General features: G+C 66.2%; 408 protein-coding genes, 8 tRNA genes, 1 other RNA gene, 3 pseudogenes and 1 riboswitch (2 of these 421 running past the window's edge). Of the genes and pseudogenes, 174 read left to right on the top strand and 246 right to left on the bottom strand.

Annotated features, from left to right (window positions below):
* The 12 genes from ACQP2D_RS02650 to ftsH all read right to left on the bottom strand — a co-directional run.
* Nucleotides 1-403: the 5' portion of a cysteine dioxygenase gene (locus tag ACQP2D_RS02650; protein ID WP_433685503.1), read on the bottom strand. The gene continues 188 nt to the left of window position 1, outside the view; the window shows 403 of its 591 coding nt (coding positions 1-403); it begins with the start codon at nucleotides 401-403; its stop codon lies off the left edge, out of view.
* A gap of 221 nt (nucleotides 404-624) precedes the next feature.
* Entirely contained in the window at nucleotides 625-1419 is a 795-nt protein-coding gene (locus tag ACQP2D_RS02645) for a type III pantothenate kinase (protein ID WP_433682134.1), read from the bottom strand.
* Nucleotides 1419-1838, bottom strand: a complete 420-nt coding sequence (panD, locus tag ACQP2D_RS02640) for an aspartate 1-decarboxylase (RefSeq protein ID WP_433682133.1) — start codon at nucleotides 1836-1838, stop codon at nucleotides 1419-1421. Before panD ends, ACQP2D_RS02645 begins: the two co-directional genes overlap by 1 nt.
* A 14-nt stretch (nucleotides 1839-1852) precedes the next feature.
* Nucleotides 1853-2809: a pantoate--beta-alanine ligase gene (gene panC / locus ACQP2D_RS02635; protein ID WP_433685502.1), complete on the bottom strand. Its 957-nt coding sequence runs from the start codon at nucleotides 2807-2809 to the stop codon at nucleotides 1853-1855.
* A complete protein-coding gene (locus ACQP2D_RS02630) occupies nucleotides 2806-3750 on the bottom strand; it encodes a Rossmann-like and DUF2520 domain-containing protein (protein WP_433682132.1) in 945 nt (314 codons plus the stop codon). The genes panC and ACQP2D_RS02630 overlap by 4 nt, the downstream gene beginning before the upstream one ends.
* Before the next feature lie 339 nt (nucleotides 3751-4089).
* Entirely contained in the window at nucleotides 4090-5139 is a 1050-nt protein-coding gene (locus ACQP2D_RS02625) for a DUF6779 domain-containing protein (RefSeq protein ID WP_433682131.1), read from the bottom strand.
* 70 nt (nucleotides 5140-5209) lie between these two features.
* Nucleotides 5210-5680, bottom strand: coding sequence for a DUF3180 domain-containing protein (locus ACQP2D_RS02620; RefSeq protein WP_433685501.1), 471 nt, complete (start codon nucleotides 5678-5680; stop codon nucleotides 5210-5212).
* Between the two features lie 2 nt (nucleotides 5681-5682).
* The gene (gene folK, locus ACQP2D_RS02615; protein ID WP_433682130.1) at nucleotides 5683-6225 is read right to left on the bottom strand and encodes a 2-amino-4-hydroxy-6-hydroxymethyldihydropteridine diphosphokinase; all 543 of its coding nucleotides are present in this window, start codon (nucleotides 6223-6225) and stop codon (nucleotides 5683-5685) included.
* Complete coding sequence (gene folB, locus ACQP2D_RS02610; RefSeq protein WP_433682129.1) at nucleotides 6222-6626, bottom strand: dihydroneopterin aldolase; 405 nt, start codon at nucleotides 6624-6626, stop codon at nucleotides 6222-6224. The genes folK and folB overlap by 4 nt, the downstream gene beginning before the upstream one ends.
* Nucleotides 6623-7450 (bottom strand): dihydropteroate synthase, encoded by an 828-nt coding sequence (gene folP, locus ACQP2D_RS02605; protein WP_433685500.1) that lies wholly within the window; start codon nucleotides 7448-7450, stop codon nucleotides 6623-6625. Before folP ends, folB begins: the two co-directional genes overlap by 4 nt.
* 56 nt (nucleotides 7451-7506) lie before the next feature.
* A complete protein-coding gene (gene folE, locus ACQP2D_RS02600) occupies nucleotides 7507-8097 on the bottom strand; it encodes a GTP cyclohydrolase I FolE (RefSeq protein WP_433685499.1) in 591 nt (196 codons plus the stop codon).
* Between the two features lie 174 nt (nucleotides 8098-8271).
* Nucleotides 8272-10650 carry an ATP-dependent zinc metalloprotease FtsH gene (gene ftsH, locus ACQP2D_RS02595; protein WP_433682128.1) on the bottom strand — a complete coding sequence of 793 codons (2379 nt, stop codon included), beginning with the start codon at nucleotides 10648-10650 and terminating at the stop codon, nucleotides 8272-8274.
* Nucleotides 10651-11005: 355 nt separating this feature from the next.
* Here ftsH and ACQP2D_RS02590 point away from each other — a divergent pair, with 355 nt between their 5' ends.
* Nucleotides 11006-11953: a hypothetical protein gene (locus ACQP2D_RS02590; RefSeq protein WP_433682127.1), complete on the top strand. Its 948-nt coding sequence runs from the start codon at nucleotides 11006-11008 to the stop codon at nucleotides 11951-11953.
* Here the strand turns inward: ACQP2D_RS02590 and ACQP2D_RS02585 are convergent.
* Nucleotides 11933-12766: a DUF1266 domain-containing protein gene (locus ACQP2D_RS02585; protein ID WP_433682126.1), complete on the bottom strand. Its 834-nt coding sequence runs from the start codon at nucleotides 12764-12766 to the stop codon at nucleotides 11933-11935. The two genes, ACQP2D_RS02590 and ACQP2D_RS02585, sit on opposite strands and share 21 nt — an antisense overlap.
* Nucleotides 12767-12875: 109 nt before the next feature.
* Here ACQP2D_RS02585 and ACQP2D_RS02580 point away from each other — a divergent pair, with 109 nt between their 5' ends.
* Complete coding sequence (locus ACQP2D_RS02580) at nucleotides 12876-13136, top strand: DUF2277 domain-containing protein (protein ID WP_433682125.1); 261 nt, start codon at nucleotides 12876-12878, stop codon at nucleotides 13134-13136.
* Nucleotides 13137-13147: 11 nt separating this feature from the next.
* Here the strand turns inward: ACQP2D_RS02580 and ACQP2D_RS02575 are convergent, their stop codons facing one another.
* The gene (locus ACQP2D_RS02575) at nucleotides 13148-14458 is read right to left on the bottom strand and encodes a PucR family transcriptional regulator (RefSeq protein WP_433682124.1); all 1311 of its coding nucleotides are present in this window, start codon (nucleotides 14456-14458) and stop codon (nucleotides 13148-13150) included.
* A 161-nt stretch (nucleotides 14459-14619) separates the two neighbouring features.
* On the opposite strand from ACQP2D_RS02575, the gene ACQP2D_RS02570 reads away from it, so the two are divergent.
* The 3 genes from ACQP2D_RS02570 (at nucleotide 14620) to ACQP2D_RS02560 (ending at nucleotide 18351) form a co-directional block, all read left to right on the top strand.
* Nucleotides 14620-16227 carry an aldehyde dehydrogenase family protein gene (locus ACQP2D_RS02570; RefSeq protein ID WP_433682123.1) on the top strand — a complete coding sequence of 536 codons (1608 nt, stop codon included), beginning with the start codon at nucleotides 14620-14622 and terminating at the stop codon, nucleotides 16225-16227.
* A complete protein-coding gene (locus ACQP2D_RS02565; protein ID WP_433682122.1) occupies nucleotides 16224-17057 on the top strand; it encodes an SDR family oxidoreductase in 834 nt (277 codons plus the stop codon). The genes ACQP2D_RS02570 and ACQP2D_RS02565 overlap by 4 nt, the downstream gene beginning before the upstream one ends.
* Before the next feature lie 403 nt (nucleotides 17058-17460).
* Nucleotides 17461-18351, top strand: coding sequence for a LysR family transcriptional regulator (locus ACQP2D_RS02560; protein ID WP_433682121.1), 891 nt, complete (start codon nucleotides 17461-17463; stop codon nucleotides 18349-18351).
* Here ACQP2D_RS02560 and ACQP2D_RS02555 read toward each other — a convergent pair.
* Nucleotides 18348-19718 (bottom strand): amidase, encoded by a 1371-nt coding sequence (locus tag ACQP2D_RS02555; RefSeq protein WP_433685498.1) that lies wholly within the window; start codon nucleotides 19716-19718, stop codon nucleotides 18348-18350. The two genes, ACQP2D_RS02560 and ACQP2D_RS02555, sit on opposite strands and share 4 nt — an antisense overlap.
* 978 nt (nucleotides 19719-20696) lie before the next feature.
* On the opposite strand from ACQP2D_RS02555, the gene ACQP2D_RS02550 reads away from it, so the two are divergent.
* From ACQP2D_RS02550 to ACQP2D_RS02540, 3 genes are read left to right on the top strand one after another with little or no spacing between them, the layout of a single operon-like run.
* Nucleotides 20697-22841 (top strand): protein kinase domain-containing protein, encoded by a 2145-nt coding sequence (locus ACQP2D_RS02550; RefSeq protein ID WP_433685497.1) that lies wholly within the window; start codon nucleotides 20697-20699, stop codon nucleotides 22839-22841.
* On the top strand, nucleotides 22838-25087 hold the full coding sequence (locus ACQP2D_RS02545) for a serine/threonine-protein kinase (RefSeq protein ID WP_433682120.1): 2250 nt from the start codon (nucleotides 22838-22840) through the stop codon (nucleotides 25085-25087). Before ACQP2D_RS02550 ends, ACQP2D_RS02545 begins: the two co-directional genes overlap by 4 nt.
* A complete protein-coding gene (locus tag ACQP2D_RS02540; RefSeq protein WP_433682119.1) occupies nucleotides 25084-25797 on the top strand; it encodes a cyclase family protein in 714 nt (237 codons plus the stop codon). The genes ACQP2D_RS02545 and ACQP2D_RS02540 overlap by 4 nt, the downstream gene beginning before the upstream one ends.
* Nucleotides 25798-25837: 40 nt before the next feature.
* On the opposite strand, the pseudogene ACQP2D_RS02535 reads toward ACQP2D_RS02540, so the two are convergent.
* Nucleotides 25838-25924: pseudogene (locus tag ACQP2D_RS02535) on the bottom strand (hypoxanthine phosphoribosyltransferase); the annotation flags it as partial.
* Nucleotides 25925-26093: 169 nt separating this feature from the next.
* Here ACQP2D_RS02535 and ACQP2D_RS02530 point away from each other — a divergent pair.
* Both ACQP2D_RS02530 and ACQP2D_RS02525 read left to right on the top strand, forming a co-directional pair.
* The gene (locus tag ACQP2D_RS02530; RefSeq protein ID WP_433682118.1) at nucleotides 26094-28139 is read left to right on the top strand and encodes a serine/threonine-protein kinase; all 2046 of its coding nucleotides are present in this window, start codon (nucleotides 26094-26096) and stop codon (nucleotides 28137-28139) included.
* Between the two features lie 173 nt (nucleotides 28140-28312).
* On the top strand, nucleotides 28313-28573 hold the full coding sequence (locus ACQP2D_RS02525) for a cyclase family protein (RefSeq protein ID WP_433682117.1): 261 nt from the start codon (nucleotides 28313-28315) through the stop codon (nucleotides 28571-28573).
* Here the strand turns inward: ACQP2D_RS02525 and hpt are convergent, their stop codons facing one another.
* The 4 genes from hpt to dacB form a co-directional block, all read right to left on the bottom strand.
* Nucleotides 28574-29131, bottom strand: coding sequence for a hypoxanthine phosphoribosyltransferase (hpt, locus tag ACQP2D_RS02520; protein ID WP_433685496.1), 558 nt, complete (start codon nucleotides 29129-29131; stop codon nucleotides 28574-28576).
* 51 nt (nucleotides 29132-29182) lie between these two features.
* Nucleotides 29183-30262 (bottom strand): tRNA lysidine(34) synthetase TilS, encoded by a 1080-nt coding sequence (gene tilS, locus ACQP2D_RS02515; protein WP_433682116.1) that lies wholly within the window; start codon nucleotides 30260-30262, stop codon nucleotides 29183-29185.
* Between the two features lie 362 nt (nucleotides 30263-30624).
* Nucleotides 30625-31713: a zinc-dependent metalloprotease gene (locus ACQP2D_RS02510; protein ID WP_433685495.1), complete on the bottom strand. Its 1089-nt coding sequence runs from the start codon at nucleotides 31711-31713 to the stop codon at nucleotides 30625-30627.
* Nucleotides 31714-31756: 43 nt separating this feature from the next.
* Nucleotides 31757-33220, bottom strand: coding sequence for a D-alanyl-D-alanine carboxypeptidase/D-alanyl-D-alanine endopeptidase (gene dacB, locus ACQP2D_RS02505; protein WP_433685494.1), 1464 nt, complete (start codon nucleotides 33218-33220; stop codon nucleotides 31757-31759).
* Nucleotides 33221-33412: 192 nt separating this feature from the next.
* Here dacB and ACQP2D_RS02500 point away from each other — a divergent pair, with 192 nt between their 5' ends.
* Nucleotides 33413-33904: an inorganic diphosphatase gene (locus ACQP2D_RS02500; protein ID WP_433682115.1), complete on the top strand. Its 492-nt coding sequence runs from the start codon at nucleotides 33413-33415 to the stop codon at nucleotides 33902-33904.
* Nucleotides 33905-34201: 297 nt separating this feature from the next.
* Here ACQP2D_RS02500 and ACQP2D_RS02495 read toward each other — a convergent pair whose 3' ends face one another.
* Nucleotides 34202-35428 (bottom strand): helix-turn-helix domain-containing protein, encoded by a 1227-nt coding sequence (locus ACQP2D_RS02495; protein ID WP_433682114.1) that lies wholly within the window; start codon nucleotides 35426-35428, stop codon nucleotides 34202-34204.
* 200 nt (nucleotides 35429-35628) lie between these two features.
* Here ACQP2D_RS02495 and ACQP2D_RS02490 point away from each other — a divergent pair, with 200 nt between their 5' ends.
* Nucleotides 35629-36129 (top strand): hypothetical protein, encoded by a 501-nt coding sequence (locus tag ACQP2D_RS02490; RefSeq protein ID WP_433682113.1) that lies wholly within the window; start codon nucleotides 35629-35631, stop codon nucleotides 36127-36129.
* 395 nt (nucleotides 36130-36524) lie between these two features.
* Here the strand turns inward: ACQP2D_RS02490 and ACQP2D_RS02485 are convergent, their stop codons facing one another.
* From ACQP2D_RS02485 to ACQP2D_RS02460, 6 genes are all read right to left on the bottom strand, one after another.
* On the bottom strand, nucleotides 36525-36743 hold the full coding sequence (locus ACQP2D_RS02485) for a hypothetical protein (RefSeq protein WP_433682112.1): 219 nt from the start codon (nucleotides 36741-36743) through the stop codon (nucleotides 36525-36527).
* Between the two features lie 434 nt (nucleotides 36744-37177).
* On the bottom strand, nucleotides 37178-37372 hold the full coding sequence (locus ACQP2D_RS02480; RefSeq protein ID WP_433682111.1) for a hypothetical protein: 195 nt from the start codon (nucleotides 37370-37372) through the stop codon (nucleotides 37178-37180).
* Between the two features lie 54 nt (nucleotides 37373-37426).
* A complete protein-coding gene (locus tag ACQP2D_RS02475) occupies nucleotides 37427-37846 on the bottom strand; it encodes a hypothetical protein (RefSeq protein WP_433682110.1) in 420 nt (139 codons plus the stop codon).
* A gap of 54 nt (nucleotides 37847-37900) precedes the next feature.
* A complete protein-coding gene (locus ACQP2D_RS02470; protein ID WP_433682109.1) occupies nucleotides 37901-38386 on the bottom strand; it encodes a hypothetical protein in 486 nt (161 codons plus the stop codon).
* A 272-nt stretch (nucleotides 38387-38658) separates the two neighbouring features.
* The gene (locus ACQP2D_RS02465; protein ID WP_433682108.1) at nucleotides 38659-38781 is read right to left on the bottom strand and encodes a hypothetical protein; all 123 of its coding nucleotides are present in this window, start codon (nucleotides 38779-38781) and stop codon (nucleotides 38659-38661) included.
* 55 nt (nucleotides 38782-38836) lie between these two features.
* Nucleotides 38837-39814 carry a GlxA family transcriptional regulator gene (locus ACQP2D_RS02460; RefSeq protein WP_433682107.1) on the bottom strand — a complete coding sequence of 326 codons (978 nt, stop codon included), beginning with the start codon at nucleotides 39812-39814 and terminating at the stop codon, nucleotides 38837-38839.
* 114 nt (nucleotides 39815-39928) lie between these two features.
* Here ACQP2D_RS02460 and ACQP2D_RS02455 point away from each other — a divergent pair, with 114 nt between their 5' ends.
* On the top strand, nucleotides 39929-40225 hold the full coding sequence (locus tag ACQP2D_RS02455; protein WP_433682106.1) for a putative quinol monooxygenase: 297 nt from the start codon (nucleotides 39929-39931) through the stop codon (nucleotides 40223-40225).
* 42 nt (nucleotides 40226-40267) lie between these two features.
* Nucleotides 40268-40807 (top strand): PaaI family thioesterase, encoded by a 540-nt coding sequence (locus tag ACQP2D_RS02450; protein ID WP_433682105.1) that lies wholly within the window; start codon nucleotides 40268-40270, stop codon nucleotides 40805-40807.
* An 86-nt stretch (nucleotides 40808-40893) separates the two neighbouring features.
* Here the strand turns inward: ACQP2D_RS02450 and ACQP2D_RS02445 are convergent, their stop codons facing one another.
* From ACQP2D_RS02445 to ACQP2D_RS02435, 3 genes are all read right to left on the bottom strand, one after another.
* Complete coding sequence (locus ACQP2D_RS02445) at nucleotides 40894-42678, bottom strand: MDR family MFS transporter (protein ID WP_433682104.1); 1785 nt, start codon at nucleotides 42676-42678, stop codon at nucleotides 40894-40896.
* Entirely contained in the window at nucleotides 42675-43181 is a 507-nt protein-coding gene (locus tag ACQP2D_RS02440; RefSeq protein ID WP_433682103.1) for a MarR family winged helix-turn-helix transcriptional regulator, read from the bottom strand. Before ACQP2D_RS02440 ends, ACQP2D_RS02445 begins: the two co-directional genes overlap by 4 nt.
* Before the next feature lie 89 nt (nucleotides 43182-43270).
* On the bottom strand, nucleotides 43271-44092 hold the full coding sequence (locus tag ACQP2D_RS02435; RefSeq protein WP_433682102.1) for a crotonase/enoyl-CoA hydratase family protein: 822 nt from the start codon (nucleotides 44090-44092) through the stop codon (nucleotides 43271-43273).
* Between the two features lie 484 nt (nucleotides 44093-44576).
* On the opposite strand from ACQP2D_RS02435, the gene ACQP2D_RS02430 reads away from it, so the two are divergent.
* From ACQP2D_RS02430 to ACQP2D_RS02420, 3 genes are all read left to right on the top strand, one after another.
* Entirely contained in the window at nucleotides 44577-44855 is a 279-nt protein-coding gene (locus tag ACQP2D_RS02430) for a 2-oxo-4-hydroxy-4-carboxy-5-ureidoimidazoline decarboxylase (RefSeq protein WP_433682101.1), read from the top strand.
* A 51-nt stretch (nucleotides 44856-44906) separates the two neighbouring features.
* Nucleotides 44907-45380: a YbaK/EbsC family protein gene (locus ACQP2D_RS02425; RefSeq protein ID WP_433682100.1), complete on the top strand. Its 474-nt coding sequence runs from the start codon at nucleotides 44907-44909 to the stop codon at nucleotides 45378-45380.
* Nucleotides 45381-45564: 184 nt separating this feature from the next.
* Nucleotides 45565-46032: a flavin reductase family protein gene (locus ACQP2D_RS02420; RefSeq protein ID WP_433685492.1), complete on the top strand. Its 468-nt coding sequence runs from the start codon at nucleotides 45565-45567 to the stop codon at nucleotides 46030-46032.
* Nucleotides 46033-46112: 80 nt separating this feature from the next.
* Here the strand turns inward: ACQP2D_RS02420 and ACQP2D_RS02415 are convergent, their stop codons facing one another.
* A complete protein-coding gene (locus tag ACQP2D_RS02415; protein WP_433682099.1) occupies nucleotides 46113-47435 on the bottom strand; it encodes an aminotransferase class V-fold PLP-dependent enzyme in 1323 nt (440 codons plus the stop codon).
* A gap of 46 nt (nucleotides 47436-47481) precedes the next feature.
* Nucleotides 47482-47596, bottom strand: a riboswitch (SAM riboswitch).
* Between the two features lie 125 nt (nucleotides 47597-47721).
* Between ACQP2D_RS02415 and ACQP2D_RS02410 the strand changes: the two genes are divergently transcribed.
* The gene (locus tag ACQP2D_RS02410; protein WP_433682098.1) at nucleotides 47722-48357 is read left to right on the top strand and encodes a LysE family translocator; all 636 of its coding nucleotides are present in this window, start codon (nucleotides 47722-47724) and stop codon (nucleotides 48355-48357) included.
* Nucleotides 48358-48417: 60 nt separating this feature from the next.
* Here the strand turns inward: ACQP2D_RS02410 and ACQP2D_RS02405 are convergent, their stop codons facing one another.
* Entirely contained in the window at nucleotides 48418-49848 is a 1431-nt protein-coding gene (locus tag ACQP2D_RS02405; protein ID WP_433682097.1) for a DHA2 family efflux MFS transporter permease subunit, read from the bottom strand.
* An 81-nt stretch (nucleotides 49849-49929) separates the two neighbouring features.
* On the opposite strand from ACQP2D_RS02405, the gene ACQP2D_RS02400 reads away from it, so the two are divergent.
* From ACQP2D_RS02400 to ACQP2D_RS02390, 3 genes are all read left to right on the top strand, one after another.
* Complete coding sequence (locus ACQP2D_RS02400; protein WP_433682096.1) at nucleotides 49930-50352, top strand: MarR family winged helix-turn-helix transcriptional regulator; 423 nt, start codon at nucleotides 49930-49932, stop codon at nucleotides 50350-50352.
* Nucleotides 50353-50516: 164 nt separating this feature from the next.
* Nucleotides 50517-54548, top strand: a complete 4032-nt coding sequence (locus ACQP2D_RS02395) for a Pls/PosA family non-ribosomal peptide synthetase (RefSeq protein WP_433682095.1) — start codon at nucleotides 50517-50519, stop codon at nucleotides 54546-54548.
* Nucleotides 54548-55903, top strand: a complete 1356-nt coding sequence (locus ACQP2D_RS02390; RefSeq protein ID WP_433682094.1) for a M1 family metallopeptidase — start codon at nucleotides 54548-54550, stop codon at nucleotides 55901-55903. Before ACQP2D_RS02395 ends, ACQP2D_RS02390 begins: the two co-directional genes overlap by 1 nt.
* Before the next feature lie 7 nt (nucleotides 55904-55910).
* Here ACQP2D_RS02390 and ACQP2D_RS02385 read toward each other — a convergent pair whose 3' ends face one another.
* The 3 genes from ACQP2D_RS02385 to ACQP2D_RS02375 all read right to left on the bottom strand — a co-directional run bounded on the left by ACQP2D_RS02385 (nucleotide 55911) and on the right by ACQP2D_RS02375 (nucleotide 57035).
* Entirely contained in the window at nucleotides 55911-56096 is a 186-nt protein-coding gene (locus ACQP2D_RS02385; RefSeq protein ID WP_433682093.1) for a hypothetical protein, read from the bottom strand.
* Between the two features lie 4 nt (nucleotides 56097-56100).
* The gene (locus tag ACQP2D_RS02380) at nucleotides 56101-56586 is read right to left on the bottom strand and encodes a DUF2752 domain-containing protein (RefSeq protein WP_433682092.1); all 486 of its coding nucleotides are present in this window, start codon (nucleotides 56584-56586) and stop codon (nucleotides 56101-56103) included.
* A 68-nt stretch (nucleotides 56587-56654) separates the two neighbouring features.
* Nucleotides 56655-57035: a glyoxalase superfamily protein gene (locus tag ACQP2D_RS02375; RefSeq protein WP_433682091.1), complete on the bottom strand. Its 381-nt coding sequence runs from the start codon at nucleotides 57033-57035 to the stop codon at nucleotides 56655-56657.
* A gap of 77 nt (nucleotides 57036-57112) precedes the next feature.
* On the opposite strand from ACQP2D_RS02375, the gene ACQP2D_RS02370 reads away from it, so the two are divergent.
* The 3 genes from ACQP2D_RS02370 to trpS all read left to right on the top strand — a co-directional run bounded on the left by ACQP2D_RS02370 (nucleotide 57113) and on the right by trpS (nucleotide 60035).
* Nucleotides 57113-57382, top strand: coding sequence for a hypothetical protein (locus ACQP2D_RS02370; protein WP_433682090.1), 270 nt, complete (start codon nucleotides 57113-57115; stop codon nucleotides 57380-57382).
* A 333-nt stretch (nucleotides 57383-57715) separates the two neighbouring features.
* Nucleotides 57716-58771, top strand: a complete 1056-nt coding sequence (locus ACQP2D_RS02365) for an alpha/beta fold hydrolase (RefSeq protein WP_433682089.1) — start codon at nucleotides 57716-57718, stop codon at nucleotides 58769-58771.
* Nucleotides 58772-58994: 223 nt separating this feature from the next.
* Nucleotides 58995-60035: a tryptophan--tRNA ligase gene (gene trpS / locus ACQP2D_RS02360; protein ID WP_433682088.1), complete on the top strand. Its 1041-nt coding sequence runs from the start codon at nucleotides 58995-58997 to the stop codon at nucleotides 60033-60035.
* Nucleotides 60036-60097: 62 nt separating this feature from the next.
* Here trpS and ACQP2D_RS02355 read toward each other — a convergent pair whose 3' ends face one another.
* From ACQP2D_RS02355 to ACQP2D_RS02330, 6 genes and pseudogenes are all read right to left on the bottom strand, one after another.
* Nucleotides 60098-60307: an EF-hand domain-containing protein gene (locus ACQP2D_RS02355; RefSeq protein ID WP_433682087.1), complete on the bottom strand. Its 210-nt coding sequence runs from the start codon at nucleotides 60305-60307 to the stop codon at nucleotides 60098-60100.
* Between the two features lie 453 nt (nucleotides 60308-60760).
* Nucleotides 60761-60979 (bottom strand): DUF3263 domain-containing protein, encoded by a 219-nt coding sequence (locus ACQP2D_RS02350; protein ID WP_433682086.1) that lies wholly within the window; start codon nucleotides 60977-60979, stop codon nucleotides 60761-60763.
* A 42-nt stretch (nucleotides 60980-61021) separates the two neighbouring features.
* Nucleotides 61022-61180 (bottom strand): annotated as a pseudogene (locus ACQP2D_RS02345) (SDR family oxidoreductase); the annotation flags it as partial.
* Nucleotides 61181-61185: 5 nt separating this feature from the next.
* Nucleotides 61186-61647 (bottom strand): PaaI family thioesterase, encoded by a 462-nt coding sequence (locus ACQP2D_RS02340; protein ID WP_433682085.1) that lies wholly within the window; start codon nucleotides 61645-61647, stop codon nucleotides 61186-61188.
* A gap of 164 nt (nucleotides 61648-61811) precedes the next feature.
* Entirely contained in the window at nucleotides 61812-65123 is a 3312-nt protein-coding gene (locus ACQP2D_RS02335) for a protein kinase domain-containing protein (RefSeq protein ID WP_433682084.1), read from the bottom strand.
* 138 nt (nucleotides 65124-65261) lie between these two features.
* Nucleotides 65262-65885: a TetR/AcrR family transcriptional regulator gene (locus ACQP2D_RS02330; protein ID WP_433682083.1), complete on the bottom strand. Its 624-nt coding sequence runs from the start codon at nucleotides 65883-65885 to the stop codon at nucleotides 65262-65264.
* Nucleotides 65886-65909: 24 nt separating this feature from the next.
* Between ACQP2D_RS02330 and ACQP2D_RS02325 the strand changes: the two genes are divergently transcribed.
* A complete protein-coding gene (locus ACQP2D_RS02325) occupies nucleotides 65910-66056 on the top strand; it encodes a hypothetical protein (RefSeq protein WP_433682082.1) in 147 nt (48 codons plus the stop codon).
* The gene (locus ACQP2D_RS02320) at nucleotides 66053-67486 is read left to right on the top strand and encodes a gamma-aminobutyraldehyde dehydrogenase (RefSeq protein WP_433682081.1); all 1434 of its coding nucleotides are present in this window, start codon (nucleotides 66053-66055) and stop codon (nucleotides 67484-67486) included. The genes ACQP2D_RS02325 and ACQP2D_RS02320 overlap by 4 nt, the downstream gene beginning before the upstream one ends.
* 19 nt (nucleotides 67487-67505) lie before the next feature.
* On the opposite strand, the gene ACQP2D_RS02315 is transcribed toward ACQP2D_RS02320, so the two are convergent.
* From ACQP2D_RS02315 to ACQP2D_RS02305, 3 genes are all read right to left on the bottom strand, one after another.
* A complete protein-coding gene (locus ACQP2D_RS02315) occupies nucleotides 67506-69167 on the bottom strand; it encodes a long-chain fatty acid--CoA ligase (RefSeq protein ID WP_433685491.1) in 1662 nt (553 codons plus the stop codon).
* A gap of 120 nt (nucleotides 69168-69287) precedes the next feature.
* Nucleotides 69288-70985 (bottom strand): aldehyde dehydrogenase family protein, encoded by a 1698-nt coding sequence (locus ACQP2D_RS02310; protein WP_433682080.1) that lies wholly within the window; start codon nucleotides 70983-70985, stop codon nucleotides 69288-69290.
* The gene (locus tag ACQP2D_RS02305) at nucleotides 70982-72574 is read right to left on the bottom strand and encodes a GMC family oxidoreductase (protein WP_433682079.1); all 1593 of its coding nucleotides are present in this window, start codon (nucleotides 72572-72574) and stop codon (nucleotides 70982-70984) included. Before ACQP2D_RS02305 ends, ACQP2D_RS02310 begins: the two co-directional genes overlap by 4 nt.
* 153 nt (nucleotides 72575-72727) lie before the next feature.
* On the opposite strand from ACQP2D_RS02305, the gene ACQP2D_RS02300 reads away from it, so the two are divergent.
* Entirely contained in the window at nucleotides 72728-73921 is a 1194-nt protein-coding gene (locus ACQP2D_RS02300; protein ID WP_433682078.1) for a PucR family transcriptional regulator, read from the top strand.
* Nucleotides 73911-74360, top strand: coding sequence for an MspA family porin (locus tag ACQP2D_RS02295; protein WP_433685490.1), 450 nt, complete (start codon nucleotides 73911-73913; stop codon nucleotides 74358-74360). Before ACQP2D_RS02300 ends, ACQP2D_RS02295 begins: the two co-directional genes overlap by 11 nt.
* A gap of 397 nt (nucleotides 74361-74757) precedes the next feature.
* Here ACQP2D_RS02295 and ACQP2D_RS02290 read toward each other — a convergent pair whose 3' ends face one another.
* Complete coding sequence (locus ACQP2D_RS02290) at nucleotides 74758-75402, bottom strand: TetR/AcrR family transcriptional regulator (protein ID WP_433682077.1); 645 nt, start codon at nucleotides 75400-75402, stop codon at nucleotides 74758-74760.
* 150 nt (nucleotides 75403-75552) lie between these two features.
* On the opposite strand from ACQP2D_RS02290, the gene ACQP2D_RS02285 reads away from it, so the two are divergent.
* Nucleotides 75553-76233, top strand: a complete 681-nt coding sequence (locus tag ACQP2D_RS02285; protein ID WP_433682076.1) for an SRPBCC family protein — start codon at nucleotides 75553-75555, stop codon at nucleotides 76231-76233.
* 222 nt (nucleotides 76234-76455) lie between these two features.
* Here the strand turns inward: ACQP2D_RS02285 and ACQP2D_RS02280 are convergent, their stop codons facing one another.
* On the bottom strand, nucleotides 76456-76749 hold the full coding sequence (locus tag ACQP2D_RS02280; protein WP_433682075.1) for an ester cyclase: 294 nt from the start codon (nucleotides 76747-76749) through the stop codon (nucleotides 76456-76458).
* A gap of 154 nt (nucleotides 76750-76903) precedes the next feature.
* Here ACQP2D_RS02280 and ACQP2D_RS02275 point away from each other — a divergent pair, with 154 nt between their 5' ends.
* Nucleotides 76904-77158: a helix-turn-helix domain-containing protein gene (locus ACQP2D_RS02275; RefSeq protein ID WP_433682074.1), complete on the top strand. Its 255-nt coding sequence runs from the start codon at nucleotides 76904-76906 to the stop codon at nucleotides 77156-77158.
* On the opposite strand, the gene ACQP2D_RS02270 is transcribed toward ACQP2D_RS02275, so the two are convergent.
* The 4 genes from ACQP2D_RS02270 to ACQP2D_RS02255 are packed head-to-tail and all read right to left on the bottom strand — an operon-like array spanning nucleotide 77129 to nucleotide 81519.
* Nucleotides 77129-78193 (bottom strand): MerR family transcriptional regulator, encoded by a 1065-nt coding sequence (locus tag ACQP2D_RS02270; protein ID WP_433682073.1) that lies wholly within the window; start codon nucleotides 78191-78193, stop codon nucleotides 77129-77131. The genes ACQP2D_RS02275 and ACQP2D_RS02270 overlap by 30 nt on opposite strands.
* Complete coding sequence (locus ACQP2D_RS02265; protein ID WP_433682072.1) at nucleotides 78187-78873, bottom strand: HEAT repeat domain-containing protein; 687 nt, start codon at nucleotides 78871-78873, stop codon at nucleotides 78187-78189. The genes ACQP2D_RS02270 and ACQP2D_RS02265 overlap by 7 nt, the downstream gene beginning before the upstream one ends.
* A gap of 45 nt (nucleotides 78874-78918) precedes the next feature.
* Nucleotides 78919-80574 (bottom strand): sulfatase-like hydrolase/transferase, encoded by a 1656-nt coding sequence (locus ACQP2D_RS02260; protein WP_433682071.1) that lies wholly within the window; start codon nucleotides 80572-80574, stop codon nucleotides 78919-78921.
* A gap of 6 nt (nucleotides 80575-80580) precedes the next feature.
* The gene (locus ACQP2D_RS02255) at nucleotides 80581-81519 is read right to left on the bottom strand and encodes a haloalkane dehalogenase (RefSeq protein WP_433682070.1); all 939 of its coding nucleotides are present in this window, start codon (nucleotides 81517-81519) and stop codon (nucleotides 80581-80583) included.
* A 68-nt stretch (nucleotides 81520-81587) separates the two neighbouring features.
* Between ACQP2D_RS02255 and ACQP2D_RS02250 the strand changes: the two genes are divergently transcribed.
* Nucleotides 81588-82169 (top strand): TetR family transcriptional regulator, encoded by a 582-nt coding sequence (locus tag ACQP2D_RS02250; RefSeq protein WP_433682069.1) that lies wholly within the window; start codon nucleotides 81588-81590, stop codon nucleotides 82167-82169.
* Between the two features lie 136 nt (nucleotides 82170-82305).
* Here ACQP2D_RS02250 and ACQP2D_RS02245 read toward each other — a convergent pair whose 3' ends face one another.
* The 8 genes from ACQP2D_RS02245 to ACQP2D_RS02210 form a co-directional block, all read right to left on the bottom strand.
* Nucleotides 82306-82821 (bottom strand): VOC family protein, encoded by a 516-nt coding sequence (locus ACQP2D_RS02245; protein WP_433682068.1) that lies wholly within the window; start codon nucleotides 82819-82821, stop codon nucleotides 82306-82308.
* 73 nt (nucleotides 82822-82894) lie between these two features.
* On the bottom strand, nucleotides 82895-84109 hold the full coding sequence (locus tag ACQP2D_RS02240) for an FAD-dependent monooxygenase (protein ID WP_433682067.1): 1215 nt from the start codon (nucleotides 84107-84109) through the stop codon (nucleotides 82895-82897).
* Nucleotides 84110-84154: 45 nt separating this feature from the next.
* A complete protein-coding gene (locus ACQP2D_RS02235) occupies nucleotides 84155-87268 on the bottom strand; it encodes a BTAD domain-containing putative transcriptional regulator (protein ID WP_433682066.1) in 3114 nt (1037 codons plus the stop codon).
* Nucleotides 87269-87466: 198 nt separating this feature from the next.
* Nucleotides 87467-87542, bottom strand: a tRNA-Thr gene (locus ACQP2D_RS02230).
* A gap of 64 nt (nucleotides 87543-87606) precedes the next feature.
* Nucleotides 87607-88812: a DNA polymerase III subunit delta' gene (locus ACQP2D_RS02225; RefSeq protein WP_433682065.1), complete on the bottom strand. Its 1206-nt coding sequence runs from the start codon at nucleotides 88810-88812 to the stop codon at nucleotides 87607-87609.
* Between the two features lie 424 nt (nucleotides 88813-89236).
* Nucleotides 89237-89740: a DUF664 domain-containing protein gene (locus tag ACQP2D_RS02220; protein WP_433682064.1), complete on the bottom strand. Its 504-nt coding sequence runs from the start codon at nucleotides 89738-89740 to the stop codon at nucleotides 89237-89239.
* A 130-nt stretch (nucleotides 89741-89870) separates the two neighbouring features.
* Nucleotides 89871-92714, bottom strand: coding sequence for a type I DNA topoisomerase (gene topA, locus ACQP2D_RS02215; protein ID WP_433685489.1), 2844 nt, complete (start codon nucleotides 92712-92714; stop codon nucleotides 89871-89873).
* 357 nt (nucleotides 92715-93071) lie between these two features.
* On the bottom strand, nucleotides 93072-93278 hold the full coding sequence (locus tag ACQP2D_RS02210) for a cold-shock protein (protein ID WP_011206895.1): 207 nt from the start codon (nucleotides 93276-93278) through the stop codon (nucleotides 93072-93074).
* A 499-nt stretch (nucleotides 93279-93777) separates the two neighbouring features.
* On the opposite strand from ACQP2D_RS02210, the gene ACQP2D_RS02205 reads away from it, so the two are divergent.
* On the top strand, nucleotides 93778-96096 hold the full coding sequence (locus ACQP2D_RS02205; protein ID WP_433682063.1) for a DEAD/DEAH box helicase: 2319 nt from the start codon (nucleotides 93778-93780) through the stop codon (nucleotides 96094-96096).
* Between the two features lie 331 nt (nucleotides 96097-96427).
* Here ACQP2D_RS02205 and ACQP2D_RS02200 read toward each other — a convergent pair whose 3' ends face one another.
* The 9 genes from ACQP2D_RS02200 to ssd form a co-directional block, all read right to left on the bottom strand.
* On the bottom strand, nucleotides 96428-96988 hold the full coding sequence (locus ACQP2D_RS02200; RefSeq protein ID WP_433682062.1) for an Rv3654c family TadE-like protein: 561 nt from the start codon (nucleotides 96986-96988) through the stop codon (nucleotides 96428-96430).
* Nucleotides 96985-97299, bottom strand: a complete 315-nt coding sequence (locus ACQP2D_RS02195) for a TadE family type IV pilus minor pilin (protein WP_433682061.1) — start codon at nucleotides 97297-97299, stop codon at nucleotides 96985-96987. The genes ACQP2D_RS02200 and ACQP2D_RS02195 overlap by 4 nt, the downstream gene beginning before the upstream one ends.
* A 62-nt stretch (nucleotides 97300-97361) precedes the next feature.
* Nucleotides 97362-97565, bottom strand: coding sequence for a DUF4244 domain-containing protein (locus tag ACQP2D_RS02190; RefSeq protein ID WP_433685488.1), 204 nt, complete (start codon nucleotides 97563-97565; stop codon nucleotides 97362-97364).
* Between the two features lie 105 nt (nucleotides 97566-97670).
* On the bottom strand, nucleotides 97671-98288 hold the full coding sequence (locus ACQP2D_RS02185) for a type II secretion system F family protein (RefSeq protein ID WP_433682060.1): 618 nt from the start codon (nucleotides 98286-98288) through the stop codon (nucleotides 97671-97673).
* 52 nt (nucleotides 98289-98340) lie between these two features.
* On the bottom strand, nucleotides 98341-99132 hold the full coding sequence (locus tag ACQP2D_RS02180) for a type II secretion system F family protein (protein ID WP_433682059.1): 792 nt from the start codon (nucleotides 99130-99132) through the stop codon (nucleotides 98341-98343).
* Complete coding sequence (locus ACQP2D_RS02175; RefSeq protein WP_433682058.1) at nucleotides 99129-99539, bottom strand: hypothetical protein; 411 nt, start codon at nucleotides 99537-99539, stop codon at nucleotides 99129-99131. Before ACQP2D_RS02175 ends, ACQP2D_RS02180 begins: the two co-directional genes overlap by 4 nt.
* A 125-nt stretch (nucleotides 99540-99664) precedes the next feature.
* On the bottom strand, nucleotides 99665-100852 hold the full coding sequence (locus ACQP2D_RS02170) for a TadA family conjugal transfer-associated ATPase (RefSeq protein ID WP_433682057.1): 1188 nt from the start codon (nucleotides 100850-100852) through the stop codon (nucleotides 99665-99667).
* Nucleotides 100849-101610 carry a hypothetical protein gene (locus tag ACQP2D_RS02165; RefSeq protein ID WP_433682056.1) on the bottom strand — a complete coding sequence of 254 codons (762 nt, stop codon included), beginning with the start codon at nucleotides 101608-101610 and terminating at the stop codon, nucleotides 100849-100851. The genes ACQP2D_RS02170 and ACQP2D_RS02165 overlap by 4 nt, the downstream gene beginning before the upstream one ends.
* A complete protein-coding gene (ssd, locus tag ACQP2D_RS02160) occupies nucleotides 101607-102716 on the bottom strand; it encodes a septum site-determining protein Ssd (protein ID WP_433682055.1) in 1110 nt (369 codons plus the stop codon). The genes ACQP2D_RS02165 and ssd overlap by 4 nt, the downstream gene beginning before the upstream one ends.
* A 417-nt stretch (nucleotides 102717-103133) precedes the next feature.
* Between ssd and ACQP2D_RS02155 the strand changes: the two genes are divergently transcribed.
* Nucleotides 103134-103952, top strand: a complete 819-nt coding sequence (locus ACQP2D_RS02155) for an HAD family hydrolase (RefSeq protein WP_433685487.1) — start codon at nucleotides 103134-103136, stop codon at nucleotides 103950-103952.
* A 516-nt stretch (nucleotides 103953-104468) separates the two neighbouring features.
* Here ACQP2D_RS02155 and ACQP2D_RS02150 read toward each other — a convergent pair.
* The 5 genes from ACQP2D_RS02150 to ACQP2D_RS02130 form a co-directional block, all read right to left on the bottom strand.
* Complete coding sequence (locus ACQP2D_RS02150; RefSeq protein WP_433682054.1) at nucleotides 104469-105215, bottom strand: oxidoreductase; 747 nt, start codon at nucleotides 105213-105215, stop codon at nucleotides 104469-104471.
* Nucleotides 105216-105454: 239 nt separating this feature from the next.
* A complete protein-coding gene (locus tag ACQP2D_RS02145) occupies nucleotides 105455-107146 on the bottom strand; it encodes a dipeptide ABC transporter ATP-binding protein (RefSeq protein WP_433682053.1) in 1692 nt (563 codons plus the stop codon).
* 8 nt (nucleotides 107147-107154) lie between these two features.
* Nucleotides 107155-108108: an ABC transporter permease gene (locus tag ACQP2D_RS02140; RefSeq protein WP_433682052.1), complete on the bottom strand. Its 954-nt coding sequence runs from the start codon at nucleotides 108106-108108 to the stop codon at nucleotides 107155-107157.
* On the bottom strand, nucleotides 108101-109027 hold the full coding sequence (locus ACQP2D_RS02135; RefSeq protein ID WP_433682051.1) for an ABC transporter permease: 927 nt from the start codon (nucleotides 109025-109027) through the stop codon (nucleotides 108101-108103). The genes ACQP2D_RS02140 and ACQP2D_RS02135 overlap by 8 nt, the downstream gene beginning before the upstream one ends.
* A 67-nt stretch (nucleotides 109028-109094) precedes the next feature.
* On the bottom strand, nucleotides 109095-110669 hold the full coding sequence (locus tag ACQP2D_RS02130) for a peptide ABC transporter substrate-binding protein (protein ID WP_433682050.1): 1575 nt from the start codon (nucleotides 110667-110669) through the stop codon (nucleotides 109095-109097).
* 457 nt (nucleotides 110670-111126) lie between these two features.
* Here ACQP2D_RS02130 and acs point away from each other — a divergent pair, with 457 nt between their 5' ends.
* From acs to ACQP2D_RS02110, 4 genes are all read left to right on the top strand, one after another.
* The gene (acs, locus tag ACQP2D_RS02125) at nucleotides 111127-113082 is read left to right on the top strand and encodes an acetate--CoA ligase (RefSeq protein ID WP_433682049.1); all 1956 of its coding nucleotides are present in this window, start codon (nucleotides 111127-111129) and stop codon (nucleotides 113080-113082) included.
* 182 nt (nucleotides 113083-113264) lie between these two features.
* The gene (gene nhaA / locus ACQP2D_RS02120) at nucleotides 113265-114524 is read left to right on the top strand and encodes a Na+/H+ antiporter NhaA (RefSeq protein ID WP_433685486.1); all 1260 of its coding nucleotides are present in this window, start codon (nucleotides 113265-113267) and stop codon (nucleotides 114522-114524) included.
* Nucleotides 114521-115021, top strand: a complete 501-nt coding sequence (locus ACQP2D_RS02115) for a phage holin family protein (RefSeq protein WP_433682048.1) — start codon at nucleotides 114521-114523, stop codon at nucleotides 115019-115021. Before nhaA ends, ACQP2D_RS02115 begins: the two co-directional genes overlap by 4 nt.
* 70 nt (nucleotides 115022-115091) lie before the next feature.
* Nucleotides 115092-116027, top strand: a complete 936-nt coding sequence (locus tag ACQP2D_RS02110) for an alpha/beta fold hydrolase (RefSeq protein WP_433682047.1) — start codon at nucleotides 115092-115094, stop codon at nucleotides 116025-116027.
* A gap of 63 nt (nucleotides 116028-116090) precedes the next feature.
* On the opposite strand, the gene ACQP2D_RS02105 is transcribed toward ACQP2D_RS02110, so the two are convergent.
* From ACQP2D_RS02105 to nth, 4 genes are read right to left on the bottom strand one after another with little or no spacing between them, the layout of a single operon-like run.
* Nucleotides 116091-117284: a MarP family serine protease gene (locus ACQP2D_RS02105; RefSeq protein WP_433682046.1), complete on the bottom strand. Its 1194-nt coding sequence runs from the start codon at nucleotides 117282-117284 to the stop codon at nucleotides 116091-116093.
* Entirely contained in the window at nucleotides 117281-118000 is a 720-nt protein-coding gene (locus tag ACQP2D_RS02100; protein WP_433682045.1) for an NUDIX hydrolase, read from the bottom strand. The genes ACQP2D_RS02105 and ACQP2D_RS02100 overlap by 4 nt, the downstream gene beginning before the upstream one ends.
* Entirely contained in the window at nucleotides 117997-118632 is a 636-nt protein-coding gene (locus ACQP2D_RS02095) for a redoxin family protein (RefSeq protein WP_433682044.1), read from the bottom strand. Before ACQP2D_RS02095 ends, ACQP2D_RS02100 begins: the two co-directional genes overlap by 4 nt.
* Entirely contained in the window at nucleotides 118629-119309 is a 681-nt protein-coding gene (gene nth, locus ACQP2D_RS02090; protein ID WP_433685485.1) for an endonuclease III, read from the bottom strand. The genes ACQP2D_RS02095 and nth overlap by 4 nt, the downstream gene beginning before the upstream one ends.
* Before the next feature lie 244 nt (nucleotides 119310-119553).
* Here nth and ACQP2D_RS02085 point away from each other — a divergent pair, with 244 nt between their 5' ends.
* Both ACQP2D_RS02085 and ACQP2D_RS02080 read left to right on the top strand, forming a co-directional pair.
* On the top strand, nucleotides 119554-119796 hold the full coding sequence (locus tag ACQP2D_RS02085) for a hypothetical protein (RefSeq protein ID WP_040686056.1): 243 nt from the start codon (nucleotides 119554-119556) through the stop codon (nucleotides 119794-119796).
* Nucleotides 119797-119943: 147 nt separating this feature from the next.
* On the top strand, nucleotides 119944-120618 hold the full coding sequence (locus ACQP2D_RS02080; protein WP_011206875.1) for a Crp/Fnr family transcriptional regulator: 675 nt from the start codon (nucleotides 119944-119946) through the stop codon (nucleotides 120616-120618).
* Nucleotides 120619-120748: 130 nt separating this feature from the next.
* Here the strand turns inward: ACQP2D_RS02080 and ACQP2D_RS02075 are convergent, their stop codons facing one another.
* From ACQP2D_RS02075 to ACQP2D_RS02065, 3 genes are read right to left on the bottom strand one after another with little or no spacing between them, the layout of a single operon-like run.
* Nucleotides 120749-121543 (bottom strand): MBL fold metallo-hydrolase, encoded by a 795-nt coding sequence (locus tag ACQP2D_RS02075; protein ID WP_433682043.1) that lies wholly within the window; start codon nucleotides 121541-121543, stop codon nucleotides 120749-120751.
* A 42-nt stretch (nucleotides 121544-121585) separates the two neighbouring features.
* Nucleotides 121586-122044, bottom strand: a complete 459-nt coding sequence (locus tag ACQP2D_RS02070; RefSeq protein ID WP_433682042.1) for a RidA family protein — start codon at nucleotides 122042-122044, stop codon at nucleotides 121586-121588.
* A gap of 16 nt (nucleotides 122045-122060) precedes the next feature.
* Entirely contained in the window at nucleotides 122061-122222 is a 162-nt protein-coding gene (locus tag ACQP2D_RS02065) for a DUF4177 domain-containing protein (protein WP_085998464.1), read from the bottom strand.
* Nucleotides 122223-122607: 385 nt separating this feature from the next.
* Between ACQP2D_RS02065 and ACQP2D_RS02060 the strand changes: the two genes are divergently transcribed.
* Both ACQP2D_RS02060 and ACQP2D_RS02055 read left to right on the top strand, forming a co-directional pair.
* On the top strand, nucleotides 122608-123627 hold the full coding sequence (locus ACQP2D_RS02060; RefSeq protein WP_433685484.1) for an ArsA-related P-loop ATPase: 1020 nt from the start codon (nucleotides 122608-122610) through the stop codon (nucleotides 123625-123627).
* Entirely contained in the window at nucleotides 123624-124763 is a 1140-nt protein-coding gene (locus ACQP2D_RS02055) for an ArsA family ATPase (protein ID WP_433682041.1), read from the top strand. Before ACQP2D_RS02060 ends, ACQP2D_RS02055 begins: the two co-directional genes overlap by 4 nt.
* A gap of 114 nt (nucleotides 124764-124877) precedes the next feature.
* Here the strand turns inward: ACQP2D_RS02055 and ACQP2D_RS02050 are convergent, their stop codons facing one another.
* Nucleotides 124878-125201 (bottom strand): WhiB family transcriptional regulator, encoded by a 324-nt coding sequence (locus ACQP2D_RS02050; RefSeq protein ID WP_330251089.1) that lies wholly within the window; start codon nucleotides 125199-125201, stop codon nucleotides 124878-124880.
* Between the two features lie 369 nt (nucleotides 125202-125570).
* On the opposite strand from ACQP2D_RS02050, the gene ACQP2D_RS02045 reads away from it, so the two are divergent.
* Complete coding sequence (locus ACQP2D_RS02045) at nucleotides 125571-127943, top strand: penicillin-binding protein (protein ID WP_433682040.1); 2373 nt, start codon at nucleotides 125571-125573, stop codon at nucleotides 127941-127943.
* A 75-nt stretch (nucleotides 127944-128018) separates the two neighbouring features.
* Here the strand turns inward: ACQP2D_RS02045 and ACQP2D_RS02040 are convergent, their stop codons facing one another.
* Nucleotides 128019-128483, bottom strand: coding sequence for a GatB/YqeY domain-containing protein (locus ACQP2D_RS02040; protein WP_433682039.1), 465 nt, complete (start codon nucleotides 128481-128483; stop codon nucleotides 128019-128021).
* Nucleotides 128484-128647: 164 nt separating this feature from the next.
* On the opposite strand from ACQP2D_RS02040, the gene ACQP2D_RS02035 reads away from it, so the two are divergent.
* The 7 genes from ACQP2D_RS02035 to ACQP2D_RS02005 all read left to right on the top strand — a co-directional run bounded on the left by ACQP2D_RS02035 (nucleotide 128648) and on the right by ACQP2D_RS02005 (nucleotide 139105).
* Nucleotides 128648-129610 carry a metallophosphoesterase gene (locus tag ACQP2D_RS02035; RefSeq protein ID WP_433682038.1) on the top strand — a complete coding sequence of 321 codons (963 nt, stop codon included), beginning with the start codon at nucleotides 128648-128650 and terminating at the stop codon, nucleotides 129608-129610.
* A 48-nt stretch (nucleotides 129611-129658) separates the two neighbouring features.
* A complete protein-coding gene (locus ACQP2D_RS02030) occupies nucleotides 129659-130954 on the top strand; it encodes a hypothetical protein (protein ID WP_433682037.1) in 1296 nt (431 codons plus the stop codon).
* A 60-nt stretch (nucleotides 130955-131014) separates the two neighbouring features.
* Nucleotides 131015-131088 (top strand) — tRNA-Pro (locus tag ACQP2D_RS02025).
* A gap of 541 nt (nucleotides 131089-131629) precedes the next feature.
* On the top strand, nucleotides 131630-132337 hold the full coding sequence (locus ACQP2D_RS02020; protein WP_433682036.1) for a GntR family transcriptional regulator: 708 nt from the start codon (nucleotides 131630-131632) through the stop codon (nucleotides 132335-132337).
* A gap of 10 nt (nucleotides 132338-132347) precedes the next feature.
* Nucleotides 132348-136031 (top strand): urea carboxylase, encoded by a 3684-nt coding sequence (gene uca, locus ACQP2D_RS02015; RefSeq protein ID WP_433682035.1) that lies wholly within the window; start codon nucleotides 132348-132350, stop codon nucleotides 136029-136031.
* On the top strand, nucleotides 136028-137761 hold the full coding sequence (gene atzF, locus ACQP2D_RS02010) for an allophanate hydrolase (protein ID WP_433682034.1): 1734 nt from the start codon (nucleotides 136028-136030) through the stop codon (nucleotides 137759-137761). The genes uca and atzF overlap by 4 nt, the downstream gene beginning before the upstream one ends.
* A gap of 105 nt (nucleotides 137762-137866) precedes the next feature.
* Entirely contained in the window at nucleotides 137867-139105 is a 1239-nt protein-coding gene (locus ACQP2D_RS02005) for an FAD-dependent monooxygenase (protein ID WP_433682033.1), read from the top strand.
* Between the two features lie 742 nt (nucleotides 139106-139847).
* Here the strand turns inward: ACQP2D_RS02005 and ACQP2D_RS02000 are convergent.
* Genes ACQP2D_RS02000 through ACQP2D_RS01990 form a run of 3 tightly spaced genes read right to left on the bottom strand, consistent with a single transcriptional unit; the run spans nucleotide 139848 to nucleotide 142453 of the window.
* Entirely contained in the window at nucleotides 139848-141308 is a 1461-nt protein-coding gene (locus tag ACQP2D_RS02000) for a catalase (protein ID WP_433682032.1), read from the bottom strand.
* Between the two features lie 10 nt (nucleotides 141309-141318).
* Nucleotides 141319-141744, bottom strand: coding sequence for a Fur family transcriptional regulator (locus ACQP2D_RS01995; protein ID WP_433682031.1), 426 nt, complete (start codon nucleotides 141742-141744; stop codon nucleotides 141319-141321).
* A 55-nt stretch (nucleotides 141745-141799) separates the two neighbouring features.
* Entirely contained in the window at nucleotides 141800-142453 is a 654-nt protein-coding gene (locus ACQP2D_RS01990; RefSeq protein ID WP_433682030.1) for a tetratricopeptide repeat protein, read from the bottom strand.
* Nucleotides 142454-143095: 642 nt separating this feature from the next.
* Between ACQP2D_RS01990 and ACQP2D_RS01985 the strand changes: the two genes are divergently transcribed.
* The 3 genes from ACQP2D_RS01985 to ACQP2D_RS01975 all read left to right on the top strand — a co-directional run bounded on the left by ACQP2D_RS01985 (nucleotide 143096) and on the right by ACQP2D_RS01975 (nucleotide 146972).
* On the top strand, nucleotides 143096-143368 hold the full coding sequence (locus ACQP2D_RS01985) for a hypothetical protein (RefSeq protein WP_433682029.1): 273 nt from the start codon (nucleotides 143096-143098) through the stop codon (nucleotides 143366-143368).
* Between the two features lie 576 nt (nucleotides 143369-143944).
* On the top strand, nucleotides 143945-145189 hold the full coding sequence (locus ACQP2D_RS01980) for an APC family permease (protein ID WP_433682028.1): 1245 nt from the start codon (nucleotides 143945-143947) through the stop codon (nucleotides 145187-145189).
* A 433-nt stretch (nucleotides 145190-145622) separates the two neighbouring features.
* Complete coding sequence (locus ACQP2D_RS01975; protein ID WP_433682027.1) at nucleotides 145623-146972, top strand: serine hydrolase domain-containing protein; 1350 nt, start codon at nucleotides 145623-145625, stop codon at nucleotides 146970-146972.
* A gap of 240 nt (nucleotides 146973-147212) precedes the next feature.
* On the opposite strand, the gene ACQP2D_RS01970 is transcribed toward ACQP2D_RS01975, so the two are convergent.
* Nucleotides 147213-148103, bottom strand: a complete 891-nt coding sequence (locus ACQP2D_RS01970; RefSeq protein ID WP_433682026.1) for an oxygenase MpaB family protein — start codon at nucleotides 148101-148103, stop codon at nucleotides 147213-147215.
* 77 nt (nucleotides 148104-148180) lie between these two features.
* Between ACQP2D_RS01970 and ACQP2D_RS01965 the strand changes: the two genes are divergently transcribed.
* Nucleotides 148181-148810 (top strand): TetR/AcrR family transcriptional regulator, encoded by a 630-nt coding sequence (locus ACQP2D_RS01965; RefSeq protein ID WP_433682025.1) that lies wholly within the window; start codon nucleotides 148181-148183, stop codon nucleotides 148808-148810.
* 1116 nt (nucleotides 148811-149926) lie between these two features.
* Here ACQP2D_RS01965 and ACQP2D_RS01960 read toward each other — a convergent pair.
* Together ACQP2D_RS01960 and ACQP2D_RS01955 are read right to left on the bottom strand one after the other, a co-directional pair.
* Entirely contained in the window at nucleotides 149927-150841 is a 915-nt protein-coding gene (locus ACQP2D_RS01960; protein WP_433682024.1) for an aminotransferase class IV, read from the bottom strand.
* A gap of 401 nt (nucleotides 150842-151242) precedes the next feature.
* Nucleotides 151243-151662, bottom strand: a complete 420-nt coding sequence (locus ACQP2D_RS01955) for a nuclear transport factor 2 family protein (RefSeq protein ID WP_433682023.1) — start codon at nucleotides 151660-151662, stop codon at nucleotides 151243-151245.
* 171 nt (nucleotides 151663-151833) lie between these two features.
* Here ACQP2D_RS01955 and ACQP2D_RS01950 point away from each other — a divergent pair, with 171 nt between their 5' ends.
* Nucleotides 151834-152400: a TetR/AcrR family transcriptional regulator gene (locus ACQP2D_RS01950; protein ID WP_433682022.1), complete on the top strand. Its 567-nt coding sequence runs from the start codon at nucleotides 151834-151836 to the stop codon at nucleotides 152398-152400.
* 232 nt (nucleotides 152401-152632) lie between these two features.
* Nucleotides 152633-153337: a class I SAM-dependent methyltransferase gene (locus ACQP2D_RS01945; RefSeq protein ID WP_433682021.1), complete on the top strand. Its 705-nt coding sequence runs from the start codon at nucleotides 152633-152635 to the stop codon at nucleotides 153335-153337.
* 69 nt (nucleotides 153338-153406) lie between these two features.
* On the opposite strand, the gene ACQP2D_RS01940 is transcribed toward ACQP2D_RS01945, so the two are convergent.
* The 3 genes from ACQP2D_RS01940 to ACQP2D_RS01930 all read right to left on the bottom strand — a co-directional run bounded on the left by ACQP2D_RS01940 (nucleotide 153407) and on the right by ACQP2D_RS01930 (nucleotide 156351).
* Nucleotides 153407-154441 carry an aspartate-semialdehyde dehydrogenase gene (locus tag ACQP2D_RS01940; protein ID WP_433682020.1) on the bottom strand — a complete coding sequence of 345 codons (1035 nt, stop codon included), beginning with the start codon at nucleotides 154439-154441 and terminating at the stop codon, nucleotides 153407-153409.
* Nucleotides 154442-154444: 3 nt separating this feature from the next.
* On the bottom strand, nucleotides 154445-155710 hold the full coding sequence (locus tag ACQP2D_RS01935) for an aspartate kinase (protein ID WP_433682019.1): 1266 nt from the start codon (nucleotides 155708-155710) through the stop codon (nucleotides 154445-154447).
* 65 nt (nucleotides 155711-155775) lie between these two features.
* Nucleotides 155776-156351, bottom strand: a complete 576-nt coding sequence (locus ACQP2D_RS01930) for an SgcJ/EcaC family oxidoreductase (RefSeq protein ID WP_433682018.1) — start codon at nucleotides 156349-156351, stop codon at nucleotides 155776-155778.
* On the opposite strand from ACQP2D_RS01930, the gene ACQP2D_RS01925 reads away from it, so the two are divergent.
* Together ACQP2D_RS01925 and ACQP2D_RS01920 are read left to right on the top strand one after the other, a co-directional pair.
* Nucleotides 156346-156711: a MarR family winged helix-turn-helix transcriptional regulator gene (locus ACQP2D_RS01925; protein WP_433682017.1), complete on the top strand. Its 366-nt coding sequence runs from the start codon at nucleotides 156346-156348 to the stop codon at nucleotides 156709-156711. The two genes, ACQP2D_RS01930 and ACQP2D_RS01925, sit on opposite strands and share 6 nt — an antisense overlap.
* 35 nt (nucleotides 156712-156746) lie before the next feature.
* A complete protein-coding gene (locus ACQP2D_RS01920; RefSeq protein ID WP_433682016.1) occupies nucleotides 156747-157154 on the top strand; it encodes a secondary thiamine-phosphate synthase enzyme YjbQ in 408 nt (135 codons plus the stop codon).
* 228 nt (nucleotides 157155-157382) lie between these two features.
* Here ACQP2D_RS01920 and ACQP2D_RS01915 read toward each other — a convergent pair whose 3' ends face one another.
* The 3 genes from ACQP2D_RS01915 to ACQP2D_RS01905 all read right to left on the bottom strand — a co-directional run bounded on the left by ACQP2D_RS01915 (nucleotide 157383) and on the right by ACQP2D_RS01905 (nucleotide 158973).
* Complete coding sequence (locus tag ACQP2D_RS01915; RefSeq protein ID WP_433682015.1) at nucleotides 157383-157598, bottom strand: hypothetical protein; 216 nt, start codon at nucleotides 157596-157598, stop codon at nucleotides 157383-157385.
* Nucleotides 157599-157789: 191 nt separating this feature from the next.
* Nucleotides 157790-158365, bottom strand: a complete 576-nt coding sequence (locus tag ACQP2D_RS01910; protein WP_433682014.1) for a dihydrofolate reductase family protein — start codon at nucleotides 158363-158365, stop codon at nucleotides 157790-157792.
* A 32-nt stretch (nucleotides 158366-158397) separates the two neighbouring features.
* A complete protein-coding gene (locus tag ACQP2D_RS01905) occupies nucleotides 158398-158973 on the bottom strand; it encodes a dihydrofolate reductase family protein (protein ID WP_433682013.1) in 576 nt (191 codons plus the stop codon).
* 58 nt (nucleotides 158974-159031) lie between these two features.
* Here ACQP2D_RS01905 and ACQP2D_RS01900 point away from each other — a divergent pair, with 58 nt between their 5' ends.
* The 4 genes from ACQP2D_RS01900 to ACQP2D_RS01885 all read left to right on the top strand — a co-directional run bounded on the left by ACQP2D_RS01900 (nucleotide 159032) and on the right by ACQP2D_RS01885 (nucleotide 161986).
* Nucleotides 159032-159622: a TetR/AcrR family transcriptional regulator gene (locus ACQP2D_RS01900; RefSeq protein WP_433682012.1), complete on the top strand. Its 591-nt coding sequence runs from the start codon at nucleotides 159032-159034 to the stop codon at nucleotides 159620-159622.
* Nucleotides 159623-159682: 60 nt separating this feature from the next.
* A complete protein-coding gene (locus tag ACQP2D_RS01895) occupies nucleotides 159683-159871 on the top strand; it encodes a DUF1918 domain-containing protein (protein ID WP_354954598.1) in 189 nt (62 codons plus the stop codon).
* A 380-nt stretch (nucleotides 159872-160251) separates the two neighbouring features.
* Nucleotides 160252-160710, top strand: coding sequence for an SRPBCC family protein (locus ACQP2D_RS01890; RefSeq protein WP_433682011.1), 459 nt, complete (start codon nucleotides 160252-160254; stop codon nucleotides 160708-160710).
* Nucleotides 160711-160774: 64 nt separating this feature from the next.
* Nucleotides 160775-161986 carry a low temperature requirement protein A gene (locus ACQP2D_RS01885; RefSeq protein ID WP_433682010.1) on the top strand — a complete coding sequence of 404 codons (1212 nt, stop codon included), beginning with the start codon at nucleotides 160775-160777 and terminating at the stop codon, nucleotides 161984-161986.
* Here ACQP2D_RS01885 and ACQP2D_RS01880 read toward each other — a convergent pair.
* The 4 genes from ACQP2D_RS01880 to ACQP2D_RS01865 form a co-directional block, all read right to left on the bottom strand.
* On the bottom strand, nucleotides 161964-162812 hold the full coding sequence (locus ACQP2D_RS01880) for an ion transporter (protein ID WP_433682009.1): 849 nt from the start codon (nucleotides 162810-162812) through the stop codon (nucleotides 161964-161966). The two genes, ACQP2D_RS01885 and ACQP2D_RS01880, sit on opposite strands and share 23 nt — an antisense overlap.
* Before the next feature lie 57 nt (nucleotides 162813-162869).
* Complete coding sequence (locus ACQP2D_RS01875) at nucleotides 162870-164516, bottom strand: GMC oxidoreductase (protein WP_433682008.1); 1647 nt, start codon at nucleotides 164514-164516, stop codon at nucleotides 162870-162872.
* A gap of 137 nt (nucleotides 164517-164653) precedes the next feature.
* Nucleotides 164654-166228 carry an alpha/beta hydrolase gene (locus tag ACQP2D_RS01870; RefSeq protein WP_433682007.1) on the bottom strand — a complete coding sequence of 525 codons (1575 nt, stop codon included), beginning with the start codon at nucleotides 166226-166228 and terminating at the stop codon, nucleotides 164654-164656.
* A gap of 192 nt (nucleotides 166229-166420) precedes the next feature.
* Nucleotides 166421-167188, bottom strand: coding sequence for a sulfite exporter TauE/SafE family protein (locus tag ACQP2D_RS01865; protein WP_433682006.1), 768 nt, complete (start codon nucleotides 167186-167188; stop codon nucleotides 166421-166423).
* Between the two features lie 284 nt (nucleotides 167189-167472).
* Here ACQP2D_RS01865 and leuA point away from each other — a divergent pair, with 284 nt between their 5' ends.
* Both leuA and ACQP2D_RS01855 read left to right on the top strand, forming a co-directional pair.
* Nucleotides 167473-169266, top strand: coding sequence for a 2-isopropylmalate synthase (leuA, locus tag ACQP2D_RS01860; RefSeq protein ID WP_433682005.1), 1794 nt, complete (start codon nucleotides 167473-167475; stop codon nucleotides 169264-169266).
* A 246-nt stretch (nucleotides 169267-169512) separates the two neighbouring features.
* A complete protein-coding gene (locus ACQP2D_RS01855; protein ID WP_433685483.1) occupies nucleotides 169513-170058 on the top strand; it encodes a TetR/AcrR family transcriptional regulator in 546 nt (181 codons plus the stop codon).
* 56 nt (nucleotides 170059-170114) lie between these two features.
* Here the strand turns inward: ACQP2D_RS01855 and ACQP2D_RS01850 are convergent, their stop codons facing one another.
* Entirely contained in the window at nucleotides 170115-170903 is a 789-nt protein-coding gene (locus ACQP2D_RS01850) for a hypothetical protein (protein WP_433682004.1), read from the bottom strand.
* 1526 nt (nucleotides 170904-172429) lie between these two features.
* On the opposite strand from ACQP2D_RS01850, the gene ACQP2D_RS01845 reads away from it, so the two are divergent.
* Nucleotides 172430-173917: a MinD/ParA family ATP-binding protein gene (locus tag ACQP2D_RS01845; RefSeq protein WP_433685482.1), complete on the top strand. Its 1488-nt coding sequence runs from the start codon at nucleotides 172430-172432 to the stop codon at nucleotides 173915-173917.
* A 173-nt stretch (nucleotides 173918-174090) separates the two neighbouring features.
* On the opposite strand, the gene ACQP2D_RS01840 is transcribed toward ACQP2D_RS01845, so the two are convergent.
* On the bottom strand, nucleotides 174091-174990 hold the full coding sequence (locus ACQP2D_RS01840; RefSeq protein ID WP_433682003.1) for a LysR family transcriptional regulator: 900 nt from the start codon (nucleotides 174988-174990) through the stop codon (nucleotides 174091-174093).
* Between the two features lie 85 nt (nucleotides 174991-175075).
* Here ACQP2D_RS01840 and ACQP2D_RS01835 point away from each other — a divergent pair, with 85 nt between their 5' ends.
* The 8 genes from ACQP2D_RS01835 (at nucleotide 175076) to ACQP2D_RS01800 (ending at nucleotide 183540) form a co-directional block, all read left to right on the top strand.
* On the top strand, nucleotides 175076-175543 hold the full coding sequence (locus ACQP2D_RS01835; RefSeq protein ID WP_433682002.1) for a hypothetical protein: 468 nt from the start codon (nucleotides 175076-175078) through the stop codon (nucleotides 175541-175543).
* A gap of 89 nt (nucleotides 175544-175632) precedes the next feature.
* Entirely contained in the window at nucleotides 175633-176595 is a 963-nt protein-coding gene (locus ACQP2D_RS01830) for an EamA family transporter (protein WP_433682001.1), read from the top strand.
* A gap of 634 nt (nucleotides 176596-177229) precedes the next feature.
* Nucleotides 177230-178948, top strand: coding sequence for a hydroxysqualene dehydroxylase (locus ACQP2D_RS01825; RefSeq protein ID WP_433682000.1), 1719 nt, complete (start codon nucleotides 177230-177232; stop codon nucleotides 178946-178948).
* A 173-nt stretch (nucleotides 178949-179121) separates the two neighbouring features.
* Nucleotides 179122-179763, top strand: a complete 642-nt coding sequence (locus tag ACQP2D_RS01820) for a pyridoxamine 5'-phosphate oxidase family protein (protein WP_433681999.1) — start codon at nucleotides 179122-179124, stop codon at nucleotides 179761-179763.
* A gap of 71 nt (nucleotides 179764-179834) precedes the next feature.
* On the top strand, nucleotides 179835-181070 hold the full coding sequence (locus ACQP2D_RS01815; RefSeq protein WP_433681998.1) for a MurT ligase domain-containing protein: 1236 nt from the start codon (nucleotides 179835-179837) through the stop codon (nucleotides 181068-181070).
* A 20-nt stretch (nucleotides 181071-181090) separates the two neighbouring features.
* Complete coding sequence (locus ACQP2D_RS01810) at nucleotides 181091-181828, top strand: type 1 glutamine amidotransferase (RefSeq protein ID WP_433685481.1); 738 nt, start codon at nucleotides 181091-181093, stop codon at nucleotides 181826-181828.
* A 157-nt stretch (nucleotides 181829-181985) separates the two neighbouring features.
* The gene (locus ACQP2D_RS01805) at nucleotides 181986-183014 is read left to right on the top strand and encodes a DUF2637 domain-containing protein (RefSeq protein ID WP_433681997.1); all 1029 of its coding nucleotides are present in this window, start codon (nucleotides 181986-181988) and stop codon (nucleotides 183012-183014) included.
* A 103-nt stretch (nucleotides 183015-183117) separates the two neighbouring features.
* A complete protein-coding gene (locus ACQP2D_RS01800) occupies nucleotides 183118-183540 on the top strand; it encodes a hypothetical protein (RefSeq protein ID WP_433681996.1) in 423 nt (140 codons plus the stop codon).
* Between the two features lie 46 nt (nucleotides 183541-183586).
* On the opposite strand, the gene ACQP2D_RS01795 is transcribed toward ACQP2D_RS01800, so the two are convergent.
* The 4 genes from ACQP2D_RS01795 to ACQP2D_RS01780 all read right to left on the bottom strand — a co-directional run bounded on the left by ACQP2D_RS01795 (nucleotide 183587) and on the right by ACQP2D_RS01780 (nucleotide 192493).
* The gene (locus tag ACQP2D_RS01795) at nucleotides 183587-184735 is read right to left on the bottom strand and encodes a zinc-binding metallopeptidase family protein (RefSeq protein WP_433681995.1); all 1149 of its coding nucleotides are present in this window, start codon (nucleotides 184733-184735) and stop codon (nucleotides 183587-183589) included.
* Nucleotides 184736-184739: 4 nt separating this feature from the next.
* A complete protein-coding gene (locus ACQP2D_RS01790) occupies nucleotides 184740-185654 on the bottom strand; it encodes a transglutaminase family protein (protein WP_433681994.1) in 915 nt (304 codons plus the stop codon).
* Nucleotides 185651-188839 carry a circularly permuted type 2 ATP-grasp protein gene (locus ACQP2D_RS01785; RefSeq protein WP_433681993.1) on the bottom strand — a complete coding sequence of 1063 codons (3189 nt, stop codon included), beginning with the start codon at nucleotides 188837-188839 and terminating at the stop codon, nucleotides 185651-185653. Before ACQP2D_RS01785 ends, ACQP2D_RS01790 begins: the two co-directional genes overlap by 4 nt.
* Nucleotides 188840-188905: 66 nt before the next feature.
* A complete protein-coding gene (locus tag ACQP2D_RS01780) occupies nucleotides 188906-192493 on the bottom strand; it encodes a DUF2126 domain-containing protein (protein ID WP_433681992.1) in 3588 nt (1195 codons plus the stop codon).
* A 164-nt stretch (nucleotides 192494-192657) separates the two neighbouring features.
* Between ACQP2D_RS01780 and ACQP2D_RS01775 the strand changes: the two genes are divergently transcribed.
* Together ACQP2D_RS01775 and ACQP2D_RS01770 are read left to right on the top strand one after the other, a co-directional pair.
* Nucleotides 192658-192867, top strand: a complete 210-nt coding sequence (locus ACQP2D_RS01775; protein WP_433681991.1) for a hypothetical protein — start codon at nucleotides 192658-192660, stop codon at nucleotides 192865-192867.
* 55 nt (nucleotides 192868-192922) lie between these two features.
* Nucleotides 192923-193567, top strand: a complete 645-nt coding sequence (locus ACQP2D_RS01770; protein ID WP_433681990.1) for a hypothetical protein — start codon at nucleotides 192923-192925, stop codon at nucleotides 193565-193567.
* A gap of 3 nt (nucleotides 193568-193570) precedes the next feature.
* Here ACQP2D_RS01770 and ACQP2D_RS01765 read toward each other — a convergent pair whose 3' ends face one another.
* The 3 genes from ACQP2D_RS01765 to ACQP2D_RS01755 are packed head-to-tail and all read right to left on the bottom strand — an operon-like array spanning nucleotide 193571 to nucleotide 195192.
* On the bottom strand, nucleotides 193571-194194 hold the full coding sequence (locus ACQP2D_RS01765; protein ID WP_433681989.1) for a LysE family translocator: 624 nt from the start codon (nucleotides 194192-194194) through the stop codon (nucleotides 193571-193573).
* 43 nt (nucleotides 194195-194237) lie between these two features.
* A complete protein-coding gene (gene recR / locus ACQP2D_RS01760) occupies nucleotides 194238-194846 on the bottom strand; it encodes a recombination mediator RecR (RefSeq protein WP_354954554.1) in 609 nt (202 codons plus the stop codon).
* A gap of 13 nt (nucleotides 194847-194859) precedes the next feature.
* A complete protein-coding gene (locus ACQP2D_RS01755; protein WP_433681988.1) occupies nucleotides 194860-195192 on the bottom strand; it encodes a YbaB/EbfC family nucleoid-associated protein in 333 nt (110 codons plus the stop codon).
* A 180-nt stretch (nucleotides 195193-195372) separates the two neighbouring features.
* On the opposite strand from ACQP2D_RS01755, the gene ACQP2D_RS01750 reads away from it, so the two are divergent.
* Genes ACQP2D_RS01750 through ACQP2D_RS01740 form a run of 3 tightly spaced genes read left to right on the top strand, consistent with a single transcriptional unit; the run spans nucleotide 195373 to nucleotide 197212 of the window.
* The gene (locus tag ACQP2D_RS01750; RefSeq protein WP_433681987.1) at nucleotides 195373-195984 is read left to right on the top strand and encodes a hypothetical protein; all 612 of its coding nucleotides are present in this window, start codon (nucleotides 195373-195375) and stop codon (nucleotides 195982-195984) included.
* A 46-nt stretch (nucleotides 195985-196030) separates the two neighbouring features.
* Entirely contained in the window at nucleotides 196031-196846 is an 816-nt protein-coding gene (locus ACQP2D_RS01745; RefSeq protein WP_433681986.1) for a MerR family transcriptional regulator, read from the top strand.
* 15 nt (nucleotides 196847-196861) lie between these two features.
* Complete coding sequence (locus tag ACQP2D_RS01740; RefSeq protein WP_433681985.1) at nucleotides 196862-197212, top strand: VOC family protein; 351 nt, start codon at nucleotides 196862-196864, stop codon at nucleotides 197210-197212.
* Between the two features lie 55 nt (nucleotides 197213-197267).
* Here ACQP2D_RS01740 and ACQP2D_RS01735 read toward each other — a convergent pair whose 3' ends face one another.
* The gene (locus tag ACQP2D_RS01735) at nucleotides 197268-198917 is read right to left on the bottom strand and encodes a GMC oxidoreductase (RefSeq protein ID WP_433681984.1); all 1650 of its coding nucleotides are present in this window, start codon (nucleotides 198915-198917) and stop codon (nucleotides 197268-197270) included.
* 222 nt (nucleotides 198918-199139) lie between these two features.
* Between ACQP2D_RS01735 and ACQP2D_RS01730 the strand changes: the two genes are divergently transcribed.
* The gene (locus ACQP2D_RS01730; RefSeq protein WP_433685480.1) at nucleotides 199140-200393 is read left to right on the top strand and encodes a cytochrome P450; all 1254 of its coding nucleotides are present in this window, start codon (nucleotides 199140-199142) and stop codon (nucleotides 200391-200393) included.
* Between the two features lie 44 nt (nucleotides 200394-200437).
* Here ACQP2D_RS01730 and ACQP2D_RS01725 read toward each other — a convergent pair whose 3' ends face one another.
* On the bottom strand, nucleotides 200438-200872 hold the full coding sequence (locus tag ACQP2D_RS01725; protein WP_433681983.1) for an SRPBCC family protein: 435 nt from the start codon (nucleotides 200870-200872) through the stop codon (nucleotides 200438-200440).
* 414 nt (nucleotides 200873-201286) lie between these two features.
* Here ACQP2D_RS01725 and ACQP2D_RS01720 point away from each other — a divergent pair, with 414 nt between their 5' ends.
* Nucleotides 201287-202723: an FAD-binding protein gene (locus ACQP2D_RS01720; protein ID WP_433681982.1), complete on the top strand. Its 1437-nt coding sequence runs from the start codon at nucleotides 201287-201289 to the stop codon at nucleotides 202721-202723.
* A complete protein-coding gene (locus ACQP2D_RS01715) occupies nucleotides 202720-204036 on the top strand; it encodes a class I SAM-dependent methyltransferase (protein ID WP_433681981.1) in 1317 nt (438 codons plus the stop codon). Before ACQP2D_RS01720 ends, ACQP2D_RS01715 begins: the two co-directional genes overlap by 4 nt.
* Before the next feature lie 23 nt (nucleotides 204037-204059).
* Here the strand turns inward: ACQP2D_RS01715 and ACQP2D_RS01710 are convergent, their stop codons facing one another.
* The 3 genes from ACQP2D_RS01710 to ACQP2D_RS01700 all read right to left on the bottom strand — a co-directional run bounded on the left by ACQP2D_RS01710 (nucleotide 204060) and on the right by ACQP2D_RS01700 (nucleotide 208942).
* Nucleotides 204060-207641 (bottom strand): protein kinase domain-containing protein, encoded by a 3582-nt coding sequence (locus tag ACQP2D_RS01710; RefSeq protein ID WP_433681980.1) that lies wholly within the window; start codon nucleotides 207639-207641, stop codon nucleotides 204060-204062.
* Nucleotides 207642-207827: 186 nt separating this feature from the next.
* Entirely contained in the window at nucleotides 207828-208445 is a 618-nt protein-coding gene (locus ACQP2D_RS01705; protein WP_433681979.1) for an SgcJ/EcaC family oxidoreductase, read from the bottom strand.
* A gap of 35 nt (nucleotides 208446-208480) precedes the next feature.
* Nucleotides 208481-208942: an SgcJ/EcaC family oxidoreductase gene (locus ACQP2D_RS01700; protein ID WP_433681978.1), complete on the bottom strand. Its 462-nt coding sequence runs from the start codon at nucleotides 208940-208942 to the stop codon at nucleotides 208481-208483.
* Between the two features lie 92 nt (nucleotides 208943-209034).
* Here ACQP2D_RS01700 and ACQP2D_RS01695 point away from each other — a divergent pair, with 92 nt between their 5' ends.
* Nucleotides 209035-209487 (top strand): MarR family winged helix-turn-helix transcriptional regulator, encoded by a 453-nt coding sequence (locus ACQP2D_RS01695; RefSeq protein ID WP_355183574.1) that lies wholly within the window; start codon nucleotides 209035-209037, stop codon nucleotides 209485-209487.
* A 34-nt stretch (nucleotides 209488-209521) separates the two neighbouring features.
* On the opposite strand, the gene ACQP2D_RS01690 is transcribed toward ACQP2D_RS01695, so the two are convergent.
* The 4 genes from ACQP2D_RS01690 to ACQP2D_RS01675 form a co-directional block, all read right to left on the bottom strand.
* A complete protein-coding gene (locus ACQP2D_RS01690) occupies nucleotides 209522-210631 on the bottom strand; it encodes an esterase-like activity of phytase family protein (RefSeq protein WP_433681977.1) in 1110 nt (369 codons plus the stop codon).
* A gap of 127 nt (nucleotides 210632-210758) precedes the next feature.
* Complete coding sequence (locus ACQP2D_RS01685; RefSeq protein ID WP_433681976.1) at nucleotides 210759-212909, bottom strand: 3-hydroxyacyl-CoA dehydrogenase NAD-binding domain-containing protein; 2151 nt, start codon at nucleotides 212907-212909, stop codon at nucleotides 210759-210761.
* Nucleotides 212910-212948: 39 nt separating this feature from the next.
* Nucleotides 212949-214163: an acetyl-CoA C-acetyltransferase gene (locus tag ACQP2D_RS01680; RefSeq protein ID WP_433681975.1), complete on the bottom strand. Its 1215-nt coding sequence runs from the start codon at nucleotides 214161-214163 to the stop codon at nucleotides 212949-212951.
* A gap of 326 nt (nucleotides 214164-214489) precedes the next feature.
* Entirely contained in the window at nucleotides 214490-217654 is a 3165-nt protein-coding gene (locus ACQP2D_RS01675; protein ID WP_433681974.1) for a DNA polymerase III subunit gamma and tau, read from the bottom strand.
* 469 nt (nucleotides 217655-218123) lie between these two features.
* On the opposite strand from ACQP2D_RS01675, the gene ACQP2D_RS01670 reads away from it, so the two are divergent.
* Nucleotides 218124-218948, top strand: coding sequence for a hypothetical protein (locus tag ACQP2D_RS01670; RefSeq protein WP_433681973.1), 825 nt, complete (start codon nucleotides 218124-218126; stop codon nucleotides 218946-218948).
* A gap of 95 nt (nucleotides 218949-219043) precedes the next feature.
* A complete protein-coding gene (locus ACQP2D_RS01665; RefSeq protein WP_433681972.1) occupies nucleotides 219044-220339 on the top strand; it encodes an ammonium transporter in 1296 nt (431 codons plus the stop codon).
* Between the two features lie 128 nt (nucleotides 220340-220467).
* Here ACQP2D_RS01665 and ACQP2D_RS01660 read toward each other — a convergent pair whose 3' ends face one another.
* Together ACQP2D_RS01660 and ACQP2D_RS01655 are read right to left on the bottom strand one after the other, a co-directional pair.
* Complete coding sequence (locus ACQP2D_RS01660; RefSeq protein WP_433681971.1) at nucleotides 220468-221706, bottom strand: neutral zinc metallopeptidase; 1239 nt, start codon at nucleotides 221704-221706, stop codon at nucleotides 220468-220470.
* Between the two features lie 4 nt (nucleotides 221707-221710).
* Nucleotides 221711-222910 carry a neutral zinc metallopeptidase gene (locus ACQP2D_RS01655; RefSeq protein ID WP_433681970.1) on the bottom strand — a complete coding sequence of 400 codons (1200 nt, stop codon included), beginning with the start codon at nucleotides 222908-222910 and terminating at the stop codon, nucleotides 221711-221713.
* 126 nt (nucleotides 222911-223036) lie between these two features.
* Between ACQP2D_RS01655 and ACQP2D_RS01650 the strand changes: the two genes are divergently transcribed.
* Nucleotides 223037-224656, top strand: coding sequence for a DUF2207 family protein (locus tag ACQP2D_RS01650; protein WP_433681969.1), 1620 nt, complete (start codon nucleotides 223037-223039; stop codon nucleotides 224654-224656).
* 91 nt (nucleotides 224657-224747) lie between these two features.
* On the opposite strand, the gene ACQP2D_RS01645 is transcribed toward ACQP2D_RS01650, so the two are convergent.
* From ACQP2D_RS01645 to ACQP2D_RS01625, 5 genes are all read right to left on the bottom strand, one after another.
* Complete coding sequence (locus ACQP2D_RS01645) at nucleotides 224748-226037, bottom strand: ROK family protein (protein WP_433681968.1); 1290 nt, start codon at nucleotides 226035-226037, stop codon at nucleotides 224748-224750.
* An 84-nt stretch (nucleotides 226038-226121) separates the two neighbouring features.
* A complete protein-coding gene (locus tag ACQP2D_RS01640; protein ID WP_433681967.1) occupies nucleotides 226122-226328 on the bottom strand; it encodes a hypothetical protein in 207 nt (68 codons plus the stop codon).
* Nucleotides 226329-226445: 117 nt separating this feature from the next.
* Nucleotides 226446-227879, bottom strand: coding sequence for an MFS transporter (locus ACQP2D_RS01635; protein WP_433685479.1), 1434 nt, complete (start codon nucleotides 227877-227879; stop codon nucleotides 226446-226448).
* Between the two features lie 227 nt (nucleotides 227880-228106).
* A complete protein-coding gene (locus ACQP2D_RS01630) occupies nucleotides 228107-228820 on the bottom strand; it encodes a hypothetical protein (RefSeq protein ID WP_433681966.1) in 714 nt (237 codons plus the stop codon).
* A 114-nt stretch (nucleotides 228821-228934) separates the two neighbouring features.
* A complete protein-coding gene (locus tag ACQP2D_RS01625; RefSeq protein ID WP_433681965.1) occupies nucleotides 228935-229528 on the bottom strand; it encodes an HhH-GPD-type base excision DNA repair protein in 594 nt (197 codons plus the stop codon).
* A 220-nt stretch (nucleotides 229529-229748) separates the two neighbouring features.
* Between ACQP2D_RS01625 and ACQP2D_RS01620 the strand changes: the two genes are divergently transcribed.
* Nucleotides 229749-230597, top strand: coding sequence for a methyltransferase domain-containing protein (locus ACQP2D_RS01620; protein WP_433681964.1), 849 nt, complete (start codon nucleotides 229749-229751; stop codon nucleotides 230595-230597).
* Between the two features lie 98 nt (nucleotides 230598-230695).
* On the opposite strand, the gene ACQP2D_RS01615 is transcribed toward ACQP2D_RS01620, so the two are convergent.
* Both ACQP2D_RS01615 and ffs read right to left on the bottom strand, forming a co-directional pair.
* On the bottom strand, nucleotides 230696-231985 hold the full coding sequence (locus tag ACQP2D_RS01615; RefSeq protein WP_433681963.1) for an aminotransferase class I/II-fold pyridoxal phosphate-dependent enzyme: 1290 nt from the start codon (nucleotides 231983-231985) through the stop codon (nucleotides 230696-230698).
* A 142-nt stretch (nucleotides 231986-232127) separates the two neighbouring features.
* An RNA gene (ffs, locus tag ACQP2D_RS01610) (signal recognition particle sRNA small type) lies at nucleotides 232128-232222 on the bottom strand.
* 141 nt (nucleotides 232223-232363) lie between these two features.
* On the opposite strand from ffs, the gene ACQP2D_RS01605 reads away from it, so the two are divergent.
* The 4 genes from ACQP2D_RS01605 (at nucleotide 232364) to ACQP2D_RS01590 (ending at nucleotide 234507) form a co-directional block, all read left to right on the top strand.
* A tRNA-Ser gene (locus ACQP2D_RS01605) sits at nucleotides 232364-232451 on the top strand.
* A 48-nt stretch (nucleotides 232452-232499) separates the two neighbouring features.
* Complete coding sequence (locus ACQP2D_RS01600; protein ID WP_433681962.1) at nucleotides 232500-232664, top strand: hypothetical protein; 165 nt, start codon at nucleotides 232500-232502, stop codon at nucleotides 232662-232664.
* Nucleotides 232665-232873: 209 nt separating this feature from the next.
* Entirely contained in the window at nucleotides 232874-233716 is an 843-nt protein-coding gene (locus ACQP2D_RS01595; protein WP_433681961.1) for a hypothetical protein, read from the top strand.
* Nucleotides 233717-234153: 437 nt separating this feature from the next.
* On the top strand, nucleotides 234154-234507 hold the full coding sequence (locus ACQP2D_RS01590) for a hypothetical protein (RefSeq protein WP_433681960.1): 354 nt from the start codon (nucleotides 234154-234156) through the stop codon (nucleotides 234505-234507).
* Between the two features lie 195 nt (nucleotides 234508-234702).
* Here ACQP2D_RS01590 and ACQP2D_RS01585 read toward each other — a convergent pair whose 3' ends face one another.
* A complete protein-coding gene (locus tag ACQP2D_RS01585; protein WP_433681959.1) occupies nucleotides 234703-235863 on the bottom strand; it encodes an NAD(P)/FAD-dependent oxidoreductase in 1161 nt (386 codons plus the stop codon).
* Nucleotides 235864-236328: 465 nt separating this feature from the next.
* Nucleotides 236329-237765 carry a WS/DGAT domain-containing protein gene (locus tag ACQP2D_RS01580; protein WP_433681958.1) on the bottom strand — a complete coding sequence of 479 codons (1437 nt, stop codon included), beginning with the start codon at nucleotides 237763-237765 and terminating at the stop codon, nucleotides 236329-236331.
* 168 nt (nucleotides 237766-237933) lie between these two features.
* On the opposite strand from ACQP2D_RS01580, the gene qcrB reads away from it, so the two are divergent.
* The gene (gene qcrB / locus ACQP2D_RS01575; RefSeq protein WP_433681957.1) at nucleotides 237934-239565 is read left to right on the top strand and encodes a cytochrome bc1 complex cytochrome b subunit; all 1632 of its coding nucleotides are present in this window, start codon (nucleotides 237934-237936) and stop codon (nucleotides 239563-239565) included.
* Between the two features lie 123 nt (nucleotides 239566-239688).
* Here the strand turns inward: qcrB and ACQP2D_RS01570 are convergent, their stop codons facing one another.
* The gene (locus ACQP2D_RS01570; protein ID WP_433681956.1) at nucleotides 239689-239946 is read right to left on the bottom strand and encodes a DUF397 domain-containing protein; all 258 of its coding nucleotides are present in this window, start codon (nucleotides 239944-239946) and stop codon (nucleotides 239689-239691) included.
* A 373-nt stretch (nucleotides 239947-240319) separates the two neighbouring features.
* Between ACQP2D_RS01570 and ACQP2D_RS01565 the strand changes: the two genes are divergently transcribed.
* Genes ACQP2D_RS01565 through ACQP2D_RS01555 form a run of 3 tightly spaced genes read left to right on the top strand, consistent with a single transcriptional unit; the run spans nucleotide 240320 to nucleotide 242483 of the window.
* Nucleotides 240320-240808 carry a DUF309 domain-containing protein gene (locus ACQP2D_RS01565; protein ID WP_433681955.1) on the top strand — a complete coding sequence of 163 codons (489 nt, stop codon included), beginning with the start codon at nucleotides 240320-240322 and terminating at the stop codon, nucleotides 240806-240808.
* 19 nt (nucleotides 240809-240827) lie between these two features.
* Nucleotides 240828-241763 (top strand): tRNA glutamyl-Q(34) synthetase GluQRS, encoded by a 936-nt coding sequence (gluQRS, locus tag ACQP2D_RS01560; RefSeq protein ID WP_433681954.1) that lies wholly within the window; start codon nucleotides 240828-240830, stop codon nucleotides 241761-241763.
* A 45-nt stretch (nucleotides 241764-241808) separates the two neighbouring features.
* The gene (locus tag ACQP2D_RS01555; RefSeq protein ID WP_433681953.1) at nucleotides 241809-242483 is read left to right on the top strand and encodes an RDD family protein; all 675 of its coding nucleotides are present in this window, start codon (nucleotides 241809-241811) and stop codon (nucleotides 242481-242483) included.
* A gap of 84 nt (nucleotides 242484-242567) precedes the next feature.
* On the opposite strand, the gene ACQP2D_RS01550 is transcribed toward ACQP2D_RS01555, so the two are convergent.
* A complete protein-coding gene (locus ACQP2D_RS01550) occupies nucleotides 242568-243101 on the bottom strand; it encodes a DUF4190 domain-containing protein (RefSeq protein WP_354955335.1) in 534 nt (177 codons plus the stop codon).
* 29 nt (nucleotides 243102-243130) lie between these two features.
* On the opposite strand from ACQP2D_RS01550, the gene ACQP2D_RS01545 reads away from it, so the two are divergent.
* Nucleotides 243131-243913, top strand: a complete 783-nt coding sequence (locus ACQP2D_RS01545; RefSeq protein ID WP_433681952.1) for a queuosine precursor transporter — start codon at nucleotides 243131-243133, stop codon at nucleotides 243911-243913.
* 22 nt (nucleotides 243914-243935) lie between these two features.
* On the opposite strand, the gene tgt is transcribed toward ACQP2D_RS01545, so the two are convergent.
* The 5 genes and pseudogenes from tgt to ACQP2D_RS01520 form a co-directional block, all read right to left on the bottom strand.
* On the bottom strand, nucleotides 243936-245180 hold the full coding sequence (gene tgt / locus ACQP2D_RS01540; protein ID WP_433681951.1) for a tRNA guanosine(34) transglycosylase Tgt: 1245 nt from the start codon (nucleotides 245178-245180) through the stop codon (nucleotides 243936-243938).
* 57 nt (nucleotides 245181-245237) lie between these two features.
* The gene (locus ACQP2D_RS01535; RefSeq protein WP_433681950.1) at nucleotides 245238-247151 is read right to left on the bottom strand and encodes an ABC transporter ATP-binding protein; all 1914 of its coding nucleotides are present in this window, start codon (nucleotides 247149-247151) and stop codon (nucleotides 245238-245240) included.
* A gap of 86 nt (nucleotides 247152-247237) precedes the next feature.
* A pseudogene (locus tag ACQP2D_RS01530) lies at nucleotides 247238-248962 on the bottom strand (ABC transporter ATP-binding protein); the annotation flags it as partial.
* Between the two features lie 138 nt (nucleotides 248963-249100).
* The gene (locus ACQP2D_RS01525; protein WP_433681949.1) at nucleotides 249101-249598 is read right to left on the bottom strand and encodes an RrF2 family transcriptional regulator; all 498 of its coding nucleotides are present in this window, start codon (nucleotides 249596-249598) and stop codon (nucleotides 249101-249103) included.
* Nucleotides 249599-249636: 38 nt separating this feature from the next.
* The gene (locus tag ACQP2D_RS01520; protein WP_433681948.1) at nucleotides 249637-250230 is read right to left on the bottom strand and encodes a TetR/AcrR family transcriptional regulator; all 594 of its coding nucleotides are present in this window, start codon (nucleotides 250228-250230) and stop codon (nucleotides 249637-249639) included.
* A gap of 202 nt (nucleotides 250231-250432) precedes the next feature.
* On the opposite strand from ACQP2D_RS01520, the gene ACQP2D_RS01515 reads away from it, so the two are divergent.
* On the top strand, nucleotides 250433-252730 hold the full coding sequence (locus tag ACQP2D_RS01515) for an MMPL family transporter (protein ID WP_433681947.1): 2298 nt from the start codon (nucleotides 250433-250435) through the stop codon (nucleotides 252728-252730).
* A 353-nt stretch (nucleotides 252731-253083) separates the two neighbouring features.
* Here the strand turns inward: ACQP2D_RS01515 and ACQP2D_RS01510 are convergent, their stop codons facing one another.
* The 7 genes from ACQP2D_RS01510 to ACQP2D_RS01480 all read right to left on the bottom strand — a co-directional run bounded on the left by ACQP2D_RS01510 (nucleotide 253084) and on the right by ACQP2D_RS01480 (nucleotide 255700).
* Nucleotides 253084-253329: a hypothetical protein gene (locus tag ACQP2D_RS01510; RefSeq protein ID WP_433681946.1), complete on the bottom strand. Its 246-nt coding sequence runs from the start codon at nucleotides 253327-253329 to the stop codon at nucleotides 253084-253086.
* Between the two features lie 92 nt (nucleotides 253330-253421).
* On the bottom strand, nucleotides 253422-253637 hold the full coding sequence (locus ACQP2D_RS01505; protein WP_433681945.1) for a hypothetical protein: 216 nt from the start codon (nucleotides 253635-253637) through the stop codon (nucleotides 253422-253424).
* A 194-nt stretch (nucleotides 253638-253831) separates the two neighbouring features.
* On the bottom strand, nucleotides 253832-254047 hold the full coding sequence (locus tag ACQP2D_RS01500) for a hypothetical protein (protein ID WP_433681944.1): 216 nt from the start codon (nucleotides 254045-254047) through the stop codon (nucleotides 253832-253834).
* A 702-nt stretch (nucleotides 254048-254749) separates the two neighbouring features.
* Nucleotides 254750-255046 (bottom strand): hypothetical protein, encoded by a 297-nt coding sequence (locus ACQP2D_RS01495; protein ID WP_433681943.1) that lies wholly within the window; start codon nucleotides 255044-255046, stop codon nucleotides 254750-254752.
* A 98-nt stretch (nucleotides 255047-255144) separates the two neighbouring features.
* Complete coding sequence (locus ACQP2D_RS01490) at nucleotides 255145-255297, bottom strand: hypothetical protein (RefSeq protein ID WP_433681942.1); 153 nt, start codon at nucleotides 255295-255297, stop codon at nucleotides 255145-255147.
* Nucleotides 255294-255560: a hypothetical protein gene (locus ACQP2D_RS01485; RefSeq protein ID WP_433681941.1), complete on the bottom strand. Its 267-nt coding sequence runs from the start codon at nucleotides 255558-255560 to the stop codon at nucleotides 255294-255296. Before ACQP2D_RS01485 ends, ACQP2D_RS01490 begins: the two co-directional genes overlap by 4 nt.
* Nucleotides 255557-255700: a hypothetical protein gene (locus tag ACQP2D_RS01480; protein ID WP_433681940.1), complete on the bottom strand. Its 144-nt coding sequence runs from the start codon at nucleotides 255698-255700 to the stop codon at nucleotides 255557-255559. The genes ACQP2D_RS01485 and ACQP2D_RS01480 overlap by 4 nt, the downstream gene beginning before the upstream one ends.
* 176 nt (nucleotides 255701-255876) lie before the next feature.
* On the opposite strand from ACQP2D_RS01480, the gene ACQP2D_RS01475 reads away from it, so the two are divergent.
* Nucleotides 255877-257088, top strand: a complete 1212-nt coding sequence (locus ACQP2D_RS01475) for a helix-turn-helix domain-containing protein (protein ID WP_433681939.1) — start codon at nucleotides 255877-255879, stop codon at nucleotides 257086-257088.
* Nucleotides 257089-257712: 624 nt separating this feature from the next.
* On the opposite strand, the gene ACQP2D_RS01470 is transcribed toward ACQP2D_RS01475, so the two are convergent.
* The 12 genes from ACQP2D_RS01470 to ACQP2D_RS01415 all read right to left on the bottom strand — a co-directional run bounded on the left by ACQP2D_RS01470 (nucleotide 257713) and on the right by ACQP2D_RS01415 (nucleotide 268089).
* Nucleotides 257713-258057 carry a terminase gene (locus ACQP2D_RS01470; RefSeq protein ID WP_433681938.1) on the bottom strand — a complete coding sequence of 115 codons (345 nt, stop codon included), beginning with the start codon at nucleotides 258055-258057 and terminating at the stop codon, nucleotides 257713-257715.
* A gap of 214 nt (nucleotides 258058-258271) precedes the next feature.
* On the bottom strand, nucleotides 258272-258952 hold the full coding sequence (locus tag ACQP2D_RS01465; RefSeq protein ID WP_433681937.1) for a hypothetical protein: 681 nt from the start codon (nucleotides 258950-258952) through the stop codon (nucleotides 258272-258274).
* Nucleotides 258953-259004: 52 nt separating this feature from the next.
* Nucleotides 259005-263081: a phage tail protein gene (locus ACQP2D_RS01460; RefSeq protein ID WP_433681936.1), complete on the bottom strand. Its 4077-nt coding sequence runs from the start codon at nucleotides 263079-263081 to the stop codon at nucleotides 259005-259007.
* Nucleotides 263082-263399: 318 nt separating this feature from the next.
* Nucleotides 263400-263744 (bottom strand): hypothetical protein, encoded by a 345-nt coding sequence (locus ACQP2D_RS01455; RefSeq protein WP_433681935.1) that lies wholly within the window; start codon nucleotides 263742-263744, stop codon nucleotides 263400-263402.
* Nucleotides 263744-264085, bottom strand: a complete 342-nt coding sequence (locus ACQP2D_RS01450) for a hypothetical protein (RefSeq protein WP_433681934.1) — start codon at nucleotides 264083-264085, stop codon at nucleotides 263744-263746. Before ACQP2D_RS01450 ends, ACQP2D_RS01455 begins: the two co-directional genes overlap by 1 nt.
* The gene (locus ACQP2D_RS01445; RefSeq protein WP_433681933.1) at nucleotides 264082-264735 is read right to left on the bottom strand and encodes a hypothetical protein; all 654 of its coding nucleotides are present in this window, start codon (nucleotides 264733-264735) and stop codon (nucleotides 264082-264084) included. The genes ACQP2D_RS01450 and ACQP2D_RS01445 overlap by 4 nt, the downstream gene beginning before the upstream one ends.
* A gap of 176 nt (nucleotides 264736-264911) precedes the next feature.
* Complete coding sequence (locus ACQP2D_RS01440; protein ID WP_433681932.1) at nucleotides 264912-266198, bottom strand: AAA family ATPase; 1287 nt, start codon at nucleotides 266196-266198, stop codon at nucleotides 264912-264914.
* Nucleotides 266195-266524, bottom strand: a complete 330-nt coding sequence (locus ACQP2D_RS01435) for a hypothetical protein (RefSeq protein ID WP_433681931.1) — start codon at nucleotides 266522-266524, stop codon at nucleotides 266195-266197. The genes ACQP2D_RS01440 and ACQP2D_RS01435 overlap by 4 nt, the downstream gene beginning before the upstream one ends.
* Nucleotides 266525-266544: 20 nt before the next feature.
* Nucleotides 266545-266844 (bottom strand): hypothetical protein, encoded by a 300-nt coding sequence (locus ACQP2D_RS01430; protein ID WP_433681930.1) that lies wholly within the window; start codon nucleotides 266842-266844, stop codon nucleotides 266545-266547.
* Complete coding sequence (locus tag ACQP2D_RS01425) at nucleotides 266841-267209, bottom strand: hypothetical protein (protein ID WP_433681929.1); 369 nt, start codon at nucleotides 267207-267209, stop codon at nucleotides 266841-266843. The genes ACQP2D_RS01430 and ACQP2D_RS01425 overlap by 4 nt, the downstream gene beginning before the upstream one ends.
* Nucleotides 267206-267739 (bottom strand): helix-turn-helix domain-containing protein, encoded by a 534-nt coding sequence (locus ACQP2D_RS01420; RefSeq protein WP_433681928.1) that lies wholly within the window; start codon nucleotides 267737-267739, stop codon nucleotides 267206-267208. The genes ACQP2D_RS01425 and ACQP2D_RS01420 overlap by 4 nt, the downstream gene beginning before the upstream one ends.
* A 101-nt stretch (nucleotides 267740-267840) precedes the next feature.
* Entirely contained in the window at nucleotides 267841-268089 is a 249-nt protein-coding gene (locus ACQP2D_RS01415; protein WP_433681927.1) for a helix-turn-helix domain-containing protein, read from the bottom strand.
* A gap of 115 nt (nucleotides 268090-268204) precedes the next feature.
* On the opposite strand from ACQP2D_RS01415, the gene ACQP2D_RS01410 reads away from it, so the two are divergent.
* Both ACQP2D_RS01410 and ACQP2D_RS01405 read left to right on the top strand, forming a co-directional pair.
* Nucleotides 268205-268699: a helix-turn-helix domain-containing protein gene (locus ACQP2D_RS01410; RefSeq protein ID WP_433681926.1), complete on the top strand. Its 495-nt coding sequence runs from the start codon at nucleotides 268205-268207 to the stop codon at nucleotides 268697-268699.
* Nucleotides 268686-269897: a tyrosine-type recombinase/integrase gene (locus ACQP2D_RS01405; protein ID WP_433681925.1), complete on the top strand. Its 1212-nt coding sequence runs from the start codon at nucleotides 268686-268688 to the stop codon at nucleotides 269895-269897. Before ACQP2D_RS01410 ends, ACQP2D_RS01405 begins: the two co-directional genes overlap by 14 nt.
* Before the next feature lie 37 nt (nucleotides 269898-269934).
* Here ACQP2D_RS01405 and ACQP2D_RS01400 read toward each other — a convergent pair.
* The 3 genes from ACQP2D_RS01400 to ACQP2D_RS01390 all read right to left on the bottom strand — a co-directional run bounded on the left by ACQP2D_RS01400 (nucleotide 269935) and on the right by ACQP2D_RS01390 (nucleotide 271133).
* Nucleotides 269935-270025: transfer RNA gene (locus ACQP2D_RS01400), tRNA-Ser, on the bottom strand.
* A gap of 96 nt (nucleotides 270026-270121) precedes the next feature.
* Nucleotides 270122-270556: a nucleoside deaminase gene (locus ACQP2D_RS01395; protein ID WP_433685971.1), complete on the bottom strand. Its 435-nt coding sequence runs from the start codon at nucleotides 270554-270556 to the stop codon at nucleotides 270122-270124.
* Between the two features lie 37 nt (nucleotides 270557-270593).
* The gene (locus tag ACQP2D_RS01390) at nucleotides 270594-271133 is read right to left on the bottom strand and encodes a tRNA adenosine deaminase-associated protein (protein ID WP_433681924.1); all 540 of its coding nucleotides are present in this window, start codon (nucleotides 271131-271133) and stop codon (nucleotides 270594-270596) included.
* Nucleotides 271134-271191: 58 nt separating this feature from the next.
* Here ACQP2D_RS01390 and ACQP2D_RS01385 point away from each other — a divergent pair, with 58 nt between their 5' ends.
* A complete protein-coding gene (locus tag ACQP2D_RS01385; RefSeq protein ID WP_433681923.1) occupies nucleotides 271192-272142 on the top strand; it encodes a prephenate dehydrogenase in 951 nt (316 codons plus the stop codon).
* A gap of 31 nt (nucleotides 272143-272173) precedes the next feature.
* On the opposite strand, the gene ACQP2D_RS01380 is transcribed toward ACQP2D_RS01385, so the two are convergent.
* From ACQP2D_RS01380 to ACQP2D_RS01360, 5 genes are all read right to left on the bottom strand, one after another.
* A complete protein-coding gene (locus ACQP2D_RS01380; protein WP_433681922.1) occupies nucleotides 272174-272779 on the bottom strand; it encodes a putative glycolipid-binding domain-containing protein in 606 nt (201 codons plus the stop codon).
* Nucleotides 272780-272815: 36 nt separating this feature from the next.
* Nucleotides 272816-275143, bottom strand: coding sequence for an ABC transporter transmembrane domain-containing protein (locus tag ACQP2D_RS01375; protein ID WP_433681921.1), 2328 nt, complete (start codon nucleotides 275141-275143; stop codon nucleotides 272816-272818).
* On the bottom strand, nucleotides 275140-276960 hold the full coding sequence (locus ACQP2D_RS01370; RefSeq protein WP_433681920.1) for an ABC transporter ATP-binding protein: 1821 nt from the start codon (nucleotides 276958-276960) through the stop codon (nucleotides 275140-275142). Before ACQP2D_RS01370 ends, ACQP2D_RS01375 begins: the two co-directional genes overlap by 4 nt.
* A gap of 268 nt (nucleotides 276961-277228) precedes the next feature.
* Nucleotides 277229-279145, bottom strand: a complete 1917-nt coding sequence (fadD32, locus tag ACQP2D_RS01365) for a long-chain-fatty-acid--AMP ligase FadD32 (RefSeq protein WP_433681919.1) — start codon at nucleotides 279143-279145, stop codon at nucleotides 277229-277231.
* 106 nt (nucleotides 279146-279251) lie between these two features.
* Nucleotides 279252-280502: a KasA/KasB family beta-ketoacyl-ACP synthase gene (locus tag ACQP2D_RS01360; protein WP_433681918.1), complete on the bottom strand. Its 1251-nt coding sequence runs from the start codon at nucleotides 280500-280502 to the stop codon at nucleotides 279252-279254.
* Nucleotides 280503-280811: 309 nt separating this feature from the next.
* On the opposite strand from ACQP2D_RS01360, the gene ACQP2D_RS01355 reads away from it, so the two are divergent.
* The 3 genes from ACQP2D_RS01355 to ACQP2D_RS01345 all read left to right on the top strand — a co-directional run bounded on the left by ACQP2D_RS01355 (nucleotide 280812) and on the right by ACQP2D_RS01345 (nucleotide 283405).
* Nucleotides 280812-281945 carry a DNA cytosine methyltransferase gene (locus ACQP2D_RS01355; RefSeq protein WP_433685970.1) on the top strand — a complete coding sequence of 378 codons (1134 nt, stop codon included), beginning with the start codon at nucleotides 280812-280814 and terminating at the stop codon, nucleotides 281943-281945.
* 13 nt (nucleotides 281946-281958) lie between these two features.
* A complete protein-coding gene (locus tag ACQP2D_RS01350; RefSeq protein WP_433681917.1) occupies nucleotides 281959-282384 on the top strand; it encodes a very short patch repair endonuclease in 426 nt (141 codons plus the stop codon).
* A 283-nt stretch (nucleotides 282385-282667) separates the two neighbouring features.
* Nucleotides 282668-283405 (top strand): DUF998 domain-containing protein, encoded by a 738-nt coding sequence (locus ACQP2D_RS01345; RefSeq protein WP_433681916.1) that lies wholly within the window; start codon nucleotides 282668-282670, stop codon nucleotides 283403-283405.
* Here ACQP2D_RS01345 and ACQP2D_RS01340 read toward each other — a convergent pair.
* Nucleotides 283376-284944: an esterase-like activity of phytase family protein gene (locus ACQP2D_RS01340; RefSeq protein WP_433681915.1), complete on the bottom strand. Its 1569-nt coding sequence runs from the start codon at nucleotides 284942-284944 to the stop codon at nucleotides 283376-283378. The genes ACQP2D_RS01345 and ACQP2D_RS01340 overlap by 30 nt on opposite strands.
* A gap of 71 nt (nucleotides 284945-285015) precedes the next feature.
* On the opposite strand from ACQP2D_RS01340, the gene ACQP2D_RS01335 reads away from it, so the two are divergent.
* Together ACQP2D_RS01335 and ACQP2D_RS01330 are read left to right on the top strand one after the other, a co-directional pair.
* Complete coding sequence (locus ACQP2D_RS01335; protein ID WP_355183495.1) at nucleotides 285016-285408, top strand: RidA family protein; 393 nt, start codon at nucleotides 285016-285018, stop codon at nucleotides 285406-285408.
* Nucleotides 285409-285463: 55 nt separating this feature from the next.
* The gene (locus tag ACQP2D_RS01330; RefSeq protein WP_433681914.1) at nucleotides 285464-286192 is read left to right on the top strand and encodes a maleylpyruvate isomerase family mycothiol-dependent enzyme; all 729 of its coding nucleotides are present in this window, start codon (nucleotides 285464-285466) and stop codon (nucleotides 286190-286192) included.
* 209 nt (nucleotides 286193-286401) lie between these two features.
* Here ACQP2D_RS01330 and ACQP2D_RS01325 read toward each other — a convergent pair whose 3' ends face one another.
* The 5 genes from ACQP2D_RS01325 to ACQP2D_RS01305 are packed head-to-tail and all read right to left on the bottom strand — an operon-like array spanning nucleotide 286402 to nucleotide 290186.
* Complete coding sequence (locus tag ACQP2D_RS01325; protein WP_433681913.1) at nucleotides 286402-286866, bottom strand: hypothetical protein; 465 nt, start codon at nucleotides 286864-286866, stop codon at nucleotides 286402-286404.
* The gene (locus ACQP2D_RS01320; protein ID WP_433681912.1) at nucleotides 286863-288164 is read right to left on the bottom strand and encodes a molybdopterin-dependent oxidoreductase; all 1302 of its coding nucleotides are present in this window, start codon (nucleotides 288162-288164) and stop codon (nucleotides 286863-286865) included. Before ACQP2D_RS01320 ends, ACQP2D_RS01325 begins: the two co-directional genes overlap by 4 nt.
* A complete protein-coding gene (locus ACQP2D_RS01315; protein ID WP_433681911.1) occupies nucleotides 288161-288826 on the bottom strand; it encodes an SAM-dependent methyltransferase in 666 nt (221 codons plus the stop codon). The genes ACQP2D_RS01320 and ACQP2D_RS01315 overlap by 4 nt, the downstream gene beginning before the upstream one ends.
* Nucleotides 288823-289518: a TIGR04282 family arsenosugar biosynthesis glycosyltransferase gene (locus ACQP2D_RS01310; RefSeq protein WP_433681910.1), complete on the bottom strand. Its 696-nt coding sequence runs from the start codon at nucleotides 289516-289518 to the stop codon at nucleotides 288823-288825. Before ACQP2D_RS01310 ends, ACQP2D_RS01315 begins: the two co-directional genes overlap by 4 nt.
* Nucleotides 289515-290186 carry a glycosyltransferase family 2 protein gene (locus tag ACQP2D_RS01305; RefSeq protein WP_433681909.1) on the bottom strand — a complete coding sequence of 224 codons (672 nt, stop codon included), beginning with the start codon at nucleotides 290184-290186 and terminating at the stop codon, nucleotides 289515-289517. Before ACQP2D_RS01305 ends, ACQP2D_RS01310 begins: the two co-directional genes overlap by 4 nt.
* Before the next feature lie 125 nt (nucleotides 290187-290311).
* Here ACQP2D_RS01305 and ACQP2D_RS01300 point away from each other — a divergent pair, with 125 nt between their 5' ends.
* The 3 genes from ACQP2D_RS01300 to ACQP2D_RS01290 are packed head-to-tail and all read left to right on the top strand — an operon-like array spanning nucleotide 290312 to nucleotide 293369.
* Complete coding sequence (locus ACQP2D_RS01300; RefSeq protein WP_433681908.1) at nucleotides 290312-291652, top strand: hypothetical protein; 1341 nt, start codon at nucleotides 290312-290314, stop codon at nucleotides 291650-291652.
* Nucleotides 291653-291655: 3 nt separating this feature from the next.
* Complete coding sequence (locus tag ACQP2D_RS01295) at nucleotides 291656-292351, top strand: response regulator transcription factor (RefSeq protein ID WP_433681907.1); 696 nt, start codon at nucleotides 291656-291658, stop codon at nucleotides 292349-292351.
* Nucleotides 292344-293369, top strand: coding sequence for a sensor histidine kinase (locus ACQP2D_RS01290; protein ID WP_433681906.1), 1026 nt, complete (start codon nucleotides 292344-292346; stop codon nucleotides 293367-293369). Before ACQP2D_RS01295 ends, ACQP2D_RS01290 begins: the two co-directional genes overlap by 8 nt.
* Nucleotide 293370: 1 nt before the next feature.
* On the opposite strand, the gene ACQP2D_RS01285 is transcribed toward ACQP2D_RS01290, so the two are convergent.
* From ACQP2D_RS01285 to ACQP2D_RS01270, 4 genes are all read right to left on the bottom strand, one after another.
* Entirely contained in the window at nucleotides 293371-294429 is a 1059-nt protein-coding gene (locus tag ACQP2D_RS01285) for an NAD-dependent epimerase/dehydratase family protein (protein WP_433681905.1), read from the bottom strand.
* Nucleotides 294430-294599: 170 nt separating this feature from the next.
* A complete protein-coding gene (locus tag ACQP2D_RS01280; protein WP_433681904.1) occupies nucleotides 294600-295157 on the bottom strand; it encodes a carboxymuconolactone decarboxylase family protein in 558 nt (185 codons plus the stop codon).
* A 61-nt stretch (nucleotides 295158-295218) separates the two neighbouring features.
* Complete coding sequence (locus ACQP2D_RS01275; protein ID WP_433681903.1) at nucleotides 295219-295602, bottom strand: hypothetical protein; 384 nt, start codon at nucleotides 295600-295602, stop codon at nucleotides 295219-295221.
* 48 nt (nucleotides 295603-295650) lie between these two features.
* Complete coding sequence (locus ACQP2D_RS01270; RefSeq protein ID WP_433681902.1) at nucleotides 295651-296823, bottom strand: nitric oxide synthase oxygenase; 1173 nt, start codon at nucleotides 296821-296823, stop codon at nucleotides 295651-295653.
* A gap of 477 nt (nucleotides 296824-297300) precedes the next feature.
* On the opposite strand from ACQP2D_RS01270, the gene ACQP2D_RS01265 reads away from it, so the two are divergent.
* On the top strand, nucleotides 297301-298641 hold the full coding sequence (locus ACQP2D_RS01265; RefSeq protein WP_433681901.1) for an alpha/beta hydrolase: 1341 nt from the start codon (nucleotides 297301-297303) through the stop codon (nucleotides 298639-298641).
* A gap of 43 nt (nucleotides 298642-298684) precedes the next feature.
* Here the strand turns inward: ACQP2D_RS01265 and hisC are convergent, their stop codons facing one another.
* Complete coding sequence (hisC, locus tag ACQP2D_RS01260; RefSeq protein WP_433681900.1) at nucleotides 298685-299767, bottom strand: histidinol-phosphate transaminase; 1083 nt, start codon at nucleotides 299765-299767, stop codon at nucleotides 298685-298687.
* A gap of 96 nt (nucleotides 299768-299863) precedes the next feature.
* Between hisC and ACQP2D_RS01255 the strand changes: the two genes are divergently transcribed.
* The 3 genes from ACQP2D_RS01255 (at nucleotide 299864) to ACQP2D_RS01245 (ending at nucleotide 300897) form a co-directional block, all read left to right on the top strand.
* A complete protein-coding gene (locus ACQP2D_RS01255) occupies nucleotides 299864-300604 on the top strand; it encodes a dienelactone hydrolase family protein (RefSeq protein ID WP_433681899.1) in 741 nt (246 codons plus the stop codon).
* Nucleotides 300605-300697: 93 nt separating this feature from the next.
* Nucleotides 300698-300787, top strand: a tRNA-Ser gene (locus tag ACQP2D_RS01250).
* 37 nt (nucleotides 300788-300824) lie between these two features.
* Nucleotides 300825-300897: transfer RNA gene (locus ACQP2D_RS01245), tRNA-Arg, on the top strand.
* Between the two features lie 456 nt (nucleotides 300898-301353).
* Here ACQP2D_RS01245 and ACQP2D_RS01240 read toward each other — a convergent pair.
* The 6 genes from ACQP2D_RS01240 to ACQP2D_RS01215 all read right to left on the bottom strand — a co-directional run bounded on the left by ACQP2D_RS01240 (nucleotide 301354) and on the right by ACQP2D_RS01215 (nucleotide 306849).
* Nucleotides 301354-302190: a hypothetical protein gene (locus ACQP2D_RS01240; protein WP_433681898.1), complete on the bottom strand. Its 837-nt coding sequence runs from the start codon at nucleotides 302188-302190 to the stop codon at nucleotides 301354-301356.
* Nucleotides 302191-302779: 589 nt separating this feature from the next.
* Complete coding sequence (locus tag ACQP2D_RS01235; protein ID WP_433681897.1) at nucleotides 302780-303901, bottom strand: cytochrome P450; 1122 nt, start codon at nucleotides 303899-303901, stop codon at nucleotides 302780-302782.
* A gap of 867 nt (nucleotides 303902-304768) precedes the next feature.
* Entirely contained in the window at nucleotides 304769-305086 is a 318-nt protein-coding gene (locus ACQP2D_RS01230; RefSeq protein ID WP_433681896.1) for a hypothetical protein, read from the bottom strand.
* A gap of 536 nt (nucleotides 305087-305622) precedes the next feature.
* The gene (locus ACQP2D_RS01225; protein ID WP_433681895.1) at nucleotides 305623-306120 is read right to left on the bottom strand and encodes a hypothetical protein; all 498 of its coding nucleotides are present in this window, start codon (nucleotides 306118-306120) and stop codon (nucleotides 305623-305625) included.
* 93 nt (nucleotides 306121-306213) lie between these two features.
* Nucleotides 306214-306301: transfer RNA gene (locus tag ACQP2D_RS01220), tRNA-Ser, on the bottom strand.
* A 56-nt stretch (nucleotides 306302-306357) separates the two neighbouring features.
* The gene (locus tag ACQP2D_RS01215; RefSeq protein WP_433681894.1) at nucleotides 306358-306849 is read right to left on the bottom strand and encodes a MarR family winged helix-turn-helix transcriptional regulator; all 492 of its coding nucleotides are present in this window, start codon (nucleotides 306847-306849) and stop codon (nucleotides 306358-306360) included.
* 292 nt (nucleotides 306850-307141) lie between these two features.
* On the opposite strand from ACQP2D_RS01215, the gene ACQP2D_RS01210 reads away from it, so the two are divergent.
* Nucleotides 307142-308146 (top strand): NAD(P)H-quinone oxidoreductase, encoded by a 1005-nt coding sequence (locus ACQP2D_RS01210; protein ID WP_433681893.1) that lies wholly within the window; start codon nucleotides 307142-307144, stop codon nucleotides 308144-308146.
* Here ACQP2D_RS01210 and ACQP2D_RS01205 read toward each other — a convergent pair whose 3' ends face one another.
* Nucleotides 308147-309349 carry a cysteine desulfurase-like protein gene (locus tag ACQP2D_RS01205; RefSeq protein ID WP_433681892.1) on the bottom strand — a complete coding sequence of 401 codons (1203 nt, stop codon included), beginning with the start codon at nucleotides 309347-309349 and terminating at the stop codon, nucleotides 308147-308149.
* Between the two features lie 228 nt (nucleotides 309350-309577).
* Here ACQP2D_RS01205 and ACQP2D_RS01200 point away from each other — a divergent pair, with 228 nt between their 5' ends.
* From ACQP2D_RS01200 to ACQP2D_RS01165, 8 genes are all read left to right on the top strand, one after another.
* Nucleotides 309578-310177 carry a bacterial proteasome activator family protein gene (locus ACQP2D_RS01200; protein ID WP_433681891.1) on the top strand — a complete coding sequence of 200 codons (600 nt, stop codon included), beginning with the start codon at nucleotides 309578-309580 and terminating at the stop codon, nucleotides 310175-310177.
* Between the two features lie 294 nt (nucleotides 310178-310471).
* Entirely contained in the window at nucleotides 310472-311311 is an 840-nt protein-coding gene (gene wzm, locus ACQP2D_RS01195) for a galactan export ABC transporter permease subunit Wzm/RfbD (RefSeq protein WP_433685969.1), read from the top strand.
* 13 nt (nucleotides 311312-311324) lie between these two features.
* Nucleotides 311325-312164, top strand: a complete 840-nt coding sequence (gene wzt, locus ACQP2D_RS01190) for a galactan export ABC transporter ATP-binding subunit Wzt/RfbE (RefSeq protein ID WP_433681890.1) — start codon at nucleotides 311325-311327, stop codon at nucleotides 312162-312164.
* A 239-nt stretch (nucleotides 312165-312403) separates the two neighbouring features.
* Entirely contained in the window at nucleotides 312404-313354 is a 951-nt protein-coding gene (gene glfT1, locus ACQP2D_RS01185) for a galactofuranosyltransferase GlfT1 (protein WP_433685968.1), read from the top strand.
* A gap of 204 nt (nucleotides 313355-313558) precedes the next feature.
* Entirely contained in the window at nucleotides 313559-314614 is a 1056-nt protein-coding gene (rsgA, locus tag ACQP2D_RS01180) for a ribosome small subunit-dependent GTPase A (RefSeq protein ID WP_433681889.1), read from the top strand.
* Between the two features lie 112 nt (nucleotides 314615-314726).
* Entirely contained in the window at nucleotides 314727-315461 is a 735-nt protein-coding gene (locus ACQP2D_RS01175; protein WP_433681888.1) for a hypothetical protein, read from the top strand.
* A gap of 179 nt (nucleotides 315462-315640) precedes the next feature.
* Nucleotides 315641-316492 (top strand): SDR family oxidoreductase, encoded by an 852-nt coding sequence (locus ACQP2D_RS01170; protein WP_433681887.1) that lies wholly within the window; start codon nucleotides 315641-315643, stop codon nucleotides 316490-316492.
* Between the two features lie 79 nt (nucleotides 316493-316571).
* Nucleotides 316572-317081 (top strand): O-acetyl-ADP-ribose deacetylase, encoded by a 510-nt coding sequence (locus tag ACQP2D_RS01165; protein WP_433685967.1) that lies wholly within the window; start codon nucleotides 316572-316574, stop codon nucleotides 317079-317081.
* A gap of 118 nt (nucleotides 317082-317199) precedes the next feature.
* Here ACQP2D_RS01165 and ACQP2D_RS01160 read toward each other — a convergent pair whose 3' ends face one another.
* Nucleotides 317200-319095: a glycosyltransferase gene (locus tag ACQP2D_RS01160; RefSeq protein WP_433681886.1), complete on the bottom strand. Its 1896-nt coding sequence runs from the start codon at nucleotides 319093-319095 to the stop codon at nucleotides 317200-317202.
* A gap of 123 nt (nucleotides 319096-319218) precedes the next feature.
* Complete coding sequence (locus ACQP2D_RS01155) at nucleotides 319219-319746, bottom strand: GtrA family protein (protein WP_433681885.1); 528 nt, start codon at nucleotides 319744-319746, stop codon at nucleotides 319219-319221.
* 129 nt (nucleotides 319747-319875) lie between these two features.
* Between ACQP2D_RS01155 and ACQP2D_RS01150 the strand changes: the two genes are divergently transcribed.
* Both ACQP2D_RS01150 and ACQP2D_RS01145 read left to right on the top strand, forming a co-directional pair.
* Nucleotides 319876-320835 (top strand): glycosyltransferase, encoded by a 960-nt coding sequence (locus ACQP2D_RS01150; RefSeq protein ID WP_433681884.1) that lies wholly within the window; start codon nucleotides 319876-319878, stop codon nucleotides 320833-320835.
* Complete coding sequence (locus ACQP2D_RS01145; RefSeq protein ID WP_433681883.1) at nucleotides 320832-322481, top strand: DUF2142 domain-containing protein; 1650 nt, start codon at nucleotides 320832-320834, stop codon at nucleotides 322479-322481. The genes ACQP2D_RS01150 and ACQP2D_RS01145 overlap by 4 nt, the downstream gene beginning before the upstream one ends.
* 136 nt (nucleotides 322482-322617) lie before the next feature.
* Here the strand turns inward: ACQP2D_RS01145 and rfbB are convergent, their stop codons facing one another.
* On the bottom strand, nucleotides 322618-323625 hold the full coding sequence (gene rfbB / locus ACQP2D_RS01140) for a dTDP-glucose 4,6-dehydratase (protein WP_433681882.1): 1008 nt from the start codon (nucleotides 323623-323625) through the stop codon (nucleotides 322618-322620).
* Nucleotides 323626-323931: 306 nt separating this feature from the next.
* Here rfbB and ACQP2D_RS01135 point away from each other — a divergent pair, with 306 nt between their 5' ends.
* Nucleotides 323932-324639 carry a hypothetical protein gene (locus ACQP2D_RS01135; RefSeq protein ID WP_433681881.1) on the top strand — a complete coding sequence of 236 codons (708 nt, stop codon included), beginning with the start codon at nucleotides 323932-323934 and terminating at the stop codon, nucleotides 324637-324639.
* Between the two features lie 323 nt (nucleotides 324640-324962).
* On the opposite strand, the gene ACQP2D_RS01130 is transcribed toward ACQP2D_RS01135, so the two are convergent.
* Nucleotides 324963-325970, bottom strand: a complete 1008-nt coding sequence (locus ACQP2D_RS01130; RefSeq protein ID WP_433681880.1) for an alpha/beta hydrolase — start codon at nucleotides 325968-325970, stop codon at nucleotides 324963-324965.
* Between the two features lie 261 nt (nucleotides 325971-326231).
* Between ACQP2D_RS01130 and rfbA the strand changes: the two genes are divergently transcribed.
* Both rfbA and ACQP2D_RS01120 read left to right on the top strand, forming a co-directional pair.
* The gene (rfbA, locus tag ACQP2D_RS01125) at nucleotides 326232-327104 is read left to right on the top strand and encodes a glucose-1-phosphate thymidylyltransferase RfbA (RefSeq protein ID WP_433681879.1); all 873 of its coding nucleotides are present in this window, start codon (nucleotides 326232-326234) and stop codon (nucleotides 327102-327104) included.
* 3 nt (nucleotides 327105-327107) lie between these two features.
* Nucleotides 327108-327656, top strand: coding sequence for a dTDP-4-dehydrorhamnose 3,5-epimerase family protein (locus ACQP2D_RS01120; RefSeq protein WP_433681878.1), 549 nt, complete (start codon nucleotides 327108-327110; stop codon nucleotides 327654-327656).
* 73 nt (nucleotides 327657-327729) lie between these two features.
* On the opposite strand, the gene ACQP2D_RS01115 is transcribed toward ACQP2D_RS01120, so the two are convergent.
* Nucleotides 327730-329187 (bottom strand): MFS transporter, encoded by a 1458-nt coding sequence (locus ACQP2D_RS01115; protein WP_433681877.1) that lies wholly within the window; start codon nucleotides 329185-329187, stop codon nucleotides 327730-327732.
* A gap of 85 nt (nucleotides 329188-329272) precedes the next feature.
* Between ACQP2D_RS01115 and ACQP2D_RS01110 the strand changes: the two genes are divergently transcribed.
* Nucleotides 329273-329695: a MarR family winged helix-turn-helix transcriptional regulator gene (locus tag ACQP2D_RS01110; protein WP_433681876.1), complete on the top strand. Its 423-nt coding sequence runs from the start codon at nucleotides 329273-329275 to the stop codon at nucleotides 329693-329695.
* 40 nt (nucleotides 329696-329735) lie between these two features.
* Here the strand turns inward: ACQP2D_RS01110 and ACQP2D_RS01105 are convergent, their stop codons facing one another.
* Nucleotides 329736-330608, bottom strand: a complete 873-nt coding sequence (locus ACQP2D_RS01105) for a helix-turn-helix domain-containing protein (protein WP_433681875.1) — start codon at nucleotides 330606-330608, stop codon at nucleotides 329736-329738.
* A gap of 207 nt (nucleotides 330609-330815) precedes the next feature.
* Entirely contained in the window at nucleotides 330816-331346 is a 531-nt protein-coding gene (locus ACQP2D_RS01100; RefSeq protein ID WP_433681874.1) for a DUF4282 domain-containing protein, read from the bottom strand.
* 301 nt (nucleotides 331347-331647) lie between these two features.
* Here ACQP2D_RS01100 and ACQP2D_RS01095 point away from each other — a divergent pair, with 301 nt between their 5' ends.
* From ACQP2D_RS01095 to ACQP2D_RS01085, 3 genes are all read left to right on the top strand, one after another.
* A complete protein-coding gene (locus tag ACQP2D_RS01095; protein ID WP_433681873.1) occupies nucleotides 331648-332133 on the top strand; it encodes a hypothetical protein in 486 nt (161 codons plus the stop codon).
* A gap of 126 nt (nucleotides 332134-332259) precedes the next feature.
* Nucleotides 332260-334449, top strand: coding sequence for a molybdopterin-dependent oxidoreductase (locus tag ACQP2D_RS01090; protein ID WP_433681872.1), 2190 nt, complete (start codon nucleotides 332260-332262; stop codon nucleotides 334447-334449).
* Between the two features lie 215 nt (nucleotides 334450-334664).
* A complete protein-coding gene (locus ACQP2D_RS01085) occupies nucleotides 334665-335288 on the top strand; it encodes a pyridoxamine 5'-phosphate oxidase family protein (protein WP_433681871.1) in 624 nt (207 codons plus the stop codon).
* Nucleotides 335289-335302: 14 nt separating this feature from the next.
* Here the strand turns inward: ACQP2D_RS01085 and ACQP2D_RS01080 are convergent, their stop codons facing one another.
* The gene (locus tag ACQP2D_RS01080; protein ID WP_433685966.1) at nucleotides 335303-335740 is read right to left on the bottom strand and encodes a GtrA family protein; all 438 of its coding nucleotides are present in this window, start codon (nucleotides 335738-335740) and stop codon (nucleotides 335303-335305) included.
* A 241-nt stretch (nucleotides 335741-335981) separates the two neighbouring features.
* On the opposite strand from ACQP2D_RS01080, the gene ACQP2D_RS01075 reads away from it, so the two are divergent.
* From ACQP2D_RS01075 to ACQP2D_RS01045, 7 genes are all read left to right on the top strand, one after another.
* Nucleotides 335982-337436, top strand: a complete 1455-nt coding sequence (locus ACQP2D_RS01075) for an FAD-binding protein (RefSeq protein WP_433681870.1) — start codon at nucleotides 335982-335984, stop codon at nucleotides 337434-337436.
* Nucleotides 337433-338194: a decaprenylphospho-beta-D-erythro-pentofuranosid-2-ulose 2-reductase gene (locus tag ACQP2D_RS01070; RefSeq protein ID WP_433681869.1), complete on the top strand. Its 762-nt coding sequence runs from the start codon at nucleotides 337433-337435 to the stop codon at nucleotides 338192-338194. The genes ACQP2D_RS01075 and ACQP2D_RS01070 overlap by 4 nt, the downstream gene beginning before the upstream one ends.
* Nucleotides 338195-338438: 244 nt before the next feature.
* Nucleotides 338439-340511: a galactan 5-O-arabinofuranosyltransferase gene (locus ACQP2D_RS01065; RefSeq protein WP_433685965.1), complete on the top strand. Its 2073-nt coding sequence runs from the start codon at nucleotides 338439-338441 to the stop codon at nucleotides 340509-340511.
* A 310-nt stretch (nucleotides 340512-340821) separates the two neighbouring features.
* On the top strand, nucleotides 340822-342600 hold the full coding sequence (locus ACQP2D_RS01060) for a glycosyl transferase (protein ID WP_433685964.1): 1779 nt from the start codon (nucleotides 340822-340824) through the stop codon (nucleotides 342598-342600).
* A 69-nt stretch (nucleotides 342601-342669) separates the two neighbouring features.
* The gene (locus tag ACQP2D_RS01055; RefSeq protein ID WP_433681868.1) at nucleotides 342670-345960 is read left to right on the top strand and encodes an arabinosyltransferase domain-containing protein; all 3291 of its coding nucleotides are present in this window, start codon (nucleotides 342670-342672) and stop codon (nucleotides 345958-345960) included.
* A 109-nt stretch (nucleotides 345961-346069) separates the two neighbouring features.
* The gene (locus tag ACQP2D_RS01050) at nucleotides 346070-346261 is read left to right on the top strand and encodes a type II toxin-antitoxin system HicA family toxin (protein WP_433681867.1); all 192 of its coding nucleotides are present in this window, start codon (nucleotides 346070-346072) and stop codon (nucleotides 346259-346261) included.
* Entirely contained in the window at nucleotides 346261-346647 is a 387-nt protein-coding gene (locus ACQP2D_RS01045; protein ID WP_433681866.1) for a hypothetical protein, read from the top strand. Before ACQP2D_RS01050 ends, ACQP2D_RS01045 begins: the two co-directional genes overlap by 1 nt.
* Nucleotides 346648-346661: 14 nt before the next feature.
* Here ACQP2D_RS01045 and ACQP2D_RS01040 read toward each other — a convergent pair whose 3' ends face one another.
* From ACQP2D_RS01040 to ACQP2D_RS01015, 6 genes are all read right to left on the bottom strand, one after another.
* Nucleotides 346662-347651, bottom strand: coding sequence for a pyridoxal-phosphate dependent enzyme (locus ACQP2D_RS01040; protein WP_433681865.1), 990 nt, complete (start codon nucleotides 347649-347651; stop codon nucleotides 346662-346664).
* Between the two features lie 197 nt (nucleotides 347652-347848).
* Complete coding sequence (locus ACQP2D_RS01035; RefSeq protein WP_433681864.1) at nucleotides 347849-348487, bottom strand: hemerythrin domain-containing protein; 639 nt, start codon at nucleotides 348485-348487, stop codon at nucleotides 347849-347851.
* A gap of 52 nt (nucleotides 348488-348539) precedes the next feature.
* Nucleotides 348540-349031, bottom strand: a complete 492-nt coding sequence (locus ACQP2D_RS01030; RefSeq protein ID WP_433681863.1) for a DoxX family protein — start codon at nucleotides 349029-349031, stop codon at nucleotides 348540-348542.
* A 13-nt stretch (nucleotides 349032-349044) separates the two neighbouring features.
* Complete coding sequence (locus tag ACQP2D_RS01025) at nucleotides 349045-349506, bottom strand: carboxymuconolactone decarboxylase family protein (protein WP_433681862.1); 462 nt, start codon at nucleotides 349504-349506, stop codon at nucleotides 349045-349047.
* A gap of 37 nt (nucleotides 349507-349543) precedes the next feature.
* Nucleotides 349544-350329 carry an SDR family oxidoreductase gene (locus tag ACQP2D_RS01020; protein WP_433681861.1) on the bottom strand — a complete coding sequence of 262 codons (786 nt, stop codon included), beginning with the start codon at nucleotides 350327-350329 and terminating at the stop codon, nucleotides 349544-349546.
* Nucleotides 350326-350883, bottom strand: a complete 558-nt coding sequence (locus tag ACQP2D_RS01015) for a carboxymuconolactone decarboxylase family protein (protein WP_433681860.1) — start codon at nucleotides 350881-350883, stop codon at nucleotides 350326-350328. The genes ACQP2D_RS01020 and ACQP2D_RS01015 overlap by 4 nt, the downstream gene beginning before the upstream one ends.
* A 108-nt stretch (nucleotides 350884-350991) precedes the next feature.
* Here ACQP2D_RS01015 and ACQP2D_RS01010 point away from each other — a divergent pair, with 108 nt between their 5' ends.
* From ACQP2D_RS01010 to ACQP2D_RS01000, 3 genes are all read left to right on the top strand, one after another.
* On the top strand, nucleotides 350992-353862 hold the full coding sequence (locus tag ACQP2D_RS01010; RefSeq protein ID WP_433681859.1) for a BTAD domain-containing putative transcriptional regulator: 2871 nt from the start codon (nucleotides 350992-350994) through the stop codon (nucleotides 353860-353862).
* Nucleotides 353792-354175, top strand: coding sequence for a winged helix-turn-helix transcriptional regulator (locus tag ACQP2D_RS01005; protein ID WP_433681858.1), 384 nt, complete (start codon nucleotides 353792-353794; stop codon nucleotides 354173-354175). Before ACQP2D_RS01010 ends, ACQP2D_RS01005 begins: the two co-directional genes overlap by 71 nt.
* 73 nt (nucleotides 354176-354248) lie before the next feature.
* Nucleotides 354249-354410: a hypothetical protein gene (locus ACQP2D_RS01000; RefSeq protein ID WP_354960027.1), complete on the top strand. Its 162-nt coding sequence runs from the start codon at nucleotides 354249-354251 to the stop codon at nucleotides 354408-354410.
* A 265-nt stretch (nucleotides 354411-354675) separates the two neighbouring features.
* On the opposite strand, the gene ACQP2D_RS00995 is transcribed toward ACQP2D_RS01000, so the two are convergent.
* Nucleotides 354676-358044, bottom strand: a complete 3369-nt coding sequence (locus ACQP2D_RS00995) for an arabinosyltransferase domain-containing protein (RefSeq protein WP_433681857.1) — start codon at nucleotides 358042-358044, stop codon at nucleotides 354676-354678.
* Nucleotides 358045-358288: 244 nt separating this feature from the next.
* On the opposite strand from ACQP2D_RS00995, the gene ACQP2D_RS00990 reads away from it, so the two are divergent.
* A complete protein-coding gene (locus ACQP2D_RS00990; protein WP_433681856.1) occupies nucleotides 358289-358786 on the top strand; it encodes a peptidylprolyl isomerase in 498 nt (165 codons plus the stop codon).
* Between the two features lie 79 nt (nucleotides 358787-358865).
* Here ACQP2D_RS00990 and ACQP2D_RS00985 read toward each other — a convergent pair whose 3' ends face one another.
* From ACQP2D_RS00985 to glf, 15 genes are all read right to left on the bottom strand, one after another.
* Nucleotides 358866-360410, bottom strand: coding sequence for an acyl-CoA carboxylase subunit beta (locus ACQP2D_RS00985; RefSeq protein ID WP_433681855.1), 1545 nt, complete (start codon nucleotides 360408-360410; stop codon nucleotides 358866-358868).
* A 23-nt stretch (nucleotides 360411-360433) separates the two neighbouring features.
* Nucleotides 360434-365785: a polyketide synthase Pks13 gene (pks13, locus tag ACQP2D_RS00980; RefSeq protein ID WP_433681854.1), complete on the bottom strand. Its 5352-nt coding sequence runs from the start codon at nucleotides 365783-365785 to the stop codon at nucleotides 360434-360436.
* Between the two features lie 141 nt (nucleotides 365786-365926).
* On the bottom strand, nucleotides 365927-367843 hold the full coding sequence (gene fadD32, locus ACQP2D_RS00975; protein ID WP_433681853.1) for a long-chain-fatty-acid--AMP ligase FadD32: 1917 nt from the start codon (nucleotides 367841-367843) through the stop codon (nucleotides 365927-365929).
* Between the two features lie 191 nt (nucleotides 367844-368034).
* Nucleotides 368035-369078, bottom strand: coding sequence for an LLM class F420-dependent oxidoreductase (locus tag ACQP2D_RS00970; protein WP_433681852.1), 1044 nt, complete (start codon nucleotides 369076-369078; stop codon nucleotides 368035-368037).
* 187 nt (nucleotides 369079-369265) lie between these two features.
* Nucleotides 369266-370261: a cutinase family protein gene (locus ACQP2D_RS00965; RefSeq protein WP_433685963.1), complete on the bottom strand. Its 996-nt coding sequence runs from the start codon at nucleotides 370259-370261 to the stop codon at nucleotides 369266-369268.
* Entirely contained in the window at nucleotides 370252-370779 is a 528-nt protein-coding gene (locus ACQP2D_RS00960) for a DUF732 domain-containing protein (RefSeq protein ID WP_433681851.1), read from the bottom strand. The genes ACQP2D_RS00965 and ACQP2D_RS00960 overlap by 10 nt, the downstream gene beginning before the upstream one ends.
* Before the next feature lie 135 nt (nucleotides 370780-370914).
* On the bottom strand, nucleotides 370915-372789 hold the full coding sequence (locus tag ACQP2D_RS00955; RefSeq protein ID WP_433681850.1) for an alpha/beta hydrolase-fold protein: 1875 nt from the start codon (nucleotides 372787-372789) through the stop codon (nucleotides 370915-370917).
* 171 nt (nucleotides 372790-372960) lie between these two features.
* On the bottom strand, nucleotides 372961-373998 hold the full coding sequence (locus ACQP2D_RS00950; protein WP_433681849.1) for an alpha/beta hydrolase: 1038 nt from the start codon (nucleotides 373996-373998) through the stop codon (nucleotides 372961-372963).
* 1027 nt (nucleotides 373999-375025) lie between these two features.
* Nucleotides 375026-376129, bottom strand: coding sequence for an alpha/beta hydrolase (locus tag ACQP2D_RS00945; RefSeq protein ID WP_433681848.1), 1104 nt, complete (start codon nucleotides 376127-376129; stop codon nucleotides 375026-375028).
* A gap of 302 nt (nucleotides 376130-376431) precedes the next feature.
* Nucleotides 376432-377439, bottom strand: a complete 1008-nt coding sequence (locus ACQP2D_RS00940; protein WP_433681847.1) for an alpha/beta hydrolase — start codon at nucleotides 377437-377439, stop codon at nucleotides 376432-376434.
* Between the two features lie 349 nt (nucleotides 377440-377788).
* Entirely contained in the window at nucleotides 377789-379729 is a 1941-nt protein-coding gene (gene zomB, locus ACQP2D_RS00935) for a flagellar motor control protein ZomB (protein ID WP_433685962.1), read from the bottom strand.
* Between the two features lie 7 nt (nucleotides 379730-379736).
* Entirely contained in the window at nucleotides 379737-380669 is a 933-nt protein-coding gene (locus tag ACQP2D_RS00930) for a decaprenyl-phosphate phosphoribosyltransferase (RefSeq protein WP_433681846.1), read from the bottom strand.
* 1 nt (nucleotide 380670) lies between these two features.
* Nucleotides 380671-381222, bottom strand: a complete 552-nt coding sequence (locus ACQP2D_RS00925; protein WP_433685961.1) for a phosphatase PAP2 family protein — start codon at nucleotides 381220-381222, stop codon at nucleotides 380671-380673.
* Between the two features lie 71 nt (nucleotides 381223-381293).
* Nucleotides 381294-383228: a glycosyltransferase gene (locus ACQP2D_RS00920; protein WP_433681845.1), complete on the bottom strand. Its 1935-nt coding sequence runs from the start codon at nucleotides 383226-383228 to the stop codon at nucleotides 381294-381296.
* Entirely contained in the window at nucleotides 383225-384457 is a 1233-nt protein-coding gene (gene glf / locus ACQP2D_RS00915; protein ID WP_433681844.1) for a UDP-galactopyranose mutase, read from the bottom strand. The genes ACQP2D_RS00920 and glf overlap by 4 nt, the downstream gene beginning before the upstream one ends.
* A gap of 257 nt (nucleotides 384458-384714) precedes the next feature.
* Between glf and ACQP2D_RS00910 the strand changes: the two genes are divergently transcribed.
* Nucleotides 384715-385971, top strand: a complete 1257-nt coding sequence (locus ACQP2D_RS00910; RefSeq protein ID WP_433681843.1) for a hypothetical protein — start codon at nucleotides 384715-384717, stop codon at nucleotides 385969-385971.
* 128 nt (nucleotides 385972-386099) lie between these two features.
* On the opposite strand, the gene ACQP2D_RS00905 is transcribed toward ACQP2D_RS00910, so the two are convergent.
* Complete coding sequence (locus tag ACQP2D_RS00905; RefSeq protein WP_433681842.1) at nucleotides 386100-386822, bottom strand: SDR family NAD(P)-dependent oxidoreductase; 723 nt, start codon at nucleotides 386820-386822, stop codon at nucleotides 386100-386102.
* 104 nt (nucleotides 386823-386926) lie between these two features.
* On the opposite strand from ACQP2D_RS00905, the gene ACQP2D_RS00900 reads away from it, so the two are divergent.
* Nucleotides 386927-387553 carry a TetR/AcrR family transcriptional regulator gene (locus ACQP2D_RS00900; RefSeq protein WP_433681841.1) on the top strand — a complete coding sequence of 209 codons (627 nt, stop codon included), beginning with the start codon at nucleotides 386927-386929 and terminating at the stop codon, nucleotides 387551-387553.
* Nucleotides 387554-387847: 294 nt separating this feature from the next.
* On the opposite strand, the gene ACQP2D_RS00895 is transcribed toward ACQP2D_RS00900, so the two are convergent.
* The 4 genes from ACQP2D_RS00895 to ACQP2D_RS00880 all read right to left on the bottom strand — a co-directional run bounded on the left by ACQP2D_RS00895 (nucleotide 387848) and on the right by ACQP2D_RS00880 (nucleotide 391189).
* A complete protein-coding gene (locus ACQP2D_RS00895; RefSeq protein ID WP_433681840.1) occupies nucleotides 387848-388525 on the bottom strand; it encodes a hypothetical protein in 678 nt (225 codons plus the stop codon).
* Between the two features lie 70 nt (nucleotides 388526-388595).
* The gene (locus ACQP2D_RS00890; protein ID WP_433681839.1) at nucleotides 388596-389144 is read right to left on the bottom strand and encodes a hypothetical protein; all 549 of its coding nucleotides are present in this window, start codon (nucleotides 389142-389144) and stop codon (nucleotides 388596-388598) included.
* 271 nt (nucleotides 389145-389415) lie between these two features.
* On the bottom strand, nucleotides 389416-390177 hold the full coding sequence (locus ACQP2D_RS00885; protein WP_433681838.1) for a MerR family transcriptional regulator: 762 nt from the start codon (nucleotides 390175-390177) through the stop codon (nucleotides 389416-389418).
* Nucleotides 390178-390262: 85 nt separating this feature from the next.
* Nucleotides 390263-391189 carry an EamA family transporter gene (locus tag ACQP2D_RS00880; protein ID WP_433681837.1) on the bottom strand — a complete coding sequence of 309 codons (927 nt, stop codon included), beginning with the start codon at nucleotides 391187-391189 and terminating at the stop codon, nucleotides 390263-390265.
* 108 nt (nucleotides 391190-391297) lie between these two features.
* On the opposite strand from ACQP2D_RS00880, the gene ACQP2D_RS00875 reads away from it, so the two are divergent.
* Nucleotides 391298-391798 carry a MarR family winged helix-turn-helix transcriptional regulator gene (locus ACQP2D_RS00875; protein ID WP_433681836.1) on the top strand — a complete coding sequence of 167 codons (501 nt, stop codon included), beginning with the start codon at nucleotides 391298-391300 and terminating at the stop codon, nucleotides 391796-391798.
* 173 nt (nucleotides 391799-391971) lie between these two features.
* On the opposite strand, the gene ACQP2D_RS00870 is transcribed toward ACQP2D_RS00875, so the two are convergent.
* Entirely contained in the window at nucleotides 391972-393747 is a 1776-nt protein-coding gene (locus ACQP2D_RS00870; RefSeq protein WP_433681835.1) for a SpoIID/LytB domain-containing protein, read from the bottom strand.
* 1247 nt (nucleotides 393748-394994) lie between these two features.
* On the opposite strand from ACQP2D_RS00870, the gene ACQP2D_RS00865 reads away from it, so the two are divergent.
* Nucleotides 394995-396998, top strand: coding sequence for an N-acetylmuramoyl-L-alanine amidase (locus tag ACQP2D_RS00865; protein ID WP_433681834.1), 2004 nt, complete (start codon nucleotides 394995-394997; stop codon nucleotides 396996-396998).
* Nucleotides 396999-397144: 146 nt separating this feature from the next.
* Here ACQP2D_RS00865 and ACQP2D_RS00860 read toward each other — a convergent pair whose 3' ends face one another.
* Together ACQP2D_RS00860 and ACQP2D_RS00855 are read right to left on the bottom strand one after the other, a co-directional pair.
* Nucleotides 397145-397945: an HAD family hydrolase gene (locus tag ACQP2D_RS00860; protein WP_433685960.1), complete on the bottom strand. Its 801-nt coding sequence runs from the start codon at nucleotides 397943-397945 to the stop codon at nucleotides 397145-397147.
* 127 nt (nucleotides 397946-398072) lie between these two features.
* Entirely contained in the window at nucleotides 398073-399284 is a 1212-nt protein-coding gene (locus ACQP2D_RS00855) for a hypothetical protein (protein ID WP_433681833.1), read from the bottom strand.
* Between the two features lie 162 nt (nucleotides 399285-399446).
* On the opposite strand from ACQP2D_RS00855, the gene ACQP2D_RS00850 reads away from it, so the two are divergent.
* The 9 genes from ACQP2D_RS00850 (at nucleotide 399447) to ACQP2D_RS00810 (ending at nucleotide 410946) form a co-directional block, all read left to right on the top strand.
* On the top strand, nucleotides 399447-400424 hold the full coding sequence (locus ACQP2D_RS00850; protein WP_433681832.1) for an ABC transporter permease: 978 nt from the start codon (nucleotides 399447-399449) through the stop codon (nucleotides 400422-400424).
* Between the two features lie 64 nt (nucleotides 400425-400488).
* Complete coding sequence (locus tag ACQP2D_RS00845) at nucleotides 400489-401427, top strand: ABC transporter permease (RefSeq protein WP_433681831.1); 939 nt, start codon at nucleotides 400489-400491, stop codon at nucleotides 401425-401427.
* Entirely contained in the window at nucleotides 401424-403292 is a 1869-nt protein-coding gene (locus ACQP2D_RS00840; protein WP_433681830.1) for an ABC transporter ATP-binding protein, read from the top strand. Before ACQP2D_RS00845 ends, ACQP2D_RS00840 begins: the two co-directional genes overlap by 4 nt.
* Nucleotides 403293-403304: 12 nt before the next feature.
* Nucleotides 403305-404987, top strand: a complete 1683-nt coding sequence (locus ACQP2D_RS00835; protein WP_433681829.1) for an ABC transporter family substrate-binding protein — start codon at nucleotides 403305-403307, stop codon at nucleotides 404985-404987.
* On the top strand, nucleotides 404984-406669 hold the full coding sequence (locus ACQP2D_RS00830) for an ABC transporter family substrate-binding protein (RefSeq protein ID WP_433681828.1): 1686 nt from the start codon (nucleotides 404984-404986) through the stop codon (nucleotides 406667-406669). Before ACQP2D_RS00835 ends, ACQP2D_RS00830 begins: the two co-directional genes overlap by 4 nt.
* Nucleotides 406666-408333, top strand: coding sequence for an ABC transporter family substrate-binding protein (locus ACQP2D_RS00825; RefSeq protein WP_433681827.1), 1668 nt, complete (start codon nucleotides 406666-406668; stop codon nucleotides 408331-408333). Before ACQP2D_RS00830 ends, ACQP2D_RS00825 begins: the two co-directional genes overlap by 4 nt.
* A gap of 44 nt (nucleotides 408334-408377) precedes the next feature.
* Nucleotides 408378-409025 carry a hypothetical protein gene (locus tag ACQP2D_RS00820; protein WP_433685959.1) on the top strand — a complete coding sequence of 216 codons (648 nt, stop codon included), beginning with the start codon at nucleotides 408378-408380 and terminating at the stop codon, nucleotides 409023-409025.
* Between the two features lie 367 nt (nucleotides 409026-409392).
* The gene (locus tag ACQP2D_RS00815; RefSeq protein ID WP_433681826.1) at nucleotides 409393-410130 is read left to right on the top strand and encodes a FadR/GntR family transcriptional regulator; all 738 of its coding nucleotides are present in this window, start codon (nucleotides 409393-409395) and stop codon (nucleotides 410128-410130) included.
* A 105-nt stretch (nucleotides 410131-410235) separates the two neighbouring features.
* Nucleotides 410236-410946, top strand: a complete 711-nt coding sequence (locus ACQP2D_RS00810; protein ID WP_433681825.1) for a sterol desaturase family protein — start codon at nucleotides 410236-410238, stop codon at nucleotides 410944-410946.
* Between the two features lie 21 nt (nucleotides 410947-410967).
* Here the strand turns inward: ACQP2D_RS00810 and ACQP2D_RS00805 are convergent, their stop codons facing one another.
* Together ACQP2D_RS00805 and ACQP2D_RS00800 are read right to left on the bottom strand one after the other, a co-directional pair.
* The gene (locus ACQP2D_RS00805) at nucleotides 410968-411174 is read right to left on the bottom strand and encodes a hypothetical protein (RefSeq protein WP_433681824.1); all 207 of its coding nucleotides are present in this window, start codon (nucleotides 411172-411174) and stop codon (nucleotides 410968-410970) included.
* 93 nt (nucleotides 411175-411267) lie between these two features.
* Nucleotides 411268-411825 carry a TetR/AcrR family transcriptional regulator gene (locus tag ACQP2D_RS00800; RefSeq protein ID WP_433681823.1) on the bottom strand — a complete coding sequence of 186 codons (558 nt, stop codon included), beginning with the start codon at nucleotides 411823-411825 and terminating at the stop codon, nucleotides 411268-411270.
* A 137-nt stretch (nucleotides 411826-411962) separates the two neighbouring features.
* On the opposite strand from ACQP2D_RS00800, the gene ACQP2D_RS00795 reads away from it, so the two are divergent.
* The 4 genes from ACQP2D_RS00795 to ACQP2D_RS00780 all read left to right on the top strand — a co-directional run bounded on the left by ACQP2D_RS00795 (nucleotide 411963) and on the right by ACQP2D_RS00780 (nucleotide 416334).
* Entirely contained in the window at nucleotides 411963-412700 is a 738-nt protein-coding gene (locus tag ACQP2D_RS00795; RefSeq protein WP_433681822.1) for a carboxymuconolactone decarboxylase family protein, read from the top strand.
* A 184-nt stretch (nucleotides 412701-412884) separates the two neighbouring features.
* Entirely contained in the window at nucleotides 412885-413103 is a 219-nt protein-coding gene (locus tag ACQP2D_RS00790; protein WP_433681821.1) for a heavy-metal-associated domain-containing protein, read from the top strand.
* A 23-nt stretch (nucleotides 413104-413126) separates the two neighbouring features.
* Complete coding sequence (locus ACQP2D_RS00785) at nucleotides 413127-414047, top strand: hypothetical protein (protein ID WP_433681820.1); 921 nt, start codon at nucleotides 413127-413129, stop codon at nucleotides 414045-414047.
* A gap of 34 nt (nucleotides 414048-414081) precedes the next feature.
* Nucleotides 414082-416334 carry a heavy metal translocating P-type ATPase gene (locus tag ACQP2D_RS00780; protein ID WP_433681819.1) on the top strand — a complete coding sequence of 751 codons (2253 nt, stop codon included), beginning with the start codon at nucleotides 414082-414084 and terminating at the stop codon, nucleotides 416332-416334.
* Between the two features lie 627 nt (nucleotides 416335-416961).
* Here ACQP2D_RS00780 and ACQP2D_RS00775 read toward each other — a convergent pair.
* Nucleotides 416962-417840 (bottom strand): hypothetical protein, encoded by an 879-nt coding sequence (locus ACQP2D_RS00775; RefSeq protein ID WP_433681818.1) that lies wholly within the window; start codon nucleotides 417838-417840, stop codon nucleotides 416962-416964.
* A gap of 125 nt (nucleotides 417841-417965) precedes the next feature.
* Nucleotides 417966-419591 (bottom strand): serine/threonine-protein kinase, encoded by a 1626-nt coding sequence (locus ACQP2D_RS00770; RefSeq protein ID WP_433681817.1) that lies wholly within the window; start codon nucleotides 419589-419591, stop codon nucleotides 417966-417968.
* Between the two features lie 406 nt (nucleotides 419592-419997).
* On the opposite strand from ACQP2D_RS00770, the gene ACQP2D_RS00765 reads away from it, so the two are divergent.
* Together ACQP2D_RS00765 and ACQP2D_RS00760 are read left to right on the top strand one after the other, a co-directional pair.
* Nucleotides 419998-420363 carry a hypothetical protein gene (locus ACQP2D_RS00765; protein WP_433681816.1) on the top strand — a complete coding sequence of 122 codons (366 nt, stop codon included), beginning with the start codon at nucleotides 419998-420000 and terminating at the stop codon, nucleotides 420361-420363.
* Nucleotides 420364-420468: 105 nt separating this feature from the next.
* On the top strand, nucleotides 420469-421722 hold the full coding sequence (locus ACQP2D_RS00760; RefSeq protein ID WP_433681815.1) for an FAD-dependent monooxygenase: 1254 nt from the start codon (nucleotides 420469-420471) through the stop codon (nucleotides 421720-421722).
* Nucleotides 421723-422382: 660 nt separating this feature from the next.
* Here the strand turns inward: ACQP2D_RS00760 and ACQP2D_RS00755 are convergent.
* Together ACQP2D_RS00755 and ACQP2D_RS00750 are read right to left on the bottom strand one after the other, a co-directional pair.
* Nucleotides 422383-422988 carry a hypothetical protein gene (locus ACQP2D_RS00755; RefSeq protein ID WP_433681814.1) on the bottom strand — a complete coding sequence of 202 codons (606 nt, stop codon included), beginning with the start codon at nucleotides 422986-422988 and terminating at the stop codon, nucleotides 422383-422385.
* A 145-nt stretch (nucleotides 422989-423133) separates the two neighbouring features.
* Nucleotides 423134-423289, bottom strand: coding sequence for a hypothetical protein (locus tag ACQP2D_RS00750; RefSeq protein WP_433681813.1), 156 nt, complete (start codon nucleotides 423287-423289; stop codon nucleotides 423134-423136).
* Between the two features lie 259 nt (nucleotides 423290-423548).
* Here ACQP2D_RS00750 and ACQP2D_RS00745 point away from each other — a divergent pair, with 259 nt between their 5' ends.
* Nucleotides 423549-424175, top strand: coding sequence for a dihydrofolate reductase family protein (locus ACQP2D_RS00745; protein ID WP_433681812.1), 627 nt, complete (start codon nucleotides 423549-423551; stop codon nucleotides 424173-424175).
* 451 nt (nucleotides 424176-424626) lie between these two features.
* Nucleotides 424627-425562, top strand: coding sequence for an ADP-ribosylglycohydrolase family protein (locus tag ACQP2D_RS00740; RefSeq protein WP_433681811.1), 936 nt, complete (start codon nucleotides 424627-424629; stop codon nucleotides 425560-425562).
* Here ACQP2D_RS00740 and ACQP2D_RS00735 read toward each other — a convergent pair.
* The gene (locus tag ACQP2D_RS00735; RefSeq protein ID WP_433681810.1) at nucleotides 425519-425812 is read right to left on the bottom strand and encodes a hypothetical protein; all 294 of its coding nucleotides are present in this window, start codon (nucleotides 425810-425812) and stop codon (nucleotides 425519-425521) included. The genes ACQP2D_RS00740 and ACQP2D_RS00735 overlap by 44 nt on opposite strands.
* Before the next feature lie 380 nt (nucleotides 425813-426192).
* Here ACQP2D_RS00735 and ACQP2D_RS00730 point away from each other — a divergent pair.
* Nucleotides 426193-427451, top strand: a protein-coding gene (locus tag ACQP2D_RS00730) for an IS3 family transposase (RefSeq protein WP_433677954.1) whose coding sequence is annotated in 2 segments (ribosomal slippage) — nucleotides 426193-426466 and nucleotides 426466-427451 — 1260 coding nt in all. Because the reading frame shifts where the segments join, the coding sequence is not laid out codon by codon here.
* An 86-nt stretch (nucleotides 427452-427537) separates the two neighbouring features.
* A complete protein-coding gene (locus tag ACQP2D_RS00725; RefSeq protein ID WP_433681809.1) occupies nucleotides 427538-428428 on the top strand; it encodes a class I SAM-dependent methyltransferase in 891 nt (296 codons plus the stop codon).
* 653 nt (nucleotides 428429-429081) lie between these two features.
* On the opposite strand, the gene ACQP2D_RS00720 is transcribed toward ACQP2D_RS00725, so the two are convergent.
* The 5 genes from ACQP2D_RS00720 to ACQP2D_RS00700 all read right to left on the bottom strand — a co-directional run bounded on the left by ACQP2D_RS00720 (nucleotide 429082) and on the right by ACQP2D_RS00700 (nucleotide 431282).
* Nucleotides 429082-429648: a hypothetical protein gene (locus ACQP2D_RS00720; RefSeq protein ID WP_433681808.1), complete on the bottom strand. Its 567-nt coding sequence runs from the start codon at nucleotides 429646-429648 to the stop codon at nucleotides 429082-429084.
* 87 nt (nucleotides 429649-429735) lie between these two features.
* The gene (locus ACQP2D_RS00715) at nucleotides 429736-429897 is read right to left on the bottom strand and encodes a hypothetical protein (RefSeq protein ID WP_433685987.1); all 162 of its coding nucleotides are present in this window, start codon (nucleotides 429895-429897) and stop codon (nucleotides 429736-429738) included.
* 97 nt (nucleotides 429898-429994) lie between these two features.
* On the bottom strand, nucleotides 429995-430240 hold the full coding sequence (locus ACQP2D_RS00710; protein ID WP_433685986.1) for a hypothetical protein: 246 nt from the start codon (nucleotides 430238-430240) through the stop codon (nucleotides 429995-429997).
* 161 nt (nucleotides 430241-430401) lie between these two features.
* A complete protein-coding gene (locus ACQP2D_RS00705; RefSeq protein WP_433681807.1) occupies nucleotides 430402-431178 on the bottom strand; it encodes a hypothetical protein in 777 nt (258 codons plus the stop codon).
* Nucleotides 431160-431282 carry a hypothetical protein gene (locus ACQP2D_RS00700; RefSeq protein WP_433681806.1) on the bottom strand — a complete coding sequence of 41 codons (123 nt, stop codon included), beginning with the start codon at nucleotides 431280-431282 and terminating at the stop codon, nucleotides 431160-431162. Before ACQP2D_RS00700 ends, ACQP2D_RS00705 begins: the two co-directional genes overlap by 19 nt.
* An 823-nt stretch (nucleotides 431283-432105) precedes the next feature.
* Here ACQP2D_RS00700 and ACQP2D_RS00695 point away from each other — a divergent pair.
* Complete coding sequence (locus ACQP2D_RS00695) at nucleotides 432106-432411, top strand: hypothetical protein (RefSeq protein WP_433681805.1); 306 nt, start codon at nucleotides 432106-432108, stop codon at nucleotides 432409-432411.
* 744 nt (nucleotides 432412-433155) lie between these two features.
* Here ACQP2D_RS00695 and ACQP2D_RS00690 read toward each other — a convergent pair.
* Nucleotides 433156-433680 (bottom strand): YbhB/YbcL family Raf kinase inhibitor-like protein, encoded by a 525-nt coding sequence (locus tag ACQP2D_RS00690; protein WP_433681804.1) that lies wholly within the window; start codon nucleotides 433678-433680, stop codon nucleotides 433156-433158.
* 81 nt (nucleotides 433681-433761) lie between these two features.
* Between ACQP2D_RS00690 and ACQP2D_RS00685 the strand changes: the two genes are divergently transcribed.
* Nucleotides 433762-434193, top strand: coding sequence for a MarR family winged helix-turn-helix transcriptional regulator (locus ACQP2D_RS00685; protein WP_433681803.1), 432 nt, complete (start codon nucleotides 433762-433764; stop codon nucleotides 434191-434193).
* 134 nt (nucleotides 434194-434327) lie between these two features.
* On the opposite strand, the gene ACQP2D_RS00680 is transcribed toward ACQP2D_RS00685, so the two are convergent.
* The 5 genes from ACQP2D_RS00680 to ACQP2D_RS00660 form a co-directional block, all read right to left on the bottom strand.
* Nucleotides 434328-434864 carry a DUF3558 family protein gene (locus tag ACQP2D_RS00680; RefSeq protein WP_433681802.1) on the bottom strand — a complete coding sequence of 179 codons (537 nt, stop codon included), beginning with the start codon at nucleotides 434862-434864 and terminating at the stop codon, nucleotides 434328-434330.
* Nucleotides 434861-435043 (bottom strand): HEAT repeat domain-containing protein, encoded by a 183-nt coding sequence (locus ACQP2D_RS00675; RefSeq protein ID WP_433681801.1) that lies wholly within the window; start codon nucleotides 435041-435043, stop codon nucleotides 434861-434863. The genes ACQP2D_RS00680 and ACQP2D_RS00675 overlap by 4 nt, the downstream gene beginning before the upstream one ends.
* Before the next feature lie 120 nt (nucleotides 435044-435163).
* Nucleotides 435164-435598, bottom strand: a complete 435-nt coding sequence (locus ACQP2D_RS00670) for a YdeI/OmpD-associated family protein (protein WP_433681800.1) — start codon at nucleotides 435596-435598, stop codon at nucleotides 435164-435166.
* 112 nt (nucleotides 435599-435710) lie between these two features.
* Nucleotides 435711-436340, bottom strand: coding sequence for a glyoxalase (locus ACQP2D_RS00665; protein WP_433681799.1), 630 nt, complete (start codon nucleotides 436338-436340; stop codon nucleotides 435711-435713).
* Between the two features lie 286 nt (nucleotides 436341-436626).
* Nucleotides 436627-437490 carry an alpha/beta fold hydrolase gene (locus ACQP2D_RS00660; protein ID WP_433681798.1) on the bottom strand — a complete coding sequence of 288 codons (864 nt, stop codon included), beginning with the start codon at nucleotides 437488-437490 and terminating at the stop codon, nucleotides 436627-436629.
* Nucleotides 437491-438057: 567 nt separating this feature from the next.
* Between ACQP2D_RS00660 and ACQP2D_RS00655 the strand changes: the two genes are divergently transcribed.
* Complete coding sequence (locus ACQP2D_RS00655; protein ID WP_433679144.1) at nucleotides 438058-439413, top strand: IS110 family transposase; 1356 nt, start codon at nucleotides 438058-438060, stop codon at nucleotides 439411-439413.
* A gap of 351 nt (nucleotides 439414-439764) precedes the next feature.
* Here the strand turns inward: ACQP2D_RS00655 and ACQP2D_RS00650 are convergent, their stop codons facing one another.
* Together ACQP2D_RS00650 and ACQP2D_RS00645 are read right to left on the bottom strand one after the other, a co-directional pair.
* Nucleotides 439765-440163: a DUF4870 domain-containing protein gene (locus ACQP2D_RS00650; protein WP_433681797.1), complete on the bottom strand. Its 399-nt coding sequence runs from the start codon at nucleotides 440161-440163 to the stop codon at nucleotides 439765-439767.
* A 365-nt stretch (nucleotides 440164-440528) separates the two neighbouring features.
* Entirely contained in the window at nucleotides 440529-441368 is an 840-nt protein-coding gene (locus tag ACQP2D_RS00645) for a LysR family transcriptional regulator (protein WP_433681796.1), read from the bottom strand.
* Nucleotides 441369-441473: 105 nt separating this feature from the next.
* Between ACQP2D_RS00645 and ACQP2D_RS00640 the strand changes: the two genes are divergently transcribed.
* Together ACQP2D_RS00640 and ACQP2D_RS00635 are read left to right on the top strand one after the other, a co-directional pair.
* Nucleotides 441474-442211, top strand: coding sequence for an SDR family oxidoreductase (locus ACQP2D_RS00640; RefSeq protein WP_433681795.1), 738 nt, complete (start codon nucleotides 441474-441476; stop codon nucleotides 442209-442211).
* 66 nt (nucleotides 442212-442277) lie between these two features.
* The gene (locus ACQP2D_RS00635; protein ID WP_433681794.1) at nucleotides 442278-443201 is read left to right on the top strand and encodes an NADP-dependent oxidoreductase; all 924 of its coding nucleotides are present in this window, start codon (nucleotides 442278-442280) and stop codon (nucleotides 443199-443201) included.
* A gap of 303 nt (nucleotides 443202-443504) precedes the next feature.
* Here the strand turns inward: ACQP2D_RS00635 and ACQP2D_RS00630 are convergent, their stop codons facing one another.
* From ACQP2D_RS00630 to ACQP2D_RS00620, 3 genes are all read right to left on the bottom strand, one after another.
* Nucleotides 443505-444692, bottom strand: coding sequence for an epoxide hydrolase family protein (locus tag ACQP2D_RS00630; protein ID WP_433681793.1), 1188 nt, complete (start codon nucleotides 444690-444692; stop codon nucleotides 443505-443507).
* A gap of 642 nt (nucleotides 444693-445334) precedes the next feature.
* Entirely contained in the window at nucleotides 445335-446003 is a 669-nt protein-coding gene (locus ACQP2D_RS00625; RefSeq protein ID WP_433681792.1) for a hypothetical protein, read from the bottom strand.
* Nucleotides 446004-446175: 172 nt separating this feature from the next.
* Nucleotides 446176-446251 (bottom strand) — tRNA-Gly (locus ACQP2D_RS00620).
* Nucleotides 446252-446430: 179 nt separating this feature from the next.
* On the opposite strand from ACQP2D_RS00620, the gene ACQP2D_RS00615 reads away from it, so the two are divergent.
* Nucleotides 446431-446622: a hypothetical protein gene (locus ACQP2D_RS00615; RefSeq protein WP_433681791.1), complete on the top strand. Its 192-nt coding sequence runs from the start codon at nucleotides 446431-446433 to the stop codon at nucleotides 446620-446622.
* A 190-nt stretch (nucleotides 446623-446812) separates the two neighbouring features.
* Here ACQP2D_RS00615 and ACQP2D_RS00610 read toward each other — a convergent pair whose 3' ends face one another.
* Together ACQP2D_RS00610 and ACQP2D_RS00605 are read right to left on the bottom strand one after the other, a co-directional pair.
* A complete protein-coding gene (locus ACQP2D_RS00610) occupies nucleotides 446813-447574 on the bottom strand; it encodes a lysophospholipid acyltransferase family protein (RefSeq protein WP_433681790.1) in 762 nt (253 codons plus the stop codon).
* Nucleotides 447575-447582: 8 nt separating this feature from the next.
* Entirely contained in the window at nucleotides 447583-448335 is a 753-nt protein-coding gene (locus ACQP2D_RS00605) for a lysophospholipid acyltransferase family protein (RefSeq protein ID WP_433685958.1), read from the bottom strand.
* Between the two features lie 110 nt (nucleotides 448336-448445).
* Here ACQP2D_RS00605 and ACQP2D_RS00600 point away from each other — a divergent pair, with 110 nt between their 5' ends.
* The 3 genes from ACQP2D_RS00600 (at nucleotide 448446) to ACQP2D_RS00590 (ending at nucleotide 451473) form a co-directional block, all read left to right on the top strand.
* Nucleotides 448446-449354: a hypothetical protein gene (locus ACQP2D_RS00600; RefSeq protein WP_433681789.1), complete on the top strand. Its 909-nt coding sequence runs from the start codon at nucleotides 448446-448448 to the stop codon at nucleotides 449352-449354.
* Between the two features lie 42 nt (nucleotides 449355-449396).
* Nucleotides 449397-450938 (top strand): Rieske 2Fe-2S domain-containing protein, encoded by a 1542-nt coding sequence (locus ACQP2D_RS00595; protein WP_433681788.1) that lies wholly within the window; start codon nucleotides 449397-449399, stop codon nucleotides 450936-450938.
* Between the two features lie 244 nt (nucleotides 450939-451182).
* Entirely contained in the window at nucleotides 451183-451473 is a 291-nt protein-coding gene (locus ACQP2D_RS00590) for a hypothetical protein (protein ID WP_433681787.1), read from the top strand.
* Nucleotides 451474-451805: 332 nt separating this feature from the next.
* Here the strand turns inward: ACQP2D_RS00590 and ACQP2D_RS00585 are convergent, their stop codons facing one another.
* Together ACQP2D_RS00585 and ACQP2D_RS00580 are read right to left on the bottom strand one after the other, a co-directional pair.
* Nucleotides 451806-452801 carry a DMT family transporter gene (locus tag ACQP2D_RS00585; RefSeq protein ID WP_433681786.1) on the bottom strand — a complete coding sequence of 332 codons (996 nt, stop codon included), beginning with the start codon at nucleotides 452799-452801 and terminating at the stop codon, nucleotides 451806-451808.
* A gap of 550 nt (nucleotides 452802-453351) precedes the next feature.
* Nucleotides 453352-454608, bottom strand: a complete 1257-nt coding sequence (locus ACQP2D_RS00580; RefSeq protein ID WP_433681785.1) for an oxygenase MpaB family protein — start codon at nucleotides 454606-454608, stop codon at nucleotides 453352-453354.
* Nucleotides 454609-454723: 115 nt separating this feature from the next.
* On the opposite strand from ACQP2D_RS00580, the gene ACQP2D_RS00575 reads away from it, so the two are divergent.
* Entirely contained in the window at nucleotides 454724-455374 is a 651-nt protein-coding gene (locus ACQP2D_RS00575; protein WP_433681784.1) for a TetR/AcrR family transcriptional regulator, read from the top strand.
* A gap of 58 nt (nucleotides 455375-455432) precedes the next feature.
* Here the strand turns inward: ACQP2D_RS00575 and ACQP2D_RS00570 are convergent, their stop codons facing one another.
* From ACQP2D_RS00570 to serS, 3 genes are all read right to left on the bottom strand, one after another.
* Nucleotides 455433-456977, bottom strand: coding sequence for an MFS transporter (locus ACQP2D_RS00570; RefSeq protein ID WP_433681783.1), 1545 nt, complete (start codon nucleotides 456975-456977; stop codon nucleotides 455433-455435).
* Nucleotides 456978-457297: 320 nt separating this feature from the next.
* On the bottom strand, nucleotides 457298-459160 hold the full coding sequence (locus ACQP2D_RS00565) for a putative bifunctional diguanylate cyclase/phosphodiesterase (RefSeq protein WP_433681782.1): 1863 nt from the start codon (nucleotides 459158-459160) through the stop codon (nucleotides 457298-457300).
* A gap of 114 nt (nucleotides 459161-459274) precedes the next feature.
* Complete coding sequence (gene serS, locus ACQP2D_RS00560) at nucleotides 459275-460537, bottom strand: serine--tRNA ligase (protein ID WP_433681781.1); 1263 nt, start codon at nucleotides 460535-460537, stop codon at nucleotides 459275-459277.
* Nucleotides 460538-460629: 92 nt separating this feature from the next.
* Between serS and ACQP2D_RS00555 the strand changes: the two genes are divergently transcribed.
* Nucleotides 460630-461373, top strand: the beginning of a protein-coding gene (locus ACQP2D_RS00555; protein WP_433681780.1) for an aldehyde dehydrogenase family protein. Its footprint extends 948 nt past the window's final position; the window shows 744 of its 1692 coding nt (coding positions 1-744); it begins with the start codon at nucleotides 460630-460632; the stop codon falls past the right edge of the window.

The raw sequence follows: 461373 nt of genomic DNA, 5'->3' as shown, positions 1-461373 counted from the left end.
CGGCCGGTGCGCGCATTACATCGTGCACCCAGCCGATCGGGAAAGATGCCTGGTCGCCCGCGGTCAGTGTGCGGCGGCGCAGTTCCGTTCCGTTCCAGCGGAATTCCGAGAGCGCACCACTGAGCACGGTCAGCGCGCCGAGTGATCCGGCGTGATCGTGCAATTCGGTGGACTTGCCCGGCGTCCAGCTGATCAGCCAGACATCGACCTCGTCATCGGAAAGCAGCCGGGTGGCCCAGCGTTCCTCGATGGGCCAAATTCCATTGGCCGGCAACAGGTGGTCGTAGCGCCCCGCGAGTACGTCTTCGGCGCCCTCGTCGGTCAGCCGGAGCAGATCGGCGGGACGCAGGCGAGTGGGTAATGCGGAGGAGACAGCGCGATCGAGCGGCGGGGTGGCCGTCAGGGCGCTACGTGCGGAATTGATGGAAAGAACAGAAGAACGCATGAGCGAATCTCCAGGAGTATGTCAACGGTCGAGGGACTTGGTCAGCCTCGATCGGTCGAGGCAGGTCAGCCTCGACAACACTCCTGGGTGCGCACACGGGAATACACGGGAGCGAGTGTAGCAGCGCGAAAACCGGCGGCAAAGCGGCCGATCATGCGCGCGCACCCCGGATGGGCATATCAACCACCCTTACGGCGCTGATTGCGCTCGTAGACCAGGCGCAATCCGGTCAACGTGAGATGCGGCTCATGGTGGTCGATGGTCTCCGATTCCGGCACGATCAACGGTGCGGTGGTGCCGGTCGCGACCACCGCGACATCGTCACCGGCGAACGCGTCGAATTCATCGCGAATCCGATCGATCAGGCCGTCCACCAAACCCGCGAAACCGAAAATCGCCCCGGATTGGATGGCCTCGACGGTGTTCTTGCCGACCACCGAGCGCGGCCGGGCCAACTCGACCCGGCGCAATGCGGCGCGCTCGATCAGCGCCTCACTGGAGATCTCCACACCCGGTGCGAGTACCCCACCGAGAAACTCGCCCTTCGCCGACACCAGATCAACCGTGGTTGCGGTGCCGAAATCCACGACAATCGCGGCCGTGCCGAAACGATGATGTGCGGCAAGTGTGTTCACGATGCGGTCGGCACCGATTTCCTTGGGATTGTCGACCAGCAGCGGAATACCTGTTCGCACACCGGGTTCCACCACCACATGCGGCACATGATCCCAATAGCGAGTGAGCATCGATCTGATCTCGCGCAGTACCGGCGGCACCGTGGACAGCGCGGAAACTCCGATGATCTCTTCCACCTGCGCACCGACCAACCCGCGCACCTGCATGGCGAATTCATCGGCGGTCAGCAGCGGATTGGTATGCATACGCCAGTGCCGCACCAGCTTTGCGTGATTACCACTGCCCGAGAACAATCCGAGCTCGATGCTCGTATTTCGGACATCAATGGTCAGTAGCATCAGACGGCGGTCAGCGAGCGCGGGCTGACCAGACCGGAACCGTCCGGCGCGTGTGCCGGATCGGCGCCGAGATCGGTCGGCCGATTGCGCTCGTCGACGAAGACGACCTTCGGCGCGTACTCCTTCAGCTCCCGCTCATCCATCATGCCGTAGGCGATCAGGATGACCAGATCGCCCGGATGTACGAGATGTGCCGCTGCGCCGTTGATCCCGATGACACCCGAACCGCGCTCACCGGCGATCACATAGGTCTCCAGGCGGGCGCCATTGTCGATATCGACGATGCAGACCTGCTCGCCCTCGAGCAGATCGGCGGCATCGAGCAGATCCTGGTCGACGGTCACCGAACCGACGTAGTGCAGATCGGCATGGGTCACCGTGGCGCGGTGGATCTTCGACTTCATCATGGTGCGCAACATCGCTGTCGCCTTTCCTAAATGTTGGCCTTGGCAGGCTGGGCGTCGGTCGCGGCGGTACGCGAATCGGGAAGTGTCGGATGGCCGCCGTCGACGGGCGCGCCGAGTGCGACGGCGGTGTTGTCGATCAGGCGGGTGGCACCGACCTTGGCGGCGACCAGCAGCCGCGCATTGCCGTTCGCCGGGGCCGGACCGAGTGTGGACGACCGCAGTTCGAGGTAGTCGACATCGACACCGGGGGTAGCGTCGAGCACCGCACGCGCGGCCGTGAGCACGGCATCCGCGCCGAGTGCGCCCGCATGCCGCCCCGCGGCCAGCGCGGCCGACAGGGCCAGTGCCGATTCGCGTTGCGCCGCATCCAGATACCGATTTCGGGAGGACAGCGCGAGTCCGTCGGATTCGCGCACCGTCGGCAATGCGACGATCCGCACATCCATATTCAGATCCCGCACCATCTGCCGGATCAGTGTGAGCTGCTGATAGTCCTTCTCACCGAAGAATGCCTCGGTCGGACGCGCGATATTCAGCAGCTTGGCGACCACGGTCAGCATGCCCGCGAAATGGGTCGGGCGGCTGGCGCCTTCGAGCTCGGCGCCGATCGGGCCGGGGTGCACGGTGGTGCGCGGGCCGTCCGGATACATATCGGAGGCGCTCGGCGCGAATACCAGCTCCACACCTTCCGCTCGCAGCAGTTCCACATCGGCGTCGAGGGTGCGCGGGTACTTGTCCAGATCCTCGTTCGCACCGAACTGCAAGGGGTTCACGAAGATCGAGACAATGACCACCTGATTGGTCCGCTTGGCCCGGCGCACGATCTCGAGGTGCCCCTCGTGCAGCGCGCCCATCGTCGGCACCAGTCCGACCGTGCGTCCGACGCCGCGCAAGGCCTTCGAGACCGCGGCGATCACCTCGGGATCGTGGTGCACGGTCAGCTCACCGCGCCGGTAGGCGTCGCGCAATTTCGGATCCACTATCGGCCTCCTTCCAGCAGCTCGATCAGAGCCGGATCGGTCTTCGCGCGCTCGGCCGTGCGCAGCGACATGGCACGGTAGCCCGCGGCCAGCCGGGTATCGACGGCCGCCAATGCCGCCAGATGTGCCGCGACGGCGTCCGTATCGCCACGCGCCACCGGACCGGTCAGCGCGCTCTGCCCGCGGCGCAGCGCGTTATCGAGTGCGGCCGAGGCCAAGGGGGCGAGCAATCGCTCGGCCAGACCGTTGGGCTGATCGTCGACGATCTGCTGGCCGAGCAGACCGGGACCCGCCAGCGCGGCGCGCAATGCGTCCACCGCGTCCAGGATCACCGTGACCAGGTGATTACTGCCGTGTGCGAGTGCGGCGTGATAGAGCTGGCGATTCTCTTCCTGCACCCGGACCGGCTCGCCGCCCATCTCGATCACCAGCGATTGCGCGATGGCGAAACCGATCTCGTCGGCGGCGGTAATGCCGAAGCAGGCATTGCCGAGCCGGGCGACATCCTCATCATGTCCGGTAAAGGTCATCGCGGGATGGATGGCCAGTGGCAGTGCGCCGCGCTCGGCCAGCGGAGCCAGCAGGCCGACGCCATTGGCGCCGGAGGTGTGCGCGACGATCGCGCCCGGCCGGACCACACCGGCGGAGGCCAGACCGCGCACCAGACCGGGCAATTCGGCATCGGGCACGGCGAGCAGCAGCAGTTCGCTGCGGGCGGCCACCTGCTCGACGGGCAGGATCTCCGAATCCGGCAGTCGAGTGCGCGCCCGGTGCACGGAGGCATCGGATATGGCAGCGACACCGAACACCACGTGTCCGGCTCGCTCCAGTGCCGCGCCCAGGGCAGAGCCGACGCGTCCCGCCGAGACGATTCCCACCGTCAGGCGTGCGGGCGCGGGGTCACCCGAAGCAGCGTTGTCAGGGTTGACGCTTCTCGAGGTCAACGTTGTCCTCTCGATGTCGTTCCAGTCCCGGGCAAGCGGGTACCAGACGTTACGTCCCGAGGATATCGGCCGATGCTGCGCCGATGCCACGGGGCACCCGCGTGATCTACAACGCAGTATCTTTGGCCGCTCCTCCGGCGCGGCGTGTTCGCTCTTAAGACTCGCTCCATGGTGGTCACCTCGACGAGCGGGAGTTCGGTGCCCGAGGTGCACTGTCCAGCGGCCGAGACTCGCGACCTCGTCGCATGCGCTTCGACGACTCGGACGCGAGACGGGCCGCGAACGGTCGCTCGTAAGACTCGCTCCATGGTGGTTGGGCGTGGTGGAGGTGAGAGCCCGTCAGTGACCGCCCCGGCCGTTTTCTTCGGATGCCAGGTTGGCCATGATCTCGGCGACCGAAAGTCGGCGTGAGGAATTGCCGGAATCGGCGTCCGGATCGACTCGCCGACGTCTGCGGGAGGCGGCGGTGCCGACGGGCGGGACGGATGTCGTCGGGCGCGGGGGTGACTCCGGATGTGGCGTCGGGGTGGACGGCTCCTCCGGCGTCGAGAAATCAAGCGACGAATGCTGGTCCGGCGCCGCCAGGCGCGGCGGCACGGTCGGCTCCAGCGGATCCAGCCGCGGCGGGACGCCGGTCTTTTCCGGATCCTCGGTGAACGCGTCCGCCCAGCCGATCGGTCCGGTGTGGTACCCATCGTCGATATCGGCATCGGTGAATTCCGAGTCGTCGACATTGTCGACGGGTACGACGGCGGTCTCCGCGGTCACCGGATCGTCGAAGGGGCTGGCGAACAGCGGGGTCTCCGGATGATCGGATACGAAGACGGGGGTGAAACTGCTGCGGGATTGCTGGGACGCCGCATCCGGCCAGCCGTCGGCATTCGTCGAGCTATTGTTGGACGAATTTCCAAATGCGCTCGGCAGCTCCTGGATCCGGGTCGAATCGGCCCGCAATGCGGGGCGATCCATCGGCAGATCGCCGTCGAAGAGCCGCTGCAGGCTCTGCCGGAGCACAGTGAGTTCGGCGCGCAGGGCGGCCATTTCTGCCGCGTCGGCGCCGACCTCCTCGCGCACCCGCGCCTCCACGCCGAGTTCGTATTCCCGGCGCGCGGTGACCTCGCGCTCCAATTGGAGCTCGTACACCGTTTGCAGGTCACGAACCTTTGCCTTATCGATCGTGGCTTCCTTGCGATACCGCGTCGCGGCCAAAGCGCCGATGACGGCAGCCCACAGCGCCGCGACCAAGCCGATCCGGACGAACTGCAGACGATCGCTGAAAACCAGGAAAACGCTGGCAACCAGACCGAGCAGAATCAAGGCGCCAATGAACAGTTTTCCCGCGTCGTCCCGCCGTCGACGAGAGGTGCTGGTACGGGAGGGCGAAACCATGCACGCCAGGGTAGCTTGATCAGCCAGCCGCGCCCAGATTCCCACAGGGGAATAACAGCAAGAATGTTTTCTACGTAGTTGCCGGATCGTCGGAAGGGTCCTCGGGAGCGCGGCAGCAATACTCCAGCCAGAGCGCCGCAGCAACCAATGCCACCCCCGCCAGCATCCCGACAATGGCGCCCGGACTGTCCGCGCCCGCGGCATTCAAGGTGCCGCGCTGCGGAAACACCCAGAACAGGAAGCCCAGCCAGACACCGGCGGCGAGCGAACCGACCTGTGCGGAGGCCTTGGCGAGTGCGACCGCACGGGCCGCGGTGATCGGATGCAGCTGGTGGGTGCCATCACCGATCTGATGGTCACTGACCCGCGACCGGATCACGAACGCGAGCGCCACCTCGATCGCGGCCACCGGATAGAGCGAGGCACCCGCGTAGATCGAGATCGGCGGGAAGCTGCCGTAGGCCATGCGGGTGAGCAGCCAGGCGATGAGGGCAGCGACAACGACATTCGCGACGAGGTCCAGGATCCGGGTCGGCTTCAACTTCACGACGCCGATCCCCCCGTCGCGACCGCGCCCGGCAGCGCGAATTCGGTCGATCGGACACCCGCGCGCTCGGCAGCGTCGAGCTCGGCGAGCAGTTCACGCACCGGCCGCGCGGTCCCATCGACCTCGAGTACCGCGTCCGGCTGCACGTCCAACCACGGAATCAGTACGAAGGCCCGGTTGTGCGCCTGTGGGTGCGGCAGGGTCAGTTCCGGATCGTCGCTGCGGCAGACCTGTCCGCCCTCGGCGCACCAGACCACATCGACATCGAGGGTGCGCGCACCCCAGCGCACCTCGCGCACCCGCCCCGCGGCCTGTTCCAGCTGCTGGCCGATGCGCAGCCAGTCACGCGCACCCAATTCCGGATCTTCCACCAGCACAATGGCATTGAGGTAGTCGGCCTGTTCGACACCGCCCCACGGCGCGGTCGAGTACACCGGCGATACCGCGACCACCCGCCGCCCGAGTCCGTCGACAACGCCGCGCAGATGCGCGAGCCGGTCGCCCAGATTCGAGCCGATCGACAGTACGGCGCTGCTCATGCCAGCGCCCCCCGCTGCCGCGAGGTCACGACGCGGACATCGGCGAAGGTGTGCGGAATCGGCGCGGACGGCTTGTGCACCACGACCTCGACGGCCTGGATGCGCGGATCGGTCATCGCATCGTCGGCGATCTCGGAGACCACCTTCTCGATGAGATTGCGCGGCGGGCCCTGGATGATCCGGACGGCGCGCTCGGCGAGGCCGCCGTAGTCGATGGTGTCGGCGAGTTCATCGGTGGCCGCGGCGGCCGCGAAATCGGCCCACACCGTCAGATCGACCACGAACTCCTGGCCGTCGCGGCGTTCGTGGTCGAAGCAGCCGTGATAGCCGTAGGCGCGCAGCCCGCGCAGCTCGATCCGGTCGAGCTGCGCACGCCCGCCCGTCTCCCGGCCCACCTTCATATCGCGGCTCCTCGCGTGCTGTGCCGGGCGGCGCGCTGCCAGGCGTCGGTAACGGCGATGGCGTCCAGGGAGGCGCGCACATCGTGGACACGGACACCCCAGGCCCCGTGCAGCGCGGCCAGCGCCGACACCGTCGCGGTGGCGGTCTCCCGGCCATCCGGCGGGCGCGGGCCAGCGGCATCGGCGAGCAGGGCGCCGAGGAAACGTTTGCGGGAGGCGCCGATCAATATCGGCAGCCCGTGGCCGACCAGTTCGGGCAGCGCACCGAGCAGTGCCCAATTGTGTTCGGCGTTCTTGGCGAAACCGAGGCCGGGATCGAGTACCAGCCGGGACCGGTCGACTCCGGCCGCGACGGCCAGCTCCACCTGCGCGGTCAACTCGGCGAGCACCTCGGCGACCACATCGTCGTAGTGGTCGGCCGGACCGGTGTGCCGATAGTCCGCACCCGCCCGCCAGTGCATGAGGATCCACGGCACCTGCGCCGCCGCAACGACTTTCACCATATCGGGATCGGCGCGGCCGCCGGATACGTCGTTGACCACCGCGACACCGGCGGCGATCGCCGCCGCCGCGACACCGGCCCGCATGGTGTCCACGCTGGTCGGCACGCCCGCGGCGACCAGCCCGCGAATTACCGGAACCACGCGCGCGGCCTCGGTTTCGGGATCGATCCGCACCGCACCGGGCCGGGTCGACTCACCACCGATATCGATGATGTCGGCACCCGCCTGGTACAGCTCGATGCCGTGCGCGATGGCCAGGCTCGGATCGAGGTAGCGGCCGCCGTCGGAGAATGAGTCGCTGGTGACATTCACCACGCCCATCACCACACAGGAGCGACCGCCGCGCGCGAGTCCGTGCAGGTCCACCGCGCCCTGCCTCACTTGCGCAGGATCAGATCGAGGGCCTCGGCCCGCGAGGCCGCACTGGTCTGCAGCAGGCCGCGCACCGCGGAGGTGGTGGTGCTCGCGCCGGGCTTGCGGATACCACGCATGGCCATGCACAGGTGCTCGGCCTCGATCACGACGATCGCGCCGCGCGGATCCAGCTTGCGCATGACGGCTTCGACGATCTGGCTGGTCAGCCGCTCCTGTACCTGCGGACGCTTGGCATAGAGATCGACCAGCCTGGCCAGCTTGGACAGTCCGGTCACCCGGCCGTGCGTGCCGGGGATATAGCCGACGTGCGCGACGCCGTGGAAGGACACCAGGTGGTGTTCGCAGGTCGAGTACAGCGGGATATCGCGCACCAGCACGAGCTCCTGGTGGCCCTCATCGAAGGTGGTGTTCAGCACCGAATCCGGCTCCATGTAGAGCCCGGCGAACATCTCGCGATAGGAGCGGGCGACCCGCGAGGGCGTATCGATCAGACCCGGACGGTCCGGGTCCTCGCCGACCGCGATCAGCAGCTCCCGGATGGCCGCCTCGGCGCGGGCCTGATCGAACGAGCGGCCGGTCTCGAGTGCGACCAACTCCGGCTTGGCCGGGCCAGAACCGTTGTGCTGGACCTTATCCGCTTCGTCGATGGCAGCGTTGCTGTTGGGATAGCCGCCGACGTGATTGTTGGCAGACAAGCGAGACACCTCCAAAATCTCAGGTACCGGCAATCACCCGGCACCCAGATGGTCGAGCCTAATCGCCACTGGTCAGTGCCGACCGTTCGGTCCATCCCAATCGTGGTTCTCGCCATCGTTATTCCCGGTGCCGGTGGCGGGCTCGTCGTAGGGGTCGTTGCCGTGCCCCTGCTGACCCCACTGCTGCTGCGGCTGCTGGTACCCGTGGCGCGGCTGCGGCTCACCCTGCCAGCCGCCGTAACCGGGCTGACCCGACTGCTGCTGCGGCTCGTCACGTGGCGGCCAGCCCGGCGCCGACCAACCGGCCGGGGCACCGTAATCCGGTCGCGAGCCGTGCGTCGATCCCGGGCGCGGGTGTGCCGGGGTCGGCGCCTGCGGCAGCGGATAACCGGTCGCGGGCTGCTGCGCGTAGCCGCCGTACCGCGGTTCCTGGTAACCGGCGTCCGGGTAGCCATTGGCCGATGCGGCTTCGCGCTGCGGCAGCCGCGGCTTGACCGGCTCCTGCGGCGGCCACGGCTCACCGCGTTCGGCGGCCAGTTCGCCAGGGGTCTTCACCGGCGGCTTATCCGAGGGGACGCGCTCGCCGAAATCGTTGAACGCGGTGATCCGCGGCCGCTTCTCCACCGCGGCGAGAATCTCCTCGAGATCCTTGCGGTGCAGTGTCTCGCGCTCCAGCAGCGCCGTGGCCAGCACGTCGAGCACATCGCGGTATTCGTTGAGGATGGCCCACGCCTCGGTGTGCGCGGCCTCGATGAGGTTGCGCACCTCCTCGTCGATGGCGCCGGCGACCTCGTGTGAGTAGTCCGAACCCATGCCCATCGAGCGACCGAGGAATGGATCGCCCTGTTCCTGGCCGTAGCGCACCGCGCCGAGGCGCGCGCTCATGCCGTATTCGGTGACCATCGCGCGGGCGATCTTGGTGGCCTGGTCGATATCGGAGGAGGCACCGGTGGTCGGCTCGTGGAACACCAGTTCCTCGGCCGCGCGGCCACCCATCGCCATCACCAGGCGGGCGATCATCTCCGAGCGGGTCATCAGGCCCTTGTCATCCTCGGGCACGGTCATGGCGTGACCGCCGGTGCGTCCACGGGCCAGGATGGTGACCTTGTAGACCGGCTCGATATCCGGCATCGCCCACGCCGCCAGGGTGTGGCCACCCTCGTGGTAGGCGGTGATCTTCTTCTCGTGCTCGCTGATGATGCGGCTCTTGCGACGCGGACCACCGATGACGCGGTCCACTGATTCCTCGAGCTGCTCGCCGGTGATCACCGCGCCGTTCTCGCGGGCGGTGAGCAGTGCGGCCTCGTTGACGACATTGGCCAGATCCGCGCCGGACATGCCGACGGTACGCTTGGCCAGACCGTCCAGATCGGCCTCCGGCGAGATCGGCTTGCCCTGCGAATGCACCCGCAGGATGGCGCGCCGCCCGGCCAGGTCCGGATTGCTGACCGGGATCTGGCGGTCGAACCGGCCGGGACGCAGCAGGGCCGGATCGAGGATGTCGGGGCGGTTGGTCGCGGCGATCAGGATGATGCCGGTGCGATCGCCGAAGCCGTCCATCTCGACCAGCAGCTGGTTCAGGGTCTGCTCACGCTCGTCGTGACCACCGCCGAGGCCAGCGCCACGCTGGCGGCCGACCGCGTCGATCTCGTCGACGAAGATGATGCACGGGCTGTTCTGCTTGGCCTGTTCGAACAGGTCGCGCACCCGGGAGGCACCGACACCGACGAACATTTCGACGAAGTCCGAACCGGAGATGGTGAAGAACGGCACCCCGGCCTCACCCGCGACGGCACGCGCCAGCAGGGTCTTACCGGTACCGGGCGGGCCGTAGAGCAGCACGCCCTTGGGGATCTTCGCGCCGAGCGCCTGGTAGCGCACCGGATTCTGCAGGAAGTCCTTGATCTCGTAGAGCTCTTCGACGGCCTCGTCGGCACCGGCCACATCGGCGAATGTGGTCTTCGGCATATCCTTGGTCAGCTGTTTGGCCTTCGATTTTCCGAAGCCCATCATGCCGCCGCGGCCACCGCCCTGCATGCGGGACATCACAAAGATGAACAGCCCCAACAAGATCACCATCGGCAGTACGAACAGTAGGATCTGGGTGAACCAGCTCTCCTGTTTGACCACGGTGTTGAAGGGCGCGCCGGACTTCTGCACGGCGTCGAAGACCTGGTTGGAGGTCTCGCTGCCACCCGGGAATTTGGCAATGATCTTCTTCGAGCCGGAAGTGGCGTCGGTCCCATTGTTCAGCTCGATGCGCAGCTGCTGCTCGCGGTCGTCGATCTGGACGTTCTTGACGTTGCTCTTGTCGGTCAGCTGACTCAACGCCACCGAGGTATCGACGCTCTTCCAGCCGCGTGTGTCATTGCCGAAGTAGCCGAACGCATAGATCACGAGCGCAATGCCCGCGACTATGGCCAGAGTGCGAAACACAGTCTTGCGGTTCATAGAGCTTAGGCCGGGCGGCCAGTCCTTTCCGGTGTCTCCGGTGCATGCCTAGCGTGGCGTCGGGCGCGTCCCGTCCGGTGGTTCGGATGCGGACAGGCCACGTTACCGCGTACGGTCTAGTCGATACATCGCGCAGTTCGGCAGCTGGTGTAGTTCGACAGGTAAACGGCTGGGGAACGTCCGTGGTTCCCGAGGTCTCCGGTCGGGGTTACTCCAAGTGGTCACAATCATGTCATGTTCGGCCTATCGTGAGCGACGACACAACACCGCGGTGCGAGCGACGGGCCCGAAGGCGGTAGCTTGCGTACCCCACGCGGGCCCCCGGGAGCACCGTAACCAACAGAGCGCAGGGGGTATGGACATAGTCGAGCTACGGACACCCACAGCGATACTGCGGCACGGACGCGGGCGTTTGATCGTGTTGCGGCCGGGCAGTGACGGCGAGCGCGTATTGGATGTGCCGGTGACGGACCTACTCAAGGTCCGGCTGAACCGACGTGCCGACGACGCGGTCGTCATCGAGATCTACCTGCGTTATCCGACTCCCGTGCTCACCGGCGTACCCGCGGACCGCACGCCACTACCCGTCCTCATCGCCGAACACGACTTCCCCGCGGCCGCCGAGATCGTCGAGCGCATCAATGACCAGATCCTGGCCGGTCAGCGCATTGATGTCGCCGCCCCCGATCTACAGCCGCCCGCCCCGCAGTGGGGTAAGAACGGGCCGACCCGAGCCGATGTCGATCGCGCCGTGCGGCGGATGGCACCCAAGCGCGATGCCAAGTCGGCGATAGCCGCACTGCATCGATACGTCACCGCCGACGAATATGTGCTCGAGACCGCGATCGCCGTCGCACATCCGCCCGCGGGCAGCGGCCCCGGACTGCTGGCCGCGACCACCGGGCGGCTGCTGTTCATTTCGATCGGCACCGGCGACAAGTACGCGCACGAGCTACCCATCCCCGCCGTCCTGTGGGCACGCACCACCGAGGGCGCCGCGGCGGCGCCGGGCGAGATCGGTTCGGCGCACGGCGAAACCGGTATCGACATACACGACGGAAATACCACGCTGCGTTTCACCGGCACCGATCGAGCCGATACCGAACGCGTCACCTGTGCGGTGAATTTCGCCGTCCGGCGCGATTCGGCGAACGGCGCGGCCGGTCCGGCCGATCCCGGTGTCGCCCAACTCTATTCCGAGTGGGAGTTGCTGGTGGAACGGCATTCCCTCGGCATGGTCGATGACGGACAGTTCCAGCGTTACGGCCGAGGAATCCTGCGCTCACTCCCCGACGGGAACTGACTGCAGGCCGATCCGCCGCCAAGGACTCGTCGGCCGCAGCCACAGGCGCAGTAGCTCCATGCGCCGATCCACGCCGCCGTTTTTCAGTTCGGCCAGATCCTCACAGGCCTGCCAGTAGGTCCAGCCGGTCAGGTAGGCATCGCCGAATTGGCGCCAGTTCTGATATTTGCGCTGGGCCAGCGGCAGTGCTCGCAGCAGATAGCCCCAGGCCACCTCGGCGTCGAGATAGCCTGCGGTGAAGGCCATTCGGGCCACCGCGACCACCCGGGCCAGGTCCCAGGCGTGGATATCGCTCGGCAGCGGCCGGGCCAGATGGTCGGTGAAGCCGATCTTTATCGCCTGCGACCAGATGTCGTAGTCGCGGACCAGCGCCTCCGGATTGTCCATCCCCCGGAACGAACCGACCTGACGCAGAAAGGCCCGATGCCGATCGGCCCGCTCACCGAACCGGTCGCGTTCACTGGCATTGATCGATGCCATCACCAGCGGATGCACCATCGCGTACAGCGGCGCGTGCATACCCTCGAGCAACTGCTCCATGGAGGCCTGCGCCTCGGTGCCGTCGGTGATGCCCCATGCGCCGGTCAGGGTGTCGATGGCCAGTTCGCGGCGGTCGCCGAGCGGATGGTCGCGCTCGGGCCCGAGCAGCAGCGCATCGTGGAAGGCGTCCCAGCGCGCCGAATAGAAGGCGCCGAGCGCGAGGGCGCGCAGTTCGTCATCCGATATCGCCGCGCCGGACCAATGATCCTCTTCCCGCTTGTCGAGTTCGTCGTAGGGGAAAGTGGTCAGGGTGGGTACACCGCGGGCAGGCATGCCACCGATTGTTCCCCATCGATCTTGGAAGAGGCTGAGTAATCGGCTGGCTTCGTCGGATTGGATTCTTGTCCTGCCATCGGGCAGTACTGAGGGCTAATGTGCACGCATGAGTAGCAACATCACCCTCCTTCGTGGCCTGGATCCTGCGCCAACCGAGCAGGAAATCTATGCTGCCGCACTGCAGTACGTGCGCACGGTCGGTGGCGTGTCCGGCCTGAGCACCACAACCAAGGCGGCGGTGGACAAGGCGGTGAACGCCATCGCGGCCGCGACGACGCAATTGCTCGCGGATCTGCCGAATGTGCGAGTCGCACCGACTACCGAACCGCCACTACGCCGCGAACGTGCGGGTGCGGAGACGGAGTAGTTCGTAGCAGTTCAAGGTAGGGCGTCCGCGCCGTAAGTGGCGACGCAGGCCAGCGCGATCTCGAGCGGCAGCCCGCGCGCTTCGATCGGATGGCCGAGCAGTTCCTCGATCCGCTGGATCCGATAGCGGACCGTGTTCTTGTGCACACCCAGTAGTTTCGCCGTGGCCTCCGGGCTGCGATGGCTCTTCAGATACGCGTGCAGTGTTTCGCGCAGGCGTGTGGCATTGGCATCACGGCCCGCCAGCGCGCGCAATTCGCGCCCGATCAGACCGCGCATGGCCGCGTTGTCGGCGCCCGCCAGATAGGCGATCTCCACCTCGCGATAGCCCGTGATCCGCGCCGCCGTCGCGCTGCGCTCGGCCACCTGCCTGGCCGCGACCGCTTCGCGATGACTGTTGCGGAATCCGGCCAGCTGTGCCGCTGGCACGCCGAAGGCGACCCGCATCGGCGGCTCCACCGATCCGGCCACCAGTCGTTCCAGCCGGCCGGGTTCGGCCACTTGCGCCGCATGCGCGTCATCGTCCAGGCCGACCCAGGCCCACATGCCACTTGCACCGGACGGCACCGTCAGCACCCGAGTGCTGCCGAGCGCGGCCGCCAGTCGCGCCGCGACCCGATCCAGCTGTCCGCTCATCTCGGCGTCACCCGACTCGTCGGCCCAGAGCACGAATGCCAAATGTTGTTGGGCGAGGCGATATCCGAGCCGAATCGACGCCTGGTCGATATCCACATCGCCGTCGCCCAATAGCGTGCGAACGGTTTCCGAGCGGCGGTTGAGATCGGCGCGCAGGATCCGTTCGCGTTCCTCCATGTAGGTATCCGTCAGCGCCTCCACCGAATTGCCGACCCATCTGGTCGATCGCTCGAACAGCCGCAGCATGACCGCGCGCTCGATCTCGTGTGGCGGGCGGCGCTCCTCGATGGCATCGGTCATGTAGTCGAGCACGGCCTCCTGCCCGACGTGGTAGGTCCGCAACAGCAGTCGCAGCTGGAAGCCGCGCCGGGCGATCGTGCGCGCAAAGGCGTGTACCTCGTCGGGCAGCGTGAAATCGAAGGTGTCGCTGGTGAGCCCGCTCAGCATGACCCTGGCATGCGCCCTGGTGCTGGCCGCGAGATCACGGCGGATATCGCGGTCGGCGAGCTCCGGGATGCGGGCGATGATGGCGTTGTCGAGACGGTCCACGATCTGCTCTAGCGTCTGGGTCCGCATCGACTCGTAGACGTATTCGGCCAGCCAGTCGCGCACGACCTCGATATTCGGATCCGAATCGGTCCGCAGTGGCTCCGTGGTCACCGGACGACCGGCCGAGGCAGCGACCATGATTCCTCCGAATTGTACTTTGAATACAAAATCAGCCGAGTCAGTTGACAAAACGGCCCAAGAAAGTCCCGCGATCTTGTGTCACGATCATAGGTCAGTGAACTGATTCACAGTAACCGGCTTCCAGCGGTTCACAGCACAACGTCAGTGGGAGAACAGCAGTGACCAACACCGAATCGGTCCCCGGCGCGGCCAAGAAAACGACGCCACGCAAGACGACGGCGAAGAAAGCGGATCCGACGCTGATCGAGGTGCGCAATCCGGGTACCGGTGCGGTGGTCGGCACCGTGCCGGAGCAGAGCGCCGAGGCGGTCGCGGCCAAGATCCGCGAATTGCGCCTGTACCAGCCGGAATGGGAGGCCATCGGCCCCGACGGCCGCAAGGAATGGCTGCTGAAGCTGCAGGACTGGATCATCGACAATACCGAGCACCTGGCCGACGTGCTGCAATCCGAGACGGGTAAGCCGCGGGTGGACGCGCTGATCGACCCGGCCTTCTCCACGGATCTGATCGGCTACTACGCGCGCCGGGCCGCCAAATTCCTCGCCGACGACCACCCGTCGCCCCACAGCCCGCTGGCCCGGGTCAAGAAGCTGACCACGGTGTACAGGCCGTACCCGGTGGTCGGCGTGATCACACCGTGGAACTTCCCGCTGGCGATGCCGGTCATCGATGTGATCCCGGCACTGGCCGCTGGCGCCGCGGTAATCCTCAAGCCCTCGGAGGTGACCCCGCTCTCGGCACTCGAATTGGCAAGGGGCTGGGCCGAAATCGGCGCACCGCCGGTCTTCGCCGTGATCACCGGCGCGGGTGCGACCGGCGCCGCGGTGATCGAGAACGCCGACTACATCCAGTTCACCGGTTCCACCGCGACCGGACGCAAGATCGCGGCCGCCTGCGTCGAGCGGATGATTCCCTACAGCCTGGAATTGGGCGGTAAGGATCCGGCCATCGTGCTGGCCGACGCCGACCTCGATCGCGCCGCGCACGGCATCGCCTTCGGCGGCATGTTCAATTCGGGCCAGGTCTGCATTTCGGTGGAGCGGGTGTATGTCGAGGCGCCGGTCTACGACGGGTTCGTCGCCAAACTCACCGACGCGGTCCGGAATCTGCGTCAGGGCCTCGACGGGCGCGAGTCGAAGCACGACGTCGGCGCGCTCGCCAATGAGAGCCAGGCCCAGATCGTGCAGCGCCATGTCGACGAGGCCGTCGCGGCGGGTGCCCGGGTCACCACCGGCGGCAAGCGGACCGGTGTCGGCACGCTGTTCGAGCCGACCGTGCTGGTCGATGTCGATCAGAGCATGTCCTGCATCACCGAGGAGACCTTCGGCCCGACCCTGCCGGTGATCAAGGTCGCCGACGAGGCCGAAGCCGTTCGGCTGGCCAACGATTCGATCTACGGACTGTCCGCCTCGGTGTGGACCGGGGACAAGGACCGCGGCGAGCGGGTGGCCCGCGAGCTCAATGTCGGCGCGGTGAATATCAACGATGTCTTCGTCAATCTGTTCAGCTTCGCGCTGCCGATGGGCGGCTGGGGGCAGTCCGGTGTCGGCGCCCGCTGGGGCGGCCCGGACGGGGTGCGCAAGTACTGCAGGCAGAAGGCGATCACCACGCCGATCCTGCCGACCCAGCAGAAGGAACTGCTCTGGTTCCCCTACCAGATGCCCAAGGTGCTGTTCGGGCTCGGCGCGATGCGCGCGGCGGGAGCGCGTGGTCTGCGGCGCATCAATATTCCGGCCATTCTGAAGCTCAAGGGAGACAACAAGTGACCGACGCGGCGAAGATTCGCGGGAAGGTCGTCGTCATCACCGGTGGTGCGCGCGGCATCGGACTGGCCACCGCGACCGCGCTACAGGCACTCGGCGCCAAGATCGCGATCGGCGATATCGACGAGGCCACGGTCAAGGAGTCCGGAACCGCCCGGAATTTCGAACTGTACGGCCGGCTCGATGTCACCGATTCCACCTCGTTCGAGAACTTCCTCGACGAGGTAGAGCGCACCGTCGGTCCGATCGATGTGCTGATCAACAACGCGGGCATCATGCCGACCGGCAAATTCGTCGACGAGCCGGACCAGATCACCCGCCGCATCCTCGATATCAACGTCTACGGCGTAATTCTCGGATCCAAGCTGGGCCTGGCCCGGATGCTGCCGCGCAAACGCGGACACGTCATCAACATCGCCTCACTCGCGGGTGAGACCCATATCCCGGGCCTGGCAACCTATAACGCCAGCAAGCACGCGGTGCTGGGCTTCACCGATACGCTGCGGGAGGAGTACCGGGGTTCCGGTGTCGCGTTCTCCTCGGTGCTGCCGACGCTGACCAATACCGAACTCGGCTCCGGTGTGAGTGGCCCCAAGCTGCTGCGCCCGGCCGAGCCGGAGGAGATCGCCGAGGCCATCGTCACGCTGATCGCCGCACCCAAATCCAAGGTCCGGGTGACCGCAGTAGCCGGTCTGCTCTCGCAGCTGGTGAATCTGCTGCCCGAACCGGTGGCCGACGGGCTGGCCAGGGCGCTGGGTTCGAGCAATGCCTTCCTCGACGATGTCGACGCGGCCGAGCGCAAGGCCTACGAGGATCGCGCGCGCAGCCTCTGATCGCGCATCGAGGGCGCCGTGGTCGTGTTGTCGCGACCACGGCGTCCTCTTGTGCTTCGGCGGCCGCAAACATCTTTGTGACGAATCTCACTACTCATGGTTGTAACGACTCCTACGCCGTTGCGGGCCGGTTTCTCCGAGGGTGACCGGCCGCACTTCGACCCACCGCAACGGAGGTCCGGAACCCGCCTCGCGCCGCATCACTGCTGGTCATCTGCCCAATTGTCTTCAGCGAGAGCGCACGTGCCGTGAGTGCCGGAGATTCGCCAAGTCGATGGTGCAAATGACCATGACAGGCCATATGCTGTCTCTAACAAACCTGTCGACTGTTTCGGCTGCCATATCCGGACTTTCTGGCTTCAATAGGCTGGAAATTCAGGACCGATTCTGATAGCAAGGGGCTATGGACCCGCATTTGCGCGACCTGCGGTATTTCGTCGCCGTCGCTGAGGAACTGCACTTCACCAACGCCGCCCAGCGGCTGCACATCGCTCAACCCACCCTGTCGCGTCAGATTCGTCAGCTGGAACGTCAGCTCGACGTGGTCCTGTTCGACCGCAACCAGCGCAGTGTGGCGCTGACCGTCGCGGGTAAGGAGCTACTCGAAGGCGCCCGCAAGATCCTGGAGCTGTGGGAGGTCACCAACGTCTCACTGCAGGAGGCGGGTGAGGTGCTGCGTGTCGGCATCCAGTCCGCGCTCGGCCGCGGTCTGCTCAACGATCTGGAGAGCGCGAGCGGGCACCGGCTCGCCCTGCACGCCGCCTCCTGGACCGACCCGTCCAGCGGTCTGGCCGGTCGGCAGGCCGACCTGGCGCTGGTCTGGCTTCCGCTGCCCGATCCGAACCGGTACCGCTGGCAGGTGCTGCGCACCGAGCCGCGCTGGGTGCTGCTGCCGGAGAACCATCCGCTGGCCGATAACGGGACCATCGACTTCGCCGACCTGCTCGACGAACCGTTCATCGCGCTGCCCACCGAGGCCGGTGCGGTGCGCGACTTCTGGCTCGGCAGCGATGCGCGCAACGGCCGTCAGCCCAAGATCGGCGCCGAAGCGGCGACCCCCGAAGACAAGCTGGAGGCCGTGAGCCTCGGCCTCGGCGTCTGCCTGCTCGCCGAGAACAATGTGCCGATGTACCGCTGGCCGGGACTGACCGCCCGCCCGCTCAACGGGCTCGCCCCGTGCGAACTGGCCGTCGCCTGGCGCGCCGATGACAACCGGCCGACCATTCTCGAATTCGCCGCACGCGCGGTGGAGGGCGGTTTCTCGGTCCAGCACCAGGCCGCAGTCGCCAGTTAGTCGATCACCGTTCGCTTCCAGGGGTGGATCGACTCGAGTTGGGCCGACAGGCGCAGCAGGGTCGATTCACCGCCGGGGGGTGCCGCGAGCTGGGCGGCGACCGGCGTCTTCGAGCCGGGGTGCATGCCCATCGGGATCGACGCGGCGGGCCAGCCGACCATATTCCACAGCGGTGTGAACGGTGAATACCGTGCGCTGGTAACGACATTCGCCAACCAGCCCAGGGTGTGCCAGGCCCGAGCCCGTGGCGGCGGCGCGGCGAGCGTCGGGGTGATCACGACGTCGTAGCGCTCGAAGAATTCCAGCAGTCGCGCCTCTACCCGGTCCACCTGAGCCGGGCGGATCAGCCGCAGGCGCTGGATCAACCGGCCGAGTGCGAGGTGTCGGCGGGTGCGCGGCTGCAAGCCTTCGGGGCGGACGAGTGACATGGCCTCGCGGGCGGCGAATGCCAGCCAGCGCAGGCCAACGGAGATGATCGATTCGGCATAGGGAAGGGTCGTGGATTCCACCAGGTGCCCGGCGGCTACGGCGGCGGAGGCGGCGGTGCGAGCCGCCGCGGTCCAGTGCCGATCGACCCGGAACAAACGGGAGGGCGGCGCGACGGCCAGCCCGATGCGTAGTCGGCCCGGTGGATCTAGCTCGGCTAGGTCCGGGCGCGCGGCGAGCACCGATAGCGCGAGCGCCGCATCGCCGACCGTCGTTGCGAGCACACCCTTTTCGACCATTCCCGACCAGGAATCGACGCCGACCTCGGCCGGCACGGTATGCCGCCCCGGCTTGATCCCGAATACCCCGCAGCAGGCCGCGGGAATGCGCACCGAACCGAGCAAGTCATTGCCGTGTGCCACCGGTACCAGCCCGGCCGCGACCGCCGCGGCCGCTCCGCCCGACGAGCCACCGGTGCTGCGCGCGGAATTCCACGGGTTCCGGCTGATCCGGCCCTCGCTCTCGGTGGTGCTCCACAGCCCCAGCTCCGATACCGCGGTCAGCCCGACCACCACGGCGCCGGCGGCCCGCAGTCGGCGCACCACCGGATGGTCGGCGGCGACCGCGGCGGTATCGGTGGCCGCGGAACCGGCCAGCGTCGCCTCGCCCTCGACCGCGATGTTGTGTTCGATCGCGATGGGGACACCCGCCAAAGGCAGCGCGTCCAGGTCGGAGCGCTGTTCCAGCGCGAGCGCCTCGGCGCGCGCCTTGGCGGAGCGAACGACGACGAAAGCGTTCGTCTTTCGATTTCCGGCGGCGATCCGGTCCAGGGCGGTGCCGACCGTCTCGGTCGGTGCCAGCGAGCCGTCGCGCACGCTCGCGGCCATTGCCGAGGCCGGACCTCGTGCCATGCCGGATTCGCGTGGCATGCTGGATTCCATCGAAGTATGCACGGCGTCGGCCGCCGCAACGGACACCCCGTTGGCGGTCTGCACCTCCGGGGTTTCGGCCGCCGGAGTCATCGCTTCGCGGTCACGTTCGGCTACCGCCTTCGTGCCCGTAGCTGCTTTTTGCATGTGCTGGTTCTTCCCCGTCGCGTGGTTGTCGAAATCGGGTGATCCGCTGTTGAGCCGCAAGTTATCATTTGGATTACTGCTCGGGGGACGATGGCGTCGGGTGTGGCGGAAAATTCATCGGCGCATCCACCGACCGAACACCGCGGATTCTCTGGATCCGCTCAGCAGCTAGGTCCGAAAATGAGTGCAGATTCCGAAAAGAGATACCGTCCCGGTCTCGACTCCGATCCGACCCGCGTTTGGGGCGGACCGCTACTGCACACCGATAACAACGTTGTCGAGGCGTTCTCCGCCGCATGGGAATCGGCGAACTGTGAATCGACCAGTCGGCCGCCGGAGATCGCCGACTTTCTGCCCGACGCGGAGTCCCTGCGCCAGGCGGCACTCATCGAATTGATCCGCGTCGACCTGCGACATCGGTGGATCCGGCGCAGCGCTGCGGGGCGCGCGACGGGTACCGAGACGGTATCGCAGCGGGCCGCGACCCAGGACCGCCGCGAATCCAGTAGCGCCCCCACGGCACGCAAGCGCCTTTTCGACTACTGTGCCGAGTTCCCCGAACTCGAACCGGGTGGTATTCCAGCGGGTTTGGTCTATGAAGAGTTCGTCATCCGCAGGCATAGCGGCGAGCGCGTCGACCCCAAGGATTGTCTGCGGGAATATCCCGAACAAGCGGCCGAATTGCGGGTGCTGCTCAATGCCGACGACATCGATCAGAGCACTCGACGGGCAGTGCTGGAGGATTCGGTACTGACCGAGTTGGCCAGAACTCGTGCGGCCGCTGAGCAGACCCGGACCGCCCAAAACAGCGAACCGAACGAATCGACCCAGCTGAACCGAACCATGGGGTCCGTTCGTGCTAATGAGGTGACCCGAGCAACCATCGATCCGGACGCGACGGCAACCGTCGACCCGGACGCGACGGCAACCGTCGACCCGGACGCGACGGCAACCGTCGATCCGGACGCGACGGCAACCGTCGATCCGGACGCGACGGCAGCCGTCGACCCGAGCGAAACTGCAGCCATCGGTCCAACCGGTACAGAGACGGCCACTCGGACCACGGTCGGCAACGGTCCGGGGAGCTTCGACGCACTCGACCAGATCCAGATCGGCCAGCGCATCGACGATTTCGATCTGCTCACCGGGCTCGGCAGCGGTGCCTTTGCCCGCGTCTTCCTGGCCAGGCAGCGGTCATTGCAGCGATTGGTCGCGGTGAAGATCTCCGCAGACCACGGCACCGAACCGCAGACTCTGGCCCAACTCGATCACGACTACATCGTGCGTGTGTTCGATCAGCGGCTGCTCGGCTCGGAGGACGCCCGCGATCCGACCATGCGCCGACTCCGGTTGTTGTACATGCAATTTCTGCCCGGCGGCACATTGCTCGGCGTGCTGCGCTGGGTGCGCGCGACCCCGCCCGCTGAACGTAGCGGCCAACTGCTGCTCGACGCGGTCGACGCGGCCATGGAGGAGAAGGGCGAGATCCGGCCGACCGATTCCAGCGTGCGCAGCGAGATCGCCGGACTGAGCTGGCCGGAGACCGTGGCCTGGCTGGGCCGCAGACTGGCCGAGGCACTCGAATACGCCTCCACACACGGCGTGCTGCACCGGGATGTGAAACCGGCCAATATCCTGCTCACCGCCGAGGCGGTACCCAAACTGGCCGATTTCAATATCAGCTTCAGCCGCAATGTGGCCGGCACCAGTCCGGTCGCCTATTTCGGTGGATCGCTGGCGTATATGTCGCCGGAGCAGCTGGAGGCCTGCCATCCCGGCCGCGAGCGCACCGCCGAGGATCTGGACACCCGCTCCGATATCTACTCCCTCGGTGTAGTGCTCTGGGAGTTGCTGACCGGCGCGAAACCGTTCGATGATTCCACCGCGACCGCAACCGAACACGGCGACGATACGGCGCTGGAGGGCATGCTGGAACGCCGCACCGCGGGGTTGGATGACGTTGCACTGCAACGGGTTCCGGCGAACTGCCCGGCCGCGCTTCGGCGAGTGCTGCTGACCTGTCTGGAATCGGATCGGACGCGGCGCTGGTCCAATGGCGCGGTGCTGGCCAAGCAGTTCGATCTGTGCATGGACCCCAGGGCCCGGGACCTGGTCGACCCGCCGCCCGGCAGCTGGCGGCTGCGGATGCGGGCGTGGCGACTGGTGATCGTCACGCTGGCGATCGGTATCCCGAACATCCTCGCCTCGGCATACAACATCCAGCACAACCAGCATCTGATCGTGGACCGGCTCCCCGCGGATGCCGGACGCACCTTCATGATCATCACCACCGTGGTGAACGGCATCTTCTTCCCGCTCGGCGCGACACTGATCCTGTATATGGGCCGAAAAGTGATATCGGTACCGCACGGGCTGCGCCGAGGGCGGCGCTACGATCCGGAGACGCTGCGGCTGGCCAGAGCGGATTCCCTACTTTTCGGCGATCGGGCTGTCGTGGTCGTCTTCTCGCTGTGGGTCATCGCCGGATTCACCTTCCCGATCGCGCTGGCTGTGGCGGCCGGGGATGTGCCGGCACACGCGCTGGTGCACTTCCTCACCTCGATCGTGGTGTGCGGTGCGATCGCGGTGGCGTACCCGTTCTTCCTGGTTTGCTTCTACATGGTCCGCTGCATCTATCCGATCTTCCTGCGGCACGGGGAGATCAGCACCGAGGATGCCGTATGGTTGCGAGGCTTGGACCGCCGTGCCAATTGGTATCTGGCGGTCGCTGCGTCGGTACCGCTGCTCGCGGTGGCCGGGGTGACCTTCCTACCTCCGGAGGATATTCCGATGGTGATCGCCGCGGTGCGCGTGCTGTGTGTGGGTGGCATTATCGCGTTCATCGGCTCCTACCTGCTCTTCCGTGCGCTGGAGGCTGATCTGCGCGCACTGGAGCGGGTGGTGGCGCCCGAGGAGACCCTGGACCGGGACCTGGTGTCGGTGGGGCGGGAGCGCGGCACGCCCGCCTCGCTGGAGCGGCCATCGTGACATCTGCCGATTTCGCGAATCGCGGCGAGACCGACCCCATCAGCACATTCACCGAAGACTGGCAACGCTGCATGCGTGGCGATCGGATCGAACCCCCCACGATCGCCGAATACGTCCCCGACGGCGCCCAGGTGCGGCTGGCGATACTCACCGATCTGGTCCGCATAGACCTGCGTCATCGCTGGGACCGGGCCGGCCTCGGAAAGCGCATTACCGAGTACCGCAAGGAGTTTCCCGAGGTCGAGGACAGTGCGGAATTGGTCGACCTGATCTGCGAAGAGTTCCTGGCCCGGCGCCGGTACGGCCCGCTCGAACTGGATGACTTCCTCACCGAATATCCGGAGGTAGCGCATGAGGTCCGCGCGCGGCTGACCGATTTCGCAGACGAAGGCGACACCGCGGCGGATACCGAGCGCGTGGCCGCACTGGTCGCTGATCTGAGTCCGGGCCGCCGCATAGACGACTTCGATCTGATCACCGATCTGGGCGCCGGCGCACTCGGCCGGGTCTTCCTCGCCCGGCAGCGATCCATGCAGCGCCTTGTCGCCGTGCGGCTTTCGATCGGTCGGGCGGCGGGCGGGCACAATATGGCGCAACTGGACCACCCGCATCTGGTGCGGGTTTTCGATCAGCGCCTGGTCACCGCCACATCGGCGGCGGCGCCGGAGATGACCGCATCGACGCGTCTGGTCTATATGCAGTACCTGCCCGGTGGCACGGCGGCCGGGGTGCTCGCGCAACGTCGGCGCGGCGCGGAGACCGACGGTGGCGTCCTGCTGCTGCGCGCCATCGATACGGCCATGGAGGCCAAGGGCGAAATCCGCCCGGCCGATTCGAGTGTGCGCGCCGAAATCGCCACGCTCAGTTGGCCGGAGACGGTCGCCTGGATCGGCAGGCGACTGGCGGACGCGCTCAATTACGCCGAACAGCAGGGCGTAATGCACCGCGATATCAAACCGGCCAATGTGCTGTTCACTGCCGAGGGCATACCCAAGCTCGCCGATTTCGCAGTGCGCACGGCCGCGCCGCGATCGGTGACGAATTCGGCGGCGGTAGAACCGGATTCGCTGCCGTACCGCTCCCCGGAACAACTGGCCGAACTGCTCGACCCGAGCGCCGCGGCACCGGGTCCGGGCAGCGATATCTTTTCCCTCGGCGCATTGCTGTGGGAACTGCTCACCGGCGCGGCTCCCTTCGACGATCCACCGATGCCCGCCGATCCTGATGCCCGCGCCGAAACCTTCGCGACCATGGTGCGCCTGCGCGAACAGGGCATCACCGACGCGACGCTGGCGCGACTGCCCGCGGACACCCCGAGCGCCCTGCGCCGGGTGCTGCTCGAATGTCTGCAGGCGGATCCGCAACGGCGCTGGCGCAATGGCGCCGAACTCGCCGCGCAGCTCGATCTGTGCCTCGACGCCCGCGCCAGGGAGTTGGTCGATCCGGCACCGACCAGCCTGGCCTATCGGGCCCGCCGCTGGCTGCTGCCGATCCTCGGGCTGTGCATCGGCGTGCCGAATGTGCTCGCCAGCCTCTACAACATCAACCTGAACCAGTCGCTGGTCATCGACCGGATGTCGGTGGCCGATCAGGAACGGTTCGCGACGGTGGGTTTGATCAATAATCTGATCGCCTTCCCGATCGCCGCACTGCTGCTGCTCTTCCTCACCCGCCGCCCGCTGACCATCGGATTGCGGCTGTCGCGCGGTCGCGAATACTCACCTCGGCTGCTGGCCGCGGCGCGGCGCGACACCTTGCACATGGGTGACTGGGCGGTCTGGGTGCCGTTCAGCTTCTGGCTGATCGCCGGGTTGGGATGGCCATTGGCGCTGGGCCTCGCCGGCGTCGATCTGCCGCGGCAGACCTTCCTGCATTTCTTTGCCGCACAGGTGGTTTGCGCCGCGATCGCACTTGCCTATCCGTTCTTCCCGATCATGATCTTCGCGGTGCGGTCGGTGTATCCGCAGCTGCTGGTGCGCGGCGGCATCGGCGCCAAGGACGAACGCCAATTGCGCAAAGTCGCCGCACGCGGCAGTTTCTATCTGGGTGTGGCCGCCTCGGTCCCGCTGCTCGGTGTGGCCAGTGCGACCTTCGTCGACGCCGCCGATCTGCATCTGGTCATCTTTCCGGTGCGAGTGCTCAGCGTGGGTGGCATTCTTGCGTTCGTGCTCTCCTATCGGTTGTTCCGCATGCTCGAGGCCGATCTGCTGGCCCTGGCGCGGGCGATTCCGCAACGGCAGCGATGACCACCGCGCTGCCGTTCGGGCGGCTGGTCAGTTTGTCCCATGTGCATGATCCGGCGACGACACCGCTATTTCCCGGTGATCCGGAATTCCGCACCGATATCGTCGCGACGGTGGCCGACGACGGCTATTACCTGCGCTATATCCAGCAGGGCGAGCACACCGGAACCCATTGGGGCGCACCGATTCACTTCCACGCCGACGGGCTGGCCGCCGACGAACTCGACCTCGAGGATTTACTGCTGCCCGCGGTGAAAATCGACGTGCGGGATCAGTGCGCGCACGATCGGGATCATGCGATCAGCGTCGTGGACCTGAAGCAGTGGGAAAGTCGGCACGGGCGTATTCCCGATGGGTCGGCGGTGGTGGCATGGACCGGGTGGGACGGGAAATGGGGAACGCCGGAGTTCATCGGCACCGACGAAAGTGCCTACCATCAGCCGGGATTCGCGGTCGAGACGGTCGAATGGTTATTGCGGACCGGGCGGCTCGGGCGGCGTGGAGCACTCGGCATCGACACCTTCGGCCCGGATCTGGGGACCGACGACACCTATGCGGTATCGAAGCTGCTGTATCGCGAGCACCGGATCAGCCTCGAGTGTTTGGCGAATCTCGCCGAACTGCCCGCCACAGGGGCCTGGGTGCTCGTTGGCGGCGCGCTCTATCGGGGCGGGTCGGGTTCGCCCGCAACGATATTCGCGCTCACTCCATGAGTGATGGTCGAACCGTGGCGGTTGCGGGGTACACCGCTGATCAGCCGCCGTAGACCTTCGGGTCGAGGGTGCCGATATAGGGCAGATCGCGGTAGCGCTCCGCGTAATCGAGGCCGTAGCCGACGATCCGGGCAGCATCCCGGCCGGTTTGGTGTACGAAGAATTCGTGGTCCGCAAGCACAGCGGCGAACGGGTGGACCCGCACGCTGCCCGTACCAACCGGACCCGCCGCTAACTCGGATCTGAACCGAACCACCACCTCGACTCGTAGTACCACTGTGAATCGAACGGAGGAGGTGACTGCGGAGATCACTGCAAACGCGACCGCCGACCTGACGGGCCCTGCGACCGCGATCGGCAGCACAGCCGACCGCGAGCCGGGACTTTTCAATGTCCTCGATCGCATCGAAGTCGGCCAACGAATCGATGATTTCGATTTGCTGACCGGCCTGGGCAGCGGCGCCTTCGCCCGCGTCTTCCTGGCCCGGCAGCGCTCGCTGCAGCGTCTGGTGGCCGTGAAGATCTCCGCCGACCACGGCACCGAGCCGCAGACTCTGGCCCAGCTGGACCACGACTACATCGTGCGGGTCTTCGACCAGCGGCTGCTCGATACCGGGGACGAACTCGCGGACGGCTCGCGGCGGCTGCGACTGCTGTATATGCAGTTCCTGCCGGGCGGCACGTTGCTCGGCGTGCTGCGCTGGTTGCGGACCACGCCACCGGCCGAACGCAGCGGCAGGCTGCTGCTGGACGCCGTCGACGCGGCCATGGAGGAGAAGGGCGAGATCCGCCCGACCGATTCCAGCGTGCGTGCCGAGATCGCGGCACTCACCTGGCCGGAGACCGTCGCCTGGCTCGGCCGCCGATTGGCCGAGGCCCTGGATTACGCCTCGGCGCACGGCGTGCTGCACCGCGACGTGAAGCCCGCGAATGTGCTGCTCACCGCCGAGGCGGTGCCGAAGCTGGCCGACTTCAACATCAGCTTCAGCCGCAATGTCGAAGGCACCAGCCAGGTCGCCTACTTCGGCGGTTCGCTGTCCTATATGTCCCCCGAACAGCTGGAAGCCTGCCACCCCGGCCACGACCGGACCGCGGCCGATCTGGATACCCGCTCCGATATCTACTCGCTCGGGGTGGTGCTGTGGGAGCTGCTCACCGGCGCCAAACCCTTCGACGACTCCACTGCGGGCGCCGGTTCGCACGGTGACGACACCACCCTCGAGGCCATGCTGGAGCGGCGCACCATGGGAGTGGAAGACGCCGCGCTGGAACGGGTTCCCGCCGACTGCCCAGCCGCGCTGCGCCGGATGCTATTGACGTGCCTGGAGCCCGAGCGGGCCCGGCGTTGGTCCAGCGGCCAGATTCTGGCCAAACAGCTCGATATCTGCCTGGACCCGCGAGCCAGGGAACTGGTCGATCCCAAGCCGGGCAGCTGGCGGCGGCGACTGCGGGGGTGGGTCCTCCCGATGCTGACGCTCGCCATCGCCGCGCCGAATGTCCTCGCTTCGCTGTACAACATCCAGCACAATGAGCACCTGATAGTCGATCGGATGACCGAGGAGGCGCAGCGCACCTTCCTGATCATCACCGGAGTGCTGAATGCGGTGACCTTCCCACTGGGTGTGGTCCTGGTCATCTACATGACGAGATATGTCCTGATGGTGCCGCGTGGGCTGCGCAAGGGACGGCGCTACTCCCCGGAGACGCTGAACCACGCCAGAGCCGATGCGCTGCTACTCGGCGAACGCGCGGTGGCTATCCCGTTCGCGCTGTGGATACTCGCAGGGCTGGCCTTTCCGATTGCGCTACAGATGGCGACAGGCGAGATCACGGCACGCTTGGTAGTGCACTTCCTCGTATCGCTGGTGGTTTGTGGTGCCATCGCAGCGTCATATCCGTTCTTCCTTGCGACGTTCTACATGGTGCGCTGCATCTACCCGATCTTCCTGCGGCACGGCGAGATCAGTGCTGAGGACGCCGTGTGGTTACGTTCGCTCGATCGCCGCTGCACCGGGTATTTGGCTGTTGCCGCTTCGGTCCCCTTACTCGCGGTCGCCGGTGTGACCTTCCTGCCGCCGGGCGATATTCCGATGGTGATCGTCGCGGTGCGGGTGCTTTGTGTGGGCGCCATCATCGCATTCGTCGGATCCTACCTACTATTCCGAGCGCTGGAGGCGGACCTGCGAGCGCTGGAGCGGGTGGTAGCGCCGGACAGTGACGAGCGGGCGGCGCGAGAGGCGAAGCACAATCGGTCGCAGCGGAATCGGGTGTCGCGGTTCAGCCGGGTGGTGGTCGGTACCCTGCGTGGGTGGCCGAGCGCAGTGGCCGAGCCGCCCCGGTGACGATCTGGACCGACGCCGTCGCTCGGTTCACCGCCGATTGGCGGCGATCACTGCACGACAGCAGGCACACCCCACCAAGCTGATTCCGCTTTCGCCTGCACAACGCGGTATCTGGACCGCACAGCATCTGGATCCGCTCGTTCCCGGTTGCCCCGGAGTTCCGCGCCGATATCGTGGCGACCGTCGCCAACGACGGCTACTACCTGCGCTATCTGCAGCAGGGCGAGCACACCGGAACCCAATGGGGCGCACCGATCCACATCCACGCCGAAGGCCTGGCCGCCGACGAACTCGACCTGGCCGACCTGCTGCTGCCCGCAGTGAAGATCGACGTCCGCGAACAATGCGCAGGGGCGAAGGCGACGCCGACGGGGGCCACGTCGATATTGACACCGGCCAGCGGGAAGACCCGGTTCGGCCCGGGCCGGTGCTGATCAGGCCCCGCCGTAGACCTTCGGGTCCAGGGTGCCGATGTAGGGCAGGTCGCGGTAGCGCTCGGCGTAGTCCAGGCCATAGCCGACCACGAATTCATTGGGGATGTCGAAGCCGACATGCGCGACTTCCACGTGGGTGCGCAGCGCATCGGGCTTGCGCAGCAGGGTGACCACCTCGAGCGAGGCCGGGTTGCGGGTGGATAGGTTCCGCTTGAGCCAGGACAGCGTGAGGCCGGAATCGATGATGTCCTCGACGATCAGCACGTTGCGTCCGGCGATGTCCTTGTCCAGATCCTTCATGATGCGCACCACGCCCGAGGACGAGGTGGACGAACCATAAGAGGAGACGGCCATGAACTCCATCTGGGTCGGGATGGGCAGCGCCTTGGCCAGGTCGGTCATGAAGAAGATCGCACCCTTGAGCACACCGACCAGCAGCAGATCACCCTCGGGGGCGTCGGCCGGATAGCGCTTGGCAATGAGCTCGGCCAGTTCCTGGGTCTTGGCCGCAATCTCTTCCTCGGTGATCAGCACCGACGCGATATCGCCCTCGTACACGTCAGTTGGTTTCCCTTCCCTGGTGTAGATCCCCGGCCGATCCATTATGTGTCATCGGCTCCCACGCAAACGCAAAGTCAGCCTGCCATGTTCGCGCGCCGCGACCAACCTGCTGCCCGGCGCTCCGCCGCCGACAGCGACGCCACCCTGACCGCGCCATGCGGTAATGAATTCGTCAACCGCCTGTAAATGCTTGTTGGTCAGCGCTTTAGCACCACCGGCCCGCAACCATGCACGAATCGCGCGTCGGCGCAATGCCGTGGGGGCAGTGGCGAGCGTCTCGATCGAGAGGGTCGGGCAATCACTGTCGGCGCGGTCATTGTGGGGATCGTCACTCCCGCTCGGCCCGCCCACCCGCATCGGACCGGCACTCGCGGCATGCAACAGTTCCTCCGCCAGCGCGTCGAGCACCGCACCGTCATCGCGCAGTTGCTCGGCCGTGCGCGCCAACGCCCCCGCGACCCCTCCGCCTAGTACCTCCTCCAATAGCGGCAGCACCTCATGGCGCAACCGCACCCTGGTGAACTCCGGCGCCGAATTATGTGGATCCTCATGCGGGCTCAACCCGAGATCGGCACACAATTGCCTGGTCACCGACCGCCGCACCCCGAGCAACGGCCGCCCCCAAGGCTCGGCGAATGCCGCCATCCCCTGAATCGACCGCCCACCCGAACCCCGCGCGAGTCCGAGCAATACGGTTTCGGCCTGGTCATCGAGGGTGTGCCCGAGCAGGACAGGTAGCCCGCCGCGAGCCGCATCGAGCGCCGCATACCGAGCCTGGCGCGCCGCCGCCTCCAATCCCCCGGCACTGCCGACCTCGACCGGCAGCACATGGGCCGATCGACATCCGAGCGCCAATGCCGTCGCCGCGGCCTCGGCCGCGACCCGGCCCGATCCGGACTGCAGCTGATGATCGACAACAAGCGCGTCGACGTCAGCGGCCTCCACCACCGCAGCGGCGGTCAGCGCCAGCGAATCCGCACCGCCGGACAATGCGACCGCCACGCCCCGCCCCGCGCCCGGCGCATAATCGGCCAGCCATCCCCGCACCGCGCGCCGCACCTCGAGCACCGCACCGGTCTCGGGCAGCCGCCGCGACCCCCCCGGCGTCCCGCCAGCCGCACGCCTCATACCCGGAGACTACCGCCGTATCGATCAGCCCCCACCTACGGCAACCGCCGCAAAACCCCACCACCCGACCAGCCCGCCGCCCCCGCTCCGCCGATGGCGGCCAGCTCCCCCACTGGCGCACAACCAGTGATGGTCGCGCAGACCTCACACCGTGTGCGCAACAGCCATTACTTGTGCGACAGCAGTTCTACTGCCGCGTCCAGATAGTTTCCGAGGTAACTGAGATCCGTCGAGCGCAGTCATATGGCAGTGCGGGGGGCGTGTCGTGCCGCGTTTCGACTGCGCTCGGCGAGTGAGCCGGACCTGATAGCGCGGCAACCGATCTGGACGGGGCACTAGCTAGTTCGGCGCGACGGCGCGGATCAGCCGAGTACGCGGGTGATCCAGCGCTGGGGGTCTTCGATTTCGTCTGGGCGCGGGAGGGTTTCGGGGTTGGTCCAGATGGTGTTGAACTGGGCCATGCCGACGCGGTCCACCACGGCGTCCACGAATTTCTTGCCGCGGACGTACTGGGCGACCTTCGCGTCCACCCCGAGCAGCGCGCGGAGTATGCGCTGCAGTGGGTTGGACGGGCGTTTGCGGCGTTTGTCGAAGGCGGCGCGGATGTGTTCGACCGTGGGGATGACGGCCGGGCCGACCGCGTCCATGACGTGGTCCGCGTGGCCTTCCAAGAGCGTGCCGAGCATCAGCAGCCGGTCCAGCGCCTCGCGCTGCGGCGGAGCTTGGGTGGCGCGCAGCAGCCCGACCATGCCGCGCGAATTCGGATCGTCCGAGGCGGTGCCGCGACGGCGGTCGCGCACCTCCTCGACGAGTCGGCCGAGCATATCGGCCAGCGGCTCATCGCCGACCTCGCCGAGGGTGTCGACATTGGCGCGCATGTAGTCGGTCAACCACGGCGCGGAGGAGAACTGCACCCGGTGGGTCACCTCGTGCAGGCAGACCCAGAAGCGGAAGTCGGTGGGCGAAACCCCGAGTGCGCGCTCCACGGCCATGATGTTCGGCGCCACCAGCAGCAGCGTCCCATCGGGTCCGGTGAACGGGTCGTATTGGCCGAGGATCGCGGTGGAGAGGAAGGCCAGCATCGCGCCCGCCTGCACACCGGCGGGTTTGCCGGAGAACAGGCCCTTGTCCGAGGATTGCGCGCCGGTGCCGGTCAGTTGGGACATGGAGTCGGCCGCGGCGGTGATCCAGCCGGGCCGGTCCACGACGCGGGCCGAGGGCACCGGTGCGTCGTCGAGCAGTCCGCTCACCTCACGGACCGGCCCCTCCGCCCGCAGCGAGGCCTCGGCGAGTTCGCTGACCACCTGTTCGGCCGAATAGCGTGAGGTCCGCGGGCCGGATGGCACCAGGGCCGCGCCGGTGCGCGCGGCGAGTCGCCAATCGACCGCGCCCGAGAATCCGGAGCGCTTGCGCTCGACCGGGCCATCCGCACCCGAATCCACGGCGGGCATATCGCCAGGTTTGTCAGTGCCTTCGAACATGGTCAACCACCCGTCACGAGCATCCACAGTTACGCAGCGTGCCAGCGAGGGCGTCCAATGCGGGACGACTCAGCTCCGGTGGCCGATCGTTCGACATCAGTGCGAAGGTCAATACCCGCCCGTCGCTGTCCAGCACATAACCGACCAACGTGCTCGCCACCGACAGAGTTCCGGTCTTGGCCCGCACCCACCCCGCGCCGCCTCGGTTCTGCGTGACATAACGGCTGATCAGCGACCCGGTCGCACCCGCTATCGGCAGATCGTCGAGCATCGGCGCCAAAGTGACCGCGATCCGATCGGTTTCCGGCCTGGCCATGGTGTTGCTCGGCTGAACGGCGTTGGCGCCGCTGGGCTTCGCCGCGGTGGCGATGATCTTGTCGAGCAGCCGGGCCGGCACCCGGTCCTCGGTCGACAGGCCGCTGCTATCGCGCATCGAGAGGCCGGTGATATCGAATCCGGCCTTGCCGAGGGCGGTCTCGAGTGCGGCGACGGCACCGGTGAACGAGGGCTCATTGCCGCTCGCGACCGCGATCTCGCGGCCGATGGCCTCGGCGAGCACATTGTCGGAGTGGACCATCGTGTCGCGCAGCCGGTCGCGCAGCGGCGCGGACTGCACACTCGCGATTTCTGTGGCATCGGCGGCGGCATTGCCGATCCGCACCTTGGCCGGATCGAGGCCGAGTGCGACGGCCAGGCGCTGGCCGGTGGCCAGGGCCGGAGTCGGGGTGCGCGGCGAGTACTCCACCAGCGGATCGAGGCGGCCGCCATCGAGCATCACCGGATCCATCGGCGCGATGGAGCCCTCGCCGATATCGACCGGATCCCAGCCGGGGGCCATCGGCGCACCGCTATATGCGGAGGTGTCGACCACGATGGTGTCGACGGCGTGGCCGGAGGATTTGATCTGCGCTACCAGATCCGACAGCCGCGGCCCGTTCGGGTAGTACCCCTTGCCGTCGGGCTGCGCGGTCAGCGTCGGATCACCACCGCCGACCAGTACCAACTCATTTGGCGCCGATCCGGTGACGACGCGGGTGCTCACCCGGTGATCCGACGGCAGGGTGAGCAGGGCGGCCGCGGTGGTGAGGACCTTGGCGGTGGAGGACGGGATCATCGGCTTATCGGACGTCGCGCTCCACAGCACCGTCGCCGAGGCGGCGTCGGTGACCTCACCGGCAAATGCCCCGAGGTCGGGGTTGGCGACCACCGGCGCGAGCGCGGCGGCGATACCGGCCGCGGTGGGTGCGGACGCATTCGACGGCGCGGGCGCTACCTGCGGATTCGGTTCGACGGGGTCGGGTGGCGCGGCGATCGTCAGCCCGCCGTGCCGGAATTCCTCGGTCCACGGCTTCAGCGCGATCACCACGCCTGCCACCGCACCGAGCAGCAAGGCCAGCGTGAGCGCAACGCCGATCCAGATATTTCGGCGCCGCTTGGCGGCCAAGCCACCGATATTCCTGCTGCTGCCACCCACCACGTGCCCGCCGTCTCTGTCGTAGTCGTTTCCCGTGACCTCGAACAGTCGCCGGGGCCACCCACCTACCGCACCCAAGTGCCCGCGGACCACACTATCCTCGTTGCGGCACCGTTCCCCCCGAACACCTGTCGAGTCGGCGTTCCGACGACCGCTTGCGACAGTCCACACAGAAGCACCGAGTAAGGAGATGGCGTGGAGTTCGACGTCACCATCGAGATCCCCAAGGGTTCTCGGAACAAGTACGAGGTCGATCACGAGACCGGCCGGGTCCGGCTCGACCGCTTCCTGTACACGTCCATGGTCTACCCGGCCGACTACGGCTACATCGAGAACACCCTCGGTGAGGACGGCGACCCGCTGGACGCGCTGGTCCTGCTGCCCGAGCCGGTATTTCCCGGCTGCCTGATCGAGGTGCGCCCGGTCGCGATGTACAAGATGGTCGACGAGAAGGGCGGCGACGACAAGGTCCTGTGCGTGCCCGCGGGCGACCCGCGCTGGGATCACATCCAGGACCTGGCCGATGTGCCGGAATTCGAACTGGCCGCGATCAAGCACTTCTTCGAGCGCTACAAGGACCTGGAACCGGGCAAGTTCGTCAAGGGCTCGGAGTGGGTCGGCCGCGCCGAGGCCGAAGCCGAGATCGAGGCCTCGTTCAAGCGCCTGCAGGAAAACGGCGGCCACTGAGTTCTATAGGGCGGGTGGACGATTCGCCTACCCACCAATGAAAGCGGGAAGTCCGGCACCTTCGGACTTCCCGCTTTCTTTTCATGGACCAGTATGTGATCAACCTCACCGGGCACTACTCGTCGCGGAGGCAGCACCGCAAAGCGCTGTGCGCCCTTCGTGAATCCGCGTTCAAACACCGGATGCCCGGCGGCGGACCCACCAAACCAGGCGAGGTGTCGAATGGTGCACCGACAGCTACGCCGAATGGATCGAAGGCTCTACAGCTGTGCGGGAAGATCGCTGAGCGGCTGGCGCCTAGCCAGCAACGCCGACGCGCTGACACAGTTCCCGGACGTCGTCGCGCATCCCCGACGGAGGGCGCTTCGCCAGGGCGTACAGCATCTCGCGGGCGTAGCCGTTGTATCGGATCGTTTCGGATGCAGTGCGCTCCGACTTGTCGAGCATGGCAAGGACGGCGGTCGACTCGTCGCGCTGGAAATGAGCGCGGGCTACCTCGATGAAATGACGACTCCGACGCGGCAGCGAGGCTATTTGGTCGGCATCGAATTCCCTAGACGCACGCAGCGCTTCACCGGGTCGGCGCAGCTCTACACCGAGCGTGGTCGCGTGTGCCGCCATCACCGGCATCGAGAACGAGGTCTGCACATGCCGATACCCAGGGCCTAGCTGGCGTGCAGTCCGGTCGGCGCGTTCCCAATGTTCCCAGGCTTCCCCGTAGCGGCCTCGGCGCGCGTGCACGTACGCGATCTCGGCCTCGAGGGCACCTGCGATTCCGCGCCAGTCGTCGGCGGTCTCATCCCCATCGAGGTACGGCGAGATTCGGTCTATCGCGTTGCGCGCCAGCACTATTGCCTCGAACCAGCGGCCTGAATCCCGCAGTGCCTGCACCATTGCCCACGCGCTGCACGCGATGATGTACGGGTCGTCGGCTTCGTACGACTCGTTCAGCGCACGGTCAGCGACGAGCCAAACCAGTTCGGGCGCAGGCTGATACGCGACGTAGAAGTCAGCGAGTTGATAGACACCGGCCAACACACGCCGGGCGGCCCGGCGTTCGTCCCCGGTCGAGCGAGCCGCGCGCTGCGCATCCCTGATCAATCCGGGCAGTAGCGCGCCGAGCTGACTGCGGTGATCCGGGCTGGCGTGGCGCACACTCCAGGCCTGTCGCAGCCGCTCGGCCACGTGCTCGGCGCTTACCGGGCGTTCCGCTGGGCTCAGCCGGAAGTCGGTCAGTGCCGCTTGCACTTCGTTCAGTGCGGAGTGTCGCTCACCAGCGAACACCGACACCGGTACGGCATGGTCGTTGCCGGTCAGCTCGGCCAGGTCTTCGAGCTCGAGCGCTCGCGCGATCCGCAAGAGCATTGGCAGCCGGGGAGTTTGGATGCGGCCGTTCTCTACCGCCTTCAGCCACTCGGCCGACCGGCCGACCAGCCCCGACAGAACGGGCCGTGACATACCGATGCGCTCACGCTGCCACTTGATCCGCTCGCCGACTGGCGCGCTGTCGTCAGGGCTGTACATCGCCTCACCCCTTCACCCGGCTGGTTCGAGTGGTTCCAGCGTAACCGGACGTGGGCACATCGGCGGGGGTACGAACTGTACCCAACCACCCAGAAATGGGCACTTAGCGTGCTTCCCAGCCCCGCCGCCGGGTCTATGCCGTGCACTCATCGGCACCTCGGCGGCGGGAGCCCACAAATGGACGATGCAAGGGGGCAGGCGTGAAAGAACCAGCACGACTCGATGACGAGGACGCCCGGAAACTGGCGATGGCACCTGAAAACAGTCCGCGATATCTCGAACGCGCCGACGGGTCATGGTCATTCGTCGACGACGAGGGTTGGGAGGTCGACCCGGAAATCGTCGACGACCGAAAGGCTTTCAGTAGCGTGGCCGGGCGACAGATATTCGTTGTGCCGCAGCCGTTGTGCGATTTCGCGGACGTGGAGTTGGCACATGAGTTGTCGCAGCGGCATCGGGCGTGCCGTATTCATCAGTGCGTGTGGAAAGCGGCGGCGCAGCACACGCTTGTCCTGGCCGGTCGACTGGTTCCGCAGTCGATGAGCCCGCGTGAACGCGCCGCCGCGCGAGGTATCGCCTACCCGCCGACACCGGGGATCGATGCACCGATGCACGGCGGCCCCACGCTGGGGACGTTACGTGAAGTGTTGGACCGGCTCGAGTCGATGGCGCACGACTCGGACGATGTGCGAACCCGATAGCGCACATCCGCGAATGGACATACACCGAACCGAGGCAGACGGCTGGCTGGCCGAGTGGCGGATCGACTGCCTCCGGATTCGGATGATGTTGGTATGCAATGGGTCCGAGGAGCCTTTGGTTTCGTTCGCCGCGGCATCGGCCCCGGACCTTGTGCAGATGCGCGAGCAATTTCCCGAACTATCGCGATTGTGGGATGCGATTCGGCACGAGTATTGGACGGAAGTTGCTCCGCCCCCGAGACGTCCGCGAGGACGGTCCGTTCAGTGAACGACAGGGCTACCACCTATCACCTCGAGTCTGTGCCGGATATGCGAAAGGGACATCCGGATCGACCGGATGTCCCTTCGAACTCGAATTACGATGCGGTTATACCGAATTCGAGAAGCGGATCGACTCAGTAGTAGATGTACAGATCCCAACCGCTGTAGGTGTCGACGCACTCCCAGTAGTAGCCGCCGGTGGCGGGCGAGGCGCCGTCCGACGCACATGCCGCATAGGTGGCGTAGTTGCCGTAGTAGTAGCCCGTTGCGGCCGAGGCGGTGGCTGCCGTCGACACCCCGGCGACGGCGGCGGTGGCGAGAAGACCGGCCGCGATGAAGGACTTGATTCGCATTTCACTGCTCCTGAAAGCGAGGTTGATTGATTACCTCGCTTACGGTAGGGACAGCAAACGCCTCGCACAGCCAACCCTAGGGTTCGAACAACCGCCCCCTGGGGCAATTACACCTTCTTCACCCTGTACCCGTGTGCCCAAAGGGTTTTCGGCACACCGTTGCGAGGAACAGACTGTCGCCGATCCACCGGCGCAAGAAAAACCCTGCGCAGCAAATCTATTCGGCAGTAGCGGTGCAGGTAGTCGTGGCCGCCAACGGTAACCGACACCGCGGAGGGCTCAGAATTTGCTGCAGCCAGGTCGCGAGCACGGACAGGTCTCCGGAGATCTCCAGCCGTGGGCTGTCGGCTGGGATGCGGCGCAGCAACAACAGAAACGGGTTGCGCCCGGCCCCGGCGACTGCCGGGACCGGACGCGATGCGGGCAGACAACAGCTACGCCGATGGGCTGGCGATCAAGCACCACAGGGTGAGAATGGGGTCGGCGTTGCACAACCCGCCGGCAGCGGGCTCGACCTGCGCCGGAGCAGGCGATTCGAGCGGAAGCGGGTCGGCCGTGGCGGCGCCGCCACCGACCAGGGTCGCCACGCCGATCAGGACACCGACGAAGATTCCACGCCGTGCGAACATTTGACACTCCTTGAACATAGGGTGGTTGGGATAAAACAAAGCGGTGGTAGCGAATTAGGTGGCGGCGCAGGCGGATCCGAGGTTGACGCCGTTGCCGACATCAACGGGCTGCCTGATCTGAGCCGACGCGTTCGGCTGGACGGCATAGATGTAGGTGATCTTCGTCGAGGACGGAATCCATGTCGCCTTCGCGACGCCGCCGGAAGGCTTCGCCTCGGCGAATCCGCTGGGCCCCTGCCCCTGCTCGAAGAAGTAGACCGTCTGGCTGTCGTCGTCCACCGCCACGGTCACGGTGTACGAACAGGTCGTCCCGTACCGGTGTGTGCCGAGGGTGAACCCGGGCGCGATCGCGATGCTGGTGACGGTCGCCGACGCCGGCGGCGCGGTCAATGCGGTCACGCTGGCGACGACGCCGAGTGCGGCCGCACCCGCGAGGATGCGTTTCGCCTTGGGCGACTCGAGAATTCGCGTCATGGTGTATCGATCTCCTTTCTGGGTCCGGAATCGGATCGGCTGGGCGGGCTGCCGTCAGCCGAGGGTGAAAGCCGCAGTGCCCGCGAGGTACTCCATCTCCCGGCCATCCTCATAGGTGGTGACGATCGACGCCTCCACCCGCCCGACCCCCAGCGCCGTACCCATGCCGACGATCACGCCGTCCGTGGCAGTGATGACGCCGTTCTCGTCGACGCGATGCGACTGCCCGTCGCTGTACCCCGAATCGAGATTGCGCCAGCGCACTGCCACCCGATAGGGCCCGCAGAACTGGCCGGTCTGCGTGATCTTCACCCGGACGCCGAACACACCGGACTGTGCCTGAGGCACGGTCTCGCCATTGATGACCGCGGCGCACTTGCCACCCGGGACCCGGGTCAGAGTCGGCGTGAACTGAACCACCGGATCGGTCGGTGTGGCGGCAGCGGGCCCACCGATCCCGACCAGCATGGCAACCGCAACCGCGGCCGTGACACCGGCTCGCGTCGAGAACTGTTGAACCTTCCGGCTTTTCGGACTCATGGGCCGTTCGTCGGATGATCCTCGGATACCGTTACCCCCAAAAATGGGGGCAAGCGGCGGTGGTTCTTACGGTTCATCTATTACGACGCGTAGTAGATCTGGCACCATGGAGCGATGATGTCCGCGATTCATGTTCAGTGGTCCGAACTCGAGGCTGCGTATGTCGCTCGCTCCGATGAGCATCCAGGGGTGGTGAATGTCGATCGATGGTCGTCGTTGGCCGCGGTGAACGGGTTGCTGGACAAGATTCAGGGGCGTGTAGGGGAAACGGGTCAGCACTCGCTCGTGTAGAAGTCCTGGCCGTCGGCAGCCAGGGCGTCCTGGGTGATGGCGATCATGTTGGTTCGGATATTGCGGGTGACCGGCGTGCCTTCGAGGGCGACGGCTTGGTCCACGCCCGCAGCCGCAACCGCCGCAGTTCGGCCCTGCCGCCAACCGGTTCTGGGCGGGTCAGACGCCCCGAAGGGCCAGCGTGGTCTTGCCGGTGCGTTCGCGAAGAAGCACGCGCAGTGTGTTCGGGTGCTCGTAGCCGACTCTCCGGGCGATGGCTTCCAGCGGCAGCTCGGTGGTGCGCAGCAAGTGGGAAGCCTGCTGGATCCTGAGGTCCTGGACGAAGCGGATCGGCGAGGTTCCCATGGTGCGCCGGATGGAGCGTTGCAGTGTGCGGTTGCTGACGCCGATGGCTTTCGCGGCATCGGGGATGCTGATGGGCTCGGCCAGGCGTTCGCGGACCCAGCGTTCGAAGTCCGCGACCGTGGGATCGCTCTGTGCCAGGGCGCTGGGAATGGTGTAGGTGGACTGGGACGGGCGTTCGTCGACCACCAGGTAGCGGGCCACCAGGTCAGCCAGTGCGGGGCTGCTCGCCCGGACGATCGCCAAGGCGAGGTCTACGTGTCCGAAGGCTGCACCTGCAGTAGTGACGCCACCCGAGGCGATGACCATCCGGCTCTGATCGAGCTGGACCGCCGGGTACCTCCCGCGGAAAATCGGCGCGAGCCACCAGGTCGTCGTCGCGCGCAGGCCGTCCAGGACTCCCGCCTCGGCCAACAGGAAGGTGCCGGTGCAGGCCGAGGCGATGGCGGCGCCGCGTTCACGGGTTCGCGCGATCAGGTTCCGAACGGGAAGCGACTGATCACCGCCGACATGGTCGAGCAGCGCCGTTGGGCGACGTTCCGCCAGAGCGGGGACCAGCAGCAGATCTGCCGCATCGGCGTGCGCAAGGGACTCGGCCGTGACCAGGTGTCCGGCTCCGGTGCGTACCTGGGGCTCGGGGCCGACCGTGGTCACGTGCCAAGACGGCGGTTCGACGATCTCCTCGCCCATCACGTCGGCCTCCTCGCCCATCGCATTGGCGCTGTCCAATACGTCGAGGATCGCCGCGAGGCCGGAGTCGAACACCCCCTCGTAGACGAGAACAGCGACCTTCATGGCGTAAACGCTATCAAAAGTGTCGTTTCTGCCACTGATGTGGTCGCTGATCAGCGACGTAGGTTTGCTATAAGCCGCAGATCCGGCGGCTTTCCCAGACAAGGAGTGACCACGATGAAGATCGGTCTGCTGGCCCGTATCGAGGCCAAACCCGAGTACGCCGACAAGGTTGCGGAGATGCTGCGAGATGCGGTGACGCTCGCCGAGCGGGAGCAGCACACGGTGACCTGGTTCTCGTTCCGCCTGGACGCCACCACCTTCGGAGTATTCGACACGTTCGACGACGAGCAGGGTCGTCAGAGGCATCTGGAAGGTGAGATCGCCGCCGCACTCATGGCCGCTGCGGAAACCATGCTCAGCTCGGCTCCGGTCATCACACCCGTGGACCTGCTCGGCGTCAAGATCTCCTGACGGGGATCGGCGCACCACATCCGAGCGAGGAGACGGACAACGATGACAGTGACCACGAACCCCAACGTGCCGCGTTCACGCACCCACACCTGGCAGCAGCCCCTTCCCTGGGCCGAGGCCGGTGGTCTGACCGGCCTGGAACTGCTTCAGAAGATCCTAGAAGAGGAGATCCCGGAGCCGCCCATCGCCGGGACACTCGGATTCCGCTTGGTGGAGGTCGCCGAGGGCACAGCAGCGTTCGAGAGCGATCCCGGCGAGCACCTGCTCAACCCGATGGGGACCGTACACGGGGGCTTCGTGGCCACACTGCTCGATTCCGCCCTGGGCAGCGCGATCGCCACCGTACTGCCCCGGGGTCGCGCCTACACCACCATGCAGCTCAATGTGCACATGCTGCGCCCGGTCTTCGCCCACACCTCCCGACTGAGATGCGAGGCGGTCACCGTCCACGTCGGCCGGACCATGGCGACGGCTGAGGCACGGGTCACCGGCACCACCGACGGCAAGCTATACGCCCATGCCACTGCCACTTGCTCGATCCTCACGCCCTCGAACGCGGGCCCGGACCACAGCGCCTCCTGAGCCGTTTACCCAGAAGACCACCGTGAAACGAGTTGCGCCCGGCCCCGACGACTGCCGGGACCGGGCGCGATTCACTCCGGACAGGTTCAGGCGGAAGTGCCGGACCTCGGTCCGGCACCGTTGGTCGAACTCACCGCATCCTCGGACAGCAGTGCCTCGCCACCGACGCTCGTCAACCCCATGCGCTCGACCACATCCGGCCCGGCACCATTGGCCACCGCATCACCCTTGGCCGCCTCGATACCGCCGACCATCCGCAGCGGCACTTCCTTCCAGAACAGCACCAGGATCAGCGCGAGCAGCGCGACACCGGTCACCGACAGGAATACCGTCGACATCGATTCGGAGAATCCGACCTTGAACGGGCGCGCCAGCTCCGGATTCAGCTGCTGCACGATCGAGCTGTCCTTCAGCACCCCACCGGCCGCCGAAGTGTCGTGCGCGAGCAGCCCCTTCGCGAGCGCGGCATCGGCGGGATTGCTGCTCTGCGCACCCTCGACCACCGCGTGCTGGAAGGCCGGATCGGTGGCCGCGGACTGCATCTCGGTAGAGATATTCGGCGTCAGCTGCGCGAACAGAATCGACAGGAATACCGCGACACCCAGGGTGCCGCCGATCTGCCGGAAGAAGGTCGCCGCGGCGGTGGAGACGCCCATATCCTTGGGCGGCAACGCGTTCTGCAACGCCACGGTGAGCGGTTGCATCAGATTGCCGAGCCCGAATCCGGTGCAGAGCATGAAGATCATGGCGACCCACAGCGGGCTGTCGGCATTCAGGAAATGCAACAGGAAAAGGCCCAGCGTCAGCATGGTCGCACCGATGACCGGGAAGATCCGGTAGCGCCCGGTCCGCGAGATCAACTGGCCGGAAACGATCGAGCCGGTCATCATGCCGAGCACCATCGGCAGCAGCTGCAGACCCGCCATCGTCGGGCTGGCCCCGCGCACCACCTGCAGGTACTGCGGCAGCAGCGAGATACCGCCGAACATGGCGGCGCCGACCACGAACGAAATCAGCACGCCGAGTGCGAACGTCCCATTGGCGAACATCCGCAGCGGAATCAGCGCCTTATCCCGCATCGCCTTCTCGACCAGCACGAACCCGATGACGCCGAGCACGCCGATCACATAACAGAGAATGGATCGTCCACTGCCCCAACCCCATTCGCGTCCCTGCTCGGCGACAATGAGCAGCGGCACCATGCCGATGGCGAGTACCAGCACACCCCACCAGTCGACCCGGTCGGTGGAGTGCGGCCGCTTCGGCAGCTTGAGCACCCTGGAGACGACCGCGAGCGCGATCAGGCCGACCGGCACATTCACCAGGAAGACCCAGCGCCAGCCGCTGACCCCGAGGATGGTGTCCTGTCCGGCGAGCACACCGCCGAGCACCGGGCCGATCACGCTCGAGGTGCCGAATACCGCGAGGAAGTAGCCCTGGTACTTGGCGCGTTCACGCGGGCTGAGGATATCGCCGAGGATGGTCAGCGCCAGCGACATCAGACCACCCGCGCCGAGTCCCTGGAACGCGCGGAACGCCGCCAGCTGGTACATCGACTGCGCCATCGTGCACAGCAGCGAACCGATCACGAAGATCGAGATGGCCGCCATGAAGAACGGCTTGCGGCCGAACATATCGGACAACTTGCCGTACAGCGGCGTCGCGAGCGTCGCGGTGATCAGATAGGCGGTGGTCGCCCACGCCTGCATCGAATAGCCGCTGAGATCGTCGGCAATGGTGCGGATCGAGGTGGAGACGATCGTCTGGTCCAAGGCCGCGAGCAGCATGCCGAGCATCAGACCGCTGAGAATGGTCAGGATCTGCCGGTGGGTGAAACCCGTGGACTCCTCCACGGTGGCCGGTGCTGTCACGAGTCGTTCTCCATCTCGAATCTGTACAGGTTCTGGTCGTTGCGGATGGCCGCGATCATGGCGGGCTTGGCCAGCTCGTAGTCGTCGACGAACTGTCGAAGCAGCCCGGCGAAGGCGACCCGGTCCTGCGGCGTCCAGGCCGCCATCACCCGGGTCAGGTTTTCGTGCCGGCGCCTGCGGATCCGCTCGGCGACCTCGCGACCGAGCTCGGTGACGGCCAGCACGGTGGCGCGGCCGTCATTGCGATCGGCCTGCCGCTCGACCAGTTGCCGCTCGACCAGGTGGGCGACGTGCCGACTGATCGTCGACGCATCCGAATGCACCGCGTCGGCGAGTGCGCCCGAGCGCATCGGCCCGTCACAGAGCAGCCGGAACAAGATCGCGAATGCCGCGGGATCCACACCGTCCCTGGTTCGCAGCTGCGCGGCCGTCCGATCGCGGATCCGCTGCAGCCGGGTGAGCTGAATCGCGATCGTGTCGACCGACCGCTCGTCCTCATCCACTGGACTCACCTTTACTTGCGTCAATCAATTAGTTGCGTGATACAAGTATGTAGACGACCTAGCGGCTAGGGCAAGCAATTAAACGGCCTTTACCGGCCCTTGAACTCTGGGGCGCGCTTCTCGAAGACCGACTGGATGGCCTCGGTCAGATCCTCGGACGGCAGGAATGCAGAGTTCCACGCGGAGACATAGCGCAGCCCGGCCGCCACCTGATCCTTGGTGCGCTGCTCGAGCACATCCTTGGCGCCCTGCACCACCAGCGGCGGGTTCGCGGCGATCTCGCGCGCGGTGGCGTGCGCCGCGTCCAGTGCCGCATCCTGATCGGCGAACACGTCATTGACCAGGCCGATCTTCTCGGCACGCGCCGCGTCGATGTCCTTGCCGGTGTAGGCGAGTTCGCGCAGATGCCCCTCGCCGATGATGCCGGGCAGCCGGTGCAGCGACCCGATATCGGCGACGATCGCGACCTTCGCCTCGCGCAGGCTGAACTTCGCGTCCGCGCTCGCATAGCGGATATCGGCGGCGGCGATCAGATCCAGCCCGCCACCGATGCACCAGCCGGAGATCGCGGCGATGACCGGCTTGCGGCAATCGGCCACCGCGGTCACCGAGGCCTGCATCCGGCGCACTTCGTAGAGGAAGTCGGTGCGCGGCGCGGCCAGGGCCCTATCCGCCATCAGCGGACCGAACGTCCCGGCCATCGCGGGCAGGTCAAGTCCGTAGGAGAAGTGTTTGCCGGAACCGGTGAGCACAATGGCACGGACCTCGGGATCGGCGTCCAGGCCGCGGAAGATCTCCGGCAGCTCCCGCCAGAAGTCCGGACCCATCGCATTGCCCTTGCCGGGACCGGTCAGTGTGACCTGCGCGACATGGTCTTTGGTTTCAACGGCGAAAGCCTGCCAATCAGTCATTTGTACAGCGTATCGAGACAGTCGTCTGCGGACTCTCGCAACCACCACGGAGCGAGTCTTACGAGCGACGTTCGCGGCCCGTCTCGCGTCCGAGCCGTCGAAGTACATACACCGCAGGCATGAGCCTCAGCCGCTGGACGGCGCACCTCCGACACCGAACTACCCGCTCGAGGCGACCACCACGGAGCGAGTCTTACGAGCGACCGTTCGCGGCCCGTCTCGCGTCCGAGCCGTCGAAGCGCATGCGCCGCAGGCGCGAGTCTCGACGGCTCGGACGCGAGACAAAAGGGGGCCGCGAACACGCCGCGCCGCAGGCGCGGCAAATCCAACACAGCATGTAAATGCTGTGCAAATGTTGGTGTGGCGCACTGGTTCACCCATCGGCGCCGGCCGCATGATGGTCGAGTCAGCAAACCCCGCATCATCGGGCTGGGAGGCCATCGTGCTGATGCATCAAGGAATAGGGCTTGACCGTTTCAACGCGATGACTCGCGCCCGTGCCGTCCACGCGCTGTTCGAAGTCTGCTGCAATGTCACCTGGGCGGCCACGCTCGCCGACGCCCGGCCCTACCCGGATCGCGATGCGCTGCTGGCCACGGCGGATGTCGAACTGCTCGCACTCTCTCAATCCGATCTCGATCGCGCCTTCGATGCGGTTGTGCACGAACAGGTCTCGCAGCGCAACGTGAGTGAGCTGGCCCGGGTGGTGCACGACCGGATCGACCGGATGCTCGGACCCACCGACGGATATCCCGAATACTGACCGAGCGAAACTCGTCCGGCGTATTGCCCGCAATCGCTCTACTCTGGATCCATGCGCAGGTCGCTTCCACCAGTCGCATGCCGGGTCGCGGATACCCTGATCGCGCGCGGCCACCATGGTGTCATCGTCACTCAGCCCGCCCCCACGCCCACCGCCGCCGATGCCGCACGGGCACTCGGCGTCGATGTGGGTGCCATCACGAAATCCCTGGTGTTCCTGCTCGATGAGGATCCGGTGCTGCTGCTGGTCTCCGGCGCGCATCAGGTGGATCTGGCGAACACCGGCGCGCGGCTGGAAGGCACACTCACCCCTGCCCCCATCGATATGGTGCAGCAGGTGACCGGTCAGCCCATCGGCGGCATCGCGCCGGTCGGCCACCCCACCAACCTGCCGACCTGGGTGGACAACGCGCTATCGGCGCACCGGGAGGTGTGGGCCGCGGGCGGCGTTCCGAATACCGTGTTCCGCACCTCGTTTCGGGAACTGGTGCGCATTACCGCCGGACTTCCGATCGACGTGGATTGAATTCCGTGCCCGCTCGGGAACAGTGCGGACCGCGCAAGGGAGATCAGTCCAACAACCATGCGACGGCCCATTACCGACAAACCCGGCGTAGTTTCGTCATGTGACTGATGCTCAACCGCCTGCCACGGACATCCAGATTCCCGATGATCTGAGCGGCATCACCGCCGAGCAGTACCGCGCTTCCATGCGGCACTATCCCGCGGGCGTCACCGTGGTCACCCTCGGCTCGGAAAACGGTCCGGTCGGCTTTACCGCCACCTCATTCGCATCGCTGTCCCTGGAGCCCCCGCTGGTCTCCTTCAATATCGCCCACACCTCGTCGAGCCTGACCGCGCTGCGGGCGGCCGAGTCCGTGGTCATCCATTTCCTCGGCGAACATCAGCACGATCTGGCCCAACGCTTCGCCCGCACCGCCGATCAACGCTTCACCGATCGCTCGCTATGGACCACCCTGGACACCGGCGAACCGGTACTGCACGGCACCCCCATCTGGATCCGGGCCACCATTCAGCAGCTGATCCCGATCGGTGACCACACCTTCGTCGTCGGCCTGGTCACCCGGGTGCGCGACAGCACCGAGGAACAGCCCGCCGCCGCGCCACTGCTCTACTACCGCGGCCGCTACTACCGCCCGACCTCGCTCGAGGACTGAGCTCGGTCGAATTCTGCTGGGCAGCAATAGCGTTCGATCGTTCCCTGCGCGGTGAAGTTCTCGGAACGAAGTCGGCGGCGTTAGCCGATCACGCAGGGCGCGGCGCCGTCCGTGGCATGGGTGCTGGTGAAGGGGCGGGTCTCGGGGGTCGGATTCCACTGCCCATCGGTGCAGGCGTAGTTCCAGCTCGCGCCCTTGGCAACGAGGGTGGCGATGGCATCGATCAGGCGGTCCACATCGGCGGAGCTGGTGCCGAGGCCGATGCTGGCGCGCAGAGCGCCATCGAGGCCGAGGCGCGCGAGCAAGGGATGGGCGCAGAAGCGGCCGTCGCGAATGCCGATGCCGTGCTCGGCGGAGAGGTAGGCCGCGACCTGGCCGGGGACGAAACCATCCAGGGTGAAGGCGACAATGCCGACGATGTCCGGACTGTCGTCCCAGATGCGCAGCAGGTTGACGCCCGGAATGGCGGACAGGCCGGTGCGCAGCCGATCGGCGAGCAGATGTTCGTGAGTGGCGAGGGATTCGGAATCGATCGCACAGAGCGCGTCACATGCGGCGGCGAGCGCGGCCGCACCGAGGACATTCGGGGAACCGGCCTCATGACGCTGTGGAGCGGATGCCCACTCCGTGCGGGTGACGCCGACCTCGCGGACCGCGCCGCCGCCCGCCAGATACGGTTCGGCGGCATCGAGCCAATCCTGGCGTCCGACGAGCACTCCCGCGCCGAACGGCGCGTAGAGCTTGTGACCGGAAAAGGCGAGGTAGTCGATACCGGTGTCGCGCAGGCTGATTCGACGATGCGGTGCCAGTTGCGCGGCATCGACCAGGATGCGGGCTCCGCACTGGTGGGCGATAGTGGCCAGGCGCTCCAGGGGCAGGACCTCACCGGTCACATTGGAGGCGCCGGTGACCGCGAGCAATGCGGCTGGCCTACTGCACAATTCGGCGATGAGCTGACGGATGGTCTCCTCGACGGTCGCCGCGGCCCGCACGACGCGGCGGCCGTGCCGGGTCCACGCCAGGAAGTTCGCGTGATGCTCGATATCCAGCACCACGGTGTCGCCGGGGACGCAGGCGGCGAGCAGGTTGAGCGAATCGGTGGTGTTGCGGGTGAATACCACCACCTGGTCGTCGGCGGCATCGAGGAAACGCGTGACCGAACCGCGGGCGGCTTCGTAGCACTCGGTGGAGATCCGCGAGGCGTAACCCGCGCCGCGGTGCACACTCGCGTAGTACGGCAGCAGTTGCTGCACCCGGTCGGTGACCTGCGCCAGTGCCGGTGCGCTCGCGGCGTAGTCGAAGTTGGCGTAGGTGGTCGTCCCGCCCTGGACCAGCGGCACCCGGAGGTCGTCACCGGAGACCCGGGCGAAGGCGGAACAGGTCTGGTCAACAACAGCAGCCATCACAAAATCCCATCGGCTATGGGACCCGTAATCAGGTGATTATCCGAGTCCGCGCTTGCCGCACCCGGTCGGGCTGCGGCCCGGTCGATCACCCGGAGCACCCCACCGCGGAGGAGGGTTGCCGACCAGCTAGCCGGGGCTTGACGCTGGTACTCATGACCTGAACCGAGATTGGCAGATGCCGCACCGCTGTGTCAACCGCCGTTTTCGTCGCCCCTTCAATGCATATCCATGCACTCAAATAAATAACCTTGCAAAGCCGGACGATCTGCGATCTCATCGAGTGGTGACGCTTTCCCTGCTGCTCAGCTTTATCGGTCTGTGCGTTCTGCTGTCGATCACGCCCGGTCCGGACTCGTTCCTGGTGCTGCGATTCTCGATCGTGGACGCACGACCTGGCATCGCCGCGGCAATCGGTTCGGCACTGGGCGGCATCGTCTGGGCGGTGGTGGTCGCGGCCGGGGTCGCCGCACTGCTGGAACAGTCCGCGACCGCCTACCGGATGCTCAAGGTCATCGGCGGAATCTACTTGGTGTACTTGGGAGTTCGGGCGTTGGTCGAGCACCGCAAGGAGCGCGGGACCGACACCGCGCAGGTGTCCGGTCAGCCGGGCACGGACGCGGCGACCTCAGTTCGCTCGGCATTCGCCGCGGGGCTGGTGTCGTGCATGTTCAACCCGAAGGTCGGGCTGTTCTACCTGGCGGTGCTGCCGCAATTCCTCACCGATGTCACCTTCGCGAACACCCTCGCGCTCGGCGCCATCGAATGCAGCATCGCGGCCGTGGAGATGATCCTGCTCGCCCTGCTGGCCTCCCGGGCGGTGGCCATGCTGCGCCGCCCCCGGGTTCGCGATCGGCTCGAGCAGATCAGCGCGGCCATCCTCGCGGCACTCGGGATCGGCACCGCCGCGTCGGCCGCGTAATCCATTGCGCGCCTTGTCGATGGCCACCTCGGGTAGCCGTCGACAAGGCGCACGGCGTCGCTAGTTCGGCTGAATCTCCTTGCGCCACAGCAGCACCGACGCGATCAGCGAAACCACCGCGGCGGCGGTGAGCCACCAGAACGCCTGCCGGAACCCGGCATCCACCGGCAATCCGGCGGCGGCTGCGCGATACAGCACCACCGCCAGCAATGCCGCTCCGATCGACCCGCCGACCCGCTGCAGAATATTGACGAACGATGCCGCATCGGGCATCTGCTGGGGCCGCACCGCGGCATAGGCCGCGGCGACGATGGGCATCCCGGTCAACCCGGTCGCCATGCCGCGAATCAGCAAAAGCGCCTGTATCACAACAGGATTCATCGAGGCATCGCCGAGCGCGAACGGCACCGTGACGGCGACCGTGACCGCACTGCCGACCACCGCGACAACACCACCGCCGTACCGATCGGTCAACCGGCCGCCGATCGGCATCGCGATAATGCCGCCGAGCCCGAACGACATCAGCAGCAATCCGGTCGCTATCAGACCATCGCGGTGCAGGACCTGAAAGTACAACGGCAGCACCAGCATCGACCCGAACATCGAGGCACCGGCGAAGAAGTTCGCCACATTCGCCGTCGCGAACACCGGATGCCGGAACAGTCCGACGTCGAGCAGATTCGCACCGTGCCCACGTACCGACCGCGCCACGAACAGTCCGAGTGCCAGCGCACCGACCAGCACCGAAACCCATACCGTGGGCGCGGAAATGCTACCGCGACTACCGAATTCACCGAGCCCGTAGACCAATGCCGACAGACCGACGCCGATCAACGCGAATCCGGTGGTGTCGAATCGGCCCTGGGTATCCGCCGTCGCCGCCCGCGGCAATACCCGGCGCGCGAGTACGAACGCCACCAGCCCGAACGGGATATTGATCAGGAACAACCACTCCCAGTCCAGGTTCGCCAGCATGACGCCGCCGACCGTCGGCCCGATCGCGGGTGCGGCGACCACCGCGATCCCGACCACGCTCATCACCCGGCCCAGCCGCTGCGGACCGGCGACCTGACCGATCAGCGTCTGCCCCGCGGGCACCAGCAAACCCGCGGCCAACCCCTGCGCGATCCGCAACCCGATGAGCCAACCGATATTCGGCGCGAGTGCGCACAACCCCGAGGTGACGGTGAACGCGGCCAGCGCGCTCAACCAGACCCGATCCATCCCGAACCGGCGTCCGAGCCAACCGCACAGCGGCAGCGTCACGGCCAGTGCCAGCAGATATCCGCTCGCGATCCACTGCGCACTGTCCAGTGCCGCACCGAGATCCGTGGCGATGGTGTTCAGGCCGATATTGACCAGTGACGTATCCAACATGCTCATCACGGCGCCGAAGACCACCACACCGGCGACCCGCCATACCCGGGCCGGAATCGGTTCGAGTGCGAGTGCGGGCGCGGTGGCGGCGACGGCCGTTCGAGTATCCGACATGGATCCTCCGCTATTTGTAGACAACCTAGATTGTGGAGGCTATCAACAATCGATAACATCAACAATAGATACAATTATCGAATGCCCGCCGACCACATCCACCCCCGCGGCCTGCTCCGCTTCCCGACCTACGCGCTCGGCAAGCTGCACAAGGCCGTACATGCCGAAATGGGCACGTCCCTGCGCGAACATTGGGTGCTGGTCTGCCTGGAGGAGTTCGACGACCTGTCCCAGCAGCAGGTCTCCACCGCGCTCGGCATCGATCGCAGCGAGGTGGTGCGGCTGATCGACGGCCTGGAAGACGCCGGGTTCGTGGTCCGCACCCGCGATTCGACGGACCGGCGCAAGTACCGGCTTTCCATCACCCGAGCCGGACGGGCCGAGCGCCGCAAGACCGATGAACTCATCGAGCAGGCCGCCGAGCGGGTGCTGTACCGCCTCGACGACGAGGAGCGGCGCACCCTGCACCGCCTGGCACTGAAGGCGCTCGGCGAAGACATCTGAGCCCGCCACTGCCAACCGACCACCCGGTTCGGTCGACGACAACATGCCGATACCGCAGGTACCGTAGACAGTTGGTCACCGTGGCGTTTGCCCATTGGTAACCATCCTGTGAAACAACAACGGGGAAAGCGCTGGGCAGGTCTATGAGAGGTGGGCAGGACGTAATGCTGCAGCCGCAGGTCGACACCGCGGCGGGCAAGGACCAGGCGACCGGGCTCCCGACGCCACACCCCTTGCTCCGCGCCGCACTCGCGCCGCAGGCCAGGACCCTTGTCGACGTTCTGAACAGCACCGCACAGGCCCACCCCGAGGCACCCGCGATCGATGACGGCCGCGTGGTACTCAGCTATACCGAGTTGCTGTCCGAGATCGACGCCGGTGTCGTCGATCTGATCGCGGCGGGCGTGCGACCGGGCGACCGCGTCGGCGTCCGCATGCCGTCCGGTTCGCATGAGCTCTACGTCACGATCCTGGCCATTCTCTATGCCGGTGCCGCCTACGTCCCGGTGGACGCCGACGATCCGGAGGAGCGCGCCCGACTGGTCTTCGGCGAAGCCCGAGTTACCGCCATCGCGACGGTCGAGGGCATCGAACCGACGGTCGCGGCCGTCGAACGGACCGATCGGCGCCCGGAAACGACCGCAGCCGAATCGACCGTTCGACCCACCACCGACGACGACGCCTGGATCATCTTCACCTCCGGATCCACCGGAACCCCGAAGGGCGTCGCGGTCTCCCACCGCAATGCCGCGGCATTCGTCGACGCGGAAGCGCGCCTGTTCCTCCAGGACGACCCGATCGGCCCCGGCGATCGGGTCCTGGCCGGACTTTCGGTCGCCTTCGACGCCTCCTGCGAGGAGATGTGGCTGGCCTGGCGCAATGGCGCCTGCCTGGTGCCCGCGCCGCGCGCCCTGGTCCGCACCGGCGCGGATCTCGGCCCCTGGCTGGTCCGCCGCGAGATCAGCATCGTCTCTACGGTGCCCACATTGGCCGCTACCTGGCCCGCCGAGGCACTCGACCCGGTCCGCCTGTTGATCTTCGGCGGCGAGGCGGTACCGCCCGAACTCGCCGAACGCCTCGCCGGACGGTCCGCGGCGCGAGCGACTGACCCGGATGAGGAAGCGGATCACGCCGGGCCGGGCGCAGGCCGTACCGATTCCGACCGTGAGGTGTGGAACACCTACGGCCCCACCGAAGCAACGGTGGTCGCCTGTGCGGCCCTGCTCGACGGCGGCTTCCCGGTCCGGATCGGACTCCCGCTCGACGGCTGGGATCTGACCGTCATCGATGCCGACGGCAACCCGGTGGGCGAAGGCGAAACCGGTGAACTCGTGATCGGCGGCGTCGGTCTCGCCCGCTATCTCGACCCGGCCAAGGATGCCGAAAAGTACGCTCCGCTGCCGTCACTCGGCTGGGACCGGGCCTATCGCAGCGGCGATCTGGTCCGCAACGACAGCGAGGGTCTGGTCTTCCTCGGCCGCGCCGACGATCAGATCAAACTCGGCGGCCGCCGCATCGAACTCGGCGAGATCGATAACGCACTGCAACATCTGCCCGGCGTCACCGGGGCCGCCGCCGCCATCCGCTCCACCAAGGCGGGCAATAAGATCCTGGTCGGCTATCTCACCGGTACCGCACCGGATTTCGACCTGTCCGCGGCCAGAGCCCAACTCGCTCAACAACTCCCGGCCCCACTGGTCCCCCGGCTCGCCATCGTCCCCGACCTGCCGACCCGCACGTCGGGCAAGGTCGACCGCAACGCCCTGCCGTGGCCGCTGCCCAATGACACCGACGCCCCGCGCGCCGACCTCACCGAAACCGAGCAATGGATCGCCGGACTGTGGGATTCGATTCTCGGCGCCGAGGTCACCGGCCCCGACAGCGACTTCTTCGACCTCGGCGGCGGCTCGCTCGCGGCCGCCCAACTGGTCACCGCCCTGCGCGAACGCTATCCGAGCATCGCCGTCGCTGACCTGTACGACCATCCCCGCCTCGGCGCACTCGCCGAACTACTGGACGAGACCGCACCATCGGAGGCGGTCGAACCCCGCATCGTCCGCCCCACCCCCCGCAGCGCGCAGTGGACACAGGTACTCGCCACCGTCCCGCTGAGCACCCTCACCGGCATGCAGTGGCTCACCTGGCTGGCCATTGTCGGGAATATCGCGGGCTGGTCCGGCTCACTGCCGTGGCTGCCGCATCTGTCGTGGTGGTGGACGCTGGCCGCCTTCCTGCTGTTCATCTCCCCGCCGGGGCGCATGGCGATATGCGCGACGGGTGCGCGGGTGCTGTTGCGCGGCGTCGCGCCGGGCAGCTATCCACGCGGCGGCTCGGTACATCTGCGGCTGTGGGCCGCGGTCCGGCTGTCCGAGGCCAGCGGCGCCGAAAGCCTCTCCGGCGCACCGTGGATGGTGCCGTTCGCGCGGACACTCGGCGCGAAGATCGGCACCGGTATCGATCTGCACACCCTGCCGCCGGTCACCGGCATGCTCGAACTCGGCGACGGCTGCAGTGTGGAACCGGAGGTCGACCTCTCGGGTTACTGGATCGATGGCGATGTCGTGCACATCGGGCCGATCACCATCGGCCCCGGCGCCGTGATCGGCGCGCGATCGATCCTGCTGCCCGGCAGCAGGATCGGCAAGAACGCCGAGATCGCACCGGGCTCCTCGGTGGCGGGCAAGGTCAAGGCCGAACAGGAGTGGGCCGGCTCGCCAGCGAGCAAGGTCGGCAAGGCACCGCACCGTTGGCCGGACAACACCCCCGCCAGGGCCGCACACTGGGTCGCGATCTTCGGCGTGACCTCGATGGCCTTGGCGGCCATGCCCATTCTCGGCCTGGCCACCGGCGGCGCGTTCATCGCCTGGTTCATCCGCGATGCGACCACGCTCGCGGGCGCGCTCGGGCGCGGCTTCGCGATCCTGCCCGTCGCCACCCTGCTCAGCCTGACCGTCTACGCGGTGACGACGGTGCTCGCGGTCCGACTGCTCAGCATCGGACTCACCGAGGGCCATCACCCGGTCCGCAGCCGGGTCGGCTGGCAGGCCTGGGCCACCGAGCGGCTGCTGGATTCGGCGCGCACCTTCCTGTTTCCGCTCTATGCCAGCCTGCTGACCCCGCTGTGGCTGCGGCTGCTCGGTGCGAAGGTCGGCAAGAGCGTCGAGGCCTCCACGGTGCTGCTGCTGCCGAAGTTCACCACCGTCGCCGACGGCGCGTTCCTCGCCGACGACACCATGATCGCCAGCTATGAACTCGGCGGCGGCTGGCTGCGCATCGGCGATGCCAAGGTCGGCAAGCGCGCGTTCCTCGGCAATTCCGGAATGACCGCGCCCGGTCGGCGGGTGCCGAAGAACGGCCTGGTCGCGGTGCTCTCGGCCGCGCCGTCCAAGGCCAAGGCGGGTTCGTCCTGGCTCGGCAGCCCGCCGGTCCGGCTGCGCCGCGCCTCCGAGACCGGCGATACCGAGCGCACCTTCGATCCGCCCCCGCGGCTCAAGGTTTTCCGCGGCATCGTCGAAACCTGCCGGCTGATACCGGTGTTGGTGACCTTCGCGATCGGCCTCGGCGTGCTGTTCACGCTCGCCTGGATCGCGGAATCGGTGGGCTATCTGGCCGCCGCGCTGCTCAGCGGTGTGGTGCTGCTGGCCGCTGGCGCGATCGCAGGCGCCAGCTCCATCATCGCGAAGTGGTTGCTGGTCGGGCGGATCGGCGCCGAGGAACATCCGCTGTGGAGTTCGTTCGTGTGGCGCAATGAGGTCGCCGACACCTTCGTCGAAACCGTTGCCGCGCCCTGGTTCGCGCGGGCCGCGACCGGCACCCCGGTGCTGAATCTGTGGCTTCGCGGACTCGGCGCGAAGATCGGTCGCGGGGTATGGTGCGAGTCCTACTGGCTACCGGAGGCGGACCTGGTGACACTCGGTGACGGCGCGACAGTGGAACGGGGCTGTGTGGTGCAGACCCACCTCTTCCACGATCGGATCATGGCGATGGACACCGTCACGCTCGGCGCCGGTGCCACCCTCGGACCGCACTGTGTCGCGCTGCCCGCCGCGAGCATCGGCGACGGCGCGACCATCGGCCCCGCGTCGCTGGTCATGCGGGGTGACACCGTGCCGGCGTCCACCCGCTGGTGGGGAAATCCGATCGCGCCGTGGTCCAGTGCGGCGCCGAGGCCGAGCGAGGTCGGAGCGGTCAACTGATGCGGGGCAAGTTCTACGAAGAGCCCATCGACGAATACCTACCGCAGAACGGAAATCGGGGCTACCGGGTATCGCGGTACGAACTGGAGCTCACCTACCGGGTCACCAGCAACCGCCTGGCAGGCCGGGCCTCGATCACCGCGGTGACCACCGCGGTGCGTGATCGTTTCGCACTCGATCTGTCCCAAGCGCTCACCGTCGCCAAGGTCTTCGTCAACGGGGCCAAGCCCGCGAAGTACATCCATCAGCACGGCAAGCTGGTGATCACCCCGCAGCATCGGATTCCGGCGGGCGGAGTGCTCGGGCTGGTCGTGCAGTACGCGGGCGTGCCGAAGCCGGTGCGCGGGCCGTGGGGTGAGGTCGGCTGGGAGGAACTGACCGAGGGCGCCCTGGTCGCCAGCCAGCCCAATGGCGCCGCATCGTGGTTCCCCTGCGACGATCACCCGAGTTCGAAAGCCAGCTACCGGATTTCGATCACCACCGACACCCCGTACTACGCGCTGGCCAACGGCACCCTGGTCCGCAAGCAGACCAAGGCGAGCCAGACCACCTGGGTCTACGAACAGGCCGAACCGATGTCGAGCTATCTGGCCACCATCCAGATCGGCCCGTATCGGAAGCATCGGTTCGATGCCCCGCACGGTTCGGTGCCGATGCAGGCCGTCGCCCCGGCCCGGCTGCGCGCCAATTTCGAACACGACTTCGCCCGCCAGTCGAAGATGATGGAGCTGTTCATCGAGAAGTTCGGCCCGTATCCCTTCGACGGCTACACCGTCGTCATCACCGACGACGAACTCGAAATCCCGATCGAGGCCCAGGGCATCTCGGTCTTCGGCGCCAACCACTGTGACGGCCGCCGCGGCGCGGAACGCCTTGTCGCACACGAACTCGCGCACCAGTGGTTCGGCAACAGCCTCACCATCCGTCAGTGGCGCGATATCTGGCTACACGAAGGCTTCGCCTGTTACGCCGAATGGATCTGGTCGGAGGCCGCCGGCGGGCCGACCGCCGACCAGCTGGCGCGCGCCGCCCGACACAATCTGTCCAGGGAACCGCAGAACATCATCATCGGCGATCCGGGGCCACCGCGCATGTTCGATGATCGCGTGTACAAGCGCGGCGCGCTCACCCTGCACGCACTGCGTCTGGAGCTCGGCGAGCCGGCCTTCTGGGATCTGGTGCGCGAGTGGACGATTCGCTATCGGCACGCCTCGGTCAGCACCGAGGAATTCACCGATCTGGCCAGCCATTACAGCCTGGTGCCGCTGCGGCCGCTGTGGGATGCCTGGCTGCTCTCCGAACCGCTGCCGCAACTGCCGCCCATCGGCGGACAGGCCAATTCGACATCGCGTTGACGCGCCCTCAGAACACCAGGTAGCGCGTGGCCAATTCCTCGACGAGGGGATCGCCGTCCGGGACGCTGTTCAGGGCGTCGAGATCGGCTACGACGGAGATCAGGCGGGGATCTTCCTGTTCCTGATCGAGCGCGCCGTCCTCGGCGAGCTGACGCAAGAGCTTCGCTCGCACCCTGTCCTTCAGCGATTCCATGTCGTCATACCGGCGTCAGCCAGGTCCCCCACGGCGTATTCCGCAGCACCGTATAGCCGATGAGCAGCGCGATGAACACCCACATCGAGGTGCGGCTGATCCGCGGCAGTCGCATCGGCTCCCCACGCCAGGCCCGCAGCGACCAGTCACCGATCCACAGCACGAAGGCCAGGACCAGCGGCAGCACGAGCAGATTGCTGTGCACCGCATCGAGGATCCGACCGTCGGTCAGATTGTGCACACCCCGCATGCCACCGCAGCCGGGGCAGTAGAACCCGGTCAGCGCGTAGACCGGGCAGATTCCGTACGAGCCTTCGCTGTGCGGATCACGGAAATGCAGCAGGGCCACGGCGCCGATGCCGACGCCCGCCGCGACCAGTGGCCACCCCATGGCGCGCAGCCCGGTGCGCTTCGCCGCCGGTTCCGGATACGCTGCCAGGTCCGCCTGCGCCACCGGCCCCGCGACCGGTTCCGGTACTGCCTGCCTCATCTCCACAAGGACCAACGGTAGTCGCGGCCGCCCCGCCGCCGCCACAACCGACTCAGGACCAGCGTCGTTCACGATTCGGGTTGGGCGAATCGCACGGTATTGCCGAACGGATCGGCCACTTCGAAACCCGGCCCGCCCGGACCGTCCTGTGGGCACCCGGGCTTCGCGTAGCGGTAGTCCGCCGCCGCCAGCTCGGCATGCAGCGCATTGATGTCGTCCACCGCGATCCACACCACCGATCCCGGAGTTCCGTCACCGTGATGCTCACTCAGATGCACCGTCGCCGCCGACCGCGACAACTGCGCGTAGAGCGGAAAGCCGGCACCGAACCGGTGTTCCCAGTCGACGGTGAATCCCAAATATTCGCAGTAGAACTCGTACGCCTCGGCGATATCGAATATGCGCAGCACCGGAATCGGCGCCGCCAGCCGGACCGCATCGGAAGCCATGGCCGAAACCATCGCACCGCCCACCGACATTTTCATTACTTTCCGGCGTTTCCGCAGCTAGAGTACAATTTTTCGACGTGGACGCCGCTGGTGGTACCCGGTTCGAAGGATTCGGGGTCAGCGCGGCTCGCAGGCTCGAATTCGGGCATGTGGGCCACTGGTACGCACCCCCGGACAGCGATTTCTCCGGCTCGATCGCAGTCGAAATAGACCCCGGAGACGGATCCTCTGTTGTTGTTTTCGTCCGTGCCCCGAACCGCCGCGACATCCCCACCGATTTCCATCCGGACGACCAGGTCTGCCTGGTAATGCCCGACGATATCGCCGACTTCCTCTCCCCCAGCTGAGCTCTCTCCCGCAGCTCTCGTCGGGATCCGCACCCGTTGTCGGCGGATCCCGACGAGGGTTGTGGCCGTTTTGTGACCTTTGAGGCCGGGATCGTCGCTGGCACAGGGGAATTGGGCGTAGCACCGGGTAGCCGAGAGCGGTAACGAGCGGGGCGGTACCGGGCGATATCCAGGAAGAAGTTACTCGAGCCCGATGTTTCTTCTAACAAGCACTATTGGCCGACCTAATTTCGGGTATCCACCCGATAGAGCCAGGATTTCGCCATGGAGCGCTAGCACTAGCAAGCACTCTGCTTGCACTGTACTGTGGCGGCTGACACAAAGGAGTGCCGAATGCTGGTCAAGTCGATGAGGACGCTGGCGGATATGCGCGGAGACGAACCGCTGACCGCCGCCTACCGTGCTGGACTTCGGTCTCGTACCTACCGGACCGCGTCGCTGAACAAGCCCGCCACCGCCCCCGAAGTCATCCCGGTCACCACCGGAGACGGGGCCAAGCTCAGGGTCCACGCCTACGGCCCCGCCGACGGCGACATCATCGTCTTGATCCACGGCTGGAGCTGCTGCATCGAGTACTGGAACCCGCAGATCAACGCCTTCGCCGACCGCTACCGCGTCCTCGCCTACGATCAGCGCGGCCATGGTGAGAGCACCCTGGGCAGCGACGGTCCGGGCGCGCAGACCCTGGCCGACGACCTCGAGGCCGTACTCGAGGCCACCCTGCCATTGGGCAAGCGCGCCGTGCTCGTCGGTCACAGCATGGGCGGAATCACGCTGCAAGCGTGGGCGTCTCGCTATCCGGAACAGGTCACCCGGCGCGCCAACGCCGTCATCCTCGCCAACACCGCGGCCCGCGATATCCGCTACGAAACCGACCTGCTGCCGCTGTTCAACAAGCCGCTCATGGTGGCCAGCCGGCCGGTGAGGGTCCTCGGCGCCACTGTGCGCGTCCCGCTCGTCATCGCGGAAACCGCACTCGCCGCACCGGTTCCGCTGCCCGGCGGCTGGCCGGTCAGCGCGGTGTTCAAGGCCCGCGTGATGTCCAGGCCCGCGACCCGCGACGAGGTGGATTTCGCGCTCGGCATCATCCGTTCGTGTCGCCCGCTCACCCGCGGCCTGCACGCCGCCGCCCTCGCCGACCTCGACCTCGGCGATGCCGCCGGGCACCTGACGGTTCCCACCACCGTCATCGCGGGCGTCGCGGACCACCTGCTGCCCGAGCGCATGTCCCGCCCGATCGTCGAGGCGCTGACCCGCGCCGGTCACCTCGCCGATTACCAGGTCTGGCCCACCGGCCACCTCGGCAATATCGAGGCCGCCGACCGCTTCAACACCCTGATCGCCGATATCGCCGAGCGCGCCAATCCCAGACCGGCTGTTGCCGGCTGACCCTCTTCTGGGGCTGGTCAACGGCGCCCGGCCCCAGAAGATTTCCTGGCGCACCGTCGGTCGTCGTTGCTATCGTCGACCGGTGATCAACCTCCGACAGACATGGCGCCGGCTGCCTTCGCAGCCCGATTAACCATGTCCACGGGCTGTACGCAGCCCGTGAGTGTTCCTGCGCGGAACGAGGTTTCGTACGGCCCTAGACCATCCGTCCAGGAGCCGAGCAATGAATTCCTACGCGACCACCCGTGAACGAAGTGACGAACTCGCTGCCGCCGTCACCACGAATCCCAGCCGATACCGGGTCCTGACCGGCGAACGGCCGACCGGTCCGCTGCATCTCGGTCACTACTTCGGCACGATCGCCGAACGCGTCCGGCTGCACGACCTGGGCGTCGAGACGTTCATCATCCTCGCCGACTACCAGGTCATCACCGACCGCGACGGCATCGGTCCGGTCCGCGACAACGGCTACGGCGCCGTACTCGACTATCTCGCCGCTGGCATCGACCCGAACCGGGCCACGATCTTCGCCCATTCGGCGATCCCCGCGCTGAACCAGCTCATATTGCCCTTCCTGAGCCTGGTCACCGAGGCCGAATTACACCGCAACCCCACGGTCAAGGCCGAACACGCCGCGGCTGGGCGCGCATTGAGCGGACTCCTGCTGACCTATCCGGTCCACCAAGCCGCCGACATCCTGTTCTGCAAGGGCAATCTGGTCCCCGTCGGCAAGGACAATCTGCCGCATATCGAATTGACCAGAGTGATCGCCCGCCGTTTCAACGAGCGCTACGGCCGGATCTTTCCGGAGCCGCAAGCCCTGCTCACCTCGACACCCGAAGTACCCGGTCTCGACGGCCGAAAGATGTCGAAGAGCTACGGCAATGCGATCACCCTCGCCATGACCGCCGACCAAACCGCCACCCTCATCCGCCGCGCCCCGACCGACTCCGAGCGCACCATCACCTTCGACCCCGAACACCGCCCCGGCGTCTCCGCCTTGCTGACCACCGCCGCATTGTGTTCGGGCACCGATGAGCACACCCTGGCGAACCAGATCGGCGACGCCGGTTCCGGCGGCCTGAAAAAGCTCACCACCGACGCGGTCAACGACTTCCTCACACCTCACCGCCAGTGCAGACAAGACCTCGCCCGCGACCCCGGCTTCATCCGCACCGTTATCCGTACCGGAAATGCCCGCGCGAATGACATCGCCGACCGCACCCTCGACGAGGTCCGCTCCGCAATGGGAACGACGTACTGATCGCGACAGAAATCGGTCCCGGGAGTCATCTCCCGGGACCGATCCGCATCAGCCGGATTCGCTCAGATACGGCCGCCGGCCGCGGCGGCCAGGAACTCGTGCTCGATGATCTTGCCGTCGCCGTCCATATCGATCCTGTCGAACAGGGCCTCGATATCCTCGGGATGCTTGCCCTGGTTCTCGTAGTGCTCGAAGAACTCTTCGCGGCTGACGAAGCCATCGCGGTCGCGATCCATGGCCTTGAATGCTTCGAGAATGTCTCTGTTATCCATTCGGTTCATCTCCCAACTTCGAGGCGGGTGGCGGTGCGCCACTCCGCACGGACAGTTGTCGAGCCGTACTGGAAAAACCTGACGCATCAAGGCTAGGGGCTGAGCCGATATCGGTGTGGCGAAATTCCAATTCTCGGCAAATTGGCCGCTGACGTGCTGGAACCACCTCTGGAGTTTGGCGTCGAGGTCAGAGACCGTGCTTCACAATGGGCACGATCGCGCGCGAACACGGCGGCTCCCGATTCGCCGAGATCACCGCACCCGGCGAGAAGTACCGCTACGCCTACAGCGGGCTGCTCCTGCTGGCCCGCACACCCCGATCGGTACTTCCTGATCCCGCACCAACGGAAAGCCGAACGCGCCCGCGTCTTCGTCGTCAACACCAGCGACAACATTCGCATCGACCTCTCCAGCCACCAGTAGCGGTGACGCACCGACACGACCCAGCGCCGGTCAGGAAGGTTTGGACAAGCGATCGATGCACTGGTCGCGGAGTTCGGCGATGGTTGAATTGCGCAGGGAACGGGCGGCCGGGGAGTTGAGCAGGCGAATCAGGCGGGTGTGGAATTCTCTGGTGGTGAGGCCGAACCGGACGTAAGCCTCTTCGTCGTTGCCGCCGTACGGAGCCCATTCGGTGGCGAATTCCAGGATGTCGATCTCGTAGGGACTCATGTAAGTCCCTGCGGAGTCGGCGATTTCGCGGGTTTCGGGGTCTCACACATGGCCGAATGTATCTCTCCGGAAAAGGCTCGCATCGCCGAGGCGCTGTCCGCCGTCGATTACGAATATCTCCCCCCTCACCCAACTCGCCGCATCGGAGACGAGGAGTGCGATGGCGGCACCGATGTCTTCGGGTTCGCCGATCCGCGCCAAACGCATCATGAACCGTCTCGATTCGCGGCGGGGACCTTGATGTTGCGCATGGTGACCAATGCAGTGGCACACCACGTTTCCTCGCCCTGGTCGACGCCGTAGACGTCGGCGGCCGCGACAGTGATCGCCTTGCCGGGCTTGACGACCCGCCCACGCGCCACCAGTTTCTCGCCGCGCGCCGGTGCGAGCAGTTTGACGGTGTAGTCGACCGTCATGTTCACCCACCCGAGCGGTAGCAAAGTGCCCGCGGCCGAGCCACCGGCGAAGTCGGCGAGCGAACCGATCACGCCCCCCTGGAAGTTGCCGTTGTGCTCGGTCAGCTCGGTGCGATACGGCTGCACGATCTCCACCTCCCCCGGTACCACTCGGCCGAACGAAAAGCCCAGATGCCGCGCTGCGGGCATGCCGAGCACCACCGCCTCAACGGCCTGCACGACCTGCGGATTCGCCGCCTGCCATTCACTCATAACCCTCGAACTCCTCCCTGGTACGCGGCCAACCCTCGACCGTGCCCCGGGTAAATGCGGCTACCCCACGGCGCGTTGGTCGCGCCCTCCATTCGACATGAACTTGAATTCGACGTCAAGTTGGTTTTTCGGCGGCCGGGGAAGCTCGAAACAGTGCACGGGAATCAAGAGTCGGTGACACTCGCTCCCGCTTCGGGAGGCTTGTTTTGCGATGACACGATCCATGCCGCGATCTGTGCACGCGAGGTGAACCCCAATTTGGTCAGCAGGTGTTCGACGTGTCTATCTGCGGTGCGTGGTGAGATCACCAGGCGAGCGGCGATCGCCCTGTTGGTCAGTCCCTCGGCAACCAGTTCGGCGACTTCCCGCTCGCGTTTGGTCAGCTTGCGACCGGGGGCGTCCACTTGCGCAGACGAGACGTGCTCCCCCAGGGCATAGGCGATGGCGGAGTCGAAACTGAGCGCTGCACCCTCCCGCTGCGCCGCGACGTAGGTCTGTTCTTTCATTGCCCGTCGAGTTCGGCGCTCGCTTTCCTCCTGATGGACGAGCAGGTCCGAAAACTGTACCGGCGCAGCGCCCACCGACCGGCCGATCCGCTCTGCGGCCGCGGTCAACACGACCGCACGCTCGGCCTTGCCTTCTTCGGCGGCAACCCACGCCAATACCTGCAGGCATATGCCGGCGTTGGTGCGGTCGTTCACTATCCGGCTCACCCGCAGTGCCTGCGCGAGCAGTCGAGTCGCCCGCGCGGGATCGCCCTGCCGCCACAACGCAATAGCCAGCGACAACTGCACGTAGGTCTGGTTGATCGTTTCTCCACGGTTTTCGGTGATCGCGAGCGCGTGCTCGTAGTGTTCGATCGCCTGAGGGCTGTCGTTGCGCAGTTCATATGTGAGACCGAGAAACGTCAAGGCGTCGATCTGGAGGAGTAGGTCGCCGCGTTCGGCATGCACCTGGGCGGCTTTCTCGAGGTAGGGGCGGGCATCAGAAGGGTTCCCGCTGTACAGCGCGAGGAGTCCGTGGGCCAAGTCGATGTGTGCGCGAGTCAGTGGGTCGGTCGTCTGCTCGACGAGCGCTCGCCCTTCGCGCACCAGAGCGGCCACCGCGGGAAGGTCGCCCTGCATTGCCGCTATGAGGCAGGCAGCGTATATCGCCATGCCTTGGTCGACGGTGATCTGTCCGGTGCGGCGTGCCATCAAGCGGTCGAGCCAGCGGCGCCCCTCACTGAGCGAGCCGTGGGAGAACCAGAACGGCCAAATCGCGGCGGCGATCCGAATTCCGGCGTCGGGGCTGTCGGATACGCAGAATTCGAGCGCTTGTCGCAGATTCGATTGCTCTCGACGCAACCTGGTGATCCACTCGAATGCTCGGGGACTGGTCCAGTCGGCATTCGCATCGAGCGCCAGCCGTTCATACCAGTTCCGGTGACGGCGGCAGAGCTCGAGGTATTCGCCGGTCTGTTGAGCCTTTTCGCGGCCGTAGTCGCGCACGGTGTCGAGCATTCGGAAGCGCACCGCTGTGCCCGACTCCTCTCGTATCAGGATCGACTTGTCGATGAGGAAGGCCACGGTATCGAGTAGGTCTTCCGCACCTGGATCGTCGCCGCAGACCGACTGGGCGGCATCGAGTTCGAAGCTGCCGGCGAACACAGACAGCTGAGCCCACGCTCGTTGTTCCGCCGGTGTGCACAGGTCGTGGCTCCAGTCGATACACACGCGCAAGGTCTGTTGGCGGGGCGGAGCACTCCTGCTGCCGCGGGTCAGCAATGCGAATCGGTCGGTCAACCGCTGCAGTACCTGCTCGGGCGACATCGCCCGCAACCGGGCCGTCGCCAGCTCGATCGGCAACGGCAAGCCGTCCAGCCGCCGACAGATCCGGGCGATGGTGACCTTGTTGTCCTCGGTGAGCTCGAACCCCGCCACAGCCGTGGCAGCCCGTTCGGCGAACAGCCTCATCGCGCCGTCACGAGGCAGGCCCCTCGGTAGCCGATCGGGATCGGGGACGGCCAGCGGGCGTATCGGCAATACCGCTTCCCCGTCGAGACCGATCGGCTCACGACTTGTCGCGAGAATTCGTACCCCAGGACAGGCGCGAAGCAACCATTCGGCGAGCTCGGCAACCGCGGCCACCATCTGCTCGCAATTATCCAGTACAAGCAGCAATTCCCGATCGGCGAGAAACTCGACGAGCACCTCGCGTAACGGCCGCACGGACCGGTCCTGCAATCCCAGCGCACCCGCCACGACACCCACCAGCAACGACTCGTCACGCAGCTCGCCCAGTTCCACAAAAGCCACGCCGTCGCCGAAATCCCGGTGCGCACTGGTGGCTACCCGCACCGCCAGCCGCGTCTTGCCCACCCCGCCGATCCCGGTCAACGTCACCAACCGCGAGGTCGACAATGAGTTCGTCGCTTCGGTCAGCTCCGTGCGCCGGTCGACGAAACTGGTCAGTTCCAACGGAACCCGCCCTGGCCGGCTCGAACCCGAAGAAGTCTCCCGCGGTCGACGCTCATGCGATCCGGTCGCGGAGGACTTCCCATATGCGGATGGCATGGGCCCGTGCTCGGCTGAGGGCGGGGTGTACAGGGCCATGTCATCGACGGGGAAACCATGGTGGCGCTGGGATGTTCGAAGTTGTTCACCCAGTTCCCGGGCGGAAGGGCGGTTGTCCGGGTCGCTGGACATGGCGCGTTCGATGATGGCGCCGACATCCTCGGAGATGCCGTGCTCCCGCAGGTCCGGGACCGGCGCGGAGGTGATCCTGACGAACTGGGCCACCAACTGCTCACCGCTGCGGCGTTCGAAGGCAGCGTGACCGGTGATCGCAGCAAACAATGTTGCGCCCAAACCGTAGACATCCGCGGCCGGACTCGGCGGCTCGCCAGCGATCACTTCCGGAGCGGTGAAGGCCGGTGTACCTGTGATGATGCCGGTACCGGTGACGAACCCGCCCGCGATATGGGCGATTCCGAAGTCGACCAGCGTCGGCTCGTCGTAATCGGTGAAGAGGATATTCGCAGGTTTGACGTCGCGATGAAGAACCCCGGAGCGATGCGCCGTCTCGAGCGCCCCGACCATCTTCACACCCAGCCGGAGCGCTTCCTCCAGGGGCAGCGACCCGTGACGGCGGATCCGTTCGTCGAGGGAGCCGCGCGGGTAATACGGCATGACGATGAAAGGGCGCCCGGCGTCGGTGGCACCGGTCTGCAGGACATGGACGATATTGGGGTGTCCGGTCAGCCTGCCCGCAGCGCGCTGCTCACGGAAGAACCGCGCCCGATTGTCCTCGTCCAGATCGGCGGCGAGCACCTTGACCGCCACCACGCGGTCGAGCGAAACCTGCCTGCACTGATAGACAGCACCGAAACCGCCACGACCGATCTCCGCGGCGGCGTCGAACCCGGCCGCCGCCAACTCCGCCACGACCGAACTGGACACGTCACGTTGCGTCGCGAATGGATCGGCCTCGGTCATCGACTACACCGGTTCATCGCATCCAAGCCATGGCAGAACACCACCGCTCACCTCTCGATGACGTATCCCAAGAATATCGCCGGGTGCGCATCGGTAGCTCTGCGGAAAGCTCCCGAGTCTCCTGTCTCCCGATTCCGGTCAGGCTCTCGACCCGTAGGTCGCGAGGTACGCGGTGACGAGGCGACGTGATTCCTCGATGGTGGCCTCATCGCCGGTGCGGGAGTGCCGGAACGCCACATCGAAGAGCCGGCTGTCCGCCTCGAAAGCGAGCTGCACGACGAGCAGCGGGGTGTCTGCGAGCAGGAGCTCTTCCCGAATCAGCAGGTGCCACAACTGCTCTGCCTTGGCGTCGTCGAAGGTCTGCACCAGTTGGGTGAGCTTCTGGTGCCGTCCCGCGAACCACAGCTCGATACAGCTCGGGTACTCGCGGAAGTAGGCGAGCATTGTGTCGATCACTACGCTGACGGCGTCACGCAGGGTGAGATCCCGCGGCAGGTCCAAGTTCGCGGCGATGCGCGTATCGAGATCGCGCAGGTGGCCCTGCAACAGCTCGACCTCGACCTGATGCCGGTCGGCGAAGTAGTGGTACATCGACGCGGGCGGGATGCCGGTCCGGTCGCTGATCGCCTTGAGCGTCGCGGACTCGTATCCCTCGGCGCCGAGCAACTCCTCGGCGGCGTCGAGGATGGCCTTCCGGCGTGCGAGGCCCCGGCGCTGCACAGCAGTCTTGCGTGCGGACGACTGCTCGACGAACTCGACCACGATTCGAGATCGTATCAGCCGCGGATGATCGAAGAACTCGAGCCGAATAGCGCCCGCATCGAGATCGAACGGGAGCGGATCTCGGCGGCACGCTGCGTCAACATAGACAAGGGGGAAACGTTCCACGTCAGAGAAAGGCCGCTGAACAGAGCAAGCGAGGAGACATCATGACAGTGGTCCAGAACTTCATCGACGGCAAGCTCGTCGACTCGGTGAGCGGTGCGACGATGGCACTCGTCGACCCCGCCACCGGCGAGCAGTACGGCACCGCCCCGGTGTCCAACGAGCAGGACATCGACAACGCGTACGCGGCGGCGGCCAGGGCGTTCTGCGACTGGAAACGCACGACGCCGTCGCACCGCCAGAAGGCGCTGTTGGACTTCGCCGACGAGTTGGCGAATGCCGCCGACGCGCTGGTCCAGGCCGAGGGCCGCAACACCGGCAAGCCGAACCATGTCACCGCGGCCGCGGAGATCCCGCAGATGCTGGACCAGACCCGATTCTTCGCGGGCGCCGCACGAGTACTCGAGGGCAAGTCGGCCTGCGAGTACCTGGCGGGCCATACCTCGTGGATCCGCCGGGAGCCGATCGGCGTCATCGGGCAGGTGACGCCGTGGAACTACCCGATGATGATGGCCATCTGGAAGTTCGTTCCCGCGATCGCGGCGGGCAACACCGTGGTGCTCAAGCCGAGCGACACCACCCCGGTGACCACGGTGATGCTGGCCGAACTGGCCGCGAAGCACCTGCCGCCGGGCGTGCTCAACGTGGTGACCGGTGACCGGGTGACCGGTGCGGCGGTGGTCGCGCATCCGACCCCGCAGATGGTGTCGATCACTGGTTCGGTGGCCGCGGGCCGTGCGGTCGCGGAATCGGCCGGGGCCCACCTGAAGCGCACGCATCTGGAGTTGGGCGGCAAAGCGCCGGTCATCGTGTTCCCCGACGCCGATATCACGGCAACCGCCGTGGGTATCGCGGCCTCGGGCTATTTCAACGCCGGGCAGGATTGCACGGCGGCCACCCGGGTGCTCGGTCACGCGGCGGTGGCCGATGATCTGACCGCGGCGCTGGCCGAACAGGCCGGAAATGCGACAACGACGTTCGGCAGGACCACCGATGACGAGGACGCGTGGGTGCCACCGGTCAATAACGCCAACCAACTACAGCGGGTGCTCGGCTTCCTCGACGAGGTACCCGATCACGCTTCGGTCATGACCGGTGGGCACCGGCAGGGCGACCACGGGTATTACGTCGAGCCGACCGTCATCGGCGGTCTGCGGCAGTCCGACCGGCTGAGCCAGCGCGAAATCTTCGGCCCGGTGATCACCGTGCAGTCGTTCACCGACGAAGACGAGGCGATCCGGTGGGCCAACGGCGTCGAATACGGGCTGGCTTCCTCGGTGTGGACCAAGGATGTGTCGCGGGCGCTGCGCGTATCGGCCGCGCTCGACTTCGGCAGTGTGTGGATCAACACGCACACCGCGCTGATCGCCGAGATGCCACACGGCGGGTTCAAGTCGTCCGGGCACGGCAAGGATCTGTCGATGTACGGGCTGGAGGACTACACCCGCGTCAAGCATGTGATGGCCAAGATCGACTAGCTCGGTCAGCGCGCCCCGCTCACGAACTCATTTGCGTGGTACCGGAATCCGAGACCACGATCTCGAGTTCATCCGCCGCGTAGCGGGCGCGCAGGACCTTTTTGTCGAACTTGCCGACGCTCGTCTTCGGCACCTCGGGCACGAATGTCCAACGTTCGGGCAATTGCCATCTCGCCACTTTGTCGGCCAAGAACGCCCGCAGCGCACCCGCGTCGACCTGGGCTCCGGTGCGCAACGCCGCGGCGACGACGGGACGCTCGTCCCACTTCTCGTCGGGCACCCCGAACACCGCGGCCTCGGCGACGTCCGGGTGCGCCATGATCGCGTTCTCGAGTTCGACCGATGAGATCCATTCGCCGCCGGACTTGATGATGTCCTTGGCTCTATCGACCAGGGTCAGGTAGCCGTCCGAAGTGATGGTGCCGACGTCGCCGGTGCGCAGCCAGCCCGCGCGGAACGCGTCGGAGCCGACGGCGTCCGCCTCCGGCGAGTAGTAGGAGGCGGTGATCCAGGGACCGCGAACCTCCAGTTCTCCCACCGATTTTCCGTCGTGCGGCAATTCCGTGCCATCGTCGCCGATGAGGCGCGCTCGCACAGAAGCGGGAAAGCGGCCCTGGGTGACCCGGTAGGTGTAGGCCGCCTCGCCTTCGGTTTCCGGCGGGGGCCAGGCGACGCAGCCCAGCGGCGAGGTTTCGGTCATTCCCCAGGCCTGGATGATGCGGACACCGTGGCGATCCTCGAAGGCCCGCATCAGTTGTGCCGGCACCGCCGAGCCCCCGACCACCACCGCCCGCAGATGGCCCAGGTCACGTGGGCTCGCATCGACCGCGGCGAGTACGCCGTTCCACACCGTCGGAACAGCGGCGGCGAAACTGGGCCGTTCGGCTGCCATGAGCTCGAGCAGCGGCGACGGCTGCAGGAATCGATCGGGCATCACCAGCGACGCGCCCACCATGAGCGCCGCGTAGGGCAGGCCCCACGCGTTGGCGTGGAACATGGGCACGATCGCCAGCACCCGATCGCCCGCCCGGATGCCCATGCCGTCGGCGGTGCACGCGTGCATGGAGTGCAACCAGTTCGAACGGTGCGAATAGACCACGCCTTTCGGGTCGCCGGTGGTGCCGGAGGTGTAGCACATCGCGGCGGCAGACCGCTCGTCGAGCACCGGGAAGTCGAATACGGGCGGGTACTGGGCGAGCAGCGTGTCCAGTTCGTGTACCGCGACACCCTCGGGTGCGTGCAATGCGCTGGCGTCGCCATTGGCGACGATGACATGGCGGACGGTCCGCAGCGTCGGCAGTACCTGCGTGAAGACGGGCACCAGCGAACCGTCGACGATCACCACCTGGTCTCCGGCGTGGTTGGCCACATAGGTGATCTGTTCCGGAAAGAGCCGAATATTGAGGGTATGCAGCACCGCGCCCATGGCAGGCACCGCACAGTAGGCGACGAGGTGTTCGTTGTTGTTCCACATGAACGTGCCGACCCGGTCGCCGCGGCCGATTCCCAGCGCGGTCAGCGCATGGGCGAGCCGAGCCGCCTGCGCACCGAGTTCGTGGTAGGTCAGCACCCGCGAGCCGCTACCGGTCCAGGTGCGGACGGTGGCGTCGGCATGCACGGTGGTGGCGTAGCGCAGCAGCGTCGCCAAGGACAGCGGTTCGTCCTGCATCGTGCTCGGCATCGGCAGGTCGTGGTCGTTGTAAGTCATTGTGTGCTGGTCTTTCTCAGGAAGAGCGCGGCGTTGTCCGGGTACAGCGGCCGGCCGGGCCCGAGCGTGTCCCGGCCCGGCCGACCGCTGTCCTCAGCCGCGTAGCGCCGAGGCGAAAATCCCTGGCAGGGCGGCGATTCGGGGTTTCTTCGCGAAGTCGGTCAGGCGCCGCAGGGTCGTGGCGCCGGTGCGGTTGGTGACGAACCACGGCGGCTTCGGCGAGAGACTGAATTCCCCGTGCAGCAGCGACCGCGGCGCGGGACGGAACGGACCGCGGACCACGGTTCGTTCCGGTTCGGCGATCAGCAATGCGTTGTGCACAACACCGATTCCGCTCTGGATATCGGCCAAGGTGTGCCCGGGGAACGCACCCCACGAGGCACGGGCGGTGAGATACCCCAGGCCGGTCCAGGCGTTGACGGCGATGGTGCCGTACCGCAGCTCGGCCACCGCGGACTCGACCCGTGCACCGAGCCGTTTGATCGTGGTGGGATGGGCGACGATGTTCGCGCCGAGCGTGCCCACGATCTCCTCATTGCACACGCGGACTGCCCGCGCCAGGAATTCGGCTGGGTCGCCGGGCAATTCGATCACGCCGAGCACCGGGGCGAAGTATTCGGTGTGCAGCGCGGGTTCGTGGCGGTCCGGTGCCATGCCCTCGATGAGTGTGCGTGCGCCGATCGCCTGCGCCTGCGGATAGGTTCGGCGTGCGGCCGCGACGCGGTCCGCCGATCCGGGGTAATAGTCGGGCCGCTGCGGCGCACGGCCGATCGCCGCGCGGAGTTCGGCGAGGAACCGCTCCTTCTGGGGCCAGTCCGCGGAGACCACCGCTACCTGAGCGGCGATGCAGTTGTACCCGTTGTTGTGTAGCCGCTGCGTGGCCAGGTGTTCGGCCTGGAAGCGCAGGTCCGCGCTCGACCAGCGACCCGGCACCACGATTGTGGGCGAGACGCCACCGAGCTCGCTGGTGATGGGCTTGGTCAGCTGGGGCGTGCCCGCCGCCCGGTTCTTCTCGGCCTCGGCTCCGGTACCGAAGACGATGGCGTCATGGGTGATCGCGCTGCCGGTGATGTGCACGGCGTCCACCCCGGGGTGGTTCACCAGGGCCGATCCCACCTCCGGACCGCCCGTGATCAGTCGGAGGAAACCGCGCTCGATCATGGGCGCGAAGATCTTCTCGAGCACCGGCAGCAGCGGATCGGTGATCGGGTTGAGCTTCAGCGCCACCACCCGGTTGTCGGCGTACAGCTGGTACAGCACGTCCAGCGGGGCGATCGAGAAGATATTGCCCGCACCCAGCACCACACCGATACCGCCGGTATTGGTCGGCGTGCGCTGGCCCAGTCCCGCACGGGCGCGGACGGATTCGGCGTCGACGCCCGGCCGCGACCAGACCTCGGCGTGGAATCCATTGAGCAGCAGTGCGTCGAATATGCCGTGCGGGAACACATCGACGGCGGTACGGCCGCCGGGTGCCGGACGCATCGGGTATCCGTCGACCGGGCTGCGCCCCTGCTCCAGAGCCAGTAGGGATTCCGCGAGTGCGGCGGCACCGGTGAGCAGGGAGTACGGTCCGCTGACCCATTCCTCACCCAGCAGGGGCGAATCCACCGTCAGCTTCTTGATCCGCGCCGCGGTCTCGATCCACTCTTGCGCATGCCGCGCCGTATTGGCGTGGATCTCCTCCAGCAGTCGACGCCGGGCGGCCAAATCGGTTCGAGACCATTGGATTTCACCGCCTTTCAGTGCGGATACGGCGGCGTCGATGGTGGCCGTCACGGTTGCGGTCATGCTCGGTTTCCTTCCGATTCGGCGTCCTCGAGGACCATGACCGAAGCCTTCTCGGCGATCATGATCGTGGGCGCATTGGTATTGCCCCGGACTACCGACGGCATGACCGACGCGTCGGCCACGCGCAGACCGCGCACGCCGAGCACGCGCAATCGCGGATCAACGACGGCGCCGATCGCGCAGGTCGATGTGGGGTGGTAGAGCGTCTGCGCGGTGCGAGCCGCGAAGTCGAGCAGCTCGTCATCGGAATCGCCTGCGGGAGTGAGGAATTCGCCGGTAGTGCGCTCCTGGAGCGCGGGCTGGGCGGCGATCTCCAGCGCGCTGCGCAGACCGGCGATCAGGCTGGCGCGGTCTGCTTCGGTGCCGAGATAGTTGTGGCGGATGCGCGGCGCAGTGCCGGGGGCCGCGGAGCGCAGGGTTAGTTCACCGCGGCTGGTCGGGTTGATCAGGCATGGACCGAACGCGTAGCCGTGTTCGGTGGCGGCACCCATACCTTCGCCGTGGAACAGCACCGGGGCCATATGGAACTGGATATCCGGACCGGCGAGGCCGCTGCGAGTCTCGATGAATCCGCCTGCCTCACCGATATTGGAGGTCAGCGGTCCGCGGCCGGCTTCGTGCAGCAGGCCGAGGTTTTCCGGAGTGAGCGCGGTCATCAGCGACTCGTGATCGGTGCGGTAGTTGAGGAACACCGACAGGTGGTCCTGCAGGTTCTGCCCAACCGGCAGGTCGCGGACCACCTCGATCCCGAACGCCGACAGCTGTGCGGCCGGACCGACGCCCGACAGCAGCAGCAGCTGCGCCGATCCGTATGCGCCTGCGGTCACAATGATTTCGCGTCCGGCGTAGATCACGTCCGTGCTCCCGCCCCGGCCGATGACCACACCGGTGGCGCGGCCGTTCTCGAACACGACCCGGTGCGCGAGCGCGTCGGTGAGCACGGTCAGATTGGGACGGTCCGCGACCGAGTGCAGATAGGCGACCGCGGCGCTGCACCGCATGCCATTGCGCTGTGTCACCTGGTAGCGGCCGACGCCCAGCTGGCCGGCCCCGTTGAAGTCGTCGTTGCGGAGGTGACCGGCCTGTTCGGCGGCATGCAGAAACGCATCGCCCAGCGGATGCTGCGATCGGCCCTCACTCACCGTCAGTGGTCCGCCGACGCCGTGGTAGGCGTCCTTGCCGCGTTCGTTGTCCTCGGCCTTCAGAAAGTATGGAAGTACCTCGTCATAGCTCCATCCATCGGCGCCGCCCGCGGCCCAGCCGTCGTAGTCGGCACGCGCCCCACGGATATAGATCATCGCGTTCATCGAACTGGATCCGCCGACCACGCGCCCCCGCGGCAGATAGGCGCGACGGGAGTACAACCCGGCTTCCGGTTCGGTGTCGTAATCCCAGTCCAGCGGACTCTTGAACAGCGATGGAAAGGCGACCGGCAGATGGATCTCGTCCACGGTGTCCTGCGGCCCGGCCTCGACCAGGGCCACCCGGACCCGCGGGTCCTCGGACAATCGGCTGGCCAGCACGGATCCGGCGGATCCAGCGCCTACGACGACATAGTCGTACACGGTCGGCACCTCTCTCGAAATCACCTTGAAATCGGGGACCTATGACCCCGGTCACTGTCACTGTCGATACTGCGTGCCCGATGCGACGATCCACCATGTGCGCGGGTTTGCCGATCCCGGCTGCTCACTGTGCTCCAGCACACAATCGATCCAGAGCGAATGCCTACTATCGAGACCATGACCGTGCTGACCGAGCCGCCCGCGAATGATTCCGCCGCAGTGGCACGCACGCTGCTGGCGCAGGTCGACGACCTGACCGCCGAGCTCGTCGGCCGAATTCGCACCGGCGACCACGCCTACGCGGAATCAACGGCTCTCACCGACACCGAGCTGGGTTTCGTCGTCCGCGACAACCTCGTCGCCGTGCTGGGTCAGCTCTCCGGAAGCATCGGGCGCCGACTGCAACCCGCAACCGTGGTCGGCCGCTTCAAGGCCGAACTCGGTGTGCCCCTCGCCGCGGTGCTGCACGCGTATCGCTTGGCCGGACGACTGCTGTGGGAACGCGCGCTCGTCACGGCGACGGGCAAGAGCCTCGATGTGCTGCCGCAGCTCGGGTCGGAAATGTGGCGGATCATCGATGACTATTCGGGCGCGGCCGCCGATGCGTACGGCGACTATCTGGCCGAGCGCGTCCGGCGTGACGATTCCGAACGCCGTGCGATGTTGCGCAAGCTACTCGACGGCGATGCCGACGATCCGACCCAACGCGATATCGCTCGCGCACTTCACCTCCCGCCGCTGGGCAACTTCATCGTGGTACACGCCGAAGTCGATCCCAACCTGATGGAGCCACTGTTCGGTATCGAGGACCGACTGCGCGCCGAGCACGTCGAATCGATCTGGATCAGCGAAGCCGGTGCCCGAATCGGCCTGCTCAGCCTAGCCGCGACCCACGCTCTCGATCGGGTACTCGCGCGGTTTCGCGACCATGCCACAGGCCGCATCGGCCTGAGCCGCCCCTTCCCGACCGCCGGCTTTGCCAGTACCGCGCTGCGGGAGGCGGAACTCGCCGGACGTTGTGCACCACCGGGTACCGCCACCGTCACCGCCTACGGCAGCACGCCCATCCCGCTCGTGCTCGCGCACGCCCCGTCCGCGTCACGGGAGCTGGCCGACGATATCCTCGGCCCCGTTCTGGAACTGCCGCCCGAGGAACGCGACACGCTCCTCGACACCCTCGCCCTCTGGTTCGAATGCGGTGGCTCCAATACCGAAGTCGCGCAACGCCTGCACTACCACCGCAACACCATCCACTTCCGCCTGCGCCGCATCGAGACCCTCACCGACCGCCGGTGCTCGGATCCGAAAGCGGCCGCCGAGCTGTACGTTGCCCTGACCGCGGCACGACTCGCGGGACTGGATCCGGCCTGATCAACTGCCATCCCAGACGCAGCGCGCCGCTGATGGGGATGTCTGCGGACGAGTCGCGTCGGCCCGAGGTATCTCCATCGGGATTACGCCGGCCGTGGGCGCCAGCGTGGGTATCGCACCCTCGGCCGCGTTGACCCTGAGCATGGACTCGTCACCCAGCGTCACTTTCGCAGTTCAACCGAGCGTTTCCGTCAATGGCGGTATCGCCGGAACGCTCGAGGTAACCCTCGCACCGGGGGCCGTCACGGCGGTGGTTATCGGTGCGGCCAGCCTGGATCAGGACGCGACGTTCCCCTACACCTTCGGCCATACCAACACGCCACTGAACGTCAGCGCATGCGCGTCGCCCGCATCAGCCATGCCGTTCGTCACCGTGCGCGCCGACGGTACCAGCGGAACCGCCCAGACAACCGGCTATGGAACACAATTCGTGTTCTAGGAGAAACAATCCATTACCGCGGCACCGGCCGCCGTGGCCGTCACGACGGCAACGGCACAGGCCGCTCCCACGCCGGACGACGAATCCGGCTCCGCCCATTACGAAGTCACCCGTAGCGGCGACTCCGCGGTCCTCGCCGTCAGCGGCGGCACACCGCGCCAGCACCCTGTTCGCCGCCATCCAGCACTTCTCCACCATCCTCGCCCTCTGCCCGCCCGAACTCCCCTCCTGCAAAGACCCGGCGCAGGCCGCCGCACCCGCGAAATCGCCTGCCGCGACTGCGCGCTCAGCAACCAGGGCGCGCGGTCTCAGGGGGATCGGCGCCACCAACCATCGACTCATGTGTGCGACCGAATTCGAGGCGATCGTGCAGCGGTAGCCGGTGCCGGACCGCCGGTCACGGGGTCAGCAGGGTGTTCAGTTCTTCAGCGAACAGTAGGGCGGGATCGAACTCCATTCCGGTGAAGTGGCCGGCGAGTTCGAGCGAGAGGACGCCGTGCAGGCGGGTCCAAAACGACACGGCACGGTGCAGGGTCGTGGCCGGCACCGAGTGGCCGTCGGCCCATCCGCGGTGGTTCTCGAGGTGGGCGTCGAACGGCGTCGCCGGCTTTTCCGGGGGCAGCGCGGAGAAAGCCTCGATCAGCACCGACATGATTCTGGATGAGATCTCGGTGGTGTCCTCGGGTGCGTGGTATCCGGGGACAGGTGTGCCGTAGATGAGGAAGTACCGCTGCGGATCCTGCAAGGCCCATTCCCGCACGGTGAAGGCCAGCCCGGCCACGTCGGCACCGGAGTCGACCGCCGTCCGCAGAGCGTCGGCAAGGCTTCGGTAGGCGTCGCGGATGAGTTCGGTGATCAACTCGTCCCGACTGGCGAAGTACCGGTACAGGGCGGGGCCGCTCATGCCCACGCGTTTGGCGATCGCGTTGAGCGACAACGCGGATACGCCCGCCGTGGCGATCTGCGCCCAGGCGTGCTGCTTGATTTCATCGCACACCTGGGCCCGATAGCGCTCCCGCGAACTGGTCCCACCAGCTCCCATCAACCGCCTCCGCTCAGGCTTCGCGACAACAACGAGTTAGACCCTATCACTTTCTTTATTGACACTCACCCGTTCTGGTTATAGGTTCTAACTAAATCGAGTGGCCCTAACTACGAAGGTCGGCTCGAGGCCTGAACGAGGAGAGCAGCCATGTCCGACACCACACATACCCCCCGTCGCGGAGCCGGTGCCCGCACTGCCCTGTATCTGATCCCACTGGCCGCCGCGGTCCTGACCTCCGTCGCCGCGTGCAGTAACGACAACAACGACACACGCACCGGCGGCTCTGATCAGGCCGCGGCAACCACCGGGGTTCACCCCGCTCCGCTGACCTGCCAAGGGGCAGGCATCGACGACACCGCCCGGATCCGGTACCGGACCGAGACCTTTATCAAGGCCCCGCTGGACACCATCTGGGGACTGCACACCGACGTGGAACGCTGGCCCTCGTGGCAGCAGCCCGTCACCAGCATGAAGCGTCTGGACCAGGGACCACTGCGGGAGGGCTCGCAGTTCCAGTGGACGACTCCGGCGCCCGCCACTCCCACAACCCCTGCCACCACCCTGACCATCACGTCCTCCGTCCAGCAACTGCAGCAGGGCCAGTGCATCCGCTGGAGCGGACCCGCGATCGGCGACGGACTGCGCATCGACAACGGCGTCCACGTCTGGAACTTCACCGAGGTCGACGGCGGTGTGCTGGTACGCACCGAGGAGAACTGGACCGGCGCACAGGTCGAAGCCGATATACCCACCTCCACCGCCTTCCTCGGCGCAGGCCTCGAAGCCTGGTTGAAAGACCTCGCGGCCACCGCCGAAGCCCACCCCTGAGAGCGTTCGACCTGTTGATCCATTCCTCGCTGAGTTCACCGCTGGCTCGCGCCGTGGTCGGTTGCGAGAGGACCGATGCCGCCGATGTCGGTGTCGAAGCGGCCGATCGCGGCGGCTCGCTACGCAAAGGTGCCCCGCCCGCACGGGCGGGGCACCTTTACTTACCCCAATCCTGTTGAGGCACAAGCTCATCCGAGGGGTTGACCGACATCGAGCGGGTGTTCAACCCAGGGCGGCCTGCATGGCGACCCCGTCGACATAGGAGTGCTTCTCCTTGACAGCGCCGTTTTCGACGAGAACATAGTCCGCGAGGTCGACGCATACGGGATTGCCGGTTGCCGAGGTCCCGGTCAGCTGCCACTGCACCACCCAGAAATCCTCGCCGACGCGCAGCGAGACCAGGTGAACGGTCAGGTCGGGAACCAGGGCGAACGTCCCGGCAGCGGCCTCGCGGATTGCCGCCCGCCCGCGGGCGGGTTCCTGCCCCGAGTGCAAGTGGAACACCAAACCCTTCACCGACCTCGTCTCCGCTCCCGCAGCGCTGGACCAAGCGCGCCTCGCCTTCCGATGCCTGAGCCCGACCGACACCGGAATCCACACCTATGCCTCATCGCCGGCACGTGCCTTGATAGCTGCGAATCCCACACTCGCCGCAGGCATCTTCTCGGACGTGCTCGCCGCGTTCGACCGACTCCACCCCACCGACGCCGACGCTCTCGTGCAGACTGCCCTGGCCTGGTACGAACTCGGCGGCTCTACATCGGCCGTCGGTGCGCGCCTGCACCTGCACCGCAACACCGTGCTGCACCGTCTCGAGCGGAAAGAACAGCTCACCGGCTCAGTGTTCGTAGTGCCCGCCGACGCGGCACTGTTGTATCTGGCGCTGCAAACACGCCTACTGCGGCCCCGCGGCGAGGGGTCGTGACTTCTCTGCGGTATCTGCGGTTTCGTTGTCCGGCCGTTCCGCGATCCGCTCCACGAGGCTCGAGGCGATGAGGGCCACGGCCCGGTCGTCGTCGTGCGTCAGTTGTCGCAGGATGTCCAGCGCGATGGTGCCCGGCATCTCGGCGAGTGCCTGGGTCAGCCGCATCCGCGCCGCCGAGTCCGCTGTTTGCTCGGTGAGCTCGTCTACCAGCGCACTCATGATCCGGTCTGCCCACTTCGCGTCGCGTGCCAACCTTCCCAAGAGCTCGGCCGCCTCGACATCGTTCGGGCCCTCGATCACCGTGCCGAGAAGTGCTGGCACCGCCTCGGTCACGCCGCGCGCGCCCAGTGCCAGAGCCGCATTTCTGCGGACCGTTGCGTCGGCGTCACCGAGCGCGTCGATGAGCACCGCGGTCGCCTCGCCGCCCGGTAGCTCGGCGATGGCCAGGGTCGCGCGTCGCCGGACGTCGACGTCTGCTGAGCCCATGCCGGATGCCACGCTCGCCACACCGTCCCCGCCCGCTCGCGCGAGGGCCCACCGCAGGGCCCCGGCCACATTCGGATCGGATTCGGTGAGGATCGCCTCGGCCAGCAGCTCGGCGGGCATCGATATGTCCTCGGCCGGGGCCAGGACGGCCTGCTGCCGCCGGGCGGCACTCTCCGAACCGAGTCCGTGCAGGAGCTCGATAACGCGCAGGACATCTTGCCAGCCAGATGGCTCGGCCGCATCGACGGTCCGGAGCCGCTCGAGGAGTTCCCGCTCCCGGTTCAGCCGTTCTTCGGTCTTTCGGATGAGATCGCCGACCAGTGTGGACGGGCTGAATCCGGAATCGTCGAGAGCGCGTCCGATCTGACTCAGTGACAGTCCCAGCGACCGCAGCCCCTCCACATGGAGAATCCTGCGGATATCTTCGGGAGAGTATTCCCGGTAGCCACCCACGGTGCGGCCGGTCGGTCGCACCAGCCCGAGGGAGTCGTAGTGCCTGAGCATTCGGGCGCTCACCCCGGAGCGGCGCGCCACCTCGCCGATCAGCATGCCGTTCTCTCCTCCCGGTCCGGACCGAGCGCGAGGACCCGCCTGGCCTCATCGACGGCGAGGTCGAATCCGGCATCCGGGTCGCGCAAGAGCCGCTCCGTGGCATTGGCATGCGCACGTACCACCGGGTCGTGACTTGTCATCGCCGTCCGAAGGACCGGCTCGACCATATCGCCGAGCGCGACGAGAGCGCGGCTCAGGCTCAGCCGTACCTCCCGGTCGCCGCGGCCGAACTGGCTGGCGAGTTCCGCGGCCAGCCCTTCCCGCTCCCCGTCGGGCACGAGGACGACGGCAGCGCGCCATGCACTGCGCGCGACCTCGTCATCGGCATCGTGCAGCAACGACCGCGTGATCGCCGACCACGCGGTCGGGTCGCCGATCTTGGACAGCGTGTGCAACGCTTGGCTGCGGGCCTGCGCGCGCTCGGAACGCAGCTCCGCACGCAGTTTCGGAACCGTGATCTCCGATGGGAGACGGGTCAGCGCCCAAGTGAGCATGTCACGCACGAAGAAGTCCGGCTCGATCGCGCACCGCGCTACCACCGCATCGACGAAACCGGGATCGGGATGCGTGCCGACTGCCAGAGCCGCCTCGAGACGCGTCGAGGAGTTCCTTGCGGCAAGTGCGTCGAGCAGCCGCGTGTCCTGTGGATTCCTGTGTGTCGGGTTGATGGGGACCACCTCCGACAGCCAGTGAAGGCCTTCTCACAGTGACAAGGTCAAGGGCTACCTCACGCCGATGCCGTCGCGGAAGAAGTCGCTGAGCTGCTCGCCCAACGGCTTGGCGGTCTGGGTGTTGTAGTCGTTCCAGCCCTCTTGCTGCGCCTGCTGCAGGTAGTCGGGCAGCGGTCGGTGCAGTTCTTCGCTGACGGCTCGGTCGTGCAGCCGGCTCATCGCCTCGCGCAGGCTTCCGCCCGCCGCGGCGGTGTTGTCCAGTTCGAGTTCACCGTCGCGGGTCGAATAGTCGTAGAGCTCGTACTCCTCCTCGCGCGACGGGTCGATATCCGCGGAGCCCTGCACCCAGTGCGAGTAGCGGACGAACTTCGCGTCGGCGGTCCGGACGGCCACCACATGGCCGGGTGCGTCCTGGTCGAACAGCACCGCGGCCTCCTCGATGGAGTGCTCGTCGGTGGTGTGCACGATCCAGGGCCGTCCCGGCGCGCGCGGGTCGCGGCAGACTGCGGCGATGTCGTGTCTGCTCGCCAGATGGGCGTAGCGGTCGTCGCCGCGCCAGCCGTTGCCGCCCGTCCCGATGGTCAGCAGCAGTGGGGCGAGGTCGATGCTGGAGGTCAGCTGGGTGCGGGTGCCGGCCGCCGGAGTGAGGTCACCGCGCGGGTCGTAGACGAACAGCGGCACCCGGATGGCCTCGTCATAGGCTCCGCCGCCCTTGCCGTGCAGGCCGTGGGAGCCGGCGTAGTCACCGTGATCGGAGGTGAACACCACCACGGTATTGGCCGCCACCTCCGGACGGGTCGCCAGTTCCGTCAGTACCCGGCCGATCTGGATGTCCACCTGCTGCTGGAACCACAGGTAGAGATTGAGCAGGTCGATCCACTCCCGGTCGGCGTCGGGCGTGCCGTACGGGGCGACGCCGAAGGTCGCCGCCGACACCTGCACCAGGGCCATCTGCAGCCGAGGCTTGCGCGAGAGTTGTTCGAGGGTCTCGTGATTGGCGGGCAGGGTGTCGATCCAGCGCGGGATGTTGTTGAACGCCAAGGTGCGCCGGGTCCAGCGCGGCCACCACTGGACATCGTGCGGGTTGACCAGCGACACCGTCGTGCACCAGGGGCCTTGGCCCGCATCGGTATCGAACCAGTCGATGAACTGGTCGACGATCCGGCCGTCCATCTGCAGGCCCTGCTCGGGCGTGCCGTTGGGCGAAGGGTAGGTGCCGCCGTCGAAACCGTGGCGTGCCAACCCGCCCGGCGTCGTGTCGGCTTCGTGGCCCAAATGCCATTTACCCCACCACGAGGTGCGGTAGCCCTGTTCGCGCAGCATCGAGCCCCAGGTCGGGAAGCTCGGCGACAGCTGCGAGGTCGAAGTCGACAGACAGCCGGTCTGGTGTGAGTACAGGCCGGTCACCATCGCGCCGCGGGAGGGCGTGCAGTCATTGGCGGCGGTGTAGTGCTGTTCGAACGAGACCGACTTGGACCGCAATCCGGCGATGTTCGGCAGGATGGTGTCGAGCACGGGCTGGTCCGGGAACCACATGGGGGTTCGCATCTCGTCGACGATGACGACGAGAATATTCGGCTTGTCGGGGTGAATGTCCATGCGCGGCTGGGCGGATGCGCTCGGGCTCCCGGTGGTCATGGCGGCGGTCGCCATGGCGGCGGTCGCCGCCGCTCCGCTACCGAAGAACCCACGCCTGCTGATCGACATCGTGTCCTACTGCCTTTCGGTCGGGTGCTGAGAAGAAGCGTCCATGAAGTGGTTCACCACCGCAGCGAGCCGAGGACCGCTGTCCTCCTGCAGAAAATGTCCCGCGCCCTCGATCACCGTGTGCGGTTGACCGGAAGCCCCGGGAATCTTGCGCTGGAAGATCTTCTCGCCGCCGGCTGTGATCGGGTCGCCATCGGAGAAGGCGGTGAGCAACGGTTTGTCGAAGCGGGCCAACTCCTCCCAGGCCCGGCGGTTCGCCGCGGCGGCGGGGTCATCGGGCCGGGTCGGGACCAGGAGGGGGAAGGCGCGGGCACCGGCCTTGTAGCTCTCATCGGGAAACGGGGCGTCGTAGGCGGCCATTGCCTCAAGGGAAAGCTTTGCCCGGCAACCATTTTCGATAATGGCCCCCACCGGGAACCGCGGCGTCTCCTGCGAGAACCGCTGCCAGGCCAGAAAGGCGTCGCTCAGCGTTGCCGTTCCGTCGGGCAGTCCGGTGTTCGCCGTGACCACCCGGGCGAAGCGATCGGGATGTTCGGCGACGAGCCGCATCCCGATCAGACCGCCCCAGTCTTGGCAGACCAGCGTGATGGACGCGAGATCCAGGTGGTCGAAGAGCGTTTCCCGCAGCCATTCGACGTGGCGGGCGTACGTGTAGTCGGCTCGGGCGGCGGGCTTGTCGCTGCGGCCGAAGCCGATCAGATCCGGCGCGACACACCGCCGGCCTGCCGCGACGAGCACCGGAATCATGCTGCGATACAGGAAGCTCCAGGAAGGCTCGCCGTGCAGCAGCACGACGACTTCGCCATCTCGCGGGCCTTCGTCGAGGTAGTGCACCCGCAGGCGGGTGTCGCCGCCGTCACCGGCCGCGACCTCGACATAGTGCGGCGGGAACGGAAAGTCGGGCAGATCCGAGAACCGTTCCTCCGGCGTGCGCAGTACGTGCATGGTCCCGACACTAAATGTTCTTGCATCATGAGTGCAACTATTTCTGCGGCTTGTTAGGGTTATCCGCGATGGATGGACGCACCGCTCGGGCGGCAAGGAACCGTCAGGCGGTGCTCGATGCCGTGCTGGCGCTCACGGAAGAAGGCAATCTGCAGCCGACCGCACGGGCCGTTGCCGAACGAGCCGGGGTCGCGACCAGGTCGCTGTTCCATCACTTCACCGATCTCGAGTCGCTGTATGCCGACGCCGCCATGACGCAGATAGAGCGGCACTGGTTCCCTCTGCTCCGTCCGGTGACCGGCGATCCGGGTCATCGCATCGAGACCCTGGTCGAGCTGCGGGCCGAACTGTACGAGCGCATTTCGGGCACCCGCCGCGCCGCCGTGCTGCGCGAGCACGAATCCGCCGTGCTCGCCGAGCGTCTACACGAAAGCCGCGCCGCCCTGCGCACCCACCTGCGCGCCAACCTCCCCGAACTCGAGCGCCTCGCCCGACCCGCCCGCGAGGCCGCCTACGCCGCCGCGTCATGGGAGACCTGGGACGTACTCCGCCGCCATCAAGGCCTCTCCGCCAATGCCGCCCGAGCCGCCGTCACCGCTACCCTCAACGCCCTGCTCGCCCCCGCCGTCATCGACGGAACCCGAAAATAAATGTCGTGGCCGAGTGTGGCGAGGAAGGTATCGCGGCAGTTCGTGAACTCACCGATGAGGACAGCACCCATGCTGTAGTTCCTGGAGCGACGATCGGCGAGGTTCACCAGCCGATAGGAAACTGACAATCTATCGACTACCGGCACTGCGACCACGGATTCAGGTAGCCGTTCGGAATCATGCTGTCGAACAGCGTGCGCGCATCCGCGGGCAGTCGCAAGAGCTCGATGTAGGAGCCGAGCGGACCGCCGGGAAGGTAGACGAATTCCATGCCCATCTCCGCGACGGCGCAGTGTTGCACGATTTCGGCGCCGGCCGCCCGCGCCTGCGCCAGTGCGGCATCGAAATCGTCTGGTACCCAGGCGACGTGGTGCAGACCGGGGCCGGACTGTGCGAGCGCTTCGGTGTACAGGTTCGCACCCGAGACCGGTGCGATCAATTCCAGTTGCTGCCCGCCTGCGTAGCCGAGTGAACTGTCGATGGTGTAATCGGCCGGTGCACCGCGATAGCGGCATGTATCCGGGCCGAAACGCATGCGGGGCATCCGAACCCATTCGTCGACTCCGTAGCGTTCAGTGAATTCGCGTTCTGCCGCGTCGATGTCGTGGACAACCCACGCCAACTGGAAAATCGGGCCGGTTACGATACTCATTCGAGTGCTCCTTCTGTGTCACGGATCAGCTGGTGAAGAACATCCCGCCGGAATGAGGGCGGTGCGGGTGGGTTCAGTAGTCGGCGAGGCGGATGGCGTTGGCCGCGCGCTCGAGCGGCTTGATGATCGGGCGCAGCGCCAGGCCCTTCCACGGCATGTGCCGCAGCATGCGCAGCATGGTGGTCTGGGTACGGATCGCACGCTGGTCGGCCGCCACCATCTGAGTGGCGTTGTTCCAGCCCAGCGTCAGGTTTCGGGTGACGTAGTCCTGCATGGCGCGTTGGTAGCGATCGAACGCGATGTTGTGGTCGCCTGCGGCCGCTTTCAATTCGCCCGCAAGGACGTACGCGCCGACCAAAGCCATGCTCGTGCCCTGCCCGGACAGTGGCGACGGGCAGTAGGCGGCGTCGCCGACAAGTGCGACGCGGCCGTCGGACCACTGGTCGAGATGGATCTGGCTGACCGAGTCGAAGTAGAAGTCGGTGGATTCGGGCATGGCGCGGACCAAGTTCGGTGTCTCCCAGCCGGCGCCGGTGAAGGCGTCGGCCACCAGTTGTTGCTGCGCGTCGCGGTCGCGCCGGTCCGGCAGTTGTTCCGGCGCCTGGAAGATGAACTGGGCTTTGGCCGTGGTGCGCCGGGTGCTGTACACCTGCACCACTCGCCCGGGAGTCGGATGGACCAGTTCCCAATGGTCGAGATCCAGATAGTTCGGCACCGAGATCACACAGGCCGCCATGCCGGTATGCCGGGCGAATCGCTCCTCCGGCCCGAAGGCGAGGCGGCGCACCGCCGAATGGCTGCCGTCGGCGCCGAGCACCAGATCGAACACGCGCGGCTCGGCGTTGCGGAATCGCACGGTGACGCCGTCGGTGTGCTGCACCAGGCCGGTGATCGAGTCGCCGAACAGGTACTCGACCCCGCCTTTGGTGGCGTCGAACAGGATGTGAGCGAGATCGCCACGCAGTACCTCGTCGTCGCCGGGAGACCGCAGTCCGATCAACTGGGGTCCCAGTGTGGCCAGCGCCCTACCCGTGTCATCGACCCAGGCGCCGCCCCGCATCGCCGTCGAAGCCTTGCGGACTTCCGGCATCAGCCCCATCCGATCGATGACATCCATGGCCACGCCGCGAATGTCGACCTTGTAGCCGCCCTCCCGTAGCGTGGGCGCCTGCTCGACGACGGTGACGGTGAACCCATGACGGGTCAGCCAGTAGGCGAGTGCCGGTCCGGCGATGCTCGCGCCGGAAATGAGGACGGTCTTGTTGGTGAACTGTCGTGTCGCTGTCATGGGAACAGCGTCGGCCGCGGCGCTCACCACGCCCTCACCATCGGCTCACCGCCACTCACCGAGCAGTGCCGCCACCTCCTCCACCGAGTGTCCGATGCCACTGTCGAAGGCGATACGGAACGCTTGTTCTCCGAGTTCGGTGCGGCACCGTGCGGCGGTGTCGGCCGCCTCACCATCGCCCGCGTCGGGCATTCCGCGCAGCGCCTCGGCAGCGCCGAGCAGCAGCGCCCCCCGGGCGGTCTCGCCGAGCGCAGCGGCGACCCCAGCCAGGCCGACCACCGCGGCTGCGGCCACCGAATGGGATCGGTGACGGGTCAACTCGAACGCTTCGCTGTGCGCCGCCAGCCCGGCTTCGATATCTGCTTCGGCGAGCGAGACCCAGCCCAGTCCGATCAGGCTGCGCGCCCGGGCCTCCGCCATGCCGACCGAACCGTTGTCGGGCAGAGCGACGGCCGCGCCGTAGTACTCCCGGGCACCGAGCAGGTCGCCCGCCGCCCGGCCCAGATCGCCGAGCCCGCGCATCGCATTGGCGTGCGCGTCCGTTGCGCCCGCCGCCCGGGCCGATTCGGCGGCGCGGTGGTAAGCAGCACGAGCTCCGTCCGCGTCGTGGCAAGCGCCCGGCCCGCGAGCGAGAATGTCACCACGCCGGTTGAGCAGGTCGGCGGCATCGTCGCCTGCGCCCAGCTCGGTTTGCAGGACTACGGCCTCATCGATCAGGTCGAGCGCGGCTGTTCGTTCACCGCGCCAGTCGGCGACGGCGGCGAGCTTGTCGAGGGTGGTGGCGATCGCCCAGCGGTCGCGGGTGGCACGGAAACCCACCAGGGCACACCGAAGCTCGGGTTCGGCCACCAGCGGCTCACCGGACATGAGTAGGCGCAATCCCGTGCCCAGCCGCAGGAATGCCTGCGACCATTGGTCGGGACCGAAGAGCAGGCGCTGCCGTTCCGGAGGCAGGTCGAGCAACCCGCCGACTGTTGCCAGCAGGAACACCAAATGTGGCCGCTGGAGGGGGCTTTCGACACTGGATAGGGCCGCCGCCGCCCGGTTGACAGCTTCCGACGGCCCGGTTCTCGCCCGCGCGGCGACCGCCACGCACAGACCATGGTCCTCGACACTTGTCGCCGGATCGAGTGCGGGAAGTAGTGCGCCGGCGAGTTCGACGGTGCCGCCGGGGTGACCGCGCAGCCACCAGCACCATGCGTGGGCAGCGATGAGCCGTTGTGCCAGTACCGGATCGGCGCTCACCGACCAGCGCAGCGCGACCTGCATATTGTCGTTTTCGGCGCTCAGTCGCGTCAGCCAGTCCAGCTGGTCCGGGCCGCGCAGCTGCGGATCGGCCCGCTCGGCCAGGCCGGTGAAGAATCCCGCGTGGACACGTTGCAGCTGTTCACGTTCGCCGGATTCGGTCAGGCGGGCCAAACCGTAGGCACGGATGGTCTCCAGCATCCGGTAGCGGCCGCCGTGTACTTCCACCAGCGATTTGTCGGCCAGGCTGGCGAGCAGCTCGTCGGCATCGTCGAGCTCGCAGACAGACGCCGCGGTGGCGGCGGACGCGCCGCCGGCGAAGACCGCGAAGCGCCGCGCCATGAGGCGTTCGGCCGGTTCGAGCAGATCCCAGCTCCATTCCACTACCGCCTGTAGCGTCTGATGTCGTGGTTCGGCGGTTCGATCTCCTCGTGCCAGCAACCTGAACCGGTCGGAGAGCCGCCCGTCGATCTCGTCCACATCGAGATTGCGCAGACGGGCGGCGGCGAGTTCCAAGGCCAGCGGCAAGCCGTCCAGTCGCGCGCAGATGCGCCGCACGGTCGCGATGGTGCCCGCGTCGATGGTGAATCCGGGCCGCACCGCGGCGGCGCGGTCGGCGAACAGGCGGACTGCCGCGCAGCCGAGCTGGTCGGCCAGCGGCGCTTCTGCGGGCGCGATCGGCAGCTGCCCGATCGAGAGGACGGTCTCGCCGGTGATGCGCAAGGCTTCCCGGCTAGTTGCCAGCACCCGCAGGCCTGGGCAGTCGCGCAACAACCGATGGACCAGCCGCGCGGCGTCGAGCACCAGATGCTCACAGTTATCGAGAATGATCAGTGCGGATCTGCTGACAAGCATGGCGCGCAGCCGGGTCTCGGCATCTTCGCGCTCACCGGTGCCGTGCCCGGCGGTGGTACGGCCGCCGAATGTCGCCGCGATCTCATGCGCCATCTGCGCGCCGTCCACCAGCGCCGATAGATCCACGAAACACACCTCGCCGCGAGCCCGGGCGCCGACCTCCAGTGCCAGTCGGGTCTTGCCGGTGCCACCTGGTCCCGTCAATGTGACCAGACGAGCCCGAGCGAGCAACAACGCGATCTGCGCCAATTCGTCGTCGCGGCCGACGAAACTGGTGAGCTGGGCTGGCAGGCGGCGCATCACAGCCGCGGTAGCGGTGTCCCCGCGCAGAACCGCCAGGTGCGCCCGCGTCAGCTCGGCCGAGGGATCTGCCCCCAGCTCATCAGCGAGCAGCCTGCGGCCCTGCTCGAACAACTCCAGCGCCTCCGCCTGGCGGTCGGTGCCGGACAACCCGCGCATCAGCAGCGCCCGGGCCCGCTCTCGCAGCGGATGTGCGGCGACGAGTGGTGTCAGCATCGCGACCACCGCTCGGTGGTCGCCCAGCGCTAGCCCGGCCTCCGCGCGATCCTCCTGCACCGCCAGCCACGCCTCGGTGAGTCGGGTGACCACCGTCGCGGCGAACGGCGCATCGCGTACGTCGGCCAGCGCGGCACCCCGCCACAGCGCGGTAGCCTCGTCCAGCAGCGCAGCCGCGGCAGCGGAATCCCCGTCACGCAACGTGGTTCGACCGTCCTCGGCCAGCCGAACGAACCGATGCGCGTCCACCATGCCCGGGTCTATCGCGAGCCGGTAGCCCGCCGTCGAGGACTCCACCAGTTCGTCGGCGCCCGCTGTGCGCAGGGCACGCCGCAGCCGCGACACCTGGGACTGCAGCGCATGCCCGGCGTCGCCAGGCGGGTCCTCCCCGTAAAGATCGTCGATCAACCGATCCCGAGACACAACGCGCCCGGCCTCCGACGCCAACACCGCCAGCAGCGACCGCACCTGCGGCCCACCAACCGCAACCGGACTCCCGTCGGGCCGTCGCACCTCTACTGGACCCAGGATCCCGATCTGCACGATCGCCAGTATGGCCCGGTGATCGACAGTCTGGCGCGTGGGTGGGGGTCGCAGCCGGGACGATCAGTGCCTGACCAAGATCGCGCGCGTGTGGCGAGAGTCGATTTCGGCGGAGTGGTCTTCGGTCGTCCTCACGATTGCTCGGTCGCGATGGCGGGCGGACGAAGACGGGTTCGTAGCCGACCTCGGGGATCGACCTGGAGCCGCCTGGGGGAATCGAACCCCCGACCTTTTCATTACGAGTGAAGCGCTCTACCGACTGAGCTAAGGCGGCGTGCCTTTCGGCGTCGCGAGTCTATCGTCTCGACGGCCGGATCGCGAAAACGGGTGGTAGCGGGTCACGCGGATTGGGCGGCGATGAGGGTGGCGACCATGGCGGCGAGGGCGAAGCGGGGTTTGACGTTGAGGTCGAGGGCTTCGCGGCAGGCGAGGACGGCTTCGATGGAGCGGAGCAGGCCTTCGGGTCGGACGCGGTCGGCGAGGTCGTGGATCTGGTCGGACAGGTCGGGGTGGGTGAGGGTGACGCCGGTGCCGTTGCGGGCCGCGCCGAAGCGGACCGCGAGGGCATCGCGGTAGACGCCCGCGACGTCGATGAGGGCGCGGTCGAGGGCATCGCGACCGGTGCGGGTGGCGCGGGACTTCTGCCTGCGCTCCAAATCCTTCAGCACACCGGCCGAGCCCCGGGTCGCACCCGCGGCACCCTTGCCGGTGCCGCCAGCGCCGAGTGCGGTAGCCAACTCTTCCCGCTCGCGTTCGTCGCGGGCCGCACTCATCTGCTTCGCCTCGTCGTCGGCGGATTTCACCAATTCGTCCGCGGCCGCATATGCGGCACCGGGCCGCGAAACCGCGCCGACCAGCGCCAGCGCACGCTGACGGCGTGATCGGGCGTCCTCGTCGGTGGCCAGCCGCCGGGCCCGCCCGACATGGCCGCCGCTCACCGAGGCCGCCCAGTTGGCCGTCTTCTCATCGAGCTTGTCGCGCTCACGCAGCACCTGCGCGATGGCGGGCACCGACGGCGTCACCAAATGCACATGCCGACAGCGCGAGCGCAGCGTCACGGAGATGTCCTCCGGATCCACCGACGGCGCGCACAGCAGGAACACCGTGCGCTCCGGCGGCTCCTCGACAACCTTCAACAGCACATTGCCCGCCGCCTCGGTCAACCGATCGGCGTCCTCGATCAGCACCACCTGCCACCGGCCGGTACTCGGCCGTCGCGCGGCGATCTGCACGATCTCGCGCATCTCCTTGGTGCTGATGCTCAGCCCCTCCGGAATCACCCGCCGCACATCACCGTGCGTTCCGGCCATCGTGGTCGTGCACGCATGGCATCGCCCACACCCCGGCATCCCCTCGTCGGTGCACTGCAACGCGGCCGCAAAACACAGAGCCGCAACGGATCTGCCCGATCCCGGCGGCCCGGTGAACAGCCACGAATGCGTCATCGCCCCATTGCCCGCACCCCCACGCGCAGCAACCGAGGCAGCCGTCAACTCGGACTCGACCGTATCCTGGCCGACCAGTCGATCGAAGACACCCGCCACGCCGTACACCCTAACCGCCCCCACCGACAGGGTCCCGTCCGAGCACCACGACGGTGCTGAACCGCCGTTCGGCGGCCGCATGCCACCATCCGGGCGGCGACGGCCCGATTACCAGGGAGGTCGGCTGATCGGGATGCAGTCCGAGCCTGCGCAACGCGTCCCCGACGACCCGAACGTCGAACCGGCTACGCCAGCGGCCATCCGGACCGGGCCCGCAGCTTCGAGTCCAGCAGACTTCGTCAACGCTGAACGGCATCCAGTCGATGCCGCGCTCGCGCAGTCAAGCGCGCACAGCCGCCATCGGATGCGGACTGTCCACAAGGTGCTCATAGCCCGCGATGTGAACCCACTGACGACCGGTCACGCTCATGGTTCCATGATGCCGGTTCATATCGAATCTCGCAGGCCCGCAGAGATTTTCGACTCACACGCGCTGATGAGTCGTGTTCGCGCCGTCGAGTGCTTCGCGAATGATGTCGGCGTGACCGCTGTGGTGGGCGATTTCGCGCAGGATGTGCAGCACGGTGAAACGCACCGTCCACCATTCGCGTTCGGGGGTCCACGGTGTGGTGGGTGTGGGAATGGACGTGTTCAGATCGGGTTCGGTCCGGATCAGCTTCTCGGTCGCCGCGGCGACCTCGTCCCAGGTCACCAGCAGTCCGGCCACCGTCTCATCGGGTCCGAGCACATACTCGCCATCGAATTTCGAAACGTCGAGTTCCGCCGTTTCGTCGCGCTCGATAATGACCGTCGTCCAATGGCTTTCGCAGCTGACCAGGTGATGCAGCAGCCCGCCGAGCGTCAGTTCGCTGACCGTGGTGCGCTGCCGCGCCTGTGCGTCGTCGATGCCGCGCAGGGTGATCCGGAACAGCTCGCGCTGACTGGCGAGCATGGCGATGAGATTCTCGCGCTCCTGGTCGATGGCCATGGACAAGTCCCCTTCACGATCGTTCGTCGATATGCGGCGAGGCTACGGCATCTTCGGCCTGCACGGCCTCGATGGTCCGATCGCAGAGTGAACCGTGCCGATCGATCGAATCGACCGATCGGCACGGCCGTCAGGACTTCTTCGCGGCCGTCTTCTTGGCAGCGGTCTTCTTGGCCGCCGTGGCCTTGGTCGCGGTCTTCTTGGCCGCCGTGGCCTTGGTCGCGGTCTTCTTCGCGGCCGTGGCCTTCTTGGCCGGCGTCTTCTTCGCCGCCGCCTTCTTGGCCGTCTTCTTCACCGGACCACGCGCGCGCCGATCGGCGAGCAGTTCCGAGGCCCGCTCATCGGTGATCGAGTCGACCTCATCGCCCTTGCGCAGGCTGGCATTGGTCTCACCGTCGGTGACGTACGGACCGAAACGGCCATCCTTGATCACCATCGGCTTGCCGGTGGCCGTGTCGTTGCCGAGTTCGCGCAGCGCCGCGGTGCTGGCCGCCTGCCGTCCGCGGCGCTTGGGCTCGGCGTAGATCTTCAATGCCTCGTCGAGTGTGACGGTGAAGATCTGGTCCTCATTGAGCAGTGAACGAGAATCCGTGCCCTTCTTCAGATATGGGCCGTAACGCCCGTTCTGCGCGGTGATCTCCTCACCGCTGGCCGGATCGGTGCCGACGACGCGCGGCAGCGACAACAGCTTCAGCGCATCGTCGAGCGTGATCGTGGCCAGATCCATCTCTTTGAACAGTGATCCGGTCCGAGGCTTAGGCGCCGCAGCCTTTTTCGCGGTCTTCTTGGCTGGCTGCGGCCCTTCCTCGGCCGCGGGCTCGGGCAGTATCTCTGTGACGTACGGCCCGAAACGTCCTTCCTTGGCGACGATTTCGTGTCCGGTCACCGGATCCCGACCCAGCGCACGACCCTCCTGCGGCGTCGAGAAAAGCTTCTCGGCGACCTCGGCGGTCAGCTCGTCGGGCGGCAGATCATCGGGCAGATTCGCCCGCTGCGAGATCGAATCCCCTTCGGGGTCATCGGGATTGGCGACCATGCGCTCCAGATACGGTCCGAAGCGGCCGACCCGGACCACGACGTCGCGACCCGCGTCATCGACGAACAGCTTGATCGAATTGACCTCACGGGCATCGATATCGTCGAGCCGCTCACCGACCATCTTCTTCAGACCGCCGGAGCGCGCGACCGAGCCCTCGACACCGTGATCGCCGCCGAAATAGAAGCTGGACAACCAATTTCCGCGCTGCTCACGCCCGCCGGCGATGGCATCGAGGTCATCCTCCATCGCGGCGGTGAAGTCGAAATCGACCAGTCGACCGAAATAGGCCTCCAGCAGACCGACCACCGCAAACGCGACCCACGACGGCACCAGCGCACTACCGCGCTTGTACACATATCCGCGGTCCAGAATCGTCTTGATGATCGACGAATACGTCGAGGGGCGACCGATGCCGAGGTCTTCGAGCGTCTTGATCAACGAGGCTTCGGTGTACCGCGCGGGCGGATTCGTGGTGTGCCCATCGGGATTCAGCTCGACCGCGGTAACGCGCTCACCCTCGTCGAGTGCGGGCAGCCGGGATTCGGCGTCATCGGACTGACCGCCCGCCTCCTCGTCCACACTTTCGACATAGGCCTTCAGGAAGCCTGGGAAGGTGATGGTCCGACCGGAAGCGGAGAAAACGCATTCCTCACCCGTGCCCGCGATACCGGTGATCCGCAGCGTCAGCGTGGTGCCCCTGGCATCGGCCATCTGCGAGGCGACGGTGCGCTGCCAGATCAGCTCGTAGAGCCGGAACTCGTCATTGTCCAGCCGCGCGTGCAGTTGGCCCGGGGTCGCGAAGGTATCGCCCGCCGGACGGATCGCCTCGTGCGCCTCCTGCGCGTTCTTCACCTTGCGGGTGTACTGACGCGGCGTCGGATGCACGTACTCCGCGCCGTACAGCTGGGTCGCCTGCGATCTGGCCGCGGCGATCGCCGACTCCGACAGCGTGGTCGAGTCGGTACGCATGTAGGTGATGTAGCCGTTCTCGTACAACCGCTGCGCGACCCGCATGGTGCGCTCGGCGTTGAACCGCAGTTTGCGGCCCGCCTCCTGCTGCAGCGTCGAGGTCATGAACGGCGCGTACGGCTTGCGCGAATACGGTTTGGCCTCCGCGGAGGAGACCACCAGATCGGCGCCCTCCAGTGCCTCGGCCAGCCGCCGAGCGTATGGCTCGTCGAGTACGACAACCCCATTGCCCTTGAGCTGACCATCCGGACCGAAGTCCCGTCCGGCGGCGACCCTGGTCCCATCGACGGTGACCAGACGCGCCCCGAACGTTCGCGGATTGGTGGCGTCGCCGTTCTCCCCGCCCGCGTCCAGCTTCGCCGCGATATCCCAGTACTCGGCCGAGCGGAACGCCATCCGCTCACGCTCACGCTGCACGATCACCCTGGTCGCGACCGACTGCACCCGGCCGGCCGACAATCGCGGCATGACCTTCTTCCACAGCACGGGGCTGACCTCGTAGCCGTACAACCGGTCCAGGATGCGCCGGGTTTCCTGCGCGTCGACCAGATCGTTGTCCAGATCGCGGGTATCGGCCGCGGCGGCCAGGATGGCGGGCTCGGTGATCTCGTGGAACACCATGCGTCGCACCGGCACCTTGGGCTTCAACGTCTCCAACAGGTGCCAGGCGATGGCCTCGCCCTCACGGTCGGGGTCGGTGGCGAGATAGAGCTCGTCGGCATTCTGGAGCAAACTCTTGAGCTCGGAGACCTTGGCCTTCTTATCCGGGCTCACCACATAGATCGGCTCGAAGTCGTTGTCGACGTCGACGCCGAGGCGCGCCCAGGACTGCCCCTTGTACTTGGCGGGAACATCCGCCGCACCGCGCGGCAGGTCCCGGATATGACCGACCGAGGCCTCGACCGTGTAATTGCGGCCGAGATATGGCGCAATTTTGCGGGCCTTGGTCGGGGACTCGACGATCACGAGACGACGCAGGGGACGGCCCTGGTCGGCTGCACCGCGGTCTCGTGTTGCCACCGGCGAATACACCTTTCCTAATCGACCCGCGCGGCGCTCTTTCGCGCTGTGCGCGGCTGGGGCAAGCGGCGGCGACGGGGAGGACGTTGCCACCAGACACGTTTATACCTTGACGCGACGTGTGGCCGAGCGCTTGCGACTCGAACCACAGAGCGTACCTGCGTCGCTGTTGATCAGTATGCAGTGCCCATCACAATGCGGCGGCACCCGCAGGTACCCCGTCATTTTGTGGCTTACCCCAGATATAGCTCGTCCCTCACCTCCGGTTACCGGCGGTGAGGGACGAGCGAATCGTTGCGTCGCTCAGCTGAGCGCGCGAACTCCGGTGGCCTGCGGGCCCTTGGTGCCCTGGCCAACCTCGAACTCGACCTTCTGGTTCTCCTCGAGGGTGCGGAAACCCGACCCTTGGATCTCGGAGTAGTGGACGAAGACGTCAGCGGAGCCGTCCTCCGGCGCGATGAAGCCGAACCCCTTCTCCGCGTTGAACCACTTCACAGTTCCCTGTGCCATTCTGTTCCTTCTCTTTTCTTACCGGAACGGCGGACAAGTAGGTTCATCCACCGGGTCCGTTCCGACCGCTGTACTGTTGGTTCCCCCTGCAGGAAAGCACCAAGCACACCGTTCGCAACATCGATCCTGCTGACGGTTTGGACTTTGGATCCGTCCCTCGAACACAGAAGCTTGCGACCAGGAACTAGTGAACCATGTCTTCGAGCAATTCAACAGTCGAGTTACCGACAATTTGCAAAAAAGTTGATCTTGCGAATGCGCAGGTGAGGGACACAATGCCGGAATCTAGACTTGAGGTTCGTTTGCCTTCAGATAACCGAGTCAGCGTATGGCAATCAGCCTGTGACCCAGGTCGCTATTTGGTATCGAAATGGCAGGTGGGACTTCCCAAGCGCACACGTTTCACACTTTCCCAGCGTGTCGCGGAGTCCGCATTGTGAATCCGACCGATCCGGTGACTCGGATACGAGCCAGCAACGGCTCCAGCTACGGGGGATCGTTGCTGAATCGTGTCCTGAATGGCGGCCCCGACAATGACCCCCGACTCACCCATGTAGTCGAGCTATCCGCACGCCCCGCGGCCACCACTACCTGGCCTGATTGGGCAGCGCCCGATGTGGTCGCCGCGCTGCGCGCCACCGGGGTGGAGGCGCCGTGGACGCATCAGATCAGAACCGCCGACCTCGCCGCCGGCGGTCGCCACGTTGTCGTCAGCACCGGCACAGCATCCGGGAAGTCGCTCGGCTACCAGCTGCCGGTGCTCACCGCGCTGCGGGAAGATCCGCTCGCCACCGCCCTTTATCTCGCGCCGACCAAGGCGTTGGGCGCCGATCAGCTGCGGGCAATGGCGGAATTGACCCATGAGGGCCCGCTGCGCGACGTCCATCCAGCCACCTATGACGGCGATACCCAGGCCGAGGTCCGGCAATGGGTGCGCGCGAATGCCAGGATGATCCTCACCAATCCGGACATGCTGCACATCGGCATGCTGCGCTCACATCAGCGTTGGGCCAGGGTGCTGCGCAGACTGCGCTACGTAGTAGTGGACGAATGCCACGCCTACCGCGGTGTATTCGGCTCACATGTGGCGCTGGTGTTGCGCAGACTGCGGCGCATCGCGGCCCATTACGGCGCGGATCCCGTATTCATACTGTGCTCGGCGACCACAGCCGAGCCAGCGGCCGCGGCATCCCGGCTGATCGGAGCCCCCTGTGTCGCGGTCACCGAGGATGGATCGCCGCGGGGCGCGCGCACCATCGCACTGTGGGAGCCGCCGCTATTGACCACGCTGACCGGCGAAAACGGTGCGCCGGTGCGTCGGTCGGCGACCTCGGAGGCGGCCAGGATCATGGCCGATCTGATGGTCGAGGGCGCGCGCACGCTCGCCTTCGTCCGGTCGCGGCGGGCCGCGGAATTGACCGCCATCGAGGCCCGCAGATGGCTCGCCGAGGTGGATCCGGCGCTGAGCGAGCGGGTCGCCGCCTATCGGGCGGGTTATCTCGCCGAGGATCGGCGTGCGCTGGAGGCCGCGCTCTCCGATGGATCGCTGCTCGGGGCGGCGACCACCAACGCGCTGGAGCTCGGGGTCGATATCGCGGGGCTGGATGCCGTCGTGATCTCGGGTTTTCCCGGCACGGTCGCCTCGTTCTGGCAGCAGGCCGGGCGGGCGGGGCGGCGCACGCAGGGATCGCTGATACTGCTGGTGGCCAGGGACGATCCGCTGGACACCTTCTTGGTCCACCATCCGGAGGCGCTGCTGGACAAGCCGGTCGAGGCCACCATCACCGATCCGCACAATCCCTATGTATTGGGTCCGCAGTTGCTGTGCGCCGCACTGGAACTACCGCTCACCGATAATGAGGTAGACGCGCTCGGCGCACGCGAGGTGCTAACCGATCTCGCAGCTCAGGGGCTGATTCGACGTCGAGCGGGAGTTGCGAGGGACGGCAGCGCACGCTGGTTCGCAACGGCCGAGACGCATCCGCACGACGCGGTTGACGTGCGCGGGGGCATCGGCACACCCATCGCCATCGTGGATGGCGAGACCGGCAGACTGCTCGGCACCGCCGACGCCGGACGAGCGCGGGCGACCCTGCACGAAGGTGCGGTTCACCTGCATCAAGGCGATATCTACGTGGTCGATGAGCTGGATTTCGAGGGCGGGGTCGCCTTTGTGACCGGCACCGATCCCGGCTGGACCACCAGTGCCAGGCAGATCACGTCCATCACCGTCGACAAGGTCACCGAACAGCGCGACCACGGCCGCGTGACCACCGCATTGGCGCAGGTGCGGGTCACCAGCCAGGTGATCGGTTATCTGCGCACACTGCGCACAGGCGAGGTGTTGGACCTGGTGGAGCTGGATCTGCCCGCGCAGACGCTGCCCACCCGCGCGGTGCTGTACACCGTGACGCCGGAATTACTGGCGGCGGCGGGCCTGGATGTACCGCGGGTACCCGGTGCGCTACACGCCGCCGAACACGCGGCTATCGGCCTATTGCCGCTGGTCGCGACGTGCGATCGGTGGGATATCGGCGGTGTCTCCACCGCCGAGCATCCGGACACCGGCCTGCCGACGGTGTTCGTGTACGACGGGCAACCAGGTGGTGCGGGCTTCGCCGAACGTGGATTCGCGCAGCTGCGGCGCTGGTTGTCGGCGACGCTCGCGGTGATCGAGAGCTGCACCTGCGCGGTGGGCTGCCCGTCCTGCGTGCAGTCACCCAAATGCGGCAATGGCAACCATCCGCTGGACAAGGCGGGCGCGGCCCGCCTGCTGGCCGCGATTCTGGGCGAGTTGGCAGCCGGAACAGCTGGTTGATCGGCGTGCTGAAGGCCCCGCACTCGATTCGTGACAGCGCCGACCCCCGAGTGTGATCACTCGTCCAGTTGGCCGGGTGATCACCAGGGGCACTGGACGCGGATCGGCCTGCCACGTCCGGCGGACCCGGGCGTGTCGGGCCACCGATTAAAGAGGAATGTATTCATGTTAACTGAGGTATTGCCACGGCCATTAGCATCCGACATGCGGTTACACAGATTGCGTTCTGCGGCTACTTAGTAAATTGATGCGATACCGCAATTATTCGATCATCCCAATTACCGAATTCCAGCGATGTGATGTACCACTGTCGGACATCTGTATGCACCGGTCATACTTCAACTTCGACCGGCCCCGCGCGAGCAACCGCGCGAACAGTCCGCTTTCCGAACAGACCTATTGGTACATTCCCTTCAACGGTGACAGTCGCATCCCACTGCACTACCGCGCACTGCAGAATCCGCACTCCCATCCGCGATGCGATCTCACCCGCCGCAGCACATCCGGCATCTGCCCCACGCTCCAGTTCCCCCGCCGCCGACAAAGCCGACAAATCCGCGGCAGCCTGTGCCCGATGCCGCCCCACGATCACCACCCCGACCTGACCGATCAATAGCGTCACGCCGATCAGCGCCGCGAGCACCAGGCACGCGAACACCGTCGCGACCCCGTCATCCGCGATGGCGAGACGCCGACGTTCCGACCGAGCACCGAACATGTCGTGGCGATGGTCGGCCCGCCGATATCGCGCGTTGTCCGACGACGCCGCATCTACCGCTCGATCACTGCACTCCCTTACCACCGCACCGGTGTGGCGCGGCACCTCCATGTCCTTCATCTGTGCCGGTGCCGCGGGGGTACCGGCTTCGGCTGCCGGGCCGCGGGCGGTCACGGCTCGGCTCCCGGCTCGCGCGAGGCCACGGCCTCGGCGCGCAGCACCAGCAGTGGCAGCAGGGGTGAGCGGGCGGAGACCGTCGCGACCACCCGATCGCCCGCACTGCGCAGTGAGATGTCGGCGGCGGGCGGAGCAACCCGCCGCGCCGCCGACACCGCATTCGCCTGATCACCGCGGGCGGCCAGGCGGGCCGCTTCGCGAGCGGCGTCGACACAGCGCACCTGCGTCGACGCCGCGAGCAAAGCTCCGACGCACAGCACCACCGCGACCACGATGGCAGCGAGCGCGATCGCCGCCTCAACCGTCACCGCACCCTGATCGTCACCGAGATGCGTTGTACCGCAATAGTTTAATCGACGATCAGTGTCGGCTACACGGCGGTGTTCAGCGCCTTGTCGATGATCTTCGTCAGGGCGTTCACAATGCTGTCCCCGGTCACCACCCCGTACAGCACGGCCCCGAACGCCGCCGCCGCAATGGTCCCGATCGCATACTCCGCGGTACTCATCCCATCCTCGGCGACCATCGCCCGCAACAGCCGCGCCCGCACCTCGACGCCGACGGCTCCGAGCATCTGAACCACCCGTTCCCGCACCTTCCCGATTCGCACCGATTTCCCCTCTCTTTCCAGTCGACGCGGCCGCTCCGCGCCGACATGCTCTTCCCGGTCGTGTGGTTTTCACAGCAGTCCACCTCCGAGCACGCGGCCAGCGAGGCCGATTACTACGGGGACGATGCCGAGGCACACGAAGGCGGGGAGGAAGCAGAGGCCGAGGGGGCCGCCGATCAGGACTCCGGCACGTTCGGCGCGGGCGGCGGCCGCGTCCTCGACCCCACTGCGGCGCTGTTCGGCCAATTCGCCCACCGCGGCGGCGAGTGAGGCGCCCGATCGTGCCGAGCGCCGCGCCATGCGCGCCAGTGCGTCGACCTCCTCGGCGCCCGGCTGGTCCGCGCCGTCCCGCGCTACTTGGTCCCATGCCATCGCCGCGTCCGCACCCAGCGCCAGTAGATCGGCGGCCCGACGTAATGCGGCTCCGAGCGGTGCGGGCGCACCGGGTGCCACCGCGCGCGCCGCGGCCGCCATCGGCAGCCCCGCGCGCAGGCATGCGGCCAGCAGGTCGAATACCGACGCAACGGCGAGTGGATCGTCGCTGGCTACGCGGCCTGAGGTAGCGATGACCGGCTGCGAGCCGCCTCCCCGCAGCGCCCGCAGCCGCCGAATCACCGCGACCCGCCCCGGCAGCACCACCAATGCCGCAGCGAGAAAAAGTACTGGCCCACTGGCAATTCCAACCATCCCCAACCCCCTTCGAATGTGCGCACAACCGGTATCGCCGTCCAGATTCGTTTCATAGGAGGACCTTTCGCGTGATCGCGTCGGTCCAGAGCAAGCCCATGCACGCGAGCGCCGCGCCCAGCGGCAGCAGTACCGTTCCAGCGCCGGGGCTCAGCAGCACGTGCAGTGGGGCGGCGCCCATCATCTGGCCGAGGCCGATACCCAGCAGTGGCAGACCCGCCAGGACCGCGGCGGTGGCCCGAGCACCCGCCAGCGCGGCCGTCGTGCGGGTGCGAAACCGGATGCGGCCGAGTAGGTCCGTGCGGGCGGCGGAAAGTAGCTCAGCGAGGGCAAGACCGTGGTTTTCGGCGACCTGCCATGCGTCGGCGATCCGGGCGAGTTCGATGTCGACGATGGAATCGGTATGCCGCAGCCCATCCGCACCGGAGCCGCCGAGCCTGCTGCGGGCCGCGCAGACCGCGAAAGCGCGCGCGGCCTCGCCCCGCGACTCCTGTGCGGCAACCTCCGCCGCAGCACTGGGATGGGCACCGACCCGCAACTCACCGATGACCGCCTCGAGCGCGTCGAGCAGGCGGGTGCACTCCACACCACGCCGCCGATCCCGACTGGCCCGCCGAACCCGAATGCCAACTGTTCCCCCAGCCAACACCGCCGCCACCAGCGGACCCACGCCAACCGCAAGCGCCACCGCCACCCCAACACCGAATGCTGCTCGAAACATATTGCCGCGCCGCATCTTTCGACGCTCGCCCGTCGAGACGAACATCCCGATGAACCGACGCCGCGACCTCGACACCGGTGCCGTCAACACCGCCCCAGCCAGACATATCAGCGCCCCGATCATCGGACGAGCCGATCACCGAGCACCCATGGGCACGTTGCTACCGAAGCCGCGGACGCTGAGACGACCGATGCGGCAATTGGAATGGGATCCAGCGCCGTCGTAGGCGACTCCACCGAGCGCACCGGCACCACAGTCGTCACCTGTGCCGCGTGCAGGCACGGCACCCTCCGGTCCGCGAACGCCGAACCTCCCAATGCCGCGGGCATCCCCGGTTGCGGCGCCTTGGGAATGGGATCCAGCGCCGTCAGAAGCGACGCCATCGCGCGTACCGGCACAGCCGTCACCTGCGCCGCGTGCAGGCACGGCACCCTCCGGTCCGCGAACGCCGAACCTCCCAATGCCGCGGGCATCCCCGGTTGCGGCGCCTTGGGAACCGTTTCCGGGGAGCGCACGGGTTTCGTGTTCATCGAAAGAGCCGCCAGTCTGTCGCATGCCTGTGCCACGAGAGCCACGAGAGCCACGAGAGCCACGAGAGCCACGAGAGCCACGAGAGCCACGAGAGCCACGAGAGCGGCGTACTCCAATTTCCCGATCATCGGTCGAGCCGTTCGTCGAGTAGGCGGTTCAGTTCAGGGGCGGCGGGGGTGGGGGCTTGGTCTGCGCGCCAGGCGGCGGTTATGCGGACGTGGCCTTCGGGGGTGCGGTCGACGATGCCGATTTCGCGGAGGCCGCGGGATCCGTCGGCTCGGCGGTGGACGTGCAGCACCACTTGGACGGCTGCGGCCAGTTGGCTGTGCAGCGCGGCCCGGTCCATACCGCCCAGTGCCGCAAGGGCTTCCAGGCGGGCGGGTACCTCGCGGGGCGAGTTCGCGTGCACGGTGCCCGCCCCGCCGTCGTGGCCGGTGTTGAGTGCGGTCAGTAGGTCGACCACCTCCGCGCCGCGGACTTCACCGACGACGATTCGGTCGGGACGCATCCGCAATGCCTGGCGGACCAGGTCGCGTACCGTCACCACGCCGACGCCCTCTACGTTCGCGGTGCGCGCGACCAGGCGCACGACATGGGGGTGGGGCGGTGCCAGTTCGGCCGCGTCCTCGACGCAGATGATGCGTTCGTCCGGGGCGACTGCGGCCAATAGCCCGGAGAGCAGCGTGGTCTTTCCCGCGCCGGTTCCGCCCACCACCAGGAAGGCCAGTCTGGCCCGAATGATCCGCTCCAGCAGGAGTTTCGCGTCGGCGGGTACCGCACCGGCCGCCGCGAGCGCGTCCAGCCCTTGCGTTGCCGGACGCAGCACGCGCAGTGACAGGCAGGTGCCGCCGTGGGCGACCGGAGCCAATACCGCATGCAGCCGCACGCCGAACGAATCGCCCAGCGCCGCTTCCCTTCCCGACAGGCTGCCGTCCACCCACGGCTGCGCATCGTCGAGCCGCCGCCCGGCCGAAAGCGCCAACCGCTGCGCCAATCGGCGCACCGCCGCCTCATCCGGGAAGACGACAGAGGTCCGCTCCAGCCCCCGACCGCGATCGATCCACACCGCATCCGGCGCGGTCACCAGCACATCGGCGACCCGAGGATCCTGCAGCAGCGGCTCCAAGAGCCCTGCCCCGGTCATCTCGGTCTGCAACAACCGCAACGCCCGCAGCAGATCCGTATCACCGAGCACACCACCCGCCTCGGCCCGAATGGCGGCCGCCACCTGCGCCGGATCCGGATCCCCCGATGCCCCCGCCAGCCGCTCCCGCACCCGATCCAACAGCGCCGACGTCACCAACGCACTCATCCCCAACCCCTCCCCTCCGAAGCACCAGCACCCGCATCAAGGGCCTGCCCCGGCACCCGGCCGCCCGGCCGCACCTTCAGCGCCGCAGATCGCCGCACGTTCAACACCTCATCAGGCATCGCGCCCAACACCACCCGCAGACCGCGCACCGGCCAGATAGCACACGCGCCATTCCGATACCGCTGCGGCAGTTCAGGCGTCACCAAGCCACTCATCCCGAACACCTCTGCCGCCGAAGCGCCAGTACCCACTGCAAGGGCCTGCCTCGGCACTCGGCAGGCTGTGGCCGCCCCCAGCGCCCCACTCATCTGCGCCGGCCCGACGCGCACCGCATCCTGGTGACGCTGCGGCAGTTCGGACGCCATCAACGCACTCATCCGCACCGGTCGAGCGCACATCGAATCCTGGTGACGCTGCCGCAGTTCGGGCCCACCACCGCACTCATCCGCACCAGCCGAGCGCACACCCTGGTGACGCTGCGGCAGGTCGGACCCCACCAACGCACTCATCCCTGCCGAACCGTCAACATCCAAATCAGGGACCTGCGACAACTCCCGGAACCTCACCCGCCCCTTCAGCGCCGCAGATTGCTTCACACCGAGTATCGGCTGGGCAGCCCGCACGACATACTGATACCGCTGCACCAGTGGGCATTTCATCGACTCGGTCGCCTCGGCATAGCGCCCCGGCATCCCGGGCACCGCCACAGCGGCGGTGCGGACTCGGGGCGGGGCCTCGGATTTCGCGAAGGCGCTCATCGCAATCCCTGGCCGGTTGGGGCGCTGAGGACGGTGAGGATGGCGTCTGCGGCGTCGCGGAGGGGGCCGCGGCGGAGGGTCAGGCCACCGCGTTCGAGGCGGGAGGCGAGGCCGGGTTGGGCTCGGACGGCGGCGAGTAGGGGGAGGTCGAGGACCTCGGCGACCTCGGTGCCGCGCATGCCGCCGGGCGCGGGGCCACGAACGATCAAGCCCTGGTTCGGATTTCGCTGGCCGATGTGGGCGGCGACCGATTCGGCGGCGGCCACGGCGCGCAGGCGGGCTGGCACGACCAACACCACCAGGTCGGCCGCATCGAGTATCTGGTCGGCGTGTGGGCCGCGCTCGCCCGATATATCACATATCACCAAATCGCCTGCGGCACGGCCTGCTTCGATGACGGCACGGATCGCGGCGGGGCCTATGTCGACGGGCAAGCGTCCGGCACCGGCTCGGCCGCAGGACAGTAGTGCCAGCCCGGGCGCCGCCGCGGGCAGTGCGCTGTGCAGCGCCGCGGCGGAGACCCGACCGTCCTCGATCACCAGATCCGGCCAGCGCAGTCCGGCCTCGGTTTCGACGCCGAGCAGCAGGTCGAGGCCGCCGCCGAGGGGTGCGCCGTCGATGAGGACGGTGTCGCGCCGGAACCGCCCGGCGGCGGATCGCAGCCCGGTCGCCGCGGCCAATGTCGAGGCGCCCGCACCACCGCTCGCGCCCGCGATCGCGACGACAACACCGTCGCCCATGCGGTATTCACCATGCTCAGCAAACTTCTCGATAAGCCCGACCGCCGCACCCGGCAGCGCGATGACGCGCTCGGCCCCGACCGCGGCGGCGGCCTGCCAATCGGTCAATACGGGTTCCCCATCGGTCACCAGGACGATGCCGATACGTCGGAGATATCCGGCCGCTGCGCAGCTCTTGGCTGCGTTTGTGTCGAGAATCACCAGCGGTGCGGCGGCCCAGGCATGTCGGCCGACGGGCAGCCCGCGCTCATCGAGAGCTCGCTCCGCGGCGGCCGCCACCCGGCGGACCTCGTCACGCAGCCGGATGTCCTGGATGAGCACGAGCGCGGGCGGCGGTGTGAGTGCCGGGGCGGCTTCGAGATTCATGCAGGTCAGCGTGCTCGAAGATGAAACGGAGCAGAAGATCCAATATGCCGAATGTGGATAACTCGGGGGGTGTGGATAAATCCGGAGAGCCGAAATCGGGGAAACCTGGCCCGAAATAGAGGACGGCCCCAGCCGGGGGGGAGGAGGCTGGGGCCGTCGGGTTCAGCCCCGGGGGGTCGGGCTGAACGCGCCTGGACTATGTCCAGGTGCCAGCAATACTACACCCAAGTCCGGGCCACAACGCAAGTCTGTCGCCGGAGAACTTTATGGCCACCACCGGCCCGGCGTCTCCGGGGCAAACTCGTCCGACGAACTCCGCGCACGGTCCGGTCGGCACCGTCAGCGGCACATGCATATTCTGAACGGGTGACGGCCGATGGCGACCAGACAGAGCTCGCGGACCAGACCGCACGGGACGTGACGGCAACGACGCGCCCCACCGCCGGGGGCCAGCGCATCGCCGCCTTCTTCGATCTCGACAAGACGGTGATCGCGAAGTCGAGCACATATGTGTTCAGTAAGCCCTTCTACGCACAGGGCCTGCTGAACCGGCGCGCGGTGCTGGAGAGCAGTTATGCGCACTTCCTGTTCATGCTGTCGGGCGCCGACCACGATCAGATGGAGCGGATGCGCGCCAATCTGACCAATATGGTCGCGGGCTGGGACATCGAGCAGGTGAAATCCATTGTGGCCGAAACACTTCACGAACTCGTCGACCCGTTGATCTATGCCGAGGCGGCCGATCTCATTGCCGACCACAAGATCCGCGGCCACGATGTGGTGATCGTTTCGGCCTCCGGCGAGGAGATCGTCGCCCCGATCGCCGAGGCCCTCGGGGCCTCGCACACCGCCGCCACCCGGATGGTGGTCGAGGACGGTCGCTACACCGGCGAGGTCGAATTCTATTGCTACGGTGCGGGTAAGGTGACCGCGATCGAAAAGCTCGCCGCCAGTGAGGGTTACGACCTGAGGCGGTGCTATGCGTACTCCGATTCGGTGACCGACGTGCCGATGCTGAGCGCGGTGGGACATCCGACCGCGGTGAATCCGGATCGCAATCTGCGTCGCGAGGCGGTGGCCAAGGGATGGCCGATCCTCACCTTCTCCAACCCGGTGTCGCTGTGGGCGCGTTTCCAGACCCCTTCGTCGACCACCCTTGCCGCGACGGCGGCGGTCGGGTTGAGCGCGGTGCTGGCCGGTGCGGTCAGTTACCGGCTGCTGCGTCGTCGCCGCTGAGCCATGAGTGCCCCGATGCGGCCCTGCGGAAGAGCTGTTCGGGGGTGCTGCGGATGGCTTGCGGAAGCGTTTGCTGACATAACACAAAGGGCGCTGCGACCAGGCATTTAACCACGAAACGCCGGCAAACACGCCGATTATTGAATGTTTTCGCAGCCCTTGATGTGGGAGTAGTCACAGGTGTAGAAATGTAATTACGGAAGGACGGAAGGCTTGAGCGGAGCCGGAAGAGAAGGTTCAGCTTCCCAACCCACCCTTCCCAGCACGGGCACCAGGCACCCACGCGGAGCGCGCCGCGACAAGGGCAGAAGCGTTGTGGGCCTGCGAGATACGGATTATCGTCGGCGAGGGCCTCGCACAGGTTGCGGGGATGAACCGGCGGAGTACGGATTATCGCCGAGGCCGCAGAACACAACCCACCTAGCACGCTTGGTAACCGGGAGTCCGTGCTAGCGGGCGGTGAGGTCGTCAACGACAACGCCGCCCGCTTTGATGTGTGCAGCCCCCTTATCGGCGCTACCCCGACGCCGCTTCGGCGATCGATGTGGCCTCCCGCGCACCATCCTCGAAGGCGCCGCAGCACAGAATCACCCAGCTGCCCACCGCGTCCGCGGCACCCGAGCCGAATCCGGCCGCCGCATCCAGGTACTGCTGACGCCGTCGCAACCAGAACACTTCCGGCACGCCGAGGCTGTGCGGGTCCAGCCCACTGGACGCCGCGACCAGTCGGGAGGCCGCCCGCGCGACAATGCCGTCGGCGGTACCGAACGGCCGCAACGCCAGCAGCTCCCCGTGCACGACCGCCGCGATGACCGGTGCGGGCGCCTTGGAGCCGAGCACTGTCTGGGCCAGTAGGTCCAGCCTTTCGGCCACGCCGCCGTCGCCGCGCGGCCGTCCGAGCAGCGACTCATCGGTCACCAGATCGGCCGCGGCCAGCAGGTGCAGCCGGGCCAGCGCCTGCAGCGGCGCACGCTGCCAGGTGCCGATCAGGTTGCGCAGCGCGTCACCGTCGAGGGCCTGCCCGACCCGCAGTGACCCGGCCAAGATCGGATCCGCGACCCGGCCGTCGGCGGGCAGTTCGGTGCTCGCGCCCTCGATCGCGGCCGATGACCTGGCCGCACGCACCGCCGCCTCGGCCGCCGTGGTCGGCCAGCCCCGCCGGTTCGCCTTGTGCCGGTGTACGGCGGCCAGCGCGTCGCGCGCCTTATCAGCGGCTTCGCGCACACCGGGCAGATCGACGAGAGGCTGTAGCGGATCGGTCACGGTGTTATCTTGCAGCGCCTTCGGTGCTGCGTGTTCGCGGCCCCCCGTTGTCGCGAACATCGCTCGTAAGACTCGCTCCGTCGGAGTCGGCAAAGCGCGAATCTTTCCACACGTATGCCAAACGAGACCGCCCCAGCAGCGCAGGGCCTTCGATGACTCGGCTGAATCGATGGCCGCGCCTCCGAGCGGGCCGCTCGCAGACCCGCTCCGAGGTTGCTGGGCTGAAGAAAGTCCAGGCGTCAGCCCGCCAACAGATCCCTTCCCGGGATGGCATCGAGCAGGCGACGGGTGTACTCCTCTCGAGGGTTGTCGAAAACCTCGTTGGTAGTGGCCGCTTCGACGATCTTGCCGGTTTGCATGACGAGGACATCGTCGGCGATCTGACGGACGACGGCCAGGTCGTGGGTGATGAACAGGTAGGACAAACCCAATTCGGCTTGTAAATCGTTGAGCAGCTTGAGGATCTGGGCCTGGACGAGCACGTCGAGAGCGGAGACCGCCTCATCGCACACCACCACCTCCGGCGAGAGCGCGAGCGCACGGGCCACCGCGACGCGCTGGCGCTGGCCGCCGGAGAGTTCATTGGGGTAGCGGCGCATCACCGTGGACGGCAATGACACCTTGTCCAGTAGGTCGCGCACCGTTGCCTCGCGTTGTGCGGCGGTGCCGATCTTGTGCGTGCGCAGGGGCTCCTCGATGGTGCGGTAGATCGAGTACATCGGATCCAGCGAACCGTAGGGGTCCTGGAAGATCGGCTGCACCCGGCGGCGAAAAGCGAACGCGCCCTTACGATCCAGCTTCGCCACTTCGCGTCCGTCGAAGGTCACCGAACCCGATGTCGGTTCGAGCAGACCCAGCACCATCTGCGCCACCGTGGATTTGCCCGAACCGGACTCGCCGACAATCGCCGTCGTCGTGCCGCGCTTCAAGCGGAACGACACATCGTCGACCGCGATGAAATCGGTCGACTTCCACGGCGTGCTGCCCCGAATCTTGAACGCCTTGGTCAGATTCTGCGCGACCACCACGTCATCGGAGACCACCGCGAGTTCGGTATCGGCCGCCGCGACCTCCTCGGCGACCTGGACGGCCTGTTTGCGCACCTCGATGCGCTCGCGCACCGAGGACAACCGCTGCGAGGCCAGCGAGGGCGCCGAATTCACCAGCTTCTTGGTGTACAGATGCTGCGGTTCGCGCAGAATCTGTAGTGCCGGACCGGATTCCACCACCTTGCCGCGATACATCACCACCAGGTGTTCGGCGCGCTCGGCGGCCAGGCCGAGGTCGTGGGTGATGAGCAGCACGGCGGTACCCAGTTCGCTGGTGAGCCCGTCGAGATGATCGAGGATCTGCCGCTGCACCGTGACGTCGAGGGCCGAGGTCGGCTCGTCGGCGATCAGCAGTTTGGGACGGCAGGCCAGTCCGATGGCAATGAGCGCGCGCTGGCGCATACCGCCGGAGAATTCGTGCGGATACTGGTTGACCCGGCGTGCCGCATCCGACATACCGGCTTCCTCGAGCAGTTCGATGGCGCGCTGCTTGGCCGCCTTGCCCTTGGCAATGCCATTGGCCTCCAGGGTCTCCCGGATCTGGAATCCGATCTTCCACACCGGATTGAGATTCGACATCGGATCCTGCGGAACCAACCCGATACCGCTACCGCGGACCGCGACGACATCCTTCTTCGACGCCTTAACCAGATCCTTACCGTCGAACATGATGGATCCGGAAGTGACCTTTCCGGTGCCGGGCAGCAGGTCGATGATGCTGTGCGCGGTGGTGGACTTGCCGGATCCGGATTCGCCGACGATCGCGACCGTCTGGCCGGGATACACCGACAGACTGACATCGCGCACCGCCGGAATCTTCTTGCCCTCGGAGGAGAAACAAACGTTGAGATCCTCGATCTCGAGCAGTGGTCGCTCGGACATCGACGCGGTCACCTCTTCCTCGCCTTCGGATCGAGTGCGTCCCGCAGCGCGTCGCCGAGCAGGATGAAGCTCAGCACAGTGAGCGCCAAAGCCGTTGCGGGATAGAACAAAATCGGCGATCCGCCGCGCAGCTCGTGCTGGTTGGTATTGATATCGGAACCCCAGGACACGATGGTGCGCGGCAAACCGACGCCGAGGTAGGACAGCGTCGCCTCGGTGACGATGAACGCGCCGAGCCAGATCGTGGTGACCACGATCAGCGGTCCGGCCGCATTCGGCAGCACATGGCGCAGCAGCGTCCGTATTCGGGAGACGCCCAATGCCTTCGCCGCCGTGACATATTCGCTGTTCTTGGCCTCGATCACCGCGCTGCGCGCGATGCGCGCGGCCTGTGGCCAGGTGAAGGCGGCCAGGATCAGGATGACGGTCCAGATCGTGCGCGAGTCGAGCAGCTGCATGATGACGATCGCGGCCAGCATCAGCGGAATCGCGTAGAAGATCTCCGCGATGCGGGAGACCACCGAATCCAGCAGCCCGCCGTAGAAGCCCGCGAGCGCCCCCAGCGTGCCACCGACGAGCAGGAACACCGTCGTCGCACCCAAACCGGCCATCACGGAAGCCCGTGCGCCGTAAACGGTTCGGGTGTAGACATCACAGCCCTGCTTATCGAATCCGAAGGGATGGCCGGGCCCGCGCGGATCCATGCTGAAATCGCCGTTGCAATAGCGCGGATCCTGATCGGAGAACAGGCCGGGCCAGAGCACCACGACGGCGATGAAGACGATCAGCACCGCGGCGACGATGAAGATCGGATTGCGGCGCAGCTGGCGCCACGCGTCCTGCCAGATGCTGGTCGGTGATCCGGTATCGACGACCTGATCGGTGGCGAGCACCTCGACTTCGTCGGGCGGAGCCACGAAATGCGGTTGCCTGTCCGGAGCTTTCTTATCGAGATCAGGCATATCGGATCCTCGGGTCGAGCGCGGCGTAGAGCAGGTCGATGATCAGATTCGAGATCAGGAAGATCACGATCAGCACGGTCACGAACGAGACCACGGTGGGCGGTTCACCGCGGGTGATCGCCTGGTACAGCGTTCCACCGACACCCGGAATATTGAAGATGCCCTCGGTGACGACCGCGCCGCCGATCAACGCACCGAGATCGGCGCCGAGGAAGGTGATCACCGGGATCATCGAGTTGCGCAGAATGTGCACGGTGACCACCCGGGGCCGACTCAGCCCCTTCGCGGTCGCGGTCCGGACGTAGTCGGCGGACATGTTCTCCGCCACCGAATTTCGGGTCAGCCGCAGCACATAGGCGAACGACAGCGACCCGAGTACGAACGCGGGTACGAGCAGTTCACCGAAGCTCGCCTTGCCGGTGACGGTCACCGGTGCGATGCCCCACTTCACGCCGAGCACGAACTGGGCGAGAAAGCCGATCACGAAGATCGGCACCGCGATGATGATCAGGCTGACCACCAGCAGCGTCGAATCGAACAGTTTGCCCTTGCGCAGACCCGCGATCAGCCCGAAGATGACGCCGAAGACGCCCTCGATGAGCACCGCCATGAACGCCAGTTTGATGGTGATCGGGAACGCCCGTGCGAGTTCATCGCGCACCGGGCGGCCGGAAAAGGCGGTACCGAAATCGAGGGTGAAGATGCCTTTCAGATACAGCAGATACTGCACGAAGAACGGGCGGTCCAGGTGATAGCGCGCGCGGAGCTGGGCTTCCACGGCGGGCGTCATCGGCTTGTCGCCGGCCAGCGCGTGGATCGGATCGCCCGGCACTAGGAAGACCAGTGCATAGATGAGCAGCGTCGCCCCGAGGAAGACGGGGATCATTTGGAGCAGACGCCGCAAGACATACCAGGCCATTTCGTCTCCTGGGTGAGCGGAGCCGACCGCGCCGTCGAGTCACGGCGGCACGGTCGGCGCCGAGCGGCTACTTCTCGATGTTCTCGAAGTCGAACAGACCGTTCCAGGCCAGATCGGCCTTCTTGACCTTGTCCGAACGTCCCGCTGCGGCGAGGTAGTCCAGCACCGGGATATCGGCCATATCCTTGATCAGCAACGCCTGCGCCTGTGCCACGAGCTTGTACGACTCCGGCAGCGTCGGCGCGGCGAGCGCGGCGTCGAGCAGGTGGTCGAATTCGGGGCTCTTGTAGTCGACGTTATTGGTCTCGGAGTAGCTGTAGTACTGCGAGGTGAGGAACTGCAGCATCGTCGGGTAGTCGCCCTGCCAGCCGTAGCGGAAGGACTTGCCGATCGTCTTCTGGTTCACCAGATCTCGGATGTTCTTGAAGGTCGGGTACGGCGTGCCGACGGCGTCGATACCGAGGGTGTTCTTGACGCTGTTGGCCACGGCCTCGATCCACGCCTGGTGGCCGCCATCGGAGTTGTAGGCGATCTCATAGCGACCCGACCACGGCGAAATGGCATCGGCCTGCGCCCAGAGCTTCTTGGCCTCGTCGGGGTTGTACTTCAACACCTCTGAGCCGGGCAGGTTCCCGTCGAATCCGGGCAGTGTGCTCGAGGTGAAGTCACGGGCCGGGATCTTGGTGCCGTTGAAGATGGTGTCGCAGATCTGCTGTCGGTTGATCGCCATGGAGATGGCCCTGCGGCGCAGCAGACCCTCCTCACCACCGAAATGCGGCACATTGGCCTGGACACCGATGTGCTGGTTCTGCGCGGACGGCTCGAGGATCGCGCGATCACCGAGGTCCTTCTTGTACGAGGTCAGCGCGCTGTCCGGAATCGTGTCCAGGGTATCGAGATTGCCCGCCTGCAGATCCGAGTAGGCGGTGTCGAACGACTGGTACATGACGAAGCGCAGGCCCTTGTTCTTGGGCGCGCGTCCGCCCTTGTAGTCCGGGTTGGGCACCAGATCGATCTTGACGTTGTGCTCCCAGGTCTGGAACTTGTAGGGGCCGTTGCCGATCGGGTTCTCGCCGAAGGCCTTCATATCCTTGAACGCGGCGTCGGGCAGCGGATAGAACGGCGCGTAGCCGAGTTCGGTCTCGAAGTCGATGGACGGCGACTTCAGCTCGACGGTGAAGGTCCGGTCGTCGACCACCTTCAGCCCCGACATCGTCTGTGCCGTTGGCTTTTCCGCGGAGACCTGGTCGAATCCGACGATCGGGGTGAACGCGTAGCTCTGCAACTGGCCATTGGTGCCGAGTGCGCCGTAGTTCCAGGCATCGACGAACGACTTCGCCGTCACCGTGGTGCCGTCGGTGAACTTCCAGTCCGGCTTGATGGTGATGGTGTAGGTCTTGCGGTCGGGAGTCTTGATCGACTCGGCCATCTCGTCGTGCGCGACACCCTTGCCGTCGTAGTACTTCAGACCCGCGAACAGCCGGTCCACGACCCGGCCGCCCATATTCTCATTGGTATTGGTTGGTACCAATGGATTCTGCGGCTCACCGCCGTTCGTCGTGACGATGTCGGCATCGGCACTATCGCTGGACGAACATGCGGACAGTCCCAAGCTTGTGGCCAGTACGACTGCCGCGGTCAACGCTGTAGCTCTGTTGAATCTCAACGCGTTCTCCCGATTTCGAGACAGGCAAAGGGGATCCGCGACCACGCATGCGCAGTTGCCCAGCGCGCGTCGACTCGATCCGCCTTGGAATGCCTGGGACGTTAGCTATTCGAAGCAGGCTTGTCACCGGATTGAGCCAGGTTCGTTCCACTTGTTACCAATCCGGCAACATCGGTGAAACACGCTAAAGATTCATGAGAAAACGGACATTTGCCGGAAGTATGCCTCCGTTGGGGCTTCCGGTGTCCGGAGCTGAGTGGCTATGACGATAGCGACCGAAGGGCCGGTTTGTCAGCGGATCGCGCAGGATACCCGCTGTCTTGACGGGATGGAAACCCGTTGGACACACCGGACGCGGTGTGGGTCACAGTTGGTTACTGTCGAATTCGACCGCGACTGCCAGCGCCACGGGCTACGTGAAGGAAGAGACGAGATGACCGATACCACCGCCGACCACCGGGAGTCGTACCCGCCGAGCGCGGAGTTCGCCGCGGCCGCGAACGCCGACGCGTCGAACTACGAGCGGGCCGCGGCGGATCGCGACGCGTTCTGGGCCGAGCAGGCCGCGCGGCTGCACTGGGATCAGCCATGGACCCAGGTCCTGGATTGGAGTGACGCGCCCGTCGCGAAGTGGTTCGTCGACGGCAAGCTCAATGTCGCCTACAACTGCGTGGACCGCCATGTGCTCGACGGACACGGCGATCAGGTCGCCATCCACTGGGAGGGCGAACCGGGCGATTCCCGCGATATCACCTACGCCGAACTGCTGGCCGAGGTGTCCCGGGCCGCCAACTACCTCACCGAACTCGGACTCGAGCCGGGCGATCGGGTCGCCATCTATATGCCGATGGTCCCCGAGGCGATCGTATCGATGCTGGCATGTGCGCGACTGGGTCTCACGCATTCGGTGGTGTTCGCCGGCTTCTCCCCCACCGCCCTGCGCCAGCGCGTCGATGACGCGAGCGCCCGGCTCATCATCACCACCGACGGTCAGTGGCGGCGCGGCAAGGCCGCACCGCTGAAGGAGGCCGTCGATGAGGCACTCTACGCCAATGGCGATGTGCCACACAGCGTCGAGCACGTACTGGTAGTGCGGCGCACCGATATCGAGGTGCCGTGGACCGAGGGCCGCGACCTGTGGTGGCACGAGACCGTCGCACAGGCGAGCCCCGAGCACACACCGCAGGCCTTCGACGCCGAGCATCCGCTGTTCATCCTCTACACCTCCGGCACCACCGGAAAGCCCAAGGGCATTCTGCACACCACCGGCGGCTACCTGACCCAGGCGTCCTACACCCACCACAACGTCTTCGATCACAAAGCGGGACAGGACGTCTACTGGTGCACCGCCGATATCGGCTGGGTCACCGGACACACCTACATCGTCTACGGACCGCTGTCGAACCGGACCACCCAGGTCGTCTACGAGGGCACGCCGAACTTCCCGGACGAGCACCGGCACTGGAATATCGTCGAAAAGTACGGTGTCACAATCTATTACACCGCACCGACGCTGGTGCGGACCTTTATGAAGTGGGGCAAGGAGATTCCGGGCGCCCACGATCTGTCCAGCATCCGGCTGCTCGGCAGCGTCGGCGAGCCGATCAATCCGGAGGCCTGGCGCTGGTACCGCGAGGTGATCGGCGCGAGCACCGCGCCGATTGTGGACACCTGGTGGCAGACCGAGACCGGGTCGATCATGATCTCCCCGCTGCCCGGCGTCACCGCCGCGAAGCCGGGCGCCGCGATGACACCGCTGCCCGGCATCTCGGCCAAGGTCGTCGACGAGGAGGGCAGGGCGGTCCAGCTCGGCGAGACCGAGGCCAATGGCTACCTGGTGCTCGATCAGCCGTGGCCGTCGATGCTGCGCGGCATCTGGGGCGATATGGAGCGCTACCGGGCCACCTACTGGGAGCGCTACGCCGAACAGGGCTGGTACTTCGCCGGTGACGGCGCCAAGCTCGACGCCGACGGCGATCTGTGGGTGCTCGGCCGGGTCGATGATGTGATGAACGTCTCGGGTCACCGCATCTCCACCGCCGAGGTGGAGTCCGCGCTCGTCGGCCACTCCGGGGTCGCCGAGGCCGCGGTGGTCGGCGCCAGCGACACCACCACCGGACAGGGCATCGTCGCATTCGTGATCCTCACCGCCGAGGCCAAGGACACCGGTGACGCCCTGGTCGACGAATTGAAAGCGGAGGTGTCGCGGGAGATCAGCCCGATCGCGCGGCCGAGGGAGATCCACGTGGTCCCCGAACTGCCCAAGACCCGCAGCGGCAAGATCATGCGGCGACTGCTGCGTGACGTCGCGGAGGGCCGCGAACTCGGCGATACCTCGACGCTGGTCGACCCGAACGTCTTCGAGGCGATTCGGGCCAGTCGCACCTGAGTAGACGCACCGAGAAACGGCACATCGTAGGGCCGGTGACGAGAATCGTCACCGGCCCTTCCCGTTAGAATTGCGCAAGGTGTGCCGGGAAGCCTGGTCGGCATGCGGTCGTGTAGCTGAAAGCCGGATCGGTTGGATTGCGCGTCCGCAGCCATGTCCACCCTGCCGGAAGGTTTCCCGTGATCACCCAAGTGCGGTCGGAGCTGACGCGCTATCTACGCACCGAAACCGTTGGTGGCGCAATCCTTCTGATCGCCGCCGCGGCCGCGTTGCTGTGGGCGAACTCGCCGTGGGGCGGCAGCTACGTCACCATCACCGAAACCGTCCTGCCCATGAGGGCGCTCCATCTGGACCTCACCGTCGCGGAATGGACCAAGGACGGTCTGCTGGCGATCTTCTTCTTCGTCGCCGGGCTGGAACTCAAACGCGAACTGGTGGTCGGTGAACTCGCCGATCCCAAGCGGGCCGCGCTGCCGATCATCGCGGCGGTCGGCGGCGTGATCACCCCGGCACTGATCGCGCTGGCGGTCGGATTCGGCATCGAAGGCATGGACCGGGGCTGGGCCATACCGGTGGCGACCGATATCGCCTTCGCGCTGGCCGTACTCGCCATGACCGGTTCCAGAATTCCGGCGAGCGCGCGGGTATTCCTGCTCAGCCTGGCGGTGGTCGACGATCTACTCGCCATCATCCTGATCGCGGTGCTGTTCACCACGACGCTGTCGGTGCTGTGGCTGCTGGCCGCGGCGGCCTGTTTCGCGGGCTGGGCGCTGGCCCAGCACAGGCGGATCTCCACGCCCCTGGTGTATTTGCCGCTGGCACTGATCTCCTGGTACGCGCTGCACGAGGCGGGCATCCATCCGACCCTGGCCGGTGTCGCGCTCGGCCTGCTGACCAGGGTGCGCAAGGATCCGGGTGAGGCGCAGGCTCCGGCGATGCGGCTCGAACACCTGATCCAGCCGATCTCGGCCGGATTGTGCGTACCGCTGTTCGCCTTGTTCGCCTCCGGAGTTCCGTTGGACGGCAAGGTCTTCCAGCAGCTGTTCACCGACCGGCTCGCGCTGGCCATCATTCTCGGATTACTGCTGGGCAAGACCCTCGGCATCTTCGGGATCAGCTGGGTGGCAATCCGATTGGGCATCGCCGAACGTCCGGCGAGCCTGGGCTACCGAGACATGTTCGCCCTCTCGGTGCTCGGCGCGATCGGCTTCACCGTTAGCCTCTTGGTGGCAGAACTCGCGCTGGCGGATGTAGGCGACGGCTCGGCCGTCGAATTGGCGAAGGCCGCGGTGTTGGTGACATCAATGACGGCGTCGCTCGCGGGTTCGGCGCTACTGTTGCGGCGTGGGCGTGTCCACCAGGCGCGGCGGGATGCGCGTGCGATAGAACGAGAGAGTGAGGCCGATACAGTGCCGGGACAGGGAGAAGGGTCGACCAAGTGAGTTTCACAAACGGCGGTAACGGGGACGAGTCGCGTCGCGGCCGCACTGTCACCTCGATTCCCCTCTCGGAGACCGATCCCATCGGATCGGCGAGCTTCGGCACCCTGGTCCGCGATGCCACCGAGCAGATGTCGACGCTGGTGCGCGCCGAGGTCGAACTGGCCAAGGCCGAGGTGACCGGTGAGATCAAGAAGGGCCTGCAGGGCAGCGTCTACTTCATCCTCGCGCTGACCGTCCTGCTGTTCAGCACCTTCTTCTTTTTCTTCTTCCTCGGCGAGCTGCTCGATGTGTGGCTGGCGCGCTGGGCGGCGTTCCTCATCGTGTTCCTGTTGATGATCGTCGCGACGCTGGTACTCGCACTGCTCGGCTATCTGCGGGTCAAGAAACTGCGGGCGCCGGAGAAGACGATCGATTCGCTCAAGCAGGCGCGCAGCGTGCTGCCGAGTGGGTTCGGCTCGCACGAGGAACACCTCGCGCTCGAGAAGCCGACGAAGTAGAACGCGGCGCGGCCGGGTCCGACTGCGCCGACTAGGCGGCGGGGCGGCCGCCGCACTAGGCTCGATCGGCGTGTCGTCGAACTCGTTTCCCGATCCGTCCAGCGTCCGTTACGACGGACCCTGGACGCATCGGGACGTGCACGCCAACGGCATTCGCTTCCACGTCGTCGAAGCGGCGCCGGACCGCAGGGATGCACCGCTGGTCGTGCTGCTGCACGGATTCGCCGACCTCTGGTGGTCCTGGCGACATCAGCTAACCGGACTCGCCGAGCTGGGCTACCACGCGGTTGCGGTGGATCTGCGCGGCTACGGCGACAGCGATAAACCGCCGCGCGGCTATGACGGCTGGACACTGGCGGGCGATATCGCCGGACTCATCCGCGCCATGGGCTACTCCGAGGCCACACTGGTCGGCCACGCCGACGGCGGATTGGTCTGCTGGACGACCGCGGTGCTGCACCCGCGGCTGGTGCGCTCGATCGCGCTGGTGAGTTCCCCGCATCCGGTCGCGCTCAAGAGCGCGGTGCTGCGGGATCGGCGCCAGCGCCGGGCCTGGCTGCCGAATTTCCTGCGCTATCAGCTGCCGCGGTACGGCGAACACCTGCTCACCACCGGCAATGGCTTCGAGGTCGAGCGGCTGCTGCGCCAGCGGGTGAGCCGAACCTGGTCGGGCAGTGCCGAATTCATCGATACGGCCAATCGGATGCGCTCGGCCATCCAGATCTCGGGCGCGGCGCACTGTGCCCTGGAATATCAGCGCTGGGCCTTCCGCAGCCAGTGGCGTCCGGACGGGCGCCGCTTCATGGCCACCATGCGCCAGCCGATCCGCATCCCGGTCCTCACCATGCGCGGAGAACTCGACGGCTATCTATTACCCGCGACCTTCCAGCGCGGCCGTCGCTGGTCACCACAGCGGCGGCAAGTCGTGATCCCGGACGCGGGCCACTTCGCCCACCAGGAGAATCCGGACGCGGTCACCGCCGAGCTGGCCAAGTTGCTCGGCTGACGCCGATCCCGGGGCCCGCTCGCACGGCCACAGGGGCGCTCGCACCCCTGTGGCCGCCGTCGATCAGCTCAGGACACAGGCACCGGTATCCACTGCCGTAACCGAGGCCGTCGCGGCATCGAGTTGCGGCCGTACTTCCGCCAGTGTCAGGACGTATCCGGTGTCGTCGTCGGTCACCGCGGCACCGAATACGATGCCGAGCGCGCGGCCATCGGTATCCACCAGCGGCCCACCGGAATTGCCCGCGCGCACCTGTCCGCGGACCGTGTAGACCTCACGTTCGACGGTGCCGTTGCGGTAGATCGTCGGTCCGGTCAGGTCCAGCGTTTCGCGGACACGGGCCGCGCTGGCGGTATACCGCCCACCACCCGGATAACCGAGCACGATGGCATTCTCACCCGAGCGCGCGGGCGTCGACGCCTGCTCGACCACCGGAGCGGTGAGCCCCGGCACCGCGAGGATCGCGACGTCCTTGGACGGATCGAACAGCACGACCGAAGCGTTCAGCGGACCACCGACGGCGTCCACCGTAATGCTGGTGGTTCCGGCGACCACATGGGCATTGGTCACCACCCGCTCGGGCGCGATCACGAAGCCGGAGCCCTCCAGTGCGCGCTGGCAGCTCGGGGCGACGCCACGGATGCGCAGGACGCTCTGCTGTAGCGAGGCCGCCACCGGGCTGGTCAGGACGCTGGGGTCCGGGGGTTCGACGGCCGCGATCGGGGCGCGGCCGAAGGGACCGATGACGTCCGGGAGGCCGGAGGTGTTGAGCAGCTTGGAGAATTCGTTGGGGAGGCGGCGCAACCAGTTCGGTGAGACCTCGTTGACGTCGGCGAGCACCTTCGAACCATTGATAGCCGAGGCGATGGCGGGCTGTGAGGAGGTGGCCAGCGGTAGCGCCAGCAGCCACGCGGTGACCAGCACCGCCACCGCTTGCAACAGGGCACCGATGACGCTGTCCACACTGCGGGTGAACGGATGGCGCATACCGCCGCGCGCGGCCCGGCCCAGGACCATGCCCGCGACCTCGCCGACAATGACCAGCAGCACGATCAACAGCACGCCGGTGAGCACCCGCGGTCTGCCCTCGTTGACGTGGATCAGAATGTGCGGCGCGATGAGAATGCCCGCGACCGCCCCGAGCACGACGCCGAGGAAGGCCAGTGCGGAGGCCACCGCGCCCTGCCGCCAGCCGGAGGAGGCGGCCAGCAGCGCGAGCAGTACCACCGCGATATCGAGCCAAGCCGATGAGGTCATAACGTCATCCCTACGGCCGCCAGCGCGGTCTCCAGATCACGGACGTCGCTGTGGTCCCATTCCCGTTCCCACCCGGCGGCCTTGCAGATCCCGGCCAGAATGCCGCCGGTCAGCCCCCACACCAGCATGCCGTCGACCTGGAAAGCCGCGCTCTGATAGCCGAGGCTGCCGCGCACCATGAAGCGGTTCGCCGGTTCCAGCAGGTCGGCCAGCGGCACCCGCACGACCCGTTCGGTCTCGGTCTCATTGACCACTTGCACCGCCCTCGGGGTGTGCCAGTAGGCCACCACCGGGGTCACATCGAAGCGGGACGGAGGCACGAACAGTTTCGGCAGTACGGCGAAGGGTTCGACGCCATCGCGCGCCAGTCCGGTCTCCTCACAGGCCTCGCGCAGCGCGGTGTCGATCGGCCCGGAGTCACCGGGATCGACGGCACCGCCCGGAAAGGCGACCTGACCACGGTGCTGGCGCATGGTGGACGCGCGCTGGGTGAGCAGCACATCCGCGTCGCCGGGCAACCCGCCGGGGGCATCGGGATCCGGGTCGGGTGAGCCGCTGAACAGCACGAGTACCGCCGCCTGCCGCGGCGCGCCCTTGGCGGTCATGGCCCGCCGCAACGCTCGCGCCAAGCTCACCGTGTCGGTGGCGTCGGTGCTCGGGTCCGCCGCCCGACGCAGCCACTTCGGGATGCTGTCGGGCGTGGGGATCTCGGTCATGCCGCAACTCCCAGCTTGTTCGCGACCGTATCGGCGATATCGTCGATGCCATTGAAGGCGCGCACGACCACCTCGGCGACCGAACCGTCCGCACGCAGCAGCACCGATACCGGTAGCACCGCGGGCGCACCCACCGCGGTGCGGACCTTGGCGCGCGGATCGAACACGCCGGGCAATGTCACCCGCAAATCGGTCAGCAACGCGAGCGCTCTCGCCTCATCAGGATCGCTGTGCACGGTCAGCACGGTAATCGCGTTTCCGGCGCGTCGCGCGTACTCCTGCACATCCGGCAACTCTTTGGCGCACGGTCCACACCAGTACGCCCACAGGTTCAGCAGTGCCGGTTTACCCGCCAGCGCGGCCGCCAGATCGACCGGCTTTCCGTCGGCCAGACAGCCGAGGCCTAATCCGGCAAGCGGCCCGCGCCCCACCGCATCCGCCGCCGGCACCGGACATTGGGTGAGTCCGGCGGCGCTGCGGGCGGTGAGCGCGGCCGTTGTCCCGGAATTCGCCGGATGGTCGCCGCGCGCCGCGGTGTCGTCGCTATGGCGCGGCCACAGCGCGACCGCCAAGGCCACCACGGTGATCAAACCTGCCAGCGCCAAGCGCGCCCCGACAGGTATCCGTCTCACCGGCCCACCAGCTCGAGCAGATGCTCTGCTTCCGGACCCTTCACCAGCTTGGCCGCGGCTTCCGGATCGGTCGGCCCGGCCCCGAACGACGGGCAGTCCTTGGCCAGAATGCAGACACCGCACGCGGGTTTGCGGGAATGACAGACCCGGCGCCCGTGGAAGATCACGCGATGGGACAGCATCGTCCATTCCTTGCGCTCGATCAGCTCGCCGACGGCGTGTTCGACCTTGACCGGATCTTCCTCGGTGGTCCACGCCCAGCGCCGCACCAAGCGGCCGAAATGGGTGTCGACGGTGATGCCGGGCACACCGAAGGCATTGCCGAGGATGACGTTGGCAGTTTTGCGGCCGATGCCGGGCAACCGCACCAATTCCTCGAGGGTGTGAGGCAATTCACCATCGTGCCGTTCGACCAGTGTCTGCCCGAGCCCGATCAGGGAACTGGTCTTATTGCGGAAGAAGCCGGTCGGCCGGATGTATTCCTCCAGTTCAGCGCGGTTCGCCTCGGCGTAGGCGCGGGCATCGCGGTACTCGGCGAACAGCGCGGGTGTGGTCAGATTCACCCGCTCATCGGTGCACTGCGCGGAAAGTATTGTGGCGACCGCCAATTCGAGCGGAGTGGTGAAGTCGAGTTCACAGTGCGCGTTCGGAAAAGCCAGCGCGAGCGCACGGTCCATCCGGCGGGCTCTTCGGGTCAGGCCCAGCTGGGTTTCCGCTTGTCGCGCTCGGGATTTGCGTTTCGGAACGGGGACCGCGGCGGGTTGCGCATCGGTCGCCTCGGCGGCAGGGGAAGGCCCGCTGACGGCGGCTGTGGAGGGGGAGACACGCACGCGTCCACCATACGGAACCACGCGACAACGGTGCCCTCCTAGATCTCTTGCCGTGTTCCATCTGAGACCTAGACCGTGTTTACTGCTCGTCATGCAAGGACTCGCTGTGGTGCTCTTCCCAGTGGTGCTGATGCTTTTCGCACTGGGCATGGAGCGGGTCGAGAATCGGCTCCGCAAACTTCTCGAACCCGACGAAGAGGTTCAGCAGTACCTGGACAAGGCAAGCAACGCCGAAGTGAAGGAGCTGACGAAGCTCGGACTGCCCGCCGCGGTGGCACGGATGCGCAGGCGCCGGTCCCGTGGTGAAGAACTGGACGTCGCACGCGCCAGCTGAAAGCCCTACCAACCGGTACCTGGCACGGCGCGCAATCCACTCGTTACGTGGTGTCTGTCACTACGCTGCCCTGATGCCGCGTAGACTGCGCTGTTGGCCGATTCGCTTCGGTCCAGGACAGAGCCATTTCCCATAAGGAGCACATTCGTGGACGAGGCCCTCGCCAGAGCAGGCATCTTCCAAGGCGTAGAGCCCACCGCGGTGGCGGCTCTAGCCAAACAACTGCAGCCCGTGGATTTTCCGCGCGGGCATGTCATTTTCAACGAGGGCGAGCCAGGCGACCGGTTGTACATCATCACCTCGGGCAAGGTGAAGATCGGACGGCGTTCCCCGGACGGCAGGGAGAACCTGCTGACCATCATGGGCCCGTCGGACATGTTCGGTGAGCTGTCGATCTTCGACCCGGGTCCGCGCACTTCGACCGCGACCACCGTGACCGAGGTACGCGCGGTCACCATGGACCGTGACGCACTCAAGTCCTGGATCGACCAGCGACCCGAGATCGCCGAGCAGTTGCTGCGCGTTCTCGCCCGCCGTTTGCGTCGCACCAACAATAACCTGGCCGACCTGATCTTCACCGACGTTCCCGGCCGGGTCGCCAAGGCGTTGCTGCAGCTCGCGCAGCGGTTCGGCACCCAGGAGGCCGGTGCGCTGCGCGTCACCCACGACCTCACCCAGGAGGAGATCGCCCAGCTGGTCGGCGCCTCCCGCGAGACCGTGAACAAGGCGCTGGCCGACTTCGCGCATCGCGGCTGGCTGCGGCTGGAGGGCAAGAGCGTGCTGATCTCCGACTCCGAGCGCCTGGCCCGCCGGGCGCGCTGACACTCGACCCATATCGGCGACCGGACATCCGGCCGCCGCATTGTCGTGCCGCGACGGATGTACGCCGCGGCACAGATGCGAAAGCACGCTGAGTTCAGCGCTCCACTGAACTCAGCGTGCTGTTGTTTTTCTAGTTCTGCTCGCCGCGCAGGTACTCGAGCTGGGCCTGCACCGAACTGCGCGCGGCAAGCCACAGTCGCTTGTCGACATCGGCGTAGACCTTGCGCACCACTGCCATCGCGCCCGCGTTCGGGCCGAGCACCCGCAGCGCCTCCCGCACCTGGTCCAGACGCTCCTGCCGATGCGCGATGTAGTACCGGGCGACCGGCTCCAGATCGGGGTGATCCGGACCGTGCGCCGGTAGCAGCGCACGTCCCGCACCCACCTCGACCAGCCTGTCCAACGATGCCAGGTAGTCGGCGAGGGTGCCGTCGCTGGAATCCAGCACGGTGGTGCCGGAGCCGAGGATGGTGTCACCGGTCAAAATCGCGTCATCGAGGACGAAGCTCACCGAATCCTTGGTGTGGCCAGGGGTGTCGAGGACGGCGATCCGGAGACCGGCCGCCTCGATCACCTCGCCGTCGAGCAGCGGTGCGTCGGCGCCGTGCAGGAATTCGGCCGTCCTGGCCCGCACCGACGTGCCCGTCAGCTGGACCAGCCGGTCGATGCCGCCGGTGTGGTCGTGATGCCGATGGGTGATCAGCGTGAGCGCGATATTGCCGTCGGTGGCGCGGGCGATGGCCTCGCTGTGCGCCTTGTCCTCCGGTCCCGGATCGACGACCACGTACTCCGATTGCCCCGGGGCGCGCAACAGCCAGGTGTTGGTGCCCTCTAGCGTCATCTGGCCCGGGTTGTCCGCGAGTACGACCGCCGCGGTCGGCGTGACCTGGCGCAACTGGCCGTATGCGGGATGGGTGAGCGTCATAGGAGTACCCCAGTCGATCGAAAACCTTGCCTGCGAACCTGTCTAGCGCACTTCGGCGATCAGTTCGACCTCGACGGGGGTGTTGCGGGGTAGTTCGGCGACGCCGACCGCGGAGCGCGCGTGCACGCCCGCATCACCGAAGACCGCGCCGAGCAGCTCCGAGGCACCATTGATGACCTGCGGCTGATCGGTGAATCCCGGTGCGGAGGCGACGAATCCGACGACCTTGACGATCCGCACCACCGCATCGAGCCCGACCAGATCGTGCACCGCGGCGATCGCGTTCAGCGCGCAGAGCTTCGCCGCCTCCTTGGCCTGGTCGAGCGAGACCTCGGCACCGACCTTGCCGGTCGCCGAGAGCTGCCCGTCCACGAACGGCAACTGGCCGGAGGTGTAGACGAGCGAACCGGTGCGAATCGCCGGAATATATGCGGCGACCGGGGCCACCACCGGCGGCAGGGTCAGGCCGAGCTGGGCGAGGTTCTTCTCCCACTGGGTCATTGGCGAATCCCTTCGCTTACTTGGGGCGTTTGAGGTAGGCGACGTGCTGTTCACCGGTCGGACCGGGGAGCACGGTCACCAGCTCCCAGCCGTCGGCGCCCCACTGGTCCAGGATCTGCTTGGTCGCATGCGTGAGCAGCGGAACGGTGGCGTATTCCCACACCTTCGAATCACTCATGACTCTAACTTTGGCAGCGCCTTCGGCGCTGCGTGTTCGCGGCCCCCCGGTGTCTCGCGTCCGAGCCGTCGAGACTCGCGACTTCGCCGCATGCGCTTCGACGACTCGGACGCGAGACGGGCCTCGAACGTCGCTCGTAAGACTCGCTCCGTGGAAGTCACCAATGTGCGGATCATTCAGCGCCCGAAGTACACCGGGCTAGAGCAAGCTCCTGGTGGGGCTGGCTGCCCGGTAGTCGACAGGGTGGGATCTCGCGGTGGCGGTAAAAGCCGCGCGCGTCCCACTGTCTGGGACGGATCGACTCAAAAACCGACTAGTAACCATATCGCTGGGGCGCGATCTGCGGACGGGTTATAGGCTCGCGATCGTGGGAGTACCAACAGCAGTGCCCATTTCGGCGGAGCCGGGGCCAGAAACGGGTTGGCCGGAGCGCGCGGATAAGGCCCGCTTGCACTATGTCTCCGGCAAAGGGGGAACCGGCAAGTCGACGGTCGCCGCGGCGCTCGCGCTGGCACTGGCCGCGGGCGGACGGCGGGTGCTGTTGGTAGAGGTGGAGAGCAGACAGTCCATTGCCCAGCTGTTCGACCTGCCACCGTTGCCGCCCACCGAGACCAGGATCGCCACCGCGGACGGTGGCGGTGAGGTGGTCGCGCTGGCACTCGATATCGAGCACGCCTTCCTCGAATACCTCGATATGTTCTACAACTTGGGCTTCGCCGGGCGGGCCATGCGCCGGGTCGGCGCCATCGAATTCGTCACCACGATCGCACCCGGTCTGCGCGATGTCATCCTGACCGGCAAGATCAAGGAATGCGCGGTCCGGGTGGACAAGCAGGGCAAGCCCGTATTCGACGAAATCGTCGTCGACGCACCGCCGACCGGTCGGATCGCCAGCTTCCTCGATGTGACCCAGGCCATGGCCGAAGTGGCCAAGGGCGGGCCGATTGCCGCACAGGCCGAGGGCGTTTCGAATCTGCTGCACTCCGATCAGACGATGATCCACCTGGTCACCCTGCTCGAGGCGCTGCCGGTGCAGGAAACCGCCGATGCCGTCGCCGAACTCACCGCCAATGACCTGCGCATCGGCACCGTCATCGTGAACCGCGCGACCAAGGGCCAGCTCCCCGCCGAGGTGCGCAGTAGGGCCGCGCGCGGCGATATCGACCACGACGCCATTCGCGCCGGACTCACCGAGGCCGGAATCTCGTTGTCGGATCAGGACTTCCAGGGTCTGATCACCGAAACCGTCGAGCACGCGGCCACCCTGCAGGCACAGGACGATAGCGCCGCCGAACTCGCGAAGGTCGATGTGGCGCGGATATATCTGCCCGCACTCGCCGACGGCATGGACCTCGGCGGCCTCTATGAACTGGCCGAACATCTGAGTAAGCAGGGGGTCCGATGAGCAGCCCGAATGTAGCCGAGCCACTGGATATTTCGCGGATCATCGAGGATCCCGCGGCGCGGGTGGTGGTCTGCTGCGGCTCCGGCGGCGTCGGCAAGACGACCACCGCGGCGGCCATCGGACTGCGTGCGGCGGAACAGGGCCGCAAGGTCGTGGTGCTCACCATCGATCCCGCGCGGCGACTGGCCCAGTCACTCGGTGTCGCCGATCTGGACAACAGCCCGCAGCGGGTGGCACTCGGCCCCGAGGCCAAGGGCGAACTGCACGCGATGATGCTCAATATGCGTCGCACCTTCGACGATATGGTGCTCGAGCACACCAGTCCGGAGAAGGCGGAGCAGATCTTCGCCAACCCCTTCTATCAGACGGTCGCCTCCTCCTTCGGCGGTACGCAGGAGTACATGGCGATGGAGAAGCTCGGCCAGCTGGCCGCGCGCAAGGAGTGGGACCTCATCGTGGTCGACACTCCCCCGTCCCGCAACGCACTGGACTTCCTCGATGCGCCCAAACGTCTCGGAAACTTCCTGAACGGCCGGATGATCCGGGTCATCATGGCCCCGGGTCGCGGTGTCACCCGATTGGTGACCGGTGCGATGAGCCTGGCCGTGCGCGCTGTGTCGACGATTGTCGGCGGGCAGATGCTCAAGGACGCGTCGAACTTCCTGCAGTCGCTGGAATCGCTGTTCGGCGGTTTCCAGGATCGCGCGGACCGGACCTATGCGCTGCTGTCCAAGCCGAGCACGCATTTCCTGGTGGTCGCGGCCGCCGAACCGGACGCACTGCGCGAGGCGTCGTTCTTCGTCGACCGCCTCTCGACCGAACGCATGCCGCTGGCCGGATTGGTATTGAATCGAACCCATCCGGTGCTCAGCGCACTACCCGCCGATCATGCGCTCACCACCGCCGATCAGCTGGCCGAATCCGATCCGCTCACCGCCGCGGTGCTGCGCATCCACGCGCAGCGGGTCGCCACCGCCAAACGCGAACAGCATCTGCTGCACCGCTTCACCGGCGCGCATCCGCGGGTGCCGATCGCCTCGGTGACCGCGCTGCCCTTCGAGGTGTCCGATCTGGAGGCGCTGCGCGCGGTGGGTGCTCAGCTCACCGATGCGCACCCGGTCGAGGTGACCGCCTGATCGTGACGTCGAGCCGAAATCACTTGGGCCACCGTGACATTCTGATGCTGGATTGATATAGACCCATTAACGGAATCGAGCCCGCAATCGCGGGCTCGGTTCCATTTTCCAGGGTTAGATTGCTACTTGATGCTGACGTTGGGCCTGGAAGAAGTCCGCCCAGGACGTCACCTCCGGGTGCTGTTTGAGCAGCGCACGACGCTGCCGTTCGGTCATGCCACCCCACACGCCGAACTCGACTCGATTATCGAGCGCATCGGCCCCACACTGCATCAGCACCGGGCAGTGCCTGCAGATCGTCGCCGCCTTGCGCTGCGCAGCGCCGCGGACGAACAGTTGATCAGGGTCTACTTCCTTGCATCGGGCCTGGGCAACCCAGGCGATCCTTGCTTCGGCCTGCTCCACGTCCAATCGAGCGATGGGGGTTGTCATGTGCATTTGGTGTGCCCCTTTGCAGTCCGAACACCGGGTCAACGGCGCTCCAGAATCGCGTGTCAGTGCCGCAGCAACCCAAACCCCGCTGCGAACTGCACCACATTCCACTTTGAGTGTTAGCTCTATCACACTGGGTTCTCAATCTAGGTAAAGGTATGGCCTCTGCGCAAGACCGTCCCGAGACTTTTTGGTACGTCCGTCCATGCAAACGTGATCGAGAACCGGGCGGTCGACCCGACATGTGGTTCGCCCTTCAACGACACGCCGGATTCCATCCCGCGACACGCCGATTCGGGCAGTCGAACCGCAGGATCCGACGGACTGACAAACACACCCGAGAGCCCCGAATCGGCACCCCGTAGTCTGGGCATCGTGCCGATCACACATACGCTCGCGAGGCTGTGCGGCAGCTGCGCGCTGGCCGCCGTGCTCGTCGCCGGGTTGTTGTTCCCTCTCGCAGGCGGTTTCGGGTTCGTCTCCAACCGTGCCGCCGACGCCGTCGACAATGTGTCCGCAGAACTGGTGGAGGGCACCGTCCCCGCCGTCTCGACCATGGTCGATACAAACGGAACGCCCATCGCCTGGCTTTACGAGCAGCGTCGCTTCGAGGTCCCCAGCAACATGATCTCCAACGACATGAAGTTGGCGATCGTCTCCATCGAGGACCGGCGCTTCGCCCAACACGAAGGCGTGGACTGGCAGGGCACGCTACGCGCGTTCCTCACCAATACGAGCAGCGGTGAGGTGCAGCAGGGTGCGTCCACCCTCGATCAGCAGTATGTGAAGAACTTCCAGCTGCTCGTCGTCGCGAAGACCGACGCCGAGCGCCGGGCCGCCATCGAGACCACCCCGGCGCGCAAGCTGCGCGAGATCCGGATGGCGCTCACCCTGGACCGGGAGCTGACCAAGGACGAGATCCTCACCCGCTACCTGAACCTCGTCCCGTTCGGCAATGCCTCCTACGGCATCCAGGACGCGGCGCAGACCTACTTCGGCGTCGACGCGGTGAACCTGAATGTGCCGCAGTCGGCGATGCTGGCCGGCATGGTGCAGTCCAGCTCGAAGCTGAATCCCTACACCAATCCCGACGGCGTGCTGCAGCGGCGCAATACCGTGCTGGACACCCTGATCCAGAACATCCCCAGCCGCGCCGAGGAATTCCGCAAGGCCAAGACCGAACCGCTCGGCGTGCTGCCCGAGCCGAAGGGGCTGCCGCGCGGCTGCATCGCCGCCAACGACCGCGGCTTCTTCTGCGATTACGCACTGCAGTACCTGGCCAATGCCGGCATAAGCCGCGAACAGATCAATACCGGCGGCTATACGATCAAGACCACTCTCGATCCGGCCCTACAGGATTCGGTGAAGCGCTCGGTCACCGAGGCCGCGAACCCGAACCTCGATGATGTCGCCCAGGTGATGTCGGTGGTCGGCCCCGGACAGGATTCGCATCCGCTGCTCGCCATGGCCAGCAGCCGCACCTACGGCCTGAACCGGAATGCCAACGAAACGGTGCAGCCGCAGCCGTATTCGATGGTCGGTGACGGCGCCGGCTCGATTTTCAAGCTCTTCACCACGGCCGCCGCCATGGAGAAGGGCATGGGTATCAATGCCCAGCTCGATGTGCCGGGCCGGTTCGAGGCCAAGGGCATGGGTAACGGTGGTGCGCGCGGCTGCCCGCCGGCCACCTACTGCGTGCAGAACGCGGGCAATTACAAGTCACCGATGTCGGTGACCGAGGCGCTGGCCACCTCGCCGAATACCGCGTTCGTCAAGCTGATCCAGGCCGTCGGCGTCACCCCGACCGTCGATATGGCGGTGCGCCTCGGCATGCGCTCCTACACCGAGGCGGGCAGCTCGGGGCACGGCAACCAGAGCCTCGCGGACATGATCAAGGACCAGAACCTCGGCTCGTTCACCCTCGGCCCGGTCGCGATCAACCCGCTCGAACTCTCGAATGTGGCAGCCACCTTGGCTTCCGGCGGCCGGTGGTGCCCGCCATCGCCGATCAAGGAGGTGATCGACCGCTCCGGCAGGACGGTGCCGCTCACCCAGCAGGCCTGCGAACAGGTCGTCGACGCCGGGCTGGCGAACACCCTTGCCAACGCCATGGGCCAGGACGACATCAGCGGTACCGCCGCCGGTGCCGCGCGGGCCACCGGCTGGAATGCGCCGCTGTCGGCCAAGACGGGAACCACCGAGAGCCACCGCTCCTCGGCCTTCGTCGGCTTCACCAACTCGCTGGCGGCCGCGGCCTATATCTATGGCGACAGCCCGACGCCGGGCGAGATCTGCTCGTTCCCGCTGCGCGGCTGCGGCGACGGCAATCTTTTCGGTGGTAATGAACCCGCGCGCACCTGGTTCAACGCGATCAAGCCGGTGCTCGGAAACTTCCCGCCGCCTGGACTGCCGCCGCTGGACGATAAATATGTGCGCGGGTCGAATCAGGCCCAGGTCCCCGATGTCACCGGTATGTCACAGGGCCAGGCGACCGCCGCGCTGGTGACGGCTGGCTTCCAAGTCTCGCCGGTGAACGGCCCCGGCGCGCCGCCGAAGGGGACGGTGATGGGGACCGCGCCCAATGGATCGGCGATTCCCGGTTCGGTGATCACGATCTACATCAGTGATGGGACGCAGCGGGTCCCGACGCCCGCGCCCGGACCGGCGGCACCGCCGGGGGTTCCGATTCCGGGCCTACCCGGGATTCCCGGGTTCCCGAGCATCCCGGGATTCCCGGCTCCTCGATAGCGCTTCGACAACATGAAACCGCCGACCCGGATCTGATCCGGGTCGGCGGTTTCGTTCATCCGTCTCGGGCCGGCGCTACAGGCGCGCCTTCACGGCGGCCGAGAGCCGCGCGCCATCGGCCTTACCCGCGGCGATCGCGGTGGCGACCTTCATGACCTGGCCCATCTGTCGCATGCCCGGCCGCTCGCCGAGTTCCTGGGCGACCTGGGCGATCGCGGTGTCGGCCACATCGGCGACCTCCGCGTCGGTCAGCTGACTGGGCAGATATTCATCGATGATGCGCGCCTCGGCATGCTCATTGGCGGCCAGTTCGCCACGCCCGGCCTGGGTGTAGACCTCGGCCGATTCGCTGCGCTTCTTCGCCTCTTTCTGCAGTACGGCAATGACCTCGGCGTCGGAGAGTTCCCGCGCCTGTGCGCCCGCCACCTCGGCGGTCTGGATGGCGGCCAGCAGCATCCTGAGGGTAGCGAGGCGCAGCGTGTCCTTGGCTTTCATCGCGGCGGTCATATCCGCGCGCAGCTGCGATTTGAGTTCCGACATGTGCCACACGGTAGCCGCTTCCCTGTTCCCGGCCCACTACATTTGGCGCCCTGTCGTATTGGCAATGCTCCCGGGGGGCGCGGGTCCGAATTGACCGCACCACGCCGACCGCTTGTGCGGAAACACACTCGGCGTTCCGCACCGGGGTCACCTATGCTGGGCAAATGCCCGTAATCTCGACCGCCGCCATCCGACGAACCGCCTTGGGAGCCGCCGGGGCCGCGGTGGCCGGTATCGGCTACGCCTCGCTGATCGAACGAAACGCCTTCGTACTGCGTGAGGCCACGATGCCGGTGCTGCAGCCGGGCTCGTCGTCGCTACGGGTGCTGCACATCAGCGATCTGCACATGATGCCCGGTCAGAAGCTCAAGCAGCAGTGGCTGCGGGAGCTGGACCGGCTGGAACCGGATCTGGTCGTCAATACCGGTGACAACCTGTCGCATCAGAAGTCGGTGCCCGCGGTGGTCCAAGCCCTCGGCGGCTTGCTTTCCCGCCCGGGCCTTTTCGTTTTCGGCAGCAATGACTACTTCGCGCCGGTGCCGAAGAATCCGGCGAAGTACTTCAAGAAGGACCACCGGCGGGTGTACGGCGCGCCGCTGCCGTGGAAGGACCTGCGCGCGGCCTTCACCGAGCGCGGCTGGCTGGATCTGACCCACGTCCGTCGCGATGTCGAGGTCTCCGGCTTTCGGATCGCGAGCGCGGGCGTCGACGATCCGCATCTGCAGCGCGACCGGTACGACACCATCGCGGGCGCACCCAACCCGCTCGCCGTGCTGAGCATCGGCCTGACCCACTCGCCCGAACCCCGGGTGCTGGACCGCTTCGCCGCGGACGGCTACGACCTGGTCATGGCCGGGCACACCCACGGCGGTCAGCTGTGTCTGCCCGGATACGGTGCGCTGGTCACCAACTGCGGTATCGACCGTTCGCGGGTGAAGGGCTCCTCCAAGTGGGGTGCGCACACCCAGTTGCACGTCTCCGCCGGTCTCGGCACCTCGCCGTGGGCGCCGTACCGCTTCTGCTGCCGCCCCGAGGCCACGCTGCTGACCCTGGTCGCCGCACCGCCGAAGCGTCCCAATGCCGATAGCGGCCAGGGTGTTTCACCCTCGGAAGCCATCGCACGCTGAGTTCGGCTAAGGTCCCTTGCCGAGGCTGACGTCAGGCAGGGGACCAGTGTGAGTGATTTCGACGACCGGCGCGACGAATCGACGGATTCGAGGCGACCCGGGACGCCGTATCAGCAACAGCATTACGGCGCCGGACAATTCGGTCCTGCGCTGGGACAGCCCGAGCGTTCCACCCCCGCCGCTGACACCCGGCCAGCGCAGGCGCACAACACCTTCGGTGCGCCGGTACACCTCGATCCGCCGGTGTCGCCGCCGGGCGGCGGTGCGCCGAACTGGACCCACGGCACCAATGACGCGGCGGGTTCCTTGCAGTGGCAACCCGGCCACACCGGATCGACCCGAACGGCAAACGCGCAGGGACAATTCAAACCCACGACCGAGTGGGAACCCACAGCGATCGCCACGGCACCGCGCGGATCCACCTCGGCATCGCAGACCGGCCCGGGCCAGTACGGCTCGACGGCGCAATTTCAGGCCGGTGCAACAACATTCGGGCCGCAGGGGCCGACGCGCGCGGCCTATGGACAAGACGCCGGCCTGAACGCGCTCTTCGGCGACCGCATCACACCGGACGCATTGCGCCCGAATCGCAGCCGGGACCGGCGCGGCATCGCCTGGGTCGCCGCCGCGGCGGCGGCACTGGTGGTCGCGGGCGGAGCGACCGCGATCGTGTTCGCCAATAGCGGCCCGGACAACACCTCCGCGCAGAATCCGGCGCCATCGATGGTGAGCGCACTCACGCCAACGGCGTCGCATACCCCGGCACACTCCAGCACCAGCCAGCCCAGCGCCCCGGCCAATCACGAAACCCCGGTCGTACCCGGTTATCAGGTGGTGGTGGCATCGGACCTCGGCGCCGCCTACGACGTGCCCGCCGACTGGACCGTGGCCCCCGACGGCAAGGTCGGCGGTTTCGGCGAGCCGCCCAACGCCGTTACCGGTAAGGGCCTGGCGACCGAAGGGAAGAGCTACTGCCCCGGCTCCACCCGCACAGTGGCCTTCCTGACCGGTTCCAAGGACACCGATTCGGCAACCGCCGCAACCGAACTGGGCACCAGGACCGCCAAGATCGCGTACACGAACTCATCGGGCGGCACACCGAGCCCCGCACAGCCGCTCACCTCCCTCGACGGCTCCCAGCACGGCATGTTCGTGGAGACCAGGGGCACCGCAACCAAGGCCAATCCCGGCTGCGCGACGGACTACTCCGTCTACACCTTCGCCACCCCCACCGAGAACGGCAGCTTCGTCATGGTGATCACCGCCGATACCGGCGTCCCCAACGCCGTCGACGCGGCGACCGCGCAGCGCATCTTCACCAGCATTCGACCCCATGAAGGGTGATTGACCTGCCGGTTTAACGTCTGGACCGGAGCTGTTGTAAGCTACTCCAGGTTCGCTTCACGGGGTGTGGCGCAGCTTGGTAGCGCGCTTCGTTCGGGACGAAGAGGTCGCAGGTTCAAATCCTGTCACCCCGACTCGTGGTTGAGACGAACGGTTCCGCCCCCGGCCCGCACAGGCCGGGGGCGGAGCTGTTCGCGCTGGTTGGCCCGACGGTACGGGGTCGGCCACCACACCGCGCAGGCGATGACCGCTAGTAGCCCGGATATCAGGGCCAGCAACCCGACTATCACGAACGCTTCCATCGCTACCTCCCGAGACTGCTCGTAGGTGCACCCGGCGCCGAGGGCGGATCGCCACCGACGGACGGCGCGCGAGATCTGTCGGCGGGTCATCTCCGCTGGCTCCGCTACCGCGCGCCGGGCCGCTCATCAGCCTGCTGCGGCAATGTGTCCTGCAGTGGCGTGGCGGCGTTGCCAAGGTGTTGCTGTCTGCTCCACCTCACTGTGCACCGCTGGTGAGAAGTTCCGGAAGGAGGCGCGCCGAGGACAGGACCGAATGACAGCATGGCTGTTCCGATATGTCCCGCGATGTCCCGTATGGGCGGTGAGCACACTCTTACCGCTTGCTAACTTGCCGACATCTCGACGAAACGCGAGGTCCATAGCGTATACAGGCATGTCGACACGGGTGGCCACACAGGCGGATGGGGCGGGACGACCGTTGCGGGACGTGGTTTATACGACGTTGCGCGGCGAACTGATGAACGGGGATATCAGGTTCGGCCAGCGCCTGACCGAGCCCAAGCTGTCGGCTCGGTTCGGGATATCCAGGACGCCGATCCGAGAGGCACTGACGGTGCTGTGCTCGGATGGGCTGTTGCAGCGCGAGGAGTACGGCTTCACCCCGGTGCGGCCGAGCATTCCACTGATCCGCGATCTCTATGAGTTGCGAATTACCTTGGAGCTCAGTGGAATTCAGCGGGCCATCGATAATCCGGCGGTGGTGCACGATCACGCGCTGCTCGCGGCCGAGCGGGAGGCCTGGCTGGTCCTGCGGGCGGATCCGCCGGAGCAGGAGCCCGGTTTCGTGGTCCGGGACGAGGAATTCCACGTCACCCTGCTGACAGCGGCGGGCAATGCCGAACTGGTGCGCTCGTTGCAGGCGGTGAATTCCCGGATCCGGCATGTGCGGATGTATGACTTCATGGTCAACAACCGGATCGAGACCACCATCGCCGAGCATCTGGGAATTCTGGATGCCGTACTGGCACAGGATCTTCCGCTGGCCTACCGGCTACTGCACACCCATATCGGCGAATCGCTCGATGTGGTCCTCGATCGGGTCACGCGGGCGATTGCCGCGATGTCCCTGGCAACTGAATAGGGAGATTCCGGTGGCACTGGAGTTCGATACCGTCCTGGTCGCCAATCGCGGCGAGATCGCCTGTCGGATCATGCGGACGGCCCGCGCATTGGGCCTGAAGACCGTCGCGGTCTACTCCGACGCGGACGCTGGCGCGACACACGTCGAAATAGCCGATGTCGCAATACATCTGGGGCCGAGCCCGGCCGCCGAATCCTACTTGCGCGCCGACCGGGTGATCGATGCGGCCTTGTCGACCGGCGCGGGCGCCATCCATCCCGGATACGGATTCCTTTCGGAGAACGCGGATTTCGCTACCGCCGTCACCGAGGCGGGGATGACGTTCGTCGGGCCGACTCCGGAGCATCTGCGCATCTTCGGCGATAAGCACATCGCCAGGGAAACGGCCAGATCCGTTGGTGTGCCGCTGATTCCGGGCAGCGGGCTGCTCGAATCGGCGGAGCACGCGGTGGCCGAGGCCGAACGCATCGGCTACCCGGTGATGCTCAAGGCGGTCGGTGGCGGCGGTGGTATCGGCATGCAGGCCTGCGGCAATGCCGATGAGTTACGCACGGCGTATCGGCGGGTGCAGCGGCTGGCCGCGACGAACTTCTCCTCGACCGGTGTCTTCCTGGAGCGGTTCGTGGCGCGGGCCAGGCATATCGAGGTGCAGCTTTTCGGTGACGGTCGCGGACGCGTGGTCAGTCTCGGCACCCGGGATTGCTCACTGCAGCGGCGCAATCAGAAGGTGCTGGAGGAGGCGCCGGCGCCCGGGCTCCCGCCGGGGCTCTCGGAACAGCTGCTGGCGGCGTCGCGGGAGTTGGCCAGGTCGGTCGGGTACCGATCGGCGGGCACCGTCGAATTCGTCTACGACGTCGACCGCGGTGCGGCCTCGTTCCTGGAGATGAATACCCGGCTGCAGGTCGAGCATCCGGTGACCGAGGCGGTGACCGGGGTCGATCTGGTCGAGTGGATGCTGCGGCTCGCGGGCGGGGATACCGCGATGGTGGACGAACAGCCCGAGAGTGGACCGGCGATCACCGGCTGGGCCGTCGAGGCGCGGGTCTACGCCGAGGATCCGGGGCAGGATTACCGGCCCAGTGCCGGATTGATCACCTCGGCGGCCTTCCCGGATCAGACTGTTCGATCCGCGCCCGGTGTTCGGATCGACACCTGGATCGCCACGGGGACCGAGGTCAGCCCGTTCTACGATCCGCTGCTGGCCAAGGTGATCGCATCGGGGTCCAGCCGCGAGGCCGCCTTCGCGGGGTTGCGCAATGCGCTGGCCGCGACCCGGATCTATGGGGTCCAAACGAATCTCGCTCAGTTGCGTGCCGTAGGCGCCGATGCCGTAGTGCTCGGGGCCGAGCATGTCACGACCACGCTGGCGGGTATCCGGCCCGCCGGACAGCGCATCGACGTGCTGCGTGGCGGCACGATGACCACGATCCAGGATCATCCGGGGCGAATCGGCCTGTGGCAGGTCGGCATTCCGCCATCGGGTCCGATGGACGATCTCTCGTTCATCCTGGCCAACGCCGCCGTCGGAAACCCCTCGGGAGTACCTGCACTGGAATGCACGCTGCAGGGGCCGCAGCTGCGCTTCGCCGATACCACCGTGGTGTGTGTGACCGGTGCGCAGACGCCGGTCACGGTGGATGGGCAGCCGGTTGCCATGTGGGAACCGGTGAGCGTCCCGGCCGGATCGGTGCTCGATATCGGCACACCGGCCGACGCGGGATTACGCACCTACCTCGCGGTGCGCGGCGGCATCGATGCGCCGCTGTATCACGGCAGCGCGGCCACTTTCACTCTTGGTGGTTTCGGTGGCAGTACCGGCAAAGCCGTTGTGGCAGGGGATGTTCTGGGTATCGTCGCGAATCGGGCGGATCTCGGTGCACCGCGCGTGGTACCGGTCGACGAGCGACCCGAATTCACCCACGTCTGGCGACTGGCCGTCGGTATCGGCCCACAGACCTCGCCCGCATACTTCACCGACGCGGATATGGACCAGTTCTATTCGCACCCTTGGAAAGTCGGCAGCCACGCGAATCGCACCGGCATCCGCCTGGAGGGGCCGAAACCGACCTGGTCGCGCACCGATGGCGGCGACGCCGGACTGCATCCGTCGAATCTGCACGACAATCCGTACAGCATCGGAACATTGAACGTCTCCGGCGATACCCCGATCCTGCTCGGACCGGACGGACCGAGCCTCGGCGGCTTCGCCTGCCCGCTGACCGTGGTTTCGGCACACCGCTGGAAACTCGGCCAGCTGCGCCCCGGCGATACCGTGCACTTCGTACCCGTCGACGACGATCGCGCCACCGCGCTGCGCCGTTCGAATGCCGCCCGCGCCCGCGCCGATATCCCCGAGACCACCGGGGATCTCACCGCGGCCCGGAGTCTGCTCACCGGTTCCGGCGCACCCGCCGGTCTGGACGATCGCGGCATCCTCGGCACGGTGGCCGCGGTCGCGGATCGCCCTCGGGTCGCCTATCTGCGCGGCGGCGATGACAATATCCTGGTCGAATACGGCGAGATGGTGCTGGATCTCGGGCTGCGCATGCGGGTGCACGCACTCGCGCAGGCGCTGGCCGATACCGGACTGCCGGGCATCATCGATGTGACACCGGGTGTGCGTTCACTGCACATCCACTTCGACCCCGATGTGCTGCCGCAGTATCGGTTGCTCGGTACCTTGACCGAGCTCGAGCTCGAATTGCCCGCCACCCACGATCTCGTGGTACCGAGCCGCACCATCCGGTTGCCGCTGTCGTTCGATGATCCGTCCATCGCCGAGGCGATCGACCGCTACCGCAGCGGTGTCCGCGATACCGCGCCGTGGCTGCCCTCGAATACCGAATTCATCCGCCGCGTCAACGGACTCGATAGCGTCGAGGATGTCCGCGCCGCGGTCTTCGACGCCGAATATCTGGTGCTCGGCCTCGGCGATGTCTATCTCGGTGCGCCACTGGCGGTTCCGCTGGATCCGCGACATCGGCTGGTCACCACCAAATACAATCCGGCGCGCACCTGGACGCCATCGGATGCCGTCGGCATCGGCGGCAAATATCTCTGCGTGTACGGCATGGCGTCACCGGGCGGCTATCAGCTGATCGGCCGGACGGTGCCGATCTGGTCCAGTTACCGGCAGTACGCGCCGTTCGAATCCGGCACCCCGTGGCTGTTCCGGTTCTTCGACCGGATCGTCTGGGAGCCGGTGACCGCCGAGCAGTTGCTCGAGCAGCGCGCGGCCGCGGCGGCGGGACGTTTCGACGCCGAGGTCAGCGAGGGTACTTTCGCACTCGCCGACCATCTGCGGATGCTCACCGAAAATGCCTCGGCCATAGCGGAATTCGAGAAACGACAGGCCATCGCGTTCGAGGTCGAAAAGCAGGCCTGGCGCGCCGCGGGCGAATTCGAGCGCAGCGTGACCATCGCGAGTGCGCCGGAACCCGCCACCGACCCGCTGGCCGGATTGCCGCCGGATGCGACCGTTGTCACCGCGCCGATGATCGGCAATGTCTGGCGAGTCGAGATCGAGGTGGGCCAGCGACTCGGCGCGGGTGACCCGGTGGCCATCCTGGAAGCGATGAAACTGGAACTGCCGGTGCACAGCCCGGGCACCGGCACGGTATTGAAGGTGCTGGTCACTCCCGGCGCCAAAGTAGAACCGGGAACCCCACTAGCAGTGATCGGAGCCGCCGAATGACCTCGGGCGTCCTAGGCAATACCGAAGTCCACGGCACGCCGACCGGGCGGGTCGCCGCCGCGTATCGGCGCATCGCCGAGGTCGATCGGCCGGAGGTGTGGATCACGCTGCGCGCGCAGGCCGATGTGGCCGCCGATGCCGCGGCCGTCGAGCGACGGGTCGCCGCTGGCGAATCCTTGCCGCTGGCAGGAGTTTTGGTCGCGGTCAAGGACAATATCGATGTCGCGGGATTGCCGACCACCGCGGCCTGTCCGGAATTCGCCTACACCGCCGAGGTGACCGCGGCGGCGGTCGAGCGCTTGATCGCCGCGGGTGCCGTGGTGCTCGGCAAAACCAATCTGGATCAGTTCGCGACCGGACTGGTCGGGACCCGCAGCCCGTACGGCGCGGTCCGCCATGCCGAGGATCCCGAGTTGATCTCCGGCGGATCCAGTTCCGGATCGGCGGTCGCGGTGGCATTGGGCATCGCCGATATCGGAATCGGTACCGACACAGCGGGATCCGGGCGCGTTCCGGCGGCACTGCACGCAATCGTGGGTATCAAGGCCACCCTGGGCATCATTCCGGCACACGGTGTCGTCCCGGCGTGTGCGGACTACGACGCCGTGACGGTCTTCGCCACCGATCTGGACCGCGCGGTCGCGGCCGCCGCGGTGATGGCCGGACCGGAGCCGCGGGATCCGCGCAGCCGCACGTGGCCCGCCGACGTACCACTCGCCGCACCGCGCACACCTCGGCTCGCGATCCCCCGCGCCGAGGATCTCGCCGCGCTCAGCGAGCCGTACCGAGATGCCTTCGCCCGCACGGTATCCGCGGTGACCAGCGCCGGTATGGCAACCGAAGAGGTGGATATTTCCGGCATGCTCGATGCCGCGCGGCTGCTGTACGACGGCGCGATCGTCGCGGAACGCTATGCGGCCGTCGGCACCTTCCTCGACACCGCACCGGCGAGCGCCGACCCGACCGTCACCGCGATCATCGAGGCCGCACGGGCCACGACCGGTCCCGGCTTCGCGTCCGATCTGGACGCGCTGGCCAGAGCCAAGGCCGCGGCCGCGGTGACACTGCGGGGATTCGCGGGTCTGCTGCTGCCGACGACCACGGAGCATCCGAGTATCGCTGCGGTACAGGCGGATCCGGTCGAGATCAACCGCCGGATGGGCACCTACACGAACTTCTGCAATCTGCTCGATATGGCGGCGGTGGCCGTCCCCGGCCTGCCCACCGCGACCGGAGCATCGTTCGGGGTGATGGTCGTGACACCCGCCTTCGACGATCAGATCGCCATCGATATCGCCGCCCGCATCCTCGGCGACGACGCCGCGCCGACACTGATCGACCGCGGTGTGGAACTCGCCGTATTCGGCGCACATCTGCGCGGTCAGCCACTGCACTGGCAACTCGAGGAGATCGGCGCGCGCTTCACCGGGGAGATCCGCACCACCGATGCCTACCGCCTGACCGCACTGGACACCACGCCCCCGAAACCGGGACTGGTGCGCCACGGCCCCGGACTCGGCGCGCCGATTCTCGGCGAACTGTTCCGGGTATCGGCGGCGGGCCTGGGCAGCTTCCTTGCCGCACTACCCGCGCCAATGGCACTGACCAGCATCGAACTCTCCGACGGCCGCGCGGTCATCGGCTTCGCCTGCACCTACGACGCCGCCCGCACCGCCACTGACATAACCTCCTTCGGCGGCTGGAAGGCCTATCTGCAAAGCCAGAACTAACCCGTTACCTCACTAAACGAATGTCTTACACATTTGTACTAGACAGGCGTGCAACTCGTCTGTTAGACATATGTGCAAGACAAACGAGTCAGTGAGGAACAGACCATGAGCACCAACCACTCCGCCACCACCCAGCCTCGGATCCTCGTGTGCGGCGGCGGGATCGGCGGCAATGCCGTTGCCCTGCAGCTGCTGCGGGCCGGGATCCGGGCGACCGTGGTCGAGCGTGCCGCCGAGCCGCGCCCGGGCGGGCAGGCTGTCGATCTGCGCGGCCCGAGCGCCGAGGTGGCGGAGCGGATGGGGCTGATGCCCGGAATCCGCAAGTCCCAACTGGACGAACGCGGCATGGTCTTCGTGAACAGTGAGGGCAAGGAGCTGCTGCGCATGCCCGCGGAGGTCTTCGAGGGCAAGGGGGCGGTCGCCGAGATCGAGATCACCCGCGGCGATCTGAACCAGGTGCTGCTCGATCTGCTCGCCGAGGCGGGCGGTGTGGATTACCGCTATGGCGAATGGGTCACCGAGATCAGCCAGGACGACGCGGGCGCGGACGTCACCTTCGCCTCCGGCATCACCGAGCGGTTCGACATCGTCATCGGTGCGGACGGACTGCATTCCGCGACCCGGCGCCTGGTCTTCGGGCCGGAGGAGCAGTTCTCCACCTACCTCGGCGGCTACATGTCCTTCTTCACGCTGCCCACGCCCGAATACGCGGAGCCGCACTGGATCGCGATGAACTCACTGGTCGGCGCGACCGGTGTCGGACTGCGCCCGGATGCCGATCCGGCCACCTGCAAGGCGCTCGTGGTCATTCGCGATGCGGCGAATCCGGCACTGCGCCGCGATGTCGCGGCGCAGCAGCAGCTCATTCGCGAGCGGCTGGCCGCCGGCGGCACGATCGCGAGCACCGTCTGTGACGCGATGGCCGACGCCAATGACTTCTACTTCGACGAACTGGCCCGCATCGACGTCCCGAACTGGTCCGAGGGCCGGGTGGTGCTGCTGGGCGACGCGGGCTACTGCGGTTCGCCGCTCACCGGGCAGGGCACCGCCATGGCGCTGGTCGGCGCCTACGTGCTGGCCGGTGAAATCGCCACGCACGCAACCGATCCCGCGCAGGCGCTGGCCCGCTACGAAGAGGTGCTGCACCCGTTCGTTGCCACCGCCCAGGAACTGCCGCCCGGCGGCCTGCGGTCGATGACGCCGCAGTCCAAGTTCGGCATCCGCGCCGGCCTGTTCGTCAGCAAGCTGATGACCACCAAGATCATGAAGCCGCTGATGATGAAGATGCTCACCAAGACCGAAAGCTACGACCTGCCCGATTACTCGGTTCAGACCGTCGGCTGACCACCGCGCTTCGTGGGGACCGGCACCGTGCGCCACGGTGCCGGTCCTCGCGTTTGCCGCGACATTGTGCGGACCCGAGGCGGACTCCGAACCGCCCGGCCGGGCCGGTCCCCCCTCGTGAACCGGCCCGGCCCATATCTGTGGATGGGATCTGGGCGTGCACCGAATGGTTACCTTCGGCAGCGGCGAGCGCAGGCTCGCCGGTCAGCTCCGGGAAGAGCCATCCGAAGTGGTTGCCCCCGATAAAGCTCCAGCCGGGCCGGTCACCCCTCGTGGACCGGCCCGGCTGGCGCTACCCCCGTGACGCGACCTGTTACCCCTCGTGAACAGGTCGAGCCCGGTTCCCCACCCCCGGTGGTGGCTTGGTACCGCCGGTGTTGACACAAACAATGCCGCCGCGGGCTTGTTGGGCACTTAAGAAGACCTTGCAGATGAAAAACCGCAGGTAGAGGCGCTATTTACGCGGGATCCCGACAAGTTTGCAGCACGCCGGCACGAATCGGCGGATGATGGGAAATGAGGGCACCAAGGAGATTGGAGCGGTGATGGAGACCCTGGTTGTCTGGGTGCTGGCCTGCCTGCTTTATTGGTGGGGCCTGTTGTAGTTCCGAAGCTCGGGGCCCGTCGAATCCTGCCCCCATATAACGAAACAGCTCCGCCTCCGACCGAAAGGGTCAGGGGCGGAGCTATTTTCGCCAGCGCTCGTCAGCGACCGCGCACCGGCTGCCGCGGCTCGGGCACGTCAGCCCTCGAGTCCGGCGCGGACACCTTCCTCGACGCGCTTGCCGAGATCCTGGTCCACGTTCTTCCAGTACTCGAAGACACGGGACAGTACGGGCTCGCGCACGCCGCCGAGCACGTGCCCAACGATATTGGCCACCAGGCGATCCCGCTGGTCGTCGTCGAGAACCTCACGCACCAGGGTGCCCGCCTGGGTGAAGTCGCCGTCCTCGGCGTGCTCGATGTAGCCCGCGCGCAGGATGGTCGGGTCGAACTCCCAGATGCCGCCATCGGGTGCCTGCTCGGGGTCGGCATGCGGGCCGCCGAACGAATTCGGTGCGTAGACGGGCACATTCGCGGCGTTGTAGTCGTAGCGCATGGCGCCCTCCTTGGAGTAGGAGTTCACCTCGGCGGCCCTGGCCCGGTTCGGCGGCAGCTGCGCGTAGTTGGTGCCGATGCGGTAGCGGTGCGCGTCCGCGTAGGCGAATACCCGGCCGAGCAGCATCTTGTCGGGCGAAAAGCCGATGCCGGGAACGACATTCGAGGGTTCGAAGGCGGCCTGCTCGATATCGACGAAGTAATTGCCCGGATTGCGGTTCAGCGTCCACTTGCCGACCTCGATCAGCGGGTAGTCCCGATGCGACCACACCTTGGTCAGGTCGAACGGGTTGAAGCGATAGCCCTCGGCCTCGGCGACCGGCATGACCTGCACATACAGCGTCCAGCTCGGGAACTCACCGCGCTCGATGGCCTCGTACAGATCACGGCGGTGGTAGTCGCCGTCGGCACCGGCGAGGCGGTCGGCCTCGGCCTGGGTCAGGTAGTCGATGCCCTGATCGGTCTTGAAGTGGTATTTCACCCAGAAGCGCGCACCGTCGGCATTGATCCACTGATAGGTGTGCGAGCCGTAGCCGTTCATGTGCCGATAGGTCTTCGGGATGCCGCGGTCACCCATCAGCCAGGTCACCTGGTGGGCCGTCTCCGGACGCAGGGTCCAGAAGTCCCACTGCATGTTGTTATCGCGGAGTCCGCTGCCGGGCAGGCGCTTCTGCGAACGGATGAAGTCGGGGAATTTGATCGGATCCTTGATGAAGAAGACCGGGGTGTTGTTGCCGACGAGGTCGTAGTTGCCGTCCTCGGTGTAGAACTTCACCGCGAAACCGCGCGGATCACGCCAGGTGTCCGGGCTGCCCTGCTCGCCGGCGACGGTGGAGAACCGGACCAGCGATTCGGTCCGCGCACCCGGCTGGAACAGCTCGGCCTTGGTATAGCGGCTGACATCGTTGGTCACCAGCAGCTCGCCGAAGGCGCCGGCGCCCTTGGCGTGCACGATGCGCTCCGGCACCCGCTCCCGGTTGAACTGGGCCAACTTCTCGATGAGGTAGTGGTCGTGCAGCAGGATCGGGCCCTGGGCGCCCGCGGTGAGCGATTCGTTATCGCTCTGGACCGGCGTTCCGGCATTCGTGGTTGTCGGTTTGGTCATTGCAGCCTCCTCAGCTCGTACGGCAATTCGGGCACAGTCCCCAGAAGACGACCTCTGCCTCGTCGATGACGAACCCGTTGGCGTCCTCGGGTTCCAGACAGGGGGCGCTGCCCACGACACAGTCGATGTCCACGACCGTGCCGCAGCTTCGGCACACCAGATGGTGATGGTTGTCCCCGGTCCGGGTCTCGTAGCGCGCGGGCGAACCGGCTGGCTCGATGCGCCGCAGGATTCCGGCATGTACGCAGGCCCGAAGCACGTCGTAGACGGCCTGCGTGGATACCGCACCCAATTTCTCCCGGACGGCGGCGGCCACTCGATCGGCCTCCGAATGCGGTCGGGCCGCGACCGCGTTCAGCACCGCGACCCGCGCGGCCGTGACCCGCAGGCCGGCCGCGCGCAGCTGTGCCTGCGGATCGGTGGCGTTGATGTGCATGGAACCGATGGTTATCGCTTTTCTGGAATAAGTCAAGAAAATGATCATCTAAAGATTAGTAGTAGCGGCGCGCGCTGTCCCAGTCCTCGGCCAGCCGGGCGACATGGGCGAGGCCGCGCAGGGCATCGCCCTCGATCTTCGGGTGGTTGATCTGACGTGCGGTGCGCAGTGCGTCGGTGTAGTTCTGCCGGGCGGTGCCGTTATCGCCGAGCCGCCGGACGACTTCGGCATGTCCCCACAGCGCCGATGCCGCGCGGGCGCGGTCGCCGACACCGATGGCAATGGCCCATGACCTCGTGAAATGCTCCGTGGCGGCCGCGTAATTGCAGGCCAGCCGTTCGACGTGGCCCAGGCCATTGCGGGCATCGCATTCGGCGGGCGGATAGTCGATATCGCAGGCCATCCGCAGCGCCTTGGTGTAAAAACGTTCGGCGTCACCGTGATCGCCGATGAGCCAGGCGGTTTGGCCGAGTTCGCACAGCGCCTCGGCCTGACACCGCGGATCACCCACCGCCACCGCGATCCGGCGGGCCAAACGGAATCCGGTGCGGGCCGCACCATAGAAGCCACCGATCTGATCGATCCGCCCCAGTTCCAGCAGTGCGTACGCTTCGGCGCGCTGATCGCCGATATGGCGGGCGGCCTGGCGCGCGCGGTCGTAGCGCCGATGGGCGTCCGACCACCACCGATGAGACCCGACCCTGCACATGTCCGACGACGCGTTCGTGCAGTTCGTCCTTCGGAATGTCGCGGCCGGTGAAATACGGGACCTCGGTGGGCAATTCGCCGCTGGCCGCGATTCCGGATCGACCATTCGAACGCTTGGCCCAGGCTTGGCACAGTTCGAGTTGTTCTCTGGCGGGCATGAATTCGAGATCGGCCGCATCGACCAGCTGGTCCCAGGTGGTTCCGTAGATGATCGGGTGAAGTCATCGGCATGCCGCCACGCCGTGCGCGGGCGGCAGCCGCGCTGGCGCAACTCGATCGCCATCGGTTCGAGCAGCTGCTTATCGGTCAGCCCGAGCGCGATCAGTCGTTCCCGCAGCGCGCGGCGATCGTCCGCGCCGAATCCGTTGCCATCTCGCATCGCCAATTACCTCCGAGCGAAATTCCCCCCGGCGCGGTAATTCCCGACGCACCGCCCGCAGGCGAACCTGGCCCCTGCGCCGGAAAATCGGGGCGACGTTGCGATATTTCCTGGGTACCAGCGCTGTTTCGGCAGGTCAAGGGGTACTCGAGGCCGAAGAAATACGCAGGTCGGCTGGGATCGCGACACACCGGATCGCATTGCCACCATGGAAGTACTCGACGCGGACATTCGGTGTCGACACGAAGGAAGGGGGAACCGGCGATGTTCATCATGGTCGGTCCATTGGCCATCGGAATTCCGATCGGCGGAAGCATTGCCCTGCGTCTGGGGTACGCGATCACGGTGCTGGTCACTGTGGCGATAGCGGTATTGCTGTTCATCATGGGCAGTGGTGTGGGCGCGGTGACGCCAGCACAGGATGCGCCACTGGGGGTTCCGACGAGCAGCACCGCACCCGTCGCCTGCCAGATGTTCTGCACGCCGAGGGAGGCGCCGCGATCCGGGGACGTGCAGCTGGGTGCGGCGACACCGTAACGAGCAGGTGGTTCAGCGCGGGCAGTTCGAGGCGACGCGGCGGACTGCGGTGCGACCTCGGACGCCGTCGCGGCGAAGGCCGGTATCAACGCCGACGGGCTGCGCGCCACCGTCGTCGAACACAATGCCGCCATCGAGAACAATGCGCCCGATCCGGTCGGCAAGCCCGCGGAGTTCACCGACCGGCAGGCGTTTCGCGAGTTCTACGCTGGCGAATTCGATTGCACCGCAGTCGGATTCGAATCAGGATCCGCGCTCGGGTTGATCCGGCCGAGCGCGGGTCCTGCACCGCTCATCTATTGTGATCTAGTTCACATTCGATGACGCGGAATAAGTCGGGACGGTGGGTGGTTGATCAGCACTGTCGGCGTCCGGACAGCCCCGGGCCTCACCCCATTTGTCGCTTCGAGCGACCACTCGCCGAGAGGCGCTTGTGGGACGTCGGCACCGGAGTCGTGACGCTGGCGTGGCGTCCGTTGACTCAGCGCCGCCAGGTGACCCCTGTTCCTGGCGGCGTTTCACATTTCCTGGGCGGCCCGATTCGTGGTTCGCGGTGCGGTGGCCGATGATGCAGGCATGGCAACGCACGGCGATGCGCTCCAGCGCAGGCTCGGGCTCACCGATTCGGTGATCATCGGGCTCGGATCGATGGTCGGCGCTGGCATCTTCGCGGCGCTCGCTCCCGCGGCGGCAGCGGCGGGCAGTTGGCTGCTGCTCGCGTTGGCGGTTGCCGCGCTGCTGGCGTATTGCAATGCGACATCCTCGGCGCGGCTGGCGGCGCGGTATCCCGTGTCCGGCGGCACCTATGTGTACGGCCGCGAGCGCTTGGGTGCGTTCTGGGGATATCTCGCCGGGTGGGGGTTCGTCGCGGGCAAGACCGCCTCGTGTGCGGCAATGGCGCTGACGGTCGGCGGATACGCGTGGCCGGAGCATTCGCGGGTCGTCGCGGTCGCGGCGGTGGTCGCGATCACCGCGATCAACTACACCGGGGTGCAGAAATCGGCGCTGGCCACCCGGATAATCGTCGTGGCAGTGCTGGCCGTGCTCGCGGTGGTGGTCGGGGTGGGACTGTTCGGAAGCCATTCCGCCGCAACGGCTCTGCCGGACCGGATCGGGCCGCGCGGGGTATTGCAGGCGGCGGGATTGCTGTTCTTCGCCTTCGCGGGATATGCCCGCATCGCCACCCTGGGCGAGGAGGTGCGCGACCCCAGGCGCACGATTCCGCGCGCCATCATGGTCGCGCTCGGGCTCGCACTCGCGGTATACGCGCTGGTTGCGGTGGCGGCGCTGGCGGTACTCGGGTCCGCGGGTCTCGCGCACGCGATCGACCCGCTGGCCAGGGTCGTCTCGACTGCCGGAGTGCCGGGCCTGGCACCGGTTATCCGGATCGGCGCGGTGCTCGCGGCCGCCGGATCGCTGCTCGCACTGATTCTCGGGGTCTCGCGCACAGTGCTCGCGATGGCGCGCGACCGTCATCTGCCGGGCGCGCTGGCCGCGGTGCATCCCCGCTTCGGCGTCCCGCATCGGGCGGAATTGGCGGTCGGCGCGGTGGTTGCGGCAGTGGCCGGAACCTTCGATCTGCGTGCGGCCATCGGCTTTTCATCGTTCACGGTGCTCGTGTATTACCTGATCGCCAATGTCTCGGCCGCGACATTGACTGCGGCGGAGGATCGTCCGGCACGCTGGGTACCGATCGCCGGTGCGGCCGGATGCGTGGTCGTCGGGCTGTCCCTACCCATCGGCTCCGTACTGTCCGGGCTCGCAACCCTCGCCATAGGCAGCTGTTGGTACGCCGCACGCAGTCGTTGCGCACGCGACTGAAGCGCCGCGAGAGGAGCTAATTCCCGGCACCGTCATTCGGACCGGCAGTGCCCTCGACGTGACGAAATTCGGCGATGGTGTCACCCGAGGACGCGACTCGGCCCACGTCATTCACGGCACATGGTTGGGGCAGCGGCCGATGTCGCACTGTATGCCCGCCGAAAGGGAGCATCAGCGGGAACCCAGGCCGGCCGAAAGGAATCGCCGTTCGGACCATCCGTGCCCTCAGGCATAGCGGACATCTGCGATGGTGGCACCCCGAGACACGGCTCGGCTCGCGCGATCTCGCGGCACTCGGGTGTGGGAGTAGCTGAGGTCGCACTGTATGACCGTCGGAGGCGGGCGTTGGGAATGCGGTGGGGGCGGGAGGCAATCGCCAGCGCATCCGCCTGTTGCGCGATGTGGCAGGGGTTGGCGCGATAGCCTCATATGCATGGGGCGCATCCACGGATTCCTGGCCGGAATTGCGGCGATATCGCTGGTGGCGGGGGGTGTTTTCGCGGGCGGGGCGCGGGCGGAGACGGATTCTCAGGTGACGTGCGGGGTGTCGTCCGGGCGGGAGTTCGAGCGGGCGGCGCCCGAGCAGGTCGGGTTGGATTCGGAGCTGGTGGCGCAGGCAATGGCATTCGCGGCTGGGCGCAATCGGCTGAATGTGCAGGTCTTCCGGCACAATTGCCTGGTCGGTGAGGGGCCGACCAATGAGCAGACCGGGAATGTCGCCTGGAATATCTGGAGCGCCACCAAGAGCATTGTTTCGCTGCTCGCCGGAATTGCGTGGGATCAGGGCAAACTGGATCTCGAGGCGCCGATCGGCCAGTATCTGCCGCCGGGGCTCGGCGATGAGCAGCATCGGTCGATCACCGTGCAGAATCTGCTCACCGAGACCTCCGGGATGAAGGTGGGCGTGCTCACCGAGGGCATCACCGGGGTGATTCCGGTCGATCCGAATAGTGCGGTACAGGCGCTCGGAGTGCCGCTGGACCATCCGCCGGGTGCGGTATTCAGCTACAGCCAGCGCAATGTCGATCTGCTCTCGTATGTCATCGAGTTGGCCGTCGGTGAGCCGTTGCAGCAGTTCGCGCAGCGTGAGCTTTTCGATCCGCTCGGCATCGAACGCGGGGACTACTACTGGGCGCGCGATCGCGCCGGGCACACCTACGGATACGCCCATCTGCTGATCCCCCCGAACGATTTCGCCAAACTCGGCCTGCTGGTGAGCAATAACGGACGCTGGGGCACACAGCAACTCGTCTCCCAGACGTATCTGCGCAAGGCGCACCAGCCGTCGCCGACGAACAAGTGCTACGGCTATCTGTTCTGGGTCGGGCCAGGATGCGCGGAGACCCCCGACTTCCTGCCCACCGATGTGTACACGATGGCCGGACTCGGCATGCAGAACGTCTTCATCGTGCCGAGTCTGGATTTGACGGTGGTGTGGACCGGCGTCTTCGGAAATGTCAGCAGTGAGGGCATTTTGGGGACCGTGCAGGACACCGCGGAATTGCCGTATGAATTCTTCCGCCTATTGTTCGCGGCGTTCCAGGACCATCGGGTGCCCGATCCGGGTCCGTATGTGGAGCCGCCGCTGGTCCTGGATCCGAACCGATTCGTGGATACGAATATCCTGATCGCGGTCTTCGGCGTCGGACCGGCCGCATATCCCGGCTGCAATGTCTTCAGCTGCCTGAACTATCCATTGTCGCCGCCGTTCGCGGATACCGCGCCGGGCTGCGTCATTCTGTTCTGCCTCGGTCCGTATCCGCGCACTCCGGGAATCCGCTGAGTTACCCGCAGTGGGATGCCGTGGGCCGCGCTTTGCATGGTCCGCAGCCGAAGCAGGTCCATATGCGTCGACAGCGGCCTTCGGACGTGGCGCGATTCAGGGATTCCGCTGACGCACAGCGATTTCCGCGCATTTATCACAACCCGCAGCCGTCGGACGTCGAATGCTGTTCATGCTCCCGCCTTTCACCGCAGTGCGGGTGACGGCGCTTCAGCGGTCATACCGCGCGGAGATCGCTTCTCACGCTGCCGCGGCACGTCGAATATTGTTCATGATCTGATCTTTTCGACGCAGCGCGACGACGCGGGTGATGGTGCGCAGCGGCGGCGGCATTACCCGGTCGACAAGGCGGATCATCGCGGCGTAGCGGCGCAGCCACCGCTCGTCGCGCGCGGACCACTCGAGCCCGAGTCGGGCGCGCACCGACGGCGGCAGCACACCGGTGTTCACCCAGACCGCGAGCGGTCCGACGATGCGCCACATGACCAGCTTCCACAGCCAGGCCGGGATCGGCGCTGTCACCGGTGGGCGCGACATTGTTTCCAGCACATCGTCGACGGACGGATGGTGTTCGAGGCGTTCGTGCACGACCTGGTCGAACCATGTCTCGAAAGACGAAAGGTCTTTGGGAACAGCGCGTTGCGGGAGTCCGGCCAGCAGTGCGGTGTGCCGCCAGCCGTCGTAGAGGTCGGCGCGCTGCGCTTCGGTGAGACCGGATCCGAAACGGGTAGCGACGGTTTCGGTGGCCCAGTGCGCGGTGGCGAGGACGAAGAAGTAGGCCTCGGGTTCCCAGGCGTGATAGCGGCGACCAGCGTGGTCGACGCCGCCGATGCCCTTGTGCATGGCCCGGATGTCGCGGCCGTAGGCGGCGGTGTCGTCGCCGTAGAAGGCCAGGGCGAGGGTGGGCCAGTAGGACCGGTCGAAGCGGCCGATCGGATCGGTCTTGAAGATCGAGTGTTCGGCCACGCCCGAGCCGATTACCGGATGCGCGACCTGCAATAACAGCGCGCTCGGGGCGAGCATGATCAACCGCCAGTCCGCAGCGAGGCGGGCGGTCAGCGAGTCCTTGTGCAGGCCGGGTAGATCGGCGTGCGCCGCGGTCAGATCGGACGCGTCGGTGAGTCCGGTCATACCAACTCCTCAATTGGGAATCAATTGTCTCTCGAATAAACGCTAGATTCAGGAAACAAATGTGTCAAGATTGATGGATGGTTCAGGCTGCGCGCAGCTACGGCGGGATTTCGGCGGATCAACGTCGCGCGACGCGCCGTGAGCAGCTATTGGAGGCCGCATTCGAGGTGATGGCAACCGAGGGTGCGGGCGGGCTGACGATCCGAACGGTCGCCAAGGAGGCCGGACTGTCCACCCGGTTCGTCTACGAGAGTTTCACCGATCTCGACGATCTGATCGGAGCCGCGTTCGAACTGGCCTTCCGTCAGCTGTCCAACACGGTCGGCGAGGCGGCGGCGAGTGCCGCGCCGGATCGCCGGGCAACGGTCACCGCGGTCGTCGAAGCGCTGGTCGATTTCTTCCTGGCCGCGCCGGCCAAGGGAAAGATCCTGTCCACCAAGGCATATGGCCATCCAGCCGTGGCCGAGCGGCGACTGGCGCGCTCGGAGGACGTCTCACGCGCCTTCGGCGGGATCCTGTCGCGCCTGGTTCCCGATCGCGATCCCGACGATCCCGCCATCGACCTCACCGCCCGCTTCCTGGTCGGCGCGTTCGGCGACACCGTCACCGCCTGGATCCAGCAGGCCCTCCCCTACCCCCGCGACAAATTCGTACACGACAATGTCGAACTCTTCCTCGGCACCATCGCCGCCCTCGAGCGATTGTGAGGATTCACCCGCGCCACCATGGACGCTGCGCCCCACACACCAGTAGAGACCTGCTGCCGAATCACCGTTGTCGCACACGGGTTTTCGTCCCGCACACTCCGCGACTACTTCGCACACCGCAGACCTTGTGCGCGATAGGCACTCGGTATGCGGGAGCGGGGCTGCCCCAGGATCGGCACGCACGCCGGGCGGGCCGCATTCTCCACCATCCACTGTCCCGACAGCACCGCGCCACCCTTGTCGCACACAGCTTTTCGTCCCGCACATTCCGTGACTACTTCGCACACGGCAGACCTTGTGCGCGATAGGCACTCGGTATGCGGGAGCGGGGCTGACGCAGGATCGGCACGCGCGCCGGACCGGCTGCGTTCTCGAACATCCACCGGTATGCGGGGCGGGGTGACGCAGGATCGGCACACGTCCTTCGTATGGGGAACCAGGCGGTTTCAGCTGGACCCGGAGGTCCCCAGTTGCGGGAAGGGTAGCGGGGGTAGTTGGTTTGGCTAGCCTGGGAGCTCCGGCTGTGACGGGCCTGCCGTCACGCGAAGTCGAAGATTCCTGCGTCCTCGAAGGTTGCATGACTCGCATCACTCCGCCGCGGCCGGTCGACGTCACGGCTGTGTTCCCTGCTCTGCGCTGTTGGCGCGCACCGCGACCCGGCTGCACCCTCGCCCCGGAACCCCCTCGCCACAGGACAGTTCGGTCGGCGGGCCACTGCTGTGGCCGGCGTCGGAGCCGTGGCCGCACTGCGACGACCTCCATGAGGAGTGGTACACGTTTATGACGCTGGCGGACGCCAGGCTGGAGCGAAGGATCCTGACCGCCACCCGCGGCAGAGGAATGACCGCCGAGGAGCGGGAGACCTTTCCACCGGATCAACGAGGGTATCCCGATGCCCGACGGCCCGATCCGATGCTGCCGGTCGCGCGACTGTACGCGCGTGAAGTGCCCGGTTTGCGCCCGCCCGCAGGGGCGGACCTGCACACATCCGGCTGCTGCAATAGCCAGCCACACATCCACGACCGAACCGCCGAGATACGACCACCTCGCACATCGAGTGACTACCTCGCACACGGTAGAGAGCTTGTGCGAGGTAGTCACTGCTTATGCGGGAGATCAGCTCAGGGGGGTGAGCCAGGCGTGGTGGGTGTCGGTGTGGAGGGCGGCGGTGTGGCGTTTGCGGAGGGTTTGGGTGAGGGGGCCGGGGTGGCCGTTGGCGATGAGGCGGCCGTCTACCTCGGTGACGGGGGAGGTGCCGGATGAGGTGCCGGTGACGAAGACCTCGTCGGCGATGTAGAGCTCGGTGAGGTCGATGGTGCGCTCGACTACTGGGATGCCGTCTTCGGCGGCGAGGGTGAGGATGGTGCGGCGGTTGATGCCGTCGAGGATGTCGCAGGACACATCCGGGGTGATCAGAGTGCCATTGCGGACGAGGAAGATATTGGCGGCGCTGAGTTCGCAGACGTGGCCGTTGCCATCGAGGAAGATGCAGTCGTCGTAACCGCTGTCGATCGCGTCCTGTTTGGCGAGTACCGAATTGACGTACGCACCATTGACTTTCGCCCGCGATGGAATCGCATTGTCCGGAATGCGCCGCCACGGACTGGATTTCAGACGCATACCGTCCTGGGGCACGATCGGCACCGCCTCGTAGACGAAAATGCTGACCTGGATCGCGCACCCACGAACCCGGGTGCCAGGAATCGATTCGACGACATGCACTGTCGCACGGACGAATACATCCTCGGTCGGCGCATTGGCGGCGACCAGATCGATGACCGCGGTACGGAATCTCGTGAAGTCCCATTCGGCCGCGAACCGGTCGATGCCGATGATCTTGCAGGATTCCTCGAGTCGCCGGAAATGGTCGTCGAGTCGAAATGCGGTGCGCGCCGATCCATCCACATGCACCGGGAACACTGTGTACACGCTCAGGCCGTACAGCACTGCCGACGATGCGACAGCGACCGACGCCGCCCGCGCGTCAACGATCCGGTCCCCGAAGTACACCTGTGGATAAGGATTCGCCATCGGCGCAGGCTAGCAGTCGGAACCCGGGCGGTGCGACGGTATTTCCGCAGCGACCGCCCGATGCTGGTCAGTTCTCCACGAGTCGGGCGAGACGCGCCGCATCTATGAAGTCACAGAACAGTTCGACCTCCCCGCCCGGGACGCGAGACAGCGGCATTTCGGATCGCCCGGGGCGCTCGTCAGCCCTGCACGAGTCGGGCGAAACGCGCCGCATCCATGCGATCACAGAACAGTTCGACCTCCCGCCCAGGACGCGAGACAGCGGCATTTCGGATCGCCCGGGGCGCTCGTCAGCCCTGCACGAGTCGGGCGAAACGCGCCGCATCCATGCGATCACAGAACAGTTCGACCTCCCGCCCAGGACGCGAGACAGCGGCATTTCGGATCGCCCGGGGCGCTCGTCAGTTCTCCACGAGTCGGGCGAAGCGCGCGGTATCCATGTAGTCGCGGAACAGCGTGACCTTGCCGTCGCGCACCCGAATCACATTGACGGAGGTACGAACCCGCGCCCGCTCGGCACCGGGCATCGTCATATCGACCTCGTTCTCCACGAAAACCACCTCGGGATCAGCGGTTTCGTACACCTGCGGATAGATCCCGTGCACCTCGATCGCCGAGGTTCCGGACCAGCGCTGCGCCAGATGCGCCCGAATCTCCTCGCGACCGACCAGCCGGTTCGGCATTCCGGGGATGACGAAGGGGATCTCGAATACCGCATCCGGTGCCAGCAACTCGGCGAATGCGTCGGCATCGCGGGCAGGCAGCTCGCGGAACATCCGTTCGACCAGCTCACGCGGGCTTTCCACCGAAGTCTCGACCATGAATACACCTTCTTCAGTTAAGCGGAACGTTGACCCCGTTTATGATCCGGAACGACTGCCCCGCTTGTCAATGGTTTCGGTAAACTCGTCCCTCGTGACCGGGCGCAGCAAGAGAACCCACGACACCACGCCGCCGGTCGCGGCGAAATCGAGCGCCAGCGAGGTGCGGCTGTGACCGATCGCGAGGAACCGCGCCCACTGCGCGCCGACGCGCGCCGAAATCGCGACCGCGTGCTCGCCGCGGCGCAGGCGGCATTCGCCGAGGAAGGCATTTCGGTGCCGCTGGACGAAATCGCCCGCCGCGCGGGCGTCGGCGCGGGCACCGTCTATCGCCACTTCCCCACCAAGGAAGCCCTTTTCCAGGCCGCGATCGTGGATCGCGTCGAGCGCATGATCACCCACACCCGCGACCTGGCCACCGCCCCGGATCCCGGCCGCGCCTTCTTCGAATTCCTCGACAGCATGGTCACCGAAGGCGGCGTCAAACGCGACCTCGCCGACGCCGTCGGCGGCCACGACTCCCCGGGCTACCTCGCCCCGGTCCGCGACCTGAACGCCGCCATCGGCGAATTACTCACCCGCGCACAACAATCCGGTGCCGTACGAACCGATATGGACATCAACGACCTGATGCGCCTTTTGAAAGGCGCCTTCCTGGCCGCCCACGAGACCGGCGCCAGCAAGGAACAACGCCACCGCACCTTCGCCATCGTCTTCGACGGAATGCGCCCCCGCTAACCGGGCCGACACCCGCGTCCAACCAAAGATGTGCAACCTCCGCGCAGTCCGCCGTGGTGCCGCTGCGACTGGACTTGAACAGTTGGCATCGGACAGATCACTGCTCACAACGAAACCCCTTCGCTCCCGCGAGGTCGTCGCGGCCCGGCTGGGGACGCCCGCTATTGAAACCGGGTCGGCTCCGGCAGCGAGATGCCGACCGATCGGCCTCGCGTGGTGGAGTATGTCGGGCATGGGCAGCGACCAGCATCAACATTGGGAACAGACCTACCGGTCCCATCCCAGCATGTACGGCGAGCAGCCCTCCGAAGCCGCCGTCTACGCCAGCGGCGTGTTCCGCGCCGCCGGGGTGCGCGATGTTCTCGAACTGGGTGCCGGGCACGGGCGCGATGCGCTCTACCTGGCCCGATCCGGGTTCCGGGTCACCGCTACCGATTTCAGCACGGTCGGGTTGACCCAACTCCAGGCCGCTGCCGAAGCCATCGGCGTCACCAACCGGGTGCAGGCGGTGGAACACGATGCGCGCGAACCGATCCTCTTGCCCGACAACACATTCGACGGCGTGTTCGCCCACATGCTGCTGTGCATGAACCTGTCGACCGACGACATCCTCGCGCTGACCGCCGAAATCCGCCGAGTCCTGCGACCGGGAGGAACCTTCATCTACACTGTCCGCCACATCGGCGACGCCCATTACGGCAGCGGCATCGCATACGGCGACGACATCTACGAACATGGTGGATTCGCCGTCCACTTCTTCACCCGAGCCCTGGTCGACCAGGTCGCCGAAGGATGGAACCTGGTCCAGATCCACTCCTTCGAGGAAGGCGAATTGCCCCGCCGCCTGTGGCGAATCACCCAAACCCTGCCAACACAATCCCGCACTGCGAGCCTCATCGACCCCGCTGAGTACGGCACAGGACGCGACGCGTTGTGATCTTCGGCGCGCCGAATGCCGAAAGGGCCGCTCGGATCTCGCGATCGGAACGGCCGGTTCGGTCAGAGGTCAGCGCTGGGCCAACAGAACTTCGGCGATTTGAATGGTGTTCAGGGCGGCACCCTTACGGAGGTTGTCGCCGGAGATGAACAGCGCGAGGCCGCGGCCATCGGGGACGCCCGGGTCCCGGCGGATACGGCCGACGAGCGAGTCGTCCTTGCCTGCAGCGGCCAAGGGGGTGGGCACGTCGGTGAGCTGAACGCCGGGGGCCTTGGCGAGGATTTCCTTGGCGCGCTCGACCGAAATCGGTTCGGCGAATTCGGCATTCACCGACAGCGAGTGGCCGGTGAAGACCGGGACGCGCACGCAGGTGCCGCTGACCAGCAGGTCGGGCAGGCCGAGGATCTTGCGGCTCTCATTGCGCAGCTTCTGGTCTTCGTCGGTTTCGAAGGAACCGTCGTCGACCAGCGAACCGGCGAGCGGGATCACGTCGAAGGCGATCGGCGCGACGTACTTGTTCGGGGCCGGGAACTGCACCGCACTGCCGTCGTGCACCAGCTTTTCGGCATCGTCGACCACGGCGCGCACCTGCGAGGACAGCTCCTCGACACCGGCCAGGCCGCTGCCGGAGACCGCCTGGTAGCTCGAAATAACCAGGCGCTGCAGTCCGGCCACATCGTGCAGCGGCTTGAGCACCGGCATCGCGGCCATGGTGGTGCAGTTCGGGTTGGCGATGATGCCCTTGACCAGACTGCGGGTCTGCTCCGGATTCACCTCGCTGACGACCAGCGGAACCTCGGGATCTTTGCGCCAAGCCGACGAGTTATCGATCACGGTGACACCGGCCGCCGCGAAACGCGGGGCCTGCACCCGGGACATGGTGGCGCCCGCGGAGAACAGCGCGATGTCCAGGCCGGCGGGATCGGCGGTCTCGGTGTCCTCGACCACGATCTCGCCGCCGCGCCACGGCAGGGTCTTACCCGCCGAGCGGGCCGAGGCGAAGAAACGCACCTCATCGGCCGGGAAGTTGCGCTCCTCCAGCAGTTTTCGCATGACGGCGCCGACCTGTCCGGTCGCGCCGACGACTCCTACCCGTACGCCCATGGCTTAACGTCCTGTTCCCGCGTGGACGACGGCGACCTCGTCGCCGCCCAGATCGAAGGCCTTGTGCAGCACCTGCACGGCCTCGTCCAATTCGGTGTCCTTCACCAGCACCGAGATCCGGATCTCGGAGGTGGAGATGAGATCGATGTTCACACCCGCGTGCGCCAGCGCCTCACAGAAGGTGGCGGTGACGCCCGGATGGCTCTTCATACCCGCACCGACCAGCGAGACCTTGCCGATGTGGTCGTCGTAGAGCACCTGCGAGAAGCCGATCTCGTCCTGACGCTTGGTCAGCATCTCCACCGCACGCGCGCCCTCGGTCTTGGGCAGGGTGAAGGTGATGTCGGTCTTGCCCGTCTCGATCTTGGAGATGTTCTGCAGGACCATATCGATATTGATCTCCGCGTCGGCGATCGCGCGGAACACCTTGGCGGCGTAGCCCGGTTCGTCCGGGAGTCCGACCACGGTCACCTTGGCCTCGCTGCGGTCGTGCGCGACGCCCGTGAGGATTGCTTGCTCCAAGGGGATATCCTCCATCGATCCATAGACGTAGGTGCCGGGCTTGTCGGTATACGACGAGCGCACATGCACCGGAACGTTGTAGCGGCGCGCGTATTCCACGCAGCGCAGCATGAGTACCTTCGCGCCGCAGGCCGCGAGCTCGAGCATCTCCTCATAGGAGACCTGCTCCAACTGCTGGGCGTCGGGCACGATCCGCGGGTCGGCGGTGAAGACGCCGTCCACATCGGTGTAGATCTCGCAGACGTCGGCGTGCAGCGCCGCGGCCAGCGCGACCGCGGTGGTGTCGGAACCGCCGCGGCCCAGCGTGGTGACGTCGCGGCTGTCCTGGCTGACGCCCTGGAATCCGGCGACCAGCACGACCAACCCCTGGTCCAGCGCGGTGCGGACCCGGCCGGGGGTGACATCGATGATCTTGGCGTTACCGTGCGATCCGGTGGTGATCACACCCGCCTGCGAGCCGGTGAACGAGCGGGCCTCGGCACCGAGCGAGTGGATGGCCATGGCGACCAGCGCGTTGGAGATGCGCTCGCCGGAGGTGAGCAACATATCCATTTCGCGGGCGGGCGGCGCCGGCGCCACCTGCTGGGCCAGATCGAGCAGTTCGTCGGTGGTATCGCCCATGGCCGAGCAGACGACCACCACATCGTGGCCCTGCTTCTTCGTTTCGACGATCCGTTCAGCGACGCGCCGGATGCGCTCGGCGGTTGCCACCGAGGATCCTCCGTACTTCTGAACCACGAGAGCCACGACAGGGTCCTCCAAGATCGGCAAACAGCTGCTAACAGCTCTCAAGAGTACCGGCCGAGGTCGACCTAATTTGCTGGTACCTCCCGGCTCGGCAGCGTCGAGGGGGCCTGACGCGAGTCGATCTTGATGCCGATCGCTGCCATGAGCGGGTGCGTTTTCGTGTTCTGGAACGCGGCGATCAGCCACTCGCCGTGCTCGCGAACGACGACCGTCGTCTGCACCTTCATGGCGCGGCGGGTGCGGCGCTGCCGAGGCTCGAGCATCCAGCCCCGGCCGTGCACGAGCGCCACATCCGGGGCGAGAAACCGCAACTGGGTGATCTCGCCTTCCAGGTGGGTGTTCTTCAGGTATTTCGCGAACAGCGGGGTGTGCGAATCGCGGATGGCCGCGCGTCCCTTGAAATGGGTGCCGATCCAGGTGACGTAGTCGGCGGCGGGCGTGAACACCGTCGCGTACGCCTCGGCATCGCCCGCCGCCCACGCCGCGTTCTGACGTTCGAACAACGCGAGGATCGCGGCCTCATTGTCAAGGGATGCCCGAACGCGCGGATTTGGCGACGGCACTGACCATCGCGGCCCAGCAGAGCGCCAATGACGGCGTGATGATGCATCAGGCGGCATGCCGATCGGCTCGGCATGCACGTGACCGATCTGCGCTGCCTGAACATGCTCCGACTCGGCGGACCCGCCACGGCCGGTGAACTCGCGACCCGCACCGGACTGACCACCGGCGCCGTCACCCGGATGATCGACCGGCTGCTGAAGGCCGGATATGTGCGGCGCGAACACGACGACAAGGACCGCCGGCGTGTCGTCATCACCGCGGTCCGGGAGCGCATCGATGAGATCGCGCCGCACTACGAGGTGCTGGCCAGGGAATTCGGTGCCGCGATGGCCGAATACACCCCTGAGCAGCTCGAGCTCGTCCTCAATGTGTTCCAGCGGCTGCACGAGACCGCGGTGCGCGTCACGGCCCTGCTGCGCGACACCGAATCCGGATAACTCGACCGCCACATCCCAGGAGGACGATGGACGCCATGAAGAGCACGGTGATCGAGGTGACCACGGGACGATCCGAAGTCGTATACGACCTCACCCCGCAGTGTGCGTCTTTCGCGCGGGACACGGGCGCGGACGGACTCCTGCACATCTTCGTACCGCACGCCACGGCCGGAATCGCCATCATGGAACTCGGTGCGCGCAGCGATGAAGATCTGCTCGCCGCACTGCGCGACCTGCTGCCCGCCGACGATCGCTGGCGGCACGCGCACGGCTCGCGCGGGCACGGACGCTCCCATGTGATGCCCGCGCTGATCCCGCCCTACGCCACCGTTCCGGTCATCAACGGTGCGCTGGCATTGGGCACCTGGCAGTCGATCGCGCTGGTCGATCTGAATGTCGACAATCCGGATCGGCAGGTGCGCCTGTCGTTTCTGCGTGGCTAACCGGAGCCGGGTGCGAGCCGGGCGAGTTCGGTGCGATTGGCGATCCCGAGCTTGGTCGTAGACATGGGCCAGATGCGTTTTGACGGTGCCGCGGCTGATGAACAGACGCGCGGCGATCTGCGGATTGGTCAGGCCGGAGACCGCGAGTTCGACCACGGAACGTTCGGTGGGCGTGAGGCTTTCCCAGCCTGAATCGGGACGATTGCGCAGCCGAGCACCAGACCGTGTTCATCTCGAATGCGCAAGGCATCGTGGTGCATTCGCATCCTCCTGCCAACGCCCCTCACGCCGACACCAGACCATCGCATCGGCGGGCCGTCCGGAATCGAGTTCGAGCAGGGCGTGCACCCGCTCCCAGCCGGGGACGAACGGCGGCGTCTCGGCACCGTCGACGAGTCGATCCAGCGGTGCGAGCGCGGCGGCCGCGGATCTGCCTGCCCGCACGCTGTGCCCCGAACTCGTCGGCGGTGGCGCGCGGCTGTTCGAGGACGGTATGCCCGCGACCAGCTGGTCGCTGACCGATCTGTCCACCACCGACTCCGGTGCGATCGTCCTGGTCTACGACCGGATCGGCGCGGGCGAGCGGTGAGCCGCGGCCCGGACCCGTGGCGGCGCGCTGCCGCCACGGGTGGGTCTCAGGCCCTGGTCAGCCAGGTGACCTGCGTGCCGTTGCCGAACTCCGTGCGTTTGGTCGGCGCGAACAGCGTCGGATCGAATTCACCTGCGAACGCGGGGGTTCCGCTACCGGCGACCACCGGATAGCTCTTGATGACGAGCTCATCGATCTCGCCGAGCAGTTGCGCGGCGAGTTTGCCACCACCCGCGAGCCAGATGTCCAGGCCGTCCTCCTGCTTCAGGCGACGGACCAGACCGACCGGATCGCTGTCGACCAGTTCGACCGTCGGATCGTCGATACGGCCGAGGGAGCTCGACACGATGTGCTGCCGCATATGGGCGTACGGGCTGGTCACGCCGATGGCGAGGGCCGGGGCGTAGGTGCCCCGGCCCATTACCAAGGTGTCGAACTTCCGATTCGGAGCATCGACCGCCAGCCCGATATGCGGGCGCACATGGGTGGGCAGTGTCTCCGGGTACTCGGCTTTCATCCAGTCCCACATGTCATCGCCAACCGGATAGAAAGTGATGTCATCGCCGGGACCCGCGATGTAGCCGTCGAGGGACATGCCGACGAAGTAGACAAGTTTTCGCATACCGATACCTCCTCTTTCGTGCCGCTGGATGGTCAGACCCGGGAGAACCAGGTGACCTGGGTGCCGTTGCCGAAGTCCCGGCGCTGGGTCGGTGTGAACAGGGTGGGGTCGAACGCGCCCGAGAAGGCGGAGATGCCGCCACCCGCGACGACCGGATAGCTCTTGATGATCATCTCGTCGAGCTCGCCGAGCAGCACCCCCGCCAGCTTGCCGCCGCCACACAGCCAGATATCGCCGCCTTCTTCCTTTTTCAATCCCCGCACCAGACCGACCGGATCGCTCGCGACCACCTCGACCTTCGGATCGTCGATCGGTCCGAGGGTGCTGGAGATGACGTACTGCCGCATATGCGCATAGGGGCTGGTGACGCCCTCCGACAGCGCGGGCTCATAGCTCGCCCGCCCCATCAGGACGGTGTCGAAGCGCCTGGTCGGTGCATCCACCGCCAGCCCGAAGTGCGGCCGCGCGGGGCTCGGCACGAAGTCCGGGTACTGCTCGTTGATCCAGGTCGCCATCTCGGCGTCCGTCGGATAGAAGTCGTACTCCCCCGCCGGACCCGCGATGTAGCCGTCGAGCGAAACGGCCACATAGTAAACAAGCTTTCGCATATCAAAACCGCCTGATCCGTTGTACTCTGTATGTAGTGATTTGAAGGTAGTACTACGGATGGAGTGGTGTCAAGTGCGGACAAATCCGGAGCGACGGCAGGCGCTGCTCGACGCGGCGCTCGAGGTACTGGCCAAGGAGGGGGCGCGTGGGCTCACCTTCCGGGCGGTCGACAAGGAGGCCGCGGTGCCCGCAGGTACGGCGTCGAACTACTTCGCCAACCGCGACGACCTGCTCACCCAGGCGGGCGGCCGATTCTATGAACGCTTGGCGCCGAGCGCGGCGACCATGGCCGAACTCAGCACCGGCCCGAAGACGCGCGCGCATATCACCGACCTGATGCGGGAGCTGGTCGGCCGCATCGAGGCGTTCCGCACCGGCTACCTGGCCATGCTCGAGCTGCGCCTGGAGGCGACCCGGCGACCGGAGCTGCGCGCGGTCATGACCGAGGCGGTGCGCGCGGATCTGGATTTCAATGTGCGCAACCACCTCGATGCCGGAATGCCGGGCGACGAGAAGTCGGTGATTCTGCTCTATCTGGCACTGAATTGGCTGATCGTGGACCGGCTCACACTGCCGGGGATCTTCACCGAGGAGCACAGTCAGGAGCTGATCGAAGCGGCGGTCGATCGACTCATCGGAAGCGAGTGAAACGCCGCGTTATCCGGCGGACCCTTGTGATGCACGTCACCACCATTCGATAATGGGGCCATGATGGCGAATGTCGGAGACCGGCTCCTCGTGCACGGACACGTTGTGGGACAGGGCGATCGCCATGGCGAAATCGTCGAAGTCCGGGGGCCCGAGGGAGCGCCGCCCTACGTGGTGCGATTCGACGACGGGCATGAATCGCTCGTCTACCCGGGCCCGGACGCGATTATCGAACCCGCGATGCCCTGAGCCGCGCAGCCCGAGGGCCCGCTAGCGGCGGGCCCGTTCTTTGCTGCGCAGCCGCACCCAGGCCGGAAGCCCGCGATCGGCGCCCGACCGACCGTCGCGATCACCGCGTCGACGTCGACAGCCGGATGCCGGTCAACTTTCCGTCCCGGCGGACGAATACCCCGACCGGTCCGATGGCAAGTCCTCTGGACCCGGCGATTTCGCCGTTTGATCGAATATGAATCGGAACACGTTCTCGCAGTTCATAATCGATCGTGATCGCCCCGAGATATGCAGCGGGAACCGCCCCTGTGGTTCCGAGCACCGGAACCTCGGTTGACTTGCGAATGTGTCGCTGGGCACAATTTGCCGATGTAGTTGGGCGGGGGCGGAGGTATGGAATGCGTACAAAGACCGATATCCGTTTCGTCGTCGACGCCGATCCCGAGCAGGTAATGGATGCATTGGCCGCGGTAGAGATGCTCCCGGAGTGGTCGACCTCCTACACCGACGCGCGAGTCGCGAGCCGCGATGACGAGCTACGCCCGCGCCGGGTATTCGTCAAAGCGGAGCTGATGGGCAGCTCGGATCTACAGGTGCTCGAGTACGAATGGACCGATATCCGGTCCTCCTGGGAGGTCACCGACAGCACGCGTGGCGTCAAGGGCGGTGGCTGGTTCGAGGTCACCGAGGGCGCCGAGGGCACCGACGTCTGGTACCACGTGGAGCTCTACGTCCCGATCCCCATTCCGGGCATGCTGGTGAGCCGGACCATGCGCCGCTCGAACGAAACCGTCGTGCAGAACTTCATCGAGTTCGCCGAGGGCTTCACCGAGAACGAGAACTTCCAGGCCGTGTAGCCGAACCCTTTCGAGCAACCGGCGAGCGGTGCACCTGTCGTATTCGGATGCGACTATGGGCACCATGATCGGTTCCAAACGGGCGCGACTTCTGCCAACGGCCGAGGATGCGTCGGTCACTCAGCTCGAGTTGTTCTTCGACCTCGTGCTCGTCTTCGCCTTCACCATGGTCACCGACCTGGCCGCACACGACACCAGCGCCAAGAACATGGTGCGCGCGGGGCTGGTACTCGCCGTCATGTGGTGGCTGTGGATCGCCTACTCCTGGCTGGGCAATGTGATACGCGCGGACGAGGGCATCGCCCGGGTCGCCATGTTCGTCGCGATGGGCGGCGGCTTCCTGGCCGCGCTCACCATTCCGGAGGCCTTCCACGATCTGTCCGGCGGATGGTTCGGGCCGCTGGTCTTCGCGATCGCGTATCTGATCGTGCGCCTGGTGCACCTGGGCATGTTCCTGCTGGCCAGCGCCGAGGATTCGCAACTGCGCAACCAGGTTCTGAAGTGGAGCCTGGGTTCGATCACCATCGGCACGTCCCTGCTCGTCATCGCCGCCATGACCACCGGAACCGTGCAGATCGTGCTGTGGATCGCGGCGATCGCCGGGGATATGGGCTGGACTCTGCTGGCGGGCGAGGATTGGCGGGTGAATTCGCCCAGCCACTTCTCCGAGCGCTACGGGCTGATCGTCATTGTGGCGCTCGGCGAATCGATCGTCTCGATCGGCATCGGCGTTGCCGGACTGCCGATTTCGTGGCCGATCGCGGTCGGATCGATGCTGGGGCTGGCGGTATCGGGTCTGCTGTGGTGGGCGTACTTCGATGTGGCGGCACTGGCGGTGGAGCACGAGTTGCAGCGTGCCGAGGGCGAGCGACAGATCAAGATCGCCCGAAACTGCTACACGTTCTGGCATTTCCCGATGATCGCCGGGATCATCTTGCTCTCGCTCGGGCTGAAGAAGGTGCTCTACTACGTCGCCGACGAATCGGCGCACACCTTGCACGACGCGCTCTACGGCATCCCACTGTTCTCGCTGTACGGCGGTGTAGTCCTGTATCTGATCGCATTGGTCGGATTCAAGCACTACGCGACCCGCAGTGTCACGGTGCCGCGACTGGTGGCCGCGGTGGTGCTGCTCGCGCTGATCCCGGCGGCCTGCGTGCTGCCCGCGCTGGCGTCACTGGCACTGCTGTGCGGTGTGCTGTTGCTGCTGATCGTTTGGGAGACAATGCGTTACGCGCAGCCGCGCGATGAGATCAGGCACGCGACACACGGCTGAGCTGGTGCCGCACGCCGGCGTCGGGCGGCGTCGGGCCGTGGTTGGAGGGCTCGACGCGCACCCCGGCGTGCACCGCGTCCCGGATCTGATCCACGTTCTCGCGGATCACGTCCGAGACCAGTTCGTCGGTGCGCGGATCGGCAAGCACCTGGAACACGATGCGAAATGTGGTGTCGGCGACGAGCCGGATGATCTCGTCGTGGAACGGGATATAGCGGACCCGACCGGCCTGCGGATCGTTCTTGATGAGTTCGAGGATCATCTCGTCCATTTCGGCGCGGTTCTCCTCCAGCGCCGCCGCGATATTGCGGGTGTAGTGGCCCGCCCGCAGCACCTGCGCGACCTCGTCCAATATGGCGATGGTCATGGGGCGCTTGATGACATCGACGATGGTCGTCACGAACCGGTTCACCACCGCCGCGGTCACCCGCTCGCCGAGCGCCCGATCGGCCACCCGACCGACGCGGACCGCGATCACCACGATCCGCAGTAACCGGAATCCACGGAAGAACGGGCTGGTCACCGGAATCATGCCGAGCACTTCGTACCAGTAGATGAACGGGAACGTCCACGGCCAGCCCGCACGCCGCCAGCGCCAGAGGAATTCGGCGGCGAAGATGGCGCACACCGAATAGTCGATGACCACGATCACCCGGTAGGTGTGCGCGGTGACGTCGAAGAAGGTGACCCAGGTGACCAGCGCGACCGAGACGATGGCCAGCGCCAACATCACCAGGTCCGACCACAGCGCGGGTGGTTTGCGTGGAAAGTCCAGCTTCGGCGCTTCGTCGAGGCCGTACCGGTTCGGCCTGGTTGGAGTTGCCACGTGAGGATCCCTTCGACGCCGAACGGTCCCGCCGACAGTAATACGCCCCGCGCCGGGCTACTTCCCAGCGCGGATGATCGCCTCGATATTGCGCTCGGCCAGCGCGGTAATGGTGAGCGACGGATTGACCGTGCCGGTGCTGCCGGGAATGGCCGCACCGTCCATCACGTACAGGCCGGGGTGGCCGTGTACGCGGCCATTGCCGTCGGTGGCCCGGCCGAGCACCGCCCCGCCCAGCGGATGGGCGGTGAACAGGGCGTTCGCGTCGTAGCCGAGTGCACCGTATTCGACCAGAGCATTGGCGCGTTCGGCGATCCGGTGGTCCACCGCGCGGGCGGCCGCCACGATATCGTCACGGTTCTTGGTCGACCAGGACAAGCCGACCGCATTGCGGGCGCGGTCGTAGCCGAAGCGCGCGCGGGCCGGATCGAGCACCATGCCCAGTGAAGCGAGCGCACCGGTCTCGAACGGAATGCCCGGGATATACCAACTTTCCAGCGTGAGCGGCACCGCGGATTCATCGAGGATCCGGCTCACGCTCGGCACGCCCTGACCGAAACCGGCGAGCTGGCTGGCGCCGCGGGCCAGCACCACATCACCGTTGGTGCCCCAGCCGTCGCCGATGTGCTCGTTGAGGTTCGGCAGTGCACCGGTGGCCTGGGCCCGGACCAGCAGTTCCGAGGTGCCGACCGAACCGGCGCCGAGGAACAGGCGGTCACAGGTGAGGGTGCGGGTGCAGATCACCTCGCCGGTCGGCGCGAGTTTGGTGACGGTCACCGCGTAGCGGCCGCCGGATTCCTGTGCGATGGAGTCGACACGGTGCCCCGGATAGATCGCGGAATTGCCGGTGCCCTGGGCATAACGCAGGTAGTTCTGGTTCAGGTCGAACTTCGCGCCATTGGAGTTGCCCAGATTGCTGCGCGCTACCGTGGCGGAAGGCCTTGTGGTACCCACGATTTCGCCGCGCACGATATCCCAGTTGAAGATCGAGTCGTTGGCGAGCGGCTGGTAGCCGGCCTTGCGCACCTGCTCGTCCCAGGCCCGGGAGTGCGCGAACGGCGACGCGGCGTAGAGGTCGCCCGGAATCGGACTGAGCCGCAACATCTCCCGCACGCGGGGGTAATAGACGCTTTCCATTTCGCCGTAGTCGACCGTGCCGCCGAAGACGTGGTCGAAGAAGCGACGCTCGGGTGCGACCATCGCACCGGAGAAGATCACCGAGCCGCCACCGACCGCGGCCGCCCGCCAGACGTCGATGCCCGGATACTGGGTGCAATCGAGCACCCCGCCGAAGCTGGCGAAATGCATCGGCACCTTGGTGACGCCGGTGAAGTTGGTGCGATGCCAGAAGCCACGGCCGTCGGGCAGATCGTCACCGGTGAAGATCTCCCGCCACGGGTCGTTGGGCCAGCGCGAACCGCGCTCCAGCACGGTATTGGCGATACCTGCCTCGGCCAGGCGCAGCGCGGTGACCGCGGCGCCGAAGCCGGAGCCGATCACGATCGCGGGCGAATGCGCGGGCGGATCGGGAAGTGGCGCAAATATTTCCGGGACCCACATGCGGAAAAGGTTGTCCCACATGGGATCTACGGCACCGGATGGGCCCGTACCCATTGCAGCACCCGCGACACCCAACATCGCGGCCGTACCTGCTGCCTTGAAAAAGGCACGTCTGTGCACCCGGCCACCTCCCTCGTCACGCATGGCCGAGCGCAGACTACCGGGATTCCGGTGCGCTGAACAGTGCTGGCAATGATCTTGGTCGACCGAAGGGATGCACGGGCGCCGGCCGTGGTTGTCGAGGCGACCGAGCACCCCGAAGCCGGAAGGCCGTGGCCTGTTCAGTCGGCGAAAGGTGCCCTGTCCGGCTTGCAGGTCGCACCGGGTGCGGGGAGTTGCAGGTCGACGAGATAGTGCTCCTGGAGACGGCCCGCGCAGTCGCTGACCACATTATGGCCATAGCCGCCCTCTATTACCACAAGTCTGGCGTTGACCAATTCCTGCTGAGCCCGGCGCGCGGCCGTCAGCGGGGTGACCGGATCGAATCGATTGTTGAACAGCAGGGCCGGCTTATCCGAGCGCAGGATCCACGGACCGGTGATGCGCTGCGGATAGCCCTTGGCGGATGCGGGCCAGGCCCCACAGGCCTGGCGCAGATACAGCCACATGGCCCCGTAATGCGGCGCGGTGTTCGCGAGTTCGGTTGCCAGCGTCGGCCATTGCTCGGGTTCGTGACCGAAGCTGTTGTCCGCGCAGCTGATCGCGGTGAAGGCGTCGAGGAAGTCTTCCGTGAAACCGCCCGCCGCCAGAATCTGTTGTACGGCCTCTGGATTGCCTGCCGGGCCGCGCTCGAGTTCGGTGAGCAACTCGGCCAGCGCGGGCCAGCCCTGCTTCGGGTCGTAGAGCATGGTGGCGTGCGCGGGCAGCACCTCGGTCAGGGTCACGGCGCGGGCGCGCTCACCCTGTCCGACCTCGATCGGGCCCTGACGCAGCCGGTCGAGCACGGCATCATTGCGGGTGCGCAGTGCGGCGGCATCGGTCTTGGCCGGGCCCGCGAAGGCACACCGCGGCTGCCCCGCTTCGGCACACAGCCGCAGGAATTCCGTGAGCACCTCCTCGGTGCCCGCCGCGGAATCGGCGACCTGGGCGCGCGAATCGTTGGTGTAGGCGTCCGGATCGATCATCGAACCGAGTTGCAGCGCGCGGACCCGGTCGCCGAAGAGCGCGCCGTAGACCTCGCCCAGATAACTCGCATAGGACCCGCCCTCGTAGGTCATCGTCGCGTCGCCGACCGCGCGACGCAGCAGATCCAGATCGCGGGCGGCATCGACGGTGGTGAGATGCGGCAGTAGCTCCGGACTGTTCGCGGCGCATGCGGCGGCCAACGCACGGGCGTTGCGCGCGGCGATGCCCTCCTGTTCGGCATTGGTCGGTGGGAGCAGGAAGTCGGACCAGAACCGGTGCTGCTCTTCGGCATTCGAGAAGCAGCGCACCTGTCCGCTGCGGCCGATGCCGCGCTGGTCGAAGGTGATCACATCGAATCGGCGGGCCACCTCACCGGAGAACAGCTCGCCGTGGCCGGCCCATGTGAAACCCGAACCGCCCGGTCCGCCGACCGCGGTGAACAGGGTGCCGATGCGCCGTTCCTTTTCGGTGGCGGGCTGTTTGATGATCGCGAGGGCCAGCGTCGGGCCGCTGGGCTGCGCATAGTCGATCGGAACCGCCGCGGTGGCGCACTCGTACCTGCTCAACTCGGGGTCGGCGCACTGCGCCCAATCGAGTTTCGGGGTCGGCGCCGCATCGGCCTGTGCGACGAGTTCGGCGATCTGCGATACCGCCTCGCTCTGCCGGGTACACGCGACCAATGACGGCACCAACACGATCAGTGCCAACCCGACGAACTTCCACCCGCGCATACCGATCATCCTGCGTTGCGGACCCGGCCCACGTCGTCCTCCTTTGGGACCAATCCCGCTCCGCCGCAAGTGCGTCCGCACTAGGGGCTGCACATCTCGAGTGCCACGTACTTCCTCCACCTCGGGTCGGATTCGCCGGTCGACAAGACTATGGCCGCTCGGCCCTCGGGCCGACCATCGCGCCGCTCGGTGCTAGGTCATCAGCAATCGGACGACGGCGATGCTGCCGACCACCACGATCACCCCGCGCAGAACATTGGGCGGCATCCGCCTGCCCATCTTCGCGCCCAACTGCCCGCCGATGATCGAGCCGACGGCGATCAGCGCCGCCACCCGCCAGTCGACATGGGCGATCAGCGTGAAGATCACCGCGGAGACCGCGTTGACCAGCAGTCCGAGCACATTCTTCACGCCGTTCAGGCGCTGGATGTCCTCGTGCACGAACACCCCGAGCAGGCCGATCAGCAGCACGCCCTGCGCCGCCCCGAAATAGCCGCCGTAGATGCCGCACACGAAGATCGCGAGGAACAGGATCAGGCCGCCGTGTTCGGGGTGCGGACCGGTATCGGCCTCGCGGCGCTGTTTCACCCAGCGCGCCAGCCGCGGCTGGACCACGACCAGGATCAGCGCCGCGATGATCAGCACCGGGACGATCGCCTTGAAGGCCGACGCGGGAAGCGTGAGCAGCAGAATCGCGCCGGTGGTGCCGCCGAGCAGGGACGCGGTGCCGAGCCGGACCAGCCTGGCGCGCTGTCCGGCGAGTTCGCGCCGGTAGCCGTGCGCGCCGCTGATTCCGCCGGGGACCAGACCGATGGTGTTCGAGACATTCGCCGTGACCGGCGCGATCCCGAAAGCAAGCAGCACCGGGAAGGTGATGAGGGTGCCCGATCCCACAATGGTGTTGATGCCGCCCGCCGCGATACCCGCGCCGAAAACGGCCAGTTGCTCCAACCAAGTCATCTGAACTACCTCTTACGTCCCGTCGGAGCCTGTGGTCGACGTCACAGGGACCCGTACCGGCGTTCACCAGCCGGTCGGAACGCTAATCGTTACGTCGGATGACCGGACGATGGGGACCGGACTTTCATCGGCGCATTGCCGCACTGTAAACTCGCCGACATCATGCAGCGGGCACTTCTTCTCGGCCGCCGCGACGGGGTCTGATCGGACCGGCTTCCCGTCGCGGGGTTCTGCGGCGCCGGTCGACCCCATAACTGGGATCCACCACACCCTGGAGAAATCGCATGTCCCCCGCTGACGCTTTCGTATCCGGCACGCGCACCATCACACCCCCGTCCAAGCCCGCGCCCGCCGACCAGCCCACCTGGAACCGGCAGCAGAACTCGTCCATGCCGACCTTCCGCTACCGGCCCTTCGCCGAGGAAGTCGAGCCGATCACGCTGCCCGACCGCACCTGGCCGGACAAGATCATCGACCGCGCCCCCGGCTGGTGCGCCGTCGACCTGCGCGATGGCAACCAGGCGCTGATCGATCCGATGAGCCCCGCCCGCAAGCGCCGCATGTTCGACCTGCTGGTGCGGATGGGCTACAAGGAGATCGAGGTCGGCTTCCCGTCGGCCAGCCAGACCGATTTCGACTTCGTCCGCGAGATCATCGAGGACGGGGCCATTCCCGAGGACGTCAGCATCCAGGTGCTGACCCAGTGTCGCGCCGAGCTGATCGAGCGCACCTTCGAGGCGTGCGCCGGTGCGGCCAATGTGATCGTCCACTTCTACAACTCGACCTCGGTGCTGCAGCGGCGTGTGGTGTTCCGCGCGGACCGGGCGGTGGTGAAGAAGATCGCGACCGATGCCGCGAAGCTGTGCCTGGAGACCGAGAAGAAGTATCCGGACACCAACTGGCGCTACGAGTACAGCCCGGAGTCCTACACCGGCACCGAGCTGTCCTACGCCAAAGAGGTCTGCGACGCGGTCACCGAGATCATCGCTCCGACCCCCGACAAGCCGATGATCATCAACCTGCCCGCGACCGTCGAGATGGCGACCCCGAATGTGTACGCCGATTCGATCGAATGGATGAGCCGCAATCTGGCCCGCCGCGATTCGATCGTGCTGTCGCTGCACCCGCACAATGACCGCGGCACCGCGGTGGCCGCCGCCGAACTGGGTTACCAGGCCGGAGCCGATCGCATCGAGGGCTGTCTGTTCGGCAACGGTGAGCGCACCGGCAATGTCTGCCTGGTGACGCTGGGGATGAATCTGTTCTCCCGCGGCGTGGATCCGCAGATCAACTTCTCCGATATCGACGAGATCCGCCGCACCGTCGAATACTGCAACCAGCTGCCGGTGCACGAGCGCCACCCGTACGGCGGCGATCTGGTCTACACCGCGTTCTCCGGATCGCACCAGGACGCGATCAACAAGGGTCTGGACGCGATGAAGGCGGCGGCCGACGCAGCCGATTCGGATGTCGACGACATCGTCTGGGAGGTGCCCTACCTGCCGATCGACCCGAAGGATGTCGGGCGCACCTACGAGGCCGTCATCCGGGTCAACTCGCAGTCCGGCAAGGGCGGCGTCGCCTACATCATGAAGACCGACCACGGGCTGGTACTGCCGCGGCGGCTGCAGATCGAGTTCTCCCAGGCGATCCAGAAGATCACCGACGGTGAGGGCGGCGAGGTCTCGCCCAAGGAGATGTGGGACGTCTTCGCCGAGGAGTACCTGAGCCCGATCCGCCCACTGGAGCGGATGCGCCAGAAGGTCACCGCCTCGGAAACCGACGGCGGTGTCGACGCGATCACCGCGGTGGTGAAGGTCGACGGCGTGGAGCAGGAGATCACCGGCGCGGGCAATGGACCGCTCGCCGCCTTCGTCGACGCGATCGCGACGGTCGGCTTCGATGTGCGGGTGCTGGATTACTCCGAGCACGCGATGTCGGCTGGTGATGACGCACAGGCCGCCGCGTATGTGGAGTGCGCGATCGGCGACAAGGTGGTTTGGGGTGTGGGTATCGCCACATCCATTACGACCGCGTCGCTGCGGGCTGTTGTGTCGGCGGTCAATCGGGCGCACTGAGGCAGGATCGTGGCGCGCTGAAGCGCTGGGCACCGCCGAGGACGTCAGCGGCGGAACGACTTTCCGAACGGAAGACGAGTGCGCGGCTGCCGGTGACCACAGTCGGACCGCCGGATTCCGCGCGCCGGACGTGGCCGCCCGAAGCGGTGCCCTGCGTACAGTTAAAGCAAGTCCAGCTTGCGTTTTCGGGGGTGCGGATTGACGAATGACGCGATACGGCGTCGGCCCGGCGGCCGGTCTGCCCGGGTGCGGCAGGCCGTGCTCGACGCAGCGTTGAATATATTGGCGGACAAGGGAATCGCGGACTTCGCGGTATCGGATGTGGTCGCGTTGTCGGGGGTTCACGAGACGACGATCTATCGACGTTGGGGCACCCGCGACGACCTCATTATCGACACGCTGCTGAGCAATAGCGAACAGCGCATTCCGGTACCCGATACCGGTTCGATCCGCACCGACCTCTACCAGTTGCTGGGCGCGATCGGAGAGTTTCTCGACACACCGTCCGGGCGTGCGCTCAGCCAGGCACTGTCCCGCGGCGGTGACGAACCACGGTGGGCGCAGATGCGGGCAACGTTCTGGGGCACGCGGCTGCGACTGACCCAACCGATCATCGAACGCGCCATCGAGCGCGGTGAGATGCCCTCCGACACCGATCCACGGCTGCTGCTCGAGACATTGATCGCTCCACTGCAGTTCCGGACGCTGAGCACCCGCGAACCGATCGACCAGCAACTGTGCACCCGTCTCGTCGATCTCCTCCTCGACGGGGCCATCTCCGGTTCCCGGTGAGCGCATCGAAACCCGGAACAGCTCGCGTCGAGTGGCGGAGTTCGCGGTCGCGGCGGTTATGACGCGGCGACCGGCGCAGCCGCGACCATCCAATTGCTGAACTCTGTTGCCAGGTGCCATTGATGTTCGCGAATGGCGCTGGCGGGGAACACTCCGGGGAACTGCACGGTCAGCAGCGCCTCCAGCCCGCCGTCTCGGTCGCGGAGCTGGTGGCGGACACCACCGATGACCAGGCCGTCGTCGAGCACGGCCTGGCCCGCGATCTGGATCGGATAGTCGGGGTTGATCGGGATGGCCAGCTTGTCGGTCGAGTCGTAGTCGACGATGAACCTCGAGGCCGTCGGTGATCCGCCGGTGGTTTCGACGACTTCCTGACGCCCGTCGGGCAGGCCGCGCAGCAGGTAATGGTCAGGGCACGCGTCGACCATGTCGGTTTCGTTATTGGTGGCCGTCAGATTGTCGAACCACGCGGCGAAGCGCGCGGCCGAGTAGTTCGGGACCTCGATACGGATGACGCTGTGCGCGGTCCGCCCTCGGCTCGCGGCGACGCCGATCCGGGCCATGCGCTCGGAGAACGCCAACTCGCGCCTGAGCATGGCATACGCACCGGCATGTCCCAGCCGCATCTTCATATCCGTGAGCGCCGCCCGCTGCGCATCGAGAGGAGCGCGGCGCAACTCCTCGATCGTGCGCCCCGACATGATCTCCGCAACGGCCCGACGCCCCAGCCGAGCAGCGAACTTACCGAGCACCGATACGGCCCGGCGCGACTCCCACGCACGCACCCTCTCCCGGGACACCCTGTTGTCGCCGATGGTCGCATGGATCTCGATGGGATCGCTCATGACGGTTCCTACCTCTTGTTATTCGGTGAATCGGTGTCGTGCGCCGTTGTTGGAGGCGACATGCCAGGTCGGGGACCGCCAGCCGAACACGAACCCCGGCTGACGGAGCCCTCTTCCTTAAAACAAGTCGACCTAGCGTTAAGAATGCTGCGGACGCCCTCTAAATGCAAGTGCCACTCGCTTTTGTGGGTTGGGGTCAGCCAAAAGAGGGGACGCTCCTGGTGCCCCGCAGCCTCGTCCCAGAAGACGGTCGGTGCGCATCCAGCAACGCCGACCACCTGCAGCGGTGCTGATTCGGCTGCGAGATCGGAAACTCGGTCAGCAATCCGCGTTATCCGAGTTGCGACCACTCCGAATCAAGAACCGGCCCTCGGACATTCGCGCGGCGGCATGTCGAGCCATCAACCGGCCGACGTGTTTCGCTGTTTCTGCTGCTTTGCGATCGGCCCTGCCTTCCTCGACGACCACATGCGGCCCACGCTCTGCTCGCCTTTCTTGGCGATACCGAAACCGGACATCCCCAGCCATCGAGGTCGTTCGGCCCGGCGCGGACCGGACTCGTTGGGTGGTTCGATGGCCCGGATTCGTTCGAATGGGGTTCATTGAGCCGAGTTCGTTCGGCCCAGGTTGGCTCGGCTCGAATTCGTCCTGAACCGAGCCCGTTTCGACCGCGCTCATCCGGGCGGGTTCGTCGAAACCGAGCTCGCCCGAGCCAGGTCATCTCAGCCCGGATTCGTCCTCGACCGAGTCGGTTGGACCGAGCTCATCGGGATGCGCCGACCTCGATCGGCCCGGGTTGGCTCGGCCCGGATTCCTGCTCAACCGAGCTCTTTTGGACCGAACTCATCGGAATAGGTTCATTTGGACCGAGCTCGCTCGAGCCGGTTTCGTTGGACCGCGCTCCCTCGAGCGGAGTTCATGGAGCCGGGCTTTGTTGGGGCCGAGCTCGTTCGGGCCGGGTCCGAGCGATCCGGCACCTCGGCCGAGACCGGGGAGTACGGTGAGAACAGGACGTCCATTGGTGACGATATGTTGCCGATCCGGGCGTCCGAGTCTCGAACTCGCTGTTGGATCAGTGTTTTCGAGACACCTGCTGGCAGTGGTTAGTGGCGGCGTGTCACTCGGCGCGTCTGCTGTATACACCACGGGGCGGGGGCATGAACCCCGTGCTAGCGTTGATTCGCATTCAAGCGCCGAGCTCTCTGCTCGAATTCCGAGCAGATGGGGGAACAGTGACAACTAACGACCACAACCCGACTTCTCCGCCCTGGCTGCAGAGTCATTCGGTGGATACGGCCGAGGTCACCACCGACTCCTCGGGTCAGCACGCGGCGCAGGACGAGGCGGCCGAATCCGCAGCCGTCGACGCGGCACCCGAGCACGCAGGCGACGAGCACGATACCGCCGAGGCCACCGACCAGCACGAGTCCGAGCAGCCCGACGAGCCCGCACAGCCGGAGCCCGGGCAGTTCGCCGGATACCCCGCGGGGCCGATGGATCAGACCACGACCTACCCGCAAGCCGGGATGCCGCAGCAGTACGGACCGCCCGACGGCTTCGCGCCGCCCGGTGCGCCGGAGCCGTACGGGCCTTACAGCACTGGCCAATTCGCGCAGCCGGGTCCTGGACACAGTGGTAGCCACCCGGTGCAGCCCGAGCCGTCCTATAGCGAGTTCCGGCAGGAGATCGGGCCCGATGGGCTGGTCCGGCGAGTGTCGCAGGATGGTCAGGGCGATCCGCAGAGCGGGCCGATCTACAGTTGGGCGCCGCCACCACCGGTGCAGCAGCCGCCGATGTATCAGCAGCCGCCTATGGGTCAGCCACCCATGGGTCAGCCACCCATGCAGCCGCCTATGGGTCAACCACCCATGGGTCAGCCGCACGCCGGGCAGCTGCCCTATGCGGAACAGGGCCCACCGGGCTATGCGGATCACGGGCCGAATACCGGTCAGATGCCGTACGCCGAGCAGGGACCGCCGCCCGGATGGCAAGGCGGACCGCCGAATCCGTATCAGCCGCAGCAGCCGTTCCAGCCCCAGCATGTGCCCCAACCTGGGCAGCCAGGGCATTCGGTCAATGATCTGAACCTGCTCAAGCGGGCCAGGAAGGCACCGCGCAGTGGCTGGCGCCGGGCCGTGCACAAGGCCTCTGGCGGCATGATCAATCCGGGTGAGTCCGCGGCGGATGTCGTCTTCCGCGATCTCGTCGACCGGGTGAATCAGCCGGTGCGCGGGGACTATCGGATCGCGATCCTCTCGCTCAAGGGTGGCGTCGGCAAGACCACGACCACGGTCGGGCTCGGATCCACGTTCTCCTCATTGCGCGGCGACCGGGTCATCGCGATCGACGCCAATCCCGACCTCGGCACGCTCGCGCACCGGGTGCCGCGGCAGACCCGCTCCACCGTGCGCAACCTGCTCGAGGACCACCACATCACCAGGTACTCCGATGTCCGGGCGCATACCTCCCAGGCACCGAGCCGCCTGGAAGTGCTTGCCAGTGAACAGGATCCAGCGGTTTCCGAGGCCTTCAGCGAGGCCGACTACCGCCAGGCCATCGGCATCCTGCAGTCGTTCTACAACATCATCCTCACCGACTGCGGCACCGGCCTGATGCACTCGGCAATGGCCGGTGTCCTCGATATGGCCAGCTCGCTGGTGCTGGTGACCTCGCCAGCCATCGACGGCGCCCGCAGCGCCTCCGCCACCCTGGACTGGCTCGACCATCACGGCTACGGCAAGCTGGTCGAACGAACCGTTGTGGTGGTCAACGCCTCTCGCCGCGGCGCCTCCACCGTCGACCTGGACCAGCTGCGCAAACTCTTCCTCGACCGCACCCGAGCAGTCCAGGTGGTCCCCTTCGACGACCACCTCGCCGAGGGCGCCGAAATCGACCTCGAACTGGTCAGCAAACCAACCCGCCGGGCCCTCCTCGAACTAGCCGCCATGGTCGCCGACGACTTCAGCTACATCGGCTCCCAGCAATACCGCCCAACCCCACCCCGCCACCACTAGCCCCCGGCCCGCGCCGCCTCCAGCCCCCGGGTTCAGGGTTCCGATACTGGCGCACAATATTTGGCTACCTCGCATAGAGCACACGCTGTGCGAGGTGGCCAGTTGCTGTGCGGCAGAAGGTTGTTGGCACCGACAGGGCCATGCCGCTGCGGATGGTCGCGGGGCCAGCACCGTTAGCAGCGAGTGCTCACTTGGTGGGCGGCGGTTTGGAAGGCTTTTAGGACTGTGGCTATGGCGGGGCGGGTGGGGGCGTGGGGGCGGGTGGCCAGTTCGTAGAGGCGGGCGGCGCGGACGCCGGAGAGGCGTAGGACTGCGAGGTTGGGGTGGGTTACCGCCCAGCGGGGCATGAGGGCTACGCCGTAGTTGGCGGCTACCAGGGTTTCGATGACGCGGAAGTCGTTGAGGCGCTGGGCGATACGAGGTTGGACGCCGGTCATGGTGGCGATGGAGCGCAGGACGTCGTCGACCGGGAAGCCGCCGCGGACGCTGAGCCACGTTTCCTCTGCGAGTTCGGCGGGCGTCACCTCGGTGCGGCTGGCGAGCGGATGTGTAAGCGCGACAACGACATCGGTGGGCTCGCGCATGAGGGTGGTGGTGCTGACGCGCGGGCCCGCGATGCCGGGTGAGCGTTCGTCGCGGTGGGTGAGGACGATGTCGTAGTCGGCGAGCAGGCGCGGCACTTCGCTCGGCGGAACATCCTCGTCGCGGGCGATGACCTCGACGCCACTGTCGGCGAGGGCGGGCAGCACCCGCGGCAGCAATAGTGCGGCGCCGGAGGGAAACAGCGCGACCCGGACGCGACCGCGGGCGGAGCCGCGATAGTGCGCCATCTCGGCCACGGCGCGGTCCATTGCGGCGAGCACCTCGTCGGCGCGGACGACGAGGGCGTGCCCAGCATCGGTGAGGCGCACCCGCCGACCATCGGGCTCGAGCAAGGCGACACCCGCCTCCTTACCGAGCACCTTGAGCTGCTGCGACACCGCAGACGGCGTCATCGAAAGAGCCTCGGCGACAGCCGCGATCGTCCCGCGATCCGCGAATTCGCGCAGCACACGCAGCCGTTCAACCGCCATCGGCGGCCCAACACGCACGTTCTCCGACGCCGCCCCCCGTACCGTTCCCGCGGCAGGTACTGACGCTGCCGTCGCTGATGTTCCAGTGCCTGATGCCGACGCTCGGACCAACGACCCGGTGCCCAATGGCGGCGCCCCTGCACCTGATGCAGACAGCGAAGCCGAGAGTGAAGACGACCCCTCGACTGGTGGCGACGCTGTAGCCGATGGCGGCACCGCATCCGATGCAGACAGCGAAGACGAAGGCGACACGGCCGATACCAGCACAGCATCCAATGCTGACACTACGCACGTAGGCGACGCTGAGGCCGATATCGAAGCGGTTGCAAATGCCGACGCCACAGCTGGCGGCGATACCGTGACCGATGCTGACGGCGACGCTTCACCTGATGCTGACCGCGCTGCGTCCGACAACGATCCCGTGCGCGACAGCGACACTGCGGGCGAGGGCGATGCGGCGGCCGATCCTGATGCTGTGGCCTGGGGAGTAGTCGGTGGTGCGGTGATCGCAGGGCCGATGGTCTCGTGCGCCGGTCGCGGGGTGGGCGGGTGATGCGGGGTAGCGACCATTAAGTGATACTACATTGATAGTGCATATTTATTCGATTGTTCTTATTTGTTTTATTACTCACGATAAAGAACGTGACGAATCGTGATCGACTGCTCGGGCTTGCTGTTGTGGTGCTCTGGGGGCTGAACTTCATTGCCATTCGGGTGGGGCTGAACCACTTTCCACCGTTCTTTTTCGCTGCGCTGCGGTTTGTGGTGATCGCGGTGCCGGTGGTGCTGTTCGTTCCGCGCCCGGAAGTGCCGCTGCGGTGGTTTCTGCTGTACGGCATCGGATTCGGGATTCTGCAGTTCGCGTTCCTGTTCACGGCGATGCGGGCGGGGATGCCGACCGGGTTGTCCTCGCTGGTGCTGCAATCCTCGGCGCCGTTCACGGTTGTGCTGGGCGCGCTGTTGCTGCGGGAGCGGTTGCGCGGGACGCAGTTGTTCGGCATTGCTGTCGCGGTGGCGGGCATCGTGGTGATCGGGGCCGATCGGGCACAGCACGCCGCACTGCTGCCGGTGGTGCTGACACTGGCGGGCGGGCTCGGGTGGGCTTTCGGCAATGTCGGGTCCCGGCTGGCCACCGCATCAGGCGGCGTCAACCCGCTGCACCTCACGCTGTGGATGACGGTCGTGCCGCCGATCCCGCTGTTCGCGCTGTCCGCACTCACCGAGGGACCGACCACCGGCTTGCGCGCATTGACCGACGCCACCTCCCCCAGCGGCTGGCACGCACTGCTCGGCCTCGCCTATATCGTCGCGCTCGGCACCATAGCGGGCTCCGGCCTGTGGACCTACCTGATGAGCCGCTACCCGGCCAGCACTGTCGCGCCGATATCCCTGCTGGTCCCGGTGGTCGGCATCCTCGCCGCCTGGGCCGCATTCGGCGAGGACCCGACCCCGCTATCGCTGCTCGGCGGAGCCATCGTGATCGCTGGTGCGTTCGCCGCAACGAAGGCCCGTCGCCGCGATGAGCCCGCGCCAGCGGAATCGGTTCCAACCGTCTCGGCACCGGATCGCCCCCTCGGCCGGCAGCCCCTATTTGTCGAGGCCTGACCCGCCAGCGACAACGGACCCGGCACGCCCGGGTCCGTTCGGCTTGCCGCCGCGACCCGGGCACCCACGAGCGGCACATCGCGGTGAGCGCCGCGCAAGCGCGAACCCTCGCGACGATCTCACCGAAATGCCCACCGACGGAACCGAATTCGGACACGCGGCGTCAGCATCTGGTGGCGGGATGCGAAACAGCGCGGCCATCATCGCCTGGCGACAGCATTGCCGCGCCTCGTCACGCCAGGACGAACCGGCTGCGCCGAACAACCCTCGACACAGCCTGTGATAAATAGGCAGCTCTCGCCGCAAGCGAGCTACCTGGCGCTTCCTCCGAACCCCGGCAGTATCGACCGCCGCAATGTCCCGACCTGCGAAGGTTGCGTACAACCTCGGTTCCAGGAAGTAACTCGGGCCGCTCGCACAGCCCGGTAATGTCTGCCCCGCTGTATTCGCGAACCGGTTAAGACCGATCGAGGTTCGAGTGGCGGCGTCAGGGGTGGGTCGGGGTGCCCGCCGGTTGTCGCTTTACAGTGTTTGCGGCGGTAGAGGTCAGGTCCCGAGGCTAGGCACAAAGAAGCGCATGGCAGATCAACAGTGGGCCGTTTCGCGGCGAGCAATGCTACGCGGGACGGTCGCGATGGGGGTAGCGACGGCGGGGGCACTGACGGCCGGTGCGCTGAGACCGGTGCCTGCCGCGGGTAGTCCCGGCGGCAGGCGGGTCGCGGTACTCGGCGGTGGGGTCGCGGGTTTGACCGCGGCGCACGAATTGGCCGAGCGTGGATTCCAGGTCACCGTGTACGAGAGACGCGCGCTCGGCGGCAAGGCGCGCAGCATTCCGGTGCCGGGCACCGGATCAGGGGGACGGCCGGACCTGCCCGGCGAGCACGGCTTCCGTTTCTTTCCCGGCTTCTACCAACACATTCCGGATACGATGCGGCGAATTCCGTTCGCGGACAATCCGAATGGCGTCTGGAACAATCTGATCGGCGTGCCCGAGGCCCGTTTCGCGCGACGCGACGGCGACGATTTCCGGCTGCCGCTCGGCCCGAAGGCCCGCACGAGTTTCACTCCGGAGTCGTTCCGCGAAACCGTGGGCGCGACGATTTCGACGGCGCTGAAAATGCCCGCCGATGAAGGCGCCTACTTCGCCGAGCGGCTACTCGTCTTCAACTCCAGTTGCGACGCCCGCCGCTACGGCCAGTGGGAATACACCTCGTGGCGTGATTTTGTCGGCGGGCAGGAGCGCTCCCACGAATTCCGCGCATTGCTCTCGCGCACGCTGACCAGCATCATGGTGGCCGCGAAGGAGGATGTCGCCAGCGTCCGGACCATCGGCACCATGGGCGAACAGTTCCTGGGCAACCCCTTCGAGATCGGCAACGACGGCGCACTGGACCGGGTATTGAACGGTCCGACCAATTCGGTCTGGATCGATCCGTGGGTGCGGCGGCTGCGTGAACTCGGCGTGCAATTCGCGCTCGGCACCGAGGTGCGCGGGCTGGATGTGCGGGATCGGCGCATCGCCGCGGCCCGCGTCGTCGACGAGACCGGTACCACGCGCGGTGTCGACGCCGACTATTTCGTGGTGGCGCTGCCCGCCGAACAGGCCCGCGCCCTGTGGTCACCCGACGTGCTCGCCGTGCGTCCGGAACTGGCCGCGATGGATCGGCTGTTCGTCGACTGGATGAACGGCATCCAGTTCTATCTGCGCAGGCCGATGGATATTTCGCGCGGTCACACCGCCTATATCGATGCGCCGTGGTCACTGACCTCGATCACCCAGAATCAGCTCTGGGCGCGCAAGCTCAACGAATTCGGCGACGGCACCGTGCAGGACTGTCTTTCGGTCGATATCTCCGACTGGAACACCCCCGGAATGCTCTACGGCAAACCCGCCAAGGAATGCACACACGAGGAGATCGCCCGCGAGGTATGGGCCCAGATCACCGCGCATCTCAATGATCGCGGTGAGCTGCTGCGCGACAACGATCTGCACTCCTGGTTCCTCGATACCGGCATCAGCTGGCAGGAATCCCAGCGGCGCAATGCCAATGCCGACCCGCTGCTGATCAATACCGCCGGTTCCTGGGATTGCCGACCGGAGCCCCACGGCGCGCTCGAAAACCTGTTCCTGGCAGGCGATTACGTCCGCACCAATGTCGACCTCGCGACCATGGAGGGCGCCAACGAATCCGCGCGCGACGCGGTCAACGCCATTCTCGAGGTATCCGGCTCGAATGCCGAACGCTGCCGCAAGTTCACCCTCTACCGGGTCCCCGAGTTGGAACCACTGCGCCGCATCGATGCAGACCGCTACGCGGCAGGTCAGCCGAACCTGTTCGACGTGCGTCTCTAACCCCTGGACTCGCCGCGCAGATCCCCCTAGAGTGCCAACGTAATCACTGATTTCGTGAGCACATGGGTAACTCGTCGGGTACACCCGAGAGTCGTTCGGCACACATCCGGCGGCCCGGAACGAGAGTCCCCCGTGCTCGAGGACCGGCAAGAGTTCCGGGGAGGCGGGGAAGCATGGGCGAAATCACGGGCACCACTGAGATCACCGACCCGGCCGACCTGCGGCAGCTGCTCGGGGCGGTGATGCCGCGAGCCGCGACCAAGGAGCGCATCGCACTCCATCCGCGCGACCGCGACTGGATCGCCGCCACCCCGTTCATCGCCCTGAGCACCAGTGATGCCGCAGGCAACTGCGATACCTCGCCGAAGGGCGATCCGCCCGGATTCGTAAAGGTGCTCGACGACACCACCATCGCCATTCCGGAACGCCCCGGCAACCGCAGGGCCGACGGCTATCTGAATATCCTCAGCAATCCGCACGTCGGCCTGCTGTTCATGATTCCGGGCCGCCGCGAGACGCTGCGCATCAACGGCCGGGCCCGGCTGGTCCGCGACGCTCCGTACTTCGATGACATGGTGGTGCAGGGCCACCGCCCGATCCTGGCCATCGAGGTCGATATCGAGCAGATCTTCTTCCACTGCGCGAAGGCGTTCATCCGCAGTCACCTGTGGGAACCGGAGCTGTGGCCGGAGGACCACCTGCCCAGTCCGGCATGCCTGGTCAAGGAGGTCCAGACCAATGTGACGGAGTCGGTGGAGGAACTGGAGCGCTACTACTCGCCGGAGAATTACAACGCCAAGCTGTACCGGGAGTGAGCACCGTCACTGCCGGTCGGCGAGCGGCCCGCAGCGAATGCGTCGGCGAGCAGAACACATAGACTCGCGGCGTGGCAGACATAACGGTGCGCGGGCGGCTCGCCCTGCGGGCAGCGGCGGCGGCGTCTTGGGCCTCGCAGAAGGCGGGACGCGGCAAGGGATCGATGATCGGCGGGCTCATCGCGCTGCAGATCGATAAGACGATCATGGATCAGCTCGGCCGCGGCCGGCGCACCGTGCTGGTGACCGGCACCAATGGCAAGTCGACCACCACCAGGATGACCACCGCCGCGTTGAGCACCCTGGGCAAGGTCGCCACGCAGGCCGACGGCGCGAATATGGACGCGGGCATCGTGGCCGCGCTGAGCGCCCACCGCGGCACGCCCCTGGCCGCGATCGAGGTGGACGAACTGCATCTGCCGCATGTCACCGATTCGCTGAACCCGTCGGTGGTGGTCCTGCTGAACCTCAGCCGCGACCAGCTGGATCGGGTGGGCGAGATCAATATGATCGAGCGCAGGCTGCGCGCGGGGCTGGCGCGGCATCCGCAGACCGTGGTGATCGCCAACTGTGACGATGTGCTGGTCACCTCTATTGCCTACGACCATCCGAATGTGGTGTGGGTCGCGGCGGGCAGCGGCTGGTCGATGGATGCGACGAGCTGTCCGCGCAGTGGCGAGCCGATCGTCTGGGAGGGCGCGCACTGGCGCAGCACCGGCGCGGATTTCGAACGGCCCGAGCCGAATTGGTGGCTCGATGGCGATGAGCTGGTCGGGCCCAACGGTATCCGGCTGCCGCTGAAGTTGGCGCTGCCCGGGCGGGCCAATAAGGGCAATGCCGCACAGGCAGTCGCCGCGGCGGTCGCACTCGGTGCGGATCCGGCGGCGGCGGCGACCGCGGCGGGCACGGTGCGCGAGATCGCGGGCCGCTACCGGACCGTGCAGGTCGGCGAGCATGCCGCCCGGCTGCTGCTGGCGAAGAATCCGGCGGGCTGGCAGGAGGCGCTGTCGATGATCGAGCCCGATTCGGCCGGTCTGGTGATCGCGGTCAACGGGCAGGTGCCCGATGGCGAGGATCTGTCCTGGCTGTGGGATGTCCGGTTCGAGCATTTCGAGGGCGTGCAGGTGGTGGCCGCGGGTGAGCGGGCCACCGATCTCGCGGTGCGCCTCACCTATGCCGGAGTCGAGCACACCACCGTGCCGGATCCGTTGCGCGCCATCGCATCCTGTCCGGCGGGGCGGGTCGAGGTGCTGGCGAACTACACCGCGTTCCGCGATCTCAACCGCGATCTGGAGGAGCAAGTATGAGCGCATCGCGCAGCGATTCGATGGGGGGTGGTGGCCGGGTGACGGGCGGGCCCGAATCGACCGTACGTATCGGCTTGGTGTTGCCCGATGTGATGGGCACCTACGGCGATGGCGGCAATGCGCTGGTCCTACGGCAGCGGCTGCGCATGCGCGGCCACGCCGCGGAGATCGTCGAAATCACCCTCGCCGACCCGGTTCCCGAATCACTGGACATCTATACCCTTGGCGGAGCCGAGGATTCGGCGCAGCGGCTGGCCACCCGCCATCTGCAGCGCCATCCCGGCCTGCAGCGGGCCGCCGCGAAAGGCGCTCCGGTACTTGCCATCTGCGCCGCCATCCAGGTGCTCGGCCATTGGTACGAGACCTCCTCCGGCGAGCGCGTCGACGGCGTCGGCCTCATCGACGTCACCACCTCCCCACAGGCGAAGCGCGCGATCGGCGAGGTGACCACCACCCCGCTGCTCCCCGGCCTCACCGCCGCCCTCACCGGATTCGAAAACCATCGCGGCGGAACCAAACTCGGCGGTGACGCGACCGGGCTCGCGCACGTCACCCGCGGCGTGGGCAACGGTGTCGGCGACGGCCTCGAGGGTGTGGTCCAGGGCTCCACCATCGGCACCTACATGCACGGTCCAGCCCTGGCCCGCAACCCCGAACTCGCCGATCTGCTCCTGTGCCGTGTCCTCGGCGTCGACGAACTCCCACCCCTGCACCTGCCGGAGGTCGACCAACTGCGCCGCGAACGCCTGCGCGCCTGATCGCCGATGCGTGGCCGATCGTGGGGGGGTCGCCCGCGCGCGCAGCGGGATAGCCTGCGTGGCAGGGTGGTCGCGCGGTGTGCTATGGGTGCAACACCACGCACTTTTTGCCTAGGGCTTCAGCGGATTACCGAGTGACGCACGATACGCTCCCGCTATGGCGACGATCACATCAGCGAGATCGGATCGGCTCGTGCAGCATTCGGCACGGGAGGACTACCAGCCGGCCCTTGTGACCCGACTACGGACATGGCGGCCGCGTCCGCTACATGCCTCGGCGATCGTCACCGGCATCGTCGCACTGACGTCATTCGAAATGTCGTTTGCCGCATTGCACGACCTGTCGGTGCGAAACCTGGTGGCTCCGGCGCTCGCCGCGAATGTGCCGATCGCCATCGACGGCCTGGTCATCGGTTCGATAATCGCCACCGCCACCTTCCGGCGGGGAAGTTCGGCATGGTGGTACGCGACGGGACTGTTCGTTGTCTGGACACTGGTTTCGGTCGCCGGAAATATCGAATACGCACGCGAAATCGGGGGTAGCCCCGTGTCTTTGTCGCTGTACGCGGGTATGCCGCTGACGATGCTGTTCGCGGTGCACCTCACCCTGATGCTGTTCGGGCGAGGACGCGAGCGCAACCGCGTCGCGGATCCCGCCCCAGTGTCGCAAGAGGATCGCGATCCGGTACCGCACGAGGAGTACGGCCGAGCACCGCAACAGGATCACACCCGAGCACCGCAACAGAATCACACCCAAGCACCGCTGCCGGATGAAGCCGAAGCGGCGAAAGAGGATTGGGGCCCAGCAGCGAAGGAGGATCGGAACCCAGCAGCGAAAGAGGACCGGGACCCAGCGGCGAAAGAGGACCGGGACCCAGTAGCGAAAGAGGATTGGGGCCCAGTAGCGAAAGAGGATTGGGACCCAGCGGCGAAAGAAGAGGATTGGGACCCAGCGGCGGAAGAAGATTGGGACACCCAGGACGATTCGGACTCCACACCGCCGCCCGAGCGCGTCGTACCGACGCGGATTCCCGTAATCCTGGAGAATACCGATCCGCTGCCCGTCGCTCCCAAGATGATGCTGACCAGTGCACTGTCCGGGACCGACTACACGGGGGCGCCGCGAATCATTGCGACGTTCGCGACCGCCGGGCCGAACGGCCAGACAAAGATCGGCCCCTTCTAGAACGGGTGCGAGCGGACCGCTCGTTTGGGCGGTCTGCCGCGCCTGAGGTGCTCACCCTGCTCGAACTGCTTCAGCCACAATCGGACACGTCGATGGAGAAACGATGGCTTTCAACGTTTGGCAAGACCAGGGCATAGATCAGTTCCGGGAGATCGCGGGCCGACTCGCGTCGGTGATCCAGAGCGGTATCGATCGATCGGGCGCTTTGAACCAGTTCGCCGAATCGGTCAACAACGGCGAAGCATTCACCGAATTGATGATCGAATATTCGTCCCGGTGGTTCACCGAAACCGGCGGACGCTCCATCTTGATCGGGCCGGAGCTGTTCTGGCTGCTATCGGAGCCGAGCCCGCGCCGGGCGTCCGGCACCAGCCTGCGAGCTCAGGAATCCTATTTGGATACCGAATTGACGGCCGGACAGCGGGCCCGGATTCTGCTGCTCGTGTGCGTATACGAGGCGCTGGCGCAAAACCAGTGGGCACCGGAAGGCATTGCGGAACACATGATGACCAACGGGGTCGGCTAGGTAGCGCAGCGCGGCGTAGTACCGCGCGTACCAACGGTGCGCGCGGTCAGCGGGAGTCGGCAGTGGCGCAGAGGTCGTGCACCAGCCGCATCTTCTCCAGCACTGGGTCGGGCAGGACGAAGGGGTAGAGATCGTCGTGGCCCATGGAGCGGTTGACCATATTGAGTGACCAGGCCAGGGGAAGCCAGAGGTCGATGATGTGGTCGAAACCGGCGCGACCCACCTGGGGGCGGTCCAGAGTCGCACCCGCCGGAGCGAAGCCGAAAGCGGCCGCGGTGTCGAGGGTGTCGCGGATGTGCAGGTAGTGGGCGAAGGTTTCGGCCCAGTCCTCGGCGGCGTGCATACTGGCGTAGGACGAGACGTAGTTGACCTCCCAGCCCCCTGGCGCGCCCTCGGAGTAGTGGCGGTCCAGTGCTGCTCGGTAGTCCGCGTTCGGATCACCGAACAGGGTCCGGAAGCGTTGCCTGGCATCGTCATCGGCGATCAGCACATCGAAGTAGTAATGGCCGATCTCGTGCCGGAAGTGGCCGAGCAGGGTGCGGTAGGGCTCGTCCATTTCGATGCGCAACTGTTCGCGATGGGGGTCGTTGGCCTCGGCCAGATCCACCGTGATCACGCCGTTCTTATGGCCGGTGATGACCTGGTCGGTGGCGCTGGAGAGCAGATCGAAGGCCAGACCGGTCTGCGGATTCTTATCGCGACCGACGATCGGCAGACCCAGTTCGACCAGTTCCATGATCAATCGCCGCTTGGCCCCCTCGGCTTGGGCGAAGGCCTGCATGCCCGCGGTGTCGAGATCATTGGGCCGGGTCCGGGTCAGGCGGCAGGACTCGCAAAGACGCGGTCCCCCGGTGTCATTCGACGCCGATGTGGCCGTGCTCGGCCAGGCATCGTCTGCCGCACCGGATTCGATCGCCCCGGGCAGCGGGACGACCGCACCGGCCTCGATGCCCGACTGTCCCGGTAATGGCACCAGCCAATTGCACTCCGCCACATGCAGGTTGTCGCAGAGCCGGAAGTGCTCGCGATCGACGACACCGGCCGACCGGTCCACCGCCGCGTCACCGGGCGGATCGCCGATCACCACCAGCGCGCGGTCGGCGAGGCTGAAGCCCAGTGGGCTGAAACAGGACAGGCATACGGAGTTCTCGAAGGCCAACTGCTGTCCACAGTTCGGGCAGGTGAAATCGCGCATCTCGCTACACCTCCACCGGTGCCACGTCGACGGATACGGTGATGGAGCTCTGCTTGGCGTCGGTGTAGATGATGCCACGCAGCGGCGGCACATCGGCGTAATCGCGACCCCAGGCGACGGTTACGTACCGCTCATCGGCCAACTGGTCATTGGTCGGGTCGAAGCCGATCCAGTGACCGGTCCGGTCGTGCGCGGTATCACTGGGCATCCACACCGCCGACCAGGCGTGCGTCGCATCCGCGCCGATCATGCGCTCCTTGCCGGGCGGCGGATCGGTTGCCAGATAGCCGGATACATAGCGCGCGGCGAGGCCGTGTGAGCGCAGGCAGGCGACACCGATCCTGGCGAAGTCCTGGCACACGCCCGCGCGGGCCGCGAAGACATCGGCGACCTTGGTCGCTACCGTCGTCGAGCCGGACTTGTAGGTGAAGTCCTGGTAGATGCGGGTATTCAGCTCGGTCACCGCCGCCAGCAACGGCCGACCGGGGGTCAGGGATTCGGCGGCGTACGCGGTGACCTCGGCGGTGATTTCCGGCGGATGCAGGTCGAGGGTGAATTCGACCGCCAATGGGCCGTTCGCGGTGCTCGGGCGTGCCTGCTCCCACGGTTGGTCGGTCGCGCTGATGGCGGTCCGGTCCGGCGCCTGCACCTCGACCGTCGAGGCACCGATGACCACCAGCTTCGTATGTTCGGCCGTGACATGGAAATACGAGGTGGTGTTGCCGTACACGTCGGTGCCGATCGACCGGTCCGATGGCATCGGATCGATATGGATCTCATGCGCGAGCAGGCGCTGCCCCGGAAACTCCCGCGGCGTCAGATACGCGCGACCGTAGGAGCTGCTGACCTCATCGGAATATTTGTAAGTAGTGCGATGCTCGACTCGATAGCGCCGGGCCGCGTCATTGGGCGCCATCATCCAACGACCCTCGTACTACCCCACAGCGGCTGGATACCAACCGGCAGTGCGAGTTTCGTCGTCTCGAACGTTTCGGAGATCTTGCGCAACCGCAAGTGCACACCCTCCAGCAGCTCGGCCAGTTCGGTACGCGTGCCCTCGGCATCGGTCATATCCAGATCGGCCGGGTCGACGCGTCTCAGCATGCGCTGTGCGTCGGCCAGTAATCGTTGCGGGCGCGCGGATCCCGATGCACCGGGCAGTGCCTGGAAGTCGGCCTCGAGCTGATCGAGTTGATAGGCCAGCGAACGCGGGTTGCTCGCATCGAACAGCAGTAGTCCGGCCATGGCCGATACCCGCACCGAATCCCGATACCGCCGACGGTAACTCACCGATGATTCGGTGGCCTCCAGCACCGTTTCGATGACTACGCGCTCGGCCGCCGCCGGATAGTCCTTCGTCAGCGCGGCCGCGAGCAATGCGGTCAGCGACAGCCCCCGTTCGATGCGCTTGCCGATATCCATGACATACCAACCGGTATCGCGCACCAGCGATTCGGCACCGATTCCGGACAGTGACAGCAGCGCCGCCAGTGATAGCGAATGCACCGCCGACAGTGCTGACTCCTGATCGTCGCCGGTGTACCGATATTCGGCCAGCGCGCGTTCCATCGCACCCAGGATCATCCAGGTATCGGCCGACAACTGATCACGCACGGCGCGCGCCGCCGACCCGTACCGATCGATCGCGAAGGCCATCGACCCGGGCATATACCGATCGACCGTCAACTCCACCAGATAGTCGTGCCCCTCTCGGCCCGCCTCCGGCACCACCTGCTCAGCGGTAGCCGCCTGCTCCGAAACCGTATCCGATTCGGCGGCAACATCATTCGGCGCAGCTGGCTCCGATTCATCAGCGCCGAACTCGGGCTTCGCACCGGACTCGGGCCTCGCACCAGACTCCGACTTCGCACCAGACTCGGGCCTCGCACCAGACTCCGACTTCGCACCAGACTCGGGCCTCGCACCAGACTCCGACTTCGCACCAGACTCGGGCCTCGCACCAGACTCCGACTTCGCACCAGACTCGGGCCTCGCACCAGACTCCGACTTCGCACCAGACTCCGACTTCGCACCAGACTCGGGCTTCGCGGCGGATTCCGGTTCATCCCCGGACGCCGAAGTAGATTCCGCACCGGGCGCGCCCGCCCCCGCGCTGCTCGGGCCGGGCCCCGCCGCCTGTGACTGCACTTGTGACTGTGCCGAACCCGAACCGGGCACTCCTACAGCGGAACTCGGCTCGATCTTCGCCACCACACCCGGCCCGTGCACACCACCGGGCAGCACACTCAGCGGAGCCAGGGTGCCGGTGGTACGGGCCAGAGCGACCATGAGTGCGGGCAGCGCGTCGGCGCCTTCCAGCCATGGCCGGTAGCGGTAGTCCTGATAGCGGATGTGGGTCGCGATCAGTAGACGCACAACGGCTTCGGCGCGTTCACTGTAGCGGCCCATCCAGAACAGGTCATTGAGTACGCGGGGTGAGCTGACCGGTTCGAGTGCGGGAGCGCGGCGTTCGCGTTCCTCGTGCGCGGGTTCGGTGCTGATGGCGGTGACGGCGGTGGGGGCCGCGCGTACCCAAATGTCCTTGGCGCCAACCTTGATGACCACCCGCTCGGGCAGCAACCGCTGCCGCAGCTGACCCAGACCGCCCTCCATCGCGGTATAGCCGCCGCGCCGCGCCAGCGAGAACAGCCGCATACCGACCGGAGCCGAGGCCAACCCACCATAGCCCTGGACGGCGGGCGCGACCGAGAACTGCGCCGGCTCCTGCCCGACCCACTGCCAGCCGCTGTCCTCGATCCGGGCGGCGAGTTCGGCGCGCTGGTCATTGGACAGCTCCGGCCCGAACAGCGTCGCCCCGTCGACCGCCGAACGGATGATCAGCCGTTCCAGATTGGCGAGCAGATGCGAGCGTTCGCTGTCGTGGCCGCCCCAGTAGGTCGGCGCGCTCTCCAGCGCCAACTCCTCGCCGAGCAGGGCTCGCGATATCCGGGGCAGGAATCCCGCCAGCGCCGGATTCTCCAGTAGTCCGCTGCCGAGGGTATTGACCACGGTCACCGCGCCGCGCCGCAACACCTCCACCAGGCCGACCACTCCGAGCCGCGAATCCGGCCGCAGATCCAGCGGATCGGAGAATTCGGCGTCCACCCGACGCAGCACCACATCGACCCGCTTCAAGGTGCCGAGCGAGCGCATCCACAGCGCACCGTCGCGCACCACCAGATCCGCGCTCTCCACCAGCGGAAAGCCCAGTGTCGAGGCCAGATGGGCCTGATCGAAGGCGGTTTCGGAGCGCACACCCGGACTCAGCACCACCACGACCGGATCCTCGTCATCGGCCATCGGCGCGGATTCGATCAGCATCAACCGCATGGCCCTGGCGAACGGTGTCAACGGGCGCGGATTGGAGCGCTCGAAGGCCTCCGGAATCGCCGTCGACACCACCCGGCGGTCGGCCAGCGCGTAGCCGGCGCCCGATGGGGCCTGCGCCCAGTCCGCGATCACCCGGAACTGTCCGTCACTCCACCGGCTCAGATCGCAGGCGTGCAGGAACAGCTGATGTCGTCCGGGAATCGTGATGCCGTGCGCGGCCCGCACGTATCCGCGGTTGCCGAATACCAATTCCGGCGGCAGCAGGCCGGTGGTGATGGTGCGGCGCGCACCGTAGATATCGGTGAGCACCTCGTCGAGCACCCGCGAGCGCTGCACCAGTCCGGCCTCGAGCCGGGTCCAGTCGTCCGCGGAGATCAGCAGCGGAATGGGATCGAGGCGCCAGGCCGTCGGCAGGGCCGCTTCGCCCGCCGCGCCCACCTCGGTGTAATAGATGCCGTCGTCATCGATCAGCCTGCGCACCCGGCTGTCCAGCCGCCCGAGTCCGGTCGTGCCCAACTCGACGAAGTCGGCCGAGAGCTCCGACCACATATTGCGCACACTGCCGTCGGCATCGACCAATTCGTCGTAGTAGCCGCCCGTCGGCCGACCGCATTCGTCAAAGGCCCCGCTATCGACGCCCTCGGCGCGGTATATGGCGAACTGTTCGGCAATCTGCTGGCGCACGCTGAGCCGTCCGGCATTCGGCGGCGTCGACTCCCCCCGCGCGCCGGATTCCCGGGCGCCCGAGTCTCGCGCCTCGTCGCGCATAGTCACCGCGCCGACCTCGCTTCCCCTGCCAGACGTTGTCCCGTGCGCCTCGGACACCTGTCCGACCTCGCCTTACCGATCGCTGACCAGTCCCCACACCGTGCGCGCCCGGCGCAGATCGAGAATGCCCGGCGCTCCGATATCGGTGGACTGTGCTGTCATCTTCGCACGTAGTTTCCCCAGGTCGACCCGGCCCGTGGTGTGCCCGGCCGCCTCGAACCTGCGGTTGCGGCGCGATTGCGCGACCACCGCGTTGACCGGCGGCTCATCGAATGCCATGCCGCCCGGATGTGAGACGTGATACGTGCAGCCGCCGCGGGACAGACCGGTCTCGGCATCGATGAGATCGAACACGAGTGGCGCGTCGACGGTGATCGACGGGTGCAGCGAGTTGGGCGGCTGCCACGCGCGATAGCGCACCCCGGCCACCTGGACATCGGCCTTATCGGTGGCCAGCAGCGGCACCGGCATCCCATTGCAGGTCACCACGAAGCGGTCCCGGTCCGCGCCGACCACCCGCACTTGCAGCCGCTCCACCGAGGAGTCGACATAGCGGGCGGTGCCGGTCGCCGCGGTCTGCTCGCCGAGGGTGTTCCACGGCTCGATCGCGCCGCGCAGTTCGAGTTCGACATCGCCGAGCACCACGGTGCCGATGCGCGGGAAGCGGAATTCGGTGAACGGGTCGAGCCAGGAGGTGTCGAACGCGATGCCGTGCGCGCGCAGGTCGGCGGCGACATCGGCGATATCGGTCATCAGGAAATGCGGCAGCAGATAGCGTCCGTGCAGATTCGCGCCGTGTCGAATCAGCTTGGCCCGCAACGGTTCGGACCAGAAACGCGCGACCAGGCCGCGCACCAGCAGCGACTGCACCGTGGCCATCTGGAAATGCGGCGGCATCTCGAAACCGCGCAGCTCGACCAATCCCAGTCTGCCCCGTGCGGTTTCCGGGCTGTAGAGCTTGTCGACGCAGAATTCGGCGCGGTGGGTGTTGCCGGTGAGATCGGTGAGCAGATGCCGCAGCGCGCGATCGATATGCCATGGCGCGGATCGACTGCCCGAATTCTTGCTCAGCCGTGCGATTTCGGCGAAGGCGATCTCGAGTTCGTACAGTGCGTCCTCGCGGCCCTCGTCCACCCGAGGGGCCTGTGAGGTCGGCCCGACGAACCGACCGGCGAACAGGTAGGACAGCGACGGATGCCGCTGCCAGTAGGTGAGCATCGACACCAGCAGATCCGGACGGCGCAGCAGCGGCGACCGCGCGGGAGTCACCCCGCCGAGGGTGATGTGATTGCCGCCGCCGGTCCCGCTGTGCGTGCCGTCCACATCGAAGGATTCGGTGCTGAGCCGGGCCAGCCTTGCCTGTTCGTACAGCGTCGAGAGCAGGTCGGACTGTTCGGCGAAGGACGCGCTGGGCTGCACATTCACCTCGATAACGCCGGGGTCCGGCGTCACCGAAAGGGTGCGCAGCCTGGCATCGACGGGCGGGGCGTAGCCCTCGAGCACCACCGGCTGTCCCAGCGCCGCGGTGGCGGCCTCGACCCGCCCGATCAGATCGAGGAAGTCGTCGAGTTGCTCCAGCGGCGGCAGGAAAACGTGCAACCTGCCATTGCGCACATCGCCGACGAGTGCGGTGGTCGGCTCCCAGTCCGCGTCCTCCACCACCGCGGGCGGTTCTGTCCGTTGCGTCCGCAGCGGCCCCACGAACAGCGGGTCGCTGTCGGGCCGTGGCCGCGGCGGCTGCCAGGAGACGGCATCCAGTGGCAGCCGCAGTCCGGCCGGAGAATCGCCCTCCGACAATACGATTCGGCCCTCCGGCTGATCGGGCGACTTGCCGCGGCGCATCCGCCAGTCGGCACTGACCCATCCGGATCCGTCCGCATGCCGATACAGCGGGAGCACATACGCGACGGGCGCGGTCACCGGATCGTCGAGCCGGGCCAATAGCTCCTTGCGGGCCTGCGCCGAATCCTGACCCGGTTCCAGATCATCGCTGGGATCCACCGGATCCCCTTGCGGCGCACGGACACTGCCCGCCAGCCGGGCCAGCGGATCCTCGAAGGCGGGGCGCACCTGGGTATCCGGGAGGCCGAGACCCGCGGCGACATGGGCGATCAACGCGCGCGCCGCATCGGCGCGCATCGGCCACTGCGTACGCCGGATCGCCGCGACCGCGCCTGCTGCGCTCACCGCGCCGTTGCCGCCGCTACCCTTTCCGACCGACGTTGTGGGCGAATTCGAAAGACACTGTGCCCCAGTCGAATTGTCGACATCAGCGGCCGAATCGCCGACATCCGATCGCGGCCGGGCCGCACTCCCCGAATGCTCGGCCATCGGCTCGCCGCTGACACTCTGCCCCTCTGGCACCACGGCGACCAACTTGGGTGGCGTCCACGGATCGGTGAGCAGATCCTGACGCGTCCAGACCGGCTCGCCATCGGCACGCCAGGCCACCGCGAGCTCCCAGCGCGGCAACGGTTCTCCCGGATACCACTTGCCCTGCCGATATTGGACGATCCCGGTCGGCGCGTAGAAGCGGCGCAAGCGATCGGCGAGATCGACGGCTCGCTCCCGTTTGTGCGCACCGTCGGCTTCGGTGGTCCATTCCGGACCGGTCTGATCGTCGATCGAGACGAAGGTCGGCTCACCGCCGATGGTCAATCCGATATCCATCGCGGCCATGCGCTCGTCCACCGCCGCGCCAGCCGTGGTGATCCGCTCCCACTGGGACGCGGTGTAGGGCAATGTGGTTCGCGGATCCTCGTGCACCCGGCGCACCGTATTGGCGAAATCCATGGTCGCCCGGGTGCGCCCGGTCGCCCCGGTGATCGGGGCCGACGAGCTCGGATGCGGTGTCGCGGCCAACGGTATGTGGCCCTCCCCCGCGAACAGGCCCGAGGTCGGGTCCATCCCGACCCAACCGGCACCGGGCAGATAGACCTCGGTCCAAGCATGCAGATCGGTGAAGTCGGCGAGCGGACCCGATGGCCCGTCGAGCGAGGGCACGTCCTGGGCCAACTGCACCAGATACCCGGACACGAACCGCGCCGCCAACCCGAATTCCCGCAGGATCGACACCAGCAACCAGGCCGAGTCGCGGCACGATCCGATCGCGGCACGCAGCGTATGGTCCGGCGATTGCACGCCCGGCTCCATCCGAATCATGTAGCCGACGTCATCGCGCAGCGCGTGATCGACCGCGACCAGGAAGTCGATGGTGCGCGGCCGATCGGTCGGCGTATGCGCGCGCACCCAATCCCGAACCAGTGCACCGGGGCCGGAACCGGGTTCGGATTCATCCACCGGCCGCAGATACGGCTCCAGATCCGCGACCAGTTCCCGGCCGTAGGCGAACGGGAAATGCTCGGCGTAGTCCTCGACGAAGAAGTCGAACGGGTTGATCACCTCGAGATCCGCGATCAGCCCAACGGTGATCGACAGCTCCCGCGCGGGGTTCGGAAAGACCAGCCGGGCAAGGAAATTACCGAATGCGTCCTGCTGCCAATTGCAGAAGTGATCGCCCGGGGTGACCCGCATCGAGTAGGCCTCGATCCTGGTCCGCGAATGCGGCGCCGGTCGCAGTCGCACCACGTGGGGATGGACCTCCACCAGCCGGTCGAAGGTGTAGGTCGTCCGGTGTTCGAGCGACACCTTGATGCCCATGCAGCAAGTTCACCACACCCTGGCCGGGGGTGGTGCGGCATGAGCAGTCGGTTTCCGGACAGCCGCCGTCCCGATGCCGTCGCGCGACACGCGCCCGACCTCCCACCGGCCCGCGCGCGTGGGTGCTATGACCGATTCACGAACCGATCTCGTCTGGAGGTCATATGCGTGCGCCGAACTGTCCGTCCTGCGAATCCGCCATCGACCACTGCCACGGCACTCTGATCGTCCACCCCGCCCGGATCGCCGAATGCACCGATGCGGATTGCATCGATTTCGATCACGCCCGGCACGCCTTTGTCATCGATTGCGCCGACGTTGCCGGAGGCTGCGCCTGCACCGCACCGACCCGGGATATCGCAAGCACCGCCTGAACCGCACCCCGGCTGCGCCGGACTTGCTGCGATCGCACCCACGTAGTCTGGGCAGGTGAGTTACGACCACGTCTTGTTGCCGTCCGGTGTCGCCACGACGATCACGCAGGTCGACGCGTATCTGGCCACCCAGCAGGGTAGACCCGAGGCGGAAGCGGTCGCGGCGATGGCGGCCGAGCTGAACAGACGCAATGCCGAGCTACCCGAACAGGACGGCTTCCTGAGCACGGTTCCGATCGGCGGCGCGGCGACCGGTGCCGTGCTGCCCGTCCCGTGTCCGTACGACGCGATCGGATTCGTCCGACATCTGCTGTTCGAGATCGCGACGCCGCTGAACTACGCCGTCTACGATCCGCAGCTGGCCTGGTTGATCGATCCGGCCGGACATGTGCCCGCACTGGTCACCCACGGTGGCGCCGGTGAATTCCCCTATGTGACGAAGGCGCTGGCCGACCAGTGGGTCGCCGAGCTGGCCCCACCGAATCCCTACCTGGTCGTCGAGCGCGACGAGCAGATCTACATCCAGACCTACCGCGACAAGTCCGGGACCTTCACCCTCGAATATCGAGATGGCGCCCCGGACAAGCACTTCGGCGTAACCGTCACCGACCCGCAGATCGTGGCGGAGCTGATCTGGGATTGGGCCATCGACGACCGCACCCGCCTGCAAACCCTGCCCTGGAGCCGCATCACCCTGTGACGGTTACTGGTTCTGCACGGCCAGTCGACCGGCGAGGGCGATGAAAGAGGCCCCGAAGATCCGGCGCATCCACGTGACCACCGCGGGTCGCGATATCACGTGGTTGCGCACGGCGGCCGCGCACGCGCCGTACACCGCGAACACCACGAAGGTGGCGAGCATGAACAGCCCGCTCAGTTCGAGCATGCGCGCCAGCGCATTCGGCGCACCGTTCGGCACGAACTGGGGCAGGAAGGCGAAGAAGAAGATCGTCAGCTTCGGGTTGAGGATATTGAGCAGCACCGCCGAGGTGATCACCTGCCGAGCCGAGGGCGCACCATGCGTTGCGGTCTGCTCCTCCGGTACGGCGAGCGCGCCCTTGTCCCGGAAGGTATTCCACGCCATGTACAGCAGATAGGCGACACCGAGATACTTCAGTGTCTGAAAGGCGACGGCACTCGCGTTGAGCAGTGCGGCCAGTCCGGTCACGGCCGCGATCATGTGCGGAATGATGCCGAGCGTGCAACCGAAGGCCGCGATCACGCTGGCCCGTGTCCCGCGGGACAGTCCGGCCGCCAGCGTGAACAGCACGCCGGTTCCGGGGGTGGCGACGATGACGAGCGTGGTCAACAAGAACTCGATGCTCATCCCCGACACAGTAACCCGTGTTCCTTCGGGCGCAACCCCCGAATTACAGCGTGCGTCGGCCCGATAGCGCGCGGCCGAGGGTGAGCTCGTCGGCGAATTCGAGATCGCCGCCCATCGGCAGACCGGAAGCCAATCGCGTCACCGAAAGACCCGGAAAATCGCGGAGCATCCGCACCAGGTAGGTGGCCGTCGCCTCGCCCTCGGTATTCGGATCGGTCGCGATGATCACCTCGGCGACATCGACGCCGTCCTCCTGATTGCCGATGCGCGCCAACAGTTCTCGAATGCGCAGCTGGTCCGGGCCGATGCCGCTGAGCGGGTCGAGTGCGCCGCCGAGCACGTGATAGCGGCCGCGGAATTCCCGGGTGCGCTCGATGGCCTGCACATCCTTGGGCTCCTCGACCACACAGATCATGGTGCGGTCGCGACGCGGATCCGAACAGATGCGGCACATTTCGTTATCCGAGACCGTGCCGCAGACAATGCAGAACTGCACGCCGTCGCGCACCTTCTGCAAAGCGGCCTGCAGCCGGTCGATTTCGGGCGGCTCCACCTGGAGCAGATGAAATGCGATGCGCTGTGCGCTCTTCGGACCGACGCCGGGCAGTTTTCCCAACTCGTCGATCAGATCCTGGACCGGGCCCTCGTACAAAGACGTCCTCGGATCAGAAGTCGGGCAGACCCGGCAGCGATCCGCCACCGGCCAGCGGACCGAGCCGCTCGGCGGCCAGCTGCTGCGCATTGGACATCGCGTCGTTGACCGCGCCGATCACCAGATCCTGCAGGCCCTCGACATCGTCGGGATCGACGATCTTCGGGTCGATGACCAGTGCGACGACCTCACCGGTCGCCTTGATCGTGACCTTGACCAGGCCGCCACCGGCCTGACCCTCCACTTCGGTCGCCGCGATCTCGGCCTGGGCCTGCATCACCGCCTGCTGCATCTGCTGCGCCTGGGCGAGTAACTGCTGCATATCGAACTGACCACCGGGCTGCACGGCTTGTCCTCTCTGCGGAAAGTGTCGCCGTCCAGCGTAGTGGGCGCGGCCGCGAGCCGTCCGGCCGGAGCCCGGTGCCGAGCGACGGCCGGGTAACGATTGGATCTTCAACCAATCCGGCACATGACGAGCGGCATACCATCGATCTGGGTCGGGTGTGGTGATTTCTGGAGAAAAGCAATGAACGCGAACCGAGTTCTTTTCAAGACCACCCTGGTGCTTTCCTTGGGCTTCCCCAGTGTGTTCCTCGGGGTCGCGAGCCCCGCCGCCGCCGACTCGGGTGTCCTCGATTCCGATGTCGTCGACTCGGACGTTGTCGACGCGGCGCTGGACTATGGCGACGGCTGCGTGCTCTACCCCGACAACCCGGCGGCCACCATCGATTCGCTCCGATTCCGCTGCTCGGCCGCGCAGCAGGACGCGATCTTCCACGACGCCCCGCGCGGCAATGTGCCGAGCGGTGTGACCAACGGCTGGGTGACCCGGCCACCGGTCATGCAGGCGGTGGCCCCGCCGCTCTGGATCGGTAAGACCTTCTACACCGGCCCCGACGGCGGCTTTCTGGTGAACCGGATCACCGCCGCGGGCCTGGAAGCCTGGAAGGCCGACGTCTACACCGCACCCGCACTCTCCGATGGCGGACCGACCTGGGCGCTGAACTACGACCCCTCACCGACACCACCGGTCTACGACGAGATCCGCGAGATCACGCCCAATGTGTGGTTCGGCTACTCCTGGTGGCGCGGCTATTTCCAGACCACTCTGCTGTTGACCTTCGCGCTGACCTACTAGCGCGATTATTTGACTCTCCCCTCACTGGAGGGTGTTCGCTGGAGACATGACAGCGACAGTCTCCATCGGGGAGTTCGCCCGGCTGACCTACCTCAGCGTGAAGACGCTGCGGTACTACCACGAGGTCGAACTGCTCGAACCCGTCGCGATCGACGCCGGATCCGGATATCGGCGCTATTCGATCGATCAGGTCGCGCAGGCCCATCTGATCCGGCGGCTGCGCGGGCTGGATATGCCGCTGCCCGACATCAAGGCGGTGCTGGCCGCCTCGGATACCGAATCCCGGGACGTGGCACTGCGCGCACATCTGGCGCGCATGGAAGCGGAGTTGCAGCGCACACAGTCGGTGGTGGCATCGCTGCGCTCGCTGCTGACACCGTCCGCGCCGATCACCGTCGAATACCGATCGATCCCGGCCTTCCCGGCGCTCGCCCGCGTCGAATCGGTCACCAGGGACGCGCTCGGGGACTGGTGCGCGGCCACGTATGCGCTGCTGCACGAGACGTTGGCCGCGACGAATATCGCGCCCACCGGTGTCGACGGCGCGACCTATTCGATGGAATTCTTCGCCGACGACGAGGGGGAGGTCGCCGCCTTCGTCCCGATCCCCGCCGCGGCCGACATCGCGGTGCCGGAGCAACTCTCGATCATCGAACTGCCCGCGCGCCGCTTCGCCGTCGCCGTGCACTCGGGCCCCTTCGACGATTTCGACCGCACCTACGGCGCCCTCGGCAGCCACGTCGCCGAACACGACACCGCGCTGGCCGAACCCGTCCGGGAACTCTATGTCCTCGGCCCCGGTGAAATCGACGATCCCACCGCCTACCGCACCGAAGTCTGCTGGCCCATCGGTCGGCTCTGAAAGAGGGAGAACCACATGACACTCACCATCGGGCACATCACCTTCGACTGCGCCGATGCCGCCACGCTGGCCGGGTTCTGGTCCGAGCTATTGGATCGGCCGCTGGACGCGAACGCGAGCTCCGAGTTCGCCACCCTCGGTATGGCCGAGGGGATTTCGCCGGTGCTGATGTTCATCCAGGTGCCGGACAAGACGCCCGGCAAGAATGTGATCCACCTGGACCTGAAGGCCGACGACCGGCGCGCGCAGATCGATCGCGCGATCAGCCTGGGCGCCAAGCACATCGGCGATTTCGACGAGTACGGCGTGCAGTGGACAACGCTGGCCGATCCGGAGGGCAATCTGTTCGATATCGCCGCCAGCTGATCGGCGGATATCCACATCCAGCGCTCGCCCCTGGTGTCGTCGGTCCGGATTCCGACTACCGCCCAGCACGAATGATCTCTTCGATATTGCGCTCGGCCAGCGCGCTGATCGTCAGCGACGGGTTCACTGTTCCGGTGCTGCCGGGCACGGCCGCCCCGTCCATCACGTACAGGCCTCGATGACCGGACACCCGACCGTAACGGTCTGTCGCGCGGCCGATCACCGCACCGCCCAATGGATGTGGGCTGAACGAGGCGTCCGCGTCCCAGGGCGTTCGGGTGATGGGCATGCCGGGGGCGGCCGCCCGGTCGTTCACCTCCCGCGCCCGCGCGAGGTAGTCGGCCGCGCCGTTGTCCGGCCACTGCAGGTTCACGCGCCCGTCGGTCGGGTTGTAGACGAACCGACCGCGGGTGTCGTCGAGCACCATGCCCAGCGATCCGATAATGCCGATATCGAGGGGCGTCACACCGGGGACGAACCAGTTCTCCAGGGATACGGGTGTGCCCGCCTCGTCCAGAATCCGGCTCGCGGACGCGGCGCCCTGGGTACCCAGGACGGGCGAGCTGGCCGACCGCGCCAACGCGACGTCGCCGTTGCCGCCCCAGCCTTCGCCGATGTGCTCGTTCAGGTGCGCCAGCGCACCGGTCTCCCGCGCGCGCACCAGCAGCTCGGAGGTGCCGACGGAGCCCGCGGCGAGGAACAGCATGTCGCAGGTCAGCGTCCGGGTGCGCAGCACCTCGCCGGTAGGTGCGAGTTTGGTGACGGCGACGGCATAGCGTCCCGACGCACCCGGTTCCTCGGCGATGGCATCCACGCGATGGCCGGGATAGATCCGGGCACACCCGGTTTCCTCGGCATAGCGCAGGTAGTTCTGGTTCAGATCGAACTTCGCGCCATTGGAATTGCCGAGGTTCGAACAGCCGATGGTCGCCGACGGCAGCGATCGTCCGGCCAGCTCGTCACGGATGACGTTCCAATTCCAATTGCTGTCGATGCGCTCGGGCGCATACCCGACCGCGCGGACCTGCTCGTCCCAGGCCCGCGAGTGCGCGAACGCCCAGGAATCATAGATGTCGCTCGGTATCGGGCTCAGCCGCAACATCTTTCGAACCTTGGGGTAGTAGACCTCATGCATCTCGCGGTAATCGACCACACCGCGGAACACATGATCGAAGAACCGCTGCTCCGGCTCGATCATCACCCCGGTGAACACCACCGAGCCACCGCCGACACACGCACCGCGCCACACGTCCATGCCCGGGTAGCTGGAAACGTCGAGGACCCCGCCGAACGCGTCGAACTGCACCGGGATCCGGTTCGGACCGGTAAAGGTGGTGCGATGCCAGAAACCGCGGCCATCGGGAATCGTGTCGGCCGTGAAGATGTCGCGCCACGGATCATTCGGCCAGCGCGATCCGCGCTCGAGCACCGCGACCTGGACTCCGGACTCCGCCAGCCGCAGCGCCGTGATCGCGCCGCCGAACCCCGATCCGATGACGATCGCGGGCATATGATCGGCCGGATCCGGTGGCAGCGCGAAGATCTCCGGAACCAGCATCTGGTACACCGGAGTTCGCGGGCTCGGGCTGAAATCTTCGGCCCTTGCCGCGGATGCGGCCGCGGCGAGCATGCCTCCACTCCCGAGACCCATCGTCGCGGCCAGGCCGGTGTTCCTGATGAAACTGATGAAACCACGCCTGTCCATGTGCCCCTCACCTGATCTGAACCTCGCTCCATCACCTTCGGCGCCCAGAAATCCATCCTCTTCGTGAGCGCTCGGAAACACAGTTACCGGCAGGCAAGTCATCGAGACACGGCAGTCGGGACGACAAGCAATGACCCTCCACCATAGCGGCTATCTATCATGGGGAACAGGTTCGGACTCGGAGGTGACAACGTGGTGATCCGCGTATGGATTCGGTGGCTGATGATGCACGGCGTGCCACGGTTCATCCTCCTGTTGGCGGCGCGCCTGGGTAATCCCCTCGGGCAGCTCGCCGTCGGTCCCGATCGTCTGCTCGGCTCGTCGCAGTACCTCGAGCAGATCCGGCAGCGGGGCCGGATCCCCACGATGTGGGGCGCACGCGTGACGGTGGACTACGAGCTGTGCCGACTCATCCTGCGGGACCGTCGCTTCGTCGTGGTCACGCCCAGCCATCGAGCCCTGCCGAAGCCGATCCGCTGGGTGATGACCAAGACGGATCCGGGGATGCCCAACCTCTCGGAACCGCCCTCGATGCTGGTGACCGATCCGCCGGAACACACCCTGTACCGTCGCCTGGTCGGGCAGGCATTCACTCCGAAGGCGATCGCCGAACTGCGGGATCGGGTTGTCGAAGTCACCGATGGCCTGCTCGACAGCCTGCAATCGAAGCCGCGGCCGGATCTGATCGTCGACTTCTGCCAACAGTTGCCCGTCGCGATCATCGCCGAGATCCTCGGGTTGCCCGCCGAGATGCATGCGACCCTGCTGAAGTGGGGCGATAGCGGTGCGCCGCTGCTCGAACGCGGCCTCAGCTGGGCCACTTACCGCCACGCCATCGAAGACCTGGCCGAGGTCGACCGGTACTTCGACCAGCACTTCGACCGCCTCACCGCCGCACCGGGCGACGACGTGCTCAGCATGCTGGTGACAGGTGGCGAACTCACCCGCCGCGAGCAGATGGCCAATGCGGCGCTGCTGCTGGACGCCGGATTCTTGACCACGGTGAATATGCTCGGCAACGGAATCGCCCTGCTGACAAGCCATCCGGACCAGCTGGAACTGCTGGCGGCGCAGCCGGAGCTGTGGCCGCGCGCGGTCGAGGAAATCCTGCGCTACGACGGGCCGGTGCGGATGACCGGCCGGGTCGCGAGCTGTGACGTCGACATCGCCGATCAGCGCGTCGAATCCGGTTCGCTGGTCCTGCTGTCGTTGGCGGGCGCCAACCACGATCCCACCGTCTTCCCCGATCCCGAACGATTCGACGTGACCAGGGCCAATGCCGCGGATCATCTCTCGTTCGGCAGCGGGGTGCACGGCTGCTTGGGAGCGGCGCTGGCCCGACTGGAAGGCGCCATCGCGCTGCGCGCCCTCTTCGAGCGGTACCCGGATCTGCGCTTGGACGGCCCGCCGATCCCGCATCCCCTGCGGAACCTGCACGCCTACCGCTCCATGCCCGCCAAACTACGTGCCGCGTGATCGAAAAAGCCCGGCACGCGTGAGGTGCCGGGCTTTCGGTTGTCTCAGGCGAGTTCGCGCGCCAGATTCGCGAGCACCTCGGCCTGAATCTTCTTCAGCCCCAACGGTGCGAAGATGCCCTCGAAGATGCCGGCGACACCGCCCGCGCCCTGCCACGAGGTGCGCAGGGTGACCTGGGAACCCGAACCGTCCGGCGTCACCGTCCAGGTGTTCACCAGCGTCGAATTCGAATCCCGTTCGGTCACGATGGAATCGGAGACCGAAACGACCGCGTGCACATTGCGGGAACGCTTCTCGGTGGCCTGCAGGGTCCATTCGGCGACGGTGCCCGCACCCTTGCCGCCCTCCACCACCTTGTAATCGCGGTAGTGCGAGGAGAGGATGCGTGGACGCACCGTCTCGTAATCCGCGATCGCCTCGAGTGTGCGCTGCGGATCCGCCGCGACGGCGATCGAACTGCTGGCGCTGACCTGTCCCACAATGAGCTCCTTGTCCGGCTGCGTCTTCTGGTCGCTCCGCGGGCTCCCCGCGGTGCGGTCGCTCCGCGGCTCCGCTCCCGCGGTTTCCCCCTTATCCTGCCCTGTCCGCGGCGCTGCGTGGCGTGGAGGTCGGTCCGCGCCGCGCGATGTTGATCACCGCGCGCGGACCGGTCCGCACTGTTAGGCTCCGATCAGATTGCGCCGGAGGGGATCCATGCAATACATCGTGCGAGACGGCTGCTCGACGCGGGAGCGAAGCCCGCGCGACGAGCAGCGGACTCGGCCCGGATCACCGCTGCACTGATACGGCGAGTCCTTGATATTCCCGATGCAACGGATCCGTGACATTTATCCCTCGTCTACGTCATGACTGTGGCTCGGCGAACCGGTGCGTACTAGCGTCGAGGAGTGGCAGTGAGTCTGTTGGGGAAGGCCGGACCCGCATCGGCCGCACACGAATCAGGTTTCGCCGCGCATCGAGCGGGTGTGGACCGACTGTTGGCGAGTTATCGCGCGATACCCACCGATGCCAACGTCCGGCTGGCGAAGAAGACCTCGAATCTGTTCCGGGCCAGGGCCAAGAACACCGCACCCGGCCTGGACGTCTCCGGACTCGCCAAGGTCATCGCGGTGGATGCCGAGGCCAAGACCGCCGAGGTGGCCGGGATGACCACCTATGAGGATCTGGTCGCCGCCACGCTGCCCTACGGACTGGCCCCGCTGGTGGTGCCGCAGCTCAAGACGATCACCCTGGGCGGCGCGGTCACCGGCCTCGGCATCGAGTCCACCTCGTTCCGCAACGGCCTGCCGCACGAATCGGTCCTGGAGATGGACGTGCTGACCGGCGCGGGCGAGATCATCACCGCGACACCGGATGGCGAGCACGCCGACCTGTTCCGTGGCTTCCCGAACTCCTACGGCACTCTCGGCTACTCGGTCCGCCTGAAGATCGAACTGGAGGCCGTGCGGCCCTACGTGGCGCTGCGCCACGTCCGCTGCCACGATCTGCGCGAACTCGAATCCACCCTGGCCCAGATCGTTACCGATAAGACCTACGATGGTGAACCCGTCGACTACCTCGACGGTGTGGTCTTCAGCGCCGACGAGAGCTACCTGACGCTGGGCCGCCAGACCGACGAGCCCGGCCCGGTCAGCGACTACACCGGTATGGACATCTACTACCGGTCCATTCAGCACGACTCCGCACAACCCAAGCGTGACCGGCTGACCATCCACGACTACCTGTGGCGCTGGGACACCGACTGGTTCTGGTGCTCGCGCGCGTTCGGCACGCAGAATCCGAAGATCCGCCGGTTCTGGCCGAAGCGCTACCGCCGCAGCAGTTTCTACTGGAAGCTCATCGCGCTGGATCACAAGTACCACATCGGCGACAAACTGGAGGCCCGCCAGGGCAACCTGCCGCGCGAGCGGGTGGTACAGGACATCGAGGTGCCGGTCGAGCGGACTGCGGACTTCGTCGAATGGTTCCTGCGCGAAATTCCGATCGAACCGATCTGGCTGTGCCCGTTGCGGCTGCGGGAAACAGCGACGACGACCAGCGCACGCCCGTGGCCACTGTATCCATTGGCGCCCAACCGGACCTACGTCAATGTCGGATTCTGGTCCGCGGTACCGACCGTCGCCGGTCAGCAGGAGGGCACGGCCAACCGCGCCATCGAGCGGACGGTGACCGAATTCGACGGTCACAAATCCCTGTACTCGGATTCCTATTACGGCGAAGATGAATTCGCGGCCCTGTACGGCGGCAAAACCTACACCGAATTGAAGAAGCGCTACGACCCGGACCAGCGATTGCTGGATTTGTATTCGAAGGCGGTGCAACGCAAATGACTACATTCAAGGACCGTTCCGATGTCTTCGCGGACCTCGGGACAAAACTCAGCATTGCCGAGATCTTCGAGACCCTGATCGACGGCGATGTCCCGATCCGGCTGACCGCCTACGACGGCAGCGCGACCGGACCGGAGGATTCGGAATACAGCCTGGAGATCAAGACCCCGCGTGGCATCAACTACCTGGCGACCGCGCCCGGTGACCTCGGTATGGCCCGCGCCTACATATCCGGTGACCTGACCGCCACCGGCGTCCATCCCGGGGATCCGTACGACATCCTGAAGGCGATGGACGGGTTGAAGTTCCGTCGTCCCTCGGCGCTCGCGCTGGTCACCATCGCCCGCTCGCTCGGGTGGGAGCGGCTCAAGCCGATCGCACCGCCCCCGCAGGAGACCCTGCCGCGGTGGCGCCGGATCGCACTGGAAGGCCTGCGGCACTCCAAGACTCGCGACGCCGAGGCCATCCACCACCACTACGACGTCTCGAACACCTTCTACGAATACGTCCTCGGCCCCTCGATGACCTACACCTGCGCGGTCTACGAGGACGAGAACTGGACGCTGGAGCAGGCCCAGGAGAACAAGTACCGCCTGGTCTTCGACAAGCTCCGGCTGAAGGAAGGCGACCGCCTGCTCGATATCGGCTGCGGCTGGGGCGGCATGGTGCGCTATGCGGCCAAGCGCGGCGTCAAGGTCATCGGCGCGACACTATCCGCGGAACAGGCGGAGTGGGCCCAGCAGCGGATCGCCGAACAGGGACTGTCGGAACTGGCCGAGGTGCGGCACTCCGATTACCGCGATATTCCGGAGGTCGGCTTCGACGCCGTCTCCTCGATCGGGTTGACCGAACACATCGGTGTGCACAACTACCCGTTCTACTTCGACTACATCAAGAGCAAGCTGCGTGAGGGCGGCCTGTTCCTGAACCACTCCATCACCAGGCCGGACAACACCCGGACCACCAAGGCCGGCGACTTCATCGACCGCTACGTCTTCCCGGACGGTGAACTGATCGGCTCGGGCCGGATCATCTCCGAAATCCAGAATGTCGGCCTCGAGGTGATGCACGAGGAGAATCTGCGCGAGCACTACGCGCTCACCCTGCACGAATGGTGTAAGAATCTGGTCGCCAACTGGGATGCCTGCGTCGAAGAGGTCGGCGAGGGCACCGCGAAGGTGTGGGGCCTGTACATGGCCGGTTGCCGACTCGGCTTCCAGCGCAATGTGGTTCAGCTGCACCAGGTGCTCGGCGTCAAACTCGGCCCGAACGGCGAATCCGGTCTGCCACTGCGGCCGTGGTGGCAGCCGTAACCATAGCCCCGAGGCTGCCCGTCCTATCCGAGGAGTTCATCCAGGAATAGGGCGGGCAGTGCGGTATCTCCGGTTTGTCCCGGGGTGCTGCGCATTTCGGTGCGCAGCACCCCCAGGATGGAAAGCACACCGGGGCCCGCATCCAAAAGCGGCATGGTCCAGCCGTGTTCGGCACAGGTGGCCGCCGCGGGCAGCAGCAGCCCGGTGGCCTCGCCGACCCAGCCGGAGGCGGCCAGACATTCGGCCAACAGCAATGCGGTATCCAATTCCGCACGGGGACGCCGCTGTTCGACCATCCGGCCGTGCAGTGCGCGCGCCCGGCGTACCGCACGATCATCGGACCGCAGCTGACGTTCGGCCAGCAGCGCCCGGATCGCGGCGATCTCCTCCGCCTCCGCCGCCAGCGCCGCCGCGCCCGTCATCCGATGTGCCTGGTGAATGGTTCCCGAGATATCCGATTCATATCCGCTCGCGGCGTCGGCGACCCGCCGGGCCGCGGTATCGGTCAGCAGGCCGAGGCGCAGCCGCTCGGCGCGAATATGCGCGGAGAGCCGAATCAGCCGGTTATCGGCGGCGATTCGATCACCCTCGTCGAGACGCGCGGTGGCCGTGTAGAGATCGCCGAGCGCGGCCTTGACCCGGGCGCCGATCACGAAGGTGGAGATCAGGAAGTCGACCGGACCGACCCGGGTGACCAATTCGTGGCTGTCGTCCAGCAGCCGATCGGCGGTATCGAGTTCGCCACGGCGGTAATTCATCTCACCGAGCAGCGCGGCGGCCACCCGCACCGCATGCGAACGCGGCCCCGACCGCTCCCGCGCGGTCTCCCACGCCTGCTGGAAACAGCTTGTGGCGGTGGCGATATCGAGTTGTTCATAGGCCGCGGCACCCTGTCCGCACAGGCCGAATACCGCGCCGAGCGGATCCCTGGACCGGGCGTGATACGGCACGGCCCATTCCTGGATTTCGCGGGCGCCATCGAAATCGAATTCGCACAGTCGCACGAACGAGATCAGATTCGCCGCGGTCGATACGGTCCACGCGGGCAATTCGTCGGGCTTTTCCAGGCAGTCGGCCACCCGGTCCAGCACACCCTCGGTGTGATCGCGGGCGATCTGATCCGAGGCCGCGAGCACCGCCGCCTCACAGCGCTGCCGGACCACATCGTCATCGGTGGCGGATCCGCGCGCCAGCACATTGGACAATCGGCCCAAAGCGGCCCTGGCCGCACTCGACTGCTGCAGATTCACATTCGCCCTGGCCACCGCCATCAGCAGTTTGGATCGCGAAGCCACCTGCTGCACCGGCAGTTTCGATACCGTGCCGAGCAGCGTCGCGAGCCGGGACTTGTCGATGAGGTCCATGCCGCCGCTCTCGAGCAGGTCGAGGGCCATCTTCAGATCCGTCGCCGCCAGTGCGTGATCGACCGACTTGCGCAAAAGCTGGTGTTCGGCGTACCAGCGGGATGCCTTGCGGTGCAATGTCCGCAGCTTGGCCGGATCGGAACGCTCCAACCGCGCCCGCAGATGTTCGGCGAACAGCGGCTGCATCCGGAACCACTCGGGATCGTGGGCAATGCGCCGCACGAACAACTCTCGCTGTTCGGCCTGCTCCAGCAGCTGCTCACCGTCCGGATCCTCCGATAGCGCCGAGGCCAGCGACCCGCTGACGCGCTCGGTGATCGAGATCGAGGTCAGGAAGTCGAGCATCCTGGGTTCGAGGGTGTCCAGCACATTCTCGGCCAAATACTCGCGGATGCCGTGACTGCCCTCGGCGAGATTGGCGATCAACCGATCCGGATCGATATTGCCGCGCAACGACAGACTCACCAGCTGGATGGCGGCGGGCCAGCCGTCGGTGGCCGCGTGGATCTGCTCCACCTGGTTGTCGGTGAGTGCGAAACCATTGCGCCGCACCAGAATATCCTTGGTCTCCGCCACGGTCAGGCGCAGCGCCGTTGAGCCGATCTCGACCAGTTCATCGTGCACCCGCATCCGGCTGGTCGGCAGGCCGGACTGCTCGCGGCTGGTCACCACGAAGCGCAGATGGTGACATCCATTGTCCAGCAATGTATCCATGACCCGATGCACGCCGGCATCGCCGACCCGGTGCCAGTCGTCCACGATCACCACGACGGTGGAGCCGCTGGCATGGATCTCATCGATCAGAGTGGAGATGACGAAGGCGACCGCATCGGCGGGTCGCTCCTCGAGCACGTGGTCCAAACCCTCGCCGATATCCGGGCGGACCCGACGGATCGCCTGGATGAGGTGGGCCAGGAACCAGACCTCGTTATCGTCGTCCTGATCCACGCCGAGCCAAGCCACCGCGACCCCGCCCTCGGACAGTTCGGTGCGCCATTGCGCGGCCAGCGTGCTCTTGCCGAATCCGGCCGGTGCGTGGATCACCGCGAGCCTGCGGCGGCCACCGGCGCGCAGCGTATCCAGCAGGCGCGGGCGCGGCACCGGGTCGCGGGCCGGGGTCGGCGGGCGGAATTTCGTCGTCGCCGTCGGCGGCAGGGTCGGCACTGCCGAGATCGAGTTGTCCGGATGCTGAGATACCGCGGGGCGCAAGGTCAATGGCCAACTGCGGCGCGCGGTCACCGCGGGTCGCGTCGACGTGGATTCGGCCACCTCCGCTTGGTCCGCCCCATCCAGCACCACCGCGGTATCCAATAGCGCCATCTCATCGGGCATCTGGTCGTGCGCGCCCTGCACCGCGCGCAGCTGCTCACCGAATTCGAATGCCGAGGCGGGCCGCTCACTCGGATCGGTGTGCATCGCGTGCTGGATGGCGTCGGCGACATCGTCGGGGAGGTCATGGCCGTGCAGATCCGGCACCGGCTGGGTGGTGATCCGCAGGAATTGCGCGATCACCTTCTCCCCCGACTGCCGCTCGAACGCGGCATGTCCGGTCAGCAATGCGAACAGCGTGGACCCGAGCCCGTACACATCGGAGAGGACCGTCGGCTCATCACCCTTGAGCACCTCGGGGGCGGTGAAGGCGGGCGAGCCGGTGATCAACCGGCTCGAGGTGCGGAAACCACCCGGAATCCGGGCAATGCCGAAATCGGTCAGCTGTGGTTCGCCGTAGGCGCTGAGCAGCACATTAGCCGGTTTGACATCCCGGTGCAGGATCCCGGCACGATGGGCGCTCTCGATCGCACCCGCCAGCTTCACCCCGGCACGCAGGGAATCCGCCCAGGTGAGCGGCCCCTGTTCGCGAATGACCTGTTCCAGCGAACCACGGGTGCAATAGGGCATGACAATGAACGGCTGACCGGTCGGGGTGACATCGACCTGGAGAATGTCGACGATGTTCGGATGGCCGGACAGCCGTCCCATCGCCTTTTCTTCGCGCAGGAATCGTTCGCGGCTCTCGGCGTCGATCTCCTCGGACAGCACCTTCACCGCGACCACCCGGTTCAGTGCGTATTGAATGCAGCGGTACACCACCCCGAACCCGCCCCGACCGATCTCGACGGCACTCGACAGGCCCATCGCATCCAGCTCGTCGGCCATCTCGATGGGCGTATGTCGCTGAGTGTCCGATTCGGCCGGGGTCGATTCGGGGCTTGCCTTGCCCGAACGCATCTGTGGATTCACGTGACCACCTCGAACTCATATCGAATCGGCGTCACCGGCGATCGAGAAACACACCGACATCGGACATCGCGTAACTATCTCGCGATGCCCGATATGCCTGCGCATACTCCAACGTAGCGCGGTATCAACCGGAGTGCGTGGCTTTCGAAACAGCGTGGTTCCGACCACGCGGCGGGCGCCGACCGCTCAGCGCTCGGCCGCGGGCCGCGTCGCCGGATCGTAGAGGAATGAGATCCGCTCCATGACGTTCTTGCGCTGGGTGTTCTGGAAGGCGGCGATCAACCAGCGACCGTCTTGGCGGACGATGGTGTAGGTCTGCGTTTTCGACAGATCCGCTGGCTGCTTCGGATCGTCGGTGTAGGTGTCGCCACGACTGGTGACGATGGCGGTATCGGTGCCGTAGAAGCGGATGCCGAGGATCGAGTCGGTGAGCTTGGTGCCCTTCTTGAATCCCGCGAACAGGGCGCGGTGCCCCTCGATGATATCGGTGCGGCCCTGGTAGTAGGTGCCGACGAAGCTGGTGTAGGTGGCGTCCTCGGTGAACAGGGCACCGTAGGCGTCGGCATCGCCGCGGCCCCAGGCGCCGGTGAGTTCGTCGAGCAGATCGCAGATTTCCTTGGCCGACTGCGGCGCTGGCGTCGGGACGGTGGTACAGGCGGTGGTGCCGAGGTTCTGTACATCGGAGGTCTGGTCCAGCCAGAGGTAGCCGCCGCCCGCGGCGACGCCGAGGGTGATGGCGGAGGCAGCGAGGATGCGGGAGACGATGCGGCGGCGGTTGCGCGGCTTGCGCTCTGGGGCGTTCATGGCAGGGTCCTTCTGGCGAAAACGATAGGGGGAGTTCAGCGTTCGGCCGACGGGCGGGCGGCGGGGGTGGACAGGTAGGTGATGCGTTCCATGAGCTTGTTGCGCTTGGTGTTCTGGAAGGCGGCGATCAGCCAGCGGCCCTCGCGGCGGACCAGGGTGTAGGTCTGGGTCTTGGTGAGCTGATCGGCGCGCTTGGGCTTGCCCTTATAGGTGTCGCCGTGGCTGTTGACCACGGCGGTGTCCGGTCCGTAGAAGCGGATGTCGACGATGTCGTCGGCCAGCCGGGTGCCCTTCAGGACGCTGCCGAACAGGGCACGGTGCGAGGCGGCGATATCGGCGCGACCGCGGTAGAGCGTGCCGAGAAAGCTTGTATAGGTGGCGTCTTCGGTGAAGACCGCGCCGTAGGCGTCGGCGTCGCCGCGCCCCCACGCCTCGACCAATGCCGTGAGCACGCCCTGGATGGCCTGGGTGTCCGCAGTGGTGTCGGTGCCGCGCATGATGATCCTCCGTGTTAGATTTCTTCTTGTAAGAGCTTTCTTCGTTTAAGAAGTCTCTTCGTTGAAGAAGAGATTAGAAGATGGAGGTATCCGTGTCAACACCACCGATGCGCCCCGACGCGAGCGAGGTCTATCGCCGCTACCTGAGCGCGGTCATGCTGCACGGACAGGCGGGCGCCCGCGCCGTCGACCTGGGCGCGACAGACCTCTACGCGCTCAACATCCTGGAACTCAACGGCGCCATGACCCCCGGCGAACTCGGCGCCCGCAGCGGACTGACCACCGGCCCGACCACCCGTCTCATCGATCGCCTGGAGGACGCGGGCTATGTGCGCCGCGTCCCCGTCCCCGGCGACCGTCGCAAGGTCATTGTCGAATTGATCGACAAGCCAGCCGATCTCGACGAGATCCTGGCCCCCGCGCGCCGCCGCATCGGCGAAATCATCGGCGGCTATTCCGCCGAACAGCGCGAGGTGCTCTTCGACTACTTCACCCGCGCCGCCGACGCGTACTACCAGGCCGCCGAGGATCTGCGCCCCAGCTGAGCGCCACCGCAGACGCGATAGCGGGCGCTATCTCCTACCGGAGAGCCAGCGCCACGATCTGGGTGACCTGCTTATCGGAGAAGTTGTTATCGCTGACCAGGATCAAGGTTCGCGCACCCGACGGCAGCCGCGGACCCCAGGTCATGCCCTCGATATTGTCGATCGGATCCAGGCCGAGATCGGCGAGGTCGACCAGCAGGCGCTTGGCGACCGGCCGGGCAGTGTCGAGCGGCGCATCGAGGACATTGGTCGCGCCATCGGTATCGGCCTCGTAGATGCGGATCCTATTGCCGACGCCGACCACGAAAGAACGTTCCAGGACCAGGAATTTCGTGGGATCGAGCGGGTCGGCGGCAAGAATCGAAGCAATGCCGTTCATGCCCTGGCCCGGATCGGGCTGTGACTGCGCGAAGACCGGCTCCATCGGATAGGCATACTGCGCCAGCAGCGGACCGAAGCGGGCCTGCACCGTAATCCGCGAGGTGGCACCGGCTTTCACCGTGGCGACGGGACCGTCCAGCAGCAGCGGGCCCTCCACGGACGTCACGAACAGCGTGCCGCCCGCCGCGAAGGTCGCACCTTCCAGGGCGAGATTCTGGCGCGGGCCGGCGCTCGGGCGCATCCGCTCGTTCTCCGGGATCGGGAGTTCGGCGACGAAAGTGCCGTCCGGGTGGGTGATTCGTACCGACGCGTCAGCCAGCACGGTATCGGTGCGCTCACCTTCCTGGGTCCAGTAGTAGTCACCGGTCCACGGGTCGACGCGAATCTCTTCGGGATCCAAGGACTTCGGTGCGTACAGGGAGCCGTCCGGGGTGCGCAGCGGGTATGTACCGGTGAACGTCACCGGACCGACGCCGCGGTCGTCCACACCGAATCGCGCGGTGTAGAACCGCGCTGGATCCCGCTCCGACCTGTCATCACTGATCAGCACATATTCGCCGGTGCTCGGCTGGAAGTCGATGCCGGACAGGCCACCGACCGTGGTGCCTCGGAAGTCGGCGTCGAACGGAATGATCTGCTCGCCGAGCAGGCGCACCGAGGGGGCATCGCCCGCGACCGGCGGGGGCGCGGCGGTGGCGACCGGGGCGAGGGCACCCGCGACCGCGACAGTCGCTATGAGCAGGGATCGGCTACGTCTGACCACAATCGGCAACGGTATCGGCCAGGTCGATCACGCGGGTTAACGGCACTCGAAATCGAGGACCGAAACGGCGAAAGCCCGCCACCGCGAAAAGCGGTGGCGGGCTTCGGTGTTGCGAGTTGCCGCGAGACTACTTGCGCAGCGAGGCCGGAACCTCGAAACGCTCGCCGTAGGTCTTGGCGAGGTAGTCGGCACGCTCGACGAAGGCCGCCTGGCCACCCGGGTAGCCGACGATGAACTGGTGCACACCACCGGTCCAGGCCGGGAAGCCGATGCCGAAGATCGAGCCGATGTTGGCGTCGGCGGTGGTGATCAGCACACCCTCGTCGAAGCACTTCTGGGTCTCGATCGCCTCGATGAACAGCATGCGGTCGATCAGATCCTGCAGCGGCACACCGAAACCGGCGGTGGTCTTGAAGTGCTCGCGCAGGCCCTGGAAGATGCCGAGGCGCTTGCCATCTTCGTCGTAGTCGTAGAAGCCTGCCTTCTCGAGGCGGCCCGGACGACCCTGCTCGACCAGGTAGTCGATGACGTCCTGGGCCGGGTGACGCTTCTTGCCCAGGGTGGCGTCGCCGTGCGCGGCAGCCTCGAGGGTCTCCTTGGCGATCTTCTGCATGAGCTTGAGGTTCAGCTCATCCGAGAGCTGCAGCGGCGCGGCCGGGTAGCCCGCCTGCAGACCTGCCTGCTCGATGGTCGCGGGCTCGATGCCCTCGGTCAGCATGGCGATCGCCTCGTTGACGAAGGTGCCGATCACGCGCGAGGTGAAGAAGCCACGGCTGTCGTTGACCACGATCGGGGTCTTCTTGATCGCGAGGGTGTAGTCGAACACCCGGGCCAGCGCCTCGTCGGAGGTCTTCTCACCCTTGATGATCTCCACCAGCGGCATCTTGTCGACCGGCGAGAAGAAGTGGATGCCGATGAAGTCCTCCTGGCGCTTCACGCCGGTCGCGAGACCGGTGATCGGCAGGGTGGACGTGTTCGAGCCGAGCAGCGCGTCCGGGGTGACGATGTCCTCGATCTCCTGGAACACCTTGTGCTTGAGCTCGGTGTTCTCGAAGACGGCCTCGATGACGAAGTCGACACCGGCGAAGTCGGCCGCATCCGCGGTCGGCGTGATCCGGTCCAGCAGCGCCTTGGACTTCTCCTCGGTGGTCTTGCCGCGGGACAGCGCCTTGGCCTCGATCTTCTCGGAGTAGTTCTTGCCGCGCTCGGCCGCCTCGATGGTGACGTCCTTGAGCACGACCTCGTAGCCCGCCTTGGCCGAGACGTAGGCGATACCCGCGCCCATCATGCCCGCGCCGAGCACGCCGACCTTGCGGATCTCCTTCTTCGGGACATCCTTGGGCCGCGAACCACCGTTGTTGATCGACTGCAGGTCGAAGAAGAACGCCTGGATCATGTTCTTCGCGACCGGGCCGGTCAGCAGCGAGACGAAGTAGCGCGATTCGATCAGCGACGCGTTGTCGATGTCGACCTGCGAACCCTCGACCGCGGCCGACATGATGGCGCGCGGTGCGGGCATGTTGGCGCCCTTGAGCTGCTTGCGCAGGTTGGCCGGGAAGGCCGGGAGGTTGGCGGCGAATGCGGGCGTAGTCGGTGTGCCGCCCGGAATCTTGAAGCCCTTCTTGTCCCAGGGCTGCACGCCGCCCTCGGGGTTGGCCTTGATCCACGCCTTGGCGGCGGGCACCAGCTCTTCGATCGAGCCGACGACCTCGTTGATCAGGCCGATCTCCTTGGCCTTGCCCGGGCGGTACTTGTTGCCCTGCAGCAGGAACTGCATCAGCGCGCCCTGCAGGCCGAACATGCGCACGGTGCGGATGACACCGCCGCCGGCGGGCAGCAGGCCCAGGGTCACCTCGGGCAGACCGAGCTGCACGCCCGGCACGTCGGCCGCGATGCGGTAGTGGGTGGCCAGGGTGATCTCCAGGCCGCCGCCGAGGGCCGCGCCGTTGATCGCGGAAACGACCGGCTTGCCGAGGGTCTCCAGCCGACGCAGCGCCGACTTGATGGTGCCCAGCTCTTCCATGAGGGCCTGGCCGTCTTCCGGACCGACCTTCATCATGTTCTTCAGGTCGCCGCCCGCGAAGAAGGTCTTCTTGGCCGAGGTCAGCACCACACCGGTGATGTTGTCCTTCTCGGCCTCGAGCCGGTCCACGGTCGCGGTCATGGACGTCTTGTACAGCTCGTTCATCGTGTTGGCGCCCTGGTTCGGGTCGTCCATCGTCAGCACGACGATGCCGTCCGAATCCTGCTCCCAACCGATCATGTTGGTCTCGCTCACAGCTGTGTGTCTCCTTGAATTCTGTGCTGTCGGTTGGGGTTAGACGCGCTCGATGATGGTCGCGACGCCCATGCCGCCGCCGATGCACAGGGTGATCAGCGCGTAGCGGCCGTTGCGGCGCTCCAGCTCGTCGACCATGGTGCCGGTGATCATCGCGCCGGTGGCGCCGAGCGGGTGGCCCATCGCGATGGCGCCGCCGTTGACGTTCAGCTTCTCGTCCGGGATCTGCAGGTCCTTCTGGAACTTCAGCACGACCGAGGCGAACGCCTCGTTGATCTCGAACAGGTCGATGTCATCGAGCGACAGACCGGCCTTGGCCAGCGCCTTGTGCGCGGCCGGGGTCGGGCCGGTGAGCATGATGGTGGAGTCGGCGCCGCTGGTGGCGGTGGCGACGATGCGCGCACGCGGGGTCAGGCCCGAGGCCTTGCCCGCCTCTTCCGTACCGACCAGCACCAGCGCGGCGCCGTCGACGATGCCCGAGCTGTTGCCGCCGTGGTGGACGTGGTTGATCTTCTCGACGAAGTGGTACTTCTGCAGCGCGACCGCGTCGAAGCCGCCCATCTCACCGACCACGGCGAAGGACGGGTTCAGCTTGGCCAGATCCTCGGCGGTGGTGCCGGCGCGGCGGTGCTCGTCGTTGTCGAGCACGATGATGCCGTTCTGGTCCTTGACCGGAACAACGGACTTGGTGAAGTAGCCGCCGGTCCACGCCTTATCGGCGAGGTCCTGCGAGCGCACCGCGTAGGCGTCGACGTCATCGCGGCTGAAGCCCTCGATGGTGGCGATGAGGTCGGCCGAAACACCCTGCGGCACAAAGTAGGTGTCGTAGTTGGTGGCCGGGTCCAGTGCCCAGGCGCCACCGTCGGAGCCCATCGGCACCCGGGACATGGACTCGACGCCACCGGCGATGACCAGGTCGTCGAAGCCCGAGCGGACCTTCTGCGCGGCCAGGTTCACGGCCTCGAGGCCGGAGGCGCAGAAGCGGTTGATCTGGAAGCCGCCGACGGTATCCGGCAGACCGGCCACGGTGACCGCGGTGCGGGCGATATCCATGCCCTGGTCGCCGACCGGGGTCACGACGCCGAGGATGATATCGGAGATCCGGTCCTCGTCGAGGTTGGGGAAGCGAACGCGCAGCTCCTGGATCAGACCAACAGTCAGATCAATCGGCTTCACCGAGTGCAGCGAACCGGTCTTCTTGCCGCGGCCACGTGGAGTGCGGATGGCCTCGTAAATGTAGGCCTCTGTGGTCATATCGGAGTGTTTCCTTCCTTAGGGTGCGGCGGGGGCGAACATGCGTCCATCCACGCTCTATGCAGCGTCCGAACGTCATCAGTTCGAGCGCGTTGTGCAGCGACACCACGTTTGCGGCGTGGCCGCGGGGGACCTCGCCGACCGGGCCGGAACCCGATCGTCCTAACGCTGTACAAAAGCCGACAAGCAGCGGTGATCACGAGTCCTACCGCCCAGTAGCCCTGGGCATACGATAGAACGTCGCGATACCGCAATTCGCGGCCACCCGTTCATACTACCGTCGTGTGCGAACTCCGGTTAACTTAACGTCGTGTGAACGCCGGTTGTCAACCATCGAGTCGTGTGGCACCCAGCTCACTTTTGAGCAACTCCAAGGCGACCTCGTCCGGGTCGCGTCGATCCCCCGGTGCCACCGGGGTCTGCGATTCGGCCAGCATCTCCTGCTCCTCCTCCGGTGTGGAGGGCGGTGGGACGCCGTCGATCGGCGGGTAATCCATCGGGCCCGGGTCATCCGGTAGATCGGGGTAGTCGGGCGGCGGGATATCGTCGTCGCCGCGGTACTGCCGTGCTTCGCCGCCCGGCGCGGGCCGCTGCGCACCGCCGGTCGCGGTATCGGCGCCCGCGGCCCTGGTCTGACTCGGCCGCGAGAAACGCGGTGGCGCGGGCGCATCCGAACCGCGGGCGACGGCGTTGCCGGATTCACGTCCCGGCGCACTCCCGGCCTGCTGCCCGGTCTGGCCACGCCCCCGGCCCGCCTTCTGCGGCGCGGCGGCCTGCCGCGGCGCGGCGCCACCGGCCTCCCAGCGCACCGGATGATCGCTGCCGAGCACGGCCCGCACCGCCGACCGCACCGCCTCCACATTCCGCGGATCCGACAGCCGCTGCGCCAATGGCGCGTGCTGATGCGCGAAAACGATCACATCCCCCTCGATTCGCGCCACCGAGGCCCCCGACAACAACGCCTGCACGGTAGGCCCGAACTCCCGCACCTTCGCCCGAATATCCGCCCAGGCCCCCTCCACCGCCCGCAACAGATCCGCGTCCTCCTGCACGCCTCCCTGCTGCTCCCCAGCAGCACTCACACCAACTTGATCCGCCGCGTCCCGTTGCTGCGGCGCGCCTCCTTGCTGCGCCACGCCCCCTTGCTGCGCCACGCCTCCTTGCTGCGGCGCGCCCCCTTGCTGCGGCGCGACATCCTGCTGCATGGAGGCAGCGCCCGCACCGGTCGTCGGCGCGCTCGCTTGCGCCGCTACCCCGGCCGGGGATGCCACCCGATCTGCGGCGGCTTGGTCGGACCGTTGAGCCGACAATGACGCCGCATCGGCACCTATGGACCCTGCGTAGTCGCGCCCCGTCGGTGTGATTGCCTCGGAGGCCTGCGCTCCTCCGGATTCCGGCAATCCGACACCCGCCGACGAACCCACCGCACCAGCAGACCCACCCCCGGTCGGATCGGTCGCGACGACTCGGTCACCGGACTCGGCCGCCGACGGCGGCGCTGCCACCTCCGGTCCAGCCGTATCGACCGGCACGAAGGCGAACTCCGCTCCGGCATCCACCCGGCCGGAGTCCGACTGCCGCCCAGCGGCGGCGCTCTGTTCGTCGGCGATAGCTTGCCCAGCGGCCTCCGCAACAGGCCGCGCCACAACGGCAGCGTCCACACCGACGCCCTGATCCGGAAGGGCACCGAGCCCGATGGCCGAGTGCTGTTCAACAGCCGCTGCGCGCTCTGCGGGCAGGCTCGGCCTCGGAGCAGCAGCCTGCGTCGGAGCAGCAGCCTGCGTCGGAGCAGCAGCCTGCGTCGGAGCAGCAGCCTGCGTCGGAGCAGCAGCCTGCGTCGGAGCAGCAGCCTGCGTCGGAGCAGCAGCCTGCGTCGGAGCAGCAGCCTGCGTCGGAGCAGCAGCCTGCGTCGGAGCAGCAGCCTGCGTCGGAGCAGCAGCCTGCGTCGGAGCAGCAGCCTGCGTCGGAGCAGCAGCCTGCGTCGGAGCAGCAGCCTGCGTCGGAGCAGCAGCCTGCGTCGGAGCAGCAGCCTGCGTCGGAGCAGCAGCCTGCGTCGGAGCAGCAGCCTGCGTCGGAGCAGCAGCCTGCGTCGGAGCAGCAGCCTGCGTCGGAGCAGCAGCCTGCGTCGGAGCAGCAGCCTGCGGGCCGCTCGCGGGGCTCGCGCCCGCGCGGGTCGCGTCCTTTTCGCGGCGCGCGGCGGCGAGGAGTTCCGCGCCGCGGCGGCGTGGGGGCTCGTTGGCGGCACGCGGCGGTGCCGACTGGGGCGGGGCGGTCTGGGGTGAGGCGGACGATGTGTCGGTGGATGGGGCCGGGGCGGCGCTGGGGGCGATCGCGCCGGTCGCTATGCCGCGTTCGAGGCGCTCCAAGCGTTGCAGGGTGGCCGATTCGGTGTCGGAGACCGAGGGCAGCAGCATGCGGGCGCTAACGATTTCCAGCAGCAGGCGTGGGGCGGTGGCGCCGCGCATTTCGCCGAGGCCCTCGTGCAGGAGTTCGGCGTGGCGGGCCAAGGTGGCCGGGCCGGTGCGCTCGGCCTGTTCGCGCATGCGGTCCAGGACATCGCCGGGACCGGAGACCAGGCCGCGGTCGGCGGCATCGGGGACGGCCTGCAGCAGGATCAGGTCGCGCAGGCGCTCCAGGAGGTCGACGGCGAAGCGGCGTGGGTCGTGGCCCGCCTCCATGACGCGATCGATGGTGCCGAAGAGGGCGGCGCCATCGCTGGCGGCGAGCGCGTCGATCGCATCATCGATCAGCGCGACATCGGTGACGCCGAGCAGCGAGACGGCCCGCGCATAGGTGACTCCCTCGGGGCCCGCGCCCGCGAGCAGCTGGTCGAGCACGCTCAAGCTGTCGCGCGGCGACCCGCCGCCCGCGCGTATCACCAACGGGTACACCGCTTCCTCTACCGGCACATGCTCCTGCTCGCAGATCTTGCCGAGGAGTCCGCGCATGGTCGCGGGCGGCAGCAGCCGGAACGGGTAGTGGTGCGTGCGGGAGCGGATGGTGGGCAGCACCTTGTCCGGCTCGGTGGTGGCGAAGATGAAGATCAGGTGGGCCGGCGGCTCCTCGACGATCTTGAGCAACGCATTGAAGCCCGCAGTGGTGACCATATGCGCCTCATCGACGATGAACACCCGATAGCGCGACTCCGCGGGCGCGTAGAAGGCCCGGTCACGCAGTTCACGGGTGTCGTCGACACCACCGTGACTGGCGGCGTCCAGCTCGATCACATCGAGATTGCCCGGACCACCCGGCCCCAGCGCCACACACGACGGGCAGACGCCGCACGGCGTCGAGGTCGGACCCTGCACACAGTTCAACGAACGTGCGAGGATGCGCGCCGAAGAGGTCTTGCCACAGCCCCGGGGTCCGGAGAACAGATAGGCATGACTGATGCGACCAGTGTCGAGCGCGGTACTCAGCGGGTCGGTGACGTGCTCCTGACCCACCACTTCAGCGAACGTTGCCGGTCGGTACTTCCGGTACAGAGCCACGGCCAGAGGTTACCGGCGCCCACCGACAATGCCCATTCCCGTCGGCCGACAGGCCGGGCGCGGCGTGCTGTCGGGCGTTTCGCAAGATATATGTGATGTAGATCACAAGATGCGCAAACCTTTGTTAGCCCCCACTGATCAGCGCCGAAGGCGGCAACGCCGGAGCTAACGAAGATCAAGAACGGACGAACAGGTAATTTTCGCGCCCGTCCAGTGACATTTACGTCGATTAGTTGAACTCACGCCCTGGTTCGCGACCGATTTGCAGAGATAACGAATACGTCAACCGGGATGACATCTACGCAATTGCCTGGCTACCGTGGTTAGCGGCAACTTCGGTAGCCAAACCTTCATCAGGTTGGTGGTCCCGGCCGGTCCCTCATCCCGACCGGGACACAACCTGGCTCTCCCACGATTCAGGGCGCTTTCCGCCGAATTCACACCGCTTCCACCGGAGGAAACTTCCACCGTGACGTCGTGTGACGACATCGCCGCCGCCTGGCTTTCGAGCACTGATTTCGCCGACGACCATGCCGCCGTCGACCTGCTCAGCCGCGCGATCAGCCCGCAGGACTTCGCGATCAAGCGCGATTCGCTGCCGGTGGCAGCCGCCGCCGATCCGTCGACCGCCGCGGCCATCCTCGAGCTATTGGAGCGCGGCCAGGTGCCGACCATGGCCGCGATCCGGACCCTCACGGCCCAGAACGAGATGCGCCGCGAGGCCGAGCGCATCGAGCGCCTCGGTCGCCGGGCCCAGCGCAGCATCGACGACTTCGGCCGGGTGCTGGCCCGCCTGGCCGAGGACCATTGGCTCGCGCACGGCACCGGCCCCACCCGCCGCGACGTGCTGCAGTCCGAACCGGTGATGACGCTGATCCGGGAGCGGATCGACGATATCCCGCCGACCGCGGTCAAACACCTCTGGTTGATCGAACGGGCGCAGCGGGCCGGCTGGATCGCCTCCAATGCGAACCCCGGATCCCTGTGTGCCGCAAGGCGTTTCTATTCCGCCAGATACGGCAACCGGGTCTCGCTGCGGCCGGTCAATGCGATCGGCACGATCGTGGCGAGCTACCTCAACGACTACCTGGCCGAATACGGGCGCCCACCGCGCTGGTCCACCCTCGCTCGCGAACTGCGCGACGATCGCGGCCGCCGGATGTTCCACGACACCGCGGACGCGCGCATTCAGCAGCGGTGGCTCACCACGGCCGAATGGATGGCCGTGCGCGAGGACCTTCCGGTGCCCGGCCGTCGGGGTCTGCGGGCGCTGGCCAAGAAGTCGCGGCGCTGAACTGTCTGGGCCGATATCCCCTAGCGGTGCTCGAGGCCGCTGTGAGCATTCGGTAATTTCTTCGCAACGCATGCACGCGTGGAAGGAGTTACCCCGTGTCCTCAACCATCGATCCCGCGGCCACCGCCTGGCTGCTCATCAGCACGGCCCTGGTGCTGCTGATGACGCCTGCTCTGGCGATTTTCTACGGCGGGATGGTGCGCTCGACCGGCGTACTCAACATGCTGATGATGAACTTCATCGCGATTCCACTGGTGACCGTGGTCTGGTTGCTCGCCGGCTACAGCCTCGCGTTCAGCGAGGACGCGGGCGGCGGTCTGATCGGGAATCTCGACCACTTCGGTATGGCCGGCATCGACCCGAACACCGTCCACGGCACGATTCCGGAACTGCTGTTCGCCACCTTCCAGCTGACCTTCGCGATCCTGACCGCGGCACTGGTCAGCGGCGCGATCGCGGACCGCGCGAAATTCTCCGGCTGGATGGTCTTCGTGCCGCTGTGGGCGCTGGTGGTCTACGTGCCGATCGCGCACTGGGTGTGGGGTCCGGACGGCTGGCTGGCCTCCTTCGGCGCGCTCGACTACTCGGGCGGCATGGTCGTCGAGATCGCCTCCGGCGCGTCCGCGCTGGCGCTCGCGCTCGTGCTCGGCCCGCGCATCGGCTTCAAGACCGATGCGATGCGTCCGCACAACCTGCCGTTCGTGCTGCTGGGCGCGGGTCTGCTGTGGTTCGGCTGGTTCGGATTCAATGCCGGATCCGCGCTGACGGCGAATGGCATTGCGGCGGCGGTATTCCTGAACACCTTGGTGGCCGGCTGTCTGGGCATGCTCGGCTGGCTCGCGGTCGAGCAGATCCGCGACGGTCGGCCGACCACCTTCGGTGCGGCCTCCGGTGTGGTGGCCGGACTGGTTGCGATTACGCCGTCGTGCGGTTCGGTGAACACCCCCGGCGCGCTCATCGTCGGCCTCGCGGCCGGAGTGGTGTGTTCATTCGCGGTGGGCTGGAAGTTCAAGGCGGGCTATGACGATTCGCTCGACGTGGTCGGCGTGCACTTCGTCGGCGGCATTGTCGGCACGCTGCTGATCGGGCTGCTGGCGAATCAGGTGATGACCGGTGGCGTCGAGGGCCTGTTCTACGGCGGCGGATTCGCACAGCTCGGCAAACAGCTCGTCGGCGTGCTGGTGACCGCGGCCTACGCGTTCACCGTCACCTTCGCACTCGGCAAGGGCATCGACCGGTTCTTCGGATTCCGGGTCAGCAAGGAAGACGAGACCGCGGGCATCGACTTCGCCCTGCATGCCGAGACCGCGTATGCCGAAGGCGTGCACGGACATTCGCCGCGGCGCTTCGGCGAGGGGCACTTCGGTCAGCCGCACGGTGGCGATCACTGATCGAAGCGGCAACAGCGCCACGACGCCTGGCTGACGTCACCGCTGAATCGGTACGAACCGCACCGATTCAGTAGGGCGTGAGCCAGGCGTTGCTCTTTCGGATATCGACCTGCACTCGAAAGCGGTGGCTACGAAACCTCGTCCGAGGGAGCCTTCCAAGTGTTGCACTGGAACGTCCTGTCGTACTTATGTCCCTGCGTGAACCAGTTGGCCTGGTTCTGCCCGGTGCCGTGATCGCGCGCGTCACCTTGCCGGTCGCCACGCCCGACCTGGTCCTGCGTGGCGCGAGTCATCTGTGCCACGGTGAAGACGCCGTCGTAGGTCGATGTGCCGACGTACATTCCGGAAAAGCAGTCCGCCTCCAGCTCGAAGCGGCGCGACAACTCCAGTCCCAGCGCAGTGCGGGTGCCCGCCTCATTGCGCTCGGTGTTCATCCGCTGCGATATCCCGGAGAGCGCCTGCACGTGATGACCATATTCGTGCGCGAAAACCGACAGATAGATCACCACGTCGTCGCCGTACTTCTCGACCTGGATCTTGTCCAGGGGCATGTAGATCGTGTGGTTCGTCGAACAATAGAAGGCCGCGAAGCTGCTACTGGCCGTAGTACACGGGGATGTCGCGTCCGACGCTCGAGCGGGCACACTCAGACCCGGACTGGAGAACGGGAGATTCGCGCCCTGCAAGGTGGGCCGCCACTTTTTGTCCAGGCAGTCGGCCGCGGCCTGGAAGAATCGGGTGGCCGCTGCGGTCGTCGCGGCCCAGGCCGGGTAGTCGCAGTCGATGTTGATCAGCCCACTATTGTCGTCACTGAACAGCGGATTCTCGCCGAGCTTGGCAACCGGTTGCGGCCCAGCGGGTTTCGTCGTGGTCGGCGCTGCCGCCCCCGTTGTGGACTGCGACGCGGTGCGCGATGTCGGGCTGGGTGACGAGGTCGTCGCCGATGTCGGCGGCGTGTAGGTGTAGCTGGGCGTCGGCGGGGTGTAGGCCGACGGACGGTGTCTGTTCTTCTCGTTATCGGCCGAAATCGCCGATGCGACGAACAGTCCGACGACCGCGACGATGACCGTCAGCACACCGAGCAGTGCACTGAGTCCCGCACCCGAACTCCGCCGCCGCGGCGGGTACGGACGCGGCGGATAACCGGGCCGCTGGTAGGGCATCGGCGGACCGTACGGCGCCGCATTCGGTGCACCATAGGCGGGCGGATAACCAGGTGGCAGGCCATATCCCGGCTGCGGACCCGGCGGTGGCTGGTATCCGGGGGCGGGTTGATATCCGGGCGGCGGCGGATAGCCCGGTGCGGGTTGATATCCGTGCGACTGAGGTCCGGGCGGCGGACCATAGCCGTAGGGCGGCTGCGTCATCCGCTCACGACACCGAAGTGGCCGACGCGGTGAACGTATTGCACTGTGCCGCACGGTCTTTGTCCACGCCGATCTCGAACCAGGCCCCGCCGTTGGCCGCGGTGCCGTGATCACGCATATCGCCGCGCTGATCGCCGCGGCCGTGCGCATCACGTCGGGCGAGGGTGATCTGCGATGTGGTCAGCGAACCGCCATTGGCCGAGGAGCCGAGATACATTCCGTCGAAGCAGTTGGCCTGCAACTCGATTCGGCGCGACAACTCCAAACCCTTCTCACTGCGCACACCCGCGTCGACCCGATCGCTATTGGCCTTGCGCAGGATTCCGGCCATCGCCTGCACGTGATGGCCGTATTCGTGGGCGAAGACCGACAGGTAGACGATCCAGTTGTCCTTGAACAGGTCGGTCTGCAACTGGCTGATCGGCATGTAGATGGTCTTGTTCGCCGGGCAGTAGAACGCGGCGAAATTACTGGTCGAGCCGGTGCACGGCGTGGTGATGCCGTCGGTATTCGCGCTGACATTCAGCGTCGGCGATTGGAACGGCAGATTCTTTTGCGCCAGTATCGGTTTCCACGCCGACTCCAGGCAGCTCGCGGCCGTCTCGAAGAACTTGCGCGCGGTATCCACCTGCGTACCCCACGGCGCATAGGAGCACCTCGCCGGAATCAAGGTGGTGTTCGGATCGGTCAGCAGTGGATTGGTTCCGGTCTCCGATACGCCACCGCCGGAGTCCGGGGTGTAGGTCACGCTGGGGCCGGGACCCGATGCGGTGTTGCTGACCTTGCCGTGTGTGATCGCAATGCGCACCAGTCCGCCCGCCACCACGAAGACGATGATCAACAGCATGGCCACCCAGCCGCCACCGCCCTTGCGGCGCTGGGGTGGGCGTCCCGGCGGACCGTAGGGCGTCGGGGGCGGCATCGGCGCACGCTGTCCATATCCGGATGCCGGATAACCGGGCTGCTGGCCATAACCCGGCGGACCATAGCCCGGCTGTTGGCCGTACCCGGGCGAATACCCTGGCTGCTGGCCATATCCGGGCTGCTGGCCGTAACCCGGCTGACCGGGCGCGGGACGATAGCCCGGCTGGCCATATGGCAGACCCGGCCCTGGACGCGGCGGAACCGGTTGCCCACCAGGCGGAACCGGTCCATAGCCGTACGGCGGTTGTGTCACTCCCCCGTACCCCCTCGTCTCAATCATCGCCGACAGTGTTGGCCTTGCGTCGCTCCCAGGTCCGTTCGTGGGTGCGCCGCGCTGCCGCCTGCGGGCTCGTCGCTCGCGCCGGGCTGCTGACGCAGAATAGCAACTTGTCTAGAGTAGGCAGCCATGCTGACTTTTCGGGGGGGCGCCGCGAGCGCGCTACTTCTCGCCGCTGCGGGAATGCTGGCAGCCGCACCGGTTGCCCACACGGAGCCCGCAACCGATGGCGTGAATATCGTCGCCGATCTGAAACTGAGCCGGGACGGCGTGCTCGAGGTCACCGAGAGGGTGGTCGTGCCCGACGCGGGCGAGTTCAAGATGACGCTGCCGCTGCGGCTGAAGGTGGGCCAGGACGTGGAACGCGTCTTCAAGGTCACCGATGTCGATACGACCGGCGCGGGCACCGCGACGGTGGCGAACGATCTGTTCACCATCGATGCCAAGCCCGGCGAGTCCACCTTCACCTACGCGATCCACAACACCGTCAGTGACGCGCCGGGCAGCCAGGTCTTCCGCTGGCTCGGCACGATCAATGCCGATGTCGCCTCGATCGACGCATCGCTGATCAGCCCGAGCTACGAAATGGGCGTGGTGGACTGCAAACTCGGCCCGCCCGGAAATCTGCGGAAGTGCTCCGATCTGCAGATCGAGGCGGACGGGGTGCTCTACTGGCAGCAGAGCGACCTGCACAAGGGCGACAATATCGACCTGACCCTGCAACTACCGCCCGGCACGGTGCCCGCCAACGCCGATATCCGCGACAACAACGAAGCGGGTGCCTTCTCCTTCACGACTCCGGTGCTGGTCGCGTTCGGGGTACTGCTGCTCGCGCTGGCCGGACTGGTGGCCTATGTGCTCAAGGCTCGGCGGGAAAACGCCGCCGCCACAGGGGGTTCCGAGACGATCGATCCGCTGCTGCGCGCTGGCAACCAGGTCCAGTTCACCTCTCCCGATGGCATTCTGCCCGGCGAGGCGGGCGTATTGCTCGACGAACATGTCGATCCGGGCGATATCGCGGCCACGGTGATCGACCTCGCGGTGCGCCGGTATCTCTGGATCACGCCCGTCGGCGACAGCGATTGGCGCATCGACCGGGTGAACGCGCCCGATGATCAATTGCGCGATTACGAAAAGGCGGTCTACCGAACGCTATTGCCGGAGGGCACCGATTCGGTGACGGTCGGCGAATTGCGCGCGCCCGGCCGCGTGCAGGCCCAACCGGTGCGCGCCGCCATGCTCGCCGACGCGGTCGAGCGCGGCGCCTTCATCGATCGCGCCCGCATCGGTCTGCCGGTCCTGTTGGGTGGGGCGCTGATCGTCGGTGGTATCGCCGCGACCATTGCGCTGGCGCTCATGTCGGGCAGCGCGCTGGTCGGTATCGCCATCCTGCTCGGTGGCATCGCGAGCGCACTGCTGCCGCGATTCCTGCCGGTCCGCACGGCCCAGGGCCGCGAACTCGTCGGCCACGTCCGCGCACTGCAGCGCGGCCTCGATACGACCAGCCGCGACCAGATCCCGCCCGCCGACCAGGAATTGGTCTTCTCCAGGGCGCTGCCGTTCATGGTGATCGGCGGCCGCGCCGACAACTGGATCCGCGCCTTCCGCGAACTGAACCCCGCCGTCGACTCCCAACCCGGCCTCTACTGGTTCGGCGGCTTCGAACGCGACCGCAACCTCCAGCGCTTCGCGGGCCACTTCCCGTACTTCATCACCGCACTCGAAGGACTGTTCGCGAGCGGCCGCTGAACATCCAGCACCAAGCGATTTCATCGCCCGCCATCCCCCAGGTCTTCTCGCCTACTTTCTGAAGTTAGCGAGAAGACCTGCTGTGCAACTGTCAGTCGCTCAGTGCGGTACGGCGGATCGCTGAGAGCGGGTCGGCGTAGAGGACGCTGAGCGAGGTGACGACGGCCGCGAATTCCTGGACCTTGCCGCCGAATCCGCTGATGCGGATATCGGTGGGTGGGAGTTGGGAGGACTGGGCGAAGGCGCGGGCCACGTGCGCGACCGCGGGGCGGTAGCCGGTGAAGGCCTGGCCGCCGAGGATTACCCGGTCCGGGTTGAGCATGTCGCGGACCATCGCGACGGTGTGCCCGAGGATGGTCGCGCGCTCGGCGAGCAGTTCCCGCGCATCCTCCGCACCCGACTCGGCGGCGCGGTACAGGTCGGCGATGGTGGTGCCGCCGGTGCCCTTGTGCGCCGGAATGATTCCGCGCCCAACGGCTCTGGCGTGCAGCGATCGATCGCCGACGGTTACCTCCAAGCAGCCGCGGCGGCCGCAGGTGCATTCGACATCGGAGCCGGTCGGCAAGTGCGCGATCGAACCAGGACCGCTACTGGGAGTGTGCACCCGGCCGTCCAAAGTCACCGCGACACCGGCGGTTTCACGGACATAGAAGTACAGACTGCTCCCCGGACCGCCGATGCGCACACCATGGCGATCCGCATCCTTCGGTTCGCCGGTCGGCAACAGCAGCTCCGAGGCCGCCATGGCCTCGACGTGCGGCGCCACCGAGACCGGCAGCTCCAGCACCTCCCCGAGCACCGAACCGACCTGCGCACCCTGCCAGGCCAGCTTGGGATGGTCGACGACACCGGTCAGCGGATCGACCCGCCCACCGATCGCCACACCGGCCCACAGTGGTTTGCGCCGATGCCAGCGCTGCAAGAACGCCTTTGCGCTGCGCGCGACGGTCATGGTCGCGAAGTCCTGACCGGTCTGCGGGGTCGCGATCGCCAGGCCGCCGAGAATCCGGCCGCGCAGGTCGGCCGCGACGATCTTGGTGACCGCGGCGCCGATATGGATGCCGAGGGTCAGATAGGCCTCGTGATCGATTTCGAACGGAACCCGCGGACGTCCGACCGCACCCGACGCGGTCAGGTCGGGGCGCTCGCGCAGCAGACCGGCGGCCAACAGGGCCGACACCTGACGGTTGACCGTCGCGATGCTCAAACCCGTTGTGCGCGCGGCATTGTCACGGGAGATCGGGCCGCCGGTCGCGGTGCGCAATACAGCCGCCGCCGGATTGTCGGCGATGCGGAGTTCCGGCGCGACGACGGGACGCTGAACACGGACACGACCGGTGACGACCCTGGAGGCGGATCGATCAAGGGTGGGGACAGACATATGAAGGTTCCTTGCTGAAGTCCCGTACGACGGGACATGCCTACGCGTGCGGCGGCTGGGCAGCGCACGAGCCGAAAGAACGGCTCAGCTGCAGCAGGAACAACACAGTTCGCGAGTCAACGGCAGTCGCAGACCCAGTGCGGCGGTCACATAGGTGACCCGCAGTGCGGTCGGACGGCTCGAAGACATGGGATCAAAGTTAACACCGAAATCGCGGTGTACCAAGCCCTGCCAATGGCACGCGACCTCGCCCAATGCGTGTTTCGCATCGAAATCCTTGCCGCGCACCATGTTCCGATCATACTGTGGCCCAGCGCACGATATGTCCGAAAACGCCGAATGGGGGTCGCCTTTTGGCGACCCCCATGGGGTGACTGGCTCCCGGTTACGGGCCGTTCGCTCGCTACGTCATGCCGCTTCGGCGACCAGCTGACGACGGGCCAGCAGTGCGGTGGCCGAGGCGGTCAGTCCGACCAGCGCGACCACGGTGACCAGGTACAGTCCGGGCCGGTACTGCGCGATGCTGGTGGCGGCGCCACCGCTGATCAGACCGGTGACCACGGCCAGCACGACCGCTCCGCCGATCTGGCCCGAGGTCTGCACCAGCCCCGAGGCCAATCCCTGCTCGTGGTCGGCGATGCCCTCGGTGGCCTGCACCATCACCGAGGAGAACCCGAGTGCGAAGCCGAGCCCCAGCAGCAGGAATGCGGGCAGGTAGTCCAGGACGTAGTTCGGGTCGGCGCTGCCGCCGAAGGAGATGAACCAGACGTAGCCGATCACGAACGAGGTCATCGAGGCGATGATCATCGGCGTGGTGCCGTAGCGGTCGATCAGCTTGCCGGCGACGGGCGAAAGGATCGCCACGATGATGCCCGTCGGCGCCAGGGCGAGCGCCATTTTCAGCGGCTCCCACCCCAGGGTGTTCTGCAGGTACAGCGACACGATCGTCTGGAAGCTGATGTAGGAGCCGAAGATGGCCAGCGCGGCCAGGTTGGCCCGGACGATCGACTTGACCTTGAAGATGCTCAACCGCACCAGCGGGTGGGCGACCTTGTTCTCCACCACGAAGAACGCGCTCAGCAGGGCGATGGCGATAACCGCGGTGGCGACAACGCTTGCGGTCAGGCCCTTTTCGGGTGCGGTGACGATGGTGTAGACGGCGGCCAGCATGCCACCGGTCAGCAGTGCGGCGCCCGCGAAGTCGATGCGGCCCTGTTCCTTCTCGATATTGCGCGGCACCACGAAGTAGGCGGTGAGCACGACGGCCGCGACGACCAGCACCGGGACGTAGAAGGTCAGTCGCCAGTCGATGCCGGTGAGCAGACCGGAGACGATCAGACCGGAGGCGTATCCGGTGGCGCCGAAGACCGTGAAGATCGACAGCGCGCGGTTGCGGTCGTGGCCTTCCTTGAAGGTGGTGGTGATGATCGAGAGCGCGGCCGGTGCGGTGAACGCGGCGGCGATGCCCTTGATGATGCGGCTGGCGATCAGCAGCGCACCGTCATCGACCAGACCGCCCGCGAGTGAGGCGAGTCCGAAAACCACCAGGGCGGTGAGGAATACCTGCCGACGGCCGAGCAGATCGGCGGCTCGTCCGCCCAGCAGCAGCAGGCCGCCGTAGCCGAGGATGTAGCCGTTGACGATCCACTGCAGGCTCTCGGTATTCAGGCCGAGTTCGGATCCGATGGACGGGAGAGCGACACCGACCATGGAGACGTCGAGTGCGTCGAGGAACATCGCCAGTCCGGCGACGAACAGCACGGCCCACAGCTTCGGGCCCCAACGCCCGGGGGTGTGCTCGGTAGATGTGGCGGTCCGGGTCTCGGGTGCGGTAGCTGTCATAGTCACGTCGAGTAATTTAGATGCACATGCATTAAATGTCAACGCAAGTAATGCGCGCACATAAAAGACCTGGTCATGATCATGTCGGGAGCAGGGCGGAAGCCCCGGACAGCAGGACGGAGGCCTCCGGACAGCACGGAAGGGCCCCGCCCAGTCGAGAGGTACTGGGCGGGGCCTGTTTCCGTGGCGACGGTGGGACCACGGATGCCGTGACCGGCGGATTCGACCTACTTGGCCGGGGCGAACGGCTGGTTGATCGTGGTGAAGTACTGGATCGCCGCACCGATCGCGACCGGAGCCGTGATCAGGATCTGACCGGCCAGGGTGCCCAGCGCACCGATGGCGATGATGCCGCCGAGGCAGCCGATGGCGGCGGCCGGAATGAAAGGACCGAACAGGCCGACGATGGTGGCCGAGGCGACCGTCGCACCGGCGATACCGCCGAGCACGCAGCCGACCGCACCACCCGCGAGGCCACCGACCAGGGTGCCGATCGTGGCGCCCGCCGAAATGGTGCTCGTCAGCCGGGTCCAGGCCGCGACCTCACGGTCGTACGGGGTCTTCCACGGCGCCTGGTCCTCGTAAGGCAGCGCGACCGGCTTGTAGACCGCGTGCTCGCGATCGATCTGCGGGGTCAAAGTCGCGGTGCGATCGGAAATCTGTGCGGCGATCGGGAATTCGAAGTCGTCGATGCTGAACTTCAGCGGGGTCCCCGCGAGTACGGCGCCGTTGGCCGCCTTGATTGTGAAGACCCCATCCTCGACAGCCAGCGAACCCGCGTCGGTCTTGATGATCGATGAATCGTTGACCGCCTCGGCGGTGAAATTGATTGCGCCATTGCCGCTTTCGGACGCGTCCGGGGCAGCCCCGGAGGTACCCGCGGCGACTCCGGTCGCCACGGTCACCAGCGCCGCGATGACGGCGAGCTTCCTCATCCTCATGTACTGCATTCCCTCATCTAGGTGTTGCTATCGAGGGAAAAGCATCGATGAGAAATCAATCGGGCACGAGGGAAAAATGCAGGCAGATTCCAATAGGGCAAATCCGGAGCGACCTCAGGACTTCTTGGCGGCGGCCTTCATCTGCTTCTTGAATGCCCGCACTTCCAACAGCGATTCGCCGTCGACGATATCGGCGGCCGAGCGACGCGAACCCTGCTCGGAGTAGGCGCCTGCCGCCGCCTCCCAGCCCTTCGGCCGCACGCCGAGCTGCTTGCCGAGTAGGGCGAGGAAGATCCTGGCCTTCTGATCGCCATAGCCGGGGAGGTCCTTCAGTCGGCGCAGCACCTCTTTGCCATCCGGATCGCCCTGCGTCCAGATCTGTTCGGTCTTGCCGTCGTAGTTCTCGACCACGTACCGAGCGAGTTCCTGGGTCCGGCGGGCCATGGACCGGCCGTAGCGGTGGATGGCGGGCGGCGTGGCGCACAGCTCCTCGAAGGCCTCGGTATCGGCGTCGGCGATCCGCTGGATATCGAAGCCGTCCATCCGGTCCGCGATCTTCTTCGGCCCACGGAAGGCGTGTTCGAGCGGGAACTGCTGATCCAGCAGCATGCCCGTCAGCAGCGCGAAGGGATCCTCGGAAAGAAGTTTGTCGGCCTCCGGTTCCTGCGCGAGACACAGCTTGACAGTCGCGGACTTCGCTTTGGCCACGGGACTTCCTTTCGCTGGTGCAGCGCCGGCGACTGCTTGCGGGTCGCTCGAAAAGTCGGCCTCCCGATCATCTCACTCGACGCCGCTGGCGACTGCTCGCAGGTCGCCCAAAAAGGTCGGTCACGTGGTCCACCCCACCCGGATGGGTGGTAAGACCTAATCGTGATAGAGATCACAGACCTGCCGTGCGGGGTGGTCGGCCCCCAAGTAGGCTCTGCGCATGCCTCAGACGACGGCAATACCTAGAGACGGAATCGGGCCCATGAATATGCAGGGGTTGCGCCCGGATCGCTTCGACAGCGCGGGCCAGGATCAATTGGTGGACGTGCGCGATCTACAGGCCGCGCTGCCCGGCATTCGGCGGCTGCGCACGTGGGCACATGAAGCACTGGCGCTGCAGCCCGGCGAGAGTGCGGTCGATATCGGATCGGGCACCGGTTCGGAGGTCATGGCGTTCGCGGACGCGGTCGGCCCGACCGGCGCGGCGATCGGTGTCGAACCCGATCCGCAACTGCTCGCCTCCGCCGAACGCCGGGCCGAACAGGCCGGGTCGACGGCCAAATTCCACTCCGGCGACGCCTACGGGCTGCCCTTCGGCGCGGATACCTTCGACGCCGCACTCTGCGAGCGGGTATTCCAGCATCTGACCGCACCCAATCGCGCGGCCAATGAGATCGCGCGGGTGCTCCGGCCCGGCGGTCGCGTTGTGGTGGTGGACAGCGACTGGGGCACCGCGATCGTGCACCCGGGCGACCGCCGGGTGGTTCGCGAGGTCGTCGACACACTGATCGATGCGACCACCAACCCGTTCTCCGGCCGCCGGCTACCCGGACTGCTGACCAAGGCGGGCCTGGTGGTCGACGATATCGGCTCGCACGCTCTGGTACAGGATCGGACGGTCGGCGCCGGCTCGCTGGTCAACCGGATCTCGGCCATGGCGGTGGCGCGCGGATCCATTACCGAGGCGCAGCGCGATCAGTTGATCGCGGATCTGGAACGGGGCGCCGAAAGCGGCGATATCCACCTATCGGTCACCATGTTCGCCGTGCTGGCCCATAAACCCCGCTGAATCACAGCCGTCGAACGAGGTAGTCCAGGCGGACCTGATCCGATTCCGAAATGCGGTGGGCGCGTACCACTCTGGTACGCGCCCACCGCATTCTTCGACTAATTTCCGAGCAGTTTCTCGGTGGCCGCCAAGAGCACACAGGTGGCCAGACCGTCCATCGCCTTCTCCAGTTCCGGCAGCTGCGGGAAACTGGGGGCGATGCGAATGTTCTTGTCCTCCGGGTCATTCCGGTACGGGAAGGCCGAACCCGCCGCGGTGAGTGCGATTCCGGCGTCCTTGGCCAGCGCGATCACCCGGGCCGCGGTGCCTTCCAGCACATCGAGGCTGATGAAGTAGCCGCCCTTCGGCTCGGTCCAGGACGCCACCTTGGACGCGCCGAGCCGGTCCTCCAGGATCTTCAGCACCAGTGCGAATTTCGGCTCCAGGATGGCGCGATGCTTCTGCATATGCGCGCGCACGCCGTCGGCATTCTCGAAGAAACGCAGGTGGCGCAATTGGTTGATCTTGTCCGGGCCGATGCTCTTCTTCGCGGCATGGCCGAGGTACCAGTTCAGGTTCGGTGTGGACGCACCGAGGAAACTGACGCCCGCGCCAGCGAAGGTGATCTTCGAGGTGGACGCGAAGACGATGGGCCGGTTGGGGTTTCCGGCCGCGGCCGCCATGCCCAGCACATCCAGGACCGGTGCGGCGGTATCGGTCAGCGGGTGCACCGCGTACGCGTTATCCCAGAACAGCCGGAAGTCCGGCGCCGCGGTCGGCATCGAAACCAGTTCCCGGACAACGTCGTCGGAGAAGATGACACCGGTCGGGTTGGAGTAGTTCGGCACTGCCCACAGTCCCTTGATCTGTGGATCGTTCGCCACCAGCTCGGCGATGGCGTGCACATCCGGACCGTCGTGACGGATCGGAATCGGAATCATCTCGAAGCCGAGCGCCTCGGTAATGGCGAAGTGCCGGTCATAGCCCGGACTGGGGCACAGGAACTTCAAGGTGGGCTCGGCCACCCAGCGCCGCTCGGAATCCGGGGTGCCGTACAGCAGTGCGTAGGTGATCACCTCGTGCATCAGCTCGAGACTGGCGTTATTGCCCGCGATCAGGTTCTCGACCGGAATGCCGAGCAGCTCACCGAAGATTGCGCGCAGTTCCGGGAGACCGTGCAGCCCACCGTAGTTGCGGCAGTCGGTGCCGGTGCCGTCCTTGAAATCGCCCGCACCGGGCAGCGAAAGCAGTTCCGCGGAGAGGTCGAGTTGTTCCGGCGAAGGTTTTCCCCGGGTGAGGTCCAGCGTGAGCTTCTCGGTCTTGAGCCTCGCGTAATTCGCGGTCTGGATCTCGTGTTCGGACACGAGCTCCGGATTGCTCATCAAACCGATCTGCGTTTGCCGGGGCATCCTGGGCAGCCTTTCGAAGCAGCTAAGGGGTGATTGACGTCCGAACCGATGTGGGGCGGTCGGACCGCTGATCCGGCCGAGCGCGTTGGACGTCCGGCGGACCGTGTTCACGTTACCCGGCGGTTGCTCCGAATTGGAGGAATATGGGGGACCCCGCGCACCCGGCAGAGCCCGTTGACCCTTGCTGCCTTCCGGCCCTGGGGGAGTTCACAGGATGCGCGCCGCGCGGGATCCGTTAGCAAGTGTAGCGGGCAGATCCGACAACGATCACCACCGGGGTGGACCGCACCGGGGCGAAACGGGGCCGAACTGGGACTTCCCCGCCCCGACCAGCCCCAATTTGGTGACCGGCCGGGTGTACCCGGTATGCTGCTGCACGGAGGATTCGCCTAGTGGCCTATGGCGCTCGCCTGGAACGCGGGTTGGGTTAACGCCCTCAGGGGTTCAAATCCCCTATCCTCCGCCACAAACAGCAGGTCAGGGCAGTTTTCATTGCCCTGACCTGCTGTTTTCGTTGACGGGCAATGAGATCCTGGCCGCGCTGCCCACGCAAATGGTCGCCGTTCCCGCCGAAACCGCGCTGCCGTTCGGCGAAAGACATAGGGACCCCGGGATCCAGCTCCGACTGCTCGGCAAGTCCGACCGAGTCATGTCCGATCTTGCGGCGTGGCTGGGTTGACTGTGGACGTGTTCCCCACCATCCAGGGCGCTTAACATCCCGGAAAGTCCTGGTGAGAGCCCTGATTCGGACCTGCCACGGCAAGCGCGACCATCCAAGACGCCCCGTGATCCGAATGCGAATCAACAAGGTCTCTGCACGGTGAAAGGTAATAGATGGGCACTGCCAAGCACAGGAAAGTCAGTCCGCGTCAACAGAAAGTGGGGTCGATGGTGGTGGCGGGAGCGGTTCCCGTTGTTCTCACCCTGGTGGGTAGCAGCGGTGCCGCGAACGCCGAGCCCGGCCGGTACGTTCCGGTGAGCCAGACCGAGCACGGCGGCCACGTTGCCTTCGTGGCCGACGACATGGATTCAGGCGAAGAGGCCCCCGCCGTGCAGCCAGAGCAGACGGAGCACTCCCAGGACTGGCAGGACTGGCCCTCCGCCCAAGCGCCGAATGTGCGCCCGTACCGGGGAACGCGCATCCCGGACGACACGCGCAGTTCGCTGCAGTGGGCGCGGCCGGTACCGAAAAGCGAGTATCTGTCGCCGGTCGAATCCCTGCACGGCCCGGTCCCGGTCGAGCCGGTGCCGCCGATCGCGCCGCCGCCGGGCATGTTGCGTTTCGGCAATGTGCAGGTCGAGGCGCCGGATTGGCTGCCACGGGAGCCCGCCATCCAACTCAACGACGCCGCGGCGGTCACCGAGGCCGATCTCGCAACGTTCTTCGACTCGGTCGGTATGGAACGCACTCGCTCCGATCGTATTGCGAGTCAGACCGTCGGCTCCGCGGCGCTCGGTGCTGCCGCAGGCGCAGCGGTGGCGAGTCCGTTCGCACTGATCGGCGCAGGTGTCGGCGGTGCACTCGGTCTGGCGATCGGCTTGCCGTTCGCACCGATCGGTCTCGCCGCGGGGCCCATCGGCGCCGCATACGGTGCGGCCATCATGGCGGCACCGCTCGCCGCCATCGGCGCGGGAATCGGCGGAGGTCTCGGCGCAATGCAGGCCCTCACCGCACCCCCGCGAGCCCTCGGCCCAGCTGAGGCCGCCACCTATGGACCCGCGACCGACTGACAGACGTTCCACTTTGTCGAACAGGTCGCGATATCACTTGAAATGGACCGGTAGATATATCGGCTGCGGCACGCGGCCCCCTTGGCCTGTCGATTTTTGACAAGTCAAGGGGGTCTTGCGATTGTCGCCGCATCGGTGCAGCCCGAAGTCAAGGCGTCCAAGACGTTCGAGCATGCCAGCGTCGCTGCGCGATGAGTACACGTACTGCTTCGGCCTGCGGCGGATCACCCGGTCGAGTTCCCGGTTCCGCGTCGGCACAGCGACAACCGCAGCCATCGACTCGGCGCGGCGGTTCGCGCATTTCGGGTGGATTCAGGCTGTCGGGATGCTGGTGGCGACCGGCGCGACGCGCCTAGGATCAGGTGCGTCGGGGGAATGCACAGCTCGACGAATCGGCGAGTCGGACCCGTGCGATGAACTCGCCGGAAGAAGGCACGATGATTACCAAAAGGACCGCCGCCGATACCGGTCGGCGGCTTGCGGCGGTCGCGCTGGTCGGGGCCGCGATGACGCTTCCGATGGTGTCGGTCCCCGCCATGGCGGCACCGGCGCCCGCACCCGGTGTGGTGCGCACTGATCATGACTATGGCTGTGACGACAGCTACGACCTTGGGGGCATCGATCGCTGGCAGGGTGACCGTTGGGACACCGACAAATGCGGCGGCTGGCGCAATGGCTGGGACTCGAAACATCTCTTCCCGCCAGGTTGGGGCTTCTTCCCGCCAGGCTGGGGCATCCCCCCGGGCTGGGGCTCGAACAATTTCTTCCCCGGCTGGTTCGGCAGTAGCTGACCGAACGGATCCGCACGTCGCGCTTCAGGAACGAGTCCATTCGGCGATGTCGACCAGGCGGCCTCATCGCTGGGCGGTGCATGCCCGGACACTTGCCCTCGAGCGAGGGTCCTCGACCCTCGACATGGAAGCCGAGCGCACGTGTCCGCGACTGCGGGCTGAAGGCGCGCCCTGCCGGGTCGGCGGGCCGGGCTTTCACGGGGTGAACCACCGTTGAATTCGCGTGGTGGCGAATTCGGCCTTCTCCCTGGCGAGTTCGGCAGAGGGCCCGATGAACGGTGCGACCGGCGTGGGACCGGAGAGGAAGTCGGCGTCGACCTTGCCGACGAGCCCGCCCCCGAATTCGATATAGCAGGAGCCTTGGCCGAGATACTTTCCGGGCGCGGGCGTTTCGCGCAACTGCGCGACAATGTGCGCCGCGACCGTGCGGGCGGCGTTCTCGGCGAACACCCCGGCCCGCGGCACCGGTGCGTCCGCGCAGTCACCAACGGCATAGACACCCGGATACGGCGTGGCGAGCGTGCGCGGATCGACGTGGATCCAGCCATCACTGCCGTCGACGGTCAGCCCGGAGGCCGCGACCACGGGCGGCACACAGTGCGTCGGGATGCCGATGAACAGGTCATATGCGAGATCGCCCGCGCGCGTGATCGCGATATGTTTCTCAGGGTCGAGGGCGCGGACGCGCCGCCCCGGCGAGTATTCGATCTCCCGTTGTGCGAGGGCCTCGACGAGCGCGGCGGAGGTGTCCGCGGAAACGGGAATCGGTGAGTCCATCGGGGAGAGCACGTGCATGCGGGTGCGGTCGCGGATACCGCGGCGGCTCAGCAATTCGTGCAGCAGCATCGCGCCCTCGTAGGGGGCGGGCGGGCATTTGAACGGCACGCTCAACACCGCGATCAGAATGGTTCCGCCGTCGAATCGGGCCAGCCGATCGCGCAGTCGGCACGCTCCGTCGATCGAGTAGTACTCGTGACCGTCCTCGACGAAGCCGGGAGTGGCAGCCGGGTCGTATTCGGCACCCAGCGCGACCACGAGGAAATCCGGTTCGTAGTCGGCGGCGTCGGTGACGACGCGCCGGGTCCGCGGGTCGATCGATACGACCTGTTCCTGCCGGAACTCGACCCCGGGCCGGGCGAGCTCGTCGTAGCGGATGCGGACGGATTCCGGCGTCCGGTCGCGAAACAGGATCTCCAGTTTCGCGAAGCCGAAGGTGAAGCCGTCATTTCGGTCGATGAGCAGTACCCGGACCGCACCGGGCAATGACTCGGACAGGCAGGCGGCCAGCTCCAGCCCGCCGAACCCGGCCCCCAGAATGAGCACCATCGGCGTTCGAATGTTGTTGGCGGTGGACATCGCACGCTCCTCACCGGTTGCGGTCAATGCCTGGTCGAATATTCAGTTGTAGGTTCGTGACCAGCCGCTGGATCGGCGGAATGTCGAGCTGGTTTCGGGGAGTCGCAGCAGGCCCGACCGCGCTTCGGAGCGTGACGACGGCGAAGCGGTGAACGGGTCATGATCGGGTTCTTCCCGAACCGTGCTGGCGGCGAGGCTCCCGATAGTCCGTCGTTCAAGAGCGGTATTGGTTGCCCATCCATTGTGCGCGCCGGGGTGGCGGGATGGAACCCGGAGGGCGCTGGTGCGCAGCTCCGCCAACCTGACCCAGTATCGCCGCTCGGATCCGATCACCGCGCCGGGGCCGACACACCGCGGCACCTTCGCCGTGCTGGCCGGAGCAATGTGTCGGGGCTGCGGCGCATGCCGCCACCGAAGGGTCCGTGGACGATCGTGGCCAGCCGGGCGTTCGACGGCTTCCCGGGCTCAGCCCGATGTCTGTCTCGCACAGTCGAATACCTCGTCCAGCGCGGCACGCAACAGCTCGGTATAGGTGTCGATATCCGGCACGGCGGCAGCGTCGGCATGGACCGAGACGGTGACGGTGTCACCGAGGCCGTGGACACCATGGGTCAGCTGCATCACCGACCCGATCGCCGGAAATCCGCCGGTGAAACGGACGCGTGCGCCACCGAAGGTCAGATCGGCCGGGCCGCGATGAACGCTCGAGACCACGGTGTTCCCAGCGATCGAATCAGGGACGGTATCGATCGGATAGCGATCGACATCGCGACGCAGCAGCGGGGCGGGAGTGACGGCGGTGACGCGGTCCTGCGCGGTCAGCAGTGGGTGGTCGGCACGGATGCGGCGAGCGGCGAGCGCCGCGGCGATCTTGTCCGCGCGGACCAGTGGGTCCGGCTCATCGATGAACAGGTCGACGCCGAGGCTGCGATAGTTATTGCGGGCCGCAATCCGGTTGCCGGACAATGCCATCGGCACCTGGGCTCCGAGTCGGTCCACCGGTTCGCCCCGCGCCGTCAGGTAGCGGTCGAGCGCGATCGAGACGGCGGTCAGCACGACCACGGTGACGGTGTGACCCGCGCCCCGCATCCGCTCGCCGTCGCAGACGATCATCCGTACCCGATGGCCGTCGACATCGCCGTACAGCGTGCCCGGCCGGTTCACCAGACTCGGCGTGAACCCCGGCCCCGGCTCCGGAATCCTTCCCGCAGTGGTCAATTCGGCCAGCTCCCGCTGCGCCCGGAAAGCCCGATAGCCCAGGACGACCGTGCGCACGAAGCGCAGCGGCATCCGCATCAGCGCCAGCGCCGAATGCACATGTATGGCATCCGCCGACGCCAATTCCATTGCCGCGGTACTGATTCCCCGACCACCAAGGCCCGGCGGCCCGGCAACCGAATCGCTCGCCGCGGCAACCGGCTCGACCGGATCGGATTCGGCGAACAACGCCCTGGCGATCGCGGCCCCGCGCCGCCCATCGGCCAGCGCATGCGATAGCTGCAGCACGACCGCCATCGCCGGTCCCGACCCACCCCACGGCGCACCGTCGATCCCGCGGAACACGTGCAGCCGCCACGGCCGCACCGCCGCGTCCACACCGGTGCCGAGCAGTTTGCCGAGGGCCGTGCACACACCCGGCCAATTCGCTTCCGAAAGGAAATGTTCCACAAATTGCTCGGCACGGAAATCGCACCGAACCCATGACGGATAGTCCAGATCTCCCGGCAGCTCGCGCAGCCGGACGCGCAGATCGGCGATGCGCGCACTGCGGCGCGCCACGAACTCGCGCAGTTCCGCGCTCGGATGCCCGGAATCATCGAAGCAATAGAACAAGAACAGGTCATTACGAGTGCGACTGGACAGCCAGTACATCGTCGCGTCCTGGGCCGCCAACGTACTCACGACACGACGATATGGCACCGCTTACCGGGGGCAGCGGGCGGCACCGGCAAGAACTGAATGATCTTGTTCCACATTGCCGTCGTGAAAGCTATCGATTCCGGCCCGAACCCTTGCTACCGTCTGTAGTAGAACCTAAACCACCACTCACCCAGTGCGGGGGTGTCGGCCATGGCTATTGACGTAGGTCGGATGGCAAGCGAACAAGCCAATGCCTTCGACGAGCGATATCGGGCCGCGGCGTTCGTCAAGCGGTCGATCAATAAGGTGTTCCCGACCCACTGGTCGTTCCTGCTCGGCGAGATCGCGCTCTACAGCTTCATCATCCTGGTGCTGTCCGGCACCTTTCTGACGCTGTACTTCGATCCATCGATGGCCGAGGTCACCTACAACGGCGCCTACCAGCCGCTGCGCGGTGTGGGTATGACTCGCGCCTACGAGACGGCGCTGAACATCTCCTTCGAGGTCCGCGGCGGTCTGTTCGTGCGCCAAGTACACCACTGGGCCGCACTGCTTTTCGCGGCCTCGATCATCGTGCACCTGTTTCGGATCTTCTTCACCGGCGCGTTCCGCAAGCCGCGCGAGGCGAACTGGGTGCTCGGCTCGCTATTGCTGATCCTGGCCATGTTCGAGGGGTACTTCGGCTACTCGCTGCCCGACGACCTGCTCTCGGGCACCGGCCTGCGGGCGGCGTTCTCGTCCATCACGCTCAGCATTCCGATCATCGGCACCTGGATGCACTGGTTGATGTTCGGCGGCGACTATCCGGGCGACATCATCATTCCGCGCCTGTTCATCGCGCACGTGCTGCTGTTCCCCGGCATCATGCTCGCACTGATCGCCGCGCATATCGCGCTGGTCTGGTATCAGAAGCACACCCAGTTCCCGGGTCCCGGCCGCACGGAACGCAATGTGATCGGCACCCGCATCGTGCCGGTGTTCTCCCTGGATCAGGGCGCCTTCTTCGCGTTCACGCTCGCTGTCGTCGCGCTGCTCGGCGGCCTGCTGCAGATCAACCCGATCTGGGCCTTCGGCCCCTACAAGGCGTCGCAGGTCTCGGCGGGTACCCAGCCGGACTTCTACATGATGTGGACCGACGGCATGATGCGCCTGATCCCGCCATGGGAGCTCTATCCGGGCCGCTATACCGTGCCCGCACCGTTCTGGGGTGCGCTGATCATGGGTCTGGTGTTCACGGTCCTTATCGCCTATCCGTGGATCGAGCAGCGCCTCACCAAGGACACCGTGCACCACAATCTGCTGCAACGCCCGCGCGACGTACCGGTCCGCACCGCGATCGGCGCGATGGCGATCACCTTCTACGTGGTACTGACACTGTCCTGCGTGAACGACATCATCGCCTACAAATTCGAGGTCTCGCTGAACGCGACCACCTGGGTCGGCCGGATCGGCATCGTGACCCTGCCGGCGGTGGCCTACTACGCCGCGTATCGCATCTGCCTCGGCCTGCAGCGCAGCGACCGCGCGGTGCTGGAGCACGGCATCGAGACCGGCATCATCAGGCGCCTGCCGGATGGTGAATACATCGAGATCCACCAGCCGCTGGGTCCGGTGGACGAGCACGGACACCCGATTCCGTTGGAGTATCAGGGCGCAACCGTGCCGAAGAAGATGAACAAGCTGGGTTCGGCGGGGCAGCCGGGCACCGGTGGATTCTTCCGGCCCGACCCGTGGCAGGAGTCCCGGCAGCACAGGGAAACCGAACACGAGGAGGAGCGCAAGCAGCTCGCCGTCCTACGTGCGGTCCAGGACCAGGCCAACGGCGACGGACAGGGCCACTGAGAAGCAAGCGGGCTGCACTGAAAATGCCAGGGCCACAACGGAAAAGGCCCCTGATAACCCGCGAAGGCCCCGAGTCCGTGCCGACCCGGGGCCCGTGCTGATTGGTTCGGACGTGACTGTTGTTCAGGCGCGTCCGAACTCCCCCTCTGACACCCCTGTTAGGAATGCGTCCCACTCGCCTGGCGTGAACGCCAACAACGGACCATAGCCGTTGTCCTTGGTGTCACGAACCGCCACATTGCCGTCAACGAGAAAAGCCACTTCCACGCAGTTCCCGTCGGGGCCACTGTATGTGCTCTTGCGCCACACAGCTCCCGTCAAGTCAACCTCCACGGCACTAGCTCCTTTGCTGCGTCGAGAACGAGAATTTTCTTCTGACATCGTTCTAACTAGCACCGGCATTCGGCGCGGAACGCCGAATCCCGCGGTGCGCCTTGCCAAAGCGCGCGACTTTCACGGTGCGTCGTGATCGCACTGCACTTCGAGGCGATTTATCCTCGCGGGGTCGCCCCCGCGCGCTAAACCCTAGCAGGTTCAACGGGAATTTGCCGATCTCTTGCCCATTCCATCATCGCATTTGCCAATCTTGCGAAGATGGAGTGTTGCGGAGACATTGCCGGTAGATGACATTCATTCCCATATTTGCTGGGCAGCAAACATTTTGCGGATGTGATTGCTCCGTGATCCGTCAATAAATCCAGGTCGACCCGATCCGTGTGGACGCACCCGGCAGCGGCCGTGGATGATGGGCCGCATGGTCGAACGCCCCCGCGACGAGGCAGGTCGCGCCCGCAATCCTCGCCCGCGCGACCGATTCGGGCGGCCGCTGCCGGTCGGCAGCGTCGGGGTGCCGCGAATTCCGGATGACCTGAATCTGCCACCCCAGCAAACCCTTTCGTACGCCCAGCAACTGCTGGATGACGGCCTGGCATTCAACGCACACGAGGTATTAGAGGCCGCATGGAAGAACGGACCGTTCGCCGAGAGGATGCTGTGGCAGGGCCTCGCGCAATACGCGGTCGGTCTCACCCACATCCAGCGGGACAATCCCAAGGGCGCGCGCACGCTGCTCACCCGTGCGGTAACGCGACTGCGCGCCTACGCGCCGGATCCGGGCACCCCGCTGCCCTATGGCATCGATAGCGCCGGTCTGATCGCGCACGCCGAGACACTGCTGGCCGCGCTGGAGCGCGGCACCCCGATTCCCGCAGACCGACTCATGCCGCACCTGCGCATCCAGTGATCCGGCCCGCAGCCCTACCATGGCAAACGTGCCCGCAACCACCAGTACTCCGGCAGGCAGGTACGCGCCGAGCCCATCCGGCGATCTGCACCTCGGAAATCTGCGCACGGCCGTGCTGGCCTGGTTGTTCGCCAGGTCGACCGGACGACGCTTCGTTATCCGGATCGATGATCTGGATCGGGTGCGGCCGGGAGCCGAGCAACGCCAGTTGGCCGATCTCGCGGCGATCGGACTGGACTGGGACGGTCCGATCGTTCGGCAGAGCGACCGACTGTCCCACTATGCCTCGGCCATCGATCGGCTCACCGCCGCCGGACTCACCTACGAGTGCTATTGCACCCGAAGGGAAATCCAGCAGGCCGCGACCGCACCGCACGGACCGGTCGGCCACTACCCCGGCACCTGCCGCGACCTGACCGAGGCCCAGCGAGCCGCACACCGCGCCGACGGCCGTCCGGCCGCGCTGCGCCTGCGTGCGCAGGCAAGCGAATTCGAGTTCGTCGACGAATTGCACGGGCGCTACCGCGGTCCGGTCGACGATGTTGTGTTGCGGCGCGGCGACGGAGTTCCGGCATACAACCTGGCCGTTGTCGTCGACGATGCCGAACAGGGCATCGATCAGGTGGTCCGCGGCGACGATCTGCTGCCGTCGACGCCGCGCCAGGCCTACCTCGCGACCCTGCTCGAACTCCCGGTTCCGCGCTACGCGCACGTGCCGCTGGTATTGAACGCGGAGGGCAAGCGACTGGCCAAACGCGACGGCGCGGTAACACTCGGCGACCAACTCGCCCTTGGGAATACAGCCGACCAGCTAGCGGCCGCGCTGGCCTGTTCGCTCGGCTATCCTCCGGTGTCGCCCGCCGAGCTGCTCGACGGATTCGACCCGGCCCATCTGCCCGACGAACCTTGGATACTCGACGAGAATGGGTTGTTGCAACCCGCGCGATGTCCGTAACGTACGCAATCGACCGATCTCCTGATCACTGACGAGGACACACATATGACAAGCGGTGGGTACGACCCCAACCAATATCCACAAGGCGGGCAGCCGTACGGCCAGCAGTACCCGCAGGGCGGCCAGCAGTACCCGCAGGGGCAGCCACCCCAATACGGCCAGCAGCCGCCGCAATACGGCCAGCAGCCGCAATACGGACAACAACCCCAATACGGCCAGCAGCCGCAAGATCCCTACGGCCAGCAGCCCTACCCGCAGCAGTACGGTGAGTACGGCCAGCAGGGCTTCGGCGCGGGCCAGCCGGGTGACCTGCTGCCCCGGTTCGGCGCCAGGTTCATCGACGGGCTGATCGTCGGTATCCCGGCGTACATCATCGACCTCATCCTGTCGAAGATCGGCATCATCGGCTCGATCCTCGGCTTCATCGTGGTCGTCGCGGCCCCCATCGCCTACTTCGTGCTGATGGAAACCAATATGGGGACCACGCTGGGCAAGAAGATCCTCGGCCTGCGCGTCGTCGCACCCGGCGGCGCCGCCAAGATCACCCCGGAAGTTTCGCTGAAGCGCAACCTCTACCTGGTCGCCAACATCATTCCGTGCCTCGGGAACCTGGTCGCGATCGGCATGGCGATCTACATCGCGGTGACCATCGAGCAGGACCCGAACAAGCAGGGTTGGCACGATAAGTTCGCCGGCGGCACCCAGGTCGTCAAGGCCTGATCCGCCGCAACGCGAAACAGGGGCGCTCCCGGTTCATTCGGGAGCGCCCCTGTTCTATTGCGGCACAGATGTTTTCGACGGCCGTCAGGTCGAGGACAGCGCGATATTGAATACCAGCCAGACGATGCCGAGCACGATGCCACCGGCACCGATCCAGATACCGGCCAGCGCCAGACCGCGGCCCTCTTGGCCGCGTTCCTTGATCTGATTCAACGCGATGATGCCCAGCACGATCCCGACGATCGAACCGATGCAGGTGCACAGCCCGACCAGTGAGGCGACCAGCGAACCGATCGCGAGCCCGTTGGTGCCCTGCCCCTGCTGCGGGTATCCGTACGGCTGATACGCGTTCGGGTAGGCCGGAGTCTGCGGATACGGCTGCTGCGCACCGGCGACCGGCTGCTGCGGGTAGCTCGGATACTGCTGCTGGGGCGGCGGCGTCGGCTGCGGTGCTGGCTGCTGCGGGTACTGCGGCGCGGACGGGTACTGTGGAACCGATCCGGGCGGCGGAGCCGCCGGATACTGCGGTACCGACCCCTGGGCGCCACCCTCCGGCGACACACCTTCGCCACCGTACTGCTTCCACCACTCGTCGGAAGAATCGCCGGGATTCGTCATTGGTACAGCCTATTCCACAACCTGGTTGGATGAAGCGCGTGAGTGAGTCCAAAACAGTTGAAGAACACCCAGGATCTGGGGGCCCCGCGGCGGCCCACGCGGCATTCGCCGTCGCCTCGCGGGGCTACTACACCCCCGTCGTCGCACTGTTCACCGCGACGCTGATCATCTCGAATATCTGCGCGACCAAGGGCGTCCAGTTCCTCACCGACCATTCGGTGAAGCTCGGGCCCATCGAGATCCTGCCGATCTCCACCGATGGCGCGTGGTTCCTGTTCCCCCTGGCCTACATCATCGGCGATGTGCTCAGTGAGGTGTACGGCTTCAAGGCCGCCCGCCGGGCCATCTACTACGGTTTCGCCATCCTGCTGCTCGCGGTCATCTGCTTCAAGATCGCCATCGAGCTGCCCGCGGCAACCTTCTACGACAATCAGGAAGCCTTCCGGTCGGTGATCGGCACCACACCGCAGCTGGTCGCCGCCGGACTTTCCGGCTACTTCGTCGGCGAGATGCTCAATTCCGCGACGCTGGTGCTGATCAAGGAGAAGACCAAGGAGAAACATCTGTGGGCCCGATTGATCGGCTCCACGGTGGTCGGCGAATTCGGTGACACACTGATCTTCTGCTCGATCGCGGCCACCGCCATCGGCATCGATAGCTGGGGACAGTTCGTCAACTACGTGATCGTCGGATTCATCTGGAAGACGCTGGCCGAGGTCATCGTGCTGCCGATCACCTACCGGGTGATCGCGTTCCTGAAGAAGCACGAGCCGAGCTACGCACCCCGCGAAACCACCGCACTGTTGAGCTGAAAGTCGTTGTGCGCATTCGGATCTACGGGGTCCGAATGCGCCCTTTCCAGCGGCCCAGCGTTTCGGCTTTGTACTCGTCGAAGTAACCGCCCTCGATGCTCTCGCGGATCCGGTCGACGAGTCGAATCGTGTAGCGCTCGTTGTGGATCGTGCACAGCGTGGAGGCGAGCATCTCCTTGGCCTTGAACAGGTGGTGGATATAGGCCCTGGTGTAGTTGGCGCAGGTGTAGCAGTCGCAGGTTTCGTCGATCGGGGTGAAGTCGCGGCGGAATCGGGCGGTATTGATATTGAATCTGCCTTCGGCGACATAGATCGCCGCATTGCGGGCGACCCGAGACGGGTTCACGCAGTCGAAGGTGTCGGCACCGTTCTCCACCGCGACGAAGATGTCCTCGGGCTCGCTGATGCCGAGCATATGGCGCGGCTTGTCCTCGGGCAGTTCGTCACAGCACCAGCCGACGATGGTGCCGAGGTTGTGCTTCTCCAGTGCTCCGCCGATGCCGTAGCCGTCGAAACCCGTTCCGGCAGCGCCCCGGATCGATTCCAGTTCCCGGCATGCCTTGCGGCGCAGGTCTTCGTACTGCGCGCCCTGGATCACCGCGAACAGGGCCTGGTACGGGCGGTGCGTACGCGAGGCGGTCAGCCGTTCGTGCTCGTCGATGCAGCGCTGCGCCCATTCGTGCGTGCGCTGTAGTGATTTCTCCTGGTAGGCGCGGGTATTGAGCAGTGTGGTCAGCTCATCGAAGGCGAATATGATGTCCGCGCCGAGCCGATGCTGGATGCCCATCGAAACCTCGGGCGTGAACCGGTGTTTCGAACCGTCCAGGTGGGAGCGGAAGGTGACGCCGTCGTCGTCGACGATGGCCAGGCGCTCCTTGCCGGCGGCGATCACATCGTCGCTTCGGACGTCGACCGCCTCCATGGCCAGCACCTTCTTGAAACCGACGCCGAGCGACATCACCTGGAAGCCGCCGCTATCGGTGAAGGTCGGGCCCGGCCAGTTCATGAACTTGCTCAGCCCACCCGCCTCGTCCACGATGTCCGAACCCGGCTGCAGGTAGAGGTGGTAGGCGTTGGCCAGCAGCGCCTGGGCGCCGAGTTCCCGCATGGTCTCCGGCAGCACCGCCTTCACCGTCGCCTTGGTGCCGACCGGGATGAACGCGGGTGTGGCGATATCGCCGTGCGGTGTGCTGATCACACCCGATCGACCGTGCCGCCCCGCGAGACGGGTTTCAACGGCAAACGAGAAGGCTTCGGGATCGGACACCCCGCCATCCTCCCAAAACGACGATCGGCCGGATGCGGCAGGCAGCACCGCGACCGGTCAGGCGTCGGCCGCCGCGGCCGCGAACTGGGCGTTGTAGAGGCGGTAGTACGCGCCGCGCTCCTCCAGCAGCCGCTCGTGCGTGCCGTGCTCGACGATGCGGCCCGCCTCCATGACGACGATCAGATCGGCGTCGCGGATGGTGGAGAGTCGGTGCGCGATCACGAAGCTGGTGCGGTCGCGGCGCAGGGCCGCGGTGGCGTGCTGGACCAGCGCCTCGGTGCGGGTGTCGACCGAGCTGGTCGCCTCGTCGAGGACCAGGATGGACGGCTTGGCCAGGAAGGCGCGGGCAATGGTGATCAGCTGCTTCTCGCCCGCGCTGACGCCCGAACCCTCCTCATCGATGATCGTGTCGTAACCGTGCGGCAGCGCGTGGACGAAGCGGTCGACGTAGGCGGCGCGCGCGGCGTCGAGAATATCGGCCTCGCTCGCATTCGGATTGCCGTAGGCGATGTTCTCCCGAATGGTGCCCTTGAACAGCCAGGTGTCCTGTAACACCATGCCGATCCTGGACCGCAGGTGATCTCGGGTGATCTCGGTGATATCGACACCGTCGATGGTGATGGTGCCCGCGTCGAGTTCGTAGAACCGCAGCAGCAGATTCACCAGCGTGGTCTTGCCCGCACCGGTCGGGCCGACAATGGCGACCACATGCCCCGGCTCGGCGACCAGCGAGAGCCGCTCGATGACCGGCGTCTCGGGTTCGTAGCGGAAGGAGACCGCCTCGAATTCGACCCGGCCGCGATCGACCGGACGGGTGTTCTCCATGACCGGATCCGGTGACTGCTCCTCGGCGTCGAGGATCTCGAAGATCCGCTCGGCCGAGGCGACCCCGGATTGCAGCAGATTGGCCATGGCGCCGATCTGGGTCAGCGGCTGGCTGAACTGCCGGGAGTATTGGATGAAGGCCTGCACCTCGCCCAGTGACAGATTGCCCGTCGCCACCCGCAGGCCGCCGACCAGCGCCACCAGCACGAAATTCACATTCCCGAGGAACATGATCGCGGGCATGATCAGCCCGGAGATGAACTGCGCCTTGAAGCTGGATTCGTAGAGATCGTTGTTGCGCTTGTCGAATTCCTCGCCGACCTCGCGGTTGCGGCCGAATGCGGTGACCACCTCGTGCCCGGTGAAGGCCTCCTCGACCTGGGCGTTCACCATGCCGGTGTACTTCCACTGGTTCACGAAGTGCGGTTTGGAGCGTTTGGCGATCTGCGCGGTGACCACAATGGCGGCGGGCACTGTGAGCAGGGCGATCAGCGCCAGCAACGGCGAGATCCAGATCATCATGACCAGGATGCCGATTACCGAGAAGACCGAGAGAAGCAGCTGGCTCATGGTCTGCTGCAGGCTCTGCGAGACATTGTCGACATCGTTGGTGACGCGGCTGAGCAGATCACCGCGCGGCGTGGAATCGAAGTAGCGCAATGGAAGTCGGTGGATCTTGTCCTCGACATCGCTGCGCAGCCGCTTCACCGTGCGGTTGATGACGATATTGAGCAGAAACGACTGCATCCAGCTGAATACCGAGGCGCCGACATAGAGCAGCAGTACCAGCAGCAGAATCCGGCCGACCGCGCCGAAGTCGACACCGACACCGGGGGTGACATCCATCGCACCGAGCATGTCGGCGAAGGTGTTGTTGCCCGCGGCGCGCGCCCGCTCGATCGCCTCCTCCTTGGTGATGCCGCCGGGCAGCTGTCGGCCGACCACACCGTCGAAGACCAGGTTGGTGGCCTTACCCAGGATGTACGGGCCGAGCGTATTCAGCACCACCGAGACGATCGCCAGCCCGACGATCGCACCGACATACACGCGCTCGGGTGCCAGCCTGCGCAACAGCCGCTTCAGCGACGGACCGAAGGATTTCGCCTTCGCATCCGGCGCACCGGGATTCACCGCTCCGGGCCTCATCGGCTCTCCTCCCGCCGGGCCCGATGCCCGTCCCCGCTCGGATCGGGCGGCGATCCGTTGCGCTTGGCGAGTGCGACCGCGGCGACCTCATCGGCGCCGAGCTGCGAGGCGACGATCTCCTGGTACTCCGCGCACTCACGCATCAACTGTTCATGGGTGCCGATTCCGGCCATCGCGCCGTCCTCGAGCACCACGATCTGATCGGCGTCGCGGATGGTGGTGATGCGTTGCGCCACAATGATCACCGAGGCGTCCCTGGTCTCGGGCCGCAGTGCCTCGCGCAGTCGGGCGTCGGTGGCGACGTCGAGTGCGGAGAACGAGTCGTCGAACAGGTAGACCCGCGGCTTCTTCACCAGCGCCCGAGCGATGGCCAATCGCTGGCGCTGCCCACCCGATACGGTGGTGCCGCCCTGCGCGACGGGAGTCTCGAGGCCCTGCGGCATATCGCGCACGAAGTCGGCGGCCTGCGCGATCTCCAGACAGCGCCACAGTTCTTCGTCGGTCGCGCGCGGATTGCCATAGCGCAGATTGCTCGCCACCGTTCCGGAGAACAGGTAAGCCTTCTGCGGCACCAGGCCGATCTGTTCGCGCAGCAGCTCGAGGTCGATATGGCGGACATCGGTGCCGCCGACATAGATCGCCCCGTCGGTCACATCGATGAGCCGGGGAATCAGATTGAGCAGCGTCGTCTTGCCCGCACCGGTGGAGCCGACAATGGCCGTGGTCGTGCCCGGCTCGACCTGGAATCGAATGGCCGAGAGCACCGGTTTCTCCGCACCGGGGAACGCGAATTCGGCGAATTGCAGATCGACCAGCGCCGGATCGCCCTTGAACGGCTGCGGCAGCCGCGGCGGCAGCACCGATGTCTCGGTGTCGAGCACCTCACCGATCCGGTCGGCCGAGACGGCCGCGCGCGGTGCCATCATGGCCAGGAACGAGGCCATCATGACCGCCATCAGGATCTGCATGATGTAGGACAGCATCGCGGTGAGCGAGCCGATCTGCATCTGGCCGTCGTTGATCAAATGCCCGCCGAACCAGATCACCGCGACAGCGGTGACATTGCTGATCAGCATGACCAGCGGGAACATCAGCGCCATCAACCGACCGACCCGCAGTGCGGCATCGGTGAGTTCGGAGTTGGCCAGTCCGAAGCGCCAGGTCTCCTGGCGCTCGCGCACGAATGCGCGCACCACCCGGATACCGGTGATCTGTTCGCGCAGTACGCGATTGACCTCATCGATCCGGTACTGCATATCGCGGAAGCCGGGCACCATCTTGGCCACGATGGCACCCATCGAGATGGCCAGTGCGGGCACCGCGATCAACAGCAGCCAGGACAGCCCGAGGTCCTCGCGCAGCGACATGAAGATGCCGCCGATACACATGATCGGCGCCATCACCAGAATGGTCGCCGACATCACGATGAGCAGCTGAACCTGCTGAATATCGTTGGTATTGCGGGTGATAAGCGATGGCGCGCCGAACATGCCGACCTCGCGCGCGGAAAAGGTGCCGACCCGGTGCAGCACCGCCCCCCGCAGATCCCGGCCCGCGCCCATGGCGGCCTGCGCACCGAGGTAGACCGAGCAGGCCGATGCGATGATCTGCACGCCGGTGACCGCGAGCATCCACAGTCCGGTGCTCCAGATGTAGCCGATATCGCCCTTGGTGACGCCTTTATCGATCAGGTGGGCGTTCAAGGTCGGCAGGTACAGCATCGCGATAACGGCGATCAGTTGTAGGCCGACGACCCCCGCCAATTGGGCCCGATAGGGGGCCAGATAGGTGCGAAGCAGTCTGATCAGCATGATGAAAAGGAGGCTACCGGGAAACCGACATATCCGTCGCGCGGTTTCCTGACCAGCACCGATGCCACAGATTGCGGCCTCTTACCCGCCGCAGGAAACCGCAACTGCCCGCGCACCTTTCGGCCCGCGTGATTCGAATTATCGCCGCGCCCAGGCACCGGGATCCTCTGTCAGCGCCTCGATGAATCCAGGGAGCCGATTGCGCGCGATGTCGTCGATGGAAACGTCTTCCAGTACCGCGCGAATGTTCACCCGCAGCGCGATCCACACCCGCTGCAACGGCTCGGCCGCGCCCGGATAGCGCACATCCTCCGGACGCTCACCGCGCACCGAGGCCAGCGGACCCTCGATCGCGCGGATCACATCGGCGATGGAGATCTGCGCGGCCGGGCGGGCCAGCCAATAGCCGCCGTCCGGGCCGCGCCTACTGGTCACCAGATCAGCTCGGCGCAATTCGGCGAGTACGGTCTCGAGCACCTTGGGCGGGATGTGCTGCGCGGTCGAAATCGCCTCGGCCTTCACCACCGGCGCGACCTGCACCGCGGTCGCGCCGACCACGGCATGGTCGGTCTTCGGTGCGCGGGCGATTTCCAACAACGTCCGCACCGCGTAATCGACCCTCGCGGTGATGTGCACTGCGGCTACTCCCTGGCCTACTAGGTGTCCGAACGAATCTACGCGGTGTGACAGCCGGTCAGCACACAGGTGGCCGCGTCCAGCAGTGTGCGCTCCACCACCGAATCCGCGACGCCCGGCACGAGTTCGGTGGACAACAGCGCGACGCCGAGCACCTCGAGTGCCGCACTGGCGCGCAACTTGGCCACATCGTCGGCATCGGGTCCGGCCAGCCATTCGCGCAGCACCCGACTGGAATCCATCAGATCCGGGTAGCGGTCGGCCATCACATTGATGATCGCGACGGTATCGCGCACGCACAGCGCACCGGCGTCGCGATGGCGAATCATGCCGCGCAAATAGGTGCGCAGGACGGCCCGCACCCCTTCGGCATCGTGTGGGACCGCATCGATATCCTCGGTCACCGCGCGCAGGTGATCGATGATCGGATCTACGATCGCCAGTAGTAGATCGAGCTTCGAGGCGTAGTGATAGTAGAGCGAAGCCTTTGTGATTCCTACCGCATCCGCGACCTCGCGCAGGCTCGTCTGCTCGAATCCCTTGGCGCCGAAGAGCTTCACCGCGGCATCACGAATTGCCAGTTTAGTGCCGCCACCTGCGACAACAGTGTCGCCCGCGTCACGAACGGTCATGGATGGTCCTCTCATCACTTCTGCGCTGAGCTAACGTTGCCACCAGAATTGAGGTTGTACCTCCGCTTAGCTCATAGGTAGTCTACCTACCGCACGGTAGGCAGAAAGCGTCAATTGGAGGCGGGGCCAGCAGGGCAACCCCGCGTGTGCTGTCTACGCGCCGCGAACCAGCACGTACCCAGGCATCGCTAGGAGAACCCTCGTGTCCGTTTATCTGTATAGATGGGGAAAGTTCGCTTTCCGAAGAAAATGGATAGTGCTTCCGGTCTGGCTTGTCCTCTTCCTGCTGCTCGGCGGCCTCGGCGCGCAGCTGAAGGAGCCGATGACCAACGACTTCAGCATGCCGGAGCTGCCGTCCGCGCGTGCCAACGACATTCTGGACAAGCACTTTCCGGGCGCTTCCGACGCCTTCAAATTCGACGCCGTCACCGGCACCTACGTCATCGCCGCGCCCGATGGGCAGAAGCTGACCGATCCGGCGAACCGTGCGTCGCTGGAGGCGTTCATCGCCAAGCTCGGCACCCTCGACATCGTCGACCACAGCAAGCCGGTGATGAATCCCATTGAGGCTGCGGAGAAGTCGGGCTGCATTGCCGATCCCGACCCGTCCAAGTGCAGCGGCGCACCGCTGAACGTGCTGAGCAAGACCGATCCGGATACGGTCGCCTTCTTCAGCGTCCCGTTCACCATCAAGAAGTTCACCGACGTCACCGACGCGCAGCGCGAAGCGGCCTACAACATCGCCAGCGACGCCCGCAATGCCGGGCTCCAGGTGGAGATGAGCGGCTCGATCGCGCAGAAGAACGAGGGGCCCAGCGGTAAGTCCGAGCAGATCGGCATGGGTATCGCGCTGATCGTCATGATCATCGCCTTCGGCGCCATCGTGGCCGCCTTCGTGCCGATCATCACCGCGATCATCGGCCTCGGCGCGGCCACCTCGCTGATCTTCCTCGGTACCTCGATCATCGAGGTGCCCAGCTTCACGACCTTCCTCGCGTCCATGATCGGCATCGCCCTGTCGATCGACTACGCGCTGTTCATCGTGTCGCGCTACAAACATGAACTGGCAGTGCAGGATTCGCCGGAAGAGGCGGCGGGTACCGCACTCGGCACGGCGGGTTCGGCGGTGGTGTTCGCCGGTCTCACCGTCATCATCGCGCTCGGCGGCCTCAGCATCGTCGGCGTGCAGTTCATGACGTTCATGGGCCTGGGTGGTGCGATCGCCGCCGCGTTCGCGGTGCTCACCGCCATCACCCTGATGCCGGCGCTGCTCGGCGCGTTCGGCCGGTTCCTGTTCAAGCCGAAGCTGCCGATCGTCGCCCAGCACGATCCCGAGGACGATAAGTCGGTCACCAATGGCATGCGCTTCGGCCGTCTGATCGGCCGGGCGCCCGCGGTGACCCTGCTGCTCAGCGTGGTCGTCCTCGGCCTGCTCGCCGCACCGGCGGCCGGCCTGAACCTCGGCCTGCCCGGTGACGACAGCCAGCCCAAGACCTCCACCATCCGCAAGGCCTACGAGCTGCGCACCGAGGGCTTCGGCGAGGGCAGCAACGGCGTGCTGAACGTCGCGGTCGACCTCACCAAGGTGCCCGCCGAGCGCCGTGACGCCGCGGTGAACGCGCTGCGGTCCAAGCTCGCGTCCTACCCGGGCATGGATTACGTGACCGAGCCCAAGTGGAGTGGTGACGACAAGGCGGGTGCGCTGCTCGACGGTGTGCCGAAGTCGGGTCCGAACAACCAGGCCACCAAGGATCTGGTCAGCGACGCCCGCGACGCCGAAGCACAGATGCAGAGCGAATACGGCATCGAGTACGGCATCACCGGCACCACGGCGATCTTCGCCGATGTCGACCACGTGCTGCTCAGCAAGATCGTGCCGTATCTGGCGATCGTGGCCGGTGCCGCATTCCTGCTGCTGATCCTGGTTTTCCGCTCGATCCTGGTGCCGCTCACCGCCGCGCTCGGCTTCCTGCTGTCCATGGCGGCGACCTTCGGTGCCACGGTGCTGATCTTCCAGCAGGGCAAGCTCGGGCTGATCGAGGATCCGCATCCGCTGGTCAGCTTCCTGCCGATCATGCTGATCGGTCTGGTGTTCGGCCTGGCCATGGATTACCAGGTGTTCCTGGTGACCCGGATGCGCGAGGAGTTCGTCAACGGCAAGTCGCCGAAGGACGCGATGGTGGCCGGTTATCACCACGGTGCCCGGGTCGTCACCTCGGCCGCGGTCATCATGATCTCGGTGTTCGGCTCCTTCCTGTTGGAAACCGACGTCACGGCGAAGTCGTTCGGCTTCGCGCTGGCGGCGGGCGTGCTGATCGACGCGTTCATCGTCCGGATGGTCGTGATCCCGTCGCTGCTCGTGCTGATGGGCAAGTGGTCCTGGTGGATTCCGAAGTGGCTGGACCGGATCCTGCCGGATATCGACGTCGAGGGCGCGAAGCTGCGTGAGCTGCAGCAGCGGTCCGCTGAGACGGTGCAGGTGCCGGTCGGCGTCAGCTGATCGGAGCCCACGCCTCGGCCCCGCACCCGGATCGGGTGCGGGGCCGACTGCGTTTCGGGACCCCGCGTCTCGATCCGCGCACGGGAAACCGCGGAAGGAGGCGATGGTTCTCGGATATCGCCACGGGGCCAGGGTGGTCACCGCCGCCGCGATCATCATGATCTCGGCCTTCGGTGATTCCCGCTCGAATCCGATGTGACCGCGAAGTCGATGGGTTCGCATTGGCCGTCGGCGTGCTGAAGGACGCGCGCATCGTCCTAATGATCTTGATCGCTTCGCTTTCGGCGAATTCACCACGCCGTCAACGGAATTCGGACCGAGGCGGGAATTCCGTTGGGGGCGTATCTATTTCATCACTGGCTCGGCGCAGGCAGATTACATTCAGTTATCTTTGGGTTAACTCCCATATAGTTCAGCGGACCGGCCACTGCCGTCACCGCGATGGTGCCGAAGCCAGCGCAGTCGATCGGAGGATTGTCGAAGTTGTGACGCTGTCCGGCGGCGAACATGCCGGTCACCAGCCAGGCCATGAGCAGAAGTCCTATGAGGCGCGTACCGGTGTGGTGCGCAGGCCTCCGTTGGTTTACACGCTCGCGCATCGTAATCGCCTCCTTTCGCACTCGCTTAGCGGCGGAGTACCCGGATGCGGAGCGTTAACTCTAGCCTGGTGCTCGGGGCTTGGCTAGAGGGTTTATGGGCTGGGCTGCGGCACGTTGCAGTCGGCGATTTTGGGATTCACCCCCATATAGTTGAGCGGACCCGCCAGGACAGTGAGGGCGATCGTGCCGAATCCGGCGCAATTGATCGGACCGCTATCGAAGTAATGCCGCTGTCCGGCGGCGATAACGCCGATGACCAACCAGATCACGATCAGCACGGTGCCAAGTTTCATCGAGGGCTCGCTCATATGTTCTCCCGCGGATCACGCTCGCGCGGCTGGTGATGCGGCGAATTATCGCATCGCGTACGGCCCACACTCAGGCATTCGGTACATACCGGGCGCACGCACGGGCGCGCCCTACCGCACGGCATGTCGCCGCCCGGCAGAGCACGCCCCGAGCGCGCGGGGTCGGCCAGATCCTCGGCGCTCAGCCGCGGCCGCTACGGACTGGGTTGCGGCACATTGCAATCCGCGACCTTCGGATTCACCCCCATGTAATTGAGCGGACCGGCCAGCGTGGTCACCGCGATCGTGCCGAAGCCGGCGCAATTGACCGGACCGCTGTCGAAGTAGTGCCGCTGGCCCGCGGCGACCACACCGATCACCAGCCAGATCAGGACCAGCAGACTGCCGAATCGGAAATAGGGCTCTCTCATGTAACTCTCGCGCATCAATCCCGCACGGCTCATCCGCGACACCATCGTCGCACCGCATCCTCGCCGTGCTCGCTTAATTGGCGTATACCCGCGAACGGCCTACTTACCCAGGAACTCCCACCACACCGGATTCGTTTGTACGACATGAGGATCCGCTGAGTTGGAGAGACGCATGGAACTCGACCACCGCAATTCGATATCCATGCTCCGCGACGACCAGGACCAAGCGCTCCCCCACACATCGGCATCGACCCGAACCGCCGAGCTGTCATCCTGCGCGCCGAGATCCCGAGCTCCTCTGAACGAATTCGACCACTGCTGGCACCGTAGGGAGTCTGCGCGGACGCAATGACCTGGATCACGGGGGCGCCGGGCGCATGTGGGCACGGTCGCTGATGAACCCGCTGTGACCAAAGAGAAAGCCTCTCACCTGAAGATTCAGGTGAGAGGCTTTGGCGGTGGCGGAGGGATTTGAACCCTTTCCGCCCCGCTGGCCAGGGGCTCAAAATGCGATCTACCTGCAAAAACACATCACTGTAATTCACTCCAGATCACCCGGTTTTAGCCCAAGTTGTGCCCAAAATGTGCCCGCGAATCGAAGCGGCCCGCCGATCCGTGCGAGGTCCTTCCGGGACCTCGCAACACAAAACACCCCCCGGTCGTGCGTGACCGGGGGGTGTTCGTCGATGCGACAGGCACGCGTCACAACAGCCAACCGGGCCGGTTGTCGACCCACACGACAGGCCGGGGAATGGAGCCGTCGCCGATGCACGCCCAGAGCGTGCTCGTAGGCATCCCGTGATACCGGTCGCGGATCATCGCGGTGTCGGCGAACCGCACAGTCGGCGGCCGCAAGAACGAACCACCCTCCGGCGTCCATGCACCGATGCACGCCAGCGACCAACCGCCGTGGTCGCCGATCTCGATATCGGGCCCGGGTACCCACACAGAGTTGCCGTGCCGCCAGTGCGACAGCTGCGGCGGGGGGACTCCGGCCATGAGGGCGAACTGAGTGAGTCCGAAGTATCGGCGGAGTCCAGCGTCGCGGGAGTCCGGCCGGTACGCAGCGGCACGGGGCATCTGACTGGCGGGCAGCCTCACCGCTCACCCCACTCGCGGACTGCGGCGGCAACGCGCTCGACGAGTTCGACCGGCAGACCGATCGGGCGCGGCGGACCGACGAACGCGGTGCGCTCCGGCAGCTCGGTGTCGACCATGAAGTTGGTGTCGGTGTCGGCGGGTATCGTCACTGCCTCCACCACACATTCCGCAACCGGATGACCGCCGCGGTCATCGTCGCGCACACACCGACTTCGCAGCCGTTCTTCTGGTGCCAGGAATAGGCGCGGTCGGCGTTGGCGTCGGAGTACACCGCGTAGTGCGGGTTGAGGTGGTCGGTCATCGGATACTGGTGGGCGCGCTCGTAGCGTCCCCGCTGACGGAACGCGTAGCGCGAGACGTCCGGGTCGCAGGGGTACAGCTCGGTGACGACGGCGTCTCGGTCATCGATCACTGGTCGACCTGCTCGGCATCGACCTCTGGGGTGCGCCGTTCACTCGGGCCGAGGATCGTCGGCCAGTTGACGGCCAAAACGATCCAACCCATGTAGAGGATCGAGACGGCTACGACGGTGATAATCACTGGTGCGGGCATGGGCGATACCCCTCGGTGTGGTGTCCATTGGTGGAAGCACCCGGTGCCGAGGGTCGCGGTATCGGGATACAGCGTCGCTCGGCACTGGGTGCCCTCTCACGGTGGCCCGTGTCACAATGGTCAAGGGGGACAGAATGTCCCCCCATTCACTCGCTGCAATCCATTGGATTCCCGTCATGAACCGAGACAACGAATTCGGCCAACGACTCCAACGACTCCGCCAGCAAGCAGGCATGACCCGCCCGATACTGGGCGAACTGGCAGGCCGCTCCGCATCCTGGGTCAAGGCACTGGAAATCGGGCGCCTACAGCAGCCGCGCCTGCCGATGCTGATCAGACTCGCCGAAATCCTCGACATCAGAGACCTCACGCAACTGACCGGCGAGCAACCCCTGGTGCGTTCGATCTACGGCAAGAAAGCACACCAAGCGCTGCCGAAGATCACCGAAGCGTTGGCGTCGTTCCCCACCACCGCGAGCACCGACGACACTGAGCTGACCGCCGGAGCGATCGAAGCCCGCACCCGCCAAGCATGGGTACTGTGGCACGGGGCTGCGTTCCAACGCTCAGCAATCGCGACGATCCTGCCAGACCTGTTGCGAGACACCCGAGTTGCCGTACGCCAGCTCGACGGCAACGACCGCCGCAAAGCACAAGCAACGCTCGCCCAGGTCTACCACCTCGCTCAGCTGTACCTGTCGTTCCAGCCGCCCGCATCGCTGGTGCTGCTCTCCGGCGACCGAGCGATGACGGCCGCCCAGGATGCCGACAACCCGCACGCGATGGCCGCCGCCGCCTGGTACGTGAACCACGTCTACCGCGACGCAGGCGAAGAGGCCGAAGCCAGAGTCGAACTCGCGCGCCAGATGTGCGACATGGTCCAACCGGACAAAGAGGGTGACGACCTCGCGCTGTGGGGCCTGCTGCGGTTGGCGATGGCCTTGTCGTACGCGAAGGTCGGCCGCGAAGGCGACGCACTTCGCCATTGGGACGAAGCCGACCGAGCGGCAAAAGCGCTGGGAGACAACTACATCCATCCTTGGCTGATGTTCGGTCGCGTCATGGTGGACGCATACATGATCACCATTCAGGCCGACCTGATGCACGCTGGGTTCGCGATCCGCCATGCCGCGAAGGTGGACCTCGCCAAGATGCCGTCAGCGACCCGCCGCAGCTTCCACGCCGCCGAGACTGCCCGCGCACACCACATGCGCGACGAGCCACTAGCCGCGGTGACGCTGCTGTCCAAGGCCGAGAAGGAGTCGCCAGACACGTTCGGGTTCTCTCTCTTCGCCCGGTCCGCGGTACCTGATCTCGTCGAGCACGGCGGGCAGACCGTTCGCTCGGACGCCGAGCGATTGGCGTCGGTGCTCGGGCTCGACACCTGAGGAGTGACGCGGCAGGTTGCTGGCGTCGGCAAGCTGGGTGACCAGCGATTTTGTCGGCGCCGACAAAATGATCGCAGGGGGTACGGCGAATCCCGCACCCCCCTGTGAATTTGCGCGGTCCCGCAAGATCTCGGGGGGTACTCGGCGGTGAGTACCCCCGGTTTCGGCGATCACCGCAAACCCGAGCACTCCGAACCATGAGCCGCTGACCTTCGTGACCACCCGATCCTGGTAGCCCCGGGGTGGGGGGTGACCCCTTCGACGCCGCGCCGCCTCCAGGGGCATAGGCGGTCATCTACTCACCACATTTTTCCACCCGCGAAGGGCGATGCCTGGTGCGGCAAATGCCGCACCTGAGCCGGTCACCGGGCACGACGATTACGAACATGCCGTCACGTGACAAATCCCCGAAGGCTACTCAATACCCAGTGCCATCCCACGGATCATCCGGTGTCGCCATGATGACCCGCAAAACCTCATCGAACTCCGCAACCTCACCACCCGGCCACACGTTCCCCGCCCCGATCCACTCCTCGCGAGCCGCCATCCAATCCCAGTTCGACGACCACACCGAAGGATCACGAAGCTCGGACGGAACCACATCATTGGTCGGCGGCCGGCGCCTCACGACACCACCCCGTACACACCACGCGGCGGCCGAGCAGACGGAAGATCGTCGGCGGCGGACTCCTCGTCGACCTTCAAAGCCGCCAACAACCGCGCGAACGTGATCCGCTGCTGCCGCAACTCCGTCAACGCAGGATGGCACCGAATCCCCTGCGACGACTCCGCCAACACTCCGTCCCGATCCACCGCGGCCTGCAACTGGTCGAGTGCATCAGCGGTCCGACAGATCTCACGAAGCACCGTCAATTCGCTCTCGGACAGCTCGAATTGCGTCGAATACCACGTCCAAAGCCGCTTACCACTGGCCCTGAGCCCGCGCGGAGTGGCCGGTATGGGCGTCATCGGGGGACTCCTTTCGCTCGACAAGGGTGCGTTACGTTCTAGCGCGCTGACCAGGGACAACCCGCAGGGAGCCCCCAGGGGACCAACCGGGCCCGGAACGGGCGATCCGCTGACCTGCGGATATCCAGAAGGGTCGTATGTTTGCTTTTCCGGGGGGAGGACTTGCCTATGCCCCTGGAGGCGGGCGCGGCCCGATGGGGGTACCCCCCCAGGGTCAGGCGACGGAGCCGATGCCGTTGTCGGGTCCGCTGAGGCTGAATGTGGCGACGCCGAGGTTGCCTTGGTCGACGTGGCGTTCGGGTGCGAGTTCGGCGGGTGCTTCGTCGGCCCACTTCGTGATCTGTTCGTCGTTGGCGTTGCCGAGTTCTCGTGGGCGTGGGACGCCGTAGACCATGGCCTTGATCTTGGTGAGTGCGGTGTCGCTGGGTGTGGTGAGCCATTCCTGCACGAGTTCGGCTTGCTCGGGCATGTGCGTGCCAGCGCTGTCGACGAGGTCGTTCCATGCGCTGCGGACGGCGCGCTGCAGGATGGCCTTGGCGAGCATGGTGTCGCCGCTGACGCAGGCGCGTTCGAACATGCGCTGCGCTTTCTCTTGCCCGTCGAGGTTGTCGACGCGGTCGCAGGCATCCCGCCAGCTCATGATCGCGGCGTGGTCTTTGGCGCCGGGTCCGAACAGTTTGCGTTCGATCTCCTGGTGTCGGGCGCGGTGGGGTGCGGCGTACTTCTCGAACGCTTGGTCGCTGGCTTTGCGGGCTGCGAGGTAGGTGGCTGCGATGAGGTTGCGGCGGCCGTCGGTGGTGTAGCGGCTGTCCTGGTTGTACTTGGTGGTTTGGGTGCGGACGAGTTCCCGGATTTCGTGCATGAATGCGCGGTCTTCGAGCGAGGTCATGGACATGGTTGTTTCCTCCGTGGTTATCGGCCGGGGCCGGGTCGGTGGGTGGTTGTCATCAGAAGAGGGGCCTTCCCGCGTGGCGGACCATGGACCCCTGTTGGCTTCGCTGCGCAGCTGCGACGGCGTCGGCGGTGGCCTTGGCCATGGCGTCATAGATGGCGCTCACGAGTGCTTGAACCGCCCCGCCGGATTTGCGGAATCCGAGGTCGCCGATGAATTGGTCGAGGTTGGCGGTGCCGAAGTTCGCCAATGCTTGGCCGGCCCGGTTGGGGATGTCGAGGCTGGCGAGGTCGCTGCCGAACTGCTGCGCCTGCGCCTCGGGCGTGGCGGCTTCCCACCAGCGCCCTGTGGTGCCGACCGATTCGGTGGTCGGCGTTGTCGTTGCCAGCGTTGCCGCACCGGTCGTATCCGTCGACGTCGGTGTGCTCGAGAAGGTCGACGTCGCACCGTTGGGCCAGTTGACGACGAACACCGGCGTCGCGTTGGCCGCGCCTGCTGTAGCACCGCCTGCACCGGCTGCTCCGCTGCCACCGCCGAGCGAGGTTGTTCCGCCGCCGCCGGTGCCGCCCAACCCGCCGGTGCCGCCGGTGAGGCCGCCGCCGCTGGCGGGTCCGCCGAGGTCTCCGCCGCGCAGCAGGGCCGCGGGGATGTGCATGTGTTGGTCGAACATGCCGCTGCTGGCGCCTACTGGGCCGCCGATGACGACACCGTCGCTGCTGTTGCTCTCGACGTTGGTGCCGTCGCCGAGGGTGAGTGCGGTGTGTCCGGCCGCGCCACCGCCGTTGTCGTACCATCCGACGCTGATGTCGCCGGGGCCGCCGAGGCCGGGCAGGGCGCCCTTTGATTTGAGCCAGCTGCCTTCGTTGACGGTGGACATGCGTCCGGCGCCGAAGGGGTCGAGGCCGAGTGCGGAGTTGATGGTTGCGGAGACCATGCCGGAGCAGTCGATCGCCGCGGTGGAGAATCCGCCCATCAGGTATTTGGCCGGGTCCATGCTCTGCGCGAAGGCTTTGCCGGGCACTTGCCCGCCTGCGGCGAATCCGGGGATCATGCCGTGCAGGAAGTCCGCGGTCGGTACCCATCCGGCGTTGATGGCCTCGAGCAACGGCAGGGTCTTCGCGGTGGCTCCGGCGTTGACGATGTACTCGCCGTTGGACACTGCGATCAGGTTGGAATCGCTTGTGCCGGTTCCCTTGCCGCGTAGCAGGCCACCGACAGCCATATGCGCGTTGGCCCAGTCGACCATCGAGTTGCCGAGCGCCACCGTGCCCTGGCCGCCGATGACGGGCACCCATTTGGGGATCTCGACTTTTTGCAGCAGCTCGCCGATCTTCTTGACTCCGATCGCGATGCCTGCAACGACGCTGTCCCACTGGGCTTTCGCGGTGTCGGCGAGGTTGCCGAAGAAGTTCCCCATCGCTGTGAGGGCACCGCCGATGACGTCGCGGGCTGTGGTGACAGCGGTGGCGGCGTTGTCGAGTTGAGTACCGAAGTCGTCGGCCATCTTCTGCAGCGCAGGCAGCACGAGCGGCTGAATGACGTTGTTGACCAGCCACGTGAACGCGTCGATGAGCTTGAGTAGCTGCGGCAGGATCGCGATGAACAGATCCAGCAGCGGCGGTAGCAGTTTCGCCCCGATATCGACCAACTGCGGCAGCAGTGGCGCGATCGCGGTGATCAGATCCCCGAAGGACTTCGCGATATCGGGCAGGTACGGGGCTAGTTGGTTGAGTGCACCTACCAGGGCGTCGGCGATCTTGGTGGCGACGTCGGCGATGACGGGCTGCAGCTGCTGGAAGACCGGCATCATCAGGTCGGCCCACTGCTTGATGACCGGTCCGAGTGCTTGGAAGATCGTGGTGAGCGCGGGGGCGAGCGCCTGGAGCAGACCCGAAACCACCTGGGCGATCACGGGCAGGATCGGCGCGACCGCGGTGATCAGGGACGCGAACGCGGTTCCGATGGGGCCGATTGCGGGGGCGAGCGCGTCGAGCGCCTTGGCGAGAGCGTCCCCGACCACTACCGCGATCTGGCTCATTGGGCCGATCAGTGGGGTTAGTGCACCCATGAGGCTTTCGAGCAGTTTCCCGATGACCGGTAGTGCCGGCTCGAGGCCGCGCAGTAGTGCGTCGGTGAATTGGACCAGCGACGGCATCATCTTGAGTAGGGTGTCGGCGAAGGTTTTGCCGATAGCTCCCAGCGATGGCGCCAATTCCTTGAACGCTTCGCCCAAGGTTGCGAACAGTGGGCCGAGCGACGGGCCGACGGTATTGCCGATATCGATCAGGCCATCGACTAGGGAATTCAGCCCCGTACCGAGTCCTTCGATGATGTTGCCGAAGGTGTCGAAAAGCTTTGTGAGAGCGCCGCTTTGGAATGCGTCGGTGAATGCTTGACCGATGTTTCCGAAGAGTCCGGCGACTTGTCCGCCGATCTTCTCCGCGACCGGCTCGAACGCTTTACCGATCGACAGGAATCCGGTGGTGGCCTGTTTCAGGCCGGGCGCCATCCCGTCGATGAACGACGCGGTACCGGCGAAGATTGACTGGATACCGGCGAGATTCTCTGAGGCCTTCCAGAATTGGGCGAAGTCCTTGGTGAGTCCGTTGATCGACGTCGCGACCGAGGTCATGCCGATACCGAGCGTTGGCAGTGTGTTCGCGGCGAGGTCCTTGATTCCGACATCAGCACCGGCGAATAGCGCGTCCTGGGTGGGGATTTTGACCAGCGAATCCCATGAGCTTTTGACCTCGCGGGCGGCGAGCACGAACGCCTGTGCGTTCGGCGAGAGCTTCGCGAGCGCCTGCGCGGCCTTGTCGGCCGAGGAGGACGACGAATTCTGTGCGTCGATGACGGCTTGCTGCGCCTTGGCTACCTGCTCGTTGGCCTTGGCGACCGCGGCCTGCGCGTCCAGCACCTTCTTATCCGCCTCTGCGGCACGCTCTTTCGCCGCGACGACCTTGTCGGATCCTTCGACGCCCTTCGCGAACGCGTCGTTCGCTTCGGCTTGGACGTCCTTGTTCTTCTCGACCGCCTCCTGATAGCGCAGGTCGGCGCGCTGCAACCGCAGATATGCCTTCTCGCGGTCGGCGGGTAGGGCTTTCTGGAATTCGGCGCGTGCCTCGAGCAGCGCTTGCTTGGCTTCCGCCTCGGACAGCGCGGCGTCTTTCACCGCGAACGTGTAGTCCTCGAGCTGTTCTTGGGCGTCTTTGTAGGCGGTGGCGATGTCCTTGGCGGCGTCGCGGGCGTCTTTCTGGGCGTCGGTCAGGTTGTCCTGCGCGGTCTGGACGTTCTCCAGCGCCGACACGACTTGTTCCTGTGCTGCGGCAATGGCTTTCGCTTGTGCTTGGCCGTCCGCTCCGGCAGCGTCTTCGGCAGCGCCGAGCGCTTTGAATGCGTCGCCGATGCCTTGCACACCAACGGCGACGGTGGATGCGGCAGCGGCGGCGGCGGGCCCGAGGGCGGTGATACCAACACCGAGGGCTCCGACCGCGCCGAGTGCGGCTCCGGCTGCGCCACCTATCGCGGCGAGTTTGGCGGTTACTGCGGCCAATCCGCCGGCAGCGGCACCGATGTTGCCGATCGACCCAACACCCTTGAGCCCGGACAGCCCGTTGCGGTCGACATCGACGTTGACCTCTTGCCGGATGGGTGAGGCCATTCCCTCGAGCTGGCGACGCAATGCGGCCATCTGCCCGAGTGCGCCCGCTGAATCCAGATCGACGGGGACGTTGAACCGGAACAGGCCGGAGCGCTCCATGTTCCGCAGCCCGCTCGACACCTGGCGCGCGAACCCGACCATGTCGGCGTCGACGGGAACGGTCAGTGAACCGATGTGGGAGACGTTGACGTTGGCGCGGATGTCGATGGGGTTGGCGCGGGCGTAGGTTTGCGCGTCGGTGATCGCGTCCCGTATCTGCCGGGTGAACCGGGAGGTGTCCGCGGTGACGGGAATCTGCACGGAACCGATGTGGGAGACATCGACATTGGCTTTGACGCTGATCGGGTTCCGGTCCGCGTAGAGCTGTCCGCCGCGAATCGCGTCCTTGATCGACCGGGCCAGCTTGTCGGTGGCCCCAACGATGCTGACGTAAGCCGTTCCTAGTTCGATCGGTGTAGCGGTGCCCGTCATGCGACCCTCCGCACACTCGCCGAGGGGGCGTCGTCAGGGTCTGGTTCGGGCGGTCGAGCACGCAGGAGGATCAATCGGAATTCGTCGTCGGGCAATTCGCTCAGAAAAGCGACGCAGCCGTCGATCAGAAAGTCTCGTGGATCCTCGTGCATTCTTGTTCACCGTCCCGCATCGAATGCGGAAAACGGCTCACAGGGGGTGTCGACCGAGAACTTCCCTGTGAGCCGTTGACCCGCAACTCACCCGAACCCAACTCCTGCCGCCCCAGGTAGGGTGGCGATTTCGACGGTATCGATGCGGTTTATCGGTGAACAGAAATCATTCCGTGCACGGAAATTTGCGGTATCGCCTACGTCGGGGCGTGCGCGCGAATTCCTCCACCTTTTCGCGGTCGAATACCCAGCGCCCGGAAATGAGCGTTCCGCTCAATGCGGGGGCGAGATTCCGGACTTGTCGTTCGGTGCAGCACAGAATTCGTGAGGCGGCCCGTACGCCGATCATGTCGGTGGTGTCCTCCGGTGCCGCGCCGCGGATCGCTGTCTCGAGGCGGGCACGGAGCGAGGCGAGCGCGGGCGGGATCGGTTCGCGGGCCAGGTTGCGGCGGGTGACCGCGTAGTCGAGCCAGGAGAACGCGGTGCGGGCTTCGCGGTCGTCGAGGTGCATCAGCCCGCCTTGCGGTCGGCGATCAGGTCTGGCGTCCACGGCTCGAAGTCGCGGGGACCGGTGCCGACGAGCCGGCGGTATTCGATGGGCTTGCGTGGTGGCCGGGCGGCGACGATGGGGATGGCTCCGACGTCGGTAGCGGCGGCGTAGAGAATTGCTCGGTCGGCGGGTGAGATCCGGCCGTCCCGCTTGGCCTGGACGTAGACGATCTGGCCGGGTTTGAGGGCGAGCACATCGACCGAGGATCGGCTACCGGCGCAGCGGTAGCACTGGTAGCCGTCCTCGCGGAGCTGGTCGCGGATTTCCCACTCGAACGCGCGGCCGCGGCTGTAGTTCGTCATTTCGCGGTGCCCTTCTCGGGAATCGGCGTGCCCCGGGCGACGGTCAGCGGGCCGACACCCTCGGCTGAGTTCGGGCACAATGCCTCCAGCTCTCGGCGGTGTTCGTACGCTGCCCGAGGCATGGTGTCGACGTAGTTAGTGCACTCATGCGCGGCGCCGAATCCTCCACCGCCGATGCCGAACCAGGCCGCGGGGACGACGCGCGTTTCGAAGGGCGGCAAGCAGGGGGCGAACACAGGGGTATGCCCGGGGATGGTCGTTGTCGTCTCGCGGTGTTCCTGCACGAGCATCGCGGGGCAGTCCACCGCGTACTCGATTCCACTGTTTTCGTCGACGTAGATGTTCACGTATCCGTTGATCGGGGTGGCGCTGACCGTGTGCCAGTCCTCGAATTCGCGCATCTCGGCGGCCGAGATGATTCGCGCGGATCGGCCTTCCGCGGTTTTCGCGAGGAGATGCTGAACATCGATCGCGAATGATTGCGCGATCTCCTGCGCTTCCTCGGGTACGGAATAGCCGCCGTCGAGCTTGAGGAAGATGTCGTAGCCGCCCGTCTTGGCTTCGATCGTGTGGACCTCGAGGAAGTCGCGGCGGTCCTCGAGGAAGGCGCCAGCGTTGAGGTAGGGACTGCGGTAGGAATCCTGAGTCATTGGTTTTCATCCCTTCGGTGGTGAAAGTGGTGAAAGTGGTGAAAGTGCAGGTCAAGCAGCTGGACCGATGAAACGGCGGTGAAACCACTAGTGAAACCGGTCAGGGGGTGAAACGGCGGACCAGTTTCACTGGGTGGTGAAAAGGTGGTGAAATGCTGTAGCTCTCTGACCTGCGGTTATTCATCCGTTTCACCACTTTCACCACTTTCACCAGCGGTAGTGATGATTCGGTCGTAGGTTCCACGCTTGGGCTTGTCGATACGGCCCGACTCGTACAGCTGAGCGAGCTTGTTGCCTGCCAGCTTGTTGTCCATCGAAAGGGCCTTAGCCACGTCGGCGGGTGTGGTCGGACCGTGTTCCATCACGTACGTGTAGATGTCCATGGACCGGTCTCCGAGGTTGCCCGCCTCCCTTCGCTTTTCGACGGTTGCCGCTGCGTCGAGGAGATCCATGCCGTCGAGTTCCCACCGCCCACCATCAGCGGTCAGCGCATACTCGTTCTCGGGTACGTCCCGACCAGTCACGGCCAGCACGGCCCTGTCTTCCTTGCGCTTGCGGCTGAGCACGAGCACGAAATCGGCCGATCCGGCGATGCCCTGTGTTCCGGACACCGCATCCACGAAGTCCACGCTCTCGGCCTTGCGGGAGTGATGCACGGCCAACAAGCACGAGCCGGGCGCCGAGTCGGTGAGTTCTTTGAGCTTCGAGCCCATCGCGTAGTCGGCGCTGTAGGACTCCTGCCCGGCCAGCTTGGGCGGCTTCACCTTGCCGAGCGTGTCGAGGATGATCAGCGGCTTGCGGTAGCCGTACAGATGGAGGAATTCGGCGATCATGCCGGGCACCTCGTTCGGGCGGGCTGTGATCATGAAGTGGACTTCGGCGGGCAGCGGGCCACCCTCGGACATGGTGCGAAACCGCGATTGCAGACGGCGGGGGCCGTCCTCGAGCGCGAGGTAGAAAACGGGCCGCTGCTTCACCGCGATCTTGCCGAGTGCGAATCCGCCAGAGGAGCACGCCAGCGCGAGACCGCCAGCCATCCAGGACTTGCCCGCCTTCGGTGCGCCGACGAGCAGACCGAACCCCTCTGACACGATGCCTTCGACCAGCCATTCCAGCGGCGGAAACACCTGTTTATCCAGCCATGCGCCGTTGAACATTCCGGCCAGCAGACTGCGCGGTTCAGCGGGGGCTGCTTCGCGTTCTTCGGAGGGCTCGTCTCCGGCTGCTATCTGCGCAATGAGTCGCGCCGTCATGGCTTCGGCGGATTCGCTTGCGGCATTGGCGTGGCCGTCCCAGGCATGGACAGCGGCGCGGCGTCGGTCGATCTGCCGCCGGGATGCCTCCTTGCACTTCTGGCACGTCGGCACGTGCAGGCCGTGCCCGCGGCAATGTGCGGTCGGTTCGGGTAGCCCGCCCGAAGGCGCTGCCGGTGTGGCAGCGCCCTGGGTGTGGTTGTTGGTCAACGGCGTTCACCGCCGAGGGTCTGTTCCGCGTAGTCGCGGCTCTCCGCGAGCTTCGAACGCAAGCTCGCCTCGAGTTCCGGCGACATCGTGCCGAGCACTTCGAGCATCGGCGCGATGATGTTCTTCGCCATCATCGGCAACGCCATGGCGGAGATGTATCCCGCCGCGTCCATGTCGACCTTCGCGAGCCATTCGATAGACACGGTGTCGATTGCGTCGTCATCTCCCGCCGCTGCGGCGTACTGGTACATCAAAATCGTTGCTGCGGACTGCAACTCGGCCAGGTCGACGACACCGCGCGGGATGCCGTCGTCGCCGACGACCATGAAGTTGTTCGGTGTCTCGGTCACGCCGCGACACCCCCTTTCGTCTTGCGGTTATGGCTGGTCTCGGTGGCGCCCGGGTGTCGATCCCCTGCCAAGTCCTGGCGCAACTTCGCGTCCAGGCGACCTACGTACTCGGCGAAGGACTCGACGCGCGGCAGGATGTGCAGCTCGTCTTCGTTGCCTTCCAGCAGCAGAATCAGGCGTGCCAGCGCCGATTCCAGCTCCATGCGGTAGGTCGAACGGAAGTGCTTCTGCGCCCATTCGGTCGGGATGTATCCGGCCGCCCATCGGTCGATCGCGGCCTGTACTGGTGAGGTCATCTGGCCACCTCGCTCGCGCGGGCCGTGGCCTGCCGCTCGCCGGGCATCCTGATCAGGATCGTGGCCAGCCAGCCGTCGTAACCGGTGTCGTCGACGCGACGCCACACCGTGGACCGACGTCCACGGATCGCGCAATCGGTTGTGGCGGAGACGAATCGGGCGTAGGTGTCTTCGTCCAGGCCGACGCGCGGGAATCCGTGGGTCGAGCCGTCGTCGGCGAGGTAGACGCAACCGATGTCCAAGCGCCCACCGTCGCGGATCTTGAGCGAACCTTTCGGCTTGTGGAACTCGATGCCGAGCGCGCCGAGGAACACCGAGTCGGCATCGTCATCGCGTCCGAGCGGTTCACGTACAGGGCGTGTCATTTCGACACCCCCCGTTCGATCTCCTCGTCGACTCCGAGCCAGGTGAACACCGACACGCCCAGCAGGCGGGCGAGGATGCCCAGCTGGGCGGTATTCCACGGCTTCTCGCCCGTGATCAGCTTCTTCAACGCTGGGGTGCTCAGGTTCAGCTCGGCGGCCAAGGTGTCCAACGAGCGGTGGCGGGACAACCAGCGGTCGCGGATGTCGGCAGCGACCCGCTTGGCGACCTTCCGGGAGAACCGCTCGGCGTCGGCGTCGAGGGCACTGCCCTGCGAGTCGCACGGACAGCACACGAACACCTGTCCCTTCGGTCCGAATCCGATCGGCACGGACGAGACCGCCGGGCTGATCAGCCAGTTACGCCCGCACGCCACGCATTCAAAACCTTCGGCCTGGGCGTCGGTGAGGGTCGCGTTGGTGAGGCGATCGCGCCACCGCTCGATACGGTCGTCGAACTCGGCCTTGCGGGCATTGGCGTCGTGCGCAGTGGCCTGCGGGTCGCCCCGGTCGGGGGTGTTCGCTATTGTCATCGTTGAAGCACTTTCTTGTGGTGAGGTGGTGTTTTCGATGGCCCGGTGAGCGGTGGGTGCCGCTCCCGGGTCGCTTTCGTTTGGGGGGGCTGCTCGTCGCATCAGGCGGCACCCGATTGGCTATTGCTGGGCCGCACCGTGTTCGCGTCGAGGTAGGCACGCAGCGCGGCCCATGAGTAGAGAATTCGACGGCCGTTCCGGGTGTACTCCGGTCCGCGATTCAGGTAGCGCATCTGCGCCAGCACCTCTGGCGTAGTTCGCAAGAACTTGGCTGCCTCTTTCGGCGTTGCGTTCAGATCCGCCGTGGCCCCGCTTGGGGTAGCCGTCGAATTCGGTGTGCCATCGCTCATTTGATCTCCGTTGGTCCTAAGTTGCAGATTTTTGATCCTAACTTGTGGATCTAGCTAATTCATACTCCCTCACTTGTGATGCGTCAAGCTCAACTTGGTGTGTAAAATCCGCAACATGGGAACACGACGAGTAGAGACCGGACCGACTGCGGAGACCGTCCGTCGCAATGTGCAGCGAATCCGAAAAGCGCAAGGGCTCACCCTGCGCGACGTGGCCGAACGCCTGGCGAAGACCGATCGGAAGATGGCTCACAACACCATCAGCGATATCGAAAACGGCGGCCGTCGAGCGGATGTCGATGACCTAATGACATTGGCCCTGGCGCTGAACACCACCCCGAATGCCCTCTTGCTGCCTCCCACCGAAGACGGCACGCGAATGGTTCGAATCACTTGTGCCGGTTGGCAAAATGCCGCTGGCGTATGGGAGTGGGCGCGCGGAGAGAAGGCGCTACCTGTGCCGAAACAGCCCCCAGGAGGTGTCGACCGGGCGAGCGCGCAGCTCCAACTGAACTCGAATCCGGCGATCCAGGACATCGCCGATCAGCCCAACATCGAAACCAATCCGATAGATGCGAACGACGAGGACTCGGACGATGGCGACGATTGAGGCGTACAAGCTGTGCAAGCCCGACTGCAAGCCCGACTGCACGAAGCGGGAACATGCTCGGCTCATGGTCCGCTACCGCAAGCCCGACGGTAAGCAGACCAAGAAGCGCGGTTTCAAGCGCAAGACGGACGCCGAAGCGTTCGCCAACCGCGTAGAGGTGCGGAAGCAGGACGGCGAGTACGTAGCGCCGTCGCTCGGCCGGATCACCATCGACGAGCTTGCGCCGGACTGGTTGAAGGAGAAGAAGGCCAGCGTCGCCGAGTCCAACTACCGCACCCTTGACGCGGCGTGGCGCAACCACGTTCAACCACGCTGGGGACACATCCGCATCGGCGACGTGACCGCCGAGGCGGTGCGGGACTGGGTAGTCGATATGCGCCTTGCCGCGCAAGAGCGAGCCGCCGAGAAGGGCAAGGCGGACTTGAATGCCGGTGCGACGACCATCATCCGCGCGTACGGCGTCCTCGCAAGCATCCTGGACATGGCAGTGGAACCGAAGCGGCTCATTCCGAAGAACCACGCCCGCGGCAAACTGATCTCGCAGATGCTGCCGAAGAAGACCGCGAAGCGGCATGTCTACCTCAATGCCGACGACGTGGCGCGTCTGTCCAAAGAGGCAGGGCGGCATAGTCTTCTGGTCCTGTGCCTTGCCTACTGCGGTCCACGCTGGGGCGAGATGATCGCATTGCGCGTGCGCGATATCGACTTCGTTCGTCGACGTATCACGGTGGCGGACAACGCGGTACAGCTGGGCGTCGACCATGCGGAGGGCCCGACGAAGGGCAAGGAGATTCGGAGTGTGCCCGTCCCCCGGTTCATCCTCACCCAGCTGGCCGCACACACCAAGGGCCGCGAGCCCGACGCGTTGGTCTTCCCGAGCCCGGACGACGCGACGAAGTACCTCCCGCGACCGAAGACCGTGGACGGCTGGTTTACCGGTGCCGTGAAAAGGTCCAAGGTGCAACCGATCACCCCGCACGATCTTCGTCACACCTGCGCGTCGTTGGCCGTATCGGCGGGCGCAAACGTGCTGGCGCTGGCACGGCTGCTCGGGCACAAGGATGCCAAGGAGACGCTGAACACCTACTCGGATTTGTTCGATGACGACCTGGACAAGCTGGCCGACGCGATAGACAAGGCATACGGCTGTGCCCAAAATGTGCCCGCGGACACCGAACCGGAGGAGTCAGCGGCATAGAAAAAGCCCCCCACCTGCGTGAACAGATGGAGGGCTTTGGCGGTGGCGGAGGGATTTGAACCCTCGGAGGGGGGTTACCCCTCACACGCTTTCGAGGCGTGCTCCTTAGGCCGCTCGGACACGCCACCGCCGACAACCATACCGGACGGGGAGCGGATCGCTAAATCGGCTGTAGGGGCGGGCGGAGGGGGTGCTCGGCAGGCGGTCGGGGGGTGGTGCGCGCCTCAGCGCTGGGCCCGGAAGAATTCGTCCAGTAGCGCGATGCATTCGGCTTCCAGTACGCCGCCGCGCACTTCTGGGCGGTGGTTGAGGCGGCGGTCGCGGACCACGTCCCAGAGGGAGCCGACGGCACCGGTTTTCGGTTCCCAGGCACCGAAGACCAGGCGGCCGATGCGGGCGAGCACCAGGGCACCGGCGCACATGGTGCACGGCTCCAGGGTTACCGCGAGCGTGGTGTTCTCCAGGCGCCAGCCATCGCCGACCACCGCGGCGGCACGGCGCAGGGCGAGGATCTCCGCGTGGGCGGTCGGATCGCCCAGGGCCTCCCTGGCATTGGCCGCGCGGGCGAGTTCACGTCCGGTCGCATCGAAGACGACGGCACCGACCGGTACGTCGCGAGCGCCCGCATCGGCCGCTGCGGCGATCGCGGCGCGGACCATGTCGGTGTCGGAAAGTCCGCCGGCGAACAGGCCCACGTCAGCGGGGCAGCTTGTCCAGCACCGCCGAGAGCTCATTGGCGAAGCCGAGCCGCTGGGCGATCATGCCGAGCTGCTCATCCGGATACAGGTCGGTTTCGGCGAGGATCACGCTGAGCACCGGTTCGGGCAGGCCGAGATCGGCGAGCACGCCGAGGTCGCCCTCCTCCCACGGCTCGATATCGTCGAGTTCGTCCGGGTCGATATCGGGAATTTCGATATTGAGGGCCTCGAGCACGTCGGCCGCGATGTCGTAATCGATCGCGGCGGTCGCATCCGAGACCAGCATCCGGGTGCCGCTCGGAGCGGGCCGGAGCACGATGAAGAACTCGTCATCGATATCGAGCAATCCGAACACGGCTCCAGAACTCCGCAATGCCTTGAGTTCTGTTTCCGCCGCGGCCAAATCGGTGAGCGCGGCCGGACTCAACGGACTACACCGCCACTGTCCTTCTTCGCGGACAACCGCCACTGCGAACCCCTCCACGTCGTCGAAATCATCCGACGCAGCCTTGTTCGTGCCCGAGCGCTGTGCTGCCATGGCCGCAACGGTAGTCGGCTCGAGCCGAAATGTTGAAGTCGTATGCGAATCTGTTCCGATGACTCCTGACCAGAAAGCACCGGTGTGTGTCCTCGGGACAGGCTTGATCGGCGGATCGCTGCTGCGCGCGGCCGTCAGCGCGGGCTACGACGCTTGGGGTTACAACAGGTCAGAGGGGGGTGCGCAGGCCGCGCGCGCCGATGGCTTCGATGTCACGGGCGATCTGCTGGGGACGCTGACCCGGGCCGCCGATACCGATGCGCTGATCGTCGTGGCGGTGCCGATGCCCGCGGTGGACCACATCCTCGCCGAGGTGGCGAGCTTCGCGCCGCAGTGTCCGCTCACCGATGTGGTGAGCGTCAAGGCACCGGTGGCCGCGGCGGTGCACCGGCACGGGCTCGCGGCCCGCTACGTCGGCGGGCATCCGATGGCCGGTACCTCCGAATCCGGTTGGGCGGCTACCCATTCCGGCCTGTTCCAGAATGCGGTGTGGGCCGTCGGGGTGGATGAGGGCACCCACCCCGAACCGTGGCGGCGAGTGGTGCGGCTGGCGCTGGCCTGTGGCGCGGTGGTCACCCCGGTGGTCGCGGACGAGCACGACCGCGCGGTGGCCCGGATCTCGCATCTGCCGCACGTGCTCGCCGAGGCGCTGGCTGTATCCGGCGCGGCGGGTGGCGACCTGGCGCTCGGACTCGCCGCTGGTTCGTTCCGCGACGGCACCCGCGTCGCCGCCACCGCCCCCGACCTGGTCCGCGCCATCTGCGAACCCAATGCCGCGGCCCTGCTGGACGTACTGGAGGAAACGCTCACCATACTGAGCGCGGCCCGCGACAGCCTGCGCACCGAAGGCACCCTCGTCGACCTCGTCGAAGCCGGACACGACGCCCGCGAACGCTACGAAACCACGCAACGCTGGGAGATCACCGACATCACCCCCGGCGACCACAACTGGCTCGAGCAACTGCGCGAGGCAGGCCAGCGCGGCGGGGTGATCACCGAGCTGCGCTGATCCCCGCGCACGACACTGAGCGCGGCGGTGGTCAGATGCGTTCGGCGAGGCCGGGGTAGTCGAGGAGGAAGCCGTCGGCGTCGACTGTGACCGTGGCGCTGGAGACCGGGGACAGGACACTGATGCCGGTAGCGCCGCTGCTGTAGGTGAGGCTGGCTTCCTGGACGAGCAGATCGGGGAGGCGGACGTAGACGACCGGGACCTGGATGTCGTCGACGGCGTTCTGCAGGCCGAAGCGACGGATGGGGAGGGTGTTGAAGAACGGGCTGAGCACGACGTCGACATCGAGGGCGCCCGCGAAGGTGGAGCGGACATGGCCGCCGCCCGCGTCGACGAGCCAGTAGTTCTCCTCGTCCCTGGCGATGGAGGCCTGGCGTTCCCCGGCGGCGGTGGTGCTGCGTAGGGATAGGCGCTTGGTGACGCCGTTCTCATCGGTGACCAGGTCATAGGAGGCGCTGAACGCGGGATGTTCCGCGCACGCGCCGCCGATCATGCGACCGGCGGCGCGGATGCGGTTGCCATTGAGGGTCACGCGGACCGACTCCATCCGCGACCCGTTGTGCGCGCGCCAGGTGAGGATCGCCGGCCACCGGGATGCCGCCGGTTGGCTGTCGGGGCCGAGGGCTGGATTCGTCACGTATCTACCGTAAGCGACGCGGGCGATGCACCGGCATTACACCAGCGACTCGCGCCACGCGGCATGCAGGCTGGCGAACCGGCCGGTGCCCGCGATCAGCTCGCCCGGCGCGCCGTCCTCGACGATCCGGCCGGACTCCAGCACCAGGACCCGGTCGGCGATCGCGACCGTGGACAGCCGGTGCGCGATGATCACGGCGGTGCGATCGCGCAGCACCGTTTCCAGTGCCCGTTGGATCAGCCGCTCGCTGGGAATGTCCAGGCTCGAGGTCGCCTCGTCCAGCACGATCACCGCGGGATCGGCGAGGAACACCCTGGCGAAGGCCACCAGCTGACGCTGGCCCGCCGACAAGCGTCCGCCGCGCTTGCGCACATCGGTGTCGAAACCCTCCGGCAGTGCGGTGACGAAGTCGTAGAGGCCGACCGCGCGTGCCGCGGCGAACACCTCCGCATCGCTGGCCTCCGGCCGCCCGAGCCGAATATTGTCGGCCACCGACCCGGAGAACAGATACGACTCCTGGGTAACCATCACGACATTGCGCCGCAGATCCACATCGGACAGCCGACGCAGGTCGATGCCATCCAAACTCACTGTGCCGCCGGCGGGGTCATAGAACCGCGTCAGCAGCTTGGCCAGCGTGGACTTGCCCGCACCGGTAGCACCGACGAGCGCGATCACCTGTCCGGCCGGGATGTCCAGCGAGAACTCCGGCAACACCGGACGTGCCCGGCCACGCGCCTCAGCTTGTGGCACAACGATTTCGAGCTCCGCCACCGCAGCGTCACCCGGCCCAGCCACACTCGACCGCACCACACCAGGGCTCGCCGACCTCGCTCCCGCGACAGCACGCCCAAGCGAATCCGACGGCTCGAGATCGACCAGCCTGGCACCACCAGGTATCGGCCCGGCCGCGCTGGGCTCCGCCGCCCCAGAGCTCTCCGACGTCGCACCCGTAACAGCACGCCCAACCGAATCCAACGGCTCGAGATCAGCCCGCCTCCCGACACCCGACATCGGCCCGGCCGCACTGGGTTCCACCGCCCCAGTGCTGTCCGACACAGCGCTCGCGGCGGCCACATCGGGCAGCACTGCACCAGAGCCTTCGGATACGGCTTCCGCGACAGTGCGCGCAGCCGAATCCGACAGTTCGAGCACGGCATCGGAATCCGATAGCGCCTGCGGGCCGCCGGCCGGTGATCCGTAGCCGAACCACACGTGGTCCATGCGCACGGCGCCGGTTGCCTTGGTCAGGGCGACCGGGTCGCTCGGTTCCTTGACCGAGGGTTCCTCCTCCAGCACGCCGGAGATCTTTTCCAGGGCGGCGGCCGCGGATTGGTAAGCGTTGAAGACCTGGGCCAGTTCGTCGAGGGGACCGTAGAAATCGTTGAGGTACAGCAGGTATGCGGCGAGGACGCCGACGGCGAGGTTGCCCTCGATGACCTGCCAGGCGCCGACCACGATGACGATCACCGTGGTCAGATTGCCGAGCAGGCGGGTGAGTCCGGCGTAGTCGCCCATACCGCGCATGGCGGCGGTGGTCGCCTGGAAGTATTCGGCGTCCTCGGCGGCCAGCACCGATTCATTGCGGGCCTCGCGCCGGAAGGCCTGCACCGCGCGCATGCCGCCCATCGACTCGACGAACTGCACGACCACCTTGGCGATGGCGCCGCGGGTACGCCGGTATCCGGCCCGCTGCCTGCGCTGGGCCCAGCGGGTGACCAGCGCCAGTGGCACGAATCCGAGCAGCACGATGGCGGCGAGGGTCTGATCGAGGTAGATCAGCAGCACCGCGATGGTCAGCACCGAGAGGATGGCGCTCAGCGCCTGATTCAGCGCACTCTCCAGCAGCTGCTGCAGCGTTTCGATATCGCCGGTCAGCCGGGCCACGACCTTGCCGGAGGTGTACTGCTCGTGGAAGGCGACGCTGAGCCGCTGCATATGCGCGAACAGCCGGACCCGCAGATCGAAAAGCACACTCTGGCTGAGCTTTCCGGAGATCCGCAGGAACACGAAGGTGGTGCAGACGCCGAGCCCGATCGCACCCAGATAGCCGGCGACGGTGAGCGCCAATGGCACCCAGTTCCCCTCGGCCCCCTTGGCGATGCCGGTGTCGAGCCCGTGCGCGACGAACAGCGGCGCCGAGACCATCGCGGCGTTGTCGAGGACGATCAGCACCATGGCCAGGATCGCGAGTTTGCGATACGGCCGGACCAGGCTCAGCAGTAGCCGCCGGGACCGACCGGCCAGCACCAGATTTCCGATCTCGGTCACCTCCTTGTCCTCATTGGCGATGCCGCGCCAGTCGGCGACCTCGTCGCGCTGGGCCGAATCATCGATGGGGACAGCGGTTTCGGTTGTGGTCATGATTCACCTCCCATCAGTTCGCGGTAGCGACTGCTGGTCTTCAGTAGTTGATCGTGGGCGCCCTCGGCGATGATCCGGCCATCGGCGAGCAGTGCCACCCGGTCGGCGAGTGCCGCGGTCGAGGGCCGGTGCGCCACGAGAAGAGTGGTGGCACCGGCCAGCACCGTGCGCAGCCGTTCCTGCACGCGCTCCTCGGTCTCCACATCGAGTGCGGAGAGTGGATCGTCGAGCACCATGATCCGAGTCCGCTCGCCTGCACCCGCGCGCGCGAGCACCGCACGGGCCAGGGCCAGCCGCTGGCGCTGACCACCGGACAGACTCAGCCCCTGCTCACCGATCCTGGTGTCCAGGCCCCACGGCAGGTCCCGCACGAAATCGGTGGCTTGGGCGACATCGAGCGCGCGCCACACATCGTCGTCACCGGCCTCCGGATCGCCGAGTGCGACGTTTTCCCGCACACTCGCCGAAAAGAGCACCGGCTCCTCGAAGGCCACCGAGACCAGCGAGCGCAGATCGGTGACCCGCATCGACGCGATATCGATGCCGTCGATGGTGATGGCACCGCCGGTCACGTCGTAGAGCCGCGGAATCAGATTGAGCAGCGCCGTCTTTCCGCTGCCGGTCGCACCGACGAGCGCCACCGTCTCACCGGGCCGCACCTTCAGCGAAATATCGTGCAGTACTGCACCTTTCGCTTCCGGAAAGCCGAAGCGCACACCGTGCAGCGCCAATTCGCCGACGATCCGCTCGGGCAGCGCGACCGGATCCGCGGGATCGGTGATATCGACCGGGGTGTCGATGATCTCCCAGAACCGGTCGGCCGCGGTGCGTGCGTCGTTCCATTCGGCGAGCAGGAAGCCGGTCCAGATGATCGGCCACTGCAGGAAGGTCGCCAGGGTGATACCGGCGACCAGGGTGCCCAGTGTCATGGTGTGGTGCGCGACGGCGTAACCGCCGTAGCCGAGCGCGAAGGCGATGGCCAACTGCGGCAGGCTCACCATCGCCGACCAGAGTGTGGCGTCCAGCCGCACCTTGAACAGTTCGGTCTGTTGCAGCGCCCGCGACTGCGCGCTGAACCGCCCGCCGAAGAACGCACCGCGACCGAACGCCTTGAGCACCCGGATGCCCTGCGCCGACTCCTCGGCGGTGGTTGCCAGATCGCCGGACTGATCCTGGGAGCGCCGCGAGGCCACCGCGTAGCGGCGCTCGAACCGCAGGCAGACATATGTCAGCGGCAGTGTGACGAGCGCGAAGATCAGCCCGATCTGCCAGTTCAGCGCGAACAGCACGAGCAGACCGACCGGGATCACAATGCAGTGGATGATCAGGAACGGCCCCGCGAACGCGACGAACCGCTTCAAGGTGCTCATATCGTCGATCGCGCGCGACAGCAGCTGACCGGACTCCCAGGCATCGTGGCGTCCGATCGACAAGGTCTGCAGTTTGCGGAAGATCTTGGCGCGCATGGCGATCTCGAACTGGGCCGCCGGTTTCGCGATGAGCCACCGGCGTCCCCACACCCCGAACGCCTCGACCAGACCGAGCAGCAGCACCACCAGCACCGGCAGCACGACACCCGCGAAATCGCGCCGCTGAATCGGACCGTCGATGATCCGCGCGATGACCAGCGGGATCATGATCGCGGTCAGGGTGGCGGCCACCGCGAGCCCGGTCGCGCCGAGCAGCGCGGCCCGATGCGGGCGCAGATGCGGCAGGAACCGGCGCAGCGAACGCAGGCGACCCGACGCCGCGGCGGCAGGTCGCTCGGGTCTGTCGACCTCCGTATCGGCCGACCGCGTATCGAGCGTGACGGACAAAGCTCCCCCTCGTAGTCCCGTGGTTTGGCTGGTGTCGCGAACGGATCTCCCGGTGATGTTCGCACCGGGGTCCGACATTTCAGGGTGGCATCAGTCCTGGGATCGGCCAACCGATTTTCCGCCACGCCAACAGCCAACAACCTCGAGTAACCTCGAGGTCAAGACCCCCGGCACCCCCCCGATCAGCACCACCCGCAGACGACATCGGCGCCCGGATACCGGGCGCCGATATTCGCTGCTTCGATTGTACGGACGGGATTCACCGCACTCAGACGCTCGCGTGCTCGTGCTCCATCGCGTCGGGGAAGTCCTGCTGCTGATAACCCCCACGCAGCGTGCCCTCCAAATACGCGGCGCGGCAGGCCCGTCGAGCGATCTTGCCGCTGGAGGTGCGCGGAATCGAACCGGCTGGGACCAGCAGGATATCGCGCACGGTCACGCCGTGGCGCTGCGCGATGGCCCCGCGCACGATATCCACGATCGGCTCAGGATCCAGTTTCGCCGCACCGGTTCCACGCTCGGCCACGATGACCAACTGCTCCGAGGTGTCATCGGCGTCGAAGGCGAGCCCCGAACGATTGCCCTGTTCGAAGACCAACGGGGGCAACTGATTCGCGGGCACCGAGAACGCCGCGACGAATCCGGGCCGCAGCGCGGTGCTCGCTTCCTGGGCCGAGAACTCCAGATCTTGCGGATAGTGGTTGCGTCCGTCGACGATCACCAGATCCTTGACCCGGCCGGTGATGTACAGCTCGCCTTCGAGGTAGACGCCGAAATCGCCGGTGCGCATCCACTGCGCGTCCGGATCGGTGCCCTGCGCGTGGCTGCCCTCCGGTAGTCGCCGGGCGAGGATGTTCTGAAAGGTCGCCGCGGTCTCCTCCGGCCGACCCCAATACCCGATGCCCATATTGTCGCCGTGCAGCCAGATCTCGCCGACCTCGCCGTTATCGCGCTCGATACCGGTCTCCGGATCGACGATCACCGCCCACTGCGATAGCGCGACAAAGCCGCACGACACCTGCGCGATCGAATTCTCGGTGCCCTTGGGCACTTCGACCATGCGGCCCGCATTGAGCTCATGGCGATCGACATAGACGACCTTGGCCTGATCCTCGGCCTTGGTCGCCGAGACGAACAGCGTCGCCTCCGCCATGCCGTAGCAGGGCTTCAGCGCGGTCGCGGGCAGACCGTACGGCGCGAACGCCGCATTGAACTTCTGGATCGACGACACCGACACCGGCTCACTGCCGTTGATCAACCCGATCACATTCGAAAGGTCGAGTTCCTCATCGGGTTTCGGCTTACCGCGGGCCGCGGCATGCTCGTATGCGAAATTCGGCGCGGCGGCGAAGGTGCCGGCGCCATCGGAGGCGGCGGCCAATTCCCTGATCCAGCGATAGGGACGCCGTACGAACGCACTCGGCGACATGATGGTGATGAATCCACCGCCGATGGTCGGCAGGATCACCGACAGCAGACCCATATCGTGAAATAGCGGCAGCCACGTGACACCACGTGAATTCTCTTGTACACCAATGGCATCGATCATTTGCAAGAGATTGGTGCCGACCGCGCGGTGGGTGATCTCGACACCGGCCGGTGTCCGCGTGGATCCCGAGGTGTACTGCAGATAAGCGACACTATCGATATTGATCTGCGGCCGCACCCAACTCGATCCGACACTGTCCGGAATGGCGTCGACGGCGATGATGCGCGGCCGCTGCGCCACCGGGAGATGCCGGAAGAAGTTCCGCACGCCCTTCGCGGCCGAGCCGACGGTCAGAATGGCCGACGGCGTGCAGTCACCGAGCACCGCGCGCAGTCGATCGGTATGGCCCTGCTCCTCCGGATCGAACAGCGGGACCGCGATATTGCCCGCGTAGACCGCCGCGAAGATCGAGACGACATAGTCCAGCCCCTGCGGGGCGAGGATGGCCACCCGATCGCCCGGCCGCGTCACCTGCTGCAGCCGGGCCGCGACGGCACGCAGACGAATGCCGAATTCGTGCCAGGTGAGATCGACGTACTCGCCATCGCGTTCCCGCGAGTAGTCGATATAGCGGTAGGCGAGTTCATCGCCGTTCTCCGCGCTGTGCTTGTCGACGAAGTCGATCAGGGTCTTGTCGTCGCGGATCTTGATATTGCCCTGATCGTCCAAATAGTCGTCGAAGGTCTCGTCGATCATCGCCTCATCCTTTTGCCAACGCAGGCGCTCAGGCCATGCGATTACACCGAACACAGGTCGATAACGAAGCGTCGGGAAGGCTAGCAGGTGCGCCGACCCGCGCTGCTCAATACCGTCCGAAGGCAATCGCGACGTTATGCCCGCCGAAACCGAACGAGTTGTTGACGGCGTAATCGATTCGGCCGGGTCGGGCCTGCCCCTTGACCACGTCGAGATCAATTTCCGGGTCCTGGTTGTCCAGATTCAGCGTCGGCGGGACGATGCTGTCGCGCACGGTGAGGACCGTGAGCACCGATTCGAGCGCCCCGACCGCTCCGATCGAATGGCCGAGCGCGGATTTCGGCGCGTAGACCGACGCGTGGTCGCCGACGGCGGCATTGATGGCCTGCGCCTCGGCGGTATCGCCGATCGGGGTCGCGGTCGCGTGCGCGTTGACATGGGTGACATCGCGCTTGGCGATTCCGGCCTTCTGCATGGCCTTGGTCATCGCCCGCGCGGCACCCTTGCCGTCGATATCGGGTGCGACCAGATGGAAAGCGTCAGAGGTGATTCCGGCGCCCAGCAAGCGTGCGTGAATGGTCGCGCCGCGCGCCTTGGCGTGCTCCTCGGTCTCGATGACCATCATCGCGCCCGCCTCGCCGAAGACGAATCCATCGCGGTCTTTGTCGAACGGTCGCGAGGCGGCCCTCGGGTCCCCGTTGCGGGTGCTCATCGCGCGCATCATGGTGAACGCCGCGATCGGCAACGCCTGAATGGAGCCCTCGACTCCGCCGGTGACCACCATGTCGGCATCGCCCATGACGATCATCTGCCAGGCATTGGCGATCGCCTCCGAACCCGACGAGCAGGCCGAGACCGGGGTGACCACGCCCGCGCGCGCACCGAGTTCCATGCCGACGCAGGCGGCCGAACCGTTCGGCATGATGCGCTGCACCGTCAGCGGCGACACCTTGCGGTAGCCGCCGTTGTGCAAACGGTCCCGCGCGTCGGTGATGTATTCGCCGCCACCGAGTCCGGTGCCGATGGCCACTCCGAGCCGGTTCCTGTCCACCTCCGGACTGCCCGCATTGCGCCAGACCTCACGCGCCAGCATCAGCGCCATCTGTTCCACATACGACAGCTGCTGCGCCTCCTGCCGGGTGAGGTTTTGCGACGGCTCGACCTTCAGGTGTCCGCCGATGCGCACCGGTAGTTCGAACTGCTCGATGAAGCTGTCATCGAGCACATCGATGCCGCTCTCGCCATTGAGCAACCCCTTCCAGGTGGAGTCGACATCACCGGCGATCGATGTGGTCGCCGCCAGACTGGTCACGACCACGTCGGGATAGTTCCCGTTCTTGGTAGACGGAATCTGCATTTCGCTCACTTTCCTGGCGTCACACGTTGGGATAGACCGGGAACTGCGCGTCGACGCTGGAGCGCCGGAAGGGTCAGCAGAAGCGGAAGCTCGAAGAATGCCTGCTGCCGTCGAACGGCCGTGCCTACGCGATTCGACCGTGAGCATTACCGGGGCAACCGATCGGATCGAGTGCACGACACACTACCGTGGCCGTCGCCAGGTCGAGGCGATGACCGCTCGAGTAACCTGCTCACGGAGACGCAGCGCTGGTGGTTCCGAGCGATCCGCGAGCAACCGTGAGAAGGGAAGACTGTGACGGGCGGGCGGATGGTCGGGCTGTTCGCCGGTATCGGCGGGCTGGAGCTCGGCCTCGGCAGCCACGGTTGGCATACCGAGTTGCTCTGCGAGATCGATCCCGGTGCGCAGGCGGTGCTCGCGGCGCGCTTTCCCGGAATTCCATTGCACGCCGACATCACTCGGCTGCGCGCGCTGCCCGCGGGTACCGAACTGGTCGCCGCCGGATTTCCGTGCCAGGACCTATCCCAGGCCGGGCGCACCGCTGGCATCACCGGAAAACGCTCCGGACTCGTGGACGAGGTGTTCCGGCTGGTGCGCCGCCAGCGCGGGCCGCGCTGGCTGCTGATCGAGAATGTGCCGTTCATGCTGCAGCTGGGTCGCGGTGCGGCCATGCGGCATATCACCGGCGCGCTGGAGGAACTCGGCTACACCTGGGCATACCGGGTGGTCGACGCCCGGGCGTTCGGGCTGCCACAGCGTCGCCAGCGAGTGCTGATGCTGGCCTCGCGCACCGAGGATCCGCGCCGGGTGCTGTTCGCCGATGACGCCGGATCGCTCGATCTCGGTGACCCGGAACAGGATCCGTGCGGCTTCTACTGGACCGAGGGCGTGCGCGGACTCGGCTGGGCGGTGAACGCGATCCCGACGCTCAAGGGCGGTTCGGCGCTGGGCATCGCGAGTCCGCCCGCGGTGCGGTTGCCCTCGGGCGAGATCGTCACGCCGGGCATCGTGGACGGTGAGCGGCTGCAGGGCTTCGCCCCCGACTGGACCGAACCGGCGACCTCCGTACCCGGGATCCGGCACGGGCACCGGTGGAAGCTGATCGGCAATGCGGTGAGTGTGCGGATGGCGTCCTGGGTCGGCGCCCGGCTGGCCGCACCGGGCGAGCCGATTCCGGGCGATGAGCCGCTGCCGGCGGGACGGCCGTGGCCGGTCGCGGCGTGGGGCCGGGCGGGCGCCGCCTACCGGCTACCGGTCTCGACCTGGCCGGTACACGAGCCGTATGAGGATCTACACCACTTCCTCACCGACGCGCGGCTGCTCTCCGCACGCGCCACCGCAGGATTCCTGCGCCGCACCGGAATGGGCAATCTACGGTTTCCGCCCGGATTTCTGGCGGATGTGGAGAGTCATCTCGATCGCATGGGCGGCTGGGCGGCATGAGGTGCGATCCGTCATGACCACGAATCGGCGTCCGCCGACCGATGCCGCGACGAGTGCGCGGATGGCCCGCCAACGGCGCGCCGGAACCGGACCCGAACTCGCGTTGCGCCGGGAACTGCACCGGCGCGGACTGCGTTATTTCGTCGACCGCGCGCCGCTGCGCGGGCAGCGTCGGCGCGCGGATCTGGTATTCCCGCGGTTACGGGTCGCGGTCTATGTCGACGGATGTTTCTGGCATCGCTGTCCGCAGCACGCGACCGATCCGAAGAACAACTCGCAGTGGTGGGCGGACAAGTTGCGCGGCAATGTCGCTCGCGACCGGGCCACCGATGCGGCGCTGGCCGCGGCGGGGTGGCAGGTGGTGCGGATATGGGAACACGAGGACGCGGCCACGGCGGCCGACCGGGTCCAGGCCGCCCTGGCCGAGCGAGCCAACTGACACCGACACGCCGTCGCTAGCGGCGGTGCCGCACCCGAACCAGCGTGTGCGGCGCGTGCGCGGCCAGGTAGCCCGACACCGCCATTACCGCCAGCACCATGAACCCGGCGATGGCCGTTGCGAATCCGATCATGGGAACCTCCTCAGGTCTACCGAGCATCGCGAACGGACCTGACAGAAGCCTGTGTCCGAGTTGGTAATGAGGTGTGCGAAAGAGCTGTCGGTTAGGACACACTGACCTACTGTTGAACACCGGACCAGCGAGGAGGCGGAGAATGGTCCAGTGATTGATCGCCGGAGGATCGCCGAACGACACGTCCTGGTGGCCTGCGGGCTCATCGCGGCGGCGATCGCGATCGCCGGACTCTGCTATTCGTCCTGGTTGCTCGAGTTCGTACTGAAGATCGATGTCGATCCGGTGAACTCGTTCCTCAGTGAGCTCGATGCCGAGGGCAAACCGCACCGCGAGGTATTCGCCACTGCGGACAAGATCGTAGGTGTGCTGCTGATGCCAGCGGCGATCGCCGGGCTGCTGTTGTTTCCGCGCCGCAGATTCACCACCATCGGCTGGGTCGCGCTGTTCTGCTTCGGCGCCGCGACCGTCGGCGACGTACTGCTGCCGCTGCGTGATTGCACCCCGGAGAACAACGCCGAATGCGGCGGCGGTGGCAGCGAACTGTTCCCGCAGCTACATCAGCCGCATGCGCTGACCAGCACCATCGCGGTTACCGCCATCGCCATCGCGACCTTCGCGTTCAGCCTGGCCGCGTTCCGCTATCACCGCTGGCGAATACTGCGCGAGGTCGGACTGGTGGTACTGGTGATCGGGTCGGCGGCGACCATATGGATGCTGGTCGCCGACAACCTGACCGGCAATTACGCACTCGGGATCGCCCAGCGGATCCAGGTCGGATCGATGTCGCTGTGGTTGATCACGTTGGCGGCGGCGGTGATTCTGGAAGGCCGCGAGTGGATCGAGGGTGATTCCGGTTCAGCCGACCTTGATCCTGACGGTGTGTGAATCGACCTTCGCGGGCAGTTTGGTGGTGTCGACCTGGAGGATTTCGCCGGAGTCCTGCAGACCGTTGGGCAGCGTTTTGGGCTTCAGGCCGAAGGGCGGCTGCTCGCCCTTGCCGGCGGCGAGGCCGAAATCGCTGTCGTTGGCGATGTAGAGGGTCTTACCGCCGTCCAGGGTGGCGACGCCCTCGATCTTGTCGTGACCGTAGAATTTGCCGTCCGCGTTCAGGCCGGTGATCAGCCCGGTGAAGTCCAGGTTCGCGGTCTTGGCGACGGGAGTGACGCCCGCCTTCCGCAACGCCGCGACGCCGTCGTTCGTCGAGACGGTGCCGACCAGGGTCTCCAGTGGCTTGCCGTCGATCTGGAGCCCGCCGCGTTCCGGATCGTAGTGCGCGCCCGCGACCTTCGACTCCGGGCCGACATCGGTGGCGCCGGAGATATCGACGGTCCACAGTTTCTTATCGGCCTTCGGGGGCAGGTTGCCGTCGCGCTCGTCGACCAGGAAGGTGGTGGCGCTGAGCGCGGTGATCTCGGAGTCGGCGACCTTGGTGCTCTTCGGATCCTGCAGCGGGAGCACGAATTCCTTGACCGTCTTGGTCTTCAGGTCGACGGTCACGATGCGGGTCATCGGCACATCCTTGGCCGAACCGTCCAGGTCGGGGGTTTTCAGACCGCTCTGCACCACACCGACGAGCGTGCCGCCGTCCGGGGTGATGGTCAGACCCTCCATGCCCTGGTTCGGGGTGCGCAGCGAAAGCTCCTTGGGCAGACCGGCGCCCGGACCGAGGCGCTCCAACTCGGTGCCCTTGCCGTCGAAATGCACCAGGAACGGACCGTATTCATCGGAGACCCAGAAGGTGCCGTCGGCCAGGGCGACCAGCCCCTCGGGGTCGAGGCCGTGGTCGGTGGGTGGCAGCACATTTCCGGCGAGGTCCTTGATGGTCTCGCCGGTGCTGGCCGCGATATCCACCTGACCGTTGAACGGGGTGCCGTTGGCGGTGTGCAACTCGATCGTCGACTGCAGCACCGCGCGATTGCCGACCAGTTTGAACCGGCCGATCTTGGGCACGAAGCCCGGTGTCGGCGTGAGCTTCTCGTTCTTGCCGGGACCGTCCACATTGGGGCCGCGGTCGGTGAGGCCGTAGAACTCGCCCGGTGCGCCGGGCACCGGTGTCCACGCCGAGCCGTAGCCGCTGGCCTGCACTGTGGTGCCGCCGAATTCGCCGAGCGGCGGAAGATCGGTGGTGTACAGGCGAACCGCGTCGGTGGTGCCGACCTTCAACTCGTCGGTGCCGGTGTAGCCGGGCTTCGGCTGGTAGACCAGTGCGCCGTCGAGGCGGCGGGTCAGCGTGCCGTGTTCCGGATCGGCGATCGTCACGGCGGCGCTGCCCCCCGTGGCGGCCAGCAGATCGTCGAGGGAGATCACCAGCGGCTGATCCTTGGCCACGGTGAAATCGGCCTTACCGTCCGAGGACGAGCAGCCTGCGGCCAGCACGCCGATGCAGAGGACGGCGACGGCGGTAATACGGGTGTGCGCTTTCACCGTGTCTGCCTACCGCGTACATCCGACAAAAGCCCTACGGCCGAATGACCAGTTGATGTCATGCTGTCGCCATGGGTGATCGCGTGAATATCGCTTCGGGTTCGGAGTTCGAGGATATCGTCGGCTACTCGCGCGCGGTCCGCGTCGGCAATACGGTCGTGGTGAGCGGCACCACCGCCTCGCTGCCCGGCGGCGATGCGGTCGGCGGCGCCGATATCGGCGAACAGACCAGGGAAACCCTGCGCCGCATCGCATCCGCACTCACCGACGCCGGTGCGAGTCTGGCCGATGTCGTTCGGACCCGCATCTTCGTCACCGATATCTCGCGCTGGCCCGAGGTCGCCAAGGCGCACGCGGAAGTATTCGGCGATATCCGTCCGGCCGCGTCGATGTACGAGATCAAGGCGCTGATCACGCCCGCGCTGCTGGTGGAAATCGAGGCCGACGCGATCGTCGGCGAATAGCGCCGTGACGCGGTTTCTCGGGCGGGGCCGGTGCTGAATCGCTAGGGTCGGACGGGTGACCAGCGATGCTGCGGAGACCACGGTTCAGCTCGAGACCGTTGCCGAGGCCACGGCACGGCTGTTCGAGACCGTTCGTGGTCTCGAGGACGATGTGAGCGTGCCCTCGCTGCTGCCCGGTTGGAGCCGGGGGCATGTGCTGGCGCATCTGGCGCGCAATGCCGACAGTCTGGTCAATCTGTTGCTGTGGGCGCGCACCGGAGTCGAAACTCCGCAGTACGCAAGCATGTTCCTTCGGGACTCGGATATCGAAGCGGGTGCGCCGCGGCCGCTCGGCGAGCAGCTGGCCGATAACGAAGCCGCGGCGAACCGCTGGCTCGCGCTGGCCCAGACCACGCCTGCGGAGGCCTGGACGGCGACCGTGCGCACTCGGCAGGGCAGGCCGATTCCGGCGACCGAGGTCATCTGGATGCGGCTGCAGGAGGTAGAGATCCACCATGTCGATCTGGCCGCCGCTTACCTACCTGCCCACTGGCCGAGTGAATTCGTCGCCCGTCTGCTGCCCCGGGCCACCGCGGATCTGACCAAAGCCATTGCCGCGGCACCCGACCCGGCACCCGCATTCGAAGTGCACACCACCGATTCCGATTTCACCGCCACCATCGGCACGGGGTCCCCGGATCACACGATCACGGGCTCCGCCTCCGATGTGCTCGCCTGGCTCCTCGGGCGATCCGAAGGGGCGGATCTGAGTGGAGCGCTCCCGGTACTTCCCTCTTGGAAATGAGCCTGGGCGCTCAGCGTGTTCGCGCGTCGGCAGCGGCACTCCCGACAACACCGTCACCGGATCGGCCCCTGCCGTGCTCGCCCGGCTCGTCGGGTGGTCCCGAGTCCTGCCGTCCTGGAAGTGAGCTTGCGGTAGCGCGTCCCTGCGACGGACTCGACTCCACTGCGATCCGTCGCTCTTCGCCCTGCCGCGCAACTAGTGCGCACCGGCTATGGTCCGGTCTTCGCCGCTCGCGGAGTCCGAAGGTCTCCTTTCCGGATGCGGGCATGCCGTCGGCCGGAGCGGTTCGTCATGGCGTGGGCAGTGAGGACCAAGGACCACACGAGCAGCAGGGCGACCGTCAGCCCGAGGGGGTAGTCGCGGTCCAGCACGGTCGGATTACTCGGCATGGTGTTGCGACGGTCGAGCACCGGAAGGGCGATCAGGACGAGGGCCACCGAGCAGATGGCACCACTGGCGGTGACTGCCCACCAGGTAGGTGGAAGGAGGCGGCGGGCGGTCAGTCCGAAAGCCGCGCAGACCGGGGCGAAGACCGCGTCGTGGACCAGGATGCCGCCCGCGAACCAGATCGCGACGGAGGCGAGATCGGTTGGCGGCAGATCGAATAGGCCGCTGATGCCGTACCAGCCGAGCCAGACGCCGAGGATGAGCAGCAGGATGCGGACCGCCGTCATGACAGAACCTCGATTTCGGACAGCCATTTCGTTTGCAGAACGCCGGGCCGGTTGGGGGCGATGAGGCGGCAGGGATAGCCATGATCGAGGTCGAGGGTTTCGCCGTTGATGGTCAAGGCGACCAATGTGCTCGCGTCGACGACATGACGTTGCGGGAGAACGGAACTGCCGTAGATGCCGGTCTGCTCCAGGGAGCTGAATCGCACATCGCCGCCTGGATAGTTCCCGACCGCCGCCAGCAGGTCGAGCAGGCGAACGCCGGACCAGTCGGCACCCGCACTCCAGCCCTCGACACAGGCGATCGGCAGGCTGGCCCGGGTCTGTGGCAGGGCAAGCAGTTCGTCTCGGGTGAACTGGCGCTGCCGATCGCCCACCGTCACCGTCAGCCGGTACTCGGCATCGCGGGCCCGCTCATCGACGCCCGCCGCGGCGGCCGATCGATTGACCGGAACCCCTTGCGGCCCATGCCCACTGCGTGGCGCCAGCACGGCGGCCCAGCGCAGGAAGGGGACGGTCTGTCCGGCAACGGCCAAGCCCGCGGCAACGGCGGCAAGACTCGCGCCGGTCAGTACCGCGCGACGCGAAATGGGAGGTCTGGTCTCCGGCGTCGTTTGCCCTGGAGTCCCGATCGTCGGCGGGGTACTGGATTCGAGCTGGGATCCGGTGAACTCGGCCGGGGATTCGACTCCGGGGTCGGTCAGCGGGCGTTGCAGTGCGTCGCGGATAACGGGCAGTTTGACCGCCAAATGCACCGCGAGAGCGCCGACGGCGAGATAGGCCATGGCGTAATGCGCGGTGGGAAAGAAGAATTTCCACGGGTAGTACTGGGCGATATTGAGCAGTCCGGTCGACAGTTGGAAGATCGTCGCGCCGACGAGCAGGGCGATGGAACCGCGTTCGAGCATGCGCAAGGGCGAACCGATGATCGGACGCCGGAACAGCCTTGGGTATACCGCCCACAGCTTCACCAGCAGCAGAGGAATGGCGGCGACACCCGCGATCACATGGGTGCCCTGGGTGACCCGGTACAGCCAGACGGGATGGGCGGGCCACCAGAACCAGCTCGGCGGATGCTGGATCCAGTGACTCAATAGACCGGTCACGAAGCAGACCAGGATCGCGGTGCCGAGGGCGATGCCAACGCGACTCGCGACCTCGGGTCCACGTGCGGATGTCGGGCGCACCGCCGCGGTACCAACGTTCGCGCGGACTCGCAACGACCGCAGCACAGTCACGAGACGATGTGCCGGGCGCACCACCGCACTGGGTCGGAGCATCGTGCCTCGAGTCTTCGTCATGACGCCCTGCTCACCGTCTGCATCGAATGTCCACCCCAACGCAGCCACCCGATGTATCTACCGGACACCTCCATGGCCGCCAGCAGGCGAAATCCCGCCGCGCCGGCCAGGTCCTCGGCACGCTCCACACCCACGCGCGCCCACGGAAACCATTCCCCCACCCGGGTTCTCGTTTCCAGCCGGATCGGATGCGCCACCACACCGGTTCCGGGGCGGGCGAATTCGACCACCGCGATGCCATCGCGGGCGAGCAGTTCACCCGCGCGGGTCAACATGCGCACCGGATCGCCGCCGATGCCGATATTGCCGTCCGCCAGAATCGCATAGGACCAGCGGCCGGACCCGGGCAGCGGTCCGAACAGGTCGCGCCGCAATGCCGGTGCACCGCGAAATCTGGTGGCCGCGACGGCCATCGGCGAGATGTCGACCCCGAGTGCGACGACACCGCGCCGCAGCAATGCGGTGACCAGCCGTCCCGGACCACATCCCAGGTCCACAGTCGGTCCGTCGCAGCAGCAGGTCAGCGCGGTATCGGCGCGGCTGTCGGCAGCGTCGAAACCCAACCAGCGCCGGGTCCGCAGCCGATGGCGTCGGCCATCGGTATCGCGTACCCAGCAGTCCTCGCCCGCCAGCGCCAGATCGAAGATATCGATACCGCTCATCGGGGTGCCAGTACGGAGCGGTGCAGGTGCTGGACCAACCGGGCGAACCGTCCGTCGGATGCGGCGGCCACCTCCAGGGCGTCGGCGAAGGTGTCGACATCGTGGTAGCGCGGCAGCGCACGCACCCGCAGATCGCAGCGCAGCATGGCATCTCGGGTGAGTTCGCCGGTCCGGTCGGTCGACATGGGCACCTCGACCAGCGTGCGAGCCGCCCGCGGCGTCGGCAGCCCGAGCGCCCACCAGCCGCCGTCCTCGGCGGGACCGAGCAGTGCGTCACCGCGCAGGACCAGCTCGCGAGCGGCCCAGGTCAGGACATCCGGGCCGATCTGCGGTGTGTCCATGCCGATCTGCAGCACCGGCACTCCGTATCGTGCGGCATCGGCGTGGGCATTGGCCAAGCGCTCGCCGAAGGATGCGCCGCGCTGCGCGATGACCTCGAAATCGGCCAACACCCTTGCCACCTCATCGGCGCATTCGGCGTCGGCGAGCGCCCCGGTGAACGCGACGACATGGTGCGCGACCGGACTGCGCGACACCGATTCCAAGGTGTCCAGCAGTGCTGCCGCCGCGACCCGGGCCGCGTCACGCGGCGAAAGCGGTGGTGTCAGACGGGTTTTGGCGAGTCCGGGAATCGGGGCCTTGGCCAGCACGAGCAGTGTCGCGGCCACGGGCGACGGGCGGCCGTAGTTCATCGCAGCACCGCCAGGAAGTCCCGGGTGGCACGCAGGGTGCCGAGCCATGATCCGGACACCTTCGAAACACCGCCGGCCCGTGGCCGATACGCGATATCGCGCTCGACCACCCGCCAGCCCGCACCTGCCGCACCGATCAGCAGGTGCAGTGGATAGCCGGAGCGGCTGTGCAGCGGGCCGAGGGACAGCAGCGCCGCACGGCGGGCCACCCGCATGGCACCGATATCGTGCACGGGCAGCCCGTAGCGGCGGCGCAGCCGCCCGGCGATGACGAGATTGCCCAGTCGCGCATGCCACGGCCACACACCCCGACGCACCGGCTTGCGCCGTCCGACGGCGAGATCCGCACCCGCACGCACCAAGTCGACCAGCGGCGGCAGCTCACCCGGATCCATCGATCCGTCGCCATCCAGAAAGGCGACCAAATCCGTACCGGCGGAGGCGATTCCGGCCTGCACCGCGGCCCCGTACCCGGGCCGCGCCTCGGATACCACGGCAGCGCCGTACCGGCGTGCCACCTCGGCCGTCGCATCGGTCGAGCCATTGTCCACCACCAGCGCATGGAATCCCGCCGGAATGGCGGCGAGCACGGCTGGCAACGCTTCAGCTTCGTCCCGGCACGGGATGACCACGGTCACGCCGTCGGGGATGTGGAAGGTCTCGGTCACGGTTTCGACGCTAAGCCACGCAGTGCCGAATCGATGCGGCGAAACTCCTGACGAAACAGTGACATCAATGCCCGGAACCCCTCGAGCACCGGTTTTTCGGGCGCTGCGGCCCTATCGTGAGGTTCGTGCATGACGTGACGGAGGCTGTGCCGCGCCCACGGGGCCGGTTATCGGGCGAGCTGGTTGGCGCGGGCATCGCCGCTGCGCTCGTATTGGCAGCATTCACTATCCCGCGAATTGCCAGCGAACACTGGCGCAGCAAGCTCTACGCGGGTGCGGCGCCGCTCTTCGGCGACTGGTTGACGCACGTCGGCTGGGGTTCGGTACCGGCCATCGCGGTCGCGATACTGGTCATCCGGTTCGGTCCCGCGCTGGCCGAGCGATTGCCCTGGCGACGCCTGCTGACCCTGTCCTGGCTGACCACCGTGACCTGGGCGTTCGCCTTGGCGATGATCGACGGCTGGCAGCGCGGATTCGCCGGACGGCTCACCACCACGCACGAGTATCTGCACGAGGTGCCCGGTGTCCGCGATATCCCGGCGATGCTGCGCGGCTTCTCCGGCCGCATCCTGGACTTCCAACCGGATTCGTGGACCACCCACGTGTCCGGGCATCCACCCGGCGCACTGCTGTTCTTCGTACTGCTCGATCGCATCGGCCTGGGCGGCGGCGGCTGGGCCGGACTGGCCTGCCTGCTCATCGGATCGAGCGCGATTGTCGCGGTCGCGGTCACGCTGCGGGCATTCGGTGTCGAGGACCGGGCCCGAAAGGCCCTGCCGTTCTTGACGATAGCGCCGGCCGCGGTATGGATCGCGGTCTCCGCCGATGCGGTATTCGCCGGTGTGACGGCGTGGGCGGTCGCACTGCTGGCGATCGCCGTCGGGCAGCCGCGACGCCGGTGGATCGCCGTGGCTTCCGGTGTGCTCTTCGGCCTGGGAATCTATCTCAGCTACGGCCTCGTCATCATGGCCGTACCGGCCGTCGCGGTCCTGATCGCGGGCCGAACCGCCCGACCGCTGCTGCCCGCGCTACTCGGCGCGCTGCTCGTCGCGGCGGCCTTCACCATGGCCGGCTTCTGGTGGCTCGACGGGTATCACCTGGTGGTCGAGCGTTACTACCAGGGCATCGCCACCGAGCGTCCCTATGCGTACTGGGTGTGGGCGAACCTCGCCGCCACCGTCTGCGCGGTCGGCCTGGCCACCGCCGCCGGGATACCGCGCACGCTCTCGCACCCGCGCGAACCAGGCGATCCGACCGCGCTCTTGGTGGCGGCTGGTTTGTGCGCGATATTGGTGGCAGACCTCAGTGGCCTGAGCAAGGCGGAGACCGAGCGCATCTGGCTGCCGTTCGACATCTGGCTCATGGCCGCGACCGCGTTTCTGCCGCGGTCCACTGTCCGAGTCTGGCTATTCGTCCAAGCGCTCGGCACCCTGGTACTCGCCCACACGATCCTGACGAATTGGTAAGCCATGTGCATTCTGATCGCCGATGACGACCCACTGGTCCGTGATGTGGTGCGGCGCTATCTCGAACGTGACGGGCTGACCGTCGTGGAGACCGCCGACGGTCCCTCGACCATGGCCCAACTGACCGACCCCACCGGCGACCCCGTCGAACTGGCCGTCCTCGATGTCATGATGCCCGCTCCCGACGGCATCGAGATCTGCCGCGCGGTGCGCTCGGGCCCGCGGCCGGACACCCCGATCATCCTGCTCACCGCGCTCGGCGACGAGGACGATCGGGTACTCGGCCTGGAGGCGGGCGCCGATGACTATGTCACCAAACCGTTCAGTGCCCGCGAACTCGCGCTGCGGGTCGCCTCGGTGCTGCGGCGTTCGCAGGCAGTACGGCAGCCGGGTGCGGAGGTGCTGCGCGACGGTGCCGTCGAGGTGCGGCCGGATTCGCAGTCGGCGCTGGTGGACGGAGTGCCGGTGGATCTGACCGCGCGCGAATACGATCTGCTCGTGTTCCTGCTGCGCCATCCACACCAGGTGTTCAGCCGCGAGGAACTGCTGGCCAAGGTGTGGGGCTGGGATTTCGGCGATTTGTCCACCGTCACTGTGCATATCAAGCGGTTGCGCGCGAAACTCGGCGACCGGCACCGCATCGAGACGGTGTGGGGTCGCGGCTATATCTGGGGTCGGAATGGAGAATCCAGTGCCTGAAGACACCGTCCAGCTGATTGCCTACGCACTCGTGTGTTCGCTCCCGATCGTCGCCCTCGGCGCGGTGATCCTGCGCGCCACCAGCAACCGTTCCATGACCACCAGCATGGCGGTGCTGGTGCTGATCCCGACCCTGTCCACGCTGGCGGGCGTCATCGGGGTCAGCGGGTTGATGTTCACCGACGAACTGGAGCGCACCGCCGTCGTACTCGCGGTGGTCGCGGCGGTCACCGTACCCGCCGCCCTGCTGCTCGGGCGGGAGCAGGCCCGAAAGACGGTCTGGGAAAAGCAGATCCGCGAACAGGAACGGATGGCCGAACGCTCCCGCCGAGAACTCGTCGCCTGGGTGAGTCACGATCTGCGGACCCCGCTGGCCGGCATTCGCGCCATGGCCGAGGGACTTTCGGACGGCGTGCTCACCGGCACCGCCGAGGTGGCCCGCTACGCCGAACAGATTGTGCGCGAGACGGATCGGCTCTCGGTCATGGTCGACGATCTGTTCGAGATGTCGAAGATCAATGCCGGCGCATTGCGACTGGAACTGGAGCCGGTCGATCTGCGCGAGCTGATCGATGAAGTGCTCGCCGCCAACCGCCCGAACGCCGAGCGCGCCAAGGTGCTCTTGCGCGCCGAACAACCCGAGTCCGAAATCGTCGTCGCGGCCAGCGACCGCGCCCTCGGCCGGGTACTGACCAACCTCGTCTCCAATGCCATTGCCCACACCCCGCCCGGCGGCCAGGTCGCGATCTCCGCTGGCACCGCAGGCGGCCAGGCGTGGGCGCGGGTCGACGACACCGGACCGGGTATTGCCGAGGCGGACCTGCCGCGCATCTTCGAGGTCGCCTACCGCGGCACCGCCGCCCGCTCCCCCGTCGCCTCCGACGGCGTGTCCTCCGGAAGCGGTATGGGCCTCGCGATCGCCGCCGGACTGGTCGAAGCCCACCACGGCGATATCACCGCCGAGAACCGGGACCAGGGCTGCCGCTTCGAAGTTCGGCTGCCCCTCAGCGGAAACTGAGTCACATCAGCGGCGCTCCCGCCCCGGCGACCGCGCGCAGCGGTGCGAAGGCGAATTCGGCCAGGCCGTCGAGCGGATCCACCTGCGCGGTGAATCCCAGAGTGCGTTGCGCCTGTTCGGGACTGGCGACAATATGGCGCACATCACCGGGTCGATAGCGGCCGGTGATCTCCGGTTCCGGCCCGCCGCGAGCCGCGGCGAGGGCCGTGGCGACCGCGCCGATGGTGATCGGCCGTCCCGAGGCGATATTGAGCGGCAGGAACCCGGTGTGCGGATATTCGACCGCCGCGAGATTCGCCGCCGCGATATCGCTGACATGGACGAAATCCCGTGCCTGCCCGCCATCCTCGAATACCTGCGGCGGTTTTCCCGCCTCCAATGCGGACCGGAATATCGCCGCGACACCGGAATACGGTGTATCCCTCGGCATATCGGGACCGTAGACATTGTGATAGCGCAGCGCGGTCACTCCGGAATCGGTCACCGCGGCCCACGCGGCCGCGTAATGCTCCTGCGCCACCTTCGCCGCCGCATAAAGACTGCGCGGCCGCAGCGGCGCGCTCTCGGGTACCGCCTCCCAACTCAGCACCGCGTCGGAATCCGGATCCCGATGCTCGTACATCCCTTTCTCGAGATCTCCCCGCCTGCGCACCCCGACCTCGACTGCCCCGGGCCGCACGCCCCGATACCGTCCCTCCCCATAGACCACCATCGACGACGCCAATACCAAACGCCGACATCCGGCCCGATCCATCGCCGCGAGCAATACCGCCGTTCCGAGGTCGTTATGGCTCGCGTAGGCGGGCGCGTCCTGCGCACTGACCCCGGCCCCCACCACCGCCGCCTGATGACACACCACATCGACCCCGCGCAATGCCGAATCCAACGCATCCGGATCCCGCACATCGACCACCCGCACGTGCTCCGGCGCTCGGGCACCGACCCCGTGCGCGGCGGGCAACATCACGTCGACGGCGACCACATCGTGCCCCGCATCGACCAACGCCCGATGCACCCGCGACCCGATGAACCCGGCCGCCCCGGTCAATAGCACCCGCATATCAACACCGCCCCGGGCACAGCGGCAATCCCCGGCGCACACCACGGTTCTCCAAGGTCATGAACCCGATTCTGCTGCCAGACCCGCGACATTTCGCCCAACCGCGCCGCCACGTCAGACTTTCGTCACGATCATCCGGCCACCCGAGAACACCGCTGAAGCGCGCCGCTTCAAACGCCCCGAGAGAAATAACGCACTGGAGGTGGGGTTCGGTAACCGAAGGCCTTGATGAAACGGGCGCTGAGACGGGTTTGGCGGTCTTCCAGCGCCTCGGCGCCGACGGTATTCATCACTCGGTTGATCACACTGAAAAAGGTTGCGACCCACACAGCTTCATCGAAAGCCTCGGCAGTGACACCCGACTGGCGAATCTTGTCGGCGTCGCCGGGGGTCAGGCCGTCGGGGTCACGGACCATCTTGCCCACGAATTCGAGCATGGCGCGTGCTTCGGGGCGAAGGGGGGAACTATCGCCGCCGGCCAAGGCTTCGTCGACCAAATCGGCGGCGAGATAGGCACCCGCGATGCCGCGATGGGCGGAGTGACAGAAGGGGCATTCATTGGATTGCGATGCTCGGGTCGCGAAGATTTCGCGTTCGGCGACGGTCCAGAATGACGGACCGCGCAGGGCGTCCTGGATGAGGTCGGACAGTGGGGTGCCGAAGTAGCGGTGGCGGTAGAAGAGGACCTTCAGAACCGCGGGAACCTCGGCTCCGCTGAAGCGCTCCATGCAAGCGAACATGATTCGCGCCGGGCGTCCCTGGCGGGATTCGACTGCGTCGATCCACATTTCAATGCCCTTCCCAGCAGCGGCGAGCGGCGCGGTAGCGGCGGTCGGCGGCACCGTAGGCCGCGATGATCGCCGCCTCGAATATCTCGTCGTCGCCGCGACCGGCCTCGGAGAGCGTGGTGATGTTCTTCTCGGTGATCCGATATGAGCGTTCGGCGACCAGATCGACGAAGGCGGCGAGCTCATCGGGAAGCGCGGCATTGTGGATCGCATCGGCTCGAGCTGTCTCGTCTCGACCCGTATCGCCTTGGCCCGCACCGTCTCCGGCCGAACCACCGGCCCGCGCCCGAATCAACCGCCGCACCTCGACCGGCAGCCGACCCGGCGCACTTTCCAAATGTGCGCCGAAGCCATCCCATTTCGAGCCCATAGAGCGCCGTGCCATGGCGTCATTCTTGCCGATCGACGGTGCTACCCGCCGGCAAAACGAAGATCAGATTTCGCCCTCGCCGCCGAAATCCCGCCGCACGAAGTTGGGCCGCAGATCCGGCTCGGGTTCGTCGTAATAGCGGTGGAAGGTCGGAGTAAGACCCGATGAGATCGGCGGATTGACCCAGCTCCAGTCCGTCGGGCATTTGCGGCCCGCGGCCTGCTCGCGGTTGACGTGGTCGCAGAACTGTTTGGCAACGGTGTGATGGTCGACGATGTACACCCCCGACTTCCGGAAGCTGTGCAGCACCGCACGATTCAGTTCCACCAGTGCTCGATCGCGCCATAGCGAGCGTTCGGTCCTGGTGTCCAGGCACATCATTTCGGCGATGAGCGGCAGCATGTTGTAGCGGGTGGTGTCGCTGAGATTGCGTGCGCCGATCTCGGCGCCCAGATACCAGCCGTTGAACGGCGCGAACGGGTAGGTGATGCCGCCGACCTCCAGGTTCATATTCGAAACCGCGGGCAGGGCGTGCCATTTCAGGCCGAGTCCGGCGAACCAGTCGAATTCGGGATGTTCCAACTCGACCTCGCGCGCCAACTCGGGCGGCACATCGAACCAGCGAATCGGCTCGTCCGGGGTGCTGATCAGCACCGGCAGGATGTCGAAGGGGGTGCCCGCGCCACGCCAGCCGAGTTTCATGGCGAATTCGGTGATCGCGATATTGGCGGCGTCGCCGGTCACCGTGCCGTCACCATTGCGGTATCCGGCGTAGCGGATGAGTTGTGGACTGACAATGCGGAATTCACGGCCGTCGGCCTGGCGCGGCGGTCCGACGGTGATCATCGATTGGATGGCGCCGCCATTGGTCGCCATATGCAGGTGCTGCCAGCAGACCTCGGCGAGGTCGCGGGCCGAGCGCACCCGCCGTGCGTCGAGCAATTTCAGTGATCGCCAGTGTTTTCGCCCGACGCAGCGGGCGTGGTTGCGCCACGCGAGCTTGGCGCCGATGAGGATCTCCTCGGCGGTCTGCACGTAGCTGCCGGTTTGTTGGAGCTGTTCCAACGCGGTGCGGCGGCGTTGCGGGGACAGGTGCGCGAGTTCGGGCAGTCGGAAGAACTCATCGCATTCCCGCAACCGCCTTGTCAGATCTGGGCCGAAAGGCTTTGTGTCAGCGGTGCGTTCGAGCGACACGACGGGTAACGCTTGGTTCACGGTATTTCTCCGGTCGGACATCAGGTACTGCGGCAACACAGACAGGCATTGATCGACAGAGAATTTCGCGCGCGGAGCGCAGCTGACACCGGGATGGGCGGGCGGTCCGCGAGTTAGCCTCCACGTTGCGGGACGTCCGAAAGCGAAAGGCTGATCCTGAATCGGCGCCGAGCAGGCTGTCGGGTTGCCGTCCGCGCACACAGCGGCATGACCTGCCTGCTGATGTTTGCTGTCAACGATCATGCTCGTCCCGATCGACACCCGAAAAGGCCCGTGTAGAAGGGTAGGACCGGTGTGCTGGCCGTGTGCCTGAATTCGACGTATTGCCTGTTCGGAATCTGCCGACACACCGCAGGGCACCGACAACTGTTCACCGATCGGCCCAACCCGACCGACCTGTATGTTGCTGCCGCAGTACGGTTATTCGATCGGTCGTCCAGCAACGAGGTCGGCTCGTGCGCAGGAGTGTCGATACGTCGGCGACCATGCTGGCAGTGCATGTCATCGGCCGGGTCCAGTTTGCGCCGGGCCATCACGTCGACAGGGACCGCCGCGTGGATCGAGAATCCGAATCCGAGTGATCTCGGTTACATTGTCGCGGAGCCGTTCGTCGTCACCTGGGCGATCGCGGCGGGGGTGGGGCACGTCACCGGAGCGGAACGCGGCTGGCAGCGCATCTCGCCGCAGAGCAACCCGCAACAGTGGCTCGAATCACATAATGACCGGCCTTTCCATTGCTGGAGCGTCCACGTTCGCATTTCTGGCAGGATGGTCGGCATGCTGTCTCGGCGGGAGGTGCGGCGTTGGGTCTCCAGCGCAATCGTGAGCGTCGCACTGATCGCCGGTGCGGCCGTGTTCGGGGCGCCGCATGGACTGGCCGCTCCCGGCGATGCCCGGCCCAATACCGGATCGGCGGACGGTCCGGATCCCGCGGCGCCGACCGTCCCCAACGTGCCGCCGCCCTCGATCGATCACATCGTGCCCATCAACGACCGGTGGCTGCGGGTATGGGTGAACTCGCCCGCGATGAGCCGGACCGTCGAGGTGCAGGTGCTGCTCCCGCGCGACCAGACGCATCCGCGCCCCACCGTGTACATGCTCGACGGCCGCAGCGCCGAGGCGGAGAGCAATAACTGGACCACACTCGGGCACGCCGACCGGTTCTTCGAGGACAAAAACGTCAATGTGGTGCTGACGGTCGGCGGACCGGCCAGCTTCTACACCGACTGGAAGCGCCCGGATCCGGTGCTCGGCACCAATATGTGGGAGACCTTCCTGACGCGCGAGCTCCCGCCGCTCATCGACGCGAAGTTCAACGGCAACGGACGCAATGCCGTCATGGGCGTCTCGATGGGCGCCGAGGCCGCGATGATGCTGGCCATCCGGCAGCCGAAGCTGTACACGGCGGTGGCCGGACACAGTGGCTGCTTCTCCATGGGCACCGATCTCGGACAGGCGCAGGCTCGCGCGGTGGTGGCGACCTATGGCGGCACGCCGGACAATATGTTCGGCGATCAGCACGATCCCGCCTGGCTCGACCACGACGTGCTGCTGCATGCGGAAGCGTTGCGCGGCAAGGCGATCTATCTGTCGGTCGGCAGCGGCCTCCCCGGCCGATACGACACCCTGGACAACCCGGATGTGGTCAGCACCGTCGGTTTCGGCGGTCCGCTCGAGGCCGCCACCAATCTGTGCACCAGCAGGCTGACCGATCGGCTCACCGCACTCGGGATTCCGGTGACCGCCACCTTCCGGGCGACCGGAACCCACTCATGGCCGTACTGGGCCGACGAGCTGGGCCAGTCGTGGCCGACGATCGCGCGGGCGCTGGGCATCTGAGGCGTGCTGGGCGTCCGAGGCGTTCGGGTTCGAACCGTCTCGGCTAGCCGATTCCGAAGCGCACCAACACATCCGGATCGGTAGCGAACCGCAGGAACTGCTCGTTCTCATGCGCATCACCGGTGGTCACCCGCACGCCGTCGGTGCCGTACGGCCGCACCAGCACCCCCGCCGCCGCGCTCGCCTCGCCGTATTCGACACTGCGCGCCCCCAGTGGGAGCCACAGGAAGTTCGACTCGCTCGGCGGCACCGCATAGCCCGCCGCGAGCAGCGCGTCGCGCACCCGATCACGTTCGATGACGAGAGTGTCGGTGCGGTCGAGCAGTTCGTGCCGCGCCTCCAGCGAGGCGATCGCGGCGGCCTGCGCGACCCGGTTCACGCTGAACGGGATGTGCACCTTCATCAGCGCCGTGATCACGGCCGGATCGCCGACCGCATAGCCCGCGCGCAGTCCGGCCAGACCATAGGCCTTGGAGAAGGTCCGCAGCACAATGACATTGGGCCGGTTCCGCCCGAGTTCCACACCATTCGGAAGCTGCTCGGGGGCGAGCCGCATGTACTCGAAATACGCCTCGTCCAACACGATCAGCACATGCTCCGGAATCGCGTCCAGGAAGCGCACCAGCTCGGCCTCACCGACCGCGGTGCCGGTCGGGTTGTTCGGATTGCAGACAAAGATCAGCTTGGTTCGCTCGGTGACCGCGGCGGCCATCGCATCCAGATCGTGCACATGCGCCGGGGTGAGCGGCACCCGCACGGCCGTCGCATTGCCGACCTGGGTGACGATCGGATACGCCTCGAACGAGCGCCAAGCGAAGAGCACCTCGTCGGTCGGTGCGTCACAGGTGATCTGCACCAACTCCTGACACAGCGCGACACTGCCGCAGCCGACCGCGACGTTCGCCGCAGAGACGCCGAGAAAGTCCGCGATGGCCGCGCGCAGTTCGGTGACCTGATTATCCGGATAGCGGTTCGCCAGTTCGGCGGCCTCGGCAATGGCCTTCGCGGCGGCCGGAAGCGGACCGAAGGTGGTCTCGTTGCTGGCGAGCTTGACCGCGCCTGGATGATTGCGGCCGGGGACGTACGCCGGGATCGAATCGAGGTCCGGCCGGATATGCGCTGTCACGCTTCAACCATATGCCGGGCACCGGAAATTCTGGGCGTCAGGGCCGCTCACGTGCAATTTCTCGCGAAGATCAGCAGATCCACCTACCCTGGTTCCATGTCGGGCATTTACGACGATATTGCGCCGCTACGTAGTCGCGACGACATCATTTCCGGTTCGGAAGCACAACCATCGACCGAAGACCAGCGCCGGACCGCCGACACCCAGGTGCCCATCACGGTGGCCGAACCGGAGGGCAACGCGCGCGGCGGCATCGTGGTGCTGCACGAGTCCCGGGAGTTCACCGGGTCATTGCTGGACCTCATGAAATCCCTGGCGACCGAGGGCTGGACGGTGGTTGCGCCCGATCTGTTCCACCGCGCGAACGGCGAACCCGCGCGCGAGGTATTCGGCGACGAACTCTTCGACGATTTCGACGCCTGTTTCGACTGGCTCACCCGCCGCGGCGTCTTCCCGGACTGCATCGGCGTGCTCGGCTTCGACCACGCGGGCACCGCCGCATTCCTGGTCGCGACCAACCGCCCCGTCGGGGCCGCGGTCAGCGTCGCCGCCCCCGGCATCATCGAACCGCTCACCGATGAAGCCGACGCCCTCATCCGGGCGGCCCCGAACCTACAGGCGCCCTGGCTCGGCCTCTACGGCACCGACGATCCGGCCACCCCGCCCCAGCAGATCGACCAACTCCGCGATGCCACCGCCCGCGCCGCGGTCGCCAGCCTCGTCGTGACCTACCCCGGCCTGCACCGCCGCGCCGACCGACCCGGCGGCGACGAAGACTACGATCTCACCGATTCCCAGAGCCGGATCTTCGACTGGTTCGATAGCAATCTTCGGTGATTACCTGGCGTTTTGCGATCTGGACGTCGGCTACTGTAACCTTCCTGTTCGGCGGTTCGGAAAGGAACCGGTGCCCTCGAAGAGAAGGCTCCAGGAGGCGTGCCAGAGCGGCCGAATGGGACTCACTGCTAATGAGTTGTCCCTTCACGGGGACCGGAGGTTCAAATCCTCTCGCCTCCGCCACACCCCGGTTCGCCGGGCCACAACTGAACACAGGCATGCGCCCGTAGCTCAACGGATAGAGCATCTGACTACGGATCAGAAGGTTAGGGGTTCGAATCCCTTCGGGCGCACTTCACTCGCCAGCGGCTCATGCTCACGAAGAGCGTGAGCCGTTGCTCATTTCGTCGTGTTTTGTGGCGGTGCAATCCCCCCACCCCGCCCGGCGGGCTTCGCCCCCGGACCCCCAACCCGGGCATCGGCATAGTCCGTCACTTCCTCCGGGGCATCCGCATAGAACCGGTTCCGTGATCGCCCTGGAGCCATGCCACAGCTGTTCGGACGCGGCCTCCAACCCCCTTCTTGCGCTTCACCCTCGTACCGACTTTTTTGCGGAACGTTTTCGGTGTCACCCACGCGAAGTTGCTACCCCGCGCCGCTCGAACGAGTCTCTGAAGCAGTTCGATGGCCGTGCGGACAACGATGTCCGAGACCTTGTTGCTCGCTGCGATTCGGTCGACGCGTGCACCCCGGGCAGCGATGTTCGAATCAGACGGGCCACCGAGCAGATATCTGCTTCCAGGTGAGCCTCAACGTCGGACCCACCCCTGCGCATGGTCCGTTAGATTCCACCACGAAACAAACTGCGAATCTTCAGATTTCAGCGCCCAGCGCGCAGCCAGCCCATCGAAGAACGAGTCATCACCGGTCTTTCCCCCCTTCGGTTCCCCGATGTAGACCACTCGCTCGCCACCCGCGGCTTCGAACGCAGCAAGCGCTTCCGACGCCATCGTGTTCCCCCAGCCCGGGGGCCAGCAGAGGAACAGCACATCACCCTCCCCGCCGCTCGACCGCGCTGTGAGCCGATCGAGATCCCCAACGCTGTACCAGACATCGGTTTGCCCCGCTGCCCGGAGGAACGAGACGTTCTCGGTTTGGTCCGGAGGTTCCGAGTCGTACGCCTCGACATTCAGACCTGCATTCGCCAGCTGCGCCGCCCAATACCCCCGACCGGCACCCAACTCGACCACCGAGCGGCCATCGCAAAACCGCGACATCCAGTCGATCGTCTCCGGCGACGGAATCGCGTACGCGTAGGCAGCCTGCAAGATCGTCTGCGCAAAGCCGAGTCGCACACTGCCGTGGGGACGGCCACCGTTCACCACCCGCTGGCCGTCGTGCTCGGATACCGACGGCGCGACGATGTCCCAGTACGGATTCGAGGTGTCCGAGCGACCCCCGGTCATGAAGTGCACCATCCGTAGATCGAATGCGGCGTCCGCATGGTCATTCCCTGTCCCCGCCAGCATCGGCGCAGTGTCCAGGTACTCCGCCACCTGCGGATACTCGGCACGAAGTCGCTGCTCATCACCCAGCAACGCGGCCAGTTCATCACGACGGTCCGCGGTCAGCGCAAGCTCAGCCACGTCTCCAATGCTCGCCGCACACAGCCTGATTCGCGAACCGTTCAGCGATTTCGCACCCGGTCGACCGTCTCCGGACCTCGACAACCGCTCCCGCCATTGGAGGTCGCCAGCCACCCCCGTATGCCCTCGATAAGCGGACCTTGCCGGACCCCGGCAGTGCGCGATCGCGGGCCGGGAGAATTTACGGCGGCCTCGGCGCCACCCCCTACCATCAGCCTCGATGTAGACCTCGAAATCGCCTGCATCGGTGGAACCATGACAACTGTCTACGCGGGTGTCGGGCTTCAAGTGATCGTTGACGTTTTGGCTTCACCGGATGCTTGACGTCGGACCTAGACAGGTTAATGGTTGCTGGCTCTGCGGCGGGTGACGCTATGAGTGACCTTGATCCGGCGCCGCGTGGTAGTACGGCCGAGGCGGCAGTATCCTCCGACGGGCACGAGTTCCGCGGACTGCGAGGATGCATCGATGTCGTCACCGATACCGGGAGTTGTGGCCTGGGCGATGATCGGCTACGGCACGATTCTCCTGTTGGTTCGGTTATGGCTCGTCGGCGGCGGCGCTGTTGGCGATCGGCTCGTAAACCATGTCAAATCGCATCCAGCGGAGAGGATTTCGGGAAGGTCACTGGCAGAGACGCCAAGGATCGATGGAAGGGGCCGGGCCGCCAGGTCAATCGGTCGGTGGGGACAGCCAATTGGATATCGGGCAGGGCGTCCAGAAGCTGGTCTATGGCATCCTGAGCGACCAGATATGCGACGTCGCGGGCAGGGCACGCATGCGGTCCCGCACCCCATGCCAGATGCGAGCGGTTGTCCGTGTACTCGCCGATATTCACCCCGGGATCGTTGTTGCAGCCCGTCATACTGATGATGACCGGCTGATGAGCAGGCAACCAGACGTCGTCGATCAGAGTCGGCTGCCGCGGGTAGCTGGGGCAGTGGTTGGCTAGTGGTGGGTCGGTGAACAACACTTCGTCGAGAGCGTCGCGGGTTTGCAGGCTACCGCCGATGACGCCGCCGGCGAATCGGTCGTCGGTGAGGATCAGCAGGAGGGTGTTGATGATCAGGTTGAGTGTCGGTTCGATGCCGCCGCCGTAAAGGTTGGCAAGCTGGTGGACCATCTCCATGTCGTCGAGCTCGGCCGGGTGGTTCAGCAGCCGCGTGGTGGCGTCGTCGCCGGGGTGGGCGCGCTTGAGGGCAACCAGCTCCGACAGCGCCTCGGTGAACATCTGGATTCCCTGCTGCGCTTCGATGCCCTCGAAGATCGCCGCCATGGCGGCTGTGACGCGCTGCCCGATCTGCGCCGAGCAGCCCAGTATGTCGTTGACCACGGCGAAGGTGAGCGGGAACGCGTACTGGCTGATCAGATCCACCGAACCGGCTTCGCAGAACGTGTTGATCAGCGACACCGCGATCCGCGCCACGGTGCTGTGCATGGCGTAGAGGTCGACGCCCGCGAGGCTGGCGCTGTTCGCCTGCCGGAACCGTGCATGTTCGGCTCCGGCGCTGTGCACCGCGGTCGGCCGCCATTGAAGGATCGGTAGTACGGGGCAGTCGTGGGGGATGTCCTTTTCCCAGATGCGTGGGTCGGCCGGAAACCGGTCAGGGTCGTTGAGGATACGCAGCGCCTGGTAGTAGCCGATCACCAGCGTCGCGGGAACCCCCGGCGCCAGTTCCACCGGCACGAGCGAACCGTAGCGGTCGCGCATGTCGCGATAGACGCGGTGCGGATCGGAGGAGAACTCCGGGGAGTACAGCGGGAAGCGAGGCCCGTCGGCGTCGCCGGGCGATGCGGATGCCACAGGAGGCGTCTCTGGCTGGTCGGGGGACAGCGTTGTGCTCAAATGCGTGACTCCAGACAATGACGAAACAAGCACTCGACAAGCGTGATCCGCGACATCACACAGGTGCGCCGCTCGCCCGGCATCGAGCGCGGTGGTCGTCAGGGACAGTACACCGATGTGGTTTTCGCGCAGGCCGAGACGAGCACAGGGGCGAGCTGCAAGACGGATCAGATGTCAGGAGGCAGCGGAAATGCAGCAGACCGCACGGAACCTCCTGGGAGAGAACGCACTTCAAAGCACTTCAGCGCAGTGATATCTTCCGATCCATCCCGGCACACAGGAGCAGCGTTCGGGACGAAGCGGTCAGATGTCGGCCTGCTGGACGACTTCGGCCGTCGCAGTGCATCTTCGACCAAGTTGACATCACGCCAGCGCAATTCCAGGCCGCGGAGCGCCTTCAGCTGCATCCCGGTTCTGCACCATCCAGCACCGCGGCCATCCTCCGGGGTCAACTCAGCGCCAGCCCCGTCCCGAACGCCACGGCGACAATGTGATCGCAGTCGTTGTCGACAACCTACGTCTACTAAGCCGCGATCTCACCATCGGGAAGCACGCCTGATCGGAGCGCAAAGTCGATCACACGCAGAGGTCGCTTCCTTATGGTGAGCCGTCAGCGCGTCGACATACCGGTGGTTCGGTACCGAAACACCTTGCAGCGCTTTGCAACAGGAACATGCCGTGGCGCCGAGCGGGCCGGGGCAAAAGTGGGCGGCCGCTTCTGCTGAGCGCGGGTCAGACGCAGACGCGATTCAGTTCGTCGGTGTAGGTGGTGAGCTCTGTGACGTCGTCATCGACCAGCGCTCGAGCGTAGGCCAGGATGGCCTCCTTCTCGGCCCCCTGGGCGAAATTCGCCAGACCGGTCAGCCTCTCGGACAGGGCTGTCGCCGTCGCCTGGTCCAGGGTGCCGCCGCTCGAGTCGATTGCGATGTTGATCAGCTCTGTGGCCTTGGCGCAGCTCGGGGACTCGGCGTTCGCGGGCGCGGCCGGCAGGAAGAGTAGAGCGGCAGCAGCGGCGGAGAGCGCGGTGGCGACGGACAACGACTTGGTCATGGTTCCCCTCGGGTGTGAGATAAGAGCGTCGCCAATTATGCACACCCTCCGTCCTGGGCGCGGTGCGGACCAGTCCACCGCGCCTCAGCCGGAGACGCTCCGCCCTACGCGATCACGCCGACAAGATGCCCTGAACCGCAACATCTTCGGACAGTCCGCCTATCAGCCCAAGACGACAGCCACGACGGACGGCGATCACGCCGCTCGACGACAACCTATGGCGCGCTGTCGATGCTGTCCTCGCGGGTCGGCCCGGATCGCGTAGGTAGCGGCGACCCAATGAATTTCCTGTGCGAGTGCGACTTTCAGCAGCCTGGGGCAGTCCTCACCGGCTGCCGATACCACCTTCCGCAACCGCTCGACCTCACGGACATGCCAGCTTCTGCTGTGAGTGAGACAGCGCGTTACCGTGACCAGCGCTGCCAGAGCAGCAGGCAATGCGACGATCACTTGCGGAGCGACCACTCGAATGAGAGGCAGACGAACTGCTCTATCCGTCGCCGCGGCGAGCACCCAGGAGACGCGCTCAATTGGGGCTAACCCGTTGTTCGTTCATCAGATTGCGCCTGCCGGTGAAGTTCGGCGTTCACCACGTGCGACAGTTGGTCGCGGAAGCGGTAGAGGATGCCGACGTACGTTTCGAGGGGCCGGTCATCGATCGGCATTTTTCGTGCCTCGCGGAGACTCCACACCTCCCGAGCAGGGTCGAGCGCGTCCATCATCTGGATCTTGATCTCGCCGCATGCCTTGGCGACCGCATGCGCATCGAGCATGTCGAGCGTCGCGCCGATCGCGTCGAGCTTCCGCTCGCACTCATAGATGGTATCGACGAAATCGTCCAAGGTCTTTCCGGAGTAGGAGTACCCGGTTAATACGTCCGACAAGGTATCGGACGCCAGTAGAACGGTCTCCAGTGCTTCGCTGCCCTGTCGAAGGACCATTTCGCGGCGCCACTTGCGGTACTCACGCTCGTCGGCAGCGCTGATCGCAGCTCGGTTCGTGCGGTTGTTGATTCCGATACCGACGAGCGTCACCGAGGCGATGACGAGCGAGCTGATCAGCGGAAGCCAAGGTGTCATTCCGAGAGCATCGCACCACGCACCGAATGGAACTCGCATCAGGGAAGCTGGCGGAGACGGAGGGATTTGAACCCCCGGTCGCTCTCGCGACGCTCGCTTTCAAGGCGAGTGCATTCGGCCGCTCTGCCACGTCTCCAGGTCAACGAGCGTACCCGGCGGGCCGGGGCGCTCGTCGAGGGGTGGTGTGCCGGTTCAGTCGGCGCCGCTGCCGATCTCGTTGTCGACTCGGGCGAATACCTCACCGACCACCTCGAGCTGCTGGGAATCGAGCAGGTCGATGAAGTTGCGGCGGACGGCCTCGACGTGGCCGGGGGCGGCGGCCTCCAAGCGACGCATGCCTTCGTCGGTGAGTTCGGCGAGTACGCCGCGGCCGTCCTCGAGGCAGGTGTTGCGCCGGACCATCCGCTGTGACTCCAAGCGGCGGATCTGGTGGGTGAGCCGACTGCGTGAGGAAAGTACGCCGTCGGCCAGTTCGCTCATGCGCAGTGAACGGTCGGGAGCCTCGGACAACAGGACGAGGATCCGGTACTCGGCGAGGGTGAGATCGGAATCGCGTTGCAGCTGGCGGTTGAGCGCCGTCGCCAAGCGCTGGTTGCCATCCATATACGCCCGCCAGGCACGTTGCTGCGATGCTGAGAGCCATCGCGGCTCAACGGGCGCGATGCTGCTCGTTTCGGGTTGCACGATATCTATTCTAAGCCCGCCTGAACTGGGAAAACGGAACCCCGAAATCACTTGGACATGCGATCAAACCAACTCGGTGAGCTGCCCTTCGCCATGCGGCAGGGGTGCGAACACTTGGAGTCGAGCGCCGCAGCGCATTGTCGCGATCAGCGAGCGACCGAGCTCGGCCGGGCTCGCACATCCGGACAACCCCATGGCGGCGTCGAAGTCCGCGAGCAACTGCCGCCCAGCAGCGAACCGGGTTTGCCGGGGTTCGGGTGCGGGCGCGCGGTGGCCGGGGCAGGATGGGGCGGTGCGCGCTATCAAGCTGAACGGGTTCGGTGGACCCGAGGTGATGGAGTGGGCCGAGGCGGCCGATCCGGTGCCGGGGCACGGCGAGGTGCTGATCGAGGTCGCCGCCGCGGGGGTCAATCGCGCGGACCTATTGCAGCGGCAGGGGTTCTATCCGCCACCGCCCGGGGCCAGCGAGGTCATGGGGTTGGAGTGCTCGGGTGTCATCGCCGAGGTCGGTGACGGCGTGCGGGAGTGGCAGGTCGGCGACCGGGTGTGCGCGCTGCTGTCCGGCGGCGGATATGCGGAAAAGGTCGTGGTCGCCGCGACCCAGGTGCTCGCGGTGCCCGATGGGCTCGATCTCGCCGCCGCGGCGGCACTGCCCGAGGCGACCGCGACGGTCTGGTCGAATCTCGCGATGACCGCCGGACTGCATGCCGGGCAGCTGGTGTTGATCCACGGCGGCGGCAGCGGCATCGGCACCCACGCCATTCAGGTCGCGGTGAGCCAGGGCGCGCGCGTCGCGGTGACCGCGGGCTCGACCGAGAAGCTGAAGCAGTGCCGCGAATTGGGCGCGAGCGTGCTGATCAATTACCGCGAGGACGATTTCGTGTCCGCGATCCGCGCCGAGGAGTCCGGCGCCGGCGGTCCGGGCGCCGATATCATCCTCGACATCATGGGCGCCGCCTATCTCGCACGCAATGTCGAGGCGCTGGCCCAGCACGGCCACCTGGTGGTGATCGGCATGCAGGGCGGGGTCGCCGCCGAGCTGAATCTCGGTGCGCTGCTGGCCAAATGGGGCACGATTCACGCCAATAACGTTCGCAACCGGCCCACCACCGGCGCCAATAGCAAGGCCAGCATCATCGCCGAACTGAACCGCCAGGTCTGGCCGCTGATCGCCGACGGCACGATAGTTCCGGTGGTGCATGCCGAACTGCCGATCACCGAAGCCGCCGAGGCGCACCGCCTGCTCGACTCCGCCGAAACCTTCGGCAAGGTCGTCCTGAACGTCAAGGACGTCTAGTCACTCCAGCGCGGCGAGGGCGCGGCCGAGCTGGTCGATTTCGAATTTCGTTGTGTACGGGGCCAAACCGATAGTTACCGCGCCGCCCTCGTCATTGACACCGAGGGCGTCGAGCAGGCGGCTGCCGCCGTGCACGCCGCTGACGGTGCCGATGCGGGCATCGGCGAGTTTGGCGGCGACCTTCTCGGCCTGCATGCCCGCCAAGGTGAAGCTGACGGTCGGAATGCGGGTGGAGGCGCGGCCGATCACGGTCAGGTTGGCGATCTTGTCGAGCACATCCATCAGGTGCTCGAAGAGTTGATCGTGGTAGTCCTGCAGCGAGGTAATGGAGATTTCGAGCCGCTCGCGGCGCGTGCCCCTGGCCCGTTCGTCGAGGCCGGCGAGGAAATCAATGGAGGTGGTCAGCCCGGCGAGCAGTGCGTACTGATGGCCGCCGACCTCGAGGCGCTCGGCGCCCTTGGCGTAGGGGTTCAATGACATCGACGGAATCCGGTCCAGGAAGGCCGGATCGCGGAAAACCAGCGCGCCGATCTGGGGACCACCCCATGCGGGCGCGCTCAACGCCACCACATCGGCATTGAGTTCGTCGATATCAATGAGGGCATAGGGGGCGGCGCCGAAGCAGTCGGCCACGAGCAGCCCACCCACCTCGTGCACCCGATCCGCCGCGACGCGCACCGCGGGCGCGGAGCCGACGATCGGCGATGCGGCGGTCAGCGCGACCAGCCGGGCGGTCGGCCCGATCAGTTCCTCGAACTGCCACGACGGCATCTCACAGGTCTCGATCTCCACCTCGGCCCAGCGCACATGGGCGCCGTAGCGATTCGCGATCCGCAACCACGGCGCGACATTGGCCTCATCGTCCAATCGCGACAGCACGATCCCGGTGCCGAGGCCGAGGCGCGAACTCAGCGACTCCGCCAACCAGGCCAGCAGCACCGCGCGGTCCGGTCCGAGCACGACACCCGCCGGATCACCGCCGACCAGATCCGCGACGGCCTCGCGGGCCGCCTCCAGAATCGCGGCACTGCGCACGGCGGCACCGTTGCGGCCGATATGAGAAAACGAGGAGGTTCGGAAACCTGTTGATACGGCACGAGATACCGAATCCGGGACCAGCATTCCGGCCTGCGGGTCGAGATGGATCCAGCCGTCGCCCAGGGACGGTATCAGGCCCCGCACCCTCGCGACGTCGTATGTCATGTTGGCCACTCTAAGGGCAGCGGGCGAGCCTGGGTAACCGCGTTCCCCCTCACCGGCGGGCGGGGGTGCAGTGATCTGGGACTCAGCATGGCAACCGACTTTCAGCAAATCCGAACCACACGACCCGAACAGAATAGACGTCGCCTCGCGCCCGCGGCACCGACCCGGCGACCTCATCGAAGGCGACCGACTTAGCGCGTTTGCGGCGGACGCGACATGATGGGGACCATGACGCAATCGGACGGAGCACCGGAATCCATTGTCGTGATCGGGCCCGACGGCAGGCCGCTGGCCATCCCGGTGGAGCCTGGCTCGGACACGCCCTTCACCGCGCAGGTCGTGACCGACGGCAACGAGAAATCCGGCAATTCGGACGATAAGGAAGACGCCGAGGAATCGCTGGCCGATATGGTCGAGCAGCCCGCGAAGGTCATGCGCATCGGCACCATGATCAAGCAGCTGCTGGAGGAGGTGCGCGCGGCTCCGCTCGACGACGCCAGCCGCACCCGGTTGCGCGAGATCCACAAATCCTCGGTGCGCGAGCTCGAACAGGGTCTGGCCCCGGAGCTGCGCGAGGAACTCGAGCGGCTCACGCTGCCGTTCACCGATGACGCCGTCCCCTCCGATGCCGAACTGCGCATTGCCCAGGCCCAGCTCGTGGGCTGGTTGGAGGGCCTGTTCCACGGTATTCAGACGGCGCTGTTCGCGCAGCAGATGGCGGCGCGGGCGCAGTTGGAGCAGATGCGTCAGGGGGCGCTGCCGCCCGGCATCCACGCGACCGACCCGCGCGGGAACCCGGCCACCGGCGGGTCCGGACAATATCTCTGAGCCTCGCCGCGCCCGGTCAGCGTGTGCCAGCCGGATCGGTCGGAATTTGCGAGGGTAGTGTCGAGCACCGTGCCGTCCGCTGCCGCTCGCCCCGACTCGGTTACCGATGTGAATACGGCGCGTCCCGAAGACAGCCCGGATCGTCCTGAAGAGAGTTCAGTGCGTTCAGATACCAGCCAAGCACGTTCCGACGAAAGTCCCGAAGCCGTGCGACCTGACGAGAACACCGCAGCCGCGGATGAGAACCCGGTCGATCAGCCGACCGAACAAGCCGATGACGCACAGTCCACGGCGATCGAAACACCGATCGTCTCGGACTCGCAGACCTTCGGGCGCGCGTTCAGCGACTTCCGCGGCGGCTTCGCCCAACGCGAGCTCTGGCTGTCCCTGGGCTGGCAGGACATCAAACAGCGCTACCGCCGGTCGGTGCTCGGTCCGTTCTGGATCACCATCGCGACCGGTGTGCAGGCCGCCGCGATCGGCATTCTGTACGCGGCGCTGCTCGATCAGTCGATCAAGGACTATCTGCCGTATGTGGCCGTCGGCATCATCGTCTGGAATGTGATCCAGGCCAGCATTCTCGAGGGCTCGGAGGTGTTCATCGCCAATGAGGGGCTGATCAAACAGCTGCCCTCGGCGCTGAGCGTGCACGTCTACCGCCTGGTCTGGCGGCAGCTGCTGTTCTTCGCGCACAACATGCTGATCTATCTGGTGGTGCTGGTCGCCTTCGGCGTCTGGGAAAAACTGCACTGGACCGCGATTTTCGCCATTCCCGCGCTGGGGCTGGTGTTCCTGAACGCGATGTGGGTCTCGATCGTGTTCGGCATCTTCAGCACCCGCTACCGCGATATCGCGCCGATCCTCGGCAGCCTCACGCTGATGCTTTTCGTGCTGACCCCGGTCATGTGGAATACGAAAAGTCTGCAGTCACAGGGCGGTCAGGTGAGCGAACGCGCGAAGCTGGCCGAAATCGTGCCGACCTTCCACTATCTGGAGATCGTCCGCGCGCCGCTGCTCGGTGACGATCAGCATCTGTATCACTGGGTGATCGTCGGCGCCATCACCGTGGTCGGCTGGATCGTGGCGATCTTCGCCATGAAGCAGTACCGTTCGCGCGTGCCGTACTGGGTATAGGAGATCGGGCCCGATGACCGACCATGTGAGTATCGAAACCCGCCAGGCGTGGGTCGAATTCCCGATCTTCGACGCCAAATCGCGGTCACTGAAAAAGGCGTTTCTCGGCAAGGCGGGCGGTGCGATCGGCCGCAATCAGTCCGATGTCGTGGTGGTGGAGGCGCTGCGCGACATCACCCTGTCGCTGAAAGAGGGCGACCGGGTCGGGCTGGTCGGGCACAACGGCGCGGGCAAATCGACGCTGCTGCGGCTGCTCTCGGGAATCTATGAACCCTCGCGTGGCAGTGCGCGCATCCGCGGCCGGGTGGCGCCGGTATTCGACCTCGGCGTCGGCATGGATCCGGAGATCTCCGGCTACGAGAACATCATCATCCGCGGGCTTTTCCTCGGGCAGACGCGCAAGCAGATGCTGTCGAAGATCGATGAGATCGCCGATTTCACCGAACTCGGTGAATATCTGTCCATGCCGCTGCGCACCTATTCCACGGGTATGCGGGTACGGCTCGCGATGGGCGTGGTGACCTCGATCGATCCGGAGATCCTGCTGCTCGACGAGGGTATCGGCGCGGTGGACGCCGAATTCATGAAGAAGGCCCGGCTCCGGTTGCAGTCACTGGTGGCCCGCTCGGGCATCCTGGTATTCGCCAGCCATTCCAACGAATTTCTCGCCCAGCTCTGCGATACCGCCATGTGGGTCGACCACGGGCAGATCCGCCTGCGCGGCGGTATCGAAGAAGTGGTGCGTGCCTATGAGGGCCCCGAGGCGGGCAATCATGTCGCCACCGTGCTGCGGGAAATGGAAGCGGAACGGACAATGGGAACCGAGCGAGAATTGGAGCGGAATCAGGCATGAGTGAGCCGACCGGGCAGAACGCCCCGATCGACGCGGGGCGCGAGACCCCGATCGACTCCGTGCCACAAGACTCCGACGCGTCGACCTCGAGCGCCCCCGCGCCGCACGACGCAGCACCGCAGCCCGCAGCCGATGCGGCAGCGCAAACCACAAACGCCCCGAAGCCTGATCGAGCGGACGACCAGGCGCTGCAAATCCCGCAGGACCCGGCCGACTCCGACGACCCATCACCGGCGCAGATCGAAGCCGCCCGCACCCCCGCCGGCACCGGCCCCGATGCCAAGATCGTCGCCGTCGTCGTCACCCACAAGCGCGTCGATCTGCTGGCCGAATCCCTGAAAGTCCTTGCCTCCCAGACCCGCCCGGTGGACCACCTGATCGTGGTCGATAACGCCAACGAACCCGAGGTCGCGGACCTGGTCGCCCAGCAGCCGCTGGAATGCACCTACCTCGGCTCGGCGCATAATCTCGGCGGCGCCGGCGGTTTCGCGCTCGGCATGCTGCACGCGCTGACCCTCGGTGCGGACTGGGTGTGGCTGGCCGATGACGACGGCCGCCCCGACGGTTCGGAAGTCCTTGCCACCCTGCTCGATTGCGCGCAGCGGTACGGCTTGGTCGAGGTATCTCCGGTGGTCTGCGATATCGACGAACCCGATCGCCTCGCCTTCCCGCTGCGCCGCGGTGTGGTCTGGCGGCGGCTGCGTTCCGAGCTGGGCGATGAGGATTTCCTGCCCGGCATCGCCTCGCTCTTCAACGGCGCGCTGATCTCGGCCAAGGCGGTCGATCTGATCGGCGTCCCCGACCTGCGGCTGTTCGTGCGCGGCGATGAGGTCGAGGTGCACCGCAGGCTGGTCCGCTCCGGTCTGCCCTTCGGCACCTGCCTACAGACGGCCTACCTGCATCCCAATGGCGCCGCCGAATTCAAGCCGATCCTCGGCGGCCGCATGCACACGCAATATCCGGACGACCCGGTGAAGCGCTACTTCACCTACCGCAACCGCGGCTATCTGATGTCCCAGCCCGGCATGCGCAAACTGCTCCCCCAGGAATGGATCCGCTTCTCCTGGTTCTTCCTCGTCACCCGCCGCGATCCGGCCGGCCTGCGCGAATGGTTCCACCTGCGCAGCCTGGGCCGCAACGAGCAGTTCGGCAAGCCCGATCCGGACGCGAAGACCCCCGGCGAAAAATAGGTTGCGCGGGTTTTCCGCGCTATGCCACAGTGGGCGGGCAACGTCGAGAGATGAGTGAGGAGGTGGAGATCGTGACACGCAACGTTCGGTTTGTCGTGCCCGGGTCAGCTGTGCGAACGCACGCTGCCGCACGGACTTCCACCTCAGATACCTCTCGCTGAGTCCCGGTTCGGGCTCGGCGCCCGACGAAGGATTCCTTCCATCATGGTCGACCACGACCTTCTCGTCCCTTACGGCTGGACCGAAGCCGTTGCCAACGAATACACCGCGCTCATCGAGGACGGGTGCGTCCCCGCCCGGGTGATCCGGATGGATCGCAGCGAATGCGATGTCGCGACGCCGACCGGTTCCGCGCGCGCCCGCTGCCCGCGGTTGAATACGCCCGATTCCGAGATCAGCGGGTTGTGCACCGGTGATTGGGTGAGCATCGATGCCGAACTGCATGTGCGGCAACTGCTTCCGCGCCGGGGCGCGATCATGCGCTCGGCCGCGGACCGCCGCGCACAGGGCCAGGTGCTCGCCGCGAATGTCGATACCGTGCTGATCTGCAGTGCGGCCGATGGCGATATCGATCTCGGCCGGATCGAGCGGATGCTCGCACTGGCCTGGGACAGTAATGCCCAGCCGATCGTGGTGCTCACCAAAGCCGATGCGGCGCTGGATATTCCGCTCGATGCGGTACAGGCCGTCGCGCCCGGTGCCGTCGCGCTCGCCGTCAGCGCCGACAGCGGGTACGGACTCGATGTGCTCACCGCGATGCTCGACGGCACCGTCGCGCTGATCGGTCCGTCCGGCGTCGGCAAATCGACGCTCGCCAATGCCCTGCTCGGCGAGGAAGTCTTCGCCACCAGCACCGTTCGCGCGGTGGACAAGAAGGGCAGGCACACCACCGTGCATCGGGAGCTGCGGCCACTGTCCGGCGGCGGCACGTTGATCGATACGCCCGGACTGCGCGGCATCGGAATCTGGGATGCCGCCGAAGGCATCGAGAAAACCTTCAGCGATATCGAATCCCTCGCGGCGCAATGCCGATTCGACGACTGCGCGCACAACGGCGAACCCGGCTGCGCGGTGCAGCAGGCCATCGACAACGGGGCGCTCACCCAGCGCCGCTTCGACAGCTATCGCAAGCTCGAACGGGAAAACGCCTGGAACGCAGCGCGATCGGATAAGCGGCTGGCGGCCGAACGCGCGAAGGTCTGGCGCGGTATCCGCAAGCAGCAGCGGCAGTTCTACCAGGAGCGCGGCGCGCGAGGCTGATTCGAGCGAATACCCGGCGGGGAGCGACAGCCTGCGCTCCCCGCCGGGCCCAGCGAACCCCGCAGCAACACGGTAGGGTCGGCACGCACAATCGCTAAACGGGAGGGTTCCGATGAGTTACCCCGGCGGGTATCCGCCTCAGGGCCAGCCCGGGCAATGGCCCGGGCAGCCCGCGTATGGTCAGCCTGCGCCACAGGGCGCGCCGAATCCCTACGGTGCGCCACCGCAGTATGCGCCGCCCGCCGGGCAGCCACCGGTCAGCCAACCGCAGGTACCGCAGCCGCCCTACGGCAGCCAGCCGCACATTCCGCAACCGCAGTACGGCAGCCAGCCGCATCTCGCGCAGCCGCAGCCGTATGGTCAGCCCGCTCAGCCCTACGGCCAGCAGCCGTACGGCCAGCCACCGGCACCCTATGGGCAACCGGGCCCGCAGCAGGCGGGCTACGGTGCACCTCCGGCCCCGCCGGGAATCACCGTCGAGGCCTCCTATGAGTGGTTCTCGTTCCTGCTGGCGATCACCAAGCCGAAGATTCTGGTGAACGGTCAGCGGGTGCCGAATACGCGGTGGGGGCAGAACCACATACCGGTCGGTCCCGGTCAGTACCACGTGCGCGTGACCACGCCCTGGCTGTTCGATATGGGTCCGGCGAATGCGACAGCGGTCGTTCAGGAAGGTCAGGGCGCGCGGTTCTACTACAAGCCGCCCGCGATCATCTTCCTCAATGGCGCGATGGGCCCGGTACCGCAGAAGACGCCCGGTGTCGTCTTCATCTACATCACCTGGGCCTTCGCGGCGCTGATCATCCTGCTGAACATCCTGTTGATCGCTGGAGCCTCCAGCATCTGACAGGTGGATCGGAAAGGGCGTCGGATTTCCGGCGCCCTTTTTCGGGCACCCTATGCAACTGGTTGCATAGGGTACGCTTAACCTGCACAACACCCGCTGGCGACTGCTCGCAGGTCGCCCTTCGGGTCAGCACGGCCGCGGGCGCACCCACTCCGCGGCACTGACGACAGGAGCAGGTCATGACGGAACCGGGATCCAAACCGCTCGCGGGCAGGACAATGATCATGTCCGGCGGCAGCCGCGGCATCGGTCTGGAGATCGCCAAGCGGGCCGCGGCCGACGGCGCGAATATCACCCTGATCGCCAAGACCGACCAGCCCCATCCCAAGCTCCCCGGCACCATCCATACCGCGGCGGCGGAACTAGAGGCGGCGGGCGGCACGGTGCTGCCCTTCGTCGGTGATGTGCGCATCGATGAATCCGTCGCCGAGGCCGTGCGGCAGACCGTCGAGCGCTTCGGCGGCATCGATATCGTCGTCAACAACGCCTCGGCGATCGATCTGTCCCCCACCGACGCCATCTCCATGAAGAAGTACGACCTCATGCAGGACATCAACTGCCGAGGCAGCTTCCTGCTCTCCAAGCTCAGCATTCCCGCACTGCGCGAATCGGCCGCGGCCGGCCGCAACCCGCACATCCTCACCCTGTCCCCGCCGCTCAACCTGGACCCCAAATGGGCGGGCATGGCACTGGGCTACACCATCGCCAAGTACGGAATGTCGCTCACCACACTGGGTTTGGCCGAGGAACTCAAGGGCGACGGCATCGCCGTCAACTCGCTGTGGCCGCGCACCACCATCGCCACCGCCGCGGTGAAGAATCTGCTCGGCGGCGAGGAGATGATCGCCACCTCGCGCACCCCCGATATCTACGCCGACGCCGCCTACCTGGTGCTCACCGCACCGTCAAAGGAGACCAGCGGCAACTTCTTCCTCGATGACGAGGTCCTCGCCGCCCACGGCATCACCGACCTCGACAAGTACCGCGTCGTCCCCGGCGATACCGAACTGACCACCGACCTGTTCCTCTGACCGACGGCGGCCACCCGCGGCACGCCGTCGGCCGAGGGTGGCCTACGCAATGGTCGTCATTGCCGCTACCGTCGGTGCGGTGGTCACCATCACCTTGGTCCGGGGCGATATCACGAAGCAGTCGGTGGACGCGATCGTCAACGCGGCCAATTCATCGCTGCTCGGCGGCGGCGGGGTCGACGGCGCGATCCATCGCGCGGGCGGTCCCGAAATTCTGGACGCCTGCCGCGATCTGCGGGCATCGCACTTTGGCAAGGGGCTCCCGACCGGACAGGCCGTGGCCACCACCGCGGGGCGGCTGTCGGCCCAGTGGGTCATCCACACCGTCGGACCGGTCTGGTCCGCAACCGAGGACCGCAGCACCCTGCTCGCCTCCTGCTACGGCGAATCACTCCGGGTAGCAGACGAATTGGGCGCGCACACCATCGCCTTCCCCGCCATCTCCACCGGCATCTACCGCTGGCCGATCAACGACGGCGCACGCATCGCCATCGAAACAGTGCGCAGCACCACAACGAACGTGACAGAAGTTCGCTTCGTCCTCTTCGACGAACGCGCATACACCGCATTCGAAACCGCACTGCGCTGAACAGCTCACAGCGCGCGAAACGCAGATCAACGATCATCACGCATAACCAGTGACTATCGCGCAGACCTCACACCCTGTGCGCGCTGGTCACTGGTTGTGCGACAGCAGTTCTAGTCCGCTAGTCCGGCTTGATGCCGTAGAGGCGCTCCCAGTTTTCGCGGCTGGTCAGTTCGGGGACGGCGGCGCGGTACTGGCGGGTGAGGGTGGGCAGGTCGCGGCGCAGGCGGCGCAGGACGCGAATGGTGCGGATCAGCAGTGCGCGGGCGCGGGCCTTATCGCGCTGGCGGATTCGGACACCGGACTGTGAGGCATCGGTGACCACGACATGGTCGAAGAGCGCGACGTGCCACCAGTGCGCGTCCTCGCGGGTGACGCCGATCAGACCGTGCTGGGTGCGGCCCGTCCACTGGGCGATGGCCCGCTTGATCAGGACCGCGGTCACCCGGCTCGGTTCGCCACCGGCGCGGCGCAGCTGGATATCGGCCGAGCGGACCGGCGGGGTCGCGGCCGGATGTTTGATCGTCTCCGGGTAGTCCGCGCGGCCGGTGCGGGCGGCGGCCAGGGCCGCGATACCGCCGTCGCGCAGGATCTTCGGGCCCTGGAGGAAGTCCTCGATGCCCTGCAGCGTGGTGTGCACCAGACCGTACTGCATGGCGACCAGGTGTTCGGCCAGGCTGCGGAACAGTTGGCGGGTAATGGCCTTGCCGTCGAGATCGGCGTGCAGCGAACCGACGATGAGCGAATTGCGCGTGCTGAAGTAGCGCGCCCAGTCGTCGTAGTCCTTCCAGTAGAAGTCGGCATGCCACACCGCGGCATTGGGCAGCGTGACCGTGACGAATCCGTGCTCGCGGGCCCGGATGCCGTATTCGACATCGTCCCACTGGAAGAAGATCGGCACCGGCAGCCCGATCTTGGCGACCACCTCGGCCGGGATCAGGCAGGTCCACCAGGCGTTGTAGCCGGCGTCGACGCGGCGCTCCTGGTTCTTCTTCAGCATGCTGGTGTTGCGCAACGCCTTCGACACCTTCTGGCCGTGCTTGAGTTCGTGCAGATGCACTTCCTCGGCACCGACATTGAGGTAGTCCGGGTTGAGCAGGAACAGCATCTGCGCGCCGACCAGGGTCGGTTCCGCGGTCATATTGGCGAAGGCGTTGAGCCGCAAAACCGTTTCCGGCTCGCAGAGGATGTCATCGTCCATCAGGATGACGTCGGCGTGCTCGTTGACCGCGGACACCTCGTAGAGACCGCGGGTGAACCCGCCCGCCCCACCGAGATTCGGCTGGCGGATGTAGCGCAGTTTGTCACCGAAGACCGGCAGGGTTTCCTGGAAGCGCGGCTGGTTCTCGACCAGGTCGGTGCCCTGATCGACCACGTACACCGCGTCGATGGCCTCGAGTATCGGCGCGTCGGAGGCCAGCGCGGCCACCGTCTCGGCGCAGTCCGCGGCCCGGTTGAAGGTGCAGATCGCGATGGCGACGGGGCGCACATGATCGGGCGCGCTCGCGGTCCAGGCCTGCGCGGAGATGCCGAGTTCGCCGCCGATGGCATCGAATTCGAGCCACAGCGCGCCGCCGTCGACGTACTGGTCCAGCGGTGCGGTCAAGGTCAGGGGGCCACTCGCGGTGACCTCGGCGGTGTCGATGATCCGGCGGTGCCCGGCGATATCGGAGGCGACGAGCCGAATCCTGGCCCGCTTGGTCACATCCAGCACCATGGACGCCCACACCTCGGTGACCGTGGTCCAGCGCTGCCAGTAGCTGGCCGCGAACCGCCCGAAATAGGTGTTGGTGTGCGCGGAGGCGCCCTTGTCCAGTCTCAGCTCCAGCCGTTCCCGATGTGCGCGGCCCTTGACGACGGCGTACAGCTCATCGCTCACCTTCGCCGACGGCCCGGTGAAGATGCCGCGTTGCAGCACCAACCGATCGGGCGCCTGATGATCGGCGCGCAGCGAGGCGGGCGCGGTCGAAGGGCGGTCACTCGTCTCGGTAACGGCTTTGGTAGCCGACTGATCCATGAAGGTCCTCGAAATCGTTTCGGTGCCGACGGGACAGACCTGCCCCAGGATGGCCGTTCGCGGCGGGGCCGAGGATATCAACCGGACTCGGCAACCGCCTGTCCAGCAACCCGGCCACCGCCATCATCTATGTTGCTCGCTATTAGCTGATGTGTTCGTAGAACCGACGAATACGAATTTGTCATAAGCCCAATAGCGGAAAATCACCGCGACGATCTGGCCGATGAGCGTGCCGGAGATGTTGTCCGACAGCGGTGACGACAGGTCGAGGACATAGCGGGAGAATCCGAGGCAACCCAGTTGCAGACCGATAGCGACCACATTGAATACGGCATACAACAGATACTCGCGACCGGGATTGTCGGATTTCTTGTGCCCGAAGGTCCACCACTTGTTACCGAAGTAGGTCACCACGGTGGCCACGGCGATCGCGATGATCTTGGCGGGCAGCGGCGCGTGGTACAGCACGCCCTCGCCGCCCCAGAAGACCAGCAGGTTATAGGTGCCCGCGTCGACGAGGAAGCCGATCGCACCGACCGCTAGGAACGCGCCACCGCGCCGCAGCGCGGCGATCACCTTCGCGGTCAGCGAGTCGTCCACCGGCGGCTCTGGATCGACTGGCGGCGAACCGGACCGCACAGAGAATGACACGGGCTGCTCCGGATAAGGCACTCGGCGACGGTACCCCAGTAGGCTCGGTGAACCGAGTGAGCACCAACAGGTGCAGCCCTGTACCCTCCCGGTGTTCCCCATTCACCGCCGACATCGAGGATTGACCGGGTGGACTCCACCGAGCTCCGAATTGCCGCAGTGGTGCCATGCCACAACGAGGAGGCTTCGGTCGCCAAGGTCGTCGCCGACCTGCAGGCCGCCGTGCCGGGAATCGTCGTCTACGTCTACGACAATCGCAGCACCGATGCGACCGCCGAGCGGGCCCGCGCGGCCGGGGCGATCGTGCGCCACGAACACACCAAGGGCAAGGGCAATGTGGTGCGCCGCGCCTTCGCCGATATCGAGGCCGATATCTATCTGATGATCGACGGCGACGACACCTATGAGGCGTCGGCCGCACCGCTGATGATCAAGACACTGCTCGACGGCCCCTATGACCATGTGCTCGGTGTGCGCAAACAGGACGAGGGCGCATCGGCCTACCGCTCCGGCCACGAGACCGGAAATAAGGTGCTCAACGGCGTTGTCGGCAAGGTGTTCGGCGAGAACGTCGAGGATATGCTCAGCGGATTCCGGGTGTTCTCGCGCCGGTTCGTCAAGAGCTTCCCGGCCGTCTCGCGCGAATTCGAGATCGAGACCGAGCTGACCGTGCACTCCCTGCATCTCCGGGTGCCGCAGACCGCGGTTCCGGTCGGCTTCCGTGATCGGCCCGCGGGCAGCGAAAGCAAGCTGCGCACCTATCACGACGGGTTCAAGATCCTGGCGCTGATCATCGGATTGGCAAGGCATGAGCGGCCGGTCGCGTTCTACGGGCTGTTCGGCACGCTGAGCTGGCTGGTCTCGATCATCCTGACCATCCCGATCGTGGTCGAGTTCTACAACACCCATGAGGTGCCGCGCTTCCCGACGCTGTTCCTCGGCTTCACCCTGCTGCTGCTCGGCAGCCTGGCCTGGACCGCCGGCCTGATCCTGGATGGCATCCGGCGCTCCCGGCACGAGGCCGCGCGGCTGGTCTACCTGCGGTATTCGGCGGTCGGCGCGGATGACATCGGTGGAGCCGAGCGTTGACCACCTCGGCGGATCGGACCGCAACCGCCGCAACCGAATCGAGTCCGCAACCGCCGCCGAGCGCGGATAGCGATGTCGCCGTCGGGAATTCGACGGCACTGCCCGAGACCGCAGCCGAATCCGGTGGCACCGATCGGGATTCGAGCAGCACGGACAGCGACGACGACGCGAACAAGCCGACGCGCGATCTCGGACGTCGGATCGTGGCCCGCTTCGGCGCCGCCACCATCGCCTTCACCATCATCGTCACGGTCTTCGGCGCGCTGTTCGCCTGGATCACCCCGCCGTTCTGGGGCCACGACGAGATCACCCAGTTCGGTCGCGCCTATCAGGTCGCGCACGGCGGCTTCCAGCCCGAGCGGATCCCCGACGATCGCGGCATCGCCTATGGCGGTGATGTGCCATCGAGCATCACCGCGCTGATGGGCTACGCGCTGCACGATTACACGACCAATCCGGAAGAGCCGGATCCGATGGTCGCCGATCCCGGCGCCTATGCCCGATTCGAGGGCGCCGCGGTGTCGAAGACCGAGGAAGCGGTCTGGTTCACCAATACCGCCGCCTACTCGCCGGTGCCGTATATCCCTGCCGCCATCGGCATTCGGCTCGCCGAGCTGTTCGGACTGAATGTCGGCGCGATGATGCTGCTGACCCGGCTGGCGGGCCTGGCAGTCTATCTGGCCCTCGTCGGATTCGGCCTCCATGCCCTGCGCGCGTATCGGGTGCAGTGGCTGGCGTTCACCGTGGCCGTGCTGCCGATCGCGGTCTTCCAGGCGGGCACCGTCACCGCCGATACCCTGACCAACGCACTGGCCATTCTGGTCTCCGCGCTGCTGGTCAAGGCACTGTTCCTCGGCGACGGCCTCGGTCGCGTCGAGACCGCGGCGCTGCTGGCCGCGACCGTCGCGCTGCCGGTCAGCAAGCCGACCTACGTGCTGCTGGCCATGCTGGTGGTGCTGGTGCCGACCAACCGGTTCGCCTTCGGCGGCGATGCCGGCTGGAAGCGTTTGCTCCCCTGGGGTTTCGCGGCATTGGGTGCGGCGGCCTTCGCGGTCTGGATGAAGATCGCGGCACCCACCACCGACGGTATGGGCCTGATGCGCCCAGCGCACCAGTGGAATTCGGTGCGGCCGAGCGACCAGCTGCACGGCATCCTCAGCGACCCGGTGAATTTCGTCAACGTCTTCGGCGAGAGCATCGCACTGCGCGACCAGCGGTGGTTCACCCAGTTCTTCGGTGAACTCGGCTTCGCCTACATCGACGTCCCCGCCCTGACGGTGCTGGCCTGCCTGCTCGCATTCGCGGCCAGCGTCGGCATCGCGGATCGGATGAACACCGCGACCGCCACCGTCCGGCGCACGCTGATCGTCGCGCTGACCGTGCTCGCGAGCGTCGCGATGATCTACGTGACGCTGTACATGTCGTTCACCCCCGTCGACTACTACATCATCGACGGCGTACAGGGCCGGTACTTCGTACCGCTGGCGATCCTGGCGCTGGTGGTGCTGCTGCGCTGGATGCCGTTGCGGCTCACCGATGTCCGCGGTCGAACCCCGGCCAAGGGTCCGGCGATCACGATCGTCGCGGCCACGCTGGTGGCCCTGATCGCCGCGCTCTGGAAGTACTACTCGATCGTCTGGGGCTGACAAACCCCGCGCTCTCGGTCTGCCGGAAGAACATCGGTAACTCACCGGGTACGCCCAGAAGCCGGGCACACACCGACCCGTCGGGCCGGGAGCTGAACTTCAGCGCTCCCGACGTCCGGCCGAAGGCTCGGGGAGGTCAGGCGTTGATGGTCCGCTCGCCCGCATCGGCGTACGCACATTCGGTGCTGGCCTTGGCCGGACGCCACCAGCTCTCGTTATCGCGGTACCACTGGATGGTGGCGGCCAGCCCGGAACGGAAGTCCGAATACCTCGGCGTCCAACCGAGTTCGGTGCGCAGCAGCGACGCATCGATCGCGTAGCGCTGGTCGTGGCCGGCCCGGTCGGTGACATGGTCGAAGTCGTCGGGATCGCGGTCGAAGGCCTCGAGGATCATCCGCACCACCGACTTGTTGTCGAGTTCGCCGTCGGCACCGATCAGATAGGTCCGGCCGATCCGCCCTCGTTCCAGGATGTCCCACACCGCCCGGTTGTGGTCGTCGACGTGGATCCAGTCGCGCACCTGGTGTCCGGCGCCGTAGAGCCGCGGCCGCACACCATCGATGAGGTTGGTGATCTGGCGCGGGATGAACTTCTCCACATGCTGATACGGCCCGTAGTTGTTGCTGCAGTTGGAGATCGTCGCGCGGACGCCGAACGAGCGGGTCCAGGCGCGCACCAGCAGATCACTCGATGCCTTGGTGGCCGAGTAGGGACTGGATGGGTTGTAGGGAGTGTTCTCGTCGAATGCGGGCCCGTCCGGGGTGAGATCGCCGTAGACCTCATCGGTGGAGACATGGTGGTAGCGCACCTCGTGGCGGCGCACCGCTTGCAGCAGCGAGTAGGTACCGACGATATTGGTCTGCACGAACGGCCACGGTTCGGCGAGGGAGTTGTCGTTATGCGATTCGGCGGCGAAGTGCACCACGGCGTCGACACCGCTGACGAGTTCGTCGACCAGATCCAGATCGGCGATATCACCGTGTACGAAATCGATGCGGTCGGCCACCGGCTCGAGCGACGCCCGATTTCCCGCGTAGGTCAGGGCGTCAAGGACGGTTACGGTGGCGTCGGGTCGCTCGGCCACGGTCTGTTGGACGAAATTCGCACCGATGAACCCGGCCCCGCCGGTTACGAGCAGTCGCACCCCCCGACCTTACGTCGCCGCGGCGCCGTACTGACGCCGGATCCGCCTCCCCGCGCCCACCTGCACGGCCAGAGTTCGAATCTGTGAGCTTCGTCACGCTAAGCGGGTGTAAAGAAAGACGAATTGTTCAGATTCCCGCAAAAAGCCGTGGTCAACGTCGTGATTTCAAAGAACCTCCCAAGCCCTGAGTCGTGATGGTGAACAAAATTTGAATAAACGGTCACAACCGGTTCACCACGCGTTAGCTGGTCTAGATTTCGATCGTCTAGTCCCCTCCGAACGCTTCACATCGAGGTCCAAAACAAAATGCTGATGAGGAAATTCGCCGCGACGTCGGCACTGCTGATCGCCGCCATGGGCATCACCGCAGGTACCGTGAACGCGGCTCCGGCGGAGTCCGCCGACGCCCCGATCAACTTCACCGCCCACGCGACCGACACCCAGTCGATCATCTCGATCGACTCCGGCTCGCTGGTCGTCGAGGACAACGCGCTCAAGATCAAGGCCGCCGACGGCACCACCGTCGCGGGCACCCCGCTCACGGCTCGCATCGATGATTTCGAATTCCCGGTCGCGGCGGAGATCTCCGACCACACTGCCACCCTGACCCCCCAGGTCGACATGGCGCACGCCACCTACAAGCCGGTCGCGCTGCCCTTCGAGGACCAGGCGCCGTTCAAGACCCCGTACGACCGTGAGGTCGCCGCCTTCAACCGCATGAAGGACACCATCGCCATGGGCGCCACCATCGGCACCCTGGTCGGCGGTCTCGGCGGCGGCGCCATCGGCTGCGTCCTCGGCGGTATCGCCGGTGCGACCGTTGCCTCGGCCGCCATCGTCGGCCTGTTCGGTGCGTTCATCCCGGCCGCGGCCATCGGCTGCCTCGGCGGCATCATCGCCGTCGGTGCGCTGGGCACCCTGGCCGGTCAGATCCTGATCACGGCTCCGGTCGCGATCGGTGCGGCGATCCAGTACTTCGCCACCACCTCCGCTCCGTTCAACGCGCCGAAGTAAGTCGAGCGCCAGCTCTACACAACTGAAGCGAGCCAGAAACCCCGCCCGATCCGATCGGGCGGGGTTTCTGCTGTTCGGCCGAATTACAGAACCGTGATGGCAACGGTTCGACCATGCAGAGTCAGAAAAACTCGACGTGGCCATCAAATGAACAAAAGGTGAATGAGGTCGAACTAAACGACGGCCGAATTTCGCGGCGTGGGGAATTCTCCGAACCACCGCGGAAATTCCGCAGGGTGGCGCAAAGCAACAAAGAACCCCGCCTCCCGACTGCCCGAAAAGCACAGGCAGGAGGCGGGGTCGACTCGTCCGGCCGATCCAGGTCAGGCCGTCCGAGCCCGCGGTTGCTGCTCGAGTCGGGCACGGACGAACCGAGATACCCGGGCCAGCGCCATCCTGCTCTCGGGCAGATTGGGGGCGATGGCCATGAAGGCGTGCACCTGACCGCGCCAGATCTCCAGCGCGTTCGGCACACCGGCCGCGGTCAGCCTGCGGGCCATCAGCTCGCAGTCATAGCGCAGCACCTCGTCCTCGGCGGCGATCAGCAGCACCGGCGGCAGACCCGCCAAGGCACCGTTGACCGGCGACACCATGGGATCGAGCCGGCCGTCCAGCTCGGCGCCGATCCGCACGACCGCCTCCAGCGCGGACAGCGGAAGGTAGGGATCGCGCTCGACATTCACGTACTCCCGCTTCGCCGCGTAGTCCAGATCGAGGAGCGGGCTCAGCCCGACCAGCCCGCCCGGGGACGGCAGACCGGCCTCGATGGCGCGCAGTGCGGTGCTGAAGGCCAGGAACCCGCCCGCCGAATCGCCCGCGAAGACGATCCGGGACGGGTCCGCGCCGTGCCGCAGCAGCCAGCGGTAGGCGGTCAGACAGTCCTCCATCGCCTCGGCGATACTGCGTCCCGGCAGTTGCCGGTAGTCGACATTGACCACGGGCAGTCCGGTGCGCCGGGCCAGGCTGGCCGCGATGGGACGATGGGTGCCGAGTCCGCAGATGGCGAAGCCGCCACCGTGCATGTACAGCACCGCGCCGTGCCGCAGGGCACGGGAACCGCCGGACGGGCGCAGGATCTCCATCCGAAACCCGTTCAGCGCCACCTGTTCCCGATCGACACCGCGCGGCAGCGGCCGCAACCGGGCCAGAGTGTCGATCGCGACGGCGCCGACCGGGATGGTCGCCCGGCTGACCGGAAACAGGCGCAATACCGGGCGCACCGCGCCGAGGCAGGTCGCCAGGATCATTCGCGCTGGCGCGCTGGGGCCGCCCGGGTTCATCAGCAAACCGGGCTCACGCGGGTCGAATTCACTCACGTTGGTCGCCGACATCGCGCACCTACCTCACACTGGCGCGCCGAGCCCGACCGAACGGTTACCCAGGTAAGAGTCGACGCTGACATCTCACACGTATCCGGTGTGCGTCACTTCCCGATAGAGGTGACACGCCGATGTTTCAGAACATCACGGATACGTGACCTACGCAACATTTATCGCCCGCCAGGCCCGGTTACCAAACGTTCGTGATCAATTCGTAGGCGAGTCGGAACCTCGCCGAAGCCGAGCGCGACGCGCCTGGCAGACTCGGGGACCATGCGCGGAATCATCTTGGCCGGTGGCACCGGATCCCGGTTGCACCCGATCACGCGCGGGGTGAGCAAACAGCTGGTCCCGGTCTACGACAAACCGATGGTCTACTACCCGCTGTCCACCCTCATGCTGGCGGGCATCCGGGACATCCTGGTCATCACCACCCCGGAGGATGCCGAGGCGTTCGCCCGCCTACTCGGCGACGGCTCGCAATTCGGCATAGCGATCAGCTATGTGGTGCAGCCGGAACCGGACGGACTCGCCAAGGCCTTCGTGCTCGGCGCCGACCACATCGGCGGCGACAGCGCCGCACTGGTGCTCGGCGACAATATCTTCCACGGCCCCGGGCTCGGCACCAGCCTCGAACGCTTCGCCGAAATCGACGGCGGCGCGGTGTTCGCCTACTGGGTTTCCGATCCGACCGCCTACGGCGTCGTCGAATTCACCGACGGCCGAGCGGTTTCGATCGAGGAGAAGCCCAAGGTGCCGCGGTCCAATTACGCCATCCCCGGGCTGTACTTCTATGACAACGATGTCGTGGAGATCGCGCGCGAGTTGCGACCGTCGGCGCGGGGGGAGTACGAGATCACCGATATCAACCGCGCCTATCTGGAACAGGATCGGCTGCGCGTGGACGTGCTCGCCCGCGGTACCGCGTGGTTGGACACCGGCACCTTCGATTCGCTGCTGGACGCCGCCAACTATGTGCGCACCATCGAACAGCGGCAGGGTCTGAAGATCGCTGTGCCGGAAGAGGTCGCGTGGCGGCAGGGCTTCATCGACGATGAGCGGCTGTGCGCGCTGGCCGAACCTTTGGTTCGCTCCGGATACGGGAGCTACCTGCTCGATCTGCTCGAGCGCGGACGGGATTGGTGAACGATGGAGTTCCGTGAACTCGCCGTGCCGGGCGCATGGGTGATCACACCGCGCCAATTCGGCGACGACCGTGGCATGTTCTGCGAATCGTTCAAGGCCTCGGAGTTCGAGAAGATCACCGGTCGGCCGTTCGATCTGCGCCAGGTCAACTGCTCGGTCTCGGCGGCCGGGGTGCTGCGCGGCATCCACTACACCGAGGATCCGCCGGGGCAGGCCAAGTACGTGACCTGTGTGCGCGGTGCGTTTCTCGATGTGGTGGTCGATCTGCGGCCGGGCTCGCCGACCTACGGACGCTGGGACAGCGTGGTACTCGACGATGTCGACCGGCGCTCGATGTTCCTGTCCGAGGGGCTCGGCCATGCGATCCTGTCGCTGGCCGACAACTCGACCGTCACCTATCTGTGTTCGCTCGAGTACACACCCGAATTCGACCGGGATATTGATGCTTTCGATCCGCGGCTCGGCATCGAATGGCCAACGACCGGTCTCGACGGTCGGCCGCTGACCTATATCCGGTCTCCCAAGGACGCCGCCGCACCGCCCTTCTCGTAGCACGCCGAACGCCGCCGCCCCCGATGAGGGAGGGAAGCGGCGGCGTTCGACTTGCTGTCGGCCGAAAGGGGATTCAGCCGACGAGCTCCAACTCCGGCTCCTGCGCCGGCGCCTTGGCACGCTTGGGCAGGTAGGCCGTCATGGCGATGAGCGCGCCGACGATGGCGACACCGGCGGCGAACTGCAGTCCGGGCCGAAAGTTGTCGAGCACGGCGGTCGGGGTGTTCGCGCCATGGCTGCCCGAGGAGATGATCGCGGTGTTCACCGCGAGCACGATGGCCGCACCGACCTGCATGGAGGTCTGCAGCACACCGGCCGCCAGACCCTGCTCATCATCATCGATGCCATTGGTCGCCTGAATGTTGATGGCGGGGAAGCCGACCCAGCCGATGCCGATCAGCAGCACCGCGGGCAGGATCATCGTCAGATAGGACGGCGTGGTGTCCAGCCGCAGGAACAGCAGGTAACCGATGGCCATCACCACCATGGTGACGGCGATGATCGGCCCGGTGCCGAACCGGTCGACGAGCCGATCGGAGAAGAACGCCGACGCGACGACCAGCAGACCCACCGGCAGCAGCGCCATGGCCAGCTTCAGCGGCGACCAGCCGAGCGAATCCTGCAGGTACAGCGTCACGATGAACTGCCAGCTGAAGTACGAACCCGCGACCGCGATGATCGCGAGACTGGCCCGGACCAGCGTCACCTTGCGCAGGATGCCCAGGCGTACCAGCGGGTACTTCACCTTCTTCTCCACCGCGACGAATCCGGCGAACAGCACGGCGGCACCGACGAACGAAATGATGGTGCGCGCCGAACCCCAGCCCGCCTCGGGTGCGGAGACCACGGTGTAGACCAGCAGCAGCATGCCCGCGGTGGACAGCAGCGCACCGAGGATGTCGTGCCCGCCCTCCTCGGCGGCCTCGTCCTTGGGCACCAGCACCCAGGCCGCGGCCAGTGCGGCGAGCGCGATCGGAACCGGAAGCAGGAAGGTCCAGCGCCAGCCGATGCCGGTCATCAGACCGCCGAACAGCAGGCCCATGGAGTAACCGCCCGCACCGAACACGGTGTAGATGGACAGCGCCTTATTACGGGCCGGGCCCTCGGCGAAGTTGGTGGTGATGATGGACAGACCGGTCGGGGCGGTGAACGCCGCGGCCAGGCCCTTGATGAAACGGGTCAGGATGAGCAGCGGGCCGGAGGTGACCAGACCGCCGGCCAGCGAGGCGATTGCGAAGACGGCGAGCGCGATCAGGAAGACCTTGCGCCGCCCGAGCAGGTCGGCGGTGCGCCCGCCGAGCAGCAGCAGGCCGCCGTAACCGAGCACATAACCGCTGACCAGCCACTGCAGGGTGGACGTCGAAAGTTCGAGTTCGGCGCCGATGGACGGCAGCGCGACACCGATCATCGAGACGTCGAGACCATCGAGGAACAACACAATGCAGAGGGTGATCAGCATGCCCCAGAGACGGGTGGACCATCTGATCGGATCGGACGCCGTGACGTCCGAAAGGGTTGCTGCAGAAGTCATGGGCGGAACATTACATGCGCTCACATTAAATGCCAACACATTTAATGCTCTTGCATCGTCTGGCCGGGAGCACTAGGATAGGGCCATGTCGAAGCCGTCGACAACAGAATTAGTGGGGCGCGATATCGCACCCACCGGGTTGGTCGCCGAGTGGCGTGAGCTGCTCGACCGGCATGCCACCGTGAGCTGTGCGCTCGAGAAGGAGCTGCAGGGCAAGCACGACATCGGGCTCAGCGAGTTCGAGACGCTGGACCGGCTGATCGACGCCGATTGCGGCAAGTACCGGATGAGCGATCTCGCCAACGACATCTACCTGAGTCAGAGTGCGCTCTCGCGCGCGGTGGCACGCCTGGAGCGCGACGGACTGGTCTCGCGCAGCATGTGCGCCGACGACCGGCGCGCGATCTTCGTCTGTCTCACCGAGAAGGGCCGCGAGGTCTACGAATCGGCGCTGCCGACCCATCGCGAGGTGCTCGGACGCACCTGGGGAAGCCGCCAGAAGTGCTGAGCGGGCCGGCTACCTGGGCGGCCGGCCATCCGGGCGCCCGCTAGATGGTCTCGCGCGCCTCTTCGATGCCGCGGCGCGCGTCCACCGCAGCCGCTTTGATATTGGCGAAAGCCTTTCGGTACCGCTCGATTTCGAGTTCCTTGTCCAGGTACACCGGACCGGTGAACGCCTCGACATAAACCACCGGCGGCTCGCGCAATTCACCCTGCGCCTCGGCGAATTCCAACAGCACGAACCGGCCGGAATCCATGCCGTCGTGATAGCCGGAATCCGAGGGCACCAACTGAATTCGCACATTCGGCAGATCACACATGCGCCGCAGGTGGCTCAGCTGCTCGGCGGTCACCTCGTCACCACCGATGCGCCGCCACAGCAGTGCCTCGCTGATCACCACATCCAAGTGCAGTGGCGCATCCTTGCGCGTGACCAGCGCCTGTCTGGCCATGCGCAACTGCACCCGGCGATCGATGTCTGTCTCCGATGCCTCCGGGCGCGCGGACCGCAGCAGTGCGCGGGCATAGGCCTCGGTCTGCAGCAGTCCGGGGACCAGCTCGTTCTCATAGGTGGACAGCGCGCGAGCGGCCTCCTCCAGCCCGATGTACACCTCGAAGCCCTCGGCGATCACATCGCTGTACCCGGTCCACCAGCCCCTGGCCTTGGTCTCCCTGGCCAGCGCGGTCAGCGGTTCGACGAGATCGGTTGGCGCACCGTAGATCTTGCACATGGCCTCGACGTCCAGGCTGCGCAGCGAGGTCTGGCCGGTTTCGATGCGCCAGATCTTGGCCTCGGACCACTCGAGCTGCTGGGCCGCCATCCTGGTGGTCATCCTGGCCCGATTGCGCAGATCACGCAGATGCCGTCCGAGCTGCCTGCGAGGCATGGTCGAACCGGTCGTGCCCTGCGGTAAAGCCATGCTTCCCCCTCGCGACGTGCGCCGAAACACCTGGTTGACCTCCCGTGTCCGCCGGTGCGGCGCTTCTCCAACCGATACGCGGATATCCGAACAGCATTGTTTCACAGTAAAACTGACACAGGTCACGATGGGTGTCCCAGGTACGCCAATGACGCACTATCGCCGAAGAGGTTCCCGCTGAGCATGATCCGGCAATCCAGCCTGGTTCTACTTCCGCGCGCCGCGCTTGCGGAAGCGCCAGAACTGCACGGCGCGGACGTCTTCGGAGAGCTGGTTGACCGGCTCGGCGACATCGGCGAGCGCCTGGAACAGATCGTCGGCGAGATCGGCGATGTGTTCGACCCTGGACGCGAGTTTGGAGGCGTTCTCCAGGAATTCGAGCAGCAGGCGCACCACGGCCGCGATGGTCAGGCCGAGCGGTATCGCGATCAAACCGGTCAGCACCCCGAGAACGGCGGAGACCTGCCACATCAGGACCGTCAGCGCGATCGGGATGCCGATCGCGAAGGCCAGGCCGAGCATGTAGGCGAGGGGCAGCAGGGTCCGGGTCGCGGGACGATGGAACTGCACGTCGAGCAGGCCGCGGGCCGCGTCGGCGCTCCAGGCCCGCGGACTTTCGAAGGGCTCGGCGGGTTCCGGCTCATCGGTGCCGCGCGCGAACCGCTTCGACGCGCTCTCTTTCCAAGCGATCCAGCGTGATTCGGTTTCGAACTCGGCCGAATCCGGCACCTCGACCACGTCCGGCTCATCCGGCCCATTCGTCGCCCGCCCCCCGGTCGAATCGCCACGCGATACACGCCCACCCGTCACCGGACCGCTACCCCCCATCGAATCGCTGCGCGATGCTGACTCATACGGCGATCCTTCCCCCAATTCCAGCCCCCGCCAATAGGTGCCTCGGTGATAGCTATTGCGCACCGGGTGAGACGAATCCGACAGTCGACAAGATCTTTTGTACAACCCGTAACGCTCTGCCCACCTCGCCCCGATACCCACCACGTATGCAGGACCCAGATCTATCGGGGAATGGAGAAAAACAGTGCGCACCACGTTTCCGACTTCCGCATCGGCGGCAGAGATGACTGCCGCGGCGCAGGACTACATCCAGCGCGGGTGGACGATCGCTGAAACGACCAACGGGATCTGCCTGATCACGGACGAGGACGTATCGGGCATCGAGATCAGCGGTGAGCTGGCCGGCGAGGTTCGCCGGTACCTGCGCGCGAACGACCTTCTCGGTCCGGTGATCGAGATCCCGGGTGCCGAGCGTCGCGAGATCCACTTGGTCACCGGCCTGCGCAAGGCCGCGATGGCACTGGAGGCACTGCGCGAGGCGGGCGCCACCGTCTACACCGACGGCGACGGCATCCCGCTGCCCCCCACTCAGCTCACCACCGGCGAGGCTTGCTGGGGCGTCGCCCCGGCCGAGGCCCGCTGGATCCCGCCGGTCGTCGCGGTCGGCGCGGCCGTTCGCTCGGCGCTTTCGCGTCGCGGCGCATCCGCCGCGACCAGCGTCGCCTGCTGACCACACGCATCCATCGGGCGGGGTCCGCACTGCCCTGACCGACGAGGACCGGTATCCGCTATCCGCGGATACCGGTCATTCTTGTTTCCGCATGCGCGGATATCCATCGCGCGCGATGATGTGGGTATGGCCCAGATCACTGATGACACCCGGACGCTGTTGCGGACCTGCCCGCTGTGCGAGGCCGTCTGCGGACTCGAGCTCACCCTCGACGCACAGGACCGGGTGACCTCGGTTCGCGGCGATCGGGAGGATCCGTTCAGCAAGGGGTTCATCTGCCCCAAGGGAGCCAGCTTCGGACATCTGGATCAGGATCCGGATCGGCTGACCGACCCGATGATTCGCGATCGAGCCACCGATACCTGGCGCACCGCCTCCTGGGACGAGGCATTCGATCTGATCGCCGAGCGGTTCCCGGCGATCGTGGCCGAACACGGAAATCAGTCGGCGGCGCTGTATCTCGGCAATCCGAACGCGCATACGGTCGCGGGGGCGCTGTACGTGCCCGTGCTGATCCGGGCGCTCGGCACCAAGAATCTGTACTCCGCGAGCACCGCCGACCAGATGCCCAAACAGGTGGCGAGCGGATTGATGTTCGGGGATCCGCTGACCGTGCCGGTGCCGGATCTGGATCGCACCGACTATCTGCTCATGCTCGGCGCGAATCCGCTGGAGTCGAACGGATCACTGTGCACCGCACCGGACTTCCCGGGCCGGCTGAAGGCGCTGCGCAAGCGCGGCGGCAAATTCGTCGTGGTCGACCCCCGGGTGACCCGTACCGCGAAGCTCGCCGATGAGCATCTGTTCATCCGGCCCGGTAGCGATGCCTACCTGTTGTTCGGGATCGTGCACACGCTGTTCGCGGAGAACCTGACCGATATCAGGGTCGAGGTGGCGGGACTGGACGAGGTACGCGATGCCGCCGCGGAATTCACTCCGGAGGTGGTCGCGCAACGTACCGGCGTGCCCGCCGAGACGGTACTGCGACTCGCCCGCGAGCTGTCGGCCGCGCCGACCGCGGCGGTCTACGCGCGCATCGGCACCTGCACAGCCGAATTCGGCACGGTCACGCAGTGGCTTGTCGAGGTGATCAATGTGCTGACCGGCAATTTGGACGCACCAGGTGGCGCCATGTTCGCGAATGCCGCGGCCGGTGGCATCAATCGCACCAAGCCGTTCCGCACCGGACGCTGGACCAGCCGGGTGCGCGAGCTGCCCGAGGCGATGGGCGAACTTCCGGTGGCGACATTGGCCGATGAGATCACCACACCCGGGGCCGGACAGGTGCGCGCGCTCGTCACCGTCGCCGGTAATCCGGTGCTGTCCGCGCCGAGCGGGCCGCGGCTGGATGCGGCTTTCGCGCAGCTGGAATTCATGGTGAGCGTGGACCGGTACCTGAACGAGACCACCCGCCACGCCGATGTGATCCTGCCGCCGCCGCGGCCGGTGCAATCGCCGCACTACGATTTCGCGCTGCTGCAGTTCGCGGTCCGCAACTACGCGCGATACTCGCCGCCCTTGGTGCCACTGGGTGAGCGGCCCTCGGAGGCCGCGGTTTTGGCGCGCCTCGGGGCGGCGCTGACCGGCCAACCGCATTCGGGCGCCAACGGACCGGACCCGTTGACCGCCGTGGACGAGTTGGTCATCGCGGGCACACTACACAAAGCGGGCATATCGGAGCGACGGCCCGAACTCATCGGGGCGAACAGCACCGAACAGCGCATCGATATGATGCTGCGGCTCGGGCCCTATGGCGAATGGAACGGCGGCACGCTGAATCTGCAAGTGCTGCTCGACAACCCGCACGGCGTCGATCTCGGTCCGCTGCAACCGCGACTGCCGGGAGTGCTGCGGACGGCGTCCAAGAAGGTGGAGTTGGCGCCGCAGCCGTTACTGGACGATGTCGCGCGGATGCGGGCCCGACTCGCCGACGCCGCGCCGGAAGTGGTACTGATCGGGCGGCGTCAACTGCGATCCAACAATAGTTGGATGCACAATATCCCGACGCTGGTCAGCGGTTCGAATACCTGCACGCTGCATATCAATCCGGCGGATGTGGCGCGGTTGGGGCTCGGCGATGCCGCGATAGTGAAGTCCGCCGCGGGGACACTGACCGTGCCGCTGGAGCCGACCGAGGCCATCATGCCGGGCGTGGTGAGCCTGCCGCACGGATGGGGTCATACCGATAGCACGCAGACGGTGGCCAGGGCGCATGCCGGGGTGAATGCCAATGTGCTGACCGATGATTCGGTGCTGGACGTGCCGTCCGGGAATGCGGTCTTCAACGGCGTTCCGGTGACTTTGACACCCGCCTGAATTCATCTGAATCCGACCGGCCGGGCATAAAATCCCGGCCGGTCGGATTTTAGCTAACTCGCGGAAACCCTTGCGCTAACTAAACATTCAGTGCATTCTCATCATGGATTTTGCTGCTTTGCCGGATTAAAATGGACGAGATTTCGGTTTAGTCGGCGGGTTCAGCGCAGAACCTGCTGAGCCGTGCCGGATTCCAGCTACCAGAGGGGGCGCACATGCCCGGTTCAAGTTGTGGCAGTGACGGCGAGCACGAACTACAGGACAGGTACGGCACACAGGACCGGGCCGAACGCTTCTACCAGGACCAAGTGCTCGATCGGCTGAATCCGACGATGATCGAATTCATCGCCAGGATGGATATGGCCTTCATCGCCACCGCGGATAAACACGGCGAATGCGATGCCAGTTTCCGTGCCGGTCTGCCCGGTTTCCTGCACGTGATCGACGAACGCACGATTGCGTACCCCGAATACCGCGGCAACGGCGTCATGGCCAGCCTCGGCAACATCCTGGAGAACCCGCACGTAGGCATCCTGCTAATCGATTTCGTCCAGGACCTGATCGGACTGCACATCAACGGCTCGGCCCGTATCGTCGACGATCCCGCACTGCGCCGCACCGTGCCCGAACTCCCGCAGAGCGTCAAAGGGCGCGCCGCCGAGCGCTGGGTGGTGGTCGAGGTGGAAGAGGCCTACATCCACTGCCGCAAACACATTCCGCACCTGGTACCCGCGGCACAGGAGCAGCGGGAATGGGGTACCGACAATGTGCGCGCGAAGGGCGGGGACTACTTCGGCGCGAAGGCGCAGGCCAACGGCGAGGTCCTGGTTCCGCGCTGATCCGGCGGATGCCCTCAGCGGAGCTTGAAGATGACCGCGCGCTGGACGACGAAGTTGATGACCGTGGCCGTGCCCTGGGCAATGACGAAGGCCAGCGGCTGGCGCCACCACTCGCCGGGGAGGGTGGCGTAGAGCACCTGGTTGATGCCGACCTGGACGGCGAAGGTGACCGCGTAGAGGAGCACCACCGCGATGAACCGGGCGCGGCTCGGCGGAGCCTGGAAGGTCCAGCGGCGATTGATCAGATAGGCGGTGGTGGTGCCCGCGATAAAACTGATCGACTTGGCGACGCTGACCGGCAGGCCGATCAGATTCAGCAGGAAGCTGTAGATGCCGTAGTCGACGACGGCCGACAGGCCGCCGGTGAGGGTGAAGCGGACGATCTGGGTCTTCAGGTCGACGTCGGTGCTGGTTTCGATTCGGCGCTCCCGGGGCCCTACGTGGTTACGCACGCTGCCTCCTTCGGGCCCGTCGCTCACGCCGGCAGGCTCGTCGACCAGCGGCAGTTCGGCCGGGAGCGGCAGGTGGGGTTCGGCTTGCACGCCGACGAGCGTAACGGCGTGACGCGGAACACGCGGACCGAGTATCGGTTGGACGTTTGTCCGGCGCGATCGAACCCATGTCGGACCTCACATACTGGGGAGTACGGCGACGCCGACCGGATATCGGCTCATGCATGTAGCCTCTATGCCGATGTCCACGAAAGCTCCGACCGCCACCACAACCGGTAACTCCGGCAATGTCACCGACGGCACCTTCACGCTGCCGACGCGGACCAAGGCATTGACCGGGTGGGGTCGCACCGCACCAACATCTTCCGAAGTGCTCTCGACCAGCGATCCCGAACTGATCGCCAAGGCCGTCGCCATGGTCGCCGAGGACAACGACGCCAAGCCGGCCCATCTGCGCCGCGGCATCATCGCGCGCGGATTGGGACGCTCCTATGGCGATCACGCGCAGAATGCGGGTGGCCTCGTCGTCGATATGACGGCGCTGAACAATATCCACCGGATCGACCGGGACACCCGGATCGTCGACGTGGACGGCGGCGTCAGCCTGGACCAGCTCATGAAGGCGGCACTGCCGTTCGGGCTGTGGGTTCCGGTGCTGCCCGGCACCCGCCAGGTGACGATCGGCGGCGCCATCGCCTCCGATATCCACGGCAAGAACCATCACAGCGAGGGCAGCTTCGGCAACCACGTGCGCTCGATCGATCTGCTCACCGCCGACGGGCAGGTGCAGCACATCACGCCCAAGCGCAATGCCAAGCTGTTCTGGGCGACCGTCGGCGGTAACGGACTCACCGGCATCATCCTGCGCGCGACCATCGAGATGGCGCCCACCGAGACGGCGTACTTCCTCAACGACGGCGTGAAGACCACCACGCTCGACGAGACCATCGCCGCGCACAGCGACGGCAGCGAGGCGAACTACACCTATTCGAGCGCGTGGTTCGATGTGATCAGTCCGCTGCCGAAGCTCGGCCGGGCCACCATCACCCGCGGCCGCCTCGCCAAGGTCGACGAACTGCCCAAGCGATTGCAGCGCAAGCCGCTGAAATTCGATGCGCCCCAACTCATGACGGTTCCGGATATCTTCCCGAACTGGACCATGAACAAGCTGACGCTGATGTCCATCGGCGAGGCCTACTACCGCATGGGCGGCAACTACACCGGCAAGGTGCAGAATCTGACGCAGTTCTACCACCCGCTCGACATGATCGCGGAGTGGAACCGTGGCTATGGTTCCAATGGCTTCCTGCAGTACCAGTTCGTGGTGCCGACCGAGGCGGTCGAGGAATTCAAGCGGATCATCATCGATATCCAGGCCTCCGGGCACTACTCGGCGCTCAACGTTTTCAAGCTGTTCGGACCGGGTAATCCGGCACCGCTGAGCTTCCCGATGCCGGGCTGGAACATCTGCGTCGACTTCCCGATCAAGACGGGGCTGAACGAGCTGGTGAGCGAGTTGGACCGCCGTGTCATGGAGTTCGGCGGGCGGCTGTACACCGCGAAGGATTCGCGCACCACCGCGGAGACCTTCCACCAGATGTACCCCCGGATCGACGAATGGATCAAGGTCCGCCGCAGCGTCGATCCCACAGGCGTATTCATGTCCGATATGGCGAGAAGGCTGGAGCTCCAGTGATTAATGCCGTAGGCAACCCGCAGACCATCCTGCTGCTGGGCGGAACCTCGGAGATCGGCTTGGCGATCTGCGCCGAGTACCTGCGCAAGAGTCCGGCGCGCATCATCCTGGCCGCACTGCCGGGTGATCCGCTGCGCGAGGACGCCGTCGCCGAGATGAAGGCGGCGGGCGCGACCCAGGTCGACGTCATCGACTTCGACGCGCTCGATACCGAGAGCCATCCGAAGGTGATCGACGCGGCCTGGGACGGCGGCGATGTGGATGTCGCCATTGTCGCCTTCGCACTGGACGGCGATCCGGAAGAGCTGTGGCAGAACCAGCGCAAGGCCGTGCAGGTCGCCGGGGTCAACTACACCGCGGCGGTTTCGGTCGGCGTGCTGGTCGGCGAGAAGATGAAGAAGCAGGGCTTCGGGCGGATCATCGCCATGTCCTCGGTGGCCGGTGAGCGGGTGCGCCGCTCGAACTTCGTCTACGGGTCGACCAAGGCCGGACTGGACGGGTTCTACCTCGGCCTCGGCGAGGCGCTGCGCCCGCACGGCCCGCGGGTGCTGGTCATCCGGCCGGGCATGGTGCGGACCAGGTTCTCGGCACACGTCGAAGAGGCGCCGCTCACCGTCAACAAGGAAGACATCGCGGCACTGGCGGTTTCGGCGTCGCAGCGCGGCAAGGAGCTGGTCTGGGCGCCGGGCACCTTCCGCCTGGTGATGATGATCCTGCGCCATATCCCGCGCCCGATCTTCCGCAAGCTGCCCATCTGATCTCCCCGAGCCGCACCTCGTTCCCCGCGCACGCCTTGCGCGGCACGGGTGCGGCTCGTCTGTGTGTCGCGGTTCGTCGGGACCGGTCGATGCGGCATTCGGCACCCTGCCCGGGCGAGTGGCCGGGCGGCGTGGCAAGTTCGGAGCCGACCTCGAGCCGTCGCATTGTCGAAGGAGCACTCCGTTGAGCACAGTCACGGCAGAACGCGCCGAGCACTCCGCACCGGAACGCGGACGTGGGACGCTGCTGGTCCGGCATATCGGCTCCGGAGTGGGTGAAGCGGTGCTGGCCGCGGCGGTCGCGACGGTGGTGGCCGCCATTGGGCTGGTGGCGTTTTCGATGGTGCAGTGGCCAGCCTTCAACTCGTCCAATGTGACCCGTGCGCTGACCACGGTCGGACAGGTCGGGGCCGCGGTGCTGCTGGGGGTGGCGATCTGGCTGGTGCGGGCCCGGCGGTGGCCCTGGGTGGCGAAGGCGCTGTCGTGGGTGGGGATTTCGACGTTCGTCACGGTGACGCTCGGAATGCCGCTGGCGGCGACCAAGCTGTATCTGTTCGGAGTCTCGGTGGATCAGGAGTTCCGCACCGAATATCTGACGCGGCTGACCGATGGCGCGGCACTGCACGATATGACCTACGCCGACCTGCCCCCGTTCTATCCCGCCGGCTGGTTCTGGATCGGCGGTCGGGTGGCGAATGTGCTCGGGATGGACGGCTGGGAGGCATTCAAGCCGTATGCGATCGGGTCGCTCGCGGTCGTCGCGGTGATCGCATACGTCTTGTGGTCCAAGCTGATTCGCGCCGACTGGGCGATCGGGGTCAGCGCGGCGACGACGGCCGTGACGGTGGCATACGCGTCGCCGGAGGCCTACAGCGCGGTCATCGTGCTGCTGCTGCCACCCGCGCTCGTGCTCGCATGGGGTGCGCTGTACCGACCGCTCGAGGTGACCAGCGCCCCGGCTTCAGGTGTCGAGGGGGCGACCGGCGGTGCTGCCGCCTCGGGGCACGCTGCCGCACCGGGTGTCGACGACACCGCGGGCAGCGCCGCAGTATCGGATGGCGCGGCTGCGTCAGGCGACGAAAGCACGAGTGACCGTGGCGCGGATCGCGCCGAAACGGCCGGGGGCTGGGGTGCGGTGCTCGGCGCCGGGCTGTTCCTCGGGATGGCGGCCTCGTTCTACACGCTGTACTTCGCGGTGGCGGCGTTCGCGGTCGGGCTGATGGGTCTGGTCTCGGCGGGGCTCGCGGTGCACCGGTCTCGGCGCAGCGCTGAATCGGGTTCGGTGTGGCGGGCGGCGGTGCCACCGCTGGCGCGGCTGGTGGTGATCGGCGCGATCGCGGGTGTGGTGGCGCTGATCGTATGGCTGCCCTTCGTATTGAAGATGCTCGGCGGAACGATGCCGAGTTCGGGGACGGCGTTCCACTATCTGCCGGAGGGCGGGGCGGAGTTGCCGCTGCCGATGGCGGAGTTCTCGCTGCCGGGCGCCTTCTTCCTGCTCGGGACGGCGTGGCTGGGGCTGCGGGCCGGATCGTCGCGGCGGGCGCAGGCGCTCGGAATCGGTGTGGTGGCGATCTACCTGTGGTGTCTGCTGTCGATGACGGCGACCGCGGCGGGTACGACATTGCTCTCGTTCCGGCTGACGCCGGTGCTCGAGGTGCTGCTCGCGGCGGCCGGCGCCTTCGGTTTCGTCGAGGGCGCGCGGGAGGCCTATCGGGCGTTGAACGAGCCGGGACGGCTCGAGATCGCCGTGATCGTGGTCGCCGTCGTCGGCGCGCTCGCGTTCACGCAGGACATCCCGCGGGTGCTGAAGCCGGAGATCACCACCGCCTACACCGATACCGACGGCCATGGCGAGCGCGCCGATAAGCGGGCTCCCGGCGCGGCGGCGTACTACCGCGAGATCGATGCGGCACTGCTCGCACAGACCGGCAGGGCGCGTTCGGATTCGGTCGTGCTCACCGCCGATACGAGCTTTCTTTCCTTCTACCCGTACTACGGTTTCCAGGCGCTCACCTCGCACTACGCCAACCCGCTCGCCGATTTCGCCGGCCGCGCCGCGACCATAGAGGCTTGGAGCAAGCTGGAATCCCCCACCGCGCTGGTCGATGCTGTCGCCAAGAGTCCGTGGCGCGCACCGGATGCCTTCCTCTTCCGCAGCAGCGGCGACGACTACACCCTGCGCCTGGCCAAGGACGTCTACCCCAACGACCCCAATGTGAAGCGCTACACGGTGAGTTTCCCCAAGAGGCTCTTCGCGGACCCGCACTTCACCACGACTGATATCGGCCCGTTCACCTTGGTCGTGGTCAATCGCTGACCCGTTCCGCCCAGCACCGCTACCGCTCCGGGCGGTCGGCGCATGATTACGCGAGGACATGGGTAACTTGCCGGGGACCGGCCAACCGAACACCCATCGCCCGACGGCAGCGGCGCGGCGCTCGAGCGCAGCTGTTGCCAGGCGGCACACAGGCTAGTTGGGTACGGTGGACGGCTGATCTGACCACATACGGGAGAAGTTTGTCTTGCGGATCGAGGCACCACCAGCAGTAGGCGTCGTCACCTGGAGATCGACACCGGCTGGCGGGGCCAGACCTGATCAGCGAACGACCGAGCCGACCCGGAGACGGATCCGGGTCGACCGGAGTGATCTGGCTGTCTCGGTGGGCTATCTGGCGCTGGCCGTCACGGTGCTCTCGGGACAGTGGCGCAATACCCACAGCGGGTATCTGATCAAGAGTGGTCAGGACCAGACCATGTGGGAGTGGTTCTTCGCGGTCACCGCCCATTCGGTGGCGCATCTGGAGAATCCGCTCGGCACGAATCTGCAGAACTTCCCGGCCGGGGTCAACATGATGGCCAATACCGCCATGTTCGGGGTCGGGGTGCCGTTGACGCCGGTCACGCTGCTGTTCGGGCCGACGGTCACCTTCGTGCTCGTGCTCACCCTCGGGCTCGCCAGCACCGCCATCGCCTGGTACTGGCTGTTCTCGCGGGAGTTGGTGCGGTCCCGGCTCGCCGCCGCGATCGGCGGATTGTTCTGCGGTTTCGCGCCCGCGATGATCTCGCACGCCAACGCGCACCCGAATTTCGTACTGCTGGTACTCCTGCCGGTCATCGCCCTGCTGCTGATCCGGATCGCGCGCCGAGCGACGGCCACCGATGCGGATCCGGCCGACGACACCGGCGCGAGCATCACAAAGACCAAGCCGCGCAGGCGAGTTCGCGATGCGGTCGCGCTCGGTCTGCTGGTCGCGACGCAAATCGCACTCGGCGAGGAACCGCTGCTGATCTTCGCGCTCGCCTTCGGGCTGTTCGCCGTCGTGTACTACCTGCACACACCGCGCACCGGCTGGCGGGTGCTGCGCGCGGTCGCGCCGACCGTCGCCTTGGCGGCGGTGATCACCCTGATGCTCACCGAGATTCCGCTGTGGTGGCAGTTCTTCGGGCCGCAGAGTTATCGCTCGATCGATCACGGGCCGATGGGCAACGATCTGAAGGCGATCGTGCAGTTCCCCTCCGAATCGCTGGGTGGGGTGTTCGCACCGGGACAGTACGTCGCCATCAACGACACCGAGCAGAACGCCTACTTCGGCTGGCCGCTGTTGCTATTGCTGGTCGTGACGGTCGCGCTGCTGTGGCGTGACCGGGTGGTCCGGTCCGCGGCCGCGGTGATCGTGGTCTTCGGTGTGCTGTCACTGGGTGCGGTGGCCATGGTGGGCAAGCAGTCGACCGGAATCGAATTGCCATGGCAGTGGGCCGAAAAGCTCCCGCTGCTCAATACCGTGCTGGAGACCCGGCTGACCATGGCGGCTATTCCGGCCATCGCGGCGGTGCTGGCGCTGGCGACCCAGCGGGCGGTGACGTGGTGGCGGCGGTCACCGGTCGATTGGCGGCCGTTGGCCTGGTTCCCGGCGCTGGCCCTGGCGCTGGTTCCACTCGCCCCGACGATCCTTCCGGTGATCGAGCGCGCGCCCACACCGGAGTTCTTCGCCGACGGGACCGTGCGGCAGTACGTGAGCGGCGGTTCGGTCGTCCTGGTGCCGCCGCCGCGCCCTCCCGAGGCGCAGGCGCTGCGCTGGCAGGCCGACGCGGATTTCGACTTCCCGCTCGCCGGAGGCTATTTCGTCGGCCCGACCGGCGCGAACAAGAAGGGCATCTACGGACCGGACTTCCGCCCGACCACCGCCCTACTGGTCCGCGCCCAGGACACCGGCGGCGTCCCGCCCATCGATTCCGAGACCCGCGCGCAGGCATTGGACGATCTGCGCTTCTGGGAGGCCGATGTGGTCGTCCTGCCCGCGACCAAGAACTCCGAGGTGCTGCGCACCACCATGACCCAACTGCTCGGCCTCGCGCCGCGTCAGGTCGATGACGTGTGGCTCTGGGACGTTCGGCCACTGCGCTAGCCAGGGGTGCGGAGCATGGATCATCTCGGTGGCGCGGCTCACCGGCGGGGGTGGTTAGCATGGTCCCTCGTGCGACCGGACCGAACTTCTGCGGCGTTCACCCGCAACCGCTTGATCGCCCTCGTCTCCGGACTTCTCGGATTCGTGCTGGCGCTGCTGACACCGTTACTCCCGGTGAAACAGGACCAAGCGGCGCTCGACTGGCCGCAGGCGGGCCGCACCAGCATCGAGGCCCCGCTGGTGTCATATGTGCCGCTGCGGCTCGATGCGACGCTGCCGTGTTCGGTGGTCACCGCCGCGGGACCGGGCACGGTGCTGTCGACCATTCCGGTCGCCTCGGGTCAGGCCAGCGCCAAGGGGCTGATCGTCTCGGTCGCCGATGGCACGGTCTCGGTGCTGCAGCGCGATATTCCGCTGCTGTCGGCGCCGGTCGCGGAGATCGCCGGATGCGAGGCCGTCACCATCGACTCGACGGCAGCGGCGACCACGGTCGAATTCGTCGGTGCGAAACGCCAGGACGGTACCCCGTTCCGCAATGCCGTCACCCGTGATATCCGCCCGCAGGTGGTCGGGGTCTTCACCGATCTGGACGCCGGGAAGCTCGATGGCGCGCAGCTGCACGCCGATATCGACGCCCGCTTCTCCTCGACGCCGTCGGTACTGAAGCTCGGTGCCATGATCGCCGCGGCGATCTCCACGATCATCGCGCTGATCGCATTGCATCTGCTCGACAATGCCGATGGACGCCGGGCCCGGCGCTTCCTGCCCGCGCACTGGTGGCGGTTCACCCTGGCCGACGCCGTGGTGCTCGGCATCCTGGTGCTGTGGCACTTCATCGGCGCCAATACCTCCGACGACGGCTACATCCTGAATATGGCCCGCGTCTCCGAACATTCCGGGTACATGGCCAACTACTACCGGTGGTTCGCGGTGCCCGAGGCGCCGTTCGGCTGGTCCTACGAGGTACTGGCCTGGATGACCAGGATCTCCGACGCCAGCCCATGGATGCGGCTGCCGACGCTGGCCGCCGGAATCGTGTGCTGGATGGTGATCAGCCGAGAGGTGCTGCCGCGCTTGGGCGCTCGGGTGCGCAGGCACAAGGTCGCGCTGTGGACGGCCGGTCTGGTCTTCCTGGCCTTCTGGCTGCCCTATGACAACGGACTGCGCCCCGAACCGCTGATCGCCGCGGGCGCGCTGCTGACCTGGTGCTCGATCGAGCGGGCCATTGCCACCGGACGGCTGCTGCCCGCCGCGGTCGGTGTGCTGATCGCCGCGTTCTCGTTGGCGGCCGGTCCGACCGGGCTCATCTGTGTCGCGGCGCTGATCGCGGGGTCGCGGCCGATGCTGCAGATCATTATCCGGCGGGCACGCGATGCCGCGGGCACCCTCGGCTCCGCCGCCGAGGGATCCGATCGGAACACGTCGCGGTTTGCCGCGCTCTTCCGCTACGCCGCATTGCTGGCGCCGGGACTCGCGGCCGGAACTCTGGTGCTGGTCGTGGTTTTCGCCGATCAGACGCTGGCGACGGTCATGGAAGCGACTCGGGTGCGCACCCTGGTCGGGCCGAATGTGGCCTGGTTCGACGAACGCACGCGCTGGGATTCGCTGTTGATGCTCTCGCCGGACGGATCGCTGGCCCGGCGCTTCGGTGTGCTGATCATGCTGCTGTGCCTGCTGGTCTGTGTGCTGCAGGTGCTGCGGAAGGGACGGATTCCCGGCACGTCGCGTGGGCCGTCGGTGCGGATTCTGGGCATCGTCTTCGCCTCGCTGCTGCTGATGATGTTCACCCCGACCAAGTGGACCCACCACTTCGGCGTATACGCCGGGCTGGCCGGGTCATTGGCCGCGCTCGCGGCGGTCGCGGTCGGCACCAATGGGATTCGCTCACCGCGCAACCGCGCACTGTTCGCGGCGGCGGTGTTGTTCCTGCTGGCGATCACCTTCACCGGATCCAACGGCTGGTGGTACGTCTCCAGTTATGGCGTGCCGTGGTGGGACAAGGCGCCGCTGATCGCGGGTAAGGGGCTTTCCACGCTGTTCCTCGGGCTCAGCGCGGTTGCGCTGGTGGTCGCGGTGTGGCTGCACTATCGCGAGCCCTACCGCGAGAGGTCCGATGCGCCGGGCCGTTTCGAGCGCTATGCCTCGGCGCCGTTGACCATCGCGGCCGCGCTGCTCGTGCTGTTCGAGGTCGCCTCGCTGGCCAAGGCCGCGGTCACGCAGTACCCGGCGTACTCGATCGCGAAGTCGAATCTCCAATCGCTGCGCGGAAATACCTGCGCACTCGCCAATGAGGTGCTGGTGGAGACCGATACCGCCGACTCGCTGCTGCTCCCCTATACCGGCTCCCCCACCGATGGACTGTCCGCCGAATCACAGGGATTCACCGCGAACGGGGTGGCCGCCGACCTCACCGCCGATGCCGAGGAGACAGTGACCGGCGGTGCGAATTCGGTCAATAAGGATTCGAAGAACAAGACCACCAACACCACCGGCGCCGGCACCGGCGGCGGCACCAGTCAGCAGGCCGGTGTCAACGGCAGCACCGTGGCCCTGCCCTTCGGACTGGATCCGGCGCGTACCCCGATCATGGGAAGCTACCAGGAGAACGAGCAGCAGCAGGCCAAGCTCACCTCACAGTGGTATCGGCTCGATCTGACCGAGAGCATGCGCAATGACCCGGCCTATCGGGTGCTCGCGATTACCGCGGCGGGCCGCGTCCGCTCGGTCGACGCCGACGGCGTTGTCACCTACGGACAGGAACTGCACCTGGAGTACGGCGTGCGCGGAGCCGACGGTGCGGTGAAGACGCTCGGTTCGGTCGATCCGCTCGATATCGGGCCCGCCCCGTCCTGGCGCAATCTCCGCGTGCCACTGGACAAGTTGCCCACCGAGGTCAATGCGGTGCGGCTGGTCGCGGTCGACAACGACATCACCAAGAAGCAGTGGCTGGCCGTCACCCCGCCCCGGCTGCCCAAGCTGACCACTCTGAATTCCGTTGTCGGCCGGACCGATCCGGTCCTGCTCGACTGGCATGTCGGCCTCGCCTTCCCCTGCCAGCGCCCGTTCGACCACCACGACGGCGTCGCCGAGGTCCCGAACTGGCGCATCCTGCCCGACCGTGTCGGCTCCGACGCCTCCAATGCCTGGCAGGACGATATCGGCGGCGGACCGCTTGGCTGGACCGGTCTGCTCCTGAAATCCCAGACCATCCCCACCTACCTCGACCACGACTGGAAGCGCGACTGGGGCTCCCTGGAGAAGTTCACCCCCTATGCCCCCACCGCCCAACCAGCAACCATCGCGACCACCGTCGCCACGGTCAACGGCTGGAAGAAATCGGACCCGATCCGAGCCCGATAGCCCACTGCGCGGTGGGCATTCCAGCCCGTTCAGATCAAGCGTCTAGTTGCTAGACTTGCCTTCGTCTATCAACTAGACAATACTGATGATTGCGGAACACGCTACCCGTGTGATCATCAAGGAGTTGACCGATGCCGGATGGAGCCGCAAGCGCGATGCCAAAGGTAGTCACAGCCTCTGGCACTGCCGCGACGGTCTACACACGATCACGGTTCCAGATGGACATCGCACGATACGTCCCGGCGTGGTCCGCGTGATTCGCAAGGCGATCATGTCGTGCGACCGTCAAGGAGGTGCCTGATGGCCTACACAGTTCGCGTATCCCGCGAGGGTCGGTGGTGGGCACTGGCCATACCCGAACTCGGCGAGGACGCGCTGACCCAAGCGCGGCGGCTGTCCGAAGTGGAGCGCGAAGCCAGGGACTACATCGCCGTGACCATGGACGTCGCACCGTCGAATGTCGAGGTCCGCGTGGTCCTCGATGACGTCGGACTGACCGCCGAGGCGCTGGCACGGTCCGAGGAGCTGCGCGCACTGCGCGCCACGGCCGATGACATTCAAGAGCAGATCACGGCGAAGTCGGCGGTGCTGGCCAAGGAACTGGCCGCGAAGCGGCTGCCCGTGCGCGACATCGCGGCACTGATAGGCATTTCGCACCAGCGCGTCAGTCAACTTCTTTCGGCCTGAACACAACGGATCGCTCAGTCGACGAGGTCGCTGGGATCGGTATTGGCTCCGCACAGTACGACACCGATTCGTTCACCGTCGCGTGGCTGGTATGCCCGGGTAGCCAGCGCCGCCAAGCCGGTCGCCGAGCCGTGTTCGACGACGAGTCGATGCCGCTCCCACAGCTGCCGCCGCGCCCGTACGATCGCTTCGTCGTCGACGACCACCGAGCGCACGTCTGTGGCCTTGGCCCAGGCCAGCGCGGCAGCGGAAACCCTTGGCGCACCGAGGGAATCGGCCGCGATGGAATCCACGTCCACGTCGAGCACTGTGCCGGCAGCCAATGCGGCATTGAGCGCCCGGCTGCCATCGGGTTCCGTGCCGACGACTCGAATGCCGAAATGGTCGGCGACCGCGGCGATTCCGGAGAACATGCCGCCCGCGCCGACCGCGAGGACGATCGTGTCCAACCCAGCTACCGCGTCGATGAATTCGAGCAGGATGGTGCCCGCACCGGCCGAGGTCAGGTTGTCATCGTAGGTGTAGGCATCGATCGCACCGGTGCTCGCCATGAATTCGTGGGCGGATGCCCTCGCGTGGTCCTGCGTTTCGCCCGACAATCGAACCTCAGCGCCCAACGCATGCAGCCGCGCTACCTTGGCCGGAGCCGTTGGACCGGCCAGGAACACCGTCGCCCGCACGTCGAACACACGTGCCGCCCAAGCGAATCCGATATCGGCATTGGCGCCGGTAGCGGACACGATACCGGCATCCGGCATGGTCCCGGTTTCGATCAGTCCCGCCATCAGGTTGGCCGCGCCGCGGGCCTTGAAAGATCCAGTGTGCTGCAGGAATTCGAGGCCCAGGAATATCTCGGCACCGCCCGTCTCGGTCGACGGCCGGAGGGAACCGGCCGGCTGCTCGTCGTCCGATTGCTTGCCCATCGGCGCGATGGTCAAGGGCCGGACCACACCGGCAATACGTTCGGCGGCCGCCTCGACCTCGCCATAGGTCGGAGTGCGCATCCGACGGTTCTCCTCATCGACACAGGTTTCCGTCGACGCCGCCAGGTCCGGCAAGACCCGGCTTGATCGCACATGCCCTCATCTCAGTACCGTCCGGTACTTTAATCGCAGCTTGCCGAGTCGGCACTGTGAGCCGCGAACCACCGACGCACACCGCCCTCGGCCCGAATACCCGGGTCCGAGGGCGGTTGCGGCCTTCACGAAGTCGCCGTGCCCGCATTCCATCGATCGAGCGCGGCATACGCTGGCTGCCACTGATCGCGGTACGCAGCACGCACCGGCTCCGGCAGCGGGGCGAGCATAACTTGGACCGTCTGCTCGTCGGCACCGTCGAGCAGCCACGGAATCAGTTGCGGAGCAGCGGGACCGATGCGACTGCCGTGCAACTGACCGAACGCTTGCCACTGCTCCGGTGTCACGACCGCCTGAATCAGCGGCAACGCCTCGCCCTCCTCATGCTTCAGGTGCCCGGTCAACCCGGTTGCCAAGGCATCGAGCAGACCGCCGAGGCGTTCCGGGCCACTGTCGGGATCGGCGAAGGTCGCGTCGATCTGCTCGAGCAGCGGATCGATGACGGCGTGCTCGGCCTCCATGGCGTCCAGTAGCGCCAACTCGTCGGGTCGCTCGGCGAGCGTCTGCCGCATCACCGGCCACAGCGCGTCATCCTCGGCGGTGTGGTGCACCAGCAGGGATTTGGTGAACATTTGCCAACCGGCAGCGGTGGCGAGGATCTTACGCGGATCGTCGTCGATCCGATCGGCGATTTTGGCGATGTATTCGAGTTCGCGCCGCAGCGCGTGGTGCATGGCGTACATCGTCGTCATGTCGAGGGTCATGGGTTTCTCCTGATGGAACGGTATGGATCGGTTGCGCCAACGGGGTCGGCGCTCATGGACGCGCCGCTTCCGGCGGCGGTGCGGAGAGCAGGGCGTGCAAGATGCCCCGCCCGATCCGCAAGGTCGCCCCGATCGGGTCGGGGCTCGGATCGCGGCGCGCCGTCGGCCGCAGCGCCCAGGAAGCGGCCGCGAACCCGGCGAGAACCGTTGCGGGCATGGCGAATTTGCGTGGATTGCCGTTCGCCAGGTGCGAGGCCGCGCCGCCGAGATAGACGGCGAGGGATCCGGCGTAGGCCCACTCCTTGAGCCGCGGCATTCCCGGAGCAAGCAGCACTGCGGCCATGGGCAGTTTGCAGATGCCTTGAATCGTCAAGAAATACCTGGGGTAACCCAACTGATCGAAGGTTTCGACCGCGAACGGCTCCCGGGTCAGGTCCCACATGCCGCCTTTGACCATCTCGGCGGCGACCGGCAGCGTCGTCACCCAGTACGCGGCGGTCCGGATCCGGGAAAGTGCGTCTGCTCTCGGGTTCGGTGAAGTCATCGCAATACTCCGCTCAGGCCCAGCTGGCGCCCGCGGGCTCCTTGATGCTGGTGTTGAGGCGATTGAAGAAGTTGGTCAGCGCAATCATGAGAATGACTGCGGAGAGCTGATTTTCGTCGTAGTGATCGGCGATCTCGTCCCACACGGCGTCCGGCACGGCATCCTCGGACTTGTCGGCGATCCGGGTGGCGACCTCTGCCAGCAACAGCGCCGCGCGCTCATCCGCACCGAACTCAGCCGATTCTCGCCACGCGGCGACGGCGAACAGCTTCTCGTCGCCGACCCCCGCCTTACGACCGCCCGCCAGGTGTGAGTGCACACAGGCGCTGCACCCGTTGATCTGGCTGACCCGCAGCGCAACCAATTCCAGCAGGTCGGCGGAAACTCCGCCCTGATAAGTGGCCTTGTAGAGGGTGCTGATTCCCTTCATCGCGTCAGGCAGGACCATGGCGGGGTTCTTCATGCGAGCGTTCATGTCAGGTGTTTCCTTTCGGGGCGTTGATAATTCGGAATCAGTGGTGGCTGCGGGCCTGCTGGTCGAGCCAGTCGGCAAAGCCCGGACCGGCCAGGACGGCATCCGGCCCGGGGAGCAGAGCGCCGCTCTCGTACAGCTCGCGGTCGGGGTTGGCCGGATCGCTGACCTCCTCGATCGACCTGTCGTCGCCGCGTCGCACGGTCACCAGCCGGGCCATCTCGGCCAGGTATTCGGCGCGCGGTCCGGCAATCTCCGGAAACGGGCCTCCTTGGTGCGCCGACCACGCGCCGGTCGCGAATTCGGCCAGCTGCTCGGCGACCGCGCGTGCGGAAACCAGTTGGGTACGCATCTTCGGGACGTAGATCACCGAACCTTGTGCGCCCCACTGCATCATCTGTTCGACGAGCTCGTGGAACTGCGCGGCCCGCAGAATTCGCGTCGGCACCGGGCCCGCCAGCAGTGCCTGCTCGTGCACCAGCTTCGCGGCGTTGTATCCAGCGGTGGAGCCGTCGATGCCGATGATGGACACGGCCACGATCCGCCGCACTCCGGCCGCCTGCGCGGCCGCGTGCAGGTTGCGGGCCGAGGCGGTGAAGAAGTCGGTGGCTGCCCGCTGTTCGAAGGACGGCGTGCTCGACGCGTCGATCACTGCGGTCACGCCGTGCAACGCTTCGGCGAGTCCGGCACCGGTGACCACATCCACTCCGGTCGACCGCGACATCGCCACGACCTTGTGCCCTGCCTCGGTGAGCACGTCTACGATGTGGCGGCCGAGCCGTCCGGTGGCGCCCGCTACCGCGATCGTGCTGTCTTGCATAGTCATTCCGCTTCCTTTGTGTCGTGGGCGTGGTCCGTATGCCGGACCAACGGCCAGTCGATGTCCACTCGTCCGGCCAGGACGAGGTAGTTGTCGAAGATCGCCAGCGCCACATGAGCAATGACGTCGACGAGTTCGGTAGGCGCCAGTTCCGCCTGGGCGGTGGAGAGTTCGTCGTCGGTGACTGCGCCGCGGCGGCGGATCAGTGCCGCCGCAAAGGCCAGGATCGCCGCGTATTTCGGGTCGTCGGCCGAGCCGAATCGGGCGTCGCTGAGCTCGTTCTCGGTCATCCCCGCGAGGCGGCTGCCGAGGAAGCTGTGCGCCGAAAGGCAGTAGTCACACCCGTGCTCCTGGGCGACCAGCAGCCCGACAGCGGAACGTGCGAACGCCGGCATCTCGCTGCCGCCCAGCGCTTCGGTGAGGGCGACATACCCCCGCAGGGCGGCAGGGCTTTGCGCCATCACCTTGACGTTGTTCGGTGTGACGCCGAACAGCTGCTGGCTGACAGTGAAGAGGTGTCCGGCAGCGTCACCCGCGTTCTCTGGGTCTATCGGGGGCATTTGCGGCATGGGAACAGCGTGTTACGGCCCGTTGATACTTTTGCGATGCCTTCACGATGGGTGTTGTATGGAGCCGAGATGGGTGTGCGTTTTACGGTCCTCGGACCAATGAAAATCGTGGTCGACGGCCGCGAGTCGGCCGCGGCGCCCAGACATCGGGCAGTGTTCGCCTATCTCCTGGTCAATGTCGGAAGAGTGTGCAGCGCAGACCGAATCATCGAGGCCATGTGGGGCACGGATCCCCCGGACACTGCGCGCTCGCAGATCCACGCCGCGGTGACGGCGATCCGCAAGGTGTTGCGCGAAGCGGACGCCGCGCAAGTGCTGCAGACCAGATCCGCCGGATACGTTGCGCTGCCGGAGCCGGGGCAGTTCGACCTCGAGGAATTCACCTGCCGGGTCGGTGCCGGGCAATCGCTGGCCGCTTCCGACCCCGAGACCGCGGTGGCGGAACTGCGTGCGGCGCTGGCGCTGTGGCACGGCGAGGCGCTCGCCGATCTGAACGCCGACTACGTCGCGCCCGCGCGGCGCCGCCTGCAGGAGAAGCAGCTGGCGGCATTCGAGCAGTTGACCGAGGTGGAACTCGGGCTGGGCAGGCACGAGGCGGTGCTCGACGAGCTGGCAGCGATGGTCACCGCAAACCCGCTGCGGGAGAAGCTGGCCGGTCAATTGATACTCGCACTGCATCGAGCGGGACGACAGGTCGATGCGCTCGCCGCCGCACGATCATTCCGGAAGGCACTCGCGCAGGCGCAGGGTCTGGATCCGGGACGCGCATTCGTCGCGCTGGAGCAGGCAGTGTTGCGGGACGACGGCGAACCGGCCACACGCGTAACGGCACCGGCCGCACGCACCGAACCCGTGCCACGTTGCGCGAACTTCTTGCCGTACGACATACCGGATTTCGCGGGCCGAGGCGCCGAACTCGAACATCTCCTCGCACCACTCACCGGCACCGCGGCGACCATCTCCACGATCGACGGCATGGCGGGCATCGGCAAGACCGCGCTTGCCGTACACACCGCGCACCGAGTGGCCGACCGATTCCCCGACGGTCAGCTGTTCATCGACCTGCAAGCGCACACGATCGACCGGCAACCGGTCGCGACGGATGCGGCGCTGGAAATCCTGTTGCGCCAGATCGGAATTCCCGCCGAACGCATTCCGCAGACCACCGCCGATCGCGGCGCGCTGTGGCGGTCGGAGCTGGCCGGGCGGCGAGTGGTCGCGGTGCTGGACAACGCTGTGGATGCCGATCAAGTCCGGCCGCTGCTGCCCGGCGGGACGGACAGTCTCATCCTGATAACCAGCAGGCGGCGGCTGGTCGACCTGGATGGTGCTCGGGCATTGTCGGTCGATCCACTGCCCGCACGCGATGCTGTCGACCTCTTCGACCGGATCGTCGGCGAACGTGCCACCGCCGAACCGCTCGCGGTGCTGGACGTGCTGCACCTGTGCGGGTTCCTGCCATTGGCGGTGCGGATCGCCGCCGCTCGACTACTGCACCGCCCACAGTGGACCGTCGGCTATCTGGCGGGGCGGCTGCGTGGGGAGCGGCGCAGACTGGCCGAATTGTCCACGGCCGAACGGGGCGTCGTTGCCGCGTTCAACCTCTCCTACCGGCAGCTTCGCGCGGACGGGCAGCGGATGTTCCGGCTGCTCGGCCTGCACCCCGGGCGGGACATCGATCCCGGCGCTGCCGCGGCGCTGGCGGATACCTCGGCGGACGACGCCGAAATGCTGTTGGAAGACCTCCTCGACGTTCATGTGATAGCTCAATACGAGCCCGGCCGCTACACCTTTCACGACCTGCTGCGCCAGCATGCCCGCGCCATGGTGTCGGTGGACGAATCCGACAATGCCCGAGCCGCCGCGCTGTCACGACTTTTCGACCACTACCTGCACACCGCGCGAGCAGCCGTGGATCTGCTGTTCCCCTACAGCGCCGATCACCGTCAACCGCTGCCGCCCTCCGCGGCCCTGGTGACGACGCTGGACGACGCCGAAGCCGCGGCCGGGTGGCTCGATGCCGAACGCGAAAACCTCATCACCACTGCGGCTTACGCATCCGACCACGGTACGCCCGCGCACGCCAGAGACACGGCGGAAACCCTGCGTCCCTATCTCGATGGCAACTCCCGCCACTCCGACGCCGCACGCTTGCACCAGGTGGCACTGCTGGCGAGCAGACACCTGGCCGACTCGATCGGCGAGGCCAGAGCGTTGACCGACCTGGGCTGGGCCTGCTGGCGACAAGGCGATTACGAGTGTGCGACCACGCATTCGCAAGCGGCACTGCGGATTGCCCGCGCGTCCGGGGATCGCTATCAAGAGGCCAGAGCGCTGAACACGCTCGGCAATGTGGCGTGGCGTAAACGGGACTACGCCGAGGCCAGGCGATACCTGCGCGACGCGCTCGATCTCGCCAACCGTCTGGGCAATAAAGTCGGCGAGGCGCACGTGCTCGGCAACCTCGGCATGCTGCTCGGCGCCGACAACAACCAGTACCGCGACGCCCGCGAACATCTCGACCGGGCGCTGGCACTGCACCGCGTGGTGGGCAATCAGCGCGGCGAGGCGTTGGTGCTGAACTATCTGGGATCGCTGTGCCGCCGCAACGACCTGCTGGACGAGGCCAGAGACAATCACTCCCGGGCCCGTGACCTGTATCGGATGCTGGGCAGTCGTGGCGACGAAGCGTCCGCGCTCAACGGCCTCGGCGAGACAGCCTGCACCGCAGGCGATCCTGGCTCAGCCGCCGAAAAGCACAGCACCGCACTGGCGTTGGCCGACGAGGCATTGAACCTACCTGAGCGAGCGCGCGCCAACGACGGGCTGGCCCGCGCGTACCGAGATCTCGGCGACGTCGGTCGAGCGCGCGAATACGCCGGTATCGCGATGAGCCTGTATGCGGAACTCGGCGTCCCGGAGGCCGACGATATGCGCGCTTTCCTGGATATGTTCGCAGATTCCGATTAGCCCCGATCGCCACGGCGGTCAGAGTCGGCCGGGGCCCCTGATATCCGATGGCCTCGCGGACGGTCCGCTGCGCTACGCCGAGATCAACCGCATCATCTCCAACGTCAGCCCCACAATGCTCACCCCAACCCTGCGCACCCTGGAGCACGGCGGCCTACTCGAACGCCGGATCACCGCCGAGGTGCCGGTCCGTGTCGACCATGAACGCACACCGCTGGGTCACAGCCCGCAGCCTGTGATGCGCGCCATAAAAGATGTGGGCCGACGAGCGCGTGGCCGAAGTTTTCGCGGCGCGCTCGCGTTACGACGGTGAACCAGCGTGACCATGTCGTAAATGTTGGTCGCGAATACCTTCCCACCAGTGAAGCTGGCCGTAACCTTTATTCATGACCGCGGCCTTCGATGATATGGATCTGCGCGACCTCGTCGGACTGCTCACCGATGATGAACAACGGGAGCTACGACCGGCGGTGCTGCGCGTGTTATCCCGCCAAACCCCGCAAGAGCTACTCCGTCGTGAACTCGGCCTGCGCATGGCAAAAGTCTGAGCCTGCCGTTCAACAACCAACCGACCACCTGGCCGTCGCAATGGCGCGAATCGCCGATGCGGCGGCCTTTGCCGTCAAGAGCACGTAAACGCAGGCCAGACGCGTGTTCGGCAGCACACCCGCGCAATAGCGTGGGTGCGCTCACGAATGGACGGCGACGAACAGCGCCGCACTATGAGAAACATTCCGCGCGGTCGCATTTAGATATAGAACAGGCCCGCCGAATCGGTGCAGTGCCGATTCGACGGGCCTGTGTCGGTAGAAGTTAGAACACCCGCAGCTGTCCGGGCGACCAGAATCCGGAACGGTTGGCCTTACCGGTATCCAACTTGGCCGGAACCGCATTCGGGTAATACTGGTCGTACCGTTCCAGCGAACCCCAGTCCCGCGCCCAGTCGTTCTTCATATACGTCGGAATGGTGCTCGACTTCGCCAGCATCTGGGAGAAGCCCAACAGCCCACCGAACTCCTCGGCCTGCCAGGTATTGGTCGAGCTGATGGCCAGCGGCCGGTCCGGCAGGATCCGGTAGCCCGGCACCTCGGCCACCCCGTTCTTGTGGTCCAGCGGCCGCTGGCACGGGAACTGCAGTCCGACCGCCCAGTCCAGCAGCACCGGCTGCTCGGAGCCGATAAAGCTATTGAGCGAGGCCAACTTCGGCATCCGCGGCGGCGTGAACGCCAGCCACTGATCACCGATCAGAATCGGGTCATTGGCGACGATGCGCACCGCGTCGGCATCGGGCGCGATCTCATCGAGTGGGATGCGCAGATTGCGCCACGACGGGAACGGGCCGATATCACGCGGCAGGTAGGTGCCGAGCATCTGCACGCCGCCGTCGGGCAGGTGCTTGCCGTAGTCGACGGTCAGCGACTGGCCGTACTTGGTATCGCCGGTGTCATCGACGGACAGGATGCGGCCCGCGGCCGAAATGACCACCAGCGGACGATCATCCGAGCGCGGCGCCAGCTGGTACCAGCTGGACACCAGATGCGCGGGCTGCTGCACGCCCTGCTGGTAGCTGCCCATCACCGGCGTGGTGGCCGAATCGAGGCCGAAGGGCAGGGTGGCCCGGCTGCCATTGACACCGGTCGCACCGTAGCCGCCGTCGGTGCCCGCGTTCTGCCCGTCGGCACCCACCGGGCCCACCGACTGGGTGGAGGTGTTGCCGGTACCCGGCTTCACCTCAATGGTGTCGGCGCTGAGCTTTTCGGGCACACCGTTCGGGTCGAAGCCGACCGGATCGGCCCCGGCCAGCGGATCACCGTTCTTCGGCGGATTCGCCGGATCGATGATCGGGGTCAGCACGCCATTGCCCTTGTTCACATCCGGCTCCACCAGGATGTCATTGGCCAGACCGCACGAATTCCCGCTCAGCGCATCGAAGTTCGAGCGGGCCAGCGAATACGCCGGATACTGCGACACCGCGCCCTTCACCAGCGAGAACACCTCGAGCAGCACCATCAGCGCGGCGACCACGGTCAGCGGGATGGCGGCGAACTTGCGAATCCGCTTGCCGCGCACCGACTTCGCCGAGGGCTGCGGTTTGGTGTAGTCCTCGCGCAGCGCGGACCAGGCGACCAGCGCCAGCGCCAGGCCGAACAGGATGAGCATCGCCGTATTCGACTGGTAGCCGTGCAGCGAGATCCGCTTGTCGAACCAAGGCACACCGAAGCTGGACACGTACCAGTAGCCATTGATGCCCGAGAACGCGATGGCCAGCACGAACAGCAATCCGGCGAGGAAGATCGCCCGGTTCTTCCTCGCCCGCAGCGCACTCGCCGAGACCGCGACCGCGGTGACCGCGGCCAGCGATCCGGCGATGCCCGCGTACGCGCCGAAGTGGTGGGTCCACTTCGTCGGGTTGAACATCATGAAGAAGATGGTGCCGAAGACCACGCCCATCAGCCGCCAGCTCGGACCGCTGGCGATACCGGGCACCTGCCTGCGCCGCAGCAGCACCAGCATGGTGGTGAACAGGCACAGCAGCATGATCAGGAAGGCGAAACGGCGCGACAGCGAACCGTCGACGGTCTCCACGAACAAGTAGTAGTAGCGCAGGTAGTCCTCGTACCAGGCCAGGTTCGGCCCGGTCACCTGCCGCACCCGGTTGGCCTCCTGGATACCGGCGAAGGTCTGGTCGCTGTAGACCACGATCAGCACCAGCAGACCCGCCGCCGCGATCGGTGCGAGCAGCGGCAGCGACGACCCCCACTTGCGCACGCCCTGCGCGGCGAACTGCCGGTGCCGTCGCACCACGATCCGCAGCAGCGGCCGAATACCGGCCAGCAGCGCCGCCACACACATCAGACCGGTCGGGGCCGCCGCCAAGGTGAATGCGGCGACCAGGATCGCGACCGCGGCAGGCAACAGCCGACCGGTCGCGATGGCCCGCTCGATCGAAACCCAGGTCAGCAGCGCGCCCAGCGCGACGATCGGCTCCGAGCGCAGGCCGTTGTCGAACGGCAGCCAGAATGCCAGGAAGACCAGTCCACCGGTCCACAGCGCCACCTTGCTCTGGCGCACCCCGCGCCCGAGCCGGGGCACTACCTCGCGGCTGATCACCAGCCAGCACAGGATGGCGCAGAACAGCGCGGGCAACCGAACCCACGGGCTCGCGGTGGAGATCTCCGAGAAGGCCTGGATGACGTAGTAGTACCAGCCGAACGGCGCCTCGGGGACGCCGTACCAGCGGAAGTAGTTGGCCATATAGCCCGCGTGCGGCGCCACCCGGACCATGCTCAGGATGTAACCGTCGTCGGAGGTGTTGGCACCCACGAAATGCCACACCAGCAGCGTGCCGATGATCGCGCCGTCGGCCCAGGTCGGCTTCAGCCAGTGGGCGGGCAGGAACCGGCGGTGCCCGCGCCCGTCACTGCCGTCCAGTTTGGCCAGCGCGCCGAGCGCGATCAGGGTGCACAGCACCGCCGCGATCATCGCGATCAACTTGACCGGAGTCGGGCTGGAGGAGAACCGGGTATCCACCGTCATGTGCATCGACAGCCCGGTGGGCGCCGCGCCCTTCATATCGGTGAAGACGCCGACCACCTGCGGCCGCAGATCACCGTTCAGCTGCCCCGCTACCGGCACCGCGACCTTTTCCGTGGCCCCGGGCGCCCCACCCTCGACCGGCCGCTCGATCGTCGTGGTGAGGCCCTCGAACGACGCCTTGGTCCGATTGCCGTCGGAACTGATGGTGATCGAGCTGCACCCGCCCAACTGGACGCGCTCGGCCGAGGCCACCACGGCATTGCGGTCGACCACGTCCACCGACGTGTCGGAGACCCGCACGAACATCGCCTCGAGCGATGCCCGGTCGCCCTGTGGCGGCGCCGTGGCCAGCAGCATCCCGCCGTAGCTCGGCAGCTGATCGACCGCCGAGCACGGAATGCTGGCGTCCAGGTCGACCGGCACCTGCGACATCAGCGGCGCCTGCACGCTATTGACGGTGCCGCCCTGCGGCCAATTCAGCGTCGCGGTGGTCTGGCTGACCGGCAAGAACGGAGCAGCCAGCGCGAACAGCGCGCCGAGCACACCGGCGATCAGCGCGACCATGCGCGCGGTGCGGAAGTCACTCGGTGCGACTTCCGGCGCGGCGGGAGGTTTTGTCAATACAGCGGTAGCGGCGTCGGGCACGGTTGGCAATGGTATCCGCCCGCGTGTCGGCACGGGCGCTGGCTGCGCACATGTTGCGTGCCACTCCCAGCAACTTCTGAGACGACTCCCAGTCGCGCGGCCCGAATCCCCTGTAAAAAGCGGGGAATCACGACTCGGAAACGGATTCGTCGGACGATGCGCGGCACGGCGTGGCTAATGGGACGGGACCGAAAAGGTGACCCGAAATGCAGACCGCTAACGGACACGATGGAAAGGTAGGGGTATGACAAAGGCGAATCTCGAAACCAACTTCGGAACGATCGTGCTCGAGCTCGACGATGCGAAGGCACCTGGCACCGTCGCGAACTTCGTGGATTACGTGAACGCGGGCCACTACAACGGCACCATCTTCCACCGCGTCATCCCCGGCTTCATGATCCAGGGCGGCGGCTTCACCCCCGACATGAAGCAGAAGGGCACGCAGGCCCCGATTCAGAACGAGGCCAACAACGGCCTGAAGAACAACAAGTACACCGTCGCGATGGCCCGCACCAACGACCCGCATTCGGCCACCGCGCAGTTCTTCATCAACGTCTCCGATAACGACTTCCTGAACCACTCCGCGCCGACCCCGCAGGGCTGGGGCTACACGGTCTTCGGCAAGGTCACCGAGGGCTCCGAGGTAGTCGACAAGATCGCCGCGGTCTCCACCGGCTCCGCGGGCATGCACCAGGATGTACCGCGCGACGCCGTCATCATCGAGTCGGCTGCCATCGCCTGACTTCCGCTGCCACGGACCGGAATCGGGCCCGCAACCCTCGAAGGTTGCGGGCCCGATTCCGTATTCGATCGCGGTTTCGTCAGAGTGGAAGCAAGTGGTGTTTGCGTGGGTTGCGAGGGAGCTTCTTATCGCGCAGCAGGTGTAGGGCACGCCGTAGCTCGAGGCGGGTGGCCGACGGTTCGATGACGGCGTCGATATAGCCACGCTCGGCGGCGACCCACGGGGTCGCCATGGTCGCGTTGTAGAAGTCGATCATCTGCTGGCGCACCGCGGCGCGCTGGTCCTCCGGCGCCGCCTCGATCTGCTTGCGGCCGATCAGACTGACCGCGCTCTCCGCGCCCATGACCGCGATCCGCGCGGTCGGCCAGGCCAGATTCACATCCGCGCCGAGCTGTTTGGAGCCCATTACGGCGTACCCACCGCCGTAGGACTTGCGGATCACCACGGTCACCTTGGGCACGGTGGCCTCCACATAGGAGAACAGGAAGCGGCCGCCGCGCTTGATGACGCCGATCTTCTCCTGTTCTACGCCGGGTAGGAATCCCGGTGTGTCCACCACGAATACGAGCGGAATCTCGAACGCGTCGCACATACGCACAAAGTGCGCCGCCTTGTCGGAAGCCCTGGCGTCGAGCGCACCGGCGTACACCATCGGCTGATTCGCGACCACGCCGACGCTGCGCCCGTCGACCCGCGCGAATCCGGTGATGACATTGCGCCCCGCCGCGGCGCCGACCTCATGGAAATCACCGTCGTCGAAGATGCGCAACAGAATCTCGTACATGTCGTAGGCGGAGTTATCCGAGTCCGGCACAATCGAATTCAGTTCCAGATCCGATTCGGTGATCTCCGGCTCCAGACCGGGGTTCACGACCGGGGGCCGCTCCTGACAACTGGTCGGCAGGAAGCCCAGATAATTGCGCACCCATTCGAATGCGGCCTTCTCATCCTGGGCCACGTGATGGATGTTGCCGTACTGCGCTTGACTCTGCGCGCCGCCGAGTTCCTCGAGACTCACGTCCTCGCCGGTGACCTCACGAATCACGGCGGGCCCGGTGACGAACATGTACGCCTCTTCGGTCGCCACCACCACATCGGTATTGATCGGCGCGTAAACCGCACCGCCCGCGCACTTGCCGAGAATCAACGACACCTGCGGCACCATCCCCGACAGCGGCTCGGCGCGACTCCCCAGCTCGGCGTACCAGGCCAACGAGGTCACGGCCTCCTGCACGCGCGCGCCGCCGGAATCATTGATGCCCACCATGGGGCAGCCGACCTTCGCGGCGTACTCCATGATGTTGGCGACCTTCCGGCCGAACATCTCACCAACCGAACCGCCATAAACGGTCTGGTCGTGGGAGAACACCGCGACCGGACGCCCCTCGACCAGACCGTGCCCGGTGATCACGCCATCGCCGTACAGCGCGGACGGATCGCCCGACTTGCGCACCAGCGCACCGATTTCCACGAAGGTTCCCGGATCCAACAGCATATTGATCCGGTCGCGGGCACTCGGAATTCCCTTTTTCGCCCGCTTCGCCACCCCCGCTTCACCCGCCGGTTCCTGCGCTAATTCCAGTCTTTTGCGCAGGTCGGCAAGCTTCTCGGCAGTAGTGCTCACTTGGCCCCTCTCATCAGGCGCCCCTACGGGGCAATTACAGCAAGTTTCGCGGTGAGGTCGGCTCCGATCTTTCCGATCCGTGGCTCGTCAACGATCTGGAGGTGGTCACCCGGGATATGAATAACCTCTAGGTTCGGAATGTATTCATCCCAACCACCATTCGGTCGCCGGTCCGCGTAGCGGGGCTCCAGCTCGATCATGCCGTCGTGATAGCGATCCGCGAGGTAGAGCACCACATTGCCGTCGTAGTGCGTCGGCGTGGTCTTGGCCAGGTGCCGCCCTTCGATCCATGAGGTGCGCTGGTGTTCGAGCACACCACCCGGAATCTTGGTTCCGCTGATCTTGATCAGATCGCTGATCATCTTGAACTGTTCCTCATCGGAGGCCGCGGCCAGCGTCTCCAACTGTTCGCGATCCAGCGCGCCTTCCACGCCGTAGGTCTTCTTCGCGAATACCTGATAGCGCTCGACGCGACGCAGCCGCTCCTCGGGGCTGTTGTCCTCGCCCTCGGTCGGAATGGCCAGGTCGATCAGGCCGACGATGCGCACATCCGCGCCCTCGGCCCGCAGCAGCTGGGCGACCTGCAGCGCGAACACCGCGCCGAGCGACCAGCCGTAGAGCACGTAGGGACCGTTGCCCTGGATCTTGCGCAGTTCGGGCAGGTACTGGCGCGCCCGCTCGACGATATCGCCCTCGACGCGCTCGAAACCGTACATCGGGGTATCGGCCGGAAGCCGCTTCAGCAGCGGTTCGTAGACCAGCGTATTGCCGCCCGAGGGGTGGAATACGAAGACCGGCACGGCATTCGAGCCGTCCGGCCGGGGCCGCAGCGGACGCACGAACCCGTCCACATCGGCTCCGCTGTCCTGCAGCTCACGCACGATATCGGCGAGCTGCTCGATGGTCTCGCAGTCGAGCACGTCATCGACGGTGACCTCGGCCTTGACCCGCTCGGTGAGTCGGGTCGCCAACTTCTCGGCGACCTCCTCCTCCAGGATCGGCAGGGTATTGAAGATGCCACCCGCCGACTTTCCGGTGACGATCGCCCAGGTGGCGTAGGTCAACCGCTCGGCGGCATCGCGCGGCGGCACATCATCCTCGTCGGCACCGGCGGGCTGACCGAAGATCGATGCGGCGGCCACGGCCTCGGCCCCACCGACCGCAGTGGTGTCCTCAGTGTCCAGAGCGCGTTCGATCGCGACTTCGTCGGCCTCGGCCACGGCGGCCTGCTCGGGAGTGGCCGGGGCAGGGGCGGCGGTACCGGCGGCAGCACCGGTGATACCGGCAGCAGTCTCGGCTTCAGCGACGATCTGCTCGGCCTCCGCCTCCACCGTGGTGTTCTCGGTGCCGAGCGCAACCCCTTCGGCGGCAGCCGCATTCGCCACCACGGCCGTCGGATCCGCGCCTGCCGCGACAGCCGCGCGCGCCGCCGCGATGAATCCGCCGTCGACCGCGATCTCCTCGCCAGCGGCCTGCTTATCGGCCATCGCCTGCACCTCGTCGCGGTGCTCGATGGCGTAGTGCAGTACCTTGCCGACCTCGTTCAGGTTGGCATCGCGCACGGCTTGGACCTGGAGCTGTGGAATATCGAATTCGTATTCGACCCGATTCTTGATGCGCATGGCCATCAGCGAGTCGAGGCCGAGTTCCATCAGCGGGATCTCCATCGGCAGATCCTCGACCGCATACCCCATCGACTCGGCGACGATCAGAGCCAGCCGCTCCTCCAGGGTCTGGGTGCCCGTCGGATCCCAACGCTCACCGAAGGTTTCGACGATCTCCAGATCGGCGTCCGCGGTGGTCGCGACCTGGGCAGCGGGAACCGCCTCGGCGACAACGGGTTCGGGCAGCGGCGCACTCGATGCCACGACCGCCTCGAACAGCAACTGGAAGCTCGCACCCGCGCGGGCATGCACCTGCACCGACGCGCCGCCGAGATGCGGCGTCAGCGTGGTGGTCAGCGTTCCGGCCGTCGGCAGCACCGCATGCGGGACCGACGCGCCGAGCGAGACATCGCTGAGCACCTGTGCCGCAGCGGATTTCACCAGCGCCGCGAGTTCGGTGACGGCCGAGGCCTGTACCTCCCACACGTGCCGACCGTCGGGCAGCGCGACATGCGCACCCGGTACCCGGGCGTTACCGCTGCCGCTGGCCATCTTCGCCTTCGGCCAGTACTGCTTGCGCAGGAATGCGGTACGCGGAATATCGGCGTACTCGCCAGCGGGCAGCAGCGATGACAGATCGACCCGATGCCCGTGCACATAGAGCTGGGCCAGCGCGGCGATCACGCCCGCCGATTCGTCTTCCTTGCGCTTGAGCGTCGGGATGAGCTGCGCATCGTGCACACCGGCCGCGAACGTCGTCCCCAGCACCTGCATCAGCGCAACGGAATTCGGCGCCAGCTCCACGAAGGTGGTATGCCCGGTGTCCACCGCGAGCTTCACCGCATTGGTGAAGTACACCGCGTGGCGCATGTTCTTCACCCAGTAGTCCTCATCGTGCACCGGATCGCTGCCGGGACGGTAGAACTGTTCCTTGTTGACGGTCGAGTACAGACCCGTCTTCAACTTGGTCGGCTCGATACCGGCCAACTCGGCCGCCAACTCGCCGAGCAGCGGATCCATCTGCGAGGTGTGCCCGGCACCGCGGGTCTGCAGCACGCGGGCGAATTTGCCCGCCGCCTCGACCTTCGCCACGATCGCCGCGACCTGATCCTGCGGGCCGCCGATCACCGTATTCGTCGGTGCCGCGTACACCGCGCACTCCACGTCCGGATAGTCGACCAGCATCGCCTCGATATCGGCGGCACTCAGCTCGACCAGCGCCATATTGCGCACATCGTCATCGCTGATCATCGCCTCGCCCTCGCCCATGAGGCGCGAGCGGGCGCAGATCACGCGCACCGCATCCTCGAGCACCAGACCACCGGAGATATAGGCCCCGGCGACCTCACCCATCGAATGGCCGACCACCGCATCGGGTTGCGCGCCGTGCGCGCGCAGCAGTGCGGCCAGACCGATCTGAATGGTGAAGATGCCGACCTGCGAGGTGCCGACGCTGTAATCCTGGGCATCGTCCAGGATCATCTCGCGCACCGAATATCCGGCCTCGTCCTGCACCAGCTCATCGACCTCGTCGACCGCCGTGCGGAAGATCGAATTCTCCAGGTAGAGCTGCTTGCCCATCTTGCGGTGCTGCGCACCGAATCCGGAGAGCACCCAGATGGGGCCATTGGCGGCGGGGGCGTCCGCGGTGAACACACCGGGACCTGGCTTGCCCGCCGCGATGGCGCGCAGACCGGTGACCGCCTCCTCGTGGGTCTTCGCCAGCACGACACCGCGCGAACGCGCGTGACTGCGCTTGGCCGTCGACCGGGCCACATCCGCCAGCGGAACATCGCGACCGGCATCGGATTCCAGCCAGTCGGCCAGATCCGCGGCGGCGCGGCGACGCCGCGAGGGCAGGTAGGCGGATACCGCGATGACCACCGGCAGCGGCTCGGCCCGCTCGGTCGACCATTCGGGCTCGGCCGCGACGACCTCGGCGGCCTCGACGATCTCGGTGGCTTCCTCGATCACATCCGTCGACTCTTCGTCGACCTGCGCGGCCACCGGCTCGACGGCGGCGACGGGCGCCGCGGCGACGGGCACATACTCCTGCAGTACCAGGTGCGCGTTGGAACCACCGAAACCGAAGCCGGAAACACCGACCGTCGCGGTGCCGCTGTAGCGCGGGAACTCCGTCGGCTCGGCAACGACCTTCAGATGTGCCTGGTCGAACGGAATGTAGGGATTCGGACCGGCGAAGTTGATGCTCGGCGGCAGCACATTGTGCTGGAAGGCCATGATCACCTTGGCCAGGCTGGCCGCACCCGCGCCGGATTCCAGGTGGCCGAAGTTGGACTTGGCCGAACCGAGCAGAGCGGGCTTGTCGTCATCGCGACCGCGGCCGACCACCCGGCCGAGCGCATCGGCCTCGATCGGATCACCGAGCAGGGTGCCGGTACCGTGCGCCTCGATGTAGTCGACGGTCGACGGCGCGATGCCCGCATCCCGGTAGGCCCGGCGCAGCACATCGGCCTGCGCGTCCGGATTCGGCGCGAGCAGACCGTTGGACCGGCCGTCATTGTTGATCGCGGAACCTTTGATCACCGCGTAGATCTTGTCGCCGTCGCGCTCGGCGTCGGCGAGCCGCTTGAGCACCACCAGACCGCCGCCCTCGGAGCGGACCATACCGTCGGCATCGGACGAAAACGCCTTGATCCGGCCGTTTTTCGCGACACCGCCGTTGCGATCGAAGCCGAGCGTCGCCATCGGCGAGAGCAGCATATTCACGCCACCGGCGAGCGCCAGATTCGAATCGCCGTCGCGCAGCGAGCGCACGGCCTGGTGCACCGCGACCATGGTGGACGAGCACGCGGTATCGATCGCGACCGAAGGACCGCGGAAGTCGAAGAAGTAGGACACCCGGTTGGGGATGATGCTGGAAACGCTGCCCATGATGGCGTACGCCTCGGCCGAGGCGGGCACATTCGGATCCGGGGTGCCGAGCCCGAGCGCGGCGATCAGCTGGAATTCATTGCTGGACGAGCCGATGAACACACCGACCGGCTCACCCTTGAGCTCACTCGCCGGAATCCTGGCGTGCTCCAACGCTTCCCAGGTCAACTCCATGGCCAGGCGCTGCTGCGGATCGACCCGCTCGACCTCGATCGGCGACATCGCGAAGAACTCCGCGTCGAAGCCCTTGATGACCTCTTGGTCCAGGTAGCCGCCCAGGGTATTGCCCTCGGCAACCGCCGCGGCGACCGCGGGCTCGCTGGTGAACTCGTCCCAGCGGCCCACGGGCCGCTCCCGGATCGCGTCACCGCGGTTGATCAGGAATTCCCAGGTCGACTCGGGGGTATCGCCCGCACCGGGCAGTCGCGTCGACAGGCCGACGATCGCGATATCGTGCGCCTCGCCCGGCTGGTATCCAGCGGTGTAGAACGAGTCGTCACCCGACTCCTCCGGCGCCTCCGGCTCACCATTGATGACGACCTCGGCCAGCGACGCGATGGTCGGATGCTGGTAGACGACCGTCGCGGTCAGCACCACACCGGTCAGCTCTTCGATATCGCCGCCGAGGGCGATGGCATCGCGAGAGGCCAGCCCGAACTCCTCCATCGGCCGGTCCACCGTGATCTGCTCGATCGGTTGACCGGTCGCGTCGGAGACCCAGCGCCGCAGCCACTCCCGCAGCTCCGCGACCGACATATCCGTCGTCCCGGCGCCGGGTTTCACAGCGGACTGCGAACCGTCGGCGGTATCGATCGCGTCCGCCGCGGCGGGCACGGTTTCGGTCGTCTGGGTGGGCGTGCCCTCGTTGTCAGCCATCAATTCCTCAAGCTACCTGTCTGGGTACCGGGCGCGCCGTGAATTGACGCCTGGCGGGGGAAGGGCCCGCCGCGCGTCGACGACGGGCCGATCCTGGTGCATCGACCTGCGAGCAGCCGCTACGGCGCCACCCTCGGGCAATTACTCTTCCGGTGCATCGGGGAAGGCCTGCTGGGTGTAACCACCCCGCAGCGTTCCCTCCAGATAAGCAGTCTTGCAGGCGCGTCGCGCGATCTTGCCGCTGGAGGTCCGTGGAATCGACCCGGCGGGTACCAGGAGCACGTCGCGCACGGTCACACCGTGGCGCTGGGATACAGCGGCGCGGACCGCGTCGGCGATCGGCAGCGGATCGGCCTTACCGGCGCCCGGCCCGCGCTCGCCGACGATGACGAGCTGTTCGGAGGCGTCGTCGGCGTCGAAGCTCAGGCCCGAATGGCTGCCCTGTTCGAACACCTCGGCGGGTAGCTGGTTGGCGGGCACCGAGAACGCGGCGACGAAACCGGGCCGCAGCGCCTTCGAGGCCTCCTGCGCGGAGAACTCGAGATCCTGCGGGTAGTGGTTGCGACCGTCGACGATTACCAGGTCCTTCACCCGCCCCGTGATGTACAGCTCGCCCTCGAAGTAGACGCCGTAGTCGCCGGTGCGCATCCAGTTCGCGTCGGCCGCGGTGCCGTCGGTGTGGCTGCCCTCGGCGAGGCGGTCGGTGACCTTGTTGTGGAAGGTCGCCGCGGTCTCGTCCGGGCGACCCCAGTAGCCGATGCCCATATTGTTGCCGTGCAGCCAGATCTCGCCGACCCGGCCGTCGGCCAGCTCGTGTCCGCCGCCGTCGGAGTCGACGGTTTCCGGATCGACGATGGCCGCCCACTGCGACAGCGCCACATAACCGCAGGAGACCTGCGCGATGGCGTTCTCGGCGCCCTGCTCGACCTTGATCATCCGACCCGCGTTGAGCTCGTTGCGGTCGACATAGACGACCTTGGCCTCGTCCTCGGCCTTGGTGGCGGAGACGAACAGCGTCGCCTCGGCCATGCCGTAGCAGGGCTTGATCGCGGTCTTGGGCAGGCCGTACGGGGCGAACGCCTCGTTGAACTTCTTCATCGACGAGGTGGTGACCGGCTCGCTGCCGTTGATCAGACCGATGACATTCGACAGATCCAGCGACTCGCCGTTCTTCGGCAGACCACGAGCGGCGGCGTGCTCGAACGCGAAGTTCGGTGCGGCGGCGAAGGTCCCGGCACCGTCGTTGTGTGCGGCCAGTTCCTTGATCCAGCGGTACGGGCGGCGCACGAACGCGCTCGGCGACATGATGGTGATGTACTTGCCGCCGACCGCGGGCAGGATCACCGTCAGCAGGCCCATATCGTGGAACAGCGGCAGCCAGGTGACACCGCGCGAGTTCCAGTCCAGATTGATCGCCTCGACCATCTGCAGCAGGTTGGTGCCGACCGCCCGGTGGGTGATCTCGACACCGGCCGGGACGCGAGTGGAACCCGAGGTGTACTGCAGGTAGGCGATATCGTCGACGGCGACATCGGGGCGCACCCAGCTCTCGCCGACACTGTCCGGGATCGCGTCGACCGCGATGATGCGCGGACGCTGTGCGGCGGGCAGCGAGCGGAAGAACTGGCGCACACCGGCCGCGGAGGAGCTCGCGGTCAGAATGGCCGAGGGTTCGCAGTCGCCGAGCACCGCGTGCAGGCGGTCGGTGTGGCCCGGCTCGTCCGGGTCGAACAGCGGCACCGAGATGGTGCCCGCGTAGATCGCGGCGAAGAAGGAGATGACGTAATCCAGGCCCTGCGGGGCGAGGATCGCGACCCGGTCGCCCGGGTTGGTCACCTGCTGCAGTCGAGCGGCCACCGCGCGCAGCCGAACACCGAACTCACGCCACGTCAGCTCCTGCGCCTCACCGTCACGCTCACGCGAGTAATCGATGTAGCGGTACGCGAGGGTGTTCGCGTCGTTGCGGGTGTGCTTCTCGACGTGGTCTACCAGGGTGTGGTCATCGGGAATACGGATGTTCCCGGTCTCATCCAGGTAATCGTCGAAAGTCTCTTCCATTCCTTCATCTCCTCCGAGGCACACGCAGCAAGACGGCGATATCGCCGCTGTTACCTGTGAGGCCCCGACTCGCTATCGCAGCGGGTGCTCTACATGCGAGAGCCAGCCTGCAGATTTTATTGCGGTCTGCGCGGTAGACCGCTATCGGCTAGATGTTCTCAAACCAGAGTCATGTTACAGAGAAGACCGGGTCACTCTCCCCGCAGCAGCGAAATAACGGGCGCGAACGCGTCCATCTGGGTGGGGAACACACCGACATAGGACATCGATGTGAGTTGTCGCACCCGACGGATCTGTTCGGCGATCTCCTCGAATGTGCCGATTGCCACATACGGGGACGCGAGAATGTCCTCGACCGACAGCTTGACGTCCACCTCGAGGTCGGGGTGCAGGCCGCGATCGATCGCGGACAGCGCCATCTCGGCGGTCTTCTCCCGATCGTCGGTAATGACGATCGCGGTGATGGCCCAGTTCAGCTCGATATCGGCGAACCGGTCACCCGCCGCTTCCTTGATCAGGTTCACCTTCTCGATGGTCTTCTCCAAGGTGATGCCGGAGAGCAGACCCTTGCCGTTCTTGGTGGTGACCGGAACGACCGAGATGATGTCGGCGTGCTTGGCGGCCAGGCGCAGCATCTTCGGTCCGCCGCCGCCGGTACAGATCGGCGGGCGCGGACCCTGGCGCGGCCGTGGTGTGCCCTTGACGCCGTGCACCTGGTAGTACTTGCCCTCGAAGGTGCATTCCTGGCCACGCAGCAGCACATCGAGGATGCTCAGCGTCTCGTCCAGCTTCGCCAGCCGCACGCCCGGCGCCTCGTAGGGCAGGCCGGCGGCGAGGAATTCGTCCTGCTTCCAGCCCGCGCCGATGCCGACCTCGAGGCGGCCCTTGGACAGCACATCGATGGTGGCCAGGTCCTTGGCCAGCACCACGGGGTGCCGGAAACCATTGGCCAGCACCGAGGTTCCCAGCCGGATCCGCTCGGTGGCCTGGGTCAGCGCGCCGAGCGCGGCGACCGGGCCGATCTGGTCACCCAGGTGATCCGGCACGACGAAGGTGTCGAAGCCGTACTCCTCGGCCTGCTGCGCCGTCTGGATGAACTTGCGGGCCCCGCCCTCTTGCTTATTTCCCTCACCCGCCGCCGCGAAGCGGAAGGATCGCAGAGGAGTGCCCAATGCGGTCAACTCAGCATCCGCTTCACGGCTCGCCGTGGTGGCCGGTGCGGCGGCTTCTGTCATGAACTCCTGCTCCTGGCTGTAAGGAAATGTGGGCGCGACGCGGGGCCACACGTGCCCACGCTTCTGGGGGCAGTTGCCTGCGTCGCGATCATCAGGCGCACTTTACAGCGTGCGACGGAACTCCAGTGCGGTTGTCGCAGCACCGCGCCTGCGAACACAGGTCCGAGCACGCGTTTGCTGTGCGATCTCACGAATGCGCCGGATGTGGCGCCCCCTCGATCAACCCATTGGCCCAGCTCGCCGCCCACTGCGTCGCGGTGGTGCCATTACCGTCGACCACGTAGCCGTTGTACAGACTGTGCACCGGGTTGCCCATCGCGCGCGCCAGGGTCAGCACACTGCCCACGATGTTCAGGGGGCTCAACGCGTCTCGGGGTGCATCGCAGATCAGATCGCCCGGCGCGCAGATGGTGTAGGTGCGGTCGGCGAGCGAACCGAACCCACCCGAGCGCGGACCGGTCATCGTGATGCCGGGAACCTTCAATCCATTGAGCGCGACCTCCGCGCCGACACCCGCCGGCGACGTGCCGATCTGCATGGCCTGGCCGGGTCCGTTATCACCGGTGCGGCGGCCGTCGGCGATCAGCGTCACGCCGAGCACCTTGTCCGCGGGTACCGGTCCATTGCCCGCGCCGATCTGGTTGGCGATATCGCCCGCGATCACCGCACCCTGGGAGAACCCGGCGATCACGTACGTGGTCAGCGGACAGTCGTGATACCGACTCGCCATCATGTCGATCGTGCGTTGCCAACCCTCGGAGCGGCTGTTGTTGTACGACTGCTGGCCGTCCGGCGGGATCGCGATCGGATTGGAGAACTGCGCGACATACGGCGTGGTGTAGACGTCCACGCGTGCCTGCGGGAACTGCTGCGATACCGGCCCCGAAACATTGAGCATCAGCGAGATCGGATTCGCCGTCGGATTGTGCGGATCGTCATTGCTGTTCGATTCCCAGGTCCCCGGCACCGAGATCATCTGCACATCGGGACACCAGGCCGGTTGCGAGGTCGGCGGTGCGGGCGGTGGCTTCGGACCCGGCTTGGGCGGGCGCAGTCGGCCGGCCAGGACGAACCACAGCACCACCGCGATGATGACGACGAGCACGACGAGCCCGATGAAGAGCAGACACCCCACCGGTTTCCCGGACCGGCGGGACGCCGAACCACGCGCACTCACTGGCAGTACGTCGCCTTAGCCGTATCGATGTAGATCCTTCCGGCCTTCTCCACCGGCATCTTCGCCGGATCGAAGGACGGATCCGACCCTGCCATCGCCGAGACGAAGGTCATCAGATCCTGGTCGGACGCATTCGCCGCGAGGCCCTGGCAGACGTAGGCGCCGATGCTCAGCGCGATATCCGGCGAGGCGGTGGTCACGCCGGCGGCCTTCAGCGCGTCCAGGAACTTCTTGTCCTTGTCGGTGAGCTTGGAGCCGTCCTCGGTCGGGACGGCATTGGTCGGGACCGGCTGCGGGCGCTCGGGCGTCGCCGTTTCGGCGGGTGTCTGCGCTGGCTCGGAGGCCGGCGGCTGTCCGGTAGCACCGGTGCTGGTCGGGGCGGCGGTCGGCGACGCTGCCGTTGTGGTGTGCGCCAGCGTCGGCGTACTCGTCGCCGTCGAATCGTTATTGCCGCAGGCAGCGAGCAAGCCGGTAGCGGCGATCCCCACGACTACGCCGATAACCTTTCCACGGGTCCGATGCATGAATTCGTGTCCTCGATCTGTTCGCTAAGGGGTTGGGTCGCCACCCAGGCTAGAGGAAAGCCAGCAATGGCGACTGCTCGCAGGTCGCTCGAGGGGTCTCCGGGTGCAATTGATCAGAAAACAGACTGATCGGAATTAGATGCCGTGAACTTCGGGTTTGCCATCGCGCACGGTGATGTATCCGGTCTGGAAATTCTGCTGATAGCCGCCCGGAATGCCGAACTCGTCACTGGTCGGATAACCGAGCCTGCCGTTCTCGTAGCCGAGCACCGACCACATATCCATGATCGGGCCCGAACGCACCGGCCACGCACCCGAGAGCGGACTCCAGTAGATATTTCCGCCCTCGAACTTGCTGTAGCGACCGAAATCCTTCGACGGGGTCTCCTCCGTGGCCGGGAAGCCGAGTTGGCTGTTCTCATAACCCAATTCGGCGTATTTGCCCAGGATCATCCCCTGCACCCGGTGGGCACCGGTCCTGGCGCTGTAGAAGAACGGGCCGTTCTCGAAGGACTGGACCACACCGTCCTTGGTAGGGGTCCTGGCCTCCGGCGCGACGGGGTATCCGGCCGGGCCGGTCTCGAAGCCCTGCCGACCCCATTCGTCGAGGATCGCGCCGCGCACCACCTGGGCACCGGTTCGCGGGGTCCAGTAGAGCATTCCGTTCTGGAAGGTCTGCATGCGTCCACGACCGTCGGGCAGCCCGCGCTCATCGCCGGTCGGCAGCCCGAGCGGACCGCCCGGCCCCAGCGCCGCCTGATAGCCGCCGCCGATCATGCCCGCGACCGGATGCGCGCCCTCGGACGGCGAATAGAAGACCCGGCCACCCTTGAAGTCCTGTGCGGTACCGCCCGCCACCTGGTACTCCCCGGTGAGGCAGTCGCCGAGCCAGCCGCTGCTGCCCGCCAATGCTCCGATCGCACCGGCGGCCTGGCACGGCAGTTTGTTCGGATCGACACCGAGCGCCGCGGCTGCCTGCGGCCAGGACTGGCGCATTTCGAAATCCCAGTACGGCCACGTATGCGTGCCGGAAGGACGGTAGTTCACCTGGGCCGGGATCGATAGCTTGCCCAGTTTGGCCACGAAATTCTGCGAGGTCAGCCGGGACAGGATCTCCAACCCCGTGCCCGCATAGTTGGTGCTGACCCCCGGAATACCGCTGGCCTGGTCGAACGGACCGGTCGAGCCATTGCCGCTGGAGATGTAGAGGCTGACGCCCTTGAGCTTGTCGGCCAGCGCGTAGGGGTCGTGCCCTTCCCATTCCGGGCCGCCCGGCGGACCCCACATGGCGGCCGAGTCGAATCCGCCCGCATCACGCAAGGCGAACTGGATCGCCTGCGGCATGCCGAGCGTCGTCGTGGTCAGCACACCGGAGTAGGAACCCGCGTATTTGGCGAAGTTCGGATTGCGCCCGGCCAAGAACATCGCGGCCGTGCCGCCCATCGAAATGCCCTCGATGCCACGGATATCCGAGGTCCGCCACTGGCTCTCGAGCAGCGGCGGAAGTTCCTTGGTCAGAAACGTTTCCCACTTGTAGTTGCGGCCGTTGTCCGGCTGTAGCCAGTCGGAGTAGAAGCTGGCCTGACCGCCGACCGGCAACACCACCGTGACGTTCTTATCGGCGAAGAAATCCACCGCACCCGCCTCATGGGTCCAGCCGCTCTCGTCATCGGTGGCACGCAGACCATCGAGCATGAACAAGGCCGGGAACCTGGCATCGGGGTGGGTATTCCAGTCCCGCGCCAGCAATAGCTGCACCTGGACGGGCGTGGCCATCGATGGTGAATCGACCCACAGCGCGACCCGCCGATCGGTGAGCCAGACCACCTTGTGCACCGTCGGGCCCGCGACCGGCGCGACCGTCGGCTGCGCGTTTGCGGGTGCGCTGATCGGGGAAAGACCTGAGGCGAGCGGAATCACCACGGCGGTGACGAGCAGCGCGGCCCGACGGGCCACGCGTCCGTTGCGCCACCCGCGCGGCCCCCTGCTGCCGAATGCAACTCCTGCCACAAGAGTTTCCTACCCCCGCTACCTCCGGGTTTCCGGTAGGACACGCGGATACCGGAGCGCACTGTCTGATTCAGCGATCCGACGAACACCGTGGGGAGCCCCGAAAAAGCGAACGGCGCCGCCGCTTCCGAATCGGAAGCAGACGGCGCCGTTCGGCGTCTTATCCCTGGATCACCAACCGCCGGTGGCGTCGAGGATGCCGTTGTGGGAGTTCCACAGCTCGGCCTCCCAGTACTTCCACGAGTGCGTACCCGCGGCCGGGAAGTCGAACTGCGCCGGGATGCCGAGCGAGCCCAGGCGGGCCTGGAACGCACGGGTGTTCACCAGCGAGAGCGCTTCCAGCGCCATACCGTTGGCCGTGTTGAAGTAGCCGACGGCGGAGTTCGGCCGGTCGTACTGACCCGGCAGACCGCTGGCCGCCGAGATGTACATCGGCAGACCCTTCAGCTGCGGGGCGAAGACGAACGGGTCCATCCGCAGCCACTGCGAGCTCCACGGCGCGGCCATCGAGTCGACGTTGTAGCGGCCCGCGTCCAGCATCGCGATGCGGATCGCCTCACGCATGCCCGGCGCGGAGATGTTCAGGTAGCCGGAGTAGGAGGCGGCGTACTTGAACTGGTCGCGGTGGTAGGCGGCCAGCGCCAGCGCGGCGGAGCCACCCATGGAGAGACCGACAACCGCGTTGTTCGTGCGCGAGACACCGTAGCCCTCGAGGAAGGCGGGGAGCTCCTTGGTCAGGAAGGTCTCCCACTTGTAGGTGGTCTTCTGGCCGTTGGTGTTGCTCGGCGCGTACCAGTCGGCGTAGAAGCTCGACTGACCGCCGACCGGCATGATCAGCGAGATGTTGTCGTTCTTGAACTGATCGAGGGCGTTGGTCTCGAACGACCAGGCATTGCGGTCGTCGCGAGCACGCAGACCGTCGAGCAGGTAGACCGCGGCGTTACCGCCGCGCGCTGCCCACTGCACCTGGACCTTGATCGGGCCCATCACCGACGGGACCATCAGGTCCTCGAAGCCGCCCGACGGCGTCCGCAATGCGGGGCCGTGGACCGGTGCGGCCATGGCGACGGTCGGGCCCGTCACGCCCGCGGCGATCGGCAGCGCCAACGCAGCGGCACCGACACCCAGAATTCGACTACGCCAACCACGAGGGTTGCCTCGCCGTCCCGACTTGGTTCTCTTCGGCGCGGCCGCCCTGCCGAAACGCATGAATCCTGCTCTCTTTCTGCTGTTGTGGTGCCGCCCGTAGCCCGCGAGGGGCCGGGCAGCACCCGTGCTGCCAACGAGACGCGCGTCACATGCCAACCCGGTACCCGACATTCCGGCACAAGTGACGGCGCTACAACGATCTGGTCACACTTGCGCTCGCTGGAGGTTATTCGACGTGCGAACTCTTAGCAAGACCGGGGTAATCGAGTGGCCGAATTCCGCCCGTTCACAAGCTGTGATCGTGCGGTGACCCTATCGCGTTCGCCCGGAGATGTCGTGTCGGAACGGGAATTTCGGACAAAGATTAGGGGGTACTAGGGAGTCCGGAATCGCTCACCCCAGGTTCCCCGTCGGATCCGGCGGCATCTCGAGCACTCGACCGGCCCAGTAGGGCCAGGCGTGCGCGCCACCCGCCCCGGGTTATCGAAGACCGCGTTCGTGGGGCCGAGCCAGTCGAGCCGAGCCAGTCGCAGCCCTCGCGCATACCGGGCGCGGAGATATTCAGATAGCTCGAATACGAACCGACATACTGGAATTGCTCCAGGGGATCAGGCACCCAGCGCCATGACCACGTTGATATTCCGCGATCATGAACGGCAGTGCCGACACTGGGGCGTCCCAGCACTCGAATATCGCAGCCGCCCACCACCGCGACCGCCCGGCAACTATCCCGCACACTCCGCCGGACCGCAGCGATTCGACCTATTGCCCGTGCGGTCACCGTTGATGGCCACCGTTGTGCACAGCGGATCGAGACGCGACACAATGCTTCCCGCGAGCCGAAGATATCGATGTTTACCGTTTGTGCATAGGCATATTGGAACGGCAGCCGAGCGAAAAGCCGCTGGGATACCGAACCGTGATGGAGGCCGGAGAATTACGGCGCAGACTCGTACTACGGACCCGCGCCGGGCATCCGGTCCGAAACTTTCCGCCGATAATCTCTTTAGCAACGAGCAGGCAAACATTCGGCCGGAACAAAAACGGGCCGCCCGATACTTCGGGCGGTCCGTTTCTCGGGTTGGGACTAACCGATATTGGCCGAGAGGTCCGGGATCATGCGATAGGCCTCGTCCTGCCAGTTCGTCCACGCATGCAGACCGGCGGGCGGGAACGAATACACCGCGTTCTGTGCTCCCAATGTCATCATGCGGACCTGGAAGGCCCTGGTATTGGCCAAGGCGAGTGCCTCGAGCGGCGCACCCCTGAGGAGGCGGTCCGTGGCCGCCAGGAACGGGATGGTCAGATCCTCGGACATCGGGAGTCCACTACCGGCGGCCACCCACACTCGGGTGCCGTTCTGGATCAGGCGCGGTGCGAAGACGAACGGATCCATCCGCAGCCACTGCGGGCCCCACGGCGGCGCCATCGAATCCACGTTGTAGCCCCCCGCGTCGAGCATGGCCGTCCGAATCGCCTCTCGCATACCCGGCGCCGAAATATTGAGATAGCCCGAGAACGAACCGGCGAAGCTGAACTGATCCGGGTGATAGGCCGCCAGCGTCAGCGCGGCACTGCCGCCCATCGACAGACCGAATACACCGTTGCGATTCGGATTGAACCCCAAGCGATCTCGCAGCGCGGACCGCAATTGCTGGGTCAGAAAGGTTTCCCAGTCGTAGCGGTAGCTCTTGCCCGGCCCCGCCATGAAGGCTTCCGTCGCACCGGATCCGGTGGACGAACCCGCCGATCCCGGCGCGACGCCGAAAAAGTTGCTCGGCGCGTTCCAGTCGGCGTAGAAGCTCGACATGCCCCCCACCGGCAGGACCACATTGATATTCCAGCTCGCCAGGACCTCGGGGACATTGGTCTCGATCTCCCAGCCATTGAGGCTTTCCGGCGCCCGCTGGCCATCGAGCACGTAGGCCACACGGTTGGTATTGCCGTCCGCCGCGCGCAGCACCCGAGTCTTGATCGGGCCCATCACCGGGGAGTCGACCCAGAAGTCGAAGGCCGCCGGGTTGAAGCCCGCCGATGCGGTGGCGCCGCTGCCCGCAATGGCGATCCCGAGCGGTAAGAGCATGGCCGTCGCCATGCCGAGCGCCCATTTCTTCGCCCAGGAACCACCGTTCGCCCGAGTCGAGGAACCGACAGAGCTTCCGGGCCAACGCTTCCAGCGCACACTTCGCATTCGACTCGACCTTTCGTTCGGACGGCCAGTCAGCAAACTATACGCAACTTCGACTGACCCCCTCATCGGACATACAGACGGACCATCCCTCACAAAACCGACAATTCACCTGTAGGCATGCCATCCGCACATCAATCAAACAATGAATGCCTCTATGTTGCTGGAAAGTGATCCAACCCACAACTATCGAAGCCCTCCCGCAGCTGATTCGTTGTCAACCAGGGTTACGGACTGACACCCGGCAAACGAAAACCGCCCGGTGTGCGAGCACACCGGGCGGTTTTCGAGAAGGTCGAGCTGGATCAACCGATATTCGCCGAGAGGTCCGGAATCATGCGGTAGACCTCGGACTCCCAGTTGCGCCAGTTGTGGATACCGACCGACGGGAAGCTGTAGGTGACATTCTGGGCACCCAGCGTCGCCATCCGGACCTGGAAGGCCCGGGTGTTGACCAGCGCGAGCGCCTCGAGCGGCGTGCCCTGGATGATGTCGATCGGCGAGGAGGCATCGCCGGGACCGGGCAGCGCGCTACCCGCGGCGACCCACAGCCTGGTGTTGTTCTGGATCAGTCGCGGCGCGAAGACGAACGGGTCCATGCGCAGCCACTGCGGGCCCCACGGCGGCGCCATCGCGTCGATGTTGTAGCCGCCCGCGCTGATCATGGCGACGCGCAGCGCCTCGCGCATGCCCGGCGCGGAGATGTTCAGGTAGCCGGAATACGAACCGGCATAGACGAACTGATCCGGGTGGTAGGCCGAGAGCGTGAGCGCAGCGCTGCCGCCCATGGACAGACCGAAGACACCGTTGCGGGTCGGGCTGAAGCCCAGACGGTCACGCAGCGCATTGCGCAGATCGCTGGTGAGGAAGGTCTCCCACTTGTAGGTGTTCGACTTGCCCAGCGTCTCGTTCCACCCGGAGGAGCCCGTCATCGCGGAACCGGAGGAGGAACCGTTGGCCGAACCCGACGAACCGGTGCTCAGACCGAGGAAGTTACCGGGCGCGTTCCAGTCCGCATAGAAGCTGGACGGGCCGCCGACCGGCATGACGACATTGATATTCCACTTGGTCAGCTCGCGGGCGACCTCGGTCTCGGCCTCCCAGCCGTTGAGGTCACCGCGGGCCCGCATGCCGTCCAGCGCGTACACCACGCGCCCGGTGTTGCCGTCCGCGGCGCGGAAGATCCGCGACTTGATCGGCCCCATGCTGGAGTCCACCCAGAAGTCGAAGGCGTCCGGATTGAACGCCGCCGACGCGGAGCCCGCCGGACCTGCTACTGACACCCCGAGCGGCAGCAAGATAGCCAGCGACATCAGCACCGACCGCCTGAACCACGAACCGGCTCTACGGGTTTTCAGACGTCCATTCTGCGCGCTTCGCCCGATCACGCCTCGCATCTAGTTTCGGCCTTTCGTTATGCGGCCGTGTCTCGGCCGCTTCTCTACGTTGACCGCTGAGGTTTGCCCACGTCGAAGGGGACGCCCCCAGCGGGCGTACTCACGTACCCTATCGCTACATCGATGTGGTGGCGTTATCAAAAAGAGATAAAGCGATATGCGCCACGTTTATTCTCGCAGGTCATCGATACAACTGGGCCCAGGGAGGTCCCTGCGTCCAGTGTGACTGGAGATGCGAGCCCCAGCGACTCGGAGAGCAGTCCCCTCAGCGCTGCGGCTGCGGGAACGGGTCGACCAGTCCACACCGCTCGATCTCGTACTTCGGCACGCGATCGATGCGGTACTTCGCGAAGTGCAGTGCGTGTAGCAGGTTGTGCTTGAAGCGGCCCCAGGTGAGCGGATCCCGGTAGGAGATATCCAGCGCCACGGTGTCCGGGCAGGTCATCGCGGTGCGGGCCTGGGTGACCCACTTTTCGTCCATGTACCAGGGCATCCACGGATGCCGATCGACCATGCCGGTATCCACCACAACCCAGTCCGGATACAGGCTCTTGTCGTGCCCGATCCGGCCGTCGGTGAGCCGGTCGCTGTGCGCGGCAAGCGGATAGGCCAGGCCCATCTGATCGATGACGCGCACGTCCAGCGGGACGTTCATGCTGGTCATACCCAGGTTCAGGAAGTAGACGGTATGGCCGGCGCCGCCGTCGGGAATCGGCTGCGGTGGGGGCGCGATGTACCAGAACATGAACGACGGCGAGTTCAGCAACAGACCGCCATTGGGGGTTTCGGCGATGTTGTTCACCATGGCCCGGATGCGCGGGTAGTCCAGGTAGTCCTCGGCCAGGATGGGGTGATCGTGGCCGGTATTGAGCACGTAGTAGACGCGCTCGTCGACGATGCCGGACGCGCTGATCTTGGTGCCGGTCTTGATGGCGGTGGTGTTGGCCGCGAACAGCGCCCAGCCCGCGGTGCCGAGCAGCGCGCACAGGAGCACCGCGAAGGACCAGTCTCCGGCCGTCGCCGCGCGCAGGCCGCCCTCTGGCACCCGCACCGGCACCACGGCAATCGGCAGCAGCAGGCAGAACAGCTGCGGCAACAGCATCCGGCCGTGCATGAAGTCGCCGCCGACGCGCAGGGCGTAGACGGTGAGCACGAATCCGCTGCCGAGCATGAGTGTGACAACCGCGCTAGGCGAGTGCAGCCATCCGCGCGCCCGGCGCACCGTCCAGCGGCGCTGCTCATCCGACGCTGGTGCGTCCGCGGTCTCGGTGCGAGTCGAACGGGCCGCGAGCACCCCGATGAGCAGCAGCATGAGCAGCGGCACCCACAGGTAGTACGGACCGACCAGATCCCAGAGGTATTTGAAGCCCTGCCCCCACTTGGCGCCGCCCGCGTCTTTGGCGACCGCGGTATTCGGGTAGGGCAGGCCGTAGTAGCCCATCCGCCAGACCTGGTAGCCCATCGGCACCAGTCCGGCGACGGCAACGATCAAGCCGCGCAGCAGGATCGGGCGCAGCCGGGACTCCGGCATCGGAGCCAGGAAGATCATCAGCAGCGCCAGCCCGCCGACCAGGGTCATCTCGGGACGGATCAGCGGTGCGAGTCCGGCCAGGAACACCAGACCCAACAGCGCGGGCAGTTTCACCCGCTCGGTCTGGCTCCAGCGCATCAGCTGCCACCACAGCAGGCCGAGCCAGCAGATGACCAGACCGCTCTCCAGTCCGGAGGTGGCGTAGTCGCGGGCGGGGGGCACCGCGATGTAGACGAGCACGCCCGCTGGCAGCAGCAGCGCCGATTTGGTGCCGCCCCACAGCCGCGCCGTGCCGAGCATGGCGAATACGATCGCCAGCATCGAGACCGTCAGCGCGACGCCGAGGACGACGTACTCGAGTCGGGCTCTGGTGAGCCAGCTGAAGAACCACACCAGATAGGTCCACGCGGTACTGGTGTTGGTTTCGACTCGCTCGCCCGCATTGAAGACCGGCCCGTTGCCCGCCAATAGGTTCCGCACCGTGCGCAGCACGATGAGGCCGTCGTCGGCGATCCAGCGCCGTTGCCAGGCGCCGACCGAGAAGAGCACGACGGTGAGCGCGATCCCACCGACGAAGGTGGCTCGGGATAGCCGCGCGGACCGCAAGCCGGAACGAGCCGACCTCTCGGTCGGCTCCTCCGTTGCTTGTGCTGTTCGCTCCACTCCCTCTACCAACAGTTCGTCAGGTGAGATAGACAGCGACACCTACCGCTCCGATCCAGGCGATTGCGAGGAACTGGAGGATGCGATCCCCCAGTGCGATCTCTTCGGGTTCACCGGCCTCGCCGCCATCGACGTCGACCGCGTAACGCAGGATTGCGATGGTAAACGGAATCATCGAAATCGCGAACCAATTGGTGTGCTTCAGATTGTCCTGCTGGAACGCCCACAGGCCGTAGAACACCACCACCGCCGTCGCGGCGAGGGTCCAGATGAAGCGCAGATAGGTCGGCGTGTAGTACTCGAGCGACTTGCGGATCTTGGCGCCGGTGCTCAGCGCGATCTGCAGTTCCGCATAGCGTTTGCCCGCGGCCATGAACAGCGAGCCGAACGCCATGATCAGCAGGAACCATTGCGACAGGTCGATATTCGCGGCGGCGCCACCGGCCACGGCGCGCAGCAGGAAGCCCGAGGACACGATGCAGATGTCCAGCACGGCCTGGTGCTTGAGGCCGATGCAGTAGGCCAGCTGGATGCCGATGTAGACGGTCATCACCACGGCCAGATGCCACGAGGCGAGGAACGATCCCGCGATCGATCCGAGCAGCAGCACCACCGACAGCAGGTAGGCCAGATTCACCGGGACGACGCCCGCGGCAATCGGGCGGAACCGCTTGGTCGGGTGCGCCCGGTCGGCCTCCACATCGAGCGCGTCGTTGACCAGATAGATGCCCGAGGCCGCCATGCAGAAGACCACGAAGGCGAGGCCGACGTGCGCGAGCACCGTCAAGTCGGTTGCGGTATCCGGACCTGCCGCCAGCGGTGCGGCGAGTACCAGCACGTTCTTGACCCACTGGCGCGGCCGGACCGCCTTGAACAGCCCACCCGCCAGCGTCTTGGGTGGGCCCTTGACGACCGCTTCGGCTAGGTCGGTGCTGGTCGGCTCTTCACTCATGTCAACCAAGGTCTCTTCTTGTGCGGTCACTATCGAGTCTCTTTTCGGCGGCAAGCACAACAGCGGCGGACGCGGCGCCGAGTGCGGAACCGGCGAGCACGTCGGAGGGATAGTGCACCCCGAGCACAACCCGGGAGAGCAACATCGGTGGGACGAGCACCGCAGGCAAGGGTAGCCCGGTCAATCTTCCGAGCAACACCGCCGCCGCCGTGGTGGAGGTGGCGTGCGAGGACGGGAAGCTCAGCTTGCTCGGCGTCGAGACGTTGACCTGCACCGATGGATCGTTCGGGCGGGGCCGCCGGACAATGCGCTTGATCACGATGGATGCGGCGTGCGCGCCGACCGCGCCGACCGCGACCCCGGCCCACTGCCGCCGCCGCGGCTTGTCGACGAGCCAGCCCGCCGCGGCGATGCCGACCCAGCCGAGCGCGTGCTCACCGAAGTGCGACATACCGCGGGCCGCCTTGACCACCTCGGGCTTACCGCCGATGGCGGCCTGAACCGCATTGATGATCTTGACCTCGGGTGGCTGTCCCGACGGGATCGCCGACACCGGACCGCCGTGGCCGTTCGCACTCGGCGCGGGCACCGCGGTGTTGTCGTCCGCGGCCGGGGCTTCCAAACTCACTGCTGCTCATCTCTCGTGTCGATACCGAAGACGTTCTCCCACGCGGCCGTGCTGGTCAGCATCGGGTGGGCGGCGCGATAGCGCTGCTGCATCTCCGGGAAGCGGGCGGCCAGCTCCTTACGCAACCGCATGGCCTCCTTGAACAGCCCGAGCGCCTGACGCGGATCGCGCTTGCGGTAGACGACGCCGCGACCGTCCGCCGTGGTGACGGTGACGCCGTCGACCTGCGAGAGCAGGAACCAGCGGGCGTCCAGGGTCGGCACATTCAGCTGCGGACGCTCATGGTGTTCGGCATGCGCCGGGCGGAAGTTGTGCACCACCCCCTTGGCCAGGCGGACCACCTTGGCGATCGGATTCGCCGGTTCACCGACCGCGCCCACTCCGATATGGCTGGCCAGCGGCAGTTCGGTGGAGGACGGCAGGATGACCGCGTCCGGGTACTGCTTGCGCATTTCGTGCACCGCGCCGAGCGCGCTCGGCAACAGCTGGAACAGTCGCTCCGGGCCGGCGAGGAAGTCCTTGATCGCCAGATTCTGGATGGCGACCGTCGAATACTCCAGGCAGAGCAGGTGTTTCAGGGTCGCCTTGACCGTGTTGACGACCATCCCGCGCCCATTGCCCGGCATATGCAGAGATGCGACAACGAGTCGGTTGCGCAGGTGGAAGTACGCCTGCCAGTCGATCGCGTCGTCCTTATCGCTCCACGCCATATGCCAGACCGCGGCACCGGGCAGGGTGACGGTCGAATAGCCGTGATCGCGTGCACGCAAACCGTATTCGACATCGTCCCACTTCAGGAACAGCGGCAGCGGCTGACCGATCTCCTCGGCGACCTGACGGGGGATCACACAGGTCCACCAGCCGTTGAAGTCGACGTCGATGCGCCGGTGCAGCAGCTTGGAGTTGTCGCGGTCCTTGAGCGGGTATTTGGAGAAGTCGTGGTCGTATTCGACATTCGGCGCGGAGGTCCACATGAAGATGCCGCGATCCACGACCTCACCCATGCTGTGCAGGTGTGAGCGCTCCTGCAGATTGAGCATCTGGCCGCCGACCAGCATGGGCGATTTGGCGAAGCGGGCGAAGGCCAGTGCGCGCAGGATCGAATCGGGCTCGATCTCGATATCGTCGTCCATGTAGACGATGTACTGGGCGTCGGTGGTCTTCAGCGCCTCGTACATGACCCGGCTGTAACCACCCGAGCCGCCGAGGTTGGGCTGGTTGCGGATGGCGAGCCGATCGCCGAGCACCGCGGCGGCCTCGGTGAAGCCGGGTTCGTCGACCACCTTGCGGTTGCCCTGATCGGCGACGATGACCGCGGCGATCTTCTCCAGCACCAGCGGATCCGAACCGAGCGCGGCCAGGGTCTTCACCAGATCGGTCGGCCGGTTGAAGGTCGGCATGCCGACCGCGATGGTGCCCGCACCGGGCGCCTCGACCGGTGCGTACCAGCCGCCCGCCAGCAAGGTGACCGCGGTATCGGTGGTGATGTCGAACCAGATCCAGCCGCCGTCTTCGAACGGGCCGAGGTCGGTCTCGAATTCCACGTGTACCGATTCGGTGCCCGGCGCGACCGCGAACTCCTTGCCCTGCACGTGGATTCGCGAACCGTCGGCCTTGGACCGGTAGACGTCGACGCGGCCGTGTCCGGCCAACTCGAGCCGCAACACCACCGAGGACAGGATGCTCCAGCGCCGCCAGTAACTCGCGGGCAACGCGTTGAAGTAGGTGCAGAACGACACCTCTGACTCCGCGCCGATCGACAGCGAGGTACGGGTGGTGGCGTGCGCGCGCCGCGCGTTGGTCGGCGACTCCTCCACATAGAGGGTGCGCACGTCCAGCGGTTCACCCGGCCGGGGCAGGATGATGCGCTGCAGCAGCGACTTCGCGCGAGTTCCGGTGGTCATGTCTTCCAAAATCGATTGGGAGGTCATTCGTTGCTTTCATCCGAAAGAGGCTCGTCCGACTCCAGGTGCGGCCGCAGGACATTGTCGAACATGCTGAGCGCGCTGCCGATGGCCATATGCATATCCAGGTACTGGTAGGTGCCGAGACGACCACCGAAAAGCACCTTCGCCGTCGCGGTTTCCTGCTTGGCCAGGCTGCGGTAGGCCTGCAGCTTGGCACGGTCCTCCGGCGTATTGATCGGATAGTACGGCTCGTCACCGGTCTGCGCGAAGCGTGAGTACTCGCGCATGATGACCGTCTTGTCGTTCGGGTAGCTGTCGCGCTCCGGGTGGAAGTGCCGCGGTTCGATGATGCGGGTGTAGGGCACGTCCGAGTCGTTGTAGTTCATCACCGAGGTGCCCTGGTAGTCACCGGTATCGAGCACCTCGGTCTCGAAATCGATGGTGCGCCAGCCGAGCTCGCCCTCGCTGTAGTCGAAGTAGCGGTCCACCGGGCCGGTGTAGACGACCGGTGCGTCCGGGTTCTCGGCACGGATCTGCTCGCGCACATCGAACCAGTCGGTGTTCAGTCGGACCTCGATCAGCTCCGAGGCGGCCATATTCTCCAGCCACTTCGTGTAGCCCTCTTTGGGCAGACCCTCATAGGTGTCGTTGAAGTAGCGGTTGTCGAAGGTGTAGCGCACCGGCAGGCGGGTGATATTGCCCGCGGGCAGTTCCTTCGGATCGGTCTGCCACTGCTTGGCGGTGTAATCGCGAACGAACGCCTCGTACAGCGGGCGGCCGATCAGCGAGATCGCCTTCTCCTCGAGGTTCTGCGCGTCCTTGGTCTCGACCTCCGAGGCCTGGTCGGCGATCAGCTCGCGCGCCTCGTCCGGGGTGAAGTAGCGGCCGAAGAACTGGGAGATCAAACCGAGGCCCATCGGGAACTGGTAGGCCTGCCCCTTGTGCATCGCGAAGACCCGGTGCTGGTAGCCGGTGAATTCGGTGAACTGGGTCACGTAATCCCACACCCGCTTGTTCGAGGTGTGGAACAGGTGCGCCCCGTACTTGTGCACCTCGATCCCGGTTTGCGGCTCCGGCTCCGAATAGGCGTTGCCGCCGAGGTGGTAGCGACGATCGATTACCAGCACCCGTTTGCCGAGCAGATTGGCGGCGCGCTCGGCGACGGTCAGCCCGAAGAATCCGGAGCCGACGACGATCAGATCGAACTGTGAGGCGGAGTTTGCGGAGTTACCCGGGGACGATGCGACGGTCACGGGAGCCCAGCGTATCGGAAGTCCGCGCGAGGTCCCGGTGGAGTCACGAGGTAGGCGCGAGCGGAGCCGATGCCATCCGAATTTCTCCTGAAGTTTGCCGAAACGAATACGCGGCGGCAACTCAGCGGCTATTACATATCCACGCGAACTGATCAGACGTCCAGTTAGCGTCCCGCGCGTTGGTTCGTCGACTGCACCAACGCTGACCTTTTCGAGCGACCTGCGAGAGTCGCTAGCGGCCCGACCCGGAAGACCTGATGATGCGGAACACTCTTGCCCGACTCTTGGGCGTTGCCTCGCGCACGGGCGCGGCCCCGTTCATATGCCTGCTCGCCCTGTTCGCTGTGCTCGGCGGCGCGATAGTCGTCCCGGCTCCCGCGCGAGCGGCCGAATTCGATGCCCTGGCGTCGACGCCGGTCGAGGATGCGGGCGGGGTATGCGTCACCGGCGCGCCGACCTTCGACGACATCGTCACCGCCGCCGCGACAGCGCTGCGCACGACGGTGCCGGTCGCGCAGATCGCCGCATTCGACCGTCAGGTCGCCGATTTCCGCAACACCATCGCCGCGGTGCGGGTGCACCGGGACGGACTGCCGGTCGCGCCGTCGACGGTGAACGAACGCACCGAATTCCTGGACGATCCGATCGTCACCTACCTGGTCAACGGCCTGGACGCGGTCCGGACCGGACGACTGGACACCACCATGTCGGTATCGCGACTGACCGTCAATGACGTCATCGAGGTCTTCATCCTCGCGACCCGGATCGTGAAGATTCCGGCGCAGTTCGCGGCCAGTCTGGTGCCCACCGTCGGGTTCTTTCTCCAGCCGATCGTCGGTGCGGTGTTCAGCGGTGTGAAATCGCTGGCCCGCACGGTGCAGGACTTTCTGGCCGCCAACTGCGCCACGCCGAACGCGTATCCGAAGCTGGTCCTCGACGAATCCCGGTACACCGAACACGTCGAATTGCCGACGCCGCTGGTCGATCTCGCCAACACGCTGGTGCGGGCGAACGGAACATGTACGCCCGTCGCGGAATTGACCATGCGGACGCTGGTCGAACGCACCAGGGCCTTCCTCGAACAGGCCGATCTGCCGCTGGACCGGGCCGGATTGAATGCGGGAGCCGAATCGCTGCAGGGTTTTCTGCGCGATAACCGGGTCGCCGAGCTGGCGCTGATGCGCCGCACCGAGGAGTTGGGTCCACTCGTCGACGCACTCGACTACGGTCCGGTGACCTTCCTGACCAACCTCGGTTTCGATTTGTACGAAGGCAAGGCGCTCAACACCGTCGCGTTGGCGGATATGAAGGTGGAGAACGCCTTCGACCTGGCCACCCTGACCTTGGACGTGACCAGCCTGCTGCTCACGGTCGCCAACCTGGCGGCCGGCTGGACCGGCGTCAGCGACGCCGTACTCACACCGCTGTCGATGGTGCAGACGCTGGCATTCGCGCCGACCACATACGGCGCACCGATTCTGAAGGGTGTCATGCAGTCGATGTGTGCGGTGTAGCGCCGCAGGTGCGCGGCCCGATTCCCGCGGATGGGCACGGGCTCGGCCGCCGATACAGCATCTCCCGGTGTCGGGCCGGCCGTCGTATCACAGCGCGATGCGACGGCCGGGCCGGATCCGATCGAAACTCATTCGGGGAAACCGATATCCGATTCGACGGTGTCGCGGGCGGTGTACATGCGCCAATAGTGGTCGCCCAGTTCGTCATTGCTCATGCGGACGATCTCCAAGCCCGCCGGGATGACTTCGGGGTGCTCGTCGATGATGCGCTCGGCCTTGCTGTTGCCGATCAGGACGCCGATATTGAGCAGGCCCACGTAGACGCCGGTGCCCTGGAGTTCGATGGCGAGTTGGCGCACGTAGTTGCGTTGCGCGCCGAGGGCGACACCGACATTGGAAAGGTACGGGAGCGGGTTCTTATCGGAGACTCCGGAGGAGAACAGCAGTGCTCCTTCGCCGCGCTCGAGCATTGCCGGGACAACGGCACGGGTCATCCAGATCGGTGAGTAGACCTTCACCTCCAGCGGGACCCGGAGGTTGTCGGCATCGACGTCCAGGGTCGATGGGATGCGGTCGGCCATATCCATGGCGGCACCGTGCATGGCGACGTCGATCTGGCCGAACTTGTTGGCGATGTCGTCGACCGCACTGCGCAGCTGCTTCTCGTCGGTGAGATCCGCGGGGAAGGCCGCGGCCTCGATGCCCTCGGCGGTCAAATCCTCGACATGCCGGTGCGCCTTATCCGGATTCCGGCCGATGACCGCCACCCGGAACCCCTCCCGACCGAACCGCCGCCCGGTCCCCCTGCCGAGTCCGGGCCCGAATCCGAATATCGCGATCGTCTTGGTCATACTTCCTCGCTAAGTTGAGCAGTGGTTCAAGTTAGCTTCGACGCTAGCATTAACTTGAACCCATGCTCAAGATAAATCCGGACGCGGATTTGTAGGATCGGCGAATGCCCGTGGACAAGCCGTTACGTAGCGATGCCCAACGCAACCGGGACGCCCTCGTATCAGCCGCCCGCGAGGTCTTCGAGGAACGCGGCCTCGACGCACCGCTCAAGGAGATCGCCGCCCGCGCCGGGGTCGCGATCGGCACGCTCTACAACCGCTTCCCCACCCGCGACGATCTCATCGCCGCCGCCGTCGAGGACCGCATCGAATCCGGTGCCCGCATCGCCCAGGAAGCGCTCGAAATCCAAGACCCCTGGGACTCTTTCGTCTATCTGGTCGAAAAGGTCTGCGAACTCCAGGCGGCCGACCGCCTGCTCAGCGACCTCGCGCTACGCGGCGCCCCGAGCCCCGCCATTGCCCGCGCCCAGGAATACGGCCATGGCCTGATGCGCCAAATCGTCACCCGCGCACAGGAATCCGGCGCCTTGCGCCCCGACTGGGTCCTGGAAGACATCGCCTTCATCACTTGGTCGCACACCCGCATCATCGAAGCCACCGCCAAAATCGCCCCCGAAGCCTGGCGCCGCCACCTGGCATTGCTCCTCGACGGCCTCCGCGCCACCGCCGCCCACCCGCTCCCCGTACCCCCCATCACCGAAGACCAACTGATGCAAGCGCTTCGGGACTAGCCGACCGCCGCACCGGTCCGCAAACAGTTGCAGCCACGTCACGTTGATTCCGGCACGCCGCGCGAGCGTTGGCCGCCATCGACATCGTTTGGGAGGTACTGGAACCCATTACCGATCCGATGGCAGTGATCTCGGCTCGGAAGCGACTGAAGGTGCACGAGCGCGGCGGTATCGCCCGCGTGCCGCGCCATCACTTGCGCCGGTATACGGTGTGCAGCCTTCGATACGGCGCGCAGCTGGCTTCAGCGCGATTGGACTGTTCGCGTAGCGAGGCCGGGACGACCGGCGGGGAGGTCACTGGTACGGATAGGGCGGCTGACCAACAGGAGGCTGCTGCGGGTACTGCCCGGGCTGAACGCCGGCCTGCTGATAGGGATCCGGTACCTGGCCATATGCCTGCCCGAAGGGCGCAGGTTGCACATAAGGCGCGGCCGTTGGCTGCACGGGCTGACCATACGGCGCCGCATACGGTTGGACCGGCTGACTGTAGGGGTGGTGCATGCGGGCCGCAGCTATCCAGCGGCCGGTGGAACTGACGGAGGCGCAGATGAGGATGGTCAGCGGGATGACGCCCACGATGACAGTGATGGGATTCCCGGTGACAATGCCCAGAACGGAGCCGATCAGGCTGAGCGCGGACATGATGATCAGGATTACCCGACCCGCCGTTCGCCGGCGGAACAGGAGCATCGCACCGAGCAGCCAGAGAAATGCGATGAGTCCGCCGACTGCGATCAGGGCGTAGACGGACCCGGACACTTCCGGTGGCGGCGCACCGTAGCGGCGATTGTCCGATTTGTTGCTCTCGTTGATAGCGACGCACAGTCCGAAGATCACACCGATAAGGCCGAGTAGGCCGACGATCACCGCCATGACCGCGGCGGTGAGCGCGGTACCACCACTCGCCTGCCGCTGATAGCCGTATGCGGGTTGCGGATAGCCATAACCCGGTTGGCCATAGGGGTAACCCATCGAGATCTCCCTCCCACTTCGATCGCGAAACTGTACCGCGCCATGGCGGTTTCGCTCGATGCGAGCGCGATCAGTAGATCAGGGCAGGGTGGGGCGGACGGGTGCGGCGGGCGGCGGTCCATCGGGCGGCGTATCCATTGGCGGCCAACAGGAGCACGACGAGTGGTAGGGCGAGGTCTATTGCGCTGCGAAGCAGGTTTTCCTGGATGAGGGCGCTCATCTGGCCGACGAGGCCGAACAGCGGTGGCACCCAGGCGGGGTGGTCGGCGGTGGACCACCAGAAGATGCCGAGGCCGAATTCGTAGTTGGTGAGCGAAAAGGCCAGTCCGACAATGCCGATGGCGATCGAGACGCCCGACGCGACGATCAGCGTGTATCGACCGGTCTCGTCCCGACGCCAGAGCTGGATGCCGCCGAAGATCAGGGCGAAGCCCATCAGTGCCGCGCCGAGTGTGGTGAAGATGACGAGGGAGTTGTCGAAGCGGCTGCGATCGCCGAGGAAGTCGATCAGCAGCGCGGTACCGCCGATCAGGTCGGTCAGTCCGCCGAGCACCGCCAGCACCGCGGCGGTCTGCGCGACCGCGCCGCTCGGGGCCCGATCCCCACTCTTGTACAGCATCGTCGACGCTCCTCCCCGCTCGTTGCGGACCACCCGATCCTACGGCCGCCAAGCTCGGCTCAGTAGCGTCGCAATCCAGCGGCCCGGCGACGGCAGTGCCCACTACCGGTTCAGCTGCTCGTCGAGACATCGCCGGTGAGCCCATCCGGCCTGTGCCCGCGTCCCTACCGCGCGGAACCGAATCGCTACGGGAGATACCGCAAAGCGGGGCGTCCGCACGCAAATGCGGACGCCCCGCCACTCGGTCCCCCAGAGCACGCGAGCTTTCGGACTACCGAAGGTTGGCCTCGGCGTACGCCTTCATCGCGTCGCGCACGAATTCGGTTGTCCCTGCACCGTGTACGTCGTAGTTGGCCGCGAATCGCGGGTCGGCGACGTACATTTCGCCGAGTCCGGTGAAGTGCTCGAAGGACGGGCGGCTCTGGGAACCGCCCCCCACCCAGTCGTAGTGCCGCGCGACGATGGCCTGGACCTCGTCGCTATCGGGGGCGAGACCGGCCGCGTGCGCCCGGCCGTAGTCGGCGGCGATATCCAGGTGGGCCTGGAAGTGCGCCTTCTTATCCGCCTCGCTGAGCGATCGCCACCAGCGGTCGCCGCGCTCATAGGCGTCCTTGCCCCAGCGTTCGATCACCTCATCCTTGTACCGAGTGTGGTCGAAACCGTCGAAAACCTCTGCCGCCATGAGTTGTTCACCTCGTTCCGTCTTGTGCAGCGTGTTGGTCACCGACTCGATCTGGCGCCGGATCCGATCCTGTTCGTGCCGCAGCAGTTCCAGGTGCGTGCGCAGCGCGGCGGCGGTGTCCTGTTCGCCCGCGAGAACTTCGGCGATGACCGGAAGGCCGAGGCCGAGTTCGCGCAGTAGCAGGATGCGTTGCAGCCGAACCAGGGAGTCCTGGTCGTAGAAGCGGTAGCCGTTGGCGCCGATCCGGCTCGGCGGCAGCAGCCCGAGCTGGCCGTAGTGGCGCAGTGTGCGGCTGGTGGTACCGGCCGCCTTGGCCAGATCCTGAATGGACCATTCGGTGCCCGATTCCATGACCTGTTCTCCCTTCTTTCTCGTCGGTACAACTAGCTTGTAAGTTGACGTTACGTCAAGATCAACCCATTTCGACCTGGACTTTCTAACGGACTCGCACTGGCACGCGACGCTCGGTCACCGCGGGCGCGACCCGCGGCTTGGCGACCACCTGGCCGAGCAGGGTGCCGCCGAGCGCGATGACGAGTCCGAGCACCTGCAGCGGGCTCAGCGCCTGGCCCAATGCGATCCAACCGATCAGCGCCGCCGAGACCGGGCTGAGCAGTCCGAGGAACGCGACCGAGGTGGCGGGCACCCGGGAGATGCCGCGGAACCAAAGGAAGTACGCCACCGCCGTGCCGATCACGCCGAGGTACAGATAGCCGCCGATGGCCGAACCGTCCAGCGCGGGCGGGGCGCCCTCGATCAGGAAAGCGAGCGGCGCGATGAACAGGCCGCCCGCGGTGAGCTGCCATCCGGTGATCGCGAGCGGTCCGACGCCTTCGGGCCGACCCCAGCGCTGGGTGAGCACGGTGCCCATTGCCATGGACGCCGCGCCCGCGAGTCCGGCGATGACGCCGACGGTGTCGAGTTGGGCATGGGCGCGCAGCACGACGAGCGCGACACCGAAGACACCGATCAGACCGGCGATCACCCTGCGCCCATTGGGCTTTTCGGCGAGTACGACGGTCGCGAAGGCCAGCGCGAACATGGGGGCGACCGCGCCGAGTACTCCGGCCACACCGCCGGGCAGCCGGTACGCGGCCAAGAACAGCAGCGGGAAGAACGCGCCGATATTGAGGACGCCGAGTGCGGCGGCGCGCCCGATCCAGACGCCGCGCGGCAGGACGCGGGTGATGGCGAGCAGCGCGAGCCCGGCGGGCAGTGCGCGCATCAGCGCGGTGAAGAGCGGACGGTCCGGTGGCAGGAATTCGGTGGTGACCGCATAGGTGGAGCCCCAAGTGATCGGGGCGAGTGCGGCGAGCGCCAAGGTGCCCGCATATGAGCTACGCGCGGCGGTGGTTGTTGTCATGTCGGTCGCTCCTCATTGATAATCTCAACGTTGAAATATCTACTCCCTGCCATATCTCGCCGTCAAGTAGATGAATGTTAAGATAATCACTCTCGAGAGGAACGCCCCATGGCCGATGCGATCGATCTGTTCACCGCGCACTGGAACCGGGAACGGCCGGACGTCGACGTATCACCGATGGCGGTGATCGGGCGCATCCAGCGGGTGTCCCGACTGCTGGAACAGGAGCTGAAGAAGTTCTTCGCCGGACACGGACTCGAGTTCTGGGAGTTCGACATGCTCGCGACGCTGCGGCGCTCCGGCGGCGCGAAGGGACTCACCGCGGGCGCGCTGAACCAGGTCGCCATGCTCACCTCGGGCGCCATCACCAATCGCATCGACCGACTGGCCGCCAAAGGCCTGGTCGAACGCGTCCCATGCGCGGAGGACCGCAGAGCGATCCTCGTCCAGCTCACCCCGACCGGCCGAACCCTGATCGACGAACTGCTGCCCCTGCACATGGCAAACGAACAGCGCCTACTCGCCGTCCTGGATCAACAAAGCCGAGGTCAGCTGGCAGACCAACTCCGCACCCTGGCCGAATCACTCGGCGACATCCCCACATCCTGACCCGGCACGCAACCGGACCAGGACCTACCCCGCGTCCCCCTTCCACAGTTCCTCGCTCGTCGCCGCACCGGAGACAGCCGGTGGAGGTGGCGGGGTCGGGGTCGACGCGGTCCTCGGCGCAACGGTATTCCCGGGCACAACCGCAGTATTCGGCGCAACATCACTGCCCGGCACTACGAAACCCCTGGTGCTGCGGCACTCTCGGGTCCGAGGGCTCCTCCGGACCCCGGGCCCTCGGGCAAGACACTGCCGCCGGGCAGCGTGGCACCCTGCGGTCCGAGCACTGCCCCCTCCGACGAGACACTGCCGCCGGGCGGCAACGCACCATGCCCTCCGAGCACACCTGCGGGCGCCGGACTTCCGGGGCCGCGAGCACCTCCGGGCATCGCCCCCTCGGGCAAGACACTACTGCCGGGCAGCGTGGCACCCTGCGGTCCGAGCACACCTGCGGGCACCGGACTTCCGGGGCCGCGAGCACCTCCGGACGCCGCTCCCTCGGGCAAGACACTGCCGCCGGACAGCGCGGCACCCTGCGGTCCGAGCACTGCCCCCTCCGACGAGACACTGCCGCCGGGCGGCAACGCACCATGCCCTCCGAGCACACCTGCGGGCGCCGGACTTCCGGGGCCGAGGGCACCTCCGGGCATCGCCCCATCGGGCGCCACAGTGCCGCCAGGAAGCACTGCGGTTCCGGGTGCGCCGTTGATGTTCGGTCGCACTGCACTTCCCTGGGGCACCGCGTTCGCGGGCGGCAACCTGCCGCCCGGCTTATCCTCGCGGTTTGCGGTCCCGTGTGGATCCGGCACCAGTTGCATGAGGGTGGTGAAGTCGACGACCCGGGCGCCGAGTGTGGGGGTTGCGATGATGACGCCGTTGGTGAAAAGGCGGTAGGAGCCAGCGTTTTCGGAGAGGGCCATCTCGGGGCCGAGGGGTTGGCCCAGCGGGCTGTTCGCGCCGCCGATCCGGCGGTATTCGGCGTCGATCGGCGATTCGACGACGAGGGTCTGCTTGCGCGGGTCGATGGGCGGTGTGGCCGCGCCGACCACCGGGGTGCCGAGTTCGGCCGGTGTGGGGCCGACATCGAGAGCGTAGATATCGGCGGGTTCCCCACCGTCGGGGGCGGCGGAGTACTCCGCACGCAGAATTCGCCCGTCCCGCAGCAGCACCGTTCCCGCGGTCGCCGCAATGACCTGGGTCGCGCGCGGATCCTCCTTTGCGGTACCCGGATAGACCTGGCAGTCGGTGGTGTCGCAGGTCTGCGCATAGGGGTAGCGGTGTTCGGCGAGCGCGTACGAGCGCGCCGCGATCGCCTGTGCGCGAAGGGCTTCCGTCGCCCCCTTATCCGCCCAATTGGCCTGCACCTCGGCCGGGACGACGCCCACCAGATAGTCCTCGATATCGACGCGATTCACCGTGCGCGCCTCGCCGTTCTCCATCGCAACGCCGAGCGAGCCGCGATAGGCCGAACCGCCGCACAGGGTCAGATGTTCGGCAGCGGGGCGGTTGGACCGCGGGTTGATCGGGTAGATCCATGGGTCGGCGACCGTCCTTTGCCACAGCACGCCACCGTCACAGCCCATCGTGACGACCACATTCGCGCCGCCGTCGGGTAGCGCGGTGAGGTGGGCGGCCTGACCGGGCGCGAGCAATTGGCCAGCGACCCGCAGCCCGGCGTCGGCGTAAGCGTCAAGTGTGGAATCGTCCTGTTCCACTAGTCGCACCCCGACGGTGGTTGCTGAGATCTTGCCCAGCGTCGCGCCCGGGTAGTAATGATCGAGGATGCGCTCGGCGGCCCAGCCCTTCCGCGCGCTGTCGAACGCGCCGACCTGACTCATCCCGCGCCCGTGACCCGGTCCGGCGAGCGGCCGATACGGCGGCGCGTCGGCCGGCCAGACCCAGCAGGCGATCACAGTTCCGGCCAGTACGGCCGCACCACCCGTGACCAGCATGCATATCGGGGTTCGCGATATCCGCCTACGGCAAATTCGCCTACTCGCCACTGTCGTTTTCATCCGCATTTTCCACTCCCCCGCGGTAGCCCATTTTGCTGCTGTTCGCGTCGCATCCGTTCACTCCCACGGTTTTTCGGGACCTGATCGGTTCGATACCGGTCGGCATGTCGTGCCATCCGGCCGCAATCCGAGAGCTACATTCGAGCAATCGAATAATCCTCAACCAGAGGTTTAGATTTGTGACAGTTGTGAACTAGTGTGGTCGTTGATGCATCAGGAAGCAACCCTGACATCCGTGCAGATGATCGCTCGGTTCGACCTGAATGGAGACGCTCGTGCCGTACCGCAAACCGAAACGTTCCTACGTGCTCCCGGTTGTCACCACTGTTGCGGTAGCGGCCCCGCTCGCGACTTTCACGCTGGGCGACTCAACCGATTACCGTTCGACCACCAGCAGCGAGCTCGCCGCAATACCCGCACAGATGGCCGAAGTGGTCCTCACCACGGTGCCCGACATCACCCTTCCGCTACGCGAACTCACCGGACTCGACCTACCTGATCTGCATCTTTCGGATCTACGCATGCTGCCGCTTCCGGATTCCGTTCCGATTCCGCAGGGGCTGCCGATGCCGCCCGGCATGCAGCTACCGAAGGAAATTCCGATCCCCAAGCTTCTCGGACAGAGCGCCCCGGGCCAGTCGGTTCCGGGCCAATCTCTCCCAGGCCAGTCGGTTCCCGGCCAATCCCGCCCAGGCCAGTCGGTTCCAGGCCAAACCCGCCCAGGCCAGTCAGCTCCCGGCCAATCCCGCCCAGGCCAGTCGGTTCCAGGCCAAACCCTTCCGGGGCAAACCTCCCCCAGCCAAACGACTCCGGGTCAATTCTCTCCTGGCCAGGCCATTCCTGGCCAAACCGCCCCGGGCCAGAACCCGAACACAGGTCAGGGCACCACGCTCGGACAGGGCACCACCCCCAGCCAATCCCTTCCAGGCCGGTCAGCTCCCGGCCAATCCCTCCCAGGCCAATCGGCTCCAGGCCAAACCTCCCCCGGCCAAACGACTCCAGGGCAATCCGCTCCCGGCCAGGCCATTCCAGGCCAAACCGCCCCGGGCCAGAACCCCAACACAGATCAGGGCACCACCCTCGGACAGGACACCACCCCCAGCCAATCCCTTCCAGGCCAATCGGTTGTTCCGGGCCAATCCCATCCGGGCCAATCGCTTCCTGGTCGATCAGTTCCAGGCCAATTGGCTCCCGGTCAAGCCTTCCCCGGCCAAACGACTCCGGGGCAATCCGCTCCTAGCCAGGCCGATCCCGACCAAACCGCGCCAGGCCAGAACCCCAACACAGGTCAGGGCACCACCCTCGGACAGGACACCACCCCGGACCAAACCGCGCCAGGCCAAAGCCCCCATACAGGTCAGAGCCCCAACACGGGTCATGGCGCCACTCTTGGTCAGGGCACCACCCCCGGCCAATCCACGCCAGGCCAGAACCAGGGCGCCCCCCTCGGACAGGACACCACTCCCAGCCGAACCACTCCTGCTCAGCCCGGCCAACGTCATCTCTCGGCCGCCACTTTCATCGCCGACCCCGGCCAGCTGGAACCCGGAATCACCCCGGACACACCCGCACTGGCACCCGGCGCCGTCCCGCCGGAGCTGCTCAGCCAGGTCGGTGCGCAGGTCAAGGAAGTCAGTCGGGATACACCGTTCAGTGTCGTCGCATTGACCGCGCACGATCTGGTGAACGCCAAGGCGATGGTCCGGGCCCGGCAGTCCGATGACACCTGGGGTCCCTGGTACGACACCGAAGCCGTCGATACCCGCCGCAACGATCGGGCGGCGGCGGGCGGCACCACCGGCACCGAACCGATCTACGTGGGCAATACCAAGTCGGTGCAGATCCTGGTGACCCGCAAGCCGACCCCGGCCACCTCGGCGTATCCGCCGATCGCGGACGATGCGGAGGGCGCCGTGCCGATGCGGCGCACCCAGGCCGCCCCCCGCTCGGATGATCCGGCCCAGACCGCTGTCGAACTGACGGCCGTGCTGATCGATCCGGGCCGTGGGGCCATCGACGGCACGCTCACCGATGTCGCGGCGGCGCTGCCCAGCGGCGGGCCCAATGTCATCACCCGATCCCAGTGGGGCGCCGACGAATCCATTCGCTGTGAAGACCCCACCTACGACGACCAGGTCGGCGGCATCACGGTGCACCACACCGCGGGCCGCAACGACTACACCAAGGCCGAATCCGCGGGCATCGTCCGCGCGATCTACACGTATCACGCAAAGACGTTGGGCTGGTGCGATATCGGCTACAACGCGCTGGTCGACAAGTACGGCCAGATCTTCGAGGGCCGCTTCGGCGGACTGGACCGTCCGGTGCAGGGCGCGCACGCGGGCGGGTTCAACGAGAACACCTCGGGTGTGGCATTGATGGGCAACTACGAGTCCGAGGAGCCCTCGGCGGAGGCGTTGGACGCGGTCGGCCGGTTCATCGGTTGGCGGTCCAAGATCGCGGGCCTGGACCCCAAGGGCTCCACCACGATGTACTCCGAAGGCACCGAATTCACCTTCTATCCGGAGGGCGAGGCGGTCCAGCTGCCGGTGGTGTTCGCGCACCGCGACGTCGGCAATACCAGCTGCCCCGGTGACGCGGCCTATGCCGATATGGATCGCATCCGCGATATCGCCGCGGGTATCGCCTCCGGCACGTCGAGCAAACCGCAACGGCAGGCGCAGGCACCCCAGCAGCAGGCGCAGGCACCGCAGTCGCAGACCGCCCCGCGCCCTCAGCTGGATATCGCGACGCTGGCCGCACTGACCGCCAAACTGCTCGGCCTGGTGAATCAGAACCCGATCGCCAAACACTGGGCCGATAAGGGCGGTCCGGACGGCCCGCTCGGCGCGGCCGCATCGGAGCCGCTGCCCGCCGCGCAGGGCCAGCAGTACGCGAAATTCGTCAACGGGTACGTCTACACCGGCGCGAATGGCCAGGTGTACGAGGTGATGGGCGCGATCCTGGACCGCTTCCTCGCCCTCGGCGCCGACGCTGGCGTCCTCGGCCTCCCGCTGAGCAATACCTACCCGGTGCCGAACGGACTGCGCACCGACTTCCAGTACGGCTCACTGATTCTCAACCAGCTGACCGGCATCGTCACCACCGTCTGGAAGGCCTACAACGAAACCAACCAACAACAGATCAACCGCAGTCCGATCGGTCAGGCCAGCGCACCGGCTGGCTGAGCAGCGCACCCACGCCGAGCCCAGCTGCGACGATCGCGTCGACCAGTTGGGCTCGGCGCATTTCTGCGCCTGAAATCCACTGGGCCGCTCTGATATCCGCAATCAGTCGGTTGACCTCTGCTCCGGCTCATTGGGATTCGGTCAGCTCAGACCCACCAACGCTCGAGTACCTGCGCGACACCGTCTTCGGAATTCGCGCCGGTGACTTCATTTGCGGCGGCGAGCGCTTCCGGGTGCGCGTTGGCCATCGCGACGCCGTGGCCGACCATGGTCAGCATCGGAACGTCATTGGGCATATCGCCGAACGCGATGATGGCCGAATGTTCGACGCCGAGGCGCTGGGCCACTATCGCCAGGCCGGAGGCCTTGGTGACGCCGGGGGCGGACAGTTCGATCAGGCCGTGGTCGGTCGAGTAGGTGATATCGGCGCGGTCGCCGATCAGCGGTGCGAGGACCGCGCGCATATCGGCGCTGCGGGTGCCGCGTAGTCGGACCAGCATCTTGATCGCGGGCGCATCGATGACTTCCATGCGCGAGACCTCGGTGTCATCCGGATTGAGCCATGCGTGCTCGTATTCCGGCGAGCTCACGAATTGCGGCGTCACCGCATCGTGGGCGCTGGCGCCGACGCGTTCGGCGGCGAGGCCGCAGCCGGGCAGCGCGCGTTCGGCCAGATCGGCGATCCAGGACAGGGTGTCCACATCGAGCGTGCGGCTGGCGAGCACCCGATCGGCGGCGCTGTCGTAGATCACCGCACCATTGCCGCAGACACACAGCGGCGCGTAGCCGAGTCCGTCGACCACCGGATCGATCCAGCGTGGCGGCCTGCCGGTGGCAAGGACGAATGGCACACCGTCGGTGATCAGGGCGGCCACCGCCGCCTTGGTTCGCGCGGTAACCCGCTCGTCGTGATCGATGAGGGTGCCGTCCACATCGGTGGCAACCATCTTCGGCTTGGGCAGGTGCAGGCGCGTCACCTATTCCATCCTGCCGGAAGACCATCTCGGCGAGGTCGCGGCTATCTTCGCGGCCTCGATCTGCACAACGATGATCGACTCGAGCAGTGCGCGGCTGTCACTCGGATGTCGGTCGCCGCCAGACGGAGTCGTCGGCCTGCACTGTCGGGTCGGACTGCGGTTTGGCCTGGTCAGGCTGCGGTTTCGCCAGATCGGGCCGCGGATGTGCATGGGCCGCCGCGGGATTCGCCGACCCGTCCGGGGGTGCGCCCGCCGGGGATGCCGCCTGGGACCCGGCCTGATCCGGAGGCGGATATGCAGATGCTTCCGACGGATTCGCCGACCAGTCCGAGTACGTGCCCGCCGGGGATGCTGCCTGGGGCCCGGCCTGATCGGGCGGCGAATATGGAGGGGCCACCGGAGGGTTCGCCGCCTGGTCCGAGGGCGTGGCCGACGGGGATGCGGCCTGCGTCCCGGTCTGATCCGGCGGCGGATATGAAGATGCTTCCAAGGGATTCGCCGACCAGTCCGAGTACGTGCCCGCCGGGGATGCGGTCTGGGGCCCGGCCTGATCGGGCGGCGGATATGGAGGGGCCGCCGGAGGATTCGCCGACCGGTCCGAGGGCGTGGCCGCCGGAGACGCCTGATCGGTTCCCGAATAGGCGGAACCCGCCTGGGGATGCGGTGTCCTAGAGCCGTACTGCGGATAGCCGGTCGACGAGTAGGGCGTCGCGCCCGATCCGAACGAATACGCCGCTGGTCCGGGCGGGGGCGCGGCGGGCCCGTACGGGTACCTGGCCACCGGCGGTGGGTAGGCGCTCGCCGGGTTGTAGTTCAACCAGCGCGTCGTCGGGGCGATGAGGGCGAGGACCGCGGTGGCGATCGGGAAGACCAACCCGATCAGACCGCCGACGCCGCCGCCGATCGCTGTCGCGCCACCGCCCGAGGCGGTATAGCGCAGTGTCACCGCGTACTCCGCGATTCCGGCGATCACGACCACCGCACACCCCGCGACAACCAGGACCCGGCCGAGCGGCTTCCTGGTGAACATCATGACCGCGCCCACGCCGAGCAAGATCGCCGTTATCAGCGCGATAACGCCTGTCACCAGTGCATATGTCTTGAACCAGTGCTGCGCGAACAGGCCGGTCGAGTCATAGTCGGCAAGGTTGGTTCCGAGGTCTGTGACCCCCAGCACGATATTCATACCGCCGCCGAGCAATTGGCTCGCACTGCCGATACTCGCCAGCACCCCGGCGCTGATCGCGGTGCCGCCGCCGGGCACGGGCGCCGGAGCCGGTGGATAAGGCTCATATTGCGGATAACTCATTACGGTCCCCCTTCGAGCGCCGAGAAAAGCCTGGACGCACCTGCGACGACAGAATAAGGGACATGCCGATCTCACACGTGTCACGCACGGTCGCACCCACGTCCTTATGATCAGGGACTAATACTCGATGCTGGCCCGACCAGCCGTAGGACCAGAGGACTGATGACCGGCTTCCTGCTACGACGCGCGTTCAATTATGTCGTGCTGTTGCTGCTGGCTTCGTTCCTGACGTTCAGTCTGGCGTCGCTGACGTTCACGCCGCTGGACAGTCTCGAACAGCGCAATCCACGTCCGCCGCAGGCGGTGATCGATGCCAAGGCCGAACAGCTGCATCTCAACGAGCCGATCCCCCAGCGCTATATCAGCTGGCTGAAGGGCATCCCGAAGGGTGACTTCGGCGAGACGCTGGCCGGACAGCCGGTCAGCGAGGAACTGCCGCGACGGGTGCTGGTGAGTCTGCGGTTGCTGATCATCGGTTCGATCGTGGGCACGGTGCTCGGGGTGTTGATCGGTGCGGCCGGGGCGATCCGGCAATACAAATTCAGTGATTACTTCACCACGGTCGTCTCGCTGCTGGTGCTGAGCACGCCGGTGTTCCTGCTCGCCACCCTGTTGAAATACGGTGCGTTGGAAGTGAATACGCTGACCGGATCGCAGATCTTCCTCTATACCGGTGAGACCTCGGCGAACAAGATCAACGGCTTCCTCCCGCAATTGCTCGACCGCCTCCAGCATCTGGTGCTGCCGACCGCCGGTTTGGCCCTCGGCGCGATGGCCGGTTACAGCCGCTATCAGCGCAACGCCATGCTCGACGTATTGCAGAGCGATTTCATCCGCACCGCCCGCGCCAAGGGTCTGACCCGCAATAAGGCCCTGTACAAGCACGGTCTGCGCACCGCGCTGATCCCGATGGCGACGCTGTTCGCCTACAGCCTCGGCGGGCTGATCACCGGCGCGACATTCACCGAGAAGATCTTCGGCTGGCACGGCGTCGGGGAATGGCTGGTCAACTCCATCAATGCCCAGGACCTCTACGTTGTCGTCACGGTGACGGCATTCGCCGGTCTGGTAGTGCTGGTATCGGGCCTGCTGTCCGATGTGGTGTACGCGATTCTCGACCCCAGGGTGCGTGTGTCGTGAGCGAGCGAACCATCAACACAGCACCGTCGGGCGCGACGGAGCCGAGCGCTAGCGAGGCGCAGTCGTGACCGAAGCCGAGATCATCGTCCAAGGGGCGCCGGAGGCCGCCGCCACCGGTCGACGCAAACTCGTCCTGCGCCGCTTCCTGCGCAATAAGTCCGCCGTCGCCGGTGTGATCGTGCTGCTGATCCTGGTGCTGGTCGCCTATGTGCTGCCCTACTTCTGGACCTGGGACTATCAGGAACTCGACGGCACGGCGCTGCGCAAACCGCCGAGCGCGAAACATCCCTTCGGCACCGACGCCATCGGCCACGACGTACTCGCGCAGACCCTGCGCGGCATGCAGAAATCGCTGATCATCGGCTTCTGTGTGGCCATTATCAGCACCACCATCGCGGCGCTGACCGGTTCGATCGCCGGGCTCATCGGCGGTTTCACCGATCGGGCCATCATGTGGCTGGTCGACCTGCTGCTGGTGGTGCCGAGCTTCATCATCGTCGCGCTGTTCGCGCCGAAGACGAAGGGCAGCGGCTCCATCCTGCTGCTGATCCTGCTGCTGAGTGTCTTCGGCTGGATGATCAGCGCGCGCATTGTGCGCGGGCTGACGATGAGTCTGCGCGAACGCGAATTCGTCAAGGCCGCACGGTATATGGGCGCACCTACCAGGACGGTGATCCTGAGCCATATCCTGCCGAATATCGCCTCGATCCTGATCATCGACACCACACTGTCGGTGGGTGCGTCGATCATGGCCGAAACCGGTTTGAGCTACCTCGGATTCGGTGTGCAGTCGCCGGATGTATCGCTGGGCACGCTCATCGCGTCGGGCACCGCATCGGCGCTCACCTTCCCCTGGCTGTTCATGTTCGCCGGTGGACTGCTGATCGTCATCGTGCTTTCGGCGAATCTGGTCGGTGATGGATTGCGTGACGCGTTCGATCCCAGCGCGAAACGGGCTCGTTCGCGGAAGAAGGACGCGTCGGAAAAGAAGGTCGGGGCATGACGGGCGATAAGGCCGCCATCGAAAAGAACTCCACCGCACCGCTGTTGGAGGTCTCCGATCTGCGGGTCTCCTTCCCCAGTGAGGAAGGCCGCATCGACGCGGTGCGCGGGGTGAACTACACCGTCTCCGATGGTGAGGTGCTCGCCATTGTCGGCGAATCCGGTTCGGGTAAATCGGTTTCCTCGCTCGCGGTGATCGGACTGCTGCCGGAGCAGGCGCGGATCAATGGCTCCATCCGGCTGCGCGGACGCGAACTGCTCGGACTCGGCGATCGCCAATTGTCCAAGCTGCGTGGACGTTCCATCAGCATGGTGTTCCAGGACCCACTCTCGGCGCTGACCCCGGTCTACCGGGTCGGCGATCAGGTCGCCGAAGCCCTGCTCGCGCATACCGATATGACCAGCCGCGAGGCATCGGCGCGGGCGGTGGAGCTGCTGGATCTGGTGGGAATTCCCGATCCTGCGGTGCGCGCCAAGGCATTTCCGCACGAATTCTCCGGCGGTATGCGTCAGCGGGTGGTCATCGCCATGGCCATCGCCAATGATCCGGCACTGATCATCTGTGACGAACCGACCACCGCACTCGATGTGACGGTGCAGAAGCAGATCCTGAATCTGCTGCGCAAGGCGCGCGATATCACCGGCGCCGGCGTCATCATGATCACCCACGATATGGGTATCGCGGCCACCCTCGCCGACCGCGTCGCGGTGATGTACGCCGGAAAGATTGTCGAAACCGCGCCAGCGGCAGAGCTTTTCGCCGCACCGCGGATGCCGTACACGGTCGGCCTGCTCGGCTCCATTCCGCGCATGGACGGACCGGCGCGCAGCCCGCTGATCCCGATCGTGGGTGCGCCACCGGCCATGCACGCGCTGCCGCCGGGTTGCTCCTTCGCACCGCGCTGCCCGATCGCGATCGATGACTGCCGTGCCGCCGAGCCGCCCTTGGAGAAGACCGGCCCCGGCCATGCGGCCGCCTGCATCCGCACCGCGGAGGTGACCTCCGCCGATCTGTTCGCGGCCTACCGCCAGGAGATCGCGGAGCCGAGCGCGGAGGCAGCGACCGATGAGCGGGTGGTGCTGCGGGTTTCGGATCTGGTGAAGACCTATCCGATCACCTCCGGCGTGGTGTTCAAGCGCCGCAAGGGCGAGGTCCGCGCGGTCGACGGCATCAGCTTCGAAGTACACGCCGGACGGACATTGGCGCTGGTCGGCGAATCGGGTTCCGGGAAATCCACCACGCTGACCCAGATTCTCGACCTGGTGAAGCCGCAAGCGGGCACCATCGAGATCATGGGCAGCGATATCGCGACCCTGACCAAGGCGCGCAAACGCGAGATCCGCCGGAAGATGCAGATCGTCTTCCAAGATCCGACGGCCGCGCTGGATCCGCGGTTGCCGATCTTCGATGTGCTCGCCGAACCGATGCGCATCGATGGCCGCCCGCGCGCCGAGATCGCCAAGCGGGTGCCGGCCTTGCTCGAACAGGTCGGTCTGCGGCCCGAGCACGCCGATCGCTATCCCGCCGATTTCTCCGGCGGCCAGAAACAGCGCATCAGCATCGCCCGCGCGCTGGCCCTGGAACCGGAGATCCTCGTGCTCGATGAACCGGTGTCGTCGCTGGACGTGTCGATCCAGGCGGGTGTGCTGAATCTGCTGCGCAACCTGCAGACCGAACACGGTCTGTCCTACCTGTTCGTCTCGCACGACCTTTCGGTGGTCCGCAATCTGGCCCACGATATCGCGGTGATGTATCGCGGGAAGATCGTCGAGGCCGGGCCCGCCGAACAGATCTTCGACAATCCGAGCAACGAGTACACCCGGGCGTTGATCGATGCGGTCCCGGTGCCGGTCGTCAGCCGATAGAGGGAGAGCGCGATGCCATCGAGAACCCGAGCCAGCCGGATGCGGTGGGCGGTACCGGTGGTCGCGTTCGGCCTGATCGTGGCGGGCTGTGGTTCGGGCGGCGATTCGACAACGGGGCTGTCGGACACGCTCGGCACCACCAATGACATCAATCCCACGAGCGTCGACGAGGTGCGCGACGGTGGCAATCTGCGCCTCGCGACCACGTCGTACCCGGCCAACTGGAACACCCTGTCCAATGACGGGAACGACAGCGAGATAGCCGATATCGAGCGGCCGATGATGCCGCGATCGTTCGACACCAACGCCGCCGGCGAATTGTCGATCAATCGGGACTATTTCACCGATATCGCGCTGACCAGCACCGACCCACAGCAGGTCACCTACACGATCAACCCGAAGGCGGTCTGGTCCGACGGCAATCCGATCACCTGGGAAGACATCAAATCCGAGGCGAACGCGCTCAGCGGCCGGGATAAGCGCTTCCTGATCGCCATTACCAACGGCTTCGAATTCGTGGACAAGGTCGAGCGCGGCGTCGACGACCGCCAGGCCGTCCTGACCTTCGGCCATCCCTACGCCGAATGGCGCGGTCAGTTCGCGGGCAATGCCTCGCTGTTCCCGAAATCCGTGACCGCCGATCCGGATTCATTCAACAACAGCCTCGCCAATGCGATGGGGCCCAGTGCCGGACCGTTCCAGGTCGTGTCCACCGACCGATCGCAGGGCCGAATCATATTGGGCCACAATCCGAAATGGTGGGGCGCCAAACCCAAACTCGACACCATCACCTACAGCGTGCTCGATCGCTCCGCCTGGACGACGGCGCTGCAGAACAATGAACTCGACCTGGTCCAGCTCGCCACGGTCGACGACGTCCAGACCGTACGCAATACCGGTGGCCTGGTGGTTCGGCGCGCACCTGGTAACCGCTGGCGCCACATCACCTTCAATGGCGCACCGGGATCCATCCTTTCCGATCCCAGAGTGCGCGTGGCCATTTCGAAGGCCATCGATCGGCAGTCGATCGTCAACGCGATCCAGAACGGGCTCGTCGAGAATCCCAAGCCGCTGAACAATCACATCTTCCTGCAGGGTCAGACGGGATACCAGGACAACAGCCTCGGCTTCGATCCGACGGCAGCCGCGCGCGAACTCGATGCGGCGGGGTGGAAACTCAACGGGAACGTGCGCGAGAAGGATGGGCACAGGCTCGTCATCCGCGATGTCATGTACAACGATCCGACCTGGGTGCAGATCGCCCAGATCATTCAGCGCAACCTCGCCGACATCGGCGTGGGGCTGACCATCGACACCAAGCCCGGTGCCGGGTATTTCACCGATGTCATCCAGCCGGGTGACTTCGACGCCGCCCAGTTCGTCTGGGTGGGCGATGCGTTCGCGTTCAGCAGTATTCGACAGGCGTACTACTACGACCCGAACGACCTGCAGGGCAATTACGCCCGCGTGGGCTCACCGGAGCTCAATGCCCTGATCGATCGCGCCCTCTCGGAACTGGATCCGAAGAAGGCCATCGAACTGGCCAATGAAGTGGACCGGAAGGTTTTCGAGGAGGGTCATTCGCTGCCCCTCATGCAGAGCGACGGCAGTTTCGGCGTGCGTTCCGATCTCGCCAATATCGGTTCCCCCGGCCTCGCGTCCTACGACTACACCAAGATCGGATTCGTGAAATGACAACAGCACGTATCGCCCGGCAGCGCCGGGTGGGAATGCAGATCGCGGCACCCGCCGTCGCCATCGCGCTGATTCTGTCCGGGTGTGCATCGGGCGATGCCGTGACGGCGGGTTCCAGTTCGATCAGCACGTCCAATGACATCAATCCGAAGGATCCGAGCGAACTGCGCGACGGCGGTAATCTGCGGCTGGCGCTGACGAATTTCCCAGCGACCTTCAATACATCGCATGTCGACTCCGACGCCGAGGTGTCCGATCTGGTCAGCTGGGCGCTGCCGGGATCGATCAAATCCGATGCGGCGGGTGAGATCACCACCGACACCAACTATTTCACCGAAATCGAACTCACCAATACGAATCCGCAGACGATCGTCTACACCATCAATCCCAAGGCGGTCTGGACCGATGGGACGCCCATTACCTGGGAAGATCTGAAATCCCAGGCCGAAGCGCTCAGCGGGCGCAACCCGGCCTTCCAGGTGGCGGCAACGCAGGGCTACGCCCAGATCGGCACGATCGAACGCGGCGTCGACGACCGGCAGGCGATCGTCACCATGGCCCAGCACTATGCAGAATGGCAGGGCATCTTCAGCACGGTGTACCCGAAGGCATCCACCGCGACGCCGCAGGCCTTCGACGAGGTCAACCGCAATGGGCTGCCGGTGTCGGCGGGGCCGTTCATGATCACTTCGATCGATAAGGCGCAGCAGCGTATCGTGCTGAGCCGCAATCCGAAGTGGTGGGGCGACACCCCGAAGCTGGATACCGTCACCTACAGCGTGCTCGACTACTCGGCCCGGCTGAACGCGCTGCAGAACAACGAACTGGATTCGGCGTCGGTATCGGGCATCGATGAGGTCAAGACCGCCTCGAACGCGCCGGGCATCAAGGTGCGCCGCGCACCGGCGCCGCGGTTCTCGCACTTCACCTTCAATGGCGCGCCGGGTTCGATCCTCGCGGATCCGAAACTGCGCGTCGCCATTTCGAAGGGTATCGATCGGCAGGCCATCGCGACCTCGGCCCAGCAGGGTGTGGTGGTCGATCCCAAACCGCTCGACAACCACATCTTCATGGTCGGGCAGAAGGGTTACCAGGACAATGCGGCCGCGGTGGCCTATAACCCCGAACAGGCCGCCAAGGAACTCGACGATCTCGGCTGGAAGCTCAACGGCGACGTCCGCGAGAAGGACGGCCGCAAGCTGGAGATCCGCGATGTGATGTACCAGCAGGAGAGCTGGGTGCAGATGGCCCAGATCGCGCAGCAGAATCTGGCGAAGATCGGCGTCAAGCTGGTCATCCAGACCTATCCGGGCAATGGTCTCTTCACCGATGTGGTCGATCCAGGCAACTTCGATATCGTCCAATTCACCTGGAGCGGCGGCATTCTCCCGTTGGGCGCGCTGCCGCAGATCTACGCCTTCGACCCGGCCAATACGCTGAGCAATAAGGGCAAGATCGGGTCGCCCGAGCTGAACGCCCTGATCGAGCGGACGATTGCCGAGCTGGACCCCGATAAGGCCATCGAGCTGGCGAACGAATGCGACAAGATGATCTTCGAGGAAGGTTTCTCGCTGCCCATCGTGCAGTCCGCAGGCACCGTCGCGGTGCGTGAGGGGCTGGCCAACTACGGCGCGTTCGGTCTGGCCTCGGCGGATTACACGAAGGTGGGATTCACTAAATGAGATTCGCAATAACGATCGCCGTTCCCGTCGTCGCGCTCGGCCTGATCGCGACCGGTTGCTCGGATAACAGCATCACCCCCGGCACGGTCGATATCGGCAGCACGAACGATATCAACCCGAAGGATCGCAGCGAACTGCGCGACGGCGGCAACCTGCGCCTGGCCATCACCAACCTCCCGGAGAACTTCAACTATCTGCATATCGACGGCACCACCGACACCACGGCCACGGTGATCGGTCCGACGATGCCGTCCCCTTGGGTGAGCAATGCGGCGGGAGAACTCACCGTCGATCACAACTACTTCACCGACATCAAGCTGACCAATACCAGCCCCCAACAGGTCACCTACACGATCAACCCGAAGGCCGTATGGTCCGATGGCAACCCGATCACCTGGGAGGACCTGCGATCGGAGGCGGCCGCGCTGAGCACCGAGGACCCCGGCTTCCTCATCTCCTCACCCAGCGGCTTCGACCGGGTCGAGAAGGTCGAACGAGGCGAGGACGACCGGCAGGCGATCGTCACCTTCAATAAGCCGTATGCCGAGTGGCAGGGTCAATTCAGTCCGCTGTATCCGAAGTCTGTCACCGCCACCCCGGATGCGTTCAGCAACGCCGACCACGACACGCTCCCGGTCAGCTCGGGTCCGTTCATGCTCACCGGCATCGATCGCGCGCAGAACCGGATCACGCTGGGCCGCAATCCGAAATGGTGGGGCGACACCCCGAAGCTGGACACGATCACGCTCAGCGTGCTCGACTCTTCCGCGGTGCTGCCCGGGATCCAGAACAACGAGATCGACTACGCCTATATGTCCGGCATCGAGAATGTGACCGGCGCGAGGAATTCGAAGAACGTGGTGGTGCGGCGCACGCCCGAGCCCAATTGGTCGCATCTGACCTTCAACGGCGGCAAGGGCGCCCTGCTCGAGGATCCGCAACTGCGCATTGCCATTTCGAAGGCAATCGATCGGCAGGCCCTGGTGACCGCCGCCCAGAACGGTGTCGTCGAAAATCCGACGCCACTGAACAACCACATCTACATGAAGGGCCAGAAGGGCTACCAGGACAATTCGGCCCCCATCGCCTTCGATCCGGACGAGGCGGCGCGGATGCTCGACGCGCTCGGCTGGAAGCTCAATGGCGATGTCCGCGAAAAGGACGGCCGAAAGCTGGAACTGCGGGATGTGATGTACCAGCAGGAGGCCTGGGTGCAGACCGCGCAGATCGTGCAGCAGAACCTGGCGAAGGTCGGGGTGAAGCTGACCATCCAAACCGTACCCGGCCAAGGGTTGTTCAAGGACGTGATCGATCCGGGGAACTTCGACATCGCCCAATTCAGCTGGGGCGGTAGCGTGCTACCGCTGGGGGCGCTGCAGCAGATCTACACGTACGATCCGAACAACCCGAACAGTCAGTTGGGCAATAAAGCCCGCATCGGATCACCGGAACTGAATGCGCTGATCGAGCAGACCATTGCCGAACTGGATCCGGCGAAGGCCATCGAACTGGCGAACAGATGCGATCAGATGATCTTCGCCGAGGGCTATTCGGTGCCACTGCATCAGGCCTCGGGCACCTACGCCGTCCGCGACAACCTCGCCAACTATGGGGCCTTCGGCCTCGCCAGCGCCGACTACACCAAAGTCGGCTTCCTGAAGTGAAATTCGGACCGGGCCACCCCTTGGCCTATCCGGTCTCCGTGACGATCGGCGCCCTGGTTGCTTGCCTGGCCTGGGCGCCGTTCGCCGATCTGGACCAGCTCGCGGCCCTGGCGACGGTGGTGCTGGGCATCCTGGGTTACACGGGGTTTCAACTGGCAAGGGCGCTGGATCGTCTGCCGCATGGATTGGCGGACCGCAACCGCGCGGGTTCCAGTGCCGATCGCGATAATGTCCGCACCGTCGAGATCAAGCGCGTGCGACAGCAACACCGGCTCGTCAGCCGCAGTTGGCTCGAGATCACCGAGAACTACCGAACCCGGTGGCTGCCGGTTTTTTTCGAGCCGGGACTGCTCGGCATGACCGAGACCGAGGCCGAGGTGTCCGACCGATCCGTCGACACCGCCGGCCTCCACTTCTATCCCTCCGGAAAGGCGCGCACCTCCGAACCGCCCGGCCGCCTGATCGATAACCCGTCCCGCCCGGACCCCGACGCACCGGTCCTCGCCGCCGACTCCGCTCGGGTCCGCCGCCGTCTTCTGCTCGATGCCCAATCCACGGTTGCCGCGCCCTTCGTGGGTCTGATGTGGGTCTATGTGGCCAACGGCGGGTTCACCGCCTTCCTCGCCGCCACCTCGGTGGCCGCGGCCACCGCCATCTGGCTGGCTGCCGTCCGGGGCTCTGACCCCAGCTGACCCGGCAAGCGTCGGGCGAATCGAGCGCCGCGGGTGCGTGAGGACGAGTCCTCGGCTCCGCCATGTACTGCTTCGACCAGGAGTGATTCGGCCGTCAGCCGATCGTCGACTTGGGCTCCGCGCGCCGTCAGCCGATCGTCGACCTGGGCTCCGCGCGCCGTCAGCGGACTCCGCCGACTTGACGGCCTCCCTCAATTGGGCGGTGCCTCGTGTACCCGTTGCGCGACGGCGGTGTCGAGGCGGGACCTGGGTTCCGCGGACGACTTCCTTCCGTCGATCCGGCGATACCTTCTGCCTCACGTCACGTGGCGATCGGCCATTGGTCTGACCACTTGACCTCCTGACCTTTGTGGCGCAGAGTAGGGGTATGGCGTTGCAACCTGTGGTCAAGCGGTCGGTGTCGGGGGACGTATTCGAGCAGATCGCGGCGGATGTGCTCAGCGGGGAGTTGCCCCCCGGGGCGACTCTGCCGAGCGAACGGCAGTTGGCGGAGGCACTGGGGGTTTCCCGGCCTGCGGTACGTGAGGCGCTGCAGCGGTTGGCGGCGGCCGGGCTGGTGGCGGTGCGGCAGGGGGATGCGACCACCGTGCTGGACTATCGGCGCGGCGCCGGGCTCGAGGTATTGCCGCGGTTGCTGGTTCAGGCCGGGGAATTGGAACCGAAGGTCGCGCGCAGCATTCTGGAAGCGCGGCTGCACAACGGGCCCAAGGTGGCCGAACTCGCGGCGATCCGGCTCGGCAGGACCGACTCCGCCACCGTGCGCGCCGCCTTGGATCGCAGCGTCGAAGCGCTTGCCGCCGAACAGGATCCGATCGCACAGCAGCGACATGCGATGGAGTTCTGGGATCACGTCGTCGACGCCGCCGACTCCATCGTGTTCCGGCTGATGTTCAACATGTTGCGCGGCGCCTATGAACCCGCGCTCGCTGCGCTGGCCCCGATCATGTCCGCCGAGGTGGGCAATGTCGAGGCCTATCGAAACCTGGCCGCCGCCATCGAGGCGGGTGAGCCGGTACAGGCCTCGAGCATCGCTCGGGCACTGCTCGAACCGGCGACCACGGCCCTGATCGAAGTATTGGAGGGCACTGACGGCACCCATCGCTGACGGCGTTGTACACGATCCGGCGATCCGGATCACCGCAGCGGTTCGGAATATCGCTCGGTGCACCACCGAATGGACGGCACCGACTGGCTCCACCAAGGAAAGACCATGACGAAACCCCAATCATCCAGCAAGGATTCGGCCACGGCGCGCGAGCGTGTGCGTCAGGACGAGCGGACCCTGCGCCGCGGCCTCAGCCTCGGCGCCGCATTCCGCGAATTCATTCGGCATCCCTCGCCCTGGCTGATCGGTAGCACCCTGGCCGCGGCGCTGGTCGCCCGAATCATCGTGGGCGACTGGCAATTGACCGATGCACTGGTGCCCGCGGTCATGCTCGCGCTCTTCCCACTCTTCGAGTGGATCGTGCACGTGACGGTATTGCACTGGCGGCCCAGGCAGCTCGGCCCGATCCCGATCGACAGCGAACTGGCGCGCAAACACCGTGAGCACCACGTCGATCCGCGCAATATCCCGCTGATCTTCATACCGACCAAGACGCTGTCGGTACTGGTCGTCATCCTGATCGCCCTCGCCACCCTGGCCTTCCCGCGCCTCGGTCTCGGCCTGACCTTCCTGCTGATGATCACCCTGCTCGGCTTCGGCTACGAGTGGACCCACTACCTCATCCACACCGACTACAAGCCGAAAGGCTCAATCTTCCGGGCAGTTTGGCGCAACCACCGCCACCACCACTACAAGAACGAGCACTACTGGTTCACCGTGACCACCTCCGGCACCGCCGACCGCCTCCTGGGCACCTATCCCGACCCCGCGACCACCGAAACCTCCCCCACCGCCCGCCACCTCCACTCGGCCTGACGGTTGGGGCACTTGTAGCAGTCATTCGGAGCCGAGCGGCGGCGCGATAGCGCGCCGCATCGGCATCCGATACCCGGCTTCGACGAACCCGATGGGCTTGCCCGACGCGTCACAGACCATCGCCAATTCGCTTCGAATCAGTTGTCGGACGGCGCGAATTCGGCGCAGTTCCGGCTCGCCCACCCAGCGCAGATAACCCAGTCCCGCAGCGGGATTCGTATGCTGCACGCACAGCAGTCGGTTACGACCGTTGCACGGACACGCCCGTCGACAGCAGATCGCCTGACCCCCCACGGCGTCTTTCGACCGCAGCGGGACCCGTCAGGCTGTCGCGAGTAGACGGCCCGCGATGGTGCGGGCGCGGTCGGCGGCGGCCGGGGAGCTCTCGCGGACGGCGGTGACTATCGCGCCGTCGACGAGCAGGGCGAATTCGGCGGCCAAGTCCTCCGCGTCGGATCGGCCCGCGGCGGTGAGGAGTTCGGTGAGGTAGCCGATGACCCGGCGTTTGTGCTGGTCGGCCGCGTGATGGGCGGGGGATGTCGGGTCGGCCACTTCCACCATGGTGTTGATGAACGCACAGCCGCGGAAATCCTTGCGGGCGAGGCGTTCCGAGAGCGCGTCGAATACCGCGAGCGGCCGGTCCGCCGGATCACTCGCCTTGGCTTCTACGGATTCCCGCAGCCAGGCCAGCCAGCGGCGATCGCGATCCTCGAGCACCGCGACGACCAGGTCGTCCTTGCTCGCGAAGTGGCGGTAGAAGGAGGCCCGGCCGACGCCGGACTCCTGGAGCAGGCGGTCCACGCCGACCGCTCTGATGCCTTCGGCGTAGAAGAGTTCCTCGGCGGTGGTGAGTAATCGCTGCTTGGCCTGTGTTGCCATGTCCTCACGCTACCAGAACGGCACCGATCAGTACCATCCGACTTGACTTATTCGGTACCGATCAGTACCGTCTCAATTCGGCACCGATCGGTACCATTACGTTCGAGTTTGGAGTCACGATGTCTCGGCTACCGCTTGTGTCCATCGAAACCGCCGACGCCGAGCAGGCCGACCTGCTCACCGAGGTGCAGCGCCAGCTGGGCCGGGTTCCGAATCTCTACGCCGCCATGGCGAACAGCCCCGCGACGCTGCGCGGATACCTGACCATGCGCGACGCACTGACCCGCGGCAAACTCTCCGCCCGCGTCCGCGAGCAGCTGGCCCTGCTGGTCGCGAGCGAAAACGGTTGCGATTACTGCATTGCCGCACACAGCATGCGCGCGGGCCGGATGGGTTTCACCGAGGAGGCCATCGCGGCCACCCGCGCGGCGCACGCCGAGGATCCGCATGCCGACGCGGTGCTGCGGATCGCCCGCGAAGTGCTGCGGACCCGCGGTCGGGTCGACGATGACATCATCGCCTCGGCCCGCGAGCACGGCGTCAGCGACGCCGAGCTGAGCGAGATCGTCGGCCATATCGCGCTGAATATTCTGTCCAACTACTTCAACCACGTCGCCAAGCCGGAACTGGACTTCCCGCCGGCCGCACCATCGGAAGGCAAGCAAATGACCGCGAAATGGCGCAACGCCACCAAAGTCGCTCTGGTAGAGGGCTATTCACTGCTCGACCGGGACGGAGCGCAGGTGCGCACGATCGACGATGTCGCGGTGTCGATCGAAGGCGGATTCCTGCACATCAAGGTCTCGGATACGGCCGAAGTGCAGGTGGTTTCGGCACCCGCGGTGGCATTGGTCAGCTACCGCCCCGAATCCTGAGCATCCATAACGCCCGTCCTGAGCCCGGCTCGGTGGTCACTCGATCGCCGAGCCGGGCTTTTCTCATCTCGAGGCCCTGTCCACATACCCTCACGGGGTAGTCCTATCGTCTTGACAAAGTACCCTAGGGGGGTATGGTAGATCGCAGTCGGACGGCGCCGCCGTCATCGGAGAAGGAGAGCAGATGAGCACCGCAGCCACCACCGTCACTGTCGCCGTCACGGGCATGACCTGCGGCTGCTGCGCGAACTCGGTCAGCAAAGAGGTCGGCAAGATCGACGGCGTCACCGGCGTCGATATCGACCTCGCCAGCGGGCGGGTGAGCGTCGACAGCAGCACGGCGGTCGAACTCGATGCCATCGCCGCCGCCGTCGACAAGGCCGGATACCGGCTCGCCGAGTAACGACACCAGAACGGAGCATCCCGATGAACGCGTACAGCAAGTTCGCCGGTTACGCCCTCGGTCTCGCGGCGGTCTTCGGGATCGCGCTGGCCATCGGCGCCACACTCGGGCCGGAGCCCACCGAGTCCGCGCATGATTCGAAGGCACACGGCGCCATGGGCGAATCGAAGTCCGGTGAGGTGCCCGCGGGACTCATGGCCAGCGAGAACGGATACACCCTGCGCCTGGACACCCCGCAGACCACCGCCGCGGCGAACGTACCCGTGCGCTTCCGCATCCTGAATCGCGCGGGCGCACCCGTCACCGACTATGTACGAAGCCACGACAAGGGTCTGCACCTCATCGTGGTCCGTCGAGATATGGCCGCCTTCCAGCACGTGCACCCGACGCTCGATCAGGCGGGCACCTGGAGTGCTCCGCTGGATCTGAGCCGGGCCGGGGACTACCGGGTATTCGCCGACTTCACCCCCGAAGGCGGCGAGAATCTGACCCTCGGCGCGGACCTGCGGGTCGCGGGAAACTACGACGTCCAGGCGCTGCCCGCACCGTCGATCACCGCCAAGGTCGGCGAGTACACCGTCACACTGGACGGCACGGTCACCCCGGGCCAGCCGTCGAAGGTCGTGCTCACGATCGGCCGCAATGGCAAGCCGGTCACCGATCTGCAGCCCTATCTGGCGGCCTACGGTCACCTCGTGGCCCTGCGGGCCGCCGACCTCGGCTACCTGCACGTCCACCCGGAGGGCAGCCCAGGCGACGGCGTGACCCCGGCCGGGCCTGGCATAACCTTCTTCGTCGACGCCCCGAGCGCCGGTGACTACCGACTCTTCCTCGATTTCCAGCACGACGGCGTGGTCCGCACCGCCGAATTCACCCTCTCGGTCACCGACACGGGAGCCCCGGCGCCGGGTCCCGCCGCGGAGCCCGCCGGACACGGCCACTGATCACTACCCTGAGTCGCACAGAACGGAGCACACGATGACCACCGCGACACAACCATCCGCCGGACAGGTCGAATTGGTGATCGGTGGCATGACCTGCGCATCCTGCGCCAATCGCATCGAGAAGAAGCTGAACCGGCTCGACGGCGTCACCGCCACGGTCAACTACGCGACGGAGAAGGCGCGCGTCGATTTCAGCGGGGATATCTCACCCGAGCAGCTGATCGCCACCGTCGAGCAGGCCGGTTACACCGCCGCGCTGCCCGCGCCGAAGATCGAGCAACCCGAGCAGACCGCTGCCGAAGAACCGGATCCGACGGCCGCATTGCGGACCCGACTGCTGGTCTCGCTGGTGCTGACGGTCCCGGTCATCGCGATGGCGATGGTGCCGGCATTGCAGTTCACCAACTGGCAGTGGCTGTCGCTGACGCTGGCAGCACCGGTCGTGGTGTGGGGCGCGCTGCCGTTCCACAGGGCCGCGTGGACCAATCTGCGTCACGGCACCGCCACCATGGACACCCTGGTGTCGATGGGCACCCTCGCCGCTCTGGGCTGGTCGCTGTACGCGCTGTTCTGGGGCACGGCCGGAACGCCGGGCATGAAGCATCCGTTCGAACTCACCATCTCGCGGATGGACGGCACCGGCAGCATCTACCTGGAGGCCGCCGCGGGTGTCACCACATTCATCCTGGCCGGACGCTTCTTCGAGGCTCGCTCGAAGCGGCGGGCGGGTGCGGCGCTGCGCGCGCTGCTCGAGCTCGGCGCGAAGGAGGTCTCGGTGCTGCGCGGCGGGATAGAGCGGCGCATCCCGGTGGAGCAGTTGGTCGTCGGTGACACTTTCGTGGTTCGGCCCGGTGAGAAGATCGCCACCGACGGTGTGGTCGTCGAGGGTTCCTCGGCGGTCGACGCCTCGATGCTGACCGGTGAATCGGTGCCGGTCGAGGTCGGTCCCGAGGATGCGGTGGTCGGTGCGACGGTCAATGTCGGCGGACGGATCGTGGTGCGCGCCGATCGCATCGGCTCCGACACCCAGCTGGCACAGATGGCCAAACTGGTCGAGGACGCGCAGACCGGCAAGGCGCAGGCCCAGCGGTTGGCCGACCGGATCTCCGGGATCTTCGTGCCCATCGTGATCGCGCTCTCGGTGGCGACGCTCGGATTCTGGCTCGGCACCGGCGGTTCGGTCGCCGCGGCCTTCACCGCCGCGGTCGCGGTGCTGATCATCGCCTGCCCGTGCGCGCTCGGGCTGGCCACGCCGACCGCACTGCTGGTCGGCACCGGTCGCGGTGCGCAGCTCGGCATTCTGATCAAGGGTCCGGAGGTGCTGGAGTCGACCCGTCGGGTGGACACCGTGGTGCTCGATAAGACGGGCACCGTCACCACCGGCAAGATGACTCTCCTCGATGTCATCGCCGCCGCGGGCGAGGAAGCCGCCGAGGTGCTGGCGCTGGCCGGGGCGCTGGAGGATTCTTCGGAGCACCCCATCGCCCAGGCGATCGCCAAGGGTGCGCGCGATAAGGTCGGCGCATTGCGGCCGGTCGAGGGCTTCGCCAATATCGAGGGCCTCGGTGTGCAGGGCGTGGTGGACGGACACGCGGTGCTCGTCGGGCGGCCACGGCTGCTCGCCGACTGGGCCCAGCACCTCGACACCGACCTGGAGCGGGCCATGTCCGCGGCCGAAGCCGATGGCAAGACCGCCGTGGCGGTGGGCTGGGACGGCAGGGCCCGCGGCGTGCTCGTCGTCGCCGATGCGGTGAAACCCACCTCCGCTCAGGCGATCTCGCAGCTGAAGGCACTCGGGCTCACCCCGATCATGCTGACCGGAGATAACACGGCCGCGGCGAAAGCCATTGCGGCGCAGGTCGGTATCGACGAGGTGATCGCGGAGGTGCTGCCAGCCGATAAGGTCGACGCGGTCAAGCGGTTGCAGGCCGAGGGCAAGGTGGTCGCGATGGTCGGCGACGGCGTCAATGACGCCGCGGCCCTGGCCCAGGCCGATCTGGGCCTGGCAATGGGCACCGGCACCGATGTCGCCATCGAGGCCAGCGATCTGACCCTGGTCCGCGGCGACCTGCGGGCGGCCGCCGATGCGATCCGGCTGTCCCGCAGGACTTTGGGCACCATCAAGGGCAATCTGTTCTGGGCCTTCGCCTACAACGTGGCGGCGATCCCGCTCGCCATGGCCGGGCTGCTGAACCCGATGCTGGCCGGTGCCGCGATGGCCTTCTCCTCGGTCTTCGTGGTCAGCAACAGTCTGCGCCTGCGGAGTTTCCGCTCCACCGCTCAGTAGAAACTGATCGGGCGGGACGATATCGTCCCGCCCGATTTCGGCCTGTGGTCCGGCCGACTATGGCCTTACTACAGAGCGGCCTTACTGCAGAGCGCCGCTATTTCCCAAGGCCATGGCAGCACTTCCGGTGGCCCATGCGGCGGCACTTCCGGTGGCGGCCAAAAGGGAGAGAAGAATCATCGGTCGACCTTTCGTAGAGCAACGATCAGCAACCGAAAGCTACTGCCGCCCATAGACGTCCGCAATCAGCGGACAAAGACTCTCGGCAATCTCTCGCGACATTGGCAGAAAATTCCCAGCAAGATTTTCGCGCACCCCGTCGTCGGCAGGATGCCGCAAGCGAACCCTCGGCTCCGCTGTGCGCGGCAAAGGTGACCGCGCTCAACTCCCCTGCGGCAGTACCTCGCGGCGGGCAGTTCGTCGCCACCCACGGCAGCGCCCGCGGCGAACGCGACACACCGCGGTTCCGCCGGCGACTCCTCACCGGCGCAACCGATTCCGATCACCGCATCCACCGGTACTGGAGCCTGACCAGCGAAGTCACCGGCACCATCACGGTTGGCACCGCCCTCCACTGGTTGTACAGCGCGCTCACAAAATCGGTCTACCCGGACGATATTTCCTTGGTCACGAATCCGTTCCGCGGCCCCAACTGGGATGCTGCGCAACCTGTTTCGGATCGGTGAGAAGTCGCGGGTTGCCGCCGTCGCTGTCCATCACCCAGACCTCGGCTCCGGACTTGGACGATGGATCACGGGTGAAACGGGCGAAGAGGATCTTCGTGCCGTCGGGGGAGAACGACGGGTGCCCCGTCGAGTCGTCGGTGAGCGGTCGGACGTGATCACCGTGGACGTCCATCACATAGATCTCCGACCGGTTCTTCCCACCCCGGTTGCTGGTGAACACGATGCCGGTGCCGTCCGGGGTGAAGACCGGTTCGGAATTGAAATACGGATCCTCCAGCAGCTTCCGTGCGCCGGTGCCGTCGGCTGCCATCTCCCAGACGGTGTCGGCCCTGGTGAACGCGATCTTCGAACCGTCCGGCGAGAATGCGGGATGCTGCGACGATGTCAGGTCGGGGCCAACGGTGTTGGGGGCGCCGGTGAGCTGCCTCAGCTCGCCGCCATCGGTATTCATCACATAGATGATGCCGCCGCGAGTGAAGGCGATCCGGCTACTGTCGGGCGAGAACGTCGGGTGGAACCCGTCGTCGGCAAGCTGCACGACATTGCTGCCATCCGGATCCATAGTCGATATCGAACGACCACCGACCACAATCTTCGAACCATCGGGAGCAAAGCTCGGATCAGTACCAGCGGCAATTCGAGCAACCCCCGTGCCATCGGGATTCATCGAGAAGACCGACTGCCAGTCGTCAGTGAACACGATCTTCGCCGGTCGCGGCGGCTGCCCGTGGTCCGCCCCACAGCCAACGATCAACCCCGACAACACCACACCGACGGCCACCACCTGCAGCACCCGTCCTTTTGCCCGAATCCTCGACATGTCAGGCATCGTCCCCGAACTCCCCTGCCACACCGCACCGGTCCTGGGAATGCGGGATTTCGATCGGCCTCGCATGACGAGAGTGCCGCCGGTGCACCAGCTGGCTCAGGAAGGTTCCTATCGCTCTAGCCGAGCGGCACGGTCACGCCGGGGGACGACGGGGCGCCGTGCAGGGCCAGCTGGCTCGGGACATCAATCTTCTTATCGTTCTTCTTGCCGTTCTTGTCCTTGCCGGGAAGATCGAAGGCCAGCCGGATCGTGTGGGTGCTGCCGGGAGCGAGCTGGTCGACGCCGGCGCGGGACGGGCTGAGTGCGGTGGTTGCGGCCGCGTCGGGGACGAGAGTGCGTCCGGCGGCGGTGATCAGGCGCTGATCGGCGATGCGGAAGACTTGCTCGCCTCGGGAGACATTGGTGACGGTCAGCGTCACGATGGTGTAGGAACCGCCCGGGGCTCCGGTGGCGCTCACATTGGACACCACCTCCGTCACGGTGAACGCAAGGTTCCCGTCGCGCACCGCACCAGCCGGAGCTGGAGGTTGCCCACCGGTCGAGGGCGGCGGGGCACCGGTCGAGGCAGCAGCGGAGGACGCTTGCGTCGTCGTGACCGGAACGGAATCGGACTCGAACACACCGCTCAGCAGCCACAGTGCCGCCGCAGCGACAAGCGCCAGCCCGGCGGCGACCGGTATCCATCGGCGCACCAGACGCTTTCGCCGGAGGTCCGGATGCACGACCGGGTGTGTCCGGGGCTCGGGGGTTTGCGGCACCGGCCGGGTCTCGGGCGTTTGCGGCACCGGCCGGGTTTCCGGCGTTTGCGGTACGGGCCGGGTCTCGGCCAGGGTCGGGGGCGAGCCGACGGCGTTCATGACGCGGGTGCGCGGGTGCGGGCCCGATGTCGCAGGGGCCGCGACCGGCGGGGCCGGCGCCGATGCGGGCCAGCCCAACGCCGCACGTGCCGCGGCGGCGAATTCGCCCGCGCTGGCGTAGCGGTCCCCCGGTTCCTTGGCCATACCGCGGGCGATAACCGCGTCCAGCGCTGACGGCACACCTCGGGCAGCCTGCGAGGCCCGCGGGGGTTCGGACATCAAATGCGCGTGCATCTGCTGTGCCGGGTCTCCGTCACCAAAGGGCAGGTTCCCGGTGAGGGTTTCATACAGCACACAGGCCAGCGAATAGACATCCGAGCGGGCCTCGGCCGTACCGGTGAACCGCTCCGGCGCCATATAGCCCAAGGTGCCAACCACCAGTCCGGTGGCCGTAAGGGGGGTTCCGGCGGCGGCGCGGGCGATACCGAAGTCGATCAGATAGACGAAACCGTTGGCATCCTCGAGAATATTGCCCGGCTTCACATCCCGATGAACAAGCCCCGCCGCATGAGCGGCATCCAGCGCCTCGGCAGCCTGAACAATGACCTCGACCGCCCGACCCGGAACCAGCGCACCCGACCGCAGCCGCGTGGCCAGATCCACGCCCTCGATATAGGCCATCTCCAGAAACAGATGCCCGTCGACCTCGCCGAAGGCATGAATCGGCACGATATGGGGGTTGTGCACCTGGGTGCCCAGCCAGGCTTCTCGCTCGAAACGGCGCCGATACCCCGGATCGGCGGAATACGCCGCGGACAACACCTTCAACGCGACGGCGCCACCAGCGCGGTCGCGCGCCAACCACACCTCACCCATACCGCCACGACCCACCAGACTTTCGAGGTGGTAATTCCCGAACGAGCCGCGAGCGCTCAGCACCGACACACCCTGACCGTATCCCCAGGGATCGACGCCCGCGACCGCGCAACCACCACAGCCCCACTCATCACCACTTGCATCCCAGCCAGCTTCGCCCAATCGCTGCGCGGTTGTGCCCCGTTCGCCGCAAGCCGCTGTGACTGTTGTGTGGCGGACTGTGCGTTTTCGGCCAGCACGTTGGGTTGAGTCCAGTTGGTCATGGCCTTGGGTCCGCTGCGTCAACGCTCGTTCGTCGCACCGTGTTTCGACCTTCGCCACCGGCTCCCTCCGCCACGGAGTACGCGGGCATCCTCGGATCGGCAACGGTGGGGCAATGTGGCGGGCATTGTAGATTGGTCAACACTTTGACTTCTAGAGCTCGGTGAAACCGCGTAGAATTCGAGCCGGTCGGGACAGTATTTGGAGCCCTATGATGACCGAGAGAAAGAATTCACACACAAAGTTCACCCGGTTGGCGGCGGCCGCCGGTATAGCCGCAGTTGCCGCGATTCCAGTCGTCGCAACCGCGGCGCAAGCGCCTACCGCGCACGCAGCGACGCCCACGTCCGCAACCCAACTCGCCGACAGCCCCGGTTGGGGTCACGGCGGCGGCTGGGGTGGCGGTGGTTGGGGTCACGGCGGCGGCTGGGGCGGCGGCGGTTGGGGTCACGGCGGCGGCTGGGGTTGGGGCGGCGGCGGCTGGGGTTGGGGCGGCGGCGGCTGGGGTTGGGGCGGCGGCTGGGGATGGAATCCCGGCTGGAATTGGTGGAACCCATTTGGTGGCTGGGGCAGCTTCTAGCGCCGGTCAGCGAGCCCGGACACGCACAGCGTGCCGGGCTCGGTCGCATCGAGTACCGATCATGTGAAGCCAGGTTCGACCAACCGGGCTGGAGCTGGTGACGAGATGAAGATTGTGTGTGTCGGTGGCGGGCCGGCCGGGTTGTACTTCGCCATTTCGATGAAGCGACGCGACCCTGCCCATGACATCACCGTGATCGACCGCGATCCCCCAGGGTCCACCTATGGCTGGGGCGTCGTGTACTGGGACGACCTGCTCGACATTCTGTATCGGAATGACCCCGATAGCGCCCAGGCGGTGCGTGCTGGATCGGTCCTATGGCGTGAACAGGCAATCCATGTGCGCGACAACCAGACCGCGCATTTCGGGGGCTACGGGTTCAGCATGGGGCGCGCGGCACTACTCGACGTACTTTCCCGACGGGCAAGCGATCTGGGCGTCGATGTCCAGCACGGGCGAGAGGTCCACGATCTGTCCGGCTTCCACGACACCGATCTCATCGTCGCCTCCGACGGCGCGAACAGCCGGGTACGGCAGCTGGGTAATCATCATTTCGGCACGTCCATCACACTCGGCGAGAATCGATACATCTGGCTCGGTACGGACAAGGTCTTCACCCGATTTACCTTCGCCTTCGAACACACCCCGGCCGGTTGGATCTGGTTCCATGCCTACCCGTCCGTCGCCGAAAAGATCAGCACCTGCATCGTCGAGTGCCAACCGCAGACTTGGCATGGACTGGGATTCGACTCCCTGGACAACCTGGAGAACTTGCGTGTTCTGGAGAACATATTCACGCGCGTGCTCGACGGTCACTCGTTGATCAGCAAGACACAAGGCGAGTTCGCAAGGTGGAGCCGCTTTCCCGAGATAACCAACAAGACCTGGTATCACGACAACGTCGTGCTCCTCGGCGATGCAGCGCACACGACGCACTTCACCATCGGTTCGGGCACCCGGTTGGCAATCATCGACGCCGTCGTGCTCGCACAGAACCTGTACGAACATGCCGAGGTCGCCGACGCACTGGAGAACTACGATGCGCAGCGGCGCGCCGCGTTGCGCCCGATACAGGCCGCCGCCCGCACCAGCATGATCTGGTTCGAACACGCCGACCGGTACCTCGACCGCAGCGCCGTGCAGTTCGCCTATGCGATGGCGGCTCGGCACGGGCTACAAATGCCGTGGCGATATCAGTTACACCTGCTCACACAGGTACCGACCGTGCGAAAGGTCCGGCGTGCCATCAACTCCGGACAGCGGTGGTGGCGGGCTGCGCGACGAGGGGAACTCGCGATGGCGCTGCCCTCGCCACGACGCCCACCCGAACCGATCCCGACCGATCGGTCGATGTCCTGATGCCCCCAAAGCCGGGCACCGGCACTGGGGCGCTGCAACAACACCTCATGAACCTTGAAGCTGCCGTCGCCGAAGTACGTGACGGATTGTTCCGTACCAACGAGACCTTGCGGCAGTCCAAATCGTTGGCAGCCCAATGGGTTCCGAACTTATTCAATGATGCACAACTTGCGCTATGGGAGGGGCCGGACTCCCTGGGCACCGCATTGGCCTACGCCCGCGACCACGTGACCGATGAGAACTGGCCTCGCGTTGCGGAACGCTGTGCCCGCCCCTGCCTAGGGAAGCCTGGCGCCGACTCTGGCCAGCAGGGTTCTACTCATTGGTCAGTGAGGTCTGCGGTCCGGGGGCTCCGGTCTTGATCTTTCAGCCGGGGTTCTTGTCGGCTGTGGCGGCCCGCAACATTAGATGACCAACAATCACCAAAGCCTCGGGATCATCGGCCAGCTGGCCGCGGAGCATCCGGAAATAGGCACACATCGCTCAAACTTCTTCTGCACCCGGCGCTTCGACCTGTCCCCACCGCTACTTCCGGCCACGATGCCAGGAAGGCCCGGGCCTGCCGAATGTGTACCCGCTCGGCAACCCCGCCACCCTGGCAGTGTCCAGATACGTTCTTGGGCCTCGAGATCGGTTCTCAACACTTGCTGGCTGATCCAGCTAGCGATTCGGCGTAGGTGGCGGGACTTCCGGTGTTCGGCGCTGAGCTTCATCGGGCGGGCTCGCGATTTGGACGAACCGGGCTAGTTGCCATTCGTAGCTCTGCGACGAACCACGAATAGCGAGTCCGATGTCCTTCCGCACGACCTCATAGAAGTTGCGGCGCGCTTGACTTGCCGCCTCGACTGCTTGCACCCATGGCACATCGGAGATCCTGCCAGTCGCTATCAACTGGAGGCGGAAGCAGCTCTCGTGCCATCTGCGAGCGGCTGCGACTGCCTCTTCGCTTCCCAACATCAGGACCGACTCCCATTTCACGGTTCGTTCCTCCTCTGCCGAGGCGAGGGCGAGCAGTCCGTCGTCGAGAGGAAGTTTGTCGATATCGGGATGTATCCCCCGGTGTGCTGCGATCCGAACCGCGATACCGATCACCTTCTTCACCACGTGGGCGTACTCGGTGTAAGCGGTGAGCCTCTTCTCGTCCCATCGGATCGCCTGAGCTCGACGCCATCGTGCCCGTTCGGCGGCCGAGGTCGAACAGTACGTTGCAGCAGCTCCGAGCAGCACCCCGATCAGGGTGGGAAGCTGCTCCACGAACGAAGTCATCTCAAACCACCCCGACGGCGACGATGCGTGGTCGATGGCTCATGTCTTCCCCCCACGCGGCAGTTACCAGGCTTGTCAGACGAATTCTCCCCGCAGACACCACCTTTGGATACAGCCAATGTGGAAACTGGATTCGCCACCACCGTCAACAGCTGGGCGTAGCCGCCGATTCGACCCGCTTATCGACGATCAGAACCACGGAATAGATCGGCGTGGTCATCTGCGCCGCGGCGGCGACACTGATCCGAGCGCGCTCGAGTTCGAGGCGCCGCGCATCCAGCACCCGCCGCGTCGGACTCATCGGGTGTCAGATCGGCAAGCAAGCCGTCGAGATGCACAACTGTCGTAGTAGTAGAACGGAACTTGCCAGCCGATCAACCCGTTGAACAAGCCTGTTCCGTCAGTGCATCGGGAGGCTTTCCATCTTGAAGCCAGGGACACCTACGCTGTTCCGACCGAATCGGAACACCTCCGGCGGTCCTCGATGGAGTTCCGACACGGTCGGCAGCGATTCGACCTGAGACCGCTCAGAATCAGTGCGCCGCTCCGTCTACATTCACATGAAGCTCACCGTTCAGACGTTCCTGACCCTCGACGGCGTGATGCAGGCCCCCGGCGGACCCGAGGAAGATCCCAGCGACGCCTTCACCCACGGCGGCTGGCAAGCCCCGTTCCCGGACAAGGCCGTCGGCGAGTTCGTCACCGAACTCAACAGCCACGCCAGCGCGTTCCTGTTCGGTCGCAGAACCTTCGACATCTTCCGCGGCTACTGGCCCGATCAGACCGACCCCGACAACCCCATCGCCACAGCGATCAACTCCCTGCCCAAATACGTCGTGTCCAACTCACTCAGCCAGGCCGACGCCACATGGCGCGGCGAACACCCCGACACCGCTCACCTCCTGACCGGCGACGTCGTCGCGGCGGTGCAGGCGCTCAAGGACGAACCCGGCGACGAACTGCAGATCTGGGGAAGCGGCAAACTGCTCCAGACACTATTGCAGCACGAACTCGTCGACCGCTTACGCCTGATGACGTTTCCGGTGGTACTCGGCTCCGGTCGCCGCTTGTTCAACGACGGCATCCTCCCGGCGACCATGCGCCCAGTCGAGCTCACCGTGACCGATCTCGGCATCGTCCTGGGCACCTACGAACCAGCAGGCCCGGTTCGCCACGGCCAGATGTAACCCGACTGAGTGGATGACCGTGCCAGGCCGTCACATCACGGCTGGCCATCACCGTGGCGATCACGGCGACCCGCGCCGGTCTGATGTCGTCCTGATTCCCAACCTCGGTCAGCCGGTTCATCGACAACCCCGAGCACCCGTCCTCGATCGACACCCTTCGCGCTGTATCCAAGCCTTGAAGCTCGACCTGCGCGATGTCACGCACTGGTCCAGTATCGCGCTCGAACTCGACGAGGCATACACCCCGCCAACCGCAAGCAGCTCTCCTGGGCGCGAGCAACGCAAACACGTCACCGACCTCATCAGCGCACTTGCGGCGATGAACCGACATCCACGGCCGCCGTTGAAGATTCAGACACACAGTCGCCATCCGCGTAGATCGTCTTCGCCTTGGCTATCATCGGAGGCAATGCATGTCGATTTGATGCTTGATTCTTTGGATGGACTGTCCGTGGGGGACGCTCTGGGACAGCAGTTCCCGATCATGCGCCGATCCATCGCAGATCTTCGGGCCGGTAATCTTCCCGTCGGGCCGTGGGGGTGGACCGACGACACCGAGATGGCCTGCTCTGTAGTTACCGAGCTGTGCAGTCGCGGCGAGATCGACCAGGATCGGCTCGCTACCGCTTTCGCGCGACGCTTCGACCCGGGCCGTGACTACGGCTTCAACACGGTCGCCACCTTGCGCCGAGTCCGCGATGGCGTGCATTGGCGCAAGGCGGCCGCAGCCGCCTACGGTGGCGAGGGTTCCTGTGGCAACGGTGCGGCCATGCGGGTTGCCCCGCTGGGCGCCTTTTATGCCAGCGATCCGGAAAAGGTTGTCGCCGAAGCAGTCCGGTCGGCACAGGTGACGCATATGCATCCCGAAGGAGTCACCGGTGCCGTCGCGGTCGCACTCGCCGCAGCCCACGCCGCCCATGCCCGCCTCAACGGGACACAGCCCACACCAACCGAATTCATCACCAGCGTCCTCGACCGCCTCGACCACAGTGACACGACCCGGCTGATCCGCCGCGCCCGCACCCTGCTCGGAGCCCCCGCCGCCGAGGCCGCGAACGAACTCGGCAACGGATCTCTGGTCACCGCGCAGAACACGGTGCCGTTCACGATGTGGGTCGCGGCCACATACCTGCACGACTACCCGGCCGCAGTCACCACATGCATTGCAGCAGACGGAGATATCGACACCACCAGCGCCATCGTCGGCGGGATCGTCGCCGCCTACACCGCCAACCGCACGCCTCCGGTCATTGGGATACCCCAAACATGGCTTGCCGCACGAGAGCCGTTGCCCCTCTGGTACAACACCATCCATCGAACACGCGGGCGCAAGAACTCTGTATTCAGCCGCGCTCGACGATGGCTGACCGGCACATCGCCGAGATGACCACGATCGACCGGCTGGCATCGGCCGCCTGCGGAAACTGGCAATGACCAAACTTGTGGGTTCCGGACTGGGGAGGTCGCGCATTCCACTGTCGCGGGTTGTCGATGGTTTCCAGCCAGCGGGTGACCGGAACTTGGGGTGCGGTGACGTAGCGGCTCCAGGTGGCCGCGACCTTGGTTGTGGTGACGCGGTGGTAGCCGAGAGCGTCGGCGACGACCGGGCGGGCAGCGAGTGCAGAGACGGCGGGCATGAAACTTGTCCCGGCATCCGCGTCGCGAGTACCGGTAGTCGGTGGCGAAAGCGGGGCAGTCGGTGCAGATCGGCTCGCACGACCCCGGCTCAGTAGGGGCCAGTGGCGAAGAAAACCGCATTCGGTCTGCGGAATTCGAACGGCAGTTCGTCATCCAACCAGTCCTGGCAGGAACCGTAATTGCCGCCCCGAGCCGGTCGATGTGCACACCGTCGCGAGTTCGCATCCGATGCAATTGGCGGCGGAAGCAGTAATGGCACAAGAAACAACGAAGTTCGCGTATCCGCTGGTCACTAGGGGCATGCCACGACCTACTCCGCCAGGGAGTATGAACCGCCCCGATCTTCTTGCCGCTTCCTTCCTTGAGGAGGATGTTGGCCATGCCCAAGCAGTATCCGATCGAGCAGCGTGAGCGTGCGGTGAAGATGGTGCTGGACCGACTCGACGGTTATCCGTCGGTGTATGCCGCCTGCCAAGCGCTCGCCGTGAAACTTGGAGTCCATGCTGAAACGCTGCGGGTGTGGGTGAAGCAGGCACAGGTCGATACCGGGAAGGCGCCCGGAGTGACGACCGCTGAGCAGGCGCGGATCAAGGAACTCGAACGGGAGAACCGAGATCTGAAGGAGGCCAACGAGATTCTGAAAGCGGCCTCGATTTTCTTCGCGCGGGAGCTCGACCCGCGACGCCGTTGATCTGCCAGTTCATCGATACCGAACGTGCAAAGGGGCACCGGGTCGAGTCGATTCTGGGTGTACTGCGAGAGCAGGGCATGCAGATCGCCGGGCGCACGTACCGGAACTGGAAAACCACCGGACCGTCGGCGCGGACGGTCACCGACGCGCATCTCACCGATGCGTTACGGGCTACCTCGGGCACGCCGGAGGGCATGTACGGCAGCCGCAAGATGGCCCGGCATCTGCGTCGCCAGGGCCATGAGGTATCGGTGGACACCATCGGGCGGCTCATGCGCGATGAAGGCATGTCCGGTGTGGTCCGCGGCGGCAGAGTCCGGACCACGATCGCTGGGAAGGGCCACGATCATCGCCGTGCACCGGACCTACTCGACCGCGACTTCACTGCCGTCGAGCCAAATCGCAAGTGGGTCACCGACTTTACCTACGTGCCTACCTGGCTGGGGTTCGTCTACGTGGCGTTCGTGATCGACTGTTTCTCCCGCGCGATCTTGGGCTGGCACGCGGCCACGGTCAAGGACACCGCGATGGTCACCAGCGCGCTGCGGATGGCGTTGTGGCGACGCGATCACGACGGCCACGCTGTCGCTGACGGTCTGATCCACCACAGCGACGCCGGATCCCAATACACGGCTATCTCGTTCGCTGACACCCTTGCGGCCGAAGGGATTTCAGCGTCGATAGGCAGTATCGGCGATGCCTACGACAACGCACTGTCCGAATCGACGATCGGGCTCTACAAGACCGAAGCCCTCGCCAAGGACAGCCCGTTCCTCACCGGGCCGCTACGTTCGCTCGACGACGTCGAGTTCGCGACGATGGAATGGGTCGACTGGTACAACAATCGGAGGTTGCACAGCCTGATCGGGTATCTCCCACCCGCCGAATACGAAGCCCTCTACTACGCTCAACAACAGCCATCCCAGCCGGTGATGACTCAACCATGAAGCCGGCAAGAAACTCGGGGCGGTTCAGTAACTGGTGTGGCTGAGTTCACGGTGCTGGCGCCGTGTTCATGAGTAACTTCTTGTGTATGGACCATGAGGGACCCAGCCGGACAGCGCTCGTGACTGCTTACGCCCGTGCCTATCACCAAATTGCTGACCGGCCAAGGATTCTTACCGATCCGCTGGCGGCACGTCTGCTGGGTGTCACTGTGGATGAGCTGACCGAATTGGGCCGGCCCGCAGAGGATCGTCCCGGCAGTGATGTGGGCTCGGGAATCCTGCGGCTGGGTGTCAGTGATCGGCCGCGCCGCCTGTTCTTTGCTGCTCGTGCCCGTTTCGCCGAGGATCGGGTGGCCGCGGCCGTCGCTGCCGGCGTGCGGCAGGTCGTGATCCTCGGCGCGGGCCTGGATACCTTCGCCTACCGCAACCCGCATCCTGACCTGCGTGTATTCGAGGTCGACCATCCCGCTACCCAAGCGTGGAAACACCAACGCCTCGCCGCATCCGGTATCGACCAGCCCGAGCGGCTGACTTTCGTGCCGGTCGACTTCGAAACCGACACACTGGCAACACAATTGGAGGCCGCCGGATTCAGCCGGACCGATCCGGCCGTATTCGTGTGGCTCGGTGTCGTCTACTATCTGACTCCGGACGCCGCCCGCACCACCCTCGAATACATTGCTCGCCAATCCGAGCCGGTCGAGGTGATCTTCGACTACCTACAGTCGGCAGACACCGACGAGGAACGTGCGCAGCTGCAGGCACGCGCACATCGAGCGGCAGCTGTCGGCGAACCCTGGTTCAGCTACTTCGCTCCTGACGACATCGCCGCACAGTTGCGCGCGCTCGGCTTCACCGACGTCGAAGACCACTTCGCTGCGGACCTCATCGCTGGGTACCTCGATGGATCCGCGGAATTCGAGGGCGAACCACCCCAGGCACTGCGCCCGGTCCGCATACTACGGGCGAGCCGCTGAGGATTCCCGCAAGTTCCTTGCCGGCGCAGCCCAGCTGCGCTTGGTCTCCGCCGAGCAGGAGGGGTGAACCGGAGCAGGTCGGCGCGGATGTCGTGGTTGGTGCAGCCTCCGCCGACACTCTGGAGGAACCGCCAGGTGTTGCCCTGCACCTGCCCCAGGCCGTGCTCCACTACCCGAAACGCAGCACAGGACCGCCGAACTCCAACTGTCGTTTTCCACCATTGTGAGACCACCGCGTTGCCAGTCGTGGGACCACCGACAGCAGTACAGAAGTGAAACGGGTTATCCGCTGTTGATTGGCGGACGCCGCGTTTCCGAACGACTGGCTCCGTCCGTCATCTGTGGGATCTGGCCCAATTTCGTGATGTCACATCTGTGTTGTTCACTCGCTCAACGAGATTCGCAATTATCAAGGGCCCGTCAGCAATTCATGATGGGTCAATCACGCAATCCATGCCAGATCCAGAATTTGGAGAGTCACCGACAGGGCGGCGGTGAGCCGCCAAGACCTCCACCGATGATCGCAATCGGGTGATGGTACTCATGGCCCTTCGAGGTGCTCGTGGCGGGGAAAACACTGAATGTCGCTGGCGCTCAGGCGTAGTGGCTTAGGCTGTTCGGATGCGGGTTCCTGCGCCGTTGCCGGCGGGCGGTCAGTGTTTCGGGCGGCCGAACCACCGGGTCGCGGCTTGTTGGAACGCTTCGGGATCGGGGCCATGGTCGTCCGCCCAGGCCACGATGCCGTCGGGCCGGATCAGAACGGCGCCGAGACCGAGGTTGTCGTGTACCGGGCCGGCCGCGTAATGGATCCGGCCTTGCCAACCCTGGGCTGCGTCCCGGAGTGCGTGGTCGGTGCTGAAGTCGAGCGCGACGCCGTGTCCTTGCTGTAGGAGGTCACCGAGGCGAGTGGCGTCGTCGAAGCGAAAGTCAGGGGCGGTGTGGCCGGCGCGGGGCTGTCGGCTGCCCAGGTCGTGGCGGTGGGCCAGTCCCGATGTTTTCCGGTACACGTGGGTGGTTCCGTCTGGGGTGCTCATCAGGTCGCGGACCAGCCGCTGTAGGGCGGGGGCATTGGGGCCCGGTTGCATGGTTGCGACCTGGGCCCGGGACCAGTCGAGAACAGACGCGCCGATGGGGTGGCGCTCGCTGGTGTAGGTGTCGAGCAGGCCGTCGGGCGCGCGTAGCCGTGCACGGTTGCCGATAATGCCATGAAGCACTGACACTTTCGGCGACGTCCTCGCTTGTGAACTGCACCCACCGGACTGGTTCCCGCGTTGGAGTCCAAGTCCGAATAGGTTGTGGTGCAGGCGTCACCGTCTGCTGCGGCGCGCGCGTTTGTCCGATGCGGGGTCGGGGTGTTGTTCGCTCGCGCGGCTGTTTGCTGCGGCGGCGAGTGCGGCTTTGGTGTGGGCGAGCCTGTAGGAATCGGTGCCGGTTTCGATGATGTTGCCGCCGAAGGTGAGCCGGTCCACGATCGCCGCCGTTATCTCGACCTCGATCGCCGAAACGCTGTGATGACCAGCGTGTTCGTGTCGTGGACAGGTGTGTTTGACGGGATCGCTGATGTTCTCATTGGTTGTCGGCGGCGGTTTGTCGTGCAGACCGGAGTTGTCCGTGCGCGATGGCGAGTGCTTCGCGGAGTTGCTGGTTGTCGGTGTCGTAGAGGCCGAAGTTGAGCGACGCGCGCTCGACCGTTTCGCGGCTGCGGCCAAGGGCCCAGAAGGCGTCGGTCGAAAGCCAGCGGTGCACCAGGTCGACGTCGAGACGGTCCGGGTTGATGGTGATCTCGTATTCGTCTGCCCTGCAATTGATCATGATGGATCCTAGTTCCGATTGTTGTCACGCCGCCAACAGATTTGGGTGGCCCGTCGCTGTGAGCGCGACGGGCCGCGGAGATGAACCGGAGTTTGCTCCCAAAGGCATCGGCTGCGGCGCGGATCCGTCCGATCGCCGCCGGCCGGGCTGGGCCGCACGCGCTATTCGCAGACCTGGTGGGAGAACCCGAATTCAACGGTGACGGCTGCCTGCGCCGGGGCGAATCGGTTGTGCGGTATGCCGGGGGTGAAGGCGAAGACCGAGACGTGCTCGTTCTGACGATCCAGCCACCAGCCCGCGGTGCGGCAGGCGCGCCACCGGGTACCGCTCATGTCGGCGAGCCTTTCGACGCCCGCAGAACCGAATGTCCAGCCGCCGGAATCACCCAGATGAGCGAGCAAGCGGCCGGCCACCTGATCATCGGGCGTGCCGTCGGCGGCGGCGATGGCGAAGGTGCGCTCGCAGAAGCCCCCCGCGTCGGAGTCCCCGCAGCTGGTCGTGTCGTCGACGACCGTCAGGCCGGCGGGCAGGGGTAGCAGCAGTTCGGCGTCGGGGGTCGCGACGGCCTTGCCCCCGTAGGCTGGGGCGCTCGCGAAGACGCCGAGGTCGCCCAGCACGAAGAACAGCAGCACGAACAGGGCCAGTACGCCGTACAGCCCGCCGAGCACCCGGGCGATCCACTGCCGCACCCCACCACCGTCGGTATCGGCCCAGTCCCAGATCAGTCCCGCCAGCAGCACCACGACACCGGCGGCGATCATCAGCACCTCGAGACTGTGCTGATAGTGGCGCACTCGCCAGCCCCCGAACGCCACACCCAGCTCGGCCACGGTCAGCACCGCCAACACCGCACCCACGCGCCACCGGGTGCGGGGCGCTCGCGCCGCGAGCAGCCAGCAGGCCAACGGCACCAACAAGATCAGCAGATGCGCGACCATTCTCGAAGTTCACCACGGAACGTCGCGGTGCTGAAAGCCACCTTGCCGTCGGGGTCACGGGCCGGGCGCGGCAGCAGATAGACCGAAGCTTGAAAAGATGTCATGAGGCAAGTAGATGCCGCGCGCGCCACCTACCGATCCCAGGTTTCAGCCCGAACCCACAGGTTGCGGGCCAGCCGGCGCGACCGGGATCCCGGACGTGGTTCTCTCGACCAGACGACTGCCGAAGACCTCGAAACCCCTGGATGATGGCTCATTACACAATCGAGCACCGAAAAGCCGCGAGCAGCCGAGTCTCCGAGCAAGGGCCGCTGCACGGTCATCGTCAAGGCGCAGTGCGTTCGGTCGGCCTCGAATCGATACAGCCACCTGCAGGTCGCCTGCCCCGCTCCGACCGGTTCGATCAGCGCGGTATGCGGCACAAGAGCGTATTCACCGCACGGTGACCGGGGTGCTGGATCGGGTCTGGAGGTCAGGTGGGTGCGATCGCGTTCAGGCTGAATCCGATGGACGGACCACCGAGATGAGGTCCTCCAAGTCAGCAACCCGCATCACGTCTGCGTGACATTTCCGAGATCATTTCGTAATGTATCGGTGATGCGTCCCCAACGATAGCCAGTAATCGACATTATGCCTGGTCAACACCGCAAACGTCCGGTAGGCCGCAAGCGCAGTCCGCTCGCTGTGGTTGTGGCTGCGTGTGGCATCGCTGCCATTGTCGTAGTGGTGTTGTGGGTGGCGAGCCCGACCGCTCAGCATGCCGCGGTCCAAGCGGCCCCTGCCGCCGCGCCGTCGACGGCACGGCCGGCACCGGCAGCTGCGGCCGAGCAACTACCACCGTCAGCGGAGGAATACATCAAACACCTACGCGTCCTGTGTTCGACCGAACTCGCCGGCACCCGACCGCATGTGGCACAGGTGGGCCACTTGCTCGGAAAGATGTTCGGGATCACCGACATCGGGGGTGCTTTGGGCCGCGGCAACGACGATCACGGCGCCGGCCTGGCAGTCGATTTGATGACATCTGATTCCGCACGCGGCGATGCGATCGCCGAATTCGTGCTGGCCAATCAGCAGCGTTTTGGTGTGACCTACGTGATCTGGCAGCAGCGATACAACGACGGCAACGGCTGGTCGTACATGGAAGACAATGGGAGCCCGACCGCAAATCATTACGACCACGTGCACGTATCCTTCGCCGCGAATGCCACTGATGTGGACCTACAGTGCTGACCGCCACCGCACGCTGAACCAAACGCCACCTATGTTCGTCGGTCCCGTGCGTGGTGTCGGCCGGGTGGGCATGGACGGCCACGACCGTCGCCACCCCTGGTTCGTCAAGTCACGGCGGAGTTCACATCAAGATCTCGCAGCTGCTCGACCAGATTGATCCGCCACCCGGCGTGCGGAACGAAATGGAAGCCGACGTCAAGAAACCGCGAGACCGGCGAAACGACCACGCCCATGCGCTGACCGGTTCGACCTGGCAGCGTCCAGCGGCATCAGGGAGGCCGACGAGGCCACACACTGTGTTCGACGCTGACACGCTTGTCGACACGTCGTACCCGTACTCGAGCGCTGATCAGCATGAGCGTGCAATTATCCTCACCGCCCGGAGTGTGTCGGGCCTTGATGACCCTGGATGGCTCGGAACAAGTGACGCTGAGCCACCGCAATGAGTTGGCGCAATGCCACAACCCGAACACCCCGACGGTCGATGGACCAGCGATTCGGATCAGGCCGGTAGGCGTTCGGCAGAGTAAAAAACTATGGCGTGAACTGCTGAAAGTCACCGAGTTTTCGGCGATCGGCGCTGCGCTAGTGCATAGGAGACCACCGCGCACCCCAAATGTCGGCTAGGGTCGTTCGCTCGGCATGCGACATGAGCGATCACTGGCCCTAACCGTAGTCAGGGCATGGATGGCTGAGCGAACGGTATGCCCAGCGCCGAGGACTGTTCGAGGACCCAGTCGGCTGTCAGGCGGGAGCGTCGCTCGTTCCGACGATCACCGCCCGCCCGAGGGTATGCGGAATCATCAAGATGTTGAGCATCGCAACGCTTGCGCCGGCCGGTACTTCCAAACGATCCACTGAGAGTGCTGTCGCGCAAACGAACAGGCGATGGGTGCCGGTGCCGGGCGGTGGCCGCACCCCGGAGTATGCCGCTTGCCCCAGATCATTCGTCAGAGCGATGGCACCGGCAGGCAGATCGGTCCCTCCGCTTGCCCCAGCATCGCCTTTGATGCTCCCCGCGGCGGCAGGCACGTCCTTGACCACCCAGTGCCAGAGTCCGCCCGGGATCGGCGCATCGGCGTCGAAGGCGGTGATGACCAGGCTTCGGGTTCCGTCGGGCAAACCTGACCAGGCCAGGGCGGGAGAGCGATTGGCACCGGCGTCGGTGTTGTAGCAGGCCGTCGGGAGCGCACCGCCGTTGTCGAAATCGTCACTGTGCAAGTCGAATTCGACGGCAGGAAAGGCTAGTGCGTAGGGGTGATAGCTCATGGTTGGGTTCTCCTGAGAGGATCAAGATATACAGCATTGCTGTATATCTTGAACGTACAGCGAAGCTGTATAATTTGTCCAGTGGGAGATGCCGACTACTCCGTGACCGACGCCGAGCAACTTCGGGTGGTCGTCGGAAGGTTCGTGCGCTGCGTCAGAAGCGTCGACACGATGCCGGCGGGGCAAGCCGCAGTGCTCGGTTATCTGAGCAGAGAGGGACCACTGGCGATCGTGGCTCTGGCAGATCGGGAAGGCGTGCGCCACCAAACCATGGCTCGGACGGTGCGGTTGCTGGCCGACCAGGGGTTGGTCGACGTCGCGGCCGATACCAGCGACAAGAGGCGCGTCATCGTGACACTGTCGGCCGAGGGCAGCGCCCGACTCGATGACGAACGAACGAGTCGAGCGGCGTGGATCGCGCGGGCCGCGCACATGAAGTTGACCGATCAGGAGCGGACGGCCCTCAAACACCTTCCCACAGTTCTCGAGAAACTCATCGTCGACGGCATGTGACCCGAACACCTGGGTGACCAGCACTGCTCACTACATGCAGAAGGCCGGGCAATTCCGGGTGCCGGCCCCGAACCTGCTTGTCGTGTCCGATTTCACCTACGTGCACCGACCCGGGGGATTCACAGGCGAAGTCTCTAGTTCGGGAGAGAAGGTTCGACGATTCGGGCGGCACTGAGCGCACGTGCGCATGGATCGGATTCACCACCAGCAGTTGGACTCTCGTATGCCTCGACGTAGATTGCGGCGGCCGGTATGGACAGTACGAGTTCGCATGCTCGGTTCGCGCTCTGGTCGGCGGGGCGGTATTGGATGCCGGTGTGGCTGCCTATCGAGACGTCGGTGGATGGTGTTTTGGTTCTTTTGATCGCGTCGAGCGGGTACGTGGTTGATCTGATTCCGATGGTGTAGGCCCATACGGCTTTGGAACTGTCCCAGGTGCAGTACTTGAATCCTGGCTGTTCTTTGGCCGTCGAGGCTTTGGTGTCCGGATCGACGCCCATCTGCCGCAGCGTTGGCGCAGTCACCTGAGTGCAGGGGTCCCATAGTGCGGCAGTGGATGTGGCGTCAGTATGCGTCGCCGCTTGGTTCTCACCGGATGCGCATCCTCCGGCCCCGAGCGTTATCGCAGCCGCCAGAACCAATGCGCTACTTGGGTTTACGTGTAACGTCATTCCGTTGCCGTGTCATCTGTAGGCAGCTTGGCGAGCGTTTTCGCCGCTTGTGTCCGCGTGTATCGGTCGGGATCATCGAGAAATGGCTCGATGAGGTTCCGGACGCCAGATGCCTTCATCTGGCCGAGGGCGTCCATCGCGAAGTTGCGGGTATGGGGGTGAGTGATCCATGTGCGCAAGAGCGATCTCCTTTGCCGCCGGTGTCTTTCGCTCAGCACTACGCCGCGCTGAATATCGTGTCGCCGGGCCAGGACTCTGCGCGGCGATTTCATAGCCGGCGGCGTCTCGTTTCTCGGGTTTCAGCCCCGCAGGGTGGCGATGGCCTTCTCGATGCGCCGTTGGCGTGTGTCAGGCTTCTTCGCGCTCTCGATGGCGTGCACGTGCTCGCGCTTGCGGCTGGAGGCGAGGTTGTCGTAGGCGGTGCGGGCGACGGGGTCGTCGTCCAGGGCTCGGGCGAAGTCCGGGGGCTCGACGACGACGCGCGGCTGGGTGTCGAGCTCGACCTCGACCTCGACCTCGTCGCCGATCGCGACACCCGCGGCCTGCCGGTTGGCGTTGCTGAGGCCGAGCAGGTAGCGGCCGCGCATGAGGGCGACCCGGCTCTTCCAGGAATGCCCGTTGACCGTGATCGTCACTGGCGGCCGCGCGCCCTCGCCCAGCGCCGCCACCACCTCGGGCGGAACTTCCAGGCCCCGCATGGGCTCGGGTGGCTCGACGTGGGTCCAAAACTTCATCATCCTTCTCCTGTCGTTCTGCCACTCACCGCGGATGCGGCCTGCCCACTGCCCCTGTCAGGACACCAAAAGTCTGACCCTCGCCGCCAATGACGGAGCTTGATCGCCCAGCTCAGGCCGTTGCCTCCCACGCGAACCCGTCCGGGTCGATGAACGAACCGATGCCGCTGTCCATGACGATGCGGTGCGATCCTCTGCCTTCCTGGGAGACCCCGGCCTCCTTGGCGGCAGCCTTGCGTGGGTACAACGCCAGGGTGACCGGCGAGCCCGAGTTCGCGAACTCGGCGTACTTGCCACCGAAGCTCTTCGACACCGTCAAGCCGCGATCGACATAGAACTGCTTGCTGGCCTTCACATCCGTCACGCCCATCAGCAACACCAGGTCGTCGATCTCGCGGGTGAATGGGCCCACATCCTTCTTCTTAGAGGTGGCGACCTTCCAAATCGTCCCCTCCGGCGCCTGAACCACCGCGCTGTAACCCCACAGGCTCTTCTTCGCGGGCTTGAGGACTACAAACCCGGCGTCGACCGCGGTGCCGACGAGGCTGTCGACGGTGGAGGGCTGCGACACCACCAGTGACAAGATGAATCCACGGAAACCGGTCGTCGGCGTCGGCGAAGCCCGGAACCCGAGCCGGTCACCCAGTCCGAACGCGGCGTCGTAGATCGCGGCGGCGGCCTGGGGATCGGCCACCTCGAGGTGAACGTTGATGTCGATGCTGATGTTCGCGTTGATTTCCATGCTCACAACGCTAGATACGGGCCGGCTCCGTCACATCCGTGCCGACCACGGAACACACCACTGAGCTGAGACTGTGGGAGTACGGGCAGACCCCCGCCCCGACCGTAGAGCGACATCGGCCCCGGACCCGATGAACCATGCCGTTTCAACATTGTGCGACAGGCTCACCGCTGAACGCGGCTCGCCGACGCGGCAGACAACCGAGCCCGTAATCGAGACGGCCTGGGCACTGCCGGAAGTGGTCATCTGTGCGTTCCGCCGCTCAGGATGCCTCCCAACCGGGCGGCTACAGCGCGAGCATGGCGGCAGCGACCTGGTCGGCCGCGGCGTGGCGCAGAGCGGTACCCATGTCGTCGAGGACGAGCAGTCGTGCCCCTGGGATTTCGGCGGCGAGGACCTCGCCGTTGCCGACCGGGAAGAACGGGTCGGCGCGACCGTGCACCACGAGTGTGGGCACGTCGAGCTCACCGAGCCGGCCCCGCCAGCGCGGGGCGCAATCGATCCGGGAAAACACCATCCCGAGCTGGTTCGCCTGGTGCACCGCGGGATCGCTCGACGGCGTCCGATCCCAGATCCGGGCCGCCGTCGCCCACGCGTCCTCCGGATCGTTGCCCATCGGTTCGGCCCCCGAGGCGGCGAATGCCGCGACAGCGTCGCGGTCGGACCAGTCCGGCAGCGGGCGGGAGAACAGCGCGCCCATGACCTGGAGGTCGTGGTCCGGCAGGTCCTCGTCGACCGGGCCCGGCGCCACCGGCCGAGTGCCGACGAGGGTCAGTGCGGAGAACACGTCCGGGTGGTCCAGCGCGGCGACCTGAGCGACCATCCCACCGACGCCGACTCCACCGAGATGGGCGGTCCCGGCACCGAGCACCTCGACCAGCGCGGCCGCGTCGGCGACGAGATCCCGCAGGTCGTAGTCCGGATTCTCCGGGTCGAGGGTCGTCGACGCGCCAGAGTCGCGCAGGTCGTAGCGGACCACGCGCCGCCCGCCCGACGCGAGCCGCTCGCACAGCGCGTCGGGCCAGGACAACATCGTTGTGCCGCCGACCAGCAGGACCAGCGGATCGTCCTCGCGGCCGAAGCTCTCGATGCCGAGATCCACACCGTTCGCCCGCACCGAGGTCATGCCCGATCGAAACGGTCTCGTCATGCCTGGACTCCTGTCTGTCGGTATACCCAGAGGTATCGACGACAGATTCACCCGAAAGTCATCGGTGTAGCCGAGATCGTGTCCACACCCCCGCAATCGCCCCGAACTCGGCAGTTGTTGACGTTAGCGGTCCTCGAAGCGGCACGGCCAGTTGATCTTCCGTCACCCCGCGCAGGCCGGTTCAGCCAGCGCGGTATGCGGCTACTTACAGGATGCCGGGCCGGGCAGCTGACCTCCCGAGGTCGCCCGCCGACCTCGCTGTGCGACACGTCGACTCGGCCCGGCATCCACCAATCCAGAAGTGCGACGTTGCAATCCAGGCGACTTGAGCATGCATGTGTTACCAGGGACTTTGAACATTCCTTCGCCGACGTCGACGCCGTCCTTGATGTTGTGGCCGAACGGCGAGTGGATCAACCCCACACCGCTAGAACAACTTCGAACGACGGGCCTCGGAACTTCCGCAGATCGGCATAGAAAGACGTTCTGCGTGTCGGTCCGCGGGATAGGAACGCCTTCCTGATGCGCTTGTCGGGCTTGGTGTCCCATCGCAGGAGGAAGACGTTCGTGGGTAACAGTAGTGGCTTGTCGCGGGGTGATCGCAACCGAAACGCACGTTTGGCGCGGTTGCGGGCGCTGGTCCCGGTCGATAACGCTATCGTCGGGATCGATCTGGCTGATCGCAAACAGATGGTCGTGGTGACCGATCACGACTCGAAAGTGTTGGCGCGCAAAACATTCCGATGCCGCGCTTGGGATCTGGGTGCCGCGTTGGACTGGGCAGGTCAGCGGGCGGTCACGGCGGGTTTCACCGGTGTGACGGTGGCGTGCGAACCGACCGGACACCGGTGGCGAGTACTGGGCCAGCTGGCCGCCGACCGCAGCATGGCGTTCGTGTGCGTCCAACCGTCGATGACCTCCTGGTCACGCCGCGCCGAGGACCTCACCTGCGACAAAACCGATGAAAAAGACGCGGTGCTGATCGCCCGGCTGACCGCGCAGTTGCGCTGCTATGTCCCCGAACCAGTGGATGAAACGTGGGGCCGGTTGCGGCATCTCGGTGCGCGACGTGAGCAGTTGCTGGTGGAGATGGTCAGCCAAATCCAGCAGCTGCGCGCATTACTGGAATGCGTGTGGCCCGCCGCGCTGGACACCGCGCGCCAACCGTTCCGATCTCGCACCTGGGTCGCGACGTTGAGCGTGATCTGCGATCGCGACGGCGGCGATCTGTCCCGCACCCGCCGCCTCGGCATGACCCGCCTCGAGCAGGCCGTCCGCCGCGAGATCACACGCCGGGGAGGTCAGAAACCCTCGCTGCGGATCGCGCGCAACGTGTTCAACGCGCTCGACGACCAGGCCGGGGTGGTCGCGCACCGGCGCGGCGCACTGGAACGAGTGCAGCTGCTGCTGGGCGACTGGATCGAAAACCAACGCCGCCTCACCGACACCGAGGACCGAATGACAGCCGTGCTCAACGAACTTCGACTCACCGACCTGGTCACCTCCATCACCGGACTCTCCGCGGTCGGTGCTGCCGCGATCCTGGCCCAAACCGGTGACCCCACCCGGTTCACCACCGCCCGCGCTCTGGTCAAACACGCCGGACTGGCACCCCGGGAGAAACTCTCGGGCACGTTCACCGGACGAACCAAACTCACCGGCCAAGGCCGGCCCAGCCTGCGCCTAGCCGCTTGGCGGGCGGTCTGGGGCGCCCAACGCGCCAACCCTGTCTATGCCGCCCGCTACCGGCACCTGACCAGCCGCGACGACAACAAACTCAGCCCCACCCAAGCCCAAGCCGCCATCGCCGCCGCCATCCTGCGACACCTGCATGCCGTCATCACCACCGGCCGACGCTGGGATCCACACACCGCCACCCACGGCACACAACCAACCGACACCCCAATCCCGGTGGCCGCCTGACCAATTGAGCGGCCATCGAGCGGCCGGTCGGGGCGAGCCCCACTCGGCATAGAGACACTGCGTGATCTCGCCGGAAATCATGGGCAGCCCCGCCCGTCGTCACCTCAACCCGATTACACGCTGCTGGGCTCAACCCCATCACCGCTATGCAGGGACCACGACGGATGAGGGCACCGACCGAACCGCTTGACACGAAACGACTTACGCTGATTCTCGGACGTTCCACGCAGACGCCAACGGCCCGAGATAGCCTCGGGCCGTTGATCTTCGGACTGTCGCACCTGGCCGCCGGCAGGGGTGCCGACAGCATCCTCGATGACGAAATCCAGCTTGGGGACTTCGAATATGCCGCTACTTGACCGAGCTGGCCAACCGATCGGCATAGGGGGCAGTGAATTTTCCGACGATGGGAAGCTCCGCGCGGACACCGCCGGTGTTGTTCGCCTGGACCATGGCCATGATCCAGACGACGACCGCGAAGACCGCGACTGCGCCTCCGGCGAGGCTGAAGATGATCCCCAGGACTCCGAGGAGCGAGCCGACGATGCTCAGAACGATATTGACCACCGAGACTGCGCCGAAGAAGACGATCGATTGCGAGGCATGGAATTTCACATCGGGATCGTTCTTTCCCATGAACAGGAAGATGATTCCGGTGAGCCACCCCAGTGCGTACGACAGGATCGCGCTGGTCTTTTTGTCCAAACCGGCGGGCTGCGGTTGGTTTGTGGGAGGTTGAGAAGATGTCATGGGGCAAGTAGATGCCGCGCGCGCCACCTACCGATCCCAGGTTTCAGCACGAACCCATAGGTTGCGGGCCAGCCGGCGATCGGGATCCCGGACGTGGTTCTCTCGACGAGACGACTGCCGACGACCTCGAAACGCCTGGGTGATGGCTCAACACAATCGAGCACCGAAAATCCGCAAGTAGCCGAGTCGGTCTCCGAGCAAGGGCCGCTGCACGGTCATCGTCATGGCGCGGTGCGTACGGTCGGCCTCGAATCGATACAGCCACAGGTCGCCTGCCCCGCTCCGACCGGTTCGATCAGCGCGGTATGCGGCAGATCCGGACGCTCGCGGATCGCGCGCCCAGCGCCATTTGCGGGTGTCGTCGGCTAGAGGCGGGTCGCCGTACGGACGAGGTCGGCGATGGCTTTGGATCTGCTGTGTGGTGGCCAGGCGATGACGGTCGTGACGGCCGGTGCGTCCGGCACCGGCACGATGGCGTGATCGTCGCGTAGTTGGGCTCGGAGCGACTCGGGCATGACCGCGCAGGCCCGTCCGAGCCTGATCAGCTGGATCAACTGGGTGTGGTCGCGTACCTGCGGGCCGGGGCCGTCCGGATAACTTCCATCCGGTCGAGGCCAGCGCGGCAGGGGCAGGTCCGTCAGGGCGTTGACCTCGGTCATCGACATGTGGGGTCGGTTGGCGAGGGGGTGTCCCGCGGGCAGGACCACGACCTGCTGTTCGGTGTGGAGGTCCTCGGTGTCGAATCCGGCCGTCGTGTCGTAGGGCCGGTGGAGCAGAGCAACGTCGGCACTCCCGTTGCGTAACAGGCGTTCCGGTTCGCCGGGCCCGCACAGCACCACCTCGACCGCGACCGCGCCGGGGTCGGCGGCGTAGGCGTCCAGCAGCTTCGACAACAGTTCGCTCGACGCTCCTGCCTTGGCGGCCAGCACCACACCGGGCCGGTCGGCAGCGGCGCGGCGGGTACGGCGCTCGGCGGCTTCGACCGCGCCGATAACAAGCCGGGCCTCCCGCAGCAGCACCGACCCGGCCTCGGTCAACGTGATCGCGCGGGAATTGCGGTGCAGCAGAACGACTCCGAGCCGCCGTTCCAGCTGCTGGATCGCCCGCGACAGCGGTGGTTGCGCCATCGCGAGCCGTTGCGCCGCCCGCCCGAAGTGCAACTCTTCGGCGACGGCGACGAAGTATCGCATCTCCCGCGTCTCCACCAGGTCATGGTATCCGGCGATGACCACTACCAATACCCGTGCGGTATCGCCGCCCACCCGATCGGTCTTGGACGCTACACCCGGAGCCGCAGCAGGATCGGCGGTGTGAGTGAACAGACGATCGCGCTGGTAACCGGCGCGAACAAAGGAATCGGATACGAGATCGCGGCGGGCCTGGGCGCCCTCGGCTGGCGGATCGGTGTGGGCGCGAGGGATCGACAGCGCCGCGAGACCGCGGTGGAGAAGTTGCGCGCGGCCGGGACCGATGCGTTCGGCGTGCCGCTCGACGTGACCGACGGCGCGAGTGTGGCCGCCGCGGCCGAGCTGATCGCCGACCACGCCGGAGGGCTCGACGTCTTGGTCAATAACGCGGCAATCGTCGGCGATCATCCACAGACACCCATCACGGTAGATCCCGCGACCCTACGGACCGTCGTGGAAACCAACGTGATCGGCGTCATCCGCGTCACCAACGCGATGCTGCCGATGCTGCGCGGCTCGGCATCACCGCGAATCGTCAACATGTCCAGCAGCGTGGGCTCGCTCGCCCTGCAAACCACACCCGGTCTGCCCAGTACCGAGATCGGTTCTTTTGCCATCACCGCATACATGGCATCGAAGACGTTTCTCAACGCCGTCACGATCCAATACGTCAAGGAACTGAGCGACACCAACATCCTGATCAACTCCGGCTGCCCCGGTTTCACCGCCACCGATCTCAACGGCTTTCGAGGCGTCCGCACGCCACAACAGGGCGCGGCGATCGCGATTCACCTCGCGACCCTGCCCGACGACGGACCGACCGGCGGATTCTTCGACGACGCCGGAACAGTGCCCTGGTGACGGGCACACCCGTGCGAACCGTTCCCGTTCCCGAAGTCAGCCGCGCGTCGGAGGAGGAGCAAGACAATGACAAAGGCAGTCAGGTACGACGAATTCGGCGGAATCGACGTCCTGCGGATCGAGGAGGTCGAGCGCCCGTTGCCCGCGGACGGGCAGGTCCTCGTGCACGTGAAAGCGGCAGGCATCAACCCCGGTGAGGCGGCCATACGCACCGGCGCGATGGCGGACATCTTTCCCTCGACCTTTCCCTCCGGGCAGGGCAGCGATCTCGCCGGAGTCGTCGCCGAGGTCGGCGCGGGAGCCGACCGATTCTCGGTCGGCGAGGAGGTGATCGGATTCTCCGAGCTGCGGGCCGCCCAAGCCGAGTTGGTCCTGGTCGACGTCGACAACCTCACTCCCAAACCGGAGAACGTCTCATGGGAGGTGGCCGGTGGCCTGTACGTCGCCGGCGTGACCGCTTGGGGGGCAGTGCATTCCGTACAGCTCGAGCAGGGCGAGAGCGTCGTGATCTCCGGAGCCGCCGGAGGAGTCGGCTCGCTCGCCGTTCAGCTCGCGGGCCGTGTCGGAGCCACGGTCATCGGCCTGGCGAGCGAGGGCAACCACGAGTGGCTGCAAAGCCACGGCGTGGTCCCCGTCGCATACGGTGACGGCGTCACGGACCGGATCAAGGCCGCCGCACCCAACGGCATCCATGCCTTCATCGACACCTACGGCGATGGGTACGTCGAACTGGCCCTCGCTCTCGGCGTCGCAATCGAGCGGATCGACACCATCGCCGATTTCGCGGCGGCCGCAAAGTATGGGGTCAAGACCGAACCCGGGACCAAGGCCAGGCCGGGCGCCGAGGTCCTCGCCGAACTGGCCGCCCTGATCGCCGCCGGACACCTCGAAGTCCCGATCGCGAACGTCTACCCGTTGACGCAGGTTCGTCAGGCCTACACCGAACTCGAACGCAGACACACCCACGGCAAAATCGTGCTGAGGCCCTAGCTGCCACCACACAATGCGCGCGCTTTCAGGGGACTGCCCAACCGCGGGGCTGATCCCCGTCAGCACGGTTGTCTGCCACCCCAAGACCACGACAGTGCCGACTACATATCCTGCATTCGGCATAGACGGACGTTCAGTTGCCGTCGCCATGACCAGTCGACATAACGAATCTGGAACATGTTCTCCCAGCGGATCGCCTGATGTCGATGGTCCCACGACTGGAAACGCGGTGGTCCGCCAACGGTGGCAACCGACTTGACCAGCGGCGATGGCTCTGATCCGAGTGCAGGCATCCAGTCGCGTTCACCGACTAGCGGCCAGCACTGCCGCGAGGCCTTCTTGCAGGTCCGTGACGAAATACTCGGGAACCTCCAGCGACGGGAAATGTCCCCCTTTTTCGGGCGACCTCCATCGGACGATCTGTCGGTACCGCTCCTGTGCCCAGGGGCGCGGGCACTTATCGATGTCACGGGGATACATCGTGATTGCTGACGGAACGTCGACCCGAAGTTCTGGGTCGAGCGAGTTGTGGCTTTCGTAGTAGATGCGGGCCGACGATGCGCCGGTCCGCGTCAGCCAGTACAGGGTGACGTCGTCGAGAACGCGGTCTCTGGAAATCGTCTCGAACGGGCTGTCTTCGGTGTCTGTCCACTCAGCGAACTTGTCGAGGATCCAGGCAAGAAGCCCGACCGGTGAGTCGACGAGCGAGTAGCCGATGGTCTGCGGTCGAGTCGCCTGCTGCTTCGCGTACGCCGCGCGGTGGCGCGTCGGCGATCCGCCCCAGAAATCGCGGGTTTCCTCGGTCCACTTGCGCTCGACCGCCGTCAGCCCCTCCGTTGTCAACCCGGGCGGTGCCTCCGCGAACGTTGTGTGGATGCCGAGAACGTGCGCCGGGAACCTGCCGCCGAGAACCGTGGTGATATTGCCTCCCCAGTCGCCGCCGTGGGCTGCGAACTTGCTGTAGCCGAGCCTTCCCATCAGTTCCACCCATGCCGCCGCGATCTTTTCGGTTCCCCATCCGGTGGTGGCCGGCTTGTCGCTGTAACCAAAGCCCGGTAGCGACGGGACCACGACATGGAACGCTGGCGTGTCTGCATTTTTCGGATCTGCCAGCTCGTCTACTACATCGATGAACTCGGCGATGCTGCCTGGCCAGCCGTGGGTCAGGATCAGAGGAGTGGCATCTGCGCGCGCGGATCGGCGGTGCAAGAAGTGGATTCCCAGATCGTCAATGGTCGTGCGGAACTGACCGATTCGGTTGAGGCGCTCTTCGAACGACCGCCACTGGTACCCGGTGCGCCAGTAGTTCACGACATCGACGAGGTCGGCGAGAGGAACACCCTGTTCCCATCGGCGCGGGTCGGGCGCGGCGCGATAGACCGTCTCGGCCTCCGGTAGCCGCGCCGCGGCTAATCGCGCGTGCAGATCGTCGAGGTCAGCGTCAGTTGCGTGGGCTTCAAATGCTTGCACGTCGCTGGTCGGACGGGGCATGAGACCTCCTGCCATCGTGGAATCGGCTACGACCTATCGCGAACCGGATCGGATCATCTCACCAGGCACCGACACCGCCATCACCGCTGGTCAAGGCAACTTCACTGTTTTCGCGCAATTACTACTTCCGCCGCCACTTGCATTGGATGCGAACTCGCGACGGTGTGCACATCGACTAGCTCGGAGCGGCAATTATGGTTCCTGCCAGTGGATTTCGGATGCCGCGGCAGTGGTGATGGTAGCGATCCCCGGCGCGTCGGGTGTTGAGTGTGGCCCAACTGCATGCGGATTCATCCGCCGCCAACCGTGATCGCGCTGGCTGTTCCCAGGTCGCCGGGCCGGGCAACCGATGCACCCCACAGACATCGGGTGGCCTGCTGAAAGCCCTTGGCGTCCTCAACGTTCCGGGCCGCACATCGGCCATGCGCAACAATTCCAGCAGATGCCCGCCCCCCTCGTCGCCGGCGCGCTCGGCTACCACTACGTCACGACCACGAAACTCGCCGCCGAGGCGGCAGCGACCTGGAGCGCTACGTCACCGCACCCCGATTTCGGTCCCCCAGCGGCTGGCCCCCTCGCCAACTCAGTTGATTACGCGAGCCCACCAGTTGAAAACGTGCTGGTGAACAGACAGATCAGCGCTCAGCGGGCCTGCGGATAGCCGATTTCGGAGATGTCTTGGGCCAGGTCCGCCAGGGTGACCTCCACGTTCAACGACGACACAAGTCCCTGGTCCAGCGGCCGCAACGCATACACCTCACTCACCGCTTCCAGGTCCACAGAGACCTCGTAATAGTCCTCGGCGAAGCGCTGGAACGCTTCGGGTGAGCCGTCGACCAGTAGTTGGAACAGACCTCTCGCCCCATCAGGGTCGGCGCGGTCCGAGGGGAACTCGATCGTGCCGTGGTGCCACTGATCATCCGTCGCTTCCCGCCACAAGCAGGCTGTCACCACGGGCACGCCGTCTTCGTCGGTGAACGCCGGCTCCTCGATGAAGGGTTTGAAGACATCGGGAACATGGTCGACCACTCCCGGCCAGGGCTGGCAGTCATTGCCATACGGGCTCATCGGCGATTCGTGGCTGAATCCGCGGACATAGACCCCGGCCACCGAGAACACGATGGAGTACTCGTCTCCCGACCCGTTGCTCATCGAGGCCACCTCCTCGCCTTCAGCCCAAGCGGCATTGAAGGAGTAATACCGGCTTTCCCAGTCCGGGCTCAGGATCGCGTCGAGCATCGCAAGCGAGCGGCACAGGTCCCGCAGGCCGGCGATGGTCGGAAGCTGGCGGGCTACGTCATAGACAGTCACGGGCTGATCCAACAGGATCCCTCTGACATCAGCCGCGCCCCTGCCAGCCGTCACGATCAGTAGCAAATTCCGGAGCCAGGAGGTGCCCTGACAAGCCGTTGAGACCGTAAGTGGTGACGTGGTGACATACACGCCTACACCAGCAGCTCACGCTACTGACCTGGCGTTTTAGTGGAGCGGATGACGGGATTCGAACCCGCGACCCTCACCTTGGCAAGGTGATGCGCTACCAGCTGCGCTACATCCGCATGCGCTCGGATGTGGTCCGGGAGTTGGGCCGCATCGGCGTGCGTCCAAAACTGTAGTCCGATACTGGCCCCAAACAAAAATCGGACATTGCTGGCGAGGTGCTTCGGGGCCGCGGATGCGGGCGCGGTTTGGTCAGCTGATGCGTTGGTCGGGGGGGGGTCGGGGTGAAGGCTGTGGCGTGGTCGGCGGCCCATTCGGCGTAGGTGCGGGGTGGGCGGCCGAGGATTCGGCGGACGTCGTCGGTGCGGACGGCATTGCCGCCGGCACGCACATAGGCCTGGCCCGCCAGTGCGCCCCCGACGAATTCCGGGGACACGCCTGCCGCGATCATGTGTTCGCGCGCAATGTCTCCCGACACCTCGAGCGGTGACCGAGGACGGTCGCCAGTGCGGCCGCCGGGTCCCCGGTGGTGAGCAGTTCGGGGCCGGTCAGGGTGTAGACGCGACCCGCGTAGGCCGGTGGTCGTCAGCGTCTCGACGGCGACCGCAGCAACATCGCGTGGGTCGATGACGCCCTGGCTCCCGGTACCGGTCAGATTCGGCACGGGCCACCAGCCCAGCTCAATGTGTTGGCGGCGAGGCTGGACGGCTGCGGGCGGCGCGGCGGGCCAACTCCTGCCGGTCGAGCACGGCGGCTTCGGCGGGGGTGGGGGCGGTGCCGCCGAGGCGGGCGGGTACCCATGGTTCGCCCGCTGACATCGGATAGTTCGCCTGAGCGTCCATCAGCAGTTCGCCCATCCGAGCGCGCAGTTCGACGGTCAGATCGTCGGTCGGGTCGACGGGCGGGATCGGGTGACCGATGCGGATATTGATCGGAAAACGATGGCGGCCGAGTTGTTTCGGGTAACCCTTGGTCCAGATGCGGTGGGCACCCCAGATGACGATCGGAATGATCGGGACGTCCGCATCGATCGCCATGCGCGCGGCACCGGACTTGAATTCCTTGAGTTCGAAGCTGCGGCTGATGGTCGCCTCCGGGTAGACCACGACCAGCTCACCGTCACGCAACGCCGCGACCGCGCGACGGTAGGAACCCGCGCCGGCGCTGCGATCGACGCCGATTGCCTTGCAGTGCTTCATGAGAAACCCGACGAAGCCGTGTTCGAGTTCGGCCTTCATCATGAAACGAACATTGCGCCGCGAATTGCGCCCGACCAGCCCGACCTCCATGAAGTCCAGGTAGGCGGTGTGATTCACGGCGAGTACGGCACCGCCGGTGCGCGGCATCCGGTCCTGTCCGACGATATCCACGCGCAGCCCCTGCACGACGAAAAGCGTGCGGACCAAGCCCGTGAGAATGTCGTAAACCGGTTCCCGCGACATCGCTTCCCCTACGGCGAATCCTTGGCCGCCCGGCGCGCCGCCTTCTCCTCGGCCTCGGCGGCGTCCATGGCATTGGCCGCCTCGAGGGTGGGCGCGCTACCACCCAAACGCGCTGGCACCCAATAGGCGCCGGGTTCGTGCACATAGTCCTGCTGGAGATCCAGCAGCATCGCCTGCATGGTGCTGCGCAGCTGCGCGGTCAGCTCGGCGGCGGGCTCATGGGGCTGGATCGGCTCGCCGACCGCGATGGAGATCGGCGTATTGGTGCGGCCCAGACGCTTCGGAAAACCCTTGGTCCACACCCGCTGAGCGCCCCAGATGACGATCGGGATGATCGGCACGTCCGCCTCGATCGCCATGCGCGCGGCACCGGACTTGAAGTCCTTGATCTCGAAGCTGCGGCTGATGGTGGCCTCGGGGTAGACGCCGACCAACTCGCCTCTGCGGAGGTATTCGACCGCCGCCTTGTACGAGTCGGCACCCGCCGCACGATCCACCGGAATGTGCTTGAGCGCCCGCATGATCGGGCCGGAGATGTTGTTGTCGAACACCTCCTTCTTGGCCATGAAGCGGACGTACCGCTTGGGGGTGCGCGCCGGCAGACCCGCGTAGGTGAAATCCATGTAGCCGGTGTGGTTGACCGCGATAACGGCACCACCGCGCGCGGGGATATGTTCAGCGCCCTTGACGGTGAACTTCAGACCTTCGACGAAGAAGACGGTACGGGCCAGCCCGACAATCGTCCGGTAGACGGGTTCCACAATTCCGCTAGCGTAGTCGCTGACTGTCCCATCCGGCAGAGCCGCCGCCTCCGCGCGCGTGCCGGACCCGTCGCTCATACCCTGAACGCCTACGAAAGAGGACCCTCGAAGTGGAACGCGCCCGCCCGATACCGCGTGAACACGACCCGAAGGACCCGCGGACACGAAGGGCGCTCCTCGCCGTCACGACCGGCCTGGCACTGACCAGCGCTGTCCTGCTCACCGGGTGCGACTCCGTCTCCGGCATACCCGGTGACGAGCCGCCCCACGCATCGGCGAAGACCACGACACCCTCGGCCGCGACTCCGACCACGACCACGGCGGTATCCGCGCAGGCGTTCAGCGTGCCGGTCGGCGAGGTCCCCGGCCTACCCGGCGCGGCGGATGTCGTATCGCGCTTCGGCGCGGCACTGGATCGGTCCACGCCCGCCCAATTGCAGTCCAAGTGCTGGATGATGGCCCCGGGCAATGTCAGCGATATGTCCACCGACAAGAAGGCGATTCTGACCGCCATCACACAGTCCGCGACCGTCACGAAGAGCAGCGTCACCTGGCAGAACGCGGGTACCACGATCAGCTTCGACCGCGCCGCGATCGAGTCGGGCATCAAGAACTCGAACCAGACCGCCTGCCCGTGGGTGGCGCAGGACGGCGCCGAGCCCGGGCCCAACGAGGCCGACGCCAGGCATACCGTGCGTCGCTACCTCGCCCGTTTCGTCGGCACCCCGCTCGATCCCGCCGATAAGGAGGGCACCTATCCGCTGGTCTGCAAGGCCAGCCCCGCGAACTGGGATCCCACCGGATCCGGCAGCCCGACGTCCGCACCGCTGGCGAACAATCCGGGCAGGCTGACCGGCATCACGAAATTCGCGGATCAGGAGATCCGTTCGGAGCGGCTGCGCGCGGGTTACCTCACGGTCGAGGTTCCGGTCACCAACTCCTCGGGTGTGACCCAGACCCGCACCTTCACCCTGAACGAGGGTGCCGAGGGCTACTGCATCGGCGACGTTTCCGCCTAACCACTACCCTAGGTGGCTGGTAACGGTCAGGAGGAGCAGCTCGTGCAGATCACCAGCGTCGGACACGCCGGATTCCACATCCGCACCGCGGCCGGGTCGATCCTTTGCGATCCCTGGGTCAATCCCGCGTACTTCGCTTCGTGGTTCCCGTTTCCGGACAACACCCAGTTGGACTGGGATGAGCTGGGCAATTGCGATTTCCTGTACGTCTCGCATCTGCACCGCGACCACTTCGACGCGGCGCACCTGGCGCGGCATGTCAACAAGGACGCGACCGTACTGCTGCCCGATTATCCGGTGCCGGACCTGCGGCGCGAACTGGAGAAGCTGGGCTTCCACAAGTTCTTCGAGACCCAGGATTCGGTCAAGCACCGGGTGAGCGGTCCCGGCGGCGAGATCGACATCATGATCATCGCGTTGCGCGCGCCCGCCGACGGTCCGATCGGTGACTCGGGGCTGGTGGTCTCCGACGGTGAGACCACCTGCTTCAACATGAACGATGCCCGTCCGGTGGATATGGATGTGCTGCACGACGCGTTCGGGCATATCGATATCCATCTGCTGCAGTACTCGGGCGCGATCTGGTACCCGATGGTCTACGACATTCCGAACCGCACCAAGTCGAACTTCGGTAAGCAGAAGCGTCAGCGCGGCATGGACCGTGCCCGCAGCTATATCGAACAGGTCGGTGCCACCTGGGTCGTCCCCTCGGCCGGTCCGCCGGTCTTCCTCGACGAGGAGCTGCGCTACCTCAACGACGATCGCGGTGACGAGGGCAACATCTTCCCGGATCAGATGGTGTTCCTGGAGCAGATGAAGATCCACGGCAACGAGGGCGGGATCCTGATGATCCCGGGTTCGGTCGCCGATGTGCGCGGTGCGGAACTGTCACTGACCCATCCGTTCGAGCCCGGCCTGATCTACGACAACAAGGCCGAGTACATCGAGCTGATGGCACAGCGTCTCGCACCGGTGCTGGCGGCCGAAAAGGCCTCCTGGGCAACAACCGGTGACGAGCCGCTGCTGGACCAGTTGCAGGCGCTGTTCGAGCCGATCATGAAGCAGAGCGATCTGATCTGCGACGGCATCGGATATCCGGTCGGCCTGGTCATCGGCGCCGAAACCGTTGTGCTGGACTTTCCCAACCGGGTGGTGCGCGGGCCGATCGAGGGCGAAGGCAAGTACCGCTACGGTTTCCGGATCGCGCCGGAACTGGTGCGCACCGTACTGCGCGACGACGAGCCGGACTGGGTGAATACCATCTTCCTGTCCACTCGATTCCAGGCGTGGCGCATCGGCGGCTACAACGAATTCCTGTACACCTTCTTCAAATGCCTCACCGATGAGCGGATCGCCTACGCGGACGGTTGGTTCGCCGAGGCGCACGACGATTCCGCCTCAACGGAGTTGGCCGGGTGGGAGGTCCAGCGCCGCTGCCCCCATCTGAAGGCGGATCTGTCGAAATTCGGCGTGGTCGAAGGAAATATCCTGACCTGCAATTTGCACGGGTGGCAGTGGGATCTGGAATCCGGGCGGTGCAGAACCTCCAGGGGGCATGAGCTACGCTCGCGCAAGCTCGGCTGAATCCCGCCTCGGGGGCATTGTGTCGACCACCGGTGGTATTTGAAATTCGAGGCAGTTCGGGCGCTGACGTGCTGGTGGCGCCTACCGTGCGCTCCTAGAATCAGGTGCGTCGGGAATTCGAACAATTCGATGATCGGCGAGTCCGCGCGACGACTCGCCGGAAGAAGGCACCGTGAGCACCAACAAAGCGCGCGGCAACGCCACGCGCCGGCTATTCGCGAAGACCGCTCTCATTGGAGCGGCGATGACGGTTCCGATGATGCCAGTGGCAGCTCCCGCCATGGCCGCGCCGACGCCTGGACCCGGTGTAGTACAGACTGATTGCGACTTCGACTTCGACTTCGACTTCGACTCCGGCTTCGTCTACGACGACCAATGGACCGACGTGGGCAAGCCGTGGGGCGGCCACGGCAACCCATGGGGCGGCCATGGCAAGCCTTGGGGCGGCTGGGGCCACGGCAACCCGTGGGGCGGCTGGGGGTGCGGCTGGGGCGGCCCGTGGTTGTTCCCTCCGGGCTGGTTCGGCAGCAGCTGACCAAACGAATCCGAGCGCCACGACATGGATCTCTCGGCGATATCGCCTCGCGGTGACGTCGCTGGGTGTCTCCTGTCCGGGCGCGGGTAGTCCGGCAAGGGCGCGCCCACCGCGAGCCGCAGTGCGACAAACGAACTGATCGTCGTGCCGGAAGACCAGCGCCGAACACAACAGGCCGGCACGATACTGGGATCGACCTCGCAAGCGCTTGGCACGGCTCATATCACCATGTCGACGACCGGGTATGCCGGAACTGGATCGCAGGACTCGAGTCGGCCTCGCGAACATTGGCTGCAGCCCGTGTTAAGGCGTCGATGCTTCACTCGCCAGGCTCAAGGTCGCGATCGCGTGGCGACCACAACCGCGACAAAGGTGAGGGCGCAGCCGATTACTGCGGTCAGGGATAGTCCCGCACCGGTTGGGGTGAGAATGTCGAGGGTGATCGAGGTGAGGAGTTGCCCTGCTACCGACGTGAGGCCGAGGAGGAGGACACCGATCCAGCGGACGGTGAGGGCGGCCAAGGCGATGAAGGCGACGCCGATGAGTCCGCCGAGGTAGAGCCATAGCTCGCTGGGGAATTCGGTGGGCCAGCCGGTGCCCACGCGAATACAGGCTTCGATGGCGAATAGGGCTGCGGTGCCGATGCCGAAGTTCACCAGAGTCGCCGAGAATGGCCCGCCGACCACGCCGACACGGCCGTTGACCGCTTGTTGCCAGGCCAGACCGATACCGGCAAGCGCGGGCAGGATCACCAAGAGTGCGGTGGGTCCGGTGCGCAGCCATTCCGGCACCGCGGCGGACCCGACCGCAGCGCCGGAGCGGCCCGCCGCCGCCAAGACCACCGCGAGCATGGCCAACGCCGCGCCGCCAACGCGCACCACCGTCACCGGAGTGCGGCCGCTCGGCGCCAGTCCGAGCCGATCCACCACCAGACTGCTCAGCAGTTGGCCGCCGACCGCGGCGACAGAAAAGGCGGTGACACCGATCGCAGCCACCGTAAGCCCCTGGCACGCAACGAAAAACGCACCGCACAGCCCGCCGAGCAACTGCCATGGACGCAGCTCGCCACTCGACAGCGCCCCCCGAACCCGCCCCAGCCCGGCACGCAACCGCCGACTGGCCGAAAACGCGATCACCAACACCACCAACCCGAGGCCGAAACTAATGCAGGCAGCCGCGATCCCATCCTGCAACCGCACCCCCAGCGCACCATTGATCCGGCCCTGCACCGCCACCCCGGCCCCGATACAGAACCCGAAGGCCAACCCCACCTTCGTCCGCACCATCACCCCCGCACCGTACCGCCACTCACCCCCACCACCGCTCATGCTGCATCCGCCTGAGTATCGAACGTGCACAACACCTGCACGCTCACGACCACGCACGCGTTGAAGCCCACCTCACCGTCCAAACCCGCCTGGCTGCCCTCCAGTGCCCGCAGTCGAAACTCGCATCCGCGCAATTGCCCTCTGAAACTCCCCAGTCCTACCAGCTCACTGCGCAGTTCGGCGGGGGGTGGCCGCGCGCATCATGTTCGGTAACGATCTGGTGGTGAGCGGCTTTGTGCGGTTGCCGGCCGCGTTCAGCACCTGCCAGTACGGAATTCGGTTGCTGGCGTTCATCAGTGGCGTGCTGTCGGTCGGCCGCGCCTTGCCCGTAGCGGTACTCAGGTGTCGCCACCCCGTTTCCTGTGCGCCAGCCACAACAGCTTGCGCACACCATGTGATTGCCTCACACAAGTTTGCAACGTATGCGAGGCCACCACACGGTGTGCGTGAACCGGCATGGGAGCCCTCGCGGCACAGGTCGCACGCGGCGGCTGGGTTTGGCGGCCGAGCGAGCCGCTACTAGGCGGGCTGGCCACGCGATCGTCGCTGACTAACTCGCGCGCAACGCGGAGCGGGGACCGGCGAAGGTGTCGTGGCGGGCGTAGGTGCGGTCGCCGCCATTGCGGGCGATGGAGCCGTTGACCAGGCGGGCGCGGAGTCGGGCGCCGAGCTTTTCCTGGAGACGGGTGGCGCCGGGAATGAGTTGGCGCGGGACTTCTAGGGCGCCGTTGACCACTGCGGTGGCCATGACGGCGCTCTGAAAGAACTTGCTGTTCTCCAGGCCGAGGAAGTCGGAGTTGGTCGGGCCGAGCACGATTCGGCTGTAAGCCACCATGTAGCTGGTGATCACCCGGCGGATGACGCGCTTGGCGATGGTGTCGGTGCCGATGAACAGCCCGCCTGCCGCGGGAACCAGGGCCTGGGCCAGGCGGCGGGAGTCTTCGTCGGGGATGAATTCAGTATCGGCGAGGATCCAGAAGGCGCGCCAGGTATCGGTTTCATTGGTCGGCAGGATTTCGGCGTCGATGCCGAGCAGGAAGCCGACATAGCGCCACAACTGGAATACCGCGTCCTTCTCCTCGGCCGAGAAACGCAGGCCGAGCGCCTGTGCGCCAACCAGATTCGCCATCGAGAACAACCCGAGCGTGCCGACGGTGAGCACCTGGTTCACCGGATGGTCCCAGGCCGCGTAGTCCCAATCGGGTCGGCGATTCATGCCGGCGCGGACCAGCGCATGCATCAGCCGCACCCGCAGCACACTCTTGTAGCCGACCTGATTGCGTTCCAGCCCACCGGGAGTCGTCACATCCAGCCACCACTGGGTGGTTTCGGCGAGGCGACGCGGCGCCATCGCATCGAGATCACCGGTGCCGACCAGGGTCTTGTCCGCGCGGGACGCGAGGTACCCGCCCATCAGCGCGAACATCCCCATCGCGATTCCGCCCCACACGCTGGTGCGTTCCACGACCCGGGCACCCCGGTCGATCTTGATGCGGTCCAGCCAGTACGGATCCGCCTCGACCTGCCCGAAGAACGCCACCAACTCCGCGGGCGCGTCCGGCACCGCGTCGATACCGCGCTCGACGGCGATCTCGAACATCCGCCGTCCCTCGCCGACCGGCAGCCGCTTGAACATCGCGATGACAGCATCCGCCAGCGGATCCCCGACCTGCGCGAACCGACGGAACGAATCCCGCTGCGCCGCCGTGCAGCGCAGATCGCCCGGCGCCATGAGGGGCACCGCGTACCGGAACGGAAACTCGGTGAACAGCGGCGGAGTCGGCAGTAGCTGGTTGTCATGCGTCATTGCATCGCACCCATCGCAAAGAGGTTCGCGCTCGACTGCGACATCGAGCACATTCTGACAAGACCATCCCACAAATTCGAATATCTGGCAATGCTCTATGCCAGAATGGACGGCGATGGCTACTACCTCGCGGTCCTACGGCGGCATACCGATCGAACAGCGCCGCGCCCGTCGCCGCACCGCGCTACTGGACGCCGCGCTGGAGATCATCGGAACATCGGGATTCGCCAAGCTCACCGTCACCGGCCTGTGCACCCAGGCCAAGCTCTCCGAGCGCTACTACTACGAGAGCTTCAGCGACCTCGACACCGTGTTCAGCGAATTGTTCGACCGCATCGTCGACGAAATCGGCCAAGCGGTCGTCACCGCATTCATGGCGCCTGGCCCGGACATTCGCGCCAAAACCCGGGCCGCCATCGCCGCCGCCATCGACCTGATCGCGGACGACCCACGCAAGGCCCGCATCGCCACCGTCGAAGCACAGCTGCACCCCGCCCTGCTCACCCGCCGCGCCGAGGTGATGCGCTCCTTCGCGAACATCATGATGGCGGTCTGCGCCGAAGAAATCGGCGCCGATATCGTCGAAACCGCAGGCGCCCAAGCCGAATTCGCCGCCACCCACCTACTCGGCGGCCTCTGGGAAACCACCAACAGCTGGCTCTCCGGCACCCTCCCCATAACCCGAGAAGCCCTCATCACCAACTCCACCACCCAATTCCTTCTGACCGCCACCCACCTCACCGGCATCCCCCTCCTGCACGTTTGATCACTCACGCAGGCAAACGCCGAGTGGCCCCCTGCACCAGCGCATTCTCGCCGGATTTTCAGTTGGGGCGGTGGGGGAGCCAGGAGGGGGTCAAGAGGGCTATGGCTAGGAGGAGGGTGCCCAGTAGGGCCACTGTGGTGGACATCGAGAACCAGGTAGTGGCCAGGGCGGCGAAGCCGAAGACCGCTAGGGCTATAACTTCGGCGGCTAGGCCGGATACCGAGGTTACTGTGGCGCGGGCGGGGCCTTCGATTGCGTCTTGGAGGCGGGCGCCTGCTACGACAGTTGCGTTGTAGACGATGCCGTAGGAGGCGCCGATCGCGGTGAAGCCGATGACCGCGAGTACGTACAGCGCGGCGGGCCAGCGGACGGCGAGGCCCGAGACCAGGGCGCCGCCGACGAACAGCACGCCGGCGATGCCGACCGCGAGGGCCATGGTCCGCGCCGATATCGCTTCCGTGCGGCCCGCGAGCACCGAGCCGATCAGTGAGCCGAGCACCGTGATCCCAACAAGTAGCGGCACGAAGGCGGTGGCGACACCCACTTCCGCGGCCAGCAGGGCGAAGTACTCGTCGAATGCGGTGATTCCGAACAACAGCGCGCCGAGCATGACGCCATTGCGCACAACACGCACCCGGATCGCCTCTCCGACACCGGTTCGCAGCATGCTCAGGTATGTCACGAATGGTCTGGTTACCGTCGCAGCCTCGTCGCAGTCCGATGTGGTAGTTCCACCAGTTGCCCTTTGTGCGCGATCGTCGCGGCCTTCGTGCTCAGTGGGGGCCAACCGAGGCAAGGTCGAACCGATCGACGCCGCCGTAACCGCAGGGTCAACTCGTTGGCGTGACGAGCTGATCGGTCCGTCCTCATCCGACTGCCCAGCGGGGCCGAGCACCCTCGCCCGTCGCACAGCCGAGGTCATATCGTCCGCTACCCGCGTACCACCAGCTGGCCGCTGCTCCGATGACGAATCACCCTCGACCACATCATCTTCCAACTCCTCGATATCGGCCGCCGAAACCGCCTTCGGCGCACTCGGCAGCGATAACGCGATCAGCGTGTGCACCGCCGCGAACAGCACACTGGACCAACCCAACAGCGGATAACCACCCCAAATGTAGAGCGGAGTCGCGGCAACGATCGCGATCACGATCGCCGCTTCCGATGCGGCCCTGGCATATCCGATGATCCGCGGATACGCATGCCGCGCACCGTGCGCCACGAGTTCGTCGTAGAGCAACGCCTCGAACGTCCCCGAAACGAGCGCACCCGACGTGCCCCAGAGCAGGAAGCCGAGCGCGAAGCCCAGATAGGTCGGCAACACGGTCCACAACGTGAAACCGGCGGTCAGCAGCACACCGCTCAAAACCAGCAAGCCCCGCCGCGACACCGTATCGGCCCAGGCACCGGAGGGCACCTCGAGCAGGAACGCCGTCGCCGACCAGATCGCCAGCAGTGACGAGATCTGCCCGGTGCTCAATCCATGATCAGCGAACAGCACCGCATACAGCGCATACAGCGGAATCAGCTCGCCGATACCTTTGAACAGGACCGCTCGTAACGTGAGCCCGCGAATACCGTATTCGTCGGCGCGCCCCGTCAACCGGGCGCGCAGCGACTCACCGGTTCAACTGCCGTAAAAGAGCAAACGCATGTTGTGATGCTCGACCACCCGACAGCATCCCGTCAAGCGAATTTCCCGCGCCGACCTTCGGGCACGCGATCGACATTCGCGCGGCAAACGGTCACCAGCATCTTGGTAAGCGCCCCTTGCTGACCCTCGAGCGACCTATCTGACGGGCAGTCAGGCATAGACCTCACCGTCGCTGAGTTCCTGGTCGGTCCCCTGCCCGACTCCCCCGATGCTCGGCAATCAGTTCCGAAACCAGGCGCGGAAGTCCTCACCCACCGCAAAACCCCAACTCAACCGAGGGGCAGCCACCCGTTGGCGGATTGCAAATCCCCATCACCGAGTTCTCGATCGCTCAGCCCGGGCCCGACCCGCCCCTGATGCTCATTCAGATCCGTGATCAGTTCCGAAACCGGATGCGAATCGCTGTAGTGGTACCCCTGGGCCAGCGCGAAACCGAGTTCGGTGAGCACAGCGGCCTGATACTCGGTCTCCACACCCTCCGCGATCACCTGCAGATCCAGCGCGCTGCTGAGCGCGGCAATTACGCCGAGCAGCGGCGGTGCCGGCGAATCCGAGCGAATCGCGGCGACGAAGGACTGGTCGACCTTGAGGATGTCACTGGGCAGCGTCGCCAGGCGACTGAGCGAGGAGTACCCCGTGCCGAAGTCGTCGATGGCAATGCGCACACCACGCTCGCGCAGGGTGTGTAGATTGCTGATGGCCGTTTGGGATTCGGCGGCCAACTCGCTCTCGGTCACCTCGAGCACCAGCTGGTCGGCGGGCCACCCGGTACTCGCCAGAATCCCCGCGACGCGATCCGCGTAACCGGTCTCGGCCAGCTCCAGCCCGCTGACGTTCACATTCAGCGTCAGATCCAGTTGTGCGAAGGTCTCCTGCAGCCGGGCCGCATCCGCGCAGGCCCGGCGCAATACCAACTCGTCCAGATCGGAGATGAGGTCGTACTCCTCGGCGACCCGGATCAGCCCCTCGGTGGTGACATCCGGCTGCGCACTCGACGACCAGCGCAGCAGGGCCTCCACACCGACCGCCTTGCCGCCGCCCTCGGTGAGGCTGACGATCGGCTGATAGTGCACATCGAGTGCGCCGCGGTCGATCGCCTCGCGCAGTTCGACCGCCAAGGGCAGCTGCCGCGACGACTCCAGCACCGTGCGATTGCGCCCCGCCTGCTTGGCCCGATACAGACCGACATCGGCCCGGCTCACCAGCAGCGATCCCGACTCCCCCGGCTGCCATGAGGTGACACCGGCCGAACATCCGGTGGTCACCGACGCCCGCAACTGCTCGGTCAGCAGAATCGCCGCCTGTTCGGTGGTATTCGGCAATAGCAGCGCGAAGGCGTCACCACCGTAGCGAGCCAATCGCTGATCCGCCGCGAGCAACTTCGACCAGGTATCGGCCACCCGCTGCAGCACCGCATCGCCGGCGCGATGGCCGAGGTGATCGTTGATCTTCCGGAAGCGGTCGAGGTCGACGAGCACCAGCGCCAGCCCCTGCCCGGTGCGGGTGGCCGTTTCGATCGCACCGTTCAACGCCCGGTCGAAACCGCGCCGGTTGAGCAATCCGGTGAGCACATCGATATCGGCCTCGGAGGCCATGCGGGTCAGAATGCCGACCACGACGCCGACCCCGAAGGTCACGCCCGCCGGAATCAACCCGGACCACCACGGCAATGTGGGATGGATCGGTCGCGTCGGCATTACCCACAGGCACATCGCCATTGCGAAGGCTATATGTGCGAACGCCTGCGGCCATGCGAAGAACAGCGCGGCGTCACAGGCCACGAATACATAGAACGAGGCGAGGCTGATCGCGCCGACGGTATTCGGGAATGCGTAGACCGCGATTGTCACCAAAACCGTCGCGATCGCGACATAGCCATGGTGAATCCCATGCGGCAGCCGCGGACCCCAGCCGAGCAGGCTGAGTCCGAGCAGCAGCGCCACCGCGGCGGCGGTACCCACCAGCGCTCGATTGCCTTCGCTGCCCGGGGCAATTCCCGTGATCAGCAGGCCGAGCGCACCCCCCATTACATAGAAGGCTCCGGTGGTCCGGGACATGACCATAGCCGTCGCCAGCGCAGACGCGGCCCGCACCCGGGTTCGGGTATCGCCGCGAGACCCGATTCCTCGCACGGTGAATAGCCTAGACATAACAATTCCTGCTGGTTGCCACATCACGCGAATCCGGCATGGCGAACCCCCAGCTATGCACCTGTAGGCAATGTGGGACGGGCATATTCGACCCGGCTACTTCGACGGTCTCAGCACCTCGGTGCCGACAAATGGCACCAGCGCGGCGGGCACCCGCACCGAACCGTCGGCCTGCTGATGGTTCTCCAGGATCGCCACGATCCAGCGCGTGGTCGCGAGCGTGCCGTTCAAAGTGGCTGCGATCTGCGGTTTTCCGTTTTCGTCGCGATAGCGCACGGCGAGGCGGCGGGCCTGGAAGGTGGTGCAGTTCGAGGTCGAGGTGAGCTCGCGGTAGGTCTGCTGGGTGGGCACCCAAGCCTCGCAGTCGAATTTGCGCGCGGCCGAGCTGCCGAGGTCACCGGCGGCCACATCGATGATCCGATAAGGCACCTCGACGGCGGCGAGCATGTCCTGCTCCCAGGCCAGGAGGCGCTTGTGTTCGGCAGCGGCCTCATCGGGCGTGGTGAACACGAACATCTCGACCTTGTCGAACTGGTGCACGCGGATGATGCCGCGGGTGTCCTTGCCGTAGCTGCCCGCCTCGCGCCGGAAACACGACGACCAACCCGCATAGCGCTTCGGCCCGTCGCTGAGATCGAGGATCTCGTCCGAGTGGTAGCCCGCCAGTGGCACCTCCGAGGTGCCGACCAGGTACAGCTCGTCCTCCTCGAGGTGGTAGACCTCGGCCGAGTGCTGGCCGAGGAAGCCGGTACCGGCCATGATCTCCGGGCGCACCAGCACCGGCGGAATCATCATGGTGAACCCGTTGGCCACCGCCTTCTGCGCCGCCAGCTGCAACAGACCGAGCTGCAACAGCGCGCCGTAACCGGTCATGAAGTAGAAGCGCGCGCCCGACACCTTCGCGCCGCGTTCCATATCGAACAGGCCGAGCGATTCGCCGAGCTCCACATGGTCCTTGGGTTCGAAATCGAATTCCCTTGGCGTGCCGATCGTCTCGAGCACGATGTAATCGTCCTCGCCGCCCGCGGGCGCGCCCTCCTGGACCACATTCGAAATGGCCCGGTGGGCGGCGTCCATATCGGCGTCGGCGGCATGCTGGGCGACCTCGGCCTCCTTGACCTTCGCCGACATCTCCTGCGCCTGTTCCAGCAGAACGGAGCGCTCCTCCGATTTCGCCTTGCCGATCAACTTGCCCATCGCCTTGTGCTCGGCGCGCAGGTTATCGGCGGTGGCCACCGCCGCACGCCGCGCCGCGTCCGCCTCGAGCAGCGCGTCGACGAGGGCGGGGTCTTCGCCGCGGGCGCGCTGCGAGGCACGGACCGCGTCGGGGTTGTCCCGCAGGAATCGGAGGTCGATCATGGGTGACCAGCCTAATGGTCGCGATATTGCTGTTTCACGCCGATATCCCAGGATGCGGACCGTGCGGGGGTGTACGCGCGCATAGTTGGTTTGTGGGCACAACTTTCGACGAAACCGCTATTGATAACGCAGTGGCCGATCTGGTCGTCGGCGAGAAAACGTGGGCGCACACCCCGCTGCGTCGCCGCCGCGAACTTCTCGACGATATCCACACCCGCACCGGCCGCTTCTCGCACGAGTGGGTGCGGGCCGCGCGCACCATCAAGGGGCTGGATCCGGACTCGCCGCTGGTCGGCGAGGAGTGGATGTCGGGTCCGATGACGCTGCTGCAGGCCACCGCCGCGCTATCGGCCACGCTCTCGGCGCTGGAGCAGGGGCACAGCCCGCTCGACGGGGTCGCGCTGGCGGAGGCGCCCGGCGAGCGGGTCGCGGTGCCGATTCTGCCGCTCGATCTCTACGACCGGCTGCTCCTCAGCGGTTTCCACGGCGAAGTATGGCTGCGCCCCGGCGTCGACGCCGATACCGCGCGCAACCGCGCCGGACTCGCCCAGCTCGATCCGACCGCGACCGGGGGCGTCGGCGCGGTCCTCGGCGCGGGCAATATCACCTCCATACCGCCCCTGGACGTGCTCTACGAGCTCTACGCCCACAACCGGGTGGTGGCGCTCAAGCTGAATCCGATCACCGACCCGCTGTTCACGGTGTACGAAATGGTCTTCGCGCCGCTGCTCGAGCTCGGTGTGCTGCGCATACTGACCGGCGGCGCGGAGGCGGGCGGATACCTGGTGCACCACCCCGATATCGGGCATGTCCATATGACCGGCAGCATGCGCACC

Origin of the sequence: Nocardia sp. CA-119907 (assembly GCF_050955995.1) — a bacterium.
In the GTDB taxonomy this organism is placed as follows: domain Bacteria; phylum Actinomycetota; class Actinomycetes; order Mycobacteriales; family Mycobacteriaceae; genus Nocardia.
The sequence above is the reverse complement of the archived record's forward strand: the minus strand, read 5'-3'. Positions and strand labels throughout refer to the sequence as shown.

Excerpts from the sequence above, each read along its gene's own strand:
- ACQP2D_RS02645 (WP_433682134.1), bottom strand. The coding sequence starts at position 1,419 with ATGCTACTGACCATTGATGTCCGAAATACGAGCATCGAGCTCGGATTG.
- panD (WP_433682133.1), bottom strand. The coding sequence starts at position 1,838 with ATGTTGCGCACCATGATGAAGTCGAAGATCCACCGCGCCACGGTGACC.
- ACQP2D_RS02625 (WP_433682131.1), bottom strand. The coding sequence starts at position 5,139 with ATGGTTTCGCCCTCCCGTACCAGCACCTCTCGTCGACGGCGGGACGAC.
- folK (WP_433682130.1), bottom strand. The coding sequence starts at position 6,225 with ATGAGCAGCGCCGTACTGTCGATCGGCTCGAATCTGGGCGACCGGCTC.
- folB (WP_433682129.1), bottom strand. The coding sequence starts at position 6,626 with ATGAAGGTGGGCCGGGAGACGGGCGGGCGTGCGCAGCTCGACCGGATC.
- folP (WP_433685500.1), bottom strand. The coding sequence starts at position 7,450 with ATGGGCGTGGTGAATGTCACCAGCGACTCATTCTCCGACGGCGGCCGC.
- ftsH (WP_433682128.1), bottom strand. The coding sequence starts at position 10,650 with ATGAACCGCAAGACTGTGTTTCGCACTCTGGCCATAGTCGCGGGCATT.
- ACQP2D_RS02590 (WP_433682127.1), top strand. The coding sequence starts at position 11,006 with ATGGACATAGTCGAGCTACGGACACCCACAGCGATACTGCGGCACGGA.
- ACQP2D_RS02585 (WP_433682126.1), bottom strand. The coding sequence starts at position 12,766 with ATGCCTGCCCGCGGTGTACCCACCCTGACCACTTTCCCCTACGACGAA.
- ACQP2D_RS02580 (WP_433682125.1), top strand. The coding sequence starts at position 12,876 with ATGAGTAGCAACATCACCCTCCTTCGTGGCCTGGATCCTGCGCCAACC.
- ACQP2D_RS02575 (WP_433682124.1), bottom strand. The coding sequence starts at position 14,458 with ATGGTCGCTGCCTCGGCCGGTCGTCCGGTGACCACGGAGCCACTGCGG.
- ACQP2D_RS02560 (WP_433682121.1), top strand. The coding sequence starts at position 17,461 with ATGGACCCGCATTTGCGCGACCTGCGGTATTTCGTCGCCGTCGCTGAG.
- ACQP2D_RS02555 (WP_433685498.1), bottom strand. The coding sequence starts at position 19,718 with ATGGAATCCAGCATGCCACGCGAATCCGGCATGGCACGAGGTCCGGCC.
- ACQP2D_RS02550 (WP_433685497.1), top strand. The coding sequence starts at position 20,697 with ATGGGGTCCGTTCGTGCTAATGAGGTGACCCGAGCAACCATCGATCCG.
- ACQP2D_RS02540 (WP_433682119.1), top strand. The coding sequence starts at position 25,084 with ATGACCACCGCGCTGCCGTTCGGGCGGCTGGTCAGTTTGTCCCATGTG.
- tilS (WP_433682116.1), bottom strand. The coding sequence starts at position 30,262 with ATGAGGCGTGCGGCTGGCGGGACGCCGGGGGGGTCGCGGCGGCTGCCC.
- ACQP2D_RS02510 (WP_433685495.1), bottom strand. The coding sequence starts at position 31,713 with ATGCCCGCCGTGGATTCGGGTGCGGATGGCCCGGTCGAGCGCAAGCGC.
- ACQP2D_RS02495 (WP_433682114.1), bottom strand. The coding sequence starts at position 35,428 with ATGTACAGCCCTGACGACAGCGCGCCAGTCGGCGAGCGGATCAAGTGG.
- ACQP2D_RS02485 (WP_433682112.1), bottom strand. The coding sequence starts at position 36,743 with ATGCGAATCAAGTCCTTCATCGCGGCCGGTCTTCTCGCCACCGCCGCC.
- ACQP2D_RS02480 (WP_433682111.1), bottom strand. The coding sequence starts at position 37,372 with ATGTTCGCACGGCGTGGAATCTTCGTCGGTGTCCTGATCGGCGTGGCG.
- ACQP2D_RS02475 (WP_433682110.1), bottom strand. The coding sequence starts at position 37,846 with ATGACGCGAATTCTCGAGTCGCCCAAGGCGAAACGCATCCTCGCGGGT.
- ACQP2D_RS02470 (WP_433682109.1), bottom strand. The coding sequence starts at position 38,386 with ATGAGTCCGAAAAGCCGGAAGGTTCAACAGTTCTCGACGCGAGCCGGT.
- ACQP2D_RS02460 (WP_433682107.1), bottom strand. The coding sequence starts at position 39,814 with ATGAAGGTCGCTGTTCTCGTCTACGAGGGGGTGTTCGACTCCGGCCTC.
- ACQP2D_RS02455 (WP_433682106.1), top strand. The coding sequence starts at position 39,929 with ATGAAGATCGGTCTGCTGGCCCGTATCGAGGCCAAACCCGAGTACGCC.
- ACQP2D_RS02450 (WP_433682105.1), top strand. The coding sequence starts at position 40,268 with ATGACAGTGACCACGAACCCCAACGTGCCGCGTTCACGCACCCACACC.
- ACQP2D_RS02435 (WP_433682102.1), bottom strand. The coding sequence starts at position 44,092 with ATGACTGATTGGCAGGCTTTCGCCGTTGAAACCAAAGACCATGTCGCG.
- ACQP2D_RS02430 (WP_433682101.1), top strand. The coding sequence starts at position 44,577 with ATGACTCGCGCCCGTGCCGTCCACGCGCTGTTCGAAGTCTGCTGCAAT.
- ACQP2D_RS02425 (WP_433682100.1), top strand. The coding sequence starts at position 44,907 with ATGCGCAGGTCGCTTCCACCAGTCGCATGCCGGGTCGCGGATACCCTG.
- ACQP2D_RS02420 (WP_433685492.1), top strand. The coding sequence starts at position 45,565 with ATGCGGCACTATCCCGCGGGCGTCACCGTGGTCACCCTCGGCTCGGAA.
- ACQP2D_RS02415 (WP_433682099.1), bottom strand. The coding sequence starts at position 47,435 with ATGGCTGCTGTTGTTGACCAGACCTGTTCCGCCTTCGCCCGGGTCTCC.
- ACQP2D_RS02405 (WP_433682097.1), bottom strand. The coding sequence starts at position 49,848 with ATGTCGGATACTCGAACGGCCGTCGCCGCCACCGCGCCCGCACTCGCA.
- ACQP2D_RS02400 (WP_433682096.1), top strand. The coding sequence starts at position 49,930 with ATGCCCGCCGACCACATCCACCCCCGCGGCCTGCTCCGCTTCCCGACC.
- ACQP2D_RS02395 (WP_433682095.1), top strand. The coding sequence starts at position 50,517 with ATGCTGCAGCCGCAGGTCGACACCGCGGCGGGCAAGGACCAGGCGACC.
- ACQP2D_RS02390 (WP_433682094.1), top strand. The coding sequence starts at position 54,548 with ATGCGGGGCAAGTTCTACGAAGAGCCCATCGACGAATACCTACCGCAG.
- ACQP2D_RS02385 (WP_433682093.1), bottom strand. The coding sequence starts at position 56,096 with ATGGAATCGCTGAAGGACAGGGTGCGAGCGAAGCTCTTGCGTCAGCTC.
- ACQP2D_RS02380 (WP_433682092.1), bottom strand. The coding sequence starts at position 56,586 with ATGAGGCAGGCAGTACCGGAACCGGTCGCGGGGCCGGTGGCGCAGGCG.
- ACQP2D_RS02375 (WP_433682091.1), bottom strand. The coding sequence starts at position 57,035 with ATGGCTTCCGATGCGGTCCGGCTGGCGGCGCCGATTCCGGTGCTGCGC.
- ACQP2D_RS02365 (WP_433682089.1), top strand. The coding sequence starts at position 57,716 with ATGCTGGTCAAGTCGATGAGGACGCTGGCGGATATGCGCGGAGACGAA.
- trpS (WP_433682088.1), top strand. The coding sequence starts at position 58,995 with ATGAATTCCTACGCGACCACCCGTGAACGAAGTGACGAACTCGCTGCC.
- ACQP2D_RS02355 (WP_433682087.1), bottom strand. The coding sequence starts at position 60,307 with ATGGATAACAGAGACATTCTCGAAGCATTCAAGGCCATGGATCGCGAC.
- ACQP2D_RS02350 (WP_433682086.1), bottom strand. The coding sequence starts at position 60,979 with ATGAGTCCCTACGAGATCGACATCCTGGAATTCGCCACCGAATGGGCT.
- ACQP2D_RS02340 (WP_433682085.1), bottom strand. The coding sequence starts at position 61,647 with ATGAGTGAATGGCAGGCGGCGAATCCGCAGGTCGTGCAGGCCGTTGAG.
- ACQP2D_RS02335 (WP_433682084.1), bottom strand. The coding sequence starts at position 65,123 with ATGACCGAGGCCGATCCATTCGCGACGCAACGTGACGTGTCCAGTTCG.
- ACQP2D_RS02325 (WP_433682082.1), top strand. The coding sequence starts at position 65,910 with ATGATCGAAGAACTCGAGCCGAATAGCGCCCGCATCGAGATCGAACGG.
- ACQP2D_RS02320 (WP_433682081.1), top strand. The coding sequence starts at position 66,053 with ATGACAGTGGTCCAGAACTTCATCGACGGCAAGCTCGTCGACTCGGTG.
- ACQP2D_RS02315 (WP_433685491.1), bottom strand. The coding sequence starts at position 69,167 with ATGCCGAGCACGATGCAGGACGAACCGCTGTCCTTGGCGACGCTGCTG.
- ACQP2D_RS02310 (WP_433682080.1), bottom strand. The coding sequence starts at position 70,985 with ATGACCGCAACCGTGACGGCCACCATCGACGCCGCCGTATCCGCACTG.
- ACQP2D_RS02300 (WP_433682078.1), top strand. The coding sequence starts at position 72,728 with ATGACCGTGCTGACCGAGCCGCCCGCGAATGATTCCGCCGCAGTGGCA.
- ACQP2D_RS02290 (WP_433682077.1), bottom strand. The coding sequence starts at position 75,402 with ATGGGAGCTGGTGGGACCAGTTCGCGGGAGCGCTATCGGGCCCAGGTG.
- ACQP2D_RS02285 (WP_433682076.1), top strand. The coding sequence starts at position 75,553 with ATGTCCGACACCACACATACCCCCCGTCGCGGAGCCGGTGCCCGCACT.
- ACQP2D_RS02270 (WP_433682073.1), bottom strand. The coding sequence starts at position 78,193 with ATGCTGATCGGCGAGGTGGCGCGCCGCTCCGGGGTGAGCGCCCGAATG.
- ACQP2D_RS02260 (WP_433682071.1), bottom strand. The coding sequence starts at position 80,574 with ATGTCGATCAGCAGGCGTGGGTTCTTCGGTAGCGGAGCGGCGGCGACC.
- ACQP2D_RS02255 (WP_433682070.1), bottom strand. The coding sequence starts at position 81,519 with ATGCACGTACTGCGCACGCCGGAGGAACGGTTCTCGGATCTGCCCGAC.
- ACQP2D_RS02250 (WP_433682069.1), top strand. The coding sequence starts at position 81,588 with ATGGATGGACGCACCGCTCGGGCGGCAAGGAACCGTCAGGCGGTGCTC.
- ACQP2D_RS02245 (WP_433682068.1), bottom strand. The coding sequence starts at position 82,821 with ATGAGTATCGTAACCGGCCCGATTTTCCAGTTGGCGTGGGTTGTCCAC.
- ACQP2D_RS02240 (WP_433682067.1), bottom strand. The coding sequence starts at position 84,109 with ATGACAGCGACACGACAGTTCACCAACAAGACCGTCCTCATTTCCGGC.
- ACQP2D_RS02220 (WP_433682064.1), bottom strand. The coding sequence starts at position 89,740 with ATGGCCATCGACCAGGAGCGCGAGAATCTCATCGCCATGCTCGCCAGT.
- ACQP2D_RS02210 (WP_011206895.1), bottom strand. The coding sequence starts at position 93,278 with ATGGCACAGGGAACTGTGAAGTGGTTCAACGCGGAGAAGGGGTTCGGC.
- ACQP2D_RS02190 (WP_433685488.1), bottom strand. The coding sequence starts at position 97,565 with ATGCTCGGAGCCGTCGGCGTCGAGGTGCGGGCGCGGCTGTTGCGGGCG.
- ACQP2D_RS02185 (WP_433682060.1), bottom strand. The coding sequence starts at position 98,288 with ATGGTTGGAATTGCCAGTGGGCCAGTACTTTTTCTCGCTGCGGCATTG.
- ACQP2D_RS02180 (WP_433682059.1), bottom strand. The coding sequence starts at position 99,132 with ATGATCGGGGCGCTGATATGTCTGGCTGGGGCGGTGTTGACGGCACCG.
- ACQP2D_RS02175 (WP_433682058.1), bottom strand. The coding sequence starts at position 99,539 with ATGAACACGAAACCCGTGCGCTCCCCGGAAACGGTTCCCAAGGCGCCG.
- ACQP2D_RS02170 (WP_433682057.1), bottom strand. The coding sequence starts at position 100,852 with ATGAGTGCGTTGGTGACGTCGGCGCTGTTGGATCGGGTGCGGGAGCGG.
- ACQP2D_RS02165 (WP_433682056.1), bottom strand. The coding sequence starts at position 101,610 with ATGAGCGCCTTCGCGAAATCCGAGGCCCCGCCCCGAGTCCGCACCGCC.
- ssd (WP_433682055.1), bottom strand. The coding sequence starts at position 102,716 with ATGAATCTCGAAGCCGCCCCGGCACTCACACCGCCGCCCGCGCTCGTG.
- ACQP2D_RS02145 (WP_433682053.1), bottom strand. The coding sequence starts at position 107,146 with ATGTCCGAGCGACCACTGCTCGAGATCGAGGATCTCAACGTTTGTTTC.
- ACQP2D_RS02140 (WP_433682052.1), bottom strand. The coding sequence starts at position 108,108 with ATGCCTGATCTCGATAAGAAAGCTCCGGACAGGCAACCGCATTTCGTG.
- ACQP2D_RS02135 (WP_433682051.1), bottom strand. The coding sequence starts at position 109,027 with ATGGCCTGGTATGTCTTGCGGCGTCTGCTCCAAATGATCCCCGTCTTC.
- acs (WP_433682049.1), top strand. The coding sequence starts at position 111,127 with ATGACCGATACCACCGCCGACCACCGGGAGTCGTACCCGCCGAGCGCG.
- ACQP2D_RS02105 (WP_433682046.1), bottom strand. The coding sequence starts at position 117,284 with ATGACCTCATCGGCTTGGCTCGATATCGCGGTGGTACTGCTCGCGCTG.
- ACQP2D_RS02100 (WP_433682045.1), bottom strand. The coding sequence starts at position 118,000 with ATGACCGAGATCCCCACGCCCGACAGCATCCCGAAGTGGCTGCGTCGG.
- nth (WP_433685485.1), bottom strand. The coding sequence starts at position 119,309 with ATGGACCGTGCGCTCGCGCTGGCTTTTCCGAACGCGCACTGTGAACTC.
- ACQP2D_RS02085 (WP_040686056.1), top strand. The coding sequence starts at position 119,554 with ATGCAAGGACTCGCTGTGGTGCTCTTCCCAGTGGTGCTGATGCTTTTC.
- ACQP2D_RS02075 (WP_433682043.1), bottom strand. The coding sequence starts at position 121,543 with ATGACGCTCACCCATCCCGCATACGGCCAGTTGCGCCAGGTCACGCCG.
- ACQP2D_RS02070 (WP_433682042.1), bottom strand. The coding sequence starts at position 122,044 with ATGACCCAGTGGGAGAAGAACCTCGCCCAGCTCGGCCTGACCCTGCCG.
- ACQP2D_RS02065 (WP_085998464.1), bottom strand. The coding sequence starts at position 122,222 with ATGAGTGATTCGAAGGTGTGGGAATACGCCACCGTTCCGCTGCTCACG.
- ACQP2D_RS02055 (WP_433682041.1), top strand. The coding sequence starts at position 123,624 with ATGAGCAGCCCGAATGTAGCCGAGCCACTGGATATTTCGCGGATCATC.
- ACQP2D_RS02050 (WP_330251089.1), bottom strand. The coding sequence starts at position 125,201 with ATGCACATGACAACCCCCATCGCTCGATTGGACGTGGAGCAGGCCGAA.
- ACQP2D_RS02040 (WP_433682039.1), bottom strand. The coding sequence starts at position 128,483 with ATGTCGGAACTCAAATCGCAGCTGCGCGCGGATATGACCGCCGCGATG.
- ACQP2D_RS02035 (WP_433682038.1), top strand. The coding sequence starts at position 128,648 with ATGCCCGTAATCTCGACCGCCGCCATCCGACGAACCGCCTTGGGAGCC.
- ACQP2D_RS02020 (WP_433682036.1), top strand. The coding sequence starts at position 131,630 with ATGTCGACACGGGTGGCCACACAGGCGGATGGGGCGGGACGACCGTTG.
- atzF (WP_433682034.1), top strand. The coding sequence starts at position 136,028 with ATGACCTCGGGCGTCCTAGGCAATACCGAAGTCCACGGCACGCCGACC.
- ACQP2D_RS02005 (WP_433682033.1), top strand. The coding sequence starts at position 137,867 with ATGAGCACCAACCACTCCGCCACCACCCAGCCTCGGATCCTCGTGTGC.
- ACQP2D_RS02000 (WP_433682032.1), bottom strand. The coding sequence starts at position 141,308 with ATGACCAAACCGACAACCACGAATGCCGGAACGCCGGTCCAGAGCGAT.
- ACQP2D_RS01995 (WP_433682031.1), bottom strand. The coding sequence starts at position 141,744 with ATGCACATCAACGCCACCGATCCGCAGGCACAGCTGCGCGCGGCCGGC.
- ACQP2D_RS01990 (WP_433682030.1), bottom strand. The coding sequence starts at position 142,453 with ATGTGCAGGGTCGGGTCTCATCGGTGGTGGTCGGACGCCCATCGGCGC.
- ACQP2D_RS01985 (WP_433682029.1), top strand. The coding sequence starts at position 143,096 with ATGTTCATCATGGTCGGTCCATTGGCCATCGGAATTCCGATCGGCGGA.
- ACQP2D_RS01980 (WP_433682028.1), top strand. The coding sequence starts at position 143,945 with ATGGCAACGCACGGCGATGCGCTCCAGCGCAGGCTCGGGCTCACCGAT.
- ACQP2D_RS01975 (WP_433682027.1), top strand. The coding sequence starts at position 145,623 with ATGGGGCGCATCCACGGATTCCTGGCCGGAATTGCGGCGATATCGCTG.
- ACQP2D_RS01970 (WP_433682026.1), bottom strand. The coding sequence starts at position 148,103 with ATGACCGGACTCACCGACGCGTCCGATCTGACCGCGGCGCACGCCGAT.
- ACQP2D_RS01965 (WP_433682025.1), top strand. The coding sequence starts at position 148,181 with ATGGTTCAGGCTGCGCGCAGCTACGGCGGGATTTCGGCGGATCAACGT.
- ACQP2D_RS01960 (WP_433682024.1), bottom strand. The coding sequence starts at position 150,841 with ATGGCGAATCCTTATCCACAGGTGTACTTCGGGGACCGGATCGTTGAC.
- ACQP2D_RS01955 (WP_433682023.1), bottom strand. The coding sequence starts at position 151,662 with ATGGTCGAGACTTCGGTGGAAAGCCCGCGTGAGCTGGTCGAACGGATG.
- ACQP2D_RS01945 (WP_433682021.1), top strand. The coding sequence starts at position 152,633 with ATGGGCAGCGACCAGCATCAACATTGGGAACAGACCTACCGGTCCCAT.
- ACQP2D_RS01940 (WP_433682020.1), bottom strand. The coding sequence starts at position 154,441 with ATGGGCGTACGGGTAGGAGTCGTCGGCGCGACCGGACAGGTCGGCGCC.
- ACQP2D_RS01925 (WP_433682017.1), top strand. The coding sequence starts at position 156,346 with ATGCACGTGACCGATCTGCGCTGCCTGAACATGCTCCGACTCGGCGGA.
- ACQP2D_RS01920 (WP_433682016.1), top strand. The coding sequence starts at position 156,747 with ATGAAGAGCACGGTGATCGAGGTGACCACGGGACGATCCGAAGTCGTA.
- ACQP2D_RS01910 (WP_433682014.1), bottom strand. The coding sequence starts at position 158,365 with ATGCGAAAACTTGTCTACTTCGTCGGCATGTCCCTCGACGGCTACATC.
- ACQP2D_RS01905 (WP_433682013.1), bottom strand. The coding sequence starts at position 158,973 with ATGCGAAAGCTTGTTTACTATGTGGCCGTTTCGCTCGACGGCTACATC.
- ACQP2D_RS01900 (WP_433682012.1), top strand. The coding sequence starts at position 159,032 with ATGGAGTGGTGTCAAGTGCGGACAAATCCGGAGCGACGGCAGGCGCTG.
- ACQP2D_RS01895 (WP_354954598.1), top strand. The coding sequence starts at position 159,683 with ATGATGGCGAATGTCGGAGACCGGCTCCTCGTGCACGGACACGTTGTG.
- ACQP2D_RS01890 (WP_433682011.1), top strand. The coding sequence starts at position 160,252 with ATGCGTACAAAGACCGATATCCGTTTCGTCGTCGACGCCGATCCCGAG.
- ACQP2D_RS01885 (WP_433682010.1), top strand. The coding sequence starts at position 160,775 with ATGATCGGTTCCAAACGGGCGCGACTTCTGCCAACGGCCGAGGATGCG.
- ACQP2D_RS01875 (WP_433682008.1), bottom strand. The coding sequence starts at position 164,516 with ATGCGTGACGAGGGAGGTGGCCGGGTGCACAGACGTGCCTTTTTCAAG.
- ACQP2D_RS01870 (WP_433682007.1), bottom strand. The coding sequence starts at position 166,228 with ATGCGCGGGTGGAAGTTCGTCGGGTTGGCACTGATCGTGTTGGTGCCG.
- ACQP2D_RS01865 (WP_433682006.1), bottom strand. The coding sequence starts at position 167,188 with ATGACTTGGTTGGAGCAACTGGCCGTTTTCGGCGCGGGTATCGCGGCG.
- leuA (WP_433682005.1), top strand. The coding sequence starts at position 167,473 with ATGTCCCCCGCTGACGCTTTCGTATCCGGCACGCGCACCATCACACCC.
- ACQP2D_RS01850 (WP_433682004.1), bottom strand. The coding sequence starts at position 170,903 with ATGAGCGATCCCATCGAGATCCATGCGACCATCGGCGACAACAGGGTG.
- ACQP2D_RS01845 (WP_433685482.1), top strand. The coding sequence starts at position 172,430 with ATGCCGCAGCAGTACGGACCGCCCGACGGCTTCGCGCCGCCCGGTGCG.
- ACQP2D_RS01840 (WP_433682003.1), bottom strand. The coding sequence starts at position 174,990 with ATGGCGGTTGAACGGCTGCGTGTGCTGCGCGAATTCGCGGATCGCGGG.
- ACQP2D_RS01825 (WP_433682000.1), top strand. The coding sequence starts at position 177,230 with ATGGGGGTAGCGACGGCGGGGGCACTGACGGCCGGTGCGCTGAGACCG.
- ACQP2D_RS01820 (WP_433681999.1), top strand. The coding sequence starts at position 179,122 with ATGGGCGAAATCACGGGCACCACTGAGATCACCGACCCGGCCGACCTG.
- ACQP2D_RS01810 (WP_433685481.1), top strand. The coding sequence starts at position 181,091 with ATGGGGGGTGGTGGCCGGGTGACGGGCGGGCCCGAATCGACCGTACGT.
- ACQP2D_RS01805 (WP_433681997.1), top strand. The coding sequence starts at position 181,986 with ATGGCGACGATCACATCAGCGAGATCGGATCGGCTCGTGCAGCATTCG.
- ACQP2D_RS01800 (WP_433681996.1), top strand. The coding sequence starts at position 183,118 with ATGGCTTTCAACGTTTGGCAAGACCAGGGCATAGATCAGTTCCGGGAG.
- ACQP2D_RS01795 (WP_433681995.1), bottom strand. The coding sequence starts at position 184,735 with ATGCGCGATTTCACCTGCCCGAACTGTGGACAGCAGTTGGCCTTCGAG.
- ACQP2D_RS01790 (WP_433681994.1), bottom strand. The coding sequence starts at position 185,654 with ATGATGGCGCCCAATGACGCGGCCCGGCGCTATCGAGTCGAGCATCGC.
- ACQP2D_RS01780 (WP_433681992.1), bottom strand. The coding sequence starts at position 192,493 with ATGGGCATCAAGGTGTCGCTCGAACACCGGACGACCTACACCTTCGAC.
- ACQP2D_RS01775 (WP_433681991.1), top strand. The coding sequence starts at position 192,658 with ATGCGTGCGCCGAACTGTCCGTCCTGCGAATCCGCCATCGACCACTGC.
- ACQP2D_RS01765 (WP_433681989.1), bottom strand. The coding sequence starts at position 194,194 with ATGAGCATCGAGTTCTTGTTGACCACGCTCGTCATCGTCGCCACCCCC.
- ACQP2D_RS01750 (WP_433681987.1), top strand. The coding sequence starts at position 195,373 with ATGAACGCGAACCGAGTTCTTTTCAAGACCACCCTGGTGCTTTCCTTG.
- ACQP2D_RS01745 (WP_433681986.1), top strand. The coding sequence starts at position 196,031 with ATGACAGCGACAGTCTCCATCGGGGAGTTCGCCCGGCTGACCTACCTC.
- ACQP2D_RS01740 (WP_433681985.1), top strand. The coding sequence starts at position 196,862 with ATGACACTCACCATCGGGCACATCACCTTCGACTGCGCCGATGCCGCC.
- ACQP2D_RS01735 (WP_433681984.1), bottom strand. The coding sequence starts at position 198,917 with ATGGACAGGCGTGGTTTCATCAGTTTCATCAGGAACACCGGCCTGGCC.
- ACQP2D_RS01730 (WP_433685480.1), top strand. The coding sequence starts at position 199,140 with ATGATGCACGGCGTGCCACGGTTCATCCTCCTGTTGGCGGCGCGCCTG.
- ACQP2D_RS01715 (WP_433681981.1), top strand. The coding sequence starts at position 202,720 with ATGACTACATTCAAGGACCGTTCCGATGTCTTCGCGGACCTCGGGACA.
- ACQP2D_RS01705 (WP_433681979.1), bottom strand. The coding sequence starts at position 208,445 with ATGAACGCCCCAGAGCGCAAGCCGCGCAACCGCCGCCGCATCGTCTCC.
- ACQP2D_RS01700 (WP_433681978.1), bottom strand. The coding sequence starts at position 208,942 with ATGCGCGGCACCGACACCACTGCGGACACCCAGGCCATCCAGGGCGTG.
- ACQP2D_RS01680 (WP_433681975.1), bottom strand. The coding sequence starts at position 214,163 with ATGACCACAGAGGCCTACATTTACGAGGCCATCCGCACTCCACGTGGC.
- ACQP2D_RS01660 (WP_433681971.1), bottom strand. The coding sequence starts at position 221,706 with ATGACGCAGCCGCCCTACGGCTATGGTCCGCCGCCCGGACCTCAGTCG.
- ACQP2D_RS01655 (WP_433681970.1), bottom strand. The coding sequence starts at position 222,910 with ATGATTGAGACGAGGGGGTACGGGGGAGTGACACAACCGCCGTACGGC.
- ACQP2D_RS01650 (WP_433681969.1), top strand. The coding sequence starts at position 223,037 with ATGCTGACTTTTCGGGGGGGCGCCGCGAGCGCGCTACTTCTCGCCGCT.
- ACQP2D_RS01645 (WP_433681968.1), bottom strand. The coding sequence starts at position 226,037 with ATGTCTGTCCCCACCCTTGATCGATCCGCCTCCAGGGTCGTCACCGGT.
- ACQP2D_RS01640 (WP_433681967.1), bottom strand. The coding sequence starts at position 226,328 with ATGGTGCGCGGCAAGGATTTCGATGCGAAACACGCATTGGGCGAGGTC.
- ACQP2D_RS01635 (WP_433685479.1), bottom strand. The coding sequence starts at position 227,879 with ATGACAGCTACCGCACCCGAGACCCGGACCGCCACATCTACCGAGCAC.
- ACQP2D_RS01630 (WP_433681966.1), bottom strand. The coding sequence starts at position 228,820 with ATGAGGATGAGGAAGCTCGCCGTCATCGCGGCGCTGGTGACCGTGGCG.
- ACQP2D_RS01620 (WP_433681964.1), top strand. The coding sequence starts at position 229,749 with ATGCCTCAGACGACGGCAATACCTAGAGACGGAATCGGGCCCATGAAT.
- ACQP2D_RS01615 (WP_433681963.1), bottom strand. The coding sequence starts at position 231,985 with ATGCCCCGGCAAACGCAGATCGGTTTGATGAGCAATCCGGAGCTCGTG.
- ACQP2D_RS01595 (WP_433681961.1), top strand. The coding sequence starts at position 232,874 with ATGGTGGTGGCGGGAGCGGTTCCCGTTGTTCTCACCCTGGTGGGTAGC.
- ACQP2D_RS01590 (WP_433681960.1), top strand. The coding sequence starts at position 234,154 with ATGATTACCAAAAGGACCGCCGCCGATACCGGTCGGCGGCTTGCGGCG.
- ACQP2D_RS01585 (WP_433681959.1), bottom strand. The coding sequence starts at position 235,863 with ATGTCCACCGCCAACAACATTCGAACGCCGATGGTGCTCATTCTGGGG.
- qcrB (WP_433681957.1), top strand. The coding sequence starts at position 237,934 with ATGGCTATTGACGTAGGTCGGATGGCAAGCGAACAAGCCAATGCCTTC.
- ACQP2D_RS01570 (WP_433681956.1), bottom strand. The coding sequence starts at position 239,946 with ATGTCAGAAGAAAATTCTCGTTCTCGACGCAGCAAAGGAGCTAGTGCC.
- ACQP2D_RS01565 (WP_433681955.1), top strand. The coding sequence starts at position 240,320 with ATGGTCGAACGCCCCCGCGACGAGGCAGGTCGCGCCCGCAATCCTCGC.
- gluQRS (WP_433681954.1), top strand. The coding sequence starts at position 240,828 with ATGGCAAACGTGCCCGCAACCACCAGTACTCCGGCAGGCAGGTACGCG.
- ACQP2D_RS01555 (WP_433681953.1), top strand. The coding sequence starts at position 241,809 with ATGACAAGCGGTGGGTACGACCCCAACCAATATCCACAAGGCGGGCAG.
- ACQP2D_RS01550 (WP_354955335.1), bottom strand. The coding sequence starts at position 243,101 with ATGACGAATCCCGGCGATTCTTCCGACGAGTGGTGGAAGCAGTACGGT.
- ACQP2D_RS01545 (WP_433681952.1), top strand. The coding sequence starts at position 243,131 with ATGAAGCGCGTGAGTGAGTCCAAAACAGTTGAAGAACACCCAGGATCT.
- ACQP2D_RS01535 (WP_433681950.1), bottom strand. The coding sequence starts at position 247,151 with ATGAGGCCCGGAGCGGTGAATCCCGGTGCGCCGGATGCGAAGGCGAAA.
- ACQP2D_RS01520 (WP_433681948.1), bottom strand. The coding sequence starts at position 250,230 with ATGACCGTTCGTGACGCGGGCGACACTGTTGTCGCAGGTGGCGGCACT.
- ACQP2D_RS01510 (WP_433681946.1), bottom strand. The coding sequence starts at position 253,329 with ATGCGCGAGCGTGTAAACCAACGGAGGCCTGCGCACCACACCGGTACG.
- ACQP2D_RS01505 (WP_433681945.1), bottom strand. The coding sequence starts at position 253,637 with ATGAGCGAGCCCTCGATGAAACTTGGCACCGTGCTGATCGTGATCTGG.
- ACQP2D_RS01500 (WP_433681944.1), bottom strand. The coding sequence starts at position 254,047 with ATGAGAGAGCCCTATTTCCGATTCGGCAGTCTGCTGGTCCTGATCTGG.
- ACQP2D_RS01495 (WP_433681943.1), bottom strand. The coding sequence starts at position 255,046 with ATGGCCGGAGTCCCCCCGCCGCAGCTGTCGCACTGGCGGCACGGCAAC.
- ACQP2D_RS01480 (WP_433681940.1), bottom strand. The coding sequence starts at position 255,700 with ATGCCCGCACCAGTGATTATCACCGTCGTAGCCGTCTCGATCCTCTAC.
- ACQP2D_RS01475 (WP_433681939.1), top strand. The coding sequence starts at position 255,877 with ATGAACCGAGACAACGAATTCGGCCAACGACTCCAACGACTCCGCCAG.
- ACQP2D_RS01470 (WP_433681938.1), bottom strand. The coding sequence starts at position 258,057 with ATGACGCCCATACCGGCCACTCCGCGCGGGCTCAGGGCCAGTGGTAAG.
- ACQP2D_RS01465 (WP_433681937.1), bottom strand. The coding sequence starts at position 258,952 with ATGTCCATGACCTCGCTCGAAGACCGCGCATTCATGCACGAAATCCGG.
- ACQP2D_RS01460 (WP_433681936.1), bottom strand. The coding sequence starts at position 263,081 with ATGACGGGCACCGCTACACCGATCGAACTAGGAACGGCTTACGTCAGC.
- ACQP2D_RS01455 (WP_433681935.1), bottom strand. The coding sequence starts at position 263,744 with ATGCACCTCGACGACCGCGAAGCCCGCACCGCGTTCTCCTGGCTCGAC.
- ACQP2D_RS01450 (WP_433681934.1), bottom strand. The coding sequence starts at position 264,085 with ATGACGAACTACAGCCGCGGCCGCGCGTTCGAGTGGGAAATCCGCGAC.
- ACQP2D_RS01445 (WP_433681933.1), bottom strand. The coding sequence starts at position 264,735 with ATGACTCAGGATTCCTACCGCAGTCCCTACCTCAACGCTGGCGCCTTC.
- ACQP2D_RS01435 (WP_433681931.1), bottom strand. The coding sequence starts at position 266,524 with ATGGTCGTCGGCGACGACGGCATCCCGCGCGGTGTCGTCGACCTGGCC.
- ACQP2D_RS01430 (WP_433681930.1), bottom strand. The coding sequence starts at position 266,844 with ATGACCTCACCAGTACAGGCCGCGATCGACCGATGGGCGGCCGGATAC.
- ACQP2D_RS01425 (WP_433681929.1), bottom strand. The coding sequence starts at position 267,209 with ATGACACGCCCTGTACGTGAACCGCTCGGACGCGATGACGATGCCGAC.
- ACQP2D_RS01420 (WP_433681928.1), bottom strand. The coding sequence starts at position 267,739 with ATGACAATAGCGAACACCCCCGACCGGGGCGACCCGCAGGCCACTGCG.
- ACQP2D_RS01415 (WP_433681927.1), bottom strand. The coding sequence starts at position 268,089 with ATGAGCGATGGCACACCGAATTCGACGGCTACCCCAAGCGGGGCCACG.
- ACQP2D_RS01410 (WP_433681926.1), top strand. The coding sequence starts at position 268,205 with ATGGGAACACGACGAGTAGAGACCGGACCGACTGCGGAGACCGTCCGT.
- ACQP2D_RS01405 (WP_433681925.1), top strand. The coding sequence starts at position 268,686 with ATGGCGACGATTGAGGCGTACAAGCTGTGCAAGCCCGACTGCAAGCCC.
- ACQP2D_RS01395 (WP_433685971.1), bottom strand. The coding sequence starts at position 270,556 with ATGGTCCGCGCCGCGATCGCCGCAGCGGCCGATGCGGGCGCTCGCGAC.
- ACQP2D_RS01390 (WP_433681924.1), bottom strand. The coding sequence starts at position 271,133 with ATGGCAGCACAGCGCTCGGGCACGAACAAGGCTGCGTCGGATGATTTC.
- ACQP2D_RS01385 (WP_433681923.1), top strand. The coding sequence starts at position 271,192 with ATGACTCCTGACCAGAAAGCACCGGTGTGTGTCCTCGGGACAGGCTTG.
- ACQP2D_RS01375 (WP_433681921.1), bottom strand. The coding sequence starts at position 275,143 with ATGACCACAACCGAAACCGCTGTCCCCATCGATGATTCGGCCCAGCGC.
- fadD32 (WP_433681919.1), bottom strand. The coding sequence starts at position 279,145 with ATGATCGACGAGACCTTCGACGACTATTTGGACGATCAGGGCAATATC.
- ACQP2D_RS01360 (WP_433681918.1), bottom strand. The coding sequence starts at position 280,502 with ATGCAGATTCCGTCTACCAAGAACGGGAACTATCCCGACGTGGTCGTG.
- ACQP2D_RS01355 (WP_433685970.1), top strand. The coding sequence starts at position 280,812 with ATGGTCGGGCTGTTCGCCGGTATCGGCGGGCTGGAGCTCGGCCTCGGC.
- ACQP2D_RS01350 (WP_433681917.1), top strand. The coding sequence starts at position 281,959 with ATGACCACGAATCGGCGTCCGCCGACCGATGCCGCGACGAGTGCGCGG.
- ACQP2D_RS01335 (WP_355183495.1), top strand. The coding sequence starts at position 285,016 with ATGGGTGATCGCGTGAATATCGCTTCGGGTTCGGAGTTCGAGGATATC.
- ACQP2D_RS01325 (WP_433681913.1), bottom strand. The coding sequence starts at position 286,866 with ATGACGGCGGTCCGCATCCTGCTGCTCATCCTCGGCGTCTGGCTCGGC.
- ACQP2D_RS01320 (WP_433681912.1), bottom strand. The coding sequence starts at position 288,164 with ATGACGAAGACTCGAGGCACGATGCTCCGACCCAGTGCGGTGGTGCGC.
- ACQP2D_RS01315 (WP_433681911.1), bottom strand. The coding sequence starts at position 288,826 with ATGAGCGGTATCGATATCTTCGATCTGGCGCTGGCGGGCGAGGACTGC.
- ACQP2D_RS01310 (WP_433681910.1), bottom strand. The coding sequence starts at position 289,518 with ATGAACTACGGCCGCCCGTCGCCCGTGGCCGCGACACTGCTCGTGCTG.
- ACQP2D_RS01295 (WP_433681907.1), top strand. The coding sequence starts at position 291,656 with ATGTGCATTCTGATCGCCGATGACGACCCACTGGTCCGTGATGTGGTG.
- ACQP2D_RS01285 (WP_433681905.1), bottom strand. The coding sequence starts at position 294,429 with ATGCGGGTGCTATTGACCGGGGCGGCCGGGTTCATCGGGTCGCGGGTG.
- ACQP2D_RS01280 (WP_433681904.1), bottom strand. The coding sequence starts at position 295,157 with ATGGAGCGCTTCAGCGGAGCCGAGGTTCCCGCGGTTCTGAAGGTCCTC.
- ACQP2D_RS01275 (WP_433681903.1), bottom strand. The coding sequence starts at position 295,602 with ATGGCACGGCGCTCTATGGGCTCGAAATGGGATGGCTTCGGCGCACAT.
- ACQP2D_RS01270 (WP_433681902.1), bottom strand. The coding sequence starts at position 296,823 with ATGTCCGACCGGAGAAATACCGTGAACCAAGCGTTACCCGTCGTGTCG.
- ACQP2D_RS01265 (WP_433681901.1), top strand. The coding sequence starts at position 297,301 with ATGTCATCGGCCGGGTCCAGTTTGCGCCGGGCCATCACGTCGACAGGG.
- ACQP2D_RS01255 (WP_433681899.1), top strand. The coding sequence starts at position 299,864 with ATGTCGGGCATTTACGACGATATTGCGCCGCTACGTAGTCGCGACGAC.
- ACQP2D_RS01235 (WP_433681897.1), bottom strand. The coding sequence starts at position 303,901 with ATGCGCGACCGCTACGGTTCGCTCGTGCCGGTGGAACTGGCGCCGGGG.
- ACQP2D_RS01230 (WP_433681896.1), bottom strand. The coding sequence starts at position 305,086 with ATGACCAAGTCGTTGTCCGTCGCCACCGCGCTCTCCGCCGCTGCTGCC.
- ACQP2D_RS01205 (WP_433681892.1), bottom strand. The coding sequence starts at position 309,349 with ATGACATACGACGTCGCGAGGGTGCGGGGCCTGATACCGTCCCTGGGC.
- ACQP2D_RS01200 (WP_433681891.1), top strand. The coding sequence starts at position 309,578 with ATGACGCAATCGGACGGAGCACCGGAATCCATTGTCGTGATCGGGCCC.
- wzt (WP_433681890.1), top strand. The coding sequence starts at position 311,325 with ATGACCGACCATGTGAGTATCGAAACCCGCCAGGCGTGGGTCGAATTC.
- rsgA (WP_433681889.1), top strand. The coding sequence starts at position 313,559 with ATGGTCGACCACGACCTTCTCGTCCCTTACGGCTGGACCGAAGCCGTT.
- ACQP2D_RS01175 (WP_433681888.1), top strand. The coding sequence starts at position 314,727 with ATGAGTTACCCCGGCGGGTATCCGCCTCAGGGCCAGCCCGGGCAATGG.
- ACQP2D_RS01170 (WP_433681887.1), top strand. The coding sequence starts at position 315,641 with ATGACGGAACCGGGATCCAAACCGCTCGCGGGCAGGACAATGATCATG.
- ACQP2D_RS01160 (WP_433681886.1), bottom strand. The coding sequence starts at position 319,095 with ATGGATCAGTCGGCTACCAAAGCCGTTACCGAGACGAGTGACCGCCCT.
- ACQP2D_RS01135 (WP_433681881.1), top strand. The coding sequence starts at position 323,932 with ATGCTGATGAGGAAATTCGCCGCGACGTCGGCACTGCTGATCGCCGCC.
- ACQP2D_RS01130 (WP_433681880.1), bottom strand. The coding sequence starts at position 325,970 with ATGTCGGCGACCAACGTGAGTGAATTCGACCCGCGTGAGCCCGGTTTG.
- rfbA (WP_433681879.1), top strand. The coding sequence starts at position 326,232 with ATGCGCGGAATCATCTTGGCCGGTGGCACCGGATCCCGGTTGCACCCG.
- ACQP2D_RS01120 (WP_433681878.1), top strand. The coding sequence starts at position 327,108 with ATGGAGTTCCGTGAACTCGCCGTGCCGGGCGCATGGGTGATCACACCG.
- ACQP2D_RS01115 (WP_433681877.1), bottom strand. The coding sequence starts at position 329,187 with ATGACTTCTGCAGCAACCCTTTCGGACGTCACGGCGTCCGATCCGATC.
- ACQP2D_RS01110 (WP_433681876.1), top strand. The coding sequence starts at position 329,273 with ATGTCGAAGCCGTCGACAACAGAATTAGTGGGGCGCGATATCGCACCC.
- ACQP2D_RS01105 (WP_433681875.1), bottom strand. The coding sequence starts at position 330,608 with ATGGCTTTACCGCAGGGCACGACCGGTTCGACCATGCCTCGCAGGCAG.
- ACQP2D_RS01090 (WP_433681872.1), top strand. The coding sequence starts at position 332,260 with ATGGCCCAGATCACTGATGACACCCGGACGCTGTTGCGGACCTGCCCG.
- ACQP2D_RS01085 (WP_433681871.1), top strand. The coding sequence starts at position 334,665 with ATGCCCGGTTCAAGTTGTGGCAGTGACGGCGAGCACGAACTACAGGAC.
- ACQP2D_RS01075 (WP_433681870.1), top strand. The coding sequence starts at position 335,982 with ATGTCCACGAAAGCTCCGACCGCCACCACAACCGGTAACTCCGGCAAT.
- ACQP2D_RS01045 (WP_433681866.1), top strand. The coding sequence starts at position 346,261 with ATGGCCTACACAGTTCGCGTATCCCGCGAGGGTCGGTGGTGGGCACTG.
- ACQP2D_RS01040 (WP_433681865.1), bottom strand. The coding sequence starts at position 347,651 with ATGCGCACTCCGACCTATGGCGAGGTCGAGGCGGCCGCCGAACGTATT.
- ACQP2D_RS01035 (WP_433681864.1), bottom strand. The coding sequence starts at position 348,487 with ATGACCCTCGACATGACGACGATGTACGCCATGCACCACGCGCTGCGG.
- ACQP2D_RS01030 (WP_433681863.1), bottom strand. The coding sequence starts at position 349,031 with ATGACTTCACCGAACCCGAGAGCAGACGCACTTTCCCGGATCCGGACC.
- ACQP2D_RS01025 (WP_433681862.1), bottom strand. The coding sequence starts at position 349,506 with ATGAACGCTCGCATGAAGAACCCCGCCATGGTCCTGCCTGACGCGATG.
- ACQP2D_RS01020 (WP_433681861.1), bottom strand. The coding sequence starts at position 350,329 with ATGACTATGCAAGACAGCACGATCGCGGTAGCGGGCGCCACCGGACGG.
- ACQP2D_RS01015 (WP_433681860.1), bottom strand. The coding sequence starts at position 350,883 with ATGCCCCCGATAGACCCAGAGAACGCGGGTGACGCTGCCGGACACCTC.
- ACQP2D_RS01010 (WP_433681859.1), top strand. The coding sequence starts at position 350,992 with ATGAAAATCGTGGTCGACGGCCGCGAGTCGGCCGCGGCGCCCAGACAT.
- ACQP2D_RS01005 (WP_433681858.1), top strand. The coding sequence starts at position 353,792 with ATGCGGAACTCGGCGTCCCGGAGGCCGACGATATGCGCGCTTTCCTGG.
- ACQP2D_RS01000 (WP_354960027.1), top strand. The coding sequence starts at position 354,249 with ATGACCGCGGCCTTCGATGATATGGATCTGCGCGACCTCGTCGGACTG.
- ACQP2D_RS00990 (WP_433681856.1), top strand. The coding sequence starts at position 358,289 with ATGACAAAGGCGAATCTCGAAACCAACTTCGGAACGATCGTGCTCGAG.
- pks13 (WP_433681854.1), bottom strand. The coding sequence starts at position 365,785 with ATGGCTGACAACGAGGGCACGCCCACCCAGACGACCGAAACCGTGCCC.
- fadD32 (WP_433681853.1), bottom strand. The coding sequence starts at position 367,843 with ATGGAAGAGACTTTCGACGATTACCTGGATGAGACCGGGAACATCCGT.
- ACQP2D_RS00970 (WP_433681852.1), bottom strand. The coding sequence starts at position 369,078 with ATGACAGAAGCCGCCGCACCGGCCACCACGGCGAGCCGTGAAGCGGAT.
- ACQP2D_RS00960 (WP_433681851.1), bottom strand. The coding sequence starts at position 370,779 with ATGCATCGGACCCGTGGAAAGGTTATCGGCGTAGTCGTGGGGATCGCC.
- ACQP2D_RS00950 (WP_433681849.1), bottom strand. The coding sequence starts at position 373,998 with ATGCGTTTCGGCAGGGCGGCCGCGCCGAAGAGAACCAAGTCGGGACGG.
- ACQP2D_RS00945 (WP_433681848.1), bottom strand. The coding sequence starts at position 376,129 with ATGCGAAGTGTGCGCTGGAAGCGTTGGCCCGGAAGCTCTGTCGGTTCC.
- ACQP2D_RS00940 (WP_433681847.1), bottom strand. The coding sequence starts at position 377,439 with ATGTCGCTGGCTATCTTGCTGCCGCTCGGGGTGTCAGTAGCAGGTCCG.
- ACQP2D_RS00930 (WP_433681846.1), bottom strand. The coding sequence starts at position 380,669 with ATGAGTGAAGAGCCGACCAGCACCGACCTAGCCGAAGCGGTCGTCAAG.
- ACQP2D_RS00920 (WP_433681845.1), bottom strand. The coding sequence starts at position 383,228 with ATGACCTCCCAATCGATTTTGGAAGACATGACCACCGGAACTCGCGCG.
- ACQP2D_RS00910 (WP_433681843.1), top strand. The coding sequence starts at position 384,715 with ATGATGCGGAACACTCTTGCCCGACTCTTGGGCGTTGCCTCGCGCACG.
- ACQP2D_RS00905 (WP_433681842.1), bottom strand. The coding sequence starts at position 386,822 with ATGACCAAGACGATCGCGATATTCGGATTCGGGCCCGGACTCGGCAGG.
- ACQP2D_RS00900 (WP_433681841.1), top strand. The coding sequence starts at position 386,927 with ATGCCCGTGGACAAGCCGTTACGTAGCGATGCCCAACGCAACCGGGAC.
- ACQP2D_RS00895 (WP_433681840.1), bottom strand. The coding sequence starts at position 388,525 with ATGGGTTACCCCTATGGCCAACCGGGTTATGGCTATCCGCAACCCGCA.
- ACQP2D_RS00890 (WP_433681839.1), bottom strand. The coding sequence starts at position 389,144 with ATGCTGTACAAGAGTGGGGATCGGGCCCCGAGCGGCGCGGTCGCGCAG.
- ACQP2D_RS00885 (WP_433681838.1), bottom strand. The coding sequence starts at position 390,177 with ATGGAATCGGGCACCGAATGGTCCATTCAGGATCTGGCCAAGGCGGCC.
- ACQP2D_RS00880 (WP_433681837.1), bottom strand. The coding sequence starts at position 391,189 with ATGACAACAACCACCGCCGCGCGTAGCTCATATGCGGGCACCTTGGCG.
- ACQP2D_RS00875 (WP_433681836.1), top strand. The coding sequence starts at position 391,298 with ATGGCCGATGCGATCGATCTGTTCACCGCGCACTGGAACCGGGAACGG.
- ACQP2D_RS00870 (WP_433681835.1), bottom strand. The coding sequence starts at position 393,747 with ATGCTGGTCACGGGTGGTGCGGCCGTACTGGCCGGAACTGTGATCGCC.
- ACQP2D_RS00860 (WP_433685960.1), bottom strand. The coding sequence starts at position 397,945 with ATGGTTGCCACCGATGTGGACGGCACCCTCATCGATCACGACGAGCGG.
- ACQP2D_RS00855 (WP_433681833.1), bottom strand. The coding sequence starts at position 399,284 with ATGAGTTATCCGCAATATGAGCCTTATCCACCGGCTCCGGCGCCCGTG.
- ACQP2D_RS00850 (WP_433681832.1), top strand. The coding sequence starts at position 399,447 with ATGACCGGCTTCCTGCTACGACGCGCGTTCAATTATGTCGTGCTGTTG.
- ACQP2D_RS00840 (WP_433681830.1), top strand. The coding sequence starts at position 401,424 with ATGACGGGCGATAAGGCCGCCATCGAAAAGAACTCCACCGCACCGCTG.
- ACQP2D_RS00835 (WP_433681829.1), top strand. The coding sequence starts at position 403,305 with ATGCCATCGAGAACCCGAGCCAGCCGGATGCGGTGGGCGGTACCGGTG.
- ACQP2D_RS00830 (WP_433681828.1), top strand. The coding sequence starts at position 404,984 with ATGACAACAGCACGTATCGCCCGGCAGCGCCGGGTGGGAATGCAGATC.
- ACQP2D_RS00825 (WP_433681827.1), top strand. The coding sequence starts at position 406,666 with ATGAGATTCGCAATAACGATCGCCGTTCCCGTCGTCGCGCTCGGCCTG.
- ACQP2D_RS00815 (WP_433681826.1), top strand. The coding sequence starts at position 409,393 with ATGGCGTTGCAACCTGTGGTCAAGCGGTCGGTGTCGGGGGACGTATTC.
- ACQP2D_RS00810 (WP_433681825.1), top strand. The coding sequence starts at position 410,236 with ATGACGAAACCCCAATCATCCAGCAAGGATTCGGCCACGGCGCGCGAG.
- ACQP2D_RS00800 (WP_433681823.1), bottom strand. The coding sequence starts at position 411,825 with ATGGCAACACAGGCCAAGCAGCGATTACTCACCACCGCCGAGGAACTC.
- ACQP2D_RS00790 (WP_433681821.1), top strand. The coding sequence starts at position 412,885 with ATGAGCACCGCAGCCACCACCGTCACTGTCGCCGTCACGGGCATGACC.
- ACQP2D_RS00785 (WP_433681820.1), top strand. The coding sequence starts at position 413,127 with ATGAACGCGTACAGCAAGTTCGCCGGTTACGCCCTCGGTCTCGCGGCG.
- ACQP2D_RS00780 (WP_433681819.1), top strand. The coding sequence starts at position 414,082 with ATGACCACCGCGACACAACCATCCGCCGGACAGGTCGAATTGGTGATC.
- ACQP2D_RS00775 (WP_433681818.1), bottom strand. The coding sequence starts at position 417,840 with ATGTCGAGGATTCGGGCAAAAGGACGGGTGCTGCAGGTGGTGGCCGTC.
- ACQP2D_RS00765 (WP_433681816.1), top strand. The coding sequence starts at position 419,998 with ATGACCGAGAGAAAGAATTCACACACAAAGTTCACCCGGTTGGCGGCG.
- ACQP2D_RS00760 (WP_433681815.1), top strand. The coding sequence starts at position 420,469 with ATGAAGATTGTGTGTGTCGGTGGCGGGCCGGCCGGGTTGTACTTCGCC.
- ACQP2D_RS00755 (WP_433681814.1), bottom strand. The coding sequence starts at position 422,988 with ATGACTTCGTTCGTGGAGCAGCTTCCCACCCTGATCGGGGTGCTGCTC.
- ACQP2D_RS00750 (WP_433681813.1), bottom strand. The coding sequence starts at position 423,289 with ATGAGTCCGACGCGGCGGGTGCTGGATGCGCGGCGCCTCGAACTCGAG.
- ACQP2D_RS00745 (WP_433681812.1), top strand. The coding sequence starts at position 423,549 with ATGAAGCTCACCGTTCAGACGTTCCTGACCCTCGACGGCGTGATGCAG.
- ACQP2D_RS00735 (WP_433681810.1), bottom strand. The coding sequence starts at position 425,812 with ATGCCCGCCGTCTCTGCACTCGCTGCCCGCCCGGTCGTCGCCGACGCT.
- ACQP2D_RS00725 (WP_433681809.1), top strand. The coding sequence starts at position 427,538 with ATGGACCATGAGGGACCCAGCCGGACAGCGCTCGTGACTGCTTACGCC.
- ACQP2D_RS00710 (WP_433685986.1), bottom strand. The coding sequence starts at position 430,240 with ATGATCAATTGCAGGGCAGACGAATACGAGATCACCATCAACCCGGAC.
- ACQP2D_RS00705 (WP_433681807.1), bottom strand. The coding sequence starts at position 431,178 with ATGGTCGCGCATCTGCTGATCTTGTTGGTGCCGTTGGCCTGCTGGCTG.
- ACQP2D_RS00700 (WP_433681806.1), bottom strand. The coding sequence starts at position 431,282 with ATGACATCTTTTCAAGCTTCGGTCTATCTGCTGCCGCGCCCGGCCCGT.
- ACQP2D_RS00690 (WP_433681804.1), bottom strand. The coding sequence starts at position 433,680 with ATGAGCTATCACCCCTACGCACTAGCCTTTCCTGCCGTCGAATTCGAC.
- ACQP2D_RS00680 (WP_433681802.1), bottom strand. The coding sequence starts at position 434,864 with ATGACGTTACACGTAAACCCAAGTAGCGCATTGGTTCTGGCGGCTGCG.
- ACQP2D_RS00670 (WP_433681800.1), bottom strand. The coding sequence starts at position 435,598 with ATGAAGTTTTGGACCCACGTCGAGCCACCCGAGCCCATGCGGGGCCTG.
- ACQP2D_RS00665 (WP_433681799.1), bottom strand. The coding sequence starts at position 436,340 with ATGGAAATCAACGCGAACATCAGCATCGACATCAACGTTCACCTCGAG.
- ACQP2D_RS00660 (WP_433681798.1), bottom strand. The coding sequence starts at position 437,490 with ATGACGAGACCGTTTCGATCGGGCATGACCTCGGTGCGGGCGAACGGT.
- ACQP2D_RS00650 (WP_433681797.1), bottom strand. The coding sequence starts at position 440,163 with ATGACATCTTCTCAACCTCCCACAAACCAACCGCAGCCCGCCGGTTTG.
- ACQP2D_RS00635 (WP_433681794.1), top strand. The coding sequence starts at position 442,278 with ATGACAAAGGCAGTCAGGTACGACGAATTCGGCGGAATCGACGTCCTG.
- ACQP2D_RS00630 (WP_433681793.1), bottom strand. The coding sequence starts at position 444,692 with ATGCCCCGTCCGACCAGCGACGTGCAAGCATTTGAAGCCCACGCAACT.
- ACQP2D_RS00610 (WP_433681790.1), bottom strand. The coding sequence starts at position 447,574 with ATGTCGCGGGAACCGGTTTACGACATTCTCACGGGCTTGGTCCGCACG.
- ACQP2D_RS00590 (WP_433681787.1), top strand. The coding sequence starts at position 451,183 with ATGACGGTTCCGATGATGCCAGTGGCAGCTCCCGCCATGGCCGCGCCG.
- ACQP2D_RS00585 (WP_433681786.1), bottom strand. The coding sequence starts at position 452,801 with ATGAGCGGTGGTGGGGGTGAGTGGCGGTACGGTGCGGGGGTGATGGTG.
- ACQP2D_RS00580 (WP_433681785.1), bottom strand. The coding sequence starts at position 454,608 with ATGACGCATGACAACCAGCTACTGCCGACTCCGCCGCTGTTCACCGAG.
- ACQP2D_RS00575 (WP_433681784.1), top strand. The coding sequence starts at position 454,724 with ATGGCTACTACCTCGCGGTCCTACGGCGGCATACCGATCGAACAGCGC.
- serS (WP_433681781.1), bottom strand. The coding sequence starts at position 460,537 with ATGATCGACCTCCGATTCCTGCGGGACAACCCCGACGCGGTCCGTGCC.